Origin of the sequence: Actomonas spartinae (genome assembly GCF_051209155.1) — a bacterium.
Classification (GTDB): Bacteria; Verrucomicrobiota; Verrucomicrobiia; order Opitutales; family Opitutaceae; genus Actomonas.
The window spans coordinates 515519-976891 of sequence record NZ_JBPJGB010000001.1 but is presented as its reverse complement, the minus strand read 5'-3'; the positions used below and the strand labels follow the sequence as shown (position 1 = coordinate 976891).

Sequence of the window (461373 nt, the reverse complement as noted above, 5' to 3'; positions counted from 1 at the left end):
TTCGCCGCGTGTTGCTGGGCAACGCCCGGGAAAACACTACGGTGCTGCAGGTGAACCGAGCGCAAAACAGAGCAGCCTGGGAACCCAAGTGGGTTGCCAGGCTGCAGCGGTGACCGGGACCGAGCGGCAACTCCGAACCTACTCCGAGGCCTCCTTAACCTCTCCTACCTCCACAATAGGTCGACCTTTGAAGAAGTATTGCTGGAGAAACTCATCGACCTTTTGGAGATATGCCGCCTGCGCCTCTGCTGCGGCAAAACCGTGGGCGGAATCCGCTTCGTAATAGGTCATGAACGGCACATCGCGCGCCTTGAGTGCCCGCTCCAGACGAATCGACTGGGAGATATCCACACGAAAGTCTTGGCGCCCGTGGGCGATGAAAACCGGACACTGAATGTTGTCTACGCTGTTGAGCGGCGAAAAGCGTTCTACGGCCGCGGGATCGTTGCCGACGTTCTTCATCAACCAATGGTGCATGATGTAGGATTCGCGACGCGAATCCGCGATCAGCATGTCCCAGTCGAACACTCCCACATTGGTGATGGCAAAAGCGTAGAGGTCCGGCTCCCAAGCAGCGCCGGCGATCGCGAGATATCCCCCGAAGCTAGCGCCCATGATGCCGACCTTGGCGGGATCCGCCAACCCGTTGTTGATGAGCGCCTTCACCGCATCGGTCACATCATCGTGCATCTTTCGGAAATCGAAACGGTCATCGATCGAGATCGCGGTGCTGAATCCGGTAGATCCCCGGTAATTGGGTTGGACCACGGCAAATCCCCGGGAGGCAAGAAACTGCACCTCACCATCGTAATTCCAAGTATCTCGCGCCCACGGTCCGCCATGGCCAAGCACCACCAAAGGATAGGGCTTCTTCGCCCCTTCATGGGTCGGTAGCGTCAAGTAAGCCTGGAGCCCAAGTCCATCGCGTGCCTTGTAATTAAAGGACATCGTGGGAGACAACGGCACACCTTCCAGCCAAGGCGCTGCGGCTGCCAGATGCTGAATCCCACCGGACTTGATATCCACCAGGAAATATTGCGCCGGCTCCGTGCTGCTTTTGGCGATGAACACAGCCTTTTGCTGATCTCTGGACCGATCAACCAGCAATATGTCGTATCCCTGCAATGCTTCGGCCAAACGGCCGTGTGCGGTCTCCAGCCCGGAATCGAACCATTTGGAGTGCGCGCGAACCCGAGAATACTGAATCCCCTGAAGCCTTTTGCCATCGGGGCTCAGAAACAGGCGGGCACTTCCCATGCTGTAATTGGGGTCATGATACACCTCTTCGAGCACCTTTGAATCGAGCAGGTCATATCGATACAAGGCGCTTCCACCGTCGGGCGTGCGCTGCACAATCCAAGCGAGCTGATTATCAGCCGAGACGGCCAGCACCGGTGCTTTTTCCTGATCCAACGGCACAAGAGACCAGGTCGAATCATTCTCGTTGAACACGTATACCCTGCTCTCCTCGTTCAAAAACACGGCAGCCAGCGCCGGCTCGCCTGCGATGTTGGCGGAATAGCCCTGAATCCGACCATCCGGCGGCGCCGGATAGGTTCGCTTCACCGAATCCATACTGGAGCCGAACGACCGATTGTTCTTCAAGTCGATCGTCGAACTGAGTTCGACCATGACCGCGTTCTCTCCAAAGGTTTGAAAAACAATCCGCGAGGGGCGGTCTCTCGGCGTGGAAACCAGGGATACTGGACTTTCTTCGCGGTTACGAATCTCGGCCAAGCGGCCCGATTTCAGATCGTAGACATAAACTCCAACACTTTTGATTTTATCCTCGGACAGAACTACCGACAGGCGGCGATCATCGATCCAGCTGTAACCCCCGACATCGTAATTCTCGGTGCCAGCCACCCCCTTCTTTTCGGAAGTTGTGAGATCCAGGATCTCCAAGCTCATCAAGTCCTTTTCGTTGATGCGCAGGTAGGCGAGCTTCGACCCGTCAGGCGAGAGCTGCACATTGATAAACTCCGGCTTGCGGCTGGCGAGTTCGGGTGAGAGCGGTTCCGCCCGCAGGCCCAGCAGGCTGGCGATGAACAGGACTCCGAACAGCCGGGCACGCGTCGAACCGGTTCGCAAACGGCGCAAATACGAGGTGATCATTCCGGCCATTAAAGTGATCACGCCGGTTAGGTCCAGACGGGCGGGCTAATTTCTACTCACCAGCTCAACCCGCGGCGTCTGCCGAACGCCCTCGATGCGAATGAAGAAGCTGCCCAGAACGCCCGGCTCGACGCTGACCGCCTTGCCCGCGTCTTCCCGCGGCGACCAGTATTTGCCTTCGATGACGCGCCAAGTCTGGCCGTTCTCGAGTCGGAAAAGCGTGCCAACATTCCAGCCTTTAAATTCGTCGAGCAGGGTGGAGTTGACCGTGGCGTATTCGATCTTCGTGCCCGGTGTGAGCAGGACCTTCGCGCGCTGGAGCAAGGACTGTCCCTCCGACGCTTCTTTCTCCTTCAGCTCCGCCTGCTTGGCCTCGAGTTGGGCTTGGGCCGCCGCCAATTCGGATTGCGCCGCGACCAGCGCCTCATCCTTTTGCGAAAGCGACTCACTCAGTTCGGCCCGCGCTTCTTCCTTGGCCTCCGCCGCGACTTCTTCACTGCGTCCATCGACATAGCGCTGCACGGCTGCTTCCAAGGCGGCGATCTGAGCCGGCGTGAGATTGGCCAGGCCAATTTGCTCGCGCTCGGCGTCCGACAGCCCTCCCACAAACGGCTGCTCATCCGCGGCGTTGCTCGCCGCCAGAGCCATCAGGAATGGTATCAATAGACCAAATACGCGCGGAAGTTTCATCATAAAAAAGCCGTGCTTCCGGAATGGAAGCACGGCTGAAAGTTACGAACAGTTTTAAGCAGCTGTCAGCTTAGAACTCGCGGGTGATCTTCGCATACCAGAAGGCAGGCGCATGATCGTTGACACCCGGGGTGGAACCCGAGGCGTCGAAACCGTCGAGGGGCGGATCCTCGTTGAGGAGGTTGTTCACGCCGACGAGCAGCTTGGTCTTCTCGAAACCGTTGTAGGAAACGGAGGCATTCACCGTGATCTGCGGATCCACGTCGTAAACGAGGTAGAGCGTGTCATCGGCGGTGAAGATGTTGCCGAACGAGAGGGAGCGGGTGCGCTTGCCGCGGTAAACCGCGAAGGCATTCACGCCCCAGTCCTTGTAGTTCCAGGCAGCCGACAGATTGCCGTTCCACTTGGCGGTCAGGTAACCACCCACCTGCTCGGAGCCATCGATGGTGTAGCTGTCGAGGAGGGTAGCGGCGGCACCGACGGCGAAGCGACCGAAGGAGTTGGTGTCCCAGGCGTAGCGAACCTCGAAGTCAAAGCCGGTGTATTCGGCTTCGGAGATGTTCGCGTAGTAGTCGCGGATGAAGAGCAGCTGGTTGCTGCCGGAATCGCGAACCACGAGACCATCGAACAGCGGGTTGCCGTTGAAGGCTTCGGTGAGGAAGTCAGCGTAACCGTAGAAGTCGGACAGCTGGGCGAGGAGGTTGGACTGCTGGAAGTTGAAGTAGTCAACCGACAGGCTCAGGCCTTCCAAGCGACCTTCCGGCTCAAGGGAGATACCGACATAATAGGTGTCGGTCGTCTCGGGCTGGAGGTTCAGGTTGCCACCCGACTTAACCTGGATCTGGTCGATCTGGTCCTGGGTCACCGGGTCGAAGACCTGGTTGGAGGAGAAGGTCGTGGTGCCAGCGTTGTAGAGGTAAGCGAGGTCCGGAGCCTTGAAGGACTCGGCGTAGGAACCGCGGATGATCAACCAGTCGATCGGACGGAACTTGAAGGCAACCTTCGGACGAACCTTCTTCTCGAAGCCGTCGTCGGAGTATTCTTCGTAACGGCCGGCGAGCTGAACTTCGAGCATCTCGTGGATCGGGAGGCTGACCTCAGCGTAGAACGAGGTGAGGTCACGGCTGCCAGCGGAGCTGGTGCCTTCGGAACCACCCAGGATCATGCCGGTGGCATTGAGGTCGGTCGCGATATCCTCGAAGTCCTCACGGCGGTGTTCACCACCGATGGCGACACCGATCTGACCGCCCGGGAGGTCGGCGCCGGTGAGCGGGCCGTCGAGACGGAAGTCAACACCACGGTATTCGATGGTCGAAGCGTTGGGATTCTCGACAGCAAGGAAGTCGGCGAAGGCCGCGTCGTTGTTGCCGAACCAGTTGAAGTAGTCGCGATCGGCGAGCGGAGTGTTCGGATCCCAAACGAGGGAGCCATCAGCAAGACGGGTCAGACCGTTGAAGGCCTGCTGCATCTTGTAGTCCGGCACCGCGTTGCGGGAGATGTTGAGCACGGTGTTCTTGGAATACATACCGGCCACTTCCCAGTTCCACTCTTCGAAGAAGCCACCGGAACCCTCGAAGTCACCACCGAGGCCCACGAGGAAACGCGGGGTGTCAGAGGTCACATCGTTGATGCGGTTCGGGAGCTCCACCAGACGGCGACGGCCGTTCACGGAGTCAACACCCCACACGTTGTAGGGGTTGTAAGCCGGGTAGGTCAGCTGGGTGCCAACCGAAAGACCCTGGGAGGTTTCAATGTCGACCGGGGTGGCGGCCGAATAAACCACGGCCTCGGAGCGGCTGAAGGACAGCTCGGCGAAGGCACGCAGGTGATCGTTGATGTCGTGGTCAATGCGGGTGAACACATTGAAACGCTGGGTCGACGGGAAGAAGCCGTTGGTCTCGTTGTAATTGTAGAAATTACGAGCCGAGGTGGCACCGCCAGTCGTCGGGTTGTCGGTCGGGCTCGAAAAGGAGCGGCGACCCACGCCCGGAATGGTCAGGTAACCCGGGAAACCACGGGAAGAACGGTTGTCCCACATGCCGTCCGCGGTCGGATAGGTCAGGCCCACGGCAGCGATGTAGTCTTCGAGGGAGGAGAAGCCAGCGGCTTCGACGCCACCGTCATTCACCTCATAGCGACCGTAGGAGTCCGGCGCGATGCTGGTGTTGTCGGCATTGGCGGAGTAGGCGAGGTCACGGGAGAACACCGCGTCCTGCTCTTCCCAGCTCAGGACCGAGAAGATGCTGGTGTCGCGACCGACGGTGCCGAAGGTCACGCTGGCCTTCTTGAGGAGACCGCCGGTGTTGAAGTAGTTACCCACGGTGAGGGAACTCTCAGCGCCAACGTAGCTCTTCTTGAGGCGGAAGTTCACCACACCCGCGACGGCATCAGAACCGTAGAGAGCGGAACCACCGTCCTTGAGGATGTCGAGGGACTCGATCGCCGCATCGGGGATGGAGTTGAGGTCGAACACCGTCTGGAAACCATCAAAACCCGGGGACGCGTAAGGAACCGCGCGGCGGCCGTTGATGAGCACCAGGGTGCCGTTGTTACCGAGACCGCGGAGGTTGAAGCTCTGCACGCCAGGCGTGAAGCTGGTGCCGGAGTCGGTCGGAGTGAGCGCTTGACCGTTGTTAAACGGGAGCGCGCGAACCGCGTCGGCGATGGTGGGGAAGCCCATGGCTTCGATGGTGCCCGCGTTGATCGAGACAACCGGATTCGGCGTTTCGACATCAAGGCGCTTGATGCGGGAACCAGTAACCTCGAATTTCTCGAGGACGATCTCATCTTCAGACGAGTCATCGGATCCGCTGGTGCTCTGGGCAAAGCCCACCGAGCTGCCGGCGACACTCATGACGAGTGCAAGCGGCATCGCGAATCCCTTGAAGGGACGGATGTTCATAGTTCGTTTCGTTGTGTTGTAGTTGATCCAAGATTTTGCGACAAAGCCGCCTAATCTTGCCGGCACGTAAACGTCACACGACAGATTGCTCAAGAAATAAGTTTAATGCCTAAGTAGATGCGATAAACCGGTTTCTCGCTGCGATGAGCGTCCCCGTGCCGGGTTCGTTCGGCGGCCAAAAAGCTAGCGGCGTGCCATTCCCCAAGCTAATCTTCGCCTCAAATGGAGTTCCCCAAAATCGCCGCTTATCTGCACCAGGCGTCCGCCTACCCCGCCGTGTTGGCCACGTTGGTTTCAGTGGAGGGCTCGTCCTATCGTCGGGTTGGGGCTCGTTTGGGTATATTCGCCGATGGTGCGCACTTTGGCAGCATCAGTGGAGGCTGTTTGGAGGAAGATTTGATCACCCGCGCCCGCGCGCTGATCAAAAGCGAACAACGGCATGAGTTGGTCTCATACGATACCACGGGGGAAAACGATCTGATCTGGGGCGTCGGGACCGGCTGCCATGGCATCGTGAAAGTCCTCTTGGAGGTTTTGACCGAGCCCCCGTCGTGGCGAGACGAAGTCATCGCGGTGGCCTCCGACCGTCGCCCGGTCTCCGTCGAAACCATATGGGAGCATCCCTCCACTGCAGCTCCGCTCGGCACCCGGCACTCCGCTTCGGCCCCTGATCAGCCGGACCAGCCGGGGACCGTTCGACAGCATTTGCTCCCGCCGTGGCATCTCGTCGTCTTCGGCGCCGGCGACGATGCCTCGCCCCTGGTCGAACTGGCCAGCGCGATGCAATGGGAAGTGACGGTCGTCGACCCACGTCAGCACAAGGCGACGCCCGAACGCTTTCCCCATGCGAAAACCGTGCTCGCCCGCCCCTGCTTGGAGGCCATCCAAACGCTCGCCTGGGACGATCGCACGGTCGCGGTCGTCATGACTCACCACTACGTTCACGACCTTCCCTTGTTACAGGGCTTGCTGCCGCTGCATCTAAAATTCCTGGGCCTGCTCGGTCCCCGCCAACGCGGCGAACGCCTTCTCCGCGACGCCGGTTTTTCCGCCGAAGATCCCGCGGTGAGGTTCCTGCACAGCCCCGTCGGTTTGGATCTTGGCGGGGACGGTCCGGAAGCGGTCGCGCTCTCGATCATGGCCGAGATTCAATCCACCCTGCACGACCGCGACGCCCGCCCGCTCCGACAGCGCACCCGTTCGATCCACCGCGATGACTAAGCCGATCGATCACCCAACCTACGGCCGCAGCGAACCGACGGCCTGCATCGTGTTGGCGGCGGGCGCGTCACGCCGACTCGGCTCGCCCAAACAATCCGCCACGGTGGGCGAGCGCACCTTGTTGGAGCATACCGTGGAAGCCGCTTTGGCCACCGAGGGGCTGTGGCCCGTCATCGTGGTCCTCGGGTCCGGGGCCAACACCCTGCGCCCCCTGCTCTCTCCCTACCCCGTCCTACTGGCGGAGAATCCCGCATGGGAAGAGGGCCTGGCTTCGTCCCTGCGCACCGGCCTCGAGACCGCCATCACCTTCTCTCGCCAAATCGAAGCCGCGCTGTTCACCGTCTGCGACCAACCCGCTCTTTCGTCGGAGGTGCTACGGACGCTGCTTCAGCGCCGGGCCAATCGCTCATGTTCCGCCGTCGCGGCACGCTACGATGGTCACGCGGGCACCCCGGCACTGTTGCACGCGCAACACTTCGGCAAGTTGGCCCACCTCACCGGCGACGAAGGCGCCCGCAAACTTTTGCAGGCCTTGACCCCCACCGAACTTGAATTGGTGGATTGCCCTGAACTCAGCCTCGATGTCGACACCCCCGACGACTTGGCCCGGGCGCGACAGCGAGCGTGATTAGAGCCGCTCCTTGAGCTCTCGCGCCGTCGCCAAGACAGCCTTGGCCTTGTCGCCCGTGACGGTGAAGTGGCCCATCTTGCGCCCCCGGCGCGGCTCTCGTTTACCGTAGAGGTGCAACTTGGCGCGCGGCTCGCCGAGCAGGTTGGCCCAGTCGGGAGCGCCCACCAGATTGTCGCCCTCCCACTTCCAGGCGTCGCCCAGAATATTGACCATCACGGCCGCCGGCACCGTGAGACTCGTGTCGCCCAGTGGCAAACCAGCCACGGCGCGGATCTGTTGCTCAAACTGCGTGGTCACGCAGGCATCGAGCGTCCAGTGGCCGGAGTTATGGGTGCGCGGCGCCATCTCGTTCACCAGCAATTCGCCGTCATCGGTCATAAAAAGCTCCACGGCCAGAATGCCGACCAACCCGAAGGCCTCGGCGATGTCGACCGCAAGTTCCGCCGCTTTGGTTTGGACCGCCGCGCTCACCCGCGCCGGCACGATACTGAAGTCGAGGATGTGTTTGGTGTGGATGTTCTCAGCGACCGGGAAGGTGCGCGACTGCCCCTCCGGGTTACGCGCGACGATGACCGACAACTCGCACTTAAAATCGATGAACTTCTCCACAACAGCCCGCTGCTTCGCAAAGGCCGTCACCGCCGCCGGCACGTCCTCGGCCGAATTGAGCCTCATCTGACCTTTGCCGTCGTAGCCGAAATCGGCGGTCTTCACGACACACGGCAGGCCGATCTTTTTGACGGCCTTGGCGAGGTCGTCGCCCGCCTCCACCTCGGCAAACGGCACGTGGGGAATGCCGTTCTTCTTGAGCCACTTCTTCTCCCGCATCCGGTTCTGGCACACCTCCAACACCTCCCAGTGGGGACGCAGCGGCACCAGCTTCTCGATCTCCCACAAGGGCTCGACCGGAATGTTCTCAAACTCGTAGGTCAGCGCCGCACAGCCGCGAGCGAAGTCCTTCAATCGCTCGATTTCCTTGTAGCCGGAATTGAATTCCCGCGTGGCGACTTCGCCCGCCGGAGAATCCTCCCCCGGCTCATACACGTGCAAGCGGTAGCCCATACGCGTCGCCGCGTGGGCCAGCATGCGACCGAGTTGGCCACCGCCGAGAACGCCGAGGGTGCTGCCGGGAGGAATCATCGAAAACGCTGAAAACGGAAAAGCGGAAACGCGGGAAGGTAAAAGCAGCCGACGGGCCGATTATTCCGGCAACTTCGCCTTCAGCACGGTCGCGGTTTGGTTTTCGCGAAACGCGTCCAGCGCTCGTTTGATCCGCTTGCTGGTCGTCGCGAGCATCGCCGCCGCGAACAGGGCCGCGTTCTTCGCCCCGGCTTTGCCGATGGCAAAGGTCGCCACCGGAATACCACCCGGCATCTGCACGATCGACAGCAGCGAATCCTGCCCCTTCAACGTCCGCGATTCCACCGGCACACCCAGCACCGGCAAGGGCGTGAGCGCGGCGGTCATACCTGGCAGATGCGCCGCCCCGCCCGCTCCGGCGATGATCACCTTCAGACCGCGACCTTCCGCGGTCTTGGCGTAGTCATACATGCGATCGGGAGTGCGATGGGCGCTCACGACATGCTTTTCAAACGGCACACCGAGATCGTGCAGCGTTTCCGCTGCTTGCTGCATCGTCTCCCAATCGGAAGTGCTGCCCATGATGATTCCTACCAGTGGCTTGGCCATGGCAGGAGCATTCAGGCCTCAGCGATCCGCTGTCAGCCCCAAATATCAGGCCGCCGCCGGACGCCAGCCGAGCAAGCGTGCCGGCAGCAGCAGCAGGGCCTGCAGGAAGTGGAAGACACCGGACACCACGACCCCGACCAAACGGAAAGGCAGCAAGAGCACCCAAACGATCGGATACGCGATCAAAGCCAACAGGGCCAGGGGCCAGCACACGATGAAAAGCAGGCACCAGAGTAAAAAGGTGAAAAAACCAGACATGATTGATTCTCCGGGTTGCGGGTTAGATGAGGGAAAAACCTTTGGGGACGCGCACGATGGTCGTGCCCGCGATCTTGTCGTGCCAGGATTGGCGCTCCGGATCGAAGGCCACCCAAGCGAAACCGAGACCGATCACGAAAAGGGAAATGTAGGAGCTGAGACCACGCACGATCGCGATCGACCAGTCCATGGGCCGATCATCAAGCCGCACGACTTTCAAACCAAACACGATGCCACCGACGGTGGTGCCTTTCAGCCCCCACATCGCGACGTGGTAAAGTCCCGCCCACGCCAGAAAATAGTCGGTCAGGTGCAGGTGCCGGGTTTGAATCACATTCAGCACGATCGCGATCAGGATCACGTCGAGCAGCGTCGCGCCGAGGCGGGGCCAGAACCCAGCGCGCGGCAGAGTCGACATCTGCGCCCCACTGGCCGCGTGCATCGGCGGCGGCACCGGACCGGCGGAGCGCGGCGGGGGCGGAGGAGTCTGCGGCGGGGGCACGGGTGGCGGCGGCATCGGCGGCGGGCTGTCAGTCGCGCCGGAAACGGTCGACTCAGGCGCAGTCGCAGACGACACCGCGGGCGCCGGTTCAGTCGCGAACGGCGTGGCTCCACTTCCGGGAGCGCTTGCGGGCGGAGGCACGACACCATCCTCACCTTCCGGTCCCTTTTTGGGTCCACGATCCGACTGCATCGATTGGATGATGGTGTAGATGACGATACCGGAGCCGAGGAAGCCGGAGAACTTCTGGAAAGCGAAGCCCACGAACGGGACCAGGTAGATCACCGTGGTCACGAAGCCGCCGATCAACACCGCGACCGGCACCGCCATTTGATCGGGGCTGCTCGTGAAGCGCCGCCCCAGCCAGGTCAGGAACACCGTCTTCCCAAAGATGCCCACGAAAAACATGAACAAGGCCAGCAACAACGGCCCCACGCCCGTGACCGCCAGGACGATCATGAGCAACGGCGTCAGCAGCAAAGACAGGGCTGCCGTAAGCAGCGAGAAGCCCGGATGCTTCTCCATCGTCTGCGCGCAACGCGCCACCGGCCGTGGCGCAATCAGCGCGATGAACAGGTAAAAGACGAACATCACGCCGGTGATCACCCAGACCCAGCCGAGGTTTTCGCCAAACCACAGCGGACGTCCCCACCGCAGGCAGTGTTTCACCCACGCCTTGAGCCAATCAAAATTGACCTGCGCGTCTCCCAAGAAGGGGATCTCCTGCACGTTGCCATCGATCCGAGCTCCAGGCGCTTTTTGAATCGCCCCACCCACCGAAACGAAGTCGCCGTGCACGTGGGCGTCGGGTCCGAGTTGGACCGAGGTGAGGACCGCGACGGTATCGCCCTCGATCTCCCCGTTTATGGTCATGTGACCCAAGATATTCACCGCCTCACCACCGACGCGGCCGTTCACAGTGAGATCCCCCAGGATCGCGACCGTTTCCTGGTCCACATCGCCGTCCACGATGGCGTCGGCCATGATCGCAACGACGACCCGCGCCACGTCACCCGCTTGGTGCAGGATGTCAGAGCCAATGCCCACGCGTTCAGGGTGGTAGGTCGAGTGGGTCGGAGCAGATGCCTCCTCCGCCGCTTCGGATTCCGCAACCTCGGTCGGCGTCTCCGCCACGACCTCGTCTGACGACGACTCATCGACGGCCTCGGCGGTCGGCGCCTCCGGCGCCGGCGGTTCCTCGGGGGGAGTCTGCGCCGGCAGGCGCAGGGCCAAGGTAAGCGCCACGGCCAGCGTGGCGCCGGTGAGGGAGAACAGGAATCGCAGTTGTTTCATTTTAAAATCGAAAGGAGGGCGGGTATGGCGGTCCGGGCAGATCAACGGTGGGCATGCCACAACACGCGGTAGGCGGTCGCCCCGAGTCCCACGAGCAGCGCGTAGGAGGCTCCGATCACGGCGAGAGCGACGTAGAGCCACTGCGTGGAAACCGACGGCGCGAGCGGGCGCACCAGATCGTAGAGCGCGTGGCCGGCGGCACGCAGGGTCGCGACCGCGCCGACCACCGGCTGAATCACCGGCGCGAAGGTTTGCGCCGTGAGCAGGCCGGCGAGGTGCATCGAGCCGAGCACACCGCCTGCCACCACAGCCACACTCACCAACATGAAGAGGAGGCGCATCGACTGCGGCCAGTAGGCGTAACTCTTGCGCCACCACGGCAAGGCCTGCCGGCGCGCAATCTCGCCGAGCACGCGGGACTCGAGCGACATGGGCGCGCGGCGCGGCGGTTGCTCGCGGAGCACGGCGTGAATCTTTTGTTCGAGTTGTTCGGGAGTGAGGCGGGCCATGGCGGTTTAGCGTTGGGCGGTGAGGGTTTCGTGGGCGGTGCCGCTGCGCATGAGGATCTGCGCGAGAGCGGCGCGGCCCCGCATGATGTCGGTTTTAACCTTGGACAAGGACACGCCGAGCTGGCCGGCGATGTCCTCATAGGGTTGGTCTTCAAAATGATACAGCACCAACGGCACGCGTTGGTGATCGGGCAGTTTCTCCAAGGCGCTTTCGACCCAGGCGCGGCGATCGCCTTGATTCAGGTCGGACAGAAAATCACCGTCGGGGGCGGCAAACTCCACGGGTTCGCCTTCATCGCCATCGTCGCCGCGGCGCACGAGCTCGGAGAAGAAACTCCAGCGCTTGCGGTAGCGTTGCAGGTGATTGATCGAAAGGTTGGTCGTCACGGTCTTGAGCCAGCCGCCAGCGGTGGGACTCGTGCCGAGATCGTCGAATCGCTCGTAGGCCTTCAGAAACACCTCCTGCGAAATATCCTCCGCCTGCGCCTCGTTGCCAAGGAGGCGCACCGCGGTGGAGTAGACCATGTCTTGGTAGTTTCGCATAAACGTCGTGAAATCGACCGGGGTCATTGGCCCCGTGGGTTCTGATTGCACTGGAGGATCATCGTTCATGCCGAGAACACCGCACCAGGACGCTTAGTTGCAGAAAAAGTCCCCGTTGGCAGCAACGGAGCCAAAGATCCACGCAGATCACTACGTATCAACATTTTATCGCGCACCTTGGCGCGACCAAAATCCCCCCCCGCCCGACCGTGCTGGGCTCTACTGCATCAACACCCGCCAGCGGGCGAAGTTGTGCTGCGCCAGTTCGAGCGCTTGCTCGTATTTTTTGCCGTCAAGTTGGATGACCTCACGCACCACCGCCTCATCGGCCCATTCGTCCTTCTCGCCGGGCAGGCCATGGCCATCGCGCGAGGCCATGCCGCCGGCACAGCTCAAGACACAGGCCGTCCGCCACTTCGTGCGAGTTTCCACCGCGGCGGCGACGTGGCGCACGCCGTGCACCAGCTGCTCGGGAAACTTCCACTTTAGCATGAGATCGGCCCCGGCTTGCGCACCGGTCGTGCGGAAATTCTCCCGCTCCCAATCCACCAATGACTCAAAGGCGCCCTGTGGAAAACTCGTGCTGTGCGGCCGGTAAAGTTGCACCACGCGGTCCAGCAGCAGGCGGCCGTAGTTGCGCAGCAAGCCACAGGCGTAGGCCATGCGGTATTCGCCGCCCAAGACGGTCTCGATCGCCTCGGCCGCCACCGCTTCGTAGAGGGAATTTTCCCGCATGCTCTGGCAGCCAATCCCGTAGGACGTGAGCGAGGCATGGGCACTCTGCAAGGTGACCGCGATACCCGCGATGCGATAAACTTCGCTCAAACCGACGCGCTGCAGGGCCTCCTCAAGATCCGCGATCGAACCCGAGGCCTGCCCCCCCACGGCGGCGCTGTTGGCGACACGCAATATCCGCGCGGAGAGCACCGCGTCACGCTTGAGCAAGTCGGCGACGGCCTCGATGTCGGTGCGGGGGTCGAGCATCATTTCCACCAGACGGGCAAACACGCGTGGCCCGGCCGAGAGTTTCTCGGCGGCGCGCTCAAAGGCGTAACTCGGAAGATCCGCGGCTAACATAGGTATCCCCTGACAACGGCACCCGTGCGCTCGACTTGAGTGATTCTACCCAGTTTGCGCCGGCAATTTTCCGCCTCGCTGCAACCTCCCACCGCCCTCAGGTGTTAACTGCACATGGAACTTCTCGTTTGGTCCCTCACCACCCTGCTGACCTTGGCCGGACTGCTGGGCGTGTTGGTGCCACTCATCCCGGGCACGACGCTTATCCTGCTGGGCTTCATCCTGCACAAACTCTTCCTGCCCGCGTCCTTAGGCTGGGGAATGCTGGGCTGGATCGGACTCGTTTGGGTCGTCTCCGTGATCGTCGACTTCGCCGGTGTGCTGGTGGGAACGCGTCTTTTTGGCGGCACCCGCTGGGGTATGGCCGGGGCCAGCGGCGGCGCCTTCATCGGCATGTTTTTTTCCCTGCCCGCCCTGCTGTTGGGCACCATCTTCGGCGCCGTCGTGGCCGAGCGCTACGCCGCCAAACGCACCCACCAGGAGTCGCTGCGTGCGGGTATGGGCGCCGCGGTGGGTTTCCTGCTTTCAACGGTCGGCCGTCTGGGCTGCGCGCTGATGATGATCGCGCTGTTTCTCTACGCCGTGCAATGGCCGCTGTGGCCGACCTGGTTGCAGTGGCCGTGGTAAGATGCGCGCTCAGGCGAAGGCCTCAAGCAGGCGTTCGTATTCCTGCTGGATCGGGTCCTGCAACGACTCGAACTTCGCTTCACTGAGCCCGATAATCGCGAGCTTCTCCGGCGTTTTGGTCCACAGCGGGGCTTCACCGGCCACGGCGGCTTCGGCTCGCACCACAAAGGTGCCGGCGAGATTGAGCACGATGGCCATCAGGCTCGCCTGGTCGGGCCCTTCCTCGAGGTATTGCTCCCTCACGGCTTCCACGACGTCCTCGCCAAAGCGCCACTTGCGCAGCACCAGCTCCGCGACTTCAGGATTGGCGCGCCCGATTTTTTCCCGCTCCCAGCCGAGCATGTCGGAGGTCGACGCCGGCGCGACCCAATCACAGTTGCGCAGCGTCGCATCGATCACCCGCATCCCGAGCATACGCACCAGCGCAGCGGTATAGGCGGCGCGGCAATCGAGTCCACATTCGGTGGCAATCGCCTCGGCCGCGACACCGTGCAGGAGCGTCGACTTGGCCAGGCGGCCGACGAACACGCCGTAAGTCGGCATGGCCAGTTCCGCCAGACGCGCGGTGGTCGCCAGGCTCACGAGGCGGTAAACTTCCTTGAGACCCACCCGCGCCACGGCGTCCTCGACCGCGCTGATGCGATCGCCGCCGTAGACCGGGCTGTTGCTCACGCGCACCACGTCGCCGGCCAGCGTGGAATCGCGGCGCAGCAGGGCGGTGGCTTCCTCGATCACCATGTGAGGGTCGAGCGTAAGTTCATTGAACTCCGCCAGGATCGCCGGAGAGGCCGGCAGTTTGGCGGCGGTGGCGAGGAACGAATCCTCCGCGATAAAGGGGGCGACGGTCGACATGGCTACTTGTTCCTATCGGCCCGCCGGGCAACTGGCTTAACCGCCAAAAAGAAACGCCGCCCCGACAAACGCGGAGCGGCGTGAAGTGACGGAAGAAGACGAAAACGGACCGACTACATGCGGCAGATGAGCAGTTCGCGCTCGTAGACCATTTCCTTGGGCAGGTGGTCGTGGAGCGTGAGGAACAATTCCTCATGACCCATGATTTCCTTGCGCCACATTTCGCGGTCCACCGCTTGGAGTTCATTGAAGGACTCCTCGCTGAAATCGAGGCCGGTCCAGTCGATGTCTTCGTAATGCGGCTGCCAGCCGATCGGGGTTTCCTTGGCCTTGGTGCGGCCCCGGGCGCGGTCGACGATCCACTGCAGGATGCGCATGTTTTCGCCGAAACCGGGCCACATGAACTTGCCGTCGTCGTCCTTGCGGAACCAGTTCACGTTGAAGACGCGGGGGGTCTCGGAGAGCGTGCGCTGCATCTTGATCCAGTGGCGGAAGTAGTCGCCCATGTGGTAACCGCAGAAGGGCAGCATCGCCATCGGGTCGCGACGCACTTTGCCGAGCGTGCCGGCGGCGGCGGCGGTCATTTCCGACCCCATCGTCGCGCCCATGTAGACGCCACCGGACCAGTTGAAGGCCTGGTAGATGAGCGGCATGGTGGTCGCGCGGCGGCCGCCGAAGACGATGGCCGAGATCGGCACGCCGGACGGATCTTCCCAAGCCGGGTCAATCGTCGGGCATTGCGAAGCCGGCGCGGTGAAGCGGGCGTTCGGGTGCGCCGCGGGGGTGCCGCTCTCCGGTGTCCACGGATTGCCGCGCCAGTCGGTGAGGTTGGCCGGCGGGGTGTCCGTCATGCCTTCCCACCAGATGTCGCCGTTGTCGCTGATCGCGACGTTGGTGAAGATGGAGTTCTTCGCCAGCGACTTCATCGCGTTGGGGTTGGTCTTGTCGGACGTGCCGGGGGCGACCCCGAAGAAACCCGCTTCTGGATTGATCGCGCGGAGCATGCCCGAGGCGTCGGGTTTGATCCAAGCGATGTCATCGCCGACCGTGGTGACCTTCCATCCCTTGTCGGCCAGCGCATCCGGCGGGATGAGCATGGCAAAGTTGGTCTTGCCGCAGGCCGAGGGGAAGGCGGCTGCGACGTAGGTCTTTTCGCCCTGCGGGTCTTCGACGCCGAGGATGAGCATGTGCTCGGCCATCCAGCCTTCGTCGCGCGCCATGTTGGAAGCGATGCGCAGGGCGAAGCACTTCTTGCCGAGCAGCGCGTTGCCGCCGTAGCCCGAACCGTAGGACCAAATCTCGCGGGTTTCCGGGAAATGGACGATATACTTCTCCTTGTTGCACGGCCACGGCACGTCTTCCTGGCCTTCGGCCAAGGGGGCGCCGACGGTGTGCATGCAGGGCACGACGCGCTTCTCATTCTTGTCGATCTCCTTGAAGACCGCCTCGCCGATGCGAGCCATGATGCGCATGTTGACCACCACGTAGGCGGAGTCGGTGAGCTCGACGCCGATCTGCGAGATGGGCGAACCGACCGGGCCCATGCTGTAGGGCAGCACATACATCGTGCGCCCGACCATGCAGCCGTCGAAGAGCTTCTTGAGCCGCTTGCGCATGACGAACGGGTCTTCCCAGTTGTTGGTGGGACCGGCGTTGTCCTTGGAGAGCGAACAAATGTAGGTGCGGTCTTCGACGCGGGCGACGTCGGAGGGATCGGAGCGGGCGTAGAAACAGCCCGGCCAAAGCTCTTCGTTGAGCTTCGTGAACGTGCCGCCATCGACCAAGGTCTGGCAGAGCGCGTCATATTCTTCCTGGGAGCCGTCGACCCAGTGAATCGCGGCTGGCTTGCAAAGGGCCGCCATCTTTTCAACCCACTTGAGCAGGTTCTTATTCGTGCTAAGCGGTTCGGCAGGGTTGCGCATGGTCATCGTCATTGGATTGTTTGTGGTTAGCGGAACGAGTAAATCGGAAACGCACGCGTCCCTCTCCCCATAACCTGTGCATCATTGCTCATCACTTGTGTTCCGGGGAGCATCGTCCGCCGGCTCGATGTGCACCAGCACGTCGGTGATCTGGAGCGGCGCCCGCAGCAGCGCGTGCTTCACCGCTCCCGCAATGTCATGCCCGGCGCGAACACTCAGCGTGGGCTCCACTTGCACGTGCAGGTCGACGAGGTAGCTCAAACCCGCCCGCCGGATCCGCACCTTCTCCAGATCGCGCACGCCCGGCACCGCTGCGGCCACCGCGCGCACTTGCGCGGCCGTTTCATCCGGCGCGGCGAGATCCATGATGTCGCCCACCGCCTGACGCAGGACCCGCGCGCCGTTCGCGCCGATGACACCGCAGGCAATCAATGCCGCCCAATCATCCGCCGCCGCGAAGCGTTGCCCCCCGATCACCGCAATCGTGATGCCGATAAACGCGGCCCCCGACGTGATCGCGTCCGCGCTGTGATGCCACGCCTCGGCGCCCAACGCATTGCTGCCGGTCTGCTCGCCAAGATCCCGCAGGCGCCGCGCAAACGCAATCTTGGTCACCACCACGCCACCCAGCAGCACGAGCGTCCACGGACGCGGCACCCGGTGCGGCGTCACGATCTCATGCACCGCATGAAACGCGATCCATCCCGTGGCGGCAAAAAGGAACAACGCCACCGCCAACGCGGCCAAGGACTCCGCTTTCCCGTGCCCGTAGGGGTGATTCTCGTCCGGCGGTTGCGCCGCCCAGCGAAAACCGGCCCAGACCATCAGCGACGAGAACACATCCGCCACCGATTCCACCCCGTCCGCAATGAGCGCATAGGTGTTGCCCCAAATCCCCCCGGCAAATTTCACCCCGGCCAAACCGAGATTGAGCAGCACCCCGCGCAACACCAACGCGCCGCCGGAATACGCGCGCTGCGCGGCGGTGTCGTGGGCGGAAGGTTCAGTCGGGGAGGACATCGGCAGGCAACCTGCCCCAGCCTGCGCACCACGCGCCGCACCGCGAGGCCGCAATTGACCGAAAACCGTTCAACTGCACCATCGCGCCATCATGTCGGACTTCGCGACTGCCATTGCCCGTGACCCCGTGAAACAGTTTTCGGTCTTCGCCGAAAACCGCGTCGGCCGACTCTACGATCTGAGCCAGGTGCTGCAGACGCACGACGTGCACATTCTCGCCCTCACCGTGCTCGACACCACCGACAGCGCGATCTTTCGCATGGTGGTCGACGATCCTGACCAAGCCCGCGAGCTCATGATCAACAACGATTTTCCCTTCACCGAAACCACGGTGCTGGCGATCGAGTTCAACGGCGAACACTGCGTCAAAAACGTGCTCGGCGCCCTGCTCGAGGCCGAGATCAACATCCACTACGTATACAGTTTCCTGATACGCCCGATGGACAAACCCGGCCTCGTGATCAGTGCCGAGGACATCGATGTCGCCGCCCAAGCGCTCAACAACAGTGGCTTTCGGGTGCTCACCCAGGCCGACATTTCCCGCTAATCGCGAACCTGGCCTGAACCGGGCCGGTCAATCCCCGGCCGGCGCCGCCGCCAGCAATTCGTAAATCGTCGTAAGGTAGCCGTTGTCCAATACCGGTCCGACCTGGAGCCGACCGGCAAATTTCAGCGGCACATCCATCAACGCCTCCGCCGGCTTCGCCAGCTTCACGGTCACCCATTCGTTGACCCTCGGCACCGCGCCGTAGCAGCACACCATGGGATCGCTCACGAGGAGAAACTCCGTCACCTTGCCGGAACCGTCCATGCGCACCGGCAACATGAAGCCGGTCAACACCACCGGCTGATCGTGCAGCGCGGCGATGTCCTGCGGAATTTGCGCGCGGCTCTGCGTCACGATGTCGTCATCGCTCTGCCCGGCTTCATAGGCCGGCGCCTCAAAGTCGAATCCCGCCAGCACATCCCAGCCCACTTCGGTCGCGCGGATCGTCGCGGCCCAAAGACCGATCAAAATCAACATGCATACGCGGCGACTCATGCCCGCAGACTCCTCGGTTCGCCCCGCCGCGTCAATGACCGGCCGCGATGAATGCCAAACATGTTCGCGCCTTCACGCTTCTCATCGCGCGCCGGATCGCCTTACTCCCCACCGGTGAAGCTCGAAGACGAATCCCCGCCGCCGCTGCCCGGCCATTGCCTCAATTGCGGCACCGCCCTGCAGGGGAAGTTTTGCCACGCCTGCGGCCAACGCGACTTCGACTTCCGCCGCTCCTTTTGGAGCATGCTGCACGAGGCCCTCGAAAGCCTCTTTCATGTCGACGGTCGCTTCACGCGCAGCGTGGTGGAACTGCTCTTCGTCCCGGGCCGCCTGACCCGCGGTTTCCTGCTGGGCAAACGCTCCAGCCAGGTGCCGCCGCTGCGGCTCTACCTTTTTGTCACGCTGGTCTACTTCATCACCCTGCCCTTGCGCACCGACTTCACGGTGCCGGAGCTGCGCCTGCCCGAGCCGGAACCAACCGCCGAGGCGGCGGTGGCCGAAGGCGTCGAAACGCCGACCAGGCCCGACCCGACCCCGCGCCTAGCGACCGAAAACGACGAACTGGAGGCCGCGTTTTCCGGTTTCCTCCGCAGTTTCGAGGAGCGCCGCGGTCAGCGCGACTTTCGCCTCCCCACCCGCGAGGAAATCCTCGAAACGCTCGGGAGCACCATTCCCAAAATCCTCTTTGTCATTCTGCCGCTGCTAGCGCTGTGCACCCGCGTCCTGTTTTGGCGCCATCGCTATTCCTACTTGGAGCACCTCGTCATCGCGCTGCACAGCGGCGCCTTTTTCTTCACCTTCACCATGATGGTCGAGGGCTGGTCAACGCTGCTGGCGTTTGCCTGGGAGCCGCTCGCCGCCTTCGTCGAGTTAGTCGCCGGGGCCTACGTTTTCTTCTACCTTCCGCTCGCGTTGCATCGGATCTTCCGCGCGGGCATCTGGGGCACGCTCTGGCGGAGCTGCCTGCTCTACACCGCGCTCGGCTTCGCCTTCTTCACTGGCGCCATCTTCATTCTCGTCCTCTTCATCAGGCAGTCCGGCCTGGCGGGTTGAATGCTCGGCTGTTCGCGCTGAAGCGGCGGAAGCGATGCTCGATCGGCTTGCGTTGTTCCGCCGTCAACGGCGGCACCTCCGGCAAACCCGCCTCCCGCTGCGCCGCCAAGGTCGCTCTGCACAGTCCGCGAAACAGGTCCCAGCGCTCCGCCAAACGCAGGTCGGACTCCGACAACTCCGTCACCTCCAACGGCGAGGCGTGGGCCACCTGCCGCAGCAATGAACGCCACTCCGTCATCAGCCGGTCCACATCACCCCGTCCGGCCTTGTCCAAGTCGGCAATAAGCGCGCCGGGCCGGGCACTGCGTTGCGTGATCGCCCGCACCACCTCGGCCGCGCCCGCCCCGTAATTTTCCGGCACGCCCTCGACCAGATAGCCCTCGAAATCGAAACGCCGGTAAACCTTCTCGGCGACTTGCACCAAGCGCCCCAGACGCCGCGGATCGTCGCCGCAGAAACGTTCGCCGCCGAACAGATTGGCCGCGTCGAACAACAGGTCATCCAGCGGATAACGCCGATCCTCCAACGCCGCCGCCAGCGCCAGTCCCTCCGGCCCGATGAAACTCGCCACGATCGCGCCGCGGGCCGTCAGCCGCAGTTGTTTATCGAGCACGCCGAGTCGCTGCAGCGACCACAACAAGGTTGGCTGCGGCGACAAGTCCCGACAGGCCGAACGCAGCGCGCAATCCCGACAGCCTTTGAACGGATTGCGCTTCCGGCGCAACACCCGCGCCCGGCCTGTATCCGTTTTTTGGCCACACGGCAGCGCCACCGCCGCCCCCAAGGCCGCCGTATGTTCGGTGCCCACCATGATGGGCTCCGCTGAGAATAACCGCGCCCCCCAACCGGCGATCTGCCGCGCGGCGTCATCGCCTACCCGTAGACGCCGCAGCAGGAAGGTCCAGGGCAACGCTGCCGCTCGTTTCAGGCGTTGCGGCGCCGCCCGGCTCAAACGCGGCGTGCGCTGGCTCACCAACATGTAACCGACGTCGTCCAGTCCGCGTCGGCCGGCCCGACCGACCATCTGCAAAAGGTCGTGAGGTGCGATCGGCCGCTCCACCTGCCCCACCCGGTAACGCTCCGCGGTCACCATGACCGAGCGCAGCGAAAAATTGATGCCCGCGCTCAGCCCAAGCGTAGCGATCACTGCGCGAAGTTGACCGGCCTTGGCCAAGGGTTCGACGACACCGGCACGCTGCAGGTAGGAAAGGCCACTGTGGTGAAACGCCACCCGCTGCCGCAACAACCGCGCGAGCTCGGGCCCCGCCGCCTGCTCCTGCGCCGTCGTGAGGGTCAAGGGCTCGGCCAGCGGCACCTCCCGGGCAAACTGTCGCGCCAGCCGCTCGGCGTCGCGCCGGTGCGGCGCGAAGACCAGCACCGGCCCCATGCCCTCGCGCAAAGCCCCGGCCAGCCGCTTGGCCCAGAACCCGGTGATCTCCCGCGGCAGCCCGCGCACCAAATCATCGACATCACATTCCTCCAGGGGCACCGGGCGCTCACGATGCCGCACCAGGCACACGTCACGTCCCCAGCGGCCCAGCCAGGCTTGCACGTCCGCCGGATTCCCCACCGAACCCGATAACAGTAGCAACTGCACCTCCGCCGGCAAAGCCAGCAACACCCCCTCGTAGTGATTGCCCCGCGCGGCATCCGAGATCCACTGATACTCATCGACGACCAAAAGTCGGGCTGCCCCGGCGACAGACGTCGCGGTGAGGTCGCGCTGCACCGCTTCCAAGGTGGCCACCACCACCGGCGCCTCCGGATCGATGGACACATCCCCCGTCACGATGCCCACCCGCCAACCGCGCTCGCGCCACTCGGCATATTTGTCGTTGGCCAACGCCCGGGTCGGCACCGTGAAGATGGCCCGGCGAGCGAAACTGCTCTGCTCGGCCCATCGCTCGAAAACGTAGGTTTTGCCGGCGCCGGTCGGCGCGTCCACCACCACATCCCGCCCCGCCGCAAGGGCTTGGATCGCTTCGGCCTGCCAGCCATCCGGCAGCATCAATCGCTGCAATCCCGCCGCCCAATCGTCGGAAACCAGTCGCGCCATACTCAACCCCGACCGTCGTTCGCTCTGCGAGGCCCGTCAACCGCCCGGTCATCGTTTTCCACCTGCCCGGTCCGGCCCCCGCCCCGCGGCATCGCCAGCCAATGGCAAACTCCGCTTATACCGCGTAACATTTGTGAAACAAACCCTCATCATCTTCACGACAGGCCCGGACAGGCCTTGACCACGGGCGGCGGAGGAGTCTGCTCGGAAGGGTTGACTTACAAGGCCTGCCGCAAACCCGACGGCGAGAAACTCCCAGCTTCTTGCCCGCGGACCAAACGGCCGTCCCAACATACACGAACTACCATGAACTATAAGAAACGGGCTTTCGCCCTTACCGCTTCGGCCGCCCTCGCGGCCCTGCCGGTCTTCGGTCAGCAGACCGAGACCTCCGAAGAAACGGTCCAACTCGACGCCTTCGTCGTCACCGAGATGGCCGACTTCGCCGATCAAGCCGTGCTCGGCAAAACGCCGGTCGCCTTCACGGCCTTCGACAAGGAAAAGATCACCAAAGAGCTCGGTTCGCGCGACATCCCGCTCGTGCTCAACAGCGCTCCTTCCATCTACGCGACTGAAGACAGCGGTGGTGCCGGTGACGCCCGCGTCAACGTGCGCGGTTTCTCCCAGCGCAACGTGGCCATCCTGATCAATGGTGTTCCCACCAACGACATGGAAAACGGCTGGCTCTACTGGTCCAACTGGGACGGCCTCGGCGACGTGTCGCAGAGCATCCAGCTCCAGCGCGGCCTCTCCAACACCTCCCTGCCCATGCCGTCCATCGGCGGCACCCTCAACATCGTGACCGATCCCTCCGCCTCCGACATGGGCGGCTCCGTCAAGATTGAGGCCGGCAGCAACGACTTCTACAAGGTCACCGGCGTATTCAACACCGGCATCCTCAACGACAAGTTCGCCCTCACCCTCGGCGCCGTGCACAAGCAGGGCGACGGTAAGTTCGACATGGGTTGGACCAAGGGCCAGGGTTACTACCTCGGCGCCACCTGGTTCGTGAACGACACCAACCGTCTCGAACTCTACGGCATCGCCGCTCCCCAGCAGCACGCCCAACGTTTCGACGCCAACATCGCGGTGTGGAGCGTCAAGGAAGCCAAGAAGCTTGGCTACACCGATGCCCAGATCGCCGCGGTCAACGCCTTCAACAGCAGCCCCCGCTTCTTCGGTTCGGGCCCGCTCGACGCCGGCGTTGACTTCAACTCCAACGCCGCGCCGGTCGATCCGTCCTACACTGGCCAGCAATACTACTGGGGTGGCACGCACAGCCGCTACGACGCCAACTTCATCAACGAGCGCGTCAACTACTTCAACAAGCCGCAGGTCAACCTGAACTGGTTCTCCGAGATCTCCGACCGCGCCAAGCTCGCCACCGTGTTCTACTGGAGCGGCGGTGAAGGCGGTGGCTCCGGCACCTACGGCAGCCTCCTGCGCTACGGCTACGACACGCCCTACTCGCAGAACTACGACTGGAACGCCACCATCGCGCGCAACCAGTCGCAGACCCCCGACGCCAACGGCGAGCGCGCCTCCCGCGGCATCCTGCGCAACTCCAACAACGAGCAGAACACCTACGGTATCGTCTCCAAGTTCACCTACGAGCTGAACGAAGAGTTCACCCTCACCACCGGTCTCGACTGGCGCACGGCGGAAATCGATCACTATCGCGAAGTCCGCGACCTGCTCGGCGGCGACTACTACGTCTACACCGGCAACGACTTCGACACCACGCCCGAGATGCAGAAGAAGCGCCTCGGCGACAAGATCGCCTACAACAACACGAACACCGTTGATTGGCTCGGACTCTTCGCGACCACCAACTACGACAGCGGCCCGATCAACGCCTTCGGCACCATCGGCTACTCCAGCATCGATTACAGCTACCTCGACCACTTCACCGATGTCGGTGGTGGCAAGAAGCTCTTCGCCGAGGCCAACGGTCTCGACGGCGCCCAGATCAAGGGCGGCGTGCGCTATGAGTTCTCCGAGCAGCTCTCCGGTTTCGTCAACGCCGGCTGGGTCGACCGCGCCCCGATCTTCGATGGCGCCATCGACGACGTGACCGGCAACCTCGTGCCCGATCCCACCAACGAAACCTACACCTCCTTCGAGATCGGTGGCCGTTGGGACAGCCCGTCGGGCAACTTCTACATCTCGGCCAACGCCTACTTCACCACCTGGCGTGACCTCACCGGCACCGACGTCGACGAGCAGGCCGACATCGTCACCTACCAGCGCGGCATCAACTCCGATTACAACGGTATCGAGATCGAGTCCGCTTGGAAGGTGAACGAGTTCCTCCGCTTCGACGCCGCCGCGTCCTTCGGTGACTGGTCCTACGTCAGCGACGTGGACTACACCCAATACACCATCAGCACCCGCCAGCAGCTCCCCGCCACCGGCGACAAGCTCTACCTCGATGGCATCAAGGTCGGTGACCAGCCGCAGACCCAGTTCGCCTACGCCGCCACGATCTTCCCGACGGACGGCCTGTCGATCAAACTGCAGGGCCGCACCTACTCCAACTACTACGCCGATTGGGACGTGTTCACCCGCACCGATCCCGCCGACCGTGGCCAGTCTTGGAAGATCCCGAGCTTCACCGTCTTCGACCTGCACGTCTACTACGACATCCCGTCCGAGGTCGGTCCGTTCGAGGTGAGCCTCTTCGCGCACGTGTTCAACCTGCTCGACAACACCTACATCTCCGACGCTTCCGACAACAGCCGCTTCGAGGGTCTGCCTCCCGGCCTGGCCGGCGTTGAGTCCCACAGCGCTCAGTCCGCCGCCGTCTTCTTCGGCGAAGAGCTGAACTGGAACATCGGCGCCCGCTTCCGCTTCTAAGCGACGGGCCTCGTTTCCACCAAAATTCGCAAGACTTCGACCCCGCCGGTTCGCCGGCGGGGTCTTTTTTTGCCCCGGTATCGCCGCGCCAAAACCGGGGTGGTTGCAAACGCCCGCCAACTGGTCGTTGCTTTTCCGGGGACCAATGAACAGCGCGCTCGCCGCGCTCCCCGCCATCGACGACCACTTGCCTTTCCCGACTTCGCTCCGCGCCCTCAACGCCCGCAATTACCGGCTCTTTTTTGCCGGCCAGTCGTTTTCGCTCCTCGGCAATTGGATGACGCTCACCACCTCGGCGTGGATGATCTACGAGCTCTCGCGCGACCCCTTTCTCGTCGGCCTGCTCCCCTTTGCCAACCAGATCCCGGTGCTGCTCTTCGCCCCCTTCGGCGGCATCCTCGGCGACCGGCTGCCCCGCCGCACCCTGATGTGGTGGCTCAACCTGTGCTGCGCACTCCAGGCCGCCACACTCGCTGCGCTGACCCTCTTCGACGCCCTTACGGTGGGTCGCTTGTTGCTGCTCGTCACCCTGCGCGGTTGCATCAACTCGGTCGAGTTCCCCACCCGCCAGTCCTTCATCGTCGAACTTGTCGACCGCAAGGAAGACCTGCCCAACGCCATTGCGCTCAACTCGTCGATGTTCAACGCCGCCCGGCTCATCGGGCCCGGTATCGCGGGTCTGATCATCGCGTCGATCGGGCCCGGCGTGAGCTACCTGCTCGATGGTCTCAGCTACCTCGGAATCCTCGCCACCTTGCTTGTCATTCGCCCGCCGGCCCGGCCTCGATCGACCCACCGCGCCCATCCGCTATCGGATCTGCGCGAAGGCATTCGCTATGCGCGGCACACGCCGGACCTGCGCCCCTCGCTGGTGATGGTGCCGATGATTGCCCTGACTGGATTCGCCGCCAGCACCCTGGCGCCTGTCTTTGCCCGCGATCTCTTTGACGGCGACAGCACCACCCTCGGCTTCATGTATTCCGCGGTCGGCGCCGGGGCCTTGATCAGTGCGACCACCCTCGCCCGCCGCCCCTCCCCGGCCGGGTTGCCCCAATGGGTCGCGGCCGGGGCCTTCGCCATCGCCCTCGGTCAAATCGGGGTCGCCCTCAGCCCGTCGCTGCCGTGGGCGCTGCTGGCCTTCATGGCCACCGGCTGGGGCACCGTGCTGTCGATGGCGGGCAACAACACCCTCATCCAATCCGCCGTGGCCGACGACAAACGCAGCCGGGTGATGGGCCTCTTCGCCATGGGCCAGGGCATGTTCCCGCTCGGCAGCATCGCGGCCGGCGGCATCGCGGCGTCTCTCGGCCCGCGCACCGCGGTAGCGATCGCCGGACTGGGGTCTGCGATCGCGGGTTGGGTTTTCCTGCGCAATCGTCGTTGCATCGCGGCGGCCGTGCGCCCGCCCAGCCGGCCCGCCCCCCTGCCTTCCGATTCGCAAACGTGAGTGGTGCTAGGTGCGCGACCGCACTTGGCCCGCCACCCGCACCACCGACTGCGGTTCCTGCGCCAACACGATCTCCATGCGACGCAACAATTCGCCCGCGCCAAACGGTTTCATGATCAGGTTGCCCGTTGTATCGAACAGCTCTGCCTCGGACGACAAACCGAGATAACCCGACATGAACAGCGTGCGTAGCTCCGGCCAACGTTTGCTCGCCAACTCCGCGACCTCCAGGCCGGTCATGCCGGCCATCACAACATCGGCCAAAAACAGATCCGGCGGCCGCGACGCCTGCATGAGCATCTCCAGCGCTTGGTCACCCGACCGCGCCAATTGCACCTGAAAACCAGCCCGACGCAACAAGCGCTCCAGGTAGCTGCGCACCGCGTCATTGTCCTCCGCCACCAGCACGCGCAGCCCCGTGACCTGCGACTCCAACTCGACCATCGCCGGGACCGGCGCCTCGTCCAAGGCTTCCTCCGATCGCGGCACCCTCACCCGAAACCGAGTGCCCCGCCCCGGGCTTGATTCCACCGCCACTTCGCCGCCCACGCTTTTCACGATGCCGTGCACCGTGGAGAGACCGAGCCCCGTGCCCTTACCGGGTGGTTTGGTGGTGAAGAAGGGATCAAAAATCCGCTCCACCACGTCGGGTTCCATGCCCGTGCCTTCGTCCGTCACGTCCAGCACAATGGCCTCGTCACGGGGGTAGCACACCACCTCCAGCCGGCCACCCGACGGCATGGCGTCCCGCGCGTTGACGGCCAGGTTGACCAACACCTGCTCCATTTGCCCAGGATCGGCCAACACCGGGCAAGCTTCCGGGGCGTGCACCGACAAGCTCACCTGCTCACCGAGCATGCGGTTGAGCAGCGGCACCGCCTCCTGCACGCGGACCGCCAAATCCATGACCTGCGGCTGCACCATCTCGCGGCGGGCAAAGGTCAGGAGATGCCGCACCAGCGTCGCCCCGCGTTCCTGCACCGCCATGATGTCCGGCGCATACTTGCGCGCCTCCGGGTCCGTCGAATGCGCCAGCATCGCCCCATAACCGCCGATGACGGTGATGAGGTTGTTGAAGTCGTGCGCCACGCCGCCCGCAAGCAGGCCCACCGCCTCCATTTTTTGCGCCTGCAACAGCTGTTTCTGCAACTCGCGCTCGCGCTCCTCCGCCTCCCGCCGGCGCGTCACATCGCGCATCACCAGCAACACGTCCCGCACCCCGCCATGGCGCGACAAAGCACTCGCCCGCACCTCCAACGGGATTCCCTCCGGCCCGCCCAGCAGATCCACCATGTCCGCGCTGGGTGACGGCGAGTCCAACCACGCGTCGAAATCAAACCCGTCCGGCCAATCGAGCAGCTCGTCGATTCGGCGCCCCAGCAGCTCGTCCGGCGGCGCGCCGAGGACGCGCCCGGCCTCATCGTTGAGATGCCTGATCTCGCGATTTGCGTCGACGACGACCAAGCCATCCGCCGCCGCCGTGATCAATTCGCGCATGCGCCGCTCCTCCGTTTCACTGCGCCGCAAGCTGTCCGCCAACCAACGCATGAACGTGATCAGCAGCGTGTTCGACGTGAACACGGTCGCCGCCAACACGATCACAATGTAGGGGAAACCCGGCGTCGCGAAACCCGGCGTCGAGCCGATCCAACCCGAGATGCCGATCGAGAGCGGAACGGTGAACATGATGATCCAGCCCAACCATTGCGCGATTCGCGGCCCGAGCCACAACGCGGCCACCGACACCACCATCGGGATCATCATCGCCGCCGGCGTCCACGACTCCACCTCATTCATCATGAACGCGAGGTGCAGTTCGGTGATCACCGCCGCCAGGACCAACGAACCGGCGGCCCGCAAGCGGCCTTGTCGCCACAACACCAAGCCGAGAACACTCAGCAGGAAAACCCAGGTATCACTGTAGAGCCACATCCCCAGCGGACCGTTCTCGATCCACAAGCCCACCGAAGTCGCGCCGTAGCCCACCAGCGCCACCAGAATCCCGCCCAGAATCCAACGCGAGTAACCCTCCGGAAAACGGGCCTGCAGCAAATGCACGCCCACGTTTTCGTCACGCAGGTTTCGCGGGGGATGTTGTGGTTTCGCGTTCAAGTTGGGCCAGCGGTTGCACGCGGCCGCACCTTAAACCCCTCTCAACGCCCAGCCCCAGCTAAAATGTGGTGCCCGTTCAAGCCCGCGCCGCCGGCGAGTCCGTATCGACGACCGCGCCGTCGACCTGACGTCCCCGCCACACTGCGGCCAACGCGCCGACCAAAAACTTCACCACGATCTCGCCAAAGATGATCGAGACCAAAACCCGCGGCGGGAACCCCGCGACGCCCGCGAACGCCACCAGGTTGAAAAAGAGCGAATCGAGCGGAATACTGATCGCGTTGGACGTCAGCACCCGGTGCCACCACGACTTCGCCAGCAGGCGCTGGTAGATCTCGGTGTCCGCCGTCTCGGCGAGCAGGATCGCCACCACCGAAGCCAGGATGATGCGCGGCGGCACGTGGCCCAACACCGAAAGCAAACAGCTCAACAAAGCCGCCAATCCGATCACCGTGTAAACAAACCGGCGCCCGCGCACGTGCATGCGATCGCGCTGGGTGAAGGTGAAGCCGAAGATGAAGGTGCCCACGGCCACCTGCCCAAAAAAGGGCAGCGGAATGAACCAGGTGGCGGTCAAATTCGCCCCCAGCACAGCCAAAATGTAAATCACAGCGGCAAGCATCGGACCGGGGAACGTGATGAGGCTCTCCGCGCTTGGCGAGAGCGGAAATTACGCCCGCGTGGCGTCAGTTTTCACCCGGCGTCGCATCGGCCGGTGCCCCCAGTTCGGCGGCGCGGTAGATCACTTGGGACGGCCGTCCCATCGGAATCCCTTCCCGATCGAACCGTTCCTTCACCGCCCGATGGACGTCCCAAGTCAGGTTCATCGCCGTGGGCAAATCCTTCGCCCAGAGCGGCACCCGAAAGTTGATCATCGCATTTTGGAAATCCAACACCGGCACCTCGACCAGCGGCTTGCCCGCCGCTTTTTCCTCCTCCGTGCGCAGGTCCAACAGGTCGCGGTGCTTCGTCGCCTCCTCCCGAATGATCGTCACCGCCCGCTCGATATTCGCCTCGAAGCCAATGCTGATGAACATGAACTTCTGCGCCTTCTCGTCGCGAATCGTCCAGTTGATGATCGGTTCCGAATCGATGACGGAATTGGGATAGATCAAACGTTTGTTTTCCAGGGCCCGGATCACGGTGTGACGCAGCGTAATGTCCTCGATCGTGCCGATCTCACCCCGAATCTTGATGATGTCGTCCACGCGAAACGGTTTGAACACCACGATGAACACGCCGCTCACGATGTTGGAAAACGCTTTCTGCGAAGCGAAACCCAGGAACGCCGCCAATACGCTGGCCCCGGCAAACACGCCCACCGCCAGCGCCCGCAGGGCCGGAATGCTGTAGATGATGGCCAGCAAACCCCCGAGCAGGATCGCCGCCTTGACCGCGTTGCGCAGAAACGTGATGCCCGTCCGCCGCTCGCTGGTCATCGCCTTGCGCAGGTGATGATCGAAGATGCGTCGCGCCACGGCATTGGCCAACACCGCGACCAGGAGCACGCTGATGATGCTGATCATCACCGCGGGATCGAAATAGCTGTTTACCCATTCTGTCATGCGCGCGACGACCACGGATCGCCGGTGCTTCCGTAGCCGGATCGGTGCCACCCGGCGGCGCCCGCAAATGTTCAGGGCCGCCCCCGAAAAACGAGAGCGGCCCTGAGTTTGTTTGCTAGCTTAGTCTCGTGCCAGCGGTCGTCCGGACTTCCTTAGAAGACCGAAGCGTAGGTCGGACCGCGGAAGCTGGGCAGCGCCGCGCGGAACGGAACCTTCACCTTGGACTCGACGGTTTCGCCGTTCTTCATCACCGGGGTGAAGCGCCACTTGGAGACCGCCTCAACCGCAGCGGCGGCGAGCGCCTCATTGTTGGCGGAAGCCACAACGATGGCGGTCGGCACGCCGGCCTTGTTCACGGTGAACTCCACGATGGCTTCGGCACCAAGGGAGGTGACGATGTCGGGGGCCACGACCTTGACCGGAACCGGCATGTCGGTGGCACCTTCGTAGGAGGCAACGTAGGCCTTCTCCGACGTCGCCGCGGAAGCGGTGACGGCGAGAGCGCCGAGGCTGAGCACGAGAGCGAGTTTCTTGACTGCGTTCATGGTTGGATTTGCCCCGATAAACGACGGGGCCACGTTTTGTTTTCTGTATGGTTTAGGAAACGTTCGCCGCCACCCGCGTCAGGCACGGCAGGCTGCACGAACGGTTTTTCGATTCCGCTGTCGCGGGATCAAAATCCACCGGTCACGACGTGACGAAACTCGGAAGTTCACGCCGCGACCAAATTGCGATGGGAAGAACACGCCGTGCGGGGCGGGCACGGAGCCCGGCGACCGTGGTCGATCCTCTTCCCTAAATTCCTCTCGCAGTTAAAATCAAAGAACCCGTTTGGGGAGGGTCCTAAGAAAGCAAGGCAACCGAATGTCGCCGCCCCATCAGTTGCAAGCGCCGTGCCAACCCCGCCGGTTAAGCTTCGGTGACGTCGTGACGCGACGGTAACGTAAGCCGCAAAAGGATGATCAAACCGATCAAAAAGAACCCCGCATTGACCGCGATCGCGTGACGATAGCCCAATTGTGTCGCCAAGACACCAAACACGAACGGTCCGATCACGCCGGCCAATTTGGCGAAAAATCCCCAGTAGCCAAAAAACTCCCCGGCGCGCCCCGGCGGAGTGAGGGTCGAAACGACCGCGCGTGCCGCCGACTGCAGACTGCCCATGGCAATGCCCGCCAGCACGCCGATAACATAGAACTCAGTCACCGTGGTGCAGCGCGCGGCCCACAGGCAGACCAGAATCCAGAGTCCTAAAGCCGTGGCCAGCGGCCACTTGGGCCCTACGCGATCCTGCCAGAAACCGAAACCAAACGCACCCGCCACCCCCGCAATCTGGAGCACGGCGAAAAGCCCGATGACCTCGGCCTCACCCATGCCGATGACCTCCGTCGCAAAGCCCGCCGCGAAGCCGACCACCGCCATGAGTCCCGCGATAAAAAACACCATCGCAGCAAAGAACACCGCCAGTTTCCGGTGTTGCGGCAGTTCCTGTTTCATCTGCCCAAATTGCGCCCATGCAATTCGCCAATAGGTCTCGCCCGGGGCCAGCACGCGCGGCCGGGCCCGCTCCTTGAGCAGCAGCAGGGTGGGTAGACTCGCGACAAAAAAGAATGCGCCGGTGGTCAAAAACGTCCACACCGCCCGACCGTCCCCGCTTTTCACGATCACCAACGCGATCACCAAGCTGAGCAGGCCGCCGAAGTAACCGAACGACCATCCATATCCGGAAATCTTGCCTACGTTCTTGGGCGTGCTGATTTCAGGCAGGAAGGCCGAACAAATATTTTCGCTCATCGAAAACGCCACATTCGCCACCAACACCAGCGCGAGCATGAGCGAAACTTGTCCCGCCTCGACCCCGAAGATGAGTGCGGTGGCCACCGAACACGTCAGCGCGGTCACCAAAAGAAATCGCTTCTTGTGCGCCCGCACATCCGCGATCACCCCCACCAGCGGCGAAAGCAGGATCACGAAGATCTGGGAAACGCTGAGCGTAAGTCCCCACCACTGTTTGGCTTCCGGCTGTCCCTGCGCGATCACCGCGGTGAAATACGGCAGGCCGATGACCGTGATCACGATCGTCGTGAAGGCCGAGTTGGCGAAATCGAAACAACACCAGCCAAAGATCTCCCGTTTGCGCACCGGCGGAACAGTTGCCGGCAGCGAGGCCGGGGGAGTCGCGGGGTTTTCGTCCATCTGGCGCGCGAGCCAAGCCGTCCGTTCGTCGCCTGGCAAGGCGGGCGCAACGGAACTTCGGGTCAATTGTGCGAACAATACCTGCTCCATCCGGTCGCCAAATTGCCGATAGGGGTCTTGATCCTCTGCATCCGGCGGCCTTACCTCCCCGGAAATTTGTTCGAACCCTCTGTCAGATTCGCCCGTGTCCGCCTCGTCCCGTCCTATGTTTAGCCGCCTGAAAACCGCCGTCGTCCAGTGGATCGACGCCGACTACTGTCCGGATGGCCCGGAAAAAATGCGCTCGGAACCCGACAAGGTCGACTGGGTGCGCGTCATGCCCTTCGTCGTCCTGCACGTTGGTTGCTTCGGCGTGATTTGGACCGGGTGGAGCCCCTTCGCCGCGTGGTCGGCCGTCGCGCTCTATTTCCTGCGCATGTTCGCCGTCACCGGCATCTACCACCGCTATTTTTCGCACAAGACTTACTCCACCTCGCGTTTCGGCCAGTTCCTGCTCGCTGTCTGGGGCGGCACGACCGTGCAACGCGGTCCGCTCTGGTGGGCCTACCACCACCGCCACCATCACCAGCACAGCGACGACGAGGAGGATGCTCATTCGCCCCACGTGCACGGCTTTTGGTGGTCGCACATCGGTTGGATCACCAGCCGGCGCAATTTCCCGACCGACTACTCCAAGGTGAAGGACCTCGCGAAGTTCCCCGAGTTGGTCTTCCTCAACCGCTTCGACATCGTCGTGCCGGTGCTCTTCGCCACCGCCCTCTTCGGTCTCGGCGCCATCCTCGAACGCTTCGCCCCGGGCCTCGGCACCAACGGCCCGCAGATGCTCGTCTGGGGTTTCTTCATCAGCACCACCGCCCTGTTCCACGGCACCTCCTGCATCAACTCCATGGCTCACCTCATGGGCCGCCGCCGGTTCAACACGACCGACGATTCCCGCAACAGTTTCATCCTCGCCATCATCTGTCTCGGCGAAGGCTGGCACAACAACCACCACCGCTACCAGAGCGCCACCCGCAACGGGTTCTACTGGTGGGAAATCGATCCGACCTACTACGGGCTGAAACTGCTTTCCTGGACCGGCCTGATCTGGGGCTTCAAGGACGTGCCGGAATCCGTCCTCCGCGAAGGCGAACACGCCGAACACCATCGCACCGTCGAAGCCGCCGCCCGCTCCGAGCACGTGCACGTGCGCTCCTCGCTCAAGAAGGTCGTGCCCACCGCCGCCGCCCTCGCCGTCGGCACCATCCAGGCCGCCCAGGCCGACGCCCCCAAGCAACCCGAACGTCCCGGTATCCACAAGGATGTGACGGAACTGACCGTCGACCAGCCGACCCCGCCGGCCAAAGACTGAGCGATGTCGCGACGCCGCTTGACGGCGTTCGCGATCGGGGCACCCATCACGCATGTCCCGCATCGCCATCATCGGCTCGGGCGTGGCCGGCCTCGGTTGCGCCCTTTTCCTGCACCGTCATCATGACGTGACCGTCTTCGAGTCGGCCGACTACGCGGGCGGGCACGCCAACACCGTCGATGCCGACGAACCGGGCACCGGCCGCCGCGTGCCGATCGACACCGGCTTCATGGTCTTCAACCGCGAGACCTACCCGCACCTCTGCCGCCTTTTCGATCAGCTCAAGGTGCCGGTGAAGAAGACCTCGATGTCCTTCGCCGTGCGCGACGACGAAACCGGCATCGAGTGGTGCGGCTCGTCGCTCAACCACCTCTTCGCCCAGCGCAAGAACCTCTTCAATCTGCGCTTCATCAAGATGCTCCTCGCCATCAACCGCTTCAATTCCGAGGCGGTGGCGGCGCTGGACGACCCCACGCTGCGCGACACCTCGCTCGAGGATTTCGTGCGCGCCCGCGGCTACGGGGAGGACTTCTTCAACCTCTACCTCGTGCCGATGAGTTCGGCCGTATGGAGCACGCCGCCCGAACTCATGCTCCAATTCCCGGCGTCGACGCTGCTGCGCTTTTTCCACAATCACGGTTTCCTCGGCCTCCACACCCAGCACCAATGGTGGACGATCGACGGCGGCAGTCGCGAATACGTCAAACGCCTCATCGTCCCCTTCGCCGACCGCATTCTCACCGACACCGCCGCCACCCGCATTGTCCGCGCCGGCAGCAAGAGCATTGTCATGACCAACCGCGGCGAAGCGCAGTCCTTCGATCAAGTCATCCTCGCCGCCCACGCGCCCGACGCCCTGCGCCTCATCGTCAATCCCACCAGCGAGGAAGCCCGCCTGCTCGGCGCTTTCCACTACCAGGACAATACCGCCTCGCTGCACACCGACACTGCCGTGATGCCGCGAACCCGGCGCGCCTGGTCGAGCTGGAATTATCAACTCGTCCGCAACCGCGAGGGAGCCATCGAGCCGGCCACGCACTATTGGATGAACTCCCTCCAGGGCGTCAGCGAGCGCGAGCAGTATTTTGTCACCATCAATCGCGCCGACGACATCGACCCCAGCAAACTGCACCGGCGCATCGCCTACGCCCATCCCCTTTTTGATCTCGCCGCCGTCCAGGCGCAGGACGAGATCCCCGCCCTCAACGCCACGGCGGCCGTCACCACCGGCACCTTCTTCGTCGGCGCCTGGCAACGTTACGGCTTCCACGAGGACGGGTTCTGGAGCGCCCACCGGCTCTGCACCCAACTCCTCGGCCGCGACGCCTGGGAGGCCTGAGGCGTTTCGACCGATGTGCGCCGCGGGTTTGCGTCCCAATGCTTCCGCGGGCAAAACTTTGTGAATCCATGCGCTCCCGGATCTACGAATGCCATGTTATGCACGCTCGTTTCATCCCGCGCGCTCATCGCTTTGTCTACCGGCTCTTCATGCTGAGCCTGGACCTTGATGAATTGCCGCAGCTCGACCGCCAGCTGCGCTGGTTTTCTGTCGACCGCGGCAATCTCTACAGCCTGCGCCAACGCGATTTTCTACCGTTGGACGAAACCCTGCATAACCGCCACGAGGCGCCGGCGCTCCCGGCCGCCTCGACCGGCAACCTCAAGGAACGGGTGCTGGCCTTCCTGGCCGCCCACCACATCGATCCGGGCCCCGCGGCCCGCGTGCAGCTCGTCACCCTGCCCCGCATCCTCGGTTACCGCTTCAACCCGGTCTCCTTCTACTTCGTGCGCGACGCCGCCGACGAACCCGTCGCCGCCATCGCCGAGGTCACCAACACCTTTCACGAGATGAAGCCGTATTTGCTTTCCGGTGACATGCGCGAAGGCAACGCCTTCCGCCGCCGCACCCCGAAGCACTTTTACGTGTCCCCGTTTTCCGACGTCGATGTCGCCTTCGACTTCCGCCTGCGCGTGCCCGACGAACGGCTGTCCATTCAGATCGACGACTACGTGGGCGCGGACCGCACCCTCACCAGCACGGTCGCGGGTCCGGCCCGACCCCTCACCGACGGCGCCCTCGGCGGCTTCCTCTTCAAATACCCGCTGCTCACCCTGCGGGTCATCTTCCTGATTCACTGGCATGCCCTGCGCTTGTGGTGGAAACGCGTGCCCTGGTTCGCGAAAGCGGCCCGCGCCTCCGACCAGCGCGACCTCTACCGCCCCCACGCCTCGGTCCGCCGATCCGAAGCTTCCGCCCCAAGTCCTTCTCAATCCTAGGGTAAAATACCCCGAGTGATTTGACCCATTCGTCCGGCCGAATCCTGTCCGACCAACGGCCGCGTCCACTTCAACGCCACCTCATCATCATGTCGTCCCCCTCCACCGTCTCCGCCCAACCCACTGCGATCGCCCCGGAGCTCTTACGCACCTCCCTCAGCCGCCGCTTGGTGCTGGATGCCTTCGCCCCGATGCAACGCGGCTACCTGCAACTGGAGCTGCCGGGCGGCGAGGTCTTGGAGTTTGGCAACCGAGAGCTGGCACCGGCCCTGCCCTGCGGCCTCGCGTCGCACGCCGCCATCAAGATCAAGCGCGAGGTCTTTTTCCGCAAATGCGTGCTCTCCGGCGACGTCGGTTTTGGCGAAAGCTTCATCGACGGCGATTGGGAAACACCCGACCTGACCGCTGTGATTTCGTGGTTCATCCTCAACCTCGAGCATGCCCCCACCCTCTCCGGCTCGAAGCGCGCCGCCCGCGCCGGAGCCGTCAACCTGCTGCGCTTCGCCAACCGTCTCTTCCACCTCCTGCGGCCCAACAACCGCACCACCGCCCGCCGCAACATCAGCGAGCACTACGATCTTTCCAACGAGTTCTTCGCGCTCTTCCTCGACCCCTCGATGATGTATTCGGCCGCCCGCTGGCCGACGTCCGACCTCTCGCTCGCCGAGGCCCAGACCGCCAAGAACGACGCCCTTTGCCAGAAGCTCAAGCTGCAGGCCACCGACCGTGTCCTTGAAATCGGCAGTGGCTGGGGCGGTTGGTCGATCCACGCGGCGCGCACCTACGGTTGCCACGTCACCACGGTCACCATTTCCCAACAGCAGTTCGACCTCGCCACCGCCCGCATCGCCGAGGCCGGTTTGAGCGATCGCATCGAGGTCCTGTTGTGCGACTACCGCGACCTCACCGGCTCTTTCGACAAGATCGTCTCGATCGAAATGATGGAGGCCATCGGGCACCGCTATCTGCCTGCGTTCTGCGAGTCCCTGAGCCGCCTGCTCAAACCGGACGGCCTGCTCGCGCTGCAGTTCATCACCTGCCCCGACGATCGCTACGATGCCTTCCGCAAGGGCGTTGATTTCATTCAGAAACACATCTTCCCCGGGTCGCTCCTGCTCTCGCTTAACCGCGTGAACGACCAATTGGCCAAGGCCGGTGGTTTTGTGCTCAACTCGGTCGAGGACTTCGCCCACGACTACACCCGCACCCTCCAGCTCTGGCGCGAGGCATTCAACGCCCGCCTCGATGAGGTGCGTGCCCTCGGTTTCGACGACCGCTTCATCCGCAAGTGGACCTACTACCTCCACTACTGCGAGGCCGCCTTCGCCCTGCGCAACATCGGCGTCGTGCACACCCTGCACACGCGCGCCAACAACCTCGCGCTCTGACCCGCCATGCTCTGGGCCCTGCGACTGCTCTTCCTCGGCATCTTTGCCTCCATGAGCGGCCTCATCGTCTGGGCCAGCTTGGAGCAACCCATCTTCGGCATCCCGCCCGAGGTCACCGGCAACCCGTGGTTCATCGCCACGCTCTTCGACGCCTACTTCGCCTTCATCACCTTCTTTGTCTTTGTGGCGTGGAAGGAGCCCACCCTCGGCGCGCGTATCCTCTGGTTCATTACCGTGATCCTCTGGGGCAACTTTGCCATGGCCGTCTACATGCTGATCGAGCTCTTCCGCATCGATCACATCGACCGCCTGCGCGAGGTCTTCACCCAACAACGCGCCGGCCGCATCGGTCTGCCCCTCGGCTTCGTGATCGCCGGGGCCGTCGCCTACCTGCTCGGAGCCGGGCCGCTCTTCTCATGAACGCCGCCGAGTCCAGCGACTCGACGGCGACCGACGACGCGTCGCCCCCGCGGCGCGGCTTTTGGCAACGCCGACTCGTTGATCCCATCGCCCGCCAACTCACCCAGGGCGTCACGCCGGCCAAGATCAGTTTCACCCTCGCCATCTCCACCGTCTGTTCGCTCTTCCCCTTCCTCGGTTTCACCTGGCTCACCAACCTCATCGCCGGCGTCGCGCTGCGGCTGAACCAACCGATCATGCAGACCCTCAACCAACTGCTCACTCCCGTGCACCTACTGATGATCGTGGTCTACGTGAAGGCGGGCGAATGGATCTGGCAGGCCCAGGGCGAGCCGTTCTCGGTGATCGATATGCTGCGCAACTTTGCCGACCTCTCCCTCGGGGAGTTTCTCCAGAAATTTGGCTGGGCCGGCGTGCACGCGTTCACCTCGTGGGCGCTCACCGCACCGCTGTTGTTCCTCGTCACTTACCTGCCGCTCCGGCCCCTCATCAACCGCCTCGCCCGCCTGCGTGCCGGTGACTCCGCCGCATGATCTCGACGCTGTTCACCACCACTCTCGGCCTCATGGTCCTGTTCTCGCTCACCTACCTGTGGGCGCGCCGCATCAATAATTACGGCATCGTCGATTTCGTGTGGTCCTACAGCTTCGCCGCCGTCGCGTGGCACTACGCCCTCGCCGGCCACGGCTGGGCCGCCCGGGGTCTGGTCATCGCCTCCCTCGCCAGCATCTGGGGCGTGCGCCTCGGCAGTCACCTTTATCGCCGGGTCATGAGCCATCACCCGCAGGAAGACAGTCGCTACGTCCAACTGCGGGAGGATTGGAAAGCCAACTTTGGCCCCATGATGTTCGGGTTCTTCCAACTGCAGGCCGTCTCCGTCGTCATCCTCAGCGCGCCGCTGTTCTTCCCCACGCGCAACGCTTTCCCCGTCTTCAGCACCTGGGAACTCATCGGCACGACCATCGCGGTCGTGGCCCTGATCGGTGAGACCCTCGCCGACGCCCAACTCAAGGCCTTCGTGCGCAACCCGGATAACAAAGGCAAGGTCTGCAAGGTCGGCCTCTGGCGCTACAGCCGTCACCCCAACTACTTCTTCACCTGGTGCGTCTGGCTCGGCCTCGGCCTCTTCTCCTGCGGCTCGGCCTGGGGTTGGATCGGCCTGCTCGCGCCCGCCGCCATGTTGCACCTGTTGCTTAACGTCACCGGCGTGCCCATGGCCGAAGCTTCATCTTTGAAATCCAAAGGCGACGCTTTCCGCGAATACCAACGCGAAACCAACACCTTCTTCCCCGGCCCGCCCCGCCGCTCCGAACCCGCCGCACCATGATCGACTGGCTCCTCGAAAAGAACCTGCTCCCCGACGCACTCATTCGCGTCGGTATCCGCCGCCTGCTCGCCCAGCGCCTGCGCGACGAGTCCGGCTACAACGCCGCCGCCTACGTCGCCGATCTCAAGACGCGCGGCATCGCCGAGCAGACCGCCGCCGCCAACGAGCAGCACTACGAGGTGCCCACGCGCTTCTACCAACTCTGCCTCGGCGCCCGCCTCAAATACTCCGGCTGCTTCTACCCCAACGGCACCGAATCGCTCGACGAGGCCGAGACCCACATGCTCGACCTCTACGCCGAGCGCGGCGAGTTCACCGATGGTCAGGATATCCTCGAACTGGGCTGCGGCTGGGGCTCCATCACCCTCTACCTCGCCGCCCGCTATCCCGGCTCGCGCATCACCGCTGTATCCAATTCACGGACACAGAAGCTGCACATCGACGCCGAGGCCGCCCGCCGCGGCCTCAACAACGTGACCGTGATCACGGCCGATATGAACGAATTCGACATCACGCCCGCCGCCTTCGACCGGGTGATCTCCATCGAGATGTTCGAGCACATGAAGAACTACCAGCGCCTCTTGGCCAACGTCGCCCGCTGGCTGCGCCCCGGCGGCAAGCTGTTCGTCCACATCTTCACCCATCGCGAGCTCTCCTACCACTTCGTCGCCCGGGACAGCACCGACTGGATGTCGCGTTACTTTTTCACCGGCGGTCAGATGCCGGCCCACGATCTGCTCAGCCATTTCCAGGACGACCTCACGCTCGAGGCCGACTGGAAGGTCAACGGTCGGCACTACCAGCAGACCGCCGAACACTGGCTCCAGAATATGGACGCCCACCGCGAAGAGATCCTGCCACTCTTCGCCGAAACCTACGGCGCGAACCAAACCACCAAATGGTGGGTCTATTGGCGCGTGTTCTACATGGCCTGCGCGGAGCTCTGGGGCTACCGCAACGGCGAGGAATGGCTGGTGAGCCACTACCGCTTCGTGAAATCATGAAATCTCTCCGCCACGTCATCCCTTTCCTGACCTTCACATGCCTCGTTTTGCCGGTGGCGGCCGCCGATGATGCCGCGTTGCTCGACCGCGCCCTCCAAGCCGAAGCCGAACTCCGTTCGCAGGACGCCCTTGAGCTGTTCCTGCAACTCGAACAGCAGCGGCCCAACGATCCCGCCATCCTGCAGGACATCGCCCAACAATACTCCGACGCCATCGTTGATCTGACCGACGAGGACGAAAAGCGCCGCTACGCCGAGCAGGCCATCACCTACGCGCAGCGCGCCGTTGAGCTCGAGCCCGACAACGCCGTCAACGTCCTTTCGGTGGCTGTGGCCCGCGGCAAACTCGCCACCTACAGCGACAACCGCGCCAAGGTCTCGCTCTCGCGACTCATCAAAAAGGACGCCGAGCGCGCCCTCGACCTCGACCCCGACTACGCCTGGGCGCACCACGTGCTCGGTCGCTGGCATCGCGAAGTCGCCGACCTCGGTTCAGTCGCCCGCTTCTTCGTCCGCCTCATCTACGGCGGGCTCCCCGACGCGAGCTACGAGGACGCCATCGTCCACCTCGAACGGGCGGTGAAACTCGAACCCGGCGCCCTCGCCCATCACCTCGAACTCGGTTTTTCCTACCAAGCGGTCGGGCGCACGGAGGAAGCCCGCAAACAGTTGGAATACGGGCTGCAGTTGCCTTCTCAGAAAAAACACGACGAACTCGCCAAAGCCCGTGCGCGCCGCGAGCTCGATGCCACCCGCCAGACCTGAACCCGCCCGTGCCCGCCAGCTCCCAGTTTCCCGACGAACAAAACGAAGACGGTAACTTCGAACGTCAGGAAGATGCCTTCCGCGATTGGGTGCGCGCCGACGGCTCCACCGCCTACCCCGCCGCGACCGGGCGCTACCACCTCTATGTTTGTTACGCCTGTCCGTGGGCGCACCGCATCATCATCGCCCGCCAACTGAAAGGCCTCCAGGACGCCATCGGCATGACCGCCGTCGACCCGTGGCGCGACGACCGCGGCTGGCGCTTCCGGGAGGGCGATGGGTTTTCCGCCGATCCGATCAACGGATTCAAGTTTCTCCGCGAAGCTTACGAAGCCACCGATTCCGACTACCGCGGACGCTACACCGTGCCCGTGCTGTGGGACAAGGAGACCAAACGCATCGTCAACAACTCCGACGACGACCTGCTCCGCATGTTCAACTCGGAGTTCAACGCCTGCGCGCAGAATCCTGGGCTCGATCTCTGCCCGGTCGAATACCTCGACGAGATCGATCGGCTCAACGGTATCATCTACGAGAAGGTGAACAACGGCGTCTACCGCGCCGGCTTCGCCACGACCCAGGAGGCCTACGAAGAGGCCGCCCTGCCGCTCTTCGCCACCCTCGACGCTCTCGATGACCGGCTGTCACGCCGTCGCTACCTGATCGGCGGACGACTCACGGAGACCGACATCCGCCTCTTCGTGACGCTCATTCGCTACGACGCGGTTTACTACAGCCACTTCAAGTGCAACGAGCGCCGCATCGCCGACTACCCCGCTCTGGGCGCCTACCTGCGCGACCTCTACCAGCATCCCGGCGTCGCCGAAACCGTGCGCATCGATCACATCAAGACGCACTACTACGCGACCCACGATGAGATCAACCCGACCTGCATCGTGCCCATCGGACCGGATCTGGATTTCGAGTCGCCGCCCCGCCGCGAGCACCTCGACTGAGGCGTGACACCCCGCAATCTGCTTGCAGCTGCGTAGCCCCCCTGATGCCAGGGGCCGATCATTGTGGCGTGAACTCGTGACAAGCCCGTCATTGATGTTGCCCGCGCGGCTTCCTTTCCCCAGCAACGAGAGCGCTTTAACCCACCCCAACCCTTAATCCTACCCCTTACCCGCGCTACCCCGGCGCACTGCCGGACCAACGGCTACCTTCCCTGCTTCGCATTAAACCATGAGCAACCAAGTCAACCCCTCCAAACTGTTCTTCGCCGCGTGCATGTCGCTGATCGTGACCGCGATGACCTTCGCCATCCGCGCCGGCGTCCTCACCGAGCTGAGCCAGACCTTTGACCTCACCGACACTCAGCTCGGTTGGGTCAACTCGATGGCCTTCCTTGGCTTCCCGCTGGCCATGATGATCCTCGGTCTCGCCTACAACTACCTCGGCGCGAAGGTCCTCATGTATATTGCCTTTATCGGCCACGTGCTGGGTTTGGTGCTCACGATCACCGCCACCGGATTCTGGGGCCTGATCATTTCCACCTTCCTCATCGGCTTCGCCAACGGCTCGGTCGAGGCCGCCTGTAACCCGCTCATCGCGGACATGTATCCGAAGCAGCAGACCGCCATGCTCAACCGCTTCCACGTCTGGTTCCCCGGTGGCATCGTGATCGGCTCCCTCATTTCCCAGTTCATGACCAGCGCCAACATGGGCTGGCAGGCGCAGATCGGCATCATGCTCGTGCCGACCGCCATCTACGGCTGGCTCATCTTCACTCAGACTTTCCCCAAGTCGGAGAACATCGAGACCTCCACGGGCACCAACATCAAGAGCCTCTTCAGCCCGCTCTACCTGTTCATGATTTTCTGCATGACGCTCACCGCCACCTCCGAGCTTGGCACCCAGCAATGGGTTGGCCGCGTGCTCAACGAAACCGGCGCGCATCCGATGGTCCTCCTCGCTCTCTCGACCGGCCTCATGGCCATCGGCCGCCAATTCGGCGGGCCCCTCGTCCATCAGCTCAACGTCACCGGTGTCCTCTTGGTTTCGGCCATTCTCACCGCCATCGGTCTCTATATGCTGAGCACCGCGACGGGTGGCATGGTCTACGTGGCCATCGTGGTCTTCGCCATCGGCGTCTGCTACTTCTGGCCGAACATGATCGGCTTCGTGTCGGAATACCTGCCCAAGACCGGTGCCCTCGGCATGTCGCTCATGGGCGGCGCGGGCATGTTCGCCGTCTCGATCTGGAATCCCATCATCGGTGGTTGGATCGATGACAACCGCGCCGAGGCGATCGCCTCCGGTCTCACCGATGAGTCGGCCATCGAGCTCGCCGCCGGTCAGGCCACCCTCACCAACATGACCATGTTCCCGGTCGTCCTGGTCGTGGCCTTCGGCCTCCTCTTCGCCATCCGCGGCAAGTTGGCCAAGGGCGCCCACACCCAATAAGCGTCCCGGCCTCGTTCCTTCCTTCTCTATCAGCCCCGCCCCTCCGGCGGGGCTTTTTTATGGCCTCATTCCAACGGCGCCGTGTTCAGACAAATATCGGGAATCTGCACCATCGGCCGCAGCCAGCGCACCGCGTTGAGGATCACCCGCCGCACGTTGGCGTTGTGATACGACGGATACGTTTCGTGGCCGGGCCGGAAGTAGAAAACCCGTCCGTGCCCCCGCCGCCACGCGGCGCCGGAACGAAACACTTCGCCGCCCGAAAACCACGAGATGAACACCGTCTCGTCCGGCTCCGGGATGCCAAAGGGTTCGCCATACATCTCCTCGGTGAGCTCGAAATGCTCCGGCACCCCCGCCGCCACGGGATGCGAGGGCATGACCGTCCAGATGCGCTCCTTGTCGTCGTTCTCGCGCCACTTGAGTGAGCAGGTCGTGCCCATCAGCCGCTTGAAGGGTTTGGCGTAATGAGCGGAGTGCAGCACCAGCAGGCCCATGCCTTCCAACACTCGACGTTGCACGTCCGCCGCCACGGCATCGCTCACCTCCCCATGGTGGGCGTGACCCCACCACAGCAGCACATCCGTCGTCTCCAGGACCTCCGGGGGCAGGCCGTGTTTCGGCTCATCGAGCGTTGCCGTCCGCACCTCGATGTCAGGCTCCGCGCCCAGCAGCGCGGCCAGGGTGCCATGAATGCCCTCCGGATAAATCTCCGCCACCTTGGGCATCTCCTTCTCGTGGCGAAATTCGTTCCAAACCGTGACGCGTAGCGGCGAAGCCATGTGCGCAGCATCACGCCTGCATCGCGGTGCTGTCTAGCGCGCAAATTTGCGCAGGTTGCGCAGCGCCACCTCAAACGACTTTGGCCGCGGGGCCTCGAAGGTGACCGGTTCCCGCGTCGCCGGATGCCGCAGCGTGATTCGGGCAAGATGCAACGCCAGGCCTTCGATCATCGGCCGTTCTTCGGCCCGACCTTTGTAGCCGCGCTTGAACTGGGACAAGAGGAGTCGGACCTCCCGCAGCCCATGCACCTCATCACCCACGACCGGCGCACCGACCGCCGCCAGATGCGCCTGCACCTGCTGATCCCGGCTCGTCTCCGGCATCGCCTCGATCCAGGCCCAGCGACCACCGCCGAAACGCTCCCGCACCACCACCGCGGTGCGCGCCGGACGCCCCCCGCGCTTGCGATAGACATGCATCCGGCCCGGCACCTGCAGATCCGGACCGAGTCCGTAACTCACCTCAAATCGGTCCGGCAACCCGCCATCCGTCGCCCGCACCGGCGGCAGATCCGTGAGTTGCTGAAATTCGACTTCGTCACGCGCCACCACCACAAACCCCTCAAACACACGCCGCGCCACCTTGCTCTGAAATTCGCCACTCACGAAATCCAACGCGGCCTTCGTCTTCGCCAGCACCAGCACGCCACCGACCGCCGAATCAACCCGGTGAGCATTAATGAGCGTCAGACCATCCTCGGCTCGCCATGCCTGCCAATCGGCCAGCGTGGTTGATACCTTTGGCGGCACCCCTTTGCCGGACGCAACCGGCTGCCCGGGTGGTTTGTTCACCACCAACAGGTGTTCGTCTTCAAAAATGACCAAGGATGCGCTCAATTTCGCCCCACGTTCCGCGTTTCTGCCCTTCGGCGGCAATCGCTTTCCCTCTCAGAAATCCCTTTTTGAACAAATTTCTCAACCCCTCTCCCGGGTTGGCACGGCCGATGCAATACTCCCACTCACAAGCCGGCCCAGCCGGTTATTGGGGTTACATGGATGTTGGTTCCTAGAACCAACGAGAAAACAATGGGCCCGCCGTTAAGGGGTTTTCGGCGGGCCCTCCCCTTTTCCAAGGAGAGCCATTGCCGGACTGCTGAACAGCGCGGCCGCGCGCGGGAGCGAGCGGCTGAATAGCAAACTCAGAGCAGCGATCGCACGAGCGGCTCATACTCCGACCGATCCATGGCGCCGACTTTGCGATGGCGCACCTGCCCCTCCCGATCGATGAGAAAGGTCGTCGGAATCGCCTCGATGCCGCCAAAGGCATCGACCACCTCGCTGTCTCCCATCACCAGCGGGTAGTTGATGCCGTATTTCTCGGCAAAAGCTTTGACCACCGACGGACCCGCCCGATCCAGCGAGACCCCCACGATCACAACACCGTCGGCTTCAAGCGCCTGCTGCATCTCGACATAACCCGGGATCTCCTCCCGGCACGGTGGACACCACGTGGCCCAAAAATCTACCACCACCACCTTGCCGGCGAGCTCACTGGATTGCAGCGGTGTGCCGTCCAGTTTGGCCAACGCCCACGCTGGCGCGGCCCCGAGTTTTGGCAGCTCCGAGGCGGTCGCGGCCGGGGAATCGACGACAGCGACGTCCGTCTGTTCGCGGCTGCAAGCCGCGAAGGTCGCCAGGCCGAGGGCAAAAGAGAGGGAGAGGGTGAGTTTTTTCTTCATCATAAAGTGACTGGGTTGGAGCTTATCCGACCGCCGCCATCGCCGGCCGGCGCCAGAAACTTGGCCAGAGGTCGCTCGAGGACAACAGGGCCACGGCGATAAATCCGCTGCCTTTGATCGTGAGCGCGGTCGCCAGTTCCGCGTGACCGTGGCCGCCGAAGTAAAACGCGCCGCCCAGCAACACCGCGCCAAACGCGACCTCGATCACCGAGATCGCCGCAAAAAAGGTCCGGCTGCGCAGGCGGCTCAACAACCCGGCCGGCTTCGCCAAGTGCCCGCCCTTCGGGGTGCGCACAAACTCGCCACCATTGGAAAACAGCCCTTCGAAAAAGGCCGCGCACAGCGTCACACTCAACGCCAGTCCGAACGACAGCAGCGCCGGCGACACCGCCAGCCACAGCAGGCCTTCCCGCCATTCGCGGCGTTGCAGGAACTGCCCGGCCACATAAAACGCCACCGGCGCTCCCCCCGCCAGCAGCACAATGGCCGGATTGGCCAGATACCACCACGTGCCGAGCTGATCCGCCGCAAACCACAGGTAGGGCACGAACAGGATCGAAAAGGTGACGAGCAAGGGGTGCACGACTCCGATCGTGAGGTGCCACCATGCCTCGCGTTTGACTCGACCCGGCAAGGGCGCCGCCAGCACTTGGCCGAGCAACTTGCGCGCAACCTGAATACCGCCCTTCGTCCAGCGCCGTTGCTGGGATTTGAACGCGATCACGTTCTCCGGCAGCTCCGATGGCACCGCGTAGCGATGCAGGTAGACCAGCCGCCAGCCGCGCAGCTGCGCGCGATAACTCGCATCGAGATCTTCGGTCACTGTGTCGCTCGTCCATCCCCCCGCGTCCTCCAGCGCGGCTCGCCGCCAGATGCCCGCCGTGCCATTGAAATTAAAAAACAAGCCCTCCGCCGCGCGCGCCGTTTGCTCGACCACAAAGTGCGCGTCGAGAAACACCGCCTGAAACCGCGTGAGTAGCGTGCGTTTGCGATTCGCAAACTCCCAACGCGCCTGCACCACCCCCACGTCGCCCACCGCGAAGTGAGGCATGAGCCGCTCCAGGAAGTCCGCCTCCGGTCGGAAGTCGGCGTCGAAGATCGCAAAAAACTCCGCCTCGGTCTGCGCCATGCCCGCCCGCAGCGCCCCCGCCTTGTAACCGGCGCGATCGGTTCGCCGAATCACCGCAACCCGCCGCGCGAGGTCCGGATGCTCCGCCAACCAGCGATCGATGATTGCCGAGGTCTCGTCGGTGGAGTCGTCAAGAATCTGGATCTCCCACGCTTCATCCGGCCAGCGCAAGACCGTGACCTTCTCCAGCAACGCTTCGACCACCAGCGGCTCATTGAAGATCGGCAGCTGGACGCAGACTTTCGGCCACCGCGTGAGTGGCGGCACCGTCGGTTCCGGACGCGAGGCCGCCCGCCAGTAGAGCACCAGCATCTTCAACCGGTGCCAGCCGTAACAGGCCAGACCAATGAGCGTGAGAAAATAGATGACGGCGATCGTCGTGGGCATGCGCAGTGGGACAGAGTCCTGAACCTGCCGCTTTATGCCCGAAAAACAACGCCGGACGGCAAACCACCGCCCGGCACCGTCACTCCGCCTTCTTTTCGTTCAAGTCCATCCCCAGCGTATCGATGAACTTGCGCATGGCCGGCGTGAGCACACGGCCCTTGCGATGCAGGATGGCGAGCGGGCGGGTGAAATCCTTGCCCGCAAAATGCAGGACCTTGAGCGAACCCTGCTGCGATTCGCGCAACACCGTCGCCTGCGGCACGATGGCCACGCCGTGATCGATCTCCACCGCGCGCTTCACCGTCTCGATGTTGTCGAACTCCATCACCGGCTCCATTTCGATCTTGTTGTCGCGGAAAATCTGGTCGACCGCCTTGCGCGTCGGGATATCCGGATCGAAGCCGATGAACTTCAGCCCGGCCAACTCCGACAACTCCACCGCCGAGCCGCGCTTGGCCAGCGGGTGATCCGGATGCGTGATCAACACGAGATGATCATCGCGGAACGGCACCGCCTCGATCTGGCGATGCTTGAGCGGAAAGGCCACCAGGCCGAAATCGACCGAATTGTGCAGGATGTCCTCATACACGAGGTTTGAGCGCCGATACTCCACCCGCACATTCACCGAGGGGAAGTCATGCAGGAAGCGCTTGATGTAAGGCGGCAACTCGTGGAGCCCGATCGAGTAGATCGTCGCGATGCGGATCGTGCCGCTGATGACCTTCTTCATCTCCTGCAGCTCCGAGAGCAGCTTGTCGTAGCCGTGCAGCAACTCCTTCGAGGTCTCATACACCGCCTGCCCCTCGCGGGTGAGCTGAAACTGCTTTTGGCTGCGGTCGATCAGAAGCGTTTTGAAATGCTTCTCCATCGCGCGGGCCTGCTGGCTCACCGCGGACTGCGTGATGCCGTTGATTTTGGCGGATTTCGAAAAACTCTTCGTTTCGACCAGATCCGCGAAGACCTTGAAGTTCTCAATTTGCATCAGTAGCGAAAGGTTGAGTGCATCTATAAACGATGCTTATCGTCACGCAACCCATTAATAGGCCTGTATGATCCCAAGTTATGAGTCGTTCTCCCATCGTGCCGAGGCGGTGCTCGCCGAGATCGCGGCCGCCTGCGCGCAAGCCGGCCGCGACGCCGCGACCGTGGAGTTGCTCGCCGTGACCAAAACCCACGGCCCGTGGGCGCCGGCCTTCGCCGCCCGCTTCGGCCTGCGCGGCGTGGGCGAAAATCGGGTCCAGGAAGCCGTGGACAAGATGCCGCAGGTCGAGCTGCCGGCCGGCGTGACACCGCCCCGCTGGGAACTCATCGGCCACCTCCAGTCCAACAAGGCCAAGCTCGCCGTCGCCCACTTCGATCGCGTGCAAAGTGTCGACAGCCGCAAACTGCTCAACCGCCTTGATCGCGCCGCCGCCGAGCTCGAGCGCCCGCTCGCCGTGCTCCTGCAGGTCAACGCCGGCAACGACCCCGCCAAGTTCGGCGCCGACCTCGCCGACGCCCCCGCCCTGCTCGACCACGCCCTCACCTGCGCGCACCTCCGCGTCGAGGGTCTGATGACGATCGCCCCGCTCTCCGGCGACCCCGCCGTGGCCGAACGCACCTTTGCCAACCTGCGCACCCTGCGCGACGAACTCGCCGCCAGTCGCGATGTCGCCCTCCCCGAGCTCTCCATGGGCATGAGCGGCGACCTCACCGCCGCCGTCGCCGCCGGCAGCACCCAGGTGCGCATTGGCACCGCGTTATTCGGAACGCGCTAACCACACCGTCGCTGCGTTAAGCGCGCTAATCCCTCAACGGGCTGAGCGCACTTTTCTTGCCACAACTTCGCGGCACGTTTGTCTGAGGGTCCGTGGCCAACCCAACCCTCAGTCCCACGGAAAAAGCGGCCCTGCGCGACCTGCTTGACGATCCCAGTGAGAACGTCCGGCGCGGCCTGAACCGACACTTCGGTTCCCTCGGTCTCGTCGCCCGCGACTTCCTCCGTGAAATCGCCGACGGTTCCAACCGGCACCTTGCCTGGCACGCCCGGGCCTACTTGGAGGAGCTGAATTTCACCGATCCCGTCGGGGAGTTTCGCGAGTTCATTCACTCGCTCAACTACGAGCTCGAAACCGGCGCACTCCTGCTCGCCCGCACCGTGCGACCGCGCCTTGACGCCGGTGCCTGCTGCGAGGAGCTCGACCGCATCGCCGCCCGCTGCCGCGAACTCATCGTCGACCCCTCCTCCGCCCGCGAGAAGTGCCGCGTGATCAATCGCGTCCTGTATCACGAACTCGAATACCGCGGTAACGTCGAGCACTACACCGATCCCGACAACAGCTTCCTCGACCAGGTGCTGGACCGCCGTCGGGGCATCCCTATTTCGCTTTGCACCGTCTACCTGCTGGTCGCCGGTCGCCTGGGCGTCGACCTCGAACCGATCGGCCTGCCCGGCCACTTCATGATCGCCTGTTTCACTGACGGCGACCCGTTCTTCATCGACGCCTTCGACCGCGGTGTCTTCCGCTCACCGGAGGAGATTTTTGTTTTCCTCCGCGCGCACGACATGGCTCCGACCCTCGCCGATCTCGCGCCCACCCCCGTGCGCGAGGTCCTCTGCCGCAGTTGCCGCAACCTGGCCAACCACTACGAAAGCAAGGGCGACCACGATCACGCCGCGCTCTTCGACAGCTTCGTGACCGACTTCGAGGCCACCTACACGAAGAACATCATGTAGCGAAGGCGGCGCCGCCCGGCCGGAGCAACCAGCGGATTTGACAATCCGCTCCGCGCCCGGCGCACTCCGCACTCGATGGAGCCCGTCCTCACCCTCGCCGATCTCGACACCTGGTCCTTCCCCGGCACCGCCCTCGCCGTGCTCGGACACCCGATCAAGCACTCGATCAGCCCGCCGATGCACAACGCGGCCTTGGCCGCGATGGCGAGCGCCGACCCGCAGTTCGACACCTGGCGCTACGTGCGCTTCGACGTGCCGCCCGCCGACCTCCCGCTCGCCCTGGATCGACTCCACGCCGCCGGCTTCCACGGGCTGAACCTCACCGTGCCGCACAAGGTCCTCGCCTTCGACACCATCGCGATGGTCGACGCCACCGCCCGGCCCATCGGCGCCGTCAACACCCTGCGCCGCACCGCCGACGGTTGGCACGGCTACAACACCGACGGTTACGGTCTGGCCACCGCCGTGGCGGAGACCCTCGGTATCCAACTTTCGGACACGCCCGTCATCCTGCTGGGCGCGGGTGGTGCCGCCCGTGGCGCCGCGGTCGAATGTCTGACCCGAGCTTGCGCCTCCCTGCACATCGGCAACCGCACCGCCGCCAACCGCGACGCGCTGCTCGCCGATCTCCGCCCCCTCGCCGGCGACATTCCGCTGACCGGCTTTGCCCCGGCGGAACCGCCAACCGATTTACCGGCCAACGCCTTGGTCATCAACGCCACCAGCGCCGGCCTGCGTCCCGAAGATCCCCTGCCGATCGATCTGGGCGCGCTGCCGCGTCCGGCCGGCGTTTACGACATGATCTACAATCCGGCGGTGACACCCCTGCTGGCCCGCGCCGCCGAGCTGGAACTCCCGCACGCCAACGGCTTGGCCATGCTCATCCACCAAGGCGCCCGCTCACTGGAAATCTGGTCCGGGTCCACGGTGCCCGTCGAAGCCATGCGCACCGCGGCGTTGCAGGCGATTCAGCGCTAGATCCTAAGGCTCGCGACCGGTCATCCGGTCCACCTTGAAGAGCACACCGGGTTTCCAGTCGCCGCGGTCGACGAGGATTCCGAACCAGCCGTCCAACTCCGGCGACCAGGCATGAAACTGCGTGGGATTTGATCCCGCCGGTATGCCTTGCTGGAAGATGATTTCGATGCGGCCGCCGTTATACCAAACGAGCCGCGGCACGGGCAGGTTCCAATCGGCGTTGGTTTCCTCCGCCACAAACCCACCCCACCACTCGGCGATCCGACGTTTGCCGCGGAACCACAGTTCCCCGCCACGATCGATGCTGACGCCACGATCCGTAAGCCGGCCGTTGCGCACCACGAGCTCGATGTCGTCCACCCACTCCGGTGGGAAAATCGCCTCCCGCCAAGCTCGATCGACACCGGCGGTCTCTTCCGGTGACGGGGTTCGCAGCCGGGGTGCATATTGCGTTTTCGACGCGGTGTTCTGCACCCGCGGCAACAACCAACCGGCGGCCAACTTGCCGGCCGACGCCTCATCCAGCGCGACCGAGAAACGCGCGGGGCGCCCGAAGGTGTTGGCCTTGCACTTCGCGATCAGATGCGTCTCCCCCGCCGGCAAGGTGATGGTCTCACGCCACGGTTCGCCCAGGATCTCGTGGGTCTCGGTGTCGACCACCTGCACGATGAAGGTCGCCGCCAGCGCTTCATCGACGGGAGTGCCTTCCACTCGACTGAGCGAGAGATCGGCTTCGACCGAGTGGCTCGGTTCGAGGAACAGGAAGCCACCCGTGCCCTCAGTCAAACCGAGCACCGACCGGCTGTCCGGCGTGATCATCGCGTGGACCCCCGCCTCGACCACCACCAGTCGACCATCGAGATTGCCGCCAAAGCTGTTGATGACTTCCACCGCATCGTCGTTCGGCGGCAGGCCGTGCATCGCCTCGGCCCGACTGAATTCCCACATCACCAGGGTGCCAAAACGTTGTTTGAAGGATCGCCCGCTGATGAATGTGTTCATATCCCCCGGCAACGTTTCCCAGGCCGACATGCCGACCATGCCGTCGAAGGTGGAAGGATATGACAGCGCGTGTTTGAGAATCTTGAGCTCGGGTTCGCCGTAACCAAGGGCCGCCATCAAAAGCGGCAGGCCCTGGAGCGAACGACCCGGCCAAACACGCTCCAGCCACTCGACGCCCGAGCCAAAAAAGTAGGGATATTCGCCGTCCTTGCCGCTCGGGGCGATCACCTCGGCCAGCGATTCCAAGTCGCCAGCCATGTCTGGCGGGATACGGGTGCCGGCAAGATATTTAAAATCGTCCCCGGGCGTGGTGACTTCGCGGTAGGCCGCACGCGGTTCGGCGCTATGGCCAAACAGGGCCCGTTGCCCGAGCCATGCGGAATGCCAAAACACGCCGCCCAGCACCAGCATCGGCACCACCAGTCCCACCTGCACCTTCCACCCCTTGCGCGGCAAATCGTAGCCCAACCAGATGCCGAGGATGAGCACCATGCCGGCCGAAAAAGAAACGTAACCGATCTCGTAGTTCGTCAACAACAGCGCCTGCGTGCCGAACAAGGCCAGCGCCACCGCCCCGGCCAAGGCCAGACGATCCCACAGGCCGCGCCCCTTCCACGCCAGGATCGCCACCAGCAGCAGCCACCCGCCAAGGATCGCTCCCAACGGTTTTAGCGCCGCATGGTAAAAGTCGTTCACCGTTTCGAAATACAACTCGGGCGAGAAGATCGCGAACACGCTGTTTCCCCGGTCGCGGAACGCCGTGTCGATCACGCTGTAGCGCCACTGTTCCCACGTCGCGCCCGTCCACGCCAATTCGACTCCAAGCGGGACCACCAAGCCAAAGACCACCCAGGCCACCGCCGTAATCGCGACCCGCCCCCAGGCAGCCTGCCCCACCAGTCCGGCGCGCACCGTCCAAGCCAGCGCCACCGCGATCGCGATGCCGTGGAAGTTGAGCTTGTTCATCCCGCTCAACACCAACGCCACCGCCACCATCACGTTGAACGCGGCCTGCTCCCGCTTGAGCACCGGCGCCAACGCCCCGCACCACGCGATGGGGGCCAGCAGCAGGACGCCGACCGCGTTATACCAGATGATGGTATGCTGGCTCAGCGAGCCCACCACCAAAACCGCCGCCAGCAGCAACGCGACCGGAGCACTGAACCAGCGGCGCAGCATCACCACCAGCACCGGCAAGGCCACCGCGATCAACACTCCGTTGCCCCAGGTGAGAGCCAGGTAGTCCTGACCAAAAGCGCGATCAGACCAGTAGTTCAGCAGATAGCTGAAAGTTTGCAGCGGGGTAATGAAATCGACGAACGGCCGCTGCCCATCCGCCAAACGGCCCGACGAGACCATCATCAGGCCGTAGTCAAAAAAGTCCCGCAGCAGCGTCCGATTGCGCCACCACGGTGCCAGCACCAATCCCAGCGTGGCGATCGTCGCCAGCCACAGGCCCCAGTTTCTACGAATCGAACTCAGCGGATTACCCATCGAAACCGCGCAGCGCAGCGGACCGCAGGCTCAGCGTAAACCCAATTCGCGCTCCCCCATCGCGGCATTCAGGGACGCCAGAGCGCCACATCGGCCCATTCGCCCATCACGCGCACTTCCGTCCGCCAATCCGGCACCACCGCCGTGAACGCGTCGCGCACCTGCTCCACTTCGGGCGCCAGGATGCCGCTCAAGACCAGCAACCCACCCGGTGCCACCGCGCTCACCAACTCCGGCACAAACTGCATGAGCACGTGACCGAGGATATTGGCCATCACCAGGTCGCCCGGCTCACCGGCAAACCCGGTCACCAGATCGCCTTCGTAAAACGTGATCGCCGCTCCCAAACCGTTCAGTGCGGCGTTCTCCTCACACACGCTCAACACCTCCGGATCGTTGTCGAAGGCCCGCACGCCACGAAATCCCAGCCGCGCCGCCGAGATCGCCAGGATACCGGACCCGCAACCCGCATCAATCACCCGAGCGTCCGGCTTGGCCGTCTTCGCCCACTCCACCAAACGCTCGCAACACAGTCGCGTGGTCTCGTGGTTGCCGGTGCCAAAAGCCATGCCCGGGTCGAGCCAGATCGCCACGTGGCCTTCCGGCAGCGCATAGGTCTCGCGCTCCCACACCGGCACCCAATGCAAGGTCCCGCATTGCCACGGTTTGAAGTGCAGCTTGTAGGCGTCGCGCCACGCTTCGTCGGGCATCTCCCGCAATTCCATTTCGCCCGCGCCCGTGATCGACGGCGCCAGCCCGGACCAGCCCGCTTCCGCCTCCGCCCGACTCTCAAACACGCCGACGACCCACGCCGCCGGAATCAGCACATCGTGCATCACGCTCCAGCGCTCATCGCCTTGCTCCAACAACACGTCGTCGGTCGCGTCGACCTGTTCCACCGCCAGCGGCACCTTGATTTCCCAAAGACTCATGGGGCGACGAGAACGGCGCGCACCTGAACTGACAAGCCGTCTCGCGTCGGCGCCCGCCGCCGCGCCAATCGCACCGGCAGCAGGCCCAGCATCGCGCACCGCAGGCGGGGCAACCGGTAGACCTTCACGCCCGCCCCCTCCGCCCCGCGTCCGCGTCGTGCAATCGACCGAACTCATCGAACTGGAGATGCCTCGTCGCATACATCACCCCGCCCAGCAGCACAAACAACAGCGCCGTGCCCGAAACCAGAGACAGGTCCTCGAGCCGCAGCACGAGAAACAGGTAGGCGAAAATACCACCCAACAACACCGCCATGCCGCCCGCCTGCCTCCCCCCGCCCAGCACTGCCCGGGAGTAGCTCACGATCAATCCAGTCGTTGCCACCGCCGCCACCCCATAGGCCACGCCGAATCCCGTCAGCTCTGCCAGCGACAGCAGCGCCAGGAAGAACAGGCACAACGCCGCGCCAACCAGCAGGTAGTTGAGCAGGTGCAGCGAACGACCGCCCATCATCTCGGACAGAAAATACCCCGCATACACTGTCACCAAAAACAGGATACCATAGGTCACCGCCCGCTCGATCGCGCGATAGTCGGTCACCCCCGGCAGCAGGCTCACGCCAAAAGCGGCCTCCCGCAGCTTCGCGTCCATCCGCCAGTCCATGCCGGTTTCGCCCACCCACGCCGTCGGCACGCTACGGCCCAGCGGCCCGATGTCCCAAGTCGCCTGAAACCCGTCCTCGGTCACCGCCCGATTGCTCGGCAAACGGGCACCGACAAAACTCGGCGCAGTCGCGAGCGACTGCAGCGCCACGCTCATCGATTGCGCCAGCGGGGCCAGTTCCAGCGAACCACTGCCGTTCACCGCCAGCGCCAGCGTGAAGGTCCACGCCCGCTCGCCCGCCGCGACCGGCACGACGCCGTGCACGCCTACCGGCCAGACTTCGCTGCCGGTCCCGCCATCCAAAGCCACCTCCTGCCCCGACCAATTCAAGGACTCGACCACGTCCAACCCACCCGCGTGGCCCACCGGACACATCAACTCAGCCCGCGCCCAATCCACCGCAAAACGCGACGCATCCCAGTCCGTCGGCCATTCAAATCGCCCGCTAAAACGCAGCCGCCCCGTGTAGACCTGCGCCCGGTAAATCCCGCGCCGCAGCTCCTGCGGCATCAGCTCGCCACCCACCCGCAACTCGGCGGGTGCCAACCGCAGCCAAACGTCGCCTGACTCTGCCGCGCCCTCGCCCAACCGGCGCGCCGGCACACTCAGCACCGGACCCAACACCCGCTGCGGACCGCCCCATGCCTTGGTGATTTCGTTCACCACATCCTGATTGCGCTGCGCCCGCTCAACGCGCTTCGACTCGACCCACCACAACGGCACCTGCAGCAGCACGATCGCGGTCGCGATGGTGAGCAACTTGATCGCCAATCGGCGACGCGCCGACGAGTCAGGATTACGATGCGCCGAACCATCAGTCGGCAGGGGCGGAGGCGGTGTGGCATTCATCACCACCATCATGGCTCCCTTCCAAGAAACCCATGTGAAAGGAAGATGAAATCCCCAAGAAATCCTCTCCAGCCAATGTTCGTATTGCGAACATTGGGTCACACCTCGGTCACGCGGAGACCGCCACCGGCAGCCGCAGCCAAGCCCGGGTGCCGCCTTCCGGTCGGTTATCGAGCCCGGCTTCGCCCTCGTGCAATTGGGCGATCTCCTTCACGAAACTCAGTCCGAGCCCCGTGCTCTTCCGTCCACCGTCCGGTCGCGGCAGCGAGTAGAAGCGATCAAACACGCGTTCCTTCGCGAAGTCCGGCAGGCCCGGTCCGTCGTCACATACATCGATCACCGCCCACGCTGCCTCGCTCCGCACCGTGATCGCCACGCAGCCTGCGGCCGGGGAAAACGCGATCGCGTTTTGCACCAGATTCACAACCGCTTGAACGAGGAGAAAACGCTCGCCCTCCACGCAGAGCGCCGCCGCTGCGTTCAGCTCGACATTCAAGCTCAACCCCTTCGACCGCGCGTCCGGTTCCAGCGTCCCGACCGCCTCGGTCACCACCTCCGCCACCGGCACCCGATCGCGCGATTCCAGCCCTCGCTGCGCCTCCAGCGCGGTCAGCCGCAACATGCGATCGACGATGCCATGCAGACGATCCGCCTCCGCCCGCAGGTTGCCCAAAAACTTCTGCCGGTCTGCCTCGCCCATTTGATGTTCCTGCAAAAGCTCGGCCGCACCCCGAATTCCCGAAAGGGGTGCTTTCAATCCATGCGCCAGACTGTGCGTGTAGTGCTCAATGTAGTCCTTGCCCTCAAGCGCCCGCCGCATGCCTTCAAAGGCCTCGCCCACGGCCTCGATTTCCAAGGCCCGAGACGCCGGCGGACTCACTTTGCGGCCATCGCGCACCGCCACCGCATACGCCGCGAGCCGCTCCAGCGAACCCGTAAGTTTATTCGCCAACCACCACCCGAGTCCGAGCATCACCAGCGAGACCAACGTCGCGCCGCCCGCGAGCTTCTTGCGCTCTTCCCAGATCAGCGCGTTCACTGTGCGCAGCGGTCGCGACAAGATCACCCGACCGCGATGGCCGGTCTCGTCCTCCACCGCCGCCGCCACCCGTAGCCACCCGTCGTCCACGAAACGCTCGCGATCGATCAGGTAACTCAGGTCGGCCTTCGCGCTCTTGAAGCGCTGACTCGAGGAGTCCGCGGACACCTGCGGCGCCATCTGCGGCCGCGAATCAAACAAGCCCTCGCCGATCGCATCCTCGATCTCCAAGCGCATGCCCGTCCGCACCGCCGCCATCCGCGCGAAGACCCCGGGCCAATCCGACCGCGGTCGCGACGCCAAGGCCGCCGCCACCAGATCGGCCGACTCCTGCATCGTGCGCTCCAAAGACGACACGTAGCGCGGTCGCACTTCCGCCAACACGAACCGCATCAACACCGCCAACCCGACCGCCGAGGCGATCGCGTAAGTGCCGAAGATGGCGGTGCGGATCTTCATCTCAGCTCCCGGTCTCCGGACTCCACGAATAGCCCAAACCGCGATGCGTCTGAATCGGCGACACCGACTCGTCGATCGCACGCAGTTTCGCCCGCAACATCTTGATGTGCGCGTCCACCGTGCGATCCATGCTCGCGCCCGGATCTTCCCACACCGCCGCCATCAAGGAGTCGCGGGAAAACACCCGCCCCGGTCGCCGGGCCAGCACCACCAGCAATCGATACTCGTAGCGCGTGAGCTCCAGGCGCACCCCGCGGAAACGCACCGCGCACGCATCTTCGTCGATCGCGATCTGATCGGCGCCGTCCTTCGCCGCCGCCGTTTCACGCCGCTCGCTCAAACGACCGCGCCGCAGGATCGCCTTCACCCGCGCGGTCACTTCGCGCGGACTGAAGGGCTTGGTCACATAATCGTCGCCGCCGATTTCGAGGCCCACGATGCGATCGATCTCATCGTTGCGCGCCGTCAGAAAAATAATCGGCACATCGCTGCTACGCCGCACTCGTTTGCACCATTCGAAGCCGCTCACGTCCGGCAAACCGACATCGAGCAACACCAGAGCCGGCTCCTCCGCCGCCACCGCTTCAAGCCCCTCTCCACCCGTCAGACAATGCACCGGTTCAAAACCCTCCGTCCGCAAGGCATACACCAAGGTGTCGGCGATCGAGGGCTCGTCCTCGACGATCAGAATCCGCCTTTGCTGCGTCACACCGGGTCGCACCATGGTCGTGGAATCAGCTCGCCGCCGAGGCCGCCACCGAAGCCGCGATCACGACGACGAACGCCGCCTCAATCGACTCGATGACCTTGGCGGTGGTTTGGCCGATCACCGAGGATGCGATCAGGGCCTGGAGGTGCTTCTTGCGACTCCGCATTTCCCGCGCCCCAAAAATCCGCTTCAGGATGTCTCCCCGATGCAGGATCGACACGAGCACCGCGGTGCGCTCGTCGACCTTCGCGCCATCCTTGAAGATCGCCGCGTGCAAACGGGCCCGCAAAGCCTCTTCCGGTTTCGAATCGAGCTCCGGGTAGCGCTTTCGCGTGAACAGCCACAACACGGTTTCCTCGCTGGCACCCACGATGCCGCGCTGCTGCAGCCGCCGGGCGATGCGATGCTTCAAGTCCCGCGTTCCCGCGACCTTGTTCAACCAGTGGTCGAGCTGGCGCCGTTTCGCTGACGCTTTGATCTTCTGCAGCCACTCGTCCAGCAAAGCATCGCCGGTCGGCTTCAACGGCGCGGCGACGACAAAGTGCTTTTTCCCCTCGCGGGCCAGGCTGAGCCTCTCCTGCGCAAACGCCTCCGCGAGGACGGCGCCCGCCAGGAGCTGATCAAACCACTGCCCGCCCTTGATCGCGCCGGTTTGGCGCGAGAGCGCGAGGAGCATGATTTCTTCCGGCAGGCTGAGCGGGGGCTGGGGCATGCGCGGAACTACAGCAGGCCTCAGACCGTGAGTCCAGTGTCCTCCGCCAACCCGAGCCGCAGGTTCATGCACTGCACCGCCGAACCCGAAGCGCCTTTGCCCAGGTTGTCGATGCGCACGATCACCACCGCCTGCTCCTCGTGGCCAAACACCATCACATCGGCACGGTTGGTGCCGTTATTAGCCTGCACGTCGAGAAAACCCCCGTCCAACACCGCTGCATCACCGAGCGGCAGCACCTGCACAAAAGTCTGTCCGGCATAGGCCGCGCTCAGCGCCGCGTGCACGGTCGCCGGCGTCGGCGCGCCCGGCAGCTCGGTCAGCGCCAACGGCATCGTCACCGCGAGCCCTTGGCGAAAGGTGCCCACGACCGGATTGAACAGCGGCGCAAAACGCAGCCCCGAGTGCTTCGTCATCTCCGGCAGGTGTTTGTGTTTCAACCCCAGCGCGTAGGGCCGCGGGCTGTCCAGTTTCGGCGAGCGATCCGGCGCCTCGAACTCCGCGATCATTTTCTTCCCGCCGCCGCTGTAGCCGGTGATGGAAAAGCAGCTCAAGCGCGTATCCGCCGGCACGATACCGGCGTTCACCAGCGGCGTGATGCCGAGCAGAAAGGCACCCGCATGACAGCCGATGTTGGCAATGCGGTTCGACGTCGTCAGCCGTTCCCGAAAAGCCGGGCCGAGCTCCGGTAGCCCGTAGGCCCAAGCCGGGTCAACGCGGTGCGCCGTGCTGGCGTCGATCACCACCGTATCCGGGTTCGTGACCAGCGCGGCCGACTCCTTGGCCGCGTCATCGGGCAGACAGAGGAACGCCACATCGGCCGCGTTAAGGCACGCCGCGCGCGCGGCCGGATCCTTGCGCAACTCGGGGTCAATCGTGATGAGCTCCAAGTCCGGGCGATCGGCGAGTCGCTCGTGAATCTGCAACCCGGTCGTGCCTTCGGAACCGTCGATGAAAACTTTGTGCGCCATGGCCAGTAGTTAGCGGTCGGTTGCTTCGTCGGCGCAAGCTTCGCTCAGCCGCGCGATCACCGCCGGCAGGAGTTGATGCTCCGCCGCGTGGATTTTTTGGGCAAACGTCTCAAGCGTGTCGGAAGGATCGATGTGCACCGGCGCCTGATCGATGATCGGACCGCCATCCACTTCGGCGGTCACGTAATGCACCGTGCAGCCGGACACCTTCACGCCCCGGCGCCAAGCCTGCCCGATGCCGTCGAGGCCCGGGAAACTCGGCAACAGGCTCGGGTGCAGGTTGATGATCTTACCGGCAAACTCCGCGATGAAACGCGGTTTGATCACGCGCATGAAACCGGCCAGCACGATCAGGTCCGGCTGCAGCGCCGCGATCGTCTCAATGTAGAGGTCCTCCCCGGCGCCTTCGAGCTTGGTCTTGAACGGCGCCGGATCGAGGTAGCGCGCCGGCACCCCGTATTTTTCGCCCAACGCCAGCATGCCGGCCTGCGGCTGATCGACGATGAGTTGCACCACCTCGGCCCGCCCGAGTTGACCCGCCTGTTGGGCGCCAAGAATGGCATCGGCATTGGAGCCGCGACCGGAACCGAGAATGACTACGCGCATCCCGCAAGACCGGCCCGCTTGCCAGCGCATGGCAATGCCGATCGCCCATTCATCGGTGTCGCAAATCAGCTGCTGCTACACCGGTTTCGATCCGCGCAATTGCCCGCATTTTTTTGCCAAACAGCGACTTGCGTAAGCCCTTGAATCAACGGCCGGCGACTTCGCCGTCACCACAATGTTCCGCCCTTGTCATAAATTATTTTCATTGAACGCCGCTGCGAAGGCCCTACCGACGACGCCCCCCGGATCTGCGATTCGGACTCAAAACCTAAAACAGAAAATAATCCATGAATCCTTATAAACTCTTCGGTTCGTTCATCGCCGCCGCGGTGGTGAGCAGCTCCGTCTTCGCGCAAAGCACCGCACCGGCGGTCAACGCCAGCCTCCGCGGCGTGCGCGTCGCCGAACTCGGTTTCGGCTTCGTCAACCCGAACCACTCGGGCCTCAATGTCTACGCGACCAACCTCAGCGCCAACCTCCCCATCTCGACCAACCTCGATCTCGGTGCCGCGCTCACCCACAGCTGGGTCGAGGCCAACTCGTCCGTCGACGCCACCACGCTCGAAGTCAGCGCCACCGCGTGGCAGGACTTCGCCGCCGCCCGCGGTTTCGCCACTGTGTCGCTCGGCTACGGTTGGCTGCCGGCTCCCTTGGACGACGACTGGATGTGGGGCGCGCGAGTGGGCGCGGAGTTCGATCTGAGCGCCAAGTTCACCGCCGTGCTCAGCACCGGCTACGACGCCTCCTTCGACAATGCCGACGAAGGCTCCTTCGACGGCACCCTGCGCCTCAACTACCGCGCCAGCGACAAGCTTCTCCCTTACGTGGAAGTGAGCAACATCGAGGGGGGCGACTGGGGCGCTGCAATCGGCGTCGCCTGGGCCTTCTGAATTCGCCCGACCGAATCCGTTCGGCTCGTTGAGTTAGCTTGATCCAAACCAAAACGCCGGCCCCGCGGGGCCGGCGTTTCGTATTCAGAGAACCGTGACGGATCAGAAGAACTTCTTCGCCTTCTCGAACCAACTTTCTTCGGTCGGCTGATCGGCGTCGCCGCTGACCTTGGCAAACTCCTCGAGCAGGCGACGCTGTTCGTCGGTCAGCTTTTTCGGCACCTCGACGTGCACGCGCACGAGTTGGTCGCCCTGAGCGCCCCCACTGCGCAGTGAGGGCATGCCCTTGCCGCGCAGGCGGAAGGTCGTGCCGCTCTGGGTTGCGGCCGGGATTTTGAGCGAGGCTTTGCCGAACAAGGTCGGCACTTCGATGGTGCCCCCGAGCGTCGCCAAGGTGAACTTGATCGGAATCTCGCAGAAGAGGTCCTGACCGTGCCGTTCGAAGATCTCATGATCTTTGACCGAGAGCACGATGTAGAGGTCGCCGGGCTGGCCGCCCGCGACGCCTGCTTCGCCATTGCCGACGGAGCGCAGGCGCGAGCCGGTGTCGACGCCGGGCGGAATCTTGACGTTGATCTTCGCGGTCTTCGCTTCGCGACCTTCACCGCGGCAGCGGGCACAGGTCTTTTCGATCTTGCTGCCGGAGCCGCCGCAGGTCGGGCAGGTCTGGCGGAAGGTGATGATGCCGCCACTGCGGCGCACCTGGCCAACGCCGCCGCAGGTCGGGCAGGTGACGCGCTTCGAGCCCGGCTCGGCGCCACTGCCATCGCAGCGTTCGCAGGCCATGGCCTTGCGGAAGGACAGTTCCTTTTCGACGCCTTTGGCCGCCTCTTCGAGCGAGATCTCGAGGTCGTAGCGCAGGTCCGAGCCATCGTGGCCACCGGAACCACCACCGCCGCCTCCGCCGAACATTTCGTCGAAGATGCCGCCGCCTCCGCCACCACCTCCGCCGCCGAAGACTTCGCGGAAGATGTCGAAGGGGTCGTGGAAACCACCGCCGCCGCCACCGAAACCTCCCATGCCGCCCGGACCACGACCGGCCCCGGCGCCACCGTTTTCAAATGCGGCGTGACCGTAACGATCGTAGGCCGCGCGCTTTTGCGGGTCCTTGAGCACTTCGTAGGCGTGGGAGATCTCCTTGAACTTCTCCTCGGCTGCGGCGTCGCCCGGATTTTTGTCCGGGTGGTATTTCACCGCCTGCTTGCGGTAGGCCTTCTTGAGGTCGCCTTCGGAGACGTCGCGGGAGACGCCGAGCAGCTCGTAATAATCGGTTTTCGCCATGGTGTGGTGGGGACGGGCGGGGCTCAGGCTTTCGCGTCATCCGCGGCCGGGCCGCCGGAAACGATGACCGACGCCGGGCGCAGGAGCCGACCGTTGAGGGTGTAGCCGACGCGAATGACCTGGATCACCTTGCCCTCCTCGACCTCTTCGCTGGCTTGCTGCGACATGGCTTCGTGGAGGTTGGGATCAAAGGTCTCGCCGGCGGGACTGACCTCCTTGAGGCCGTGGTTGCCGAGGGCGGATTTAAATTGGTTGGCCACCATCTCAACGCCGTCGGCCAGCGATTTGAGCTCGGCGTTGGGCGCCTTGGCGGCGGTGAGGGCAAAACCGAGGTTGTCGAGCACCGGCATGAGTTCCTCGACAACGTTGGCGGCCGCGAAAGCGCGCAGGTCGTCGCGCTCCCGGGCGGTGCGACGACGGAAATTCTCGAGATCGGCCACGGCACGCAGGTGCGCCTCCTTGGCGGCGGCGGCATCCTGGCGCGCTTTCTCGAGCAGCTCTTCGAGGGTCGGCTCGGTGGTCTCCTCCGCCGCGGTTTCCGGCGTCGGTTCGGCGGCCGGTTGCGAGGCCTCGGCGCCGTTGGTTTCGGGCGTGGAGACGGGCTCTTGGGGCTCGGTGGAATCGTTCTTGGACGCGGTATCGTTCATTGCAAAGCGCCCAATAAGCTATGCCTCGGCCTATTGTTCAAGTGTTCGGAAGAAGGAATTCAGCGCGCCGCCCGCTTTCTGCAGGAGCCTTTGCAGGGCATTGCCGCCCGCCTCGTCGCCTGAAATCGCATCACTGGCAAGCAGCGCGCGCCACAGCGCCGGCGATTTCGCGAGACGCGTCACCAGCTCCGTCGAGAGCAGGTCCTCCCAGCGGCGCACGTTCTGATAGTCACCCTCGAACTCGAGCTGCTCGGCCAGACGCTCGAGCGTCGCGTGCCCGGGTTGCAGCACCTCCACCAACCCCACCTTCAGGTGCAGGCGGCGCACGAGCACCGACTGCGGTCCCTCGCCGAGCCCCGGGAATCCGGCCACCGCGCGGCGCGACACCGGGCCGACCTCGGGCGGCAAGGACAGGGCAAAGCCTTCACCAAAGGCCTGCGCGTTGGTGCTGCCGTCCGGCGCGATGATGACGACCAAGTGATCGATCTCGACGGTCAGCTCATCGAGCACGAGTTCCTCTCGGGTGGCCGAGAGCGGCTCCAGCCGACCGGAGAACTGCGCCAGCCGGACAAAGGGGCCTCCGCCCCAGATGCCCGGGTTGTCGATCGCCACCTCGCCGCCGCTGAAACGTCCAGAGAAGGGGTTGACCGCCAAGCGACCGATGTCGGTCGCAAAGCCACTGCGCGACACCAGCACGCGCTCAATGCCCACCGGCAACAGCAGCATCCAACCGAGCGTCGCCGTGGCGCCGACCACCGCCATGAAGACAATGAGTTTGCCCAGGGCACCACCACGAACGGAGGGGCGGGTTGTCAGGCGCATGCGGAGGAGGCGGCGGCGAGCCGGCGAGGCTCAGGCAAAGTTTTCGGTGATGAGCAGCAGCGCCTCTTCTGTCGCCGTGAGCGTGAAGTCGCCCGCGTAAGGCAACAGGGCGTTGTCGCCCTGGGTGAGCGTGTCACCGGCAGCACCGTTAATCGTGACCGCACCGCTGACGACGCTGACAAGCCGCGGTTGTTCGCCCGCTGAGAAACTCACGGCCTCGCCGGCGGCCAAGGGCACGCGACGGATGCGAAATTCCTGACTGTCGGCGATGACCGCGGCCTCGCGGACTGCCCGAATCGGCTCCGGTTCAAAAAAGTCCCAGTCGATCGACGCCAACGATTCCGCGATGTGCAATTGCCGCGGTTTGCCGTCGAGACCCATGCGGCCCCAGTCGTAGACGCGGTAGGTCGTGTCGGAATTTTGCTGGATCTCCAGGATGAGGTTGCCGCCATCAATAGCGTGCACCGTGCCACTGCGCACGAGGATCGAATCGCCCGCCTGCACCGGGAAACGGTGCACGCAGGACTCGAGCGTGTTGTCCACCAACGCCGCCGCAAACGAGCCGCGGGTCGCGCCGTTTTTCAGGCCGACGATCAGACCGGCATCGCCCGAGGTCTCGGCGATATACCAGTTTTCCGTCTTCGGCTCGCCGCCCATCGCCGGGGCGATCTCCGCCGGCGGATGCACCTGCAGGCTGAGCCGTTCGCGGCAGTCGAGCCACTTGATCAGAATCGGAAACGGGCGATCCACCGGGTAGTCCGGCCCCATCAGGTCGGCACCATGGCGCGCGATGGCGTCGCGTAGACTCACCCCGTCCAACGCACCGCCGACCAGAACCGACTGGGCCTCCGGACGGTCCACCACCTCCCAACTTTCTCCGATCGGGCCCTCGCGCGGCAAGGTGCGCCCAAGAGCGGTTTCCAGAACCCGACCGCCCCAGACGCGGTCTTGGTAAAGCGGTTGAAAGCGAATGACTTCTTTCATGTTAACAGAGCGTATAAATCCAAAACGACCCAGTGGGGTATTTACATTTGACCGGTCCACTGGCAGAGCTGAAATCCCCGCAGTCGCCGCTTGGCGGTGACCCGTGCCGCGGGAGCTTCAACAGACATGGCCAAGTCCAAGACTTCAAACTCAAAGACCCGACGACCGACTGGCTTTCAGCCGCCGCGCTACCGGCCGGCCTGGATGGTCGCCGTGTTGTGCCTGCTGCTCGGACTCTGGCTCACCGTCGCCTACCTCGACTACGACCCGCTGCAACAAGGCTACCTGCCCACCAACGACACGGCCTCCACCGATCGGAATCTGGTCGGCAAGATTGGTGCCGACGTTGCGCGCGTGAGTTTCGGATGGTTCGGTTTGGGGGCCTGGCTCATCCCGGCCTTCTCCTTTTGGTCGCTCTGGGTCGCGGTTCGCAACGCTCGTCGCCTCGCCTTCACTCGCTTCAGTGCGATGCTGCTCGCAATCGCCTCGGGATGCGGCGTCGCCGCGATGTTCAAGTTCGACTCCCTCGCCGACAGTCAATTTTTCCCCGGCGGCCGCCTCGGCGGCGTGCTCGGTCACTGGATTTACGACGACCTGCTCTTCGGTAGCGTGGGCGTCTTTGGCTCCGCCTCCCTGCTCACGACCATCTACGTCGTGGCCCTGGTGTTCATCTTCACTCGCGACATCGCCTCGCAGTTCGAACGCGCCATCGCCGGCTACCACGACTGGCGGGCCAACCGCGCCGAACGCGCTGCCGAACGCAAAGAGGAAAAGCGCCTCGCCAAGGAGGCCAAAGCCAAGGCCAAGGAGGAGGAAAAACTCGCCCGCGAAGAAGCCAAGCAGCTGGAGAAAGATCGCATCGCCGCCGAAAAGGCCGCCAAGAAAGACGCCAAGAAGGCCGGCGCCGCCGTCGCCGCCAAAGACATCAAACTCGCCCCCGGCACCAGCACCGACGACCCCTTGGCCAAGGCGCCGGCCAAACGCGCCGCACCTCCCCCCGAACCCGAGCCCGAGCCGGAACCCGAGCCCGAGCCCAAGACGCCCCCCAAGGTCATCGGCCTCACCCTCGGCAAACCCTCCGGCACCGGCGACACTCAGTCGCCCGCCGAGGGCAAGAAGCTCGAACTCCAAATCGTCAAAGCCGAGGAGCTCAAGAAGGCCCGCGGCATCAACACACCGAAGTCCGAGGGCAACTACCGCTTCCCCCCCCTCAAGCTACTCGCCGATCCCGCCACGCCCCACGAGGACAACACCGAGGAAGAGCACCAGCGCAACGCCGAGAACCTCCTGCGCATCCTCGAGGAATTTAACGTGAAGGTCTCGCTCGGCGAGATCCACGTCGGCCCCGTCATCACCCGCTACGAGGTCGTGCCCGCCCCCGGCGTGCGCGTTGAAAAGATCGCCGGCCTCGACAAGAACATCGCCCTCGGCATGCGCGCCCAGTCCGTGCGCATCCTCGCCCCCATCCCCGGCAAGGCCGCGGTCGGTGTGGAAGTGCCCAACCAGCACCCCACCCCGGTCGGCATGCGCGAGATTCTCGAGTCGACCGATTGGAACAGCCACAAGGCCGAACTGCCCATCGCCCTCGGCAAGGACGTTTCCGGCAAACCGCTCGTCTCCGACCTCGCCAAGATGCCTCACTTGCTGATCGCCGGCGCCACCGGCTCGGGCAAATCGGTCTGCATCAACTCCATCGTCGCCTCGATCGTGTATTCAAAGACTCCCGACGAAGTGCGCCTGATCATGGTCGACCCGAAGGTCGTGGAGTTGAAGGTGTTCAACACCCTGCCCCACATGCTCATCCCGGTGGTCACATCGCCGAAGATGGTGCCCGGCGCGCTCAAGTGGCTGCTCGCCGAGATGGAGACCCGTTACCAGTATTTCGCCAAGTGCAACGTCCGTAACATCATCGGTTTCAACAACCGGAAGAAAAAGAACGCCGCCCCCGACCTGCCCGAGCCACCTCCGGACCAGGCCGGCCTGCCCGGCGTCGATCCCGCGCTCGACGACGAGTTGGAAGTCCCGGACAAGCTGCCCTACATCGTCGCCATCATCGACGAGTTGGCCGACCTCATGATGGTCGCCCCGGCCGAGATTGAGACGTCCATTGCCCGCCTCGCCCAGCTCGCCCGCGCCGCCGGCATTCACCTCATCATCGCCACCCAGCGCCCGTCGGTGAACGTCATCACCGGCGTCATCAAAGCCAACCTCCCTTCCCGCATCGCCTTCCAGGTCGCATCGCAGATCGACTCCCGCACCATCCTCGACACCAAGGGCGCCGACAACCTCATCGGTCGCGGCGACATGCTCTTCTCCCCGCCCGGCACCGCGCGGCTCGTCCGCTCCCAAGGCGCCTTCGTGTCCGACGATGAAGTCATGAGCATCGTCGAGTTCATGCAGCAGCACAACGGCCTGCCCATCTACAAGCAGGACGTGCAGGAACAGATCGACCGCGCCGGTTCGGACGACGATGGCGACAGCGGCGGCGACAGCGACCTCGGCGACGACGAGGAGCTCTTCCAGCAGGCCCTCGGCGTGCTCAAATCCAGCAAGCGCGCCTCCACCTCCAACATCCAGCGCCGCCTGCGCATCGGCTACAACCGCGCCGCCCGCATCATGGACCTCATGGAGGACAAGGGCATCGTCGGACCGGAAAACGGTTCCAGCCCGCGTGAGATTCTGGTCGACTTGGACAGCTTGTGAGGCGCGCCCGGCGCGCCGCCTCATTATTCTTTCCTCTTTATCTTTCTCTTTCTCCTCATCGAGCGATACTCGCCCGCAGCCAAAACTGGCGACGCTCCTCGTCGTCAGAGAAAGATAAAGAGAAAGACGAAAGAGAAAGATCCGCTCCGATTATTGCGGACGCAGCAGGCTCCCTTACCCCACTTTTTCACGACTTTCCCGTATTTCGTGATTTCTAACTCCGCCCCAAATCCCCTTCATTACCCCCATGCAGAATATCGGCGAACGTCTGGAAGAAGCACGCAAACGTAAGGGCATCTCCATTCGGGAGGCCGCCGAAGCCACCAAAGTTCGCGGCGACTACCTGCACAAGTTCGAGAGCAACCAGTTCGACATCAACCTGCCCGATATCTACGTGCGCGGATTCCTGCGCAACTACGCGGGTTATCTCGGCCTTCCCTCCGAGAAAATCGTCAACGACTACAACGCCCTCGGCCACGGAACCGCCGCCAAGCCCAAGAGCCTCAACCGCGAGATCTACGGGCGCATGGACCTCACCGTCTCATCGTCCAAGGACAGCGGGCGCGAAGACGACGATCTCGACCCTGCCGCCAGCTCCGATGCCGACGACCCCGAGAACCCCGCCACCTTCAAGCCGAAGCCCAGTGCCGTCCCCTACGTGGACAAGGCACTTATCATCAAAGCCACCGTCCTCCTTTCCGCTATCGTGGCGCTCGTGCTGCTCGTCGTCTTCGGCATTCGCGCGATTCAAGGCGGCGGCGACACCACCACCCCGCCGTCCGATACCACCCAAGCGACCGCCTCCGAGCCAACCATCATCGTGCATGCGCTCGACAGCGTCCGCGTGAAGATCGTCGAAGAGGAATCCGGCGTGGAGATTTTCCAAGGCGCCATCACCCGCGGCGACTCCCGCACCTTCCCGAAGAACGGCCGCCTGCTCTTCACCGCCGACCCGATGGAAAACGTCGAAGTCGAGATCGACGGAGCCCGCAGCAATATCTCCCGCGAGACCGGCCTCCGCGGCCGCCAACGCGTCCGCATCGAATAAGCGCTGCGCTGCCGCTTCGCATCTGAAGGTAGTCTGCCCGCTTGCGGGCGCTGCGTTGCCCCTCCGACGCGGCACGGCGCAAGCGCCGGCCCTACAAGGTCAAGGATCGTTGCTGCATGACTACCGCTTGCTGCATGCCACCCGGCCACCAGCCACTAGCCACCAGCACTCACCGCAACCCGACCGGTCGATCCAAGACTTCCTTCAGCAGGATGGCCCGGCGGGCACTGCGCGGATCGCGCAAGGTCTGGAGAAAACTCTGGTCGCTCAACACATCGCCGCGGTGTGCAGACTGGCCTCGCCGGGAGCGGCGCCGCTTGCCCGACGCCCCGCCGATCTGACCACGCACCCGTGAGGCCATGGCTTCGGCCTCCCGCTGCTTCGCCTCCAGTTCGCGCATCTCACGCGCCATGCGGTCGGCCCGACTTTCTTGCGGCACCGGCGGTGGGACCACCGGCTTGGGCGCCGGCTCCGGCTCAGGTTCCGGAATGCCCATCAACTCACGCAGCACCGGCGGAAGGTCCTGCATCGTCGGCTCCGCCCGCCGCGGCTGCGACGTTGGGGTCGATGTCGGCGCAGGCGAACCCTGCCGACGTTGATCACGCAGCCGCCGCATCCGTTCGCGCACCTGACGGGCGGCATCGGATTCACCGCCCTCCTGCTGCCGCTCCCAATCGATGCGCTGCCGTCCCGGCCGCTCGTGCGGCGAGGGCTTGTCCTCATCGTCGGCGTTCTGCTGCCGTTGCTGGGTCAACCACCAGGCAATCGACGAACCGATGATGATGATCAGTTGAATGTGATCGAAGATCCAATCCATCAGAGGAAGGTCGGGTCAGCAATTAGCGGTCGGACTGGTTCGGATCTTCGTCGTCTTCGGGTTCACCAATCGACTTCCGCATGCCGGTATCGGCCTGGATGTTCTCCATCTTGTAATAGTCCATTACGCCAAGGTTCCCCTTGCGGAAGGCTTCGGCCATCGCGAGCGGCACCTGGGCCTGCGCCTCGACGACCTTGGCGCGCATCTCCTCGACCTTGGCCTTCATTTCCTGCTCCACCGCCACGGCGGCGGCACGACGGATTTCGGCCTGGGCCTGCGCGATCTTTTTGTTCGCCTCGGCCTGGGCTTCCTGAAGCTTGGCGCCGACATTGTCGCCTACGTCTACGTCAGCGATGTCGATGGAAAGGATTTCGAAGGCGGTGCCCACATCGAGACCGCGCTTGAGCACGACCTTCGAAATGGCATCCGGCGACTCCAGCACGAACTTGTAGGTGTCGGCCGAACCGATCGTGGTCACGATACCCTCACCCACGCGGGCAATGATCGTCTCTTCCTTCGCGCCACCGACGAAGCGATCCAGATTCGTGCGCACCGTGACCCGAGCGCGCACCTTCACCTGAATACCGTCCTTCGCCACACCATCGATCGTGGTGCGACCGCCTTCGGGATTCGGGCAGTCGATCACCTTCGGGTCGACCGAGGTGCGCACGGCTTCGACCACGCTCTTGCCGGAACCCTTGGTCGCGAGATCGATCGCACAGGCACGGTCCCAGTTGAGCTCGATGCCGGCCTTCATGGCGGCGATGAGCGCCTGCACCGTCGGGATGACGTTACCGCCCGCCTGGTAATGCGAGGCGATCTGGTCGGCCGAGAGTTCGATGCCGGCGCGCACCGCGGTAATGCGGGCGTCGACGATCAGGCCGTAAGGGATGCGAGCGAACTTCAGCGCCACCAGTTTGAAGATCGAAACCGGGGCGCCGTTGAAGAGCGCCTTAACCCAGGCGCCGATGAGGCTGAAAGTGATTGCGATGATGATCAGCGCCGGAACGGCAATGATCGCCAGGATGATGAATTCCTTGTTCATAAAGCTTCAGTGGTAGGGGTTACGATGAGTCGAAAATTATCCACGCCGACAACGCGCACGCCGGCGCCTTCTTCGAGTTGCCCACGTTGGCAATGGGCCTCGTAGCGCTTGCCGTCCACGACCACGTAGCCGGAGGGACTCAGCATGGTGACGGCCTTACCCTCGCGCCCAACAACCTGTTCCGTCTCCGCCAGCTTCGGCTGGGACCGCCCCTCCACCGTGGTCGCCATTGAGAGCTTCTTGATGAAGCCGGTCTTCGGCAGGTAGACAAATTCCCAATACAGCACGATCACACCGATCACCGCCGCGATGCTGGTCGCAATGAGCCCGCCTTCGGTGCCGAACTCGGAAAACGACAACCCTGATCCCGCGATCAAAAACAATCCGCCGATGATACCGAGGATACCGCCCGGAGCGACGACCTCGATCACCAGCAAGAGAATGCCAATGGCAAAGCAGAGCGCGACCGCCGTCATGACTGCGCCTCCTCTTTCTCCACCACGAGACCGAAGCTGTTACGAGAAATCACCACCACCGCTTCCCCCTCATCAAGGTTTCCCACCGCGACCTTCGCTTCATAAAGCTGCCCATCCACCTCCACCTTGCCACTCGGGAACAGATCGGTCGCCGCGATCCCACGCGCACCAATGAGCGGGTCGGCCGCCTCCATCGCCCCCGCGCCACCGAAAGGCATCAACGTGCCCTGCGCCGAAATCGTGGACGCACCGCCCACCGCCAATTTAGTGAAGATCCAACCGTGCGGCAGGTAGCGCCAAATCAACACCGCTCCCACCACCGTGACGACAAGCGAGATCAGCAAATTCGTCAGCGGCTCCACAAACACGTCGCCCGAGAACGAGATCGGCTCATCCGGCCAGATATCGGCCATCGACCACACCAGCGAACCTAGCATCGCAATCACGCCCGCCAGGGCAAAAAACACCGTGCCCGGCAGGAACAACAGTTCGACCAAGACCAACACCGCACCCAACACAAAGAAGAGCGCCGGTTCGTGCCCCGAAAGGCCCGCCACGTAGTGGCCGAAAAACACGATCGCCAGCAGCGTCCCGCCCGCGATGCCGAACACCCCGAAACCCGGCGTTTTGAATTCGATGAAAACGCCCAACAACCCGAGCCCCATCAACAGCGGCGAGATGGCGTTGAGCCAGGCCGCGAGTTCCTCCGACCACGTGGTCTCCAACGAATAAACCGAATAGGTGCGTTCACCGAAGCGCTGCTCCAACAACGCCTCGATCGACTCCGCCGTGCCGGCCGACAACAAAGGCTGCGCCGGCTCGCCGTAGGTTTCGGCCGATTCCGAGGCCGTGAGCGACAGCAGCTCACCCTTCCCCTTCAACACCTCTTCGCCGATCTTCAGTTCGTAGTCCGCATCGATCATCGCGGAGATCACTTCCCCGCGATAGGGGTGCCCTTCCGAAATCGCCCGAATGCGCGCCCGCAGGTAGCTCACGATCTTCTGCTTCATCGTTTCATCGATGTCGGCCCCACCGGAACTCACCGGTGCCGCCGCGCCGATCACCCCATCCGGGGCAAAATAAATATCATCGGTCATCGCCGAGATGAAGGCCCCCGCCGAGATCGCCTCGTTGTTCACATAGGTCGCCGTGTCACCCTTGAAGCGATCCAAGGCCTCCATGATCTCGAAGGTCGTGCCCAGGCTTCCACCCGGCGTCTTCATGTCGAGCACCACGAGGTCGGCGTCCATCTCGATCGCCTCCTTCAAGCCGCGGCGGATCACGTAGAGAATCGGATTCGCGATCTGGTCGCGCACCGGAATCACCACCACCTTGGCCGGCAGGCCGTTCTCCGCCACCTCCGCCGCCTGCTCCGTCATCGCCGCCGGACTCGGCACCGCTTCCTGACCGCGAAGCCAAATCACGGCGCCCGCAAAAATCGCGCAAAGCCAAATCAGGAGGCGGGTGAACTTGGGGGCGGGCATGGCTAACTCGCCAAAACTGGGCGACCTGCGCAACAACCGCAAGCGTCCGGACCCACTTCCGCCTTACAAAGCCGGACCAAAATTCGAGCCCCTCCGTGACACGGGCGCCTTTTTGCGCTTCGCTTCCCCCCTCCCGTCCTCCGACCACCCATGCAGTCTGTTCCCTATCTTGGTCACACCATTCGCCGCTGGCAGCTCGGCGATTCCGTTTTCCTTGCCTGGCCCGAACGCGGCGCCCGGCTCATGCACTGGCACCATGAGCGCGCCGACGGCTCCCTGCGCGATATCCTGCACTGGCCCGAGCTCACCGAGGCCGATCTCGCCGCCACCCCCGTGCACAAGCTCCGGGGCGGCAACCCGATCCTCTTTCCCTTCAACGCGCGCGTGTTCGACGAGGGGGAAATCCACTTTTGGAAAGACCCGCAGGGCGTGCGTCGCGCGATGCCCATGCACGGCATCGCCCGCCAGGGCACCTTCCAACTCGAGAGCATCAACGAACGCGGTTTCACCGCCGTGCTCCAGCCCACCGAAGCCGACGCCCACATCTACCCGTTCGATTACACCTTCAGCGTCACCTACCGCTTCCACCGCCGCCGTTTCACCGTCGAGTTTGCCCTCGAGAACCTCGGCGAGGAACGCATCCCGTGGAGCGCCGGCCACCACTTCTATTTCACCGCGCCTTGGACCGACCACCAGACGCGCGACGACTACATGATCGAACTCCCCGCCGGCGACACCGCCCGCCAGTCCGCCATCGGTGGACTCGTGCCCGGGCCGGATCTCCCCCGCCGCTGCCCCCTTTCCGCCCCCGACCTCGTCGACACGATTCACCTCGAGCTCGCCGCCAACACCATGCGCTTCGGCCCGGCCGACGGCTCCGAGTTCATCGCCATCACCCACGGCACCCAGAACCCGCCGCCACCCGACGCCACCTTCGTCACTTGGACCGCCGCCCCCGACGCCCCCTACTACTGCGTCGAGCCTTGGATGGGCCCGCCCAACGCCCCCGGCCACGGTCGCGGCCTGCACTGGGTCGCCCCCGGCACCACCGGTCGCTTCGCCGTCGAAGTGGCCATCGGCTGACCTCCCCCGCCTGATTTCTTTCTTTTACAGACGGAAACAAAGGGAGCAAAGAAGACGTCCCTCCGAGACTTCGTTCCCTTCGTTCCCTCTTGTAACAACACTCGTTAGCGTGGCTCCCTCACCTGAACTTCTCGCCATCCTCGACGGTATCGGCGGCATGGAGATGATCGTCATCTTCGCGCTGTCCCTCATGCTCTTCGGCGGCAAGAAACTGCCCGAGGTCGCCCGCGGACTCGGCAAGGCTGTGCGTGAATTCAAACGTGCAGCCTCCGGCGTGGAAAACGAGATTCGCCGCGCCATCGACATGGAGTCGCCGCCGCCGACCTCCTCGCGGCCCAAAGCCCCCGTCGCCCCGCCTCGCAAACACCCGCCCATCACCGACCCTTCGCAAACGCCCGAGCCTCAGCCCGCCTCGCACACCGTGCCCCACGACACCAGCGAAGCCGACGAACCCGACCTCGCCGCCGACGCTGAAGCCAAGACTGAACCGGAATCGGCGCCAAAAAAGCCAGGCGCCGAGTCCTGAGCAATGTCCGCCCCCACCGGTAGCGAAGACGAACCCGTCGAGCTCCCCATCACCGGTGAACTCGATTTGCACACCTTTCGCCCCGCCGACCTCGGGGCCTTGATCCCCGCCTATTTGGAAGCGGCCCAAGCCAAGGGCCTGCGTGAGGTGCGCATCATTCACGGCAAAGGCACCGGCACCCTGCGCACCACCGTGCACACCCTGCTCGACCGCCGCCCCGACCTCGTTGCCAGCTACCGCCTCGGCAACGAAACCTCCGGCAGCTGGGGCGCGACCCTGGTGACGCTCCATTCGCACTGAAAGCCCCCCCCGAGGTGGCCGCCCACGTGAGCGCGTGGCGCGGCGCCGGCGTGGAAAAATCTATTTCGATTTCTGCAACCTTCCGCGGAGCTCCCGGGTGATAGAGGCGTGAACATCAACCAGACCTCCAAACTCTCCTCCCTCATGAAAGCCACCGCCTTCCTCCTCATCACCGCCCTCGCGGCTCCCGCCGCCCTCGCGTTTGGCGCCAGCGCCGCGCTGGTTTCCACCGCCGCCACCGGCATCGCGCTGTCCTCCATCGCCCTCGGCGACTACGGCAAGACGACCTGCTCCTACGATCGCGTTGCCACCAAGCGCGCCGAACGCCATCCCCTCGCCGCGTAAGGTATGTATCAGAAAATTCCCTACGCCACTTGAGCAACCCGCGTCCGACCCGACGCGGGTTTTTTATGCCCCTCCCGCCTCGATTATCCGCGCCGTCTGGCCGTTCATCCCTGTCCAGAAACCGTCGCGCCAAATTTTCCGGCGAATTCTGCAACTCCCCCCCAACTTCCGGGGTAATCCAACACGTGAACCACTTGAAACCCACCACCTCTACCACATCGAAAATGAAAACCACCGCCTACCTCCTCATTGCTGCCATGGTGGCACCCGCCGCCCTCGCACTCGGCGTCAGTGCCGCTGTGACCGCCACCGCCGCCACCGGCATTGCCTTGTCCTCCATCGCCCTCGGCGACTACGGCAAGACCACCTGCGGCTACGCCAAAACGCGCCGCGCCGAACGCCACCCGCTCGCCGCGTAAGCCATGTGTCCGGCCAACCCCCTCCCCTAAGCAGCCGCGTCCCAACCGACGCGGCTCTTTTTTGCCCGCTAAAAACTCACGTTGGCCGCGAGGTGGAGGCGGGTGTTGTCGCCCGTGTCGCTGCTGCCACTGTCCCGCAACTGCCAGCCGTAGGCCGCCCGCAGATTGGCGTGCCCGGTGAACTGGTAGGTCAGCCCCACTCCGACGCTGTGCAGGTTGAAGGCACGCTCACCCGGCAGGCGATCGACGTTCCACACCCGGGCGTAGTCGTGAAACAGATACGGGGTCAGCGCATCGCGCAGGTCGGCTTTCAGCAGCACGCGCGCCGGATGCAACGTGGGCAGGCGCAGTTCCTGGCTGAAGAACAGGCCGTTGTCCCCCACCACTTCGCCTTGCTCGTAACCGCGCACCGATCCACTGCCGCCGGCGGAGTATTGTTCGCTGCCGAGGAGGTTGTTGGTCGCGACCTGAAACTCCCCTCGCATCGTCCAGCTCGCCCCGGGGAGGAACGCCGCGAGCGAGGTCTCCCGAAACACATCGACGCTGGCGTAGGCGTAGCGCGCCGTGGCTCCGGCCCGGGAACCGTCAAAGGCCGCGTCGCGGTTGCGGTCCGTCAGGCCGCCCGGCGAAGCGGTGAGTTTGAGCCCCCAGGAGGTCGCCCCCCAGTCATCGCTGAGCGTGCCCCGATACTCGGCGCGCACCTGGGAGACGTGGGTGAGGTTATCGGAGATCGGGATGACAAAGGGCGGCAGCGCGAACTCGAGGTTGTTGTCGCTCACTTTGAAATCGGCGCCGAACTGCAGGCCGTGGGTGTAGCGGGAACCGAGATCCGGTAGCGGTTGGTCCAGCGTGATCCCCGCCTGCCAACTCAAACCTTCCTGTGAAAAGCCGCCGTTGGGCACGCTCTCGATTTCCGAGTAGGACCCGAATACCGTGAGACTGCGATTGCCCGGCAGATCGGCGGTGAGGTTGCCGGAAAGCGATCGCGAGTGCTCAGCCTCCAGATCACTGCTCCATTGCAGGGTGCCGACGTAACCGAGCCCCAGCACGTTGCCCCAGGTCACCCCGGCGGAGAGCCGATCCTCCGTCGTGGTCTGCGTGCCGGTGTTGTTGTAACCGCCAAAGACCCGCCAAGGGAAGCGGTCCTGCACCTGAATGATCACGTCGGTCGTGCCGGGCTCCGCGCCCGCTTCCACGCGGGTGGCGACGTTGCGGAAGCTGTTGCGATTCAGCCGATCCACGCCCGCGCGCAGCGCCGCCGCATCGACCCCCGCGCCGGGAGGAAGATCCAGGCGACTCAGGTAACTCGCCTCCGGAAAGTGGCGGTTGCCCTCCACCCGCACCTGCCCGAGCGAGCTCTCCATCACCACGTAGCTCACCACCCCGTCGGTCACATCCTGCGGCGGCGCGTAGACCACCGAGAACGGATGCCCCTGCAGCGTCAGCATGCCCCTCACGATGACGCGCAGGCGTTCCATCGATTCCCGGGAAGCCGGCTGCCCGAGCACCGCCTCGGCCACGCCGGACAGGTCGGCTTCGCTCAACAGGGTCACGCCATCCAGTTGGATTCCGACGTCGCCGCCGGGGTCGTCGACTCCGACCTGCGCGGGATCCGCCACCAGCCGCACGCCACGCAGCGCGGGCAGGATGACGGTTTCAGACGGACGGGCCGACACCCGCATCTCCGGCGGAATCTCCGTATCCGTGGTCTGGGCACGACCGGCGATCAATCCGCCGGACAGTGCGAGGATGAAAAACAGAGGGCAAAGGCAGGCAGCAGACATCGTGGCGAAACGGGACAGGTGAAAAGGAACAGGGTGGACGGGTGGTGCAGGAATCATCTCAGCCCTCCCCTCCGATCGGACCGACCAGCATGCTGGTCATCGCATCCATCAGGAACTGCTTCTCGATCATCGCCTGCATGTCGCCCGGGGCCGGATCGTAGTCTTCGGCGGAGATGTCCGGGAGCGGCGAAAAATCGATGTCGCCAAACTCACGCGGCTGCCCCACGTCGCTCACCAGGTTCTCGAAGATGATGCGCTGCTCGTCCTCCTGGAAGACCTGAAAGGCGCGCTCCGTGGAACCCATGATGAACGCCGCCAGAACCATTGGCCCGTAAGCGAGACGGCCCGCGCCGGCGGAGGCCGTGCGCACATAGGGGAAGATCGATTTGGCGATATTCACGGCCGCCTGAGTGTTGGCGACTGCCGCAACGCCACCGGCTGCCACGGCGCCCCCAGTCGCTCCGCCAATCGCACCGCTCAGCACATCGTAGTTGGCGAGTTTGGCATCGAGTGCGTCGAGCCGGGCTTCGCCCAGGATATCGAGGTAGGGCACGTTGGTGCCAAACAGGCTCTGAAGACCACCCGCGTAGACGGCGCTGCTTTCGGCCGAAGGGTCCTCCAGGACTTCACGCAAGTCCTCGCGCTGGGTCTGCAGCTGCAGCAACTCTTCCCGGAAGCCGGCGATCTGGTCGTCGATGAAGGCACGGTCGCTGCCCTCGCGCGCAGCGATCCACTGATCGAGGAGCGCCAGGGTGTCGGCGGTCTCCCGCGAATCACCTGCCCGCGCGAGGATGTCGTTGAGCAAGGTCGTCTCGGTCTCGCTGAGCGAGCTGCCTTCGAAATCGAGGAAACCCTGCGCTGCGCTGGCGAGACGCGTTTTGATGGTCTCCACCTCATCGAGCAGACTGTAATAAAGTCCGCCGGCGACGTTGTTGCGCCGGAAGGCCTCGAGGCGCGAGATCAGCAGATTGCCGGTCTTGTCGCGCTCCTCGGCAAATTTCTGCGCGACCGCTTGCGCGAGCAGGTTCTGCGCGCCGGTGCGTTCATTCACCGGCAGGGCCTGCACCTTGGCCAGATAACCCGTCATGGCACCACCGAGGGCGGCCCGCTTCTCGGGGTTGGTGGCGAGATCGGCCATCCACGTGCGGATGCGGGCAGCGTCAAACGGCGGGCTCACGTCTTCGTCGCCGAAGATCGCGTAGTAGAGGCTGCCTTCTTCACGGTCCTCACCGAAGGTGGCGGTGAGGTGATCCAGGATCATGTCGAAGGTCATCTCCGGCTGATCGCCAAAGAGCAGACCGATGTCGTTGGCGTAGTCGGAGATCGAACGCACCTCCACGCTCGCGTCGGACGCCACGGCGTCCTGCGCCTGCCTGATCGTCTCCTCCACCGCCGTGCGGTTGCGCACGGTGATCACCCCGTTGGTGACGGCGGTCACCACGTAGTTGCGATTGGTGCCGAGGTGACCACCGCCCACGCCGATGGAGCGCGTGACCCGGGTCTCGTCGGTGCCGATGCTGGTCACCGGAATGAACACCACCTCGTCGCCGATCGCGATCGTGCCGGGATCGGACGCGCCGATCTCGATCTCGTTCACCGTCACCTCGGTCGTCTCACCGCCGATGACGACCGGGATGAACCCGACCTGCTCGCTGGTGCTGCCATCCCCTTCATCGCGGCCGATACTCCGACCGGTGCCCGGGTCGGACGATCCGGCCACACCGCCCACAAACGCGCGCAGATCGGGCACGACGTAGTTGTTGAGATCCACCGGCACGCCCACCTGGGCCGGCGCGGGATCGTCGCTCACGACGTAGTCGAGGTTGGGGAACTGTTCGGCGGCGGTTTCGCCGTTGGCGAAGTTGGTGCCCGTGACCGTGAAATTGACCTCGCTGAAATCGATGACCGACGAAGGATCGGTGCCGGGCGAGACCGCCAGCTCGGCGTCGCTCACCGTGAGTGTGACCGGCCGCGGGAAGATCGACAGCACGCCGGGCGTGAAGGCTTCCAGCGCGTAGAGGTCGCTGGCGAACGACGACCACAACATGGAGATGAGGTAGTGGCCGGCATCACTGAAGACATCGGTCGGCACCGTGGTGCGCAGGTCCAGCACGCTGGCGGGATCGACGAAGTCGGGCAGGCCCATGCCGCCGAAGGTGGCGGTGAAGTTCGGGTTGGCGTCGCCGTAGTAGCGGGCCACGTTGCCGACGGTGATCGTGAGCGGGCGCTTGAGAATGGCGAGATTGCCGAAACCGAGCGTGCCGATCGTGTAGTTGGGATTAATGATCTCGGCCTCGATCGTGTAGTTGCCCGGCGCCGTCGTGCGGTCCGGCGCGTTGAACCGCACCACGTCGTCGAGCGCGTTGAGATCGGTCGGCAGGTTGGTGTCGCCGACGAGCGAGAACGCCGGGTTGCCTTCGCCGTAGTAGCGCTCGACCGGTGCGATCTCGATGTTGAGCGGACGCGGCGCGACGGTGAGCGCGGCCGAGGTCTCCGCGAGGGTGTAGTTGTTGGAACGCAGCGTGAAGGTCGACGCCGCGGAGATATCGTAGGTGCCGACATCCCGCCCCCGGGCGAGGTCCGTCGTCGTGGCAAAACCGAGGATATCGCTGGCGACATCGCCATTGGCGAAGTTGCCGGTCAGCGTGAAGGCGGAGCCCGCAGGATTGTCATCACCAAAGAAACGCGTCGCCTGAGCGGCCACCGTGAGCGGGCGCGGCAGCACCAGGAGCGTGCCGGTAAAATCGGTGAGCGTGTAGTTGGGATCGAGCAGCGTGCCAGCGAAGGCATACGTGCCGACGTCGCTGCGGATGTCGGAAGGATCATCGATCTGGATGAGCCCCTCGCGGTCGGCGGCGAACTTCAGACCGTCGACCGTGAAGTCGGGCGTGCCGACCAACTGGTCCCCGTAAAGGCGGCTGGTCTGGTCCACCTGCACGGCGATGGGCGCCGGGGTGACCTTGAGCGTGCCGCCGCTGACCGTGATGTCGTAGTTGGGGCTGCTGGCGGTGGCGTCGTAGAGGTAGTTGCCCACATCGCTGGTGCGCGTCGCGTCGGTCACGATCTGCAGACCGATCGTCTCAAAGGTGTCACCCAATTTGAAGCCGGTCGCGATGGAGGCCGACGGCATGGGGTTGGCCTCTCCGTATTCACGGGAAACGTTGCCCAACTCGAGCAGCAACGGCGCGGGGTCGACGATGAGCCGGCCCGGCACGTAGGTGATGGCGTAGTTGGCGTTGGCATCGGAGCTCACCTGAATCCCGTAGCCGCCCTCGATCACGTTGGAGGACGCTGTCGCGACCGTGGAAAGGTTGAGCCCGGTGATGTCCGCCGCCGTGTCAAAGGAGGCGAGGCCGTCGAAGGTGGCGGTCAGCGTCGGATTCGCTTCGCCATATTCGCGCCGCAGCGTGTCGGCCGTGATGGTGAGCGGGCGGGCGAGGATGTTGAGCGTGCCCGTGCCGAAGGTGAGGTCGTAGTTGAGCGCGGAGGCGGAGAGGATCGACACGGCGTGGCTGCCGACATCGGCCGCAATACCGGGAGCGGAAAACGTCAGCCCTTGGATGACAGCGGTGGTGTCGCCGTTGACGAGTCCGGTGGCACTGAGCGTGAAGACCGGGTTGGCGTCGCCGTAGCGGCGCGAAGAGAGTTCCGGCGCGATGAAGAGCGGGGCGCGGTTTACCGTCAGCGTGCCCGGCACGAAGCTCACCTGGTAGTTGGCGCTGAGCGCCGAGCCCGCGCCGTTGATGGCGTAGGTGCCGGCGTTGCTGGTGACGGTCGCGGTGGTGGTCAGGCTCAGCTCGCCGAGGGCGTCGGTGAGCGTATCCGAAAGTTTGAGACCGGAGTTGGTGGCGGTGAAGGTCGGGTTGGCCGCGCCGTAAAGGCGGGCGGCATCGGCCACCGTGATAGTGAGCGTCGCCGGATTGACCGTGAGGGTGCCGGGCACGTAGGTCACCGAGTAGTTGGCATCCGTGATGCCGCCCGCGGTGATGCTGTAAGTGCCGGCCGCCGAGCCGGTGGTCGCCGTGGTGCTGAGGCTCAGGCCGGTGGTGTCGAGCAGGCTGAGGTTGGTGTGGCCGGTCGGGTTGGTGCCGGACAAGGTGTAGGAAAACGTGGGATTGGCGTCGCCGTAGCTGCGGGACCGGTCGCCCACCAGGATGCTCACCGGGCGCGGTGTCACGGTGAAGGTCGCCGGCACAAAGGTGACCGTATAGTTGCCCGCCAGACCCGTGGTGGTCGCCCAGGCCGGAGTGATCGAATAGGTGCCAACGTCGGACAACTGGAGAGCCGGCGTGGTCACGGCCAGCGTGCCGACATCGGCCAACGACTGATCGAGCACGAGCCCGTCGACGCTGGCTGAAAAGGTCGGATTGAGGTCGGCAAAGACCTTGCTGGCGTCCTGGGCGGTGATGGTGAGCGGCGCGGGGTTGACCGTGAGCGTGCCGGGCGTCGTCGTGATGGCGTAGTTGGGGTTGGAGCCTACCGTCGGTGTGATCGCGTAGGTGCCGACGCCGGAGTCGACGACCGCCGTGGTCGTGTAGCCCAGCCCGACGATGTCGCCCGCGGTGTGGAACGAGGCGAGGCCGGTGAGGGTGCCGCTGAAGGTCGGGTTGTCCGCTCCGTAAAGCCGCGACGCATCAGCCGCGACGATGGTCAGGAGGCGTGGATCGACGGTGAGGGTGCCGTTGATGAGGTTAAAACTGACCCCGTCGAGCGTATCCACCGTGGGCACGATCGCGTAGGTGCCGATACCTGAAGTGGGCGTCGCGGTGCTGCTGTAGCTGAGGCCGGTGATCAGTCCGAGATCGAAGCCGGTCGGCGCACTGACGGTGCCGGTGAAGGTCGGGTTGGCGTCGCCGAAGTAGCGCGTGAAATCGTCGGCGCGAATCGTCACCGTCGATGCGCCGATGGTCAGCTGGCCGTTGACGAAGTTGATGTCGTAGTTGGCGTTGCTGGCGCCGGACGCCACGATGGCGTAGGTGCCGTCGGGGGAACTGGCGGTCGCGGTGGTGCTCAGGGAAAGCCCGGTGATGTCGGCCGTCGTGTCCCCGTTGACCAGCCCGGTGAAGGTGGCGGTGAGCGTGGGGTTTTCGGTGCCGAAACTGCGGCTCTTGTCGTCGGCGCGGATGGTAAGCGGCGCGGGGTTGATCGTCAGGGTGCCGGGCGCAAACGCGATCTGGTAGTCGTAGTCGGAGGCGACCACGGTGCCGGCCGCGATGCTGATGGCGGCGCTGCCCACATTGTCGCTGGCGGTGGCGGTGGTGCTGAGCACGGGCGCACCGCTGAACGCCTGCGCGGCGGTATCCCCTCCGACCAGGCCGCTGACCGAAAAGGTCAGCGACGGGTTGGCCGCCCCATAGAGACGGCTGAGGTCGTTGGCGGTGAGCGTCAGCGTCGGCGCCAGACTGTAAAGGATGCGATCGCCGGTCTGGCTGATGGTGCCAGGCGCGTTGGCGGCGAGGGTCTTGTTGTAGACGGGGTTGAAGGCCAAGCCACCCAGCGACGAATCGGTCGGGTTGTTCGCATAAACGAGGGTGCGGCCCTCGTCGGTATGGGCAAAGGCCCCGGAGCCCGCTTGGTTGATGAAGGCCCCACCGGTCGATCCAACGACGATGTCGGTGTCGAACGTCTTGAGCACGGTGCCGCTGGCGAGAGTGAGGTCCCCGGCGGTGGTGATCCGCAGGTCCCGGTTGGCCGAGGTGACCTTGATCTGACCGTTGATTGTCAGGTCGCCGGAACCATCGGCAATGTGGACCGCGCCGGCGATGCCGGCAGGGGTCGCATCGGAGGTGGTGATCGTGCCGATGGCGTTGGCGGCATTGGCGATGGTCACGCCGCCCCCGACCCCTCCCGCGTTCAACGCAAGGTCGAGCGTAGTCGTTTTCAGGATACCGTCGAAGGCCACGCTCCCGGTGACCCGTGACTCGTCGCCCGGCGGGGGCAGGTTGCCCGCCCCGGCCGGCGCCGCATCACTGTTCTGACGAATCGTCACGGTGTCGGCCGTGACCGTGGCGGCGGAGGCGACACTGAGCTCGCCTTTGCTGAGGACAAAATCTCCGCCGACCCCCAGCTCAAAGCTGACGCCGCTGCCCGTGCCGCCGGTGAGGTCGGCGTTCACGTTGATGCTGTCACCCGATTTGAGGGTGAGCGTGCTGCCCGAGGTCCAGGTCACGGGGTCGTTGACCGTGATGTCCCCAAACTGCGTCGCCCCGTTGCCGTAGCCGGTGGAGGTGTCGATGGTGACATTGGCGGTGGCGAGGTTGGCGGCGAGCACTGCGGTGTTGAACACGCCGTTGGCCTGGTCGTCGGTCGCCGTGCTGATGATCGCTTCGTCAGGGTCGAGCCAGAGCATGCCCGTGGAGCCCGCCGCGGCGGTGAGATCGGCCAGACCGTGGTAGTTGAGAATCCGTTTTCCGGATACCTCGGCAAAGGCTCCATCGCCGCCCTGACTTCCCGCGCGACCGTCGATGGTGCCGGCAAAATCGGTCTGTTGGTCGGCCCAAACGATGGCCCGGCCCGCGTCGGCTGCGCTGTCGGCCGCGGCGGAGACATCGATGCTCGCGCCGGCCGTGACCGTGGTGCGGGCGGCGTTGGCAACCGCAGCGTTTTGCCCGCGGAAATCGCCACCGATCAACACCTCGCCACCGCTGCCGTCGGCGTTGCGGGCGGCGATCGTGCCGGCGTGGCGGAGCTCGCCGCCGTCGGCGGTGAGCAGCACCCGACCGTCCCGATGCTCCACGCCGGTGGCGCGGATGACGCCGGTCTGATTGATCGCCAACTCGTAGAGGTTGCCGCCGGCGGCCTGCAACTCGGCCTGGGCCGCGGCGATGACGCCGTCGTTTTCGATCCCGACGGCGGCGGTTGCCGAGGGCAACGTGGCCTTCACCAGCAAGCGCTGATCGCCCTCCGGATTGAGCACAACTTCACGTCCGGCCGCCAGACCGGCCACCCCTTGCGCCGCCTCAATCTCGCCCGCGTTGCGCACAGAGTAGGCGATAAGAAAGACATCGCCGTTTTGCGCGGTGACCTTGCCGAGATTGAGCACGCCCGCCGTCGATTCACCGGCAAAGCGCAGGTCTCCGCCGTCCAGAAAATCCTGATCGGCCACATCGAGCGCGGAGGCGACAAACTCCATGGCGTTGATCGAGGCGTCTTTCCCCACGACCACACCATTGGGGTTGATCAGGTAAACGCGCCCCGAGGCGTTCAACTGCCCGAGCAGCTCCGAGGGATTGGCGCCCAGCACACGGTTGAGCAGGGCGGCCTGCGCGCTGTCCTGCGTGATGTTCACCACCTCGCCCGCCGCGATGGAAAAATCCGCCCAGTTCACGATGGCGGCGGCCCCCGACTGATGAATATCGAGCGCACCGGCACCATTGGCGAAGCTCACGTCCCCGGCCACCACTTGGGCGCCTTCGGGCAGTGCCAAGGCATGCGGCGGTAGCACGGCCACCGGGGCCAATGCACAGATCATCAGCACCTGCCGAAAAAGCGAGAGGGGGCTCCGCCGCAGGCTGCAACGGCACGGAATTCGCGCGACGGATCCTGCTCCACGGACGGTGGCAGGCGACAAAGTGATAGGGCAGTCGGCATTCGGCTGGCTCATGCGACGCAGACTATCGCAAGGTCCTCCGGCGAAAATATACCCCCATGGGAGTATGTCGCCCGCCCGCCCTTTCATGAGATATTGCCACGCAACGTGTTAATAACCCTTCCGCAGCTTCAACGATTTTGGTTCGGGGTTCTCACGCTGGTCCTCGGCGCTGGGCAGCTCACGGCCCAATCCGCGCCGCAGCCGGATCGCGAGCGCGGCTTGCCGATGCTGCGCACCTTCGGGGTCCGCGACTACGAGGGGCACAATCAGAACTGGTGCGCCGTCCAGGATCGCGCCGGCATCCTTTATGTGGGCAACAAGGACCTCGTGCTCACCTACGACGGACAGGAGTGGGGACGCATTCCGGTCCCGGGCCTGTTCATTCGCGGACTCGCGGTCGACGCCGACGACCGCATCTGGGTCGCGGGCGTCGGCGAGTTCGGCTATCTGGAGCGCAATGCGGTCGGCGGCCGCGATTTCGTTTCCCTCACCCGCCATCTCCCGACCGAGGATCGCCAGACCCTCGACATCCAGCAGTGCGTCGCCCTCCCCCACGGCATCTACTTCAGCAGCATCAAAGGCCTCCTGCGCTGGCACGACGGCCAGCTCTCGCTCATCAACCCCGGGCGCCGCACGCACCTTTCGGTGATCGACGACGTGCTGTGGCTCCACTTTCGCCGCGAGCCCCTGCGCACCTTCGACGGCACCACTCTGCGTGACGTCTCCACCGCGGCTCCCATCATCGAAGATTGGGTGCTGAAAGTGGTCCCGCTCGCCACCGACGCCCAACTCATCGTCACTGAGCGCCGCGGCCTCCACGTGCTCCGCGGCTCGACCCTGCAACCTTGGCCCAACGAGCTGGCCGAAACGCTGAGCCGGTTGCGCGTCAACGCCGTCCAACGCCTCGCCGGCGGCACCCTCGCCATCGGCACCGACGAAGCCGGCGTGTTCCTGCTCGACCCCGCGGGCCGGGTGCAACACCACCTGCACACCGAAAACGGCGCGTTGTTCTCCAACACGGTGCTCGGTCTGCAAACCGACGACACCGACAGCCTGTGGATCACGGCCAACAACGGCCTCGCCCAGGTTCAATGGCCCGCCACCTTCACGCGTTTCGGCCCGGCCGACGGCCTGCCGCGAGCCGGCATTCGCGCCGCCCTGCGGCACCAGGGCCGCCTCTATGTGACCACCAACGCCGGGGTCTACGCCCTGCGGCCCGCCCGCATCGACGAGGCCGGATTCCACGGCGCGCGCTTCGACCCCATTCCCGACACGCGTGGCACCTTCTGGGGCATCGCCTCGGCGGGCGACGAGCTTCTGCTCGCGGGCAACGGCCTGCACATCGTCGACCCCGGCACGGAGCCGCGGGTGATCGCCACCCTGGAGCCCCGGACCTTCTTCACCACCCTGCATGTCTCCTCCCGCAACCCCGCCGTCGTTTGGGTGGGCGCCGAGGAGGAACTGCGCATGTATCGCCGCACCGACCAGGGCTGGACGCGGCAGCTCGTGCATGAGGTCGGCGGCACGGAGGTCCGCACCATCGTCGAGGACGCCGACGGCGCGCTGTGGTTGGCGCTCAGCGGGCGAGGCTTCGCCCGCGTGAGCGGGGCGGTGCACGACGAGACCGTCACCGCCGAACAGCTCACGGTCGACCTGTTCCCGGGCGGTCACGGCCTGCCCTCCGATCTGATCACCGGTCTGCCGCAGGTGACCGCGGCCGACGGGCAGGTTCGCTTCCTCGACCAAAACCGTATCTATTCTTTCGATACCGCGGAGCAGCGTTTCGTGCCCGCCCGCGATCCCCTGGCCGAACTGGGACTCACCCACGGCGCCCTCCGCACCATCCAGCTGGGCAACGACGGCCAACTCTGGATCCGCACCACTCAGCAGGGTCCGGCCGCCGGACCTTGGGACGGCCGCGTCTACCGTCGGCTGTCGCCGGACGACCAATGGCACGCCCTGCCCTTCACCATCGCTCGCACCATCGCGGAGAACCCGATGCTCTTCACCGAACGGATCGGCGACCAGGACATCGTTTGGCTCGGCGGCAGCGACGGCTTGGTGCGCGCCGAGATCCCCGCCGCCTACGTCCGTCCCCTCGACTATGCGCTCCACGTCCAACGCATCGAGGACAACCACGGCCGCGCCCTGCCCATCACCCCGGGGACGCCGCTTGCGCTCACCCCCGACCAGACCCGGCTCACCTTCGTCTTCGGCACCAATCGCCTCGACGACGCCGACCTGCGCTTTCAAACCCGCCTCGACCAAAATGATCCGGACGGCTGGTCGCCCTGGACGCCGAACCGCAGTCTCACGCTCAACTACCTGCCGTCCGGGGAACACACGCTCTCGATCCGCGCCCGGGACCACGACGGCCGCCTCAGTGCGCCACTCGATTTCCCCTTCGTGGTGCCGCTGCGTTGGTGGGAAACGCCAGGGGCGCGGCTGCTCGCGCTCGGCCTGCTGGGCGCGATGTTCTATCTCGTCGCCCACCTGCGCGCCCGCCGCAGCGAACGCCGCAACACCGAGCTCGCCGCCCAGGTCGCCGCCCGCACCGAGGAGCTCCGCCTCAACCAAGCCGAACTCGAACAGGCCCGCGACGAGGCCGAGGCCGCCAATCGCGCCAAGAGCGTCTTTCTCGCCAGCATGAGCCACGAGCTGCGCACGCCCCTCAACGCCATCCTCGGCTACAGCCAACTCCTCCGCCATCGCCCGGACACCGCCGGCGAAATCAACCGCCAGCTCACCACCATCCAGCACAGTGGGGAACACCTCCTGCAGATGATCAACGAGGTGCTCGACCTCGCCAAGATCGAGGCCGGCCGCGTGGAGCTCAATCTCCAGCCCACCTCCCTGCCGCGCCTCCTCAGCCACCTCCAGGAGGTCTTCGCCCTGCGCGCCAGCCAGCGCCGTCTCGCCTTCAGCCTGCGCAGCGAAACCGCCCTGCCCGAGACCGTGGTGATCGACGAAGCCCGGCTGCGCCAAGTCCTCTACAACCTGCTCGGCAACGCGGTGAAATTCACCGCCACCGGTCGCGTCGAGCTCATCGTCGGGCTGCACGATGGCCACCTCCACTTCGCCGTCGAAGACACTGGACCCGGCATCGCACCCGCCGACCAAGCCCGCGTCTTCGACTTTTTCCAGCAAGCCGCCGGCCCACAGCTCGCCGCCCAGGGCGCCGGCCTCGGCCTTGCCATCAGCCAGCGCCTGGTCGGTCTCATGCAGGGCCGCATCACCCTGCAAAGCACGCTCGGCAAAGGCAGCCGCTTCGCCTTCGCCATTCCGGTGGAGGCGACCGATTCCCGACCGCCGTTTGCGGCCGAACGCGTCCTGCCCACCGGCTACACCGGTCCGCGACGGCGCGTGCTCATCGTCGATGACGAACCGGTCAACCGCGACGTCCTGCGCACCTTGCTGGCGCCGCTCGGCTTTGAGTTGGAAGAGGCCGACGACGGCGACACCGCCCTGCGGGCCATCACCGCCACTCCGCCGGACCTCGTGCTCATGGACCTGCGGCTGCGCAACCTCGACGGTCTCACCGCCACGCGGCGCCTACGCGCGGTGCCCTCCACCGCCGGCGTCCGCGTGATTGCCGTCTCCGCCAGCGTTTTTCCCGACGACCGCGACCAGGCGCTCGCCGCCGGCTGCAATGAGTTTGTCGCCAAACCCATCGACACCGCGCTGCTTTGCCGCGTCATCGGCGAACTGCTGCAGCTCACTTGGATCTGGCCCACCGCGCCCGCTCCGATCAGTTACGTGGAGGCCGACGCGCCCGTTCCCGCCACGCCCCTGCCTCCGCTGGCCGTGCTGCAGGAACTGTATCAACTCGCCGAGGACGGCGATCTGCTGGGCCTGCGCACCGCCCTCGCCACCGCCCGCGAAGCACAGCCCGCCGCCGCCGACTTCCTCACCGGCCTCGCCACCCTCGCCGCCGAAGCCCGCCTCGCCGAGCTGCGCCGTTGGTTGGACTCGGCCCTCGCCCGCCCATCCTCCGCCTCCGACTCATGAGTTCCCTGCTGATCGTCGACGACGTGCCCGCCAATCTCTCCGTGTTGATCGACACGGCGTCCGCCCACGGTCACCGCGTCTACCTGGCCGAGAACGGCGAACGCGCCCTCGCCCTCGCCCAGCGCGTGCGCCCCGACCTCATTCTGCTAGATGTCTGCATGCCCGGGCTGAGCGGCTTCGACACCTGCCGCCGCCTCAAGGCCGATGGCGCGCTCGCGGCGATCCCCGTCATCTTCCTCACCGCACTCGACGACCTGGTCGACAAGATCGAGGGCCTGGAGGCCGGAGCGGTCGACTACATCACCAAACCCCTGCAACCGGCCGAAGTCATGGCCCGCGTGCAGGTGCACCTGGAGCTGCGCCGGCTGCGCGACGAGCTGGCCGAACGCAACGCCACGCTGGAGACCGAGATCGCCCGCCGTATCGAAGCCGAGCGCGCCCTTCGCCAGTCCCTCGATCGCGCCGTGCTCGTTTCCACTACCGAGGGGCAGATCCTCTTCTGCACGCAACGCGCCGCCCAACTCCTCCGCGAATGTTTCGGGGTCGACGCCGAGGCGGAGTTGCCGCCGCCGTTGCGCTTTGTGCTGGAGCCCACCAGCGACCCGACCCCGACGGAGGTGACGGTGACGGGTGGCCGGCTGCGCGTGCGACGCATGGCCGAGGTTGGCGAGGCCGAGTGTATCACCCTGCTGCTGGAGGAAATCCTCACCACCGGCCCCGGCACCCTCGAGCGACTCGGCCTCACGCCGCGCGAAGCCGAGGTCCTTTACTGGATCGCCCAGGGAAAGACCAACCCCGAGGTCGCGATGATCCTGGCCAACACCACCGGCACGGTGAAGAAGCAGGTGCGCAGCATCCTGGAGAAGCTGGGCCTCGAGACCCGCGTGGCCGCAGCCTTGCTCGCCCAGGAACACTTGAGCCGGGCGAGCTGACCGCGTCGGGCCGCACTACTTCACCTCGTTCCAGAGGAACTGGAAGCCGAGCGCATTCATCCGGGCGCGCTGTTCGTTGTTGGCCGCGCCGCCGTGACCGCCCTCGATGTTTTCGTAGTAGAGCACGTCGTGACCGTGACTTTCCATCAGCGCCATCATCTTGCGGGCGTGACCGGGATGCACCCGGTCGTCGCGGGTCGAGGTCACAAAGAAGGTGCGCGGGTAGTCGACGCCGTCCTTCACATTCTGATACGGCGAATACTGGCTGATGTAGGCCCACTGTTCCGGAATATCCGGATCTCCGTATTCACCCATCCATGACGCGCCGGCCAGCAGCAGGTGGTAACGTTTCATGTCGAGCAAGGGCACCTGACAAAGCACCGCGCTGAACAGGTCAGGCCGCTGCGTGAGCATCACGCCCATGAGCAGGCCGCCGTTGGAACCACCCTGCGTGCCCAGATGCGCGCGCGAGGTCACACCCCGCGCGATCAGGTCTTCGGCCACAGCGGCAAAATCATCGAAGGCCCGCTGACGGTTTTCCTTCAAGGCCGCGCGATGCCAACGCGGACCGAATTCACCGCCGCCGCGTATGTTGGCGAGCACATACACCCCACCCTTTTCCAACCAGGCGGCGCCGACCGAGCCGCTGTAGAACGGGTCCATCGACACTTCGAAACCGCCGTAACCGTAGAGCAGCGTGGGATTGGTGCCCTCCAGTTTCAGGTCCTCCGGACCGATCTGAAAATAGGGAACGCGGGTGCCGTCCGCCGAAACCGCCTCGCGCTGTTCAATCGTCAATCCGGTGGCATCGAAGAAGGCCGGCATCGTCTTGAGCAAGGTTTTGCCGGGTTCACCGACGACAGCGTGGTAGAGCGTCGTGGGCGTGAGGAAATCCTCCACCGTCATGAAGTAGGCATCGCTCGCCTCGGCATCGATGCCGCGCAGGCTCACCTTGCCAAACTCCGGCGCGTCAAGCGGCGTGAGCGTCCAGCCCGCGTCGCCGTGGTGGGCCGCGTAGGGACGGCTGCGCACGTTATCCAGCACGCTGAGCAAGAGGTAGTTTTGGGTCGCGCTGAAAGCGTCCAAAGAGGTGCGCGCGCTCGGCTCAAACACCACCTGCAGCTCAGTTCCGCCCGCCATGAACGCGTCGAGTTTCGCCGTGAGCAGCGAACCGGCGAGGTAGGTCTTGCCGCCGAGCGTCCAGTCCTCGCGCGGTTGAAAGGTGATCCAGTCGGCGAACAAACCGATGGTCACGTCATCCGGCTTCGCCACCTCCACCCATTCACCGTGGCGCCACAAGTAGGCCTTATTGGTGTAGAAGCTCATCGCGCGCGTGAGCAGGTCGTAGTGATGCCCCCGGGTGACCACGTGCGAGGCGAAGAGACCCAACTCTTCGGGGTCGATTTCGAAGGCCAACTCCGCCTCCGCCAACGGCGTGCCGCGACGCCACTTTTTGATCTGTCGCGGGTAACCGGATTCCGTCAGCGTGCCGCGACCGAAGTCGGAGCCGACCCACACCGTGTCGCGATCGATCCAGTCGACGTAGGACTTCGCTTCGGGCAGCACAAAACCACCCTCGACGAACGTCTTGGTGGTGAGGTCGAACTCGCGCTTCTCGGTTGCATCCGCACCGCCGCGCGAGATCGACACGATCGCGAGGTCTTCCGTCGGCTCGAGAATGGCGGCACCTTTCCACACCCAGTTCTCACCTTCCGCCGCGTTGAGTGCATCGAGGTCGAGCACGACTTCCCACTCCGGGTTTTCGCTGCGGTAGGACTCGAGCGAGGTGCGACGCCAGATGCCCTGCGGGTGCTCGGCGTCCTGCCAAAAATTGTAGAACTTATCGCCGATCTTCGTGATGCCAGGGATGCGATCCTTCGAGTCGTAGATCGCGCGCAGCCTCGCCTCGAGTTCGGTATAACCCGGCGCGCTTTGCAGCTCGCCCAGACTCACCGCGTTGCGCTCGCGCACCCAGTCGAGCGCCCCTTCGTCCTCCACCGCTTCCAACCAGAGAAACGGATCCTCGTCGCTCGCGGAAGCCGCGGCGGCATTGTCGGCATGGGCAGTCATCGCCCCACAGCACAGGCCGAGCGCGAGGCTCGAGGCAAGCAGGCAGAGACGGAAAACACTCAAACGTTTTGGCATGGTCGTGACATAGGCCAGCCCCGCGCGGACTGGCGAGCTCGCGGCGCAGTTTCCCGCCCATCTCAACCGAATTTTTTCGCGAATCCTGCAACTTCTTGGACCGGTGCCGGGTGATGAGGATGACCATGAAAACGTCCACTTCCCTCATCGCCGCCGCCATCGCCGCTCCGACCGCCGTCATCCTCGGCGCGCCGCTCGCCCTCGTCGTCGGCGTCGGCATCACCAGCGGCCTCGCCGCCATCGCGCTCCGCGATTACGGCCGCCCCCCGGTCTCCTACGACCGCGCCGTGAGCGCCCCGCGCGCCAGCGAGAAACATCCGCTCGCCGCCTGATTCCCCGCGACGCCGCCATCACGTTCCAATTTGGCGTCGCGTTTCCATTTCCCGACTTCCGCATTTTCACCACCGCCAAAATCAGCCTTACTCCCTGCCCATGAATTCCATGCACGAGATCGACTACCGGATCGAAGGCGACGACATGCAGTTCGTCGAAATCGAACTCGATCCTTCCGAAGCCGTCGTCGCCGAAGCCGGCGGCATGATGTATATGGAGGACGGCATCGCAATGGAGACCATCTTTGGCGATGGCTCCCAACAAAACTCCGGTTTCGTCGGCTCGCTTCTCGGCGCCGGAAAACGCCTCCTCACCGGCGAGTCGCTGTTCATGACCGTGTTTCAGAACCAGGCCTACGGGAAAAAGAAAGTCGCCTTCGGCGCGCCCTACCCGGGCAAGATTGTCCCCGTGCACCTGGCCGCCCTCGGCGGTGAGTTCATTGCCCAGAAAGACTCCTTCCTTTGCGCGGCCAAGGGCGTCTCGGTCGGCATCGCCTTCAACAAGCGCATCGGCGCCGGCCTCTTCGGTGGTGAAGGTTTCATCATGCAACGCCTCACCGGCGACGGCTGGGCCTTCATGCACGCCGGCGGCACGTTGCACGAACGCACCCTGCAGGCCGGCGAAACCCTCCGTGTCGACACCGGCTGCATCGTCGGCTTCCAGCCTTCGGTGGACTACGACATCAAGTTCGTTGGCGGCATCAAATCCGCCCTCTTCGGCGGCGAAGGCCTGTTCTTCGCCACCCTGCGCGGACCCGGCACGGTCTGGCTGCAATCGCTGCCCTTCTCGCGCCTCGCCGACCGCATCATCGCCGCCGCCCCACGCACCGGCGGCAAGGCCCAGGGCGAAGGCTCCGTCCTCGGCGGACTAGGGCGCCTGCTCGACGGCGATCGCTGACCTTCCGGCGCCCGCCTGACTTTACCGCCGCAGCCGTCCCACCGGACTGCGGCGTTTTTATGCCCACCAATGGACCCATTGCGGCCTAAAGGGAGTGACAGGGGGCAATTCCCCACCTTGGGTCTGGGTCGTCCTATGCTTTCTGCCCAGCGTCCCCTGTCCTTTGCGGCACTGGCCTCGCTCCTCGTTGCCAATCTTCTCGCCCAAGGCTCCAGCGCCACGCCGTCCTCTTCCGAGGGCATCATGCTGGATCCCTTCCCGGTCGTCGGCACCCGCCTCGTCACCCCCGATGACACCCTGCCCTCGCCCAACACCGTTGTGCTCGACGAGGCATTTATCCAGCGCTCCGGCGCGGTCGACCTCGCCAACCTCCTCGCTCTCCTGCCCCAAACCTACGGTGGCTCCGCCTCCGGCCTCGGCACCGTGCCCAACGGCGCGCCCACCTACGGGAGCGCCACCGCCTTCTTCAACTTCACCACCGGCGCCTCCGTTCCGCTCAAACAGACCGGCGTGTCCTCCGTCGGACTCGGCGGACTCGGCGCCGGCGGCACGCTCGTCCTGATCGACGGCCAACGCCTGCCCCTCGCCACCCAGGAAGACACCGCCAGCGCGACCGGCGCCGGTTTTTATGACCTGTCGTCCATCCCCCTCGGTCTGGTGCAACGCGTCGAGGTCCTCGCCAACGGCGCCTCCGCCGTGCATGGCTCCGACGCCGTCGGCGGCGTGGTCAATGTCATCCTCCGCCGCAACTACTCCGGCAGCGAACTCGTGACCGGTTTGCGCGGCACCTTCGACGGCGGTGCCTTCGAGCGCCACGCCACCCTTTCCACCGGCCTCGTCACAGACCGCCTCAACCTGTTCCTCAGCCTCACCGCCCGCTCGCAAAACGCCCTGCGCGCCGCCCAACGCGACTTTTCCGCCAACCAAAACCTCACTGATCTCGGCGGCCGCGATCACCGCCTCCTCGTCGGTTCACCCGCCGTCCTCAGTGCTCGCTCCGGCAACCTCAACGGCCTCACCGATGCCGACGGCAACCCCGCCCGGTTCGCGTTGGTTCCCCCCGGGCAGGATGGCACCGGTCTCACGCCCGGCGACGTCACCGGTGCCAGCGGCTTCTCCGCCTCGCGCCTGCGTTATTACGACTCCGCCGCCATCAAAGACCTCATCGGCGCCTCTGAACAGCTCGGCCTGCGCGCCTCCGCCAGCACCACCTTTGGCGACAACCTCGAAGCCTTCGCTCGCGTCACCTGGACCGACCGCACATCCGAAACCACCCTCGAACCTCCCGCCGTTTCCGGCGGCGGTTTCGGCGGCGCGCAGACCCTCATCCCCGCCGACGCTCCCGGCAATCCCTTCGGTCAGGAGCTCTATTACACCGGCGTGATCGCCGACGCCCCCCCGCGCCCGCAAACCGTCGACGTCGACTTCACCACCGTCACCGCCGGCCTGCGCGGCCACCTTAGCGAGCGCTGGCAATGGGACGCCCACCTGAACTTCAGCCACGAGGGTTTCGACAGCCGCAACCGCGAACTCGACCTCCCCGGCTTCATCGCCGCCCTTGCCGACGGTTCCTACAACCCTTTCGCCGACCCCGCGGTCACCGGCCCACTCGACGCCGCCGCGGAGGAGCGCATCATGAAGACCGCCCGCATCGAGGGCAGCTCGCGCGTCACCAGCTTCGACGCCTCCCTGCGCGGCCCCGCCTTTACCCTGCCCGCCGGCGATGCCCTCTTCGCCGCCGGCGCCGAAACCCTCCGCGCTCAACGCCATCGCGAGTCCACCGATCCGGTCTTCGCCCAACCCCCCACCATCCGCAGCGCCCGCACGACCTCCGCCGCCTTTGCCGAACTCTACCTGCCGCTCTTCAGCGAAGAGCGCTCCGCCCCGCTCCTCTCCCACCTCAGCGCCCGCGTGGCTGCCCGCTACGAGCGCACCGACGCCTTCGCCGAAACCACGCCGTCGCTCGGCTTCACTTGGGCGCCCATCCCGGCCCTGACTCTCTACGCCACCTACGCCGAGGGCTTCCGCGCCCCCGCTCTCACCGAACTCGAAGACGTGGTCACCAGCGGCACCACCACCGTGCGCGACCCACGCAACGGCGGCGCCAACGTGAGCACCACCTGGTTGCGCGGCGGCAATCCCGACCTCACGCCCGAAACTTCCCAGACCTACCAATACGGCCTGACCTTCGCACCCAAACGCGTATCCGGACTATCCCTACACGGCCACCTCACCGAGACCTACTACGCCAACAAACTGAACGAGCTCGGCGTTCAAACGGTCGTCAACCACGAGTCCCGTTTCCCCGGTCGCGTCATCCGCGACGCCAACGGCGACATCACCACCGTTGACACCACCACCCTCAACTTCGGCGAGGTTTACACCCGCGCGCTCGACCTCGGCCTGCGTTACGATTTTTCCACCGACACCCTCGGCCACTTCACCTTCAACGCCAGCGCCGTGCGCCAGCTCGACTACCGCCTCGAAGACCGGCCCGACCGCCCCGCCGCCGAAACCCTCGACGGCGCCGACACCGTTTCGCCGCCCAAGTGGCGCGGCCTCGCCTCGCTCTTCTGGCAACGCGGCGCCTGGGACGCGACCGTCATGGCCAGCCACCTGTCCGGCTACGAAAGCAACCGCAGCGGCCCGTTCTTCGACCAATCCACCGCCACCCCATCCTGGACCACGATCGACCTCCGCCTCGGTTACACCTTCGCCGACGGCCTCTGGCGCGGCCACGGCCAGAACGCCCGCCTTCAAGTCGGCGTCGGCAACCTGACCGACCGCCAGCCCCCCTTCGCCAACACCCCCTACGGCTACAACCAAAGCCTCTACTCGCCGCTCGGCCGCACCTACGACGTGACCCTGCGCCTGCCTTTTTAACCGGGTGGCGACCAAACCCACGATGAACACCGTCGGGCCAAACATCGTGCTCCGCTTCGTGGCATTGCTTGCCGTAGCCTGGATATGCCCACTCGTCACCTTCGCGCAAGATACGCCGGCAACGGATCCCGACTGGGACTACGAGCGGGCATTGGCGAGCTTCACGGCGGCACCCGTCGGGTCGGATCATTTTGATCGATTTGTCGAAGAGGTTGCCCACCAAACCGGTGATTCCCTGATGCCCACTAAACTGCGGCTTTTTCAGCAGATCGGGGAAATCCGGGAGAGAGAAGAGAGGTGGGCGGAAGCCTACCAAGCCTACGTGCAGGCCCTGCAGTTGGCCCGGAACTTGGAACAGGCCGATGCCTCCCTGGATATCCTGCTCGGACTCGCCCGCGTTTCCTGGTCTCACGGACCCCGCGAAAGAGCCCTTGATTTTGCCGATCAGGCATTGGAGATCGCCCTTCCCCTCGGACAACACGAAGCAGCTGCGGAGGCCTGGTGTCTTCAGGCTCAGATCCTCTTCCGACAGGGACGCAAGGTTGAGAGTTTTATGCTTTTCGACCGCGCCGCTGCCCTCCCCGGGATCGACCGTTTTTCGATTTTGGCGCAGAAAGGAACCATCACCGCGCCGGAGATGCCGGAATTCGCCGAGACCCACCTGGAAACTTGGACCCAAGCCCTGACGTTGGCGAAAACGGAAAAAAGCCGTCCGCGACAGGCTCAAGCACATGCCGCCCTCGGTCGGATCGCTGCCTCTCAAAACCGCGATGCCGCCGCCCGTTTTCATTTTGATCAAGCCGAGGAACTGGGACGCTGGGAAAACGAAACCCGGCCTTGGCCTGTCGTGCGGACTCTGGTCCGACTGCACCGGCAGGATGGCGATGTCGCCGCGGCGCGAGCCATGCTGCTGGCCGCGAAAGAAACTCCCCGATTCGAAGAGGTCGTCGAAATTCGCACCGAGTTGACGCACCTCCTGGCGGAAATCGAAGCGGAGGCCGGCAACTGGCAGGCCGCCTACGAACTCCTCGCCTCGCTACCGGACGATTTGGCCGCCGCCAAGGTCACGCGGATGACCTTTGCTCCGGTATCGCTGACCCCCGCGAGCATGATAACCGATTCCGCCGAATCCCGCGATCTCGCTTCCGTGCGCAACGCTCTGCGCGAGGCCGAACTCGCCCGCACCCAAGCGCGTCACCGCCAGTCCATCGCGACCGGCACTGCCGCGGCCATGCTCGCATTGGTGCTCGGCCTGGCGTTCCTCCTCAAACGGCGCGCCGCCGCCGTCGCTCGACTCGAAGCGCAGAACGCCCAGCTCGAAACCCTGCGCTACCAGCTCAACCCGCACTTTCTCTTCAACAGCCTCGCCAACCTCAACGGCCTCATCCTCACCGCCCCCGACAAAGCCCGCGTCGCCGTCCGCCGCCTCTCCGACTTCTGCCGCCTCGCCCTCACCCGCCGCAAGTCCCCGCTCGTGCCCGTCAGCGAAGAAGCCGAACGCCTGCGCGCCTACCTCGATGTCGCCGCCGCCGCCGAAGACGACGATCTTTTCCTCACCTGCGACGTCGATCCCGCCACCCACGACATCGAGATCCCGCCGTTGCTGTTCCAACCCCTCGTCGAAAACGCCCTCAAATACGCCGACGAGGACGACACCGACCACCGCCGCGTCACCATCACCATCCGATCGGAAAGCCCCACCACCCTCCGTATCGAGATCACCAATACCGGTCCGTGGATCGAAGCCACCGCCGCCACCGCCAAACCCTCCACCGGCGTCGGACTCACCAACCTCCGCGCCCGCCTCGCCCACGCCTACCCCAACCGCCATACCCTCACCTTCACGAAAACCGCCACGACCGTCACCGCCACCCTAACCCTACACACCGGTTAATTTTTACAGAAGGAAACGAAGATAACAAAGCTTTGGTAACTGCGGTGCGTAGCCGGTAGGCGAAGCCATCTGTGTCCATCCGTGGTTAAAAACCAAACCAGTCCATCCTGCCTCTCCGTCTCCCCATGATTCGCGCACTCATCATCGAGGACAATCCCGGCGCCCGCACCGAGCTGCGCGAACTGCTTTCGCATCATCCCGAGGTCACCATCGTCGGCGAAGCCGCCACCGTCGGCCGGGCACACAAACGCCTCACTCTCGACGACTACGACCTCGTCTTCCTCGACATCGAACTGCGCGGGGGCACCGGCTTCGACCTCGTGCCAATGGTCCGGCCGGCAGCCCGCATCATCTTCGTCACGGCCTACGACGAACACGCGATCCGCGCGTTCACCGTCAACGCGCTCGACTACCTGCTCAAACCGGTGGAACCCGCCCGCCTGGCCGAAAGTCTGTCGCGACTGGGCGTCGAATCCGCTCCCGCCGCTGCCGAGTTGGCAGCCGACGATCTGGTGCACCTGCCGACCGACGAGGGAGCCCGGTTCATTGCCGCCGCCGATATCAGCGTGATTCGTGCCGCCCAAAACTACACCCACGTTCATCAGGCCAATGGCGAGCATCACTTCATTCGCCGCACCCTCAAATCGTGGGAAGACCAGCTTTGCCCCCACCTGCTCACCCGGGTGGCGCGCGACGCACTCGTCAATTTTCAGCATGTGAGGCGGTATGAGTCGGTCGAAGACAACCGCACCGGTCAGTTGGTTTTGCTTGGCTGCAACGATCCCATCGTCGTCACCCAGCGCCACTGGCCCGCGACTCGATCCCGGTTGGATCGAAAGTAGAGTCGTTGCAAACACGCCGTAGACGTAGCCACCGAGAAGGCAGTCGGTTCAAAGCATCACTGTAGCCGGGCTCGGTGAGCCCGGTGCATGTGCCTCTCCGCCGGAATCCCGGGCTCACCGAGCCCGGCAGCTACACCATTGATTAAAACACCCGGGGTCCGTTGGCGCGACAACGGCCCCGACGACGTTCGTCACACAAAACCCAAGTTCGTCACTCAACAGTTAAAGAGAAACCCCCGATGCATTGGCTAATGCGGCCATCACCGCCGCCATGCTCAATACTCGCTCCTCGCGCTCCCGCCGCGTCCGCTTCGCGTGCCTGCCCCTCGTCACTCTGCTGCTCGGCGGTGGAATCGCTCCTCCCCTCGCCGCGCAGGAAAGCTACCTCTATTGGGACGCCGACGGCGACAGCTCGTCCGCCACCGGCGGCACCGGCACCTGGACCGACGCCACCGGCTGGCGCATCGGTTCCACGACCGGCGCTCTCACCGGACTGCAAAACGATACCACCGCCATCGCCGTTTTCCAAGGCACCGACGGCACAGTCACCCTCGACAGCGGACTCAATCCCACCATCGGCGGGCTATCGTCGAATGGCATCAATCACGTCATCGCGCTCAACGGCAACACCCTGACGGTCAGCTCCTCCTACGTCTCGACCTACTACGGACAGATCACCGGTTCCGGTGCGCTTTACAAAGACGGCAGCGGCCACCTCACCCTCTCCAACGCCAACTCCTACGAAGGCGAAACCACCATCAACGCTGGCTCCCTTACGGTGAACCGTAGCAACGCGCTGGGCGCCACCACCGCCGGGACCACCGTCAATTCCGGAGCATTCCTCAACATCAATGGCGGGATTACCATTGGCGCCGAAGCCGTCACCCTCAACGGGGGTTACTTCGAGAGCCAATACGGGGACAACACCTTCTACGGCGACATCTCCGGCTCCGGCACGGTCACGCTCCATACCGGCTCCCTTAACCTCGTCGGCGACGCCACCCACACCGGCGGCACCGACATCTACTCCGGCACGCTCCAAATCGGCAACCTCGGCGACACCGGCTGGATCACCGGCAACATCAGCAACGATGGCGCTCTCGTCTTCGCCAACGGCCACGCAACCGAACGCAACTTCACCGGCATCATCTCTGGCTCCGGCACCGTGACCCAGGCCGGTTCGGGTGAGCTCACACTCTCCGGTGCCAATTCCTACGAAGGCGAGACCACCGTGAATTCCGGCAACCTCGTTGTCGCCCATGACACCGCCCTCGGCGCCACCACCGCCGGCACCACCGTCAATTCCTATACCTACCTCAGACTCGTCGACGGGGTGAACGTCGGCGCCGAAGCCGTCACCCTCAACGGAGGTTTTTTTCACAACCAGTCCGGGGATAACACCTTCGCCGGCTCCCTCACCGGCTCCGGCGGCCTCTGGGTCGAGGCGGGGTCCCTTACCCTCACGGGTGACGCCGCCCACACAGCCGGCGCCCTCCCCGCCGGGACCTACATCTCCGGCACACTCCAGATCGGCAACGGGGGCAGCACCGGGTCGATCGCGGGCGACATCACCAACGAAGGGGCCCTGATCTTCAACTCCTCCACGGACCAGACCTTCGCCGGCGACATCTCCGGCGCCGGCACCCTCACTCAGGCCGGCACCAACGTCCTCACCCTCTCCGGCAACCACACCGTCACCGGCGGCACCGCCGTCAACGCCGGCCGACTCCGCCTCACCGGTTCGGCCGCCAACAGCGCCTTCACCATCAACAGCGGCGGCACCCTCTCCGGCACCGGCACCCTCGGCGACCTCACCCTCAACGACGGTGGCATCCTTTCGCCCGGCAACTCGCCCGGCACCCTCAGCGCGGGCGACACGGTCTGGAACGGCGGCGGCGAGTTCGTCTTCGAGATCAACGACGCCACCGGCATCGTCGGCACCTCCTGGGACCTGCTCGACCTCACCGGATCGCTCACCATCAACGCCACCAGCGGCACGCCCTTCAGCCTCAACCTCGACACCCTCACCGCCGGCAACGTCGCCGGCGCGATGGACAACTTCGACGCCAACACCAACTACTCCTGGACCTTCGTCTCGACCACCGGCGGCATCACCTTCGGCAACGGCGCCTCCATCGGCGGTAGTTTCAGTCTGGATACGAGCGGCTTCGCCAACGCCACCAACGGCAGCTTCGCGATCGCCCTCGCCAACGGCGGCAACGACCTCGCTCTCACCTACACCAGCCTGAGCGCGGTTCCCGAGCCCTCAACCTACGCGCTCCTGTTGGGCATGCTCATCCTCGGCTACGTGAGCTACCAGCGCCGGCGTCGGTAGGGCGGCATCGCCGACCCCGCCAATCTCAGCCACCGCCCGTGGCCGCGAGCGCCAACGAGTGGCTGCGTTGCACCCTGCCTGCTGCAAGCGCCCGGCATTAGCGTGACCGCCGGTCATATTCTCCTACCGCCGATCAATGCGGAGTCCACATGGGCCTAGCACCTCCCCCACGGTCCGGACCGGGGTCATCACCCCACCCGTTCGTCAACCCGCAACGCCGGTCCCGATCCGCGACCGCGGTTGCTCTCCCTATCCACGGCTTCTCCGCGATCCACCATGCCCAACTTCGCCTCCCTCCCGTCGTCCCACCTGCGTTACTCGATCGTGCGCTTCACCTTGATGGTCCTCCTCGCCTGTGGATGGACCGCCGGCCAACTCGCCGCGGCTGACTCGGCCTCCACCGGCGAGGCCTCCCCGACCGCTTCGGCCGACACGCTACCGCCCGCGACCCTCGGCGTCGCGCTGCACACTTACATCTCCGGCAACCAAGTCACCTTCGACTACGTCATCCGCAACCTCGGCGACGACGAGATCACCGGCATCACGCTGCAACACCCCCTCAACGACGTGTTCGGCTCCGGCAACTACAGCATTCAATCGCAACCCACCCTGCTCGAAGGCTCCGACACCCTGACGCTTTCCGGCCAGTTTTTCGGCTTCAGCATTTTCTCCCGCCTGATCACCGACGGCTCGCTCGCCCCCGGCGCCTATGCCCGGTTCCGCACCGTGGTCGGCGTCACCAGTGTCACCGACCAAGGCAACGGCATCGGCGTCTATCCGACGCAGGTCACGGTCAATGGCACCAACTCCAACAGTGACGCCCTCTCCGACCTTTCCGACTACGGCATCAACCCCGACCCCAACGGTGACGGCTCGGCCGACGGCGCCGGCGAAGACGACATCACCACCATCAACCTCTCCGAAGCCCGCGCGCTCGGTGCGGCCCTCGACGCGACCGTCAACAACACCGCCATCACCCTCGACGTCTACCTCGAGAATCTCGGCTCCGGCACCCTGTCCTCCCTCGCCCTGCCCCTCGACCTCGACGCCGTTTTTGGCGCCGGCAACTATAGCATCACCTCCGCTCCGACCTTCGTGGACGACCCCGGCACCCTGACCCTGAACGGGGCCTGGGATGGCAGCGGCACGACCGCGCTCCTCGCCGGCGGCGGCACCCTCGCCACCAGCGACACCGCCCAGATCCGCTTGGTCATCAACCTGGACACCGTATCCGACCAGGGCGACGGCGAGGGCATCTACTTTCTCCAAACGTTCGCCTCTGGCACCGCGCCATTCGGCAGCCTCGCCATCGACCTGACCGACGCCGGCACCGATCCCGATCCGAACGGCAACAGCAACCCCGCCGACGCCGGCGAGAGTGATCCCGTGTCGCTCGATTTCGCCCAACCCACCTTCACCCTCGCCGACGGCACCGGCAATGACACCCACGGCACCGGCGCCTCCATCAACCTGGTCGCCACCTTCAGCAAAGCCGTCACGGTCACCGGCACCCCGCGCATTGCGATCACCATCGGCACCGAAACCCGTTACGCCACCTACAACGCGGGGCCCAGCGACGCGACCAGCGTTGTCTTCACCTACAATATCCAAGCTGGCGACAACGACGCCGACGGCATTGCGGTCGGTTCCTCCATCGACCTCAACGGGGGCACCATCCAAGCCGACAACAACGGCTACGACGCCATCCTGAGCTTCACCGCCCCCGACCTCTCCGGCGTGATCGTCAGCACCAACGAGGCTCCCACCGACATCACGCTCAGCGGGGCCTCGATCAACCAGTCTACCAGCGCCAGAGCCAATGTCGGCACGCTTACCGCCACCGACACCGACAGCGGCGACAGCCACACGTTCAACCTAGTCGACGGCGAGGGTGACACCAGCAACACCCTCTTTGCCATCACCGACGCCACCCTGAGCGTCAGCGGCACCGATCCTGTCAGCCCCGGTTCCTACTCCGTGCGTATCCAGGCGACGGATGCGTCCGGCGAGACCTTCCAAAAGGCCTTCACCATCACGGTCGTCGACGACATCGCCCCCGCCGCCCCGACCAATGTCGCCCTCGACGGTGCCTCCGATTCCGGCGCCAACGGCGCGGACAACCTCACCAACGACAACACCCCGACCATCACCGGCACCTCCGAGCCCTTCGCCACGATCTATCTGGACTTTGAAGGCGGCTTCATCGGCATCGGCGCCGCCGACGCCAATGGTGACTTCGCCGTCACCGCCGACGCGCTCGACGACGGCGTCTACCCGATCCAAGTCTACGCGGGCGATCAGGCCGGCAACAACTCCGGCCCTTCGGCCACGCTCACCTTCACCGTCGACACCACCGCGCCCGACGCCCCGGCAACGCCCAGCCTCTCCCTCGTCGACGACACCGGCGTGTCCTTCTCCGACGGCATCACCAACCGGGTTCGCCCCTCTATCCAAGGTATCGCCTCGGCCGACGCCACCGTCGCCGTCTACTTCAACGACACCGTGGTCGGCCTCGTCACCGCCGGCCCGTCCGGGCTGTGGACCTTCACCCCCGACAGCGACCTCGCCGAGGGCCTCACCACCGTCGCCGCCATCGTGATCGATTCCGCCGGCAACGCCTCCGCCCCGTCCGGCGAGCTCTCCGTCACCGTCGACACCACCGCGCCGGTTATCACCAGCGTCAATCAGATCAACACCACCTACGGCGAGCCGATCGACTACACCCTCACCGCCGCCGGGGACCCGGTGTCCTTCACTCACACCGGCCTGCCCGATGAGCTCTCCCTCGACTCCAGCACCGGTGTGCTCTCCCTGATCGGGAACCTACCGGCCTCCAACCGCGAGCTCACCCTCATCGCCACCGATGCCGCCGGCAACAATGGCTCCCTCGCCCTCAACTTCTTCGTCGCCCAACGCCCCATCGATGTCTCCGGCTTCACCGCCATCGACCGCGTCTACGACGCCACCGCCATCGTTCAGGTCGACTCCAGCAACGCCCAGTTCACCAACCTCGTCGACGGTGACGACGTCTCGGTCGACGCAACCTCCACCTTCGCCTACGCCAAGGGCAAGGCCTCCGTCGGCACCATCGGTCTGGCCGTCTCCGTCAGCCTCACCGGAACCGACGCCGGCAACTACTACCTCAACACGCCCGCCTCCGTCACCGCCACCATCACCCCGGCACCGCTCGACGTCACCGGAATCCTGATACCGAACAAGGTCTACGACGGCACCACCGCCGCCACCCTCGACACCACCAGCGCCGCCCTCAGCGGCGTCCTGGAGAGCAATGATCGCTCCCCCCCCACCGGCGGCGAACTCACCGCCCCTAACCTCGAGTTCCACGCCGCCACCCAACCACAGCCCTCCGGCCCAGACGACGTCACCCTCGTCACCGACGCCGCCAGCGCGACCTTCGCCTCGGCCAACGCCGGCACCGGCATCGCGGTCACCGTCGAGGGCCTCGAGCTCTCCGGCGCCGACGCCGGCAACTACGAGCTCGTCCTGCCCGCCATCACCGCCGACATCTCGCCGGCGCCTCTCACCGTTTCGACCGAACCCGCGGGCCGTTTCTACGGCGACCCCAACCCCGAGCTCGAGCTCACCTACACGGGCTTCGTCAATAACGAGGATGAGTCCGTCCTCACCGGCGAACCCGACCTCACCCTAGATGCCACTCGGTCCAGCCCCGTCGGCGAGTATGTGGTTGAGGTGGAGCTCGGCACCCTCGCCGCCGCGAACTACAGCCTCACCACCGCCAACGGCGTCCTCTCCATCTCGCTCGGTCACCACTTCGCCGATACCGATCGCAACTACCAGATCGACCTCGGCGAACTCCTCCGCGTCATCGAACTCTACAACTTCCGCGAGGGCACCGTGCGCACCGGCGCCTACCGCTCCGATGAGGAAACCGAGGATCGCTACGCCCCCGGCGACGGTGATCGCATCGTCCCCCACACCGCCGACTCCAACGGCGACGGCCGCATCAGTCTGGTTGAGCTCACCCGCGTCATCCAGCTCTACAACGTCCGTCAGGGAGATAGCCGCACCGGCGCCTACCGACCTTCGAAATCAAGCGAAGACGGCTTCGAGCCCAACCTGCGCTCCACCGAAGGCTAAACCGCCCTGAACCCGAACCCGCCCAACCCACTCCTTCCTCCCATGAAGTCCTCCCTCTTCACCGCGTTCCTGTTCAGCGCCACCGTTGCCACCGTTATCGCTGACACCGAGCCCACCACGCCCACGGCCACCGTGAGCCTTACCGCCACCAGCGACGAAACCCTCGCTGGTGGCGGCACCCTCACCTTCACCGCCTCCGCGACCAACTACCCCGCCGACACCACCGCCCTAGCCTGGTCCATCACCCTCGCCGAGGGCTGGTCCTTCGGCCAAGTCATCGGCGACGGCCCGAGCATCAGCCCCAGCGCCGGCACCACTTCGCCCTTGGAATGGGCTTACATCGATGTGCCCGCCGAGAGTGCCACCTTTACCTTCACCGTCACTTATCCCGCCGGCATCAGCACCGACTCCGCGGTCACCGCCGAGCTCATCCTGCGCACCGACACCGTGCCGTCCGCGACCACCCTCGCCGTCGACGCGCTCGCCTTCAGCCCGGCGCCCAGCCTGGCCAACCCGATCGACTTCCCGTCCATCGCCAACAAGCGCGCCAACGATGGCTCCTTCACCCTCGCCGCCACCTCCCCGTCCGGCCTGCCCATCACCTACACCGTCGTCTCCGGCCCGGCCTTGATCTCGGGCAACACCGTCACCCTCACCGGCGCCACCGGCACCGTTGTGATCCGCGCCGACCAGGGGGGAGACCTTTACTACACCGCGGCCGATTCGGTTTCGCAGAGCTTCAACGTGCTCGCCGCCGGTCCGCTGGTCTACTTCGGCACCACCTCCGACGGCACCGAGTTCGCGGTCGAGATTCCCGCTGGCAAGACCACCGGCACGCTTTTCGGCAAAATCGCTGCCACTGGCCAGTTCTACATCCTCACCTTCCAGGTCCAACCCGACCAGACCGTCACCGCGACGCGCCTGCAATTGCTCGGCAACCCGACCTCCGCCGCCTCGTCGCTGGCCTTTAATTCGCTCCGCCGCCAACTCGGCGCCGATGAACCGACGATCGCGGCCGACGAGATGGCCTACACCTTCACCGGTTCCATCACCAACGGCACGCTCAGCCTGCAAATCGCCGAACTCGGCGTCACCCTCACCGGTTCCCTCGAACCCGCCGACGGCCCCACCGCCAACATCGCCGGGCTCTACGAGTCCTCTTCGCTCAACTCGTCCAGCGGCACCACCACCTCCATCGTGGGCACCACCGGCAAGGTCTACGTCATCGCCGTCACCCCCACCATCGTGAGCGGCGGTTCCGGCACGATCGCGAGCAGCGGTGGCTTCTCGATCACCACCGAGCAGAACCTCACCATCAACGGCAACGTCGACGCGCCCACCACCACCGTCTCCGGCACCATCATCCTGCCTGACGGCCAGGAGGACGCCTTCGCCGGTCTCGCCACCTCCACCGTGCGCACCGACCGCCTCATCAACCTCTCCACCCGCGCCTACGTCGACAGCGCCGCCGGCAGCCCGCTCATCTCCGGCTTCGTCATCGGCGGCGACACCGCCAAGCGCGTGCTCCTGCGCGGCGTGGGGCCCGCCCTAGCCGACTACGGCATCGACGGTCCGGTCGCCGATCCGCGGATCACCCTCTTCGACGTCGACGGCAACCAGGTCGCCACCATCGATTCGTGGAGCGAGGACGCCAACGTCGCCATGGCCACCACCGTCACCGGCGCCTTCCCGCTCCCGGCCGACAGCCTCGACGCCGCCCTCGTCACCGAGCTCGATCCCGGCATCTACACCCTGCACGTCAACAACACCGGCGCCGCCGGCGTGGCCATTGCCGAGATCTACGACGCCTCCGAGAATCCAAATTCTGAATACCAGCGCCTGATCAACATCTCCTCCCGCGGCGATGTCGCCGGCGGCGAGCGGGTCCTGGTCGGCGGCTTCGTGGTCACCGGCAACAGCCCCAAGCGCATCCTGGTGCGCGGCATCGGCCCCGGCCTCGCCGCCCACGGCGTCTCCGACGTGCTGCTCGACCCGCAGGTCAAGGTGTTCAACACCGACAAGCAGGTCGTCGCCGCCAACGACGACTGGGAGACCACATCCGCCGTCTTTACCGGCCAACGCGTCGCCACCGCCGCCGAGATCACCACCGCCAACACCACCGTCGGCGCGTTCGATCTGACCACCGGCGCCAAGGACGCCGGCCTCGTCGTCACCCTCGCCCCCGGCGCCTACTCCGTCGAGGTCAGCTCCGCCGACGGCTCCTCCGGCAACGCCCTCATCGAGATCTACGAACTGCCCGAATAGACTTCCGTTCGTGTTGTGGCAGATCATCGCCCCGGCCGCCTCGCGCGCCGGGGCTTTTGCTTTACCGCTTCCAGCGGGTCACTTGAACTGAATCCAATGCTCCGCCGGTTCCTGTTCGCCCTCGCCCTGCTGACGACCCCGGCATCGCTCCTCCCCCAAACCCCGGCCACCCCGCTGCCCGAAACCTACGAGGCCGCCTTGGCCGGGCTGATGGATCCGGCCATCACCGTCGCCCCGGCCATCGAGCACGCCACCCGCCTGCGCATGGCCCGCGATGGCACCAACGCCATCGCGACCCGCATCGCCGTCGACCTCGATCTTGCCGACCGGCTCATCGCCGCCAACCGCCCCCTCGACGCCACCGCCCACCTCAGCCACGCCCTCGACCTCGCCCGCCCGCTCCGCGACGCGAACCTGCTCCTCGAGATCCACACCCGTCGTGCTCACTGCCTGGACGAAGCCCGCGACCGCGTCGGCGCAACGGAATCCGCCCAACGTGGTTTCGACATCGCCCGCCGCCTCGCGCTCCCCGACCGCCAGATTGAACTCGGCTGCCTCCTCGCCCGCCTGCACCTGGATCGCGGCGACCCCGCCGGCGCGGAGCAACTGCTCGATTCCCTCGATCAACTTGCCGACGTCGACCTCACCACCGTCGCCCTCGCGCGCGCCCGCCTCTTCAACACCATGGGCGGCTCCCACGCCAACACCACCCGCTGGCGCCAAGTCGCCGACCGCGCGCACGCCAGCGACAACTCCGCCGTGCTCGCCCTCGCCCACGATCAACTCGGCCGCCTGGCTTACCTCGAGGACGACCTGCCCGCCGCGCAGGAACACTTCGCCACCGCCGACCGCCTCGACCCCGATCGACCCCGTTCCGCCTGGGTCTGGGAAACCCACGGCCGCACCATGAGCCGCCTCGGCCAGGCTTCCGCCGCCATCAACGCCCTCGAACAAGCCCTCGTCGACACCACCGATTCCCATGCCGCCGACCTGCATGAGGCCATCGCCGGACTTCAGCTCGACGAACAAAACCTCGCCGCCGCCCGCCATCACTACGAAGCCGCGCTCCGCCTGCGTAAGTCCGGGGTCATCAGCCAACGCGTCCCGCAGGTGCGCATGGCCCCCGTGGTTTCCGCCCAGACCAGCAACGACGCCGCCGAACTCGCCGCCATCCGCGACACCCTGCGCGAAGCGGAACTCGACCGCACCCGCCTCGAGCGTCGCCAGGCCGTCGGCATCGCCACCGTCGTCGCCCTCGCCGCCACCGTGCTCGGTCTCGCCTACTTCGCCAAGCGCCGCGCCGCCGCCCACGCCGAGCTCGCCAAGGATACCGCCGAACTGCGGGCCGAGAACGCCCAGCTCCTCGCCCTGCGCTATCAGCTCAATCCCCACTTCCTCTTCAACGCGCTCAACAGCCTGCGCTCCCGCGTCTTCAGCAACCAGGCCGAGGCCGAACGCCTCATCGACCGCCTCACCGCCTTCTGCCGCCGCACCCTCGAACATCGCCAGGACGGCATCGAAACCGTCGGCGACGAATGCGACCTCCTCGAAGCCTTCCTTCAGATCGAACAATCCCGCTGGCAGGAAAACCTCGACCTCACCCTCGACTTCGACCCCGCCGCCCGCCCGCGGCGCATCCCCACCTTTCTCCTGCTGCCCCTCATCGAGAACGCCCTCAAATACGGCGCCCAGACCAGCGAGGAGCGCATCGTCATTGAAGTTTCAATACAGGCGACCGACCACCGCACCCTTGAGATCACGGTGACCAACTCCGGCCGCTGGGTCGAACCCGGCACCGCCCGTCGCCGCACCTCCACCCGCACCGGCGTCGCCAACGTCCGCGATCGCCTGGTCCGCTATTACCCCGACCGCCACCACTTCGAACTCGGCCCGAGCCCCCATGGCGTCACCGCCCGCTTGACCCTCACCGGCGATCCGGCGACAACCGCCCGGTAATCGTGCTTTTTCCCGCCGACAACACCCCCGGTCTCCCGCTCCGGATCATCCTCATCGACGATGAACCGCCGGCCCGGGAGGAAGTTCGCCGCCTCATTGCCGATCATCCCGGCATCGAAGTCGTCGGCGAGGCCGGCAACGTCACCGCCGCCCGCCGTCGTCTGCGCAAGGCCGCCGACTATGACCTCGTGCTCCTCGACATCCAACTCATCGGTGGCAGCGGCTTCGACCTCGTGCCCGACATCGCGCCGACCGCCCACGTTGTCTTCTTCACCGCGCACGAACAGCACGCCCTGCGCGCCTTCGAGGTCAACGCCGTCGACTACCTGCTCAAACCCGTCACCGCCGACCGCCTCGGCGAAGCCCTGCGCCGCGTCACCGCCCAAGTGACGCCCGGTCCGGTCACCCGCGGCACCCGCTCTCCGCTGCAACCCGCCGACTCCGTCCTCGTGCGCAGCCAGGCCGGTTCCGAGTTTATCCCGCTCGACGACATCGCGGTCATTGAGGCCCAGCAAAACTACTCACGCATCGCCCTGCGCAGTGGCCGCGAGCTCATGATGCTGCGCCCACTCAAAGAATGGGAGTCGGAGCTACCCACCCAGACCTTCGCCCGCCTTCACCGCAGTCTGCTCGTCAACCTGCAGGCCATCGAACAGGTCAAACACGACCTCATCGGCCGCCCCGCCCTGCACCTCGCCGGACGCGCCGAACCCGTCCGCGCCAGCCGCCGCCAATGGGCCGAGATCCGCAACCGCCTGCCCAAGGCCTGATCGCCCCCCTGAGCCCTCAATCGCCTAAGGCTTCAAGATGGCCGGTCGTCGCCTCGGCCAGTTCGACCGCAGCTACAATCTCCCGCGCGATTTCGATCGTCTGTTCCCGATCGAGTTCCGCCCAGAGCTCTGCCTCAGCAGTTGCGACCGCCCCCCGCCAACCGGTGAGCACCCGAAAGCGTCGCGGACGCGTCGCCAAGTCCCCGACCGCTTCGACCAAAACCTGCCTAAGCCGCACGAGCGCGTAGCCGCACAAGTCGGTTGCGCCGTAAAAATCCAAGTAGAGCTCCGGCCCGTCAGGCAGTCGCGCATCCCGAAAGTAGCGGGCAAAGAAGCAATACGTGGCCTGATCCGGAATGCTCGCCCGCACGGGAAATTCACCAGAGCAGCCAGTTTGGCCGGGCGGGGATACGATGAAGTCCAACATGGATCGTGGCAGCAAAGGCAGAAGGATGATCGTTGGTAGGCAAGCCTCCACCGTTGCCGTCCGCATCTCCTGCTCGACGGAAACTGAAGGCCCCGTCGACATTCTCCGCCCCTTGCCCTAACTTCACCCTATGCTGCCCCGTTCCCTTCTGCGCGTCTCTTGCTTGGTTTCATTTGTCCTCCTTGTCGGCGGCTGCGCCCCGCAGACCGCCACCGAGGGCAACCCGCCCGCCGCCGGTTTTGACGCCGCCGGCTCGGACGCCAAGGCCATCGCCGTCGCCGACGCCACCATGGAGGCCATGGGCGGCCGGCATGCCTGGGACATGACGCGCCACCTCACCTGGCGCTTCTTCGGCGGCCGCCGCCACGTCTGGGACAAGTTCACCAACGACCTCCGCTTCGAAGACGGCGACCTCACCGTGCTCATGAACCTCGACAACGAAACCGGCCGCGCCTGGCAGGCCGGCACCGAGGTCACCGACGCCGATGCGCTCAAAGAGATCCTCACCAAAACCAAGGGCGCCTGGATCAACGACAGCTACTGGCTCGTCATGCCCTACAAACTCAAGGACTCCGGCGTCACCCTGACCTACGTTGGCGAAAAACAGGACGCCGCCGGCAAGGCCTGCGATGTCCTCCAACTCACCTTCCAGGGCGTCGGCCGCACCCCGAACAACAAATACCACGTCTTCGTCGATCAGCAGACCCACCTCGTGAGCGAGTGGACCATCTGGTTCGACGCCAGCCAGGACGAGCCGCGTTCCCTCGGCCCTTGGACCGACTGGCAACGCTACGGCGCCATCCTGCTCGCTCCCGGTCACGGGCAACGTGGCCACACCGAGATCGGCGTCTTCGATCAATTGCCCGAGTCAGTTTACACCCAACCCACGCCCGCCTTCGTCCTGCCCGGCGCCGACGAGTGATCGCGGAGCCGCCCAGGCTCGCGACACCGCTCGTCAATTAGTCTTCCCGTTCGTCAACCGAAGCTGGCCCGCCTCCGGTCGGAAGGGCCTCCGTGGTGCCCGATCAACTGGCCCATGGACGAACCGACTCCAACCTTCTCGCAGCGTTACTGCGCGCTCCACCACATCGACGCACGACGCTTCCCGCGTTCCATCGTGCGACGCACCCTGCACTGGCCCTCGCGCTGGTTTGCCTGGCTGTGGTTGGCCAGCGACTCCGACACCCTCGAAGCCGACCTCGAACTCGCCACCTTCTGCGGTCGCCAAGCCAGTTCGCGCGACTTCGAGGACGAATTGAAGGAGTTTCGCTACGACACCCGCAATCACGGTCTCTGGCGTGGTCGCCTCCGCCAACGCGTTTCGACCCGCCGCCTGCGGCGCCTCTTCTACCGCACCATGACCGCGGGGAACTAGCGGCCGCCCTCCTTTCCTCGCCACTCAACCAAGCCGCGCGACCGTCCGTCCATTCACCGGTTGGCAACCCCACTCCCGTCACCCAAGCTGCGGGCCTCATGAAAACGACCTTTCTCTACGGCCTCGGCATGGCCATCGCAGGCGCAGTGCTAAACTTCATCCTCTACTTCGCGGGCATGCACGACACACCCGAGAAGCTGCAGTCCTCGCAGACCGTTGGTATGGTGGCGGGTTTGGTCATCACCGTCGCAGGTCTGGTGCTTGCCATCCGCGCCCGCCGCGATGAGACGCCATTGGACGAAGATTTTGGCTACGGTCGCGCCCTCGGAGCCGGCACCCTCACCGCACTCTGGGGCTCGCTCTTCGGCAACCTTTTCAACGTGGCCTACATGACCGTGATCAACCCGGGGCTCGCCGACGTCACGCGCGAGATGCAGATCAACGCCTGGGAAGAGCAGGGCCTCACGCCCGAACAAATCGATCAGGCGGAGGGTTTCCTCAACATGATGTCCAACCCGGCCCTCCAGTTCGTCTTTGGCTTCATCTTCGCCTTCCTCTTCAGCTTTGTCTTTGCGCTCATCATCGCCGCCTTCATCCGCCGCTCGGCCGAGGAAAGCTTCGACGAAGCCGCGCCGCCGCCGCTCGAGTCCTGAACTCGACGGATCCTTTGCGCCAAAACGCGGAGCCCGACGGGCTCCGCGTTTTTTGTAGGCGCCGCTGCCGTGCCGGCACGCCGCACCCGGGTGGGATCAACCACAAATCAAATCACCGCTTCTCCTCCGCCTGCGCGATGAAGACCTTTTCGGCCGGACCAAAACGCAGTTCCGCCGACTCCTCCCCGCCCCCCAGCACCCGCAACTCGGTGCGCTCGATCTCCTCGCCCGGATGCGGCTCCACCATCTGGATGTTCTCCACTTTCTGGAGCCGCGCCTTCACCGCTTCGCTCAACGCGGCCCGCTCCGCCTCCGTGCCAACCGGCCCCTCGAACAACACCGTGCCCTTCGCATCCTTGACCGTTAGTCGCTTCGCCCCTTCGCCACTGATGAGCTCCACCACGCCGTCATCATCGCTGAACACAACGTTGCCGCGACTCAGGTTCATCATGCGCACGACCGCCCCGTCGCCCTCACTGCGCCACCGAAAGCCGTGACCGTTTTTCATCTCTTCCCGCTCCATCTTGAGCGACTCCACCAGGCGCTTCACCTCCTCGGGCGAGATGTTGCCGTGCAGGTCCTTTAATTTCTCCTGCAGCTCGTCCATCCGGCCGTGGAATTCGTGCATTTCAACGTCCGGCGCATGCAGTTCCATCACGTGAGCGCGATGCGGCTTGCGCTCGCCGAGCTTCACCGTGGCCGTCTGCTCCTTGCCGCCGCGCAGGAAGGTGAGCTCAACCTCGGTTCCCGGGTCATTGGAACGCACCAGGACGCCGAGCTGATCGGAACTCACCAGCAACTGGTCGCCCATCTTGGTGAGGATGTCGTGCTTCTGCAGCACCGCGGCCGCGGCGGTTTCCTTCACCACCCGCTGCACCACCAGACCGATGCCTCGCGGCAAACCGAGCTGTTCGCGCAGCGTCGTGGAAACCCGCGCCGTCTCCACGCCAAGGAAAGCGTAGGGTTCGGCCGGTTCATCGTCGTCGGACGAATAGTTCACCACCACATGGCTGGTGTGCTTCACGTCGGCCGGGGCCTCGGCGTCGCTGGTGACAAAGACGCGCACATTCTTGCTCTCGCCCTCCTCGTCGGCCGCCAGCAGACGACCGCCGGAGCACAGCAGAAGCGACGCGGCGATTAAGGGGATCAATTTCTTCGTATTCATAATTTGGATTCTTGGGTTAAAGCTTTGGGATTGAAAATTCAGTAGGCCGCCAGGCCCACGTAGCGCACCGCCTCGCGCGGCACTTCCCAGCGCAACTGGGCGGTGCCCCCGACGTCGCGCCACTCGATCGTATCGACAAAGTAGTCGCGCACCCGCTCCACCGCCGAACCATCGGCCAGCTCGACCACGCCGTCGGAACGGCTGCCCAGCAGGACCCGACCGGCTTTGACCGGACGCAACTCGGGTGCGCCAACCGGGCCGGCCGTTTCCGCCTGGGCGACCAACGCCGGACTTTCGCCGGCGCGGTCCGGAAGTGGCGCCAGGCGATTCAGTGTGAGCATGAGTGCCACCAGCGCGGCGGCTACCGCCCAGTTCGACCACTTCCAAGAGGTCCACGTCGTCGCCGTGCGGTAGCGCGGCCGGGCCACGCCCGCCCGTCGATCCGCCACGACCGAGCGCGTGGCCACCGGCGCGGTCGCGGCGCCGGGTTCCAATTCGTGGGCCAGCCGAGCCTCCAATCGGGCGCCCGGTTGGCGCGGCTGTAGACGGAGCAATTCCGCCTCAAGGTCGGCGAATTCGTTATCCATGATTTTCCAGGGTTGAGAGTTTGTCGCGCAGCGCCCCGAGCGCATAGCGGTAGCGGGATGCCGCCGTATTGGGCGAAAGCCCCAACTGCGTGGCGATATCGGCAAACGTGAGGCCGCCCCAAATCTTGAGCACCAACACCTCGCGCTGTTCGGACGGCAATTGCACCACCGCCTCCTCCAAGGCATTGGACCGATCGTCGCCCTCGGGATTCGGCTCAAACCATGACTCGGCGTGCAGATCCACGTGGACCTGCTCCCGGCGCTCGCGACGCGCCGACCGCCGGATCAGGTCGAGGGCGGCCCGGCGCACCGACGTGATGAGCAACGGCAGGGGATCGCCGGCGAGGTGACGTTGTTGGCGCCAGTAGCGCACGAAGGCCTCCTGCACCACATCCTCCGCATCCGCCGCCGACCGGGTCCATTGCCGCGCCACCAGCAGCAGGCGCGCGCCATAGTTTTCAAACCAGGCGCGCCAATCGGCGGAAGTGGGACGGGATTCAGACATCGGACAGCAGAGAACAGGAAGAGCTTTACCCCCAACGCGCCGCCTCCCGCGACTTTTGTCTAAACCTGACCAAAAAACTCCGGTTCGGCCGCCAAATTGGACGCCATCCTCCCCGCGAATTTGTCACGCAATAGGTGACACTCGCCGCTCCCTTTTCGCCCGCTCACCACCGGCCCAACCAACCGTCCTCCCAAACAAAGCGTAACCTATTGGGTGACAATTTTTCAGTCCCACCATGCCTCGTCCCGCTTGGCGCCCCCCGAGATCAGTCTCCCGCATCCCGCATCCTCCCTTCCCTATCCGGTATCCCGCATCCCGGAAATTAAAACGGCCCCGGTTTCCCGGGGCCGCGTTTCAGAAACTAACACAACAAAAAGTTGGCAATGACCTTGCCGATGAACCGCTTACTTCAGCTCGCGAGCCGAAGCATTGCGGTAGTCCTGCCACACCACCGCGGAGAACGCGGCACTGATGTAGGCGGCAATGGCCATGTTGACGGTGACCGCACTCGCGGCGGCGGAGATGATCCACGCCAGCGCGACCGTCGCGGCTCCAATTAGGGCGTAGGTGATGTTTTGGTTATTCATAGTCGTTCTTCTTTCGTCTTGTCGTCCGGTTGCCCTTTCGACGCCGAGAGAATACGCCACAAACAACAATAGTTGAACTATTTGATATCTATCGTTTCCATTGGTTTCTCCTATGGAACTGCACCAGCTCCGCTACGTCGTCGCCATCGCCGATACCGGCAATTTCACCCGTGCCGCGGAAACGAGTTTCGTAAGTCAACCGTCTTTAAGTCAGCAGGTTGCAAAACTAGAAAAGGAGCTCGGTCACCGCCTCTTCCATCGCCTTGGGCGCAAGGCCGTGCCCACCGACGCCGGGGCGGTTTTCATCGAGCGGGCCCGCCGTATCCTCTTTGAGGTGCAGAATGCGGCCTCAGAAATTCGCGACGACCCCGATCTTGGTCGCCAAATCACCCTCGGCGCCATCCAGACCGTCGCCCCCTATCTGTTGCCGTCCCTTATCCTGCGCACACAGAAGGTTTTACCGAATATTAAGATCAACACCTACGAGGGCTTTCGCGGCGACTTGGTCGATGGGCTCATCGATGGCCGTATCGACCTGGCCCTGGTCGCTATGCCATTGAACGACAGCCGATTATCGGTGGAACCGATCTTTCGCGAGCCACTGTTGCTGGCGGTGGGCCGCAATCACCGCCTCGCCAGCAAACGCACCTTTCACGTCGCCGACCTTGCGGAGGAGACCTTCATCATGATGGGCCGCAGCTCGACGCTCACCGAGCAGGTGCAGCAGTTCTGCGGCGAACACGATTTTGAGCCGCGCATCGGTTACCGCTGCGGCCAGGTGACGACGCTGAAGCAGCTCGTCGGCCTTGGCCTCGGCATCGCCATCCTGCCCCGCCTCGTTCAGCATCCGGACGATCACGATACGATCGTATATCGCCAACTCAGTGACCGCACGCCGACCCGCGAAATCGGCATTGTGCGCCACCTGCAACGTTACCAAAGCCGCGGCATGGCCCAGTTTCTGGATTTGATTCGGCAAATCTTCCACGGTTTCGGCGACAGTTGAGATTTTCCCACGGAGCATTTGCAGCGGGCAGGCATCGCGCCGTTGCTCCCCAGGTCGCATGACCGCCGAACCTGCATCACCGTCCCGCTCCACCCCCGCCAACGCGCCGCCCCCGGTCAACGAGCGCGCCCTGCTGCTCACGCTGGCGGCGGTCCAGTTCGCCAACGTGCTGGATTTCATGGTCATGATGCCGCTGGGCGCCAGCATCATGACCGCGTTTCAAGTCACGCCGCAGGCCTTTTCCTGGCTGGTCGCGGCCTACGGCACCGCGGCCGCGATTTCCGGATTTGCCGGCGGTTTCGTGCTCGATCGCTTTGATCGCAAGAACGCCCTGCTGGTTCTCTTCGTGGGTTTCACGCTCGCCACCCTCGCCTGTGCGCTGGCGCCCAACTATCTGGCTTTGCTCGTCGCCCGACTCGCCGCCGGGACCTTTGGCGGCGTCGCCGGTTCCGTGGTGACCGCCATGGTCGGCGACGTGATCCCGCCCCATCGCCGCGGCCGGGCCATGTCGACGGTCATGTCGGCCTTCCCCTTGGCCTCGATCGCAGGCATTCCGCTTTCGCTCGCTTTGGTCAACTGGTTCGAATGGCACGCCCCCTTCTTCCTCCTGGCCGGCCTGAGCGCCGTGCTTTTGCCTGTCATCGCCAAGGTCCTGCCCCACGTTTCCAGCCATCGCCACGAAGGTTCGGCATGGCAACAGATGCGGGAAATCCTTTCGCATCCGGTGCACCAGCGCGGCTTCACCCTCGGCGCCACCCTCATCTTCGCCGGAGCCTGCATCGTGCCCTTCATGGCTCCCTCTTTGGTCAAAAACGTCGGCCTCTCCGACGGCCAACTTCCGTGGGTCTACTTCGTCGGCGGCACCTGCACCTTTTTCACCATGCCGCTGCTCGGCCGCCTGTCCGACCGCCACGACAAGTTCGTGGTCCTGCTGGTCGTCACAGTGCCGGCGGTCGCCGCCATGCTCACCATGACCCATCTCGGCCCGAGCCCCTTGCCCTGGGCGCTCGCGGTTTCGGCGCTGTTTTTCGTCGGCATGTCCAGTCGCTTTCCCCCGACGATGGCCATGATCACCAACGCCGTGGAAGGTCGCTACCGCGGCGGCTTCATGTCGGTGATGAGTGCGATCCAGCAAGCAGCCGGCGGACTCGGCAACGTCGTGGCCGGTTTCATCGTCACGGCCGGTCCGGACGGCCGGCTGCAACATTTTGATCGCGCCGGCTGGGTCTCCTGCGGCGCCTTCGGGCTCACCGTCCTGCTGGCGGCGCGCCTGCGGTCGATCGCCCCCCACGCCGCCCGCAATCCGGCACACCACGAAATCGCCGCGGCCTCGCCGCCCTCCGCGGGCCCCGCCGCCGACTGCACCTGCGATGACACCCCGGCCGACCGCACGGAAAACGCCACCTGAATTGCATTTGCGCAGGCGCCCGACCGGACATAGCTTGGCCGTGCTATGATCGACCTGCTCAAGAAAACACTCCTCGCGGGCGTGGGTGCCGCCGTGATCACCAAAGACAAGATCGAAGGCGCCCTCGATGACTTCGTGCGCCAAGGCAAGGTCAACGCCAGTGATGCGCGCATCATGGCTGACAAGATCGCCGAACAAGGCCGCCGTGAATTCGACGAACTCGCCGGCGAGCTCAACACCCGCATCTCCGGCATGCTCGATCGCACCAACGCCGAGTCCCAGGCCCGCATCGCCGCCCTCGAGGAACGCGTCAAAATCCTCGAAGCCAAACTCCAGGATCCGCCCACCCGTAGCGGCGAGCCGTGAAGCCCTTTGACCTCCTCGGCAACGCCGTCCGCGCCAAGGAGATCCTCACGGTCTTCGCCCGGCACGGCTTTGCCGATTTCATCAATCAGCTGGACCTGCCGGCGCCGGTGCCCAAGCGGTTCCGGTCCGAGCGCGGTCCCCATCGCTCCAAATGGGAGCGCATCCGCCTCGCCGCCGAGGAGCTCGGCCCGGCCTGGGTGAAGTTTGGCCAGCTGCTGAGCATGCGCCCCGATCTCATCCCGGGGCCGCTCATTCTCGAACTCCGCAAACTGCAGAACGCCGTCGCGCCGGTCCCTTTCGACCGTATCCGCGATCTCATTACCGATGAGCTGGAGGGCGAACCCACCGAGGTGTTCGCCGAGTTCAACGAAACGCCCGTCGCCGCCGCCTCGCTCGCCCAAGTCTACTTCGCCCGCCTGCGTGAGGACGACACCATGGTCGCGGTCAAGGTCCAGCGCCCCGGCATCGCCCGCTCCATCCGCGCCGACCTCGACCTTGCCAACTGGATCGCCGAGCAACTGCACCAGCGCATCCACGCCCTGCGCCCCTACGACCTGCCCTCCGTCGTCGAAGCCGTGCAGGAGGGCGTGAATCGCGAACTCGATTTTCGCTACGAGGCGCGCAACCAGACCTATTTCAACACCATCAACCCCGACGGCGAACGCGTTTTCGCCCCGCGCATTTTCGACGACTACACCACGCCCAAGCTGCTGGTCATGGAGCGCATCGTGGGCAACCCCGTCGGCGGCGAACAACTGCCGCCCGAAAAGGCCACGGCCCTCGCCGCCCACGGCGCCCGCTCGATTGTCCACCAGGTGTTGATCGACGGCTTTTTTCACGCCGACCCCCACGCCGGCAACGTCCTCATCACCCCCGACGGCCGCCTCTGCTTTCTCGATTGGGGCCTCGCTGGTCACCTCACCCGCCGCCTGCGCTACGCCTTGGCCGACTTCTGGATGGCCGCCGTCGAAGGCGACGCCGAACGCGTCGTGCGCATCGCCGCCGACCTCGCCCCCGCCGGCGCCCGCGTCGACCTGCGCGCGATGGAAAAGGACGTCACGCTCGCCCTGCGCGAGGAGCTCAACTTTGCCATCGGCCGCCAGGAAATCGGCCGCGCCATGCTCAAGCTGCTCTTCATCTTCGGCGAACACGGCATTCCCCTTTCCAAAGACTACGCCATGATGGCCAAGGCTGTGCTCGCCATCGAGGAAGTCGGCAGCGTGCTCGACCCCAAGTTCGACCTGCGCAAACAGGCTGCGCCGGTGCTCAGGGATCTGTTCAAAGAGCGCACCGGCCCGCGCGCCATGGCCCGCCGGTCCCGCGAGTTTCTGCGCGGCGCCATCTCCGGCCTCACCGATCTGCCCGCCGCCGCTCAGCGCCTCGTGCGCCGTTTCGAACAGGATGACATCACCGTCAACCTGCAGCATCGCGGCCTCGACGACCTCGACGATTCCATCGAACACGCCTCCAACCGCATCACCCTCGGTGTGGTCTCGGGTTCGCTCATCATCGGCTCCTCGATGATCATCACCACCGGTCGCGGCCACCTGCTCTTCGGTTACCCCACCCTCGGCATCCTCGGTTACCTGCTCTCGGCCATGATCGGCCTCTACGTCGTCTGGGACATCTTCCGCCACGGCCGCCGGAAGTAGAAAGAGAATCTTTCTCTTTATTCTTTATCTCTCTCTTTCTCTGACGGCGCAATGCGCCGCTTACCAAGATGGAGAACGCCCGCGAAACCACTCCCAACCGACCGCTACGCCCCGAGCTGCTCGCTCCCGCCGGCGACTGGGAATGCGCGCGCGCCGCCGTCGAAAACGGCGCCGACGCCATCTACTTCGGCCTCGAACGTTTCAACGCGCGCATGCGCGCCCACAACTTCACCCAGGCCGACCTGCCCGCCCTCATGGCTTTCCTCCATGAACGCGGCGTGCGGGGCTACGTGACCTTCAACACCCTCGTCTTCGCCGACGAACTTGAGGACGCCGCCGACTACCTGCGCACCATCATCGCCAGCGGCGTCGACGCCGCCATCGTGCAGGACATCGGGATCTGCCGCCTCATTCGCCGCCTCTCGCCGGACTTCCCGATTCACTGCTCCACGCAGATGACCATCTCGAGCGGCGCCGGCGTCGACTTCGCCCGCGACCTCGACGCCCAACTCGTCGTCCTCGCCCGCGAAAATTCGATCAAGGAAATCAACGCCATCCAGGAGGCACAGGCCGCTTCCAGCCGGCCGCTCCCCCTCGAAGTCTTTGTCCACGGCGCCCTCTGTGTCGCCTACTCCGGCCAGTGCCTCACCAGTGAATCCCTCGGCGGCCGCTCCGCCAACCGCGGTGAATGCGCCCAGGCCTGCCGCCTGCCCTACGAACTCGTTTCCGACGGCCAGAAGGTCGACCTCGGTGACCGCGCCTACCTGCTGAGTCCGCAGGACCTCGCCGGGCTCGACGTCCTGCCCGAACTCGTGCGCACCGGCGTCGCCTCGCTCAAAATCGAGGGTCGCCTCAAGAGTCCCGAATACGTCGCCTCCATCACCCGCACCTACCGCCGCGCGCTCGACCAGATCCTCGAAGCTGCGCCGCCCGCCTTTGATCGCGAGGCCGCGCGCTATGAACTGGAGATGAGTTTCTCCCGCGGACTCTACACCGGCTGGTTCAACGGCATCCACAACCAGGAACTCGCCCACGGCCGCTTCGGCACCAAACGCGGCCGCTACCTCGGCCGGGTCACCCGCGTGCAGGGCGAGCGCGTCTTCGCGCGACTGGAGTCCCCGCTCAAGGCCGGCGACGGCGTGGCCTTCGACGCCGGCCGTCACGCCGAAGGCGAAGAGGGCGGACGTATTTACACCATCGATACAACCAAGTCCGGCGACAGCGTGCTCAGTTTCGGCCGCGGCGCGGTGAACTTCGCCCGCGTGCACGTTGGCGACCGCCTCTGGAAAACCAGCGACCCGGCCCTCGAACGCGAACTCCGTGCCACCTTCGCCGGGGACAAAGTGCGCTTCACCCGCCCGATCCGCGCCGAAGTGCACGGCCACGCCGGCGCCCCGCTCACCCTCATCCTGAATGACGGTGAAGGGCATCAGATCAAAGCCGCCTCAGGCTCGCCTTTGGAAGTCGCCGAGCAACGCCCCCTCGACACCGAACGCCTGCGCCAACAACTCGGCCGCCTGGGCGGCACGCCCTTTGAACTCGGCGACCTCACCAATCACCTTGAAGGCGATGTCATCCTGCCGCTCAGTGAGTTGAACCAACTCCGGCGCAACGCCGTCGAGCAACTCACCGCCCTGCGCAAAGCACCACAACGTTGGGAACTCACCGCGCCCGACCCGGCCGCCACCCGCATCGCCACGGCGTCCTCGCCCAGCAACACCGCCCCCGAGCTCATCGTCGTCACCCGCGACCTCGCGCAATTCGAAGCCGCCCTCACTTGTCCCGGCATCCGCACCTTCTACTGCGAGTTCGAAAACCCCAAACACTACCGCGAAGCGGTCACCCGCTTCAGATCTCATTTCACCCAGCGCCCAGTATCCAGCGACCAGCCCCCCAGCATCTGGGTCGCCCCGCCCCGTGTCTTCAAACCCGGCGAGGAATGGATCCTCAAACAGGTCCGCTCCTGCGAGGCCGACGGCTACCTCGTCCGCCATCACGAGCACCTGCGCTTCTTCGCCGGCGACCGCACCCGCGGAGATTTTTCTCTCAACGTCGCCAACCCGTTGACCGCCGAGTATTTTCGCGAGCGCTACGGACTCGAACGCGTCACCGCCAGCTACGACCTGAACATCGGCCAGCTCGAGGCGTTGTTGCAAAATGCACCGGGCGACTGGTTCGACATCACGATCCATCAGCACATGCCCATGTTTCACATGGAGCATTGCGTGTTCTGCGCCTTCCTCAGCTCCGGTAAGGATTACCACGACTGCGGCCGTCCCTGCGAAAAGCACCGCGTCGCCCTGCGTGATCGTGTCGGCGCCCAACTCCCGCTCAAAGCCGACGCCGGTTGCCGCAACACCGTCTACAATAACCGCGCCCAAACCGGCGCCGAATACGTCGACCGCCTCATCGTATTGGGCGCCCGCCACTTCCGCATCGAGTTTGTGCACGATGCCCCCGCCGAAATCCCGCGCACCGTTGCCGCCTACCAACGTCTGCTCCGCGGCGACCTCACCGGCTCCGCCCTCTGGCAGGAACTCAAACTCCTCAACCAACTCGGCGTGACGCGCGGTCAAATGGAAACCGGTCCGCGCACGATTCTGAAAAAGCGCTAGGTTCCCCCCGTTCGCCCCACCCGGACACCAAGACGGGGCCACCATTCGGCGACCCCGTCAGGTCCAGCTTCAACTAACTCCCGGGGCTTCAACCCCGGGGCCATTCGGCACGGGTATTGACTGCCTGCAGCGAACCAGGTTCCGCGATTTCCCGCCTCCACGAACCAAATTCTTCGGTTCTCGAGCCCGCCGCCACCGCCGGCTGAATGGGTTCGAATTTAGACCTTCTTCACCCAATTAGTCCAAGATTGCATGATGCACGCTGTCGCCCCAGCATGCACCCATGTGCGCCGGCGGAAAAATCCCGCCCCTCTCCACCGGAGCAGCCTTGGGGTTCGGGGTCGTGCCACGCCCGCACTTGGCGGACGCGTTGCTCTTTCTCGTGCTCGCATCCGGCGCTCTCGCGCAAGTGTCGTGGACCGGCGGAGCCTCCACGGGCGATTGGGGCACCGCCGGCAATTGGGACACACCACCCGTCACGACCGACGTAGCCACCTTCGATGCGGCCAACGCCAACAGCCAGTTCAGCATCACCCTGGGGGCCAATCGCACCATCGGTGGCCTGGTGTTCTCGAGCACCGGCAGCAACGCCTTCACCTTCAATGCTGGCAACCGGCTCACCGTCGGGGCCAGCGGCATCGTCAACAACCACAGCCTCACGCAAACCTTTGCTGCCGAAGTGCGATCATCCGGCACGCAGATTTGGGATGCGGCGGCCGGGGGGCTCACTTTCAACGATCTCCGCCTGGCCTCCAACGTCACCCTGACCGGAGGCAACGCCGTCGCCGTCAACGGCACCCTGACCAACTTCAACGGCAGCCGCAGTTTCACCAACAACCTCACGGCCGGTCTCACGCTGAACAACATCGAGCTCACCAACAACAGCACCGACCGCACACTCTCCCTGCGGGGCTCCGGCACCACCACGGTCAACGGCATCGTGTCCGACGGTGGCACCGGCGCCGGCACGCTGCGGCTCCGCGACACCGGCACCGTGACCCTCAACGGCGCCAACACCCACACCGGTGGCACTTGGCTCAACGGCGCCACCCTCATCATGGGCCATGCCTCCGCTCTGGGCACCGGCACCCTCACGCTCCAAGGCGGCACGCTCGACGGCGGTGCCGCCAATCGCACCATCGCCAACGCCGTCAGCCTGGTGAGCAACACGTCGTTCGGCGGCAGCGCCGATCTTACGTTCACCAACACCCTGACGCTCGCCAACAACCGCACCCTCACCCTCGCTGGCAGCGGTCAAACGGTCCTCAACGACATCGCGCTTTCCGCCGACGCCACCGCCCATCGTCTCATCCTGGCGGGCAGCGGTGACCTCACCATCGATGGCACCATTTCCGACGGCGCGGCCCCTTCCGGCGGTCGTTTGAACAAAACCGGCACCGGCACCCTCACCCTGAATGGCACCAACACCTACACCGGCGACACCACCCTGACCGCCGGCACCGTCATCGTCGGCAGCGACGCCGCGTTTGGCGACGGCACCGGCAGCGTCGCCCTGGGCACCATGACGTTGCAGGGAGACGGCACCACCCGCTCCATCACCAATGACGGCACCCTGACCGGCAACCTCACCATCGCCGGTGCCTCCGATCTCAACCTCGGCGGCACCTTCACTCTCACCGGCAATCGCACCCTCACCCTCGACAACACCGGCACCACCACCTTCGGGGGCTTCGCCCTTTCCAGTAACACCAACAACCGCACGCTCACGCTCGCCGGCTCCGGCGACCTCGACGTCACCGGCGCCATCACCAACGGCAGCGGCGGCGCCCTCGCCCCCAACCTCACGGTCACCGGCTCCGGCACCATCACGCTCGACGGCAACAACAGTTACGGCGGCACGACGCGTCTCGATGCCGGCACTCTGGTCTTGAACGGCACCAACACCACCACCGGAAATTTCGATCTCAATGGCGGCACCCTGACCATCGGCAACAACGACGCCTTCGGCACCAGCCTGATCGACCTGTCCGGCACCACACTCCAAAGCGACGGCACCGCTCGATCCGTCAGCAACGACCTTCAGCTCACCGGCAGCACCGCCACCATCGGCGGCGCCTCCGATCTCGCACTGGCCGGCACCCTCACCCTCACCGGCAACCGCACCCTCGCCATCACCAACACCAGCGCCACCACCTTCGGTGCCGTCAACCTGTCCGACGACAGCAACAGCCGCACCTTCACCGTCGACAACACCGGCAACGCCACCATCGCCGGCGTGATTGCTGACGGCGGCACCGCCACCGCCAGTGGCCTCACCAAGTCAGGCACCGGCGACCTGACCCTGGCCGGCGCCAACACCTTCGGCGGCACCACCACCGTCAACAACGGCACGCTCATCGCCAGCCACGCCGACGCCCTCGGCACCACCGCCGGCGGAACTGCGGTGGCCACCGGCGCCAGCCTCGAGCTGCGCAACAACATCACCCTCACTGGCGAAGCCGTGACCCTGACCGGCACCGGCACGCTGGCCAACACCACCGATGCCAACACCTTTGCCGGCACCCTCAGCGGCACCGGTGGCGTCAGCGTGTCCGGCGGTTCGCTCACCCTCTCGACCGCCAACACCTACACCGGTGGCACCTCCGTTTCGGGCGGCACCCTCGTTGCCACCCACAACGAAGCCCTCGGCGACGCCGGCACCGGCACGACCGTCGCCGCCGGCGGCACCCTCGAACTGCAGAACGGGATCACGATCGCGAGTGAAGCACTCAGCGTCACCGGCAGTGGTCAGTTGTTGAACACCGCCGGCGCCAACACCTACGGCGGGGTCATCAGCGGCACCGGTGGAGTCACCGTCACCGGCGGCGAGCTCATCGTCACCGCCGCAAACACCTACACCGGCACGACCGACATCTCCGCCGGCACGCTCACCCTCGGATCTGCCAGCCGCCTTTCGACCGGCACCACCGTCGCCATTGGCGGTTCGGGCACGTTCAACCTCGCCGGTTTCGATCAACGGGTCGGTGACCTCAGCGCCGCGGGTGGCGCCACGCTCGACTTCGGTTCCACGACCGGCGCAAACGCCTTCGTATTCGATACCTTCACCGCCCCGCCCAGCGGCGTGCTCGTGATCAACAACTGGGAGGACGGCGTCGACCAGCTCGCGACCACCGTTGGGGCGCAGGATGTGTCGACCATCTACCTCGCCGGCTTCGGCGTGGCTGAGCTCGACACCGGCACCACCACGGTTCTCGGCACCTCCGCCTACCTCATCACCGCCGCGACCTTGGGCTTCAAGGAATGGGACGGCGGCGGCAACGACAGCAATTGGGGCACCAACCAGAATTGGGCCCCCGGCGCCGGTGAACCCAGCGCCACGGAATACGCCCTTTTCGACGACGAGGACAACGGCAAGGCCACCATCGCGCTCGACCAGACCGACACCATCGCCGGCATCGAATTCGGCGCCAATGCCACCGTGTCCTACACCCTCAATTCGGCCACCACCGAGGTGCTCACCCTCGCCGGCGCCGTGCCGTTCATCCAACAGAAGAACGCCCTCGATCAGACCATCAGCCTTTACCAGCTCCAGCTCGGCAACAACACGGTGGCCGACATCACTGGAGCCGGCGATCTCATCATCTCGGCCGACATCACCGACGGCGGTTCCGGCTACTCACTGGTGCGCGATGGTGGCGGCACCGGGCAACTGGTGCTGAGCGGCGACAACACCTTTTCCGGCGGCCTCTACTTGAACAGCGGCATCACGGAGGCCCAGTCCTCCGGCGCCCTTGGCACCGGCACCGCCGTCATCGCCTCCGGGGCCGCCTTAAATCTCAACGCCCCCGGCACCATCGATGAGAATATCACCTTCGCCGGCACCGGCGTGAGCAACGGCGGCGTGATACACAATCTCGCCGGCACCACCACCCTTTCCGGCACGCTCACCGCCACCAGTTCCAGCCGCATCACGACGGACAACGGCACCACGCTGAATCTCTCGGGCAATCTTACCGGCACCGATACCAACCTCACCTTCGCGGCCGCCGGCACCGGGGCCATTCAAGTCAGCCAGATCACCACCGGCACCGGCGCGGTCACGCTCGAATCCGGGGACCTCACCTTCACTGGCGCCAACGCCAACACCTACACCGGACTCACCACGGTCGCGGGCGGCACCCTCACGCTCAACAAGTCCGCCGGCGTTGATGCCATCGGCAGCGGTGGCCTCACCCTCGCCGACGGCACCACCGCGACGTTGCAGGCAAATCAACAGATCAACGACGCCGCCACCGTCACCTTGCTCGGCACCTCCACCTTCGACCTCGGCGGCAACACCGAAACCCTGGCCCAACTCAACAGCGCCAGCAGCACCGCCACCGTCGCCCTCGGCGCCACCGGCAATCTCACCATCGGCGCCCCTGGCGTGATCGACTCCGCCTTTGTCGGCCAACTCACCGGTGGCGCCGGCAGCAGCCTCTCGATCGACGGCGGCGGCACCGTGTCGCTCTCGGGCAACAACACGTCCCTCGCCGCCACCGTCAACGTGGCGAGTGGCAACCTCCACGCCTCCGGCTCCAATGAGGCGCTGGGCTCCGGCACGCTGGTGGTCTCGGCCGGTGGCACGCTGCAACTCGAGGGCGGTATCAACTTGGACAATACGGTCCAACTGGCGGGCACCGGCTCGGCCGCCAATGGCGCGGTGGAAAACGTGAGCGGCAACAACACGCTGTCCGGTGCGGTTTCCCTCAGCGCTGCCACCACCTTCAACACCACCGCCGACACCCTCAGCGTGACCGGTGTCATCTCCGGCAGCAACGACCTCACCAAGACCGGCACCGGCACCCTCGTCCTGAGCGGCAGCAACACCTACACCGGCGCCACCACCGTGACCGGCGGCACCCTATCGATCGCCGCCGAGTCCAACCTCGGCGCCACCCCCGCGAGTTCCACCACCGGCCACCTCACGCTCGATGGTGGCATCCTCAACACCACCGCCACCCTTTCGCTCGATGCGAACCGCGGCATCGCCATCGACGCCGGCGGTGGCGACTTTGCCGTCGCGACCGGCACCACCACGTCCCTCAACGGCGTGATCAGCGGCACGGGCACGCTCACCAAATCCGGCGACGGCACCCTGGTGGTGAACGGCACCAACACCCACACCGGCTCCCTCACCCTCTCGGCCGGCGACCTCGAACTCAATGCCGCCCAGAGTTTCACCGGCAACCTCTTCCTCGACGCCGGCACCGTCACCGTCGGCGACGACAGCGCCTTCGGCTCCGGCGTGGTCCGTCTCCGCGGCGCCACCCTGCAAGGCGACGGCACCGCGCGCACCCTCGACAATGTCGTGCGCGTGCAGGACACCAGCACGATCGCCGGCAGCAGCGCGCTCACCTTCACCAACCGGCTGGTCAACCACAACGGGGACAACACCCTCAACCTGACCAACTCCGCGAACACCACGTTCAACGATGTCGAGTTGTCCAACAACAGCACCAATCGCTCCTTCACCCTCAATCACACCGGTGAGGTGATCATCCTCGGCATCGTCTCCGACGGCAGCTCCACCGCCAGCAACCTGATCACCTCCGGCACGGGCCGCCTCACCCTCTCCGGCGCCAACACCTTCAGCGGCGATCTCACCATCGGCTCCGGCACCACCCTGCTCGCGACCAACAACGACGCCCTCGGCTCCGGCGGTGGCACCACCACCGTCCAGTCTGGCGGCACGCTCGAGCTTACCGGCGGCATCACCGTCGACAGCGAGACCGGCATCACCCTCGCCGGCACCGGCACCGCCGGCCAGGGCGCCGTGCTCAGCTCCTCCGGCAACAACGTCCTCGACTCCACCTTCACCCTCAGCGGCGCGACCACCGTCACCGCCACTGCCGATACCCTCACGCTCGGCTCGCAGGTCAACTCCTACGAGTTCGATCTCAACGGCTACGACCTCACCCTCAACACCGACGGCGGCAACATCACCGTTGAATCCGACCTCACCGGCGTGGGTGACATCATCAAGAACGGTTCCGGCACCCTGCTGCTCAATCACGGCGAAGCCTACATCCCTGACTTCCTGCTCTCCCCCGACACCGACTTCTACCTCAACGACGGCCTCACCATCCTCAACACCTACAACAACGACAACGCCGGCATGCGCGGCGAGGTCATCGTGGGCGACGGCGTGGGCGCCGCCGGGTCCGCCGTCCTGCAACAAGGCCTCTACGAGAGCGGCGTCGACATCTCGTCCAACCTCATTTCCGACTCCTCCAACATCACCATCAACGCCGACGGCTACTGGGACCTGCAGGGCCACAAGGAGGTCATCAACAACCTCACCATGAACGGCGGCACGGTGGAGGCCAAGAACAGCTCGGGCACCGGCGATCGCCTCGACCTCATCGGCACGCTCACCGCCTCCAACAACGCCACCTCCACCATCGACGGTCGCCTCGGTTTCAACAACGACACGGCCAAGTCCGTCGTCGTCGATTCCGGGTCCACCCTGCAGATCAACGCCGTGCTCTCCAACGGTGGCTTCAACAAAACCGGCGATGGCACCCTGGTCCTCTCCGGGGCCAACTCCTTCACCGGCACCGCCCTCGTGTCCGACGGTATTCTCAAGGTCGACAACAACTCCGGCCTTGGCGCCACCTACGGCGGCACCCAGGTCCTCTCCGGCGCCCAGCTCCAACTCGACGGCGTCACCATCGGCAGCGAAGCCCTCTCGCTCGCTGGCACCGGCCACAACTCCGACGGCTCCGGCGCCCTGCGCGCCCTCGCCGGCACCACCAACTCCTGGGGCGGTGCCGTCACCCTCACCGCCAACAGCGAGATCCAGACCGAGTCCGGCGCCTCGCTCACCATCGGCGGCAACATCACTGGTTCCGGCAAGACCCTCACCGTCGAATCCATCGGCGACACCACGTTCACCGGTAACAACACCTTCAATACGCTGGAAAAGAACGGCGCCGGCACCCTCACCGTCAGCGGGATCAACACCTACGCCACCACCAACGTGAACGCCGGCACCTTCGCGCTGGGCAACTCCAACATCCTGTCCGACTCGATGGACATCAACCTGGGCGCTTCGGGCACTTTCGACGTCGGCACCTACACCGAGACCATCGATCAGCTCAACGGCTCCGGCACCCTCACCATCGCTTCCGGCGGCGACCTCACCATCGACCAGCTCGGCAGCGCCGGCGCCTTCACCGGTGTGCTCGACGTCGACGGCATCCTCACCCTCAACGGCGGCACCATCGGCGCGGCCGACGGCACCGGCTCCACCGGCACCATCGAGCTAACCGCCTCCAACACGCTCAACATCGTCGATAACTTCACCTTCGGCGGCACCCTCGAGCTCGGCGACGCCACCACCCTGAACCTCGTCAACGACGGCACCACCTTCAACGTCGGCACGCTGCGCGTCACCGGCGATTCCGTCATCGACTTCGCCGGCGCCGACATCGGCACGCTCAACATCGGCACCCTCGAGATCGACCTCGGCGGCACCATTCTGGCCACCAACTGGAACAGCTTCTACGACCTCTGGACCGCGACCAACTTCACCGGCGCGACCATCGACGAGCGCAACAGCACCACCGCCCAGATCACCTTCAGCGGCTTCAACGCCTCCGACACCATCTGGCTGACCTACGACTACGGCTCCAATGAGATCACCGTCCCCGAACCCAGCACCTACGGTGCCTTGCTGATGTCCGCTTTGGCCGGCCTTTACGTGTGGCGTCGCCGGAACCAGCAAAGAGCCAGCGCCGAGAGGCAGAAGACACGAACCTCGTCGTGACGTGCGCGGCACGGCGCAATCAAACGCCGTCTTCGTTCGTTTTTGTCGAACGCAAGGTGTCTCCAATCCCATCATCAGAAACTTCCCGACCGTCACCGGCAGCGACCGCGCCACGGAATAAACTCGGGGCGACGGGCTCCCACGCTGTCCCCGATGGGAAACCCTGCCGACTCGATCCAACCCGATGGGCACGCTGCCGCGGAACTGCTGGACCGCGGCTTTCGCTATGCCTTGGCCTTAACCCACCATCGCGAGGATGCCGAGGATGTGGTGCAGGAAGCCTGGCTCAGTTTGCATCGCCGCTACGGAGAGATCCGCTCACCCCGTCTGCTCTTCACCACCATCAAACACCTCGTGATCGACCAACAGCGGCGCTCCCGGGTGGTTCGCTTCGAACCGGCCGAACACCACGACAGCCCCGCCGCCCCCATCCCCATGGCTCAGGGCACACAGGAGGATATGTGGGCCTTGCTCGGACAGCTGCGGGAAAGCGAACGCGAGGCACTCTTTCTCCATCACATCGAGGGCCACACCGCCGCTGAAATCGGTCGACTCACCTCCCGCTCCCGCAACACTGTGCTCAGCCTGCTGAACCGCGGCATGTCCAAACTGCGCCAACTCGTCACCGCCCGGCCGTCCTCCACCGCGGACCCTTTCACCGACTGATCCCCGCCGCCGTGTCCGACCCTGAGCAAGACTTCCGCGACTTCTACGCCCGCCAATCGATGCCGGCCGAGCGGGGTCGCGCCATCCTCGCCGCCGGGCGCCGTGCCGCGGCGCGTTACCGGCGCCGTCGCTTGGTCCTGCGCCTGAGTGTGCTCGCCACGGCGGCCGCGATCGCCCTGCTGCTCTGGTCGGCGCGCGCGTCAGCACTCAACCATCCGGCGCCCGCGCGTCCATCGATCGCCACATTGGAAACCGGTATCGCCGCGTTCTTCAGCTCACCCGATTTCACCCTGGACCTCACCGGCCCCCACCAAGCACCGCTCCTGGCCTGGCTTCGCGAGCGGGGCGCTCCCGCCGACCTGAGCGTGCCGGTTCCCTTGGCCGGCCTGCAAAGCGTCGGCTGTCGGGTGCTCACCCTCAACGGCGTCACTGGCTACGTCATTTGCCTCTACCTCGAGCCACCGTCGGCGGGCGACGTCGAAACCGTGATCCATTTGGTCGCGTTCCCGCGGGATCAGGTCGGCGCCCCTCCGACCGCCGGCGAATCCCGCAGACTGGGTGAACGAGGGGGCTGGAACTTCGCCCATTGGGCCCACGGCAATCTGGTGTTCTTCGCCCTGTCGCAGGTGGATGCCAACCGGTTCGCCGCGGTCACGGCAGGCATTCCGGGGTAGGTTTACGCAAAAACCACCCGCCGCGCAATCAACGCGCACCGCCGTTCGTTTGTCGCACGGACACCTCTGTGCCGCAACCACGCGCGGGGCCCGCCGCACGAGTGCCCGCCTTCCTACCTAACCCATGGCTAACCCAAGGGTCCCGCGCCTCGCTAAAACATGATCCACTCCCCTCGCCAACTGGCGCAAGCCGCCCTCACGCTCGCCGTCACCGGCGCCCTGTTCAGCGGCTCCGCGCAGGCCTCCACCGTGCTTGAACAAGGCCGCTCGTATGTGCACTCCGCCTTCTACCACCAAAGCTTCGATATGTTTTGGGCCGGAGATACCTTCGGCCCCAACCCGGGCGGAGATGAAATCGAACGTAAACAGTTCCGCGTCTCCGTCGACTACGGCCTGGGCCACCGCCTCGGCGCCGATCTGAGTCTCGCTTACCACGATACCTCGTCCGCATCGTTCGGCCCGTTCTCGCTGGGCAGCCAGGATGGCATCGCGGACACCTACGCCGGTATCCGCTATGCGGTGACAACCCGAAACACCGACGGCTTCGACTCCACCCTGCGTCTGGGATTCACCATTCCGGGCGACTACGAAACGGGACAGCTCAGCGCGCCTGGCGACGATGCCTGGGGCACCGATCTTCGCTACGCCTTCCAGTTCAACCTGGCGACCGCCCAGGTCGAAACCTACCTCGGTTACTGGATCTACGAAGGCGCGGTGCCGGAGGCCTTCGGCGGGGGCGTTACCCTCAAGCACGGATTGGGTGGAGGTTTCTGGGCTGAAGCGGGCTACCACCGCTGGGACGCCTCCGGTGGTCTCGACATCGGGGGGCCGGGCTTCACGCCTGATCGCCTGCCGCTCGTGAGCGAAGAAAGCGACCGTTGGGAGCTTGCGCTGGGCTATGCCGATTCCGCGCGGCGCTACTATCGCGTGGCCTATTCGAAAATCTTCGACGGACGCAACGTCGGCAAAGAAGAGACCTGGGGTTTCTCGATCGCCTGGCCATTCTGACCGAGGATTCGCGCCCTCCCTGGTTCCCGTAACCCTGCGGCTCCGTTCGGTTAGTCCGGCGAAGCCTTTGGCTTTGCCACGTTGCTTATCCGCCCCACAAGCGATCGATTTTTCGCTCAAACTATAGTCACCTCGGCTCGACAAATCGGCGAAGGGCCGCTGGCCTGCGGATCGCGCCATGTCAGTATCCGACGTCCCCCCCGCCTCGCCGGCCCCGCAATCCCCCCCCAATGGCAACAAGCCCGCCGATCTGGAGATCAAGGACTCTGCCCTGATTTTTAACGACGTCTGGAACGATCTGGAGTCGCAATACGGTCGCGAAAACCTGCGCTTCCCCAAGGAGATCATTCTGCTCGGCGGCGCGCCCGGTGCTGGTAAAGGCACCAACACCGAGTTTATTCTCAAAGCCCGCGGACTCACCTGCCCGCCCGTGGTGGTGAGCTCACTGCTCGACTCGCCCGAGGCGCAACGCATCAAGGACGCCGGCATGATGGTCGGCGACCGTGAGGTGATCGGCATCCTCCTGCGGGAGTTGCTCAAGCCCGAATACCGCGACGGTTGCATCCTCGACGGCTTTCCCCGCACCAACGTGCAGGTGGAGTCGCTCAAGCTGCTCGTCACCAAAATGCAGGCGCTGCGGCGGGAGTTCTTCGGCACCCCGCTCAGCATCCATTTCCGCCAACCCACCGTGCACATCATGGTGCTCTTCGTGGAGGAGAAAGTCTCGATCGAACGCCAACTCAAGCGCGGCAAACTCACCAAAGAACACAATGAAGAGGTGCGCCGCACCGGCGACGGCGAACTCTGGGAGGAGCGTCCGACCGATTACGATGAAGACCTCGCGCGCCGCCGCTACCGCGTCTTCAAGGAAAAGACCTGGGACGCCCTGCAGTCGCTGAAGTCGATCTTCCACTACCACTTCGTCAACGCCCAGGGCACCGTCGAAGAGGTCGAGAAGAACATCGTCAAGGAGCTCCAATACCAGAGCTCGCTGGAACTCGATCCCGCGACGCATGACACCCTGCGTCACATCCCCGTCGCCAACGAACTCATCGTGCACGCCCGCCAGGAGTTGGTGAAGCGACTCGACGGCTACCAATTCGACAACCCGGCGCTGCTCGCCCAGGTTGTCGCCTTCGTCGAGCGCAAGGTCATGCCGATCGTCAGTCGCCACGCCATCTCCGGCAATGCGCACATCAACACCGAGGACGAGCTGCTGCACGACCCCCAGGCACTCGCCATGTTCATCGACGTGTTCTCCGAGCGCGGCTACCACGCTGTCATCGACCTGCACCGCATCGAAGTGCCGGAAAAGGTCGACCTGCAGACCGGCGACATCACCTGCCGCGTGAAAAAGGTCTTCCGCATCACCATCGATTTCGAAGGCTCCGAAATCCGGCGCGGCAACTGAGGGGGAATTCGGGATTTTAGATTTTTGATTTTGGATTGGTGAAACCGCCACCACTCCGCCGCCAGCGCGACAAAGGTCGCGGCCTACACGGTAGGTGCTAACCCGCACAGTAGGCTGCAAGCTTGCTTGCGCTGCGTTGCCCCTCCGCCGCCTGAACGGGCCAATCAAAAATCCAAAATCGAAAATCCCATCATTCGAAGCGCAGCGCTTCGATCGGATCGAGCGACGCGGCTTTCCAGGCCGGGTAGATGCCAAACGTGATACCGATACCACTGCAAACCACGAGTCCCGCCGTGGCCCAGCCGATCGGAAACACGACCGCCGCGCTCAGCAACTGGCCCGCCAGGTTGCCCCCCACGATGCCGAGGAGGATGCCGGCCACACCGCCCAACAGCGACAGCGCCACGGCCTCGATCAGGAACTGCGAAAGGATCGTCTTTTTGCGCGCGCCCAGGCTCTTGCGAATCCCAATCTCCCGCGTCCGCTCCGTCACGCTCACCAGCATGATGTTCATCACCCCGACGCCGGCCGCCAGCAAGGCGATCGCGCTGATCACAAAGGCGCCGATCGCCACCGTGTTGAGCGCCTGATCGAAGGTCTTGATCAGGGAGTCGTTGGTGGTCGTGTCGAAGTTGTTGCCGTCCTCCGGCAGGAGTCCGCGCACCAGACGCATCGTGCCGATCGCCTGCTCGTGCACCGCATCCAATTCCTCCGCGGTTTTGGCCTGCACATTGATGCTGATCGAGCGGCCGGCCCGACCATAGGCGTTGAACCAGCGCGTGATCGGCGTGACCACGATGTTGTCCTGACTCTGGCCGAACGAGGATCCCTTTTCTTCCAGCACCCCGACCACGGTGAGCGAATTGCCGTCGATACGGACCACTTGTCCGAGCGCCTCCTTGTTGGGAAACAACTTTTTGCGAATGTCCTCGCCGATCAGGCAAACCGATCGCGCGAAGTTCACGTCATCAGTCGAAATGGGCCGTCCCGCCGCCACTTCATAGGAGTAGCTGGTCAGGTAGTTTTCATCGGTGCCGATGAACCCCACGTTCGGGTTGGTGTGCTCCTGCTCGTGATAAACTCGTCGCCCCCCGCGGTTGGTGATCAGACTCACCTGCGCATCCGTTCCCATGAGGTCTTTGAAACGCATCGCCTGCCTCAACCGGATGTCCGGCCGATTACCGAAGCGCTCGCGCGGGTCGCTGAAGTTCACCAGCGGGAACTTCGACACCTGAATCGAGTTGGCACCGAGCACATTGAGGCCGTCCTGAATCTTGGACTTCACGCCACTCACCGCCGTCATCACGCCGATGACCGTGAAAATACCGATGGCGATGCCCAGCATCGTAAGCCCCGAACGCAGCTTGTTCGACTTCAACGAGGCGTAGGCCAGAACCAGTGTTTCCCAGATAATCATTATTCGAATCGCAAGGCTTCAACCGGATCCAAAGAGCTGGCGCTGTAAGCCGGCGCGAAGCCGCTCATCACGCCCACGAAGGTCGAAAGCCCGACCGCAACCACCACGACCAGAGGGGAAAAAACGACCGGAAAACTCGGCGCCATCACGCCGATGAGCGCGGCCACCCCGCCGGTGAGCAGCAAACCGACCACGCCGCCCAACATGCATATGCAGACCGCCTCGATCAGGAATTGGGTCAGGATGGAGCGTCGCCGCGCGCCCAGCGCCTTGCGGGTGCCGATCTCGCGTGTGCGCTCCTTCACACTCACATAGGTGATGTTCATGATGCCGATCGCGCCGACAAAGAGCGCCAGTCCGGTGATCACCAGTCCCGCCGTGGCGATACCATTCTTGATCGGATCAAGCTGCTCGCGAATGACGCCCGATTCGTTGATCTCAAAGTCGTCGCGATCCTCCGGATCGAGTTGCCGCACCCGGCGCATGAGACCGCGCAACTCATCGCGCGCTTCCTCGGACCGCGTCGTGTCGTATTGCACCCGGACCTCGCCCTCGTCGCGACCGTTGATGTTGTAGCGGTAGGCCTTGATCGGAATCATGATCATCGAATCCCAACTGAAGGCGCCGAGAAAACTGCCCTGCCGCTCCGGCACACCGATCACGCGAAACGGCGACCCACGCACGATGACCGTTTTGCCGACGGGCGACTCGTTGGGAAACAAGGCGTCGGCCACGTCAAAACCGATGATGCAGACCTTCGAACCCTGCTGGTCCTCAAACTCGTTGAAGAAGCGCCCCTCCACCATGTCCGACTTGCTGATCTGAGACATCTCGTGCGAGGTCCCGAGCAGGTAGATATTGTTCACCCGCAATTCGCCCCGCACCACGTTGACCGCGGTGGTGTCCGCCGGCACCGACCGGATGAGGGCCGACTGCGGGTTCTCCTTGATCCACTCATTGATGCGCGTGGCGTAAGTCGTGCGAATGTCACGACGGTTTCGATACACCCACCATTCGTTGGTGCCCGTCCAAGGCCACTTCGTGACGTAAAAGACATCGTCACCAAAACCGGAAAAGCTCTCATCGACCCCCTTGTTGATCCCGAGGATCGCCGTGACCATGAGCGTCACCGCCACGATGCCGATGACCACGCCCAGCGCGGTCAAACCCGACCGCATCTTGTTCGCGCGGATCTGCGCAAACGCGATCTTCACCGACTCGGAAAACTCGAAAAAGAAACGACGCATGGCGTTCGATTACTCCTTGTAGGGTTCGACCTTCTGTCGAGCCACGGCGGCGTTCCGACTCGACACGAAGTCGAGCCCTACCGCTTGAATGCTTGGCACAAGATCAGGCATTGGTCTCGTCGGCTTCTATGAGGCCGTCGCGCAGGCGGACGATGCGGCGGGCGTGCCGGGCGACATCCTCTTCGTGGGTCACCATGATGATGGTGTTGCCGTTGGCGTAGAGGTGCTCGAAAAGTTCCATGATCTCGACGCCGGTCTTGGTATCGAGCGCGCCGGTCGGTTCGTCGGCCAGGATGATCGAGGGGCGGTTCACCAGCGCGCGGGCGATGGCCACGCGCTGACGCTGGCCACCGGAGAGTTCATTGGGTTTGTGATGCACGCGGTCACCCAGACCGACATTGGTCAGCGCCTCCAGCGCGCGCTCGCGACGCTCGGCGGCGCCGACGCCGGCGTAGATGAGCGGGAGTTCGACATTGTGCAGCGCATCGGAACGCGGGAGCAGGTTGAAGCTTTGGAAGACGAATCCGATCTCCCGATTGCGGATGTCGGCCAGCTCGTCGTCGCTCATCATCGCGACATCCTCGCCGGCGAAGGCGTAGTGCCCGGCCGTCGGCGTATCGAGACAGCCGAGCATGTTCATCAGCGTCGACTTGCCGGAACCCGAGGGGCCCATGACCGCGAGGTATTCGTTGCGGTGGATTTGCAGGGCGACGCCACGCAGCGCGTGCACCACCTCGGTGCCCATGCGGTAGAGCTTGGTGACGCCATCGATGTCGATGACGAGTTCGCCATGCGGTCGCAAGGTGCGCTCGGCGGCGGCGCCGGCGGAAGGGGAGGAAGCGGTTTCGCTCATGACGATCAGGGCGCGGTTCAGTCGTCCTGGTTGTCGGAGTCGTTCCCGGACTTGCCGTCGCGTCGTTTCTGAATGGATACCGCCATGCCATCCTTGAGCGTGCGGGTGATGGTGGCGTAGCTGCCGGAGACGACCGTCTGACCGGCGCTGAGGCCGGACTTGATCTCCATGTAGGAGGTATCGGCGATACCGGTCTCCACGTCGACCAACTTGGCCTTGCCGTCCTCGATGACGAAGACGACGCGGCGCAGGGACTCCCGGTTTTCACGTTCTTGCTGGCGTTGCTCCTCGACGTTTTCGGCGGTCGCGGCGCCCTCGCCGGCCATCTCACGTTTGGCCTTGTCGCGGTCCTTTTCGAGCTGCTCGACGGTCTTATCGCCCTCGCGGCTGCGGACCGTGACCGATTGGATCGGCACGGCAATCACGTCCTTGACCGTGGCTGTCTCAATGTCGGCGAGCGCGCTCATGCCGGGCTTGAGTTGTTCGCCATCGGCCTCAACGCGGATCTTCACTTCAAAGTTGGTCACTTCGGCCTGAGAGCCGGCGCCGGTGGTGATGGCGGAGGAAGCGATCTCGGTCACCTCGCCCAAAAACTCGCGGTCCGGGTAGGCATCGATGTCGATGCGGGCACGGTTGCCGACCTTCACGTTGACGACGTCGTTCTCGTTCACCTGCACCACCACTTCCATGTTGGCCAGGTCAGCCACGCGCATGACCTCGGAGGCATTGTAGCCGCCAGTGCCGGTGACGCGTTCGCCGAGTTCGACCGGGAGCTTGCTGATGGTGCCGTCCATCGGCGCGTAGATCACGGTCTTCTCCAGCTGGTCCTGGGACTGCTTGAGCAGACCCTCGGCACGGCGCACCTGCGCCTGGGCGCTTTCGAAATTGGCCTGAGCGACTTCGTGAGAGGTCTTGGCCGCGGTGAAGTCGGCATCGGAAATGAGCTTCTTGGCGTAAAGGTCCTGGCTGCGCTTGAAGTCCTCTTCCGACTTGAGGCGCTGCGCCTTGCTCTGGACGGCGGCGGCGCGGGAAGCGGCGAGATCGGCTTCGCGTTGGTCGACCTGGTAGCGGTAGTTGTCGTCCTTGATGCGCAGGAGCAGCTCACCCTTCACGACCTGTGCGCCTTCGGCGTAGGGCAGCTCGACAATCTCACCCGAAACCTCAGGGGCAATCTTCACCTCGATCTCCGGTTCGATGCGACCGGTCGCGGTCACAAACTGCGTGATGTCGCGCAACGCCACTTCGTCGGCGAACACCTTGGTGCCCTTATCGCCTTGGCGGGATTTGAACGCGGCTCCCACGCCCATGAGGACAATCAGTAGGACGCCACCAATGATCCACCACTTGGTGGAGGACTTCTTTTTCTTTTTCGCCGGGCGCTTGGATCCGGCGGAGGACGAGGGGGACGAATGGGCCATAGTGATCAGCTGTGAAAGTCGTTATGCGATGGGCTCTGGTTCAGGCCGAGCGCCGAAGTTCCGGGATCCATCGCAAGATACTCCCCGTAGTAACGGATCGTGGAGGAGCCCCGGGGGACTCCTCCACAACACAACTTGATACTACGAACAGCGTTCAACACGACGGATTCAGTCGCCTGGCGAAACCCTTCCGCGACGAGCACCCCGAAAGTCGCGATCAAGCGACGGAGCGGCACGCTGAAAAGGGATTCGGTCCAAGGCATGCCAGCAACACACCTCAAATCCCGCTCAAGTTGCAGGAAGTTTGGATGAATGGAGGTGCCGGTTGGATGAACGGCACCACCTCGGTGCCGCCCCAGGGGCTGGCTTCAAATTAAGCGGGTCCAGCACCGTGAACGCAGCCTTCCGCAGCCAAGACGGAGGTAGGACGCTGTGCCTGAAGACACCTCGCCTGCGCGACAACGCAGGCCGACGCCGGCTCCGTCGCGGCCCGAAGGGCGAGCGACATATGTCGCTCACGCTGACCCGGCGTAAATTGAAGACAGCCCCTAGTGCCCCGCGACTGCGATCGCGCCAGCCGGTCCGTGCTCAGGCAGGCTCTCGATCTGATGGTGCACCCAGTCGGTCGCCGTTGCCTTCTTGGCTTGGGGATCGTCCTCGTAGAGCAGGTGACCATCCGGCCCGACCACCAGAAAGTGCGGGAGGCGCCGGATACTGAACTGCATCGCGACTGGCGAATTCCAGTCGATCTGGGTCGAGCCCTCCCGGTCGATATCGATCATCACCACCACCAGATCGTCACGCGCCGCCTGCAGTGACGCCAACGGATTGTCCAAGTTCGAACAAGGTTCACACGGGCAACCCGGGCTGAATTTGCTGAAGAAGCCCATCACCAGCGTTTTTCCTGCCACCGCATATTTCCCCACGTCGATGCGATCTGAATCGGTGACGACGATTGGGCCGGGCTGCTTCGCCGCCAGAGCTCCACAAAGGCTCAACGCGGAAAAGAGAACGGCCAGCTGGCGGGGTAGGGTCGAGACTGGCATCTGCCTCCTTCGGACGCGAGGGGACCGGTTCGCGTTCAAACTTAGGCCAGAAATGACTGAATTTTACACCCCAGGGTTCACCCTAGGGCAAACCACTGGCATCTAAGTGCTGCCACGCCCCACACAGCTTCGCTCACCGCGCCCAGCTTAAAGCCTCACTCAATATCCGCTTGGCATCCTGCTCGATCACTTCCCCATGGCCGACCACCACCCGTTCGATGTCGCAGGCCAACAAGGCTTCGACCGACCGAGCAAAGGCCGGCCGGTCCCGCACGCTCATGCGCACCAGCCGACTCGTGCCGGGGAAACGTTTGAAGCCCGAAACCCAGCGCAGAAAGAACGGCACGCGCTCCTCCGGCGCCAAAGGAAGGTTAAAAATCAGGTCTGCCAGCACCAAGGTGCGTGACGCTCGATGCAGCACCGCAAATTCCCGCATCACCGGGATACCCCGCAGCGGCAGCACCTCGATTTCGCCCGCCCACGCCTCCGGCGGCTTACCGAGCACCCGACTCGGCGCGATCGTCTCACTCGTAACCGGGAACCCTGCCGGCACCAGCATCTCGGCCTCCGGAAACGCCCGCCGTAAATCCGGTGCGAAGGTGTCGTGCATCCGCGTCGCTTCCAACACCCACCGCACCGGGCCCAGGGATCGGATCGCCGCGACATCATCCGCCGCGAAAGGCGCGCCGGAGTGCACCGCGAGCTCGCCGCTCGCCAAGCGCATCACCGTCGTCGTTTTACCCAGGTTCGCACCGAGCAGGCGGAAAGGGAAATGTAGCACCCACAGGCCTTCGCCGCGGGCTTCCAGTCGATTTCGATTCATCACGAGGGGTTCTTTTTCTCCTCCGGATAGAGCGCATCGCCGCAGTATTTGCAGTATTTCGCGTCGTCCGCGTGGTTCCCTGCGCCGCAGGCCGGGCAGGATTGCGTGTTGGAAGAGCGTTTGAAGGCATCGCTCATCGCAACGGTCACGATACCCGTCGGCACCGCAATCACCCCGTAGCCCAGGATCATGAGCACCGAGGCCATCGACTGGCCGAGCACGGTCTGTGGCGCAATGTCGCCGTAACCCACCGTCGTCATCGTCACGATCGCCCAATAGATCGAACGCGGGATGCTGGTAAACCCGTGCTGCTCCCCTTCGATGAGATACATCAACGCCCCGGAGATGAGCACACAGGTCAGCACCACTCCGAGAAAAACCGTGATCTTGCGCGAACTTGCCGCCAGCGCCGCCCGCAGCATCCGTGCTTCGCCCACGTAGTGGGTGAGCTTCAGAATCCGAAAGATTCGCAACAAGCGCAGCGCCCGCACGACCAGCAAGGACTGCGTGCCCACCACAAACAAGCTCAGGTAGGTCGGCAGGATCGCGAGCAGATCCACCACCCCATAAAAACTCCGCGCGTAGAGCCACGGTCGTTTCACCGCCATCAGACGCAGTCCGTATTCGAGCGTGAAGGCGATCGTCAGCACCCACTCCGCCCAGCGCAGCTCCGCGCCAAACCGCTCGCGCACATCCCGCACACTTTCCAGACACACCGCCCCCACGCTGAGGGCGATCGCCAGCAACACCGCGATGTCGAATACCCGCCCGCCGGGCGTATCGGCCTCGAAGATCACCGTATGCAGGCGGGACCGCCACCCCGGCCAATTCTGTGACTTCTCTTCGGACACTGCCATGACGCGCCACCATGACGCCCGCTTAACGGACCGCAAGACACGCCATTTCCACCCGCGGTATAACTCGTTCACATGCATCTGCCCGCATTTCGGTGCCGGCTCCAGCCAGCTCCCGCAGCGTCAACTCACTCCCTTTTCACCTCAGCCCGTCCATTCCGCCTATCGTCCCGCCCACCCCAGTCTCCCGGCTGCAAGCCCACTACTTCGCCGTCTACGCGGTGTTCGGCTGCGTCACCCCCTACATCCCGATCTACCTGCGGGATGTGAAGTCGCTTTGCGCCTCGGAGATCGGACTCACCTTTGCCACCGGCCAAGCCGCTGTGCTGCTCGTGCCGGTGTTGCTGACCTACCTCGCGGACCGCTTCCGCCTGGTGCGACCGCTGCTCTTCGCGATGTTCACCATCAACATCATCGCGATGACCGCCCTCGTTGGCGCGGCGGGTTTCTGGTCGTGCCTTTGCTGGGTGGCGGTGAACCGCATGGTGTCACAACCCCAGGTCACCCTCGCGGACGGCATCTATTTTTCCCTGCAATCCGACCCCACCCAACCCCGCGCTCCCTACGCCAGCGTGCGGGTTTGGGGCACGATCGGCTACATTGCGCCGAGCCTCATCATCTACACCAGCTACTACCTCGGCGACTTCTGCAAAGGCGGACTCGAATGGATGCCCTACGTCGCCGGCGCGTTTGCGATTCTCGGACTCCTCAACGCCACCAAGCTGCCCCAGCGCTACAACCGCGCCGCAACCGCTGCCCCGCCGCCGCGTGTCCCTACCCTCGCCGCTGCCCGCGTGCTCTTGCAGCCCAAGCTGCTCACCTTCCTCATCGGGGTCGGATTTGTGGTCATGTCCAACATGGCCTTCTACGGCTTCTACCCGCTCTACCTCACCAGTGAGATCGGTCTCGGCCAACGCTGGGTCGGACTGATTTCCAGCCTCGGGGTGGCCATTGAAATCCTCTACATCCTGCGCCTCGAACCCCTGCGCCAACGCATCGGTTTCGGCGGACTCCTCGCCGTCGGCGGCGCCGCCAGCCTCTTCCGCCTCGCCTGCCTCGCCTTCCTGCCCACGCCCTTCTTCAGCATCGTGTTCCAACTCGTGCACGGCCTCACCGTGATTGGTTACATGATCGTGCCCGTGATGTATCTCAACACCCACGCCGGTGAAGGTTATCGCAACTCCATCCAAGGCGTCTACGTCATGGTGATCCAAGGCGTCTTCTCCATCGCCGGGAACATCCTCTCCGGCCAACTCGCCGAGATCGGCCTGCTCACCCTCTATCGCTCCGCCCTCGGCATCTGCGCGCTCGGCCTCGTCTTCGTCGCCATCAGCTTCCGCCTGAAGGCCCGCCCGGTGGCCGGAAGCCCCTAGTTCAATCGGTCCAACTGTAGCCGGGCTCGGTGAGCCCGGTCATTGCCTCTCCGCCGCAGCTCCCGGGGTCAGCGACCCCGGCTACAGTGCTGCCTGAACGCACCTCCAACGACCAGTTCGGCAGAATTTCCTTGCTGTCCCATCTGTCCTACTACTCCTAGAACAGTTGATGCTGCCGTTTTCGATTCAGTTGAAGCCCGGTCTGCCCATTGCGGAACAGGTCGTGCACGCGGTGAAAAAGGCGGTGCTCACGGGCCAGCTCACACCTGGCGACAAGTTCGTTTCCGTCCGTCAGCTCAGCCAGGCCCTGCGCATCAACCCCAACACCGCGCACAAGATCATCGGCACCCTGCAGGCCGAGGGCATCCTCATCAGCACCCCCGCCGTGGGCACCACGGTCGCGACCCCACCCGCGGGTTCGCGCAGCGAAAAGACCGCTCTGCTCGGGCCCGAGCTGGAACGGCTGATCGTCGAGGCCCGCCGTCTTGGCCTCGACCTCACCGACATCGAAGCCGCCGTCGCCCGTCACTGGGAGAAACTCAACGGCCCCCTTTCCCCGAAAACCAAATGAATGCGATCGAAACCACCGGCCTCACCAAGCGCTTCTGGCGCCACCGCGCCGTCGACGACCTCTCGCTCACGATCCCCGCTGGCACCGTCAACGTGCTGATCGGAGCCAACGGGGCCGGCAAGACCACCACCCTGCAACTCCTCCTCAACCTGCTGCGCCCCTCGGCCGGCCGCGCCACCGTGCTTGGTGCCGACAGCCGTCGCCTGTCTCCCGCGGTGTTGCAGCGCATCGGCTACGTATCCGAAAATCCGCGACAGCCCGATGGCCTGACCGTCGCCGGACTCATGGCCTGGTGGCGCCCGCTTTACCCCAACTGGGATCGAACCCTCGAGGCGCGGCTGCTGGCCGACTTCGACCTGCCGCCGGAGCGCAAGCTCAGCCAACTCTCCCGCGGCATGGCCATGAAGGCCGCCCTCGCCAGCGCGCTCGCCTACCGCCCCGAGCTCCTGGTCCTCGACGAGCCCTTCAGCGGACTCGATCCCCTCACCCGCGATCAGGTCATCGAAGGCCTCGTGGAACGGGTCTCCGCGGAGGGTTGCACGGTCCTCGTCTCCTCGCACGAAATCGCGGAGGTCGAAACCCTCGCCGACCGCATCCTTTGGCTCGACCAGGGAAGCCTCCGCCTCGACGAAGCGGCCGACAGCCTCCGCGCCCGCTTCCGCCAGATCGAATTGCCCGATGAGTCGGCACCGACCCCGACGCACGCGATTCAAGTGCAACGCGCCGCCGGCTTCACCCGCTACGTCGATCCGCAGTTTGCCGCCACCGTTCTGCCCGCCAACGCGACCGCTTACCCCATGCCCTTGCGCGACATCTTTGTCGCCCTGCTGCGTCAACAATCCGGCGCCACCAAACCTCAACTCAGCCTCGCCGCATGAACACCGTGCTCACCGTTCTTCGTCAGGACCTGCTCAACATCCGCTGGGTGCTGGCCGCGTGGATCGCTCTCACCGCAGCGCTCACGCTGCGACCTTTTGATCCAGCCAACGCCGCCTTCACCACGCTCATCGACTACGCGCTAGTCTTTGGCCTCATGAGTTCTCTTGTGCTCTGGGGCGTGTTGTTCACCCGAATCAGCCTCGGACACTCACCCATCGACAGTCGCAACGGCTGGCGCACGCGTCCGCTCGCGCCCGGCTTGGTCCTGTTGGCCAAGGTGCTGCTCTTATGCTGCATCTTCATCGCGCCGTTTTGGATCGCCGGATTGGTCCACCACAACAACCCACCGTTACTCGCGTTCAGCTACATCCTGCTCGCCGCTCTCTTCGTCAGCAGCCTTGTTCCCACCCAACGAGCGCTTGTTGCGGCTCTGCTGATTGTCGCCACCAGCGTCTTCGCCGCGCTCACGTTGTTCAACAACCGGCCTCTGGCCCTCGTCTCGCTCGGTCTAAGTTCCACTGGAGAAACCGCCGCCCAATGGATCTACGTTGTGGGTATCGGCGGCCTGCTGCTTCGCCAATACCTGCGCCCGCACACCGCCCTGCACGCGGCGGGCGCTGGCGGCGTGGTGATCCTCATCATCGGACTCGGGTTGGTGTTCCCTAATCGCCAAGTCCCGTTGCCTTGGCTGCATCGCCCGGACGTGAACTTCACCTTGTCGGAAGCGACGCCGCTAAACGACGCGGACTGGATCGGCAGCGACTTTTACCGCCGGGACGATCAGCGCTACGCCGCCCATTCCGGCACCCTGCGTTCCCATCGCAACTGGCGCGTTCGTCTGCGCGTCGAGGGCATCGCGCCGAACGAAATCTGGTATGTCCGTCAAATCAACGCCCTCAATCGCCACCACCCTGGCCTCAGCCACCGCACCATGCACCGAGGCGCGTTCCTCACCGCCGGAAACCTCGCCCCCCAGCTGATGCTGGGTCGCGAAACAACCTTCATCGGCGCCTCGGGCACGGAATTTGAATACGAGTTCCAATGGGTCCGATGGGACGGCTCGGAAAACTTTCCCGAGGCGCCCACCAACGCTGATTTCCAATTTCAAATTCTGCGCATCAATCATTTCACGGTGTTCGCGCGAGTCCCTCTCGCGGTGGGCAAATACGGTCCCCCCAGGTCCAACGGAGCTCGGTCCCTAAACATCGAAACCATTGATTGGGAGGCCCGCACCTTCACCGGCAGCACAATCGGACCAAACGTGCCGCCCGCGGACGCCCATCAACGCTACTCCGCCCTCACGTTAATCGCCTTCAATCCCAAGGCTCACGAAGCTGGGTTCGTGCAACCGCTGCCCACCAATTCGCCCGACACGCTCGCGCAATTCCGTCTCCCCAGACTCTCCGGCGACCCCAAGGACTGGCAACTCCTGCTCTTCATGGCCGAGGCCGACGCCCAGGTGATCCTAGCTGGGCGCTGAACGGCGCTCTCCCGGACCACGAACTCGGGCCCGCACTGGACGCAACGCCACACTTGCGCAGGGTGTCCCATGCAACTCACGGGGATTCACCACCTCACCGCCATCACCGCCCGCGCCGCCGAGAACCACGCGTTCTACACCGGCGTGCTCGGTCTGCGACTCGTGAAAAAGACGGTCAACCAGGACGACGTTTCGGCTTACCATCTCTTTTATGCCGATGGTGAAGCTTCGCCCGGCACCGACCTGACCTTCTTCGACTGGCCCGTCGGCCCCGAACGCCGGGGCGCGCATTCCATCGCCCGCACCGGCCTGCGTGTGGGTTCCGCCGAGTCGCTCACGTGGTGGCATAATCGTTTGTCCGATCACGACCTCAAAGTCGGCGAAATTCACGAGCGCGATGGCCGCGCCACCCTCGATTTTGAAGATCCCGAAGGCCAACGTTTTGCCCTCGTCAACGACAGCGAGGGTTTCCCCGCGCACCCTTGGTCCAAGAGCCCTGTGCCGCTCGAACACCAGATCCGCGGCCTCGGTCCCATCACGCTCTGCGTGCCCTCCCTTGATCGCACCGCCAAGATCCTCACCGACCTCATGAACATGAGCGCCGACCGCACCTATGCGGTCCCTGGCACCGCCGACGACGAGGGGCACACCAACCACATCACCGTGCATGTGTTCACCATGGGCGACGGCGGTCCCGGCGCCGAACTGCACCTCGCCGTCGATCCCCATGCCCCCATCGCCCGCCAAGGCGCGGGCGGCGTGCACCACGTCGCGTTCCGCACCCCAAATTTTGACCAATACGCCGCCTGGCACAAACGGCTCATCGACGCGGGATATCCGAACAGTGGACCGATCAACCGTTTCTACTTCCGCAGCCTCTACTTCCGCGAACCCAACGGCATCCTCTTCGAGATCGCGACCGACGGTCCCGGTTTCGCCGCCGACGAGCCGATGGACGCCCTCGGCGAAACCCTCGCCCTGCCGCCTTTCCTCGAGGACCGCCGGGCCGAAATCGAAGCGGGCCTAAAGCCGCTCTAAGGCCGTCAGGGGGTAGGACGGGACCACTGGGCCCGCCGTTGCGGCTGCGGGCGGCCCAACGGTCCGCCCCTACCTCTTCCCACCTCAGTTCCCCGCGCGGCGCTCCGCCATGCGGCGTTGAAGCACTTCGTAAGGTGACTCGCGCGCGAGCTGCGCGGCGACGTCCTTGGCCGCGCGCGTTTCCGCGCCGGTCTTGTCCAGGAAGCCGAGGTCGGCGAGCCAATCGAAAAAGCGCTCGTGCCAGGTGCCAAAACCCACGCCGTCGCGGCTGGTGATGCCGGCGGTCGCCGGCGCCTGGCCTTCCTTGCCCCGATCACCCGGGTGCACCCCGCGCGCGTAAATGTGCATTTCTACATTCGGCACGCCGTCATTTAACAAGGCCGTGAAATACTCCGTCGACCACAGGGCGTGAATCCAATCGCCCCAGCCCGGACCGGTGATGAACGACGGCGGCGCATCCCGCGGAATCTCCACAGTGCCACCATTAAAAAACGGCGACGGTCCCGGATACACCAGACCCGCAAAGTCAGGCCGCGACGAGACCTTCGCCAAAGGATTCCCGGCCACATCGTTTTTCGCATCAAATCCCTCGTAGAAGAGGGAGGCACCCGCCACCAGCTCCGCCCCCGCCGAGAAGCCAAGCACGCCAATGCGGTCAGGATTGATGCCCCAGTCCGCCGCGTAAGCCCGGACCAGCTTGATCGCCTGCTGCAGGTCGTGCACCCCGTCAGTCTTCGGATCGTAGCCGTCGCTGCGCAACCGATTGCGCAGGATAACCGCACTGATGCCGCGGCTCGTGAGATGCGGCACCACGTCCGCGCCCTCGCCCGCCACGCCCAAGGTCTGATGCCCGCCACCCGCCGCGAGGATGACGACAGTGCCGGTGTTCAACGCACCCTTGGCGGCGTGAAACTCGATCGACGGATTGTGGATGTTCACCAGGTAACCGAGGAAGGGCGGGCTGTAGCTGCCATATGTCTCCGGTTCGTGGATACGATCCTGATTGAGGTAGGCTGAGTCCGGCGGATACAGCGGCACCACCACCCCACCCGGCAAAATCGCCGTCGGCTGATAGGGCCCCTCCGTCGCCGGCCCGGCGGCCGGCACATCCTGCGGCGCTGGCGGCGGCGCGAGGCCTTCCGGAGCCGCACGAACGCCAAGGGTGAACAGGAGCAACGCCGCGGCGCGCACGAGAATTTGGGATCGGGTGGGGAAACGCATGGGGAACAGAAAGGCCTCACCATGTCCGGCCAACGCGCGAGCGCAAAACTCCCTTGGGCCGATGCTGCCCAATGTAAAGCGCCGCCATCGCCGCGCATCGCCATTATTGTTTTTCAATAATTTCGCTTGATTCGAAACCAAATGCGGGACTTATCGTTTTTCAATAATCATGAAAACGACGCCCTCGCTCGGCCGCCTGGCCCGAATCCTCGAACTCATCATCAACCTGGTCCTCGGCCTCAGTTCGCTCGCGATCGTGGCCGGCCTGATCTTCAGCGCCGTCATGCTCTTTGCGCCGAAGGTGCCGAAAGGTCTGGCGCAGAACATCGAGATCGAAACCTCGCTGCCGGCCCGGACCGTCACCAACGCCGCCGGGGAGGAAGTGGAGCTGAACCTCGACAACGTCATCGCCGAGCTCGTGCCGACCGCCGCGCAACGCGGGCTGCAGCTCACGGTTGCCGCCAGCGGCGTCATCACCCTGGCCTTCATCGCCGCCGTCTGCTGGCATATGCGCCGCTTTCTCCGCAGCCTGCGCACCGACCACCCCTTCATTAGCGCCAACATCCGCCGGCTGCGTTGGGTCGCCGGCCTCAGCCTGGCCACCCTCGTCTGGCAATCCCTCTCCAAGGTCATCCTCGCCTCTGAAGTCAGCAGCGCATTTCCGAATCTCGATGTCAGCGTGACGCTCAACTTAACCGGTCCCTCGCTGATCAGCGTGCTCGCCCTCTTCATCATCGCCGAGGTCTTCGCCGTCGGCGTCGCGATGAAGCAGGAGCAGGATCTCACCGTCTGACCCCAACGACCATGACAACCACCGATCCCCTCCCCCGTTACCTCCGTCTGATTCGTTTCTCCGCCGGACTCTTCCAAATCATAGCCGCTGGCGCCTTGTTTTTTGGACTGCTGCAACTAGGTGCTCTCCTCGTCAGCGGAGGCACCACGGGGGATCATGCCGGACTGAGGGTAAGGCTCAAAGAAGACTTCGCTCTGTCTGCAACGGGAGAGTTTTCAACGGACGCGCCAGCTCCACTTAAGCTCGGACTCGCTGTAGGCCGCCTTGAGGTTCCGCCGGAGGCGTTTGGGCTGCGCGTTTTCGCCAATCTCGACTTCGTGATTGGCGGTGCCCTGGTCCTGTTCGGCGCCTGGATCATCCGCCGAGCGGCCACCGAGGCGAACGGCAGAGATCCCTTCCATCGCCAGAATCTTCGCCGATTGCAGCAACTCGCCTGGGTCTACCTCGGCGCTTGGCTGTGGCTCGCAACGTCGAGTGTCATCGGTCAAATGCTGGCGTCCCATACCTTGGGCTTTGTTCACGGCGCCCCAACCGCAGTCCTACTGCTCGATGCCATCACGGATCCGACCCTCTGGTTCGGTATCGTGATTCTGGCGGGCGCCGAAATTTTCCGGCAGGGCATCTCCCTGCGCGAGGAAAACGACCTCACGGTCTGATCGCGACCACCGTCATGCCCATTCGAATACATCTTGATCGCATCCTCGCGGCACGCGGGCTCACCCAGAAGGAATTGTCCGACCGCATCGGGATCACGCCGGCCAACCTGAACATCTTCACCACCGGCAAGGCCAAGGCGGTCCGCTTCAGCACCCTTGAAGCCATCTGCCGTGAGCTCGACTGCCAACCCGGCGACCTCCTCCACTGGGAAGAGTGACAGGTTCCATTCTTACAGGAGGGAAGGGAGAGGAACAGAGCTGGTAGGGCGAGGTGTTTTACAGAAGGCAACGAAGAGAACAAAGCCTTCGACAGGTCCTTTGTTTCCTTCGTTACCTTCTGTAGAAACTTTCAGCGGAGTGGCTCCGTTGTCCTCAGTTTCCTCCTGTTAAAACCACCCTGCGCTACCGCGCTTCCGGCCGATTGATCTGACCGCTGCGGTGGCTGTATTCCATCAGCTCGATGCGGTTGCCGTCGGGATCGGTGATCCAGCACTGGTCGGAGTGATCGATGCCACGTTTCACCGGGCCGACCTCGGCGCCGCGATCAAGCAGCATCTGCCGCACCTCGTTGATCGCGGTCACCTCGAGACAGAAATGACTGTATTGGTTGCCCCGCTCCAGCGGGTCCGTGTTACCGCCCCACACCGCCGCCGCTTTGTGCTGATCGAACAGCTCGATGAAGGTCGTGTCCCCGCAGGCCACATAGGCGCCGAACTTTTCCCCGGCGTCGTTGCGGAAATAGAACTGCAGCGTGAAACCGAGCTTGTCGCAGTAGAACGCGACCTGACGGTCGAGCTCGTTGGTGATCAGGCAGACATGGGCGAGTTTGCGGAACATGATGGGTTGGGTTGGGAAGTTGAACTCAGGCCAAACCGAGCCGTTGCAGCAGCTCGGCCGGCGGTTGCGGGTAGGCGGCCAGCGCCACGTTGCCGAGGTAACCGGCCGCCCGCATGCCTTCGGGCGTCGTGTAATGTCCGTCGGCCGTGAGTTGCCGGAAGCGACGGAAGAAACGCTGAAGCTGCTGCTCCGCCGCCGGGGCCGACGCGTCGATCTTGGCCAGGCGCTCGCACACCGCTTCGTGTTGCTCGGCACTGAGCTCCACGAAATTCCCGCCATGTCGCGCCGTGCAGTCGGCATCGAGTTGGGCCAGGCCGCCGAGAATCAGTGCGCGATCACCACGCTGTCCCGGGTAAGGTGAACTCACCCACTCATCGATAAAATCGTGCACCTTGAGATCCGCGGCGCTGGGCCCATCGGCATGCGCCGGAATGATCAAACCGCACAGCAGCGCGGCCGTCACGCGTTGGTGATCGGAGAAACTCAGCGGCCACAGCTCACCCGGCGCATAGGACTTGTTCAACTCGGGATCGGTGCCGTATCCGGGTCCATCATACGCCGCCGCGATCGTCGCGCCGTCGTTGGAGGGTGAGGTGGTGGTTTGGCCCAAGGCGCGCGGCAAGAGGGTCGTGCCCGCCGCCACGGTGGCCATCCATTTGATCGCGTTGCGACGGTCGAGTCGTTCGGAAAGTGGTGAAGCCATGTCGGGAGCAGGGGTCAGAGGTTGCCGCGCGAGAGTTCGCCCGCGAGGTGGTCGGCTGCACGCCACGCCAGCGCCATGAGGGTGAGCGTGGGATTTTTGTCAGCGTTGGACGGAAACGGCGCGCCGTCGGTCAGGTAAAGGTTGGGCACATCCCAGGTGCGGCCCCATTGGTCGCAGACGGATTTGCGTCGGTCCGCACCCATGATGGCGCCGCCCACCTCGTGGATGATTTCGCCGCCGGCTTTGATGAAGCTGCGCGGATCGGAGTTGCTCAGGTCGGTCGTCACCCGGCCACCGCAGGCTTCCACGATCGCCGCGAAGGTTTTGCGCATGTGCGCCACCTGTTTGAGTTCGTGGTCCGACCACTCCCAGTGAAAACGGAGCACCGGCGTGCCCCACTTGTCGGTCACGTTGGGGTCGATTTCGCAGTAGGAGCCGGCGTTGGGGATCATCTCGCCGCGGCCCGCCATGTGCACATGGGAACCGTAGTAGCGCCGCACCTCTTCTTTGAATTTTCGCCCCCAGCTGCCGCCGCCGTTGTAACGCTCGATGTTGCCGATGCCGGGCCCCGGCATGCTTTTGCCGGAATAGATTTCGATGTGGTAACCGCGGGCAAACCCCAGATCGCCCCGCAGCTGCTGCTGGTAGAGCCACCACGGTGAATAAACGTGCGTGCCACCCGCGCCGTCCTCATTGAGCGGCGGCATGTTCTCCAACGCCGGCACCTGTCCGCCCACGCTGGCGCCGACCGTATCCATCAGATACTTACCGACCAGGCCGGTGGAGTTGGCCACGCCTTCGGGGAAGCGGGACGAGCGGGAGTTGAGCATGATGCGCACGGTCTCGGCCGCGCTCGCCGCCAGCACCACCGCGCGGGCATTGACGCGGTATTCGCGGCCATCCTTGCGGTCGATGTAGATGACACCCTTGGCCTTGCCCGCGTCATCGACCACGACTTCGCGCACCATCGCATCGGACAACACATCGAGGTTACCCGTGGCGAGGGCCGGCGGCAGGTGCACCGTGGTGGACTGGTAGTTGGCCTTGATCGAACAACCGCGGCCGCAGTCGGTGGCCCAGAAACACGCGGCCCGCGCCAACATCGCTTCGCGCAGCACGCGCTGCGCCTTCGGATTGTTGGGGTGCAGTTTGGCCGGCAGGTTCTCCGCATCCTGCCGCTGCGTGAGCACGGCGCGGTGCGCGGCCACCACCGGCACGCCGAGGGTGGCGGCGTGCTTCTGCAGGTAACGTTCGCCGACGCGCGGCGGCGGCGGCGGCAACAGCACGCCGGGACGCGAGTTGGGCGTGTTCTCCAGGCCGTCGTTGTCGCCGTAGACGCCGATGAGTTGCTCAACCTTTTCGTAGTAGGGCTCGAGGTCCTCGTAGCTCAGCGGCCAGTCGAAACCGAGGCCATCACGGCTGTAGGGCTTGAAGTCATAGGGACCGTTGCGAAACGACAGCCGCCCCCAGTGGTTGGTCCGTCCACCCAGCATGCGTGATCGCCACCACATGAACTGGTTTTCGCGTCCCGGGGTGGCGCGCACGTAAGGTTCGCCCGGCACGGTCCAACCGCCGTCGACCGTGGCGTCATGAAAGCCGAAGGGCTTGTCCGGCGTGCCGCTCGCGCGCAGCGGCGCTTGGGAGCGCGTCTGAAACATCGGGGTTTCGGTCACGGCATCGTAGTGCCGACCTGCTTCAAGCATGAGGACCTTCACGCCCTCCATCGCGAGGGTGTAGGCAGTCTGGCCGCCGCCGGCCCCGGAGCCCACCACGATCACGTCATACTCCGGTTGCGTCTTGCGGTTGGTGAGAAAGGGCATCGATCAACGGGGCGAAGGGGAACTATAGGTCGAGGCTGCGGAGATACTTCAGGCTCTGCGGAATATTGGCCAACGGGTCCGGCGACTCGTCCTCGATGTAAAAATGCCGGATGCCGGCCGCTCGGCTCGCCTTGAGCAGCGTCGGCCAATCGATCTGACCCGTGCCGACGATGACCTTGTCCGTCGCCGGTGCCCCGCCGGTGGCGAAGCCGGTCTCGGCCCCTTTGCGGATGTCCTTCACGTGCAGTCCCATCCAGCGTTCGGGATACTTGGCCAGCAGCGCCAGCGGATCGGCCCCGCCGTGCACCACCCAAAAGACGTCCATTTCGAACACCACGCCATGCGCGGCGGTCTCCGCGGCCAACACGTCAAAAGGCGTGTCGCCCTCAAGCTTCCCGGCACCGAACTCATAACCGTGCGGGTGGTAACCAAACTTGATGCCGGCCGCGGCAAAGGCGTCCGCCCATTTGTTGAAGTCGGCCGCCGCCACGCGCGCCGAGTCGGCGGTGAACTCGCCGTCGTGCGGAATCCACGGCACGATCGCGTAGCCGGCGCCGAGCGCGACCACTTCGTTGAGCACCGCCGCGAAGTCGGCTTTCAGGGCGTCATATTGCACATGGGCGCTGGTCGCGCGCAGCCCGCGCTTCTCCAGCTCCCAGCGAAACTGCTTGGCGGTCATGCGCGCCGTGCCGGCTGTCTCCACTTCCTTGATACCGTAGGCCGCCACCATGTCCATGGCCGCAAACGGATCCTGGAGAAAACTGCCGCGCACGCTCCATAGCTGGAGTCCGAGCTGATCCGCCAACGGAGCGGACGGTTCGTGCGGATGAGCGGAGAGCGCGGCGCCGGCGACAAACGCGAGCACGGCAAGACCGGAACGACGGAGAATGGACGTCATGGGGCAAACAGAGGGGTTGGGGGTGAAGCGCGAGCGCGCTAGGAGAAGCGCCCTGCCATCCTCGGACAAGCGCGCCCAGACTCAATGTTCAATCCGCGGTCTGCGTTGCGGCTTTTCTTCGGGCGGCCCCGCCACCCGCTACGTGTTCACTCGGTTGTCGCTCTTGAAGTGTGCCTTGCGGCGATTCTCCGCCTGCTGACGCCGTGACGCCAACTCGGCGTGGCTGAAACGCTCGACCTTGGCCGAAGCCCGCGCGACCTGCGCGTTGTCCAGCTCGGCGGCCAAAACAAACAACACCACCGTCTGTTCGCGCCGGGCCAGCCCACCGGCCGGACACGCGACCGCGTGGCGGCAAAACCAATCAATTTGGAGGGAAACGGCGGTGGAGCTCATGGCGACGGGGCACGACAGGATCGCTTTCCCGGCCCGCTGCCAATCCCGGAAACGACCCTGACCGGTGACGATCCCTGAGAATCGGCCTTTCGCTCCGACCCGAAGTGCCTAAGTTCGCTGCGCTGGCCGCGTTGAATCTTCCTCCCCCCCTTCGCGATGCGTTCCCTTCCCCTTGTTCCCGCCCTCGGCCTCGCCGCCGCGCTCGGTGCCGCCGGTTTTTTCCTCGGCCGCGCCTTCGCCCCCGGCACCGACTCTTACCCGGTCTCCGCCGACGCCGCCTTCGATGCTCTGCTGGCTGATGGCTCCGCCAAGCCATCCGCGACCGCCGCCACCTCCGCCTCCACCGCGAGCGATAGCTACACCGCTTTTGAGGGAGCCCTGCGCGACGGTCGCTGGTTGCTCACCAAGGCTTGGGAGGTGCGCATCAACGCCCTCACCGCCGCCGAGATGCCCGCGCTCGCCGACTTGTTGCAACGTTACCGGCAGTCCTCCGTGCACTTTGCCCTGCTGCAGCCCATCTATTCGCGCTGGGCCGAGCTCGATCCGCACGCGGCGCTGCAACACGCCCAATCCCTCGAAGCCCTCGACGATCGTGATCGCGCCATTGGCCATGTCTTCCGCGGCTGGGCTTACAACGATCCCAAGTCCCTCCTCGCCTGGGCCCGCGAGCAGACCGACCCCGATCTCCAACGCCAGGCCATCAACGTCGCCGCCCCCTTCCTCGCCGCCGAAAACCCCGCCGCCGTATACGCCCTGCTCCGCGAGCATGAGGTGCCGGCCAACGCCCATCGGGCTCCGATTCACAGCATCTTTTCGCAGTGGGCCGCCGTCGACCCGCAGGCTGCCGCCCAAGCCGCCGCCGAACTTGCCAATCCCGGCGAACGCCAGGCCGCCTACGGCCAGATCGCCGCAGCCTGGGCCCAGCGCGACGCCGACGAAGCCCTCGCCTGGATCAAGCAACTCCCCGTCGGCCATGTCCGGGAGCAAGCCTTCGCCGCCGCGATTTCCCAACTCACCTTCGGCCAGCCCGACCTCGCGTTTCAACTGCTCGAAAACCTCCCCTTTAGCCCCAGCCAGCCCTACATGTTCACCGGCGTGCTCGGCAACCTCGCCAACCGCGACTCCGACCGCGCCTTCGCCTTCGCGGAAAGCCTCCCCTCCAGCACCCTGCGCAACCACGCGCTCACCAGCATCGTGACCTCGATCGCCAACCGTGACCCGGAGCTGGCCTTCAGCTACCTCGAGCAGATCGAATCCCCGCAGCTCTACGATACGGCCTTCAACAACCTGATCGGCCAACTCGCCGCGCGCGATCCCGAGGCCGCCCTTGCCCGCGTCCAAGCCCTGCCCTCCACCATCCAGCGCCAGAAGGCGCTCACGGGCATCGTCGGCGCAGTCGCCAACCAGGATCCCGAACTGGCCGCCCTCATCGCCTCGGCCATGCCTCCGGGCCAGCAGCACACCCAGGCGATCAACATGATCGCCCACGTCTACGCCAACCAGGACCCCGCAGGCGCGCTTGAATGGATCGCCTCCCTGCCAGCCGGTGCCGGCCGCGATCAAGCCACCCAAAACGTCATTGGCCAACTGAGCCAAACCGACCCCGCCGCCGCCCTCAGCCTCGTGAACGGCCTGCCGGCCGGCCGCACCCGCGCCAACGCCTTCAGCAACCTCGTCAGCTCCCTCGCCCGCACCGATATCGACGGGGCCCTCCGAATCCTCAATCAAGCGCCTTCCCCCGCCGAGCGCCAGCAGTCCCTCGTGAGCATGCTGCACCCTTGGATCCAAAACGACCCGCAGTCCGCCACCCAATACATCCTCACCTCGCTCAACCCCACCGACCAACGCACCGCCCTCGAAGCCGTCGGCTTCACCCTCGCGCAATCCTCGCTCGAAAGCGCGCTCGCCCTCGCCGACCAGATCCCCCCGGGGCCGACCCGCGAACAGTTTCTCGTCAACGTCTCCTCCTCCCTCGCCAACCGCGACCCGATCGAAGCCGCCGCTATCGTGAGCGGGCTCACCGACCCGCAGACCCAGGCCAACGCCGCCGCCAATGTCGCCGCCCAATGGGCCACCTACGACCCGCCCGCCGCCATCGCCTGGCTTGAGACCCTGCCGGACAACCCCAACCTCGTCTACGGCTACCAAAACACCCTGCGCAACTGGGCCAACTTCGACGCCACGTCCGCCGCCAATTGGGTGACCCGCCAACCCGACGGACCCAACCGCGAAAGCGGCGTGCGCGCGCTCATGGATTATTACACCGAAAACGATCCGCCCGCCGCCATGGCCTGGGCCGACCAACAGCTGGGCGACGAAAACGACCGCAACATGCGCCAAGCCAACGCCGCCCGCCGCTGGCTCGCCCAGGACTCCGCCGCCGCCCGCGCCTGGATCGCCACCAGCACCCTTCCCGACAACCTAAAAACCCAACTCCTCACGCCGAACGGCTGAGCGCCACCTTTCCGAATCGGCCGGAATCACCACCTCAGGGGCCCGCTCGCGAGCACTCCAACTCCACTTTTTCGCCATGAGCGCACTTAAGCCAACGTCCACTGCCGACCAAGACCTCGCCGCCCTCACCGGGCGCGCGATGGAGATTCAGGCCCAGTTCGCCCGACTGCAGGCCGCGCGCGGCCAGACCCCTTGGACGAAGGAAGAGATCATGCAGGGCTTCGTCGGGGACGTCGGCGACTTGATGAAAGTCGTCATGGCCAAAGCCGGCCGTCGCGAAATCCCGGATACCGATCACAAACTCGCGCACGAGTTGGCCGACTGCCTGTGGAGCATCCTCGTGCTGGCCCGACTCCACGAAGTCGACCTTCCCACGGCCTTCGCAACGACGATGGATGAGATCGAGGAATCGATCGCGCAGAAGCTCGCCACACCGCCTTCTTCAACGACCACCTGAACCCACACCCGGCCAACGATCATTGCAGAGCGCCGGGCCTCTCTGCCCCACCGCTCTGTGCCCATCCGTGCCATCTGTGGTCAAAAAAACCTCACTCCTCCGCCTGCAGCTTCGCGGTGCCGTCCTTGAACTCGACCCCGTAGCGCCGCCCCGGCTGCACCGCCGCCGCCGCGGTGACGGGCCGCCCTTGTTCGTCACGCACGATCGCAAACCCCCGATTCAAAACCGACTGCGGACTCGCCGCCTGCAGCCGCTTCCACAGCGCCAGCAACCGGTGCGACTCCTGCTCCACCCGCCGCTGCGGCGTCGCGCTCCGGAAGGCCCGCGTCACACTTTGCAGGGCGTGCCGTTTGTCGCGGTGCACCTGGGTCAGCGCCGCCGCCAAACGGTTGGCCAAATCATCGCGCCGCAGCCAGCCCTGCTCAATCTGCCCACGCGGCGTCAGCAGCCGCAGCCGCGCCCGCAGTTTGTCGACCACCTCACGCGCATCCTCCACCGCGTTGCGCAGGCTGTCGCGCAGGCCGTCGCCCGCCACCGCCACGCGGTCGACCTGCTCCCCGTAGGCGCTGGACAATAATTCCGCCGCACCACTCGGCGTCTCCGCCCGCACATCGGCGGCGAAATCACTCAGCGTGAAATCGATCTCGTGCCCCACCGCCGAAATCACCGGCACCGGACAGGCGACCACCGCCCGCACCACGACTTCTTCGTTGAACGCCCACAGGTCCTCCAGGCTGCCGCCACCACGACCGACCACCAGCACGTCGAAGATCCCCAGTCGCCCGGCCAGACCGATCATGGCCGCGATTTCCGCCGCCGCCCCATCGCCCTGCACCTTGGCCGGCAACACCACGAGGCGCCCGCGCCAGCCGCGTCGCACCATGATGCGTCCAAAATCCTGCACTGCCGCTCCCGTCGGCGAGGTCACGAACCCGACCCGCAGCGGCAACACCGGCAACGCCCGCTTGCGCTCGCGGTCAAAGAGGCCTTCGTCGGCCAGCCGCCGCTTCAGTGCCTCAAATTCGCGCTGCAGCCGGCCCACCCCGTCCTCCACCACCGTGCGCACGATGAGCTGATACTGCCCCCGCGCCTCATACACACTCACCCGGCCCTGCGTCAGAATCTGCATGCCGTCGCGCAACTCGACCGTCTGGCGCATCGCATCCCCGCGAAAGAGCACACAGCTCAGCTGCGCCCCGGCGTCCTTGAGCGAGAAATAAACGTGCCCGCTCGCCTGTCTCCGCAAGTTGGATACTTCGCCCCGCACCCAGCCCACCGGCAGTCGCGTTTCCAACAGGGACTTCAAGCGTCGCGTAAACGCGCTCACGCTCTCGGCGTCGGCCTCCGGCGTCGACCGGCCGAGCTCAAGCGGCTCCATCCCCTCCTCCCGCCAGTTCATGCCCCCGAGGGTCCCTCCACCGCATCTTCGATCGCCGCCGCCGCTTTCTTGCGGCCCAAGTGACGGCGCAACAGGTGGGTGCCCACCGTGAGCGCGGCAAAACCGCCAAAACCGAGCATGACCATGCGGCCCTTGCCCGCGATCAGAGCCTCCCCGAACACCACAAAGGCCGTGCCGTAGAGACCCGACACGATCACCGAAACGATCATGTAGATGCGCAGCGGCACCTGCGCCAAACCGAGGATCGCACTCTGCAGAAAGAAGGGCGGCCCCGGCGTCACGCGCAGCAGGATGGCGACATCCCAGTGCTCCTCGGCCGGCACCTGCGGCCAGCGGTAGCCGAAGCGCAACACCAGCTTCTCCAGCCACGGCCGGGCGATCCAGCGCGCCAGCACGTAGGTCACCAACACATTCACCGCCAGCGCCGCCCAGGTGAGCAACAACACCACCGGCATGCCGAGCGTCGGCCCGAAGATCGACCCCGCCGAGAGGGTGAAGGGCGACAACGGCATGCCCACCGCCGGCAACACCGCCATGCCGCTGAAAAACGCCACCGGACCCGCCTCGCGCATGAACTCAAGCGTCTGGTCGATCAGGCCCCGCACATCGAGACCACGCAGCACCGCGACGCCGCCCACCGCGGCGACCACGGCCACGACGGCCAGCTTGATGAGCAAGCCCTTGTTGGACTTGCGAGGACTCGGAGACGATTCCATGGCCGGCACGATGCGTCGCCCTGCGCGCCACCGTCAAGCACCGCGCTTGTGCTCGCCCTCGGGCGTCACATCCTCTTAACACCCTGTCGTTTCACGCCGTCCGACCCGCCTCGACGCCCCGTTTCATGGACTCCGCTTCCCCCACCATCGCGATTGTCATGCCCGTCTTCAACGAGGAGGACGTGTTGCCGGAAACCTTTCGCCGCCTCGCCGCGCTCTTCGACGCCGAAACCGCAGTCACCTGGCGCGCGGTGCTCGTCGACGACGGCAGCAGCGACGCCAGCACCCAACTCCTCGCCACTCAGGCCGCCGCCGATTCGCGCTTCGAGCCAGTCTACCTGACGCGCAACTTCGGTTTCCAGGCCGCCCTCGCCGCCGGCCTCAGCCATGCCGGCGCCGCCGATGCCGTCGTCACCATGGACGCCGATCTGCAGGACCCGCCCGAGCTCATCCCCGAGCTCGTCGCCCAGTGGCGCGACGGCGCCGGCGTCGTGCTCGCCGTCCGCCGCTCCCGCCAGGAAACCGGCCTCCGCCGCCTCGGCATGGACCTGTTTCACGCCACTTTCTCCCGCCTCACCGACCAGCCGCTGGAGCGCAACAACACCGGCACCTTCGGGCTCATGGACCGCGCCGCCGTCGCGGCCTTCAACCAACTCGTGGAGCGCAACCGATTCTTTCCCGGCCTGCGCGCCTGGGTGGGTTTCGACGTGCGCGAGGTCAGCTACGACCGCCAGGAACGCGCCGCCGGCGAGCCCAAACAGTCCCTGCGCCGCCTCGTGCGCTACGCCTTGGACGGTGTATTCAGTTTCTCCCGACTCCCGCTGCGCCTCGTCACCTACCTGGGCCTGCTCGTCGCCGGCGTCGGCTTCGCCCTCGGCGCGTTTTACGCCACCCGCCGCATCCTCGGTATCGAGATCGCGGAGACCGGCTTCACCACCCTGGTCACCCTCACGCTCTTCATCGGCGGGGTGCAGCTCATCGGCATCGGCGTGCTTGGCGAATACCTCGGCCGCATCTACGACGAAGTGAAGCGGCGCCCGCTCTACCTCGTGCGGGCCAAGCCGCCCCGCGACTGATGTTCGCTTCCCGCTCGAAGGTTCTGGCCGTTCTCCTGCTGCTCGCCGGGGCCCACCGATCCTCGCTTTGAAGACGTCCCGCCCCCGCCTCTCGATCACCCTGCCGGTCCTCGCGATTCTCGCGGTGATCGCCGTGGGGACCTGGCTGGCTTGGTGCTGGGGCGCGTTCAACCACAGCAGCTGGAACGACGTGCGCCTCGCCCCGACCTTCAACCTGACGCTCCCAACCGGCGGCGCGATCTACGGTGGCCCGGAGGGTGCGCCCAACACCTGGATGTATGGCCCCCTGCCGGTCTGGTCGCTGCTGCCGGCCACCTGGGCCGCCGGCCCCGCCACCGCGCTGGGCCTCGCCGGCGCGCTGAACCTCGTCTACATGCTGGTCGCCATCGGCTTGGTGTGCGCCTTCACCCCCATCAGGACGCTGTCGGTCAGCCGCGCCCACCGCGCACTGGCCTTTCTGGTCACCGTCGCCCTCTGGCCCCGCGCGACTTGGCAATTCATCCAGGCCGACAATCTCGCCATCGCCGTCGGCCTGCTCGGCAACCTGGTCCTCATGCGTTCGCGCTCCCAGCGCGCCACGTGGTTGGCCGCCGCCCTCGCCACCGCCGGCCTGTTCTGCAAACAAACCGCCGTCGCCGTGCCGATCGCCCAATTGCTGTGGCTCGGCCTTGCGCAAGACTGGCGGAGCGCCGGCGCCCACCTGCTGCGCCTCATGGTCACCGGCTTGGCTTGGCTCGCGCTGCTCTTCGCCTTGGAAGACCCGGCGGCCGTTTGGTTCACCTTGGTGACCATTCCCGGCGGCCTGCCCTGGGCCAGCGACCTCGGCGCCCGCTTCGCCAGCACCGCCCCGGCGCTGATCTTTCAACTCGGCGTGCCCCTCGCGACCTGGCTCTGGCTGCGCCGCCAATCAACGCGTGCCGACCTCGCCCTGCCCTTCCTGACCTGTGCCCTCGCGGTGCCACCCGGACTCGCCGCAATGCTCACCTACGGCGGCAACATCAACAGCATGCACGGCTTCGCCCTGTGGGCACCGGCGAGCGCAGTCGTGCTGATCGCCAAGCTGGCGCAACATCGCGGCCCGGCTCAGGCGACCGTGATCGCCACCGCCCTCGTGATCGGCAGCTGCACTTTGAATGTCGCCGTGCGTGATCAGCGTGAATTCGGCCTCAATCAACAACGCTACGACGACGCCCTCGCCCTCGCCCAGGCCCGGCCCGGCCAGGCGTGGTTCCCGTGGCATCCTCTGGTCACGATCTACAGCGAAGGCCGGCGCTACGCCGACGGCGATGGCATCGCCGTGCGCGCCCTCTCGGGCCACGGGGTGAACCGCGCCCAGCTCGCCCACCACCTGCCGCCAGACTTCAACCTCATCGCGGTGCCGGTCGGCACCCCGACCTGGGGCATCGCCGAAGAACTCAGCCCACCCGACGTCCGCCGCTTCCTGCTGGGCGAATGGCTGCTCAATGACTGGAGTTACGTATCCAACGAATGATGACAGGGTCCCGCCAAACGCGCCGCCGCCGGTGAGCGTGGACCCGGCGGTGAACCGCCCCCCAACCGTGACCATCGACCTATTCCCTCCACCGCTTCGATCTGATAGGCTCCGACCGTGATTCTCAGCCTGAAACGCAACCAAATGGAGAAGGGCGACTATGTCGGCATCGCCGCCTTTTGCGGTGTTGTCGTCACCTGTCTCATCACCTTCATCAGCCAGAACCGCATCCACGGCGAACCGTGGCAGGTCATCGTGACCTTCGCCGCCACCGGCGCGTTTCTGATCGGCGGCATCCTGTCCTGTATCTACCTCGACGAGGACAATACGCGGCACTGCACCATCTATTGGCTGGTCCAGGCCGCGTTGGCCATGACCGCCATCCACGTGAGTCCGGTGCTGGGCTTCTTCGGCATCCTCGCCCTGCCGCTCGCCAGCCAGAGTGTGTTTCTGTTCTCCTGGAAACCCGCCCTCGCCGCCGGCATCTTTCTCTACCTGGCCACCAGTTTTGTCTATTTTCCGCTCGGGGGCTGGAGCGCTTTGGGTGAATCCCTCATCGCCTACTCGCCGGGTTACCTGTTCACCATCGGCTTCTCTTTCGTCACCGCCAACGCCGTCGCCAATCACAAGCGCCTCGCACGGCTCACCGCCGAGTTGGAAACCGCCAACACCAAACTCCGTGATCAGGCCGAGCAGGCCGAGGAACTCGCCACCACCCGCGAACGCAACCGCGTGGCTCGCGAGATCCACGATGGCGTGGGCCACTACCTCACCGTCATCAACGTCCAACTCGAGGCCGCCCGCGCGATCTGCGAAAAGGATCCCGCCAAGGCCGCCGCGGCGCTCGACAAAGCCACCCGCCTGAGCCGCGAGGCGCTCGACGACGTGCGCCGCAGCGTCGGCACCCTGCGCACCGACGCCGAGAAGCCTCCGCTCACCGACGCCATCCGTGCGCTCACGGCCGACCCATCGCTCCCGGTCGACTTCAAGGTTTCCGGCGACCCGCGCCCGCTCTCCGCCGCCACCGAGCACGCCCTCTACCGCGCCGCCCAGGAGGGGCTCACCAACGTGCGCAAACACGCCCACGCGCAGCGCGCCACGCTCGAACTCGACTTTTCCGACACCGCCCGCATCCGCCTGCACGTGGCCGACAACGGCCAGGGCGCCACCGCCTCCGCCGACGGCTTCGGCCTGCGCGGCATGCGCGAACGCGTCGGCCTGCTCGGCGGATTGGTCAAAGCCGGACCTCGCCCCGAAGGCGGTTTCGCCCTCACGGTGGAGGTGCCCGCATGAGCACTGCCGCCCAACGCATTCGTGTCCTGCTTGTTGACGACCAAGCCCTCTTCCGCGAAGGCCTGCGCATCCTGCTCGAACAACGCGAGCACCTCGAAATCGTGGGCGAGGCCGCCGACGGTGAACAGGCCATCGACGCCGCCCGTTTTCATCGGCCCGACATCATCCTGATGGACCTCCGCATGCCCCGCCTCAACGGCGTCGAGGCCACGCGCAAAATCAGCGCCGAGATGCCCGACAGCCGCATCATCGTGCTCACCACTTTCGAAGACGACGAAGAGGTCTACGAAGCCCTCAGCGCCGGCGCGGTCGGTTACCTGCTCAAGGCCTCGCCCAGCGAGCGCGTGATCGAAGCGATCGAACTCACCGCCCGGGGCCAGTCCTTCATCGAACCCTCGGTGACGGCCAAATTGCTCCATCATTTCTCCCGCCTCGCCGGCCAGGAAACCCGTCGCGCCGCGCCCCAGCCGCTCACCGAGCCTCTATCTTCGCGCGAGCTCGACGTGCTCAAACACCTCGCCACCGGCCACAGCAACAAGGAGATCGCCGCCCACCTCGGCATCGCCGAAGGGACCGTGAAGAATCACATGAGCAACGTGCTCGGCAAACTCGGCGTCCTCGACCGCACCCAAGCCGCCCTCCGCGCGAGAGAGATCGGTCTGATCTGAAGCCGAGCTCCTCTTTCTATTTCCTCTTTATCTCTCTCTTTCTCCCCGTTCGCCGGAATGCGCGCGCATCTCGCCCGGTGGGGAGAAAGAGAAAGATAAAGAGGAAAGAATAAAGATCGGGTCCCGCAGGTCGCAGGAGCTTGCACCATGACCATCGGCCATGACCTCCGGCCCATGCGGCGAATGCGGTCACGGTATAGACTGCAGGGCAAATGAACGCCGTCCTGCACGATCTCCAGACCGCCCTGCGTCAGCTCCGCCGCGCCCCCGCCTTCGCCGCCCTCGCCGTATCGCTCCTCGCCGTCGGTCTCGGCGCCACCATCACGGCCTACTCACTCTTCCACTCCATCGTCCTCCAACCGCTGCCCTATCCGCAGCCCGAGGAACTGGTGGTCCTGCGCGCCCTCAATCCCGCCAAGGCGATCGACCAGGAAGGCATCTCCGCCACCGACCTGCGCGATTTCCAGGACCGCGCCACCAGCTTCGCCGCCCTCGGCGGCTACCGACCGAACTTCGCCTCCTACACCCCGACCGACGGCGGCGATCCTGCGCAGTGGGTCACCAGCCTTGTCACCGGCGGCTTCTTCGACGCCCTGCGCCCGACGCCGCAGCTCGGCCGCCTGTTCACCGCCGAAGAGTTTTCCTTCGCCGCCGAGCGCACCCTCGTCATCAGCGACGCCGCCTGGGAACGCTACTTCAACCGCCGTCCTGATATTCTGAATACGACGGTCCTGATCGACGACCAGCCGCACACCATCATTGGGATCCTGCCCGCCACTTTCCGCGAACCGGCCTTCGTCGACGCCTGGCTGCCCTTCCCGGTCGAATCCCCCGAATACTTCGCCCGCGACTCCCGCTACTGGTCCGCCATCGGTCGCCTCGCGCCCCACGCCTCCACCGCCAGCGCCGCGGCTGAGATCGAAACCCTCTCCCGCGACCTCGCCCGCGAATACCCCGACACCAACCGCGACTGGAGCGCCACGACCCGCTCGCTCCTCGAGACTCGCGTCACCGCCATGCGCTCCGGGCTCCTGCTGTTGCTCGCCACCGTCGCGCTCGTGCTGCTCATCGTCTGCGCCAACCTCGCCAACCTGCTGCTTGCCCGTGCCCTCGCGAAATTGCCCGAGCTCGGCATCCGTCTCTCCCTCGGCGCCACCGCTTCCCGCCTCGCCCGCGTCGTGGCCCTTGAGAGCCTCTTGCTTGCCCTCGTCGGCGGACTGCTCGGCGCCGGCTTCGCCGCCGTCGCCCTCCCCGCCGTCGCCCAACACATCCCACCCGCCCTGCTGCCCCGCGCCCACGAGGTCGCCTTGCAACCCGCCGCCATCGTCGTCGGCCTCGCCGCCGCCCTCGTCTGCGCCGCGCTCTGCGCCATCCTGCCGGCCTGGCGCCTTGCCCGCGCCGACGTCAACCAATGGCTCAAAGAGGGTTCCTCCCGCGGTTCCACCAACCCCGCCACCCGTCGCTGGCAAGCCGTGCTTGTGGTCGGCCAGCTCACCCTCACCGTCGCCGTGCTCGCCGCCGCCTTGCTCGTCATGCGCAGCCTCGTGCGCCTGCAATCGGTGCCGCCCGGCTTCGACGCCGACAACGTGCTGCTCGTCCGCCTCGCCCCGCCGCCCACTCGCTACGAAACCAACGCCGATCTCGCCCGCTATTACACCGACTTGGTCGACGCCGCCACGGCCGTGCCCGGCGTGCGCTCCGCCGCCGTCAACGCCAGCAGCCCACTCACCGGCATCACCCTCACCTACCCGAGTTGGCGCGAGGGCACCTCCACCGACGCCGCCTCGGCCCTCGACGCGGTCTACGCACCGGTGAGCCCCGAGTTCTTCGCCACCGTGCAACTTCCGCTGCAACGCGGTCGCCTCTTCACCGATTTTGACAACGCCGATGGCGCCCCCGTCGCCATCGTCAACGAGGCCTACGCCCGCCGCATGTTCCCCGGCCGCGAAGCCCTCGGCCAACGCATCATGATCGTCTCCTTCATGGGTCCGATCTACCGCGAGATCATCGGCGTTGTGGCTGACACCCGGCAGAACAACCTTTCCGACGCGCCTCCGCCGCAGGTCTACGTGCCGCAAACCCAAATGCCGTGGTTCTTTTCCACGCTGCTCGTCCGCGTTGACCGTCCCTCCGTCACGCCGGCCGTGCGCGCCGCTCTGCGCGCCGCCGACCCCACCTTGCCGATCGACCCGCAACTGCTCGATGACGCGATCGCCCAAGGCACCACCCTGCAGCGCCTGCAAACTTACCTGCTCGGCGGCTTTGCGGCCTTCGCCCTCTCCCTCTCCGCCTTCGGCCTCTACGCCAGCCTGCGTTTCACCCTCGCCCAGACCCTGCCCGAGATCGGCATCCGCCTCGCCCTCGGCGCGACTCCGGGAGGTATCCGGACCCTCATCCTCAGCCGCGTCGGCAAACTCGTCGCGCTCGGCCTCACGCTCGGCCTGCTCGTCGCCCTGCCCATCGGCCACGCGCTGCGCGCCCAACTCTACGGCATCGGCCCCACCGATCCGCTCAGCTACCTCGCCCTCATCGCCACCCTCGTCACCACCGCCCTGCTCACCGCCCTCCCCCTCGCCCACCGCGCCGCCCGCACCAACCCGACCACGATTCTCCACTCCACCTAATTTGTAACCCAATAGGTTACAAATCCTCTTAAACCACTGACTAACATGAAAAAACATATCTCCATTTTGCTCTTAATTCTCGCCCCCGCTTTGCTGGCGGAGCCTACCCTGCGTGAGCAGGCGGCCGAGACGCTCAAGGCCGGCGACGCCAAGGCCGCGATCGGTCTCTACGAGCAGGCCATCAAGGCCTCGCCCGACGATGCTTCGCTGCAAACCGACTACGCCCAGGCCCTCACCGTGCGGATCGGCGAGGTCAACTTCATGGCCCAGGGCTTCATCGCCTCCAAGATGCTCAAGGCCTACCAGCGCTCCGTCGAACTCGACCCCAATCACCTCACCGGCTGGATCGGCCTCTGCCGCTACTACCTCAACGCCCCGCCCATCGCCGGCGGCAGCGCCGACAAGGCCGAGACCTACGCCAAGGAGGTTCACCAACGCGTGCCGTGGCTCGGCGAAGTCGAACTCGGTCTCGTCGCCGAAAAACGCGGCGACAAGGAGGCCGCCGCCACGCACTTCCGCGCCGCGCTCGCCGAACACCCCGACCACGGTGAAGCGATCGCCGGGCTGGAGCGCGTCACGGCCGAGTAAGCCACCAATCGTTCTCGTTCCTCATACTCATTTCTCGTTCTCGTTCTCGTTCTCGAAACAGGGAGAACGAGGAACGAACGCGCTCGAGGAAGAACTGAGCACCTAAACCACTGTAGGGCCGCCGCTCGCGGCGTGCCGCAACTGCCACTCAGGACTCCATTAGCCTGCGGCACGCCGCAAGCGGCGACCCTACAAAATGGGGATATCCGCCGTCACACCGACGGCGTTTCCGTTTCCGCCGTATCGGCAACCGGTTCCTCCGCCGGCGCCTTGCTGCGCACGGCCATGACCGCCGCCACAAACAGGCCGAGCGAGACCAGCACAAACCAATCGCCGTGGAGCGTATAAAAACTCTGGCGACCGATCCAACGCACGTCGCGCTGCACTTCGACCACCGCTGACCCCCGGAAGTAGATCGATCCGTTTTCCTCCTTCGGCTTGGTCGATACGACCTGACGCAGTGAGCCGTCGGCATTGCGACGGGTGACCTTTTGCAGAACCGCACGCACCACGCCAAACTCGTCGATCCAACCGCTCCAGCCGGCGTTGCCGATGCGCAGCACCGGACGCCGTGTCTCGACCGCCCGCAACACACTGTGCGCGGCGTGTTGCTCGGCGGCGCCACCGCGGCCGAACCAGCCGTTGTTCGTCAGCACCACCAGCAGGTCCGCCCCGGCCAAAGCGCTCGCACGCGCCAAGCCCGGGTAAGTGTCCTCGTAACAAATCAAGGGGCCCGCCGCCAAGGTCAGCTCGTTCGCATTGAACAGCAGCGGATGCGGCGACCCGCCCTCTTCAAAGTCGCCCGGCAGCGGCACCACCTTGTCGAGCCAGCCCAGCACCGGTCGCAGCGGCACGTATTCGCCGAAGGGCACCAGATGACGCTTCCGGTAATACTCGCGCTCCACGCCGCGCTGCGGATCCACCATGAACGCACCGTTATACCAGTGTTCGACCCCATCCGCGGTTTCGTCCGCCCGCTCCACTGCAATGGAGCCGAGCAAGAGCGGGGCGCGCGCTTCCTGCGCCACGTTTCCCACAAAAGCCGCCACCGTCGCGTCGCCACGCACGGCCCAGGGGGTCACCGCTTCGGGCCACAGAATGAGGTCCGGCCGACGTTTCGCCGCTGTGGCCGTCGCCTGCTCCAAGGTGTTCACGATGGCCGGACCCTGCGTCTCGTCCCACTTGATTTCTTGCGGCACATCGGGCTGCACAAAACCCACCCGGGCCAGATCCTGGTGAAAGTGAAAACGGTTCACCGATTCCGAGACGAAGATGCTCAGACAAACCAGCAGACCGAAGACGGCCAAAAAGAACTCCTGACTGCGTTTCTTGAGTCCCTTGAGATCCTTCTCAAAAAACAGCCGATGGCCGTAGGCCGCGAAGCCGAGGTTCATCATCACGAGCACAAACGAGATGCCATAGGCCCCGGTGTAGGCGCCGATCTGCAGGATCGACGAACGCTCCCACTGACTCGCCGCCAACGGCAGCCACGGAAAACCGGTCAACAGCCACGACCGGGTCCACTCCACGATCACCCAGGCGCCCGCCAAGCCCAGCACGCCGAGCATGCGCACGATGTTGGGTTGCCCGCGCAGGCGAGGCATCAACCACCAGACTGCGAGATACCAGGTGCCCACCCAGGCACCGACCACCGGCGGCAGCAACGCCCAGCCGGCCCACGTTGCATGATGCAACCACCATAGCAGGAAATACCACACCACGATCTGCGCGCCGATCGTGACCGTGGCAAAGAGCCGCAGACTCGGTCGCCGATACGCCCACAGGATCGCCGGGGCGAGGCACGCGTAAGCCGCCTCCGGCGCGTCAAATGGCGGAAAGGCAAACACCGTCAACAAGACGGTCAGCACCGCGACACCCACCGGTGCCAGCCAATGGCCATGACGATCCCAAAACGGCGGCGTGGGATTATCATACTCAGGAAAGAGAGGGATATCGGGTTTGGCGGTGTTCAAAACGTTCTACAGATCGCCTACCTACGCCACTGCACACGACGAGCGCAACCGCAGGCTTATCGCTTGCTGCTCGCGTGGACCCGGCAAACACTGCGCGAACCTACCCCCTCCAGCTTACCCTCGACCGCCCTACATGAGATCCCTGCTTTCCTCCGGCCTCGTGGCCCTCGGTGTCACGACCGCGTTGTTGATCATCCTCAAACTAGCCATCCCGGCCGATGCGTGGTTCCACGCCTTCCTCTTCGAACGCAGTCCCGTGCAATGGGTGAGCGTGGCGATGTTCTTCTTCGGCGCCGACGTGTTCATCCGCAAAGCGCGCCGGCTTAATCGCGAGCAGGCCGACCTCGGCGCCGCCCAGTGGCAGGACTATCCCGACTCCACCGGCACCTGGGTGCGACGTCGCATCAGCGCCGTCTCCAAGATGGCCGCCAGCCACTCCCCATCCTTCTGCCGCGACGCCGCCCGCGACCTGTCCGACGAAGACACGCAGGCCATGAACGAGAGTTACGTGCTGCCGGCCGATGTCATCGGCCTGCTCCCGCTCGTGGGATTCTTCGGCACCGTCTGGGGCCTCTCCATCGGCCTCTACAACAACTTCGTGCTGCAGGGTGAAGACAGCACCAACTCGTTCGCCAACGCCATCGGCACCGCGTTCGACACCACCCTGCTCGCGCTCGCCCTCACCATCCTGCTCTCGATCGCGCAGAGCCTGCTGCGGCGCTCCGAGCAGTCGCTGCTGGTCAAACTCGACCGCTACATCGAGGACCAACTCCTCGGCCTCGACGCCACCGGCACCTCGCCCGTGCCCGCCTCCAACGACCCCCGCGTTTGGCTCGATGAGATCGGTATCGATCCGGCGGAACTCATCGGCTACTTCCGCGCGAAGCTCGGCGGCATGGCCGGGGACCTCACCGCGCTCTCCGCGACCAACGAGAAACTCACCGTCGCCATCGCCGAGCTCAACGCCGCCGCGGCCCAACAGGCCGAACCCGCCGCGCCGCCGCCCGACCCCACGCCGCAACTCGCCGCCCTCGTCGCCGCGTCCGAGGCCGCCACCGCCACCGCGCGCGAGCAACTCGCCAAACTCTCCGCCCTGCAAACAGCCATCGACCAGGCCAGCGCCGCCGACAGCACCTCGCGCGACAAACAACTCGCCGCCCTCGGCGACATCGCCGCCAAACTCGACACCGCCCGCGAGCAGGCTACCGCCGCGCAAACCGAGCTCCGCGCCGCCCTTGATCAAGGCGCGACCGCCCAGTCCGACCTGCGCGCCGCCCTCGAACAGGGTCACGGCGAACTCGGCAAAACCGTGAGCGCCGCGGCCGACGACCTCGGCGCCCAGCTCAAACTCGCCGCGCAGGCCCAACAGACCGCGCTCTCCGCCCTCGCCGAACAGGCCACCGCCGCCCACCAGCGCACCCACGACCTGCTCAACCGCCCCAAGTCGTTCACCGTCACCGAAAGCCCGGCGACCGGCCATGACGCGAAGGCGTAAACATCGTCGCGCCCACCCCGGCACACCCGCCCCGGCCCAGCCCGAAATCGGGATGGTGTCGATTCCGCTGCTGTGCTGCCTGCTCGGCGCCGCGCTCTTTGTTTACGAATTCGGCGGCAACAAGCCCACCCTGACCAACGAGTTTCTCGCCCTCGAGGAGGCGGTCGCCGCGTCCTCCTTCGCCGCCTACCAGATCGACGAACGCGAACAGGATGCCGCCGAAAAACTGCGCCGGCTGCAGAACGCCGCGCGCCTCGCCGAGCTGCAGGACGAGATCGCCGCGTTGCTCGCCCGCTACGCCGCCATGCAGGCCCAGCAGCAGGACCTCGACCGCCTGGAAAAACTGCTGGCCGAAATCGAAGCCCACCGCGCGCGACTCGCCCAACTTGAGCGCGAGGAAGACCGCGCCCGCGCCGCCCGCGAGTCCTTGTTTGGTGGATACGCCGGTCAATATGTCCTCATCGAGTGCCTCGCCGGCGAAATCGTGGTCCATCCCGGCGACCGCCGCATCGCCCTGCGCGACCTCTACGCCGAACGCGATTGGCTGCTCAGCGAGATCGATCGCCTGGGCTACGTCGCCATTGCCGTGCGCCCGAGCGGCTGGACGCGCGACTCCTTTGCCGAGATCAAACCGCTGGTGCAAACCCACATCAACGAAGCCCGCGCGCAGGACGGCCGCGCCATCGCCCACACCGATTTCCCCCTCGAAGACGAGGCCTCCATCCGCCCCTACCTGCCGCCGCCCACGAGCTGATTTGTCCCGATGGCTGTCCCCCAAAAGTTTCGCAACCTCATCTGCATGGCGGATCTCTTTTTCGCCCTGAGCGCGAGCTTGTTCCTGCTCGCCGCGATGGAGGGCAAGTCACTCGACGGCGAACAACCCATCGTGGACCGCGATCCCGATCCGGCCGTGATCGAGGAAGCGGTGGAGCAACTGGAACGCGACACCGACAAGGTGGAAGCCCAACTGCGCGGACTCGAGAACCTCACCGAACGCCTCAACCTGCCGCCGACGGAAACCACCGCGGCCGGCGAACAACCATGAGGCACCGTATCGTCATTACCTGGGTTCTGCTGAGCGCGACTTGTTTCGCTGCCGCGCCGGAGTCCGCACCGCGTCCGCGGGCCGAGATCTACGCCGACCTGATGCAACGCCACGGCGACGCCGAGCTTGCCCTGCAGTCGGCCAAATCCGGCGTCGCCCGCATCGAGGCTCTGCTGGATCAGTTCGATCTGACCGACGAAAATCTCGCGCGCCTGATCAATGAGGCGACCGCCAAACGCGACGAGCTCAAGCTCAGCGTCGCGGAGCTGCAGCAACTCCTGCAACGCCTCCAGGATCTCCTGAAACTCGACGCCGATGCCGTCGCCGCCGCGCTTGAACGCGCCCTGGCCGAACGCGAGGAGCTGCGCGACGAAGTGAAACAGCGCGAGGCCGAGCTCGAGGAAATCACCGAGGACGAGGAACTGCAGCAGGCCATCTCGTTGGACGGCATGGCCTCCCGACCCTTCCTGCTCACCGGCGACCGGATCGCGCCCTTCAGTGAACCTTTTTTCCGCGCGGAATTGATCAAAGTGCGCCTCGCCGATCGTCGGGTGGTGGAGCGCCCGCGTTACACCCGCGAGAGCGACGCCGGCAGCATTGCCGCCGCAGTTCAGCCGGGCGGTGCACTGTATGCCTTGGTCAACGCGCCGGACTTCGATCCCAATGAAACCTACGTGCAACTCTGGGTCTGCGACGACGCCATCGCCGGCTACCGCACGGTCGTGAGTTTCCTCAAGCGCAATCGCGTGCGTTACACGTGGACACCCGATGTGGACGCACCGTGGACCGCGCTGGACGAAGAGTCCGAGCTCGGCACCTGGGGTTACGGCGGCTGAACGACGCGACGCGGTCGAGGCCGTCCGCGTCCACCGACAGGCGAGGTGGACGCCGACCTCCGGACGGCGACTTTTCCGCTAACGCATCGCCGCCAGCACCCGCTTCACCACCGGGCGCACCCGGCGCGCCAAACGCGGATTCGCATAGGCGGCCCACGCCACCGGACTCGTCGTATCCAAAGGATCGCGCAGGCGACCGCCTTCGGGCCGTTCGACCACCGCCCCCGCTTCGCGCAGGATCAGTTCGGCGCACAGGTCGTAAGGATGACTGCTCAAACCCTCCAGGCCCATGCCGAGCGCGGTGAAGGCCTGCGGTCGCACATCGAGCACCATCAGGTCGTGGCCGTAGATCACCTCGGCCAACTGCCCGCCGCAGGAAATGTATTGGTCTTCAAAAATCGCCGGCGTCGCGGCGCCATCCGCGAGTTCGCCGAGCTCCCGCCACAGGCGTTCTTCAAACTCGCTCAGCCACACCTTCCCGCCGGGAAAGAAACGAGAAACGGTCGAGAAGCCGTGCAGGAATTCCGTCCCGGGCGACGGCCCGACCGTCAGCTTCGACCACCGGCCCGTGCGCACATCGAGCGAACGCGACACCACCTGGCCGCTGCCCGCCACGGCACTGAACTGGTCGGCGCGCCACTGTTTGGAGATCGGCAACTCCGTCATCGCCGCGACGACAATGTCACCGAGGTGATTGCGGGCGCCGCGTTGCGGGGCGAGACCGGCCAGCGCCCAGGCGCTGCGTTTGTCGTGCATGATGCCGCGCGTGCCGTCGATCGGGTCGATGATCAGTTTGCATACCGTCGCCCGCAGCGGCGTGCCTCGCGGAAAGGTCGCGGCCTCCTCCAGCCCCTCCATCACCAATTCGACCGGCCAGGCCTTGGGCCAGTTTCGCTCCAGCCACTCAACCAAAGCGTCCTCCGACAGGCGATCGATGTGGTAGATCGTATCGGCTGCGGTCACGGCCGCGACCTTCGCAAACTGACGTCGCTGGCGCGCGCGCGCGACGAGCAAGGTTTCGCGAATCGTGTCCTGCAACGCGCACAGCAGGCGGCGGGCGCGTTCGAGTTGGCGGGCATCGAAGACCATGGGCGGCAGCGTGCGACGGCGTGGGTTGCCCGTAAAGAAGACTATGGACAGCCGGCGGCCCAATCCGCCATTGACCGCATCCGCCGCGCCCGCCATCGCTTGCACCCCTATGGCTACCCCTGAAAAACGCCGGCTGCACTGGCGCGCCAACCTCCGCATTCTTGCCACCCTCCTCGTCATCTGGGCCGTCGTGTCCTTCGGCTGCGGCATCTTCTTTGCCGATGCCTTGGACAGCATCCGGATCGGCGGCTTCAAGCTCGGCTTCTTCATGGCCCAGCAAGGCTCGATCTACGTCTTCGTGGGCATCATCGCCTACTACGTCTGGCGCATGAACAACCTCGACCGTCAATACGACGTGCACGAGGACTGAGCTTCGCGCTCTCGGCGCGCTTTCTCTTTCCTCTTCATCTTTCTTTTTCTCCCCGCCGGCCGGAGCCCGTCCGCTCCAAGGGGAGAAAGAGAAAGATAAGGAGAAAGAATAAAGATCCGGTTCTGCCCCTCCCCTCCCTCTCTACCTTCTCTCCCCGCCCACCCCTCTTAGCCCATGTCCGCTCAAGCCTGGACCTACCTCATCGTTGCGCTCTCCTTCGCGCTCTACCTCTACATTGCCTACCGTTCGCGCGCCGGCTCCACCAAGGAGTTCTATGTCTCCGGCGGCGGCGTGAAGCCCATTCACAACGGCATGGCCACGGCGGCCGACTGGATGAGTGCCGCGTCCTTCATGGGCATGGCCGGCATCATCTCCTTCCAGGGTCGCGACGGCGGTGTCTACCTCATGGGCTGGACGGGCGGCTACGTGCTCCTCGCGCTGTTGCTCGCGCCCTACCTGCGCAAGTTCGGCAAGTTCACCGTGCCGGACTTCGTCGGTGACCGCTACTACTCGCAGACCGCGCGCATCGTCGCCGTGTTGTGCGCGATCATGGTGTCCTTCACCTACGTCGCCGGTCAGATGCGCGGCGTCGGCATCGTGTTCTCCCGCTTCCTCGAAGTGGACATCAACACGGGTGTCATCATTGGCACCACCATCGTGTTTATCTACGCCGTGCTCGGCGGCATGAAGGGCATCACCTACACGCAGGTCGCCCAATACTGCGTGCTCATCTTTGCCTACATGGTGCCGGCGATCTTCATCGCCATCATGCTGACTGGCAACCCGGTGCCCCAGCTCGGCCTCGGCGCCGAGGTCAAGGAAGGCGGCACCTACCTGCTCGATCTGCTCGACAACCTCAGCACCGATCTCGGTTTCGCTGCCTACACCAGCGGCGTGAAGCCCGCCATCGACGTTGCCGCCATCACCATGGCGCTCATGGTCGGCACGGCCGGCCTGCCACACGTGATCGTGCGCTTCTACACCGTGCCGAGTGTGAAGGGCGCCCGTATGTCGGCGTTCTGGGCCCTGCTCTTCATCGCCATTCTCTACACCACCGCTCCGGCCGTCGCCGCCTTTGCCCGCACCAACCTGCTGCAGACCGTCGACAACGCCACCTACGCCGAGATGCCCGGTTGGTTCAAGAAGTGGGAAGAGACCGGCCTGCTCACCTTCGAGGACAAAAACGGCGACGGCCTCATTCAGTATTACAACGACAAGAACACCGACGCTGATTTCCAGGCCACCGTCGCCGCCAAGGGCTGGGCCGGCAACGAGCTCACCATCGACCGCGACATCATCGTGTTGGCCAACCCCGAGATCGCTCAATTGCCCAACTGGGTCATCGGCCTCGTCGCCGCCGGCGCGCTCGCCGCCGCGCTGTCGACCGCCGCCGGTCTTTTGCTCGTGATCTCGACCGCCTTCGCCCACGACCTCGTGAAGCGTTGCGTGAAACCCGACATCTCCGAGAAGGGTGAACTCACCTGCGCCCGCATCGCCGCCGCCGCCGCCGTGGTGGTGGCCGCCTACTTCGGCATCAACCCGCCGGGTTTTGTCGCCCAGGTCGTGGCCTTTGCCTTCGGCCTCGCCGCCGCATCGTTCTTTCCCGCCATCCTCATGGGCATCTTCCAAAAGAAGATGAACCGCGAAGGCGCCGTCACCGGCATGATCGTCGGCATCATCTTCACCGCCGCCTACATCTGCTACTTCAAGTTCATCGCTCCGGAGAAGAACAACGCCCAGCACTGGCTGTGGGGCATCTCGCCGGAGGGCATCGGCACGATCGGCATGCTGATCAACTTCGCCGTCGCGCAGGTCATCGCCCGCTTCACCCCCGAGCCTCCCGCCGAGGTGCAGGAGGAGGTCGAACACATCCGCGTCCCACGCCAGCTGGCCCGGTAACCGGGTTGGTATCTGCAGGATGGAACGCGGCACCGGGGCCTCGACATCGGGCCGGTGCTTGCTTTCTCCTGCGGGCTTGGACGCTTCGACATCACATGGCCAAATTTCCGCCGGCACCGATGGCTGGATCTCCGGCACGGTAACGCCCGGCTCCGCCGCACCGGTTTCGCTTCAGCTCGGTGACGCGTGGCGTGCCGAGGTCGCCGCCGACACCGCCACCGGCGCGTTCCGCGTGCAGGCTCCCGCGCAGGCTTTTCCCGCCGGCACGCCGCTTCCGGTCGACGCCACCGTGGACGGCGAGGCACTCGCCGGCAGTGGCGCGATGGTTGAGCCGCCCTTCCCGCTCGAACTGGTCGCCGGCGACATCGTCAACAACTGCAACCTGCGTTGCCCCTTCTGTCTCACCGACTACGCCCTCACCCGCGGCACCAAACAGATGCCGGCCGAGACCTTTGCCCACGCCCTCGCGCTCGCGCCGCTCGTGCCCGAAAGCGCCTTTTGGTTGTCGTGCATGCACGAGCCCTCGCTCAACCCCGCCTTCGGTCCCTTCCTCCGCCTCGTGCCGCCGGAGCTGCGCCGCAAGGTGAGCTTCACCACCAATTTCGCCAAGAAGCTCGACGACGAGCTCCTCCGCACCATCGCCGAGAGCGGCGCCCACAGCGTGCGCATCTCGATCGATTCGCACGACCCCGAGCTCTTCGGTCAGCTCCGCAAGGGCGCCCGTTACGAGGTCTTCATCGACAACCTCACCCGTTACGCCGCCATCATGCGCGATACGCCGGGCGCGCCCTTGCTCCACATCATCACGATGGCCTTCAAGGACAACCTCGCCGAACTGCCCGAGCTCGTGCGCTGGTGCCACGAGGAAGTCGGCGCGCGCTTCCACGAGGTGCGCTTCATGTATTACCTGCCGCACGTCGCCGAGTGGGGCGCCGAGCACATCATGTCGCTGGACGAGTGGGCCCAACTGAAACGCGACCTGCTCGCCCTGCCCATGGGCCACACCCTCGCCTTCGGTGAACCCGAACCCGACGCGCATCAAAAATTTGCCGAGCTTCCGGGGCTCGACACCTATCAATCGATGCCCGCCGTCTTCGGCGGCGACGTGACGACCGAAACTTACCGCCGCGTCGACCCGCTCGAAAACGCCCACCCCGTGCCCGATGAACCGCTGCGCCTGCGGCTGCGTTGGGACGGACTCATCATGGCCGAACAACTTCCAGAGGACGCCTTCCGCTTCAACATGCTCCACCTCGAGGACGCGTCCGGCTACTTCCATCGCCTCCGCGCCAGCGCCCCGCTCCGCGCCGACTCACCCTGGCAACGGATTTGATTTTACAGGAGGAAACGGAGGGCAACAGAGCCCTTCAGCCTGAGTTTCAACAGAAGGTAACGAAGGAAACAAAGAGACGAGCAGGTTCCTTCGTTCTCTTCGTTACCTTCTGTAAAAGAACCACGTCGGAGTGGCTCTGTTGCCCTCTGTTCCCTCCTGTAAAGAAACCTCACTCACGCTTCAGTTCGCGCAGCATGAGGTCGCGCAGGGCCTGGGCGGGCGCTTTGCCTTCGTTGAGGGTGGCGTAGACTTCAGCCATGATCGGCGCGTCGATGCCGCGATCCTGACACAGGCCGTAAAACGATTCGGTCGTCTTGTAGCCTTCGACCACCGTTTTGCGACCGGCCATGAGCTCATCGATCGAAGCGCCGGCGCCGAGCTGTTCGCCAAACTGCCGATTGCGACTCCAACCGCCGTGGCAGGTGGCGACCAGATCGCCAAACCCACTCAGACCGTAAAACGTGTCGCGTTGCGCGCCGAGCGCCTCACCCACGCGCACCATCTCGGCCAGCGCGCGCGTCAGCATCGCGGCCCGCGTGTTGTCGCCCAACTGCAGGCCATCACAAATGCCCGCGGCGATAGCATAAATATTCTTCAGACAACCGCCAAACTCCACGCCCGCGACGTCATCACTCAGATAGACCCGCAGGCTCGCCCCGCTGATCTCCACCTGCACCGACTCCAACAACGCCTCCGGTGCATTCGCCGCCAGCACCATCGCCGCCGGTAAACCGCGCGCCACTTCGCCCGCATTGGTCGGCCCCGTGAGCGAGCCCACCGGCACGTCGCTCAAGACTTCCGAGATCACTTCCGAGGGCCGCAGGTGCGTGCCCAACTCCAAGCCCTTCGCCAAGCTCACCACCAGCTTGAGCTGCGTCGCCAAACCCAAAGCGCCCTTCACCCGCGCCGCCGTTTCCCGCAGCGCCTGAGCCGGACAGGCCAACAACACGACCTCGGCCTCCATCAACACCGGCACCAGTTCGTGGCCGATCTGCAGACTCGGCGGGAAGGCCACGCCCGGCAGGTATTCAGCGTTCTCCCGCGAGGACGACAAGGCCAGCGCCTGCTCAAATCGCCGCGGCACCAGCGTCACCGTTTGCTGCATCTTCGCGAGGTGAATTGCCATGGCCGTGCCCCACGCGCCTGCCCCAATGACCACAAAATTCATGCCTTCCACAGGCCCGACCCCGCCCCGGGAAGCAAGGCGAAAGGGACCGGCCTCGCCTCGACGTTGACGTCCCCTCCCCCCATCGGATCATTGCTTCGTGCTTTCATTCCGTTCCTTCCTCCGCTCAACCGCGGCCGGATCGATGCTGCTTGCATCCGTCGCCGCGGCCCAACCTGCAGTCCAGGTCGACGACGCCACCGCGCTCTTCAAGACCTGGCAGCCGCCCGAGGTCTCCGGCGAGCTCGCCCGCCTCGAGGGCACGGTCGTCGTCCAGTTCGTGGTCGACGCGACCGGCGCCGTCACCACGACGTCGATCGAATCCTCGACCGACGAACGCCTCAACGAAGCCGCCATGGCCAGCGTGCGCCAGTGGACCTTTGAACCCGCCATCCGCGACCGCGAGCCCGTCGCCAGCGCGCTGCGCGTGCCCGTGCTCTTTCCCCTCGATGCCCGTGCCCGCCAGAGCTTCATGCCGCCGGCCGAGCCCCAGCCGCTGCCCTTCACCACCCCGAGCGTCAAACGCTACGGGCGCACCGACGAACCCGAGATCGTGGCCCGCCGCATGCTGGGCGGCGAGGTCACCCTGGAGTTCACCGTCGATGCCGACGGCCAGGCCTCCGACCCCAGGGTCGTGAGCGCCAACTGCGCCGAACTCATTCGCCCCGCGATCGATGCGCTCATGCGCACCGAGTTCAATCCGGCCCGCCAAGGCAGTCTCTCACTGCCGGCCAAGACCCGCGCACCCTTCAGTTTCACCCTCTTCGGCGAGTCGCGCGCCGAGCGCCTCGCCGCCAACGGAATCCGCCCCGCCGAGGCCGACGACTGGAGCGACTTCGGCGCTCTGCCCATCCCCACGGCCTACGCCGACCCCATCTACCCGCGCGACGCCTTCGTCGCCGGCGAGAGCGGCGAAGCCGAGGTTGCCTTCACCGTCACCCGTTCCGGTTCGGTGAAGGACGTCGTCGTGAACAGCGCGTCCACCCCGGACTTCGGCGCCGCGCTCGCCGCGGTCCTGCCTTTGTGGAGCTTCACGCCGGCCAACGTCAGCGGTGAGGGCTGGGTGGATTCCCGGCTCATCATGCACCACACCTTCTCCGCACCGAGCGCCGATGCGGAGTCCGAGCAAGCAGATGCCCGCCTCGCCGCGTTGCTCGCACCCGACGGTCCCGGCGTGGGATCCGCCAAAGGTCTCGACGAACGCATCCGACCGCTGTTCCGGGTCGGCGTCATCCCCCCCGCCGACCTCGCTGAAGGACCGGCCAAGGCCACCATCGAGTTCATCATCGATCGCGACGGCCGCGCCCGCTTGCCGCGCGTGCGCGAGAGCAGTTCGGAATCCTTTGGCTGGGCCGCCGCCACCTCCGTCGCCCAATGGCTTTTCAACCGCCCCACCCGCAACGGCGAACCCGTCGAGGTGCGCGTCGTCATCCCGGTGGAATACCAACGATGAGCCGCGACCCCCGCTCCCGGCTCATCATCGCGATCCTCGCCCTCGGCGCACTCCTCGGCGGCGCGGGCTGCGAAACCACCGCCGTGAGCCCGATGCCGGTCGCGTCATTACCGACTGAATACACCGGCGAGACCTTCGCTCCGTCGAGTTTTGTGGCCCGGCCGATTCCGCTCAGTGCCGGCCCCGACTACAGGCTGCCGGAACGGGCACCGAATCACGACATCACCCTGCGGGCCCGGATCGAATACGTCGTCGACACCGCGGGCCGCGTGGCCGCCGCACGGATCATTTCCACCAACGCCCCGGCCCACGCCCAACAGGTTCTGCGCTGGTTGGAAACCGCTCGCTTTGTGCCGGGTCGAAAAGATGAGACCGCGGTGGCCGTGCGCATCGAACAGGACTTTGATGTGGTCTACGGCCCCGTGCGCGATCCCTGACGTCCGCCCTCTCCCGACCATGCCCGACCACGCCACCCCCTCTCCCGCCACCCCGCCGCCTCCGCCAGCGCGCCTGCGTTGGCCGCGGCGGCGCACGTGGCTCATCCTCATCCTCCTCGCAATCGCCCCGGTCGGCGCGTTGGTCCAGTTGAGCGGCACAATCAACTGGCGCTGGCTCGCCGGTTTCTTCGGCACGCTCAACCTCCTCACCTTCCTCCTCTACCGGCTCGACAAACGGCGGGCCGAAAAGGACGGCCCTCGCATCGCCGAAGCCACCCTGCATCTGCTCGAACTGGCCGGCGGGTGGCCGGCGGCCCTGCTCGCCCAACGCGCGCTGCGACACAAGTCCGCCAAGCGTAGCTACCAAGCGGTCTTTTGGCTCATCGTCGCCCTCCACGAGCTCGTCACCCTCGACTACGTGCTCGGCTGGCCCCTCACCCGCCGCGTGCTCCTCGCGCTCGGCTAAATCCTTCGCCTCACCGCGGAAAACGCTTCGACCGCACCGCCGACGCGTAGTCACTCAAGCCCTGCTGAAACACCGCGCCGGCATCGGCAAAGGTCTGCACAAAACCGGGCACGTAGCCGGGCGTGAGTCCCAGCACATCGGTAAACACCAGAATCTGGCCGTCACAATCCGCGCCCGCGCCGATGCCGATCACCGGAATCCCCACCGCGGCCGTCACCACCTTGGCCGCCTCGGGTTTCACCATCTCGAGCAAGAGCGCAAAACACCCCGCCGCCTCGAGCGCCTGCGCGTCGGCCACCAGGCCGGCGGTTTCGGCATCGTTGACCCCGTATTTCTTGTAGCGACCGAGCTGCTTCACCTGTTGCGGCATCAGCCCAATGTGTCCCCACACCGGCACGCCCGCGTCGACCAGCCGCGCGATCTTCGGCGCGAGCTTGCGGCCGCCCTCGATCTTCACGGCATCGACCCCCGCCTCCTGCATCAGGCGTTGGCAACTCATCAACACCCGCCGGAAATCAAAGTGCGCCTCGCCAAACGGCACGTCGGCCGCGATCAGCGCCGGCGGATTCGCCCGCACCACCGCCGCGCTGTGGTGCACCATCATGTCGAGTGTGACCGGCACGGTGCCCGGCAGTCCGAGCACCGTGTTGCCGACCGAGTCGCCAACAAGAATGATGTCCACGCCCGCCTGGCCCGCATAGTGCGCCATCACGGCGTCATAGGCCGTGACCGCGACGATCGGCTCGCCGTTCTTGCGGCGGCGCAACGTGTGCGGAGTGGGTTTAGCGGAAGCCATCTTGGCGCAGCCAACCCAAGCTCACGCCGGTCGCAACCTTCATCTCATCGCACCGCGTTCGCTAAATTCGCGTCAATCCCGCTCGAAGCCCCAGTTTCCCCTTGAGATGCGTCACAAAATACCGAATCGCTTTATTACCGATGCGCGCGCTCAAGAACCTCTTTCGTCGACCCCCAGTCCGCCTCGGACTGATCGACGAACGGCGTTCGTTCCGCAGCCCCGTCCGCAATGCCGGATTCGTGAGCTTTTTCAACGGCTCCGCCTGCACCTCGCGCCATCGTTACACCGACGCTCACGACGCTCGCCTCAAGCGCCAACGCTTCGTCAAGACCCTCGCCGTGGTCGCCATCACCGCCATGTGCACCTGGTTTGTGATGGAGAGCGCGCAGGCGATCTCGAGCTTCTGAGTCGCGGTGTAGCTCGCGCCAGGGAAGCCTACGCAAGTTGGCGTATCCCCAGATTCGGTGCGCTCGGCTAGTCTAAGCGGCATGATCCGCTCGCCTCGCCTTTCACGCCTGCTCGCCTTTGTCGCGATCGCCACCGTCCCATTCGGGCTGTCCGCCCAAGAGGACGCCGCCGAACCCACCCCCGCCACCGCCGAGGAAATCGCCTACTGGCGCGACCTCCAGGCGGTGATCGCCGCCTTCCGCGCCGCCAATTCCGAGCTGCCCAATCAGATCATCGAAATGTCGGTGGTGCAGCTCAACGACGCCATGGATCGCGTCGAGGCCTTCCTCGATGCGCGCAATGAGGATGAGATCGAGGACTTCGGTCAGGACATTCAGGACTACCACCGGAATCTGATCGGCCTCTTCGAAGCCGCCATCCCGCCCCTGACCGAAGGCACCAAGTTCCAGGAACAGGCCAACCGTGCCAACCCCATGGCGCGCATGATGGCCGGAGCCAAGGCGGTGAACCTCATGGAACAGGCCGAGGACTTCAAACCCACCCTGCGCGACCTCCATCAAAGCATCAGCCAGCGCATCGTCGCCGGCGGCGGTCCCAACATCTTCTTTTTCCAAGGCCTCAACTTGAGCGACAAGAACTGGGTCAGCGGGCGCGGGCTGTCACCTTTGGAGCGGGACGAGCGCTTCATCGCCGAGTCGGCCGGCATCGACGAGGGACTCGGCATCCTCGCGGAGCACTACTTCATTCCCCTGCGCAAGGACGGTCGCTCCGACTCCGAGATCGCCGCCATCCGCGACAAGACCCTCGAGCTCCTGCAGGAGTTCGCCGAATCGCTGGGCAACATGTCCAGCGTGCAGATCAAGGCCGAGCTCGCGAAGGAGCCGCCGCCGGACTTCAGCGAGGTCACGATTGGCCGCATGGGTTTCGCCCTGCGGCAGGAACTCATCCGCCGCGATCGCGAGTCAGACGCCGCCTTCCGCCTCATTGACTGGAAAGCCTGCTTCGCCCGCTGGTTCGGCGAAGCCACCGCGAACTCGGTCGACCTGGCCTGCGACGAACTCGCGGTCAGCCACGACGGCGTGCGCTACGCCTATTGTCCGGACCTGCAGACCGTGATGGTGCGCTCGACAACGGACGACGCCGTCATCGCCACCCAATCTTTCGAAGGCGATGTCCGCGGACTGGCCTTCGACTTCGAGGACCGGCTCATGGTGTTCACCACCAAGGGCCTGTTCCGTTGGGACGTCATGCTCGAAGATGAACCCTACCTGCGCGACAACACCGCCAGCGCCAACCTCACCGGCGCCCTCGCCACGGCCGCGACCGTCGACCGCTTTGCCCAGGCCTGGGCCCACATCCCTGGCTTCACCCGCGGCAACCTCGACACCAAGGTCACCGCCCGGGGCTCGAGCAACATCACCGCCGCCGCCATGTCTGCCGACGGCCGCCTCGTCGGCTACGGCTTCTCCGGCACCGACAATCTCGGCAACGGCGAACGCACCTATGACGGCGTCGTGATTATCGGCATGCCCCAGCAGGAGGACAGCACCGACGAAAAGCTGAGTTCCAAGTTCTACCTGCAGGCCTATCGCGGGCCGGTCACCGATATCGCCTTCGACGACGACGCCAGCCACCTCGCCTTCTGCCTCGATACCGGTGAAGTCGTGGTGTTCCCGGTGGGCGGTGACGACACCACCCGCCAGCAGCTTACGATCGACAACCAGCCTTATCACTTCGTCACCTTCCTGCCCGGGGAAAGCCCGCGCGTGCTTGCCGCCGCGCGCAACGGCGTGATCCGAATCTGGAACTACGAAACCCTGGAGTTGCTTCAGCGCTACGTGGTGCCGACCGGCCCCGCCGGTGTCGCCGTGGGCATCGAGGGCGACGTCCTCTTTTCCGCCGCCCTCGGCGCTGATTCACTCCACCGCTGGAACGTGGCCACCGGCGAACACCTCGCCACCGTGGTCGGCGCCGACCCCGTCATCGACACAGAGGCCCTCGCCGCGGCCCTCGCGACCGAAAACACGCTGCGGCCGGCCATCACCAGCTTGCGTGAGCTCTACAAATACAAGGACGACGAACGCGAAGCGTTCGCCCGCCAAACCCTCGCCGAACAGGGTGAACTCATCGACCGCCTCGGCCGCCGCAAAACGCTCGTCAATTCCGTCGCCGGCCACATCGCCGATCGTATCCGTGAACTCAACAAAGCGGACCAACACAAGGACGCGGTGACGACCGGCCTGCAGGCGATTGAAGAAGGTTTCACCACCATGTCCGTCTACTACGGCACGGTGTCCGCCCTGCTCAGCGTCGACCGTCTCGACGAGTCCAACCGTCTGCTTGAGGAAGGCCTGCAGGTTTATCCGTCCTCCAGCGACCTGCGCTACCTCTACCAGTGGAGACAGATGCAGAGCGCCCGCCGATCGGGCAACCTTGAGGGCACCCTCGCCGCCATCGACGAGCTCGACCTCATTCGTCCCAAAGACCGCCCCAACACCGCGCTGCGCATCGATGCCTACGCCCTGATCGCCAACCAAAAATATCAGGCCGGCCACAAACGCGCCGCACTCGACCTGAACATCAAGGCACTGGACGTCTGTCGCACCAAGGACCAGCAGCTCGGCATCCTCCCCAATGCCTTCTCCATCGCCTACGAGATCAAGGACTGGAAGATGGCCGTCGCCGTCGCCAACATGTGGATGCAGGTCGACCCCAACAAAAAGAACGACAAGCAGTTCCTCGAGTGGGCCCGCTACGCCTACTCCCAGATGCCGAAATAAACGGAGGTTCGTGGCATGCACGCCCTCCGCTCACCCGCCCGGTGCGCCGCCCTCACCGCCGCCGCCGTCCTTGGCCTAGCGTCCCTGCTCCCCGCGCAGGAGACGATCACGCAGAGCGCCGCCATGGCGGCGTTCAGCGCGGGTTATCGATTGGAGTCGCAGAACCTGCTCGAACGCGCCCTGCCCCACTATCAACAGGCGCTCGAACTCGCCGCCACCGACGACAATCGCGCCTTCCTCGGCCGCCAGCTCGCCAGTCTCAGCTCCCGTCTCGGCCGCCACGACGAGGCCTTGCGCGCCCTCGCGATCGCCCGCGACCACCGCGCCGCCGAGCCCGACGAACGCCCCTACCACCTCGTCGCTTTCAACGTCCATCTGCGCGCCGGCCAGGTCATCGCCGCCACCGCCGACCTCAACGCCTGGCGCGCGCTCGGTCCCACCGCCGACACCACCCCCCGCGCCTGGGAACTGCAACGCCTCCAGCTCGACGCCCGCCTGCGCCGCGCCTGGGGCGACCTCGCCGGCGCCTTGCAGTTCTACGATCAAGCCGAGCCCATTCTCGAAGAGCTCGTCACCGACGCCGAACAGATCGCCGCCTTCAACCGCGAACGCGCCGCCTGCCGCCTCGGACTCAACGACCTCGACGACGCCAACAAACTCGCCCGCGGCGCGTTTTCCACCGACCTGCGCCGCGTTCGTTCCAGTCGCCGCCGTGAGCCGGCCGATTGGGTCAAGAAAGGTGACGTCCCGGTGACCCAAAGCCTGCTGCTCTACGCCGAGGTCGATCGCCGCCGCGGCGACCTCGCCGACGCCAAGGAGAAATTTGACGCCGCCCTCGAGCTCGCCCGCAAGCTCGAGTCGCCCCGCGAACAGGTCCGCGCCTTTTTTGGTCTCTGCCGCCTCGCCCTGGCCCGCGACGACGTGTTCAGCGCGCGCATTGCCATCATGGGGGCGATGCTCCGCAGCCAGGAGGGGCAGATTCCCGACCTGCACGTCGAGACCCTCGCCCTGGCCGGCGAAATCTCGATGAAGGAGGAAGATTACGCCACCGCCATCGATCTGTTGAATCTTGGTATTGAACAAGTGGAGACGATGCGGCTCACCGCCACGCCCGAGGACCGGCAACGCCTGCTCGCCCTCCAGTCCGACCACTACCGCTGGCTGCTCGAAACCTACCTGCGCAACGGGCAGCCCCGGGAAGCCCTCGCCGCCAGCGAAGCCCTAAAAGCGCGCAACCTGCGTGATGCCATCGCCGGCCAACAGGTCGGCATCGAAACCATCGTCCACCGCGTCGCCGCCCTGCGCGACATGCAAGCCCGCCTGCCCGCCGACATCGCCGTGGTTTCCTACGCCAACGCCGATTGGTCCAAGACCGACCCGGTCGCCTTTGTCCTCACCTCCGACGACCTGCAGGCCATCCGGCTGCCCTTGGCCGAGCTGCCCGAGCTGCTGAGCCTGCTGCCCAAGGAAGACGTGCTCGCCGCACAACGCCGCGACGTCGACGCCACCCGATACGACCTCAGCGACGAGATCGGGTTGGCCGGACTCGTCGCCTACTTCCGCGAGACGATCTACTGCGAACCGGCCGAGGTTCAGGCCCTGTTCCCCCACTACCTCACCACCGCCAAGATCCTGCACTACACCCTCATGCGGCCGGTGCTCGATCAGCTCGGCGAACGCACCCGGCTCCTGGTCTCGCCCAACGGCCTGCTGGCCTACGTGCCTTTCGACGCGTTGATGGACCTGAAGGGTCGCCTGCTGGTCGAGACGCACGCCGTTTCGCTCACGCCATCGGTTCTCACCACCCTCGAACTCGCCGAACGCCCCGCGGCCACCTACCAGCGATCCTTCCTCGGTTTCGGTGGCGCGGTCTACGATCCGCGCAACTACACTCAGGTCATGGCGTCCGCGCCGCAGATCAAAACCGAGCTCGCCGCCGTCACCGCCGTGCGTGCCGCCCAGATCGACGGCGCCCGCAGCCCCTACGCCGGTTGGGCCCGCGGTCCCGCCACCAACCTCGCCGGCACCCAGGCCGAGGTGGAACTGCTCAGCGAACTGCTGCCCGGCTCCCGCGTCATCACCGGGCGCAACGTATCGGAAAAAAACATTCGCGAGATGGCCGCCCGCGGCGAGCTACAGGAGGCCCGCGTGCTTCACTTTGCGGTGCACGGCTCGGCCGTCCCCACCATGCCGGATCTCTCCTGCATCCTGCTCTCCTGGGAAGGCGAGATCACCAAGGACATGCCCGCCGAGCGCGACGGCCGGCTGCAGGTCACCGAGTTCGAACAGCTCCCGCTGCGCGCCGAGCTCGTGACCTTCTCCGCCTGCGAAACCGGCCTCGGCGCCATCATCGCCGGCGAGGGGGTGGTGGGCCTCACCGGCTCCCTGCTGAAGGCCGGCGCCGACAACGTGCTGGCCTCGCTCTGGCCGGTCTCGGACTACAGCACGGTCTACTTCATGCGCCGCTACTACGAGCTGCACCTCAATGAAGACGTGCCCAGCGACCTCGCCATCGCCCAGGTCAAACGCGACATGATCGCCGGCAAACTCCAAGGCTACCGCCACCCCCAATACTGGGCCCCCTTCAACCTCTACGGCGGCCGCGAACTCCTCGCCCCCACCCCGTGACCCAACCCCACTTGTCACGTCCGACGTGACAAACGCGGATCTGTGCGAGGTGGTTCTGTGATCGGACGGTTTTGTGTCGCTTAGGCTCGCGCCGGGACCGGAGAGCGGTTTCGTCGTCGCATGCCTGAATCCAACCCGCCCCGCTTGCTTTCGCGCATCCTCGGCACCGTCGAGCGCGTGGGCAACGCCCTCCCGGAACCCGCCACACTTTTCGCCATCCTCGCCCTCGGCACCCTCGTGGCTTCCGCCATCGCCCAGGGCATGGGCCTCGCGGTCGCCCACCCCGCCACCGGTGAAACGATCTCGGCCGTCAGTCTGCTCAACCTGGAGGGCTTCCAGAAAATCGTCCGCGAGACCGTGCACGTCTTCGTCACCTTCCACCCGCTGGGCGTGGTCATCGTCTGCCTGCTCGGCATCGCCGTGGCGGAAAAGGCAGGCCTCATCGGCGCCGCCGTGCGCGCCCTCGTGCTCACCACCCCGCGCACCTGGGTCACGCCGATCGTCGTCTTCGCCGGCGTCATGTCCAACCTCGGCGCCGACGTTGGCTACGTGCTCCTCATCCCCCTCGCCGCCACCATCTTTCATGCCGTCGGTCGGCATCCGCTGGCCGGACTCGCCGCCGGGTTTGCCGGGGTTTCGGGTGGATTCTCGGCCAACCTCCTGATCAGCGCGATCGATGTGATCCTCGCCGGCCTCACCACTGAGGCCGCCCATCTGCTCAATCCGGATTACAACGTCACCGGCCTCGCCAACTACTACTTCATCTTCGTCTCCACTTTCGTCGTCGTCGGCGCCGGCACCTGGGTCACGCACCGCATCGTCGAACCCCGCCTCGGCGCCTACACCGGCGGCGTGAAGCCCGAGGAACTCACCCCGCTCTCCGCCGCCGAGAAACGCGGGCTCTGGTTCACCGCCATTTTCGCCATCGCAACGGTCGCCTTCCTCGTCGGCGGCATTGTGCCGGAGGGCGGTTACCTGCGCAACCCGGCCTACCCCGACCTCAAGATGCGAGCGCTGCCGTTCAGCTACCTCGTGCCCTTCCTCTTCGTCATCGGATTCGGCAGCGGCATCGCCTACGGCCTCGGCGCCAAAACCCTCAAGTCCGACCGCGACGTGGTCGGCGCCATGAACGACGCCATGGGCACCCTCGGCGCCTACCTCGTGTTGGCCTTCTTTGCCGCCCAGTTCATCGCCTACTTCAACTGGACCAAACTCGGCCTTATCTTCGCGGTCAAAGGCGCCGGCGCACTCCAGGCCATCGGCCTTGATCAATGGCCCATCCCGATGATGATCGGTTTGGTCATTCTCGCCGCCATCATCAACATGCTGGTCGGCAGCGCCTCGGCCAAGTGGGCGCTCATCGCGCCGATCTTTGTGCCCATGTTCATGCTGCTCGGTTTCTCGCCCGAGCTCGTGCAGGCCGCCTACCGCGTGGGCGACTCGGTGACCAACGTCATCACGCCGCTCATGGCCTACTTCCCGCTCATCATCACCTTCGCGCGTAAATACGACACCAACATGGGCATGGGCACGATCATCGCGACGATGTTGCCCTATTCCTTCGCGTTCATGATTGCGTGGACCATTCTGTTGGTCATCTGGATGCTCACCGGCCTGCCTCTGGGCCCGAGCGCGCCGCTTTACCTCTGAGCCGACATTCCTCACGCTCCCCGCCACCTTTTCCACCATGACCTCTCCTCTGCGTATCTGCTTTACCTTTCTGACCGCCCTCAGCGGTCTGTTGCTCGCCGGCTGCAATGTCGGTCCGATTGAACTTTCCGGACTCGTCGTGCAAGCCGACGGCATCCGTTCCTTCGAGCAGAGCGGCGGCCAGGCCGACATGGTGGTCACGATGCGCGTGCACAACGAAACCATCCGTCCCATCGGCATCCGGGGCATGCGCCTCGAGCTCACCCTCAACGGCATCAAGGTCGGCACGATCAACGACACCAAGCCCGTCGCCACCCAGGCCCTGAGCAGCAACACACTCGATGTGACCTTCACCATCGCCGACGCCGCCACGGCCGCCCGGCTGAAGGACGCCCTCCGCACCGGCGCGCTCAACTACGACCTCAAGGCCCGCGTGACCGTGTTTTCCGGCGAAAACGAGATGCGCAGCACCTCGACCAGCAACGGCTCCATCCAAGTCAACCCCCACCTCCTCAACCTCGACGACTGATCCGCAGGTCAATCTCTTCCCGCAGAAACGGCGACCCGCGCATGGGTCGCCGTTTTCATTTTCACTCCGCCTTCAGCATGCGTTGCGGGTCCACGCGTGACGCCCGTCGCGCCGGCCACCAGCCGCCGAGCAGCGCCGCGCCCAGACCAAAGGCCGCCGCCAGCAGCGCCACCGTCCATTGCGGCTTCGCGTTCCACCAACCGATGAGGGGCACGCCGACCGCCGCGAGGCCGACCAGCACCAGGCCACCGCCCACGCCCCACAGACCGAGGCGCAGGCTGTCGCCCAGGACGTCGCCGCGCAACCGTGCCGGGGTCGCGCCGAGGGCCGCCCGCACCGCGAGTTCGCGTTGGCGCAGGGCAACGATATGGGCCAGCGCACCGCCGACGCCAAAGGCGGCCAAGGCCAGCGCCACGCCGGCCACCACCATCGCCAGCCGCGACGAGGCGATCTCACTGCGCAGGTTGCCTTCGCGCCGTTCCTCCAGCGTGAGCCAGGAACTGAAAACCAAACCCGGTTCGGCGCTCGCCAGCGCCGAGCGTAGGCTCTCGCGCAGCGCCTTCACGTTGCCGCGCACCCGCACCGCCATGAAACCAAGCGGCGCGCCGGTCTGCTCCGCGGCGGTGAAAAAGATCTCCGTCGCCGCTTCGCGGGCCCGATTGATGCCGGCATCGGCCACCACGCCGATCACTGTCATGTCCTCGTCGGAGGCCTCGTAACTGTAGCCGAAACGACGACCGATCACATCGGTCTCGTTCCACAGCTTGCGCGCCAGCGCCTCGCTCACCACCGCCACCTGCGGCGCGTCGGCGTGGTCGCCCGCGTTGAACCAACGGCCGCGCAGCAAGCGCAGTCCCACCGTATCAAGATAATGGATATCCGCCGGGTCCTGTTGGTAATCGTCGGCCCGTGAGTCCAGCCCTTCGCCCCGCGGGAAGATGCCACTGCGCGACCGGCTGCCGGCCAGGATGCCGGTCATCGAAAGTCCCACCTGCTCCACCCCCGGCACTTCGAGCGCGCTTTGGCGCAGTCGGTTGTAGAGCGCCGGGAGCTGCTCCTCCTGGTAGCCGGCGGTGCTCGGATTGAAGCGCGCCGTGAGCACTTCCTCGCGGTCGAAACCGGGATCCGTTTCCAGCACCGTGGTGATCTCTTCGGCCAGGCTCATGGCCACCGCCACGAGCATCACGGCCAGCGCCAATTGCAGCGACACCAGGACGCGCCCCAAACGCTTCGGCATGAGGCCGCCGCCCATCAGGCCCTTGCTCGCCACCAGTGGCTCGAGCCGGGAAATCCACCAGGCCGGGGCCAAGGCACAGGCCAAGCTCGTGAGCACCGCCAGGGCCACCAACACGCCGATCTCCTGCCAGCCCGCGATTTCAAGACTCAGAGTCGCACCGGGCACCAGCAGATCCGCCGCCTGCGGCAACAGCCAACTCGCCAGCAGCAGGCCGAGTCCCGCCCCCAGCAAGCCGCCCATCAGCGCTTCGATCACCGCAAGGCGACAAGCCCGCCAGGTGCCGGCGCCCAGCGACAAACGCACCCCGATCTCCCGATGGCGCGCGAGGGTCCGGACCAGCATGATGCCGGAAAGGTTGGCGCAGGTGAGCAGCAGCAGACTGCCGACCAGAGCGAAAAGCATGCGACCCGTCCCCGCAAAACGGGTGCGGTCGTAGGAAAAGCCACCCGGCGCCGGTTCCACCGTCCAAGTGCGGCGCTCGACGCCCTCACGTTCGACCGGACTTTGGAGCTGGGAGATGAGGTCATCCTTATCCGGCTGCACCGCCGCCATGAGTTGAGCGCGCGCCTGTTCCGGCGCGAGGGAACGCGGCAGGCGCAACAACAGCGTCAGCCAACTCACCCGGTTTTCGCGGTTCCAATCGGGATCGTTGGGTCGGTCGTCATTGCCGAAGATCCGGGCATTCCCCTGCATGCGCAGCGGAAGCTGCATCGCCGTAGGCATGAACAGGTCGACGCTGTCCACCACATCGAAGCCCTGAAAATCAGGGTCGAGCACGCCCACGATCTGCACCGTCTGCAGGTTCACCTGCAGCTCCTGCCCGACCGCCGCGGTCGCCGAGCCAAACTCCCGCGTCGCCCAGCGATACGAAACCACCATCACCGGCTGCCCCTCGCCGATGCGATCATCGGCCGGCGTCAGCAGCCGACCCGCCACGGCGCGCACGCCGAGGTTGCCCAAGGCGTCACCGGCGACCAACTGCCCGCGGGCCGACTTCGCGGGCGCGGCCCCACGTTGCACCGTCACCGACGAATCGCCGCCGTAGGCAATCATTACCCCGTTCGGCAAACGCTCGCGCAGGCGATCGGCTGTCGCGCGGGAGAAGCGCCCCAGATCCTGATCCGTGTTCATCACCAGATGCAGCTCTTCCGGCTGCGGGACCGGCAGCGCGCGGCGCAGCATGGCGTCCGTGAGCACAAACACGGTCAGCGCCGCCGCGAGGCCGACGCCGAGCAAGCCGATCACCGTCACCGCATAACCGGGACGCCGGCGCAGGTTGCGCAGAGCGAGTATCGAATCGCGCAACCACTCCTCCAGCCACGGCAAACCGGCGCGCTCGCGATGCGCCTCCTGCACCAGAGTCGTGTTGCCAAGCTCACGCTCGGCCTGGCGGCGGGCCTCGGCCAAGGGCAGGCCGCGCCGCATGAATTCGGCCGCGAGCTCGTCCCGGTGAAAGGCGAGTTCTTCATCGAGGCGGCGGCGCAGCGCACGGCGGCGGCTCCAATCTCGCAGGCGGTTGAAGAGCGTCATGGTCCCGTCCTCCTTATTTGCTGGGTTCGGCCACGATGGCATTCACGGCGGCGCTGATGCGTTGCCAACGGTCCACCTCGACCTCGAGCCGCTGCGCGCCTTGGCGGGTGAGTTGATAAAAACGGGCGCGCCGATTGTTCTCGCTCACGCCCCAGTCCGACGAGATCCAGCTCTGCTGCTCGAGTCGCAGCAGCGCCGGGTAGAGTGTGCCCTGGTTCAGCGCCAGCAGGTCGCCGGAGACCTGCTCGATCCGTCGGGCGATGCCGTAACCGTGCAGCGGCCCCATCGCCGCCAGCGTTTTCAGCACCAGCAAATCCAAGGTGCCCTGCAGCACATCCAAGCGATCGTTCGCGTTGCTCATGTTGGCAATCAACAGGACTACTTCTGTTGGCCGTCAACAGGAAAGTCGGCTCGACCGCGCCGCGCGTTTGGTCCCCGCGGGAAATTTTCCCGAAAGATTTGGCCCCTCGGCCGCGTTAAAAAGAGCACGAAGGCATGACGCCCTGACCGACTCGACTCACTCCTGACCATGAAAACTCCCCCAGCCCTGCGAGGATGCCCGCTTTGGACGCAGGGACGCGTGCTGGAACGCGGCTGCGCGACCTTTCTGCGGCATGCGCGGCCGGCGCTGTCCGGCCGCGACTGGGAACTACTGGCCGATCACACCTGGCTCATTCGCGAACAGATCGCCCAGGCGGTCTCCCCCTCCGAGGACAGTTCGGTGCGCGATGGGCTAGAAATGGCCCGTGCCACCGTGGCTGAGATTCAGGTGTTGATCAGCAACCTGATCGATGAGCCGGCACTGTTGTCATGGCACGAACACCTGCTGGAACTGCGCGGATTGGCTGCCGGGTGCGAAGCGCAGTTGCGCACCTGGCTGCAACAGGTCGGCGATCGCGTGAGTCATGGCACGACCGACGGGCACCGCGCCACCAACGATTCCGACGCGGCGTGGAACGAGGCCTTTGCCAAACTCATCCAGCTCAGCACGCCGCCCTCCCCGCGGCGCGGGGTGGCCGTCAGCGACGGTCCCACCACGAAGCAATGAGGAACGCCACGCCGAGGAAGGCCACCATCGGAGCGATGCTCGGCACGATGAAGAAGAGGCCTCCACCCACGGCGAGCAGCACCAGCCCGACAAACAGTTCGACGTGCGCGCGCTGTTGCCGGCGGTAGGCCTTCACCTCGGGTGAAGCGTTCTCCGGCGGGATCAACCCCTCGGGCAACGGTTTGCCGGTCTCGATGCAGAGGCGCACCGCCTCGCGCAAGGTGGCCTGCTTCTGCTTGGTTTCCTGCGCGCTCATCCACATGCCGAAGAACACGATGCCGCCGATGAAGACGAGGGAGGCGAGGACGATGAGCTCACCGGTGCTGAGTTGCCCGAGCACCAGGGGCGAGAAAGAGGCGAGAAAGGTAGTCATGATGGGGTCTCCGGTTGAAGGAACAGAGGAGGGGAAACGGGGTGTCACGCCCGCCGGGAGGCATCGGCCGCGGCTTGGCCGACCCGACGACGCACGGCCTTCGCGTAAAGCAGGGTGGGCACAAGGCTGAGGAACACGACCACAATGCAGTAGATCAACCAATCGCGTTCGCCCTGCGGATTGGCCAAGGCAGCCTCCGCCACCAGATCGTTGGCGTGCGGCGCGACCGCCACCGGCGCCACCGCCACCCAATTCGACCAAGCCATGCAGATCGACTGCGCGGTGTGCCACGCCGTGGCCGAGAGCGAGGCCACCGCATCGTAACCGATCGCGATCGCACCGAGGGCCTTGGCGCCCACGCAGATCGCCCCGAGACTGAGCAGACCGAAGCTCACCGCGCCAAACGAGATCACGCCCACGTTGACCGCGCCGATGCTCATGAACCCCACCGCCCAGCCGCCGTAGGCAAACAGCAGGCCGATCGCACGGTCGCCGCCCGCGATCCAGCCAAAGGCCGGCGGTTGCCCCACTTCATCGAAAGTGAAACGCAGGTGCACCAACGGCACGCCAAGGAAGGTCGCGCGGCTGCGATACTCCGCCGCCTTCGAGCCGACCTGATCGACCGGCGCGGAAAACTTGTCCGGCTCGCGCAAACGCTCCGCCGACCGCAACTCCCGCAGGCCGTTGAGCTGACGCAGGAACAGCGCTGTCCAGCCCACCGCAAACACGACGATCAAACCCTGCGTAGACCCCACGATGAGCGCCGCATGTTCCGGCTGCCGTGATGCCGTGATCCAGGCGCCAAACAGCGCCGCGATGAACAGGAGGAAACTGCCGAGCAGGCTCGCCGTCATCACGACCACCGCGCGCCGCTCGCGCCGCGTGCGCGACTGGTCGAGGTTCATGCGCAGAGTGATCACTGCACTGATGAGTCCGGTGAATGACGCCAACAGCGCCGCAAAGGCCGTGGTCTTCGCCACGCCGCCCGCACTCTTGCCGGCGGCGGCCGCCGCCGCACCGATGCCAGCCGCTTTGGCCGTAGTGGGCACCATCGCCGGCAGCGCCGCGATCACCGCCGCGGTGAAGAGCTTGCCCGGCGCACTGCGTTCCAGCGCACCTTCCACAAAGGCCAGCGCACGCTCCTTGAGCAGCTTGCGACCCCGCGACAGGCGTTGCTTCACGGTATCTTCGGTGAGATCGAGATCGACCGCCACGTGCTCGATGGAGCGGTGCTCCCGGTAATAGAGCACCAAGGGTTCGCGATAGTTTTCCGGCAACTCGCGCAGGGCATGCCACATGATCGCCTGCTCCTCGCGCGCCATCGCCGCATCACCAGCCTCGATCTCCCCCGTCGGCACATCGCGCGCCTCGTCGAGCTCGACCGCGCCGCTCACCGGCTCGCGGCCACCGCGGCGCCGAACGTGGCTGATCTTAAACCGCAGGATGCCGCACAACCAGGCCCGCAATTTCTCGGGTTCGCGCAGTTCTCCGAGTTTCAGCCACGCGGCGAGGAAGGTCTCCTGCGCCACGTCCTCGCTCGCCGCCAAATCGCCGGTCGCCGAGTAGGCCAGCGAGCAGAGCAAGCGCTGGTAGCGCTCCACAATCTGCCCAAACGCCGAGCGGTTGCCGGCGAGGCAAGCCGCGACGAGATCGGCGTCGGGGGTGGTTTCGATCAGGGCCATGACGTCGGGAGTTTTCATCGTGTCTTACAATGCCGTGCCCGGAAAGCCCCAAGGGGTGACAAAGTTTCCGAAAAAACTTTCGCCGCCGCAGTCCCCGCCTCCTGAAATACTCCGTCTCCCCTCCACCTCCATGCCCCGCCTCCCCTCCACCTTGCTCGTCGCGGTCGCCCTGCTCAGCGCGCCGCTCCTCGCCAACGATTTTGCCCCCGTCGCTCCCGAGACGGTCGGCATGTCCGCCGAACGCCTCGCGCGGCTCGACGCCGTCTTCAATGACTACGTCGCCGACGGCAAACTGCCCGGCGCCGTCGTGCTCGTCGCCCGCCACGGCCAGATCGCCCACCTCGCCGCCTACGGAAAGTCCGACCTGGAGTCCGGCCGCGCCATGGCGACCGACGACATCTTCCGCATCGCCTCGCAGACCAAGGCCGTCGTCAGCGTCGCCATCATGATGCTCCAGGAAAAAGGTAAACTGCTCATCGACGACGACCTCGCCAAATACCTGCCCGAGTTCGCCGAGACCACCGTCGCGGAGCGCCGCGACGACGGCCGCGTGATCATCGTGCCCGCCCGACGCCGCATCACCCTGCGCGACCTGCTCACTCACACCTCCGGCTACAGCTACGGCGGCGGGCCGGCGGGCGACACCTGGAAAGCGGCCGGTATCACCGGCTGGTATTTCGCCGATCGCGATGAACCGGTCCGCGAGACCATTCGCCGCATGGCCGCCCTGCCCGCCGAGGCGCATCCCGGCGAACGTTTCGTCTACGGCTACAACACCGACATCCTCGGCGCGGTCGTCGAGGTCGCCTCCGGCCAGCCGCTCGACGCGTTTCTGCGCGAGCGCATCCTCGACCCCCTGGGCATGACCGACACCCACTTTTACCTGCCCCAAGATCAGCGCGCCCGCCTCGCGACCGTGTATTCAAAACGCGGTGACAAGGCCCTGGAGCGTGCGCCCGACGCAGGCACCATGCTCAGCCAGGGCCACTACGTGGACGGTCCGCGCAAGTCCTTTTCCGGCGGCGCCGGCCTGCTCTCCACCGCCGAGGACTACGCCTCGTTTCTCCAGATGTTGCTCAATAACGGCACTTTCAACGGCCACCGCCTGCTGTCCCGCAAATCGGTCGAGCTCATGCACGTGAACCACCTGCCGCCCGGGGTCGAGTTTCCCTGGGACCCTGGCCACAGTTTCGGACTCGGCTTCCGCATCACCGAGGACGTTGGCCGCCTGGGTCTGCCCAGCAGCGAAGGCAAATACGCCTGGGGCGGCGCCTACCACTCCACCTACTGGATCGATCCCGCCGAGGACCTCGTGGTCGCCTACTTCACCCAGGTCATCCCCGCCGATAACCTCGACGACCACCAGAAGTTGCAGGCGCTCATCTACGCCGCGATCGCGGACTGAGCCGGTGCGCTCGACATGAGCTTCGACGTCGTCGCCCTCTGGCCGGAGCCGGGACACGATCCCGTCCCGCTCGCGTTGGCCGAGTGCGATGCCGCGGGTAACGTCGCCAGCGAGGGTCTGAGCGATTTGCGTCCCGTTTTCGATCGTATCCGCTCCGCTCTGCCCGGTGGCCCCGAGGCATGGGAGGCGGAGCGGGCAAGCGACGACGAATGGGAATTCACTCACCTGCGGTCTGCCGTCCAGATGTTGTGCACCCGCCATCGCATCGAGCTGTCTGTGGCCTACGGTCGCCGTCGATCCGCATTCGACACTTTCATCGCTGCACTGGTCGCGCTGCACGACATGGGGGCGATCTTCGTGAGTGCCCAAAGCGCGACGACCTTTGACCCAACCACCGACGCTGAAAGGCTGTGGAATGAATATTCCCGCGCGCCGCGGCCGAAAGCATCGCGCGACGCGGCGCCCAGACTGCGCCGCGTTCCCTACACGTTGGGGGTGATTGGCTTGGGCTTTGCCGTCTTTGCGAGCGTCGCGATCGCCGAGCGGGCCGGACTCGAACAACGGCATCCGGTCTTCCTGTTGGCGCCCTTTGTCGTGGGGCTGTTGGTGAAGATGTTCATCCTGGACGTGCGACGGCTGCGCGACACCGGCGGCGACGAGCGGATGGTGCTTTGGAACATTCTCTTCCCCATCGGCCAGTTGGTTCTGCTGCCGTTGTTTTTCAGGCCTTCTCAATCGGAGCGGAGCTGATGCGCGGCCGCATGTCTCGCCGTGCCGCCGGTTAGTCGCGCTGCCGCCGGGCGCCACGCCGAATGCCTTGGGGCGGTTGCCCGAAAGCGCGAATGAACGCGCGCCGCATGCGTTCCGGCTCGCTGAAACCGACCGCGACCGCGATTTCCTCCAGGGACTCCGACAGGTTCTCCTCCACGCGAACGCGCGCCGCCTCGACCCGCAACTGCTCCACCGCCTTGGCCGGCGTGCGCCCCGTTTCCGCCAGAAACACCCGGGCAAATTGCCGCGGACTCAGGCTGGCTCGTGCCGCCAAGGCTTCGACCGAAAGATCCGCCGCAAGGTTCTCCCGCGCGTAGGCCATGACCAGACCGACGCGATCGGAATTCGAATCCAACTCGAGCAAGGCGGAGTATTGTGACTGGCCGCCCGGCCTCCGGTGAAACACCACCAAGTCCTGCGCGACGCGGCGCGACACGTCTTCCCCAAAATCGTCGGCGATCAGCGCCAGCGTGAGGTCGATGCCCGCCGTGATGCCGGCGGAACTCCAGAACCGACCGTCGCGCACGAAGATGCGGTCCGGCTCCACGCGCAGCCCCGGGTGTTTGCGCACCAACTCCGGCGCGAAGCGCCAATGCGTCGTCACCCTGCGCCCCTCCAACAAGCCGGTCTCGGCCAGCAGATAGGCCCCCGTGCAAATACTCGCCACCCTTCGCGCCCGCGCGGCTGCGGCCGCGAGCGCTCGTCGCGTGCGGGGGCAACGACACGGCGCCGAGATCTCGTCACCGCCCACAATCATAAGGGTGTCAAACTCCCGTCGGCCCAGCCGTGTCGAATTAAGTTCCACGCCGTTGGAGGAGCGCACCAAACCTCCGTCCAGCGAAACCACCTTCGGGCGATACCCCGAAGCCCCGTGAAAGCGCTGCGCGATCTCATACGCCGCCATGGGGCCGGAGAGGTCCAACAACTGAAAACCCGGGAAAATGAAGAAGCCGATATCCATGTCTGTTTTTGTGGGTTTTAGGTCATTTCTGCCGTCGCGGTAAACTGATAATCTCAGGCCCTCAACCGCCGCGCCGAAAAAAGGTTTCGGCGCCGCTGTCACCTTCGGCCGTCTCCGCGCCACCCCTCTGTCCACTTTTTCTCCACATGAACACATCACCCTCACGCCTCCTCCGGGTCGCTTCGCTGTTTGGCGGTTTGGCGCTCGCATCAACCCTCACCGCCCAGTCGGTCCCAGCCGCCCTCCAAGGCGCTTGGCGCTCCGATGGCTACGGCTGGATCCTCCAGGTGTCCGGCAACCAAATCACGCGCTACCACGAGTCGTCGGCCGGCCTCATCGTCGGCACCGACACGGCCGCCGAGCTGCGCGGCGAATTCAACACCGCCACCAGCCTCGACGCCTCCACCCTCACCGCCGGCAACGTCGCCGAGGGGACCCTCTACCGATTCACCCGCCTCGCCAACCTGCCGGGCGGCGCGATCCAGTCCGGCAACGGCGGCGCCGCACAAACCGTGGAGTTCGCCATCGCGTATCTGGAGGACCACTACGGCTTCACCACCAAGCGCGGCATCGACTGGCCCGCCCGGTTCGCGGCCGCCCGCACGGCGGTCACCGGCAATACCAGCACCAACGCCCTGCGCGGCGCGCTCCTGAACCTCATCGACGGCACCACCGATGCCCATCTCCGCCTTCTCTGGGAACAGAACGACAGCCTCGCATCTGGACCCGATTTCAACTCCCGCATCACGGTGCCGCTCATCGAAGCGCAACATCTCGGCAGCGGCGCCACCCGCCAGGCCCGCTACGACGACTGGCGCATCGACCGCATCGTCGATCACATCAACCACCTCATCGATCTCGGTGGAACCGGCGCGGCGGGCGGCGCAGTCATGTGGCATCGCAGCGGCCACACCGGCTACCTCTTCATCGCCGACATGATGGGTTACACCCCGGCCGAGTCCGTCGCTGCCGACGTCGCCGAAATCAACACCATCCTCGACCTCGCCCTCACCGACCTCGCCGGCGTCCAGGAGATGGTGATCGACCTCACCCTCAACGGTGGTGGCCGCGACGCGGTCGGCCGCGCCATTGCCGCGCGCTTCACCGACGCTCCCGTCGAGGTCTACACCAAACGCGCCGTCGATGGCAGCAGCGCCGCCACCCAGACCTTCACCGTCGCGCCGACCACGCGCCCAAGCTTCCATGGCAAGGTGCACCTCGTGACCAGCGACCTCACCGTGAGTGCCGCCGAAACCTTCACCCTCGCCATGCGGGCGCTGCCCAACGCGCGCCACTTCGGCATGACCACCCACGGATCGCTCTCCGACATGCTCGTCAAGCCGCTGCCCAACGGCTGGGCCCTCGGCCTCTCCAACGAAAGCTACACCGACGCCGCCGGCCAACAGTGGGAAGGCACCGGCATCACGCCCCACACCGCGCTCCCCATCTTCACCGCCGGCACCATCCACCAATCGCACTTCGAGCGCATCATGTCCTTCGCCAACGAGTTTGTGCATGAGCCGCTCCCCGAACCAGAACCGGAGCCCGAACCGGAACCGGAGCCTCAACCCACGCCGCACCTCGAACCCGCGGTCTCCGGTCTGTTCAATCTCTCCACCCGCGGACTCGTCGGCACCGGCAACGCGACCCTCATCAGCGGACTCATCATCGACGGCGACGGCACCCGCGACCTCGCCATCACCGGCCGCGGCCCCAGCCTCACCGCCGCCGGTCTCAGCAGCGCCGTCGCCAACGTGAAACTGCGCGTGCTCAACGAAGCCTTTGAGGTCATCGCCACCGCCGATTCCCTCGCCGACCTGCCCGCGGCCGACCGCAACGAACTCGCCGCCTACGGCATCCTGCCAACCGACGCCGAGGAGACCGCCGTCATTTTGCGCGACCTTCCGGCGGGTTCCTACCACATCCACCTCAGCGCCGAAGGCGCGGCCCCCGGAGTCGGCATCCTGGAGGTCTTCGACATCTCCGCCGAAGACACCGAAGGCACCACCCTCTTCAACCTCTCCTCCCGCGTCGAAGTCGGCGCCGGTGAAGCGGTCGCCATCACCGGTTTCATCATCACCGGCGACGAAGAAGTCGGTGTGCTCATCCGCGGTCAGGGGCCCACTCTGAGCCAATACGGCATCGAGAGCGCCTTGGAGAATCCGTCTCTGCGCCTGCTCACCATGGGCGGCACCGAGGTGCTCGCAAGTAACCTCGACTACACCAACCTCGATGCCGAGCTGCGCGCCGCGTTGGAAGCGGATGGCATCGCGCCGGGTGATCCCAGCGAGGCCATTCTCATCCTCTCGCTGCCTCCGGGCGCCTACACTGCGATGCTCGACGCCGAGCCCGGCTCCGATCTCGGCATCGGTCTCATCGAGTTCTTCCGTCTCGACAATTGAGCTCATTCCCTCAGCCGGTCTGAACGCGATTCAGGCCAGCGTTCAGCCTCCTCCGGCCACCCTCGTCGACTTCGACTAGGGTGGCTTTTTCGCAGGCCTATCATCCGCGCAACACGTCCTCTGAAACACGCGGTCGAGGACGCCGAGGTCACCTTCTGACTGCCCCTCGGGGGACGCCGGACAACGTGGGAGATAGCCGGGAGAAAAGTTCGATTTTCTGTCACCCCACAGGCCGGTCCGGGCACCTATAGGCATGAACCCATCAACGCCATTCGCCCCGACCAAGCGTATCCGGCATCTGGCGACAAGGTCGCCGTCCCAAAATTGGGAATCATCAATTTCGCCCGCGAAGTAACTCACCGCCGCGGCCGAAATAGAAAACCAAGTCCGGAAATTATTATTACCTTATCATCAACCACTAAAAATCACTCCGACCAAGTTGGCACGGAGTATGTTTAAGCAAGAGCATCACCATGAAAAACAACACCAACATCTCCACCTCCCGCCTCTTCAACATCGCCGGTCTGGCGATCGCCACCGTCCCGGCTCTCGTCGCTCTGGTCGCCCTCGGCAGCCTCGCCGGCGCCGCCAGCGCCTTCGTCGTCAGCATGCTGGCCGTGACCATGGTCAACGACTACGCGCCCAAGACCACGTCGATCTACGCGACCGCCAAGGCCCGCGAACTGAACAAGTATCCCCTCGCCGCATGAGCCGGACGGCGGGATCACCCCGCCCGTCCGACTGCGGAGAGGGCTTACTCCGATTGCAGCGCCGCCAGTAGCGCGAAGCTGCGCTTGGGGTTGATGAGGCGAGTGCGGCCATCGGCACTGTGGTCCGCCGCCAGCGTGATGAGGCTCACCACTTGATCGGTCGTCAACGCGGGCGCCACGGCCAGGAGTTTGCCGGCGAGATTGGCGACGTTGGGGGCGGCCATTGAGGTGCCGGAAAAGGCCATGACCTCGCCGCCCGGGGTCCCACTGGGCACCTGGAAACCGTTGGCATGCACGTCGACGTTGGCGCCGAAGGTGGAGAACGAGGTCTCCTCCCCTGCCTGATCCACCGCGCCCACCGTCAGGATGTTCGGCAGGTCGATGCCGGAGGGAAACACGTCGGAAAACTCCGCGTCGTTGTCACTGTTGCCTGCCGCAACGACAAAGAGGATTTCAGGTGAGGCTTTGATCGATTCGGTCAGGGCCTCGAGGCCGATCTCGAAGATTTCGCGCGAGATCTTGCGACGCTCCTCGGGCGTGCCGCCGGCGCCGTTGGCTTCGAAGGCGGCTTCGATGTCCTGCGGCGAACCACCCCAGCTCATGTTCACCACGCGCACGCCCTGAGCTTTGAAATACTCGACCGTGCGCTGCATCGCGGCGGCGTCCTTGTGCGCCTGCTCGATGGTCGGCACATCGGGAATCATGCGGTAGTCGAAACTGATGCGCCCGGTGAGCAGCCGCGCCGCCGGGTTGCCATGGGCCGCGATGCCCGCGACATGGGTGCCATGGGAGTAGTTGCCGAACAGGCCGAGGTTCTCGATGAAAGCCTGCACGTCGCCGGGCGCGAGCTTGCCCATCTCATCGCGCAGCTTGGCCGCTTCGGGGCTGTCGACATTGGCCTGGAGATCGAGCAGGCCCTTGGTCAGGTCACGCATTTCCGGATACGCCGCTTCCTGCTCCGGAGTGAGCGGAAAGAGAATGCTGTCGCTGACGTTGCCCTTCATGTCGAAGGCGATGCCGTGGACATCGTCCACGTAACCATTGCCATCGTCGTCCTTGCCGTTGGCCGTTTCCGCCGGGTTGGTCCAGATGCGGTCCGAATAGACCGCGATGTCCAAGCCGCTGTCCCACACGCCAATGGTCACCGGCGTCAGGTCGTCGCGGCCGTCGAGACTCACGTCGCGAGCCGCCCAGATGTCCGGCTTAGCCACATGGTGCGCATCAAGATAGGCGCTGAGCACGGCAACCCGAGCTTCACGCAGGGGAATGAATTCCGCCAGCGCCACATGGGAACTCACCAGGCCTTGGGCGACGTCGCCGCTGATCGTGCCGGTCTTGTCGACGCCAGGTTGGACGCCACTTTCGATCTGACCGATCAACAGCGGTGCGGTGACGATCTCGGCACTCGCCTTGGCGCTTTTGAGGCTGTCGCCCACCACCTCGTAGGGCAGCGCGTCGACTTTGCCGGCGTAGATGCGCGCAAAGGCGGCGGCGTAGTTTTGTGGTGAAGCGTAGTCGATGCGCTGGGCTTCGATGACGCTCTCGAGCAGCATGCCGGTGGTAAGCTTGGCCGCAGGCTTGGCCTCGAGATCCCGAATCAGGGCGAGCTTGGCCAAGGCGGCCGCCGTGTCGCCATCCTTGTAGTCCATGACCATGAGCGTCGAGAGCACACCCTGCAGCGTCGTGCGGTCCTGAATCTCGTATTGATCCAGCAGGCCTTCGAGGTCGCGCCGCACCTGCGTGGCCAGGGTTTGGTAGGCGGCCTCATCGGTGAGGTAGTCCACCACCGGCCGGTCGACCGTGTATTCAAAGCGCGGCAGTTGGTCCTGCGAGGTGATCGGCGTGCGTTGGGCGATGGCGGCGCCGGTCAAAAGCACCAGCACGGTGAACGAGCGAATCCATTTAGGCATGGCGTGACGCTGCGCAAAACTCCGAACGCGGCAACGCTTGAACGCGATCGGAGCCCCGCCCATCGTGCCGCTTATGCATACCCCGGCACGGCGCGTTCTGAGATGGCTATTGATGGGATTGATGATCCTGGGGCTGGCACAGCCCGCCGTCGTATCCGCGGCCGAACCGCCGCTTGAGCTCAAGGTGATGACCTTCAACCTGCGCTACGCCAGCGACCGGAGCCCACACGCTTGGCCGGACCGCCGCCCGGCCGTCCGCCACGTGTTCATCAAACACGCACCGGATGTCGTGGGCACGCAGGAGGGCCTGCATCGCCAGTTGCTCGACATCGACGCCGACCTGCCGGGTTATGGTTGGCTCGGGCAAGGTCGGGCCGGCGACAACGAGGACGAGTTCTGCGCCATCTTCTATCGGCTCGATCGCGTGCGCCCGGTCGCCCAGGGGCACTTCTGGTTGTCCGACACACCCGAGGTCGTCGGCTCGATGACGTGGGGCAATCGCTACCGCCGCATGGCGACCTGGGCACGCTTTGAGGCCCTGCACTCCGGTCGCGAGTTTGTGGTGCTCAACACGCACTTTGACCACGAGGTCGAGGAGGCTCGCCAAAAGTCGGCCGCGCTCATCGCCGCGCGCCTGCCGGAAATTGCCGGCGACCTGCCCGTGCTGGTGATCGGCGACTTCAACTGCGCGGCCGGTGACAGCGAAGCATTCCACATTCTCACCACGGACACCGACCTGGTCGACACCTGGACCGCCGCCTCCTGGCGTGAACCGGAGACCGGCGTAAACACCTTTCACGGCTACCAACCACCGCGCTACGACGACGAACGCATCGACTGGATCCTGGCCCGCCAGCCTGTCACGGTCGGACGTAGTGACATTGTCATGACACAGCTCAACGGGCAAAGCCCGAGCGACCATTATCCCGTCGTCGTGGACGTGCGTTTCCCCTGAGCGGGGGCGTCAGTGGGTGAAGGCAAACGGCGTGCCGGTCACGCGGTCGCGCAGCCGCCGTTCTTCGACGGCTTCGCGCCGTAGCGCAAGAGCCTGGAGGCAGGCGACAGGATCTTCAACCGCCGGCGTTTGATGCCGATCGATGTAGTCCCGGAGCTGCGCCCAATAAGCCTCAAGACAGGCCACCTTGGCCGCGGCGCAGAGCTCCACAAAATCAGGCACCTGCGCGAGCAACTTGGCTTTGCGAAGTTGGCCAAAATCGCGGGCCACTTCCGCCGCCTTGCCCAACTCGCGGGCACCGCGCGCGGCTCCTTTGGCCACCAGCCCATCCAGCCACGCCGGACTCGGCAGTTCCGGGAGCTCCGGCAGCGCCACCTTCTTGCCAAGGCGGCCATGGCTGAGCTTCGCCACTTGTTCGCTCAGCGCTCGTGACCGCCCACCGACGCCGGCCAAGCTGGCCACAATCTTATGCAGCGGCGCAAAGGCCGCCTCCGCCGGGGGCGGATTGGGTCGAGACTGGTGAAGCAGCAAGGTCCGCACTTCACGGGCAAAGGCGGTGAGCAAATCGCCGATGCCATCGACCGTGCTGCGCCAGCGTTGCGCCAGCTGCGGCAACTCCTGGTAAGCCTGATACTCCGGGCTCGCCGCGATCAGATAGAGGTCCAATTGCTCGCGCACGCGCTCCGCCGCCCACCCCCGGAGGCGCTCCGCCTGCTCGCGTCGCTCACGTCGCACGGCCTCCGGCGACACATCACCGGACTTGGTTGCGCCAGGAAACGGAGAGCGGGACTTGGCCGCGCCAAAGAGCGCAAAAGGGATCCGGGTGAGCGCAGCGGCGGCCGACTGCTCGGGTTTGAAGGCGTGAAAACAACGTTCGGCGAGGACTTCGTCCTGCAGGCGAGCGGTAAGTTCGGAGGGAAGCGCGGAAGATTGAGCCATGAAGAAATAGGGCCTACACCCCATTTATTCCGCATAGGACCCGATATGTCCATTCGGACCTATTACGTATTTTTGGCCAATCGCTTTCCGTAGTTGTCGCGGCGGCCGCGCCAATCAATGCCGCTCGAGAAACTCCGCCGCGAGCTGGGCCATCGCCCGCACGCCCGTCACCAGGGCGGCATCATCGACCACAAAGCGCGGGGAGTGATTCGGCGCCGCGTTCGCAGGGTCCTGCCCGGGAGCGGTCACGCCGAGAAAAAAGAACACTCCCGGCACTTCCTGTTGGAAGAACGAAAAGTCCTCCGACCCGGTCGACAGGTTGTTGGCCACGAGCTTGTCCGGTCCGCCCGCCACCCGCTCCAGCACGTCCTGCATGCGCGCGGTGAGCTTGGCGTCGTTGACCGTGGCGGCGTAGCCGGTGTCGGCGCCGATGTAGACCTCGGCGCTCGCCCCGGCCGACTCCGCAATGCGTTCGGCGGTGCGGGTGACGCGCTGATGATACTCCGCGCGCACCTTCGGGTCGTAGGTGCGGATGGTGCCGGTCATCTCGACTTCATCCGGAATGATGTTGTTGCGGTCGCCGCCGTGGATTGTGCCGATCGAAACCACCGACGGAGTTTCGAGAATGTTGATCTGGCGACTGGCGACAGTCTGCAGCCCGAGTGCGATCTGGGCCGAGACGGTGATCGGATCCACGCCGGCCCACGGCGCCGCCGCGTGCGTCTGGCGCCCGCGCACGGTCACGCGCAGAAAATCACTGCTGGCCATCACCGGTCCCGGCCGCAGCCCGAGCGTGCCGCTGGCCATCGAGGACCACACGTGGAGGCCGAAGATCGCGTCGACTTTGGGATTCTCCAGGACGCCTTCCTGGATCATCTGCTTCGCGCCCCACACCGGCGCCGGCCACGCGCCTTCTTCGGCCGGTTGGAAAATGAACTTCACCGAGCCCGCCAGATCCTCCCGCACGCCGGCCAGCACCTCGGCCGCGCCCATCAGGATCGCCACGTGCGCATCGTGTCCGCAGGCGTGCATGACGCCCACCGTCTTGCCGCCATATTCCGTGGTCACGGTCGAGGCGAAGGGCAGCCCGGTCTGCTCCGTCACCGGCAACGCATCCATGTCGGCGCGCAACGCGACCACCGGTCCCGGTTGGCCGCCCCGCAACAAGCCCACCACGCCGTGCCCGGCCACGCCCGTCTGCACCTCGAGTCCCAGCGCCCGCAAGTGCTCCGCCACGTAGGCGGCGGTCTGCTCCTCGTGATTGGAGAGTTCCGGGTGGGCGTGCAGGTGATGCCGCCAGGCGATGACCTTTGCTTCCGCGGCTGTCGCCAAGTCGTCGATACGCTCGATCGGGGCGGCCGATAGCACAACGGAGATGGAGACCAGGACAGCGAGACAATTCAGCAGACGGCGCATGACCGGAATCCAATCGGAACGGGGCGCGTTTGGAAAGCGCGGCCAACGATCAACAGATCACACCTTTGACTCTCGCGCGCGGTTCCCTGCAAATCGCGGCACCCCGTATGAAACCTGCCTCCGCTTTTAAAATCGTGTTTGTGCTCGCTCTGGTCGGCGCCGCTGTCGGCGGCTTCGTCTATCAATTCGAACGCGCGCCGGAGAGCTCACCGATTTCGCGCGGCGCCCAACTCGCGACGACCGCCGGTTGCTTCGCCTGCCACGGCCAGGGCGAGAACGATCCGCGGGTCAACTACCGGTCCAGCTCCAACGGCCGCTGGCGGCACGGCAACATCGACCTCATCTGGGACGACGGGATCCTGGAAGCGGAGGAGGTCATCGAATGGATCACCCACGGCGTGCCGGAACAACAACGGGAACGCCACCAGCGCCTGCTCGTGCAGATGCCTGCCTACGGCGACGACGGCCACCTGAGTCCGGGGCAGATCGAAGATATCGCCGCCTGGGCCATGGCTGCGGGCCTGCGCCGCGCCTACATCGCGGCGGAGCGCGAGCCGGTCGCGTCCGTCGAGGCGGTGGCCGCGCTGAGCGAAGCCGAATTGCTGCGGCGCGGCGACGCCCTCGCCCGCGAGACCGGTTGCTACCAATGTCACGGCGAACTCGGCCAAGGCGCGGTCTCCAACCTCGCCTCGTTCAAGGGTTACATCCCCGGCTTTCAGGGGGCCGATTTTCGCCAGCTCACCAACGGCGGCGACAAGGCCGAGATTCGCCACTGGATCGAGCATGGTCGCGGCGTGGCCATCGAGCAGGGCCTGCTCGGCGGCATGGCCAAAAAATACTTCGAGGGTCAGGCCATCCCGATGCCGGCCTACGGCGAGGTGCTCGACGAGGTGCAGACCGAGATCTTGGTCGAATACTTGCTTTTGCTCAACGGTCGCGGCCCTTTGGACGTGCATGGCGTGGAAGCCCTGGCCACCACGCTGCTTGCCGAATCTGAATAATCTGTCCCCCAACTTCGTCTCTCTCTTCATGCGTCTTATTCGAACCGTCGCCCCCCTTACCCTCGCTTCCCTCACGCTCTCCGTTGCCGTCGCCAACGACGCGGACGCGCTCTTCCCCCTCCCCGCGGAGGTGCGCACAATCATTGATAACCGTTGTGTCATGTGCCACGGCGAAGTGATCGATGGCGAAGCCGAGATTCGGGAGGATCTGATCATGATCACCGACGAGGAGTTTCGCGACACCCTCGCCGATCCCCTCACGCTCTATGAGATGATCCGTGACGACGAGATGCCGCAGGAGGCACGCCTGTCCTTCCGCCTGCGCCGCCAAACCGAAATGCGCGATCGCCTCCGCAAACTGCAGGAAGACTACGAGACCAACGGCGAGAAGGCCGTCCTCATCGCCTGGCTCGAAAAGGCCCTCAAAATCAACGAGTGAGGTGAGGCGCCCCGCCGGGGAGCGTCCCGACGCGGGTCTTGCGAAATGCGCCCCGGCGGATAACTTTGGGGCATGAGCCACAACGTTTCCCACCTCCATCGGCAGCCGGTTTCAGCTCGAATCAGGCAAGTCCTCATCGGGTCCGCGTTCGCCTTCCTTTGCTCCGTTTCCTCCCTCGCCGCTGGCGGCATCTCCGGCACCTACGCCGACAAGGGTGTCGTCGTGCAATCGGTCAACGCCGCGACCACCGCGGAGATTTCCTTCCATGGGCTGCTCGGCCAGCAATTTGACCCGCAGCTCGCGGCGCTGGACTTCGAGACCTCGGATCGCGTCACCCTCGACGAAACCGACGGGACGCTGACCGTCGAAATCTTCGACGATGAAGGTCAGCGCATCTGGCGGTCGCGTTGGGGCGCGTCACGCGGGTTCTCCATGGAAGACGGCAAGGCCGTCATCCGCATGCGCATGAAAAACAGCAAGGACGACCGGTGGGTGCTGGTGATGGATCCGAACAGTGACGACCGCGCTTTGATGGTGCAGGTCTTCCACGTGAAGCCCGGCACCTTCGGCCCGCACAGCGAGCCGGTCGGCACCTACATCTTCGCCCGCGAGGGCTGAGGATCGCCGCACTCGACAGCCAAGCCGCGGCCAGGTGCCGCGGCCGCAAAGGCAGAGGCATCGTGCCTCTGCGTGCACCACCGGTTTACTCTGCGTCCGACCACAGCCAACGCATCGCTTGCGGCAACAGGTGACCGCCGTGCTTGTCGCTGTGTTCGCCGTCGGTCCAGACGTGCTTCTCCTGCCAACGCACGCCTTTGACGTGCTCCACCGGGGAGGCGCGATAGGGGTTCCAAGGCATGTCGCCAGACTCGGCGCGCTCGGCGAGCCGGTTGGAAAAATTGATCGCCGAGACCATCTGCTGGTTCGCGAGGAACCAGTTGCCCCACGTGTTATCGAGATCATTGGACCCGTCCTGGAAGAAGATCTTGATCGGCTTCGGCGGCAGGCGGCGGATCATCGCCGGGTAGTCCTGTCCACCCGGCGACCAAGCGCCGGCGGGATCGCCTTCGGGCGGCCGCGAACCGATCGAGACATAACTCCCGATGAAGCTGATCACCTTGCGAAAAACATCCGGGTTGTTCCAGGCGACCGTGAACGCACAGATCGCGCCGCTGCTGGTGCCGCCGATGGCGCGCTGCTCCGGATCGTCGGTCAGGTTATAGTCCTGCGCCACGAGCGGCAGCATCTCTTCAATGATGAAGCGGCCGTAGTCGGGCGTGAGCACATCGTATTCCTGCCAGCGGTGGTTGGGGTTGCCCCAGCCGAGGTCCTTGGGGAACTCGTCGCGGGTGTCGCCCGGCGTGATGAAGATGCCGATGGTCGGCGGCATCGCGCCCTGATGGATCAGGTTGGTGAGCACGTTTTGCACGCGCAGCGAACCTTCCGGATGGGTCGCGCGGTGGCCGTCCTGAAACACGAGCACGCTGGCCGGCGTCGCGGGGTCATACTGGGCCGGCACAAAGATCCAATACTGCCGGATCGTGCCGGGAATGATCTCACTGCGAAATTCAAAGGGACCTTTCAACTCTCCCTGCGGCACGCCTTCCTGCACCAACGAATCGGGCGTGAGTTCGAAGTCGCCAGTCATGACTGCGGCGGGATCGTGGGCCCGGGAAACAAGGGACGTGGTGGCCAGGAGCGCCAGCACGGAGAGGAGCAGGGATCGTGATTTCATGGGGGTAAGGGGAAAAAGGGAGGGGAAAGCAAAAGGCCCCACCCCGTCAAACGGGATGAGGCCTGGGCCAGTGTAGCGGCGACTTAGATATTACCGATTCGACCGGTTGAGTCGCCAAATCGTTGCAAACCCTTCACGCCAACTTGGTCGGCCAACGTGAGGAAGAGGTTGCTCATCGGCTGCGAGCTGTGCTCGACGAAGCGGCCGGGGTTGAGTTGGCCGCCACCGTGACCGGCCAGCAGCACCGGCAGATCGTGGTGAGTGTGTCGGTTGCCGTCGCCGTTGCCGCTGCCGTAGATGATGCGGGAGTTGTAGAGCAGCGAGTTGCCGTCCACGTCCTCCGTCTCATCCATGCGCTGGAGGAACTTGGCGAACTGGGTGATATACCAGTGGTCGATCGTCGCCACTTTCTCGATACGATCGGACTGATTGCGGTGATGGGACAGCTCATGATGGCCCTCGCTGATGCCGATCTCGCTGAACGAACGGTTGTCGCCGTCATGCGCGAGCACAAAGGTGCACACCCGGGTCGAGTCGGATTTGAAGGCCAGCAGCATCATGTCATACATGACCTGCACATACTCGGCCTGACTTTCGGGAATGCCTTCGGGGGTGGCCTGCTCCGGGTCGATGTTGGGGCCAAACTGCTCGGCGCGCTCGATGCGGGACTCCACGTCGCGCACGCCGGTGAGATACTGGTCGAGCTTCTCGCGGTCGGCATGGTCGAGTTTGCGCGAAAGGCTGCGGGCATCGTCCATCACGAAGTCGATGACCGAGCGCCGGTTTTCCATCCGCTGGCGGGCGTGGGCCTGACGTTCGCCGTGCACACCGGCTCCGAAGAGGCGCTCGAAGACCAGGCGCGGATTGTTCTCCGGCGTCATGGGCTGAGTGGCCGACTTCCAGGAAATGTTGTATTGGTAGGCGCAGGAGTAACCCGAATCACAACCGGAGGACTGGCGGTTGGCATCGCAGGTGAGTTCGAGGGACGGCAGCCGCGTGAGGTTGCCCACCTGGCTGGCGATGACCTGGTCGATGGAGACGCCCGCCTGCACATCGGTGGCGCTTTTCTTGAGGCGCACGCCGGTGAGGAACACGCCGTTGCCGCGGGCATGGTCGCCGGCACCGTCTTCGCCGGGGTTGGCGTTCTCGTGGTCGAGGCCTTTGAAGATCTGCACGCGATCACGCACGTTGGCGAGCGGCGCGAGGGTCTCGCTGAGTTTGAAGTCGGACATGCCACCGGTCGGCCACCAGCGATCCGGAATGGCGCCATTCGGGAAGGTCACAAAGGCGGTGCGCAGCGGCGCGCCGGTCGGGGTGGTGGCGGTCTCGAGGGCCTGCGTCGCAGCCAGCAATTTGGAAGGCGTGAGCGAGGCAAAGGCCGGCAGCGCCAGCGACGCCCCCATCCCGCGCAGGAAGTTCCGGCGGCTGAGGGATCGAAGTTGGCGGCGAAGTTCGGTTTCGGCGGATGGATTCATGATCAGCGGCTCAGGTTGGCGACGTGCTCCGAGGCGGGAGCCGAAGCGGTTTCGACGGCAAGTTGGTTTTGAGGGAGACGAGCTTTTTGGAAAGGGGCGGAATCGATGATGGCGCTCAACAGGACCGACGGCCGGGCGCCTTCGGTCTCCAGGCGATGCACGATCTGATCCAGCGTCGCCGTATCGTAATACTCCATACCACGACCCAACGCGTAGGTCAGGAGCTTCTCGGTGAAGGTGTGGAGGAACTGTTCGCGGTGGTTGCTGACCAGGATCTTCTTCAGCTCCTGCACGCCCGAGAAGGATTCGCCGGTGACCAGCTGGCCCTGCGAATCGATCGGCTTGTTCATCTCCTGGTCACGCCAACGGCCCATGGCGTTGAAATTCTCCAGCGCGAGGCCCAGCGGATCCATCCGGCTGTGGCAGGACGCACACATGCGGCTCGAAGCGTGCAGCTCCAACTGTTCGCGCAGCGACATGGCGGCGATCTCTTCCTCGCTCGCGACCTCCTCCAGGCCCGGGATGTTCGGCGGCGGCGGCGGCGGCGGCGTGCCAAGGATGTTTTCGAGGATGAAGACGCCTCGCTTCACCGGCGACGTGCGACCCGGGTTGGACGTGACGGTCAGCACCGTGCCTTGGGTGAGGACACCACCGCGGGGATGCCCGGCGGGCAGCTCCACTTTGCGCATTTCCTCCCCTTTGATCTCGACGTGGTCGATCTCGTAAAACTTGGCCAACTCCTCGTTCAAAAAGGTGTAGTTGCTATCGAGAAACTCGCTCAGGTCGCGGTCCTCGCGCAGCACGTAGTCGAAGTAGTGCTCGGTCTCCGCGCGCATCGCTTCGCGCACCGGACGCTCCAACTCCGGGCGCTCGAGATTGCGAAACTGGCGAAACACCCCGAAAGCAGCCCGCAGCTCCGCGGTCTGGGCTTCGGTGCGCTGGCCTTGCGGAATCCGGTTGATGCGCTGGAAGGTCTTGCGCGCGGCGGACATTTCCGGGTTGGGGTTTTCCCGCAGGAACACCTCAAAGTCGCTGATCGGGACGTCACCGATGTCGCGAGCCTGCAGCCACTGCCCGGTGAAGTTTTTCACAAACTGATCCGAACGTGGGTCGTTCAACATGCGTTGCACTTGCTGCGGCAATTCTTCCCGCAGACGTCCGGCCTCGGCCAACTCAAACAAGGTGTCGTCCGGCATCGTGGACCACAGGAAATAGGACAAGCGCGAGGCCAGGGAATACTCGTCAATGTCGGGGTAAACCTCACCGGGTTTCAACGGTTCGAGCTGCTCCTCGCGGAAGAGGAAGCGCGGCGAAACGAGCACCGCCGCCATAGCCTGGGCAATTCCCGACTCAAAGGTCTCACCATCCTGCTCCGAGACCCCCATCGCCAGTTGCACCAGCCGGTCGACCGAACCGTCGGCCACCGGACGACGGTAAGCGCGGCGGGAGAAATCGCCCAGCAGCTCCCGGGCGTAAACCGCGCGCTCAGCGCGCGACTCCGGCACCGGACGCGGGAAGAACTTTTCGTAGTTCGGCGGGGAAACGAAATGCGCCGGATCGTAGGGACCGCGCACCGTGACATTGTCGAAGCGGATGCGCAGATTGCGAATCTGCTCGGAGGCCGGCAACACCGGGCGCAATTCCATCACGATCTCGTGCTCACCCGCCGACCACTCGCGTTGGAAGGCGTAGGAAAAGCGCCGACCGTAACCCTCACGGGCCATTTCCTTTTCCATCAACACCTCGCCGTCGACCTTGAGGATGATGTGGCAGCGGTTCAGGTCGAACTGCGTGTCCACATAACGTTCCAAAGCCCGATAGTTGAGCTCCACTTCGTAGTCGCCCGCATGCTCGACCGTGAAGGAGGAGGACACGATGGCGGGTTCGTAATAAGACAGGTCCAGTTCCTCCGCCGAACGCCGCTTTACCACCACGCTTTCCGAAGCGACGGCCGGCACGATTTCCTCGTTCGCCGCCGCAGCCGGCGGAGCTGAACTGTCGCTGGATCCAAGGGATTCGAGAACCGGCATCGGCGCGGCCGTGGTCACAAAGCTGCCACCGGGAATCACGTGCGTAGCGACGACCGACGATTGGCGCGGCACCGCCTCATCGATGATGGCCTGCGCGGCGTCGAGATACTTCTCGAGCAACATCGGCGAGATCGTGAGCACGTCGGAAATGTTGTCGAAGCCGTGACCGGTGTCGTCGGCCGGAAACTCCACCGACGTGTTGTAATCAATGCCGACCAGATCCCGGATGGTATTGCGATACTCGACGCGGTTGAGCCGGCGCACGGTCACGCGGCCCGGATCGGGATGCGCGGGGTCGATCTGAAACGCCTTCTCCTTGATCCAACGCACGATCTCTTCCTTCTGCTCCGGCGACGGTTGATATTCATCCGCCGGCGGCATCAAACCGGCGCGCACGTTCTTCAAAACCCGCAGCCACAGCGCGTGATCCATGATCTCCTCATCGCTGCCAAAACCATCGAGCACGACCCCGCCCTTGTCACCGCCGTAACCGTGGCAGTCGTAGCAGAACTCGTCCATCGTCAGCTCGATCTGCTCTTTGAAGCTCGCCAAGATCGGCTCATCCGCGACTTGGGCACCGGCCGTCGACATCGTCGCCACCAACGCCGCCGCCCAACCGGCCGACCGCCACTGGAGCGTCGCAGTGCGACGAACGTTTTCAATCAGGGATCCGCGGGAGGAACGAGCAAACATGTAAAGCAGTTGGAAGAGAGAGGATAACTAGGAAATTGGGGTAGGCGCAGGCCTTGGGACGCGCGTTCCACCACGAGATACGAGCCCAACTGACTTCTCAACTCAGACCGGCGAATCGTGTGTGACTGTTAAACGTCATCATGAAAATTCACTCCAGCCGGCCTCTCGCAGAGTTGCCTCAGCCGCCCCTGCGGTGGATACGCTTCCGCCGCCCCACCCCACCATGAAGTATCGATTCCCCGCCTGGTCGCGAACGACGGCCTGCCTGTGCCTCGCCGTGATCGCACCGTTTACTCGTGGCGCCGAAGCCACGCTCGCCGCGCCTGGCGCCACGCTCACGTGGCAAGACGGCACGGTGAAAATCAACCGCCACGGTCGCACCGTCCTCGACCTCCGGGAGATCAAATTCGACTACCACGCGCCGGTGGCGACGCGCCTGCTGGACGCCTCCGCCGACGCCCTGCGCATCGAGCTGAGCTACCCGACCAGCGTCGGCTTCGCCTCGCGCGCCGTCGACGCGCCTCCGCTCACCACGGAGCTGACCATCAGCCGTCTCGGCGACGGGTTCCGCTTTTTCGCAGCGCCCCCCTGGGGCGATCAGGTCACGCTCGAACTGGCCGACACCGGTGACCACGTTTTCGGTCTTTCGTCGCCCCTGCAGCCCGACAACCGCCACTCGCCGGACCTGCGTGACTCAACCGTCTTCGTCGAGGTGACGAACAAGGGCAGCAACCTTGTCGAGAACTACGCCTCCGCCTTCTCCGCGTTCTACCTCAGCAGCCACGGCTACGGCGCCTTCTTCGACACCTTTGGCGCCGGCCGCTACCAATTCGCCCGCAACGGCCGTAACCAGATCCACCACGAAACCGGCACGCTCGACTGGTATTTGTTTTTTGGTGACGACGGCCGCGCCATCCACCGCGCCTACTACGACCTCATCGGCGCGCCCAAGTCGCTGCCACTTTGGGCCGTCGGCCCGGTCGCCTGGCGCGACCAGAACGACGGCGGCGCGCCCGAAATCCTCGATGACATCGCCCGCTTCGAGGCGCTGCGTCTCCCGGTCACGGCGTGGTTCGTCGACCGCCCCTACAGCGACGGCGCGCACGCGTGGTCGCACATGAACTTCAACGCCCGGTTCGCCCGTCCCGAACAGTGGATCAAAACCATTCGCGATGAGCACGGATTGGAGTTCATGACCTGGACCGCCACCGCCTTCTTCGGCGACACCCCGCTGCCGCGCCACCTGCCCGGCGGTTTCACCTACGCCGATCTCAGTGATCCTGCGACGGTCGCGGCGTTTCAGGAGAAACTCACCACCCTGCAGCACCGGCTCGGGGTGAAAGGCCACAAGATGGACCGGGCCGACGAGCACTTTCCACCATGGGAAAACTGGGCCGACACCAACGTGCCCGCCGATGCCCGCCGCAACACCTACGCCTACCTGTTCGCCAAAGTGCACGACGCGGCCCTGCGCCGCACCTGGGGCGACGACCAGTTCACCTTTGCGCGAGCCGCGATCCACCGCGCGCAACCCTATCTCAGCGCGATTTGGGGCGGCGACCCGCGCAGCAGTTGGCAGGGCCTGCAGGGCAACGCCGCCAACGCGATGCGCGCCGCTTTCATGGGCTTCCCCATCTGGGGCAGCGACGTCGGCGGCTACATCGGCGAGGGCACCATCGCACCCGAGCTCTACCTGCGCTGGCTGCAGTTCGGCGTGATGAGCGGTTTGCTCGAAATCAAACTCGACGGCTCCGGCGGCGACGGTGAGGACCGCATGCCCTGGCGCTACGACGAGGTCTTTCAAGCCGACTTCCGCAAGCTGCTCGAACTGCGCATGGTGCTCCTGCCCTACCTGCACTCGCTGGCCAACACCTCCGCGCAAAACGGCCCGCTCATGCAACCGCTCGCCTATCGCCACCTCGACGATCCGCGCACCTACGATATCTGGGACGAGTTCTACCTCGGCGACGGGTTGCTCGTCGCGCCGATGCTGACGCCGGGCACGGTGCGCGAAGTCTACCTGCCCGCCGGGCGCTGGCATCGTTTTGATTTCGACGAGGGCGTGCTCTCCACCCACCTCGGCGCCCATGCCGTGGTGACGCAGGCCGCCGTGAACGAAATCCCGCTCTTCGTTCGCGCCAACAGCCTGCTGGTCACCGGCGACGTCTACCGCGGCAACAGTCGCAACTGGCTAGACGGCGAATCCGGGGCATTGTCGATTCACGCCTTCCCCGGCGAGGTCGGCCAGTCCACCCAGTTCACCTACATTGACACCGCCGACGGCGACACCGCCAAGACCTTCACGCTCAGCCACACCGACGACGGCATTACGCTTGAAGGTCCCGCCCTCACCCACGACGGCCAGATCGCGCTCTACACCGCCACCGGACGCAACCTGGTGCCTTGGCTCGCCGGGCATCGCCTTCACCTCGAGTGGGATGAATAAGCCAAGCATTGCCCTCGCGCTGCTGCTCGCCGGTGTCGCCGCCGCCGAACCGATCGACCGCGAGGCGCTGGTCCGTCGTCACCATCCAGTGAATACAACGGTGGATCCACTCTCCCCTTTCACCCTTGGCAACGGCGGCTTTGCCATGACCGTCGATGTGACGGGCCTGCAAAGTTTTCCTGAAGCCTACGCCGCCGGCATCCCCCTCGCGACCCAAAGTGACTGGGGCTGGCACAGCTTCCCCAACGAATCGGACTACCGGATCGAGGACACCTTCGAGAACTTCGCCACCGGCGACCGCGAGGTGCCCTACCCGACCAAGCAATCCTCCCCCGCCGGCGCGTGGTTGCGCAGCAATCCGCACCGCCTCGGTCTCGGCCGGATCGGCTTCGAATTTCTGCGGGAGGATGGCACAAGCGCGACGCTCGAAGACATCACCGATATTCACCAGGAGTTGTCGCTGTGGACCGGCGAGATCCTGAGCACCTACCAAGTTGAAGGCGTGCCGGTGGAGGTGATCACCGTCGCGCATCCCGACATCGACGAAGTGGCGATCCGCGTTCGCTCACCGCTGCTGCAACAATCCCGCCTGCGCATCGTGACCCGGTTTGCCTACGGCAGGGGCGCGTGGGGCATCGATCCACACGATTGGAACTCACCTGGTCTTCACGAAACGCGCATCGCCGACACGGCTCCCGGCTTCGTTAAGCTGAGTCGCCACTTGGATGACTTTACCTATGGTGTCGCGTTGATCACGGGACGGCCGGGGGACCAATTCGCGCTCACCGCGCCTCATACCGCCACCCTCACCCCGGAGGTCCGCGCGGCCGGCGAGTCACTGGAAATCATCGCGTATTTTGCAGGCGGCGATCGTCCCCGCGGCATGCGCCCGGAGCCCTTCAGCGCCAGCCGCGACCACTGGCCTCGCTTCTGGACCGAGGGCGCCGCCGTTGATTTCTCCGGCAGCACCGATCCCCGCGCGGCCGAACTCGAGCGTCGCGTCATCCTTTCGCAATACCTCACCGCCATCCAGTGCGCCGGCGACATGCCGCCGCAGGAGACCGGCCTGACCGTCAACTCGTGGTATGGCGTCGCCCACCTCGAGATGCACTGGTGGCATGGCACGCACTTCGCGCTGTGGAACCGTTTCCAGCTGCTCGCACGCAGTTTGCCGTGGTATGAAAAAATCCTGCCCACCGCCCGCGCCATCGCCGCGCGCCAGGGCTACCCCGGCGCGCGCTGGCCGAAGATGGTCGATCGCGAGGGCCGCGAAAAACCCTCCGGCATCGCCCCCCTGTTGATCTGGCAACAGCCTCACCCCATCACCTTCGCCGAACTGGCGTGGCGCGAGTCATCGACTCCCGACACGCTCGCGCGCTACCGCGAGATCGTCTTCGCCACCGCCACCTTCATGGCCGACTTCGCCCAACGCAACCCGACCACCGGCCACTACGATCTCGGGCCGCCGCTCATCCCGGCCCAGGAAAGTTACGATCCGCGCACGACCAAGAACCCGCCCTACGAACTGGCTTACTGGCGCTGGGGCCTGAGCACGGCCCAGGCCTGGCGCGAGCGCCTCGGCCTGAACCGCGACCCGCATTGGGACGAGGTGCTGGCCAACCTCGCGCCGTATCCGGAACATGAGGACGCCTACGCCACCGCCGAGGGCATTTGGAACATGGTTGACCACCCCAGCGTGCTGGGCGCCCTCGGCATGTTGCCCGGCCCCGGCATCGACCGCGAACGCATGCGCCTCACCTTGCACCGCGTCATGGCGGAACAGGATTGGGACCACACTTGGGGCTGGGATTACCCGCTCATCGCCATGACCGCCGCGCGTCTCGGCGAACCCCAGCTCGCGGTCGACGCGCTCCTGCTCGATCGCCCGAAGAACACCTACCTGCCCAACGGCCACAATCACCAGGATGACCGTCTGCGACTCTATCTGCCGGGCAACGGCGCCCTGCTCACCGCCGTCGCCTTGATGGCCGGCGGTTGGGACGACGCGCCCGACCGCCCCGCCCCCGGATTCCCTGACGACGGCACCTGGACCGTGCGCAGCGAGCGCCTGCGCCCTCTACCGTGATGCGCGCCCTGCTGCGATTGGTCGTCTATCCGCCGGTGTGGTTTCTCGCGCAACTGGGCCTGACTGTTTTGCTGCTGCGGCAGACGGAATCCTCCATCCCCTGGCTGACGAGCATCCGTGCCGAGTGCGGCATCGGACTGACCGTCCTCGGGGTCGCCCTTTCAGCCTGGGCCATCCTCACGGTGCGATACGGTCGCACCCCGATCCTGCCCTATCGCCAGCCGGAGCAATTGCTCACCCGCGGCCCGTTCCGTTTTTCCCGCAACCCCATCTACCTGGGCGAAGCGATGATCCTCGCGGGTATCGCCCTGCGCAGCGGCGAAGCCCTGCCGTGGCTGACCTTGCCGCTCTTCCTGCTCGGACTCACCGCCGGTCCTGTTCGCTGGGAGGAGGAGGCCCTGCGCAACCGCTTCGGTGAAGCCTACCGGAGCTATTGCCAACAGGTGCGGCGGTGGCTCTGAATCTCCCTGCAAAAATCCCCGAGGGTTGAGCGCCGCCCCCGCGTAACACCTACCATGACCGATTCCGATCCGCTCTCCGACCTTCTCCAGCGCTGGCAGCCGAAACCCGGCCCAGCGCCAGATTTTGCGGCGAGGGTGCGGACGCGGATCGCGCGGCATGAAGCCGCGCCCATGGGTTCGCCCTGGGCGCGCCTGCTCGCGTGGCCCGCCAGCCTGCCCTTGGCCGCAGCGCTCGCCATCATCATCGGCGTCGCCTCCGCCGTGACCGTGCAGCAGGCCAACACCCGCCAAATCATGGCCGACGCTTATGCCCGCAGCATTGACCCGGTGCGCCTCACCGCCGACGGAGCGACCGCGCCCCACCACGATCACCTGCACCCATGAGCGAGCCCGCCCGCCCCGTCCCCGCGTTGCTGCGCCTCCTGCTTGTCGCCGCTGTCGCCGGCGCCGCCTCCTTCGGCCTGACCCGCTTGCTCAGTCCGGGGCCCGAATCCACCGCCGGCAACGAACTCACCTGGCTCACGCAGGAATTCCAGCTCACGCCGCAACAGGCCCAACGGATTCAGGCGTTGCACGCCGCCTATCGTCCGATCTGCGCGCAACACTGTGCGGCGATCCTCGACACCAAGGCTGAACTCGCCACCGCCGAGACTCCCGCCGCCAAGGGCCAGATTGAACAACGCCTCTCCGCCCTGAAGGCGACCTGCCATGATTCGACCCAGGCGCACCTCGAAGCCGTGGCTGCCGCCATGTCGCCGGAACAGGGGCAACGCTACCTCGCGATGATCAGCCCCCGCCTCAGCGCCCACCAGCACACCGAGCCCCTGGGCTTGCGATGAACGAAGCCGCGGACGACACCGCCGACATGCTCGCGTTGCAGGCCGGCGACGACACCGCGATCGAGCGTCTCGTGGAACGCTGGCAGGAACGCCTGCGTCGCTTCCTGCTCCGCCACGCCCTGTCCGAAGCCGACGCGCTGGACCTCGCGCAGGAGACTTTTGTGCGCGTTTACCTGCACCACGATCGCTTCGATCCGGACCGCCGTTTTTCGACCTGGTTGTTTCAAATCGCGCTGAACCTCACCCGCGATCACGCCCGCCGCACCACCCGGCGTCCGACCACCACCCTCGACCACGCGCCGGAGCCCAGCACCGATGCCACCCCGCTCGACGACACCGACGCGGCGGAAGTCGCCCACGCCGTCCGTGACGCCATCCGCCAGCTACCGGAAAACCTGCGCGAGGTCGTGCTCCTCTTCGAATACGAGCACCTGTCCCACGCCGAGATCGCGGCCATCGTCGGCGCCACGCCCAAGGCCGTCGAAACCCGCCTGCGCCGCGCGCGGGAGCACTTGCGGACCGCCCTGGGGCGCTGGCTCGCCTCCTAGGCGAGGTCATCCACCCGCTTGTTACAAATTTCCGCGCGCAACGGAAATTCTGGTCCCCCGTCTGCTAGGTGCTATGGTGACCGTTTCCCTGCATGCCCCGTCGCCACCGTCCAGCCCCCACCTCTCCCCCGACCCCTCCGGTTGACCGCGCGGGAGTGCATGTGCCGAGCTGTGACCACGAGCCCGTCGGCGCCCCGGCCCGACCGATCAAGGCCGCCTATTTCAATCGCGAGCTCTCCTGGCTGGCCTTCAACCGTCGCGTGCTCGAGCAGGCCCGCAATCCCGCCACCCCGCTGCTGGAGCGCGTCAAGTTCCTCGCCATCGTCTGCTCCAATCTCGACGAATTTTTCGAAATCCGGGTCGCCGGCCTTATTCAACAGGTGGAGAGTGGCCTCGAAAAGTCCGGCCTCGACGGCCTCGGCCCGCGCGAACAGCTCCGCCGGATCCACTCCGTCGTCGCCTCGCTCGTCGATGACCAATACCGGCTCTGGATCGACGACCTGGTGCCCTCCCTCGCCGCGCAGGGCGTGCACTTCAAGTCGGCGCACGAACTCTCCCCCGCCGAACTCGCCTGGGTGGAGCATTATTTTGAGGAACAGGTCTTTCCGGTGCTCACGCCACTCGGCCTCGACCAAGCCCACCCCTTCCCGCAGGTCGGCAACAAGACCCTCAACGTCATCGTCTCGCTCGACGATCCCGACACACCCGAGATCGAGCGCTACGCCGCCATCCTGCCGGTCCCGCGCATCCTCCCGCGCCTCGTGCGCATCGACCCCGACGGCACGGCCGAGCAGACCTACATCTTCCTCACCGAGATCATCAAACTCTGCGCCGGTGCGCTTTTCCCCGGCTATCGCCTCAACGGCGCGCACGCCTTCCGCGTCACCCGCAACAGCGACCTCTACATCGACGAGGAAGAGGCGGAAAACCTGCTCAAGACCATCGAAGCCGAGCTGCGCAACCTGAAGCGCGGCGCGGCCGTGCGGCTGGAGATCGAGGAGGGCGTCAACGACAGCATCTTCGAAACCCTCTGCGACCACCTGGAGCTCTCGCACGAATACGTCTTCCGCCTCGGCGGGCCGCTCAACCTGCTGCGGCTCATGAGCCTGGTCGAGCTCGACCGGCCCGACCTGAAGTATCCCGCCTTCGCGCCCGTATCCACGTCTCCGTTACGCCCGGGCGTCGCGCCCTTCGCAACCCTGCGGGAGCAGGATGTGCTGCTGCACCACCCCTACGACAGCTTCGAACCGGTGGTCGACTTCGTCACCCTCGCCGCCCGCGACCCGGCGGTCGTGGCCATGAAGCAGACGCTCTACCGCACCAGCGGCGACTCACCCATCGTGCGCGCGCTGATCGAAGCCTCCAAAAACGGCAAACAGGTCACCGCGCTGGTCGAGCTCAAGGCGCGTTTCGATGAGGCCAACAACATCCAGTGGGCCCGCCAGTTGGAAGAGGCCGGCGTGCACGTGGTCTACGGTCTCGTCGGCCACAAGACCCACTGCAAGTGCTCCCTCGTCGTGCGCCGCGAGGGCAAAGCCCTGCGTCGTTACGCCCACCTCGGCACCGGCAACTACAACCCGAAGACCGCGCGGCTCTACACCGACCTGAGTTTCTTCACCTGCCGGGCCGATCTCACCGAGGACATCGCCACCACCTTCAACACCCTCACCGGCTTTTCGCGCAAACCGACCTTTCAGCGACTCCTGGTGGCCCCGTTCAACCTTCACAGTCGCCTGCTCGAGCTCATCGACCGCGAAACCGCCAACGCGGCCGCCGGCCAACCCGCGCGCATCATCGCCAAGATGAACTCACTCATCGACAAGGCCGTGATCGACCGCCTCTACGCCGCCTCCCGCGCCGGCGTGAAGGTCGACCTCATCGTGCGCGGCATCTGCGGACTCGTGCCCGGCGTGCGCGGGCTGAGCGAAAACATCACGGTGCGCAGCATCGTCGGCCGCTTCCTCGAACACGCCCGCGCCTTTTATTTTCACAACGCCGCCGGCGAACCCGAGATCTACGCCGGCAGCGCCGACTGGATGCCGCGCAACTTCTTCCGCCGCATTGAAGTCATGTTCCCGGTCGACGACCCGTCGCTGCGCGCCTGGTTCATCGACGAGTTTTTCCCGCTCGAACTGCAGGACAACGTCGACGCCCGCCAACTGCGCCCCAACGGCGCCTACCGCCACGTTCCCCGCGGTCCCAACGAACCGACCTTCTCGGTGCAGACCTACTTCATGGCCGCCGCCAAACAACGCGCCCGCCTCCAAGCCGAACGCGAAACGCTGGCCCTCTGATCGCCCCCCCCGCTCGTGCTGCGCCACCCACTCGAAAATCGAGACTCCAAAATCGAAAATCGAGATGGCGGAGAGGGTGGGATTGGCGACGGCTCACGCCGCCCCGCTGCGCGGCGACTGCGTTGCACTCCGTCGGCCCATCTCCGCTCTCCCGTCGCGCGCGGGATCGCTCCGTCGACCCCGGGTTCTCATCCCACCATGCACCCCGCTCGTGCTGCGCCACCCACTCGAAAATCGAGACTCCAAAATCGAAAATGGCCGTGGCGGAGAGGGTGGGATTCGAACCCACGTTACCTTGCGGTAAACCGCATTTCGAGTGCGGCGCGATCGACCACTCTGCCACCTCTCCTTAAGTCACGGTGAAGCGTGGGAGGGCAGACCGTAGGAGTCCGGCCACAAAACGGAAGCCGAAAGTGCAGCGCCACCGAGGCTAGGTGTTCTCGTCTTCGTCGGGCGCGATGTCACGCTGGTTGGCCGACAGGTGATGCGGGAAGACCAGGTAATAATTCATCAACCACCAACTGCGCGAAGAGCGGTAAAACAGGATCGGCACGACGACGGCGCCCACTCCCGCCACGAGGCTGGCCGTCAGGCCCGAGAACACGTCGGCGAGATACAGCAGCAGCACCGGCACCAGGAAAACCACAATGGTCACGCCGTAGTTGAGCGACATGGAACCCAGGAAGAAACCTTCATCCCGCTCGATGGTCAGTTCGCAACGCGGGCATGATTTGTTCAGCTCAAAAAAGCGGCCCGGCTTGAAGAGCGTGCGGCCGCCGCAATTGGGGCAACGGTTGGTGAGGCCGCGTGTGATGATCTGTCCCCGGGTGACTTTCATGGATTGAGAATCGGGAGGCTAAGCCGCCTCGCTTTATTCGCCAAAAACAAAACGCCTCCCGCACGTCGACGGGAGGCGTTTTTAAAAGATACCTGAAGCGAGGCTTAGGCGCCGAGCTGGTAGCGGGTGAAGCGGCGGATCTGGATGTTCTCGCCAGTCTTCTGGATCGTCTGGGTGACGAGCTCGCGGACGGTGACGTCCGGGTTCTTCACGAAGGGCTGATCGAGGAGCACGCTCTGGGCGTAGAACTTCTCGAGCTTGCCCTCGACGATCTTCTGCACGGCCATCGGCGGCTTGCCTTCGGCCTGGGAAGCAGCGATCTCGCGCTCCTTCTCGACCAAGTCCGCCGGCACCTCTTCGCGGGTCACCGCGGTCGGGTTGACGGCGGCGATGTGCAGGCAGAGGTCCTTCACGAAGGCCTTGAAGTCGTCGTTGCGGGCCACGAAGTCGGTCTCGCAGTTGACCTCGATGAGGACGCCAACTTTGCCACCGAGGTGGATGTAGCTCTCGATGACGCCGTCCTTGGCGTCACGATCGGCCTTCTTGGCCGCGGAAGCCTCACCCTGCTTGCGCAGGATGGTGGTGGCTTCCTCGACGTTGCCGTTGGCATCGACGAGGGCCTGCTTGCATTTCATGAGACCCGCGCCGGTAGCCTGACGCAGATCGTTTACCATCTTGGCGGTAATCACGGTGCTCATTGTAAAAAGGAATTCGGTTGAATCGGAGAGAGCGGACGGCGGAGGCCGACCTTACTCGGACTTGGTTTCCTCGGCGGCGGGAGCCTCTTCGGCGGCGGCCGGGGCTTCGTCGTCCTTGGGGGCGGCGATCTTCTTGCGGGTGGCCGGCTCCGGGATCACGACCTCGCCGTTCTCGGCGGGGGCGGACTCGGTGGCAACCTCGGCCTCTTCCTCGACACCGGCAGCGGCGGCGACCGCGGCGGTGGCGGCCTTGAGGTCGGCCTGGCCGCGGGCGATGCGGCGGGCGTCACGCTGGCCGAGACCGTTCTGCACGGACTCGAGCAGGGCGTCGACGATCACTCGGATCGACTTCACGGCGTCGTCGTTGCCCGGGATCGGGTAGGTGACGTTGGAGGGGTCGGAGTTGGTGTCGACGAGAGCGATGGTCGGGATGCCGCAACGCTCGCCTTCGGCGACGGCGATGTCCTCGTGCGCCACGTCGATGATGATCATGGCCTGCGGGAGATCGGCCATCTCGACGATGCCGGCGAAGTTCTTCTGCATGCGCACCATCTCACGCTTGATCGCGGCCTGCTCCTTGCCGCCGAGCTTGGAGAGCTCGCCGGAGGTGTCCATGGCCTGATACTTCTTATACTTGGCGATGGAGCGCTTGACGGTGGAGAAATTGGTCAGGGTGCCGCCGAGCCAGCGGTCGACGCAGTAGGGCATGCCGACGGAGGTCGCGGCCTCGCGCACGATTTCCTGGGCCTGGCGCTTCGTGCCGACGAAGAGCACGTTGCCGCCGTTGGCGACGAGGTCGGTGAGCGCGGCGCAGGCCTTCTCGAGGGCGCCGTAGGTCTTGCCGAGATCGATGATGGTGATGCCCTGGCGGTGATCGAACACGAAGGGCTTGGAACGCGGGTTCCAACGCTTGGTCTGGTGGCCGAAGTGGACACCGGCGTCGAGGAGGTCTCGGACGGTAATGCTGAGGTTGCTCATGTGAGTTTTGATCTATGTATCTGCGACACACAGGTCGGCCTATGGGCCGCCTTGCGATCGAGTGATGGTTAATGTGATGGGTTAAACGAACGTCTCTTTCCGGAGAAAGAGTTGCCGAACACAGAGACCCAGCTCACCGGAGGCAAGAGCGATTTAGGAAATTTCCAAAAACCCTGTTGACACGTAACATTGCCGGCGCATTCCTCTGCCTCCCTTCGCGAACGGCGCCTCTCCGCCAACTCGCGCTGTTCTCTCAAATCGTTCCGATTCGACTCCGCCGACCGTCCCCGCGACGTTCCGCGTCCCACTTTATTGCAGGGTGGAGCAGTCTGGTAGCTCGTCAGGCTCATAACCTGAAGGTCCTGGGTTCAAATCCCAGCCCTGCACCCAATTTAACCCAATCTGGCTTTCGTCGATTGGGTTTTTTTGTGACCCATGACTTCAGCGATCTATCGCGTCTACGAACTCCGCAACGAAAACGGCCGCCGTTACTTCGGGCTCTCCGAAGACATCGATAAGCGCCTGGCTCAACACAACGCCGGCGAGTCCCGGTGGACGGCCATATACCGACCGTGGCGCATCGTCTGGCAAAGCCGGGAGCTGAGTCTCAGCGATGCGCGCAAACTGGAAAATCTCCTCAAACGTCAAAAGGGCGGCTCAGGTATTGCAGCCACCCAACAAGACTACGCCGATTTCGGCTCATAATCCCGCGGACGCGGGATCCTGGGTTCTCTGCGAGCAAAGCGAGTAGCCTGACCATCCCAGCCCTGCACCCAATTTAACCCAATCTGGCTCACGCCGATTGGTTTTTTTGCTGGCTCCACCCAAACCATTTGCATCTGCACGCAATTGCGGGAATCTGAGGCGCGCCTCCCGCCTCTTGTCCCCATGCCGCCGCTTCGCGCCACTTTTCGCCGTTTGGGATTCACCGCCTGTTGCCTGGCCGCAGCTCTGTGGGGCCGTGCCACCGAATCACCGGATGACGCCCTCTACTCCGCGCTCCTCAACGAGCATGTGCAGGGCGACGCAGTCGACTACCGCGCCATCGCACAGGACGAGCGTCTCGACCGTTACCTCGCCCAACTTGCGAGCTTCGACCCGGCCGATCTTCCCTCCCGCGACGCCCAGCTCGCGCTCTGGATCAACGCCTACAACGCCTACACCCTGAAGCTCATCACCAGCGTGCATCCGGTGGACACCATCCGCCGCATCACCGCCCTCGGCGAAACCACCGCCGATCCCGATGACGGCCGCCCGTGGGACATCCGTTTCGCCCGCGTCGGCGGACAGGACTACACGCTCGAAGAGATCGAACACGACATCATCCGCCCCCGCTTTCGTGACGGTCGCATCCACTTCGCCCTCGTCTGCGCCGCCCACTCCTGTCCCAAGCTTCGCGCCGAGGCCTATACCGGCGCCCGCCTGGAGGCCCAACTCAACGACCAGGGCCGCTGGTTTCTCGCCCATCGCAACCAAATCGATGGTCGCCGCCGTCAGGCCCAGCTCTCGCAGATCTTCAACTGGTTCGCCGACGACTTCGGTCCCACTCCGGCCGCCCGCCTCGACTTCATTGCCGACTTCGTGACGTCTGACCTCGCCCGCAGCCTGCGCAACGATCCGGAACGCTGGACCATCAGCTACGCCGACTACGACTGGTCACTCAATGACCGCCGCTGAGGCTGTCGAAAAATTATCCCGCGCCCCCGCAACGGCTTGCGCGAGCTCGCCCAAATCCCGCTTGAGCCACATTCCAGATAGTGTTCATTTGAACACATGTCCGACGACCTGACGCCCAAGCAACAAGCCGTGCTCGCCTACGTGCACGCCCACCGCGACCGGCACGGCGTCTTCCCCACCCTGCGCGAGATCCAAGCCCACTTTGGCTTCGCCAGTCCCTTCGCCGCCACCCGCCATCTCCAGGCCCTCGAAAAGAAGGGCGCCCTCACCCGCGACCCCGGCAAGGCCCGTGCCTTCCGCCTGCCGGCCGCACCTTTTTCGCCGCAGTCTTCGCCTCTCACCATTCCGGTTCCGGTCTACGGCGTCATCCCCGCCGGCCTCCCGGCGGCCAATGCCCAACTCCCCGAGGCCGACGAAACCGTCACCCTCGACCCCGCCACCCTCGGCCTGCGCCACGACGCCCGCCGCCCCCTCTTCGCCCTGCGCGTGCGCGGCGATTCCATGATCGGCGCCAACATCCTCGAAGACGACCTCGTCTTCCTCACCCCGGGCGAACCACGCCCCGGCCAGATCGTCGCCGCCCTCATTGACGGCGAGTCCACCCTCAAACGTTTCCTGCACCAAAACGGTCGCCCCCTCCTGCGCGCCGAGAACCCCCGTTACCCCGACCTCCTCCCGGCTGAGGAACTCCTCATCCAAGGCCTTATGGTCGGCCTCCTCCGACGCACCCCTGCCGACGACTGACTCTCCTGCGGGGCTCGACCTCGCGTCGAGCCGCCCCCACCCCGTCGGCCCGTCCCTCTTTCACCATTCACTCTGCCCGCTTCTCCTTTCCCCCGTGTCTTCCGCGCCTCCCAATTTGGCTGCGCTCCGGCATCTCCTCGCCGAGCGCTTTCCGTCCGCCCAGCGGACGGCTGCCGGCGCGCGTTTGCCCACCGGGCTGAAGCACCTCGATGAGACCACCGGTGGCGGCCTGCCTCTCGCCGCCCTCACCGAACTCGTCGCCACCACCGCCAGCAGCGGTTCCCACCTCCTGCTCGGGCAACTCCTCGCAACCACTCGGGAGCGTCGCCAACGCGTCGCGCTCATCGATCCGACCGAGAGTTTCGACCCCGAGTCCCACCCCCCCGCCCACCTCGAACACCTCGTCTGGGCCCGCGGCGGTGATGTGCCCACCGCGCTCAGCGTCACCGATCTCTTCGCCCGCGACGCCAATCTCGGCCTCGTGATGCTCGACCTGCGCCGCGCCCCCCTGCGCGACCTGCGCCGCGTGCCCGCCCCGCTCTGGTATCGGCTCCAACGCGCCGTCGAGGACACCGAGCTCGCCCTGCTCGTCATCACCCCCCGCGCCCTCGTGCCCAGCGCCGCCCTCCGCCTCGAACTCACCACCCCCCATGCCCTCGCCCACCTCGCCACCCACCGTCCCGACCTGCTCCCCCAACTCCTCCCCCACCTCGCCCGCCAACGCCACGCCCACGCGCTCAGCGCGTGAGCGAAGTAAGAAGTCAGAAGTATGAAGTCTCAGTGCGTAGCCGGTAGGCGAAGCCATCCGTGTCCATCCGTGGTCAAAAAACAATCCTGCCTCTCGGCCCCATCCTTCGCGGTGCTCCACCTCGCCGACTTCCCCCTGCAGGCGCTGCTTCGCACCGCGCCCGATCTCGCCGCGCGCCCCGTCGCCGTGCTCGACGGCGAACGCAAACGCGCCCTCGTCCTCGCCTGCACTGCCGCCGCCGCCGCGCAGGCCGTTGAACCCGGCCTCACCGCGCCCGCCGCCCTCTCCCGCTGCGCCGAGCTCCAGTTGCGCCAGCGCCACCCCGGCGCCGAAGCCGAGGCCACCGCCGCCTTGCTCGCCGCCGCCGCCACCCTTTCCCCGCTCTACGAAAACACCGCCCCCGGCCTCGCCACCGCCGACCTCACCGCCCTGCCCAAAACCCAACGCCTCCCGCGTATCCAATCCGCGGTGACACAACTCAACGCCCTCGGCCTTCACGCCACCGCCGCCCTCGCCCCCACCCCCCTCCTCGCCCGCTACGGGGCCCAACATCTTTCTCTTTCCTCTTTATCTTTCTCTTTCTCTCCCCGGGGTGAAACCCCGCCCGACCACCACCCCATCCTCAGCATCGAAAGCCCCGCGGATTTTCTCGCCCCGCTGCCCCTCGCCGTCGCCGAGCCCACGCCCGAGCACGCGTCCATCCTCGCCCTCTGGGGCGTGCGCACCCTCGGCGACCTCACCGCCCTGCCCAAGACCGACGTCGCCCAGCGCCTCGGCCCCGGCGGACTCGCCCTCTGGGAACGCGCCGCCGGCCAAACCACCCGCCCACTCCAACCGGTCACCCCACCCGCCACCTTCTCCGCCACCCTCGAGCTCGAGTTCGCCATCGAAACCCTCGAACCCCTGCTCTTCCTCCTGCGCCGCTTCACCGACCGCCTCGCCCTCGAGCTCACCACCGCCGCCCTCGCCGCCGCCTCCCTCACCCTCACGCTCACCCTCGACAACGACACCACCCACCAGCGCACCATCCGTCTGCCCGAACCCACTGCCTCGGCCGACCTCCTGCACCGCACGCTCCATTCCCACCTGGAGACCGTGCAAACCGATTCCCCCGTCGTCGCCGCCCGGCTCGATCTCGAGCCCACCCGCTCCCTTCACCGCCAACACGGCCTCTTCGACTCCAGCCTGCGCGACCCCCACGGCTTCGCCGAAACCCTCGCCCGCGCCGCCGCCCTGCTCGGCGAGAACCGCATCGGCACGCCACGCCTGACCGACACCCACCGCCCCGACGCCTGCACCCTCGTCGCCCCCGACCCGGCCGTGGAACCCGCGCCGCCGCCACCCGCGTTACCTCCGCTCGGTCTACCCCTGCGCCGCTACCGCCCGCCCCAACCCGCCCGGGTCGAACTCGCGCCCGCCACCCGCCGCCCCACTTACGTCGCCACCGCCGACCTCAGTGGCCCCGTCACCGCGCTCCTCGGCCCCTGGCGCAGCAGTGGCGATTGGTGGCAACCCGACCGCGCCTGGACCAGCGAGGACTGGGACATCGCCCTCGGCCCACCCTCCCCCGGTCTCTACCGCCTCACCGAAACCCCGACCGGCTGGTATTTGGTCGGTGAATACGACTAAGGAGCCAACGGCTCCGCCCTCTTTCTCTTTATTCTTTATCTTTCTCTTTATCCCCGTGGAGCGGTCGGGGTCCGGCCAACGGGGAGAAAGAGAAAGATAAAGAGAAAGAATAAAGATCCTCCTCCCTCATTCTTTCCCCCGCTTACATCGAGCTCCACGCGAGCAGCGCCTTCAGTTTCCTGCGCGGCGCCTCACAACCGGCCGACCTCGCCGCCGAGGCCGCGCGGCTTGACCTGCCCGCCGTCGCCGTCTGCGACCGCGACGGCGTTTACGGTGCGCCCCGCTTCTACGCCGCCGCCCGCGAGCACGGCCTGCGTGCCCTCGTCGGCGCCGAACTCACCCTGCTCGACGGCACCGCCCTGCCGCTCCTCGTCGCCAACCGCACCGGCTACCAGAACCTCTGCCAGCTCATCTCCCTCACCAAACAAACCGCGCGGCCCGACCCCGCGCTCAACCGCGAACGCAAGCGCCCCTGCCACGCCACCTGGGACGAACTTGCCGCTCACGCCGAGGGCCTCATCGCTCTCACCGGAGACACCGAGGGGCCGTTGCTCTCCGCCTACCAAACCGGCGGCCCAGCCGCGAGCGCCACGGCCCTTGCCCCCCTGCAACGCATCTTCGGCCCCAACCGGCTCTACGTCGAAGTCCAGCGCCACCGCGTGCGCGGTGAGGAACGCACCGTGACTTTCCTGCGCGACCTCGCCGCCAGCACCGGCCTGCCCTTGCTCGCCACCGGTGGGGTGACCCACGCCACCCGGGACCGCCGCCCCGTCACCGATGTCTTCACCTGCCTGCGTCACCACACCACCCTCGATAGCGCCGGCCGTCTGCTCGCGCCGAACGCCGAACGTCACCTGCACCGCGGCCGGGTCATGGCCCAGCGTTTCGCCGACCTGCCCGAGGCCCTCACCAACACCCTGCACCTCGCCGACCGGCTGGAGTTCACCCTCTCCGACCTCGGCTACCGCTTCCCCGATTTCCCCACTCCGCCGTGGCACAACATGACCTCGCTGCTCCGCGAAAAGGTCTACGCCGGCATCACCCAGTTCATTCCCACCCTCACCCAGGCCTACCGCCGCCAGATCGACGCCGAACTCGCCCTCATCACCAAGCTCGGTTTCGAGGGCTACTTTCTCATCGTCGCCTCCATCTGCGAATGGGCCCGCGCCCGCGGCATCCTCATCCAAGGCCGCGGTTCCGCCGCCAACAGCGTCGTCTGCTACGCCCTGCGCATCACCGCCATCGACCCGGTCAAAAACCGCCTGCTCTTTGAACGCTTCCTCAGCGAGGGCCGCGTCGGCGCCGACGGCCGCCCGTCCTGGCCCGACATCGACCTCGACCTGCCCAGCGGCGAGCTGCGCGAGTCCGTCATCCAGGAGGTTTACGCACGCTACGCCCCGCATGGCGCCGCCATGACCGCCAACGTCATCACCTACCGCGGTCGCGGCACCACCCGCGAACTGGGCAAGGTGCTCTCCCTGCCCGACGACATCCTCGACCGATTCTCCAGCCTCTACCACGGCGGCGACTTCCCGCACACGATGTCGTTGGAGGACCAACTCCGCCAGTCCGGCCTGCCCGCCGAGCACCCGCGCGCCGCGACGCTCATCCGCGTTTACCACCAGATGCGCGGCCTGCCTCGCCACCTCGGCCAGCACTCCGGCGGCATGGTCATCTGCGGCGGCCGCCTCAACCAGGTCGTCCCCCTCGAGCCCGCCTCCATGCCCGACCGCGTCGTCGTGCAATGGGACAAGGACGACTGCGAGGACCTCGGTATCGTCAAGGTCGACCTGCTCGGCCTGGGTATGATGGCCACCCTGCAGGACTGCTTCGAACTGTGTAACCAGAACGGCGATACGCTCTCGCTCCCGGCGATCCCGCCCGACGACCCCGCGACCTACCGCCTGATGCAGGAGGCCGACACCGTCGGCGTTTTTCAGATCGAAAGCCGCGCCCAGATGTCCTCCCTGCGCCGCTTCAAACCCGCCTGCTTCTACGACGTCGCCATGCAGGTCGCCATCGTGCGCCCCGGTCCCATCGTCGGCAAACTCGCCCACCCCATCATCCGCCGCCGCCACCACGGCGAACCCATCGTCTGCCTCGATCCCGAGGTGCACGACAAACTCCTGCCCATCCTCGAGCGCACCTACGGCGTCGTGCTGTTTCAGGAACAGATGCTCGCCTGTGCCATGGCCCTGGCGAACTACGACGGCAGCCAGGCCGAGGAACTGCGCCGCGCCATGGGCTTTTCCCGCGGCACCGAACGCCTCGATCGCGCCCTCACCAACCTGCGCGCCGCCCTGCACCGCCACGGTTGGTCCGACCGCATCGCCGACCTGCTCATCGAGTCCGCCTCCAACTTCGCCCTCTACGGTTTCCCCGAATCGCACTCGATGAGCTTCGCCCTGCTCGCCTACGCCAGCACCTGGCTCAAAGCCCACCGTCCGGCCGAGTTCGTCTGCGCCCTGCTCAACAACCAACCCATGGGCTTCTACGGCCCCGCCACGCTGGTGCAGGACGCCCGCCGCCACGGCGTCACCTTCCTACCCGTCTGCGTGCAAAAGTCCGACTGGCGCTGCACCGTCGAATACCCGGATCCCGCTGTAGCCGGCCTCGGTGAAGCCGGGACCGGGGTCAACGACCCCGGCTACAACCCTAACATCCCCGCCGTGCGTCTCGGCCTGAGCTACGTCAACGGCCTCGCCGAAAAACCCACTCGCGCCATGCTCACCGCCCGCGCCGCGCACCCCTTCACCGGCATCGACGACTGGCTCGCCCGCACCACCTTCAACCCCGCCCAGCGCCGCTCCCTCGCCGCCCTCGGCGCCCTCAACGTCTTCGCCGGTCACCGCCGCGCCGCCCTCTGGCAGGTCGAAGCCGCGTGGACCACCGCCGAACCCCTCTTCCAGCGCACATATCAACAAACTGAGTTCACCGCCCTCGCCGCCGAAGACCGGCCCGAGGCGAAGATCGAAAATCAAGAATCCAAAATCCTAAATCCCATGACACGCGCCGAGCGCGTGGCATCGGACTTCACCGGCATGGGCCTCACCACCGGCGTGCATCCCATGGCCCACGTGCGCGCCCGCCTGCCCGATGTCTGGCGCGCCCTCGACCTGAGCCTGGCCCAGGACCGCGACCGCGTCACCGTCGCCGGCAGCGTCATCTGCCGCCAGCGCCCCGGCACCGCCAAGGGCTTCGTCTTCATCACCCTCGAGGACGAAACCGGCGTGGCCAACTGCATCGTCACCCCCGACCGCTTCGAACACTACCGCCTCACCATCAACCTCGAACCCGCCCTGCGGATCACGGGCCGGCTCCAGATTCAGCACGGCATCATCCACGTCAAAGCCGAGCACATCGAAGCCCTCCGCCTAGACGACCTCCCCGCCCAAGCCTCCCACGACTTTCACTAGGCCAGCTCCGGAGCCTCCACCAAACCCATCCGCTCGCGCGTAAACTCCGCCAAATCCTCCGGCCACGGCGCGCGGAAGACCCAGTCCAACCCTGCCGGCCGCAGGTCGATCTCGGCGCAGTGCAAGGCCTGGCGGCGCAACAACAGCACCTCAGCCAGCTCGTCGCTCCAGCCATCATCAATGAAGCGCAGGAACAAGCGCGGATCCGGTCCGTAGATCTTGTCTCCAACCACTGGATACCCGAGCCACTGCGCGTGCGCGCGGATCTGGTGTTTGCGGCCGGTCTGCGGGCCCACCTCCGCCAGCGTAAAACCATTCCGCATTGTCATAGGCGTATAGTGCGTCACCGCCGCCTTGCCCTCCCGGGTTACGCAATCCTTCACGTGCACCGGGCTCTCGTAGTCACGCCCCAGCGGCTGGTCGACCGTCACCGCCTCAGCCAGCTCACCGGTCAGCACCGTCAGATAACGCTTGCCCACCTTCCGCGTCATCATGGCGGTCTGCAGCCGACTCGCCGTTGCCGCGTTCTTGGCCATCACCACGACGCCGCTTGTTTCGCGATCGAGTCGAAACACCAGATGCATCGTATCCAAGCCGGTGTATTCGCGTGCCGCCCCCACCAGACTGGAGGTCGGCCCAAACTTCGAGGGATGGCACACCACCTCGCCCGACTTGCTCACGACCAACAGATCGTCGTCCTCGTGCAGGATCCAGGATCGCAGCTCATCCATCCCGATGAGCGTCACCCGGTCCTCGCGAAACGGCCGCGGCGGCCACGGCCCATACACCTGGGCCGGATTCAAAGGCGGATCATTCGACAACGCGTCGCTCACGTCCGCACCCAAGTCACGCTCGCCCCTCGGGGGCGAGCTTCATCTGCCGCATCCCTTCGGATAGCGCAGTGACGAACCGTGCGTCACACCTCGACCAGGTCTTTTTCGACGCGGAGGTTTTCGATGATGAAGCTTTGGCGGTGCGGGGTGTTCTTGCCCATGTAAAAGCCGAGCAGGTCGTCGGTGTCGGTCACATGTTTGAGGCTCACCGGTTCGAGGCGGATGCCCATGCCGATGAAGTCTTTGAATTCGCCGGGGCTCACTTCGCCCAAGCCCTTGAAGCGCGTGATTTCGGCCGCCTTGCCGAGCTCGTGCAGCGCGGCCTGTTTCTCGGCTTCGCTGTAGCAATAGATGGTCTTCTTCTTGTTGCGCACACGGAAAAGCGGCGTCTCCAAGACCGACACGTGGCCGTTGGTGAGCAGCTCCGGGAAGAACTTCACGAAGAAAGAAATCAACAACAGGCGGATGTGCATGCCGTCGACGTCGGCGTCGGTCGCGATGACGACATTGTTGTAACGCAGGCCGTCGATGCCGTCCTCCAGATTGAGGGCGCTTTGCAGGAGGTGAAACTCCTCGTTCTCGTAGATGACTTTCTTGGTGAGACCGAAGGTGTTCAGCGGTTTACCCTTCAGCGCGAACACTGCCTGAGTCTGCACATCGCGGCACGCCGTGAGTGAACCGGCGGCGCTGTCGCCCTCCACGATGAAGAGCGTGCTTTCCTCGGCGCGTTTGTCCTTGGAGTCGAGGTGCACCCGGCAGTCGCGCAGCTTCTTGTTGTGCAGGTTGGCCTTCTTGGCGCGCTCCTTGGCGAGGTTGCGGATGCCGCTCAGCTCCTTGCGCTCGCGTTCGCTGGCCTCGATCTTCTTGCGCAGCGTCTCGGCAGCCTCGGGGTTGCGGTGCAACCAGTTGTCGAGGTGCTGCTGCATGAAACTGGTGATGAAGGTGCGGATGGTCGGCCCCTTCGGACCCATGTCGGTGGAGCCGAGTTTGGTCTTGGTCTGCGACTCGAAGACCGGCTCCTGCACGCGCACCGAGATGGCGGCGACAATCGATTGGCGGATGTCGGCGGCGTCGTATTGTTTGCCGTAGAAGTTGCGCACCGTGCCGACCAAACCTTCGCGGAAGGCGGCGAGGTGGGTGCCGCCCATGGTGGTGTGCTGGCCATTGACGAAGGAGTAATATTCCTCGCCGTAGTGGCCGCCGTGGGTGAGCGCGATCTCGATGTCCTCGGCCTCGAGGTGGGCGATCGGATAGAGCGTTTCACCCGTGAGTTTCTTGGTGAGCAGGTCCTTGAGACCACCCTCGGATTTGAAGCTCTTGCCGTTGAAGTTGAGGGTCAGCCCGCGGTTCAGGTAGGCGTAGTTCCACATCATCTCCTCGATGTATTCGCGTCGAAACGTGAAACCCTTGCCGAAGAGTTCGTCGTCGGGCGTGAACTCGATGTAGGTGCCGTTGCGCTCCTCGGTCGGCTGCACCTTGTGCTCCTTGGCGAGCTTGCCGCGCTCGAACTCCACCAGCTTGCACTGGCCGTCGCGCACGGCTTGGGCGCGATAGGAAACCGACAAGGCGTTGACCGCCTTTTGGCCGACGCCGTTCAGGCCGACCGATTTCTGGAAAGTCTTGGAGTCGTATTTGGCACCGGTGTTGATGATGGACACGCAGTCGATGAGTTTGCCCAACGGAATGCCGCGGCCGTAGTCACGCACGCAAACGGTGCGCTCGGCGAGGTGCACCTCCACCCGTTTGCCGAAACCCATGGTGTATTCGTCGATACAGTTATCGATCGTCTCCTTGAGCAGGACGTAGATGCCATCCTCCGCGTGGGCGCCATTACCGAGTCGACCGATATACATGCCGGGGCGGAGACGGATGTGCTCCAGGGCGGACAGGGTTTTGATCGAGGACTCGGTGTAGTTGTGCTCAGCGGCCATGTAATGCGAAAAAGTTCGGGGTGACGAAACGCCCAAGGCTCCGAGCGCGGCCCGTGCTGACAAGCGCAAACCGGATACTGTTGGCCGCCGCCTCTAAAAATACCCGCGCGCGCCGGCACGGAGCATCATTCCACCCGTCGGTAGCGCACCGTCACCCATGCGAGGCCTCCCGGTGCTTCCCAACCATGCGGCCGGCCGGTGCCGTCGACCGCGTAGCAGAGTTGCAGGACACTGCCGCGCACGCGGGCGATCGCCGCGATCGTTTGCTCGCCGCCTTCACCGCCGATGTCGTGCAGGTCGAGTGCAACCTGGCCGTAGGCTTCGCTCCAGGTCGCCTTGCCGTGGTCGACTCCCGTCGGTGTTTCAACCCGATAGGTCGCGGCCGCCAACGTGAGCTGCGAGGCGGGCAGCGGAATCGATTGCGACCCCAGGCGACCGCTCACCACCTCCCACACGCCGAAAAACTCACGCAGGTCGCTCATGCGGCCAAGGCCTCCTTGGTTCGAACTGGAGCAGATTTGTGCAACACGACAAAAAACACCATGAGGTGCAGCAGGACGCCCAGCCAAAACGGAAACATGCCATTGATCCCGTATCCGCCCGGCTCAACCGCCCACTGCAGCGCCAGCAACAAGCCGCCCAAGGCCATCGGCAACATGCCCGCGAGAAAGGCCCCCGCGCCACGCACGCCCAGCCGCCAACACCAGATCACCGCCACGTAGGCGCTCAGCAGATTCGCGAGGTTGAGCAAGAGGATCGACCACGACGCCACGCCCAGATCCGCGACCAAGTCCACCCCAATCAAACCCACGGGCACCCAATACGCCCGCTCAACGCCTCGCAGCCACAAGCTCCAGCGCGACGAGGTGCGATCGACGTCGAAGTAGCAGCGCACCAAACGAACGAAGAGCCACGCGTAGGGAAGTTGGATCACATTCGACAGCGCCCGGCGCCACAGCGCGGCGGCCGCATCCGCCGCCCGCAAGTCAGCCACTTGGTGGACCCAGAACACCCCCAGCAGAGCCAACGCGTAGCCGCAAAACGCCCGCGTCGTGCGATCGCCATCCCTTCGACCGCGCCACCACAGTGTTGCGACGGCCGGCAAAACGAGCGCCGTCAACAAACCCACCGACTGCGCACGCGACACCGCTTCGGCCAAACTTGTCAGCGCCAGCACGGAACACGTCATCTCCGGCGATCACAGCCGCCACCGACTGCGACGCAAGCCCGCGCCTCCCTTCGACGTTCTTGCAACCTTTTTGAAGTGGCGCAGTTTATCTGTCCATGGCCTCCGCGAAATCCACCTTGCTCGCCCTCGCCGGAGTGGCGGCCCTCGTGCTCATCGCCGGCGTCGTCGGCCTCATGCTCGTCCTCGGCTCCGCGCTCAAACAAACCGTCAACACCTTCGCTCCCGATCTCACGGGCACCATCGTAACGTTGGAGGACGCCAGTCTGTCGCCTTTCTCGGGTCGCGGCACGCTCACCGGACTCTTCGTCGGCAACCCCGAGGGTTGGACCGGGCCCAAGCTCGCTGAAATCGGCCGCATCCATGTCGACGTGTCTCCCACCAGCCTGCTGGGAGAGACAATCACAGTGCGCAACATCACGCTCGAACAACCCGAGTTCGTCTACGAAACCCGCCTCGTCCGCTCCAATCTCGGCGACCTCGTCAAACACATCGAGGCGGCGACCGGCGGTGGCGGCCCCCGCCCCGACCCCGAAGCAGCCGCCGGACCGAGCAAACGCCTTTGCGTGCAACACTTCGCCCTGCACGACGCCAAGGTCGCCGTGATCGCCGCCGGCCGCACCCTCGAAATCTCCCTGCCCGACCTCATCCTCACCGACCTCGGCACCCCTGAACGAGGCCTCACCCCCGCCGAGCTCTCGCTCAAAGTGAGCCAGCAGATCCTCGCGCAAATCGCGACCGCCACGACCAAGGCGCTCGCCGACGGCCGACTCAACCTCGACTCCGCCAAGGGGGCGGTCGACGCGGTGGGCGACACCTTGAGGGGACTTTTCGGCGGCAAGAAAGACAACGCGCCGAAAAACTGAGCCGTGTGCTGCCGAAAGAGCGCGCCCATTGCCCTGCCCCGAAGGCCTCGGGCGCATTGACCCAAGGGCGGCGCCTGCCAGCCTCGCTGCATGCCCGCGTCCGCGCCTGTTCCCAACGTCACCGTCACCTACTTCATCGAAGTGCTCTCCTCCTGGTGCCACTGGGCGGAACCCGCGTGGCAGGAGCTGCAGCAACGCTACGCCGAACGCGTGCATTTCACTTGGCGCGTCGCCCTCATGCGCCCCGAGGACTTCCCGGTCTCCCGCGAACAATGTGATTGGTTCTACCGGCGCAGCGGCACGCACGTCGGTTCGACCGTCATGCTCAACTCAGGCTGGTTCGACCCCGCCGTCGCCGGTCACTACGAGGCGCCCAATTGGGTCGCCGAGGCCGGACGCGATTTTCTGGATCCTGACGACGAACGCATCCGCCTCGCGCTCAGCCACGCCGCCTTGCGCGAAGGGCAACGCGTTGCCGACCTCGAGCTGTGCGCCCAGATCGCCGCCGCCACGGCCGGCCTGGACGCCACCGCTCTGGCCCAAGCCGCCCGCTCCGACGCGGTCCGCCAACGTGTCGCCGATTCCACGGCCACGTTCTTTGCCCATCAGGTCAACCAGCGCCCCACCTTCATCGTGGAGAATAACATCGGCGACAAAGCCGTGTTCGCCGGTCTTTGGCAGGCGGCCCCGCTCGTCGCCACGATCGAGCAACAGCTTGCCGACGCCGCCCGCTACGCCAGTCACGCCGCGCACTTCGGTCCCCCGCCGCAAAACTGAAGACACCGCCGAGTGCGGAAAATCGCAAAACGCGTTTGAACGCCCCTGTCCGAGTGCTACCGTGCCCATCTTCCAGTCCGGTCACCCCTTTATCGACCGTTCGGCCGGGCTCCTCCCATAAACCACCCATAGGAGAATCCATGACACTCGTTTCGCGTTTTACCTCGAACCCTCTCCGCGGCTGGCACCGTCTCGCATTGGGCGCGGCTCTGCTCGGCCTGCTCTCCCTGCCTGCGACCGCGCAGGACGAGGAAAAGAAAGAGGAATCCAAATTCACCGCCATCCGCGCCGCCGATGCCGATAGCGTGAGCATTTCCGCCGCCGGTCAGATGACCCTCTCGATGACTCGGGCACCGGCGTCCGCCAGCGATGCCAAGGTCCTCGTGGTCAACAGCGCCAACTACAGCCTTTGGAGCGGCGCCCTCACCCGCGTCGGCGGTAAGTGGACCGCCAAGCTCGATCTCGACGCCGTCGAGGCGATCCTCACCGCCAACGCCATCCAAGCCGAATTCCCCGGCGCCGCCACGGGGGGCAAGGACCTGCGCATCAGCTTCGTGCGCGATGCCTTCGAAGGCTCCCTCGGCCCCACGGCCGCCCTCGTGAAGCCGAGCGAACCGCTCTTTTACGAGGCCCCCGAAGAGCCCGCCGCGCTCGAAACGATCGACGCCAACTCCGACGCCGTCCACATGGCCAGCTACGCCATGGCTTCCCGTCGCTACGACGAGCAACTCTCCGCCTACTACCATAAGTTGGTCATCGCCAAAGCCAGCGCCCACGCGCTCTGGAACGACCTCAAGACCGCCAAGCGTCTGCCGGATTGGCCCGCTTCGCTGATCGCCGCTCAGGACCGCGCCTTCGCCGCCCTCGACGCCAAGGCCGAAGCCGTCAAGGCCATGCGGGCCGCGCACCGCAAAACCTCGTCGACCATCGTCAACAACTGGAACAGCCGCAACAGCGGCGACGAGCCGATCAACATCACCTTCCGCAGCGAGTCCTGACACTCTGCTCGGAACGATCCCCTTCCCCGCAACCCCGGCCCAGCAAGGCCGGGGTTTTTTGTGCCCTCCAAACGGCAGGGCCGCCTCTCTGCGTCTCCGTCTAAAGCAGCGCCTCGCGCAGCGAGCTGATGCCTTCCTCCGGCCCCATCACGAGCAGAAGGTCCCCATCATTGAGGCACTCGTCGGGCGACGGACCCGTGTTGCGATCCTCGCCGCGCTGCACGCCCACCACCGTCACACCGTAGGTCGAGCGAATCGCCGCCTCCCCAAGCGTGAGTCCGCACAACTTTGAGGTGCCGGTGACCAGCAGGCGCGTGAAATGATGCGGCAGTTCCGACGGACGCACCTGGCGTTCACCGATCTCCGACAGCAACGCAATCGCGTCCGCCAACTGCGGCTTTTCCGCCACAATCAAAAGGTGATCATCCGGCGACAGGGGCATGTCCGGCGGCACATCGTAGTGCGTCACGCCCCCGCGTTGCAGCGCGACCACCGTCGCGCTCGTCTTGCGCCGCAGGTCGGTCTGCTTCAGTGACCGCCCCACCACACAGCCGTCGGCCGGAATGACGATTTCCGCCAGCTCCACGGGCCACGGATTTTTGCGCGTCATGCTTTTGATCGCATCGGCCACCGCCTCCCGCGCGCCGCTGCGCGCCTCGGCTTCCATCGAGGACATGACCGCAAACTCCAACTGACTCTGCAATCGCACCGCGCGCTTCCAACCCAGCACCAAGAGCGCGCCCGTCGTGAGCGCAAACACCACCAGCGAGGTGCCGGTGGGGAAGTAGGGCGCACACGCGATCAGGAACAACGAAATGAATCCAAACAGGATCAGCGAAAACGCACCCAGTCGCAGAATGTCCCGCGCCGGTCCGCGCGCCACCAAGCGCAGCGCCGGCCGCGACAAGGCAATCTCCGCCAAGGCCATCGTCACGACATCGAGACTGCGCAGGATATCGACGAGGAACGGAATCGCCGCCAACGCCGCGCCCCCCCAAAGAATCCGTTGCCAGGTCGAGTCGCCGAGAAACTGGGCCGAAAAGGACACCACGATCAGCAGCGCGTTGAGCAGCAGAAAGTCGATGCCCACGCGCGCCAGCGGCCGCCGCACGACGCGTAGGAAACTGCTCTCCCGCATCGTCAGCCGCACCGTCTCGATCCAGTCGAGATAGATGGTAAGCGCGCTGCGCAACTTGCGCGGGGTGAAGCGCTCCGCCCAGCCGATCACACGGTCGCCCTGCGCCACCGCCAGCGGGGTGGCCATGATGCTCAGCACCGCAACGCCCGTCGTCACCGCCTTCAGGGCCGGATTGGTCACGCCGAGGTTCAAGGCAAGCGAGGCAATGACGAAGCCGAATTCACCGATCTGCACCTTGGCCAGGGCCGCACGCGTGGCCGTCGCCGGCGGCACCGCCGCCAGCACAAACCCCAACCAGCAGGCCAGCAGTTTGCCGCCCATCATCAGCACCGTGACCAAAATGATCGTGCCCAGATGCGCCCAGATCGCCGCCGGCTCGATCAACGTGCCGATCGTCACAAAGAACAGCGCCGAGAAAAAGTCCTTCAGCGGTGTCATCACGACCTCGATGTCGTGTGAGATCGCGCAACGTGAAAAGATCGCGCCGGCCAGGAAGCTGCCCAAGGCCAGCGAGAAGTGCGCACTCTCCGCCAGCAGACTCACCGCAAAAATCATCCCGACGACGAAGAGCGTGAGCGTCTCCGGATTGCCCACCTTGTTGAGCAACTTCACCGCGAGCGGCGCCATCAATTTGCCGAGAATGAAGACCGCGACCACAAAGATGCCGACCAGGAAGGTGGTCTGGCCCACAGCGGTGAAGTCGAGCTGACCCGACACCGCCACACCGGCCAGCACCACGAGCAAGATGATCGCGAGGATGTCCTCGAGGATGAGCACCCCCGCCGTGATCTGCGCATAGGGTCGCTGCATGTCGCCGCGTTCCCCGATGAGGTTGAAACATACCATCGACGAACTGATCGCGAGGATACCGCCGAGGAAGAGACCCTCGACCGGATTCCAGCCCAACCACTGCCCCACCGAGGTGCCGATCAGTCCCATCAACATCGTCTGCAGCGCCAGCCCCAGAAACGACGCCGCCGCCACCGGCCGCAGTTTGCCGAGGTCAAACTCGAGACCAATGTAGAACATCAGGAACAACACCCCCAGCTCGCTCAACGACGACAGGTTGTCCGCGTCATGAATCGGCGTGGCCGGCAAGAGGTGGGGGCCGAGCAACAAACCAGCGGCGAGGTAGCCGATGATCGCCGGCTGCTTCAGCCAACGAAACAGGATCGAAACGAAAGCCGCGGCGGCCATGAGCCAGCCCAAATCATGAAGCAGGTAGTGTTCGCCCATTTGGTCGCCCGCAACGTTCCCCATTTCCCGCCGTCGCTCAAAGCGATTCGACGTTATTTCGCAAGAACCTGACCGCAGCCCGCGAACCACGATATGCCGATCGCGTGTGATTCCGGCACGGGATTGGCTCCCCGCACACCCCGCCCCATGTCCGCTCCCGCCGAACGCTCCCGTCTCAGCGGTCTCCGCCAACTCCAGATCGGAGGCCTGCTCTTCCTGGCCATCGTGATTGTGGCCACGGTCGGCTACGAGCTGGCTGGCTGGGATGTGTGGGACGCCATCTACATGGTGATCATCACCATATTCGGCGTGGGCTACGGCGAAGTCCGACCGGTCGACACCGTCGAGCTGCGCATCTTCACCAGCGGACTCATCATCGCCGGCTACGTCGCCGCCATTTACATCTTTGGCGGCATGGTCCGCCTCATCACCGAAGGAGAGGTCAAATCGATGCTCAATGAACTCAAACGCGGCCGCAGTCTCGATGGCCTGCAGGACCACACCATCATCTGCGGCTATGGTCGCATCGGCCAGATCCTCGCCCAGGATCTGGAGCGACGAAAACAAAGCTTCGTCATCCTCGATCGCGACGACGACCGCGTCGACCAGGCCCTCGCCGCCGGCTACCTCGCTCTGCAGGGCGACGCCACCGAGGAGGAGACCCTGCAACAGGCCGGCGTCGGCCGCGCCCAAAACCTCGCCACGGTCCTGCCCCAGGACGCCCTCAACGTTTTCATCACCCTCACCGCCCGCAACCTCAACACCGACATCCGGATCATCGCCCGCGGCGAACAACCCAACACCGAACAAAAGCTCCGCCAAGCCGGCGCCAACGAGGTCATCATGCCCGCCCTCATTGGCGGCCACCGCATCGCCCACGCGCTCGCGTCGACCGATTTGTCCGCCCTTTTCGCCGACATGCACGACAGCGGCGCCGTGGCCGATCTGCATCGCATGGGCCTTGATATGATCGTGCTCGGCGTCGACACCTACCCCCAGTTCAAAGGCAAGAGCCTGCGCGAAATTTGCGCGGCGGCCGGCGGCATGCTCGTGATCGGCCTGCGCCGCAAGGACGGCAACACCGTGCAAAGCCCCGACCCCGCCACCACCTGCGCACCCGGCGACCGCATCATTGCCATGGTGCAACCCGAGCTGCTGCCAGCCGATTTCCTCGTGCCCGCGGAAACCCCGCGCCGGGTCTATCGCGGCAGCGAGGTTTCCTGAATCATCCTCCGGGCTTGACGCCGGCCCGCGCCATCTCCTCTCTGCCGCCTCCCGCATGAACCTCTCGGTCACGATCTCCGCGCTTAAATCCGTCCACGTATCCGCCGTGGCCGTATCCGCCATCGTGTCCGCCACCCGCGCACCGCGAGGAGAGTAAGTGCTCAACACTTTGCCCCCTCCGGTGCCACACCGGAGGGGGTCTTTTTTTTAGGAAAAGGACCACCGGCCGGACGACACCGGGGAGGGCTTCACCACCAAGCCCACCCGATCATGAATCCACCTCCACCGCCCTTGCCCACCGGCCTGCCGCCGCTCGATGCGACCTGCGACCGCATCGTCGCCGCACTCACCCGCCGCCTGCGGGAGGCCGCCCGCCACGTCGAGGAAGCCAGCCCGCTCAGCGATCACGATTTCCTCGTGCCCGTCGTTCGCCCCGATCTGGCGGAGTCCCTGCAACCGTCGATCAAGTGACGCGTGCGCCGAGAAACGGCAACGCGATCGCCGCGCCCGGGTTCACCGGGCGGCGGCGGCAGCAATCGCGTATCAACGCACGCGATACACTTCGATCAGTCCAATGCCGGTTTCACCATTGGCGCCGGCCAGTTCGACCGAGTAGGCGCCGGGCTCGAGGTCGATGAGGATGGCCGCATCACCATCGCCGGCGGCGAGCGGAAAGGCGCCGACCTGCGCGCTCGTCGAGGCGATCGCCTCCGCATCCGGTGCGGCGGTCCAGTCGTAGTTGGTCACGAGATGGCGGCCGCCCGTCGGCAGGCTTTCGTAGAGCCGCAGCACCGGATCACTCAGGACGCCAGTGACGCTATAACGCTCCATCGCCGGACCAATACCGCGGACCAGCACCTTTTGCGGCACGTTCCCGGAAATCACAAAACCTGCGACCAGGATGTCCGCCCCAGTGCCAACCTGACCACGCGTGGAGATGTTGGACAACTCCACCGGATTGCCGGTCTGCGCATCGTAAACCTCGACAATGGCCACGCCGGTCGTGCCCCCCACGCCGGAAACCTCGGCCGAGTAACCACCGGGGGTAAGGGTGGTCCGCAGCGCCGCGGACTTCGTGTCGCCATCCAAGGCAAAGGCACCGAGCGCATCAAAATCGGAACTAAGGGAGGCATCCCAATCGTCGGCCTCCGCAAAGGGAGTGCCTGATCCCAGTCCGAACAAACGGATCTTGGGATCCGGCAGCACTCCGGGCACCCCCCAATCATTCAGCTTCGGACCGACCGCGCGAATGACGACATCCTTGCTGGCACTGCCTTCGAGCACAAAGCCCGCGACCATGACGCCGGCGCCGGTTTGCACCCGCCCGCGGGAAGAGATGTTGGCCAGTTTTTCGGAACGCGATGCACTGGGGCCACGGACTCCGATCCGGGCGCGGCGCGATTCCACCGAATTGCCCCCCGCGTCGGCGACGATGTAGTAGCGCCCTTCGTCGGAGCCATCGACTGCGGTGAGCGTGAGCGTCGTGCCGGAGCCGACCACGCCGCCACCTTCCTTATGCCAAGTGACCGTCACGGGATCCGGGGCGGAGGCTTCGGCGACCAGGGTCACCGTCGAACCCGGCGCGACCGTCGCGCCGGTGGGATGCTTCACGATTTGTAGTTCGAGCGCCTGGGTCGCGGGAAACACGATGTCGACCGCAACCTCGCCCCCGGGCGCGAGCGTGAACGAACCCATGGCAGTGCCATCGGGAGCCTCCACCACATAGTCGCCCGCCATACCGCGGCCGGCAAAACGCCCGTCCATCGCGGTCGTGCGCAGGTCGTTGGTCATCCACTCGCCGAGCACGAGTTCGCGATAGGCAGTGCCGATTGGGCGCTCGGTCCAGTCGGCGGCGTAGAAGGCCGACTCTTCGCGCCAGTGCGCGCTTTCCCAGAAGCCCCAGGCTTGGATGCCGAGCATGTTGGGATGACTGAAGGCAATGGTGTAGAAGTCGCGCAAGTAGTCGGCCTGCAACGCGGTGTCTTCACCGCCGATGTCGAACTCGGTGATGCGTAGGCCAAAGTCGGGGAACGCGGTCGCGTAACGTTCGAGGATTTCCCAGACCTTGGGAATGCCGGTGGGGCTGCCCGAGAAGTGGCCTTGGAAACCGATGCCGTTGATGGGGCCACCATCGTCGATGATGCGCTGGATGGTGGCTTCATAGGCATCCTGTTTCGCGACGTTGAGGCCCCCACCGGAGAGAATGCCGTAGTCGTTGACGAAGAGCCCGACGGAGTCGTCGAGTTCGCGGGCCTTCTTGAACCACTCGGCCATGATCCCGTAGCCGTAGGTGTTCATCAGGTCGAAGTTGTCGTAGGGCTCATTCATCACGTCCCAATCGGTGAAGTAACCCTGGGTCTTGTTCATCACATCTGTGATGTGGTCGAGGACGGTGGCCGGCACGGTGGCGTCGGCACTTTGCACGCGCGCGGTGAGGTGGTTGGGCAGATTGCGGATGGAAGGCCACACCAGCACGTGACCGCGCATGGTCAGGTCGTTGGCCTCCGTCCACTGCAGCGCACCGATTGTTTGGGTCTGGTTAAAGCCACTGCCCCACTCCCCATCCCAAGGTGGCCATTTGGTGTCGTTCTCGAGCGTGCCGCTGTTGAAGAGCTCGAGGATTTTCTCGCGGTAAATCGCGTTGTCCGTGCCCACCTGATCCATGATGCGCGAGGCCACCATGGCGGTGCCGAATTCGAAGGCGTGCTTGCGCAGACGCACCCGCAGCTTGGTGCCTGCGACCGGTTGACCGGCCGGGTCCACGGCGCGCACCACGTAGGTGCCCTTGCGATACTGGTTGATGCGGCTGGCCGCGCCGAAGCGCCAGGAGGCGGTGGCTTCGCGACCGTTGTATTGGAAACTGGTGCGTGGCAGGTCCTGCACCGTGAGGGACGTGCCATACCACAGGGCCTCAACTCCGCCCATTTCCAGCACCTGGGCCCGACCGGTGTTGCCGAAGCCGAACTTGAAGCCGAGGTTCCCGGTCGTGTAGTCGCCGTTTACGCTGAACGGGATGAAGAAGTGCTGCCACGCCGAATTCGCGTTTACCTGCAGTGAGACTGATTTGGTGTAATCGGGTGCCGGTCCTTCAACGAAGGCTTCCATCGTGACCGTGCCGGTCTCGTCCGTCGTCTCGATCGCCCGCATCCAGAAATGCAACAGCACCACATCGCCGTCGGCGACCGCACGGTCGCTGCTGAAGGCCATGGAGCTCGACCAAAATTGTCCGGTGGGGTTGAGGGTGGCGATGCGGGCAGCGGTGGTGAAGTCCTGCCCCGTCACGCTCACGAACTCGCGCGTCGCCACGGGCCCACCATCGACGTTGTTCGAGTAAAAACTCGCATCATTGATGGTGGCCTGCGCCAGCATCGACTGACCGCCGGAGGGAATCTCTTGCGCAACCGACCAACCGATCAGTTGGCAAAACACAGCCATGACGCCAAGGCGCCTCCAAAGAGGAAGGGGGTTAAGGGGCATAGCCGGAACGTTCGCAGTTCTGCGGCGGGGCGCAAAAAAAACCCGCCGATTTCGGCGGGTTTATGACTAAAATAATAGAGTAACCTGCACCTATCAGCCCAGGCCAAGCCAGGCTCCTATCGGACCTTGGTAGAAACCGAGGAAAACCGAGGCCAGGGCAGCCGTCGCGAGCAGGATCCGGGCGGGGGTTCCGACCGGCTGACGCGGGGGCTCCGGGATGGGGTCGTCGCCTTCAAAAACCGGCGGACGCCATTGCGGGAAGAAGGCCGCTTTGATCCAACCAAAGTAGTAGTAGATCGAGAGGACCACGCCGATGATCGCCACGGCGAGCAGCGGGTAGAGTCCGGCTTCAAACGCCGCGAGGAACACGAGCAGTTTGCCCATAAAACCAGCCAGCGGCGGAATGCCGGCCAACGAACCGAGGCCCACGCCCAGCACCGCGCCGAGGAAGGGATGCTCTTTCGCGAGATCGGCGTAGTGGTCGAGATCCTGATCGGCGTCGTCGTCCCCGGAAACGTGGGTCATCACGCCAAACACGGCGAGCGAACCGAGCAGGTAGGCAAAGAGGTAGAAGCAGATCGCCCCCACGGCGATCGATGAGTGCAGCGCGGCGATCACGCCAATGAGCAGGTAACCCGCGTGCGACACCCCCGAGAGCCCGATGAGGCGCTTCACATTGTGCTGAGTGAGCGCGGCGATATTGCCGAAGAGAATCGTCACGATTGCGGCGACGGTGAGGACCTTGGTCACCAGCGCGGCGTAGGGGCTGAACACGCTCACGAGCGTGAGCAGGATGGCGAAGCCCGCCGCCTTGGAGGCGATGGCGAGGAAGGCGGTGACGGGCGTCGGCGCGCCTTGGTAAACGTCTGGAATCCAGATCTGGAACGGAACCGCACCGATCTTGAAAGCGACGCCGGCGAGCACGAGCACGATGCCGATCGAGGCGAGCAGGTTGTCCGGGTTGGATTGGAGGAACACGCGCAGGTGCTCAAAGTGCATCGACTGCTCGGTGTGCTGCGCGAGGCCCGGATTGCCGGCGACGCCGTAGAGCAGCACGATGCCAAAGAGCAGGATGCCCGAGCTCAGCGCGCCCATAATGAGATACTTCAGGCCCGCCTCGAGCGAGAGGGGGTTGGTGCGGGTGTAACTCACGAGCACGTAGAACCCGACCGTGATGGTTTCGAGGGCGACGAAGAGCATCACGAAGTGATTGCTCTGCGCCAGCAGCATCATCGCCGCAGTGATCACCAGCGTAATGGCGAAGAACTCAACCTTCGGCATCTTCTGGCGCTTCAGCGCCACGGTGCCGAGCACGCTCACGCCGACCGCCGCGAGCAGGAAGAAGAGCCGCAGGAACTGACCCGTGCCGGTGTGCAGCAGGAGGCCGTTGAAGGTTTCCCGCCCAAGGAAGACCGTGTGGTAGTTGAAGATGAGTCCGCCGATGATCGCGAGCAGGCCGACGATGGAGAGCGCCGGGATCAGATCGTAATACTTCTTCGGAAAGAGGATCTCAAAGATGAGGAGCAGCAGCGCGAGGCAGCCGACCATGAGCTCGGGCGCGATCGCGAGCCATTGGTTGGAAGCGGCGGCTTGTTGAAGGTCAGTGATGTTCATCGCGAGGGCGAATCAGGGCAGCGGGAATGGATCAGTTGCGGGCGACGTCAGTGGGCGTGACGGCGGCGGCGGCGGAATAAACTTCGATGACGGAGTCGTTGATCGCCCCGGAGAAGGCCTTGGGCCAGAAACCGAGCACGAGCAGACCGACGAGGAGGAGCAGCGCGGGCAGCTTCTCCGACCAGCCGAGATCGGTGGCGGGCTTTTCGGCGAGCACCTTGTCAAAGGCTTCGGTCTGTGGTCCGAAGAACACGCGGGCCGCGGCGCGCAGGCCGTAGATGGCTGAGATCACGACGCCGGCGATGGAGATCACCGTGAGGGTCGGGAACGCCTTCCAGGCCGCGACAAAGATCGTGAGTTCACCCCAGAAGTTGGCAAAGCCCGGCAGACCGATGCTGGCCAGGGTGGCGGCGACGAAGAAGGCCGACAGCACCGGCGCGTGTTTCACCAGGCCGCCCATCTCCTCGAGATCGAAGGTCTGGGTGCGGTGATAGATGCTGGTCGAAAGCAGGAAGAGCAACGCGGCCGAAAAGCCATGCGCCACCATCATGAAGACCACGCCGCCGATACCGATGGTCGAAATGCAAGCGACGCCGAGGAAGGCGTAACCCATGTGCATGACCGAGCTGTAACCGACGAGCTGCTTCAGGTCTTTTTGGGCGATCGTGATGATGCCGACCACGAGCACGTTGCCGACGACGGCGAGCGTCGCGAGGATCGTGGCCCAGTGATTGGCGCCCTGCGGCAGCAGCGGCAGAGCGATCTGGATGAGACCGTAGAGGCCGAACTTCTTGAGCACGCCCGCGTGGAGCATGGCGACCGAGCTCGGCGCCGCACCGTAACCGAGCGGAGCCCAGGTGTGCAGCGGCCAGAGCGAAACGAGGATGCCGAAGCCGAACATGAGCAGACCAAAGATGTTCTGCTGGGCGACGGTGGAGAGGCCCTGCTCAGCAATGGCTGCGCGGAGCGCGATCATGTCAAAGGTCTGGGCGCCGCTCTTGTAGTAGATGGCGATGAGGCCGATCAGCGACAGCATCGCGCCAACGGTCAGATAAATCGTCATCTTCATGGCCGCGTAGTTGCGGTCCCGCCCACCCCAGATGCCGACCATGATGAAGGTCGGGATGAGGGCGAGTTCGTGGAAGAAGTAGAAGAAGAACACGTCCACGCTGGCGAACACGCCCATCAGGCCGCCCTGCATGACGAGGAGCAGCATGACGTAAGTGTTGAGGCGCTCCGCGGCGGATTGCAGCGCGTAAAGGCCCGCGGCCAGGCCAACGATGCCGGCCATCACGAAGAGCGGCAGCGAGATGCCGTTAAGGCCGAGCGTGAGCTGGATGCCCAGGTTGGACAGGCCGGTGTTGTAGCTCGTGAGGAACGCGTAGCCGGCCTCGGTCGGCGCGGCACCGTAACGATACCACACGCAAAGACCCGCGAGGGCCGGGATGGCAAAGGCCACGTAGGCGAGCTTCTTGGCCAAGCCCGACGGCAGGCCGAGCACCATCGCCAACGCGAGCGCCAGCGGCGACAGAATCGCGAACAACAGGATGTCGAAACTTTGCATCAGAAAAGCCCTCCCGCGAAGCCCCAGAGCATGACCGCTCCGAGCAGGAACCAATAAACGTAGGCGTGCAGGCTGCCGGTGTGCAGCGCGCGGGCGCCGATGCCGAAGAGCCCCACCACGCCGGCCAGACCGCGGATGATCAGCCCGGCGAGGAAGATCTGCTCGAGGAAGTTCATCAGCATGGCAAAGCGGTCCTGCACCTTGGCGACGTAGTAGTCGTAGGCGCGGTCCCAGGATTCCTTGACCATGGTGAGACCGGCGAAGGCGCCAGGCGCCTTGGTGGCAAGACCGTCGGAGCCAATCGGCTTGTAGAGCGCGAAAGCCAGACCGGCACCCACCGCGAGGATCGCGATCGACATCACGTATACGCTGATGCCCTCCGCATGCGGGATCTGCGACCAGACGCCTTCAAACGCGTGACCGTAGATGAAACCGAGCGGACCGTGGGTGTAACCACCGACCAGGGACAGCACCGCCAGCACGATCAGCGGCAGCGTCATGGACAAACCGCCTTCGTGCGCGTGCTCAGCCTCATCGCTGCGGGGCTCACCAAAGAAGGTGATGCGCCACAGGCGGAACATGTAGAAGCTGGTCAGCACCGCGGTGATCACGAGGATCGCGAAGACCGGCGTGCTCTTCAGCTGCGCGAGGTGCAGGATGGCGTCCTTGGAGAAGAAGCCCGAGATGAAGGGCAGTCCGGAGATGGCCAGCACGCCGACCGTGAAGGTGATGCCGGTGATGGGCATCTTCTTCAGCAGGCCGCCCATCTTGAAGATGTTCTGTTCGTGGTGGCAGCCGTGGATGACCGAACCGGAGCCGAGGAACATGAGCGCCTTGAAGAAGGCGTGGGTGGTGAGGTGGAACATCGCGGCGCCGACGCCGGCGGCGATCACGACTTCGTGGCCGTCGTGCTCCGTTGCCAGGGAACCTAGACCGAAGGCAGCGACCATGTAACCGAGCTGGGAAAGCGTGGAGTAAGCCAGGACCTTCTTGATGTCGCTCTGCACGATGGCGCACAGCGCGGCGTAAAGGGCGGTGACCGTGCCGACCCACATGATGACTTGGAGCGCTTGCTCGACCATGAGCACCTCGATGCGGCACAGCATGTAGATACCGGCGGCGACCATGGTGGCGGCGTGGATCAAGGCGGACACGGGCGTCGGACCTTCCATGGCGTCAGGCAGCCAGACGTGCAGCGGCATCTGGGCCGACTTGCCGACCGCGCCACAGAACAGCAGCAGCGGCACCGCCGTCAGCAGCGCCGTGCCGCCCTGCACCACGTAGGGCAACGCGTTGAGGTCCACCGTGCCGTAGTGCCAGTAGCACAGGAGGATGCCGATCAGGAAACCGAAGTCGCCCACACGGTTGACGATGAAGGCCTTCTTCGAGGCGTCGGCCGCGGACTGCTTGAGGCAGTAGTGGTTGATCAGCAGGTAGGAGCTGAAACCGACCAATTCCCAGAAGATGAACATCATGAACAGGTTGTCGGCAAAGACGATGCCGATCATCGAGAACATGAAGATGGACAGACCGCCGAAGAAACGGGCCTTCGAGTCATCGTCGTGCATGTAGCCGAGCGAGAAGAGGTGCACGCAGAAGCCGACGACGCCGACGATGCTCAGCATGAGCGCCGCGAGGTCGTCGAACTTGATGCCCAGCTTGAGGGTGAAGTCACCAAAGGTGAACCACTCCGCCGAAGCGTCGAAGCGATGGCCGCCATAGGCGAGCATCAGCGCGGTGACCATGGTCACCGCCGCGGCCGCCGTGGACAGATACGACGCGAGGGCACCGGCGCGCCGCAGGAACAGCGCGATGACGGCGGCCGACGCGAGCGGCGTCAGCAGGGAAATGAGGGCGAGTTGGCTGGACTCCATGGCGGTCAGTTCTTGAGCGCGGTGAGCTGCTCCACCTGCACGGTCTGGCGACGGCGGAAGAGGGCGACGATGATGGCGAGACCGACGGCCACTTCGGCGGCGGCGACGGTAAGGATGAAGAAGACGAAGACGTTGCCGTCCATCGTGCCGTTGAAGCGCGAGAAGGCGACGAGGGCGATGGTCGACGCGACGAGCATGAGCTCGAGGCACATGTAGATCACCAGGGTGTTCTTGCGCACGAGCACGCCGACGAACCCGATGGCGAACAACAGCGCCGACAGAATCAGATAATCATGCAGTCCGACGTTCATTTCACGTCCTCCAGACCTTCGAATTTTTTGCTGAGCACGATCACGCCGAGCATGGCGATGAGGAGCAGGAAGCCCACGACCTGCACCGGCAGGAGGTAAGTGGTGAACAATTGGTCGGCATAAGCCTTGAGGTTAGCGCCAACGGGCGCGACGGACTCGGGCGACGGGGAACGCAGCGCACCGGTGCCCTTCACGAAGACCATCACGCACATGGCCAGCAGGGCCGCGCCGATGAGCGCCGCCACCGCGGTGGGTTTGGAGAACGGCGGGCGTTCCCCACCCTGCATGTCGAGCAGCATGATGATGAAGAGGAACAACGCGACGACCGCGCCCGCGTAGACCAGGATCATGAGCACCGCCAGGAGGAAGGAGTCGAGCAGGACGAACAGACCCGACACGCCGACGAGCGCCATGAGGAACCACAGGGCCGAGTTCACGGCGTTGTGATTATAGACCACCATGACCGCGCTGAGCACGATCAGGAAGGCAAAGAGGTGAAACAGGATGTCTGCCATGATGGGCGTTGGGCTGGAAAGTCAGTGCGCGTTGCCGGCCTCTTCGGCGGCCTTTTTCTTGTCCCACTTGAAGTGCTCGTCGGGCAGCGTGCCGCCGAGCTCGTAGAGGCGCTTCTTGTCGTTGACCATCTCGTCGCGGCTGTAACCGGTGACTGAATACTCGGTCTGCAGCCAGATTGCCTCCTCGGGGCAGACTTCCTGACAGAGGCCGCAGTAAATGCAGCGCAGCATGTCGATCTTGAACTCTTCGGGCGCCTTCTCGACGTGCGCGGTCTCGGCGTCGGCGGGGATCTCACCCGGGGTGATGCGGATGGCCTTCGGCGGGCAGACGAATTCGCACAGCTGGCAGGACACGCACTTCTCGCGACCGTTCGGGTCCATCACGAGGGTCGGCATGCCGCGGTAACCTTCCGGGATGGCGGGACGCTGCTCGGGATATTCGAGGGTCTCCTTGGGACGGACGAGGTGTTTGAACGTGGTCTTCATCCCGCTGAGAATTTGCGGGACATAGGTGCGCTCGGCGAAGGTGAGCGGCTTGCGTTCGACGGTTTTGAAAGACATGGCGCGAGAGGGACGAGGCGGCGTTAGCTGCGTTCGATGATCGCGATGGCGATCGCGTAGAAGATGAGGTTGCCGATGGAGAGCGGGAGCAGCTTCTGCCAGCCGAGCTTCATGACCTGGTCGTAGCGGAAGCGCGGCAGGGTCCAGCGCACCCACATGAAGACGAAGATCGAGAAGATCAGTTTGCCAAGGAAGATGCCGATGGCGATGAGGCCGCTGACGATCGGATTAAGGAAGATTGGGGCGATGCCGCCGAGGAAGCCGAGCAGGTCGGCCAGCGAAACCCATGGCAACGGATTCCAACCGCCGCAGAAGAGGATCATGAAGACGCCGGAGCCGACGAACATGTGGGCGTATTCGGCCACGAAGAAGAGGCCCCACTTGAGCTCGCCGTATTCGGTGTGGAAACCACCCACGAGGTCAGCTTCGGATTCCGGCATGTCAAAGGGCTGGCGGTTGGTCTCGGCGTAGAGCGCGACGAGGAAGATGAAGGCGCTCAGCGGCATCAGGAAGATGTTCCACATGCCGCCGAGGAAGCCCGGGCCGCTCTGCGACTCGACGACCGCGAAGAGGCTCAACGTGCCCTCGCCGCCGGGGGCGTTGACCCACAGGAAAACCGGCAGCACCGAAAGGGTCATCGAAAGCTCGTAGGAAATGAGCTGAGCCGAGGCCCTAACGCCGCCGAGGAAGGGATACTTCGAGTTGGAGGCCCAGCCGGCGAGAATCAGCGCATACACACCGAGCGAACCGACGGCGAAGACCGCGAGGATGCCGACATCGACGTTGGCGAGGATGAGCGGCTTGAGCGTCTCGGTCGCGGCGTCCCAGTAGGCGCCGAAGGGCACGAACACCACGGTGCAAAGCGCCGGCACCACGGCCACGAGCGGCGCGAGGTAATAGTAGAACTTGTTCACGTGCCCGGGCACGACGTCCTCTTTGAAGAACATCTTGCCGCCGTCGGCGGTGAAGTGGAACACGCCGAGGCGCTGCAGGAACTTGATGCCAGGGATCCAGGCGAGCCACGGCACGATGGCACGGTTCGGACCAGGACGCCCCTGGATCCAGGCCGAGACCTTGCGCTCGGCCATGGAGCAGGCGCCGGCCAAGGGGAACAGCACCGCGATCACCGCCAAACCTTGCAGGGCGGTGCGGACCAGAACGGGAAGACTGAAGTAGAAGTCGATCATGGCTCGGACGATCAGGCGCTGGCTTCGGCCGCAGCGGGCTTGTAGTGGAGGGTCTCGCCCTCGGGGAAATCGATCTTGGCCCAGGCGGAGCTGTCGAGCAGCAGGCCGGTGGCGGGGAGATTGGCGTAAGACACGTTGGCCAGCTGACTGATCTCGGCGTTGAGGCTCTTCCAGATGGACTTCAGGTCACCGTCGGTGGCCTCGCCACCGATGGCGGCGATGAGTTCATCGAGGACCACGAGGTCGTCGGTCGCACCGGCCGGGCCGGGAATGGCCTTGGCAAACTTCTGCAAACGGAACTGCTGGTTGATGAAGGTGCCATTCTTCTCGAACACCGTGAGCGTCGGGATGACGACCTGGGCGGCGGCAGTGGTGTCGCTGCCATGCGTGCCGATGAAGACCACCGCGACCTTGGCCAGCTGCTCGGCGCTGAGGCCGGCGGCGGCGAGGTCTTCGCCCACGCTGATGATCGTCTTCACGCGGCCCGCGTCAATTTCGGCGCCGAGAGCGGCGAGGTCGTTGGTCGGCAGCTTGTCGATCAGACCGGTAACGAGTGCGCCGCGGGTGTTCGGGTTGCGGTCGGCGGAAATGAGCAAACCGTCGCCCTCCCCCACTCGGCCGATCAGGAAAGTTTCGGCTTCGGCGACGGCGGCGAGTTTTTTGGTGAGGAACTGTTCCTCGACCGAGCTGCGGCCGGAACCGACCACGGCGACGTTGCCGCCCTTGGCGAGTTCGGCGGCGGCGGCGATGGCGCCGGCGAGGGTAGCGTTCGCCCCGTTGGCGGTCGCAGCGGTGAGGCGGTTGACGGCCTGAACCTCCTTGTAAAGGACGCGGCCGGAGTCGGCCATCCAGGTGTCGTTGACCTCGTCGTTGCGCCGCGGGGTGATGCGATAGATCACGCCCTCGCGCGACCAGACCACCGTATTCGCGCCGACACTACTCTCGGTGCAGATGCTGTTGGTCTGCTTGAGGAACCAGACGCGCATCTTGAAGCGGAAGTCGGTCGAGGTGAGCGCGCCGACCGGGCAGATGTCGACGGTGTTGAGCGAGTAGTTGTTGGCCAGCTCCTTGCCCGGGTAGCAGGTGAGCGTGGAGTAGGAACCACGGTCGATGAAGCCGAGCACATCGTCGTTGGCGATCTCCTTGGAAAAACGGATGCAACGCGAGCAAAGCACGCAGCGCTCGTCATCGAGCATGACCCGCGGACCGAGCTGGGTGCGCTTGGGTTTGACGTTCTTTTGCTCGATGAAGCGGGAGTAACCGCGGCCGTAACCGGTGGCCTGCTCCTGCAGCTTGCACTCGCCGGCCTGGTCACAGATCGGGCAGTCGAGCGGGTGATTGATGAGGAGGAACTCCATCACGCCCTCGCGACACTCCTTGATGAGCGGCGACTGGGTCTTGATGTGCATGCCCGGCGCGACGTTGGTGGCGCAACCGATCTGCGGACGCGGGATCCAACCGATCTTCTGCTTGCCGGTCTCCGGGTCCATGATCGGTTCACGGGTGGCGCGGTCGGTCATGGGCATGCCCATTTCGATGAGGCACATGCGGCAGTTGCCGGCGACGGACAGCTTCGGGTGGTAGCAATAGTGCGGCACGTCGGTGCCGACCAGACGAGCGGCCTCGATGACGTTCGTCCCCTTGGGCACGGACACCTCTTTGCCGTCGATGATGACGGTCACGAGATCGGGTTGGGCGGGCTGAATCATTGCGGAAAGTCGAAAGTGGCTCAGATGAGTTCGAGGGCGTCGGCGGACTTGGACTTCTTGGCCTCCGGATAGGCTTTGAATTCGTCACCGAACTTGAGAACGAAGCTTTGGGTCGGCCAGGAGCAGGCTTCGCCGAAGGCGCAGATGGTGCGGCCGGCGATCTGGTCGGCGACGCTCTTGATGAGTTCGCCGTCCTCGCTGCGGGCTTCGCCGTGGACCATGCGGGACGAGATCTTCTTCATCCACAGCGAGCCTTCGCGGCAGGGTGTGCACTGGCCGCAGCTCTCGTGGGAGTAGAACGCGTTGATGTTGGCGAGGGCTTCGACCATGTTGACCGAGTCGTCCATCACGATGACGCCGCCGGAGCCGCCCATCGTGCCGCAGGCTGCGAGGGTGTCGAAGTCCATCGGGATGTCCTCGACTGCGAGTTCCTTGGTGGAACCGTCCTTGTTCTTGATGGTGAAGGTTTCGCCGAAGCGCAGGATCTTGGCCGAGGAGCCGCCGGGGATGACGGCCTTGAAAGTGTGGCCCTCACGCGGACCGCCGCAGACGTCGTTGAGCAACTGGCCCATGGTCACGGCACCGCAGGGGAACTCGTAATAACCGGGCTTCTTGACGTGGCCGGAAACGCAAAAGATGCGGGTGCCGGTGTTGTTGGGCGTGCCAATCTTCAGGTATTCGTCGGCGCCCATCTCCATGATGTGCTTCACGTGGCAAAGGGTCTCCACGTTGTTCACAATCGTCGGGCATTGGTAGAGACCGAGCACGGCCGGGAAGTAAGGCGGCTTGATGCGCGGGTTGGCGCGCTTGCCTTCGAGCGATTCGATGAGGCCGGTCTCTTCACCGCAGATGTAGGCACCGGCGCCGCGGTGCACGAAGATGTCGCAGGAGTAATCGGTGCCGCAGATGTTCTTACCGACGAAGCCGGCGTCGCGGGCTTCCTGAATGGCCTTCTCGAGGATGCGGGCGCCTTCCGGGAATTCACCGCGGATGTAGATGTAGGCCTGCTTCACATCGTTGGCCCAGCACGAGATCATCGTGCCTTCGATGAGCTGGTGCGGGTCCTGGTGGATGATGTAGCGGTCCTTGAAGGTGCCGGGCTCGGACTCGTCGGCATTGACCACGAGGTAGATCGGCTTGCCGCTCTTGCGGTCGACGAAGGACCACTTGAGGCCACAGGAGAAACCCGCGCCGCCGCGACCGCGCAGGCCGGACTTCTTGACCTCCTCGCGGATGTCCTCGGGCTTCAGGGTGACGGCCTTCTTGAGCATCTCGTAACCGCCGTGCTTCTGATAGCAGGCGATGTCGTTCGAGTAGCCCTCCTCGTCGATGTGCTTGAAAATGATGCGGGTTTCGGCGGGTGCGCTCATGGTGCTTATCCTCGTTGGGCGGCCTCGGCCTTGATCTGGTCGGCGATCTGTTTGGCCTTCGCCTCGTCGACGTTTTCGTGAAGGTCGTCGTCGATCATGACGACGGGCGCCGTGCCGCAGCTGGCGAGACATTCGACGAACTCGACCGTCACTTCGCCGTCGGGCGAAACCTCGCCGAGATGCGTGTTGAACTCCTTCTCGAAAGTCGCGCAGGTCTTGTAGCCGCCCATGAGCGCGCAGGACAGGGTGCGGCAGACCTTGATGTGGCGCCGGCCAATGGGCTTGCGGCGGAACATCGGGTAGAAGGTCACGACCTCGTAGACATTGATCGGCTGCAGCTCGAGTTTTTGGGCGATCCACTCGATGGCCTCGTCGGAGATGTAACCAACGTCCTCCTGGATGAGGTGCAGCAACGGCAGGGTGCCGGAACGCTTCTCCGGGTAGTGCGTAATGACCTCGTCGATACGGGTCAGGGTTTCGGGCTTCAAATTCATCGAATCAGGAAAGGCTGGCAGCTTTTAGCGGTCACATTCGCCCATGACGAAGTCGAGGGAGCCGAGAATGGAGACGACGTCGGAGACGAGCTCGTTTTGGCACACCTTGGGCAGGATGGAGAGGTTGCAGAAGGAGGGTCCGCGGATCTTCAGGCGCCACGGCACCCCGCCGCCCTTGCTCACGATGAAGAAGCCAAGCGTGCCCTTGGGATTCTCAGCCTCGAAATAGACCTCACCGGCCGGCATCTGCGGGCCTTCGGTGACGATCATGAAGTTGTTGATGAGCTCTTCCATCGAGGTGAGCACCTTGTCCTTCTTCGGCGCGAAGATGCGCACGGCGTCCTTGGCGAAGTGATCGCCGGCCGGGAACTTCGCGATGGCCTGCTTGATGATGCTGACCGATTGGCGCATCTCCTCCCCGCGGCAGAGGTAGCGGTCGTAGCAGTCGCCCTTGGAGCCGACCGGCACCTCGAAGTCGTATTGCTCGTAGCCCCAGTAAGGCCGGTCCTTGCGCAGGTCGCTCTTCACGCCGGAACCGCGGAGGTTCGGGCCGGAGAGACCGTAGGCGATGGCGTCGGCGTGAGTGATCACGCCGACGTCGACCGTGCGGTCCATGAAGATCTTGTTGCGGGTGAGAAGCTTAAGAATCTCCTCGAGGATCGGCAGGAACTGATCGCAGAAGCCCGAAACCTTGTCCAACCAACCATCCGGCACGTCGCGGGACACGCCGCCGATGCGGCTGTAGCTGGTGGTGAAGCGGGCGCCGGTGAGCTCTTCGAAAAGGGTGTAGAGCTTCTCGCGTTCGGTGAAACTGTAGAGGAACACCGTCCAGGCGCCGACGTCGATGCCGTAGGCGCCGAGCCCCATCAGGTGGGACGAAATTCGCGCCATTTCGGAGGTGATGACGCGGATGGCCTTCACGCGATCCGGCACCTCGAGACCAGCGAGCTGCTCGACGGCGTAGGCGTAGGCGTGGTTGTTCGCCAGCGGGGCAAGGTAGTCCAACCGGTCCGTGTAGGGCACGAACTGGTTGTAGGTCATGTTCTCGGCGATCTTCTCGTCGCCGCGGTGAAGGTAACCGACGATCGGATCACACTCGGTGACCGTCTCGCCATCGAGCTCGAGTTGCAGACGCAGCACGCCGTGGGTGGACGGGTGCGACGGTCCCATCGCGAGGGACATCTTCTCGGTCTCAAACTCCTGGCTGGCGGCTGCGGCGGCTGTCTTGGCGCCGGCGTCGGGAACGGTAAATTCGGTGGCCATCGATAAAGGGGATTCGCGGGTTATTCCGGCTTCGGCTTGGACTCGTTCCAGCTCTCGTCCTTGGCGCGAGGCTCGGCGTCGGTCATGTTCATCTCGCCCTTGTTGGAGGCAACGAAGGGACCGCCCATCATCGGCGCGGCGATCGCCTTGGCTTGGGTTTCCTCCGCGACTTCGACGTCGGGTAGCTCGGTCTCGATACCGGCGAGCGGGAACTCCTTGCGCAGCGGATGGTGCGGATACTCCTCCCACATCAGGATGCGGCGCAGGTCCGGGTGGCCCTCGAACTTGATGCCGAGCAGGTCCCAACACTCGCGCTCATGCCAATTGGCGGCGGGCCAGAGATCGGCGACGGACGGCGCCGCCGGGTTTTCGTCGTCGGCATTGTCGGCCGCGACCCGGATGTAGTCGTGTCCGGTGGTGGAGAACAGGTGCCAGACCGTCGTGAACCGCGGGGACACGCCCTCGGCCCAGTCGATGCCGGTCACGTCGACCAGAAAGTCGTAGCCCTTCTCGTCGCGCAGCCACTGCAGCAAGGCCTTCGCCTCGGGCATGGGCACGTTGACCGCCGGATGATCAGCGGAAGGACGGGAGGAAACAGACGGAAATTTGGCCTGAAGGGCGGCGGTGACGTCAGCAGCGGCGGGCGCGGTCATGATGAAGGCTGGAAAAATGAGGAGCGACGGCGGCTCAGGCGGTGAGGTTCTTAAACGACGGCGTCTTGCGCACCTTGCCCTGGAGTTTGACCAAGGCATCGAGCAAGGCTTCCGGCCGGGGCGGGCAACCACTCACGTAGACGTCCACCGGCACGATGCGATCAACGCCCTGCAACGTGGCATAACTGCGATACATGCCACCGGAGGAAGCGCAGGCCCCCATGGCGATGACCCACTTCGGGTCCGCCATCTGGTCGTAGATGCGGCGGACATGCGGAGCCATCTTGTAGGTGACCGTGCCCGCCACGATCATGCAGTCGGCCTGACGCGGCGAAAACCGCATCACCTCGGCGCCAAAACGCGCAATATCGAAGCGCGACGACGCCACCCCCATGAGCTCAATGGCACAGCAGGCGAGGCCCATGGGCATGGGCCACATGGAGTTGGTGCGGATCCAATTGACGACAGCATCGAGGCGGGAGACGACGATGTCTCCTTCGATCTTGCTGTCATATGCGACGTCGGTGTTGGGCGATACCATGGCTCGTTTGGGCTGCTCGTGAGCAAAAAATGGGCCTCAGCATCAGAATCCCCCCCAAACCGCGCAAGACGCTTTTGGAGAAAGTCCGATGAGACCGTTAGAGCCCGTTAATCGGGGTTATTACCAGCCGTCCTACTTGACTGCAGAGCAGCTTAACATTCGTGCCTTTGGATTGCGGCAGCGTCTTCGGACGCTAACGGTTTCAAGTTTCCGCCCCCCTGTCGGACCCTCCCCTGCCATGGCGACTCCCTTCCGCGCACACCCCAAATCGCTCCTTACGACCGCCATCTTGGCGACCCTGCTCGCGGGTGCCTGCAGCAAACCCCCGCCCCAACGCACCGGCAACGCGACCACCCGTCCCCCCGGCGCCAACGCTCCCATCGAGGCGATCGGCACCTACATCCCCCGCGAAATCGGCACGCCGCGCGAACTCCCCCCGTGGATCGCCCATCTCAAGGTCACCGACCTCGACCGGGACGGCCTCGACGACATCATCTTCTGCGAGGCTCAGGACAATGAGGTGATCTGGATTCGCCAAACCGCGCCCGGCCAATTCGCCCCCGAAGCCACCCTCGCCTCCGACCTGAGCGGCCCCGTCCACGTGGAGCCCGCCGACATGGATGGTGACGGCGACACCGACCTACTGGTCTCCAGCATGGGCGTGGTCTTCCCCAACAACGACCGCATCGGCACCGCCTTCATTCTCGAAAACGACGGCGACCTCAACTTCACCGCCCACAAGATCCTGGAGAACACCGACCGCATCACCGACATGCGCGCCGCCGACCTCAACGGCGACGGCCTGCTCGATCTCGCCCTCGCCCAGTTTGGCTATGACCAGGGCGTCGTGAGTTGGCTCGAACGCAAGGGCGCCGCTTTTGTGCCCGAAAACTTCGAGCGCCACATCCTGCTGCCGCTCTCCGGCTCCGAGTTCGTGGTCATCGACGACTTCAACGGCGACCGCACCCTCGATATCGCCGCCCTCGTTTCCCAACAGTGGGAGGAGGTCTACATCTTCGCCAACGACGGCAAGGGCAACTTCAAGACCCAACGCATCTGGGGCTCGACCAACGAAGACTACGGCAGCTCCGGCCTGAGTTCGGCCGACGTAAATGGCGACGGCCGCCCCGACCTCATCTACACCAATGGCGATGGCTTTGGCCCCGCCGCCACTCCGGGACCGCGCCCCTGGCACGGGGTGCAGTGGTTTGAAAACACCGGCGGAGGCAACTTCCGCTACCACCGCATCGGCAACTTGCCCGGCGCCTATGCCCCCGTCGGTGTCGACCTCGACCAGGACGGCGACATGGATATCGTCGCCACCGCCGCCTACTCCGACTGGAACAACCAGAACCGCAACGTGATCTCGCTCATGTGGTTCAAGAACGACGGCAAACAACACTTCACGCCGCACGTGCTCACCCGCACGCCCAAGGACCTCATCACCCTCGGCGCCGGCACCCTCTCCTCCGACGGCCGTCCAGCCCTCGTCACCGGCGGGTTCTACATCTACCCGCCCTTTGACAACATGAGCCGCATCATGCTCTGGACCCGCCCCGAAACCGCCCAGCCATGAAAAGCCGCGCTTCGCTTTTCGGCCTGATTGGCCTCTTGGCTTTGGGCGCCGTCACCGGCTTCTGGTTCGTGCGCCAAGGGCAGCAACTGGAGGTCGCCGTCGCCCCGTGGATTCCCGCCACCCCCGACACCACCGGATTCCCCCCTGCGCTCGACGATGCCCTCGCCGCCGCCAACGCCGACGCCCAGGCCGGCCGCCGCAGCCTCGACGGACTCAAACACCTCAGCGCCCTCTACCACGCCAACGGCTTTTTCGACCAAGCCATCTTCATCTATCAGGGTCTCGCCCAGCTCGAGCCGACCGAGGCCCGCTGGCCCCACCTGCACGCCACCATCCTTGCCGGCTTCGGCCTTTCCGACGAAGCCCTCGCGCTCTGGGACACCGTCACCGCGCTCACACCGGACTATTTGCCCGCCCGCCTGCGGATCGGCGACATCGCCCTCAAATCCAACGACCTTGCCCGCGCGACCACCGCCTACGAGGCCGCCCAAGGCATCGACGCCAGCAACGCCTACGCCCTGCTCGGCCTCGCCCGCATCGACCTCGAAAAAGGCAACGAAGCCGCCGCCCTGCGCAAACTCGAGACCGTCGTGCGCCGCTCCAACTACACCCTCGGCTACGACCTCATTGTCACCCTCTACGAAAACGCCGGCGAGACCTCCAAGGCCGACGCCATCCGCGGCCAGGCCGAAGCCTCCGGCGCCTTCCGCGATCCGCCCGACCCCTGGCTCGATGCGCTGCTCGCCGACTGCTACGACCCCTTCCGCATCGCCCTCGAAGCCGGCACCAAGGCGCGCATGGGTGAACCCGAGGTCGCCATCGACCTCCTGCAACGCGCGCTCCAACTCGACCCGAACGACGTCTCCGCCCACTTCCAACTCGGCAACCTTTACAAGGACCAACTCAAACTCGACGCCGCCATCGCCGAGTTTCGCCGCTGCACCCAACTCGATCCCGGCTTCGCCGACGGCTGGGGCAATCTGAGCGGCACCCTCGCCCAATCCGGCAACATCACCGAAGCCGACCGTATCCTCAACGCCGGCCTCGAAGCCGTGCCCGACTCCCCCGGCCTCCACCTCATGCGCGCCCGCCGCCTGCGCGCCGGCGGCGAAAACGGCGCCGCCATCGCCGACTACCGCGCCTCGATTCGCTACCGCCCCAATGAACCCGAGGCCTACATCGAGTTGGCGATCATCCTCATCGGCCAAGGCCGCACGCCGGAAGCGGTGCAACAATTCGAATCGGCGCTCGTCTACGACCCCGCCAACCCCACGGCCCTCACCGCCCTCGCCTTCCAAGCCATCGAAGCCGGCCAACGCGATCGCGCCGACCAATGGCTCGAAAAAGTCGATGCCCAACCGCGCATCGACCGCAATCAGACCAACCAACTCCGCGAAGCTTACCGCAAAGCCTTCGGCGAGCTGCCTCGACTCTGAGCCGGCGCAGCGCGGCCGCGCCCGTCTCGCCGCCGGTTGGAAAATCACATCCGCCCTTTCCCTTCCCGCGGATCCGCATTCAACTTCCGTCTCCATGTCCGCAGACGCTCCCATCCCTGTCACCGTCCTCACCGGCTTTCTCGGCGCCGGCAAAACCACGCTGCTCAATCGCATCCTCACCGAGCAGCACGGCAAAAAACTGGCCGTGATTGAAAACGAATTTGGCGAGGTCAGCGTCGACAACCAACTCGTCATCCAAAGCGACGAGGAGCTGTTCGAGATGAACAACGGCTGCATCTGCTGCAGCGTGCGCGGCGACCTCATCCGCGTTCTCGGTCGCCTGATGAAGCGCAAGAACAAGCTCGACGGCATCCTCATCGAAACCACGGGCCTCGCCGACCCCGGCCCCGTTGCGCAGACCTTTTTCACCGACGACGAGATGCGGGCCAACTTCCGCATCGACGGCATCGTCACCGTCGTCGACGCCAAGCACGTCGTGCAGCACTTCGACGACGCGCCCGAGGTGAAGAAGCAGATCGCCTTCGCCGATGTCCTTCTGCTCAACAAATCCGACCTCGTGCCCGCCACCGAACTCGATGCCCTCGAGTCCCGCATCCGCGGCATGAACGCCGCCGCCCGCATCGTGCGCGCGACCAACTGCGACGTGCCGCTCGACACCGTGCTCGACCTGCAGGCCTTCAACCTCTCCCGCGCCACCGAGCTCGACCCCAAATTCCTCGAGCCTTCCTACCCCTTCGAATGGGCCGGCGCCTACCCGCTGCCCGCCGGTCAACACACCCTCGAGATCGGCCACTGCGACCACGATCACGATCACGCCGGTTGCGACCACGATCACGAGCACGGCGAAGGCTGCGGCCACCACCATCACCACCACGCCGAGAACGAACTCGACGTGCTCATCCTACCGGTAGCCGGGGTCGATGACCCCGGTGTCCTCGCCGCCGCCCGCGATGCCGCGGTCATCGCGTTCTCTGATTGGGAAAACCGCGTGGCCGAAGGCGACACCATCACGCCGGGCACCACCTTGCAGCGCCTGCTCCTCAACGAAGGCAACGGACGCTACACCATCGACGTTCCCGCCGCCGGCACCTTCCTTGTTTTTGAGGGCTGCGGTGAGCATCCCCTGCACATCTACCCCGCCGGCGCCGACGACAACGTGCGCCCCATCTGGCAACAGGACTTCGAACACAACCACAGCCACGACGAAGAAGTCTCCTCCGTCGGCATCGTGCTCGACGGCGACTGCGACCCGCAGCGCCTCAACGACTGGATCGGCAAACTGCTTCAGACCAAGGGCAACGACATCTACCGCGCCAAGGGCGTCCTGTCCGTGAAGGGCACCCCCAAGCGCCTCGTCTTCCAAGGCGTGCACATGCTCTTCGACGCCAAATTTGAAGGCGAATGGGGCAACACCCCGCGCAAGAACACCCTTGTCTTCATCGGCAAGGACCTCGATCGCCAGCAACTCACCGAAGGCTTCAAAGCCTGTCTCGACTGAGGCCGACTGAGGCTCCGCCTAGCGCAGCACACCGCGCTGTGTTTGGCGGCGCGCGTAGATCACTTCGCCGACCGCGATCACCATCACCACCACCGTGATGATCAGCGGTGTCGTCCCGCCCATCATCTCCAAACCATCCGTCAGCACAAACGTGTAGACGTTGCTGAGCACCAGGCAGACCAATGCCGCGCCGAACAGCACCGCCGCGAAACGACTCCGCAGCAGCAAAAGCAAGGAGCCCGCCGCGGCCCCGATCGTCGCCCCACCCCAGGTCACCACAAACCACATCGGGAAACCGTAAAAGTAGGCCAACTGCTCCTCGGTGAACTGTGACATGTAGGCCTCGTTCTTCGTCTGCGTCATCGCGAAGTCCAGAACCCCCAGCCCGTTCCACAGCAGCGTCAGGACGCCGACCACCCACAGGTGCCACGGCGTTTTCACGGGGGTAGCGTCACTCATGGCGCGCAGCACAGTCTTTCGGCCAGCTCAGGTCAACGGTCGGGAACCCCGCGAAGCAAGGTTGCCGCCAACCTCAGCAGCGGGTTGTTTCACGCGTATCCCCGTCGCCCACCATGCCCGTCAAAGCCCCCTCCACCCCACCTCCGTCGCTCGTGGCCGTCCTGGCGCAACTCGAAGCTCTCGGCTCCGCGCAGACCAAAAAGACCCTGCTCCGCCACGGTGCTGTCGAGCCCTTCTTCGGAGTGAAGATCGGCGACCTCAAGCCGCTCGCGAAACAACTCAAGGGCCAGCAAGACCTCGCCCTGGAACTCTATGCCACGGGCAACAGCGACGCCCAATATCTCGCCGGTCTGATCGCCGACGGCGCCACCCTGACCAAGACGCAGCTCAACGCGTGGGCCAAGACCGCCGCCTGGGGGCTCATCTCCGGCAATACCGTCGCCTGGGTCGCCACCGAACATCCCGACGGACTCGCCTGCGCGCTCAAATGGATCGACGCCAAAGCCGTCCAGACCGCCCGCGCCGGCTGGGCCACGATGGCCGGATTCGCCATGACCAAGCCCGACGCTGATCTGCCCATAGCCACCTTCCACGCTTTGCTCGACCGCGTCGCCCGCGACATCCACACCGCCGATGGTGACGTCGCCTACATGATGAACAACTTCCTCATCTGCGTCGGCACCTACGTCGTCCCCCTCGCCGATGCCGCGCTCGCTACCGCCCAAAAGATCGGCGTCGTCACGATCGATATGGGCGATACCGCCTGCAAGGTTCCCGACGCCGAATCCACCATCATCAAATCCCGCCGCGGCGCCCCCGTCGCCGCCAAACGCAAAACCCTCCGCTGCTAAGCGTCCTTGGCCCGCTCCTCCAACTCCTCGATCGAGCGGGGCCAGTCGGATTTGAGCAGGCGGGACAGCGAACGGTCGGCCAGCAGTTTGCCCCCGGTCTGGCACCGCGGGCAGTAGTTCACCTCGTTCTCCGCGTAGCGGATGCGCTGCACCGCGGTCCCGCAATCCGGGCAGGGTTGACCGTATTTGCCGTGCACCGCCATCTCGGGCCGAAAGGCCGTGACCCGCGCCGGAAACGCCTCCCGCGCCTCGGCGCGCAAGCGCTGTATCCACTCGTTCAACACGCGCTGCGTCGCGCCGTGCAGGCGCCCGACTTCCTCGTCGCTCAACTTGGCGGTGAGCTTCACCGGCGACAGCCGCGCCGCGTGCAGGATCTCGTCGGAGTAGGCGTTGCCGATGCCGTCAAACAGCCGCGGGTCCGTGAGCGCGCGTTTGAGCGTATGGTTCTCGCTGCGCAGGCTCGCCGCAAACGCCTCGACCGTCGCCGCCAGCACATCGAGTCCACCGCGTTCGTGCCAAGCGAGCTCGCCTTCGTTCGCCAACACATGCAGCGCCGCCCGTCGCTTCTTGCCCGCTTCGGTGAGCGACAGCGTGCCGCCCTCGAACTCGAAGTGCGCCAGCACGTTCTTCGCCTTCGGTTTGACCGCCCCGTCGACCCACTGCAGCCGCCCCGCGACCATGAGGTGCATGATCAACCAAACTCCGTGCTCAAACCCGACTGCGATCCGCTTCCCCACCCGCCGCAGCGCCGTCACCCGCTGATTGTGCAACGACTCCAAAGGCGGACGGAAGGTTCGTAAGACGAACATGTCGAGCAGCCGCACCCGGCGCAGCTCGCGCCCAAGGACCCGCGATTCCAGCGCCTCCAGGTAGACCGTCACGTCGGGCAGTTCCGGCATGGTTCGAAGTTCAAACGTCTCGTCGCCCCGGCTCAAACCAAAGTCCGCCGCGTCTAAGAATTCCCGCGGCCACGCGTTGAAAAGAACACCATGCCGCTGCGACCAACCTTCTTTTGTCCGAAGACCTGGGAATCCATGACCGGCGACGAATCCTGCCGCTTCTGCTCCGTCTGCCAAAAGGAGGTGCACAACCTTGCCGCGCTCGATCCCACCGCGCGTCAGACCCTGCTGAGCTCCCCCGCCGCCAAACTCTGCGGGCGCTACCGCGCCGCGATCCGTCGCCCCTCCCCGGGCCGCGAGATGGCTTACTGGCGCCACCTTGCGCGCTACGGCGCGGGCGTCGCTGCGGCCGGGGCCGCGACCTTCGTGTTCTGGGAGTCAAGTGCGCACGGCGTCGGTCCGGTGGACTACATCGTCGGCCAGAGCACGGGAGCGCCGGATATGCCTCGTCGTTACTATCGGGAGGACACGACAGTCCTGCTCGGCGACATATGCGAACTACCCGCGCGACCGGGACTGATCGAGCCGATCTCGACAGAAGAGGGCCTTACGCCAACCGCGACGCCGCTGTTGGCACAGCAGCCACCCCGATTCCACCTTACGGTCGAACAAGTGCGGGCCCTACTCCCGCAACTCGCCACGTCGGTGCCGCTCGACCTCACGGACCGCGCAGCACCGGCTGGCCCGTCGGCTGGCCCGGCGGTGCGTTGATCGGCTCCTGGGTGACGAGGATCTCGGCTGGTGGCTGGTGCTCGTTGGGCAATCGGTAGGTCAGGCTACCCGAGCCACCGTGATAGGAGGTGGGCACTTCACCCACCCGCGTGAAAGCCGCGTCATCCGCCGGGCGCACCCACAGCTGCAGGGTTTGACCGGCCGGCGGCGTGGGCAGGTTGTAGAGATTCAGGAATCCGCGGTGCTGGCTTTCGTCGTAGACCGACCAGGCATAGGGGTCGCGCGGCGTGGCGTCGGCGTCGTTTGCGCCGGCGTCGTCGTCCGCTCCACCGGTCGGATCTCCGGCCGCCGGCGGCTGGTTGGCGGCATCCACGTCGTCGCCGGTGCCGTCCGGCACGTCGTTGCCCGCAGCCGTGGCCTCCGGTTCGAGGGCGATGATGCCGGGCTCGGTGAGCAGATTGAGCGCAAAGTCGAGCAGACCCTTTCGTTCCCCCGCCGCGTAGCTCTCCGGATCGACCAGCTCCATCGCCGCCAGGCGATTGACGCCACGTTCCGTGAGAGCGTAAGCGGCGAGCTGCCGCAGAACCTCCGTGTGCTCCGCCCCCAAACGCGCGTTGTCGGCGGCCAGTTGTTCATACGCCAAACGGATCTCGCGCAGGCGTCGCAGCTCCTCGGGGCCGATCATGATGGGCGTGTCGCCTCCGGCCGGCATCGATTCCGCACTCGCCACCGCACGGGCGGTTGCGCCCTCACCGGACGCGCTGCCCGCTGTGCCCTGATGCTCCGCAACGTCGGACGTCGCGGGCGCGTGGGATGATTCGGTCGTCGCCGGTTCGCGGCCAACCGATGTCGGACGAGCGAACTGCCACAAGTTGAGCGCGAGCAGCAGCCCGGCCGCCAAGGGCCAGGCCCAGCGACGCCAGATCGGCGGCGCGACCGCCCGCCGCGGCTCGCGCTCAACCACCGCCAGCACCTGATCGAGCACCCGTCGCTGATCGGTCGCGGTCATCGACTCAGGCGGCGCGGCACCGGTGGCGAAGGCGGCGAGCGCGTTCTGCGTTTCGCGCAGGGCGCGTTGCAGGTTCGGATCCAGTGCGAGTCGTTCCTCAAACGCCGCCCGGGACTCGGCGTCCAAATCATCCATCAGGTAGCGCAACGCATCGAAGTCGGAGGGATTATTCATGGCTGGCGACGAGTTGACGCAACTTGGCGAGGCCGCGGCGCAGGTGGTTTTTAACGGTGCCCAACGGCATCCGCAGCGCGGACGAAATCTGGGGATGGGTGTAACCGGAGAAGAACGCCAGCTCCAGCGCGCGACGTTGGGCCGGCGTGAGGTTTTGGAGTTGGCGTCCGACGTGGTCGGCGGCGTCGAGAGTTTCGACAGCCGCAGGCGCCGCCGAGGATTCGGCGCGCTCCGACCACTCACGTTCGAGCGCCGCCTGCAGGCGCTGTTGGCGGGCGCCGCGTCGCACTCGATCGAGCGCGACGTGACGCGCGATGAAGACGAGCCACGACACCACTTCACCGCGCGCCGCATCGAAGGTGTGCGCCTGTCGCCAGACTTTGACGAAGGTGTCCTGCACCGCCTCCCGCGCGTCCTCGGGATCCTCCAGGATTCGCCGCACGATACCGTGCGCGACCGGCGCGAGATCTTGGTAAAGCAGGTGCATGGCTTCACGCTCGCCAGCGGCGAGGCGGGCGATCCAACGGCGGTGCGCCGCCAGCGCGTCGGCGTCAAACAGGGGCACTCGAAATGGAAACGGGGGCGAACAAGAGGTTCCCGCGACGCCGGGCGAAATCGCCGGCGTCGCGGCCGGCGGTTCAGAAATCCAAACGCAGTCCGAGCGTCAGCGCATGCGCTTCCCGATCCCAACTGGTGGCCAAGTCAAGGTAGTCGTAGCGCGCCGTCAGTTGCAGGCGGTCGGACAAGTCATAGGCCGCCGCGACACTGCCGCCCAGACGCAGTTCATCGGAGGAGCGCGAAATGAACGGAATGATCTGCACCACCGGGCTGTCCGAGCTCGTCCGCAACGAGGCATCGCTGAAGACCCAGTGCAGCTGCGGCGCGACACTCAGCGTGAGCCGCGGCGTGGCCGCCCAACTGAGTTCCGGCGCAAAACTCACCACCTGCACTTCGTCGCTGTAGGCCATGGTGATGCTGCCGGCTTCAACATCGGTGGAGGTGATCACGACATCCGCCACCGAGGTCGCGGTCGTGCGGCCGAAGTGCTGGTAAGCCACCCGCAGACGGAAGTGGTCGGTGAAACGGTAACCACCGGCAACCAAGGCGACCGCCGTGTGGTCGTCGTCGGAGAAGGTCGGATCGGTCAGCGCAGTCGGCACGACATTGGCGTCGGCCGCCGGATCGGGCGGCAGCAGACTGGTGAGCGAGTAGTCGCCACCGGAGAAGGTCGCGACACCGGCGCCAGCTTCGACAAAGAACCCCTCGGCGTGAGCCAGAGAAACGGCCACCGTCGCTGCGACGACGGGGAGTAAACGAGACATGGATTTCATGGTGCAGATATTGATTTAGGTGAATGCGAACCCCGCCGCGGTCGCCGGCTAACCGGACAGCGTGCTCAAGTTTGGATACGCTGGCGGTCATCACCTTGGATTCACCCCGGCATCCTTTTCTTTCACCGCAAACGTCGGCGTCTCCGCCCTTGCACGCCGCCGTCCCCCCCGCTCACGTAGCCACATGCAGTTGACCAAGCACTGGGCCACCACGCTCGCAGATTACGTGATCGACCTCGGTTGGTCGGCCGACGGCGCCACCTTGGCCGCCGCCTCGACCGACGGCCCGATCACGCTTTTTGCCGCGACTGATGGCACGGTGCGGCACGCGCTCGATGGCCACGAGGACGGGACCGATGTCATCGCCTGGCACCCGAGCCAGGCCTTGCTCGCCACCGGTGGCCAGGACGGCGCGGTCAAACTCTGGGACGGCGCCACGGGGCAACAAACCGCCTCGGTCGACCTCGAGGCCGGTTGGGTCGAGCACCTGGTTTGGTCGCCGACCACCAAGGACCGCGCGCCCATCATTGCAGCCGCCGCCGGACGCCACCTCGTGCTGCTCGGCGCCGACGGCGCGGTGCGCCATCGTTTTGATGCCGCCCCCAAGACCATCAGCGCGCTGGCCTGGCAACCGGCTGGTGGCTGCGTGGCCGCCGCCTATTTCGGCGGCGTCGTATTGTGGGATGCCGATGACTTCGTCGCGCAAAAGGAGTTTCCCTACGCCAACGGCATCCATGCCCTCGCGTGGTCGACCGACAACCGCTGGCTCGTTTCCGGCAACCAGGATCCGTCCGTTCACCTCTGGCTGCCAGAGCAGGACCAGGAGTTCCACATGAGCGGTTACGAATCGAAGGTGAAGGACATCGCCTTCGACCACTCCGGCCGTTGGCTCGCCACCGGCGGCGGTGCCGAGGGTTGCATTTGGGACTGCGAAGGCGCGGGGCCCGAAGGCCGCGAACCCGCCATGCTGCCCCACGACGCCCGCATGTGCGCGGTCGCGTTTCAGAACCAGCACGGGCTCCTCGCCACCGCCGCACAGGACGGCTCCGTGCGACTGTGGAGCCCCGATCGTCGCCAACCCCTGCGCGCCAACGTGAAGTTGCCCACGCCCGCCACTCGCCTCGCTTGGTCGCCCGACGACCGCTACCTCGCCATCGGCAGCGAGCAGGGCATCGTCTACGTGCTCAAGGTGGAGAGCTGAGCCGAAGCCCTCTTTCTCTTGCTTCTTTATCTTTCTCTTTCTCCCCACGGAGCGAAACACGACCGCCACTCGGCCGACGGGGATAAAGAGAAAGACGAAAGAAGAAAGAATCGACCCAACACCATGCACAACCTCATCCCTGCCGACGACGCCCGCAGCGGTATCGACCCCGCCCATACCCGCGCGATCAAAGGCTGGGTCACGGAGCTGTTGGAGCTGGGTGAGGACGACGTGGTGAGCGTGATGGAATCGTCCTGTGTCGACCCCGGCTGCCCCCTCGTCGAAACCCACATCGTCGTCTTCGGTGCCGACGGCTCAACGCGGCGGTGGAAACTCACCCGGCAACGCTACGCCGTCGCGAAGTTCATCGTGCAACAGGCGCTGACGGCGCCGCCGGCTTGACCGCCCTGATACTCTTCCCCGTGGCAACTCGCCGGGAGTTTTTGCATAAGACCTTGTGGTCCGCCCTCGCCATGTGGGCGGCGCCCACCGCCTTGTGGGCGGCCAACGGCCGCGTGCACATCGTCAAGAAAGGCGACACCCTCATCGAAATCGCCCGCGACTACGGCACCACGGTGCGCGCGATCAAGGACGCCAACAAGCTGCGCTCCGAGCTCATCAAGGTGGGGCAAAAACTGTCCATCCCCGGTGGCAACGGCATCGCCACCGTCACCACCTACATCGTCGCCAAGGGCGATACCCTCGGCAGCATCGCCCGCGATCACCGCACCGACGTGCGCACGCTCAAGCGCATCAATCACCTCTCCTCCGATCTCATTCGCGTCGGACAGAAACTTTCCCTGCCTTTCATCGACTATACCCCCAGCGCGCTCATCGCGCCGGTCGTCGCGGCCACTCGCAAGATCCGCGTCGATCGCTCGCGCTGGAAATACATCGTTTGCCACCACAGTGCCATCGAGGCGGGCAACGCCGAGGTCTACGGCAAGGCCCACCTGCGGCGCGGCATGGAGCACGGTCTCGCCTATCACTTCGTCATCGGCAACGGCCGTGATTCCGGCGACGGCGAGATCGAGATCGGACCGCGTTGGACCAAGCAGCTCCGCGGCGGTCATGTGCGCAAAACCGCGGTCAACGACAGCGGTATCGGCATTTGCCTTGTCGGCAACCTGCAGAACCACCGCCCGACCACCCGTCAGCGACAGGCGATGAACGATCTGCTCGGTTTCCTCAACGACGGCCATGTGCGTTCCAACGTCGAGGTCACGGTGCACAAGTGGGTTGATAAGAACCACACGCTCTGCCCTGGGAAACACTTCCCCTACGACGATCTGAAACGCTTCGGCTGAGCCGCCCGCTCTCGCCGGCAGGGGCGAACGCGACACCGCGTGCCCGGAATCTGGATACTCACGCGTGCCGCTGGTGGGGCCGTCTTTTCGGGAACTCGACCATTCCCGGCGAGTCCCAACGGATCTATGCCCCTCCCACGCCCCACCCCGCTCATTGGCGCGCTTCTTTTGGTAGCCCACAGCTTCATCGCCAACGCCGCCGCTGCCGCGCAGCCGACCGCGTATGTGATGGTCGATCCCACGACCCTTTTTCAACGCGATGTCGTGCAGATCACTGGCATCAACGATCAGGGGCACCTGATCGGCAACCACTACCTCACCGCCAGCACCACGCTACCGGTGCTCTGGATTCAGGGGCGAACCTACGAACTCACTCTCCTGCCCAATTTCAGCCGCGGCAACGCGGTCGATATCAACAACGACGGCACCATCATCGGCAACAGCGTTGGTTCCTCGGGCGGCGGGACGGGTATGATCTGGAACGCGGGGCAGCCCACCGCATTGCAGGACCTGATTGGGATCAATGCGGCCCCGAGCGCCCTCAACGACAACGGTGACATCGTGGGTCGGGTATTCGGGCCCGACAACCGGAGCTGGGGCTTCACTTACCTCGACGGCGAGCTGCAGCAGATCAACACCACTCTCGAAAGCACCTCGCTGAACGACGTCAACGCCGCCGGGATCAGCGTCGGCGCATTCCAGCAGAATAGTTCCTCGTCTGGCCGGGCCCTGCGGCGTGAAGCCGGCAGCTCCATCAACATCGGTTTCAATCAGGGCACGATCAGCAGCGCCACCGCCATCAACGATGCCGGGCAGATCACTGGCTGGGGCTACGCCGACACCTTTACCGGCCGCCACGCCTTCCGGCATCGGCTCGTGAACGGCGTCGGTCAGATCGACGACCTCACCCCGCCCTCCGCGACCGAGAGCGCCGGCCAAGCGATCGCCGAGGATGGAACCGTCTTCGGTTGGGCAACGTTCCCCGGCGAATCCGCCGACGTCGCCATGCTCCTCGCCGGTGCCGACAGCGTTCGCCTCGCCGACCTCACCATCGGCGACGACCAGGTCACGCTCGCCCGCGTCAACCGATTGAACCGCCGCGGTTGGCTCGCGGTGGAAGACGTTTGGACCGGTGACCCGCGCACGCCAGTGTCACCCAACTACCTGCTCATTCCCCGCACCGAGGCCACGAGCACCTTTGCCAACCTCTCGGTGCGCGCCAACCTCGACGGCTCCGCGCCGCTCATCGTCGGCACCGCCACCGCCGGCGGCGCCCAGGAGGTGCTCGTGCGCGGCGTCGGCCCGGGTCTCTCCCCCTACCTCAGCGCGGGCACCCCGCTCGCCGGCGACCCGGCCCTACAGGTCTTCGATGCCAGCCAAACCGAGCTCGCCACGAACGATGATTGGGACGCGGCCGCCACCGGCGACGCCATTGCCACCGCCCAGGCTTTCCCGCTGCCCCTCGGCAGCACCGATGCCGCGCTGGCCACGACGATCGACGGCCCGACCTCCGCCCATCTCACCAACACCGGCGCCGAAGGCATCGGGCTGATCGAGCTGTTCAGTCTCGCAACAGCCGACCCCGCCAAACGTCTGGTCAACCTCTCCGCGCGCTATCAGGTGGGCACCGGCGAGAACACCTTCATCGCTGGCTTCACCATCACCGGCGACGGCCCCAAGACCGTGCTGATCCGCGGCGTCGGACCCAGCCTCAGCGATCACGGCATCACAGATCCCGTCGCCGACCCCGAGATCGTGCTCTTCAACGGCACCGGCGAGATCGTCGCTCGCAACGACGACTGGAGCGGCAACCTCGTGAGTGTGTTCGACGCGGTTGGGGCCTTCGCCCTGCAAACCGACAGCAAGGACGCCGCCATGGTGCTGCCACTCTGGCCCGGCCTCTACACCGTGCACCTGCGCTCCGTCGACGACGGGGCCGGCCAGGGTCTCATCGAGATCTACGACCTCGACCTCTGAAGCGGTCGCAACCCACCAAAACGACACGACCTTCTGGAGGCAGTCGCCCCGTCCTTCCCATCAAGCGAGTAGCCACCTTCCTCGACCTCCGATACCCCCCGCCACCTCAACACACTTGTCACGTAGCTCGTGACAAACTCCCCATGTGAACTGTCACGTCATACGTGACAGCTGGCTCCAGGTTACTTGTGTGTCGGGCCTTACGCCGGACATCGTGCGCTGCGGTAAAACTGAAGGAAGCGGCGGGTTCTGCCTGCCGCCGCAGGTGGAATTGACCCAATCCCTAGAGCGCGGCGATCCAATAGCTCCCGTAAAACCTAAGCCTGCAGGCACGCCTCGAGCGCCGCCCGCATTGCGGACTCGTCCAGACCGACGCCAATGAAGACCAGCTCCTGCCGCCGGTCACCGTGCGGCTCCACCCACGCGGCCTGCACGCCCGGGGGCAACTGTTCACGCGTGGCGCGTCCCGCCTCAATCATCGCCGCCCACCAGGGATTGAGGGTATCCCACCGGCTGATACCGCCGGCGAGGGACAGGAAATGCATCTCGTCCGGCGCCTCCGCCAGCCACAGGAAACCTTTCGCCCGCACCAGTCCCGGCACGCCGGCGTCCACCCACGCGCGCAAGGCCTCGCGGCGAAAGGCGCATCGCGCCTGATACACAAAGCTCGTCAGCCCAAAACGCGTCTCATGCCGCGCGGGCATCGGTTTCGCCACCAAGCCGCCCGCCGGCCGCTCCGCGATCGCGTTGAGCGACTTGATCCAGGCCGCGCCTCCGAGGGTCTCGCTCGCGTCAAAACGGGATCGGTCCACCAAGGACTCGCTGGTGATCTGCCCCTGTTCGGTTTCCACCACCTCCGCCCGCGCGTTGAGCCCGGCCACGGCCTCTCGCACCGCCGCCAGATCATCGGTTTCGGCCCGGTCACACTGGTTGAGGACGATGAGATCGGCGCACTCCACCTGCTCCAACATCAACTCCACGAGCGGACGGGGCGCGCCGGCGACGACCGGCGGATTGTTTTGCGCCGAGGTGCCTGCTCGCATGTCGCGGAGTTGCTCGGCCAACACCGCGACGTCGATCACCGTCACGAGGTTCGCCAGCGTGCAAAAGTCCGCCAGCGAACGCCCAAAGGGATTTTTCTGCACAAACAGCTGCGCCACCGACCGCGGCTCGGCCACACCCGAGGACTCGACGAAGATGTGGGTGAACTCCCCCTCGGTCGCCAAGCGCGCGAGCCCCTCGCCCAGATCGTCCCGGTTCGAGCAACACACACAACCGTTCTCCAGTTTCACGACCTCAGCTCCTCCGCCCAAGGTCTCAACCACGGCGCCATCGATGTTGAGTGCCGCCACATCGTTGACGACCGCGGCCCAGCGTCGTCCCTCCGCCTGCGCCAACACGTGTCGCAACAAGGTCGTCTTGCCGGCCCCCAAAAAGCCGCTCAACACGGTCACACCGGGTCGGCGCGTCTTTGCTTCGAGGGAGTCAATCACGTGTCCGAACAGAGCCAGCGGTTCCGATCGTGGCGATCTCAACTTTGAATAGGCCTAAATTCACCTATTCCGGCAGTCTGGAATCTATCTTAATCATTCCCAGATATTTCCGAGATCAATGCACCTGCCCATAAAATGAGAATGAGAACCATTCTCTAAAAAAGCATTGACCGAGTCTGAGAATGAGACCGTATCGCAACACGTTCTTTGTGCGACGGGGTCTCACCAACAAGGTATGCGGTGAGCCCCACCACCACCAAGAAACCGGCCGACCTGGAGACGGGTTGAGCTGGTCACGGTCCATCGGCCGCCGGGTTTGGTCGCCCGGCGGCCATCCGCCCTTTTCCGCCCTCTCCTTTCCTTCCACCGCCTTTCCCTATGCAGTCCACCCTCGCTCCCTCCGCTTCCTTCGCTCGCCAGCTGCCTCGCCGCGCGGCGCCCTTCGCGGCCGCACTCGCGGCCACCGGCGCCAGCGCCGCGGCTCAAACCGCCATCGCCACGACGTCCGGCGAGGCCACCAACGACGAGGTCGTTCAGCTCGAGGCCCAGACCGTCGAGGGCTCCCGCGAGCGGCAGCTTTCCTCCCCGCGCTTCAACGCCCCCCTGCTGGACACACCCCAAACCATCACGGTCATCCCCCAACGCATCATGGAGGAGCAGGCCGCGACGTCCCTGCGCGATATCCTGCGCAACTCCCCTGGCATCACCTTCCAGGCCGGCGAGGGCGGCACGCCGGCCGGTGACCAAATGACCATTCGCGGCTTCTCCGCCCGCACCGATATGTTTGTCGACGGGGTGCGTGACCTCGGCGGCTACGCCCGCGACGCCTTCAACCTCGAACAGGTCGAGGTCGCGAAAGGTCCCTCCTCCTCCACCGCCGGCCGTGGATCCACCGGCGGCTCCATCAACCTCGTCACCAAGTCGCCTATGCAGGGCCAGCACCGCACCGGCTCCGTCGTCGTCGGCACCGACAACTTCACCCGTGCTACCCTCGACCTCAACCAGCCGCTCAGCGCCGACGGCGACAAGGCCATCCGTCTCAACCTCATGGCCGCCGACGCCGATGTGCCCGGCCGCGATGTCGTGAACAACTCCAGCTGGGGCGTCGCGCCGTCCTTCGCCCTCGGTCTCACCGGCCCCACCCAACTCACCGTCGCCTACCAGCACCTCGAGCAGGACAACGTGCCCGACTACGGCATGCCCCGCGCCACTTTCGACGCCGATCCCGCCGTGCCCTTCTCCAACTGGTATGGCCTAAAACAACGCGATTACGAACGCATCGATCAGGATCTCGCCACCGTCACCGTTTCGCACCAGGGCAACGGTTTCACCCTGCGCAACCTCACCCGTTTCGGCCGCACCTACCGCGACTCCGTCATCACCGCGCCACGCTTCGTATCCGGCAGCGACACCGTCATCCGCCGCTCCGACTGGAAGTCGCGCGACCAGACCGACGAGGTCTTCTCCAACCAGACCCACTTCACCACCGAACTGAACAACGGCGGCGAGGTGAACCACGCCCTCAGCGCCGGCGTCGAATTCACCCGCGAGACCGAGAAGAACTACACCCGCGTCGAGGATCCCAACACCGTCCTGCCCGACACCGACGTGGTTTCACCGAATCCCAACGATCCCTACAACGGCAACATCACCCGCAACGGCGCCTACAACCGCGGCCAGGGCGACACCTTCTCGCTCTACGCTTTCGACAACCTCTTCGCCGGCCGGCAGTGGCAGGTCTTCGCCGGCGCCCGCTACGATCACTTCGAAGCCGCCTACGACGTCGTCGACGAGACCGGCGCCAAGACCAGCTACGCCCGCACCGACGCCGAAGTCAGCGGTCGTCTGGGTGTCACCTACAAGCCCATCGAGAACGCCTCGATCTACGCCGGCTACGCCAACTCCTTCAACCCTTCGGCCGAAGGCCTCAGCCTTACTTCGCGCCGCACCGACCTTTCGCAGGTCGATCCCGAGCAAACCGACTCCTACGAGCTCGGCGCCAAGTGGAACACCCTCGGCGGTCACCTCTCGCTCGGCGCCGCGCTCTTCCGCACCGAAAAGACCAACGCCCGCACGCCCGGCATCGATCCCAACGACCCGCCCGTCGTGCTGGAAGGTCGCGAACGCGTCGACGGCATCGAGCTCTCCGCCGCCGGTCGCATCAACCGCCAGTGGGATGTCTTCGCCGGCCTCTCCCTCATGCAAAGCGAGGTCATCGCGTCCAACGACGCCGACCTCGAGGGCCTGGAACTCGGCCTTACGCCCACCACTTCCTTCAACCTCTGGAGCACCTATCGCCTGCCCGGCGGCGTCACCCTCGGCGGCGGCGCTCAATACATGGACAGTGTGCCGCGTAACACTTCGGTGAATACACAGGAAATTCCCGCCTACTGGCTCTTCAACGCCATGGCCTCCTACCAGGTGAACGACGCCCTCACCCTCCGCCTCAACGCCACCAATCTCACCGACGAGCGCTATATCGACCGCATCGGCGGCGGCCACCACATCCCCGGCCAAGCCCGCCAGTTCCTGCTCAGCGCCTATTACTCGTTCTGAGCCCTGTCCATTCTTCCTCGTTTCAGTGCGTAGCCGGTAGGCGAAGCCATCCGTGTCCATCCGTGGTTAAAAAAATACCTGCCTCTCAGCCATGATTCTCGCCATTCCCGACATCCTCCCGCCCGCCGTCCTCGCCGACTGCCGCGCCAAGCTCGAAGCCGCCGACTGGGTCGACGGCAAGGTCTCCGCCGGCCATCAGGGTGCCCGCGTCAAAAACAACGAGCAGCTGCCCGCCGAGCATCCGGTCGCCGTCGAGGTGGGCAACGTGCTCCTGTCGGCCCTCGGTCAAAACCCGCTCTTCATGTCGGCCGCGCTCCCGCTGCATATTCTGCCGCCCATGTTCAACCGCTACGCCGGCGGCCAGACCTTTGGCACGCATGTCGACGGCTCCATCCGCACCATCCCCGGCACCGGCCAGCGCATCCGCACCGACCTCTCCTGCACCTTCTTCTTCGCCGGCCCGGACGAATACGACGGCGGCGAACTTATCATCGAGGACACCTACGGCTCGAAGTCGGTGAAACTGCCGGCCGGCCACCTGATCCTCTACCCGTCGACCAGCCTGCACCAGGTCACGCCCGTCACCCGCGGCACGCGCCTCTGCTCCTTCTTCTGGCTGCAGTCGATGATCCGCGCCGACCAGGACCGCTCGATGCTCTTCGACCTCGACATCGCGATCCAACGCTTCGGCACCGAAATGGCGACGCACCCGTCGGTCGTCCAACTCACCGGCGTCTACCACAACCTCCTCCGCCGCTGGGCGGAGATGTGAGGCGCGGCAACGCCCCCACCTTCCCGATGCCCGCTTCCCGCAACACGCCACCGCCCCCCACCACCGCCGCCGACTGGCTGCAACGCGGCCATCACTGCGCCGCATCGGGCCGGATGGCGGACCTGCGCATCGCCCTCGATTGCTACGACCGGGCGCGCGAGAGCATCGACCCCGACCTCAGCAACCCCGTCGCCCTCCAGACCCTCGCTCTCGCCTGGCTCAACCGCGGCAACATCCTTCAACAGATGGGCCCGCTGCACTACCCCGGCGCTCACGATGCCTACGACGCCGCCAGTGCCGCGCTCTCCAGCCTCGAGCTCACGCCCGAACGCCGCCTCAACCACGGCGCCCTGTGGACCAACCGCGGTCAACTGCTCATCCGCGAACACCAAACTCTCGCGGCCCGCCACGCCTTCAATCGGGCGCTTGCCCTGCTCGAGCCTGCGCTCGACGACGCGAGGCACGGTGCCATCGCCCGACGCAACGCCGCCGGTGCCGCGATCGACTTGGTGCAAACCTACCTGAATCAAGCCGACGAGCACCACGACTTGTCCTCTACGATCGAGCCGCTGCTCGCCAACGCCGTCGCTTGGTTGGTCCCCATCCAGGCGACCGACGCCATCGCGGCCACGCTCGCGCTGGAGGCGGCCCGGATCGATCTTCTGCTCCGCGAGCCCCGCCTCGACGCCGACACCTTTGGCGAATTCACCGATCAGCTCGAAGCCGCGTTGGCCCTCGCGACCGCCTGGCTCCATCGCGGCCACCCTACCGCCCGCCTGCTCGCCGCGTCACTCTTTCAACTCGGCGCCGAAGCCTACGGCCGGCACCAGCCGCACTTCCTCCTCGAGTTTCTGCGCGACGCGCTCGATCCCGCCAGCGGTCCGGCGCCCTTCGCCGCCGAAACCGACTTTCATTTCATCGCCGACCGGGCCCTCGCCCGTGTCCGCGCCGACCTTGCCCGGCCCCGCGCGCTCAACGTCGATGAGGCCTCCGCCCATCATTTGCTCGCCCTCCAACACGAGTTGCAGGTAACCCCCGCTTGGCTGCGCCCGTCTCCCACCTCCGACTCCCGCTCCATCGCCTGACCGCATCGCCGCCGTGCCCCGTTTCCGTTCCATCCTCTTCTGGATTCACCTCGCCGCCGGCCTCGTCTGCGGCGTGATCATCTTCATCATGTCGTTCACCGGCATCGCGCTCGCCTTCGAGAGCGAACTCGTCGCCTGGTCCCAACGCGACGCGCGAACGCTGACTCGATCCGAGATGGTGCAACGTCCCGCCGACGAGCTGCTCCAGGCGTTTGCAGAAAAAAACCCGGACCTGCAGCCCACCGCGCTGACCCTTTCGTCCAACCCCTTCGACGCCCCGGTCATTCACCTCGGCCGCCGCGAGACCCATCCCTTCAATCCCGCCGACGGCAGCATCCGCGAACCGGCCTCGCACGCCATGGAAAATTTCATGCGCACGATGGTGTCGTGGCACCGTTGGCTCGCCCGCGAGGGCGACAGCCGCGCGACCGGCAAGGCCATCACCGGCGTGAGCAACACCGCCTTTCTCGTGCTCGCGATCACCGGCCTCTACCTGTGGTTTCCGCGCAAGTGGGCCGCGCGTGCCTTTCGCCCGGCGCTATGGTTCAACGGCTCCGCCGGCAAGGCCCGCGACTGGAACTGGCACAACGTATTCGGATTTTGGATGCTCATTCCCATCGCGGTCATGAGCGCCACCGGCACGGTCATCTCCTACCGCTGGGCCGGCGACCTCGTCTACCGCATCGCCGGCGAAGAGCCCCCCGTCCGCCGCGGCCCGCCCGGCCCGCCGACGTCCCCGTCGGCTGCGCCGACAGTTGTAGCCGGGGTCGGTGACCCCGGTCCGACCGCGTCGCCCACCACCGAATCCATCCCCCTCGATACCTTCTTTACCCTGGCCGCCGCCGACCAACCCGATTGGAGCACGCTCAGCCTGCGCCTCCCGGTGGTAGGCACCACCACCGAAGTCACGGTCAAAACGCCCCACGACTGGCCCCGCACCGCTTCAACCACCCTGACCATCGACGCCGCCGCCGGACTCGGCACCGCGGCAATCATCGACCGCCAGACCTTCGCCGACCAAAGCCCCGGCCGCCAAGCCCGCATCTGGATGCGTTTCCTCCACACCGGCCAGGCCCTTGGCTGGTGGGGCCAGTTGCTCGGTGCCATCGGCTGCCTCGCTGGCTGCTTCCTCGTCTACACCGGCTTCGCCCTCAGCTACCGCCGGTTCTTCGGCCGGCCGGCCAAAGTCGCGACCACGCCTACCCACTGATCGTTCTTCAACCGGGCTCGCCGCACCCCCGTCGCTACGAGCCCTTTTTTACCAACCTTATGAGACTGAGTCCCATTTCTAATTTCCAATCCACGATGAACCACTCCGCTGCTTCTCCGTCCCAACTCCTCCGCTTCGGCGCGACGCTCCTGGCCCTCGCCTTCACCGCTCACGCGCAGATCGCACCCGACGCCGACACGATCTCGCTCGGCGAACTCACCGTTACGGCCAAGCGCGAGTTTCGCACCTCCCAGGGCGCGACCAACCTGCCGCTCACCATCAAGGAAACGCCGCAGACGATCAGCACGATCGACCAGCAGGCCATGCGCGACTTCGCCACCTCCGGCACCAACGACGCGCTGCGCCTCGGCACCGGCCTCACGGTCGACGAATGGGAAACCAGCCGCACGTCCTACAGCTCCCGCGGCTTCGACATCATGCTCACCCAAATCGACGGCCTCGGCATGACCAACGACTGGGGCCTCGTTGTCGGCCAACAGGACACCTACCTCTTCGATCGCATCGAACTCATCCGCGGCGCCAACGGCCTGCTCACCGGCGTCGGCAACGCCTCCGGCACCATCAACTACGTGCGCAAGCGCCCCATCAACCACGACGGCGGCGAGTTCAGCGTGCGCGCCGGCTCCCACGACCTCGCGCGCGTTGCCCTGGATTACAACAAGGTCCTCACCGACTCCGGTTCCTGGGCCGCCCGCTTCGTCGTCGCCCACGAGGACAGCGACTCCTACCTGCGCGGACTCCACGATCGCCGCACCTCCGCCTACGGCGTCGTCGAGGGCCAAGTCGGCACCGCCGGCGTGCTCACCGCCGGCTTCGCCTACACCGAATATCTGCAGCAGTCGCCCATGTGGGGTTCGCTCACCCTGATGCTGGCCGACGGCTCTCAGACCGAGTTCGATGCCTCCGCCTCCACTTCGCAGGACTGGACCTATTGGGAACTCAGCTCCGCCAACGCCTTCGTCGAGTATGCCCACACCTTCTCCGACGACTGGGCCGCTTCGCTCACCTACAACCACCGCACCGGCAACAGTGCCACCAAGCTCTTCTACGCCTACTCGCTCACCGGCACCCTCAACGCCGACCGCACCGGCCTGCTCGGCTGGCCCTACCGCAGCCAGGGCGACTCCCGCGCCGACATTGTCGACGCCAATGTCTCCGGCCGCTTCCAGGCCTTCAACCGTAGCCACGAGGTCATTGCCGGACTCAGCCTGTCACGACAGGACAACTACACCGATGCCTACAACATCGTCAGCTCGCCCAGCGCCGTGCTCCCGGCCTTCCCGTATGCCGGCGATATCTACGCCGAGCCGGTTTGGGGTGACACCTACGTTGGCAGCGACGGCGACCAGTCGCTCGTGCGTTTCTACGCCGCCACCCGCCTCGCGCTCACCGATCACGTGAAGGCCATCGGCGGCCTCAACGCCATCCAGCTCAAGCGCGACGGCACCTCCATCTATGGCGGCGGCGTCAACCTCGACAACGAGACCACCGAAAAGGTCAGCCCCTACGCCGGCCTCACCGTTGACCTCACCGACAACCTCCTCGCCTACGCCTCCTACTCCGACATCTTTCAGGCCCAGGACCAGCGCGACATCAACGGCGCCTTCCTCGCGCCGATGAAGGGCGTGAACTTCGAGATCGGCCTCAAGGCCGAGTGGCTCAACCGCCGCCTCCTCACCACCGCCGCCTACTTCGACGCCCAGCAAAAGGGCCTCGCCACCGAAGCCGGGTTCGATCCGGTCGCCCAACGCTCCTACTACGAGCCCCGTGACGTCACCTCGCGCGGCTTCGAACTCGAAGCCACCGGCCGCCTCGGCGAATCCACCCACCTCACCGCCGGCTTCACCCACATGGACCTCACCGGTCCGGACGGGAACGACATCTACGAGTGGGTCCCGCGCACCATCGTGAGCCTGCGCGCCGACACCCGCCTGCCCGCCCTGCCCCAGCTCCGTTTCGGCGCCGGCCTACGCTGGCAGTCCGACATCGAGAAAAACGGTGGCGCCCGTCAGGACGCCTACCTCCTCGTCAACGCCTTCGCCGCCTACGAGCTGAACCAGTCCGCCACCATCCGCCTCAACGTCGACAACCTCACCGACGAAAAAGTCCTGCGCACCGTGCAATACGGCGCCATCTACAACGCCCCCCGCCAGTTCTCGATCGCCTTCGACTACAAACTCTGAGGCCCACTGCTCCGCAACCAAACCTCCCGTTACACCGGATTGTTCTAAACCACGAATGGACACGAATGGGCTTCACTACCGTTTCGCCTCCAACCCGGTTGTTTAGCTGCGGTGCGTAGGCGGTAGCCGAAGCCTTTCGTGTCCATTCGTGGTTAAAAGAAACTTCAGCTCCATGCGTAAGCGTCTCTGGCAACTGCACTCCTGGCTCGGCCTCTTTGCCGGGCTGGGCCTCGTCCTCATCGGCCTCACCGGCAGCGTGCTCGTGTTCCATCACGAGATCACGCGCGCGCAGCAGCCCGAGGTCGTGTTGCGGGAGTCGCCGACCGACGCCCCGCGCCGGCCCTTGTCGGAACTCATCGCTGGCGTCGAAGCGTCCGCGCCCGATTTCTGGGTGCGCGGCTGGTTGCTCTACCACGGTGACGAACGCCGCGACGTGGCCTACGTCACACCGCACGCCGACGCCAACGACTGGCACATCGTCACGGTCGATCCCGCCACCGGTGCGATCGGCACCCCGGCGCCCGTTGCCACCCACGACACCATCTACGGTTGGTTCGTCGACCTGCACTACACCTTCTTCGCCGACCACGTGGGCCTCGTCATCACCGCGTTGCTGGCGATCGTGTTCATCTTCCTCAGCCTCTCCGGCCTCTACCTGCACCGCGCGTTCTTCAAGACCGTCTTCCGACTGCGCTGGGGCCAAAGTTGGCGCCTGTTTTCGTCCGATCTGCACAAGGCCGTCGGCATCGCCTCGCTGCCCTTCAACGTGCTGCTCGGTTTCACCGGCGCCTACTGGAACATCGCTCACGTCATCGAGGAGATGAGCCATGAGCACGAGGAGGAGGAAGTCTGGACGCCCTACGAAGGCCGCCTCGATCGCGTCGATGAACTCCCCGCCCTGGCCGAAGCCAAGTGGCCCGGTTACGCCTTCAACTACGTCTACCTGCCGACCGCCGAGGACAAACAGTTCTACGTTTTTGGTCAGACCGAACCCGGCGCGGCCTTCCGCAGCCGCTACGGCAGCAGCCTCTGGCTCGACGCCGCGTCATTGGAAATCAACACCGAGAAGGACCTGCGCACGGCCGGCTTCTGGGCGCGGGTGGTCGACAGCTTCGAGCCGCTGCACTTCGGCGACTTCGGCGGAATCGTTTCGAAGATTTTCTGGTGCCTCGCCGGCCTTGCCCCCGGCGCCCTCACCCTCAGTGGCGCCATGATCTGGTTCCACCGCCGCCGGAAACCGGCGCGGTCCGCCTAGGATCTTTGTTTTTACAGAAGGAAACGCAGGGGACCAAGGTAGCCGGAAAATGAATACGGCCGATGCCGTTCGGATTAGAATCCGGACGACATCGGCCGCAAAACCGGCGCTTGGACCCGCGGGATTTTACCGGGTGAAACCAAGATCCCGACGCGTCGTGGGAGGCATACCTTTCTCCTGCTTCGTGCGCTTCGTTACCGTCTGTAAGAAATCCAAATCCGGAGAGCGCGGTTCGCCGCTCAGGAAGCCGCGTCGAGCTTGAGCTCGATCGGCATCACGGCGCGGACCTTGACGGCCTTGCCATCACGCACAGCCGGTTCGAAACGCCATTGCTCAACGGCCTTGACGATGCGGCGGTTGAGCGCGCGATCGACCGAGGACAGCACCCGCACATCGCTCGCCTGACCGTTCTCATCGATGGTCACCCGCACGCGGATGTTTTGACCCGCGTCATGGATCGAAAGCTCCGGCGCGACGATCTCGGTCGGCTGCGGCGCGGTGAGTGCCTTGGGCGCCACATCCTGATACGGAAACGCCAGTGCGGAGGATGCCAGCAGCGCGGAAGTGAGCAGAGCGGAAGAGAGGAGTTTGAAGGATTGGTTCATGGTAAGAAACCGCAGGGCGGTAGTTTGGAATTTGGGTTTAGTTTGGGAGAGAGACGCGAAGCTCGCGTTTTCTATCCCCCTATTCGCACCGCCCGTGCCAAAGGTTTCTTAATTTTACTATTCCCTGTTTAATAGAATCTTACGATTATTCATCAAATCACTTCAGGTCCTCTTAGGTGCCGCTGCCGAGATTCGCGCCTCCCAAAAATGGGAACCGTATCGTCGTCTCCGACGCCCCAAAGACCGATTCGCACCATCCGAGCACGAGCTCGCAACAACGGGAACAATCAGCGCCTGCCCGGATTGTCGCTCATCGGAGCAGCGATCGGCGGCCAACGATCGTGTCTGGCCAGCGCGTCGCTGACCAACTGCGCCACTTCCGCACCGAGCTCGTTTTCAATGATTTCGAAAAACACCATATCCAATCTGGTCACCCATTCCTGCTCGCCCGCTTGTTGCTCGCCCAGTGACCAGGTTTGAAACCAGCGTCGGCTTCCTTCGTCCCGATAGACCGTATCCATTGCTCGCAACAGCTTCAGCTCCTCCTCACTCGATAGAACCTCCCCCGCTTGGTCCAAGGTCTTCAGCAACACCCGACGGTAGTTGTAGGCCTGGGTTCGCAAACTGTAGAGCTCCATCGCAAACGCTTGGTCATGCTCGTTTGCCGCGATCGGCCTGAGAGAGGCTAACGCTGCCTCGCCCTCTTCCAATCGATCGTCTCCGTTCATCTCCGCACGGTTTGCGGAGGCCAAACTATGCAGGGCGACGAGCAGCTCCATGACTTGCTGTATTCGCCGTGGATTCTCGGGGAACCGCTTGGCCACCATCGCACCAAACAACTCCCGCACCGCCCCGACCACCTGGGCGTCGTCATAGGTCGGTTCAACCGGCATCGGTCTCACTTCAGCAGAACCAGCCGGCGCTCTAGCGGTGCTTGCTTCTTCCGCTACCGCAACCGGAGTCGGACTCGAAACCACTTCGCTTTCCGGCTCCTCCGCCCTTTCAGGTATCATGCTCGGCACAAGCAGAGCCGCTAGCAACACCACCAAACCAGCCACGCCTATCGCCGCAGCCAAGCGCTGACGACGCCGATGACGGGAGCGTTCAGGGGAAGTCACACCCCTCAGCCTAGCGGCGCTGAACCGCAGGGAAAGTCCGATGCGCTTGGACAGGCGATCAAATGAGGCAGAAACTCACCCCGCGCTGCGCGCATGGCGACAGATCCGGAAGGAAATCAACATCGCCCCGGGACGTAACGACCCACGCCGCCGCTTGCGCGCTGAGCACGTCAGGTGTCACTTTGACCAAACCCTTCGTCCATGACTCCGCTGCTCATCCGTCACACCACGCACTATCGCTATTCCAGCCCGGTTTCGCTGGGAGAACATCGGCTGCTGCTGCGGCCGCGGGTGGGGCATGACCTGCGCATCACCAGTTCCAGCCTCAACCTCACGCCGACGCCCGCGAAAGTCACCTGGACGCGCGATGTGCACAGCAACTCCGTCGCCATCGTGCGCTTCGACCCCACACCAACCCAAGAGCTGGCCATTTACAGCGAGGTCCATGTGGAACACTACGATACCAAGCCGCTCGACTTCGTGGTCGAAGACCGCGCGGTCAACTACCCGTTCGTGTTTGATCCGGCCGAACGCATTGAGCTCACGCCTTACCTCACGCCCGTCTTCAACTCCGACCAGAAAGCCGTCGGTGCTTGGGTGAAAACCTTCGCTCCGGTCGGTCAGGCGATCGAGACCTACGTGCTGCTGGACCGGATCAACCGCACCATCGCTGAGACTTTCCGCTACAATGCCCGCGAGGAGCCCGGCGTGCAACGCCCGGCCGACACCCTCAAAACCATGTCCGGTTCCTGCCGCGACTTTGCCACCCTCATGATCGAGGCCTGCCGCTTCCTCGGTCTGCCGGCCCGCTTCGTGAGCGGTTACGCCTCGACCGAGGACATTCCCGCCGCCATGGGCGCCACCCACGCGTGGACCGAGGTCTTCCTGCCCGGCGCCGGTTGGAAGGGCTTCGACAGCACCGGCGGCATCGTCACCGGGCCGAACCACATCGCGGTCGCCGTAGGCCGCGATCCGGAAAGTCTCCCCCCCGTGGCCGGTTCCTTCTCCAGCCCCAACGCCGACGTCACGTCGGAGCTCCAAGTCGATGTCAGCGTCACCCGAGAATCTTAATCCCGCCGCGCCCTGCGTGCACTGCGGCGTGCCCGTCACCCACTACGTGGGCGGCGAACCGATTTGCGACACCTGCTACCCCCTGCGGGGCTCATGTTGCCAGGAGTGGGATGAGGACGCGGGCGACGACGTGACGGCCGACTAACGACCTTACGCACCGGCCGCTGACGAATCGCGCAGGGCCTGCGCCTCGCGTTCGCGGGCGGCGAGTTGCGCACGGGTTTTGGCCAACTCGATTTCGATGCGACTCAGGTTGCGCTCGCGCTCGCGCAACGCGGCCTCCATCGCATCCATCTCCCGGATACGGTCGTCGAGATCGGTCTTGCGCAGCGCCTGCTCATTGCCGGAGCGCTGGGTCTCGGCCTGCTTTTCGGCAATAAGCGACTGCCGGTGCTTGAGCTGCCGTTCGTGCTCCAGCACCTGCTGCTCGCGAGCTTTGAGCTGGGCTTCAAAATTGCGGAGTTTCGCCACCTCGACGGCCACGATCTTGGCCTCCGCGCTGGACTCGACCCGCGGCGCCGGTGCCGATTCGAGTTCACGTTCGCGCTGCTCGATCGCCGCTTCCCGCGCGGCCACGGCCCGGGTGCGTTCGTCGAGGGCGGACTGCGCCGCCTCGTTCCGGTTGGCCTGCGTTTCCAGCGCGGCGGTGCGTTCCGCCAAAGTGCGCTCGGACGCGGCAATCTGGGCGGCACGTTGGGCCAGGGCCTCGGTCTCGGTGGAGAGGCTGGCGGCGCGCGCCTGCAACTGCGTCTCCCGTCGCTCAAACTCGGATTGCGCCGCCTGCAGCTTTTGTTGCGCCGTTTGCTGCTCGCGCTGGGCCGTCTCGATTTCCGCCCGGTTAGCGACCAGGGCTTGGGCTTCCGCGGCCTGGGCAGCTCGCGCCTGCTCGAGCTCGGACTGCTCACGCGCCAGCGCTGCGCGTTCATCGGCAAGGCGCGCAACATCGTGCTCGCTCGACTCCCGGGCTTCGCGCAGGGCGGCTTCGGCTCTGGCGACCTGCTCCTCGCGCTCGCGCAGCGTCGCCTCGTTGTTCGCCAGCTCCGTCGCTCGCGCCGCGGCCGCCTCCCGTGCCGCTGCCAGGGCTTGCCGCTCGGCAGCGGCGGATTCTTCAGCGGACGCGAGTTCCTGCTCCCGGACGTCAAGCTCGGCCTGTCGCTGCCGCAAGCCGGCAAGATCCTCGGCCTGCGAATCGGTGCGGCGCTGGAGATTGGCCTCATCCTCAGCGAGACGACGTGCGTCCGCCTCAAGCTGCTGCGCGCGTTGCTCCAGCACCCGGCGTTCCTCGGCGATCGCTTCGCGGTCGGCCGTCGACTCGGCCGTCGCTTCCTCCACGCCGCGGCGCGCGGCCGCGAGCTCTTCCCGCGACGTTGTGAGCGCGGCGGTGGCTTCATCGACCTTTGCTCGTTCTTGCTCGAGCTCGCTTTGCTGGTCCTGCAGGCGCGATTCCAACTCGGCCAGCGCAGCCGCCCGTTCCTGCAACTCGGCCTGAGTGCCGGACACATCAGCGGTGGTCGCGGCGTGAGCTTTCTCGGCCGCGGCGAGTTTTTGCTCCCGCGCTTTGAGGTTCTTGAGCGCTTCGGTGAGCTGCCCGTTCTGGTCGGTTAGCTCCGCCTGCTGCGCCGCGAGTTGTTCCTTGGCGGCCGCCAAGGTCGCCTGTTCGGCGGCAACGGTTTCAAGGTCGCCCTGATGTCGTGCGCGCGACGCGTTGAGCTCGGTCTCAGCAGCGGAGAATTCAGCCTGTCGGCGCGCCAAGGCCTCCATGCGTTCGTTCAGTGAACTTTCGGCGGCGGCAAGATCGGCGGCGCGGGCTTCGACGGCCGTCCGTTCATCGGCCAGAGCCGTGCGATCGGCAGCAAGCTCGGCAACCGCTTGCTCGTGAGCGTCGAGAGAATGGTCGAGCGTCGCGGCGCGCTGTTCGAGCGCGGAGGTCTTTGCGCCGAGAGCCTCATTTTCAGCCGCGAGCTTCTCCTGCGCCGCAACGAGGGCATTGCGCTCGGCATCCAGAGCCTCGCGCTCAGACTCAAGAGAGGCCAAGGCGGCTTCGTGACCTTGGGCCGCCGCGGCCACGTCGGCTTCGCGCTGCTTGAGTTTGGCCTTGAGTTGAGCAAGCGCCTCCCGGGCTTGGGCAAGTTCATCGCGCTCGCCCGCCAAAGCCTGCGTCGCGGCTTCTTGATCGCGCTGCGCGTCTCCAAACTTGGCGACCCGTTCGTCCAATTCCCGTTCGCGTTCCGCCAGCGCGTCGGATTGTTGGGCAAGTTGTTCGGCTTGGGCCGTGAGGCTGGACTGGCGCTTCGCCGATTCCGCCTGCGCGGATTCGAGCGCCCGCCGATCGGCGTCGAGCGCCGCACGATCGCGGTCCCGTTGTTTGTCCTGCTCGTCGAGTTCGGCGCGAAGTTGCGCGAGCGCGGCTTCGCCAGCCGTCAACTTGCTTTCGCGTTCGCCGATCTCGGCTTCGAGGTCGCTCAGGGACTGGCGATCTTGCTCAAGCTGCACCTGAGCCTGCGTGAGCGCCGCCCGATCCGCCGCGGCCTCAGTTTGCGCGGTGGTGAGCTGCTGCTGTTCCTCCGTGAGCGACTCGCGGGAGGCCGCCAAGGCCGCCTCCCGATCCCGGACTTCGTTGAGATTATCCGCCAGCGCTTTCCGTTGCGCATCGACCTCCGCCAGCGCCGCCTCGTGGTCGCGGGCCACGGCGTCCACTTCGGACTGCCGGGTGGTCAGGTCCTGCTCGCGTTTTTCGAGCACGGATGCCTGCGCCGACAGGCTCTCCTGCGCGGTGGCGACTTCCTTTTCGCGATCGGCGACCACGGTTTCGCGGGCCTCAAGTTGTTCGCTACGGGCCACGAGCGCCTCAGCTTGAGCGCGATGTTCCGCGCGATCGGCGTCAAGTTGATCGCGGTCGGTGGCGAGCTGGGTAAACCGCTCGTCGAGCTCGATTTCCCGCGTGGCGACGCGCTCTTCCGCTTCGGCAAGCGCTTTCCCTCGCCGGTCCAGCTCGGCCTCCGCCTCAGCCAGCGAGGTCTCGGCCTCGGCGTGTCGCCGTGCGGCTTTGGCGTGAATCGCCTGCTGCTCCGCCAGTTGCTTCGCCGACGCCTCATGCGTCTCGATGCGAGCGGTCAGGTCCGCCTCGCGTTGCGCCAAGTCGGACGAGCGTTCGGCCAGTTCTTGGTCCCGCTGGTCGGCCGTCGCTTCGCGTTCCGCGACTGCGGCCTCAAGCGCCTCCAGTTCGGTGTGTCGCGCGGAATGCTGCTCGACCGCCGCGGCATGATCGCGCCGCGCGGTATTGAGAGCGGCGCTTTCGGCGGCAAGTTTGGCCTGCGCTTCGGCCACGGCGGCTTCCGCCGACTGCAGCGTGCTTTCGCGTTCAGCCACGGTCTCCTCGCGGCCAGCAAGGGCGGACGTCTGCTGCTCGAGCTCGGACAGGCGTTGCACCAGCGATTCCCGTTCGGTCTCGAGTTCGTTGGCTGCCTCGGCTTGCGCCGTTGTCGCGGCGGCGAGTTTGACCTCCAGCTCGCGAAGTTCGTTGGCCTGCTCGACCAGGGCTTGCTGCCGCTGGTCCAGTTCGAGCGACTTCGCATCGAGTTCACCCTGCACGCTCGCCGCATCGCGAACTGATGCCTCAAATTTCGCTTGGCGGGCGGCCAACGCCTCCGTCCGCGCCGTGATTTCCTGATCGGCTTCATGGGCGTCGGCTTCGCGCTGCTCGAGCTCCTGCGCCAACGCCTCAAGCCCCTGTCGCTCCTCGGCCAGCTTCGCCACCGCATCGGCGTGGGCGGCCTGTTCGTCCGCCAGCTTGGCGGACGCCGTATCCACTTCTTCCTGACGACGCGCCAATTCCCCTTCCTTGGCCTCGAAGGCGTGCTGATCGTCGGCCAGCGCGGTCGTTGCCGCAACGAGTTCCTCCCGCGACTCTTCCAACAAGGCTCGCTCGGCATCGAGCTTGGCCTTCTCCTGCGCACCCGCGGCCTCAGCATCAGCCAGCAGCGCCTCACGGGTTGAAAGTTTCTCGGCAACATCGGCCGCCGCCGCCTCACGCTCCGAGAGCTCCACCCGCTGGGCCGCAAATTCACTTTGGGCGGCGGCCAGATCGGCCCGCGTTTTTTCAAGATCCGCCTGCTCACTCGCCAGCTTGGCCAAGGCCGCGTGGTGCGATGCCTCGGCCTCGGCCAACGCCGCCTCCCGAGCGGCCAGGACCTGCGCAGTCTGTTCCGCGGCGTCTTCGCGTGCTTCGAGCTCGGCGCGTTGGGTGTCGATCTCGTTTCGGGCGGCGGCCAGCTCCGTTTCGCGCTGATCGAATTGGCTCTGTCGCTCCGCCAGCTGAGCCTTGGCCTCATCGAGTTCCGACTGCTCGCTTCTGAGCTTGGCCCTGGCTTCGGCGTGCGACGCCGCGGTGGTCGCGAGAGAAGCTTCTCGGTCTTCGAACTCCGCCAAACGCGCGTCCAATTCGCCCTGCGCGGTCGCCAACGCCGATTCGCGCTCCGCGATGCTCGACTGCTGCTCCGCCAACTGAGCCTTCGCCTCTTCGAGTTCGGCCTTGGCCGCAGCGTGTTGAGCGGCTTCCGCGGCACTGGTCGTTTCGAGCTGGGCAAGCAGCGCTTCAGTCTCCGCAGTTGCCGCGGCGCGTGCTTCGAGTTCGGCGCGCTGGGCGTCGAGTTCGCTCCGCGTGGTGGTGAGTGCCGCCTCGCTTTCGGCAAGCGCGGACTGCTCCTGTTCGAGAGCTGCGCGCGCCTGATCGAGCTCGGCCAGGTCCGCGGCCAACTTCGTCGCCTGATCGGCGCCGGTCTTCTCGCGCTCAGCGAGGCGCGCTTCGGCCTCCGCAGTTGCCGCGATGCGTGCTTCGAGTTCGGTGCGCTCGGCGTCGAGTTCGTTCCGCGCGGTGGTGAGGTCCGTTTCGCGCTCGGCAAAGGCGGACTTCGCCGCTTCGAAGGCTGCGCGCGTTTGGTCGAGCTCAGCTCTTTCAGCCGCCAGCTTCGCGGTTTCCTCAGCGTGGGCCACTTCGCGCACGTTGAGATCCGCGTGCAGACTTTCCACCTCGGCCTCGACCGCCGCCACCTTGGCCTCTCGTTCGGCAAGCTCGGCTTTTTCCTGCGCCAGGGCTTCCGACGCTTCGGCCAGTTTCGCTTCGTCTTTGCTCAACTGGGCAGCGGCTTCAGCGCGAGAGACATCGGCGGCGGCCAGCGCAGTTTCGCGTTCCCGCAGTTGGTCCGCCAGTTCCGCAGCGGCGGTCGACCGGCTTTCCAATTCGGCCTGTCGGGCGGACAGATCGGCGCGAGTTCGTTCAAGCTCCGCAGTCGCCTCCGCCAGGGTCGTTTCGCGCTCGGTGAGTTTGGTTTCGCGTTCCGCCAGTTCCGTTTGGGTGCGGCCAAAATCTTCGCGCTGAGCCGCGATCGCCGCGGCATGCTCGGCGACGGCGGTTTCGTGGGCGGCTTGGGCGGCCGCGAGTTCCCGCTCCTGCGCGGCGAGCTGAGCGGTGGTTTCCGCCACCGTGCCGCGCTCCGTATCCAGATCTTGGGCACGCCGGGAGAGCTCCGCTGCGCGCTCCGCCAGGTCGCTCGTTTGTTGGTCAAATTGCTGCCGGTGCTCGTCCAACCGGGTTCTCTCGTCGGCGAGGGTCTGCCGGGCCGCGGCCAACGCGTCGCGCTCGGCCTCCAGGGCCGCTTCCTGTTCGGCCAGACGGGCAGCGAGCTGAGTGGCTTCCTTGGCCCGGTTCTCGGCGGCGAGTCGGTCGGCCTCGATTTGCGCAGCGGCTTCGGCATGCGTGGCGCGCTGGGATTCCAGTTCGGCCTGCGCGGTCTCAAGTTGAGCCGCGGCCTCGGACTGAGCCCTGCGGGCGGCGGCCAGTTCCTGCAGGGCGGTGTCGTGGGCGGCACGATCAATCGCAAGTTTCTCCGCAGCCTGCTCCAATTCGGCTACCCGGGTCTCGAGGGCGGCGCGGTCGGTTGCGAGCTGTTGTTCCCGCTCGCTGAGGTCGTCGGTCGACGCCGCAAGCTCGGCCCGTTGGTCGGCAAGAGCCTGCTGGTCGCGCTCCATCGCCGCGAGTTGCTCGGCCAAATCGGCCTGGTCGCGGCTAAACTTCTCCGCACGTTCGGTGAGCGCGCGTTCCCGCTCGGCCAGATCGGCGACCGTGTCGGCGAGAGCCTTTTCCTGGCGGGCCACTTTCTCTTCCGCCTGCGCGAGGGCTTGGGCACGAACCTCGGTTTCGGGGGTGGCCTCCGCCGGGGCGTCGACCGGCGGGTTCGCCGCCACCGGCTCAGCGGCGGTCTCGGCCGGGACCGGGATCGGCATGGGCGGGGCCGAAGGCGGGCTATCTGGCGCCACGCCCCGAAGCGACGGGTAACGGCGCTCGGGCTCGCTCAAAAAGCGGTCCGGGCTACGGGTGTAGTCGACGAGGAGCCGGATGAGTTCGGATTTGCGAACCCAGTGCGGGGGCATGCCCCCGGATTTGGGAATGAGCGCCCGGACGACGGCCGCGGCGAGACCATTGAAGGTCACCGGGGTGGTCACGACTTCGCGCAGGCTGATACGGGCGGCGCGCGACACCTCGAGCTCGTTCAGGCGCTCCGCGATGATGTTGATGGGGACGTCCGGCCGCAATTTGCGGTAGGAATCGATCTGCGCCCGAATCACGGCCGCGTCGCTCATGCGCCGGAGGTCGAAAATCGCAATATCGGCCGGCGGGTTCAGCGCTTCACCCGGTTTCGGCGCCTGAAGCAGGCGGGAATGGGCATGATGATGATCGAACGACACCACGATTTCCTGCACGAGGGCAGGTTCTAATCGTTGGAGATAGACAGATTGAGTTGGCATCGGTCGCAGGATCGCCTAGAGACTTTACCCTATATGCTTCGAAATAAAGCGAATTGCTTCGCTGATTTCGCAAAGCGCTTGCTCAAACCACACCACTCACCTCCGCTCACTAGGCCTATTTGAACCCAATGACTTCTGGTATGCTCAGCTTTCAGCCCTTTGGCCTGCGGACGCCGACCGGTCACTGCCGCTTGAACCATACGGAGGATTTCAGGGAAGGAGCAGATCGCGCGCGGGTGGACGTGGGTCCGGCGATTGAGCTCAGCCAGTTTTCCGAGGACAGCTACCGACAGGAAGCGCACGGGCGGCACTTGCTCGCCGCCACCGGACGGGATCAGCTCCACGTCACGGATCTGCGCCCTTCGCCGCCACAGGGTTTCGTGACCGCCACCGCCCGGCTGACCGGGTTTCATCAATGGCTCACCGTCACGGCCCACCGGAACGAGGTCCTGACTCTGGGCGCGGGTGCCGAGCGGGTGTCCTCTTTATGGCTCACCGCGATCGTGGCTCTGCGCGAAGAGACGATGGCCAGCGATCGGCCACAATGGCTGTGGCTGCTGGGTTTGGACGATTCCCAACGGGTGCAACTCGAACCCGACGGTCGCATTTACATTGAGGAAGTCCCGACCGGGCTGAATCGCTTGATCGACTTGGTGCAAAAGGAAATGGGGCTGCACTTCCGCAGCTCTGCCTTCGACCTGCTGTTCAACGAGGACTTCGATTGGCGGGACGCGCCGCCGAACATCCTCACGGAGTTTCTTCATCCCCTGCGGGCCAAAACCGAATCCCACGCCGCCCAACACTCCCTGGCGGTCGTGGGCTTGGGACCGCGGCTCGGCGAGCTGTGCAACATGATCGCGCACGGTGTCGGCATGGTGCCGTGGTCACCGCGGATCTCGGCCGGCGCGCGCTCCAATCCGCAGAACTTTGAAACCTGGCTGCTGCGCGAAGCGGCCGAACGCGAAGTCGAGGGCCTGCAACTCACGGCGGCCTTTGCAGGCGCCCCCCTGTTTTTACCCGCGCCGGGCGAAGCTCTGGGTGAGATCGCGCGACCCGCGCCAGAAGACAGCTCCCGTGCTGGCACCGCCAGCGAGACTGCGACCGGCCAACCGAGTGAGCAGGAGGCGGCCGACGCATCCGGGGAACGCCCGTCGCACCGTCGCCGCCGCCGCTCCAGCAAACTCTGGCGCCACCACCCGCGCACGATGGGCCGCCCCCGGGCGGACGACAGCAGCATCCGCAAAGTGATCTTCGTTTTGTTCTGGGTGCTCGCGGTGGGATTTGCGGGCCACGTGCTCGTCGAACAAGGCACCGAGCACGCCCGCGAACAGCAGGAATACGGCAGCCGCTAAGGGCCCCTTTTTCGCGCGGCCCTCCCGCGTCATCGCCGTCCGTTGGCGCAAAAACCGGAAATGCATTCTGGCCCCCCGCCGTCTCGGCACTCACGTTGGGGGCCTCATGTTCGAAATCTCCGGCACCATTAAGAAAATCTTTGAAGAACAGACCTTCGGCAGCGGCTTCAACAAACGGGAGTTCGTGATCACCGTGCCCGACGGTCGCTTTCCGCAGGACATCAAGTTCGAGACCGTCAAGGACAAGACCACCCTGCTGAGCCCCCTCAAGGAGGGTGACAAGATCAAGGTCTTCTTCGACATTCGCGGACGGGAGTGGAAAGAGAACTACTACGTGAACCTCAACGCTTGGAAAATCGAGGCCCAGGCCGACGGCGCCGGTGCCCCGCCTGAAGACGGGCCGCCCCTGCGCGAGCCCGAAATGGGCGGCGGCTCGATGGACGAAGAGCCGCCGTTCTAAACGGCCCTCGCACCGGGAAAGCTCGCACCATGTTTCGTCTCCTGCGCGCACTCCTGCTCGGCCTCGCGGGCCTCGGTGTCGCCGCCGGGATCGCGCACGCCCAGCTGGTGGCCCGCGGCCCGTGGAGCGGCGCGCTCACGCCCTACGAGGCGGAGGTCAATGTGGTGCTGTTTGAGTCGCGGCTCACCAGCTTGGAAATCAGCAAACTCCGCGACTTCTCCCGTTTTTCCACTGTGCCGGAGCAGGCCCGACGTCCCGGCGACATCCCGCTGCTGACGCGCTACAAGCTCACCAACCTTGAGCCGGACACCCTCTACTACTTCCGCGTGCGCGCCGGCAACGTGCGCGAGTATCAACGCACCGGTCGCCTGCGCACGCCGCCGCTCGACGGCACGCGGGCGTCGTTCCGCCTCGCCGTCGCCGGCGGCTCGGTGGCCGATTCCGAAGCCGGAGGCCTCGCCGAGATGGGTTTCCAGAAACCGCTTTTCTTCGTGCAGCTCGGCAACCTGCACAACGCCGCCATCACCGCCGACAATCCGACGGGCTTTACCGACGCCTACCTCGCCTCCCTCGGCTCCTTCGCCCGCGCCGAGCTCATGCAGTCGGTGCCCCTCGTCTACACCTGGGATCGTTTCGATTACGGTGAACCCGGCACCTCCACCGGCATCTCAGCGCAAAAAGCCTTCCGCCAGCTCACGCCCCACCACCCCTTCCCGGCCGATAGCGCCGAGGCCCTCGCCCAAGCCCCGCTCGATGCCCGCCCGGTCACCCAGGCCTTCACGCTTGGCCGCGTGCGCTTCATCGTGCTCGACACCCGTTCGGCGCGTGACCCCTCCCGCGAGAAGCCGACCCTGCTCGGTGATTGGCAGAACACGTGGCTGCGCGAAGAGCTGCAACGCGCCGATGCCTCGCATGCCCTCACCCTCGTTTTCTCCTCGGTGCCGTGGCACACCGCCGCGGGCAACGCGGACATCGATTCGTGGGCCAACTTCCCGGCCGAAAAAACCGACCTCCGCCAATGGCTCATCGAACAAAACATTCGCCGGGTGGTTTGGGTGAGCGCCAACACCGGCACCCTCGCGGCCAACGACGGCGGCGGTGATCCTTTCGTGATGCCCGAGTTCCAAGTCGGCGACATCGACCTGCGCTACGACAGCCCACCGGGCGGCGAATGGACCCAGGGACCGATTCGCCCGGGCGCCACCGAAGAGTTTTTCGGATTGATCGACATCGCCGATCCCGGGCCGGCCATCGAGGCCACGTTCACGGGGATGAATCAGCACGGCCAACAAAAGCTGCGCACCACCCTGACCTTCACGGTCCCACCCCGATGAACCTTTGCCGGCTGCGGCGCATGGTGGTCTGGGTTTTCGCCACGGCGAGCGTCGTCCTGGCGGCGCCGAGCGAACGCATCGACATCGCCGCCGCCGCCAACATGGCGCGCGTCGTCGAACCGCTCACGGCGGCCTTCGCCCAAGCCGAGCCCGATCTCGAGCTGCGCACCTCCATCGCCGCCACCGGCAGCCTCGTCGCCCAGATCCGCCACGGCGCGCCCTTTGCCGTGCTGCTCTCCGCCGATCCGGACTACCCCGCCGCGCTGCTCGAGAGTGGCGACGCCGTGCCCGACTCGTTCACGCCGTTTGCCAACGGCCTGCTGATGCTTTGGCCGGCCCCCTCGAACGGTCTGGCCGATCTGGCCCGCACCACGCCCGCGCCGCGCATCGCCATCGCCAATCCGGACACGGCCCCCTTTGGCGTGGCCGCCCGCGCGGTGCTGAGCGAAGCCGGTCTATGGGCCACCCTCGAACCGCGCCTGATCGTCGGCGAAAACGTCGCGCAAACCCTGCACTTTGTGCAAAGCGGCAACGCCGATCACGGCTTCGTCGCCGCCTCGCTCCTTAACGCCAACCAACGCCGTGCCGCACTCGCCCTGCCCTCGACCGAGCGAGCCCTGCAACACACCGCGGTGCTGCTGCGCCGCGGCGCGGCCAGCGCGGGCGCGCGTCGCTTCATCGCATGGTTGCGCTCGCCCGCGGCCCAGGCCGTGCTCCGCGACCACGGCTACGCTCCGGTGAGCGAAAATCCCGGCATCGACGCCGCCCGCTAAACCTGCACAGGCTCGGCCCGTGGTTCCCGCTGTCGCCAACGTGTTGAGCACCCTGTGGTTGTCGCCGCCGCTCTGGCAGGCGCTCGCCCTCACGCTCAAACTGGCCGCGGTCACCACCGTGTTGCTCGGGCTGCTGGGGCTGCCCCTCGCCCACTGGCTCAACGCCACCCGCTCGCGTTTCGCGCCGGTCTTCGAGGCGCTGGTCACCCTGCCCATCGTGCTGCCGCCGACCGTGATCGGTTTCTACCTGCTCGTCGCCTTTTCGCCCCAACACCCGCCCGGCAGTTGGTGGGTCGCGCTCACCGGCGGTCCACTGTCCTTCACCTTCACCGGGCTGGTCATCGCCTCGGTGATTTACTCCCTGCCCTTTGCGGTGCAGCCCTTCCAAGCCGCGCTGCGCGCCGTGCCGACCGAACTCCTCGACGCCAGCCGGGCGAGCGGCGCCACCGCCTGGCGCACCTGGTGGCGCGTGCACCTGCCCCTGGCCCGCCGCGGCATTGGCGCCGGGCTCACGCTGGGCTTCGCCCACACCCTGGGCGAGTTCGGCGTGGTGCTCATGATCGGCGGCTCCATTCCCGGCGAAACGCGCGTGGCCAGCATCGCCCTCTACGACGAGGTGCAGAAACTCAACTACCCGGCCGCCCACGCCTTCGCCGCCACTCTGCTGGTGTTGTCGTTTCTGCTGCTGGTGGTCGTATCCATGCTCCAACGACGGGCGCCGCGTGGTTGACCTTCGCCCGCCCCATTTCGCGACCGGCAGCTGCGCCGAGGGCCTTTGTGTCCGTTAAGACCTGCGCATGACGCCCGCTCCCGCTTCAACCCGTTTGCCCGCCAACATTTGGGTGCTCGCCGGCACTCAGGCGCTGGGCATGTCCTCCACGTCGATGATGATCCTCATCAGCGGCCTGCTCGGCACCCAGCTCGCTCCGACCCCAAAACTCGCGACCCTGCCCACGTCCATGGTCGTGGTGGGCACCGCATCCTCGGCGCTGTGGGTTCCGCTGCTGTTGGCCCGGCTCGGCCGCAAGCGCGGCACCTTCTGCGGTTTCGCGGCGGCGCTGCTCGCGACCTTGTGCGGCGGACTGGCCACGGTGCAGCACTCATTCCCGCTGTTGCTGCTCGCCGGCTACCTTTTCGGGGCCGGCGTGGCCTTTTGGCAGCAACTGCGTTTCGCCGCGCTCGAGTGCGTGGCGGACCCGCGGCGCTACGGCGCCGTGTTGTCTTTCATGATGAGCGGCGGGCTGGCCTCGGCCTTCCTCGGACCCGAAATGGGCGAACGGGGGCGCGACCTGTTCGGCACCACCTTCACCGGCTCCTTCGTTCTGCTGGCGGGCCTGCTGCTAGTCGGGTTGGCGCTGTTTCAATTCTATCGGGAACCGCCCCAGTTCACCCACGCGGTCGACGATGTCGCCCGCCCGCTGAGCGCGATCGTGCGCACCCCGCGTTTTCTGATCGCCGCACTCACGGCGGCCGGCGCGTTCGGGGTCATGAGCTTCATCATGACCGCCACGCCCATCAACATGAACGAGCTCTGCGGCATCCCGTTGACCGACACCAAGCGGGTGATCCAAGGACACATCTTCGCCATGTTCGCTCCCAGTCTGGTGAGCGGTTGGTTGCTCACCCGTTTTGGCATCACGCGGCTAATGGCCATCGGCGGCATCGCCTACCTCGTCGTGATCGGCATCGGACTCGCCGGACAGGAGCTCATCCACTTTTGGGGCACGCTGCTGCTGCTCGGCTTCGGGTGGAACTTCCTGTTCATCTGCGGCACGGCCCAACTTCCCGCCTGCCACACGCCGGCGGAAAAGTTCAAAACCCAAGCCGCCAACGATCTGCTGGTCTTCGGCTCCCAGGCCATCGCTTCGCTGTCAGCCGGTTGGTTCCTGTTCGGCTACGGTTGGTCCGTTCTGCTGCTCGCAGCGACGCCAGTCACCGTCGGTCTACTGGCACTCACGTGGTGGCGCACGCGCCTGCCGGCGGTGACTGCAGCTTAGCCGGTCGTGCGCAGGCCGCTGGCAATGGCGTTGATCGAGAGCAAGAGGTCGGGCAACAGCGTCTCGGCTTCGCGGCCCTTCAAGCCGCGCCACTCCTTGAGCAGGTTGACCTGCTGCCGGTGCAGCTGCTGCAGCGCCTGCTCGCGGATCTGCAGGGTAAAGGCCAGGCGCGGTCGACGCTCCTCAAAGGTCGCCCGGAAGATCTCGGTCATCATGGCGCGGGTGCGATCAAACTCGGCGCGGATCATCTTCATGAAGTGACGCCGTAGTTTGGCGTCCTCCACCAAGCCGGCATAGCTCTCCATGATGTCGGTGTTGGCGCTCACCAGAGAGCTCTCGATATTCGTCAGCACGTAGCGCAAAAACGGATTGGATCGCACCGCTTTCCGCAGAGCGCCGAAGCCTTTCGGATCCTCCTTCTGCAACCGCTCCAGGGCCGAGCCGGCGCCAAACCAACCCGGCAGGTAAAAGCGAGACTGCGTCCACGAAAACACCCACGGAATCGCCCGCAGGTCGTCCAATGAGGCTTGTCCGGTTCGGCGCGAGGGACGCGAGCCGATGCGGGCATTTTCCAAGGCATCGATCGGCGTAGCCTGACGGTAGAACGAGATGAACCCATCGCTGTGCAGCAGCTCGCGGTAGGTGTCGCGGCTCCAGGCCGCGATTTGGTCGAGCAAGGGCCAAAGCGACTCGTCCCGCGCAGCACCAGAACGATGGCGCGCGGTCGTCGACGCGGCGGACGCCATCAGCAACTCCACGTTGTAAACGGCCGAGCTCTGGTGGGCATATTTTTGCGCGATGGTTTCACCCTGCTCGGTCATGCGCATGCAACCCTGCAGCGACCCCGGCGGCAGCGCCTCCATGAACCAGTGCGTCGGCCCGGCGCCGCGACCGACCGTGCCGCCGCGACCGTGAAAGAACACCGGACGCGCCCCCTGCTCGGCCACGACCTGCGCCAGCGCGTGCTGCGCGCGGTGCAGGGCCCATTGGCTGGCGAAGATACCGCAGTCCTTGTTGGAGTCGGAGTAGCCCACCATCATCTGGAAGGAAGGGAGTCCCGCTTTTGTAGCCGGGGTCGTTGACCCCGGTCCGGCCTCACCGCGGCCGGCTACAGCGCCCAGCCCCAGACTCCGGCGGGTGACCGAGTGTGTCAGAAAATCGGATACAATGCCCGGTCCGGCCTCGAGGTCGCCCATGGTTTCGAACAGCGGCACCACCGGCATGGGGCAGAGCAAGCCGCCATCGACCCAGCGGGCGAGTCCCACTTCGCGGGCGAGCAGATACACCGTCAGCAGGTCCTCGGTGCGACGTGTCATCGAAACAATCAGCGCGCCGAGACCCGCCCGACCGTAGCGGTCGACATGCCCGGCCAGCACGCGGTAGCACGACAGCACGGCCTCCGCCTCCGGCCCCGCTTTCGCGCCGTCGGCAAGAAAGGGCCGCGGGGACTTGAGCTCGGCGTCGAGCAGCTCGCGTTTTTGCGCCACAGACCAACCCGCGAAATCCGCCGCGCTCACGATGCCGGCTGCTTCCAGCAACTGGCCGAGCGCCTTTTCGTGGAAGGCGGAGTTCTGCCGGACATCGAGCGTCGCCAGATGAAAGCCAAACACGTCGAGCTGACGCCGCAGCGGCACGATGAAGTCACGCTTGAGTTCGGACGCCCCGATTTCATCGAGGGAAGCGCCCAGCACCTCGAGATCGGCGGCGAGCTCGGCCGGCGTCGCGTAACCGGCCGCCAGGGTCACTGGGTCCGCGGACGAAGCCGCGACGATTTTTTCGCGCATCAAATAGGTCGCGTAGCGCCACGGCTCCTCGCGGTTGCGCGCGTCAAGCAGGGTAAGATCGATCGCCGGCGCCGCCTTGAGCTCCTTTTCCAAGCGCTTGATCATCGCCGCGAGGGGCGCGGGGGGCATCTGGAAGAGGGAGCTTAGTGGCAGGTCAGTCGCGAGATTTTCCAGCCCGCGCCGATGCACCCGCAACGCGTTGTGCCGCAGCAGGCGCAGTGAAGTGCGGGTGACCTCGTCGGTGACAAAGGGATGGCCGTCGCGGTCGCCGCCGATCCAAGTGCCAAAGCGCACAAACGCGCCGGCTTGGTCGAGTTTGTCCGGATCAAAACCCGCACGCGACCAGGCCTCATGCAGGTGAACATGGCTGCGTTTGACGGCCTCGGGAAAAATGTCGCGCAGGTAATGCAGCGCGTTGTCGAGCTCGGCCTCGATGGTCGGGCGCGTCACCTGAATCTCACCGGTGCGCCACAGGCTCTCGAGCCGTGTCTCGATCTGGTGGCGCAGACGAGCGAGCTCGCGCGGGGTGTAGTCGGTGTTCTCCTGCGCGTTGATGAGGCGGTAGATCTCTTTGTGCAGCTCTCGGACCGTGGCGCGCTTGGCCTCGGTCGGGTGCGCGGTGAGCACGGGCTCGACCTCCACGTCCCGCAGGACTTCGAGCAACTGGTCCTCGGTGAGCCCGAGATCGCGCATTTCGGCGAGGTTGTCGGGCCAAAGCCCTTTTTCCGCTTCAGGGCCGGCTTTGATTTCGCGCCGGCGGCGCACGCGGGCGGCGGTCCGTTCCTCGACAATGTTGAGCAGTTGAAAGGCGATCGAGTAGGCTTGGCCGAGGGAGCGTTTGGTCTGGCCCGCCTGATCGGATTTCGCGCCCACCCACGGCAGCAGGTCGGCCAATTCGTCCTCGCCCATGCGGCGCAGCACGGCGGCAAATCCCTCGGTCAGCAGGTGGAGTTCCTCCTGCAGAGACCGGAAACCTTCTTCACGCAACGGGTGTTTGGAACGGGCGGACATGTCGCGCACCATGAGCAAGACCCGCGCCGGGGCCAGTCGGAATGGGATTTCTCCCGCCTCTATGCTCGAGCGAAGCGCGCCACCGTCCGGCCGTCCGGCAGCGTCACGGTCTCGTTCCACATCCCGGCCGGGCGCGCCCACAATCCGCGTTCGCTGTAGAGCGCCCGGTAGATCACGAGCGGCTCGAGCGTCTCGGAGTGGCGCGCCAGTTCGACCACCTCGTATTCACCGCCTTTGTAGTGGCGATAGCGACCGGGCGTGGGTTCGGCGGGCAGGGGCGGCAGGGCGGAGGACATGGGGGCATCCGGTCGCGCCCTTCGACACAGCGCAAGCCTCGCTTTGAACTTGCGGCGCCGCGAGCGGACCGCCTTACCGTGGGCCCGTGCGCCAACGTTTCGCCATTGTCCTGACCTTCGCCGCCTGGCTCTGCGCCACCGGCAGTCACTGGGATTTGGTGCAAACCTTCGCGTGGGGCAAAATGTTCGCGCAATACGCGCAGACCATGTCCTACACCGAGGCCGCGCGCCTGACCTTCACCGCCGGCAATTTCTGCGGTGTGTGCGAGATCGTGCAGGATGCCAAACAGTCGACCGACGCCACCGGGCAACCCGCCCCGGCTGAGGCCGGCACACAGAAAATCCAGCTCGCCCTCGCCGCCGTGCCCGCCGTGGTCGTCACCGCTCCCGCTCCGGAACCGTGGTTGCTTAGCAACCGTTCCCTGCCGCCGCCGTTGGTCGTCGCGCCGCCGGTGCCGCCGCCCCGGGCCTGAGTTCGCCCGCCCTTCCTCTTGATCACCGCTCGACCGCCTCCGGTCGCAGCGCCGCGCGTCCGCCCTTACCCGGGTCGCGCGCCTCTCCGTTCATCGCGAACTCAACCCTTTTCCCTTCATGTCCCGTTTTCCTGTTCTCCTCGCGGCGGCCCTTTCGTCGCTTGCCGTCTCCCTCCTCGCGCAAACCGCGCCCGTCACCTCCCTCGACCCGGTTGTCGTCACATCGGCCAAGACCGCCGAGCCACTCATCGTTGTCACGAACCCCAAGGCCGCCGCCCAACCCGTGCCGGCCCACGACGGCGCCGACGTTTTGAAGAACATTCCCGGCTTCGCCGTCATTCGCAAAGGCGGCGCCGACGGCGACCCCACCTTCCGCGGCATGGCCGGTTCCCGCCTCGGCATCCTGGTCGACAATCAGGGCATCCTCGGCGGCTGCTCCATGCGCATGGACCCGCCTACCGCCTACATTTTCCCCGCTGCCTACGATAAGATCACGGTCATCAAAGGCCCGCAATCCGTGCGCTACGGTCCAGTCAGTCCGGCTGGTGCCGTGCGTTTCGAACGTGATTTCAACCGTCGCGAATCCACCGGCTCCACCACCTTCGCGTCCGCTACCGTCGGCGACTTTGGTCGCACGGACGCCGCTCTCGATCTGCGTGGCGGCACCACCGATTTCCAGGGTCGCCTCGCCGGCACCTGGTCGGCGATGGACGACTACGCCGATGGCTCCGGTCGCACCGTGCACTCCCACTACCAACGCTGGTCCACCAGCGCCGCGCTCACCTGGACGCCCGACGCCCAGACCTTGGTCGAGCTCAACGGCATGCTCTCCGACGGCGAAGCCGCCTACGCCGACCGCATGATGGACGGCTCCGGCTTCGATCGCGAAAACCTCGGCCTGCGTCTGCGCCGCACCGGTCTTTCCGCGCTCGTCGCCGAGGTCGAAGCCCAAGTCTATCTCACGAACGTCGACCATGTGATGGACAACTACAGCCTGCGCGACTTCACGGCCTCGATGATGATGCCCGGCAGATCCGTTTCCAACCCCGATCGCCTCACCACCGGCGGCCGCCTGGCTTTCGGACTCACCCCCCACGAAGCGTTGCGCCTCGATGTGGGGCTCGACCACCAGACCAATCGGCACCGCAACCGCGGCACCATGAACCAGGACATGAGGCCCTACCAAAACGAAGTCCGCGCGACCGACGCGAGCTTCCACCAGACCGGCGTGTTCGCCGAAGCCGCGTATTCATTTTCTCGCGACACCCGGTCCTACGCAGGGATCCGGGCCGACCGTTGGTCGGCCACCGATGACCGCGCCACGGTCCGCCTTGGCATGATGGGCGGCCTGGCCGCCAACCCGACCGCCGGCCTCAAACGCGAATCCACCCTGCCCGGCGCCTTTGCCCGCGTGGAGCACGACCTCGACTCCGGCTCGACGCTCTATCTCGGCCTCGGCCACACCCAGCGTTTCCCCGACTACTGGGAACTCGTCTCCGCCGAAAGCACCACCACCGCCAGCGGTTTTCTCACCGACGTGGAAAAGACCACGCAGCTCGACGCGGGTTGGCTCTACCGGCACGATAAGCTCGACCTCTCCGTCTCCGCCTTCGCCTCGCGCATCGACGATTTCATTCTCATCCAGAGCCACTTCGCAAAAGCGGGTGGGATGATGGGCATAACCCGCATGGCCACCGTCGCCCGCAACATCGACGCCGCAACCTTCGGCGGCGAGTTGGGGCTCGGCACCCGCTTCGGTGAATCACTGCACCTCGACACGAGCCTGGCCTACGTTCGCGGCGACAACACGACCGACGACCTGCCGCTCGCTCAGCTCCCGCCCCTCGAGGGTCGCATCGGCCTCACCTACGCTCGCGAAACCTGGTCCGCCGGCGTGCTTTGGCGCGGCGTCGCCCGCCAGAACCGGGTTGCCGTCAATCAGGGCAACATCGTCGGCCAGGACATCGCCCGTTCACCCGCCTTCAACGTCGTTTCAATCAACACTTCCTGGGCCCCCTTCCCCGCGCTGCGGCTCTCCGCCGGCATCGACAACCTCTTCGACACCGCCTACGCCGAACACATCAGCCGCGCCGGCGCCGCCGTGGCTGGCTACCCGCAGACCACCCGCGTCAACGAACCGGGCCGCTTCGCTTGGCTTAAATGTGACTATCGTTATTAATCCCAACTCATCCCGATGAAGACTCGCCTGCCTTCCTGTCTCCTCCTGTTCGCGCTGACGCCCCTGTTGGCCGCGGCCGCCTGCCAATGCGGCGCCGATCAGTGCACCCCCGCGTGCAGCTGCGTGGCGGACACCGCAGCCGTCGAAACCGACGTCGATCCCGGCCATCCGTTGCGCGGCGTGGTCGAGTCGGTGCTCGCCGAGCGTCAGGCCCTGCTCGTCAAACACGAGGAGATTCCCGGCGTGATGAAAGCCATGACCATGATGCTTCGCGTCGCGCCCTTTGTGCTCAATCAGGTCAAAGCCGGCGACACCATCACCGCCACCCTGCATCGCAGCGAGGATGGCGTCTGGTATCTCGACAATGTCGCGGTATCCGCCAACGACTCCTGATCCGGTATGTCGCATCTTCGTTCCGTGTTCGGCCTCTCTCTCCTGCTCGCGACTCTCGCGGTCGCGCAGGACGTGCGTTTCGACGAGTTGCCGCTCGGTGCCGCGCCGGGCTCCACCACTCCCGACCTCGGTATCGCTCATGACACCTCGCTCTACGTGTCCTGGATCGAACCCACGGTCGATGGCCTCGGACACGCGTTGCGCTTCGCCACCTTTCAACGCGACGTCGATGCCTGGAGCGAACCACGCACCATCGCACGCGGTGACAACTGGCTCATCAACGGCGCCGACACCCCGACCATTTCCGTCGGCCTGCGCGGCAAAGTTGCCGTCACGTGGCCGGTGGTAGGCGAGCCCGGCGGGCACGCCTACCACACCGTCTACGCCACCTCGGAAGATGCGGGGCGCAGCTGGACGACCCCGGCGCCAATCAGCACCGAAAGCGATACCACCGAGTTCGCCGTGCTGGCCCCGCTCATCAACGGCCGCTGGCTCGCGCTCTGGCTCGACGGCCGCGGCCACGCCGACGACGGTCCCATGCAACTGCGCAGTCGCGTGCTCGGTAGCGAAGAACCGGATACCCTGGTCGACGACCGGGTCTGCGACTGCTGCAACCTCGCCGTCACCGTTTTGCCCAACGGCGCCGTGCTCGCCGCCTACCGCGACCGCAGCGAGAACGAGGTGCGCGACATTGTTTACCAACGCTACCGCCGCGGGACCTGGACCCCCGCGAAATCCCCCGGCGGCGACGGCTGGCAGATCAACGCCTGCCCCGTGAACGGACCGCGCCTCACCCGACGCGGCGCCCATGTCGGCGCCGCCTGGTTCACGATGGCCGGCGGCACCCCGACGGTGATGACCGCCCGGTCCAACAACATCGGCAACAGTTGGAACCTCGCCGGCCCGGTCAGCGACCCGGAGCACCCGCCCGTCGGCCGCGTCGATCTCGTCGTCACGCGCGATGGCAGCCAGTGGATTTCCTGGGAGGAACGCGGCGGCGCCCTCGCCCTGCGCCAGCTCGATCGCGACAACGTCACCGGACCGATCCAGCGTCTGCCCCTCGTCGGCCAAAACCGACCCGGCCCGCACGATCGCACGCGCATGGTGTTGCTCGACAACCGCGCCGATCAAGCTGCCCGCCTGCTCATTGCCCGCCCTGAAGGCGACCGGGTGCGCACCTACATTGCCACCCTGCCCTACGACGAAACCGCGACGCTCGACGACTGCGGCTGCGGGCCACAGGAGGACACCTCCCGCGGCCACGCCGTGCGCGGCCGCATCGAACAGGTGCTCGCCGATCGCGGTGCCTTGTTGGTCGCGCACGAGGAGGTGCCCGGCGTCATGAAGGCCATGACCATGCAGTTCAAGGTGGACCCCCGCGTGCTCCCCTTGGTGAAGCCGGGGCAGTCGGTCATGGCCCGGATGGAACGCCGCGCCGACGGCCAGTGGTGGCTGTTCAACCTGCGCCTGCTGAAGACCGCGGAGTGACACCGCCCGCGGCGGGAACAATGTCACCCCTTGGGTAACCTTTCAGTGCGCGGTGGGTCGCTCGAGATCCAACCCCAGCGACCGCTCACCCCAGCGCCTACGCCACTCAACCTTTCACCATTGCGCTCACCCGTGCGACCGGTTCCGTGGGCCTATGCACACACTACTTGGGTGGAGCCGTCCTTACCTGACGCCGCTCCTAGCCTTTCTATTGTCGGTTTCGGTCGCCACGGCCGAAAGTTCCTCCGCGTCCACCACCACGAAACTGCTCCGTTTCCCCGCCACCAACGGCGAGCAGATCGTCTTCTCCTACGCCGGCCAGCTCTACACCGTGCCCACCGCCGGCGGCACCGCGCACCGGCTCACCAACACGCCCGGTTATGCCGTTTTCCCGCGCTTCTCCGCCGACGGCACGCAACTCGCCTTCACCGCCCAATATGACGGCAACACCGAGGTCTACGTGATGCCCGCCACGGGCGGTGAGCCACGCCGCCTCACGATCTCGGCCACCCTCGGCCGCGATGACGTGGCCGACCGCATGGGCCCCAACAACATTGTGATGACCTGGCGCCACACCGCGCCGGAGATCGGCTTCCGCTCGCGCGCCATCGAATTCAACTCCTTCAATGGCCAGCTCTACACCGTCGGTCTTGATGGCGACATCCCCGCGCGCCTGCCCGTGCCGCGCGGCGGTTTCTTCACCTACTCGCCCGACGACACCAAGATCGCCTTCAACCGCATCTTCCGCGAGTTCCGCACCTGGAAACAATACCGCGGCGGCATGGCCGACGATGTGTGGACCCTCGACCTCGCCACCGGCGCGCTCGAGCAACTCACCACCGATCCCGCCCAGGACTTGTTCCCCATGTGGGCGTCCGACAACCACGTCTACTTCGTCTCCGAGCGCACGCCCCGCGCCAACCTCTTCTCCATCGATCTCGCCACCCGCGAGGTGAAGCAACTCACCGACTTCACCGAATTCGACGTCAAATTCCCCTCGCTCGGCCCCGACGCCATCGTCTTCGAAAACGGCGGCGAACTCTGGCGCTTTGACCTCGCCACACAGACCGCCGCCATCGTGCCGGTGCACGTGGTCGACGACCGCACCGACACCCGACCATCCTTCCAATCCGTCGCGGACTTCGTCGATAGCGTCACGCCCGCCCCCGACGGCGCCCGTGTCACCGTCGTCGCCCGCGGCGACGTCTTCACCGTGCCCGCCCAACACGGCCCGACCCGCAACCTCACCCGCACCCCCGGCGTCCACGAGCGCGATGCAGTCTGGTCGCCCGATGGCAAGTGGGTCGCCTACCTGTCCGACGCCTCCGGCGAGTTTGAGCTCCACCTGCGCGCCCAGGACGGCAGCGGCGAGGAACAACAACTCACCTCCGACGCCTCGGCCTACGCATTCGCTCCGACCTGGTCGCCCGATTCCAAAAAGCTCCTCTGGGCCGACCGCAGCCAACGCCTGCGCGTGCTCGATGTCGCCAGCCGCGAAGTCACCGACATCGCAACCAACCCTGACTGGCCCATCTCGAGCTACACCTGGGCGCCCGACTCCAACTGGATCGCCTGGGTGCGCCTCAATTCCCTGAACTACTTCGGCCAGGTCGTGCTGCACAACTTTGCGACCGGCGAGGCCATCGTCGCCACCGATTCCTGGTATAGCGCGGGTGAGCCCGCCTTCAGCGCCGACGGCAAATGGCTGCTCTTCGCCTCCGGACGCGACTTCAACCCCATCTACTCCGACGTCGAGTGGAACTACGCCTACATGGACCTCCAACGCGTTTACCTCGTCGCGCTCGCCAAGGACACGCCGTCGGTGCTTGCCCCGCGTAGTGACGAAGTTGATACATCTGCCAGCGACGACGAGTCCGAAAAGGAAGGCGACGATGAAGCCGCAGAAGACGCCGAGATCACCGTCACGGTCGACGCCGACGGCCTTTTCGACCGCGTCATCGCCCTGCCCATCGTGCCGTCGAACTACTCCCGGCTGCACCTCATTGAGGGCAATGTTTACTATCATCGCCAACCCGGCAGCGCCACCACGGGCGGCGGCGGCGGTGAAGGTTTTGGCGGCGACAGTGGCCGCCAACCCGTCATCGCCCGCTACAACCTCGAGGATCGCGAGGAAACCGTGCTCACTCCCGCCCAGGACTTTGCCGTCACGGCCGACCAGAAGCACTTGCTCATCACCACCGCCGACGGCGACTACGCGATCGCGCCGCTCAGCCCCAAGGGCAAGTTCGAGCTCAAACCCGACCAGACCCTCGACCTCTCCGGCCTCAAGGCCCGCGTGGATCCTCGCGCCGAATGGATGCAGATCTTCGATGAGAGCTGGCGCCAGATGCGCGACTTCTTCTACGACGCCAACATGCACGGCGTCGACTGGCCGGCCATGCGCGACAAATACGGTGCCTTGGTCCCCTCCGTCGCCACCCGCAACGACCTCACCTACCTCATCGGCGAGATGATCGGCGAGCTCCACATCGGCCACGCCTACGTGGGCGGCGGCGATCGCGATGAAGCCCCCCGCATCCCGCTCGGTCTACTCGGCGCCACCGTCTCGCGCGACGCCGCCAGCAAGGCCTACCGCATCGACCACATTCTGCCCGGCGCCAACTGGCACTCCCACACCCGTTCACCGCTCACCGAAATCGGGGTCAACGTGAGCGAAGGCGACTTCATCCTCGCCATCGACGGCCAACCTGTCGCCGACATGACTAACCTCTTCGAGGCCCTCATCGGCAAAGCCGGCGTGCAGGTGAAGCTCACCGTCAACGACGAGCCCACCACCGAGGGCGCCCGCGATGTGACCATCGTGCCCATCGCCGACGAAGCCGACCTTTACTACGAGCAATGGGTGGCCAACAACATCGCCCACGTCACCGAGCGCACGGACGGCCGCGTGGGTTACCTGCACATCCCCGACATGGGACCGCAGGGCCTCAACGCCTTCGTGCGCCGCTTCTATCCGCAGCTTAGCAAGGAGGCACTCATCATCGACGTGCGCGGCAACGGCGGCGGCAACGTCTCCCCCATGATCATCGAGCGCCTGAGCCGCGAGATCGCCATGCTGGAACTGCGTCGCGGCGGCACGCCCCGGCCCGATCCGGGTTACGCCATCACCGGTCCCAAGGTCATGCTCATGGACGAGTTCTCCGCCTCCGACGGCGACCTCGTGAACTATCGTTTCCGCCAGACCGGCCTCGGCAAACTCATCGGCAAACGCTCCTGGGGCGGGGTCGTCGGCATCTGGGGTTCCCTGCCCTTCATCGACGGCGGTGAACTCTACAAACCCGAAAGCGGCCCCTTCGCCGCCGACGGTTCCGAGTGGATCATCGAGGGCCGCGGCGTCACGCCCGACATCATCGTCGACAACGACCCCTGGAGGGAATTCCACGGCGAAGACCAACAACTCAACCGCGGCATCGACGAGGTCCTGGCCGAGCTGGCGCAGGCCCCGCCCCCCGCGCCGACGCCCCCACACCCCGACAAAAGCTGAAGGTCCCCATTCCCTTCGACCCTACAAGGCGCCGCCCACCGCGGCGCCTTTTTCCTGTCGATTGCCCCAACCTAGACTCGGCTTAGCCACCGGCTTCAGCAAAGCGCAGATAACGCGCCCCGAGTCGTTCGAAGGCTTTGCGGTCGGCGCCGACGATCTCGGCCGAGAGCGCCTCAGCCGTGGCGACCAACCATGCGTCGTTTTCGCCCATCCGCGAGCGGGAGCGACGCTGCAGGCGGGCGCAGCGCTGAGCCTGCGCGAGGTGAAGTCCTTGGATGGTGAATCGTTGCAGCGCCGCCAGCGTAGCGGCTTCATCCACCGCCCCCTCCAGCAGTTCCTCAACGCTCACAATCGAGATGACCAGCTTGCGCCCACGCAGCTTCGGAAGAAAGGCGCGCGCCGGTCCAATCTCGCGTCGGCAGGTTTCCCGCTCCAGCTCGATCAGAAACGAGGAATCCAAGAGCACGACCGGCTTCACGCTTATTTGGCTTTTTGGGCGAGACCCAGTCCTTTGCCTTCGGCCTGTGCCACCCACTCGGTCAAATCGTCGCCTGTCTCCACCGGGCCGGCACGTTCGATCAATTCGCGGATGACATCCGATTTGGTCACGTTGCGACTCCGCGCCCAGCGATTGATTTTGTCCGCCTGCTTCTTGTCGAGCTTCACGGTGAAAGTAGCCATTGCAATACGACCGTATTACGCCGAAGCCGGGAGTCAACCGGACAAAAAAAGGCACCGCGAAACGCGGTGCCTTTTCATCTCAAAACCTCTGCCGATTTATTGTGCGTTGATCTCCGCGAGCAGCTCGTCGGCGCCGTAGATGCCGCGCAGCACTTCGAGGATGCCGCGCACATCGACGTTCACGGAGCGCGCCAACGTGTCGGTGTAGGCGTAGTTCCAGATGAGCGAGTGGATGTTGCCGTCGAAGAGGATGCCGACGAACTCAGCATTGCGGTTCACCACCGGGCTGCCCGAGTTGCCGCCGATCGAGTAGATCGTGCTGATGAAGTTGTAGGGCGTGTCACCATCGACCCGGTCGCGGGCTTCGAGCCAGTTCTCCGGGAGGCGGAAGGGGAACACCTGGTCGTGCAGTTCGGCGCGTTTATAGAGTCCGTCGAACTTCGTGTAGGCCGGCACCATCTCGCCGTCGTTCAGCACCGGCTTCACCGTCCCGATCGATAGCCGCAGGGTGAAGGTGGCATCCGGCGAGACGCTGTCGCCTTGCAGGGCATAACGCACCTTGGCGATGCGGGCATGCGCCTGCTGCTTGATCTCATCCAGCGCCTCCATCTGCTGCCGCATGGCGCGCGCGTCCGCGTCGAGCGCGCGGGCGAGGGCAATCATGGGGTCATCCACGGTGGCCATCTGCGCCGCGTCCATGGCGTAGAGCTCGCGACGGTAGGCGACGTCGCCCACCCGGGTGCCATTGACCAGCTCGGCCGCGCGCTCCGCCGGCGCTTTGCCGCCCAGCGCGGCGACCACCGCCGGATCATCGGCGCCGAGCGCCATGGCCATGAACTCAAGGTAGTGTTTCACCTTGAGGTATTCAAATTCCGGATAAATCGGCTCCGGCGAGAACAGCGCCAGTTCGAACTGAACCTTGGCCGAATCGCGATACTCGCGCAGGCGCTCGCCGCTGGGTTTGGCCTTTTCGGTGGCCACGCGCAGGAGGTGATTCGCCTTCTCGAAGAGTGTCGAGTTGAAGTTCCAGCGGCCCACGAGGGCATTGCGAAAATAAAGGGTCTCGATCTCGGCCTGCGCCGCCTCGATCTCGGCCCAAGCGCCCTCGGCGCCGAGTTCCGGATGGGCTGCGGAATACGCCCGCAGTTTGTCCTCCTCGGCCTGCTTTTGCGCAACCAGCGCGGGGTCCAGCAGGCCCGAGTATTCGCCGTCGTAGACCTTGCGGCCGTTCTGCATGTAGAGGAGCTCGTCCTTGGCCTGGCGGGCGGCTTCGGCGCCGGTCTTGCTGTAGGCGTTGAGCAATACCTCGCGGCTCTTGATCCACCAGAGGATCTTGGGCACCTGCACATCACGGGCGAAGTCCATCTCGGCGACCGTGATCAAACGATCGGTCGAGCCCGGATGTCCGGTCACAAAAACCAGATCCCCTTCCTGCGTGCCGGCGGAATTCCAGGTCAGGTGGTGCTCGATCTGCGCCGGCGCGCCGTCCTCGTAGACCCGGAAGAAGGTCACATCGATGCAGTAGCGCGGGTAGTTGAAGTTGTCGGGATCACCGCCAAACGCCGCCGCGGCGCTTTCCGGGGCGAAGACGAGTCGCACGTCGGTGTAGCGCTTGTAGCGGTAGAGGTGGTATTGACCACCTTGATACAGCGTGACGACATCGCTGCGCAGACCGGTCTCATCGAGCGAGGCCTGCTCAATCTCGGCCATCACGGCCCGGCGGGCGTCGGCGGCGGCGCCGGCATCCATGTCGGCGGAGACCGCGGCGTTCACGCGATCGGTCACGTCCTCAATCGACATCAACACATTGAGCTCGAGGTCGAGGCAGGGAATTTCGTCGGCGCGGTCGCGGGCGAGGAATCCATCCTCCAGCAAATCACGATCAGCCGAGCTCAGCTTGTGCAGCACATCGGAGGCGACGTGATGGTTGGTGATGACGAGACCATCGGCGGACACAAACGAACCGGAGCCACCGTTATTGAAGCGCACCGATGATTTTTGCAGGTGCTCCAGCCAGGCGGCGGTTGGCGTAAAGTTGTAGCGCTCCTTCAGCTGCGCGGTGGGCGGAGCATTGAGCAGCCACATGCCATCGTCGGCGAGGGCCGGGAGACCGAGGAGGGGAAGAACAAGCGCCACCGTCAGGCGACGCCACGAAAACGATGATTTCATGCCCCCAGCGCTGGCCATTTCCGGCGGCATCGCAACGCCGCAGGGACCGACCTGGTATTTTTCCAGACCGGTTCAGGCCACCGGCGAGAGATTCTCCGCCACATCGGTGCGGTAGGCCTTCCACGCCGGGACGAGACCACCCAGCGCGCACAGGGCGATCATGCCGACCGGCGCCCACAGCATGATCGGATGCCACGCCCACACGCGAACGACCGCGCCGGTTTCGGCGTGGATGAGCTCCGCGCCCGTGCCGGCGATGAGCGCGAAAACACCAAACGCGCCAAGCATACCGAGCACGCCCAGCGCGACGGCTTCGAGCACCACCACGCCGAACAGGGTGCGACGGCGCGCACCGAGGGCGCGCAGGATGGCATGGTCGCGGCGGCGCGCCGCCATCGAATTGTAGATGGCCACCAGCACGGTGGCCGCCGACACCAAAGCGACGAGGTAGGCGACCAGGGTGAGCACGCGGTCGAACCAACCGATCTTGCCAAAGAGATCCGCCACAATCGCCGCGACCGGATAAGCAAAGGTGAGCCGTTGGCCCTGCCGATTATACATGCCATCGAGCATGAACCCGCCCGCCGGCGAGCGCAGTTGGAGAAGCACCGCGCTCAACTCATCGGCCGCGGCGGCGTTGTGGCCATCCATGTGCTGCACGCCGTGCAGGGGAATCCAAACAACCTGATCCATCGGGGTGTTGCTGGGCGCCAACACGCCCACCACTTCGTAGTGGTCGTCGTGCTCGTGCTGACCGCCGGCGGCCAGGCCATGCGTCGGGTTAAACTCGTCGCCCACACCGAGTCCGAGTTGGCGGGCGGCAAAACTGCCGAGCACGGCTTCGTGCGCTTCGTCGTCGCTCCAGACGCGTCCCGCGGCCAGTGCGAGCGTGCGCCCCGGCACGACTTCGACCGTGGTGAACAAACTCGCGTCGGTCCCGGCCACGCGAAAACCGCGCAGGTTGTCGCCAACGGCGAGCGGCACGGCGGTCTTCACCATGGGGTGGCGGCGCACCTGTTCGAAATCGGCCATCTTCAGGTTCCCGGGTGAGGCCTCGAGATGGAAGATGGCGTTGAGCACCAGTTGGAGTTTCGAACCACGCGCCCCGAGCACGGCATCGAACCCGGTGGCGACCTCGGTGAAGGCGCGCTGGGCCTGCGTCTTCACCACCCACACCGAAAGGAGCAGCCCGCCGGCGAGCGCCAGCGCGAGGGCCGTGACCACCGTGGAGAGCGCGTGCTGGCGCAGGCTGCGGAGCACCATGCCGGGCAGGGTCATGGCGTGGCCTCCGTCGGTTGCAGGGCGCGGTTGAGGGTCGCAAAATCGTGCACGCGCTCGAAGGCCTGCAATACGGCTTCGTCGTGGCTGACGACGAGCAGCGCCGCGTCGTTTTCGCGGCAGACCTCGCGGATGAGTTGCAGCGCCTCGCGGGCGTGGTGCGGATCAAGGTTGCCAGTCGGTTCGTCGGCCAGCACGAGCTGCGGACGATTGGCGAGCGCGCGGGCCACGGCGACACGTTGTTGCTGGCCAGTGGAGAGCTGGCGCGGACGGTAGGCCAAGCGATCGGCGAGGCCGACGCGTCGCAGCAACTGCGCGGCATGCGCGCGGTCGACTCCGCCGGGGCCAAAGGCCATGCCGAGCAGCACGTTGTCGAGCGCGGTGTAACCCTGCAGCAGATTGAAGGTTTGAAAGATGTAGCCGAGCCTGCCCGCCCGCAGTCGATCACGCTGCGACTCGGTCAAGGCCGCCATGTTTTCGCCGCCGATCCGGATCTCACCGGTGTCGGCCGCGAGGATGCCGGCAATGAGGTGGAGGAAGGTGGTCTTGCCCGAACCGCTCGTGCCGCGCAGGGCGACCTGTTGACCCGCCTCCAGCGTAAAGGAGGGAATGTCGACGACGGCTTGTCGCCTCCCATCCGGTTGGGCATAGGCCTTGGTGAGGTCGCTGATTTCGAGCACCGGCATGCGGGAGCAAATCCCATGCGAGCCCCGGGGTGAACACAACGATTCTCGAGGATCGTGTCCCGTTTCACGACAACTCTGCGCTTGTGAGGAGCAGATGATCATGCCCCCGGAACCGGATCTCACCACCGCCCCTGACGCCAGCCTCCCGGCCCCTCAAACCTTGATGCCCGCCCCGCGCCAAGCCCGGCTGTTGGTCGTCGATGACGAACCTCTCATCGCCCGACAATTTGATCAGGTGTTCAGCCGTCTCGGTTACACGGTCGAAGCCTTCACCGATCCCTTCGAGGCGCGCGCTCGCTTTCTGGACGCCCCCGGGGAGTTCGACGTGATGCTTTCGGATTTCGCCATGCCCGGTCTCGATGGCGGTGACCTTGCCGGGGAAGTGCTCGCGGTGCGACCTCAGCTGCCTTTGTTGATCTACACCGGTCACCTCACCGAAGCCGCCGCGAGCCAACTCGTGCGACTGGGCGTGCGCGACATTGTGTATAAGCCCACTTCACTCGCGGAGCTCACGCGACACGTCGCACGGCAACTGGCGGCTTGAGGACAGTTTAGGCGCCCAGCTTGACGCAAAGCGTAAGGTGTATGGTGTCACCACGACGCCACCGTGTTTATCCGCGCCCACCACGCTTCCGCTCGATCCCGCCGCCAACTGCTGGCCGGCGGCTTGGCGTTGCTGGTCTTCGCGTTGAGTCTGCTCGCCATCGTGCCCCAGTGGCACATCGCCGATCATGACGACGCGCATGCCGCGGACCACAGTTGCGTGGTGGAATGGTTCGCGAGCGGCGTCACGCCGGCGCTGGCCATCGTGGTGTTCGCTCCGGTCGCGTTGCTCGCGCTCGGGTCGATTGCCCCGGTCACGCAGGTGGCCTGCGCCACCCCGGCTTGGTCGCGTCCTCCCGGACGCGCACCGCCAGGACGTTTCAGCTAAACTCGATCGCAGGTAGGGACGGACCGCTGGGCCGTCCGTTGCGACTGGCGGCGGGCCCAGCGGTCCCGCCCTACCTTCCTGTCCCCGCAGTCCGCGCGAGGACGTTCCAAGCTGAAACCAGCGGCCCGTCGCGGCCGCAATCCATCATGTCCCTTTCCTTTCGACTTTTCATTGGCTGCGTTTTCGCCGCCAGCGCTGCGGCGCAATCCATTCCGCACACGGATCACGACGATCCGGTGCACCTCGGCGACTTTGTGGTTTCCACTCATCCCTATGCCCGTTCCCAAACGGAAATCGCCCAGCCCACCACCGTGGTCGGCGACCAAACCGTGCGCCGCGAACAGGCGACCTCACTGGGCGAGCTGCTCGCCAACCAACCCGGCGTGAGCTCGACCTATTTTGGTCCCGGTTCCAGCCGTCCGGTCATCCGCGCCCTCGGCGGTCCGCGCGTCGCCGTGCTGCAAAATGGCACCGACACGATCGACGCTTCGGTGATCAGCCCCGACCACGCCGTCTCGATCGATCCCCTGCTCATCGAGCGGGTGGAGATCACCCGCGGCCCGGCGGCGCTGCTGCAGGGCGGCGCGGCGATCGGTGGCGCGGTCAATGTCGTGACGCACCGGATACACCAGGTCGCGCCTGAACCGGGCGTGCACGGCCGCGCCGAAGGTCGCCTCGCCAGTGGCAACGACGAACGCTCCGGCGGGCTCGTGTTGGAAGGCGGTGCCGGCGCCTGGGCGTGGCATCTCGATGTGTTTGATCGTCGCACGGGCAACGTCGCCATCCCCGGTTACGCCGAGAGCGCGTGGCTGCGCGCGCAGGAAGAAGCCGAGCACGACCACGACGAGGAGGAGGACCACGAGGAGGAGCCGGAGGCGTTCGGGGAACTGCCCAATTCCTCCGTGGAGTCATCGGGCGGTGCCTTGGGTTTTTCCTGGATCGGTGAGCGCGGCTACCTCGGCCTCGCTACCAGCGGTTTTGACACGCTCTACGGGGTCCCTCCCGGCGTCCACAGCCACGAGGAGCACGGCGACCACGAAGAAGATGAGGGCGACGAGGACCACGAGCCCGAGGAGGAACTGGTGTCGATCGACCTGAGCCAGCGTCGGCTCGAACTGGAAGGCGAGCTGCGGGAGCCCACAGGCGGTCTCCGCGCCGTTCGCTTCCGCGCCGCCCACGCCGATTACACCCATCGCGAGCTGGAGGGCGCCGACGTGGGCACCACGTTCGATAGCTCCGGCACCGACCTGCGCATCGATGTCTTGCACGAGGTGTGGGCCGGCCTGCAGGGCGCGATCGGGGCCAAGATTGAGTCCGTCGACTTTGCCGCAATCGGTGACGAAGCCTTCGTGCCGTCCACCACCACCCGAAACCAGGCCCTGTTCATTTTCGAGGAGATCGAAAATGGCCCCGACCTCTGGCAATTCGGCGCCCGGTCGGACTGGACCTCGATCGACGTCACCGACGGCAGCGGCCGACAAGCGGCCGGCAACGCGCTCAGCGGGTCCGTGGGTTGGGTGCGTCAACTCGGCGAGACCTGGAGCGTGGCCTCGTCCCTCGCGCACACTGAACGTTTGCCGACCGCGCAGGAGCGATTCGCGGACGGGCCGCACATCGGCACCAACGCCTACGAGATCGGCGACCCCGGGCTCGGCAAGGAAGTCTCTCAAGGGATCGACCTGACCCTGCGCCGGCGCGGCCCCTGGTTTTCCGGCGAGGTCACCATTTTCGCCAACGCCTTTGATGGCTATGTCTACGAAAACCCGACCGGGGCTGAAGTGGAGGGCTTGCCGGTGTATGCATTCGTGCAGCGCGATGCCCGCTTCCATGGCGCCGAGGCCACGGCGGTCTTTCACCTGCACGAAGATGAACACGGCCACCTCGACCTGACCCTCGGCGGCGACCTGGTGCGCGCCCGCAACACCAGCGACCGCACGAACCTGCCCCGGACCACGCCGGCGCGGGCGCGACTCGCCCTCGATTGGAGCAGAGAAGCGTGGCGCGCCGGCACCGAGTTGTCCCACGCCTTCGCGCAGGATAGGGTCGCTCCCGGTGAAGTGTCTACCGAAGCCTACTCGCTGTGGTCGGCCTACGCCGGTTACCGCTGGGTAAGCGGCGCCACCACTTGGGACCTTTTGCTGCGCGGCACCAACCTCACCGACGCCGAAGCACGCCTGCACACCTCTTTTTTGAAGGAGCGTGTCCCCCTGCCGGGTCGTTCCTACGCACTGAGTCTTCGAGTCGGTTTTTGACCGACGCCGAACGCCGCATCCGCTCCAGCAAGCGGATGCGGAAAGTGAAACTCTGTTGTTTTCCCATCAGCGCGAATCGCCCAGGCTATTACGAAATTCTCCTAACGGAGGCATAACTATAACGCAACTTTGTGGCTTTTAATCGGGTCTATTCAGGCCCATTGCCCTGATATGGATCTTTCTCCCCCTGCCGCGTCGTCCTCTCCATGGACACCGCTTCGCCGCCTCACCGGGCGGATGGGTCGGGGGGCGTTGGGATTACTTTGCATGCTCGTCGGTTGCGGGCTCACCGCCGTTGCCAGCGAACCCCTTGCGGCGACCGGCGACGCCATCGCGATCGATCCCGAGACGTGGTGGACCACCCAGCGCGCTCTCCTGTTAGCCATCGTCTGCGCGACCGGGCTCATGATCGGAGTGTTGTGGATCGGCTACCTACGTCGGCGGGTGGCCGACCAGCACGAGGCCATTACGCAGAGCGCCGTCGAACAGGCCTATCTCAAGGCCCGCTTCCAGGACGTCGTCGACCAGACCGACGACTTCATCTTCACGACCGATTTTGAGGGTCGGTTCACTTCCTTCAACGCGGCCGGGGAACGGCTGACCGGCTACACCCGGGAGGAGGCCCTGCAGATGAAGATCTACGACATCATCGACGCGATCGCCGCCCGCCGCACGCGCATCTACATCCAGCGGCGACTCAACCCCGATCGGGCCGTCACCTTCGAATACAAGCTCATCACCAAGGATGGACGCGAGGTCGACGTGGAGACCTCGGCCGGCTTCATCCATCAGGACGGCGAACTGGTCGGCGGTTTTGGCATCATGCGCGACGTGAGCGAGCGCAAGGCCGAGGAACGCCGGCTGCGCGCGATCGAGGCCCACTCGGTGCAATCACAGAAACTGGAAGCTTTGAGCACCCTGGCCGGTGGGATCGCCCACGACATCAACAATATCCTCACCGGCATTCAGGGCAGCACCGAACGGGTCCGCCTGGAGTTGCCCGAAGACTCGACGGCGCGTGAACACATTCGCGAGATCACCGCGTCCAGCGAGCGGGCCCGCCAGCTCGTGCAACGCGTCCTCGCCTTCAGCAACGAAAACGAGGTCAACCGCAGACCGACCGACTTTTGCGACGTCGCCCGCGACGCCTACCGGCTGGTGAAAACCAGCGCGCCGGACCACGCCCTCTGCTCGCTCAAGCTCCCGCCCGAGCCCCTGCCCGTGCTCGCCGACCCCACGCAGCTGCATCAGGTCTTGGTCAATCTCTGCTCCAACGCGTGGCAGGCCCTGCCCGAAACGGGCGGACATGTGACCGTGAGCATGGAAGAGGTCCACCTCGGCGAGCACCGACCGACCGAGCTGGAGCCCCTCAGGCCCGGCCCCTACGCACGCCTGCGCGTCATGGACGACGGCCGCGGCATCCGCCGCGACATCCTGCCGCGCATCTGGGATCCTTTTTTCACCACCAAGCCCCCCGGTCAGGGCACGGGACTGGGGCTCGCAGCCGTGCACAACATCGTCGAAGCCCACGGGGGCGCCGCGCGGGTGCAGAGCACCGCGGGACGCGGCACGATCATCGACGTGTTGCTGCCGCTCACCACCGAGCCCCTGCCCCAACGCAGTCTGGCGCCGAGTTCGGCCGCCATTCGCGGCCACGGTGAACGCCTCCTCGTGGTCGATGATGAAAAGACCATCATCATGAATTTCGAGGCCCTGTTGACCAACATCGGCTACTGCGTGGAGACGTTCTCCAACCCCCTCGAAGCCTGGCAGCGCTTTCAAGCCGCGCCTTCCGATTTCGATCTCGTGTTGTCGGATCTCTCCATGCCCGAGCTCAGCGGCCGCGACCTCGCCCAACGCATCCTCGCGGTCCGTTCCCAGATACCGGTGATCATCTACACCGGCCACCTCGAGTCCGACCTCCATGCGCAGCTCACCGCCGTCAAAGTTCGGCGCGTCCTGCGCAAACCGACCCCGCTCGCCGAGCTGGCTCAAGCCATTGCCGACGAGCTGATGGCCAGCCCGCAAACGGCCGCGCGGAACTAGCAGTCCGGACCTTAGGCCTCCAAACCAAACACCGCGCGGGCGTAGTTGCGGGCGTTGAAGGGCTGCAGGTCGTCGGGTTGTTCGCCGAGGCCGAGGAAAAAGATCGGCAGCTTCAACTCGCGCCAGATACCCACGATCGCCCCACCGCGTGAGGTGCCGTCGAGCTTGGTCACAATGAGCCCGGTGAGACCGAACTTTTCGTGAAACACCTTGGCCTGCTCGATCGAGTTGGTGCCCAGCGAGCCGTCCACCACCAGCCAGGAATGATGCGGCGCGGCCGGGTCGTGCTTCTGCAACACGCGGCGGATCTTCGCCAACTCCTCCATGAGGTTGCTCTTGGTGTGGAGGCGGCCGGCCGTGTCGACCAGCAAGGTCTGCGCGCCGCGCGACTTGGCGGCGGCCCAGGCATCGTAAGCGACCGCGGCCGCATCCGCGCCGGTGTGGCTCGCGACGATCGGCAGCTCCAAGCGCGTCGCCCAGGATTTGAGCTGCTCGACTGCGGCGGCGCGAAAGGTGTCGCAGGCCGCCAGCATGACGGACTGGCCGTCCTGCTTGAGCATGTATCCAAGTTTTGCCGACGTCGTGGTCTTGCCGGAGCCGTTGACGCCGATGAGGGCCACGACCAGCGGGTTTGCTGTGGCCGGACTCGTTGAGCCCGGACCGGCACCGGGGTCAACGACCCCGGCTACAGGCGCAAACTTACCCTCGCTCCCCTCCAACGCGCGCTCCAGCACCCGGGCGCCAATCTCGGCGGCGGCCTGCCCCTTCAGCTCAGGGTCCTTGCGGTAGGCCTTCTTGATCTCGTCGAGAATCTCCTCGGTGGTCTCGACCCCGAAGTCGGCCGTGTAGAGCGCCTCCTCGAGTTCGTCCAAGGACGACGCATCGATCTTGCGCCCGCCAAAGAGCCCGCGGGTCGTATTGGAAATGGCCGCGACGGTTTTCGAAAAACCGCTCTTAAACTTCTTAAACAGTCCGAACATCAGATTCAGATTTTTTGGCCACGGATTTCACGGATGAGCACGAATGTCGGCGGAACGGATCCGTGTCCATCCGGGTGATTCGTGGCTGAAATAACACCTATTCCGCCTTGCGGGCGTCGCGGCCGAGCTGGCCCTTCAGGCGATCCAGGATGCCGTTGATGAAGCGCTTGGAGTCGGCGGTGGAAAACTGCTTGGAGAGATCGATCGCCTCGTTGATCGAAACCACCGGCGGAATGTCCTTGCGAAAGAGCATCTCATAGATGGCCAGGCGCAGGATCGCCAGGTCGATGCGCGCGATGCGATCGAACTCCCAATTATGGGCAAGTTGCCGGATGCGGGCATCGATCTCGTCGAGGCTCTGGATCACGCCGCTGATGATCTCCTCACCGAAAGCGAAATGCTCCCGGGGCTTTTCGGTCGTCTCGAGGTTTTCGAAAAACACGCGCAGATCCTCCGCGAGGTTTTGCGGCGGATTGAGACTCCACGAGTAAAGAAACTGCATGGCGGCGACACGGCCGTCACGACGCTGGGCGAAAAGGGCTTTGCTCATTTGGAAAGGGACTTCTTGAGGGCCGCCATCTCGAGGGCCCCGCGGGCAAACTCGGCCCCGCGATTGATTTCACCCAGGCAGCGTAACTCAGCCTGGGCATCGTCGTTGGCCGTCACCACCCCGGCGATGATGGGCGTGCGGCTGTCGAGACTCACCCGCAGGAGGCCCTGCTGCGCCGCCTCCGCCACGAGCTGGTCATGCAAGGTGCCGCCCTTGATCACCACGCCGAGTGCGATGAGCACGTCGAAACGGTATTTGCCCAACAGCAACTGCGCCCCGGTCGGCAGCTCCCCGCTGCCCGGCACCCGCACCACGTTGATGTTGGCCTCGGTCACGCCCGCGTCCCGCAGCACCGCATGCGCGGCGTCGAGCAGGCCCTCGACGTAGCGCTGGTTGAAGCGCGCCGCCACGATGCCGACGCGGAAACCGGCACCGTCAATCTGCAGGGAACTGGGTGAATCGAGACTCATGGAAGAAGGATACTGTGGAGGGCGGAATGGGCGTTGCCAAACCTCGCGTCAATGCCGCACGGCCCTACCGACGCCCCGGACGCCCCGATCCGCAACCCGAATCGACACCCGCCCGCCCCACCTCTGCACGCCCGGGATTTCAAAATCCTGTAAAGGCTCACGGATCAATCGCCACTCGTTTGCTCAAACTCCAAGCCACCTGTTCCCTGCTAGATGAATCACTTGCTTCGGAATATGGAAATCCACTTCACCGGCGCTGGCATTCTCGTGATCCTCCTCATCGGCCTCATCGCCTCACGGGTGGGCGCTGACCTCTGGATGGCCACCGCCATCACCGCCACCGGAGTCGGCGGCCTGCACGGCTTGATCTTTTGGATCGTGCGCCGCCGTCAACGCCTGGCCCGCCTCGCCACCATCAATTCGGTGCAGGGCATGCTGATGGATGTCGTGAACAATCAACTCGCCATCCTGCGCATGGCGAACGAGCTGAACCAGCGCCGCCCGGGCGCGGTCGCCCCGGAACGGATCGACCACTCCATCAGCCAGATTTCCGAGGCGGTAAACAGCTTGTCGTCGGAGTCGCTCCAGACTTGGCAGTCACGCTACGAGCGGTCCTGATGGGCCGCTCTCGGCATGCTTTTCGCCATCCACCATCGCACCCACTACCGCTACGCCGGCGCCGCTTCGGAGTCGTTCATGGAAGTGCGGCTGCGCCCGATGGACAACGAGCGCCAAAAAGTCCGCCAACATCGGCTCGAAACCATCCCGGTCGCCAACCTGCACGCCTACACCGACTACTTCGGCAATGCCGTGCAGACCTTCTCCATCGTGCAACGCCACGCCGAGCTCGTGCTCGACAGCCACGCCGAAGTGGAGACGCATGAAATCGCCCCGCCCTCAGTCGCGCTCGAGCTGAGTGTCTCCGAAGCCCGCCAACTCTACCGCAGTGAACCGCTGCGTTACTTCGAGTTCCTCAACCCCTCGGCCGCGATCCAGTTCTCCGCCGGTGTCAACAAACTCGCCAACCGCTTCTTTCGGCCGGGTCACGCCATCGGCCCCGCCACGCTTGAGCTCAACCACTGGATCCACGACAACTTCCGCTACGTGCCAGGTTCGACTCGCCTCGACACGCCCGTCGCCGAGGTCCTCGAAAAGGGTCAGGGCGTCTGCCAGGATTTTGCCCAGCTCATGATCGCCGTGCTGCGCTCGGCGGAGATCCCCGCACGCTACCTCGTCGGCTACATCGAAACCGATTCGCAGCGCGATGCCGCCGCGACCACCAAGGCTTCGCGGAAGCGAACGGCCGCGCCCGCCCTCATCGGCGCCGCCGAGAGCCATGCCTGGGTCGAGGTCTGCCTGCCCGGCGGCCATTGGTGGGCGCTCGATCCCACCAACGACTGCGTCGCCGGCGAGCGACACGTGCAAGTCGGCGCCGGCCGCGACTACCACGATTGCACGCCCACGCGCGGCGTATTCAAGGGCACCCGCACCGAACGCCTCACCGCCGCGGTGCAGATGACGCGACTCGGCTGAGTCGGTGTTTCCCTGGCCGCTGGCCAGGTGTGTTAAGCTTCGAGCTCGCGGACAAAACCGCGATGCCTCCGCTTTCGCCTCGCCGATCGGAAACGCTCGCACCGGTATCCGCGTCACCCCTGCCCCGCCATGTCCTCCCGATTGTTTTTCTGGTCCCTCACTTCGGCTCTGGCCGGATTTCTCTTTGGCTTCGATACGGTCGTTATTTCCGGCGCCGAACAAAAGATCCAGACACTCTGGTCGCTGAGCGCCACGTTGCACGGCATCGCGATCGCCTCGGCCCTCTATGGCACCGTGCTCGGCGCGCTGATCGGCGGTTGGCCCACCGACCGCTTCGGTCGCCGCCCCACCCTGATTGCGATCGGGCTGCTCTACTTCGTGTCGGCACTGTGGTCCGGTTTGGCGACCGATGTGAATGCCTTCATCATCGCCCGCTTTCTGGGCGGGCTGGGCGTCGGCATTTCCACCGTCGCCGCGCCGCTCTACATCGCCGAAATCTCGCCGCCCGAACGGCGCGGTCGCTTGGCCGGGCTGTTTCAGTTCAACATCGTCTTCGGCATCCTGGTCGCGTTCCTGTCCAATGCCCTGATCAGCGGTCTCGGCGGCGACCACGCATGGCGCTGGATGTTGGCGATCGAGGCCGTGCCCGCGCTCATTTACACGGTGCTTTGCCTGCGTATCCCGGAAAGCCCGCGTTGGCTGATCGCGCGCAAGGGTGACATCGAGCAAGGTCAAGCCGTGCTGCGCCTGATCCAACCGGACGCCGACGAGAGCGCCATCGCGGCGCAGGCCCGGACCATTGCCGAGGCCGCTGCGACCGAGCAGCGCGAGGCGGGTTCGATGTGGGCGGGGCACCTGCGCAAACCCATCCTGCTCGCCTTCCTCATCGCGTTCTTCAATCAGCTCTCGGGGATCAACGCGGTGCTTTATTTCGCGCCGCGCATCTTCGCCCTGACGGGTCTCGGCGAACGCGCCGCGCTGCTGCAGTCGGTGGGTATCGGCATCACCAACCTGGTTTTCACCTTTGTCGGTCTCTGGCTCATCGATCGGCTTGGCCGCCGCACCCTACTCTACCTCGGCTCAATCGGCTACATCACCTCGCTCGGACTCACCGCCTGGGCGTTCTTCAGTGAAACCTATGCGATCGTTCCGGCCTGTATCTTCGCGTTCATCGCCGCGCATGCCGTGGGTCAGGGCGCGGTGATCTGGGTGTTCATCTCCGAGATTTTTCCCAATCGCCATCGCGCGGAAGGTCAGGCACTCGGGTCCAGCACCCATTGGGTGTTCGCCGCGTTGCTCACGTCCGTCTTTCCCAAACTGGTTGAACTCATGCCCCCAGGCGCGGTGTTCCTCATCTTCACCGGCATGATGGTGCTGCAACTTCTGTGGGTGCGCTTGATGGTGCCGGAAACCAAGGGCGTGCCCTTGGAGGAAATTCAGCGCCGCCTCGGCTTAACCTGAGGGCTCAATCCGCCGACAAGCTGCGCGCGTTGAAGGAAATCGACTCCATCACCTCGCCGTCGGACCCGATCAAGGTGAGGAAAACCACAAAGGCATAGGGCGGCCGCGCCACCGGCGGTGAACTCAGCTTGTTGCCGGACACCCCGAGCACCGTGCGCTGCTGTCCGGCTTTGTTCGGCTGGTTCCAGCGAGCCATCGCGCGAATCGCGTCCGGCGCGACCTCTTTTTTCTCCTCGTCGTAGAAGCGCAGCACGAACGACAGGTTTTCGACGTTGAAGCCGTAATAACCGCCGCCCTTCCGCGCCATTTGGATGCCAATGATCTCCGGCTCCTCCTCCGCGTCCTTCGTTCCCTGGGCCCAACTGCCAAGCGGCATCGCAAACACGAGGACGAGCAGGAGCAAGGGGGACAGGCGCTTCATGCCGACACGCTGCCCCGCAATCCGCCTCGAGGCAAGTCACGCGGCCACCCCGCTTGAGCCAGACGCGTTTCTGACCACGCTTTTACGTCATGCGTTCTTCGCGTTCCGATTGGGTCGAACACCTTTACCAAGCCCTCGCCAACGACGAGGACGCGCGGGTGTGCAAAGCCATCTCCGACAAAGCCTGTCGCGAGGTGCCCGGAAACTTCCTGCGCCAGCTGGCCGCCCAGACGCTGACCGGCCTTGGGGATCGACTGGCCAATCCCAAAACGACGCTCGCCTGGCTGTTGCAGGCGGTCGGCGCGCCTTCGCTGTTTCTCGCGCTCATCGTGCCGCTGCGCGAAGCCGGTTCGCTCCTGCCCCAGCTGTTCATCGCCGGCACGCTGCGGCGCCTGCCCTTGCGCAAGTGGGTTTGGGTGGGCGGGGCGATCGCCCAAGCCGCCGCGGTGGCCGGTCTCGCGCTCGTGGCCACAACCCTCGAAGGCACCGCCGCCGGGTTGGCCGTGGTGGCACTGGTCGCATGGTTCGCCCTGGCGCGCGGCTTCTGCTCCATCGCCTCCAAGGATGTATTGGGAAAATCCATACCCAAAACCCGCCGCGGCCGGCTTTCGGGCTGGAAGTCGTCGCTGAGCGGCGTGCTCGCCCTCGGCGCCGGCGTGCTGCTGCTGCTGCGCCCGGAGGGCACCGATGGCTCGTCGTCGCTCTTTCTCATCTGGCTGCTTATCGCCGCCGCTCTCTGGCTCGGCGCCGCGTCGATCTACGCCACGGTGCAGGAATTCCCCGGTGAAACCAGCGGCGGCGGCAACGCCTGGGATCACGCCAAGGAGCGCCTGCAACTGCTGCGTGACGATCGTCCCTTCCGCGACTTCGTCACGGTGCGGGCGCTCGCGGTCGGTTCCGGTCTGAGCGCGCCGTTTGTGATCTCTCTCGCCCATCGCGAACTCGGCGGCGCCGCGCAATGGCTCGGCATCTTCATCATCGTCGATGGACTCGCCGCCATGGTGTCGGCGCCGATTTGGGGCCGCTTCGCCGATGCCTCCAGCCGCGCCGTGCTGCGCGTCGCGATGGGCTTGGTCGCGGGGCTCCTCGCGGTCGTGATCGGCCTCACCTTCCTCGAGCTTTCGCGCGAGGTCGCGCAGATCGCGTTCCCCGCGCTCTTTTTCGCGCTGGGCGTCGCCCACAGCGGCGTGCGCCTCGGTCGTAAGACCTACCTCGTCGACATGGCGGAGGGCGATCAACGCACAGACTACGTGGCCGTCAGTAACAGCGTGATTGGCGTGCTGCTCCTCATCGCCGGCACGATCACCGGCGCGCTGTCACTGCTGTCGCTGCCCTTGGCCCTCGGAGTCTTCGCCGCCTGTGCCTTGGCCGGCGTGCTGCTGGGTCACCGCCTGCCGGACGTGAGTGCTTGAGAGTCTCGCCCTCGCCTCGGCCTACGGCTGGTCGATCGAAGCATCGAGCGACTTGGGCTGTTTTAGCAGGTCAAGGGGAGGCGCAAGGACGTCACTCACCAGCACCAGATCCTCGAATCGCCAGACCCCAGCCTCCCGCTCCGCGGTCACATGAAGCGTTCCGGAGGCCTGGGGTCCGTGCAATGGAATGATCAGGCGCGCCGACCCAGCATCATTGGTGAAACTTACCTCCCCGACCACCCACCAGCCTTCCGTGATCGGCTCCCCCAAGGCTCTCACCACCGCCGGGTTCTCCCGCGCCTGGGCCACGGCCAGCGTGTAAGCCTGGCTACGTTTGATGAGCGAGGTAAGCCCGAGCACGAAAGCCAAACAGGCCGCCGCCAACACCGCGACGGCCACGGGCACCGCCCACTTCCAATGGCGCTGCAGCCAATCGGGACGACGCGGGGGTGACAGCGGAGGGGGTGCGTTCATCGTTTAACTTCGCCGCGCTAGCGATCGCTGTCCCGCTTCGACATGAACGCCCCGAGCGGAAGACCGAGCGCCACGCCCAAGGCCAGGCCCAGGCCAAGGTTGCCCACGGCCACCCCCAAGGCCGTGCCCACGCCAAGGCCAATCGCCAAGCCAGCGCCGATTCTCGAACCAGGGTTCGAATTCATGCGCCAAACGCTGGTCGAACGTGGTCGGGATCACAAAACAAAACGGCCTCGGCGAGCAGGCCTCATCACCGTCCGACTTGGGGTTCGAACCGCACTGCCCGCGCCTGCTCAAACCATGCGGTGTCCCTGAAATTCATGTTATGCGTGATGTAGCCGAAACGAAACGTGAACGGCGCACCATCCGACCAGCGGCCGTCGATCACCCAGCTTGAATCGGTGTAGCGAACCAAGGTCACGGTGCGTTCCTCGCCCGGCGCCAAGTCACCCACCGGGAAGGTCTGGCCACTCGCAGTCACGGTAACGGCTGTCAGCATTTCACCCGAGTGGTTCACCAACTTCAGTTTCGCGGAGAACAGCGGAAGAATCATCACGGCCAGTGCCGCGAAGACCGCGACCACGATGAACAGGAGCCCATACACGCGCACCGGATTCGGCGAAGACGAACGCGCGGTCATGTCCCATCACTCCCCACGCTCGCCGCGCCGTTCGCCGCGGAGCGCTTCCCAACGCGCGAGGCGGTCGGCGATGCGCGGTTCAAGACCGTTGGCCGAGGGTTCGTAGATTTTGAGCGGTTGCTCGAGGTAGGTCTGACCCGAAATGCCTTCCGGGAAATCGTGTGAGTAGAGGTAACCCTTGCCGTGCCCCATCCGCTTGCTGGCCTTCCCGCCCTTGTCGCGGAGATGCGTTGGCACGCTTTGCACCGGGGCCGACTTGATCGCCTGCTTCGCCGCCGCGAGCGCCATGGTGGCGGAGTTGCTCTTGGGCGCGCAGGCGATGTGCAGGGTGGCATGCGCGAGCGTGAGCTCGGCTTCGGGCAGGCCGATGAAATCGCAGGCGTGGTGGGCCGAGACCGCCAAGGGCAGCGCGAAGGGATCGGCCAGGCCGATGTCCTCACTGGCGAGAATCACGAGACGCCGCGCGATGAAGCGCGGGTCTTCGCCGCCCTCCAACATCTTGGCCAACCAATACATCGCGGCATCGGGATCACCACCCCGGCAGCTTTTGATGTAGGCCGAGATGGTGTCGTAATGCTCGTCCTCGTTGGCGTCGTAACGGATGCGACGTTCGCGGGCGAAGGCCTCCAACTCAGCCGGTTCGATGGCTGTCTTGCCGTCGAGCGACAGCGCGATGACCTCGAGCGCGTTGAGCGCGCGCCGCAGGTCGCCGTCGCACAGCACCGCGAGGTCGGCGAGCACGGCATCGTCGGCCTGCAGGCCGCGATCGCCGAGGCCGCGTTCGGCATCCTCCAGCGCGCGGCGGAGGACCGAGGCGACGGCTTCGGTCGACAGCGGTTCGAGGCGGAAGAGGTGACTGCGCGAGAGGAGCGGCGGGTTGACGTAAAAACCCGGATTGTGCGTCGTCGCGCCGATGAGCCGCACGTTGCCTTCCTCGACATCGGGCAGGAGCAGGTCCTGTTGCGATTTGTTGAAGCGGTGCAGCTCGTCGATGAAGAGGAGGGTGCGCGCCTCGGGCATCTTGCGCGCGATGGAGAGGATCTCGCGCAGCTCGGCCACGTTGGACATGACCGCGTTGATGCGCACGAAGCGGCTGCCGGTCTCGCGGGCGATGACTTCGGCAAAGCTGGTTTTGCCGCAGCCGGGCGGACCGTAAAACAGCAGGCTGCCGAACCGATCGGTGGAGATGAGCTGCGGCAGCAGGCTGCCGGCGCGGGTGAGGTGTTCCTGGCCCACGATATCGGCGAGCGCGCGGGGGCGCATGCGGGCGGCAAGCGGCTGGTGCGCGCCGGGTTTGGATTGATCGCCGTCGTTCACACCACCCTGCCCCGCGGTGGAACCGGCGGAGGGATCGGCAAAGAGGTCGGACTGGTCGGGCGGCACCATCGGAAGGATTCAAAATGAAACAAAGCCACCACGGAATGAAAGATTCGCTTTTCGGAAAGCGTTACAGGAGGCGATGCACCTCGACCGCGCTTCAGGTCACCGGGCGCCACTCTTGTGGCTGGTGCTGCCCTTCGCGGTCGGCATCGGTGTCGCGCACGCTCGCACCGAACCGGTGTCGACGGCGGTCCTCGTGACGGTGGCCTTGCTCGGGCTCGGCGGCGCCTTGCTCGGGCTGCGCCGGCGGCCGCGCCTTGCGCTGGCCGCGATGGCCTTGGCGGTGGCCGCTGGCGGTGCGCTGCACCTCGAGCGCCATCGCCAACGTTTGCCAGACTGGGATCGCTTGCCCGCGCGCGAAGCGCAACTGGTCGTGCGCGTGGACCGCCCCTTTCAAACGCGCGACCTAAACGAGCGCTTGAGCGTGATCGGCACCGCCATCGCCGCGGACGCTCACCTGCAGGATTTGGTCGGGCAGTCGCTGCATGTTCGCGTGTGGCGCTACCACAACCCGGCTCCGGTGCAGCGCGGTGGACTCATCACGGTGCGCGGCGAATTGGAACCCTTGCCCCGACATCCGCCGCTGGACGAAAGCGACGGGTTCATCGCCTACCTCATCGACAACGGTATCAACTTTCGTCTCGGCCGCGGTCGATTGGTCGACGCGACCTTGCCGAGCTCGGCTTATGCCCGCTGGCGGGGCGCATGGGCCGAGCGACTCGACAGCCGGCTGGGCGCCGGCCTGGAAGATCACCCGGCACTGGCGGGGGCCCTGAGCGCGATGGTGCTCGGCCAACGGCGCGCGATCGGCGACGAGGCCAAGGCCTTGTTCATGCGCAGCGGCACGATGCACCTCTTCGCGATCAGCGGCCTACACATCGGTGTGGTCGCGGTGGGGCTCTACACGATGTTGCGCCTGCTGCGGTTGGGACCGCGCGCCACGATGATCGTCGGCAGCACCTTGCTCGCGTTCTACGTGGACCTGATCGGGCAACCGCCCTCGGCCGTGCGCGCGTGGTTGATGGTCACCTGCCTGCAACTCGGCCGCATCAGCCGCGCGCCCCAAAACCCGGTGTCGTCCATCGCCGGGTCGGCCTTGCTGGTGCTGCTGCTGGATCCACTGCAGTTGTTCTCCGCCGGGTTTCAAATGAGCTACGGCATCGTGATGGCCTTGCTGCTCTACGGTCTGCCCATGGCCGAACGCTGGCAGCAACGCTTCCGCCTCTGGCGCCACACCCCCGAGTGCGACGTGAGCTCAAGGCAGCGTTGGTGGCGGCGGCGCTGGGAAGAGGTGCTCACCAGCGTGGCGATGGCCTGGGCCGCGACGCTGGTCGGACTGATTGCGGGCGTCGCGTTCTTCGGTTGGTTCAGCCCGTTTGCCTTGGCCGCCAATCTGGTGCTCATTCCCCTCGCGTTTGTCGTCATCAAATGCGGCTTCATCGCCCTGCTGGCGGCGGCGATCGGACTCACGCCAGTGGTGATGTTGTTCAACCACGCCGCAGCCCTGGTCTTGCTCGTGATGCAGTCGCTGCTGGCCACGGCGATGCGCCTCCCGGGGTCGGCGTGGCCGGCGGGATTCGTGCACCCCTGGTGGGGTCCCGGTGCCATCTGCGCCCTGCTCGTCGTCATGGCCTGGGGCTACAGCCAGGGTTGGCAAGGTCGCTGGGCCCGCCCTTGGTGGCCGGCGGCCTTGGCGGCGGTCGTGCTTGTCAGCGGCATGCGAATGTCGTGAAACAGGCCCACATGAAAAGCGCCTACGAACTCGCCATGGAACGCCTCGCCAAGTCGGACCCCGACGCGGCCAAACCGCTCACCGCCGAGCAAAAAACCAAGCTGGCGGACATCGACACGGTCTATCAGGGCAAACTCGCCGAGCGGGAAATCTTCCTGAAGCAGAAGCTCGAAGAGGCGATGGCCAATCAGGACCTCGAAGCCATCGGCCAAGTGCGCGAACAGCTCCAAAGCGAACGCGCGCGGCTCGAGGAGGAACGCGAAGACGAAAAAGACCGCGTGCGAAAGGGCTGAGGCGCGGCGCTGGCGGAGAGGGAACGCTCATCTTCGCTTATATTCGCTGATCTCAATTTTCGAAACTCATCCACGAATGAAAAAGGAGATCTACCGCGAAGAAGGGTATGCGCTCATGGGCGCCGCTTTTGAGGTCTACAACCAAAGTGGCTACGGCATGGGCGAAGAAATCTACCAGGAAAGCTTGGAGGTGGAACTTGAGCTTCGCGGCATTCGTTTCCAATCGAAGCCCGAGCTGCGGTGCTTCTACAAGGAGCGGGAACTGCGCAAGCGCTACTACCCGGATCTCCTAGTATCCGATTGCTTGGTTGTTGAACTCAAAGCCGTCGCGGCGCTGACCGCCGAGCACGAAGCGCAACTCTTCAACTATCTCCGCATCACCCGCCGCCCGGTCGGCTACCTCATCAACTTCGGACACGCCGGAACGCTCGAATGGAAGCGCCTCATTCTCTCAGAATTCGCGCCTTAAATTGGCGCGCCATCAGCGAAAATCAGCGCAGATTAGCGTTCCCATTCCTTTCCACGTGCTAGTTCAGGCGGCCTTGGTAGCGTTGAGCCACAGGGCGACGAAGTGGCCGATTGAGACGGCGACCAGGCAGAGCGCGAGGTTGCCCACAGCGTTACCGCCCGCGTGCAGCCATTGGCCGGCACGGGCATGATTCAGGGTTTGCAGACTGAAAGAGGAGAAGGTGGTGAAGCCGCCGAACAGACCCACCATCAGAAACTGGCGGGCATGGGGTCCCATCAAGACGCGCCCGTCGGGCGAGGTGAGCGTAGCGACAAAGCCAATGAGGAAGGACCCGACCACGTTCACGCACAGCGTGCCCCAGGGGAACGACTCACCAAAACGCTCGGCCATGAGGTTCGAGATGGCAAAGCGGCCGAGTCCGCCCAGACCGCTGCCCATGAATATCCAAAAATAAAGTGCCATGATGATGCCGTCGCCCCAAACGCGTAGGCATCATCCGCCGCGACCGCAACCGCGCTGATTCACTGCGCGATCCGGGCGATTACTCGCACTTCAGCGTGATCGCGGGGTCGATCGACATGGCGCGGCGGGCCGGCACGTAGCAGGCGAGGAAGGAAACGCCCAAGAGCAGCAGCGTGACGCCGCCGAAGACCGGCAGGTCGAACGGGTTGAGACCAACCAAGAGTCCCGCAAGAACCTGGGCCAAGCCGAGGGCGAATAGCAGTCCGATCGACAGCCCCACCACGATGAGCACCAGACCACTGCGCACCACGAGGCGGAACACGTCCGCCCGGTCCGCGCCCAGCGCTAGGCGAATGCCGATCTCGCGGGTGCGTTGGCTGACCGAGTAGGCGACGACGCCGTAGAGGCCCATGATCGCGAGCAACAGGCCCACCGCGCCTTGCGCGCCGGACATGAATGCGGCCATCCGCAACGGCAGGTAGCCGAAGGCCGTGGTGCGCAGGTGCTCCTCCATCGTGAGGGTGCTGTAGACCGGCAGTTCGGGGTCGAGCCGTTGCAGCACGCGGCGCAGTTCCGCCAAAACACCGGCGGCTTCGCCCTGCGTGCGCACGAAGAGGGTGACCGGCTGGTTGTAGGCCTGCGCGTAGGGGCGGAAGTAGGCCGGGCGATCTGCCTCGCTGATCATCACGTATTTACCGGTGGCCACCACGCCGACCACCTCGGCGGTGAAGTCGTAGCTGGTGAGCCGCTGACCGATCGCGTCGCCTTCCGGCCACAACTTGCGGGCCAGCGCCTCGTTCACGACGACCACCGCCGGCGCCTCCGCCGTATCCTGTTCGCTGATACCGCGACCCCGCAGCAGCGGCACGCGCATGGTGTCGAAGAAATGCTCATCAACGTGATTACTGGCTGCATTGATCGTGCCTTCCCGCAGCCCGGCGTCGTTCACAAACGGCGCGTTGGCATCGGCCACATCGCGCAAGCCGGGGGAGTTGCTCATGGGCAGCACCGTGGCGAAGGCCACCCCTTCCACGCCGGGCACCCCACTGAGGTCGGCGCGCAATTGTTTAAGGAAGGTTCGGCCATGGTCCGGTTCGTAGCCCTGCAGGTCCAAATCGATCGAAGCGAGCGCCACGTTCTGCGGGTCGAAGCCCAGTGGGATCTTCGCGGCGTGATTCAGGCTGCGCAGGAACAGTCCGCCCGCCATCAGCACGATGGCGCAAAAGGTGACCTGGGAGATCACGAGGCCGTTGCGCAGCCAGTGCCGACGTTGTCCTCCGCCGACGGAACCACCGGCTTTGAGAATTTTCTGCACATCCAGCTTGGTGGCGCGCAGGGCCGGCAGAAGCCCCGTGACCATGCCGGCGAACAGCGACACCGCCACGGCAAAGACCGGGATCCACCACGAACCCGTCACCGCTTCGGTTGCCAAGGGCATGTCCCCCGAGGGCGAGAGCCGGGCCAGGGCCTCACTGGCAAGGTAACTCAGTCCCCATCCCGCCGCCCCGGCAACGAGGGCCAAGAGCATGCTCTCGGTGAGCAACTGGCGGATGAGCCGCCCGCGGGAACCGCCGACCGCGGCGCGAATCCCGAGTTCGCGTTGGCGCGAGGCGGCGCGGGCAAAAAGCAGGTTGGAAACATTCGCGCAGGCGATGAGCAGGATCATCAGCACCAGCGCAAAGAACACCACCGCGGCCAAGGGCATGAATCCGCTCACGTTGGGGTCGGGGCGGCTGAACTGCTCGCGGATGACTCCGGTGGTGACGTTGTCGAGTTTGCCGGTTTGGTGCAACGGGCGGAGCCGTTCATCGACCACCGCAATCTCCGCTTCCACCCGCGACTCGGTGTAACCCGGCGCCAGGTGGGCCACGATGCGGAAGCCTTCCCAGTCGTGATTGGTGAACATGCTTTGGTCCCAGCCATACAAGGTCGGCATCATGGAGATGTTCACCCACCCCGCCGGCCCGATGCCCCACTGACCGCCGTTGAACCCGGCCTGGGCGACGCCGATCACCTCCATGGGCTTGCCGTTGATGGCGACCGAACGACCGATGACGCCAGGGTCGGCGCCGAGGCGATCCGTCCAGTAGGAGTGATTGAGCACGATGTAGGGATCGGCTCCCGGCTGTTCGCCTTCGCCGGGCAGGAACAAACGGCCCCGGCTCGCCTTGGCCCCCAAGGCTTCAAGATAATTGGGGCTGATGTTTTCGATCCACGTGCGATGGGGCATCTGCCCGGACCAGGCGAGGTGCACCGGACGCAACATCACCGCACTGGCGTCTTCCAGTCCCGGCACTTGGTCACGATAAGCCTCGTAGTCGGCCCACGAAAACATCGAGGCGAACTGGTTGGCCGGGTCGTGCCGGTTCATGACCACGAGTCGCTCCGGCGCGGTCACCTTCAGCGGCTGGAAAAAGAAAATGTCGATGACCGAAAAAATCGTGATGTTGGCGCCGAGCCCGAGGCCCAGCGTCATGACGGCGACGAACGTGAAGCCCTTGTGCTTGAGCAGCATCTTCAAGCCGTAGCGCAGGTCCTGGCGCAGGTGGGTGAGCCAGGCAAAACCGCGCGCCTCGCGACCGGCTTCGGCAATGGCGTCGGCCGGGCCGAACTGCAGATTGGCCGCCCGCACCGCCTCCTGCCGCGACATGCCGGCGGCGAGGTTGGCCTCGACCTGGGCTTCACGGTGGTAACGCATTTCCTCGGCCATCTCGGCGTCCACCTGTTTGCCGCGCAGGAGCGTGCGCAGGGCGTGGGTGAGTTTCTTGAATACATTCATGGCGGGTTCCCCGATCGGTGGTTGCGGTGGTGGTGTTGCGGCGCGGTTCAGGCTTCGTCCGCTTTGGCGAGCACCTGGCTCACCGCTGAGGTGAGGCGTTCCCAGGTGGCCTGCTCGGCCACGAGCTGCTGGCGGCCGGCTTTGGTGAGCGCGTAGAATTTCGCGCGGCGGTTGTTATCGGAAACGCCCCACTCCGCCTCGATCCAGCCCTTGCGCTCCATGCGGTAAAGCGCCGGATAGAGCGATCCCTCTTCAACGCGCAGCGCGTCGGCCGAGAGCAGGTGGATCTTTTGAGCGATACCGAACCCGTGCATCGGGCCGGCGTTGAGCACGCGAAGGACGAGGAGGTCGAGCGTGCCTTGGAGGAGTTCGAGTTTACTCATGGCTTTCCCTAGATGCACAAGGGAAAGCCAGCTCTTCCCTAGACGCGCAAGGGAAAAAGGGCAAAAGGCGGAAATTGGGGGCGAATGGCGCCCGGGTGTTTTGACTCAGCGGCCCGCGTTATTCCGCAAATTCGAACTCCGCCAGCAGGGGCAAATGGTCCGAAGCAGTGGTCGGCACGACCTCGTGATGCACGCAGCGCAGCGCGGCGTTGTGGAAGATATGATCCAGCACGAAGGGCATGCGCATCCACGTGATGGTGTCGCGTTGGACCGTCTGGAAACCAACCGCACCAAACTGGTCGATCAACGGGTCGGGTTTGCTGACGTTGAAGTCGCCAGCCAACAGGGTCGGCCCCTGGGCCTGCTGCAGCGCGCGGGCCACGAGTCGGCGTTGTTCGGGATGTTCCTCGCTGCTCGTCTTCAACATAAAGAAGGCGAGCAAGTGGGTGTTCAGGATAGTAAGCTCGCGATCGCCCACCCGGGTCTTCGCGCCGATCAACAGGCGATCCGTGGGGGTTTTGCTTTCTCCAAAAAAGTCGAACTCCACCGGCGGCGAGGGGATATCGATCCGCATCTCGTCGCTGAGCGGCGTCTTCGAGAAGATCGCCAGGCCGATGCCGAAGGGCAGCTCGCGCGGGTCGGCGCGCGGGTAACTGAAGGTTGCGTGATAACCGGGCAAGGCCTCGCGCAGCCGGGCAAAATTGGGGGGCGGTTGAGCCTGCACGCCACCAGGTCGCGCCTGCTCCACTTCCTGGAGGGTGATGATGTCGGCGTCGTGGCGTTGGATCTCCGCGATCGTCTGGTCCAGATCGATGGGCGCATTGTCCGGATCGGCGTCGTCCCAGATCTGACCAAACTGCATGTTGAACTGCAGAAAACGGAAACGGCTCACGGGAGGCGGCCTTTCTTCTGCAGCCGCGCGTTGCTCTCGGGCTGAACCACCAGCGGGTCGCTGGCGCCGGCGTCCCGATCGGCGCGTCCGAACAGTCGGGCGAGCCCCGCCAGGCGTCGTGGGGAGCGCTGCACCGTGACCAGCCCGGTCGATGCACGCCAAACCGATATTTCGGTCCGGCCCGAGACCGTCGCGCGCTGCTCGCTCGGCCGCATGACCGTCACGGTCGGCCGAGACACGTCTCCCAGTCGGGCGGAACGTTGCGCCGCGGGCCACAGGGGCCGGTGGTTGCTGTCGTCACGCCCCCAAGCAACCAGCGGCAACATGGCCGCCATCAGCACGATCGGGATTCTGGACGCACGCCGCATGCTGCGAGGAAGGCTTGTTTGCCAACGATCTGCGGCAAGCCCAATTTTCCGCCGACTCGAGGCGCCATCCTACTCCGGTTCGGCCGTGCCTTCGACGACCCACTCGCGGGCCTCCGGCACTTGTTCGAGAAAGGCCTGCAACGCGGCGCTGCAATGCTCGGCGTAGCGGAAGTGGGCGCCCATGCCGGTGCGCAACTCCACCTCGTAGATGAACTTGTCGGCGTGCGTGCCGTGCTCAAACGGCGTCTGGGCACCGAGCAACAGCGAATAGACGTAGGCCGGACTGCCCCGGTCCATGAGCTCGCGGGTGAGCTCAGCCTGCTCGGCCAGAAGCGCGGCGTGATCGGCGCGCTCGATTTCGGGCGGCAGGTAGAAACCGGCCTGGATGAGCGGCGTCCAACGTTGGCCGGTGCGGTGGCGGTTGAGGTCGCGCAGCTCGGCCAAGGCCATGTTGTTCCAGGCGAAATTCACCCGCATGCGCCGCGTCGCGGTGCCTTGGTAACCGTAGCGGTTGGTGCGATGGCGCAGCGCCTCGGCCACCGACTGTGTCTCGGGCAACCACGGTGGCGTGGCGCGATCGACATGCACCCAGACTTCGTCAGCCAGAGCATCAGTGCTCAGGCGCTCGAGGCCCAGGGAAAGGCTGGCGGCCAGTTCCTGATCGGCCTGCGCCAGGTAGGACTGCTCCGCAAAACTGTGCCGCATGAGCCGCGGCGACTGTTTGACGAGCTCGTCGCGGATGAGCTTGGCGGCGGCTTTCGCCTCCGGGTGCGGCAACGAGTCGAGGTGCTTCACCGTCGTGGCCCACATGCGCGAGGTCTGCACCAGCGCGAGGTTGGTGCGGGTGGCCATGGGGATGAAGTAGCGGGCGCGATCGAGCGCGAAGTTCTTCCGCAGTCGGTTGATGACGGCGGGCTTGGCGCCGTCCGGCAGTCGGATACGATCCGGCTCCGCTTCGCCGAGGGCGTCGAGCCGAGCGTATTCCGCGTGATAGGCCGCGAAGGACTTCGCCATCAGGCCGCGCCAGCGCTCGGCGAGATCGTCAGGGATGCCGATGGCCGCCGGATCGGGCAGGTTGTTGGCATCCATGGTGATGTAGCGGGTGCTCGACTCCTGGCCGTCGGCCATTTGGGCGATTTCGAAGACCTTGAGAGCCAACCACATTGATACGTCATCGAGCGCCACCGCCAGCCCGCCGGTCAGGCCGCCAATCGACGCGTGGCCGTAATCGACAAACTTGAGGATGCGATCGATCGAGGCGTCCGGATTGGCCAGATCCACCTTCTCGAGGATGGAATGGATGCCGTCGTTGCTGCGGGAGTAGCGGGCCAGGACGGAGGCGAGCAGTTCGGGCGTGACTCGGGGAAGATCGGCGGCTGTCGGGGGCGGGACAAGGGCGAGACCAGTGATGCGCATCGGCCGCCATGGGCGCAAAAATCGCCCCCGAGCGCAAAGGCAAAACCGGTCAAATCACGTCCGGTGACGCTGCCTTCAAATAAGTTGCATCTTTGTTGGCGGTTTTTCCGCATGTCGGTTGGATCGACCCGTTCTCGGCGTCCCCCTCCCACCCATTTTTCCCATGCTTCGTGACCTGACCCGTTCCCCTGCCCTCCTGCTCGCTTGCCTGACCCTTTCTTCCGGTCTGGTTGCCCAACCCTCGGAGCCCACCCCTGCCGAAGCCGCCGCGCTCAAGGCGATGTCGGAAATCGATCCCAAGGTCCAACGCGACGGCGAACCCTGGACCGTCGACCCGTCCTCCCGCGAGGAATCACGCCAATTCTTCCGCTCGATCTACGGCGCGACGGAAGGCGTGCCCAGCGAGTGGAATGGCAACACCGCGACCGGCGATCCGGGCACGACGTCGGCCGCCTTCAAGGCCTCGGTGATCGGCCGCGTGAACTTCTACCGTGCCATGGTCGGCGTGCCCGCCGCCATCGCGCTTAACAACACTTTCTCGGCCAAAGCACAACAGGGCGCCCTGATGTCCAGCGCCAACGACGACATCGACCACTCCCCGCCCACCTCGTGGACCCACTATACCGCCGACGGCGCCGAAGCCTCCGACAAGGGCAACCTCGCGCTCGGCACCTTCGGCACCGAATCGATCGACGGCTACATCCGCGACCATGGTTCGAACAACGCAGCGGTCGGTCATCGTCGTTGGATCTTCATGCCCCAGCTGCAGGAAATGGGCACCGGCGACGTGGAGGCCCAGGGCGGTTTTCGCCCCGCCAACACCCTCTGGGTCAACGACGGTCGTGTCTTTGATACCCGCCCCGCCACCCGCGAGGAGTTCGTCGCCTGGCCCGCCCCAGGACATGTGCCCTACCAGCTCGTCTGGCCGCGCTGGTCGATCACCCTACCCGGCGCCAACTTCTCCGGCGCCACGGTGTCCATGACGCGCAACGGGACCCCAATCTCGACCTTCATCGAAGCCGGCAACCAATCCCTCGGCAACGAGGTCACCCTCGTGTGGCTCTACGACGGCAAGTCCGGCAATGACCTCGCCTCCCACGACAAACCCTCCGCCGATGTCGACTACGAGGTCACGGTCGCCGGCGTGAACGTCGGCGGCAGCACCCGCACCTTCAACTACACCGTGACGGTCTTCGACCCCGACGCAGCCGGCGCCGATACCACCGAGGCCACGATCAGCGGCACCGGCAGTCCCAAGACGAACCAGAGCAACACCTACACCGTCAATGCGCCGTCCTTCGCCAGCGGCATCCAATGGCGCGAACTCGTCAACGGGTCCAACAGCACCGCCTACGGCGCCGAGGAGCTCAACTCCCACCCCGAAATCGACGGGACCAGCGACAGCTACTCGCTATGGCTGACGGGCACCGCCGCCACCGGCAACGGCTCCTTCCACCTCGCCCACCCGGTCTCCTCCACCCAGTCCTTCACCCTGCCGGGCATCTTTGCCGTGCCGCCGTCCGGCGCGGTCTCGCTCAGTTTCGCCTCCAAACTGGGTTTCGCCACGGTGAACCAAATCGCCCGCGCCGAGGTCTCGATCAACGGCGGCAAGGGTTGGGCCATTGTCTATGAGCAAGCGGGTGACAGCGACGGCAGCAGCCCCACGGAATCGTCCTTCCAGAACCGTTCCGTCGACCTCGCCGCCTACGCCGGCCAAACCATCCGCGTCCGCTTCACCTACTCCCACACGAGCGGCAGCTACTTTAACCAGACTGGTCCCACCATTGGCTGGCTCATCGACGACGTCCGCCTCAACGGCGGTATCATGAGCGTCGAGGAGGCCTCCATCAGCAACCACATCGCCGGCTCCAGCTTCACCTTCAGCCCGGCCACGAACGGTCCGAAAATCCTGCAGGCGCGCGGCATGTTCTTCGGCAATTATGGCATGGACTGGGGGCCGACCAAAACGGTCATCGCCGAAACCGCGACCAGCACCTCCACCGGCAACAGCCGGATCGTGAACCTCTCCGTGCGCGCCAACGCCGCCACCGGACTCAACACCCTCAACGTCGGCATGGTCGTCGGCGGCAGCGGCACCAAGCCGGTCGTCGTGCGCGTGCTCGGTCCGGCCATTGATCCCTTCGTCGAAGGCGCCGCGCCCGATCCCGCACTGCAAATCTTCCGCGACGGCAGCGAGATCCACGCCAACGACAATTGGGACTCCAGCCTGCGCCCGGTCTTCACCTCCCTCGGCGCCTTCCCGCTGGAGGACGGTTCCCGAGACGCGGCCATCGACGTGAACCTCCAGCCCAAACTCCACTCCGTGCTCGTCGATACCCAGGGCAACAACGGTGTGGTCGTCGTCGAGGCCTACGACAAGGACGCCATTGGCACCGGCACCTCGAAGCTGATCAACATTTCCGCCCGCAACCAGGTCGGCACCGGGTCCAACGTGCTCATCGCCGGCTTCGGCATTCAGGGCACCGGTCAACGCACCCTGCTCATCCGCGGCGTGGGCGCCTCCCTCGCGCCCTTCCTCGATGGCACGCTCGCCAACCCGCAGCTCGTCATCAAGCCGCTCGGTTCCGAGAGTGTGCTGGCGAGCAACGACAATTGGAACAGCGACCCCGATGTCGCCGCCGCCGCCAGCACCGTCGGCGCCTTTGAGCTCACCTCCGACCTCGACGCCGCCTTGCTCGTCACCTTGCCCGCCGGCAGCTACACCGCGACCGTGAGCGGAGTGAACGAAACCACCGGCATCGGCCTCGTCGAAGTCTACGAGGTGCCGTGAGCAACGGTCACCGCCCGTCGTCTCATCGCTGTAGCCGGGCTCGTCCCTGCCCGCCACAGCCTTGGCGGCGGCGGGTGAGCCCGGTCCTCCCTGCCCCACCGAAAAACAAAAGCCGCGCCCGGAACTCGGGCGCGGCTTCGTGTTTGAGCGCGGACGGAACGACCGCGTTCGCTTACAGCTTCTTCGTCAGCGTGAGGTAGGTGAACCGGCCCTCCGAGTTGTAGAGGAAACCTGGATACCCGTTGGTGTTGCCCCCCCAGCCGCTCACGAAGGGCGGATCCTTGTCGAAGAGGTTGCGCACGCCGAGGGTCAGGCGGGTGTCGCCATACCAGCGGTCGGCGCCGGCAAACGCGGTGTAGTTGAGCTGTGCGTCCCAGGTGGTGCGGGAGGCCACCTGCGTGATGGTCGCGGGATCATCCGGCACGCTGGGGTCCCAGTCGCCAGTGAAGTCGCGGAAACCATCGGTGTAGTGACCGGTGATGCTGGCCGACCAGTTGTCCATGCTCCAATCGAGGATGAGCTGGCTCTTCCACTGCACGTAGCCGTCGTCGCCGAGACCAGGGGTGGACACGTCGCCGGTGGCGTTATCGAAGAGGATATCATCGGCCTCGCCGGCATACTGGAAGAACGGCGCGCCGGGGAACTGCTGGATCTCGACCGAATCGAGGTAGCTCGCGTTGAGCGAGATGTCGAAGCGACCAAAACCCTCGACCGGCAACGCGTAGCTGGTGGCGAAGTCGATGCCTTGGATCTTGGTGTTGCCCAGATTACGGAAAACACCGTCGACGAGGATCACGTTGCCGGCGTTGTCGCGCTGCACGCCTTCACCCGGCAGCAGCGTCTCACCCGCGAAGTCGCGGTTGATCACGTCCTGGTGGTCGACCGTGACCGTGCCGTTGCGCTCGATCTTCCAGAAGTCCATCGAGAAGGTGAAGCCCTTGACGGCCGACGGCGTCCACACGAAGCCGAGGTTGATGCTCTTGGTCTCCTCCGGCGCGAGGGCCGGGCTGGAGGCAATGGTCACGTCCTGCTCGGGCTCGGTGACGCCGGTGAGCGGATCGGTCACCGGCGTGAGCGAGTAGGTCAGACCGCTGGCAAACAGTTCGTAGAGCGAGGGCTCACGGAAGCCTTCACCGTAGGTCGCGCGAATGACGAACTCGTCATTGAAGGGCAGCCACTTGAGGCCGAACTTCGGCACAAAGGTGTCCTTGTCGCTGGTGTAGAATTTCTCGAAGCGACCGGCGAGATTCAGCGTGAGGAGCTGCGCGCCGGGCGTGTCGCGGGCGAGCGGGATCTCCGTCTCGGCATACCAAGCACCAATCGAACGATCGGCGTCGGTGATGTTGGCGGTGGAGCTGCCGATGACGTCGCCGGAAACACCGAGTGCGTCAGGCGACTGCGAAATCGACTCGATGCGGTATTCCATACCGGTCGCAAAACCGACATCGCCCGCCGGCAGGGTGAAGAGGTCACCCTTGCCGAGACGGATGAAGCCCAGCCCCATGTCGGACTCGTTCAGGTTGTGCAGGTTGACCGAGGCGTAATCGACCACAAGGGCGTTGGATTCGATCGGGTTCTTGTAGTAGCCGAAGGGATTGTAGGGCGTGGTCGTGCCGATGTATTCGGACGAGTTGGGGTCAAAGATCGGATCAGCCGCATTCATCACCCGATTGAGCCGCGAGATCGAGACGAGGGTGTCGTTGGAGGCCGTGTCGATACGGCTGTAACGCAGGCCCATGTCGAGGGTCCAATCGTTGAAGATCGAGTCGGACTTGAGGCCGAGCGTGGCCATGATCGAGTCCGTATCCTCACGGTAGATACGGTTGCCAAACTCCGCCAGACGGGCGCGGGAGGCGCCGGAAATGTCCTGGTTGAACGGATTGAACGGATTGAAGGCACCTGGCGCGGCGGAGCGGGATCCGGCCGATTGTTCGCCCGGCGTGAGGAAGGGATTCGGCGTGCGCGCCGGGATCACGATCGAGACGCCGCCCGGGTTGGCGAAGTTGCCGGTGGCGGACGGCGCGAGCTCGTTCACCGCCTTGGTGTTCTGGTAGATCATGTCGCCGTAGGCGCGCAGGGTGTCGGAGCCGAAGACCTTCTTTTCAAACGAAAGGAAGGCGCCGGAGCGTTCGTATTCCGGATAGGCACCGGCCGACTCATTGAAGTTATAGGAAGACGAACGGCCCGTGCCGTAGGTGTAATCGGAGGCGGGCAGGTTGCCGTTGTTCTGCTCCCGCGCGGCGTAGCTGGAGGTGAAGAACAAATCGGTCCCGTCCGGCACGCCCGTGATCGACGCACCGGGTGCCTGACCAAGCGCCTCGTTGGCGGCTTCACGGGTGACCTGGATGTTGATCGGGCTGGAGTTGCTCGAGAGGAACGGCGGCACCGCGGAATACGGGCGGTCAGCCTGGAAGATGGCGTTGCGCTTGTAGAAGTTGAGCCCGGCGGTGAGCCAACCTTGGTCACCGGAAACGCCGGTCATGACGCTCACGTTGAGTTCGGAGGCGTCCGCCGAGGTGGTGTTGCCGTAACCGAGCGAAACCTCGGTGCCCTCGAAGTCGCGACGCAGGATGATGTTCACCACGCCCGCGACGGCGTCGGCACCATAGCTGGCGGAGGCACCGTCCTTCAGCACCTCGACACGCTCGATCGCGGAGAGCGGAATGGCGTTGAGATCGACAAAGGCAGTGGTGCCGCCGGTGCCGATCGGATACGGCGCAACGCGGGCACCGTTGATGAGCACGAGGGTCGCGTCGGGGCCGAGACCGCGCAGCGACGTCGAGGACGCGGCGGGCGTGAAGCCGGTGGCGTTGTTGGCAATGGCCACGGAGCCGGCGTTGGCGGCGGTCATGCGTTGCAGGAGTTCACCGGCGGTGGTGAAGCCGGATTGTTCGATCTCACCGCGGTCCATGATCTCCACCGGAATGGTGCGGGCATCAAAGGCCGTTTCGGTCGTTGGGATGTGGGAGCCGGTCACCACGAAGGCGCCGAGGGTGACGGTTTCCTCTGCGGAGGAAGCCGGGGATTGCTGGGCAACGGCGGCCGGAGCCACCAGCAGCGCGCAGCCCAAGGCCTGCGCCAGAACGCGACGGGGCATACGCACCGCGCGAGCAGTCGGTTTCTTTTTCATTGGGTCGTGTAGTTTGTGTAAGCCAAAGCAACGGGCGTGCGGCGCACCCCTTGGTCGCTGCTTTGCGGCGAAACTCGCCCGCCCCCCTCGCCTCACAATGGCAATGCGACGAAGCGACAGCCCCGCACGATCAGGTGTTACGATTGTGCGCCAAAAACGTGTCCCGATTTCGGGTCAGTGCGACGAATGGTGCGACCACTCGCGGTTGGGATCGGATCAGTTCACGGTTTCATCGGACGAGTATCGGGCCCAACCTATCCGGTCGCCATGAGATCAAAGCGACGCGCCTGTTCGATGCGTGATCGTTGCACGCCGGGACTCACCCGCCGGGCCCGCGCAAGATCGTTCCCCGGGTTGCCGCCGGGGATGATGCGCGCTTCCGCCGGCGCATCCGGGTCCCAATAATACCATCCCGCCGGTGTGGCATAACACAGCACCGTGTGCCCCCAGCGGGTGGGACCCGAGCCGCCGTAGATCATCAACAGATGCGCATCCACCACGCTCGCGAGGCCTTGAAACCAGGCCAGACTGCGCACGAAACATCCATTGGGAATGTCCGCGGCCTCCGGCATCACGGTATCCCATTCCCCACTACGCGCATCCGCTCTCACCACCTCATAACCCTGCCAACCGCGATGCCGGTGCGCGAGGACGAGGGACAGGTCCAACTTGTCCGCGGCCATACGATCGCGGTAGACCGACAAACTGCTGGTGCCTTCGCGCGGGAGGTAGATCCACAATCGATCCCGCAACTCGAACACCGTCGCCCAGGTTACCGCCGGCATTGTCCGCGTGGGCTCATCATTACTGATCCGAATCACCTGAGCCCAGCGATCGGGCGCGAGCAACGCATGCACTTGCCGCGCCGCACGCCAATCCGCCGCGAAACGCAGCTCGGTGCCCGCCTTCCCCCACACCACGGTTGCCAGTAAAAGCGCGAGGAGAATCAAACGAAAAGGACGATGCATGCCCTGCTAACACGCAGCCCCGATACCTGCGTTGCCGCGAAGCGATCAACCACCCGGACTTCGCGATGAATCGCCCCATGAAAACGATCGATGACCGGACACCTTGACGCCCGCTCTTCCCCGTCCGTCCGCGCCGGTTCCGCGCCCGGAACGCGCGGTCCCGAATCCGAGAAAACCCGTGCGCCAACCGGTCTGCCCGGTTCCTCTACAGCAGCGCCTTCAGGTGACTCTGCAGCTTGTCCTGGTAACCGCGGCTAAGCTTGAGCTTCGTGCCATCCTGCAGGACCACGACGTATTCCCCCACAAAAGACGGTGACAACTTCCGCACCCGGTCGAGGTTGACGATGGTCGAGCGGTGGATGCGCACGAAGCGCTTCGGATCAAGCCGCGCCTCCAATCGCGCCATGGTCTCCCGCATGAGGTGCGACTTCCCGCCGACGTGGAACTTCATGTAGTCGCCCTCGGCTTCGATCCAGTCGATCTCGCCAGGTTTGAGGAAGAAGATCTCGCCGGAGGACTTGACCAAGATGCGATCGTTGAAGCCGCCGTCGTTTTCCGCCGCGCCGCCGCTGGCGAGCTGAGCGATGAGTTGATCGACTTTGGCGTTGAGCGCGGCCGTTTGGCGGGAACGCAAGGCCTCCCGCACCCGCTGCAAGGTCTCCGCGAACCGCGCGTCGTCGAAGGGCTTGAGCAGATAGTCGACCGCGTGCACCTCGAAGGCCTGCAAAGCGTGCTGATTGTAGGCCGTGACAAAAACCACCAGCGGCCGCTCCTCCGGCGCCAGTGCCCGCAACACGTCAAACCCGTCGCCGCCCGGCATCTGCACATCAAGGAAAATCAGGTCGGGTTGCACCTTGCGCACCAGCTTGATCGCGGCGGCGGCATCACCGGCTTCGCCCGCCACCTCGAAGTCAGCCTCCGCCTTCAGCAGGAGGTTCAATCCGCGACGGGCGGCGGGTTCGTCGTCGATGATGAGCACGCGGTGGGCAGGAGGCGGGGAGGAGGCAGGCATGGCGACAGGGGGTCGAGTCGGGTCGGATGGCGGGGCGGAAAAGATCAGATGCGACAGGGCAGCACGATGGAGACGGTGGTGCCCTGGCCGGGCTCGCTCTTGAGCACGAGTTGGCTGTGCACGCCATAAAGGCGCGACAGGCGTTCGCGCGTATTGGTGAGACCAATACCTTCACGGGAGCGGTCGGCACGCGCACCGTCGATGCCCATGCCGTCGTCGCTCACTTCAAGATGCAGCCTCCCCTCGCGCACGTCGCCGGCCACCCGCACGCGCCCGGGACCGTTCTTCGGCGCCACGCCGTGGAGGATGGCGTTCTCCACCAACGGCTGCAACAGGAGGTTCGGTATGCGCGCTTCGAGCGCTTCCGTGCTGATCGCGGTGTCGACCGACAGGCGGTCGGCGAAGCGCATCTTTTGGATGTCGATGTAGCGCTCAAGGAACTCCATTTCCTGCCGCACCGTCACTTCCTCCACCCGCGAGGTATCGAGCGAGATACGCAGCAAGGAGCTGAGTTTGGAGAGCAAGCTGATTGCCTCGGTGTTGCGCTCCTCCCGCACCAGCACCGCGATCGTATTCATGGTGTTGAAGAGAAAATGCGGATGCAGCTGTTGCTTCAGCGAACTCAGTTCTGTCTGCACCAGCCGCGACTCCAGCTGCGCCGCCTTGATCTGCTCGTTCTTGAACTTGCGGTAGATCTCGAAGGTGTAACCCGCGCCGAGAATCGCCCAATAGAAAACCACGTCGATGAGGTTGCGGCCGAAGAAGTTACCGACCGCCACCGCCCAGAAATCGGCCAGTGGCTCCCCTTCGCGCACCATCACAAAGGCAATACGCGCCAGGTAGTAGCTGCCCATGATCACCAGACTGAGCGTGAGGTGAAATCCGACCCCACCGACCCAACGCCCCGTTGCCAAAGGCACCACCCGCCGCAACCACAACACGACCGGCGTAAGCAGCATCCACAACGCGACGCGCGCATACTGGGAGGCGAGCACATCCCAGAACGCGATCTCCGGCCGCGTGACCCGCACTGTGAAGAAAACCTCCGTGCTCAGGATCAAGCCCACCGCCGCCCAAACGGCGAGAAGCGCAATCCACTTTGAGTAACGGTTGTCCATGAGCGAAGAGACCAGTCTGCTTGGCGTGCCGATACTGAGGCGAAAGGGAAAGAAAATGCGACAAAACGCCGCTCTCGTGCGACGAACGACCTCGGCGCCTCGCTCAATTCCGCGGCGCCTCAAACCGGTCCGCCCGCGCCTCCGCCTCGATTTTCTCCCCCGCCAGCCCGTCCGCCGCCCACTGCGCCGCCAGCACCGGCGCCCATAGCGCGCCCTTGGCCGCCAACGCGGTGAACACGCCCCACCGCCGCTCGCCGTCCAGCCAACCGACCACCGGACGCCGGTCCGGCACATTGACCCGCAAACCCGCGAGTCCCCGGGGCTCGATTACCTCGCACCCCGTGAGCCGCCGCGCCGCCGCGGCTAATCCCCGCTGCCCCCGCTCGGTCGGGCGCGGCTCCAAGTCGTCGCGGCCAAAGGTCGCTCCCACCCGCACGGCATCGCCGGCCATCGGCATGATCCACTGCCCGTCGTTGAGCACGGTGTCGGGTTCGAGCCCCGGCAGGCGTCCCGTCAACACCTCGCCTTTGGCAAGCTCCCAGGGCCCCATCGCCGGATCGGTCTCCGCGCCGACACACCAGATCACCGCCGAACGGCCCAGCAATTCTTGGGGCGAAACGGCCGCCTCCCGCAACACGCCCGCTTCGATCCAACGCTCGCGCAGCGCGGCGACGATCGCCGCGGTGTCCACCTGAATCGCCCCCTGCAACCACAGACCTGTGGCATCCCGCGCCGCCACCCACTGCGCCACCTCCGCGACCGCGCAACGCGCCTCAAAGCGCGCCCGCTCCGCCTGGTCGCGGTAGATCCGCCGCAGCCGCATCTCCCGCACGACCGACCGCCCCAATGCGTCACCAAGTTCCTGATACAGGCGTAGACTCTCGTCCCGCCACTCCGCAAAACGCCAGGTGGGCACCAGCCGCCGGCCCGCCACCGGACTCACCAGTCCCGCGCCCACCCGCGAGGCCGCGGTCGCGTGCCCGCGGTCGATGATTTCAAACGCAATCCCCGCGCGCTCGCAGGCCCAACCCAACATCGATCCCGCAATGCCCTGACCGACGATCGTCACCGGGTCCGCCATGGCCGCACTCCGATTCGCCGCTCAATCGCAGTGGTCGCTCGGACCATGCACATGACCATGCGCGATCTCGGTCTCGGTCGCGGGCCGCGCCGCCACCAGCTCAACGTCAAAGGTCAGGTCCACGCCGGCGAGCGGATGATTCGCATCCAGCATCACGCCGTCCTCCTCGATGCCCACCACCGTCACCACGGGCGCACCGCGATCGGGCGCCGTCTGAAATTGATCGCCGAGCTTCAGCTCGCCCTCCACCGGCATCACGTGCCGCGGCACCTTGCGCACCTGACTCGGATCATGGAGACCGTAGCCCTGCGCCGCCGGCACCTCAATGAGGCCTTTCTGGCCCGGCGTCCAGTCGCGCAAGGCTGTGTCGAGTCCGTCGATGATCATGCCTGCGCCCTCCAAGTAGGAAATCGGCTCCCCGCCCTGCGAGGTATCCAGCAGCTTCCCAGCGGCATTCTTAAGCGTGTAGTGAAACGTGACGACGCGACGATCGGTGGAACTCATGTGCCACCATGTTCCCGGCCCGCCCCACCCTGGCGCAACGCCGGAATTGGCCCCGGCTGAGCGCTCACACCACCCACACCTGCACGCTCGTGATCCGCGGCAGCCGCGCCGGCAGTCCCTGCCAGGTCCCACCCGCGTCACTCGATACGAACACCTCACCACCCGTCGTGCCCAGGTAGATGCCCGCCGGGTCGAGGCCGTCCGCCGTCATCGCGTCGCGCAGCACGCCGACAAAACAATCCGCCGGCGGCAGGCCCTGGGTGAGCGCCTTCCACGTGCGACCACGATCCCGCGAACGCCATACCTTGAAAATTCCATCCGGCACCACGCGGTAGCTGTCCCGCACCAGCGGCACCACAAACAGATCGTCCTGCGTCACCGCTAGCGGAAACCCGAAGTCATGCGGCAACCCGGCCGAAATCTTGGTCCACGAATCGCCACCGTCGGTCGAGCGATAGACGCCGAAGTGAAACTGCAGCACCAGCGCGTTGGGCGCCGACGGATCGAGCTCCAGCCGGTGCACACAGCGCCCCATGTCCTCGCCCTTGATGAACTCGGGCGCGACGTTGGGTAGGCCTTGGTTGCACAGCGACCAAGTGGCGCCGCCATCTTCGCTGCGAAACACGCCCACCGCCGAGATCGCCACCCACAGCCGATCGGGACTCTGCGGATCCACCACGATGGAATGCAGGCAAAGTCCGCCCGCCCCCGGCATCCACATCGGTCGCGAGGGATGCGCCTGCAGCCCACTCAACTCGTCCCAGGTCTCGCCATCATCGCGACTCACAAACAGGGCCGCGTCGTCGGTGCCGGCATACCACGTGCCGGGCTGCGACGGATGCCCCGGCACGATGCGCCAGATATGTTTGAGCTTGGCTTCACTGTCGGCCGCAAAGGCCGGATCACGTTGCGCCTCGCGCCAAGTCAGTCCGCCGTCGTCGGATAGCCGGATGGTCGGCCCGCGCTCCCATTGTTCGGTGCCGGCGATCAAGCGTCCCCGCGCCAGGTCGCCGCCGAGACTGAACACCTCCATACCGGGCAACGCCGGTCCCGTGAGCCGCCAATCGCGACGGCCCTCGTCACTGGCGTAGAAGAACACACCTTTCACGGTGCCCAGACCGAGCACCACGCGACGCGACGAAGGGGATGGCGCGGACATGCCCGCCACCATGACGGAGGCGGCGACGGATTCGAGTTCAAACCCGCCGGCGCCGCAGTTCTCAAACCGGTTTACGAGTGCCGCTTGCGCCCGCTCTCGCTCCAGTAGCGCTCCACCACCCCGTCGCGCGTTTCGATGAACACGGTGCGATCGAGCTCAACACGGGAACCGACATCGAAGACGAAGAGCAGCGCGGCATCGACCTCTTTGATCTTGGTCGATTCGTAACGCAGGATGCGGGTGGCGTTGCCCACATCCTCGACACGCGAAGGCTCGCCCAGCGTGGCGACGATCCAGGCCTCGGTGGTTTCACCCGGCTGGATACGATGGAGATTCTCCTCGGCCACAACACGCCCGGAATAGCGCGTCGCTTCGTGAGACGTGATCACGGTGCAGCCCGAAAACAGGACCGCGGCCGCGGCGAGGGTAAAAGGAAGGAAACGACGAACAGAGGTCTTCATGATCACGGAGTCAGAGTTGGGTGTTGTAAGGTAACACCCGACTGCGACGCCCCCGGTTGCGGGAAAATTCAATGAATTTGCCCGCCGCCACGAAATGGCCGTCCGTGACCCCATCTCAGCCGTAGGTCGACTACAGTTGGAAAGGACGTCGAAGGCGGGCACCTCGTCCGCTGCGGCGCCGGTCGCAGCGCGCGGTTTGAGTTGGGGCATTGAGGCACTGCCGCGTGGGCAGACGGCTGCTCGCGATAAAAAACGCCTCAGTCTGGAGTGATTCCCCGAATTGGCAGCAGCCGGACCATCACATCAATACTGGCCATCGCCGCAGCGGGCTGTCCTGCGACTTCTGCGGGATAAAATCGCGCATCGGTCATCGCATCGATCATCGCCGCCGCCGCCGACTCCGGGAAAACGTCGCGAACATCGATACGCAAAACCCGGCCGTCGGCGCCGATCTTCACTTGGAACCGTCCACGGGCCCACACCCCCGTGAGGTCTCTCCGGAAGGAAAAAGACATGCCGGGCATGAATCGAAAGCGCGCGGGACGCCCAACGTCGGTCACCATCGCAATTCGCGTCCTCATTTTCGCATGCGGGCCCGACCGGAACTCGACCGGCTCCGCCCCCGCCGCCAGCTCTTCGGCCGAACGCGAGGCCAATGGCTCCTTGCTCAGGATAAAATTCGTCCAGCGTCGAACGCGGGCGGAATCAACGCCGTCCCGGCTCACGTAGGTGATCCATAGGTCCCCACCCTCCAAAGTTTGAATCCTGGCCCATTTCCGGACCCGGTCCGACGTGGAGTGGTAATCGAGCACGTAGGCCGATTCTGAGAGTCTGGTCGTGTGAAACTCGAAGTCGGGAGTCTGCTTTCGTGCTGCTTCAAGTTGGACGATGGCCTCCCGCTGATACAGCGGTTCGGACCGCAACGATACAATCAGATGTTCCTGCCAGTCTGCCGCGGAGTTGCCAGGCGGGTAGACTCTCACCTCCCGCAAGATCAATTGTTCTGCCGGTTGTTCAACCACTGCGGAACGCGCCCCCGCCTCGGCGACCAATTCGGCCACGACACGATCAACCGTCTCGGGCGAGGCATTGAAGAACACCAACGGACCGGCTTCGCGCGCCGACTCGACCGGCGGAGACGCACAACCGCCAAGAAAGATCGCCCCTAAACCTAGCGCTCCGAATGCAACCCGAAAGCAGTGGAACGAACGCATGCCGTCGAGCCCGGGAGAAGCGGACCACAAGGTCAAGTGCGCTCACCCTTCCGCGCGCAGCACTTCCAGCGGCGGGTGGTTGGTGATGCCGCGGTTGGAGAGCAGGCCGGCAAGCAGGGTGATCGAGGACACCGCGAGGATCGCGACCACGATCGTCGTGACGGAAAACACCCCGACGGTTTCGAAGACAAAATGCGCCAGCAGGCCGTTGGCCACGATGGCCAAGCCGCAGCCAACCACCGCCGCGAGGATGCCGAGCACGGCGTATTCCACCAACTGGATCTGCCAGAGCTGGCGACCGGTCGCGCCGAGCGTGCGCAGCAGCACGACTTCGCGCAGCCGCTGCAGGCGACCACTCATCATTGCCCCCACCAGCACGATCACGCCGGTCGCCACGGTAAACAGCGCCATGAACTGAATCACGAACTGCACCTTCTCGAAAATCGAATCCAAGGTCTCCAGCACCAGCTGCAGGTCGATGGCGGAGACATTGGGCAGCGCTGCCACGATCGCTTCCTGCACCCGCGCCGAGTGCGCCGGATCGCCCACCCGCGTCGCCGCCACATAAAACTTCGGCGCCGGTTCCAGCACGCCGGCCGGAAACACCACGAAGAAATTGGGCTCCATGCGGCGCCATTCCACTTCGCGCAGGCTGGCGATGCGGGTCAGGATCGGCAGGCCTTGCACGTCCCATTCGATCTCGTCGCCCAGCGCGACGTTCATCTGCTCCGCCAAACCGCGTTCGACGGAAATCGGCACCGCGCTGTCGCCATCCCAGTCGATGCGATTCACCCATTCACCCTCGACGATACGTTCGGTGCGCTCATTGAGGTGATCGCGGAAGGTGGAGCGGTATTCGCGCCGCAGCGTCCAGTCGGCCACTCGATTCTCACGATCGCGCAGGATCTCGCTGACCGGGCGGCCCTTCACCTGGGCAACGCGCATCGTCACAATCGGCGCATCGGCCTGCATGGGCGCGTCTTCGCGCCGCAGGATGTCGCGCAGCGGATCGATCTGGTCGTCCTGGATGTCGAAGAACAAGAGGTTCGGTCGGTCGCTGCCGCCCGCACCCGCGATCTGGGCCAGCAGCGTCGAACGGGTCAGCGCCAGCGTCACGATGAGGAAGGTGCCCAGGCCCAAAGCCAGCAGCAGCAAGACGGTCCGGTTGTTGGGCCGGTGCAGGTTGGCGATACCCTGCCGCCAAACGTAGGGTGCGCGCTTGGGCGTGAAGCGCCGGGCCGCCCAGGCCACGACTTTGCCCAGCGCGCCGAGAATCAGAAAACTCACCGCCAACGTCACCAGAAACCCAATACCCACCTGCCAGCGCGGCGCCTGCCGCAGGGCAAACATGGCCACGATGCCCACGATGCCGGCGTAGACCGCCCAGCGCCACGGGTCGCGATTGGCGCCCGATTCCGCTGTCGCTGCACGGATGGCCACCAGCGGCGACACGCGTCGCACGGCCAGCAACGGCAACAGGGCAAAGAGCCCGCAGATGAACAGACCAGCCGCTGCACCTTTGAAAACCACCCGCCAAATGATGCCAAATTCGACCTCCACCGGCAGCATCTGTGCGACCAGTTGCGGCAAGGCCAACTGCACGCCGACCCCCAGCGCCGCCCCGGCCGCCGAACCGATGAGCCCGAGGGCCAGGCCCTGCACGAGGTAAACGCCAAAGGCCGTGCCGGAGCTCGCCCCCAAACAACGCAGCACGGCGACCGTCGGAATCTTTTGGCGGATGTGCACATGGATCGCGCTGGCCACCCCGATCGCGCCGAGAAAGAGCGCCACAAATCCCACCAGACTCAGGAAGGAATACACGTTGCGCAGGGCGGAGCCGAGCTCCTGCTTGCGCTCCTCGACCGTCTCGTAACCGAGGTGTTGATCCGGGTAGGTCCGGCGCAGGCGCCGCTCCACTTCGAGCGCGTCGCTGCCATCGTCAAAAACGATGTAGCGCCGGTGACGGGCGAGGCTGCCGGGACCAAGCAGGCCCGCGCCTTCAAGCTCGCTCAGCGGGATGAAGACCCGCGGCGACAGCATCGCCACCACCACGGAATCACCCGGAATCTGCCGCAAGGCGCCGACCACCGTGAACGTCTCGTCGCCCAGCTTGATCGGATCGCCGACGCCGACGCCGAACTGCGCCATCAGCGACTCTTCCATCACCGCCACCTTGCCGCCCTGCGCCAGACGGGCGGGCGCGTCGGCCGGGACCGTCTCGAAGTCACCGTAGAACGGATACCCGCCCTCCAGGGCCCGCAGGGTGGCGAGCCGCGTGCGATTCTCCGCCGTCGGAAAGACCACCATGGTCGACAACGCGATTTCGTTGGCCTGTTGACCACCGAGGGCGTCGAGATCCGCCGCGACCTCGGGTGCAAACGCCGCCCGGCCCTGCACCCGCAGATCGGCCCCCAGCAGCGTGCGCGCCTGCGCGTCGATCGCCTCGCGCAAGTTGGCATTGAACGAACCGATCGCGACGAGCGAAGCGATGCCGAGCACGATCGAAAACGACGCCAACACGAGGCGCCGCCGCGATGCCCGCGAATCCCGCCAAGCCATCTTGAGGATGAAGCGAAAGGAGGAGGATTTGTTGCCCACGGAATACACAGAAAACACGGAAGAGTTCAGAGCACGAAACGCTCAAACTCGGCCTTGGGGTGATGACCAAAATTCACCAAGAGCCCCACCCGAAGGCCGGAAGCGTGGAGGTAGTTTTGAATCTGCGCACGGTGTTCATCGCAGATCTTTGAGACGGCCTTTATTTCCAAAATCACCCTATCGAAACAGACGAAATCCGGAGAGAAGGTCTGCTTCAATGGGCGACCTTTGCAGGAGAGAGAAACTCGAGGCTGGGCGGCAAACGGAATACCGCGATCTGCGAGCTCGAGCTCCAAACACTCCTGAAACACCGCCTCCAAGAATCCAGCCCCCTTATCGCGGTATACCTCAAAACAGGCCCCGAGAATCTCACGCGTCAGTTCTTCATGAATCAGTTTATTCATCGTGCTCCTTTCCGTGTGTTCAGTGTGTTCCGTGGGCCAGATTCAAATGTTCAAGATGCCTATCCTTCCACCACCTCGCCGTTTCGTAGGCGGAGGACCTGGCCGCAAAGTTTCGCCAGTTCGAGGTCGTGCGTGACCATCACGAGGGTCGTGCCTTTTTCGTGATTCAGGCCAAAGATAAGTTCCTGCACGGTCTGCGCCGTCGCGCCATCGAGGTTGCCGGTGGGCTCGTCGCAGAAGAGGATCTTGGGTTCGTTGATGAAGGCCCGCGCCAGCGCGACCCGCTGTTGCTCACCGCCCGACAACTGCACCGGGTAATGATCGGTCCGTTGCCCGAGCCCCACCCGCGTGAGCAACTCCACCGCCCGCGCCTCGGCCTCCGGTCCCCCGTCACCGCGCAGCTCGAGCGGCACCAGCACGTTCTCCAGCGCGGTGAGCGTGGGCACCAATTGGAAATTCTGAAACACGAAGCCAACGTGCTCGTTGCGCACCCGCGCGCGCTCGTCCTCGTTCATCGCCCCGATCGCTTCGCCGGCCACCACGACCTCGCCGCCCGAGGGACGATCCAAGCCGGCGCACAAGCCCAACAACGTGGTCTTGCCGCTACCGGACGGACCAAGGATCGCGAGTGACTCTCCCGCCGACAGATCGAAACTTACTTCCTTGAGCACGGTCAACGGACCCGCCGCCGTGGCGTAGCTCTTGGTCAAGCGCTGGACTTTCAACATCGATTGCACACTCATGAACAAAGCCGCGAACCAAACCCCGCCCCTCCCGATGTGCAAATGACGAAGCCGCTTCGCCTTCTCTTTCTCGCTGTTACGTTGATCACCAACCTCGGCGCGCTGGCCTCATCCGCCGTGGCCGCCGACACCGAAGAGGCGCGCCGCACCATCCTGTTTTACGGCGACAGCCTCACCGCCGGTTACGGCCTCAACGACCCGACCGAGACCGCCTTCCCGGCGTTGATCCAGGACAAACTCGACGAGGCCGCGCTGCCCTACCGTGTCGTCAACGCCGGCCTCTCCGGCGAAACCTCCTCCGGTGGCCTGCGCCGCATCAACTGGGTCATGCGCCAGCCGGTCGACGTCTTCGTCCTCGAACTCGGCGCCAACGACGGACTGCGCGGACTGCCGCTCGATCTGCTCGAAGCCAACCTCCAGAAAATCTTCGATCGCGTCCGCGCCAAGAACCCCGACGTCCAGCTCGTCCTCGCCGGCATGCAAATGCCGACCAGCATGGGCGGCTACGCCGAGGACTTTGCGGCGATCTACCCGCGGCTCGCCGCCGCCAACGACGCCACCCTCATCCCCTTTCTCCTCGAAAGCGTCGGCGGAGTCGCCGAGCTCAACCAGAGCGACGCCATTCACCCCAATCCCGCCGGACACGAGATCATCGCCGAGACGGTCTGGACCTACCTGCGCCCCCTGGTCATACCATAAACCGCTTTCATGTTGTCCCGGTCCGCAGTTCCGCTTCGTGCCGTGGGGATCGCCGTCGCTCTGCTTCTTGCAGGTTGGTCGGCTCCCCGCGTCGCCGCCGCCTCCACGTTCACCGGCGGCTTTGTGACGGACGACAACGTCACCAACTCCGCGCAAGAGGAGAAGTCCGATCAGGCCGTGTTCGCCTCCGCCAACCACAGTCGCCACCGCTTGCTCAGTCGCGATCTGCAAGGTTCGGTCGGTCTCGCCGCCAGCGCGACGCATTGGCTGACTTGGGACGGTCTCGATCTCGCGGAACTCAGTGCCAACGCCAACCTGCGCTGGAAATTTGGGCTCGGTCCCTACGCGCCGCGTCTCGACACCGGCGTCGTCGTGGGCCGCCAGTTTTCGCGCGTCGACGAATGGTCGGGCAACCTGTTGCGCGCCAGCAGCACGCTCTCGCGCCGCCTTTCGCCAGCGTGGCAGTTGCTCGCCGGAGTCGAGCTCAACCGCCTCGACGCCAACCGCGCCGTCTATTCCCACACGCAGTGGACGACCACCTTCACCGCCAACTATGATCCCACGCCGGACTGGCGCGTCGCCCTGACCTATCGGCACCGTCGCGGCGATCAGCTGTCGTGGTGCCGCAACAGCTGGCCGCCCTTTGCCGGCACGACCCAGTGGCTCGACGGCATATTCGGCGGCGACTGGTTTCCCTACCGCACCGAGGCCGAACTCAACGGCGGCTCGATCACCGTGTCGCGAGCGTTCGGCATCGCCAGCACCGTCGCCGTCGGGTTTGAAACCACCCGATCCGTTTCCGGTGCCCACAAGTCCTACCGCAATCAGCGCTTCAACCTACAGTTCGTTCATGCGTTCTAATCTCCTTCGCGCGCTCGCCCTGACCGCCTCGATCCTCGCCGGTTGCGCACCGCTCACCCACGCCGCCGAGCTCACCGTTACCGCCACCGACCAGTCTCAAACGCCGGTGGAGCAATTGGTCGTCTGGCTCACTCCACTCGACCAACCTGTCCCGGCCGCGCCCGCCGAGCTCAGCGCCACCATCGAGCAAATCGACGAGGAGTTTGTGCCTTACCTTTCCGTCGTGCGCGTCGGCACCCGCGTCGCCTTTCCCAACCGCGACAATGTGCAACACCACGTCTACTCCCTGTCGCGACCAGCCAAGTTTGAGATCCCGCTGCACGGCGGTCAGACCACCGAGTCCGTTGTGCTCGACACCCCCGGTCTCATTCCGGTGGGCTGCAACATTCACGACTGGATGATCTCGCATATCGTGGTGGTGGATACGCCGTGGTTCGGCCAATGCGACGCCACCGGCACCCTGACCCTCTCCGATCTGCCGGCCGGCCGCTACACCCTCAACGCCTGGCATCCGCGACTCCGCAAGGCGCAGGAGCAGGAGGTCACCATCACGGCCGCAGCGGCGACACGCGTCGCACTCGAGCTGCGCCTGCGGCCCGACCGGCGTCTGCGCCGCGCCCCCGACGCCGGCGGACACGGCTACTGAGTCCCGCGCCACCATGATTCGTTTTCGCAGCTTTCGCGCGACCCTGCTGACGATCATTCTGGCCGCGGTCGCCGCGACCCAGGTCGCGACCTTCGCGGTCGTGGCGGCGGTCAATCAACGCGAAGCCCGCGCCGAAATCGAAGAGGACTTGCAGGCCGCTGCCGATGCCTTTGCGCAGGTCACCTCCAACCGCGTGCGCCAACTGGCCATCAGCGCCGCCGCGGTCGCCAGCGACTACGCCTTTCGCGAAAACTACTTCAATCTCCTCGAGGACCCGCGCACCCTGGAGTCGGTCTTCACCAGCGCGAGCAATCGCATCGGCGCCGACCTCAATGCCTGGGTCGACCTCGACGGACGCACCATCTTCGCCGCGCCCACGACCGACGACGAGGTGTTCGCCGAGCTCGTGTTTCGCGCCGACGAAAGCGTCGATGCCCGCGCGACCGGCTACCTGGAAAGCAATCGCCAACTCTACGTCGTCGCCGCCGTGCCGATCCGTGCCCCAGCCATCGTCGCCTGGTGGGTCGTCGGCACCCGCGTCGACACCCTGCTCGCCCAAAGCCTGCGGGAAATGACCGGCGTGCAGGTGAGTTTCGCCAACTCGCGCCGCGAACTTGTCGCCTCCTCGCTGCATCCCGTGCTCCAGCGGGCACTCGCGGCCGAAGTGTCGGCGCTGCCAGAATCGACGACGGCCGACTCGATCCGGCAGACGGTGCTCAAGGAAGAGGAGACCCTCATCAACCTGCGTCCGGTCCCGCTCGAGTCTGGCGGTCATTCGCTCACCATCCTGCAATATTCGCTCGATGAGAAACTCGCTCCGGCCCGGCGCCTCAGCCGGATCATCCTGCTCGTGAGTCTCGGCGGCATGGTGCTGGCCAGCTTCCTCGGCGCCAACCTGGCGCGTCGCCTCAGTCGCCCGGTGCAAGACCTTGCCCAACACACCAAGCTCATCGCTGCCGGCGACTACGCGACGCAATTGCAGCTCCATCGCCAAGACGAGCTCGGCGACCTGGCCAAGGCCTTCAACGCCATGAGTGCCGGCCTCGCCGAGCGGGACCAGGTGCGAGACTTGCTCGACAAGAACGTCTCGCCCGAGGTCGCCGCCCAGCTCATGCGCGAAGGCGCCGCCCTCGGCGGCGAGGAGCGCGAAGTCACGATCCTGTTCGCCGACCTGCGCGGCTTCACCACCTTGTCCGAAAAGCTGCCAGCCCGGGAGGTCGTCACCCAACTCAACCGCTACCTCGACCGCATGAGTGCCGCGATCGAGTCGTGCGGCGGCGTGATCGACAAGTTCATCGGCGACGAAATCATGGCCCTGTTCGGCGCACCGGTTGCAACGGCCGACTCCGCTCATCGGGCCGTGCAGTCCGCCCTCGCCATGCGCACCGCGCTCCAGGCGCTCAACGCCGAGTTTGCCGCCGAGGGGCTGCCACCGCTCGCCTTCGGCATCGGCCTCAACACCGCCCGGGTCATTGCCGGCAACATTGGTTCCCAACGCCGCCTCAACTACTCGGTCATCGGCGACGGCGTAAACCTCGCGGCTCGCCTGCAGACCCTCACCCGGCGCGATGACCTCGCCACCGATCTCATCCTGAGCGAAGCCACCCTACGGTCCGCCCGCGCGCACGCCGACTACGCCGTGCGCGACCTCGGGCAGGCGGTGGTCAAGGGTCGGGAGGAACCGGTCCGAATCTACACCATCGCCCCGTAAAAACGGGCCCCTTGGCGCTTTTCCGGCGACGACCGCCCCTCGTCAGGGGTATTTGCCTTTAAAGCAAGCACTTGAGCGTTCCGATGTTATCCTTTTACAAGGTTAATGCAAATAGATGTCAGCCTTGCCTTGAGACTTCAAATCATTCATACCCGCTAGCATGAGTCGTCAGCTCTCCATCCCGGCCCTCGCGAGTTTGTTCCTCGGCACCTTCGGCTTCGCCAACGAAACAACGGAACCTTCGACCGCCTACTGGACCGGTGAGAGCGACAGCAGCGACAATTGGTCTGACACCGCCAATTGGGCCGGCGGCATCACGCCCCTGTTCGACGGGACCACCTACGTCTATTTCCCGGGTGCCTATTTCTTTGAAAGCAACGAGGGTTACGCCCTCTACAGCGGCGACTTTCACGTCGCGCTCGATACCTCGCCCTACGTGGCGGCGCTGTATTTTGAGGGTGGCAGCGACTACACCTTCGGTCCCGACTACTCAGAGATCTTCTCCGCCAACCTCACGGTGCTCGACTATGTCGAACTGGGAGAAGGTTTCTACTACGGCGCGCCGATGGTCGGCGCGGTCAGCGACCCCTACTACGACTACGATTATTACACGGAGGTCTACTTTGACCCCAGCGTAACGATCCATGCCGATGGCACCGATTGGTATGTCGCCTACAACGGCGAGATCGAAATCGCCGGCCAACTGGCCAGCTCCAGTCTGATCGCCAAATACGGCGACGGCATGCTGCTGCTTTCCGGCGATAACAGCTCCAGTCTTTCCGGCGAGGTGCTGCTCGTGAACGGGCTGCTCGGACTCGGCCAAGACACCGCTCTCGGCACCGCCACCCTCACCATCGGCGCGCGCGATGACGTCGAATATTTTTATCCCGCTCTGGTCGCCGTCGATGGCGACCGCAGCATTGGGAACAACGTCACCATCACCAACGCCCTCGAAATCTACGAAGACGGTTTCGACGAGCACGAACTCACGTTCACCGGCACCGTGACCCTCGCCGGGAACACCAACATCGAAAATTACGGCGGCCTGCTTTCCTTCGACGGCAGCATTGTCGAACAGACGCCCGGCAGTCATGTCGCGGTCACCGGTGACCGCCCGGTGATCTTCGCCGGCGACACCGGCTTCACCGGCGGACTCGACGTCGATAATGGTGCGGTCGTGTTCCTCGGCGGCGCGGCCCTCCCCGCCGCCGGCGATTTCACCACCACCACGACCGGCTACATCGGCCTTATCGAGAGCAGTATCACGGACCAGCTCACCTCGATGGCCGCCTTCCTCAGTCATTTCGACCCGAGTAACAACTACGGCACCATCGGTTTCGACACCGATCCGTCGTCCATGTCGGTCAACAGCTACGCCGGCGACATTGATCTCACCGGATTCGACCCATCCCTGTCCATCGGCTCGCTCACCGTCGCCGAACTCACCGGCACCATTACTCCCGCCGGCTCCAACTATCGCTTCGGCAACGGCGGGGGTGAGCTTCGCATCGGCACGGCCCTCACGGACGCCGCTGCCCCGGTGACCTTCGGCGCGATCGGGGGACTCACCGCTTCCGCGGTTGGGGTCAGCGAACCGCGCGGCGTGGAGGTCTTCTCGACCTACAACAACCCCCTCACGGTTTACCTCAATTCCAGCAGCAACAGCTTCTCCGGTCAGGTCAGCGTGCAGGATTCCGCGCTCATCTTCGGCAATGCCCCCGGCACCCTCCCCGCCGCCGCGACGCTCATCACCTATGGCGGCGGTTACATCGGCATCCAGGACACGACCGTTTCCGTGTCCGACTACCTGTCGCAGTGGAGCGACGGGCTCATCGAGGGCTTCATCGGCTTCGACTCCATCGACCGCGAAACCCCGCGCACGATCACCGATACCATCGACCTGACCCGCTTCACCGCCGGCAACGGCTACTTCCTCGCCACCTCCACCAACGTGAAGCTCACCGGCGACATCCTTCTGCCAGGCTCCGCCGACACGTATCGATTTGCTGGTTACAAGGGCGGCAAGCTTGAGGTCGCGACCAGCCTGACGGACGGCGAGAGCCCTGTTTCCGTCCACATCGGCGACAGCGGCATCGAAGCCACCGGCTATTCGGCGAGCGCCACCCAGCAGTCCCACTCCGGCGTCATCCTCAGCGGCAACAACTCCTACAGCGGCGGCACCTACTTCGCCAACGGCGGCCTCATGGTCACCAACGACAACGCCCTCGGCACCGGCACCCTCCACGCGGTCGGCAACGGTTGGGGCATCACCGGCGCCCTCATGGAACGGGTCTACCCCAAACTGAATCCGGAGGAATTTCCTTTGCTCATCGCTGGCGCGGAAAACCTCAACCTCGCCAACAACATTGAGCTCTCGGGAAACCTGGTGGTGAAGACGCCGTGGGAAACCAACGACTCCAACCTCACCCTCTCCGGCGACCTTTCCGGTAGCGGCGCGCTCTACAAAACCGACTCCGGCACCCTCAACCTCAGCGGCGACAACAGCACCTTCTGGGGCGGACTCTATGTCGCGGCCGGCACCGTGAACATCAACTCCGACACCGCCGCCGGCACCGGCCCCATCGCCTTCGGTGGCGGCTACGGCCAACAGGTGTATTTCAACTCCGCCAACCCCACCATCGGCGGCCTGCTCGACGTCGTGGATGACGACGACTATTACATGTCCTCGGCCTTTGTCTCCCTGGCCAGCGGCACCACGCTCACCATCGATCCCAACGGTCTCGAACTCGAGTTCTCCGGCACCATCTCCGGCGACGGCAGCGTCGTGATCACCGGCGAGGGCGAACAAATCCTCAGCGGCTACAACACCTACACCGGTGGCACCAGCATCAGCAACGGCGCCGATGTTTTCGCCGGCGCCAACAGCTTCGGCCAGCCCCTCAGCGGCAAGCCCGCCGTCAACGTAGCGGGAGCCCGCCTCTACATCACCGACGATTCCGGCGATGTGACCGCCAACGTCACCTTCGGCCCCGGCGGTGGCACCCTCGGTGGCAACGGCCGCTTGGTATTCGACAACACCCTGAGCTTCGGCACCGACACCAAACTCGCCGCCGGCTTCTCCGTCGGTCAGCTGCAGCTCGACGGTGCCGTGGAGTTCCAAAGCGGCGGCACCCTCGAGGTCGAACTGGGGAGCTCGGGCAGCGACGTGATCGCCGACTACGTGCAAGTGCAGTCCCTCGCCATCACCTCCACGGCGGTGGATCCCTTCACCTTGTATCTGACCAATGAGAACGGCGTCGTGCCCTTCAGCTTTGATCCGAGTTCCAGCTACAGTTGGCTCATCCTGGGAGCGACCACCGAGATCACCAACTTCGACCTGGCTTTGATCGATTTTCAAATCGATCCAAACCTCCAGACTTTCGTGGGCGACGGCTTCTTCACACTCACCTTCCAAAACTCACCCGGCTTCGGGCTCAACGAATCCACCCTCAGCAGCGGGCTCATGGTGAGTTTCACCCCGGTGCCCGAGCCCTCCACCTACGCGCTCTTTGGCTTGGGCCTCACCATCGTGGGCTGGCAGGTCTGGCGCCGCCGCCGGCACGCCTGAGCCGGCCCATCGCGAGCGAGTGAACTTGATGTCACTCGCTCACCTTCAAAGCCCGATTCGCTTTAGCGCCCGAGCAAAGTCTGGGCGCGCTCGACCAGGCCGAGGAACTCCTGCCGCCGCCCTGCCGGATCAAACGACAAGGCCTGCTCCGCCCAGCGACGCACATCGGCCAGCGACAGCAGGCCGCGATACGGCGAGTCCCGCAGCACCAGGCCAAATCCGGCCACCGCACTCGCGAAACGAAAATCCTCGGACGCCGCCGCAAAGGCCGTTTCCCGATCTTCCAGTGGAAAGCTCCAGGCCTCGCTCACACTGCCCTCGGGACGCTTCGCCCGCACGTGCACGACCAGCAGTTCCTGATCCACGGCTGCACCGGTCACCGGCACCCGCGTCTGATAGCGCAGCTCCGCATCATCGGTTGCGACGACGGCCGACGCCGAGGTCGGCACCACTTCATAAAGGGCGGTGACCGTGTGGCCGGCGCCCATTTCGCCGCCATCCTTGGCGTCATCGGCAAAGTCACTCGCGCCCAGCGCGCGGTTCTCGTAGCCAATAAGTCGATACATCGCCACGCGGCGCGGATTGAACTCCACCTGCACCTTCACGTCCTTGGCCACGGTCGCGAGCGTGCCTTCGACCTGCTCGACGAACAGACGCCGGGCCTCGGCCGCGGTGTCGATGTAACCGTAGTGGCCGTTGCCGCGGTCCGCCAAGGTCTCGAGCGTATGGTCCTGCAGGTTGCCCATGCCGAAACCGAGCGCGGTCAGGAACACGCCCGTCTGCGCCTTCGCCGCAATGAGCCGCTCGAGCTCACCGTTGCCCGTGATGCCCACGTTGAAGTCGCCGTCGGTGCACAGGATCACGCGATTGATACCGCCCTCCACAAAGTGCGCCCTGGCCACATCGTAGGCCAGCTCGATGCCGTTGCTGCCATTCGTCGAACCACCGGAGCGCAAACCATTCAAAGCCGTCTCGATGGCCGTCCGATTCGCCACCGGTGTCGAGGGCAAGGCCAGTCCCGACATGCCGGCATAGGTCACGACGGCCACGCGGTCGTCGGGCCGCAGTTGCCCCAGCAACAGGCGCATGGATTGGACCGCGAGCGGCAGTTTGTTGGCCGCGCCCATCGAGCCCGACACATCGAGCAGAAAGACCAAGTTGGCCGGCGCGCGCGTCGCATTGGCGACCTCGCGGGCCTTCAGGCCGATGCGCACCAACTTGTGGTTCGGCGCCCACGGCGCCGCCGCGACTTCAAGATGAGCCGCAACCGGCGCCCCGTCAGACGCAGCCGGCGGCGTGTAGGCGTAGGTGAAGGCATTGACCAACTCCTCGATGCGCACGGTATCGATCGGCGGCGGCAGGCCTTGCATGATAAATCGACGCACGTTGCTGTAGCTCGCGGTATCCACGTCCACCGCAAAGGTGGACACGGGCTGACTCTGCGGGCGCGCCCACCCGTGTTCCGCGATCGCTGCATAACCCTCGCGACTCACCGGCAGCGGGGCCGGCGGCGGGGCCATCATGACCTTGGCCGAATCGACCAACTGAGTGCTGCCAAAAGACCTCGCCGTCGACCGCGCAGTGAGGTCGGAGCGCACGGTCCGGACCAATGAATCCGTCACGTCTTGGCCACCCAACTCACCCCCATACGGCCTCGCGGCCGCGGTCATCGGCACACTCAACTGACTGGACACCACCAAGGTTCCTTTCGGCGCCTCCGGCTCCAGACCCATCTTTTCCATCGTGCGATCAACCGAAGTGCGCATCGCCTCCTCGCGGGAAATTTCGACCAGCATCGTGGGCAAATTCACCACGTCCTCCGGCACCACGGGCCGGGCGGACGACTGCACCACCGCCGAATCACCAGCAGGGGCCACCGTCGCTTGATCACGCGTATCGACGACCAAGGCATCGGTGACCGCAGCCGGCGTGTCTTCGGCGGCATCCCGTTCGAACTCGGCCGATTCCTCCGCGGGCACGTCGACGACATCAGCCACCAACACGACCGCGCCACCTTCACCCGCGGACACGACATTTTCGCCCGCGGTGGCGACTTCCGTCGGCGCCGGACGCAGGTCCAGATCATAGCGGATCACCTCTTCCTGCGGTGCCAGCGACACATCGCGGTTGTGCACCACCATCAGCACGGCAAAGCCGGCCGCCATCAAACCCGAGACCCAAAAGACCGGGAAACGCAGCACCTTCTTCGGCGTGAAAGGGTAGACCTCATCCTTGAGCTCAGAAGAGGAAATCGGCTCGACCACCGGCAGCACCTCGGCCGCCAGCGCGCCTTCGAGATCTCCGACCATTTCCCGCACCTCATCAACCGCCGCCATCAGCGCAGGATCGGCCGCCACCACCGCGGCGATCGCGAGCGCTTCGTCACCTTCCAGTTCACCCAACGCAAACGCGGTCAGGCGCGGGTCGTCGGGCGTGATGTTCATGTCTTTCATTGCTGTGTCCTTATTTGAAAAAATGTCTGCGCGCGGTCAGGGGCGTTGCATCGCCATCTCCTGCCGCAGCTTCTTCACCGCCGTGTGGATCAGGAATCCCACGTTGCTCACCGAGAGCTCGGTGATGCGGCTGATCTCCTTGTAGCTGAATCCGTTTTGGAACTTCAGCCGGATGACCTCCTGTTGGTTCGGCGGCAGTCGGTCGATCAGATCGAGCACCGCCGCCCGGCGCTCCTCCGCTTCCAATTCGCGTCCGGGTCGGGCTTCGCCGGCGCGCACTTTCTCCACTTCGCCTTCCGCAAAGGTCCTCATGCGCCCCTCCTTGCGCAGGACATCCAGCGCGCGGTTGCGGCACACCGTGTAAAGCCACTCGACGACGTGTCCGTTGACGCGATCGGGCGGCTGCCGCAACAGCCGGACGAAGGTGTCCTGCACCACATCGCGCGCCCGTTCCTCGTCGCCGCCAACCAAGCGGGTGGCATACCGCAACAGCGGCGCTTGGTGCTCTCGCACGGCATCCTCAATCCAGTTTCCTGCGTTTTCATCCTTCACGGTCGGGTTCATGTGACCAGCGCAGGTTTAAACGGAGGGCCGTGCCTTTTCTTAGAGCGAACGGTTCATTTTTTCAGGCTGAACCCACCTGGCATCGATCAGGGTTGCTCCGGGGGCGTGCCCGCTGCCGAGAGGCGCGCGTCTTCGTAAACCTGGGCAAACGCCGCCGGAACCAGCGGCGCCACCAGAATGAGCGGCAACAACAACAACAAGGCGGCGGCGATGTTGATCACGACAACGATGATTGCCAATCCGAGCAAGGACCAGAAGCGCATGCCGGTGATCCGCCAGCTCAGTTTGAAGGCGTCGATCACACCCATCGACTGATCCATCAGAATCGTATGCACGAGGCTGAAACGGGCCGCGAGCAAGGTGACCACCAAGCCCAAGATAAAAATCACCACGAAGAAGGCCGCGCCAGCCGCTGGCGCCATCGGCTCGCCGCGCTCAATGGCTTCCAGACTGAAGCCAAACGGCAACATCAGCAGGAAGAACCCGATCGCCACCACGATGCCCACCGCCAATTGCAGCAGCGCCACCAGGGCCAGACTGCCAAATCGCTTCCGATAGCCGTCAAACACGGTGTCGAAGCTCGGCTGCTCACCGCGAGATCGGCACAAGAAGAACCACGACATGCCTGCCGTGAGTTGCGGCGTCACAATAAAAGAGGCCGCGAGCCCGATGATCGGCACCATGCCGGCGACGATCATGATGAGCGACGCGACCAACACCACGCCCAGCGCCAGGAGGTAACCGTTGGTCATATTGCGCCAGGTGCGACGGAGCCCACCCTCGACCGAAAAGCTAAAGCCATTCTCGCGCAACTTGGCCGTAAATTCCTCCAAGGACCAATCGGTCGACGCTTCGCCAGCGCCTCCCGCCGCAGTATCGCCGTCAAACGCCGGCGTTTCCGGCGGCGGCCCGGCCTCGCCACTCACCTCTGGCAGAGTCGTGTCCGCCGCGATCGTGCCCCATGCCACCCAGTTGGGCAGGCCTTCCCGCCAGACGAGGGTTTCGGATGTCACGGTGCCGGCCGCCACCAATCGGGCGAAATCTTCGAGAGAAACCGGGCCAAATCGCTGACCGTCCAAGGCGTAGAACCATTGCATAGCTGTAGGGGGTTGAGAGCTCGGCTCGGAGTCCATCGCGCGTCCACCATTCTCGCAAGCATCAACACCGCCCGGGACTTGCGGGAATCCGATGAGAGACGTTGCCTGTCATCATGCGGTTCCGTTCTGTCGCATTCCTGAGTCTGCTCACCCTCGCTTTCGCCACCGGCGGTTGCGGCCCCCGTGTGACCGTGGTCGAACAGGGCAATCGCGACGGCGTCCTGCACCTCGCCATCACCGACGAGCCCGAAACCCTCGACCCGCACCTCGCCATCGCGCTCAGTGACATGCAGGTCATCACCGCGCTCTTCGAGGGCCTCACCGCCATCGACGAAACCACCTCCCGCGCCGTGCCCGCCGCCGCCGAGTCGTGGGAGGTTTCGGAGGATGGTCTGTCCTGGACCTTCCACCTGCGGCCCGAGCTCAAGTGGTCCGACGGCACGCCGATCGATGCCCAAACCTTTCGCGACTCCTTTGTGCGCGTCCTCGCCCCCCCGATCGCCTCGGAATACGCCTACGTGCTCGATCCGATCAAAAACGCCACGCGCTTCAACGCCGGCGAGTTCCCCGACTTCGTCGCGGTCGGCATCAAGGTGATCGACCCACTCACCCTGCGCTTCGAGCTCGCCGCCCCCAACCCGGCCCTGCCGGCCATCCTGTCGCTGCCCGCCGCCTTTCCCGTGCCGTTGCACGTGCTGCTCGACCAGGGCGGCACCATCAACCGCGCCAACCCCTGGGCCCGTGTCGGCACCCTTGTGGGCAACGGACCCTTTGTGCTCACCGAGTGGTCCCCCGACCAACACCTGCGGGCCGAGCGCAACCCGCACTTCCGCGACGCCGCATCGGTCGCGCTCAACGCCGTCGTCTTCCACCCCTACCCCAGCGCCACCGCGCAGGAGAACGCCTTCCGCGCCGGCCAACTGCACCTCACCTCGACCGTGCCACTCACCAAGATCGCCGCCTATCGCGCCGAAGATCCCGCCGCGCTCCGCCTGGATCCGTTTCTCCAAACCGCCTTCATCCGATTCAACACCACGCGCGCGCCGCTCGACGACGTCCGCGTCCGCCGCGCCCTCACGCTCGCCATCGATCGCGAGGCCCTGGCCGACCACGTGCTCACCGGGGGCGAACAACCCGCCCCGCGCCTCACCCCACCCGGCACCGCCGGCTACACCGCCGCGACGCCGTTGCGCTATGATCCGGACGCCGCCCGCGCACTCTTGGCCGACGCCGGTTTCGCCGAGGGCAACGGTTTTCCTTCCCTCGAGGTCATCACCCGCCCCCGCGAAATCGACCGCCAGGTTCTCGAAGCCATCCAGCAGATGTGGCGCCGCGAACTCGGCATCGATATTCAGATCGCAGTCAAAGAACAACGGGTCTGGCTGCGCGAGGAACGTTCCCTCAACTACGATCTCTCCAACGCCGCTTGGATCGGCGACTACATCGATCCCGCCACCTTCCTCGACTTGTTCGTGACCGATGGCGGCAACAACGCCACCGGCTGGACCAATCCCGACTTCGACGCCGCCCTGGCCACCGCCGCCCGCGCCACCACCGATGAGGCCCGCCTCGCCGCCTATCAGGAGGCGGAAACCATCCTGCTCCGCGAGCTGCCCCTCACCCCGCTCTACCACGGCACCCAACCCTTCCTCATCCGTCCGGAGGTCGCCGGTTGGCCCCCCGCCTTGCTCGGTTTTCATCGCTACCAAAACGTCCGCCTGAATGCGCCCGCCGCGGCCGAGTGATGAATGAAATCAATCGCCGCGCGGCGCGGCACACAACCTGCACCATGCTTGCCCCCAGCCCGCCTCTATGTAAGGTGCTGACCCCCGCATGCGCCGTTCGTTTTTCGCTGTCCTCCGTTTCCTCGTATTGATGCCATCGGCATGGGCCGCCGCCGATTCCGTGGAACTCGTGCGCGTCTGGCCAGGTTACCGCGATGCCGCCAGCTTCACCCGCCTCGGCGAATATTTCGGCGCCTCCCCCGATGTCATCAACCAGCAGGCCCTGCGTTCTCAGCCCGACGCGCGCGGCGGCTACTACTGGCTCATCCGCACCGATGCCGCCCAGGCCGAAGCCGATGCCACGCTCACCTTGACCGTGATCCGGCCGGGGGCGACCGCGCCGGAGACCCACACCTTCACGCTCGACCTTCCCGCCGGCAGTCACGCGTTGAACGCCGGACTCACCGGCCGCGACTGGATCGACCCCGAAGCCCAACCGGTCGCCTGGCAACTCACCCTCACCGCCGCCAACGGCACCCCGCTCGCCTCCGCGCAAAGTTTCCTGTGGACCGACTTCACGTCCACCCCCTGATCCCGAACCTGCTCACCATGTCGGACCTTTTCTCCCGCTACGACACCGGCCCCTTCTACGACGAAATGTTCACCGCCGAAGGTGAACCACGCCCCCACTATCAGCGCCTCTTCGAGCGTTACGCGCGGCTCAACGGCATGACCGAACTCGGCCAGCGCCAGAAGACCGCCGACAAGACCTTCAAGCGACGCGGCGTCACCTTCACCGTCTACTCCGACAAGGCCGGCACCGAGAAGATTTTCCCCTTCGACCTCATACCGCGCATCATTCCGGCGCACGAATGGGACCATCTCGCCAAGGGCCTCACGCAGCGGATGGTCGCCTTGGACATGTTCCTCCACGACATCTACCACGACCAGCGCATCGTGAAGGAAGGCGTCGTGCCGCGCGACCTCGTCGAAAGCTGCGCCCACTTCCGTCGTGCGCTCGTCGGCGTCGACCTGCCGCTCAACCGCCACGTGCACATCAACGGCACCGATCTCGTGCGCGACCAACACGGCACCTACCGCGTGCTCGAGGACAACCTCCGCACCCCGTCCGGCGTCAGCTACGTGCTCGAAAACCGCCAGGTCATGAAACGGGTGTTCCCCAACTTGCTCCGCCAATACGGCGTGCGCCCGGTGTCGAACTACCCGTCCAACCTGCTCGACCTGCTCACCTCGCTCGCGCCCGATGTCGCCGAGCCCACCGTCGTCCTGCTCACCCCCGGTGTCTACAACTCCGCCTACTTCGAGCACGCCTTCCTCGCCCGCCAGATGGGCATCCAGATCGTGGAGGGCAACGACCTCGTGGTGCTCGACGACAAGGTCTACATGAAGCGCACGCACGGCCTGCAACGCGTGCACGTCATCTACCGCCGCATCGACGACGATTTCCTCGACCCCACGGTTTTCCGCAAGGACTCGCTGCTCGGTGTGCCCGGCCTCTTCGAAGCCTACCGCAAAGGCAACGTCGCCCTCACCAACCCGGTTGGCACCGGCATCGCCGATGACAAGGCGATCTATTATTACGTGCCGGCGATGATCAAATTCTACCTCGGTGAGGACGCCGTGCTGCCCAACGTCGACACCTTCCTCACCTCGGAAAAAAAGGAACTCCAATACGTCCTCGATCACCTGCCCGAACTCGTGGTCAAAAGCGTCAACGAAGCCGGTGGTTACGGCATGCTCGTCGGCCCCAAGGCGACCAAGGAGCAGATCGAGGAATTCCGCGCCAAGATCATCGCGCATCCCCGCAACTTCATCGCCCAGCCCACCCTCGGTCTTTCCCGCGCGCCGACCGTGTGTGGCGGCAAGACCATTGAGGGCCGCCACCTCGACCTGCGGCCTTACATCCTCTACGGCGACAAAGTCCGCATCATGTCCGGCGGCCTCACCCGGGTGGCCCTCACCAAGGGCTCGCTCGTCGTCAACTCCTCGCAGGGTGGCGGCTCCAAGGACACCTGGGTCCTGGCTCCCACCGATACCGCCGATTCCCCCGTCACCGAAACCGGCCGCGAGAAGATCGCCATCTAAAGCCCCCGCCGCGTCATGCCCACTTCCGCTCTCATTCTCGACGAATCCACGCCCGCTTCTCGCACCGGCATGCTCAGCCGCGTGGCCAGTCTCATCTACTGGACCGCCCGCCAGCTCGAACGCGCCGAAAACACCGTGCGTCTGGTCGACGTCAACGCCCAGCTCGTGCTCGACCTCGAGGCCCGCCGCCACGCCGACGATCCTCGCGCGTGGGAACCGCTCGTCTTCGTCACCGGCGACGACGAGGGCTTCCACAAGCTCTACGGCGACAGGATCAGCGAAGAGACGGTCGTGAAATACCTGCTCTTCGATCGCGAGAACCCTTCGTCCTACGTCTCGTGCATCGCCGCCGCCCGCGAGAATGCCCGCTGCATCCAGGACCAGATCGCGTCCGAAATGTGGGAGACGCTCAACACCTTCTACCACGAGCTCTCCACTCACAGCTACCGCACCTACCAAAAGCTCGGTGCCGGCGAATACCTCGGCCAACTCAAGCTGCACATCCAACAGCTCTATGGAGTCGCCGAGTCCATGCTCCCGCGCGACGAGGGCTGGTGGTTCTACCTGCTCGGTCGCTACCTCGAGCGCGCCGACAACGTGTCGCGCATCATCGACATCAAATACTTCATGATCCTGCCCGACCTCCATGAGGTGGGCTCGGCCCTCGACATCGTGCAGTGGGCCTCCGTGCTGCGCTCCTGCTCCGGCTTCGAGGCCTTCCGCCGCTCCAAGCGCGGTCAACTCACCCTCGAACGCGCCGTCGACTATCTGCTCTTCGACGACGAATTCCCACGCTCCATTCTCGCCTCAATCATCTACGCCGAAAACTGCCTGCGCAAAATCACCGCCGAGCACGAAGACGGTGACCAGAACCCCGTGCTGGAGATGATCAGTAAACTGCGCGGCCATTTGGAGAACTCCGCGGTGACCGCGATCATCGCCGACGGCCTGCACGAATACCTCGACGACATCCAGGTGCGCCTCAGCGAGACCCACTCCGCGGTCCACCAAAACTTCTTCGACTACAACGTCTGAAGGCAGGGCGGGATCACCGATCCCGCCTTCACGTGACTCATGCCCCTCGCCGCCGCCTGGACCCCCTGGGCGCCTCTGCCCGGCTCCCCCGCCTACACCCCGGCCGGCCTGCGCGAACAACTCGACGGCGGGCAGGCCTTTCGTTGGTATTCAGATTCTGAAGACACCTGGATCGGCCAATGGAGCACCCATGTCGCGCGCCTGCGACTGAACCAAACCGCCCTCGAATTCTCCCTGCCCGATCCCGCCGGTCTGCCCGCCCTGTGTCACTACCTGGCCATCGACAACGAGACTCACGATCGCAGCATTGCCGCCCTGCCGCTCCTCACCGACCCGCACCTCGCCACCTGCCACGCCCTCAACCCCAGCCTGCGCATCCTGCGCCAACCCTTTGGCGAAACCCTGCTCGCCTTTCTCTGCAGCGCCACCAAGCAGATCCCCCAAATCAAACAGATGCTGGCCCTCCTCGCCCAGCACCTCGGCACCACTTGTCACGTAGGACGTGACAAGTTTCACCGCCTTCCCACCTGGGAACAGCTGGCGGCGGCGAGTGAGGCGCAGTTACGCGCCTGCCAGCTCGGCTTCCGTGCTCGCTACATCAAACAGACCGCCGACTTGATCGCGACGCAGCCGGGCTGGCTGAACGAGACCGCCGCGCTGCCCTACGCCGCCGCCAAGATCCGGCTGCTCAGCCTACCCGGCGTCGGCGAGAAGATCGCGGACTGTGTGGCGCTGTTCGGTCTCGGGCACCCCGAGGCCTTTCCGGTCGATACCTGGATGATCAAGGCCATGAGCCGCCGCTACGGCCTCGATGGCTGGAGCCCGTCCCAAGTCGCCCATTTTGGTCGCGTGCACTACGGCCGCACCGCCGGCCTCGCCCAGCAGTTGCTCTTCGCCTGGGAGCGCACCCACGGCGGCCGGTAGGGCGGGCTCGCCGAGCCCGCCGTGCCATCCCGCTCAGCTTTTCGCGCGCTGGATCAGCTCCACCTCGTAGCCCTCCGGGGCATCGATGAAGGCGATCACCGAGCCGCTACCGGTGGTGGTCGGACCATCACTCAGTTCATAACCCGCCGCCTTCACCTCGGCGGCAAACTTCTCCAGGTCCTCCACCTCGAAGGCGAGGTGCATCAGGTCCTCCTGCACTTGCACCGACGGCGCGCCGTCCGGCATCTGGCAGATCTCGATCTCTTCATCGCTGTTGGGCGTGGCGAGAAACACGAGCTGAGCGCCACGCGGCGAGGTGTGGCGGCGGGACTCGGTCAGACCGAGCGCCTCGGTGTAAAACTTCACCGTGGCTTCAATGTCGTTCACGCGCATGCGCGTGTGGAGGAGTTTCGTGACGTTTGGCATGGAGCGGTTAACCTACCCCAAAATCCAACCGCCGCCACTGCTTTTGCCCACGAAACACCCGAAAGGGCACGAAATGTTAAGCCTGGTATCTTCCCAGATTTCGCGCCCTTTGGTGTGTTTCGTGGGCCTCAACTCCCCCCTACTGCGTCGTCCCCGCCTCGAACGCACCGATGACGCGGCTCGTGCCATCGGGAAAGGTTCGCGCCAGCACTTCGATCGTCGCCTTGCCGCGCGCGTTGGGCGAGTAGCCCACCAGATTCAGACTCGGCAACGCGGCGCCACTGCTCTCGTAGAGCACACTGGCGCGTCGCCGCACCCAGCGCTGCAAATCCTCCAGCTCCGCATGCTCGGTCGGCCGGCTCGGCCGCGATGGCCCCGGTCGCGACGGCGCGCCGCGGTTGCCCCCTTCCCGCACCACCGGCGGCAGTCCCTGCGCTTCCCGCTCAGCCTTGATCCGATCGCGCTCAGCCTGCCACGCCGCGCGTTCCTGCTCGTAGACGGCCATCTCGCGCTTGCCTTTCTCACTGGCCTCGTAGCGGGCGCGCGCGACCTCGTAACTGTCCACCCGCTTGCGCCAACGCTCATCCTCCGCCGCCTTGCGGGCCAAGCGGATCGAAGGCGTGCCGTCCGTGATCATGAAGATCAGGTCCGCGCGCTGCTCCAACGCCGCCGCCAGCGCCAGATCCATGCGTGAGGTGCCGCCAGCGCCGTCCCAATCGACCAGCTCAGGCGCGTAGTTTTTCCGGAACGTTCCCCGCTCACGAATCTTGCCGTTATCGAGACGCCAATACGGCGCGATCCACGCCTCCACCTGTGAGGTGTTGTCCTGCGTGGCGACCACCATGCGCGGCGCGTAAAGGTCCACTTCGCGTTCAAAGACAACGACGTTAAAGAACGTGCCGGGCGAAAGGCCCTGCACCATCTTCACCAACTCCGCTTTCACGCGCTCATATCCCGGCAGGTCGCCCCGTTCCGGTTCCACCATCGAAGCGCCGGCATCCACGATGAAGCAAACGCGTTCGCCCTGCTTCTTGATGCCGAAGAAATCGACCGCTGACACCCCGATCGCCAGCGATCCGCCACCGCCGCCCAACGATCCAAGGCCCCGCCCGCGCCCGGCGCCTGCGCCCACCACGACCGGCGTCCCACCCAAAGCCGAGGTGCCAAAGGCGCCCCCCGGACTGTCGAAGGACTCCAACGACTGCGACAGGAGGTTGTCCAGCGCCCCTGCGGTTTGACTCGGCGGCCGCGTGCTCTGCTGCTGCAACTGCTGCATCGCCACCCGATACTCCACGTTGGCCGGAGGCATCCGCTGCGCCGGCGGCGGAGAAGAGAATGTCGCATCCGCCGGTTCGGTGTAACGGTAGATTTTGAAGCCGGCCACCACGAGGCCCACGAGCACGTGCACCGCCACGCTGATGGCGATGACCCAGAACAAGGTGCTGCGTTTAGTTCGCGGTCGAGCCATCGACGTCACTCGAGGTTGAAGGACACGAGCTCGATTTCCGCCACGGCACAGGCGTTGAGCACGTCGATGATGCGTTGATGCCGCGCCTCGTCCTCCGGCAGCACGACGACAAATGCCGGCACCTGGGCATCGTCAGCAGCCTGCCGAAACCGCGCCAGGGTGCGCGTCAGCGTCGGCAGGTCTGAACTCATCGCGTCGTCCACCTCCAGGCCGTTCAACAACACCCGCCCATCCGCCAGAATATCGAGCACCTGCTCTTCGGGCATCTCGAGCGGCTCCTCCTGCTCCACCCGGCTGGGCAGTGACATACTGATGTCCGCCTCCTCTTTCACGAAGGCCGCCGTGACCATGAAGTAGATCAACAGCAGAAAAACGATATCCAGCATCGAGTCCAAAGAGAACCCTTCTTCGTCAGCAAACAGCTCCCGGTCGGCCTTCATCCGCCGCCCTCCGTCTGGAAGGATGAGAAGATGATATCGGCGATGCCGGCGTCGCGGCAGACTTTCATCACCTGCTTCACCAGACCGTAGCTGTTGGAACGGTCGGCCCGGATCACGATCTTGGCCTTTGGGTCGTCGGCCAACCATTCGCGCACATCCACCGCCAACTCGTCCAAACCGACCGCCCGCGATCCCGCCCACACCTGGCCGTCGATCGTAATAGAAATCATCATACGACCCTGCTGGTTTTCCGCGATTGCCGCGTTCACCGCCAGCGGCAGCTCCACCTCGACCTTTTCTCGCGTCACGTAGGTCGCAACGATCATGAAGAACGCAATGAGCTGGAAAACGATGTCCATCATCGGCGTCATGTCGAAACGCGCGTCATCCACGCTCTGTTGGCCGATCTTCATTTGGTCCGCATCGCGTGCGTCAGCGAGTGGTGCAGGTCGCCGCAGATCCGCGCCAACCGCGAGGTGAGCCGGGCGTAGCGGCTTTTGAAAAAGAAGAAGGCAAACATCGCCGGGATGCCGACGACCAAGCCCACTGCCGTGGTGATGAGCGCTTCCGAAATGTTGTCGGCCAACAACTCCGGTTTGCCCATGCCGCCCAACGCGATGTTGCGGAAGGCTTTGATCATGCCTGAGACCGTGCCGAGCATGCCGACCATTGGCGCCAGCGTCGCAAGAATTGAGAGGTAGCTGATCACGCCGAAAGGTCCGGCGATCTCTTCCACCGAGGCTTCCTCCATCGCCTTCTCGACCGCTTCGGCGTCGTAGGCGCCGTCCTTCACCCGCGCCAGACCCGCCACCGTGATATTGGCCACCAGGCAGGGCTGCTCCTCGCAAATCGCACGGGCGCTGGCCACGTCGGCCTGCTCGAGCCGTTCGTTCAATGCCGCGGACACATCAGGTCGCAGCAGCGTCTTTTCACGGATCGCCATCGCGTTGAACACGATAAGGCCAAAGGCCGCCATCGAGAACAGGGCCAAGGGATACATCGCCCAGCCGCCCTGCGCCCAGAGCTGCCCCAGGCTCACGTCCCCGCCCGCGCTGGTGGCCGTGCTTTCCTGCGCGCGCAGGATCGCCGGCACCAGCCCCGCCAGCAGCAGCCAGCGCGTCACCCTCCACCATTCGATTCGATTGGTTTTCATAAAGTCCGTGCCTCCTTCGCCTCCGCCAACCAGCGGGAAGCTGGAAATTGTCGCCGCAGGTGAGCCACGATGCCCTCGGCGGCCCTGCCGTCGCCATTTTCCCGATACGTCGCTGCCAGCACCGCGAGCAACTCCGCCCGCCACTCGCCGGCGCCACCCGCGCCGACGAGCGCTTCCGCCAAAACGTCCAGTGCCGCCCGCAGGTTGCCAACCTGGCGCGCCAAGCGACCGGCCAGCAGGCGATGCAGCGCGCCCAATTCCGTGTCCGCCGCCGGCGCCTTCGCCACGCGCAGCACGGCTTGGGCCCCGAGGTCACTGCCCCGATGCCAATCGAGGTAGGCCAGCAACAGATCAAAGCGCCGTCGCTCGTCCGCGTCGGCGCCGACCCGGAGCTTGTCATACAGCATCGCAGCCTCCGTCCACAGCCCATCCCGGCGCAGTTCAGCTGCCATGCCTTCGGCGGTCGCCCGACTTTCCAGTTCGCCGACCAAAGGCGGCGCGATCCACCAACGATCCAACACCAAACGCAGCTCATCCCGCCGCTGCGCGGTCTGCAGGCCCCGCGCAAGGGCGGCGCTCTCCGCGGCATACTCCCGCCCCGCCAACTCGGCATCCAGGGCGAGCCATACCGCGAGGGCGTCCGACCACGCGCGTTCCCGCACCAGAAGCCGGAGATACAGGCGCACCGCGGGCCCGGCGTTGGACTCCGGCACGCCGGCAAATGGCACCAGCGCCGGCACACTCTGCCGCAAGAGCAAGACCGCTTCGCCCGCTCGCCCTGCCTCGGCCATGCGCCGCGCCCGGCGAAAGTCATCGGGTAAAAGAAACCGCAAACCACGCGCCTCCTCCGGCGGCACCAAGGCTTCGCCTTCCGGACGATCCTCCGGCACGAGCCGCACCCTCCCCGCCGCATCGAGCCCGAGCACCCACATCAGCCCGCCATCGTGATCGCCCCAGCGGGCGCGCAACGGCTCGGCCGTCCAGCCGGCGGATGCGATCACTGCAAACGTCAACAAGCTGCGCGGTTTCATGACCCCAGGGCCTCCAGCCGCGCCCGCGCCGCGCGCGCGGCACTGGTTTCGCCCAAAGCGGATTGCCGCAAAAGTTCCCGATAGGTTGCCACCGCATCGCTGCCCCGCCCCAACCGCTCCAAGGCCATCCCACTCGTGAGATACGCTTCCGCCGCCCAATCAACCACCCCGCCGTAAAGCACGTAGACCCGCTGACAGAATCCGAAGGCCTTTTCGAAGTCACCGGATTCGAAATAGGTCAGGCCGATCTTGTAGTTGGCTTCCGCCCACGCCGCACCGCGCCACTCCCGCACCCGCAAGACCGAACGATAGGCCGCAATCGCGTCGGCGTAGGCGCCCCGCTCACGCTGAAGATCGCCCTCCCGCAATCGGGCGAGCCTGGCCTCCGGCGCGGCCGGAAAATTCTCCGCCACATGTTGCCAAGCCGCGATGGCCCCGAGCCGGTCCCCTCTCCCTTCGCGCACCTCCGCCAGCAGGCACCAGGCCTCGGGAGCGAAGGGCGCGAAAGGGGCCAACTCCACCGCTCGCTCCAATTCCAGCTGGGCCAACGCCCCATCGGCCGCGCGTTCGTCACGCGCCGCCGCCAGCAGCACGGCAGCGCTGGCGTCGGCCAGGTTCTCGCGCGTCACGCGTGACAAACCGACCGCGTTGGCGGGCGCCACCACGCGCAGCGCCGTGGCCAACCGCAGCACCAGGGTGCTTTGTTCCCGCGACCGCGCGATCGCAAGGGCGTCCCGCAGCACGCGCTCACTGGAGCCGCCACGCACCGCGCGATAATGGTCGTCAAACTCCGCCAACATGAGATCGGGCCCGGTATCGCGCGGGTCGTTGCCGAAGCGCAGGATCGACTCGATCCAGAGGTCCAACATCGCATCCGTCCGCCCCAGCCCGACCTGCGCCCGGCCGAGTTGGAAGATCGCGTCGCCGGCGCGACCGTCCGCGCCCCACCGGCGCAGGTAGGCCTCGAACCACTCCGCCATCTCCGCCCAGCGCTGAGCCGATGCCAGCAGCCGACCGGCCTGAAAGACCGCGTGATCGATGTAACTCTGATTTGGTGGCGAGAGCATCGCGCCGGCGTCGCACGCGGCCGCGTAGGCGTTGAGTGCGGCCTCGGTGCGCCCTTCGGCGGCGGCGAGATCGCCCAGCAGCGCCTGCGCTTCGCACACCAGACGACTATCGGGGAAATCCTCGACGAAGCCCTCCAGCTTCAATCGGGCGCGCCGATAGTCCAACAGTCCAAACCAACACACCCCCACCCGATAGTGGGCATCCTCGGCGTAACCTCCGTTTGGATACGTCGTGAGGATATGCTCAAAGTGGGCGAGCGCCGGCTGAAACCGGCCGGCCAACAAATCGGCCATTGCCAGCCAGTAGGCCAGACCATCGCTGAAGCCGTGGTCCGGATACGCTTCGAGCATCGGCGCGAGCTGCTCCCGCAGGCCTTCCGCGTTGCGCTGGTCCAACAAGGTCGAACCGACCAGATAGATGAGTTTGGGCGCTTCCTGCAGCAGCGGATCGAGTCGCACCCGTTCCATGAAGGCGGCGGTGAGCTCCTGCACCTCCAATCTATCGCCCGCGCGCAGGGCGGCTTGCAGCAGCTCATGACCGACGGCGCCGATGAAGCGAGTGAACTCGGCGGTGCGTAAGTAGCGGCGGGCAGTCCGGCGCACCCGCTGGTCGAAACCGGCGGCGGCCGCGGTCTTCACCTGACCATAGACGGCCTCCTCCACAAATCCGTCGATCGTGGCCGACTGCTCCAGCCGCACAAAGGCCCAGTAAGCCTCAAACATCCGCTCTTCGGCGAGGTAACATCGGGCCACGCGGAAATCCAACGCCTGGGTGTAGTCCGCGACCGGTTTGCCGACATCCGAAGCATCGGTCGCCGCGGCCTCTGTTTCACCCAGTTGCCCCAAGCGCGCCACCGCCTGCGCAAGGTCGGCCTGCACTTCGACGAGCCGATCCGTCAGCCAGGACACGCCACGAATCCGCGCTTCCTCGGCTTCCAGTCGCGCCTGCTCCCGCCGCCAATAGTCGCGCAGCTCGGCCGGCCGCAGCACCAGTTCGTAGAAAAAGAGCGCCTCGCCATATTGGCTGCTTTGGTAGAGCTCGTCGCCACCGCGCATGAGCGCGAGGTTGAGCGCCAAATCGTGGCGGGTGCGGCCCATGCCACCGGTCAGTTCAGGCAAAAGGTCCATCGCGGCCGCGAAGTCGTTGGCCGCCATCGCGGCCTGCAGGCGATAAGACGCCGCCTTCGCGACCTTCTCGCGGGCCGCCTCCGGGTCGAGCAGCCGTCGGGCCACCTCGTGCAGCGCCGTGAAGACCGGCGCTCCCGCCGCCCAATCTCGCTCGGCATACACGCAGTCGGCGAAATGCTCCCAATAGAGCGCCTGTTCCGGCAAACCGAGCGTTGCGGGAGGCCAACGGCGCTGGAGCTCTTCATACAAGGCACGGGCGTCCGCCAAGCGGCCCTGGTAGTAGAAGGCGTCGCCGCGATACAATTGAGCGGTGACCGCTTGGGGCGACTGCGGATAGGCGGTGACAAATTCCGCCAACGTCGCGGCCGCACCGGGCAGGTTGGCGGCCTGCAACTTTCCCAGACCAAGAAAATACAGCACCTGCTCGCGAGCCCGGAGGGCGGCGGTGTCAGTCGACTCACGCAAACGTCGGTTCAGCTCGGTGAGGAAGGGCACCGCCTCGCCCCAGGCGCCGCGCTCAATCTGGGCCTGCGCACGTTCCTGCAGGACCGTGGTCGAAAGTTGGGCCGGTTCCTGAGCTTGGACAACAGCGAGGCCGGCTGCCATCACCATCAACCAGTGCCTGATCAGGGGGGCCCACACGGACCTAGAGGAAGGTCGCTGGGCGCTTCGCTCGCAATCGTAAACCCGGCCTCACCTGGTCTTCACTCGGTCAAAAAGCCTCCCTCGATCGCGCCCAAACAAAAAGCCCCGGCACGCACGGAGCGTGACGGGGCTTTGAAACGAACGGCGGTTCGTTGGAATCAGTCCGCTTTACGGAATCTCGTAGACCTCGATCAGGCCGATACCGCTGGAGCCACCGGCGCCGGTGAGCTGGAGGGTGTAAACACCCGGCTCAAGGCTGATGACCATCGCGGCGTCCTTGCTGCCCTCGGTGAGCTCAAAGGCACCCGTGGCGGCGTTGGCCTCGAGGACGGCGGCAGCGTTGGTGCTCCAGTCGTCATTGCTCGCGACCTCGGTCTGACCCGACAGCAGCTTGATCTGCGGATCAGCCACGGTGCCTTCGACCCCATAACCACCGAGCGTCGGACCGACGCCGCGGAGGAGGAGGCGCTTCGGCACCGAACCACCGACCACGAAGCCGGCGACGGCGGTCTGGTCGCCGGAGCCCACAAACGCGCGGGTCGAGATGTTGAAGAGCTTCTGGCCCGGGGACGGGCTGGAGAGGTCGTAGGCCTCAACAATGACCACACCTTGGCCTCCATCGGCGCCACTCACCTGAGCCGAGTAAAGGCCCGGGGCGAGGGTCAGGAGGAGGGCGGCGTCGGCATTGGCCTCGTCGAGCGGGAAGGCACCGGCGAGGTTGGCGGCGGCGGCAATCTCGTCCTTGTCGGCCGAGGCAGCCCAGCCGCTGTTGGAGGCGATGATCTCACCGTTGTGGAACAGCTCGAGCTTGGGCTGGGCGAGGACGCCGGAGACGAACTCGGCGATACCCGGGCCCACGGCGCGGATGAGGACCGGCTTGGAATCTTCACCCGTGATCACGAGACCAGCGTAGGTCTGAGCGAAGCCGGTGCCGGTGTAGGCACGGGAGGAGATGTTGACCAGGCGTTGGGTGGCGAGCACGTCGTCATCACCACCGGAGAACTCGATGGTCTCGTTGGTCTCGTTGTCGACAACCTCGGCGGCGATGGTCGCGGACACGGCCGAAACCGTAGCGGTGACCGTCTTGTTCTTCACCGTGGTCACGGCGATAGCGCCTTCCTCGGAGACCGTGCCGACGCCGGCGTCACCACCGGTGGAGGTCTTGGTCACCACGAGGGCCTTGCCGCTCGGCGAGACGATCGTGACGGTCACGGCATCGCTGCCGCTGGAGCTGGCGGTGTAGACGCCGGCGACCGACTCGGTGTTCACGCCGACTTCCTTCTCGGCGCTCATCGAGAGGCCGGGGACGCCGGTCACGGTGCCGGAGAGCGAACCGCTGTCGGCAATGGAACCGGAGAAGGTGACCTCGGCGAAGCCTATGGCCGGGCTGCCGATGATCGAGATGCCACCGGGCTGGTCGGCACCGGCGACCCGAGAGGTGCCGGTGGAGGCGGTCTCGGAGGTGACGGTCAGGCTGAAGCTGCCATCCGGGTTGACCTTGACGGTGCCGGAGACGTAGAGGCCAGCGGCTTCGTCGAAGCCGGCGAAGGTGCCGGTGTTGTCCTCCTTGATGACGAGCGCGAAGCTGCCGCGGCCTTCACCGAAGGAGCCGAAGTAGGTGCCGGCGTAGACCTTCTCGAGCACCGCGAGGCGGGCATTGCGGGAGGTGACCGAACCGGCGTCGTTGGTGACGACGACGGAGTAGGCACCGGCGTCACTCAGTTTGAGCGAGGCAATGGTGTAAGTCGCGCTGGTGGCGCCGGCGATGTCGGTGCCATTCTTGCGCCACTGGTAGGTGGGAGCCGGCACACCGGTCGCGGAAACCGTGAAGGTGGTCGAATTGCCCACGCCGAGGGTCTTGTCCTTTGGCTGGCCAGTGATGACCGGAGCGACGTCGGCCGCAGTCACCGTGACCTTCACCAAGCTACTGGAGATGGAGCCTTGGGAGTTGCTGACCACCACGTCGTAACGAGCGGCGTCAGCCGTGGCAGCCGCGGCGACGGTGAACGAGGCGCTGGTCGCACCGGAGATGGCGACACCGTTCTTGCGCCACTGGTAGGTGGGCAAGGGGTTACCCTCGGCGACCACGGTAAGCGTGAAGGCCGCACCCGAACGCACGCTGGTGTCGCGCGGCTGGGTGGTGATGGTCGGGGCCTTGAGCTGCTTGTTGACCGTGAGGGTCGCGGCAGCGGAGGTGGCCGAACCGAGGCGGTTGGTCACCGTCACCGAATAGTCACCGGCGTCATCGAGCGTGAGCGGGTCGATGGTCAGCGAAGTGCCGGTGGCACCGCTGATGTTGGCCCCGTTCTTCTTCCACTGGTAAGTCAGCGGAGCGGCACCGGTAGCGGCGACGGTGAAGGTGTGCTTGCCACCGACGACCTTGGTGCTGCCGACCGGCTGGGTGGTGATGACCGGCGGAGTGTTGACCACCACCACGGCACCGGAGGAGATCACCGAGCCAGCGGCGTTGGTGGCGCGGGCGGTGTAGGTGCCGGCATTGGAAGCCGAGGCGCTCGTGATGGTGTAGCTCAGGTCGGTCGCGCCGGAGATGGCGGCGCCGTTGCGGAACCATTGCACGGTCGGGGTCGGGTCACCGCCCACTTCGATGGTCATGGTGTGCGACTGGCCTTGGTCGAGCGTCGCGCCTTCCGGCTGGAGCTCGATGGACGGCAATTGCACAACCGTGAGGGTGACGGTGGCGGTCTGGACAGGTTCGCCGATGCCATTGCTGGCGACCAAGTAGAACTGGGTGCCCGAGTCCTTGAGCTGGACGTCGGTCAGCACGAGCTCGCCGGTGGTGACATCGGGAATCGTCTCCGCGGTGGAGCCACCCGGGACAATGCGGAACCAGGTGAAGGTCGGTTCAGGATTGGCGGCACCTTCGGGGGCGAAGGTGACGGTCGAACCGACGGAGGCGGTGACGTCGGTGAGGTCGGTGGTGATCTCAACCGGGAACTGCACGTCGAGGTCGGCGGCAGCCGAGGTGTCGGAACCGAACTCATTGGTCGCGACGACCGTGTATTCGGCATCGTCGGTGCGGGAGGTCGGATCGATCGTGAGAGAGGAATCGGTCGCACCGGAAATGGCCACGCCGTCCTTGAACCATTGGAAGGTCGGAGTCGGGTTGCCGGTGAACTGGATGGAGAAGGTGACGGGGTCACCCTCGAGCACGGTTTGGCTTTGGGGATCGACCGTCACGACCGCCTTCTCGTTGACCGTGAGGGTGGCGGTGCGGGAGGTCACATCACCGCCGATGCCATTGTTGGCGACCAGGTAGAACTGGGTGCCGTTGTCATCGAGGGTCAGATTCGTCAGGACCAAGTCGGCATCGGTCGCGCCGGAGATGGGCTCAGGGGTCGAGCCGCCAGGCGGAATGCGGAACCACTGGTAGGTCGGCTCGGGCTCGGCGACACCTTCAACCGAGAGGGTGACGCTTTCGCCGACGCCGGCAGCGACGTCGGCGAGGTCAACCGTGATCTCGGGAGCATACTGCACGACCAGTTCGGCCTCGTTGCTCTCGGCGGTGCCGAATTCGTTGGTGGCGACGAGTTGATAGAAACCGGCTTGCGCGCGAGTGACTCCGGTCAGTTCGAGGGTATCGCTGGTGGCACCCGAGATGTCCGTCATCGGCGTTTCGGCGTTCGGGCTGAACTGCCACTGGAGGGTCGGCGTCGGGTTGCCGGTGACGGTGGCGGAGAAAGTGGCGCTGCCGTCTTCGACCACGGTGACGCCCTGCGGGTGCGCCGTGAAGGCGGGCTGCTCGTTGACCGTGAGGGTCACCGTTTCGGAGGTCGTGGTGCCGATGGAGTTCGTGACCTCGACGTAGTAACCGGTCCCGTTGTCGGACGCCTGCACATTGTCGAGCGTGAGCATCGCGCTGGTCGCACCGGAAATCATGGTGCCGGAACCGCCGCCCGCGGGAACGCTATACCATTGGTAACCGGAGATCGCGGGCTCCGCTTCGGCCGTCACGTTGAACATGACTTGACCGCCGACCCCGGAAACTTGGGGTTCCGGCTGCTCGCTGATGAACGGAGCGTATTGGACGACGAGCACGGCCACGTTACTGGTGACCGAACCGGCGGCATTGCTAACGCGCACGGAGTATTCGCCGGCATCGGAGGGAGCGACGCTATCGAAACCAAAAGTGCTGTCGGTCGCCGCAGCGTCGGCGATATCGACCCCATTCTTGATCCAGCGGAAGGAAAGCGTCTCGGAGCCGGTGAACGAAACGGAGAAGGTAAACGGATCACCGGCGGTGACGGTGCCGCCGACAGGCTGGGCTGTGATCTGCGGTGCCTCAACGACGGTGATAACCGCCGCCGAGCTGGTGACGTTGCCCACATCATTCGTGACGACAACGGTGTAGGAACCGGCATCGGCCGGGGCGACGTTTTCCAGCAACAGGGTCACGTTGGTCGCGCCGGAAATGTTCTGGCCGCCCTTCTGCCACTGGTAGGTGAGCGGCGCGGCGCCCGTGGCGACCACGCTCAGGGAGTAGTCGGAGCCTTCGTTGACCTCGGCGCCCATCGGCTGGGTGGTGATGGACGGAGCGGCATTGATCGTCAGAGCCGCCTCGGTGCTGGTGACAGAGCCTTGGCTATTGGTGGCGACGACGGTGTAGACGCCGGCGTCGGACGTGCTGACGCTCGCAATCGTATAGGTCGCGCTGGTCGCGCCGGAAATGGGAGAGCCGTCCTTGCGCCACTGGTAAGTCGGCACCGGGTAACCGGAAGCCTCGGCAGTGAAGACGACTTCGGAGCCTTCATTGGCAGCGGTCGGGTAAGGCTCGATGAGGAAGGTCGGCGCGGAGGGCTGGGGAGCGACCACGACCGGAGTCATGGCAACCTGCTGTTGGGTCTGACCAGTCAGCGTGTAGAGGAAATTCGCCGCGATCGTTTGTTCCCCAGACAGGCCCGGGCCGTAATTGACGACAAACTCGAACGAACTCGTGGCCGTCAGCTCTTCAAAATTGGTGTAGGCGTAGCCGATCGTGCCCGTCTCGCCAGAGCTCGGGCGCACATCGGGACGGAATTGGCTGAAGGTGGTGCTGGCGTAGCTCCAACCGTCCGGCAGAACGAACTGGAGGCCCATGGCGGCCATGGTGCCGACCTCATAGTTGACCGTGACCGTGAAGGTCACCGAACCACCATTGGCGTCGTAGGTGGAGGTGGTCGTTTCGAACGAAGCGCTCTGACCGAACGCTCCGATCGAGGCTGCGAGACTGAACACCGCAGCAGCGATCCATTTGGATTTTGGCATAAGTTTCATGTGACTAGGATGATGAATAGAGATTCTTTCCAGGGGTTGGTTGGGGTCCAAAAGCGTCTCAAGCCCGCCACCCTGACGTAATCGTCACAGGTGTGAATCTTCCGGGCAAACGAGGTCCAAAGGGGCCACTAAGTCCAAACACCATTGTTCCGGAGCATGCAGATCCGGGGCAGTTCGCAATGGGGGCAGACGACAACACGGCGCGACTCTCAAGGAACGCTGAACGCTCCGCAAGTCCGATTGCTCCGCGCTTGTTGGCCCCAAGAATGCGGACCTCCACCGGCCGGCGGCGTCGAAAAAGGCGTGCTGGGGCTAGGAACATGACACCCATATGTTTATGCTAAACATTGGCAGGAGAAATCCTCGCACGCAGGCAAGATCGGATGAGTTCTCTTGGCTTTGGGGAGGCGGATTTAGGGAATGCACCTAGAGCGCAATGAGCATTCGAGTTCGCGGAACGCATGGCAGCAGGGAACGAAGGCGTCAGGAGGACGGTCCGGCGGCGAAGCCGTCCTCGGTGGTGGCGTCGAGGTGATACTCGCCGGTGCGGGTCGTGCCGCTGCGGTAGTTGTAGAGCTCGATGATCCGCAACAGTTCGGACAGGCTGATGAGCGCATCCTGGTCTGAGTCGGCGGAGTGGTAGGTCGCGAGCGAGCCGCCCGCGTCGGCCGCCAAGCTCGGATCGCTTTCAAATCCATCCTCGGTGCCCGCGGCCACTCGATACCGGCCGGTGCGGCTGGTGCCGAAGCGCGTGTTGTAGAGCTCGATGACCCGCAACAATTCCGACAGCCCAATGCGATTGTCTTGGTCCGTATCGGCAGAGTGCAGCGAGGGGCGCTCGCCAATTTGCAGCGGGGCCGGCGTCGCGATCACGGTTTCCTCCGGCGCACTGCCGGAACGGAACAGCAGCGAGGCCGACAAAGTCTGCACACCGGTCGTGCCAGCCGGAACATTCAGCGTGTAGGTAAACGACGCCCCGCTGGGCGGCACCTCGGAATAAGCCCAACCGAGCGTCCCGGTCGTGCCCGACGAGGGCCGGACATCCGGTCGAAACTCGGCAAACACGGTCGAGGCATAGCTCCAGCCGTCCGGAAGGTCCACGGTCCAGCCGATCGCACTGGCACCTCCTTCATAAGTGAAGGTGTTGGTGATGCTCACCGTGCCGCCGGCCACGTAACCTCCGCCCACCACACTGTGCGAGGCGGTGGTCGTCGAGGGTTCCAGCACCGTCGCCGTGGCGGTCGCACTGTCTACCGAACCCACCGCATTGGTCACGCGCACCCAGTAGGTGGTCGTCTCCGTCAACGCAGCCGTGGTGAAGCTGGCTCCGGTGGCTCCGGCGACCGGGGCGGTCACAATCGGGCTGTTGCCTTCATACCACTGATAACTCAGCGGACCGTCGCCACTCGCGACCACGGTGAAGGTTGCCGGACTGCCCGACGGCACCGTCGTCGAAACCGGCTGGCTGTCGATGACCGGCGCGCTGGGCGCGGCTGCCACCGTGAGCGTCGCCGCCGCGGTGGTGACCGAGCTCTGACCGCTCATGATCCTGACCCGGTAATCGCCCGCATCGCTGAGAGAGGCGGCGGCAATGTCGAGCCGCGCCGCGGTCGCCCCGACCAAGTCCACGCCGTCGAGCTGCCACTGGTAAGACAACGGGCCGAGGCCACCGGCGTAGACCGCAAAGAAGGCGCTCTCCCCTTCCTGCACATCGCTATCGACGGGCGGGATGAGCACAAACGGCGCGACCGGAGCCGCCACCCGATCGGTATCGTAAACCTCTACCAAAACCGGACCGGATCCACCATCGCCCGAGCTGAGCGAGAGCGCGTAGGCACCGCCACCCAGAGCCGTGCGGAACGCGGCGTCCGCGCTGCCCACTGGAAGCGGCGGGGCACCCACATCGAGGAAGTCAGCGGTCAGGCCTGTGCTGTCGCTCCAATCGTCGTTGGCGGCGATCTCGTCTAACCCGTCGAACAGGGTCAGCACCGGATCCGGCAAGGCGTTCGGCCACGGCAATCCCGGGCCCACCGCACGGAGGATGAGGTCCTGTGTTGCCTCAGCCGCGGTCGCCACCACCAAGCCGCCGACAAATCCGTCGCCCGCTTCGTAATGGGCTCCGACTGCGAGGTGAACCAAGCGAGTGGAGGAGCCCGCGGCGTCCGCATCGAAGATGTCGACCAGAACCGTGCCCGGGCCCGTTCCGGTCACCTCGAGGATATAGTTGCCCTCACCCAGCAAAGCGACCGTCGCCGCATCAAGACTGCCCGTGCTCAAAGCAAAGGCGCCCACATCTGCACCAATGGAAGCGACGGAGTCGGCGTTCTCAGTGAGGTCTCCCCAGTTGTCGTTGGACAGGATCTCGATTCCCGCGTGATCGAGCAGACGCAAACGCGGATCCGACATGGCACCGGTCACACCCAGATCAGCCAAGCTCGGCCCGACCGCACGGAACAACAGCAGCTTACTCTCCCCGCCTTGGATGCGGAACGGCGCGTAGGCGCGTCCCATCTCGTCGAGTTCCAAGCGGGCCGAGAGGTTGAGCAACGCGCGCACCGGCGGTTCACCGGTCTCCACGTCCACCTGCACGGGGTCACTGGTCGTCGAACCGAGGTCGTCGGTGACCACGACCGTGTAAGCGCCGGCGGACTCACCGGTCAGGTTCGGCAAGTCCAACAGCCGATCGGTCGCACCGACGATGTCGACGCCGTCTTTTTGCCATTGGTAGCTGAGTTCACCGGTGCCGATGGCCCGCACCGCGAGCGCAAAGTCATCGCCTTCGTCGAGCGCCGCACCGGTCGGCGCGGCGATGATCGCCGGCGCCGTGAGCACGGCCTCCCGCGTGCGATGCAGGCGACCAATGCGCCCGTCGAAGTAGACGAAGCCACCGTCGACCAGTTGCACGACTGGTTGAACGTCTTGGAAGGACTCCCCGAGCAGGAAGGTCGAATCGTCCCAGGTGCCATCGGCGCTGAAGCGCGTGAGGGTCGACGACACCACCTGTTGGCCGTCCGGCGTGACGATTGCCGGGCCGGCCAGGATCATGCCACCGTCGGCCTGCGGGAATAGACGGAACCGCGGGAACTCGCCTCGCCAGAGGAGGCTGGTGGACGTCGCGCCGAAGCCGGATACCGCGGTGCCATCCCAGGCGATTTTGCGCACAGCTTCTTCGCCGCCGCTCACCACCCAGATGCCCTCGGTGTCTGCCATCAGCCCGTAGACAAAATCGGTCACATTGGCTGCAGCCGTGGCGTCGACATTGACGTTGCCGCTGGGGTCCATGAAGCCGAGGCCCCTGTTGTCATACTGTTGTGAAACAAAGCCACCGGAGACGACCTGCCCGTTCGGACCCTCGATCAACGCAAGCTGAGCCGAACCATACCGGCCCTCGCCATTGATCAGCACGGTAAAATCCCGGTCGCGGGCGCCGTCGGAGAAGTGTCGCGCCAGCCCCGCGTTGCGCGAGAGCACCCCATCCCAATCCCAACCGCTGACGAACATGCCACCGTCGGCACGGGGCGCGAGCAGGTGCATCTCGTTGCCGGTGTCATGGGTGAAGGTTTCATCCAGCGCGCCGTTCGCATCGATGCGAATATACGCGCCAACCGGTGTGCCATCGTAGCTGCCGAACCAGCCGAACACATAGAGCATGCCGTCGGGGCCGCCGGAGAGCAGCCAGACCGCGCCGTCGAGTCCGTCTCCGGGATCGAAGCTGGGATCGAGCTGACCGGCGGGTGTCAGTCGCGCGAGGTGGTTCACCGGCGTGCCATTCACGTAGTTGAACTCGCCGCCCACAAACACCGACCCATCCGCCTGGGGCACGTAACCGCGCACCCTGCCGAATGACCGCAGCCGCAGAGCGAGGTCGCTCAGCAGGCCATCGGCCGCGCTGAACAGTCTCGTCTTGTAACTGAACTCATCGGTTTCCGTGAGTTGCACGGTCCCGGTCGTGAGCAGTTGGCCACCGCTCCCCACCGCGAGCTGACGCAGATCCGCGAAGGCCGCCGGGAAGGTAAAGCCGGAGTCGATGGCACCTTCGTCATCGATGCGGATGACCGCCTGCAGGTCGCCGTTCTCCGCCAATCGGAGGTAGGCACCCGCGACGTAAAGTGAGCCATCGGCCACCGCCGCCAGACTGAAGGAATTACCTGCCGGGAACGGTATCAGTCGGTCCACCGCGCCCGCGGCGCTGAAGCGCACCAAGCCGCCATTCGCGACGGTGTCGCCGTAACGATAGTCACCCAACATCGTGAGCCAAACCGAACCATCCGTGGTGGCTTCAAGCGACCACGGGTAGCCGGCGCCACTCGGGTAATCGTTTTCGTCGTAGGTCCAGGGCAACACCATGTTCGCGTCGACCGATCCATCGGTGTTCAAGCGCACCAAACCGTGCCGGGCCTCGCCGCCCACCGTATCGAATTCTCCGACCACCACCACGCGGTTATCCGACTGCACCAGGATATCGCGGATGAAGGGACTGTTGGAGGTCTCGCCGGCAAACGTCGGGCCAAACGGGGCGTCATCCACCACGCCATTGGCGTCCGCGCGGGCCAAGCCGCCATCACGGGCGAAGTAGATCATGCCGTTCGGCGCCACCGCCACGGCGTAGCCACTCACGAGCGGATTGACGGACGCATCAGCAAAGTTCGGATCAACCTTGCCCTCGGCATCCAGTCGCGCGAGACCGCGCCATTCACGACCGTCCGCTTCGAGGACAAAGTCGCCGCCAATGACGATCTTGCCGTCACTTTGCTCGGCCAAATGGCTCACCGAACCGGTGAGTTGCGTGACGCTGAAGGTGTCATCGACCGTGCCGTCCGTATGCAGCTTCACCACGCCAAAGGACTGGTGCTGGTCAACGCCGGTGGCGTCGCCCCACAGGAAGAAGCCTCCGTCGGCCGCCCCGACCATGCCGAAGGGTTGCATGCCAATGCGCTCGACCAGGAACTTCCAAGTCGGATCCGCCTCCAGAATGCCCGGCGTTACGGCCGGAACGATGTTCACCCGCACCGGCTCGCTTTGCTCGACCGTCGCGCCGGTCACGCGCACCGCGTAGTATCCGGCAGCCGCGAGCGGCGCGTCGGTGATCGTGAGGGTGCTCGCGGTGGCTCCGGGCAGTTCCGTGCCATTGAGCAACCACTGAAAAGAGAGGCCCGTCTCATCGACGGTGCCCACCGTAAGCACGAGGTCTTCGCCAAACGTGACATCGGTCGCAACCGGCGGATCGGTGATCAAGGTCACCTCGCTCATCGTGCGAACGAGCTTGCCGGCGCTAGCGATCACGAAGTTGCCATCGGGTAATTGCTGCATCGCCGAGATCCCGCCGAGGCGCTCGCCGTCGTAGACCAAGGCGGGGTCGTAGGTTCCGTCGGGCCCGAGGCGTGTGAGAACCGGTTGTTCGATGGTTTCGCTTTCGCTCAAATCGATCGCGAAGTTGCCCCCCACGACAAGTGACCCGTCGGCCTCCGGGAAGAAGAAGGCCCGCGGACCGCGCGCTCCCCAGCCCCAGCGGAACCGGGGAGCGGTGAAGTTCGGATCAATCTGGCCATCGAATCCGACCCGCACGAGCGCGGGCGAGCTGGAGGATGGCGGAGTGCCCGCGAGATACAATTGGTCGCCGGCGACGCGCAGGGTCGCCAGCGAACTGAAGTCCGGAACCGCACCCGCGAAGACCTCATCGATCAAACCGTCGTGGTCGAACTTGTAGACGGCGTTGCCGAGCGTGGTGGCGAAGAAGCCGCCGCCGAAGTAGGTGCCGCCCGGCCCGGCGACGAGGTCGAAGAACGGCGCGAACGATCCATCCAAGCCCGGGCCATGCAGTTCAAAGGAGGCGTCGTGCGAGCCATCCGGGCGATTGCGCACCACGTGCTGCACGCGCTCCGGTGCCCAGAACCAACCGGTCGAAAGCGTCGATCCGTCGCGACCGACATACAAGTCGATGAGCTCCGAACCGCCCGGCCCCCAATACGGGTAGGCGATGTTGAAGGTGTCGTCCAAGGCGCCGTTGGCGCCGATGCGGATGAAGTTCGGCACCGCAACCTCGCCGTAGGCGTTGAACGCGCCGGAGATCACGTAGCTGTCAGGACCCGCGCGCTCCACGAAATAAACGCTGTTATTGGGCGCGCCACTCGCCGGGAAAACGGGATCCACCGCACCGGCGGCCGTGACGCGGGCGAGCTTCGGCTTCGCGACGCCGCCGATAACATCAAAGTCGCCGCCCACCAGGAACGAACCATCGTCCATCGGCGTGACCGCGTAGGCGACGCCCCGCGAAACCGGCGCCGGGCTGAAGCCGGTGAGCGGATCACCATCGGCATCGATCATGCCGACACCGGTCACCGTCACGCTGTTGAGCTGCGTGAACCCACCCCCAAACAGCAGATCATCGTCAATATCGGCGGAGATCGTCGTGACGCGGCCGGTCGCGACGGGCGCAAAGGCGCCAACCAGCGTGCCGTCGTTGGTGTAGCGGGCAAAACCGACGCGGCTCGAGTCGTTTTCGTCTGGACCCATGTCGCCCGCCACGACGACCGAATTGTCACTCAGCACGGTCAGCGAGAAGGGCGAGCCATGGTAGGCGGGCAGCGTGAGCTCCGGCGTGCCATCGGTCGCAATCCGCATGGTCTGCCCGGCCGCCGCGATCCAGAGTTTGCCGTTGCTGTCGCGGGCGATCTCAAAGGCCTGCACGGAGTCCGGCAGGTTGGTGCGGAAGGTCGAGTCCGGGACGCCAATCTGCGCGACCAGTTTCACCACCGCATCGACCGCGATGCCATTGATCGTCGCGAGCGAATCGGCGCCGACATATACTTCGGTCGCGCTCACCGGCACGATCGTGCGCACAAAGGGTAGACCACCATCAGCCGTGCGCAGGTCGGGGGAGAACACGGCATCATGCGCGCCGTCGACGCCCAGATGAACCAGGGCGCGATACACGTCGTTGTCGACATCGACCGCGATGTTCCCGGCGACGAAGATCGATCCGTCGGGCGCGATACCCAACGCACCGGCGCCGCGGTCGAAGGGCGCTTGGAACGTGGCATCCAGGACGCCGCCGGCATCCAAACGCAGGATTCCGGACCGCCGCTCGCCCGTGGGACCGTCGGCGCTGACCGAACCGGTCACAATGAGTTTGCCCGAGGGCTGCACCCCGATCGCGGTCGGCGTGCCATCGATCGCCGCGGTGAAATTCTCGTCGACGGCACCGTCGCCGAGTAGCTTGACCACACCACGGGTGGGATGGCCGTCCCATTCGATGAAGCTGCCCGCCACAAAGAAGCCGCCCCCGGGAGCCGCCACCACGTCGTTCACCGTCGTGCCGAAGCGCTCCATGACGAAGTTCCAGGTCGGGTCATCGTGCAACACCGTCGGCTGGCCGGCGGCAAAGACATCGACGCGCACCGGCACGGTGGTGGTCGCAGCATCGCCGATCACTTCCACATCGTAGAAGCCGGCATCGGCCAGGGTGGCGGACGCGAGCTGCAGCATGGCGCCGGTCTGGCCTGCGATCGGGACGCCATCGACCCGCCACTGGAACGCGGTCGCCTCGGGCGCTTCGACGCTCAGCGAAATCGGCTCACCGACCGTCACCGCCACCGGCTCCGGTTGGACCGTGATCTCTGGCGGCAAGGGACCCGTGCGAACCACGCGACCTTCGATCGCCACCAGGAACTGACCATCGGCGGCTTGTTCGACCGCCGTCGCGACGTGATCGCTCAGCCCCTCGATCACAAAGTCCTGATCGAGAGAGCCGTTCGGGAGGAAACGCGCCAACACGCGACGATCAGTATCCCATTCCTCGTCGCCGTCGGCATTGAGCCTAAAGTTACCACCCAGCACCACACCGCCATCCGCCTGCGGTATCACCCGCTGCCAGTGCCGGTTGAAGTTGCCGTTCCAGAGGTAGAAGACCGCCGGTCCGACAAAGTCGACATCCTGCGTGCCATCGGGGAAGAGGCGGAAAAGGGATGGAACAGGGGTGGTCGAACCCAAGTTGAATCCACCCACATACACCGCGCCATCGCTGGGCTGAATCACCACGCCGATATCGAGGTCGATCGCGCCGGTGAAAGCGTCGTTCAGCGTGCCGTCGGGATGCAACAGCGCGTAGCCGCGCGGATGATTCCAGAACTGGCCACTCGCCACCCAGTGGCCGCCAGCCGGACCGTTGTTGCGGTCATGCAGCACCGAATAGTTGGAGCTCAGTGCCGGGAAGCTGCCGAACGACTCGTCCAGGCTGCCGTCGGGGTTGAAGTGGGCGACGGACAAGGGACCGTTGTGCCAATAGTAACCGCCGACGAGCGCACCACCGTCCGACGTCGCATCCATGAACTGGGAACCGGGGGCCACCGTGACGCCGAGATTGGAAACGCGTGAATCAAAACCGGTGTCGAGCGAACCATCCGCGTGCAAACGCACGACCTGGCCGGTCTCCGTTCCGTTGAAGCTCGAGAAATTGCCCACCACGAGGATGTCGCCATTGGCCGCGAGATCGGCAAAGCGCGCCAGGCCGTTGAAGCCACTGCCTTGATCGAAACTGCTGTCAAACGAACCGTCGCCGTGCAGTCGCGCCAGTCCCACCGCCGGGTGTCCATTCACTCGCGTGAACGGACCGGCGAGGATGATCTTGCCGTCGGCCGTGGGCAGCACCGAGTGCGCCCGGCCATTGGAAACCATGCTCTGGCCGAAACCGGGGAAGACGTTCCCCGCCGCGTCCATGGCCCCCACTCCGTAGAAGGCAATGTCGTCGAAGGTGTCGAAGTCTCCGGCGATCACCGTGTCACCCGCGGCGTTGTTGCCCACATCGCGAACGGTGCGGTTGACCGTCGGTGTGTTGGTCGTGATCAGCGCGCCGCCCGCGTCGAGTCGGGCGAGGTTGGCCACGGCCACGCCATCGATCCACGAGATCTCACCGCCGTTGTTCAACTGGGAGCCCCCCACCTCGGTGAAGTCGCCTCCCACCACCACACCGCCGGTCGGCGCCAGGGCGATCGAGTAGACATTGCCACCGCCGAAATGCGTGCCGAAGTCCACCGTGCCGTCGCTGTTCAAGCGCGTCACGCCACTGCTCGGTTCATGAGTCGCGGGCACCACGCTCGGACCGCCCACCCAAATCTTACCGGTGGAGGCATCCCGCGCCAGGTCCCAGACTTGAGCCCCGGTCGGCAGACCGGAGGTAAAGTTCTCGTCGATCGAACCGTCACTGTTGATGCGCACGATCGCGGCATGCGCCTCGCCGTTCACTGCGGTGAAGTCACCGATGACCAAGGCTTGATTGTTCACGGTCGCCCGCACTTCGCGGACGAAGCCGTCGAAGGTCAGGTCGACCAAATCGTCCCGCACACCGTTTTCGTCCCAGATCGCCAAGGTGCTGTTGGTCAAGGTGAAGATGGTGCCATTCGGCGCCGCCGACACGATGAACCCAGTCACGTCAGCCGAGAGCGAGGTGTCGAGCGCACCGCTGGCCAGCAGGCGCGCGGTGCCTTCGCGGGTCTGCCCATCCGGTGCGGCCAGACTAAAGTCGCCCGCGATGAGAATTCGTCCGTTTGCCTGCAACGCGACATCGGAGATCGAGCCGCGGGCCAAACGCACCCTCAGGCTCGTGTCAACGGCGCCATCCGCATCGAGCCGGACCAAACCATCGGTCACATGGCCGACCCATTCCCGGAAGTTGCCCGCGAGCAGCAGACCACCGTCCGGCGTCGGCTCGATGTCATAAATCGCGCCGCCCGCGTTCTCCAGAACGACATCCCAAGTCGGGTCCAAGCGCAGCGGACCGACCGGCAGCGGCGGCGTCACCTCGACGTAGACGGAGTCGGACGCAATGTCCGATCCACCGCCGAAGGCGACGACGTCGTAGTAACCGGATTGGCCGGGCTGGAGATTGGCCAGCGTCAGCGACGGTCCGGTCTCGCCGTCCAACCAGATCCCTTGGTGTCTCCACTGATAGGATACAGCTCCGCCGCTCACCGTGGCCTCCGCCACGAGGGTCAGCTCGCCACCGATCGTCGCCGAGCCGCCTTCCGGCTGCGCGGTGAACTCCGGCACCACGGGTTCGGCGAGCGTGGTGGTCGCGGTCACGGTCGTCCCGCCCCCGCTGACCGTCAGCGTGTAAGTTCCCAGGTCGGCCGTGTCCACGTCATCGAGGAACAAAACCGCAGCGGTCGCCCCCGGAATGTCGGTTCCGTTATGATCCCATTGGAAACTCAGCTCTCCACTGGGGGCCGATGCGAAGACCTGCAAGAGGAAGTCTTCACCTGCCTGATAGGTCGTGATCTCAGGCAGGCCCCGCTGGATCGCCAGCCCGTCAGGTGCGGTCGGCAAACCAAACGAGGTTGCGATCGTAGCTCCTTCGCCCACGAGCGCCAAACCATCCGGATTGAACGACAGGGAGAAGAGATCAACGTAGTCGATCCCATCGACCTCGCTCCAATCACCGAGGCTCGGCATCCGGGCGAGACGACCCTCCGGCCCGCCCATGGCGAAGTAGTAGGCGTCCGGACCTTTGATCATGTCATTGATGGACCAGGTGATCCACGGCAGTGAAATCTCGCGCCACGTCAGCCCGTCCACCGAAACCGCAAAGGCCTGGTTTTCACCCATGACGTAGAAAGCGCCGTCAATCGCCCGCACCCGGCGGAAGCTCCCGTTGTTGCTAATCGAATTGGTGGTCCAGGTGAGCCCGCCGTCGGTGGAGGTGAAAAACTCCCCGTTGTTGCCCGCCGTGACCACAGTGTCGCCGATCGCGGCAATGCCCCACAGGTCGGAGGTCGCCCCGGGCACGTCCACCGCGACCCAATTGACCCCATCGGTGGAATGACGGATGTGACCCGACAAGCCCGAGGCCACATAACCCCGATCGGTCACCGCGACCGCGTAGAGATTGCGCCAATCGCTCTCGTCGCGCCGGAACTGCAGCTCGTCGAGGGATGGACCGGCCAGGATGACGCCCTGATGGCCAACGACAACGTATTGACCATGTCCATACACCACGCCCTGCAGCCAGTCACCCGTGAGGTCCTGCCGCTGGGTCCAGGTGCGCGTGTCGGGCGAAGTCAGCAGCAGGCCGTTGCTGCCCACCGTAACGTGTTCGCCGTTGAGGCGCACGACTTCCCGCAATTCGCTGGAGCCGCCCCGCGAACCGGCGGAGGTCCAGGAGTTCCCACCGTTGGAGGAGGTGAAGAGGTTCATACCCGCGCCAGCCAGGACCGTGATCCCATCGTGTGACGCCACCCCGGTGAAGCCGCTTCCCGGCACAATCGGTTGGGGGTAGGATTCAGTGAAGCTGGAAAAGTCCGTGGTGAAGAAGACCGAGCTGGTGTAATGGGAAAGCCAATACCGGGTGCCGTCGAAGGAAACGGTGTCGAACCACGCCCCGATCTCGTTGGCCCGGACCGTCCAATTGACGCCGTCGGTCGAGGTCAGCACGGCACCCTCCGTGCCCACGATCACAAACTGCCCATTGAGGTATTCGACGTCGCGCAGCTCGCGGTGACCGTAGCCCTCCGGAGCGGTGATCTGGCTCCAAGTGCCGCCGTCCGTCGAATGGAGAATCGTGCCGCCGTTGCCCACGACCACGTAGCTGCCACTGGTGCCGCCCGCCTCGTGGAGGTATTCACCCGTTGGTGACGTCGCGGACGCCCAGGTGTCGCCGCCATCGGCGGACGTGACGATGGTGCCGTTGCTGCCAACCGCGATCAGCAGATCACCGGCGAAGCCGATGCCAGTGAGCGCGTGGTCGGTGTTCGATTGCAGGTCGGTCCAGGTGTCGAGGTCCGCGGAGCGCACCAAGCGATTGTGGTCGCCCACGATGAAGTAGCTGCTGCCATCGTAGGCAAGACCCTCGGGATAGTCGACCGGCGTGTCGGGACCCGCGCCCCAATTGATGCCGTCGGTGGAGGTCACCAGCTTGCCGCTGCGACCGATCGCCACGAACTGGGAACCGTCGTGAATCACGTTCTGCAGGGTGCCGATCAGCGGATCGGGACTGATGGTGTCGATGTTCGGATAGGTGTCATCCGGAGTAGCGTAGCCGATCAGGTGGGCCGCCCGACTGGTGAGCGGCCCGTTGATGGTGTCGATCACCACGGTGTAAGCGCCATTGTCGTCCGGACTGACGTCGGTCAGCGACAACGTCGGCCCGGTTGCGCCGGTCAAGTCTCCCCCGTCCCGATACCACTGGTAGCTCAGGGCACCATCGGCGGCGACGGAGAGGGACACACTGCCACCAAACTCCACCAGAGTCATGAAGGGTGGCTGGCGCGTGATGGCCGGATCGGCCGCGACGTTCACGGTTGCGGTGTTTGATTCAACCGGGTCGTTGTTCACCGTGGTCACCGTGACCATGTAATCACCGGCGTCGTCCTCGCCGGCATTCGGCCGGATGAGCATAGGGCCGTTCGCTCCCGCTATGACTTCGCCGTCCTTGGTCCACTGATACGTGAGAGGCTCAGCCCCGGTGGCGAAAACCTGCAGGAAAAGGGTGTCTCCCAGCAGCGTATCGACGCGGTCGGGGAGATTCTGTTGCAGGAACGGGACGATGCCCATGTCCGGCAGATCGGTCGAGTAGATCGCACCGCCCTCGCCTACCAGAACCATCGCGTTGTGGGCCACCGCGGCGCGACGCAGATCCACGCTACCAATATGCGCCACGCCCTCGATCTGCTGAAAATCTTTCGTCTTGGTGACGTCGGTGTGGGCCGTGCCCGTCGGGAAATAGTAACCATCGGGTCCCTTCACGATGTCATTGATGCCCCAACCCAGACGGTCGTCGGACAAGTCATGCCAGTATTGGCCGTCGGTGGACACGAAGAGCTGCGAATTGTAACCGGTAATGAAGAAGACGCCGTCGATCACCCGCACGCTGCGCCAGTTGGTGCCCGGACTCGGGTCGTGCCGGGTCCAGTTGATGTTGTCCGTAGACACAAACACCCCGCCGGCATCCCCGACCGCGACCACCAGATCCCCTCGTGCCGCGACGGCGCTCAGGTTCTGGTCAGCTCCAGGAATCTGCGCCGTCGACCAGACACTGCCGTCGCTCGAACGCCGCACCTGGCCGTTGTCGCCGACGAGCAAAATCTCACCATTGGCCAGGGCGTGCCCGTTGTTGGCGAAGTGATCGCCCGTCTCGATGTCATCCCAGTTCTCCCCGTCGAGGGAGCGCAGCACGTTGCCCCAATTGGTCGGCAGATAGGTGTAACCGCCGGACTGGAACGCGTCGCTCAGCCAGTGACCGGTGAAGGACTGGCGCTGAAACCAGTTGCGGCCATCGGGGGAGGTGAGGATGACGCCGTTGCTGCCCACCGCATGGAATTCGCCGTCAACGACGGACACATCAAAGAGTTCATTGGTAGCACCGATGGTGCCGACGGATTCCCAACCGGCACCGGAATCAGTCGAGCGGAAGATCGTCCCACCGTTGCCCACTGCGACCACCGCCGCGCCTCCACTTCCGCCTGCCAAACCGAGCAGGGACGTCCCCCGGTTGACGGCAGGCATCGGGATTTCTGCCCAAGTCGTGAGGTCATCCCAGTCGTCGGCCAGCACCGTGCCTTCCCACGTGCTTAGAACAATCTGCCCCGTGTAGAGCACATCGGAGAAATTGCCCGCGTAGCCGGTTTCAACGACATCCCACGTGCCGTTCTGGTAGTGTAGAACCGTGTCTGATCCCACGATCCACACGTCGTCTCCCACACCTCGACCCAAGCCGATCAGGTGTCGGTTTTGATAACCTTCCGGCAGGGTGACCTGGTTCCACGAGATGCCAGTCTGCGAATTGCTGTTCACCACCGTGCCATCGCGACTGATCGCCCAAAAGCCTTCGTAGCCGAAGTGAATCGCACTGAGGGATGACGTCGTGCCGGATTCCACGGCCGACCACGACTGCCCCCCGTCCACCGATCTTTCGATCGATCCATTGGGACCGACGGCCACGAGGGTGGCGTTCACCTGAGCCACTGCGTGCTTGTTGCCTTGTGCAAAGGAGCCCGCCTCCGTCCAACTCGTCAGATCGGTCGAGACGTAAGCGGACGGCTGGTCGCCCACCATGAGATACTGGGTGCCGGTCCAGAGCATCGCCCCGGCCTGCGGGTAATTGAAGGGGCTATCGGGTTTGCGGTTCCAAGCCACACCATCGGTCGACGTGTAAACCAAGCCGCCCCGACCATAAGCCACAAACACGCCATTGCTCTGGTCGTGCAAGACATCCACCAGGTTCCCGGCAGGACCACCAAAGGGATGACGTTGGCCAAACTCCGGCAGCGGGGTGGCGCCCGTTTCGCTAACGTGGAGCTGCACCGGCGCGCTGAACACCCAACCGTCGATTTCGCTGAAGGTGGCGAAGGTGTAGGCTCCCGCATCGGCAAGGGACACGACGGGAATGATCAGGGTTTCGCCCGTCTGCCCCTCCACTTCCACCCCATCGCGATACCACTTGTGGTCCGTTTGAAGGTCTTGGCCGGAGGATATGGCGATCTGCTCACCCACTTGCGCGTAGATGTTTTCATGAACCGGCCGGTAGGCCGCCCCCATATCGGCGAGGAACAGTCGTGGAACGCCGCCAACCAGCCCCGAGCCTACGATATAACGACCATCCGGCGAAATTGCGTGTAAACCTGTGACCAGTCTTTCCTGTCGACCGGTCGCCTCGAGTTCGTCGAGGTAATCTTGGAAGAGATGCGGCACGCCATCCACGTAGATCAGCGGATTCGCACCATAAGACTCGTTGGCGAGAATGAGTCGCCCGTCGCCCGACATGCCAATCGGGTCCGAAATCGTGGCATTGGCATCCCAAAACGGAAGTGCCTGCATGCCGTCGATCTCGGTCCAGACAAACAACTGGTCCGCGGCATCATCCGTGGTCTCGCTGGATCCCAAGACCATCGAGCCATCCCAGTTGATCGCCGCCGCCGTGGAGTCACCCCCGCCCAAGGATCCCAGGTCCTCCCGCGAGGCGGAACGGGTCCAGCGGAAGGCGCGGTTTCCATTGCCCAGATTGTAGGTGCCCACCATATACCGCCCGTCACCGGAGACCCCGTCGGCAAACCAGTGGTGGTTGTTGGTCGTCGAAAGACTAAGGCTCAGGGACAGGGTGTTCTCGCCCAACCGCTCCCAAAAACCTGCCTCTTTGAGGACGCTGGTGTTGCCCGTGATATACCCTACCGCGACCAGGCCGTCGTAAGAAAACCCGGTGACGTTGGAGCCACCAGCAACCAATGGCTCACCGAGGTCATTGAGGCCGCCCCAGCGCTGGGCGCCATCCCACCATTCCGCGAAACCCCCGGGGGCCTGCCGCCCCGTGCCGACATGAACGCCGGCACTATCGATCGCCAACGGCTGGGCGACGCCCGAGGGATATCCAACCACAATTTCACCGGAGGCAAATCGTCGCAGATACCCTGGCGAGGACTGAGTGCCCGTGCCACGTCCAACCAAGTCGCCGTTGTTTGCCACGGCCTCCACCGAGCCGGCGACTCCGGTCAAATCATCCAGCCAATAGATGCGCGGCTGGGCGAGAAGCACGCTCGCCCCGATACTGAGGGTGAGCGCGATCAGCGTCGGCCAACGGTGCCAAGGGGTGGAAAGCGGATGCGAATTCGTTCGGTGGTGGAGCATGGCGAGGAGGGGAAGGGGCGGGTAAAAATGAAGCGACGGACTGAAACGGAGCGGCTACGCGCCAATTGAGGCACCGGACCGGGAACCCCCAAAGCGGGGGCGCTGCCTTCCGGCGCCATCGCGCGAACGGAAGCCTAGGGGATCCCCGGTGGAGAAAACCGGGAGCCAACGAAAATACGGCGGGCAGACTTCCCGCCCTTGAACCCCAGGCATTTCGCTCGTCCTCAATCCGCCAACCCTCTTCCCGCCTGCCTTGCCAAACTCACCGCCATCCCACTCGACGCGGCATCTTCCAATCACACCCTCACGACGCGCGCACCGCCGCCGAAGAGGGAAACGATTTCTGCGCTTCGAACCTGTATTCGTCGTGCCAATAATAATGCTCGAATCGCGAATAAGCCCTGAGTTGCAAATTGCACGAGCTTCTATAGAAGCACGTTTTCTATTATTGATACTAATCCAAGGGCTCCTTTGGTTCCCATTTTCAGTATAATACGAATTGGACTGGGAACGACTGGACGACACGAACACTACCCTCGCGGCGGATAAAGACCGCACTGAAATAGGTGAATTATAGGGGGATATGAAAACCCATCTAAGGATGGTCAATCCTTTTGCCTAAACCAAATTTTTACATTTCGCGATCCATCCCGCATCGCTCGCCCATAAAAACCATAAGTTTTCCTTAAAATGGATCCATTTTAGGAAAATCCCCTAAATCCAGTTGTAAACACCGGTTTATACTTGGGTAAACAACCCTATAAACATCTCTCCCAAATGTAAAAATAGGCAGCTATATTGTGAATAACTTCCTGACTGGAGGCTTCCCCAATTCGCCGCCCCAGGAGATGCAAAGGCTCAGCCGATCACCCGCTCAAACGACGTGTGACCCACACTGGGCTCGTTGGGCAAAAGCCTCACCACTGCCCTGGTCGGGCGTCCTCGACCATCTGCTGGAGCATATCGAAACGCACCTCTCCGTAGTTGATGGCGTAGCGTAGCGTGCCCTTGCGGTAGACCCAGGTCGTGGGAATCCACGTGGCCTCTTGCCCCAATAACGTCGTCATACGTTCCGCTCCACGACGGGATTGGTTGGGGTGGCGCCATATCTGGAGGTTGGGCTGCTCACCGAGGCCGTATTTGGCGAGCTCCCCGTGATCGTCCTCTTTGCTGCCCCACACCGAAACGAAGATCACCGTCACATCCGGGTTCGCTTCAATGAAGGTCTTCCAGCCGTCATTGTCGTGCTCGCGCCAGCAATTCGGGCACCAGGTCGCCCACAGGTGCACCACCGTCACCCCCTCACCGGCCACCGCGTCCGCCAGTTTGGTTTCAAACTGCTCGACGTCGGACTGGGCGCTTACCGGACAAAGGAACGCGGACAGGAGAAGAAGAAGGGAAAGGTAGAAAGGGCGGCGCATGGGAATCAGATGGATTTTCGTAACAGCATACCGCGTTCCCGCGATTCACAACCTTCCGGCCACTTTCCGCCCGGTCTGCCCCACTCCCTTGCCTCGACAATGGATCGCCCGGCTGGCGCAATGACGGTCTACCCGACCGAAGTCCGTCTTCGTTTCGCTTCCCGCCCTCTTCACCGCGAAACCGTTACCCAACATGCCTACATCACGCCGCTTTCTCCTGGTAACTCTCGTCGCTCTCGGCGCCGCCTGCCTGGCGATCACCCTCCTGATGCGTCCAGCCACCGCCCCCACCGCCCACGAAGCCGCACCCGCCGTCACGTCATCCCCCGCCACTCCGGTCAACACCGACACCCCGGCTGCCCCCACCCCGGCCACCGCGGCCAATCAGGAAGAATCCCCCGCCCTCTCGACCGCGTCTCGCGCCGATGAGCCGCCGCCGCTGCCCGCCGAACTTGCCGCCGTTCTAAGTAACCTGCCGGACGTGCCTCTGCGCGCCCAACTCCAAGCCCTGCCCCCCGCCGCTCAACAACGCGCCCTGCGCAAGCTCAGCCGGCTGCCCATTCCCGCCGAGGACTACCCCAGCCTGCGCGTCACCGCCGACGGGGGCCTCTACTACGTCAACGACATCCCGCCACCTGACCCGGACGCCGCCCCTGCGCTCGCCGCCTCCGCCGCCGTGCCGACGGCGCCCACCCCTGAAACTGCGCGGGCAACCTCCAGTGCCGCCGCCGTGCCCATCGCCACCCCGCCGGCTTACCATTCCCGGCCCGGTTCCACCAACGTCATCTACCTCGATTTCAACGGCCACACCGTGACCGGCACCAGTTGGAACAGCGGTGACGGCCGCGCTGAAACGTATATCGGCAAACCCTACGACACCGACGACGACCCCACCACCTTCAGTGACGCGGAACAGGCCGACATCCGCGCTGTTTGGGAACGCGTCGCCGAGGACTACGCCCCCTGGGACATCGATGTGACCACCGAAGAACCGGCCGTCTTCACCTCCACCACCGCCCGCGCGCTCATCACCGCCAGCACCGACGCCAACGGCGTCAACATGCCCTCCAGCACGGCTGGAGGCGTGGCGCAGCTCGACGTCTTCGGCGAAAGCGACTTCGCCACTCGCAGCTCCCCCGCATTCGTCTACTTCGACAACCTATCCAACTCGAGCCGCAACATTGCCGAGGCGATTTCCCACGAAATCGGGCACAACTTCGGCCTGACCCACGATGGTCAACCCGGCGTCGAATACTACACCGGCCACGGCTCGGGCGACACCTCTTGGGGTCCGATCATGGGCGGTGCCTACATTCGCAACGTCACCCAGTTCTCCAAAGGCGAATATTTCAACGCCAACAACAGCCAGGACGACTTCGCCCAGATCACCAGCCACATTGCCTACGCGACCGACGAGGCCGGCAGCACCACCGGCACCGCCGCCGCCGCTTCCGTGATCGACAGCACTGTCTCTGTGACCGGCGTGACGTCCCATGTTGACGACATCGACATGTTTGCGGTCAGCACCAGCGCCGGCTCCATCTCTTTCGCCGTGACCGGCTACCGCGCCGCCACGGCCACCCATGGCGGCAACACCGATTTCAAACTCGAGCTGCTCGACGCCAGCGGCAGCGTCGTCGCCTCTGCCGCTCCGGCCGGAGACACCAACGCCAGCCTCACCTACGAAGCCGCGGCGGGTGAATATTTCATTCGCCTCAGCCCCGACGGCGACGGCACCCCGCTGGCCGATCCGCCAACTGGATACACCGCCTACGGCAGCGCCGGCCAGTATACCCTCACCGGCACCATCATCGCGTCCGAGCCCGGCATCACCAGTGAGACCACAGCCAGCGTCGATGCCGGTGCTTTGTTCAGCTACACCATCGTCGCCACCAATGCCCCCACGGCCTACTCCGCCACCGGTCTTCCGGCCGGTCTGACGGTCGATACGGAAACCGGCGAGATCAGCGGCCGCGCCACAGAAGTCGGCACCTTCAACATCGCACTCAGCGCCACCAACAGCCTCGGCACCGGCACCGCTTCGCTGAGCCTCACGGTCAACGACGCCCCGCCCGCCATCACCGCTCAAACCACCAGCCGCCTTGTGCTTGCGCCCGGCTCCGACCAGACCCTCAGCGTCACGACCCTCAGCGCCAACGGCACGCCCAGCTACCAATGGGAACGCAACGGCTTCGAGGTCGCCGGCGCCACCAATTCCTCGCTGGACCTCACCAGCGTGACCGGACTCTCCAGCGGCGTCTACCGTATCCGGGCCACCAATACCATAGGCACCACCCTCGGCGACCCCATCTTTGTCACCGTCGCCCCCGTGGCCACCGACACGCTCGTCTGGGGCGACGACGGCCAAGGCATGACCACAGTCCCAGCCGATCTCGACGACGCCATCGCCCTCTCCCTCGGTTACGAGTTCGCCGTGGCCTTGCGCCGCGACGGCACGCTGGCCGCCTGGGGTTCCGACAGCTCCGGCCAAGCCACCGCGCCGACCGACGTCGTGGATGCCGTCGCGATCGCCGCCGGCAGCTTCCACGCCCTCGCCCTCAATGCCGATGGCACCGTGACCCCCTGGGGCAGCGATTTCTGGGACCAATCCTCCCCGCCCGCCGGCCTCACCGATGTGATGGCCATCGCCGCCGGCGGCGACGCCTCGGTCGCCCTCAAAAACGATGGCACGGTGGTCGCTTGGGGAGCGACCACCTACGGTCAGACCACCGTCCCCGACGGTCTCAGCGACGTGGTGGCGATCGCCGCTGGCAACTTCCATGTGCTCGCCCTCAAGTCGGACGGGACCGTCGTCGCCTGGGGCGACAATAGCTCCGGTCAAACCACCGTCCCGGCCGAAGCCACCGACATCGTGGAGATCAGCGCCGGTCGCGAGTTTTCCGTTGCCCGCAAATCCGACGGCACCCTCGTGACCTGGGGCTCCGAAAGCTTCAACCTCACCGCACTGCCCAACGACGTCGCGCCTTTCTCGGCAATCGAGATGGGGTCTTACCACGGTCTTGCGCTGAATGCCGCCGGCAAAATCTACACTTGGGGCTACAACGGCGACGGCCAACGATTGCTGCCCGTCGACCTCGGTCCCGTTTTCGCCGCCAGTGCCAGCCGGTCAAACACCGGCGCCCTCCGCAACGCCTCACTGCACCACGGCCCGGAAATCACCAGCCAGAGCGCAACCCGCCAAACCTTCTCCGCCATCGGCCAAACCCTGTCGCTCTCGGTCGAAGCGACCGGATCAGGTGCCCTGTCCTACCAATGGTATCGCAACGGACAGGCCATCCCGCTCGCGACCGCCGCCGACTACCTCAAAACCGGCACCACCTTGCCCGACGCCGGCGTCTACTGGGCCGCCGTCACCGACGACAACGGCACCCGTCGCAGCGACCCCATCCATGTGCTCTTCGCTCCGCCCGCATCGGAGGTGATCGCCTGGGGCCTCAACGACAGCGGCCAGACCACTGTTCCCAGCGGACTGGATAACGCGATTGCCCTCGCCGCCGGCACCACTCACGCCCTCGCGTTGAAGGCCGACGGCACCGTGATCGCGTGGGGCTCCAACGACGATGGCGAATCCACCGTGCCGGCCGGACTCACCGACGTTGTCCATATCGCCGCCGGCACCGGCGTTTCCTACGCCGTGAAAAGCGACGGCAGCGTCGTGGTCTGGGGGGCCAACAACTTCGGCGGCGGAGCTCCGCCATTCGGACTCACCGGGGTGATCGACCTCGATATCCGAACCTATCACGCCATCGCCCTGCGCATCGACGGCACCGTCGTGTGCTGGGGCAACTCCGGCAGCGGTCAGACCACCGTGCCCGCCGACCTTGCTCCGGCCATCGACGTCGCCGTCGGGGCCAATACTTCCTACGCCCTGCACGCGGACGGTAAGATCACCGCCTGGGGCTACGGCGGCAACGGCGAGACCACCGTGCCGGACCATGTCACGTCCATTGCCATCGCCGGCGGCCGCTACCATGCGCTCGCCTTGGTTGATGGCGGCACCATCGCCGGATGGGGCTTCCAACCTCTCGCCAACTTCCCCGGGACCTCCTCGGTTTTCTACGGCGTATCGGCCGGGGAAGACCTTTCGGTTGGTTTGCGGTCCGATCGTTCCGTGGTCGCCTGGGGCTGGACCGCCAACGCCAACGGTGAACGCACCGTGCCGGCCGGTCTCGACGCCGCCTTCGCGATCTCCGCCGGTTCTGAATTCGCACTTGCCCTGCAAGAAGCTCCTTCCGCTCCAGTCATGCTCACCCAGCCTGCGGATCTCACCGTAAACGCCGGTGGCAACGCCACCTTCTCCGCGACCGCGACCGGCATACCCGCGCCCTCGTATCAGTGGCGCAAGGATGGCCAAAATATTCCCAACGCCGACTCCTCAAGCTTCTCCATCTTCCCCGTCACCACCGCCGACGCCGGTGCCTACGACGTGGTGGTCACCAACAGTCAGGGCAGCGTCACCTCCGCCTCGGCCACGCTCACCGTCAACTTCGCCCCGATCATTTCCGTCCAACCCCAGTCGACTGCCGTCGCCTCAGGCACCGGCGTGACGCTTTCGGTCACTGCCACCGGGCTCCCCACCCCCACCTATCAGTGGCGCAAGAACGGCACCGACATCGACGGCGCGACCACCACGAGCCTGGACCTCGGCACGGTCAGCCCAACTGACGCCGCCGCCTACGACGTCGTCATCACCAACAGCGTGGGCACCACGGTGTCGGACACCGCCACGCTCACTGTGCAGGTGGCTCCATCGATCTCCGCTCAACCGGAAAGCCAGACCGTGAACGACGGTGACACTGTCACCTTCAGTGTCACGGCCGACGGCATTCCCGCGCCCGCGTATCAGTGGCGCAAGGACGGCCAGAACATCGCCGACGCCAACGCCGCCAGCTATACCATTGCCGCGACCACTCCCGACGATGCCGGGGACTACGACGTCGTGGTCACCAACGACCTCGGTAGCGCCACCTCCTCCGCCGCCACCCTCACCGTCGAGTATGCACCGAGGTTCACCACCCATCCGCAGTCCCAAACCGTGTCGACCGGAGCCGAGGTCACCCTCACGGCAAGCGCCACCGGCGTGCCATCCCCATTGAGCTTCCAATGGCTCAAGGATACCCAGCCCATCACCGGCGCTAACGCCGCCACGTTGGTCATCGCGTCGGTTTCACTCGACGACGCCGGTGAATACGCCGTGGTCGCCGGCAACGCCAAGGGGTCCACCCGCTCCGACGCCGCCGTGCTGACCGTCAACGCCGTGCCGGAGATCACCGCGCAACCGGCCACCCAAACGACCGCGCTCACCGGCACCGATGTCACGCTCACGGTCACCGCCACCGGCACGCCTGAGCCAACGTATCAGTGGCGCAAGGACGGCAGTGACATCATCGATGCCACCTCCGCCTCACTTGCCTTCACTGCCATCACGCTCGGCGATGCCGCCACCTACAGCGTCGTCGTGAGCAACGCCGCCGGCGAGGTCACGTCCGCCGATGCCGTCGTGTCTGTGATCGAGATCAACGGCACGCAGTCCACCGACGGTTACACCGCAGGTGAAAGCGTCACCATCACCAACACGGTTTCCTATGCCGGCCCCATCACTTCACTCACCTGGACCGTCATGCCACCGGCCGCCATCGAAGGCTCACCGTGGAGTTTCGTCTCCACCAGCGGCGACATCGGCGGTGTGGTGCCCACGACCGGTGACATCGACGTGCTTGACTGGAGCTGGAGCACCCTACCTGCCAGTCCCTTCACCTTCAGCTACGTGCTCAATGCACCCGCCGCCGCGGTGGGCGACCATGAGCTGACCGCGCAGCTCACCGTGAATGGCAGCCTGCTCGCCATGGCGACACCCGATCCCCTCACCCTGACTGAGCCTGTCACCGCCCACAGTGCCGATTCGAATCAGGACCTGACGATCGACCTGAGCGAGTTGCTCCGGGTGATCGAGCTCTACAACACCCGCAGCGGCACCCAACGCACCGGCGCCTACGCGGTCGACGCCCAAACCGAGGACGGTTTCACCCCCGACACCTCCCGCGCCGTCGACAGCCCGGCCACGCTCAGCGCCTACCACAGCGCCGACGCGGACCAGGACAGCTTCATCAGCCTCAGTGAACTGCTGCGGGTGATTGAGCTCTATAACACTCGCTCAGGCACGACCCGCACCGGCCAATACCACATCGACCCGACCACCGAAGACGGCTTCGCCCCGGGCCCGGCGCCCGGCGCGTGACCCCGCCCGCTACAGACTGCCGTCAAACCCCGGTTCAAAGCCATCCGCACTATCGGGGTTAAGACGGTAGGTTCCGATACGCGTGCTGCCACCACGGAAATTGTAGAGTTCAATCACCCGTAGCAACTCGCCGAGCGACAACTGCCCGTCGCGGTTCGTGTCCGCCGTGTGATAACGCCCCAGCACGGCGGGCCCGGTTGCCGTGGTGTCGGTCGCAAAACCGTCGAACGACGACGTATCCATCGCATACCTACCCGTGCGCTGCGAACCGTGCCGCGTGTTATACAGCTCGATCACCCGCAGCAGCTCGGAAAGGCTGATGCTGAAGTCCCGATTCGTATCAGCCGCATGCCAGAGCGGTCGCGTCGGCAGAAAAAGTTCAGCGCCCTCCGCCAAGGTGCGGAATTCGCCGTCGCTCCCCACGCCGCCAATCAAAGCACGGAGTAAACCTTCCGCGGGATGCTCCTCGAACGGCGGAGCGCTCAAGTCGTAGGTGAATTGAAAAGGACTCGCCGGCGGGTTCGTCCATTCCCAGACCGCTAAATCCGTCGTCCCGAAAGTAGGCACCATCGTTGCCGCCGGAGCATCGCTCGCGACCAGCACCCACCCCTTCGGCAGAAACACCTCCCACCGCAGGGTCGCCACGTCTCCGTCGTGATGCACCGCGTTGTTCACCGTGATCGTCCCATCCTCGCGAACGCGGGAACGGAGAATGCCATGGGCCGCGCGCACTCGATCCACGCGCTGAAGGGCGACGAATTGCAGTCGTTCCAACCCCCTCGCAGCCGCATTCTGATCCCCGCCAATATAAACTTTCCCGTCCGGCGACGGCGCGATCAGATAAACCAAGGCGTTGCCTCGATCCAATGTTAGCAAGTCACCGGCGGGACTTTCCGCCGACGGTCGCACACTTCGCAACGGGCCATGCCCGCCCACCCAAATCGATCCATCCGGGAATGCACGCAGCGCAAAGTTGTAGAAGTCGCCACCGATCACGGGAAGATCGGACGGCGCTTTCCCATCGGCGGAGAGCACGTGCAAATAAGGCCGGAATTCAGTCGCCGTCTGATACAGACTGAAACCGCCGGCGAGCACGATCCGGTCGTCGTCCATGAGCGCCAAATCGTTCAGTTCGCCGACCGCGGCATCCGTCTCGCCGAAGGTGAGGTCGATCTCGCCATCCGCCTCAAGTCGGACGAGTCCCTTGATCGACCGTCCACTCACATTGCGAAACCGACCGCCCACGACAAAGCGGCCGTCGTTCTGTTGCTTGATTCGCGTCGCCTGATCGTCGAAGACCAGATCGCCACGGAACGTGATGTCGCGCGATCCGTTCGCCGCCAACCGCACGACGCGCCAGTTTCCCGAAGAATCGAAACCCACCACCACCAGTCGGCCGTCGTCGAGCAACACGGCATCGTAAACATAACTCAGGCCCGCAGCCAAGGAGTTGTAAGTTTCGTCGATCGACCCATCCGCCCGGAAGCGAACGCACGGTCCGTGAGTCAGCGAATTGGTTCCTCCCGCCGCCAGAACTTTGCCCGAGGGCAAAGTGAACACGCGGTTGAATGTGCCGTCCAATCCCAGGCCCCACCCCCGCTCCAACGCACCATCGCTTTGCAGCTCCACGATCCGGGTCGTCGCCGTCCCGTTGACGCGATCGAAGTAGCCCACCGCCAGGATTCGGTCATCCGGCAAGAAAGCCACATCGCGCACGGACCCCGGCTGCCAAAGCTCACCCCTGCTCGCCATGCTGAGCCCGCCGCCCGCCGTGAAAGTCGCAATCTGCCGCCCCCGATTCCCGCTGTTGCTGGCCCAGACCGCTCCGTCCGGCAGAGCCAGCACATGACTGATGAACGGCAGCACTGCGGCCGCTTGAAACGTCGGGTCGATCCGGCCGTCGGCTTCGAAACGCATCAACCGCGAAACGGCACGAGCACCGTGTTGCGTAAACGATCCACCCACCACGATGCGTCCATCTTCCGTGAGGGTGACCGCCGAAACCGGCGCGTTGAAACTGCCGCTCGCTTGCCAGACGTCCGCGTCGGCGCCGGTAAGTTCGAGGCACCGCAGGTAAGGCACGTTGCCCACCGTGGCCATCACCCGTCCGTCCGGTCGCACCGCCAGATCGGAAACCCAACCCAGGTCAGCCCGGGCCACCCAATCGGGATCGAGCGCGCCGGACGCGGTCAGCAGGACCAGGTTGGGCACGGCCACTTGGCCGACTTGCAGAAACCCACCCCCAACCAGGATGCGCCCATCCGCGAGCACCCGCACCTGTCGCACTTCGCCATCGAATTCGCCGGCCGGCACGAAAGTCGGGTCCACCGTGCCATCCGCCTCCAGTCGCAGCAATCGTTTGTGCGGGAACACACTTCCCGCCGCCGCGATCACAATGCGCCCATCCGCCTGCACCGCGATGGCCTGGGCTCCGTTGAGGTTTACACTGCGCGCGTCGAATGAGTCGTCCTTCGTGCCATCGGGCAGGAGACGCACAAACGGCAGGATCTGTCCGGGTAGTTGCGGGGTGCGGTCGAAGCCTCCCGCCAGGATTTTCCCGTCCGGTTGCACCGCCACACAGAGCACGTTGGCCGGCGCGTGGAGATCGGCCAAAAACGATTCGTCCACCGAACCATCCGGACGCAACCGCGCCAGATTTCGCCGATAAACACCATTCACCGCCGCAAACGAGCCACCCACGATCACGTGCCCGTCCGGCTGCGGTGCCACCGCATTGAGGGTGGCGCCAACAAGGTCGAACGCCGCCGAAAATTCCCGATCGACCCGCACCAGTGTCGGTTCCTGCGCGCCGGCAAACGTGGCCACCGCTCCTATCATCAACCCGAAGGCGGCGGTCTCAATTATCGAGCCCCAAAACGATATTGAACGCATCACGATTCTCCCGGCGCGAAGCCGTCATCCGTCCCCTCCGCCGCCCGATACGTGCCGGTGCGTGTCGTCCCGGCACGCGTGTTGTAGAGTTCGATGACACGGAGTAGTTCACTCAGGCTGAAATGGCCGTCGCGGTTGTAGTCGCCCGAGTGATACCGCGGGAGCTCGAGTGGAGCACCATCGGCCGAGGAGCTGTCGCCATTGAAACCATCCGCGGTGCCTTCCGCCACTTGGTATCGGCCGGTGCGCTGCGTTCCGGATCGGGTGTTGTAGAGTTCGATCACCCGCAGCAGTTCGCTGAGACTCAAACGCCAGTCTCGATTTGTATCGGCGCTATGATACGCGGGACGCACTTCGACGACCAAGGGATCCGGCTGCGCCAACACAGCTCCCGACTCGCCATCGAGCGTGACTTCAACGTAAGCGACCAACGACCCATCGATCGCGTTACCGTCCGGCACCTGGAGTGAGTAGGAGAAGCCCAGCGTCTCGCCGGCCGGAGCGTTCCAGGTCCATTCCAGCAGCTCCGCCTGGCCCGCAGCCGGACGATCTTCGACCGAGAGACCGGCCGTATCCGCCAGAAAACTCCAACCCGCGGGCAGCAGAACCGACCACCGCACGAATTCGACTCCATCCGCGGGAACGCTCAGCAGATTCACGATCTCAACACTCCCTCCCGGCTGCACAAAATCGGCCAAAGTTTCGTGCCCAGCGACGAAACGACCCGTGGCGTCCAGCAAAGTGGCTCGAGCCGTCGAACTCGACGTGCTCCCGTGCAAATTCAAGGCAACGACTGTGTAGTCGCCTTGATCCGCGGAGGCCACAGCTGGTAAACGCAGCACCGGACCCGTCGCATCCGGGATCGCCTCGCCGTTGTGATACCATTGCAAAGTGGGACGAGGCAGGCCCAGCACTTCGACTTCGAAAGCAATGGTGTCGCCCAGCGCCATCACCACCGACTGCGGTTGCCGCAAAAAGGAAGGGGCTCCTCCCACGTTGGCGGCTTGGGAGACCGATACCGCCACATCGTTGATCAAAAGGTCCACTTCCCGGCCGGCCTCCGTTTCATTGAAGTCGACCGTGATGGCGATTTCACCGCTACCCTCGCCTTGGGCCGGTTCGACGCTGACCCAGTCGGCCGCTTCCGCGACCGACCAAGCGGTGTCCGACGTGACCGCCAGACGCAGGACCTCGCCCTGCACGGCGGCTGTTAGGAACTCGGAGTCCACCGATAAGGCGCGCAACGGCAACCGCTCTCCGGTCGCCGCGACGGGTTCCCGAGCCTCGCCCAACAGTGGCACGGAAACCACCCAGTAGTGGTAATCCACACCACCCAGCGGAGGGGCGTCCGAGTAGCGGGGCGCCCGCCAAGCGGGCTCAAGCAGGTCCGCCTCTGCCATTTCTGCACTCGTTCCCCGCCAAATTTGATAAGTGCCGTCCCCGGCCTGCGGCACCCAGCTCAGTTCAATCCGGTGGCCCGATGGGTCGGTGGCGATCCGCAGCGCATTCGGTGGCAGCGCGACTCCCTCCGTTCCTCCCGCAAGGGGGATGAAATCGGTCACTTCGGTGACCTCGTCGGCCGTAAGGGCATAACCCCAATTGTTGCCCGCGCCTCGCAAGACACCATTGGTATCCAAGTAGAGACTACGGAAAGCCCCTGCCCACACGCCGACGGCATCGGTGCGGAGCAGTTGCTTCGACCCGCTCGAAACATCGGGCAAACCCAGCACTCCGCCCCGGGCATCACCGCTTCCATAAAGTTCGTTGCCCTCTTTGAGATACAAGAGGTGCTGCCGTCCGGCCGCCATGTGAACCACGTGGTCGTCAATCAACACCGGCGACGTAAACGTCGGCGTCGTGGATGGACTCAGCAGGTTGCTGTAGTTGCTCCCGGTTCCCCAGAGTTCGCCGGCGGTCGTCAAGTAGGTGCTGAACAAGCCTCCGGCGGCGGCGGCGGCCACCCCGCCATCGACCAATTTTACCGCGCCGAGCGTGCCTTCGTTGAGATCGACTCCGTTGCCCAACTGGCCGAGGCGCTGGCTGCCCCCGCCCCATAGGCTGCCATCGGACTTCACGAACAAGCAATGGGTCTCGGCAGCGGAAACGCTCACCACATCCGTCGCGACTTGGCGCGCCGCATCGAGAACCCTAACCACACCGTCTGACTCGAGCACGCTCTCACCGGCAATCCAAAGGGTGCCATCCGCCTTGAGGTAAGTGATGAAGTAGCGCGCGGCAGACATTGAGACCACCTCTTCCGCAACCAGGATCGGCGACAACACCTCCGCCGGCAGCTCATCGCCCAGCTGCTGCTTCGCGTTGTCGCCCAGCCCCCACAAGGTGCCGTCCGATTTGAGGAAAAGCTGGGTCCCGTTGCGCACCGAGATCGCAACCACCCCCGCCATGATTCGCGCCGGATAGGGCCGATATTCGCTGGTGCCATCCCCCACGCGCCATCCACGTCCCCAGAGGGTGCCATCGGCGGTAACAAAGTGGATCGCCGACGCGCCGCCGGCCGTCAGGACACGGGACGGTCCCGCGACCTGAAGTTCAGCCACACCAGACACGACGTTGGCCGCAGAGTTGGTGGCGACACACCGAAGTTCCGTGTTGGTCCATTCCGTTCCGACCGACGCCAATCGCAACACGGCTTGATCCACGCCGCTGATTGTCTCGGTTTCCGTGAGGTCAGACCATTCGGTTGCTCCCGCCGTCCGGCTCTGCCACTGCAGGACCGGATCGGGGCTGCCGGTGACCTCGACAGAAAACTGCAAATCATGACCCGCCAAGGTATCAATCGATTGCGGGTGCTGGCTGAAAACCGGTGCGAGACGATTGCGCAGACCGCTATCGCTGGCGGAAAAGACGCTCGCCCCAGCCGGATTCACCGCTCGCACCCAATAGTGGTAGGTAATTCCGGGAACCGTTTGGCTGTCGAGGAACAGCGTGCCCTCCAACCGGCCGCGCACCAACCGGGCCGAACCAACTTCGTCGGTCGTCGAACGCCACACTTCATAAAAGCTCGACCCCACCACTGGGTCCCAGTTCACCCGCACCACCTCCAGTGGAACATCGTCAGAAGCAACGACTCCGGTCGGCGCAACCGGTGCCTCCAGTGGACCATCGGCCAGCCACACGGGGCGAGTCGGGTATTCGGTCGTGTCCAACGCCAAGCGCGCCGCCTGTCCGGTTCCCCAAAGTGAACCATCTTGCTTGATCCAGACGCTTTCCCTTTCCCCGCCGGCAATCGCAAAGACATCGGTCGCCATCTGCACCGGTGTGGTCACGGTATCCTTGGTTCCATTACCGATCTCACCATAAGCATTCTTTCCAAATCCCCACAGTGTCCCGTCGGCCTTGAGGAACAGGGTGTGGTAGTCCCCCGTGGCAATGTCGATGACATCGGTGAGTCCGGAATCAGTCGGATCATTAAAATCTGCCGCGCCATTATTCCCCCAAATCAACACGGTGCCATCCGCCTTCAGCAGGAGTATGGAGGCATTGTGATGCGCCATTTTCACGACCCCGTCGACGACCAGCTCGCGCCCTTCCGGGACAAACCGATTGAGACGCCAAACCTGACCGTATCCGTCCAAGTATGACGCATTGTAGCCCCCCGCGTAGTCCTGAACCAAATCAGCGACGAGCGAGAGGTTGTTGTTGGAGGTTGAGTTCTTCCGGAACACCGAACCATCGCGGTCGATGATCGCGGCCGAGGCCGAAAGCGCCGCGTTTCCGGCCAACACCACCAACTGGCCTTGGACCGGGTCGTAGAACGTCAGATCGTTGTTCACATCAATCGTGTGCAGGGTCGAAGCCGAACGATCCAGAAACACCACCGTTCCACGGTTGCTGTCGCGGTTTGGTCCTCCGCCGGTCATGAACATCAACTGCCCGTTCGAGCGGACAAAATATGTCCCGGAAGCCCGCACGATCCCTGGACCAGAATCCACCGTGACCTCGATCGGATCCGACCAGGCAAAGCCCAGGTCGGAGGAGACTTTCACCCGGTAGAACCCAGCGTGCCTAGGTTGGGCATTGGATCGAAAATAGTTGGCGAACTTCCCTTCGCTCCCCGGCACCGCGGCCCCGTTGAGATACCATTGATAATCCAGTGAGCGAGAACCCTCCGCGGTCACGCGCAGCTGCAGCGTGGCGCCCTGCTGCACGGTGGTGTCGTCGGAAAGAGCGGTGATGACAGGCAGGGTTTCCTCCACGGTCATAAGGGCCGATTCACTGGCCACCGAGCCGTGAGCATTGGAGACCAACACCCGGAAGTATTCAGTGCCCACCAAGGTCTCGGTGCCAAAAACGGCCAAGGCGGTGGTTTGGGTGCCACTGTAACGATCGCCGTCGTCCAAGTTCAACCAACCGCCTCCGGAGGACTTTTGCCATTGGTAGGACAAAGGACCGTCACCGGCAGCTTCGGTGAAAAACCGAGCGGTCCCGCCAGCGCCCACCGTCACGTTGCGCGGCTGCAGCACAATGCGCGGGAAACCGGCATTGATCGTGCCGAGGACGTTGAGTCGAATGCGGCCGGTCAACCCCTCCCATCCCGCCACCGCAATGTGATAGGTCGTGCCGGTCACGACGTTGAAAGTGACCGCGCTGGTGCGAACATCGCCAATGACGACGTCGTCATTGGAGGCCACCCAAACCAGACTATCGACTGTCGGTCCGGTGTAGACCGCCATCACTGTATCAAAATTACTGCCCTCGGTGGTCAGTGTAACCGTGCCGGTTTCACCCGCGGTCCAATTCCACCAGACCGTCCGACCGGCTGTTATTCCAGCGTGGTCCGGTTCGCCAGATTCCCGCGTAGCGCCGATGTTCGTTCCCGTGACTGTCGCGCCACCTGTTCCAGCGGCGATCTGCTCTGCATCCGCAAAATCGTCGTTCGATGGCCGAAAGTCCGGTGGACCATACAACCACTGCGCGCCGGCGATGTCATCTTCCTGCAATCCATCGAGGTCGGAGACCACTGCGTTCATGATCGCCGTCACTTGTTGCGGCGGGTTCGCCTGATCGGGGTGCAGCAAACCGAGCACGTGACCCAGTTCGTGAATCGCAACTCGACGAATGTCCTGAGCCGTCTCGAGCAACGCCCCCCGGTAGGAGTCCCAGATCCAGGCGGAGTTAAAAATCACATCCGATTCAACCCGGCGATCCCCCCGATTGCGTGAAACCGCCACGGCCAAGGTATATTGATCGAATTCGTAGCCATCGATCGTGGAGTCCATCACGACTTCGTTATTTCCGTTCCAAACCCCGTAGTCCCCTGGCGCCCCCACGTTGGGCGCAAATTGCACCAATCCCACCTGCGCGTTCCAAACCTCCATCGCCGCGACGATACTGGTGCGATGATTGGTGCCGTCACTGAAGGTCTGGTCAGTCGGCAACAATACATCCATGCGGATTTCCCCAAGCTCCCACGTTACTACATAATCCTCCCGGGAGCCGGTCACCACATCGTAGGCCGACACGGCCCAAGGCATCCCCACCGCCAAAGCCAACCAACGAATCGTAGCGCGCCACAAGCGGTTCATTGGGCACCCTCCTCTGCCGCCGCGCGAATTTGCTGAGCAAATTGCTCCACCGTAAGTGGCGGCAACGCTGCCTCAGCTGCATCGGCTTCCGCTTCGGCATGCGAGAGTGGCGCGGCGACTTCCGCGGTGCTGCGAAGCAAATCTCCGTTCGCCCGAGCAACTACGGCACCATCAGAATCATCGTAACGAACAACCGGATACATGCCGTGCATCATCGCGACCAAGGGAAAAAACTGACGCCCATTGCCGCGCACAAACAGCACGTATTCGCTTCCCACCGCCAACTCGGTCACGCCTTCGATCCGCATGCTTTCGTTGCCGATTTCTCCCCCCAGAGTTTTTAGCACCAACGGCTCGGGTGCCTGCCCGGCGAGAGTCTCCAGAACATCAATCGTAAACAACGTGAAAATCTGTCGGTGCGGTTCCGTCCCCTCCCAGACGCATTCCTTGGCCGCGACTTTTGCCCGAATGATGTAGTCAGACACTTGGACAAGTTCCGCAAACTCAGGCGGCCTCACTTCGACCGCGAGGGCGGTCCGAACCGGAACAAATCCAAAAGCAAACAGGATTACGAAACTGCCGTATAAACTGCGCAATGCGCTACCGCCCGTCAATCCGGGCCGATCGCCGGTAAAGCAACTGGTCATTCTATCAAATCAAGGTTGGTGACGTCACTCGGCCGGCCAGACGCGGAGCGTAAGGTGCATCCTGACGACCCAGCAGCAACCCCCGCAAGCGCCAATGCCGGCAAGCGAGCGTCGCCCGGATCAATGATAGCGATTCCACAGCCGGATTTGTTGAGATTACTCCCCGCCCGGCTCAAACCCATCGTCCGTTCCGACTGCTGCGCGATAGGCGCCCGTCCTTTGGGTGCCGCTGCGGGTATTGTAGAGTTCGATCACGCGGAGCAGTTCCGACAGCGAGATCGATGCATCGTGGTCGGAGTCGGCGGAGTGGAAATCAGGCAGGTTGACTGCAACATCGGCCGGTGTTTCCGGCGCGGTGGCATATCGATCCAAAGTGACTTCACTGGTCTGATAGCGACCGGTCCGCGTGGAGCCATAGCGAGTATTGTAGAGCTCGATCACCCGCAGCAGTTCACTCAAGCCGATGGCGCCGTCGCGATTGGTATCCGCACTGTGATGCCACGGGACCTCAGGAGCCGTAAGCGGATCGGGCCGCAAGAGCGACTGCAACGCGCTGTTGTTCTTGGTGCCGAGCACCAACCCCGCAAACTCCGCCGCCACCGCAGCGTCGTCCGGCACGGCGAGCGTGTAGGTGAAGGAATCTCCACTCGGGGGGGCTTCAAACCACGCCCATTCCAGATAGCCGGTCTGTCCCACCTGCGGGCTCACATCCGCCCCCGCGCCGGGATCAGTCGACACGTAGGACCAACCGTCGGGCAGGAGCACTTGCCAGCCGAGGCTCGAAACCGCGCCAACGTAGGAGAAGGTGCTGCGAATCCGCATCAATCCGCCCGCCTCGAAACCATGGCGCAGGTAATTGTGGCTACCCGTCAGAGGATCGGCCGCCGCGTTCACGGTGAGCACCATGTCATTGCTGCGGAAGCTACCGGTGGAGTTACTCAACTCGTAGTGATAGGTGCCGGCCTGTAGAATATCGATGTTGGTCAGCTCCAAACGTGCTTCCGTCTGCTCGGGCAGGAGTATGCCATTGTGATACCAACGAATGGTCGGGTAGGGGTTGCCATAGATCGACACCCACCAGGTGTTGGAAGCGCCCTCGTTGACGTAGAAGCTTTCATAAAGGCTTCCACCACTGGGTGCGCTCAGACTGGGGATATTGACATAGGACTCCCAGCTGTAGCTCGAGACCTGCCCTGCCCGGATCGTTTGGATCCGGTAGTAGTAGTAGGCATCGTTCATCTTGGGGTCCGTATCGGTGAATTGCGCCTCCGCGGGCGCGTCCAGCGTCGCAATCACTCCGAATTCACTCTCGTTAGGCCCACGGCGTTCGACCACCACTTGATCCACCTCTCCATACGCATTCCAACGAAGCAGGACGTTGTTATCGGCGATCCGCGAAAGCTCCGTAATGGAGGGTCGCGACGGCGGGGCAGGCGGAGTCGTGACGCTGGCGACGTTACTCCAGTCACTAGCCTCCGAACTGGTGTTGGCCCGGATACGATAGTCGTAGCTCGTCTCCGCGCTCAACCCGGAATGAGTGAAGGTGACCACATTGCCATCCAGCGTTTGCAGCACCGTCCATTCGTCCTGACCCGCCTGCCTTGTCTGCAAGGTCAAGGAGGTCTCGAGCGAGTGATCCGTCCACGTCAGCTGCACCTGTGTATTCGACAACGCGACGGCACTGAGTTCTGGCGCCACCAACGGCACCCCGACAGAAAGGTCATAAAAGGCCAGAGAACCGTTCTGCGGCACGATCAACTTGCCACTGGTATTGTTGAAGGTGCTGACCGTCGTTGAAGTCGGCATCGCGTAGGCGACGGTTTTGTTTTCGACGTCAAATACCATGTCGCGACCAAAGGCCAAACTGCCGTCGGCGTTGGTCGAATAGACCTGGGCGTCCAAGGCCCACTCCTCTTCCAAACTCGCCGTAAACACGGCCCCGTTCCAGAAGATGCGGGACCCGTCGTCGGAGCCGACCACGTTGCGAGAACCGTAGTAACTCACGTAGTCCACTCGCTTGCTCGCCAACTGGGTGAATTTGTCGCCCAAAAGATCATAGCGCTGCAGGGTCGCGCCACTGCTGTTGCTGTCGCCGTGGTAATAGTAGCGTCCCCCGGCCGTGCTCACGCCGCCTCCCTCACGCACATTTCTCTCGACCAAGGTTTCCCCCGTAAGGGTGTCGACCAGGAACATGTCCACCCACTGATCTTCAGCTTCAACGATGATTCGTCCGGCACCACCGGCGGCCACCCGGTAAGGGTCGCCATCACCGTAAGTGTAGCTCGATCCAGGAGCGAAACCGTAAGACCGCACCTGCCGCATGGTCGCTTTGTCCACGGCGACAATGAAGCCCGGACCCCAGTTGGTAACATAAATTCGTCCTTCCAAATTATGCAGCTCGAAGTCCGTCACCGACTGCCCCACCCGCACCGCGCGCAAGATCGTCTCCGCCTCCGAATCGATTTCCAAAAGATAGGCCCGCGGCACTGTTTGGGAGCTGTCTTCACTGATCGCATAAGATAGCGCGGTGGCCGGATCAGAACGCAGGTGTGTGACCACCATCTCATCCACCGTAAAATAAATCGGCAGGGACACTTCTCCATCGTCATGCGTCAACAAGATCGCCGATTCATGCGCGCCAGCGGCCAGTTGCGAAGCGTCCAAATGCACTTCGAGCGCTCCCGGGGTCACCCCATTGGTCGCCGTGAAGCTGACCCAATCATCGGCACTGGATGCACTCCACGCCAACCCATCGCTCTCCCCCTCCAAGTCGATCACCACGACGTAGTCCGAATGCGCCTGCACCGTCGCCGCATCAATCCGCCGCACGGTCGGTGCCACCAAAGAAACCAAGAAACTACGCTGTATGCCCCGAATGATTTCGTCGCCCACCACCGCATCCACGCGCCAATAATAAGTCTGATTGGAGGCCAGGGTTTCACCGAGCTCCAGACGCCCCTCCGTAGCGGTCCCGACGAACACCGCATCCTCCGGCGTCCCCGCGTCCACCTCGGCAGCACTCGTGCCCAAATAAACCTGATACTGATCCACTCCGGGCAACCCGATCCAGGTCAACGCCGCCGGAGGCGTGACCGCCGAGCGATCCGCCGGTGAGATCTCCTGGCCCTCGAGATCCACCGTCCAAAGCGCATCCAACAACTCCACCACCCGCAACTCCCGCTGACTGTCGAACAGCACCAACCGCGTATAGTCGGCCGTGATGGCTTGAACCGAACTCTCCGTCGGCAAGGAGACCAATTCGTTCCCGGTCGCGGTATCAAACACCCCACTGGAGGTGGCCACCACCTCGCCGTTGGCACTGGCGGCATAAATCGGTCCGGCGAAGGTGGCGATCGGCACACTCAGGTCGTCGACCGCGTATGCATGTTGTTTGAGAAAGACGGTGCTGCCATCGCGAGTCAGTATTGCCGGCGTGTTCTGGGGATCGCGCGACATGTTGTTCGAAGTGTTCACCACTTCTCCCAGCAATCCCTGCGCATTTACCGGCACCGAGAACGCGTGGGAGACGCTCAATCCCGCTGTCCAACCATACTGATGCCAACCGACCACAGCCGAACCATCCGGCAACATCGCCGCATCGCCCACGCCTACGGCCTTGGTTTGCAAGACCCCTCCGGTCGTGCGATCGAGGACGTGCAGGTTGGACTCCCATGCGCCGTCCGAGTAATAGATCAGATTCCCCGGCCCATAAAACACGCTGCCCGCACTGTCTTCGATCCCCCACTCCGAGTAACTCGGCAGATTGATCACATCGGCGACCGATCGACTCACCAGATCGATCACGTAGATTTGCTGGCTGGCGCTGCACAAAACGATCGCTTCGGCCGCGTCCGCCGAGATGGCCATGTCGGTCGGCTTTTCACCCACCGTCAGAAAACCAATTCCCGCCTCCGCCACCGGATCATAGATCAGGAGACCTCCCGTGTCCTCCTCGTCCTGCTGCAGCCCGTAAACCACCGGCCGCACCGGATCAGCCTGCAATACCACCAAGTCCAGCAGTGAGGTGATCACCTCCACCGCAATGTTCGCCTCCTGGCCGCCACCGCTTAAGGTGACCGTGCCGGCGCTGGTCCTGGCCACCAACCCCTGCGTAGCAAACGTCAACTCCACCGCACCGGCTGCCGGAATCACCTCAACGCTGACCCAATTCACATCCGCGCTCGCCGACAGGTTGGCCAAATCAAAGCCGCCGCTGGTCGTGACCGCGATCCGCACCGGGAGCGGACTTGCGATCGGATTGCTCACGACTTCCAGCCGCGTCTGCGCGGGGCTGAAGGATTGAGCGTGGAGCGAAAGAACGAGAACGAGGGAGAGCCAAAGGCCCAGGCCAAAACGGAGTTTCATGACGGGGAATCGATGAGGGAGATAGATTCAACCCCGGAGACGATGGCCAGGTCGCACCGGAAGGACGGAGATAAAACCCAGTCCCTCCAAGTCTCGCAAGACTCAACCCGGACCCGGCTCAAATCCATCGTCCGTCCCCTCCGCCGCCCGGTAGGCTCCGGTGCGCTGAGTGCCGTTGCGGGTGTTGTAGAGTTCGATCACGCGGAGGAGTTCGCTCAGCGAAACCGCTCCATCGCGGTCGAAATCGGCCGAGTGGAAACGGGAGAGCGGCGCATCATTCGCAACCTCAGTGTGCGGGGCGAAACCATCCGCGGTGCCTTCCGCCACTTGGTATCGGCCGGTGCGCTGCGTTCCGGATCGGGTGTTGTAGAGTTCGATCACCCTCAGGAGCTCAGGCAGACTCAGGAAACCGTCCGCATCCGTGTCGGCCGAATGGCGCGTCGCAGCGGCAACCACCGAGACGGCCACACCTGCCGTCGTCAGCTCACCAGCTTCATTGGAGATCACCACTTGGTAGCTTCCCGCATCACTGAGCTCCGCGGAGGTGAGCGTCAGGACAGCGGAGGTAGCGCCGGAAATGTCCACACCATCCCGTTGCCACTGATAAGACAGTGGTTCCGTGCCCCCGGCATACAAACCGAGCTGGATCGATTCACCTTCGACAACGCTCTCATCAGCAGCCGGGAGAATCAGAAACGGCGCGGTGGGCGGAGAAATCTCCGCGGTGTCATAGACCTCCAACAACCCGAAGCCGGATTGCGCATCCGGAGCTGCAAACTCCACCGAAAAGACGCCACCCAACAAATCCTGCTTGGTCGCGGCATCGTAACTGAGTTGGTCAAACAGCGGAGCACCCACCGCCGCAAAATCCGGCGACAGATCGCGACCAACCAGCCAGCGATCGTTCGTCGCGAAAACGGTCCCGCCCTGGGACAAGGTCAGCCGGGCACGCGCAATCGCGCCAGGCACCGTCAGGTCGGATGCGACCGCCCGTAAAATCAGATCCCGCGTGGTCGCGCCGCTCCCAGCCAGCACCAAGCCCATCGCGACCGGATCCGTCGCCGAAACATGCGTTCCCAATCCCACATGCACGAGTCGTGTCGTGGAAGAAAGCGCGTCGGCATCATAGACTTCGATCAGAATCGTCCCCGCGGTCGAACCGCTGACCTCCAGAATATAGTTTCCAGCCGGGAGGGAGGCGAACAGCGCCGCATCCTGACTCGACGCCTCAAGCGCCAGCGCTCCAACCGCGGTCGAGGCCGACGCGACCGCCGCCAGGTTTTCCGTTTCCTCGCCCCAATCATCGTTGATGCCGATCTCTGCTCCGGCCGCATCCAGCAAGCGCAGGCGTGGGTTCGCCATCGCGTCATCAAAACCGAACGAGGCCAAACGCGGGCCCACCACCCGCAGCAACACCGTCTTTGTATCCGATCCTTGTATACGGAACGGCGCGTAGGCCGTTGCGCCGCGCGCCAAGGTGATGAAAGCCGAGCTCGCCAAGAGAGCGCGCTCCGCCGGCACATAAGGCTCAACCGCCACCAGCACCGGCGCGCTGACCGCGGAGCCCAGGTCGTTGGTCACGACGACCGAATACCGTGCCGCATCCGCCGCCGTCACTGCGCCCAATACGAGCGTCGCCGAGGTCGCGTCGCTGAGGTCCACGCCGTCCTTGCGCCATTGGTAGCTCAGCTCGCCCGCGCCGACCGCCGCCACGGTCAACGTGACGTCATCACCTTCGTCCACAAATGCGGCCGACGAGAGCTCCACCACCTCCGGTGCCGCCGGCGTATAGGTGCCCGTGCGGCGCACCACACCATAACTCGCCAGCACCAGATTCCCATCCGACAATTGTCCCACGGCAAGTGGCGACAGCAATTCGCCCCCAACCAGCTTCACCGAATCATCAAGGGAGCCATCACTGCGGTAGCGCACCAGCGAGCGAAATATCCGATTGTTTCCTGACCCCATTCGAAGATTGCCCGCCACCAGCACGCCGCCATCCGAGTCGGGGTAGACGCGCCCCAAGGGAGCATTCGCGCCCCAGTTAAACGACAGATCACGCACCTGCCGCACCGGATCGGAGGAGCCGGCCGCGTCCAAGAAATCCATTCCCTGGCTGTGCGTGACCACCACGTGGTCGTCGAACAACACGATGTCTGCCGTGTTGCTGATAGCATCCATGTCTGCGCGATAGGTCGTATCCACGTGCCCTGCTGCAGTCACCCGCTTAAACTCTCCAAATTGACCGAGGTAGTAACCGCCATCCGGCACCGCCGAGACCACGTAAACCGCGGCCTGGTGCCGGAATTGCCCATTCGTGCGCAACAGAAAATCAGGGTCCTGAGTTCCACTCGGCAGCACTTTTACTACGCCAGGTCCACCTCCCAAAGCGAGATCCCAAAACCAGCCCCCAACAAAGACTCCGCCATCCGGGGCCACTGTCAGCATAGTCTGGGCGCCACCAATCGACGCGCCGGTATTGAGCACAAAATCGGTATCGAGCGCGCCATCCGCATTCAGGCGCAAAACCGGTGCGACCTGCTGCTCGCCGTAAGCACTGAAGGCGCCCGACAGGTAAAGCTCTTCATCGTCCCGCACCGCGACGTGTTCCACGTGAGCGTTCGTTGTCACGCCGCCAGCCGGGAATCCGGACACCAGCTCACCATCGGCTCCAATCATCGCGAGATAGGGGCGTTCGACGCCGTTGATCCATCTGAAGTCCCCCGCCAGCAGGACGCGATCAAGCGATAGAACCGCGAGGTCATTCACCTCGCCGAAGGTGCGAAAAACCGCATCAAATTCGGGGCGGTCCTCCTGCACGTTATCGACCACCTTCAGCCCACTCAATAACCGGCCATCAGAATCTGATGAGCTGCCCGTGACGACCAAACCGCCGTCACTCAAGCCCGACATCACGAGCGGGTAGGTCGGCGGAAATATAATCGTGGTTTCGGTCGCCATCAACGTCGCGTCGAAGTGATGGATCGTCGAGTTGGTCGGACTTCCATCCGAACCAACCCAAACCCCTCCCGCTCCATCGGCCGCAATTTCCCTCACGCCCACCCCGAGGGTCGGTTGGAACAAGGGTGCGGTTCCATCGGCGAAAAATTTCGCCAAGGCATGATATTGATTGCCGCCCGCAGGTTGGAGACCCGTCACGCCAGCGAAGACGTCACCCGTCGAATCGCGGCTCAAACGCCAGCCGGTCGAGCCGCTGCTAAGGTCACTCAACCCAAGCTGCTGCCCCTCCACCACTTGACCTGCGAAATCCAAGGCCACTACCAAGGGATACCGCTGACCATCCACCCGATCGAATCTGCCAGCAACCACCAGCCGATCGTCGCCGAGTAGCACCATGTCATAGATGAATCCGCTTTCACCTGCGCTGGCAAAGCTCGGCGAAAACGAAGGATCAATCTCACCCGCCGAGTTCAATCGCCCCACCGAATAGGACCGGCTCAGCCCCACCTGCAAACTTCCTGCCACGTAGATGTCTCCATTGGCCGCGACCGCCAACTTGCGCACACTCACCGGGGCCAACACATCGCTCCGTCCACCCTTGAAGGCCGTGTCCACCGAGAGGTCTGGATTCAACCGCACCAAACCGTTCCACGTGAAGGACTCTGCCGATATTTCAAACCCGCCGCCCAGGAGGATTTTGCCGTCGGGCTGAATCGCGATGCACGCAAGATTGCTAAAGTGCTCAAAGGCAATCGAGACATCGGTGTCGATCGACCCATCGGCATTAAATTTAACCAAACCCTGCGTCCGCACGTCGTCGACCTGCAGGAACGCCCCCACCGCCCAAAAACCACCCTCTGCCGTCGGCCAAATATCACTGATGTTGGTTGCCTCGCGCTCCACCGCCACGGTCCAGCTTGGATCAGTTTGCAGCGGACCCGTGACCGGCGGCGAAACCGCTCTCGCGGAAAGTGCCGCCAACCAAACGGCACACAAGACAAAGGAGCGGTCGAAAACGGCGCGAAACGCCGAAGGGGCAGCAAGCATGACTCAGTGAGGGATTGAAAATCAGCCTTCCCACAAAGGGAAGGTGGTCGATCCCGAGGCCAGGCGGGAAGAAACACCGGATCGAAAACCCGGTCCCGGCTCAATCCCAATTAGAGCGTAGAGCGGCTCAAAAGATCACCTGCCCCCGTCTGTGGAGCTTGGCTCAACGAAACGTCACGATCTCCTCCAAGGCCTTTTTTCCGATCACCGGCACCCGTGCGTCTACCGCCGGGTGACCGACGACCAGCAGAAGGAAGGGCTTTTCCGTCGCGGGTCGCTCGAGGATTTGGTTGAGGAATCCCATCGGACTCGGGGTGTGCGTGAGGGTCGCCAGGCCCGCTTCGTGCAGTGCCGCGATGAGCAACCCGGTTGCAATGCCCACCGACTCCTTCGGGTAGTAGGTCTGCCGACGCTCCCCTGTCATCGGATCGACCATCGCATTCACCGCAAAGATCGCGATCAACCACGGGGCCGTTTCGAGGAACGGTTTCTCCGCATTGGTGCCGAGCGGGGCGAGCGTGCGCTTCCATTCCTCGGGCGCGCGGTGCGCGTAAAACTCCCGCTCCTCCGCCTCGGCGGCTTCGCGAATCCGGCGCTTCACCGTCAGGTCGCCGACGGCTGCGAAATGCCAGGGTTGCTGGTTGCCACCGCTCGGCGCCGTGCCCGCCGCGCGAATACACGTCTCGATCACCGCGCGTGGCACCGGGTCGGCCGCAAAGGCCCGCACCGTGCGGCGGGTGCGCAACCTCGCGAGGCACGCCACCGCGCCGGCCGCCAGTTCAGCATCCGACCGCCGCTTCCACTCCAGGGGTTCCATCGACGCACTGTCCATGGAATCACCTTGAAAGCAGATGCCCGGATTGTCCGACCTTATTCGCCGTGCTGACGCGCGTCGCGCGGCGGCGGTCCGTCGCGGCGGGGCGGCGGCAATGCCCGCATCAACTCGTCACCGGAGATTTGCCCGTCGGCGTTGGCATCCAAGGCCCGCAGCACCGCGCTCGCCGCCGCAATCTCGGTCGCGGCGAGTTGACCGTCACGATTGGTATCAAACACCAGCAGGAGCGGGTGCGGCGGGTGATCTCCGCGGTCAGGACGCTCACCGCGCTCGCCCGGTTGACGCTCCATTGCACCGGGTCCATCCGGCGGCGGCATCGGCGGTTCGGCCCGCGCCATCGCTGCAGTCAAATAGAGACCAGCCAAGAGACCAAAGGCCATCCACAGGGCGGTCATCGCACGCTTACAAAGGATATGTTCATTCATCACGCCGCCCATCATGACGGAGCCGCGTAAGCCCCGTGTGAACGCGGGCGGGCGCTTTTATTAAGGCCGCGTAAAATCGGCCGCTTCCGTGCGCAACTCGATCACAACTTCGAAGCCGTGCGGGCTGCGATTGCGGAACCGCACGTTCCCGCCCATTGCCGCGATGACCGTGCGCACGATGGACAGACCGAGACCCGTGCCCCCCGTCTCCCGCTGGCGCGCCGCATCGGGCCGGTAAAAGGGTTCCCCCAAGTGCTCCAACGCGGCCGGCGGCACGCCGGGTCCGTCATCGGCGAGGATCAACTCCACGCCATGGTCGGCCGCAAGTTGCGCCGTGATCTCCAGCCGCACGTCCGGACCACCGTGGCGTTTCGCGTTGCGCACGAGGTTGGCGAGCGCCCGCTCCAACAAGCGCAGGTTGGCGCACACATCGAGATCCTCCGCCACCGCAACCCGCACGTCCATCTCGCGCGCTTCCCGCGCCACCACACAACGCACCACCTCCGCCAAGCGCACGGCCTCCATCGCCACCGCTTCGCCGCCGAGATCGGCCTGGGTGAAGTCCAACAACTCGCCCACCAGCGCGCCCATCTGCTCGACCTCCTCGCGCACGTCTTCGACCTGTGACCGCATTTCTGCCGGCACCCGCTCTTCCAGAATATGCGTGCCGAGCTGCAGCCGTCCAATCGGCGAACCCAACTCATGCGCCACATCGGCCAGGAACTTTTTCTGACCATCGACCAGCATCTGTAGTCGCGCCGCCATGACATTCACACTTTCACCCAACCGCCCAATCTCGTCGCCGCGGGTTGCCGGCACCCGGGTGTCGAACTTGCCTTCGGCGATTCGCCCGGTGGCCACCTGCAGCGCCCGCAAGGCTCGCGTGATCCCGACCACCAGAGGCAGCCAAAACACGACTGAAACGATCACCACAATGCCCACCGCCCACAAAATAGGCCGCAGGTCGAACAAGGCGCCGAAGCTCAACGCCGACTCCGATGACGCAAACAAAGTGCCCGGTCGCGGCGGCCCGCCCGGCCTCACGGTCACCGGCACCCGGGCACCCATCCACCATTCCGCGGGATCATCCGTGCGCACGAGAATGCGACCGTCGCGTCCCAACACCTCACCGCGATTGGCGGCTGGTCGCGGTGGCGGCGCCGCCTGCGGTGGTGGCGGCCGCAGGCCATCGCCCTGCCGGGGTGGGGGCGGATTGCCGTCGCGGCGAGGAGGACGGTTCTCGGCCGGCGGCGGCCGCATCTGCCGGGCGACGATTTCCGGCAACTCACGCGTCGGTCCCGCCACCTGCGTGCCGTCGTTGTAATACACCGCAAACGTGAGGCCATAGTCCGCCGCGTAACCTTCGAGCAAACGCTCACGTCCCGCCGCGTCCTCCTGATTGAGCTCCGCCATCAGCACATCGGCTACGCCACGAAAGCGGTCTCCCGCCGTCCGCTCGATCCAGCCATTGAGTCCGCCGGTCGAAATCAAAACGCCGAGCGCCACCCCCCCCAACAACACCAGGTTGAGGATCAACCAGAGACCGATTTTGGCCGCAAGGGTGAGACGTAGCTTCACGAGAAAAGACAGTTTGACGAAATCTCCGCCGTGGCGCGCGTCACTTTACCCCGGCTTAACACTTTCGCCGCCATAGATCAGGTGGCGTCCGCCGGATCGATCATCATGTAACCCGCCGAACGCAGCGTGCGGATGTAGCGTGGCGCTTTCGCGTCGTCGCCCAGTTTTTTGCGTAAGGATGAGATGTGCACGTCGATCGAGCGATCAAACACGTCGTAGTTCCGCTCGCGCACTTCATCGAGCAAAGCCTCCCGACTCTTCACCCGGCCCTTGGCGCGAGCCAGACTGAGCAGCAGATCAAACTCCACCGGCGTGAGTTCGAGCACGGCGTCGCCGCGCACGGCCTTGCGTGCCTCCGGTCGCACCCGCAGGTCACCGACCACGACTTCCTTCGCCGGCGCGATGGTCGCCTCCTCCGCCGCGACCGCCCGGCGCAATACGGCCCGCAAGCGCGCCAACAGTTCGCGAGTCGAAAAGGTCTTCGGCACGTAGTCGTCCGCCCCGACCTCCAAACCGACGATGCGGTCCATCTCGTCTCCGCGCGCCGTGAGCATCAGCACCGGCACCTGGCTGCGTTGACGAATGCGTTTGAGCACTTCGAACCCGTCCATACCCGGTAACATCACGTCGAGCAGCACGGCATCCCAGGCCGCACCCGATTCGATCGCGCGCTCCACGCCGCTGGGTCCATCGTGCACCGCCGTGACCGCGAAACCCAGCGGAGCGAGGTAATCCCCGACCAACCGACACATCTTGCGATCGTCATCGATCATCAACAGACGCGTCGCCGCGCCGCCCGGAGGGGTGTCGGGAAAAGTCACACGCAAGCCTCTGCACCGCGCTCCGCCCGGCTGCAACCCTTTCGCACGGCGGCACTGCTTTCAATTTCCACGCAACGAAGGCCAAGCGCTGCGCGGCGGCAAATCCCGGACGGCTGTATATTGTGGTTCAACCCCCTCCCCAATCATGAAGAAGAACGTAGGATCATTTGATGCCGGGGCCCGGTTCGTCCTTGGCTGCGTCGTGCTGTTCCTCGGCGTGCAATCCATCGGCTGGTGGGGCCTGCTCGGGTTCCTGCTATGGCTGACCGGCGGACTCAGTTTCTGCCCACTTTACTGTCTCCTGCGCATCGACACCGCCGCGTGGGAAGCACGCTGGGAAGACCGCCACCCGCACCCGCCACCGCACCTTCATTGAGCCCCGCCCCCAGCCCGCTCACGCCCACGTTCCCGCGCCGCCATCGCCTCCCGCCACGCCGCAAAACGTCGGTCGTAGCGCAGCCAATCGCGCACGCCCGTCCAGCGCTCCTTGCCCTCGCGGAAACGCGCAACGACTTCGTTCATCACCGCCGCATAGTCGCCCAAGGTCGCCCAGACGATCAGGTGCTCACGCTGCGGCCCCAGCTTCCGCCCGATCACGGAATCATCAAACTCCTGCAAGGCCGCCAACGCGCCCACCTCCTGGCCCAATAATACGCGCACCTGCGCCTCGACCAACGCCAGGCGCGGATCATCCGGCTGCGCCTTTCGCCGCGCCAGCACCTCATCCAAGGCACGCAACCACAACACCTCCGCCCGCGATCGCCCAGCCGTGCCCTCCAGCCCCTTGTCTCCCGCCTCGGCCGCCCAACAAAGCCCCAACAACAATGCGGTGGGACCGGTGAATTCTTCGGACTCGATCCACCCCTCGACCGTAGAATCCAACTCCGCGCGAGCAACTGCCGGCTGGCCTGACCACAAGGCCGTCAAAACCTCGCGCACCACCGCGGCAGGCGGATTGTCCGGCAACGTCTCGGGCCCAGGGGCACCAGATGAAGCCACCGCGCCCACAACCATCGGCGCACCCGGCGCCGAATCCGCCCAAAGTTCCTCGGCCACATCATCCGGCAATCGCCGCGCCATCTGACTCGCTCGCATCACCGGCGGCTGCGGGAGCCAGTCCGACGCACGCCCACCGGCGACCGGCGGAGGCGGCGCCGACCCCACCGCGCCAAGTGCCCTGGTGGAGTTCGTGTCATGGTATATTGAATACGCTGATGTCGCGTCCGCAGCCGCTTCTCGCCCCGAGGATGCGGCGGCCACCGGCACGGCGTTCGATGAGGGTGCCGTCCCCGCCGAAGCCGCCGGCGACCGCGGTTTCCCGGGGAGCCGCTCCACCGGCACGACCGGCACCGCCAGGTCTGCCGTGGACTCGGACACTGTCGCCGTCGCGGGGCTTCGTCGCACCTGATACACGACCGCCCCTCCAGCCGTTACCACGACAGTCAGAATCCATACGACCCGCAGTCGTCGAACCCACGGCGGCAGGCGCTTGATCCAGGCTCGCACGACGGATCGGGCCAGCGCCTCGGCCTGCGCCTGTTGCTCCGCCTGCGCCGCTGCTTGCGCGGCCGTCCGGCGTTCCAGCATCGCCTCCACCCGCGCAACGAGCGGACTGGTCGAGCCCCACACTTCAAATCGCAACCACGGCCGCCCGCGAAAGATCGGCGGCACCCGCGCCTCACGATTGGCGGTATTGTCGACCACCACTGGCAGGAGAAACGTGGTGTCGTCGGCCATCGCTTCGGCGCGTTGTGCGGCCCGTTGCCACTCGTTGCGAAAGCGACCCGCGGCCTGCGTCTGGGTGTTGTCCGAAACGATGGGCAAAAACAGGTCGCAGCCATCGACCGCGGCAGCACCGCCCTCGGAGCTCAGCACCACCTCGATGCCGGCTTCGCGCAAGGCCGCGGCCACGCGCAAGGCCGCCGCCTCGTCGCGCGGCTCGAAGCTGATGCAAACCGTCGGCTTGTCTTCTACCACTCACCCCTCATCGGCTCACCTCGCGCCAACTGAAGCCAAGCCCCCGCCCGCCCTCGACCCGAAGGCCTTCCCGCAAGGTTCGTAATACGAACTTTGCATACTCAACCCTCTGATGATCAACCTCCCAAATCTCCAATGTTCGTATTACGAACATTGCGGCATGAGGGAGCCGTCACTGAGGTGGAGGTTTTCGTGGCGGACGGAGAGCGCTGAGGTGAAAGGAGCGGGTCAGGGTCAGAATGCCGCGTTGCCGGGAGTGCGGGCGAAGGGGATGACGTCACGAATGTTGGCCATGCCGGTGACGAACATGAGCATGCGCTCGAAGCCCAGGCCAAAACCGCTGTGCGGCACGGTGCCGTGGCGGCGAAGGTCGAGATACCAGCTGTAGTCGTCCTTGTTCAGGCCGTGGTGATCCATGTTGGCCGTCAGCACATCGAGACGTTCCTCGCGCTGACTGCCGCCGACGATCTCACCGATGCCCGGCACAAGCACGTCCATGGCCGTGACGGTTTTGCCGTCATCGTTCAGGCGCATGTAGAAGGGTTTAATTTCCTTCGGGTAATTGTAGACCGTAACCGGGCACTTGAAGTGTTCCTCGGCGAGGTAGCGTTCGTGCTCCGACTGCAGGTTGTCGCCCCATACCACCGGGTGCTCCCACTCTTTGCCGCTGGCGGTGAGGATGTCCATCGCCTCGGTGTAGCTCACGCGCTGGAACGGTCGCTCCAACACGAAGTCGAGCCGCTCAAGCAGCCCTTTGTCGACGAACTTGCCGAAGATCTCGAGGTCACCCGCGCAATGCTCGCGAATGTCGCGGATGAGATATTTCACAAAATCCTCGGCGACATCCATGTTCCCGACCAGGTCGACGAAGGCCATCTCGGGCTCGATCATCCAAAACTCGCTGGCGTGGCGCGATGTATTTGAATTTTCAGCACGGAAGGTCGGGCCGAAGGTGTAGACCTTGCCCAAGGCGCAGGCGAAAACCTCAGCCTCGAGCTGGCCCGACACCGTGAGGTAGGTCGGCCGGGCGAAAAAGTCCTGCTCGTAATCTACGCCCCCCTCCTCGGTCTTCGGCGGATTCACCGGATCGAGCGTGCTCACGCGAAACAGTTCGCCGGCGCCCTCGCAGTCGCTGCCGGTGATAATGGGCGTGTGCACATAGACGTAGCCGCGCTCCTGGAAGTATTGGTGCACCGCATACGCCAGACGGCTGCGCACTCGGAAGACGGCGCCAAATAGATTGGCCCGCGGCCGCAGGTGAGCGATCTCGCGCAGAAACTCCATCGAGTGCCCCTTCTTTTGCAGCGGATAGTTTTCGCCCGCCGTGCCGACCAGCGTCACTTCCCTCGCCTTCACCTCCCAGGCTTGGCCGGCGCCTTTGGATTCCACCAATTCGCCCACCACGCTCACCGACGCGCCGGTGGCGATCTTCGGCACCACCTCGGCATAGCCCGGGATGGACGCATCGGCGATCACCTGCAGGTTCTTCAGGCAGGAGCCGTCGTTGAGTTCGATGAAGGAGAACGTCTTGGCGTCACGACGCGTGCGGACCCAGCCCTGCACGAGAATCGTCTCGGCTGGACCGGTCGCGGCCAGGGCGTCTTTGACGGAAGTGGGTTTTTGCATGGCGCGAGCAAAGGCATCCGTGCGGTCGGCGCCAAATCGAATTGTAGTCCGGCTATTGAACGGAAATCCCAGCGCCATTTGCAGCGGGACGGCCCGCGTGTTCCGTTTCCTTTCTCACCATGGATAACTTCACCTTCCACAACCCGACTCGCATCCATTTCGGCGCCGGCCAAATCGCCCGCATCGCCGACGAACTGCCCGCAGACGCCAAGGTTTTGCTCCTGGCCGGCGGTGGTTCCATCAAGGCCAACGGAGTCTACGACCAAGTCAAAGCCGCCCTCGGCAACCGCACCGTGCACGAGCACTGGGGCGTCGAGGCCAACCCCGATTTCGACACCCTCATGCCCGCCGTCGAACTCTGCCAAAAAGAGGGCGTCAACTGGGTCCTCGCGGTCGGCGGAGGTTCGGTCCTCGACGGCGCCAAATTCATCTGCGCGGCCGTGCCCTACGCGGGCGACGACCCTTGGCAGATCCTCGTCGACGCCGGCGCCTCGGTGCAGAGCGCCCTCCCGCTCGGCACCGTCCTCACCCTGCCGGCCACCGGTTCCGAGGCCAACATGGCCTCGGTCATCAGTCGCCGCGCGATCCAAGAGAAACTGCACTTCCTCTCTCCGCACGTCTTCCCGGTCTTTTCGGTGCTCGATCCGGAGACGACGTTGAGCCTGCCCCAGCGACAAGTGGCCAACGGCATCGGCGACGCCCTCTGTCACGTGCTCGAGCAATACCTCACCTACCCGGCCAACGCCGCCGTGCAGGACCAGTTTGCCGAGAGTGTGCTGCGCGTCCTCATCACCGAGGGTAAAAAATCCTACGACAACCCGACCGACACCGACGCCCGCGCCAACCTCGTCTGGGCGGCCACCTGCGCGCTCAACGGCTTCATCGGCGCCGGCGTGCCGCAGGATTGGGCGACGCACACGATCGGTCACGAACTCACCGCGCTGCACGGCATCGACCATGCCCGCACCCTCGCGATCGTGCTCCCCTCCCTCCTGGCCGCCCAGCAGCCGACCAAGCTGGCGAAACTCGTGCAATACGCCGAACGCGTTTGGGGCATCACCACCGGCTCCGACGATGACCGCGCCGCCGCGGCCATCGCGAAAACCCGCGAGTTTTATGAGTCGATCGGCATCGCTACTCGACTTTCGGCTTACGACGTCGACGCCGAGGTCGCACCCAAAGTCGCCCAACGTCTCGCCGCCCGTGGCCTCACCGGCATCGGCGAACACGGTGACCTCACGCCCGAGCGCATCGAGGCGTTGCTCCGCGCCGCGGCCTGACTTGGAAAACAAAAAAGGGGCGGACTACGAGTCCGCCCCTTTTTTTGCGCCAGCGTTTCAGTAACGCTTGGCCAGAACCGCCCCGCTGGAATCCTCGAAATAGAGGAGGCGGTCGGTCTCACCGATGTGGCTGAAATGGATGCCAAGGCGGTGGTCGACCGTCATGCCCGGACGCACCAGGCGCCCGCCCACGAAAGCACGCGGATCGCTGCCCACCCGCACTCCGCTCACGGAAATGCGACTGACCCAGGCCCGAAACTCAGGCGAGGCCTGCTTGTTGGAGAGCTCCGGAGCGGCGATCGCCACGCTCACCGTGCCCTGCGCGGACGACCCGTTCTCGCGGCCAACAGTCGACATCGGTCCGGTAAAATTGGTGAGGGCCTGCTCGGCTTGGCTGCGGTTGTCGGTCGCCCCCGGCACAGCCGTGCCCCCGACGGGACCATCGGAAAATGCCAGTTTGACCTTGGGCTCGGGCTTGGCCGCGGCCGGCGCGGCTTGGGCGGCCATCTGCGCTTCGATATTGTCCAAGGAGGCCTGGATGTCGTCGAGATTGCTCGGGTTGTCGGCGATGGCATTGGCCATGTGCACGTTCTGGTCGTGGGCCGCGATCGAGTCCTTGGCCTGTTGGAGCATGATGCCCACACGAGATTTGGGACCATCGACTGCGTCACCGCCCGCCAGTCCGGCAGCACCATTTGCCCCGGCCGCGCCACCCGAAGATCCCGGAGCGCCGCTCGGACCATAATAGGCAGCCAACTCTTCCGCCGACATTTCGCCGAAGAACTGCTTGTAACCGTAGTAGCCACCGTAGAGCACCATCGCGGCCGGCATGAGTTTCACCAGCAGCATGATGATCTTGAGAATCGGACCACGGTCGCGACGGCGTCCACTCGAGTAGGAGGGCGCCTTGTTATACCAAGCGTCCTTGTCGTCGTCAGTCGCGGTGGGGGATTGCGCCGCAGCCGCGCCAAATGGAGCCGCAGTCTGGCCCATCGGCGGTGTCGTGCCAAAGGGAGAAGCCGATTGCCCCATCGGCGGATTCGATTGCCCGGTGCCAAAAGGCGCTTGGGTGAATCCGACGGTCGAAGGCATTTCCGACGGAGCAAAAGGGGTGAAGGCGTCGTGCCCCTGCACGTAGCAGGGACCCGAGTCCAAGCTCGCCCCCGGCGCAGGCTCGGAAACCATCCAAGGCGGTCGCGTGGTGTAGGCGATCGGTCCTTCCGCAAAGGGCGCCCCGGAATCAGGACTGGAAGAAGAAGAGGCTTCCGTCGGCGCTTCATCATCGGCTGCACCGAAGGCAAAGGGGGCGGAGGTAACCGAAGTGGACACCGACGGGGGTAAATACCCCCCTGGCCCCTGGAGTATACGCGGCGATTGGCCACCCGGCGACAATGGTGCTCCGGAACCATGCTGAGGGCGTGGGAAATCGCTCATACGCCCTATTTGGTTCTGTAATGCCCATTTGCGCGATCACATTTCTTTAACGAAATCTACGCACCTGAGGGGAGCATCACCGCCTATATAGGGCGAACTCCCCAGACGGCCAAACAGGAGAAAAACTAATACTTCTTGCCGACCACGGCCCCAGTATCATCCCTGAAAATCAACAGGTTACGCACCGGATCAACCCCATCGAACACGATCCCTAGCTGGGCGTCGATGGTGTCACCCTTGCGCACCAGAATGCCGTTGATGAACGCGCGGGGGCTGTCGCCTTCGCGCACTCCGGAAATTCGCGCCTCGCTCACCCAGGTCATGAACTCGGGGGTCGGATCGATCGCGGCCGGCGCCGTCGGCACCGGGGTCTCGGCGATCATCACCTTCGGCGTGTTTTGCGACGGAGCGGCAGCTTGGGCCGAAGCGTCGGCTGCTTCAACGACCGCCGCCGCGGTTTCGTCGTGCGCCTCGGCTGCCTGCCGGGCGCGGTCCACGAGTTGTCCGGCCGTGGATTGCGGGCCGGCGGCGGAAGCGGCGGCGGCCGGTGCCGGCGTGGGAGCAGCCGGGGTTTCCGCCACCGGGGTGGGTTCGTCACCCGCCCCAAAGAACATCTGGTAGCCAATCCAACCGCCGTAACCGACGCCGCCCAACACGAGCAAGACGATGAAAATGACCGCGAGTTTGAACTTCAGGCTGTGCTCGAGACGTTTGGCCGCCGGCGCGTCGTCATCGTCATCATCCAAAGCCGCGCCGGGCACCGGGGGAGGCAGCGGCGCGCCCATACCGGGGGGCGGAGGGAAGTCGCTCCCGCCTGCGGCGCCCGGCGGCGGCGGGGGAGGCGGACTCGCGCTGGCACCCTGCATTTGCATGAAGGGCGGCATCGTGGAGGAAGCCTCACTGAGATTGGACTCGATGGCGGTCACCTCGGGGGCAGGTATCGGCGGCCGCGACATGCTGATCGGTCGCGGTGCGGCCGAAGCCGGCGATGGCGCCGCATCGTCGGACGCTTCGCCGCCCTCGGGGGCGTTCTCGGCGGGCTTGTTGGCCCAGGAGAGCTTCAGTTTGGGTTTCTCGGGCTTCGCCGGCGGGAGATCAATCGGCGGCATCGACGAACCTTCAGCGGGCGCCGCGGGTGCGTCTGTTGGTGGAGCCGGGGTGCCGGCGGGCGCCGACGGTTCGGGGTCACCATCTGCCTTGAGGTTAAGCTTGGGTTTGGCTTTGGGCGCCTCTGCCTTGGGTTCCGCCGGCGGTGGGGCGCTCGGCGCTGGCTGGGGCGCAGGCTCCTCCTTGTTATCCAGCTTGAGCGAAAGCCGGGGTTTGCTGCGGGCCTTCGCTTCGTCGGCCGCCGGCGCGGAGGCGGGCGCGGACGTTTCTTTCGCCGGAGGCGGAGGCGTCGGCTCGGCCGGCGCAGACTTCGGGCGCAGGGAGAGCTTGGGTGTTTCCGCCGCAGTCTCGCCGTTCTTGTCACCGGTTTGAGCGGGCGCGGGCGCGCTGCCGGCCGACTCCGCGGGAGGAGATTCGGCAGCGGGCTTTTTCCGAGGGCGCAGACGCAAGGCTGGCGGCTCAGGCTCGTCGCTCATGAGGGCCCATCTGAGGGAGACTGCCGCTCGGTTGCGATTAATTTTTTACGCATCGACGGCCCACACAGCGCTACCTTCGCGGCTACGGTTCAGCCGGCGGAGTCATTGACCGTTATCATCCGTCCACGAACGCTCGCCCGCCTTGAACCGCTCCCCATCGCCCGCCGCCGCCCCCGCGCCGACCACGCCCCCGACGGTCGGCGGTCTGGCCGCATTTACCAGCTACCTGCTCTGGGGCGTGCTGCCGATCTACTGGAAACAGCTCGGCGACCAGTCTGCGCTGGAGCTCACCGCTCATCGCATGGCGTGGACGCTGGCGTGGGTGGTCGGCTTTCAAGTGCTGCGTGGGCACGGTCGGGCGTTGCTCGAGACCTGGCGCGATCCCGCCAACCGCCGGGCTCACGCGATCAACGCATGCCTGCTCTCGGGCAACTGGGGCTTCTACGTGTGGGCAATCGGCCACGACCGCATCATCGAGGCGAGTCTCGGCTACTTTTTAGTGCCCTTGTTCAATGTGACGCTCGGCCGCGTGGTCTTCGGCGAAACCCTTTCGCGATTGCAAAAAATCGCGGTCACTCTGGCCGCTGCCGGGGTCGGCGTAATGATCCTCCAGGTTGGCGTGGTCCCGTGGATTGCGCTCGGACTCGCGGGAACCTGGGCGGGTTATGGTTTGGTGCGAAAGCGATCCCACGCCAGCGCCCTCAACGGACTCGTGCTCGAAACCAGTTTCGCCGCGCCCCTTGCAATCGGCTGCATGATCTGGTTGGCGCAACACGAGGATACCGGCTTCGGTCGGGCCGATACGGTAACGACCGTGCTCTACATCGGCACCGGGCTGATCAGCATGGTGCCACTCGTGCTCTTCGGCGTCGGCGCCCGCCGCCTGCGTCTCACCACGCTCGGCCTCCTCCAATACATTGCCCCAACCTGCCAGTTCCTGATCGGCTGGCTGGTTTATCGCGAACCCTTCAGCGCATCGCAGGCCGGCGCCTTCGCGCTCATCTGGAGTGGCCTGGCGTGCTACAGCTTCGATTCGTGGCGCGCGCGCCGAATGCGACCGGCCGCGGTCGCGGTCACTGCGGCACCTGGCGCGGAGTGATCTTGAGCAACTCCACTTCGAAGACGAGAGTCGCCATGCGCGGAATATCCGGCGAGCGACCCCGGGTGCCATAACCCAACTCGTAGGGCACAATGAGCAGGCGTTTTTCGCCCTCACGCATCATGAGCAGCCCGTATTCCCAACCGTCGATGACCTGGCCACGATCGAGTTGAAACTTGAAAGGCTCTGCCGGATTCTGGCGCTCGTCGAAAACGGTGCCATCGAGCAGCATGCCCCGGTAGAGCACCGCGACATGTTCGCCCCGCTCCGGTTGCCGCCCCGTGCCTTGCCGCAGCAACTCGGTCCACAAGCCGGTCGAGGTCCGCTCGGCTTGGGGGAACTTCTCTTCAACAATCATCAGGTCGCGCGGCGGCAGCTTCTCGCGCTGCGCATGCGCGGCGGAAACGAGGAGAACCGAGGTCACGATCAGAAACAGGATTCGACGCATGCCGCGAAGCTAGGACAGTTCCGGTGACCGGCGGAAGTCCCATTTACAGCTCTTCACCAACCGACCGCGCCTCCGCCGCGGCGATCGCCGGGTGGGCCGCCATCAGGTCCAGGGCCTTTTGCAGCAGGGTTTGCCCAGGTTCGGTGCGATGCCAGGTCGAGGCTCCGGACGGATGAGGCAGCGGAATGAAGTCCGCCTGATGCCCGCGGTAGCGGAGCACATGGGTCCGCCCCACCACCTCAGCCAACGCAGTCGCCGGCAGGAACTGTTGGATTGCCAGTTTGCCCACCGGCAGCACGAGGGTCGGCCGCAGCAGCGCAAACTCAGCCGCCAGCCAGGCGGAGCACCGCTCGATCTCGTCCGGGTCGGGCACGCGGTCGCCGCCCTTGGGACGCTTGCCGGGAAAGCAGCGGCAGACGGCGGCAAAGTAGACCCGATCCCGCACCTGCTCCTCACTCCAGCCCAGCGCGGCATGCAACCACTTGAAAAGCGTCTTGCCGGCCGTCCAAGCGAAGGGACGTTGCAACTGGGGCTCCTTGTCGCCCGGTGCCTGCCCCACCAACAGCACCCGGCTGGTGGTCGCCCGCCCGACGACGGCCGGACGATGCATGGCGGGACATCGCGTGCAGGCCCGCACTTTCGCCAGATGGCGGGCCACCTCCGCGGCGGACGCAACCGGCGCATGGGAAATACGGCTATCCATCAAACCACTACTTGCCTCAAACGAGGCCGAGGCGAGCGCACAAAAAAACGGAGCCCGTTACGGGGCTCCGTTGGAAAGGTTGCCGAGAGGCAGTTGACGCTTAGTAGCGGCTCTCGCTGTCGCGACGGTCGCCGCGATAGCCGCCACCGCCACGACGGTCGCCGTAGCCACCGCCACCACGACGGTCGCCGCCGCCGAAGCCGCCACGACCACCGCCACCGAAACCGCCGCGACCACCGCCGCCGCCACCGAAGCCACCGCCACGCGGACGGTCTTCCTTCGGACGGGCCTCGTTCACGGTCAGCGCGCGACCGCCGAAGTCACGACCATTCATACCTTCGGCGGCCTTGGCGGCCTCCTCGTCGGTAGCCATGGTCACGAAGGCGAAGCCGCGCGGACGGCCGGTCATTTTGTCGAGGGCGACATACACGTCGGTCACGGAACCGAATTCGGAGAACGCGTCGCGCAGTTCATCCTCGGTGGTCTTGAAGGACATGTTGCCCACGTAGAGTTTGGAAGAGCTCATGATGTTGATGATTTTCGTCGATACCCCGTCTGCCTGCAGTCCGTTCCCGACCATCGGGTTTCAAATCATCACCAGAGCCTGTCTCCACTTGACGATCCACCAGTTCCTGTTGCCTAACGTCTTTCCAACGAACGCGCCGAGCACAGACCTGCTTTTTGCAAACGCAACAACAATTCACGACGTGACAGGGGACGGGCGCCACAGGGTAAATCCCCCATATTTTTGGCGAAACCGGATTGCATCGGCACAAAAAACGCTAACTTTAGAGGCGATGAGCGAAATGGGTAAATCTACGCCGGCCTTCCGGGTTCTTCAGTTCACCCTGCAACGCGACGCCGCCGGCAATCCCGCCCAAGACCGCCGCGACCTCGGCCGCTTCGACGAGATTGTCGACGCCTTCAACTCCGCCCGCCTCGCCGCCCTGCAAACCTACACCCGCATGCTGCGCACGCCCGACGGCAAGGCCGGTATCCTGCGCTTCATCGACACCGAATGGGGCTACGACATCCGTCGCGAGGGTTTGGTCGTGGAACGGTTTTGGGTGCACGATCGCGAAGCCGCCGTGTTGGTTTAGGCCACCTTTTCCGACTGGTAAGAACTGATCATTTTTCAGAGGAGCGCCGCGCGCTGCGGCGCTTTTTTTTTTGCCGGAACAACAAGGGGTTGAGAGGCTCTATAAGCGCTCCCCGCTTCTCCTTATGGCCCGACTTGCGATCGTCGAAGACCAATCCCTGCTTTTGTCGCTGCTGCGCGACCTCTGTGAACGATCTTTTGGCCACAAGGTGGTCATCACCGCATCTTCACGCGCTGAGCTTCTTGCGGTCCTGCCCAATCCGCAGGTCGAGGTGATTTTGCTGGACCTCAACCTGCCCGATGCGAACGGCATCGAGTTGGCCCGCGAGGTTCAGCCTCTGATGCCGCAAGCGCGCATCATTGCGGTCTCCGGCGAGACCACACCCTACATGCTTCACCAGGCCATCGAAGCGCGCATCCATGGCTTCGTGGACAAGGACTCCGAACCCCAAATCCTGCGCAAAGCGATCGAGACCGTTGCCGGCGGGGAACCCTACTTCAGCGAATTCGTGACCGAAGCCAGCCGGCGGCAATTGAGCGCCAGTGATTCCTTCGTCAAAGTGCTCAGCCAGACCGAAGTCACGTTGATGCCCTTGTTCGGCCAGGGACTGCACAATGAAGTGATCGCTCGCCAACGTGGACTCAGCGCCGCGACGGTGCAGACCCATCGCCGCAACATCATGGCAAAGCTCGGCCTCCACTCCTCCCTCGACCTCATGAACTACGCCATCAAATCCGGCTTTGTCATGGTGCGGGCAGGTTGAGCGGCTCAAACCGGGAAGGTCATCACAAACCGCGTGCCGTGCGGCACATTGGCCTCGTAGCGGATCTCCCCACCCTCTCGCGTGACGGCGTCCCAGGTCAGATAAAGACCCAGTCCGTCTCCATCGGGTTTACCTTGAGTCACAAACGGATCGAACAATCGATCCAACACCGCTGCCGGCAACCCTGGGCCCGTGTCCGAAACCTCAATGGTCACCGCAGCCTGCTCCCGGCGCGCACGAAAGGCCAAAGCACGATCGTCTTGCCCTCCCCCAACCTGAGCCATCGCTTCGATTGCGTTCATGCCGAGGTTGACGAGCGCCTGATAGAGCCGATTGCGGTTCACCCAAACTGCGAGCGACTCATCCTCCGTGACGCACGCCAACCTCACCCCCTGCTTGGCGGCAGACTCTTCCAGAAACGACCGCACCGCCGCAAACATCTCGCTTATCGCCAGATGCTCCCGCGGCCCCGGCGCCGGTTGCCCCAGTTTGGTCAGGCGGCGGGAGAACTCGCCCAACTTGCCGAGTTCGGTTTCCAATTTCCGCAAATAGGGACCGACCTCTCCCTCGCCCAGATTTCGATCCCCGATCCGGTGCGCCAGCAACCTCACCGCCACGAGGTGCTGCTTGAAATCGTGGCCGATGGAGGCGCCCAACCGCTCCAAGGCCTCAATGCGACCCAAGGCGCGGCCTCGTTGCCCCGCCTCGCGCGACTCGACCATCGAGCACAACGCGTCGACGAGTAACTGCAGATTCGCCACATCCTGATGGGAGTAATAGTCGCCGTTCGCCTTCTCCCCCAAAACGAGCAAGACCCGCACACCGGCCTGGTTGCGAGTGGAGACCACCGCAACCGTCCCGCCCAGTCGATCCAGGCTCAACCCTGCCAGCACCGCGTTGTTCTCCCTCCAAGTTCGAGCGATCGACTCTGCCGTGACCCATCGATGGCGTTCCAACATCACCGCCAAAGGGTCATCGACCCGCATCGTCAACTTATCCCCGACCCACCGACCGCCGTCGCGAACGAGGATACTCCCGTGTCGCGCACCAGTCCACTCCAGCAAAACATCCAACGCCTCGCTCACACCTCCGTCCGTGTGGCGACCGCGACGGCTGATCTCTTCGAATTGTTCCACCAACCGCCCTCCCATCTCCCACGCCTGTCGCTCCATCTGACGCCGACGGCCGAGGTAGACCGCCATCCACACCATAAACCCGACCAAAACCGCAACGTAGCGTGACGGGTTGCTTGGCCCGCCAATCGCGTCACCCAACTTCAACACCAAGTGAACCGCGCCCATCGCGAGCCCGATTCCCGCAGCCTGCACCAACACCTCCACCAAAACAACCCGTGCCTGAAACACGCGCCGCGTGAGCACCGCGAAAGCAAAAGCACCGACAATGGCCATCGCGACGACGGCATTGAGTAAGGGCAGTCCCGTCGGAGGCAACCACGGTCGCAGTAAGTAACGCAGGCCCAGCAGCACGAACATGAAACCACTGGCACCGCAAATAATCTGCCCCGTAAACCGGGCAGCTCCTTTCAATATCAATGCTGCCCGCAAGGTCATTCCCAGCACCAACAGTCCACCTAGGATCTGCAGGACACCATACGGATACCAAAGCACACCCCGCGACGGATTTTCCGCCGTCGAATCATACGGGATGAGCCACGGGCTGAAAACCGGCGCAGCATAAACCACCGCACCAACCCAGAACCAGCGCGTCCGCCGCACCAATGGAGCCCACGTCTCGTCAGGATACCGCAACGCCGCCAGCATCAGGGCAACGCAAGCCATCCCCATGAAATATATGGACATGAGCACCCTAATATAGATCACCGCCGTGTCCGCGTTGAAATAGACCCACGCCGTGGCGAATTGCCACACACCACACATCAGCGCGAAGAACGTCGCCGCTTGATTGATACCCCGTCGCGGATTCGCCCGATACAACACACCCGCAAGAACGAACGACACGGCCGCGGTGCCCAGGTAGACTAAGGTGATCCAGAGCGGAAAATCCATCGACCAGACGAAACCTCCCGGCCAAATCCGCCGTGCGCAAGTCTCGTTACCGCCAGGCGCCGCCCAGGCCACGGCACCAAGGTCACGTTTCCGGTTCATGTGATTCGCCAAACCGGCTCGGCCGTTCGCCGGCGCCAGTCACGACCAGGCACCGAGCTCAAACGGTCCTCACCAAGTCACCGAACACCAACTCCCTCGAGGTGCGGGCAGATCTTGTGGCTCAGTCCGGGAAGGTCATCACAAACCGCGTGCCGTGCGGCACATTGGCTTCGTGTCGAATCTCCCCACCCTCGCGCGTGACGGCGTCCCACGTCAGATAAAGACCCAGACCGTCACCGTCGGTTTTTCCCTCGGACACAAATGGATCGAAGAGATGCGCCAGCACCTCCGCGGACAATCCTGGTCCGTTATCCGCAACTTCGATGACAACCACGTTCGACTCTCGCCAGGCTCGCAGAGCCAGCCACCGCTCGCGCCCAAGATCACCCGAGTGATCAAAGGCCTCAATCGCGTTCATCGCGAGATTCACGAGCGCTTGATTCAGGCGCTCCCGGTTCACCCAAACCGTGATGCCGTCGTCGTCGACCACGCTCCGTAAACGCACCCCGCGCGCATTCGCCGTTTCTCCCAAGAAACCGACCACGGCCGCGAATGCCTCCTCGACCTTCAACCGACTTCGCCCACCCGGAGCGGGGCGCCCCAACTTGGTCAATCGCCGGGAAAACTCACCCAACTTGCGGAGTTCCCCTTCCAGCTTTCCCAAACTGGAAACGGTTTCGGCCTGCGTCAGACGACGATCGCCGATGCGATGGGCCAGCAAACGCACCGCCGCCACATGCTGCTTAAAATCGTGCCCGATCGACGCCCCCAACATCTCCAGCGCCTCAATTCGACCAAGCGCCCGTCCCCGTTGTCCGGCGACCCGTGAATCCACCAAGGTGCACACTTCGTCCACCAGCACCTGCAGGGCCATGATCTCCGGATACGTGAAATAATCACCGTTCGCTTTTTCTCCCAGCACCAGCAGCGCGCGTTGCCCTGCCCGCTGGCGAGCCGACATCACCGCCACCACGCCTCCCAACCGCTGCAGGCTGAGTCCCGCCAACACCGCGTTGGGATCCGACCCGCTCTGTGCAAACGACTCAGCGGTCGCCCACCGTTGATGCGCCAGTCGCACGGCCAAGGGATCATCGACCCGGAGACTGACCCCGTCACCGGCCCATTTTTCCCCGTCGTTGAGCAGAAGTTTGCCCTCCCGCGCACCGGTCCACTCCAACAAAACATCCAAGGCCTCTCTTACCCCACCATCTGCGTGGCGACCGCGCCCCCGAATCGCCTCAAACTGCTGGATGACTCGTGCCGTGAGCTCGGCGGTTTGCCCCTGCACTCGGCGGCGTTGCGCCCCGTAGTTCAGGGTCCAGATCATCATGGCCACACCGACCGCCAAATACGACGCTGCCCGAATTCCTTCACCGAAGTGCAACACCACAAAAGCCGCCGCCAGCGCCAGAGTGAGTCCGACCGCATGCACCAGGGTCTCCACCAAAACGAGCCGCGCGCGAAAGACCCGCCGCGTGAGCACCGCAAACGCAAACGTAGCGACCACCACTAGCCCCACGATCGCATGTGCCAGCACCAGACCCGACGGCGGCAGCCAAGGTCGCAGCAAGAATCGTAGACCGATCAAAACAAACAAAAGCCCAAAGACCCCGCATATGATCTGCGCGGTGAACCGAGCATTCCCCTTCAAAGATTTGGCCGCACGCACCGCCAGCACCAGCACAACAAAACCCATCACCACTTGAGAAACCCCGTAAGGCACCCACAACACCCCGCGCCGGGGCACCTCAAACGTCGACTCACGTGGAATCATCCAGGGACTAAAAACCGGCGCCGCGTAAACCAAGGCAAAGACCCACCACCAGCGGGTCCGCCACAACAAGGCCCTCCCCTTCTCTTCCGGAAACCTGAGCGCCGCCAACATGAGCACGATCGCACTCACCCCGGCACCGCGCATCGCGATGACCATCTTAATGTAGAACCCCGCAGTCACCGGGTGGAAAAACATTAAGCCGGTCGCAAATTGCCAAACCGCGCACAACCCGACGAAAAACGCCGCCGCCTGATTGATTCCACGCCCGGGGTTCGCCCGATACAGGACCGCCGAGAGCAACAGCGAGACCGCCGCCGTGCCGAAATATACCAACGAAACCCAGATCGGAAACTCCATGAAAGAGCAGCCAATCTCCGGCGACATACTTGCTCCGGCAAGCCCCGTTCCGTCCTCCCCCAACCGCTCGCGAGGAGCGTAGCCCGGCCCCGTCGGTTCGATTCGCCAAACCGGTGCCGCGGCTCACACTCCCCCTCGCCCCATGACTCCCCTGCGCTCGGCCATCCGCCAGTTGTTGCAGTCGCCGGCCTACACCGTGGTCGCGCTGCTCATCCTCGCCCTCGGCATCGGCGTGAACACCGCGATGTTCAGTTTGCTCGAGGCGCTGCTCTTTCGCGACGCCCCGTTTCCCGCGCCCGATCGTATCACGATGCTGGTGAGTCGCACGCCGGCCGGTCCCCGGTTTGAACACTCCGCCCTGGAGGATCGCGAGATCCGTGAGGCCCAGCCGGACTTCGCTTCGCTCACCACCTTTGCCTTTGTGAGTTATCTGCTGTCAGAGCCCGGGCGTCCGCCGGAACGTCTCGGCGCCGTCGATGCCTCACCTGAGATCTGGTCGACGTTCGGCATGCAGCCCATGCTGGGCCGGGCATTCACGGCCGAGGAAGCCGCGCGCGGGCAGAATCAGGTCATCGTGCTCAGCCACCAATTCTGGCAACAACGCTACGGCGGCGACCCCGGGGTGCTCGGCCGCACCCTCCGGCTCAACGGCGAGAGCGTCACGATCATTGGCGTCATGCCGTCGGCCTTTGACTACCGGAAGCTCTGGCAAGGCACCTCTTTCTGGCGACCACTGGCCTACAACGAGGAACAGCTGCAATGGCGCGACTACCGTATCTTCCGCTTCGCCGGCCGGCTGGATCCGGCGGCGTCCGCGGTGCAGATCAACACCACACTGACCGCGGTCGCGGCAAACCAGACCACGGCATTTCCCGATCTGTATTCGGGACTTCGATACGAAACGCTTCCCCTGGTCGACGCGCTCAACAGCGACCTGAACCGTCGCATCTCCTGGCTGCTGATGAGCCTCGCCGGTTTTGTCCTGCTCATCGCCTGCGCCAACCTCGCCAATCTCCAACTCGCGCGCGCGGCGTCCCGCACCCGCGAGCTGGCCATCCGCAGCGCGCTCGGCGCCACCCGGCGGCGGCTCATTGGCCAGCAACTGGTGGAGTCTGTGGTGGTTTCGCTCGGTGGTGGCATTCTGGGACTCGCCCTCGCCTGGGCGATCAATCGCGTGTTGGAAGCTCGGCTCACGCTCGGCGGCGGCTCCGGCGCGCTCGACCTGCAACTCAACGGCCCCGTTGTCACTCTCACGTTCGGCCTCGCGGTCGCCACCGGCGTGCTTTTCGGCATCGTGCCGGCGTGGTTGAGTTCGCACGTCAACCTCAACGCCGTCCTTAAGACCCAGAGTCGCGGCACCACCGCTGGCCGCGGTTCCCATCGCCTGCGCGCCGCGCTCATCGTGGCTGAGTTCACCCTCGCGTTGGTGCTGCTCGGCGGGGCCGCGATCATGCACCGGGGCTTTGACCGTTTCCTCCAACGTAATCCCGGCTGGGATGTCGACCAGATCGTCACAGCCGAACTCGCGGTGCCCGGCACGCGCTACCCCAAATATGAACAACGGGTCGAGTTGTTCCGCACCATCGAGCGCAACCTCCGCGACTTGCCAGGCGTGGAATCCGCCGCCCTCGCCACCTCGCTCCCGATCTTCGGCTACGGCGCCGACCGTCAGGTCTTGCTGGAAGGACAGGAAGGTATCGACGCCGCCACGCTGCCGCGTGCGTTCCACGTCATGGTCACGCACGACTACTTCCGCGCCATGGGCATTCCGCTGTTGGCCGGGGAAACGTTCCGCGAAGACGTCAAACCGAGTGACCCCGATGTCATCATCGTAAACCGCGCTCTCGCCGAACAACTGTGGCCCGACCAGAATCCCATTGGTCAACGCCTGTGCAGCATGGACAGCGGCATCCCGTTCTGGGCCGAGGTGGTGGGCGTGGTCGAGAACGTCGAGGCCGCCGCCGCGCTGGGACCGCCGGCCACGCGCTTCGTGGTTTACAAACCCACCGCCCAAGAGGCCTGGGGCTGGACCTACCTGATCATGCGCAGCACTGCTCCAGCCACCCAACGCGAGGCCCTGCGTCGCGCCGTGCTGGCGATCGATCCGGAACTGTTGCCGACGACGATCTCAACCGGTCCGGAACAAATCGCATACAGTCAGCATAACCTGCGCTTGGTCGGCCACACCCTCTCCGCCTTCGGCGCGCTGGGCCTGCTCCTCGCCGCGCTCGGGATCTACGCGGTGATGAGCAACGCGGTGGCGCAACGCACCGGTGAATTCGGCATCCGTCTCGCCCTCGGCGCGCAGCCGGCCGACGTGTTGCAGCTGGTGTTGCGCCAGGGCGTGACCCTGAGCCTGGTCGGCATCGTATTCGGCCTGCTGGGGGCCGCGGTATTGGGTCGGTTCCTGCAAAGCACCATGCCTCGGCTGGCCAGCATCGATCCGATCGCTCTCGGCTCCGTGGCGCTGGGGCTGGGTCTCGTAGGCGTGGTGGCTTGCCTGCTGCCCGCCCTGCGCGCCACTCGAATCAATCCTCTGGTCGCCTTGCGGGCGGAGTGACCCGCTCGGACCGTCGACCGGGTTCAGGTCTGGGCGTCTCCACGCTGATGGGCAGGTAAAGTGAGACCGTTGTCCCTTGCTCGGGAACGGACTCGACTTCGATGGCGCCTTGGTGAGCGTGCGCTACCCCCAAGATCGACGCGAGCCCCATGCCGCGACCAAAAGACTTGTGCGTGTAAAACGGGTCGAAGATCTGGTCGATTTCCGTGCGCTGGATGCCGACACCCTGGTCAATCACCCGGATGCGCGCATACAGCCCCGGGGGAAGCTGCAAGTCGTAGGGGCCAGCCATGGATTTTGGCGCCGAAAGTATCTCCTGATCCAACTCCAGGCACACCGAGCCGGAGCGGTCGGCCATTGCTTCCGCGGCGTTGGCCATCAGTCCCTCAATCGCTTGATGCAGGAGCGCGCCGTCGATCTCAGCGACCGCATCCTCCACCACTTCGAATTCGACGGTCCCGCCGCGGGCGGAGCTTGGCAGGTCCCGGATCACCCCACGCAACCACGGCCCGAGCGCCGTCGGGCGCGGGTCGATCTTGCGATCACCGCCGTAGAGCACCAATTGGGATATCATCCCGGCCGCGCGCTCACATTGCCGCACCTGCGCCTCGGCATAACCCGCGACGCGTCCGTGCGGTTCGGCGTCCAACCGGATCAACTCCGCGTTGCCCAGGATCGAGGTCAGGATGTTGTTGAAATGATGCGCAATGCCTCCCGCCAGATGGCGCAGGCTTTCCAGCCGGCCGGCCGAGGTGCGACGCTTCTGTTCGAGTTCCGCCAAGGTGCGGGCGAGGCGATCCACCGCCGGGCGAAACACCAGCAGGGCCTCGATCGCCAACACCACCAACGTGAAGAACAACAGCCCCAACTCGACCCGTTGCAGCGCCGTGACGCGCGCCGTCGCGCTCTGTTCGAGCTGCCGCACGGCCGCATCCATGAGCGGAAGAAAGATCTCTTGGTTGCGCAGCAGAAGCCGGCGTTGCACCGGGTCCAGACTGCCGCCTTCAACCAGTTTCGCCACCACCCCGGAGACCGCCAACATGGGCCGCTCAAGTTCCGCCAGCAGACCGAGCAGGGAATCCCGAGCCGCGTCGTCCGCCGCCAACCTCCGTGCTGCTTCAATCAAATCGCTGTGAGACGTCAGCCAAAGCTCGTTTAAAAGCCGCATCTCGTTGATGACCGCTAAACGTTCCTCGGACGCGGCTTCCTCCAGCAGCAGGGCCTTCAAGGTCAGCCGTTGACTCAGCATGCGTTGCCGCCCCGCCTGATTCACCACGTGCCCGCTGGCGCGTTGTTCGACCAAGGCATACTGCACGACCACCTGGCCGACGATGGCGAGGGCCGCGACCGTGCCCAAGGCGATCACATAAAGCCGCCGAAAACGGCGGGGAACGCGCCGACTCTGTTCAGAATCGGCCCCGGGGGTGGACGGCTCAGCAGGGGCGCGCACGTTCACAAGCTGCGCCCCCGCCGGTCAGGAATCAATCACGCAAGCGCCTCTGCAATACGTTTGAGCGCATTTTCCACGTTGGCGCGGGAATTGAAGGCGCTGATGCGCACATGCCCCTCGCCGCACTTGCCGAAACCGGCGCCCGGCGTGCAAACGACCCCCGCTTTGTTGAGCAGGAGGTCGAAGAATTCCCAGGAATCGCGACCAGTGTTGATCCAGATGTAGGGCGCGTTGTCGCCGCCCACACAGCTGAAGCCAAGGTCGAGCATCGCGGTGCGGATGAGGGCGGCGTTCTCGAGGTAAAAATCCGTCTTCTCCTTCACCTGCGCCTGGCCTTCCGGCGTGTAAATCGCCGCGGCCGCCTTCTGCACCGGATAGGAGACCCCATTGAACTTGGTGGTGTGGCGGCGGTTCCACATGCCATGCACCGAGTGCGCCTTGCCGGTGGAGTCGTAGGCCATGAGCTTCTTCGGCACGACCGTGTAGGCGCAACGCGTGCCGGTGAAGCCGGCCGTCTTGGAGAAGCTGCGCAACTCGATCGCGACCTCTTCGGCGCCCGGGATCTCGTAGATCGAGTGCGGGATCGACTCGTCGCGGATGAAGGCCACGTAGGCGACATCGTAGAGAATGATGGCCTGGTTGGCCTTCGCGTAGGCGACCCACGCTTCAAGTTGCTCGCGCGTCGCGACGGCGCCGGTCGGGTTGTTGGGGAAGCAGAGGTAAATCAGGTCGGTCGCCTCGTTCGGGATCGCCGGCACGTAGTTGTTCTCGGGCGTGCAATCGAGGTAGGTGACACCCTGGTAGCGACCATCGACATTGGTGCCGGTGCGGCCGGCCATCACGTTGGTGTCGATGTAGACGGGGTAAACCGGATCTGGAATCGCGAGCTTCAGACCGTCCTCCGCGAAGATTTCCTGGATGTTCGCACTGTCGCACTTCGCCCCGTCGGAGACGAAGATCTCATCCGGCGAGATGGCGCAGCCGCGGCTGGCGTAGTCACCCTTGGCGATGGCCTCGCGCAGGAACGCGTAACCCTGCTCCGGACCGTAGCCGCGGAAGGTCTCGCGCTTGGACAACTCGTCGGCGCCTTCATGCAGGGCCTTCACGCAGACTTCCGGCAGGGGTTCGGTGACGTCGCCGATACCGAGGCGAATGAGCGGCTTGTCGGGGTTGGCCGCCGTGTAGGCGTTCACGCGCTTGGCGATGTCAGCAAAGAGGTAGGAAGCTTTGAGCTTCAGGTAATTTTCGTTGATGCGGATCATGATGGGAAAGGAAAGGGCCGACGGGAACGGAGCCGACGTTGAGCCGGGCAAAAACTTGAATAAGTGAGTCCGCACGAATTTGATCAAGCCCGCTTCGGACGCGACCCTCCCCCCTCCTCCTTCCATGCAGACCCTCCGCACCATCACCGAGATGCAAACCGTGGCCCGCGAGCTTCGCGCCGCCGACCGCACCGTCGCCTTTGTGCCGACCATGGGGGCCCTGCACGAGGGCCACCTCGATCTCGTGCGACTGGGCGCCAAACAGGCCGACGTGGTGGTGGTGTCGATTTTCGTCAACCCCACCCAATTTGGCCCCAACGAGGACTACACCCGCTACCCGCGCGATCTTGAGGGCGACGCGGCCAAGTGCGAGGCGGCCGGCGCCCACTACATTTTCACGCCGACCAAGGACGAACTCTACCCGGCCGGTTACTCTACCTACGTGACCGAAGAGTCCGTGGCCAAACCCCTCGAAGGGGTTTCGCGCCCCGTGCACTTCCGCGGCGTCACCACCATCGTCACCAAACTCTTCAACATCGTGCAGCCCACCTGCGCGATCTTCGGCCAAAAGGACGCCCAACAGGTCGCCGTCATTCGCAAGCTTGTGGCCGATCTCCACCTGCCGGTCGACATTGTGACCTGCCCCACCACCCGCGACGTCGATGGCCTCGCGCTCAGCTCCCGCAACGCCTACCTCACGCCGACCCAGCGCCAAGCCGCCCTCGCGATTCCGCGCACCTTGCAGACGATCAAGGCGATGGTCGAAAAGGGCGAACGTCGCGCCGAACGCCTCGTGGCCGAAGCCACCCACCTGCTCGCCGATCACCGCCAGATCCGCGTCATCTACGTGGCCACCGTCGATCCCGCCACCATGCAACCGCAGCGGGAAATCGAACCCGGCAACACCCTCATGGCCATCGCCGCCTGGGTCGACGAAACCCGGCTCATCGACAACATCCTTCTCTGAAGCCATGAGCTCCACCCTGCGTCCCGCCACCGTCGCCGACATCGCGGCGATCCAGCTTATCTACGCCCATCACGTGCTCCACGGCACCGGCACCTTCGACACCGAGCCACCCACCGTCGAAGGCATCCGCAGCCGCTTCCAAACCCTCACCGCCCGCGGTTATCCCTACCTCGTCGCGGAACTCGACGGCGAGGTCATCGGTTTCGGCTACGCGGGCCCCTTCCGCGACCGGCACGCCTACCAATTCACCGTCGAGGATTCGATCTACCTGCACCCCGATCGCCGCGGCCAAGGCATCGGCCGACTCCTGCTCGCCGAGCTCATCCGCATCGCCACCGCCGCCGGCTTCAAACAGATGATCGCGGTCATCGGTGACTCCGACAACCGCGCCTCCATCCGCCTGCACGCCGCCGCCGGATTCGCGACGACGGGCACCATGCGCGACGTCGGCCACAAGTTCGACCGCTGGCTCGACGTGGTCATCATGCAGCGCCCACTCGGCGACGACTGATCCCGCACTCCCGGAAATCCATGTCCCAGTCCTTTGACGTCCTCGTGCTCGGCAGCGGCATCGCCGGTCTGAGCTTCGCCCTCAAAGCCGCCCAATCCGGCCAGTCCGTCGCCATCCTCACCAAGAAGACCAAGGCCGACTCCAACACCAACTGGGCCCAGGGCGGTATCGCCGCCGTCACCTCACCTGACGACGAGGTCGAAAAACACGTGCAGGACACGCTCATCGCGGGCGACGGTCTCTGCCGGGAAGCGGCCGTGCGCGAGATCATCCGCGATGGCCCGGCCCGCGTGCAGGAACTGGTTGAGCTCGGACTCAAGTTCTCCCGCGACGCCGGGGGCGGCTACGACCTCGGCCGCGAGGGCGGCCACAGCGAGCGCCGCATCCTCCACGTGAAGGACATGACCGGCAAGGCGATCGAAGACGCGTTGCTGCGCGCCATCTCCCGCGAGCCGCGGGTCGCGCTCTACGAACACCTCTTCGGTATCGACCTTATCACTACCGGCAAAGGCAAACAGCGCCGCGTGCAGGGCCTCTACGCCCTCGACGTGCACGACGGCCGCGTCATCACCTTCCGCGCGCCGGTCGTCATGCTCTCCACCGGCGGCGCCGGTCGGGTGTATCAGTTCTCCACCAACCCCGAGATCGCCACCGGTGACGGCATCGCCATGGCCTACCGCGCCGGCGTGGAGATTCGCAACCTGGAGTTCATCCAGTTCCACCCCACCACGCTCTTCACGGCCGACGGCAAACGGTTCCTCATCAGCGAAGCCGTGCGTGGCGAGGGTGCCGTGCTGCGCAACCTGAAGGGCGAGGCCTTCATGTCGCGCTACCACCACCAGGCCGACCTCGCGCCCCGCGACATCGTGGCCCGCGCCATCGACAGCGAAATGAAGGCGAGCGGCACGCCGCATGTCTGGCTCGACATCACTCACCGCAACGCCGCCTACCTGCGCCGCCGTTTCCCGAAGATCTACAAAACCTGCAAGGAACTCGGCTTCGACCTCGCCACCGACTACCTGCCGGTCGTGCCCGCCGCCCACTACACCTGCGGCGGCGTCGCCACCAACCTCGCCGGCGAAACCGAACTGCCCGGACTCTACGCCTGCGGCGAGGTCGCCTGCACCGGTCTGCACGGCGCCAACCGGCTTGCCTCCAACTCGCTGCTCGAAGCAGTCGTCGTCGCCCACCGCGCCGCCGCCTCGGTCGAGCGCTACCTCGCCCGACTGCCGAAGACCCGCCGCGCGCCCATTCCGGAGTGGATCGATCTCGGCGGTCACGACGCCGACGAGCGCGTGGTGATCAGCCACAACTGGGACGAGTTGCGCCGCACCATGTGGGACTACGTCGGCATTATGCGCACGACCAAACGTCTGGAGCGCGCCCGCACCCGCATCACCAACCTCGAACGCGAGATCCAGGACTACTACTGGAACTTCTCCGTCGATCCCGAGCTACTCGAGCTGCGCAACCTCACCACGGTCGCCCGCCTCATTGTCGCCTGCGCCCTTCAGCGCCGCGAAAGCCGCGGTCTGCACGCCATCACCGACTACCCCCAGACGCGCAAACGCCCCCTCGATTCGAAAGTGCGACTCTAGCGCCGACGCTCTGCCCGCATGTTCGACTCGCTCCATCTCCTGCTGCCATTGGCGAGCAGCTTCGGTTACGTCGCCGGCGTGCTGCTGCTCAAACGCAGCGCCGCATTCGGTGTCGGGGTCTGGCGTTCGACCTTTCTCACCAATCTGCTACACGCCGTTTGCTTCGCCCCGTTGTGGTTGCTGGGACCCGGCGCCGGCACAGGTTCGTGGTGGCAACCGCTCGTGACCGGCAGCCTGTTCTTCGTCGGCCAAGTGGCCACCTTCATCGCCATCGAACGCGGCGACGTCTCCGTGGCCACTCCCGTGCTCGGCACCAAGATTGTGCTCGTCGCGCTCATCAGCGCGCTGCTCCTGCCCGATCCCGTGCCGCTGAAATGGTGGATCGCCGCCGCCCTCAGCACGACCGCCATCGCTCTGCTCAATCGCCGTCCGCGCAGTCATGCCGCTGGCGATGCTTCCCTCGCGCCCACGATCATCGCCGCCCTGAGCGCCGCCACCGCCTTTGCCGCCTGCGATGTGCTCGTGCAGAAATGGGCTCCACTCTGGGGCGCGGGACGCTTCCTGCCGCTGATGTTTTTGTGCCTGGCCGGACTCTCCTTCACCCTCGTCCCAGCATTCAGTGCGCCCCTGCGACAAGTCGTCCGCCCCGCCCGCCCGTGGCTGATCGGCGGTGCCTTGTTGTTGTCCATCCAGGCCGTCGGCATGGGCGGCACCATCGCCATCTTCGGCGACGCCACCGCGGTCAATGTGGTCTACAGCGCCCGCGGACTCTGGGCCGTGCTCGCCGTGTGGTGGATCGGCCACTGGTTCCACAACGAGGAACAAAAGCTTGGTGCCGCGGTGCTCCGCACCCGCCTCTGGGGTGCCGCGCTGATGTTGCTGGCCATCGGGCTGGTGCTCGTGTGAGCACCGGGATTGACACGCTCGCTGTATATACATCCCGTATATACATCATGACCAAGACGGCCAAACTCTTCACCAACGGAGGCTCCCAAGCCATCCGCCTGCCGAAGGAGTTTCGTTTTCCAGGCAAAGAGGTGCGTATTCGCAAGACCAAGAACGGCATCTCCATCACGCCAATCGACGACGAAAAGGAAAAACTGCGGGAAGCCATGCGCAAACTGGCCGGTTCATGTCCGGATTTCCCCGACATTCCCAAGCACACGGCTCCCGACATCCCGCGCGATCTCGATTGGTAGGCCATGCTCTATCTGCCCGATACGAACGCCTGTTCCCACTTCATGCGCGGGCACCCCGTTTTGATCGAACGGTGGATCAGGCACGCGCCTAGTATTCGGCTTTCCGCCCTCGTCGTCGCGGAGCTGGAATACGGAGCGGTCAAATCTGGTAGTGCCAAGCAGCAACGACGTGTCACGGAGCTCACCTCCACCCTTCCCTTCGAACCTTTTCGCCGCGAAGACACCCTCAACTACGCTCGTCTCCGTTCGCATCTCGAACGCAAGGGGCAGATGATCGGCCCCATCGACACCCTCATTGCCGCCCAAGCCCTGCGCCTCGGCGCCACCGTCGTCACCCACAACCTCGCCGAGTTCAAACGCGTGCCCAAACTCAAGGTCGTCGATTGGCAGAGCCCCGCCTCATGAGCGCCGAACAACTCACCGGCGTCCTCGAGCGCATCATCTTCTCCAACGAAGAGAACCACTACACCATCGCCGAGTTTCGGCACGGTGAATACAACGAGAAGGTCACCATCACCGGCACCCTGCCCGGCGTGCAATGCGGGGAGACCCTGCACCTCGAGGGCGAGTGGACCCGCCACAGTCAACATGGCCTGCAATTCAAGATCGCCAGCTTCCGCTCCACCCTGCCGTCCACCGTGTATGGGATTCGCAAATACCTCGGCAGCGGCCTCGTGCCCGGCATCGGCAAGGTCTACGCCAACAAGATCGTCGACGCCTTCGGCACCGACACCTTTCGCGTGCTCTCCGAGGAAAGCGCCCGCCTGCGCACCGTGCCCGGCATCGGCAAAAAGCGCGCCATCGCCATCAAGGCCGCCTGGGACGATCAGCGCGCCTTCCGCGAGCTCTACATCTTCCTCCAAACCTACGGCGTCACCACCAGCCAGTGCGTAAAGCTCAACAAGGCCTACGGTGCGCAGGCCCAGACCATCATCCAGACCGAACCCTACCGTGTCGCCCGCGAGATCGACGGTATCGGCTTTAAGACCGCCGACCGCATCGCCATCAACCTCGGCTTCGCCAACGACGCCCCTCCCCGCCTCGACGCCGGTCTCATCTACGCCCTCGAAACCCTGCAGGAGGAGGGCCACACCGCGCTGCGCGAAGCCGACCTCATCGCTCACGCCGCCGAGTTGCTTGAAACCACCACGGACCGCCTCGAAACCCGCGTCGCCGCGCTCATCGAACAACGCGCGCTCAGCCGTCATTGGCCGGCGGATACGCCGGATCCGCTGCCCGGTTCCGGCTTCATCCAACTCCCGGTCCTCGACCGCGCCGAGCAAAAGATCGCCGCCGTCATTGCCCGCCTCGACGCCGTCCCCTCCGGCCTGCCCCCCATCAAGATCGACGCCGCCGTCGACTGGGCGCAGCAGAAGGCCGAAATTCAGTTCGCCGCCAAACAGGCCGAAGCCATCCGCACCGCCCTGGCCAACAAAGCCAGCATCCTCACCGGCGGACCCGGCACCGGGAAGACGACCATCCTGCGCGCCCTCGTCGACATCCTGCGCGCCAAGAAGGTGCGCCTGCACCTTGCCGCCCCCACCGGTCGTGCCGCCCAACGCCTCGCCGAAACCACCGGTGGCTTCGCATCGACCATCCACCGGCTGCTCAAGTTCGATCCGGCCAAAGGCCACTTCACCACCAACGAAGACCACCCGCTCGCGACCGATTTTCTCGTGGTCGACGAGGCCTCGATGTTGGACACCCGTCTCGCCTCCGCCCTGTTCCAAGCCGTGCCCTCGGCCGCCCACCTGTTGCTCGTCGGCGACACCGATCAGTTGCCCTCCGTCGGCGCCGGCAACGTGTTGCAGGATCTCATTGCCACCCAGCGCATCGCCGTCACCCGCCTCGACGTCATCCACCGCCAGAAGGGCCAGAGCGGGATCGTCACCACCGCCCACGCCATCAACGACGGCGATCCATCCCTCCCTGTGACGATTCCCGAACTCGACGCGCTGCAGGCCTGGAGCGACCTCAACTTCATTCCCGCCGCCGACCAACAGGACTGCGTCAACAAGGTCCTGCGTCTCTGCCGCGAAACGCTCCCGCGCCTGCACCCTTGGATCAAACCCATCCAGGACATTCAGGTCCTCGCGCCGATGCACCGCGGCACTGCCGGTGTGGGGAATCTGAATACTGCCCTGCAGTCGGCGCTCAATCCGACCCGGCAAGGCATCAAGTTCGCCGCCGGTGAGTTCCGCACCGGCGACAAGATCATCCAACTGCGCAACAACTACGACAAGAACCTATTCAACGGCGACATCGGCACCGTCGTGGCGACCGACGGCATCAACGGCACCCTCACCGCCCGCTTCGACGACACCGAACACACCTTCGAACGCGGGGAGTTCGGCGACCTCGCCCTCGCCTACGCCATCAGCATCCACAAGTCACAGGGATCTGAATACCCCATCGTCGTCATCCCGCTGCTCAAGGCCCACTTCATGATGCTGCAGCGCAACCTCCTCTACACCGCCATCACCCGCGGAAAAAAGAAGGTCTACCTCGTCGGCGAACCCGCCGCCTACGGCATGGCCGTGCGCAACCACGAGGCCAAGGTCCGCAGCACCCACCTGAAACAAAAGATCGCGGCGGCCGGGTGACTCGACTCAACCCAACCCAAAGTCATACGCCCGCTCGACCTTTGCCACGCGGGTCGCGTAGGCCTCATACCATCGGGCCTGGCCTTGGGCTTGGGCGGCGCGGTGCTCCGTATTCATTTTCCAAGCACGGATGGATTCGGCATCGCGCCAGTAACTCACGGTGAAGCCGAAACCGGCCGCATCGCGCGCCGACTCCACGCCCAGAAATCCGTCCTGTTCGCGCGCGAGCTCCATCATGCGCGAGCCCATGTCGTCGTAGCCTTCCACCACATCGTTGCGCAAAGAGGTGAAGATCACCGCGTAGTAGGGCGGTTCCGGGGTGGCGGCAAAACGGTCAAGCGGGTTCATGAATCTCTCCGGGTTAGAACCAACATCGAGTGGGCGCCAGCGAAGAAGCCGTAGTCCACCGGCTGCTCCCGCCCCACGATCCCATGTTCGGCCAAAGCCGCCACCAGGTCCGCGAGCTGAGCATAGGGTTTCCCGTCCGCGCCGCACACCGGGTGGATGCGCACTTCGTCCCGCGCCACCCGCACCAACTCGCGGCAGGCCGCAACGTGGAAGGCAAAGTCGAACAAGGCCGGATAGATGAACAGCAGATGGGCGCAGAGCACGAGGTCGAAGGCCCCATCCAGAAAGGGCAACTCCGGCAGCGCAGCGCCGAAATAGCGCCCGTGCGCGAAGTGCGCTTCGTAGTCGCGCAAGAACCGCTCCGCCGCCGCGCGCCGATCGCGTTCCGCTGCATCGATCGATCCGAAGCTCCGATACACAAAGCGCGCCGCGCTCTCCGGCGCCCGCATGCGCTTGAACATGTGGTCGTAATCGAGCTGCACCTGTGCGCGGAGCGCGTCGGGCGTGCGCCCGTAGAGTGGATCGACCGCAACGGCCTCGATGCCGGCTCGCCGCGCTTCGGCGGTGAAGGACGCCGGTCCGGCGGCGACATCGAGCACGGCGCGCCCCTTCAA

General features: G+C 64.9%; 355 protein-coding genes and 2 tRNA genes (2 of these 357 only partly in view). 178 read left to right on the top strand and 179 right to left on the bottom strand.

Going from position 1 to position 461373, the window contains the following annotated elements:
* Nucleotides 1–113 carry the end of a family 20 glycosylhydrolase gene (locus tag AC0MRV_RS03905; RefSeq protein ID WP_472763124.1) on the top strand. 1813 nt of this gene lie to the left of the window's left edge, so the window shows 113 of its 1926 coding nt (coding positions 1814–1926); the start codon falls outside the window, past its left edge; the stop codon is at nucleotides 111–113.
* Nucleotides 114–138: 25 nt separating this feature from the next.
* Here AC0MRV_RS03905 and AC0MRV_RS03900 read toward each other — a convergent pair whose 3' ends face one another.
* The 3 genes from AC0MRV_RS03900 to AC0MRV_RS03890 form a co-directional block, all read right to left on the bottom strand.
* A complete protein-coding gene (locus tag AC0MRV_RS03900; RefSeq protein ID WP_472763123.1) occupies nucleotides 139–2115 on the bottom strand; it encodes an alpha/beta hydrolase family protein in 1977 nt (658 codons plus the stop codon).
* 45 nt (nucleotides 2116–2160) lie between these two features.
* Complete coding sequence (locus AC0MRV_RS03895; protein WP_472763122.1) at nucleotides 2161–2763, bottom strand: hypothetical protein; 603 nt, start codon at nucleotides 2761–2763, stop codon at nucleotides 2161–2163.
* A gap of 112 nt (nucleotides 2764–2875) precedes the next feature.
* Nucleotides 2876–5677 carry a TonB-dependent receptor plug domain-containing protein gene (locus AC0MRV_RS03890; RefSeq protein WP_472763121.1) on the bottom strand — a complete coding sequence of 934 codons (2802 nt, stop codon included), beginning with the start codon at nucleotides 5675–5677 and terminating at the stop codon, nucleotides 2876–2878.
* 252 nt (nucleotides 5678–5929) lie between these two features.
* Between AC0MRV_RS03890 and AC0MRV_RS03885 the strand changes: the two genes are divergently transcribed.
* The gene (locus AC0MRV_RS03885) at nucleotides 5930–6928 is read left to right on the top strand and encodes an XdhC family protein (RefSeq protein ID WP_472763120.1); all 999 of its coding nucleotides are present in this window, start codon (nucleotides 5930–5932) and stop codon (nucleotides 6926–6928) included.
* Nucleotides 6921–7556 carry a nucleotidyltransferase family protein gene (locus tag AC0MRV_RS03880; RefSeq protein WP_472763119.1) on the top strand — a complete coding sequence of 212 codons (636 nt, stop codon included), beginning with the start codon at nucleotides 6921–6923 and terminating at the stop codon, nucleotides 7554–7556. Before AC0MRV_RS03885 ends, AC0MRV_RS03880 begins: the two co-directional genes overlap by 8 nt.
* On the opposite strand, the gene AC0MRV_RS03875 is transcribed toward AC0MRV_RS03880, so the two are convergent.
* From AC0MRV_RS03875 to AC0MRV_RS03845, 7 genes are all read right to left on the bottom strand, one after another.
* The gene (locus AC0MRV_RS03875; protein ID WP_472763118.1) at nucleotides 7557–8699 is read right to left on the bottom strand and encodes a 5-(carboxyamino)imidazole ribonucleotide synthase; all 1143 of its coding nucleotides are present in this window, start codon (nucleotides 8697–8699) and stop codon (nucleotides 7557–7559) included. It abuts the gene before it with no gap.
* A 60-nt stretch (nucleotides 8700–8759) separates the two neighbouring features.
* The gene (gene purE, locus AC0MRV_RS03870; protein WP_472763117.1) at nucleotides 8760–9248 is read right to left on the bottom strand and encodes a 5-(carboxyamino)imidazole ribonucleotide mutase; all 489 of its coding nucleotides are present in this window, start codon (nucleotides 9246–9248) and stop codon (nucleotides 8760–8762) included.
* A gap of 45 nt (nucleotides 9249–9293) precedes the next feature.
* Nucleotides 9294–9506, bottom strand: coding sequence for a hypothetical protein (locus AC0MRV_RS03865; protein ID WP_472763116.1), 213 nt, complete (start codon nucleotides 9504–9506; stop codon nucleotides 9294–9296).
* A 22-nt stretch (nucleotides 9507–9528) separates the two neighbouring features.
* Complete coding sequence (locus AC0MRV_RS03860; protein WP_472763115.1) at nucleotides 9529–11301, bottom strand: RDD family protein; 1773 nt, start codon at nucleotides 11299–11301, stop codon at nucleotides 9529–9531.
* A 41-nt stretch (nucleotides 11302–11342) separates the two neighbouring features.
* A complete protein-coding gene (locus tag AC0MRV_RS03855; protein ID WP_472763114.1) occupies nucleotides 11343–11810 on the bottom strand; it encodes a hypothetical protein in 468 nt (155 codons plus the stop codon).
* Nucleotides 11811–11816: 6 nt separating this feature from the next.
* Nucleotides 11817–12353, bottom strand: a complete 537-nt coding sequence (locus AC0MRV_RS03850; RefSeq protein WP_472763113.1) for an RNA polymerase sigma factor — start codon at nucleotides 12351–12353, stop codon at nucleotides 11817–11819.
* A gap of 219 nt (nucleotides 12354–12572) precedes the next feature.
* Entirely contained in the window at nucleotides 12573–13430 is an 858-nt protein-coding gene (locus tag AC0MRV_RS03845) for an HDOD domain-containing protein (protein WP_472763112.1), read from the bottom strand.
* A 114-nt stretch (nucleotides 13431–13544) separates the two neighbouring features.
* On the opposite strand from AC0MRV_RS03845, the gene AC0MRV_RS03840 reads away from it, so the two are divergent.
* Entirely contained in the window at nucleotides 13545–14057 is a 513-nt protein-coding gene (locus AC0MRV_RS03840; protein WP_472763111.1) for a DUF456 domain-containing protein, read from the top strand.
* Nucleotides 14058–14066: 9 nt separating this feature from the next.
* On the opposite strand, the gene AC0MRV_RS03835 is transcribed toward AC0MRV_RS03840, so the two are convergent.
* From AC0MRV_RS03835 to AC0MRV_RS03825, 3 genes are all read right to left on the bottom strand, one after another.
* Entirely contained in the window at nucleotides 14067–14909 is an 843-nt protein-coding gene (locus tag AC0MRV_RS03835; protein WP_472763110.1) for an HDOD domain-containing protein, read from the bottom strand.
* Between the two features lie 113 nt (nucleotides 14910–15022).
* The gene (locus AC0MRV_RS03830; protein ID WP_472763109.1) at nucleotides 15023–16831 is read right to left on the bottom strand and encodes a phosphoenolpyruvate carboxykinase (GTP); all 1809 of its coding nucleotides are present in this window, start codon (nucleotides 16829–16831) and stop codon (nucleotides 15023–15025) included.
* Nucleotides 16832–16912: 81 nt separating this feature from the next.
* The gene (locus AC0MRV_RS03825; protein WP_472763108.1) at nucleotides 16913–17851 is read right to left on the bottom strand and encodes a cation diffusion facilitator family transporter; all 939 of its coding nucleotides are present in this window, start codon (nucleotides 17849–17851) and stop codon (nucleotides 16913–16915) included.
* Nucleotides 17852–17942: 91 nt separating this feature from the next.
* Here AC0MRV_RS03825 and AC0MRV_RS03820 point away from each other — a divergent pair, with 91 nt between their 5' ends.
* Nucleotides 17943–18398 carry a hypothetical protein gene (locus tag AC0MRV_RS03820; RefSeq protein ID WP_472763107.1) on the top strand — a complete coding sequence of 152 codons (456 nt, stop codon included), beginning with the start codon at nucleotides 17943–17945 and terminating at the stop codon, nucleotides 18396–18398.
* A 27-nt stretch (nucleotides 18399–18425) separates the two neighbouring features.
* On the opposite strand, the gene AC0MRV_RS03815 is transcribed toward AC0MRV_RS03820, so the two are convergent.
* Nucleotides 18426–18893 carry a DUF3299 domain-containing protein gene (locus AC0MRV_RS03815; protein ID WP_472763106.1) on the bottom strand — a complete coding sequence of 156 codons (468 nt, stop codon included), beginning with the start codon at nucleotides 18891–18893 and terminating at the stop codon, nucleotides 18426–18428.
* 114 nt (nucleotides 18894–19007) lie between these two features.
* Here AC0MRV_RS03815 and AC0MRV_RS03810 point away from each other — a divergent pair, with 114 nt between their 5' ends.
* Nucleotides 19008–19946 (top strand): DUF3667 domain-containing protein, encoded by a 939-nt coding sequence (locus tag AC0MRV_RS03810; RefSeq protein ID WP_472763105.1) that lies wholly within the window; start codon nucleotides 19008–19010, stop codon nucleotides 19944–19946.
* Here the strand turns inward: AC0MRV_RS03810 and AC0MRV_RS03805 are convergent.
* Nucleotides 19921–22002 carry a DEAD/DEAH box helicase gene (locus AC0MRV_RS03805; protein WP_472763104.1) on the bottom strand — a complete coding sequence of 694 codons (2082 nt, stop codon included), beginning with the start codon at nucleotides 22000–22002 and terminating at the stop codon, nucleotides 19921–19923. The two genes, AC0MRV_RS03810 and AC0MRV_RS03805, sit on opposite strands and share 26 nt — an antisense overlap.
* Nucleotides 22003–22308: 306 nt before the next feature.
* Here AC0MRV_RS03805 and AC0MRV_RS03800 point away from each other — a divergent pair, with 306 nt between their 5' ends.
* Both AC0MRV_RS03800 and AC0MRV_RS03795 read left to right on the top strand, forming a co-directional pair.
* A complete protein-coding gene (locus AC0MRV_RS03800; RefSeq protein WP_472763103.1) occupies nucleotides 22309–24858 on the top strand; it encodes a TonB-dependent receptor in 2550 nt (849 codons plus the stop codon).
* A gap of 145 nt (nucleotides 24859–25003) precedes the next feature.
* Entirely contained in the window at nucleotides 25004–26305 is a 1302-nt protein-coding gene (locus AC0MRV_RS03795; protein ID WP_472763102.1) for an MFS transporter, read from the top strand.
* A gap of 6 nt (nucleotides 26306–26311) precedes the next feature.
* Here AC0MRV_RS03795 and AC0MRV_RS03790 read toward each other — a convergent pair whose 3' ends face one another.
* The 5 genes from AC0MRV_RS03790 to AC0MRV_RS03770 form a co-directional block, all read right to left on the bottom strand.
* The gene (locus tag AC0MRV_RS03790; RefSeq protein ID WP_472763101.1) at nucleotides 26312–28417 is read right to left on the bottom strand and encodes an ATP-binding protein; all 2106 of its coding nucleotides are present in this window, start codon (nucleotides 28415–28417) and stop codon (nucleotides 26312–26314) included.
* A 76-nt stretch (nucleotides 28418–28493) separates the two neighbouring features.
* Nucleotides 28494–29039 carry a VUT family protein gene (locus tag AC0MRV_RS03785; protein WP_472763100.1) on the bottom strand — a complete coding sequence of 182 codons (546 nt, stop codon included), beginning with the start codon at nucleotides 29037–29039 and terminating at the stop codon, nucleotides 28494–28496.
* A 64-nt stretch (nucleotides 29040–29103) separates the two neighbouring features.
* Complete coding sequence (locus tag AC0MRV_RS03780) at nucleotides 29104–29982, bottom strand: mechanosensitive ion channel family protein (RefSeq protein ID WP_472763099.1); 879 nt, start codon at nucleotides 29980–29982, stop codon at nucleotides 29104–29106.
* A gap of 152 nt (nucleotides 29983–30134) precedes the next feature.
* Nucleotides 30135–30527 carry a TonB family protein gene (locus AC0MRV_RS03775; RefSeq protein ID WP_472763098.1) on the bottom strand — a complete coding sequence of 131 codons (393 nt, stop codon included), beginning with the start codon at nucleotides 30525–30527 and terminating at the stop codon, nucleotides 30135–30137.
* Nucleotides 30528–30891: 364 nt separating this feature from the next.
* On the bottom strand, nucleotides 30892–32178 hold the full coding sequence (locus AC0MRV_RS03770) for an MFS transporter (protein WP_472763929.1): 1287 nt from the start codon (nucleotides 32176–32178) through the stop codon (nucleotides 30892–30894).
* 205 nt (nucleotides 32179–32383) lie between these two features.
* On the opposite strand from AC0MRV_RS03770, the gene AC0MRV_RS03765 reads away from it, so the two are divergent.
* From AC0MRV_RS03765 to AC0MRV_RS03715, 11 genes are all read left to right on the top strand, one after another.
* Nucleotides 32384–33529, top strand: coding sequence for an acyl-CoA desaturase (locus tag AC0MRV_RS03765; RefSeq protein WP_472763097.1), 1146 nt, complete (start codon nucleotides 32384–32386; stop codon nucleotides 33527–33529).
* A gap of 52 nt (nucleotides 33530–33581) precedes the next feature.
* A complete protein-coding gene (locus AC0MRV_RS03760) occupies nucleotides 33582–34868 on the top strand; it encodes an NAD(P)/FAD-dependent oxidoreductase (protein WP_472763096.1) in 1287 nt (428 codons plus the stop codon).
* Between the two features lie 68 nt (nucleotides 34869–34936).
* Complete coding sequence (locus tag AC0MRV_RS03755) at nucleotides 34937–35806, top strand: DUF1365 domain-containing protein (protein ID WP_472763095.1); 870 nt, start codon at nucleotides 34937–34939, stop codon at nucleotides 35804–35806.
* An 89-nt stretch (nucleotides 35807–35895) separates the two neighbouring features.
* Nucleotides 35896–37194: a class I SAM-dependent methyltransferase gene (locus AC0MRV_RS03750; RefSeq protein ID WP_472763094.1), complete on the top strand. Its 1299-nt coding sequence runs from the start codon at nucleotides 35896–35898 to the stop codon at nucleotides 37192–37194.
* Nucleotides 37195–37200: 6 nt separating this feature from the next.
* Nucleotides 37201–37614 (top strand): DUF1475 family protein, encoded by a 414-nt coding sequence (locus AC0MRV_RS03745; RefSeq protein WP_472763093.1) that lies wholly within the window; start codon nucleotides 37201–37203, stop codon nucleotides 37612–37614.
* Complete coding sequence (locus AC0MRV_RS03740) at nucleotides 37611–38147, top strand: DUF2062 domain-containing protein (RefSeq protein WP_472763092.1); 537 nt, start codon at nucleotides 37611–37613, stop codon at nucleotides 38145–38147. The genes AC0MRV_RS03745 and AC0MRV_RS03740 overlap by 4 nt, the downstream gene beginning before the upstream one ends.
* Entirely contained in the window at nucleotides 38144–38941 is a 798-nt protein-coding gene (locus AC0MRV_RS03735; RefSeq protein WP_472763091.1) for a DUF1295 domain-containing protein, read from the top strand. The genes AC0MRV_RS03740 and AC0MRV_RS03735 overlap by 4 nt, the downstream gene beginning before the upstream one ends.
* Entirely contained in the window at nucleotides 38938–39945 is a 1008-nt protein-coding gene (locus AC0MRV_RS03730; protein WP_472763090.1) for an SAM-dependent methyltransferase, read from the top strand. Before AC0MRV_RS03735 ends, AC0MRV_RS03730 begins: the two co-directional genes overlap by 4 nt.
* Nucleotides 39942–40709, top strand: coding sequence for a hypothetical protein (locus AC0MRV_RS03725; RefSeq protein WP_472763089.1), 768 nt, complete (start codon nucleotides 39942–39944; stop codon nucleotides 40707–40709). The genes AC0MRV_RS03730 and AC0MRV_RS03725 overlap by 4 nt, the downstream gene beginning before the upstream one ends.
* A gap of 8 nt (nucleotides 40710–40717) precedes the next feature.
* A complete protein-coding gene (locus AC0MRV_RS03720; RefSeq protein WP_472763088.1) occupies nucleotides 40718–41665 on the top strand; it encodes a glutathione S-transferase family protein in 948 nt (315 codons plus the stop codon).
* 229 nt (nucleotides 41666–41894) lie between these two features.
* Entirely contained in the window at nucleotides 41895–43115 is a 1221-nt protein-coding gene (locus AC0MRV_RS03715; protein ID WP_472763087.1) for an MFS transporter, read from the top strand.
* Between the two features lie 65 nt (nucleotides 43116–43180).
* On the opposite strand, the gene AC0MRV_RS03710 is transcribed toward AC0MRV_RS03715, so the two are convergent.
* From AC0MRV_RS03710 to AC0MRV_RS03690, 5 genes are all read right to left on the bottom strand, one after another.
* The gene (locus AC0MRV_RS03710) at nucleotides 43181–43897 is read right to left on the bottom strand and encodes a ThuA domain-containing protein (protein WP_472763086.1); all 717 of its coding nucleotides are present in this window, start codon (nucleotides 43895–43897) and stop codon (nucleotides 43181–43183) included.
* Between the two features lie 33 nt (nucleotides 43898–43930).
* Nucleotides 43931–44734: a pseudouridine synthase gene (locus AC0MRV_RS03705; protein ID WP_472763085.1), complete on the bottom strand. Its 804-nt coding sequence runs from the start codon at nucleotides 44732–44734 to the stop codon at nucleotides 43931–43933.
* A 302-nt stretch (nucleotides 44735–45036) separates the two neighbouring features.
* Complete coding sequence (locus AC0MRV_RS03700) at nucleotides 45037–45579, bottom strand: TlpA family protein disulfide reductase (RefSeq protein ID WP_472763084.1); 543 nt, start codon at nucleotides 45577–45579, stop codon at nucleotides 45037–45039.
* Nucleotides 45580–45598: 19 nt separating this feature from the next.
* Nucleotides 45599–47092, bottom strand: a complete 1494-nt coding sequence (locus AC0MRV_RS03695; RefSeq protein ID WP_472763083.1) for a glycosyltransferase family 2 protein — start codon at nucleotides 47090–47092, stop codon at nucleotides 45599–45601.
* 79 nt (nucleotides 47093–47171) lie between these two features.
* Complete coding sequence (locus AC0MRV_RS03690; RefSeq protein WP_472763082.1) at nucleotides 47172–48074, bottom strand: LysR family transcriptional regulator; 903 nt, start codon at nucleotides 48072–48074, stop codon at nucleotides 47172–47174.
* Between the two features lie 67 nt (nucleotides 48075–48141).
* On the opposite strand from AC0MRV_RS03690, the gene AC0MRV_RS03685 reads away from it, so the two are divergent.
* The 3 genes from AC0MRV_RS03685 to aroE all read left to right on the top strand — a co-directional run bounded on the left by AC0MRV_RS03685 (nucleotide 48142) and on the right by aroE (nucleotide 50786).
* Nucleotides 48142–48849 carry a YggS family pyridoxal phosphate-dependent enzyme gene (locus AC0MRV_RS03685; protein ID WP_472763081.1) on the top strand — a complete coding sequence of 236 codons (708 nt, stop codon included), beginning with the start codon at nucleotides 48142–48144 and terminating at the stop codon, nucleotides 48847–48849.
* A gap of 92 nt (nucleotides 48850–48941) precedes the next feature.
* Nucleotides 48942–49808, top strand: coding sequence for a transglutaminase-like domain-containing protein (locus AC0MRV_RS03680; protein ID WP_472763080.1), 867 nt, complete (start codon nucleotides 48942–48944; stop codon nucleotides 49806–49808).
* A 75-nt stretch (nucleotides 49809–49883) separates the two neighbouring features.
* Nucleotides 49884–50786 (top strand): shikimate dehydrogenase, encoded by a 903-nt coding sequence (aroE, locus tag AC0MRV_RS03675; RefSeq protein WP_472763079.1) that lies wholly within the window; start codon nucleotides 49884–49886, stop codon nucleotides 50784–50786.
* 3 nt (nucleotides 50787–50789) lie between these two features.
* Here the strand turns inward: aroE and AC0MRV_RS03670 are convergent, their stop codons facing one another.
* The 8 genes from AC0MRV_RS03670 to purN form a co-directional block, all read right to left on the bottom strand.
* Nucleotides 50790–53282: a hypothetical protein gene (locus tag AC0MRV_RS03670; protein WP_472763078.1), complete on the bottom strand. Its 2493-nt coding sequence runs from the start codon at nucleotides 53280–53282 to the stop codon at nucleotides 50790–50792.
* Nucleotides 53283–53350: 68 nt separating this feature from the next.
* On the bottom strand, nucleotides 53351–54214 hold the full coding sequence (locus tag AC0MRV_RS03665; RefSeq protein WP_472763077.1) for a 50S ribosomal protein L11 methyltransferase: 864 nt from the start codon (nucleotides 54212–54214) through the stop codon (nucleotides 53351–53353).
* A gap of 124 nt (nucleotides 54215–54338) precedes the next feature.
* Complete coding sequence (gene creD / locus AC0MRV_RS03660) at nucleotides 54339–55727, bottom strand: cell envelope integrity protein CreD (protein ID WP_472763076.1); 1389 nt, start codon at nucleotides 55725–55727, stop codon at nucleotides 54339–54341.
* A gap of 109 nt (nucleotides 55728–55836) precedes the next feature.
* Entirely contained in the window at nucleotides 55837–57225 is a 1389-nt protein-coding gene (locus AC0MRV_RS03655) for an ATP-binding protein (RefSeq protein ID WP_472763075.1), read from the bottom strand.
* 1 nt (nucleotide 57226) lies between these two features.
* Complete coding sequence (creB, locus tag AC0MRV_RS03650) at nucleotides 57227–57949, bottom strand: two-component system response regulator CreB (protein ID WP_472763074.1); 723 nt, start codon at nucleotides 57947–57949, stop codon at nucleotides 57227–57229.
* A gap of 10 nt (nucleotides 57950–57959) precedes the next feature.
* A complete protein-coding gene (locus AC0MRV_RS03645; RefSeq protein ID WP_472763073.1) occupies nucleotides 57960–58646 on the bottom strand; it encodes a GOLPH3/VPS74 family protein in 687 nt (228 codons plus the stop codon).
* A gap of 20 nt (nucleotides 58647–58666) precedes the next feature.
* On the bottom strand, nucleotides 58667–59617 hold the full coding sequence (gene argC / locus AC0MRV_RS03640) for an N-acetyl-gamma-glutamyl-phosphate reductase (protein ID WP_472763072.1): 951 nt from the start codon (nucleotides 59615–59617) through the stop codon (nucleotides 58667–58669).
* A 9-nt stretch (nucleotides 59618–59626) separates the two neighbouring features.
* Nucleotides 59627–60223 carry a phosphoribosylglycinamide formyltransferase gene (purN, locus tag AC0MRV_RS03635; protein WP_472763071.1) on the bottom strand — a complete coding sequence of 199 codons (597 nt, stop codon included), beginning with the start codon at nucleotides 60221–60223 and terminating at the stop codon, nucleotides 59627–59629.
* 287 nt (nucleotides 60224–60510) lie between these two features.
* On the opposite strand from purN, the gene AC0MRV_RS03630 reads away from it, so the two are divergent.
* Nucleotides 60511–61113, top strand: coding sequence for a hypothetical protein (locus AC0MRV_RS03630; protein ID WP_472763070.1), 603 nt, complete (start codon nucleotides 60511–60513; stop codon nucleotides 61111–61113).
* A 102-nt stretch (nucleotides 61114–61215) separates the two neighbouring features.
* On the opposite strand, the gene dnaJ is transcribed toward AC0MRV_RS03630, so the two are convergent.
* The 4 genes from dnaJ to AC0MRV_RS03610 are packed head-to-tail and all read right to left on the bottom strand — an operon-like array spanning nucleotide 61216 to nucleotide 64847.
* Nucleotides 61216–62394, bottom strand: a complete 1179-nt coding sequence (gene dnaJ, locus AC0MRV_RS03625; RefSeq protein ID WP_472763069.1) for a molecular chaperone DnaJ — start codon at nucleotides 62392–62394, stop codon at nucleotides 61216–61218.
* Nucleotides 62395–62417: 23 nt separating this feature from the next.
* Complete coding sequence (grpE, locus tag AC0MRV_RS03620) at nucleotides 62418–63041, bottom strand: nucleotide exchange factor GrpE (protein ID WP_472763068.1); 624 nt, start codon at nucleotides 63039–63041, stop codon at nucleotides 62418–62420.
* A gap of 30 nt (nucleotides 63042–63071) precedes the next feature.
* Nucleotides 63072–63863, bottom strand: a complete 792-nt coding sequence (locus tag AC0MRV_RS03615; RefSeq protein ID WP_472763067.1) for a hypothetical protein — start codon at nucleotides 63861–63863, stop codon at nucleotides 63072–63074.
* Nucleotides 63864–63893: 30 nt separating this feature from the next.
* Nucleotides 63894–64847 carry a type I phosphomannose isomerase catalytic subunit gene (locus tag AC0MRV_RS03610; RefSeq protein ID WP_472763066.1) on the bottom strand — a complete coding sequence of 318 codons (954 nt, stop codon included), beginning with the start codon at nucleotides 64845–64847 and terminating at the stop codon, nucleotides 63894–63896.
* A gap of 126 nt (nucleotides 64848–64973) precedes the next feature.
* Here AC0MRV_RS03610 and AC0MRV_RS03605 point away from each other — a divergent pair, with 126 nt between their 5' ends.
* Both AC0MRV_RS03605 and AC0MRV_RS03600 read left to right on the top strand, forming a co-directional pair.
* Complete coding sequence (locus tag AC0MRV_RS03605) at nucleotides 64974–67550, top strand: FtsK/SpoIIIE family DNA translocase (RefSeq protein ID WP_472763065.1); 2577 nt, start codon at nucleotides 64974–64976, stop codon at nucleotides 67548–67550.
* Nucleotides 67551–67797: 247 nt separating this feature from the next.
* Entirely contained in the window at nucleotides 67798–68598 is an 801-nt protein-coding gene (locus tag AC0MRV_RS03600; protein WP_472763064.1) for a helix-turn-helix domain-containing protein, read from the top strand.
* A 169-nt stretch (nucleotides 68599–68767) separates the two neighbouring features.
* Here the strand turns inward: AC0MRV_RS03600 and AC0MRV_RS03595 are convergent, their stop codons facing one another.
* From AC0MRV_RS03595 to AC0MRV_RS03580, 4 genes are read right to left on the bottom strand one after another with little or no spacing between them, the layout of a single operon-like run.
* On the bottom strand, nucleotides 68768–69415 hold the full coding sequence (locus AC0MRV_RS03595; protein ID WP_472763063.1) for a hypothetical protein: 648 nt from the start codon (nucleotides 69413–69415) through the stop codon (nucleotides 68768–68770).
* A gap of 22 nt (nucleotides 69416–69437) precedes the next feature.
* Entirely contained in the window at nucleotides 69438–70460 is a 1023-nt protein-coding gene (gene floA / locus AC0MRV_RS03590; RefSeq protein WP_472763062.1) for a flotillin-like protein FloA, read from the bottom strand.
* Entirely contained in the window at nucleotides 70457–70936 is a 480-nt protein-coding gene (locus AC0MRV_RS03585) for an NfeD family protein (protein ID WP_472763061.1), read from the bottom strand. The genes floA and AC0MRV_RS03585 overlap by 4 nt, the downstream gene beginning before the upstream one ends.
* A complete protein-coding gene (locus AC0MRV_RS03580; protein ID WP_472763060.1) occupies nucleotides 70933–72420 on the bottom strand; it encodes an NfeD family protein in 1488 nt (495 codons plus the stop codon). Before AC0MRV_RS03580 ends, AC0MRV_RS03585 begins: the two co-directional genes overlap by 4 nt.
* Before the next feature lie 150 nt (nucleotides 72421–72570).
* Here AC0MRV_RS03580 and AC0MRV_RS03575 point away from each other — a divergent pair, with 150 nt between their 5' ends.
* From AC0MRV_RS03575 to AC0MRV_RS03555, 5 genes are all read left to right on the top strand, one after another.
* A complete protein-coding gene (locus tag AC0MRV_RS03575; protein WP_472763059.1) occupies nucleotides 72571–73503 on the top strand; it encodes an aldose epimerase family protein in 933 nt (310 codons plus the stop codon).
* Nucleotides 73504–73612: 109 nt separating this feature from the next.
* A complete protein-coding gene (locus AC0MRV_RS03570) occupies nucleotides 73613–74029 on the top strand; it encodes a Sec-independent protein translocase subunit TatA/TatB (RefSeq protein WP_472763058.1) in 417 nt (138 codons plus the stop codon).
* 3 nt (nucleotides 74030–74032) lie between these two features.
* Complete coding sequence (locus AC0MRV_RS03565; RefSeq protein WP_472763057.1) at nucleotides 74033–74329, top strand: Smr/MutS family protein; 297 nt, start codon at nucleotides 74033–74035, stop codon at nucleotides 74327–74329.
* A gap of 144 nt (nucleotides 74330–74473) precedes the next feature.
* The gene (locus tag AC0MRV_RS03560; protein ID WP_472763056.1) at nucleotides 74474–74674 is read left to right on the top strand and encodes a hypothetical protein; all 201 of its coding nucleotides are present in this window, start codon (nucleotides 74474–74476) and stop codon (nucleotides 74672–74674) included.
* A gap of 224 nt (nucleotides 74675–74898) precedes the next feature.
* A complete protein-coding gene (locus tag AC0MRV_RS03555; protein ID WP_472763055.1) occupies nucleotides 74899–75093 on the top strand; it encodes a hypothetical protein in 195 nt (64 codons plus the stop codon).
* Between the two features lie 68 nt (nucleotides 75094–75161).
* On the opposite strand, the gene AC0MRV_RS03550 is transcribed toward AC0MRV_RS03555, so the two are convergent.
* Complete coding sequence (locus AC0MRV_RS03550) at nucleotides 75162–76877, bottom strand: ShlB/FhaC/HecB family hemolysin secretion/activation protein (RefSeq protein WP_472763054.1); 1716 nt, start codon at nucleotides 76875–76877, stop codon at nucleotides 75162–75164.
* A gap of 58 nt (nucleotides 76878–76935) precedes the next feature.
* Nucleotides 76936–84303: an MBG domain-containing protein gene (locus AC0MRV_RS03545; protein WP_472763053.1), complete on the bottom strand. Its 7368-nt coding sequence runs from the start codon at nucleotides 84301–84303 to the stop codon at nucleotides 76936–76938.
* Between the two features lie 270 nt (nucleotides 84304–84573).
* Between AC0MRV_RS03545 and AC0MRV_RS03540 the strand changes: the two genes are divergently transcribed.
* On the top strand, nucleotides 84574–88476 hold the full coding sequence (locus tag AC0MRV_RS03540; protein WP_472763052.1) for an ATP-binding protein: 3903 nt from the start codon (nucleotides 84574–84576) through the stop codon (nucleotides 88474–88476).
* Nucleotides 88473–89408 (top strand): response regulator, encoded by a 936-nt coding sequence (locus AC0MRV_RS03535; RefSeq protein ID WP_472763051.1) that lies wholly within the window; start codon nucleotides 88473–88475, stop codon nucleotides 89406–89408. The genes AC0MRV_RS03540 and AC0MRV_RS03535 overlap by 4 nt, the downstream gene beginning before the upstream one ends.
* Before the next feature lie 15 nt (nucleotides 89409–89423).
* Here AC0MRV_RS03535 and AC0MRV_RS03530 read toward each other — a convergent pair whose 3' ends face one another.
* On the bottom strand, nucleotides 89424–91553 hold the full coding sequence (locus AC0MRV_RS03530) for a prolyl oligopeptidase family serine peptidase (protein ID WP_472763050.1): 2130 nt from the start codon (nucleotides 91551–91553) through the stop codon (nucleotides 89424–89426).
* A gap of 125 nt (nucleotides 91554–91678) precedes the next feature.
* On the opposite strand from AC0MRV_RS03530, the gene AC0MRV_RS03525 reads away from it, so the two are divergent.
* The 10 genes from AC0MRV_RS03525 (at nucleotide 91679) to AC0MRV_RS03480 (ending at nucleotide 109847) form a co-directional block, all read left to right on the top strand.
* Nucleotides 91679–91885: a hypothetical protein gene (locus AC0MRV_RS03525; protein ID WP_472763049.1), complete on the top strand. Its 207-nt coding sequence runs from the start codon at nucleotides 91679–91681 to the stop codon at nucleotides 91883–91885.
* 100 nt (nucleotides 91886–91985) lie between these two features.
* A complete protein-coding gene (locus AC0MRV_RS03520; protein ID WP_472763048.1) occupies nucleotides 91986–92783 on the top strand; it encodes a TIGR00266 family protein in 798 nt (265 codons plus the stop codon).
* A 135-nt stretch (nucleotides 92784–92918) separates the two neighbouring features.
* A complete protein-coding gene (locus AC0MRV_RS03515; protein WP_472763047.1) occupies nucleotides 92919–95666 on the top strand; it encodes a TonB-dependent receptor plug domain-containing protein in 2748 nt (915 codons plus the stop codon).
* A gap of 4 nt (nucleotides 95667–95670) precedes the next feature.
* Nucleotides 95671–97560, top strand: coding sequence for a tetratricopeptide repeat-containing sensor histidine kinase (locus AC0MRV_RS03510; RefSeq protein WP_472763046.1), 1890 nt, complete (start codon nucleotides 95671–95673; stop codon nucleotides 97558–97560).
* A gap of 125 nt (nucleotides 97561–97685) precedes the next feature.
* On the top strand, nucleotides 97686–98402 hold the full coding sequence (locus AC0MRV_RS03505; protein WP_472763045.1) for a LytR/AlgR family response regulator transcription factor: 717 nt from the start codon (nucleotides 97686–97688) through the stop codon (nucleotides 98400–98402).
* Nucleotides 98403–98673: 271 nt separating this feature from the next.
* Entirely contained in the window at nucleotides 98674–100737 is a 2064-nt protein-coding gene (locus tag AC0MRV_RS03500; RefSeq protein ID WP_472763044.1) for an autotransporter-associated beta strand repeat-containing protein, read from the top strand.
* A 276-nt stretch (nucleotides 100738–101013) separates the two neighbouring features.
* The gene (locus AC0MRV_RS03495) at nucleotides 101014–104856 is read left to right on the top strand and encodes an Ig-like domain-containing protein (RefSeq protein ID WP_472763043.1); all 3843 of its coding nucleotides are present in this window, start codon (nucleotides 101014–101016) and stop codon (nucleotides 104854–104856) included.
* A 42-nt stretch (nucleotides 104857–104898) separates the two neighbouring features.
* Nucleotides 104899–107121: a hypothetical protein gene (locus AC0MRV_RS03490; RefSeq protein WP_472763042.1), complete on the top strand. Its 2223-nt coding sequence runs from the start codon at nucleotides 104899–104901 to the stop codon at nucleotides 107119–107121.
* A gap of 96 nt (nucleotides 107122–107217) precedes the next feature.
* The gene (locus tag AC0MRV_RS03485; RefSeq protein WP_472763041.1) at nucleotides 107218–109077 is read left to right on the top strand and encodes a tetratricopeptide repeat-containing sensor histidine kinase; all 1860 of its coding nucleotides are present in this window, start codon (nucleotides 107218–107220) and stop codon (nucleotides 109075–109077) included.
* 2 nt (nucleotides 109078–109079) lie between these two features.
* Nucleotides 109080–109847 carry a LytR/AlgR family response regulator transcription factor gene (locus AC0MRV_RS03480; RefSeq protein ID WP_472763040.1) on the top strand — a complete coding sequence of 256 codons (768 nt, stop codon included), beginning with the start codon at nucleotides 109080–109082 and terminating at the stop codon, nucleotides 109845–109847.
* A gap of 16 nt (nucleotides 109848–109863) precedes the next feature.
* On the opposite strand, the gene AC0MRV_RS03475 is transcribed toward AC0MRV_RS03480, so the two are convergent.
* Complete coding sequence (locus tag AC0MRV_RS03475; RefSeq protein ID WP_472763039.1) at nucleotides 109864–110289, bottom strand: hypothetical protein; 426 nt, start codon at nucleotides 110287–110289, stop codon at nucleotides 109864–109866.
* Between the two features lie 115 nt (nucleotides 110290–110404).
* Here AC0MRV_RS03475 and AC0MRV_RS03470 point away from each other — a divergent pair, with 115 nt between their 5' ends.
* From AC0MRV_RS03470 to AC0MRV_RS03460, 3 genes are all read left to right on the top strand, one after another.
* Nucleotides 110405–111196, top strand: coding sequence for a hypothetical protein (locus tag AC0MRV_RS03470; protein ID WP_472763038.1), 792 nt, complete (start codon nucleotides 110405–110407; stop codon nucleotides 111194–111196).
* A 114-nt stretch (nucleotides 111197–111310) separates the two neighbouring features.
* Nucleotides 111311–111649 carry a hypothetical protein gene (locus AC0MRV_RS03465; RefSeq protein ID WP_472763037.1) on the top strand — a complete coding sequence of 113 codons (339 nt, stop codon included), beginning with the start codon at nucleotides 111311–111313 and terminating at the stop codon, nucleotides 111647–111649.
* A 98-nt stretch (nucleotides 111650–111747) separates the two neighbouring features.
* Entirely contained in the window at nucleotides 111748–112302 is a 555-nt protein-coding gene (locus AC0MRV_RS03460) for a DUF4199 domain-containing protein (protein ID WP_472763036.1), read from the top strand.
* 112 nt (nucleotides 112303–112414) lie between these two features.
* Here the strand turns inward: AC0MRV_RS03460 and AC0MRV_RS03455 are convergent, their stop codons facing one another.
* The 4 genes from AC0MRV_RS03455 to AC0MRV_RS03440 form a co-directional block, all read right to left on the bottom strand.
* The gene (locus AC0MRV_RS03455) at nucleotides 112415–113467 is read right to left on the bottom strand and encodes a S1C family serine protease (RefSeq protein ID WP_472763035.1); all 1053 of its coding nucleotides are present in this window, start codon (nucleotides 113465–113467) and stop codon (nucleotides 112415–112417) included.
* A gap of 38 nt (nucleotides 113468–113505) precedes the next feature.
* The gene (locus AC0MRV_RS03450) at nucleotides 113506–114054 is read right to left on the bottom strand and encodes a hypothetical protein (protein ID WP_472763034.1); all 549 of its coding nucleotides are present in this window, start codon (nucleotides 114052–114054) and stop codon (nucleotides 113506–113508) included.
* Nucleotides 114047–114559, bottom strand: a complete 513-nt coding sequence (locus AC0MRV_RS03445; protein ID WP_472763033.1) for an RNA polymerase sigma factor — start codon at nucleotides 114557–114559, stop codon at nucleotides 114047–114049. Before AC0MRV_RS03445 ends, AC0MRV_RS03450 begins: the two co-directional genes overlap by 8 nt.
* A 404-nt stretch (nucleotides 114560–114963) precedes the next feature.
* Nucleotides 114964–115146 carry a hypothetical protein gene (locus AC0MRV_RS03440; RefSeq protein WP_472763032.1) on the bottom strand — a complete coding sequence of 61 codons (183 nt, stop codon included), beginning with the start codon at nucleotides 115144–115146 and terminating at the stop codon, nucleotides 114964–114966.
* A gap of 112 nt (nucleotides 115147–115258) precedes the next feature.
* Here AC0MRV_RS03440 and AC0MRV_RS03435 point away from each other — a divergent pair, with 112 nt between their 5' ends.
* The 10 genes from AC0MRV_RS03435 (at nucleotide 115259) to AC0MRV_RS03390 (ending at nucleotide 133723) form a co-directional block, all read left to right on the top strand.
* The gene (locus AC0MRV_RS03435) at nucleotides 115259–116152 is read left to right on the top strand and encodes a LysR family transcriptional regulator (protein ID WP_472763031.1); all 894 of its coding nucleotides are present in this window, start codon (nucleotides 115259–115261) and stop codon (nucleotides 116150–116152) included.
* A gap of 58 nt (nucleotides 116153–116210) precedes the next feature.
* Nucleotides 116211–117560: an MFS transporter gene (locus AC0MRV_RS03430; RefSeq protein ID WP_472763030.1), complete on the top strand. Its 1350-nt coding sequence runs from the start codon at nucleotides 116211–116213 to the stop codon at nucleotides 117558–117560.
* Between the two features lie 45 nt (nucleotides 117561–117605).
* On the top strand, nucleotides 117606–117926 hold the full coding sequence (locus tag AC0MRV_RS03425; protein ID WP_472763029.1) for a phasin family protein: 321 nt from the start codon (nucleotides 117606–117608) through the stop codon (nucleotides 117924–117926).
* Nucleotides 117923–119578, top strand: a complete 1656-nt coding sequence (locus AC0MRV_RS03420; protein WP_472763028.1) for an ABC1 kinase family protein — start codon at nucleotides 117923–117925, stop codon at nucleotides 119576–119578. The genes AC0MRV_RS03425 and AC0MRV_RS03420 overlap by 4 nt, the downstream gene beginning before the upstream one ends.
* 68 nt (nucleotides 119579–119646) lie before the next feature.
* The gene (locus AC0MRV_RS03415) at nucleotides 119647–122193 is read left to right on the top strand and encodes a U32 family peptidase (RefSeq protein ID WP_472763027.1); all 2547 of its coding nucleotides are present in this window, start codon (nucleotides 119647–119649) and stop codon (nucleotides 122191–122193) included.
* Between the two features lie 343 nt (nucleotides 122194–122536).
* On the top strand, nucleotides 122537–129964 hold the full coding sequence (locus tag AC0MRV_RS03410; protein WP_472763026.1) for a beta strand repeat-containing protein: 7428 nt from the start codon (nucleotides 122537–122539) through the stop codon (nucleotides 129962–129964).
* Between the two features lie 153 nt (nucleotides 129965–130117).
* Nucleotides 130118–130630 carry an RNA polymerase sigma factor gene (locus AC0MRV_RS03405; protein WP_472763025.1) on the top strand — a complete coding sequence of 171 codons (513 nt, stop codon included), beginning with the start codon at nucleotides 130118–130120 and terminating at the stop codon, nucleotides 130628–130630.
* Nucleotides 130631–130641: 11 nt separating this feature from the next.
* Entirely contained in the window at nucleotides 130642–131304 is a 663-nt protein-coding gene (locus tag AC0MRV_RS03400; protein WP_472763024.1) for a hypothetical protein, read from the top strand.
* Between the two features lie 159 nt (nucleotides 131305–131463).
* A complete protein-coding gene (locus AC0MRV_RS03395; RefSeq protein WP_472763023.1) occupies nucleotides 131464–132312 on the top strand; it encodes a transporter in 849 nt (282 codons plus the stop codon).
* A 178-nt stretch (nucleotides 132313–132490) separates the two neighbouring features.
* Complete coding sequence (locus AC0MRV_RS03390) at nucleotides 132491–133723, top strand: nucleoside monophosphate kinase (RefSeq protein ID WP_472763022.1); 1233 nt, start codon at nucleotides 132491–132493, stop codon at nucleotides 133721–133723.
* A gap of 190 nt (nucleotides 133724–133913) precedes the next feature.
* Here AC0MRV_RS03390 and AC0MRV_RS03385 read toward each other — a convergent pair whose 3' ends face one another.
* From AC0MRV_RS03385 to AC0MRV_RS03355, 7 genes are all read right to left on the bottom strand, one after another.
* Nucleotides 133914–135140, bottom strand: a complete 1227-nt coding sequence (locus AC0MRV_RS03385) for an ABC transporter permease (RefSeq protein WP_472763021.1) — start codon at nucleotides 135138–135140, stop codon at nucleotides 133914–133916.
* Nucleotides 135140–136387, bottom strand: a complete 1248-nt coding sequence (locus AC0MRV_RS03380; protein ID WP_472763020.1) for an ABC transporter permease — start codon at nucleotides 136385–136387, stop codon at nucleotides 135140–135142. The genes AC0MRV_RS03385 and AC0MRV_RS03380 overlap by 1 nt, the downstream gene beginning before the upstream one ends.
* A gap of 103 nt (nucleotides 136388–136490) precedes the next feature.
* Complete coding sequence (locus tag AC0MRV_RS03375) at nucleotides 136491–137240, bottom strand: ABC transporter ATP-binding protein (protein WP_472763019.1); 750 nt, start codon at nucleotides 137238–137240, stop codon at nucleotides 136491–136493.
* A gap of 17 nt (nucleotides 137241–137257) precedes the next feature.
* Nucleotides 137258–138658 carry an efflux RND transporter periplasmic adaptor subunit gene (locus tag AC0MRV_RS03370; RefSeq protein WP_472763018.1) on the bottom strand — a complete coding sequence of 467 codons (1401 nt, stop codon included), beginning with the start codon at nucleotides 138656–138658 and terminating at the stop codon, nucleotides 137258–137260.
* Between the two features lie 548 nt (nucleotides 138659–139206).
* On the bottom strand, nucleotides 139207–139704 hold the full coding sequence (locus AC0MRV_RS03365; RefSeq protein WP_472763017.1) for a TlpA family protein disulfide reductase: 498 nt from the start codon (nucleotides 139702–139704) through the stop codon (nucleotides 139207–139209).
* A 133-nt stretch (nucleotides 139705–139837) separates the two neighbouring features.
* A complete protein-coding gene (locus AC0MRV_RS03360) occupies nucleotides 139838–140527 on the bottom strand; it encodes a DUF4336 domain-containing protein (RefSeq protein ID WP_472763016.1) in 690 nt (229 codons plus the stop codon).
* Nucleotides 140527–141384 (bottom strand): ion transporter, encoded by an 858-nt coding sequence (locus tag AC0MRV_RS03355; RefSeq protein ID WP_472763015.1) that lies wholly within the window; start codon nucleotides 141382–141384, stop codon nucleotides 140527–140529. The genes AC0MRV_RS03360 and AC0MRV_RS03355 overlap by 1 nt, the downstream gene beginning before the upstream one ends.
* 92 nt (nucleotides 141385–141476) lie before the next feature.
* Between AC0MRV_RS03355 and AC0MRV_RS03350 the strand changes: the two genes are divergently transcribed.
* The 5 genes from AC0MRV_RS03350 (at nucleotide 141477) to AC0MRV_RS03330 (ending at nucleotide 146722) form a co-directional block, all read left to right on the top strand.
* Nucleotides 141477–142754, top strand: coding sequence for an MFS transporter (locus AC0MRV_RS03350; protein WP_472763014.1), 1278 nt, complete (start codon nucleotides 141477–141479; stop codon nucleotides 142752–142754).
* Nucleotides 142755–142923: 169 nt separating this feature from the next.
* Complete coding sequence (locus AC0MRV_RS03345; protein WP_472763013.1) at nucleotides 142924–143325, top strand: GntR family transcriptional regulator; 402 nt, start codon at nucleotides 142924–142926, stop codon at nucleotides 143323–143325.
* The gene (locus AC0MRV_RS03340; RefSeq protein ID WP_472763012.1) at nucleotides 143322–144203 is read left to right on the top strand and encodes an ABC transporter ATP-binding protein; all 882 of its coding nucleotides are present in this window, start codon (nucleotides 143322–143324) and stop codon (nucleotides 144201–144203) included. Before AC0MRV_RS03345 ends, AC0MRV_RS03340 begins: the two co-directional genes overlap by 4 nt.
* On the top strand, nucleotides 144200–145684 hold the full coding sequence (locus AC0MRV_RS03335; RefSeq protein WP_472763011.1) for a hypothetical protein: 1485 nt from the start codon (nucleotides 144200–144202) through the stop codon (nucleotides 145682–145684). Before AC0MRV_RS03340 ends, AC0MRV_RS03335 begins: the two co-directional genes overlap by 4 nt.
* Nucleotides 145685–145753: 69 nt before the next feature.
* Nucleotides 145754–146722: a ring-cleaving dioxygenase gene (locus AC0MRV_RS03330; RefSeq protein ID WP_472763010.1), complete on the top strand. Its 969-nt coding sequence runs from the start codon at nucleotides 145754–145756 to the stop codon at nucleotides 146720–146722.
* Nucleotides 146723–146806: 84 nt separating this feature from the next.
* Here AC0MRV_RS03330 and AC0MRV_RS03325 read toward each other — a convergent pair whose 3' ends face one another.
* The gene (locus tag AC0MRV_RS03325) at nucleotides 146807–147943 is read right to left on the bottom strand and encodes an alpha/beta hydrolase (RefSeq protein WP_472763009.1); all 1137 of its coding nucleotides are present in this window, start codon (nucleotides 147941–147943) and stop codon (nucleotides 146807–146809) included.
* 169 nt (nucleotides 147944–148112) lie between these two features.
* Between AC0MRV_RS03325 and AC0MRV_RS03320 the strand changes: the two genes are divergently transcribed.
* From AC0MRV_RS03320 to AC0MRV_RS03310, 3 genes are read left to right on the top strand one after another with little or no spacing between them, the layout of a single operon-like run.
* Nucleotides 148113–148736, top strand: a complete 624-nt coding sequence (locus AC0MRV_RS03320) for a DUF2975 domain-containing protein (RefSeq protein ID WP_472763008.1) — start codon at nucleotides 148113–148115, stop codon at nucleotides 148734–148736.
* A gap of 11 nt (nucleotides 148737–148747) precedes the next feature.
* Complete coding sequence (locus AC0MRV_RS03315; RefSeq protein WP_472763007.1) at nucleotides 148748–149392, top strand: DUF2975 domain-containing protein; 645 nt, start codon at nucleotides 148748–148750, stop codon at nucleotides 149390–149392.
* Nucleotides 149393–149406: 14 nt separating this feature from the next.
* A complete protein-coding gene (locus AC0MRV_RS03310; RefSeq protein ID WP_472763006.1) occupies nucleotides 149407–149610 on the top strand; it encodes a helix-turn-helix domain-containing protein in 204 nt (67 codons plus the stop codon).
* Between the two features lie 184 nt (nucleotides 149611–149794).
* On the opposite strand, the gene AC0MRV_RS03305 is transcribed toward AC0MRV_RS03310, so the two are convergent.
* From AC0MRV_RS03305 to AC0MRV_RS03285, 5 genes are all read right to left on the bottom strand, one after another.
* Nucleotides 149795–150229: a VOC family protein gene (locus AC0MRV_RS03305; protein WP_472763005.1), complete on the bottom strand. Its 435-nt coding sequence runs from the start codon at nucleotides 150227–150229 to the stop codon at nucleotides 149795–149797.
* A 25-nt stretch (nucleotides 150230–150254) separates the two neighbouring features.
* On the bottom strand, nucleotides 150255–150932 hold the full coding sequence (locus AC0MRV_RS03300) for a gluconate 2-dehydrogenase subunit 3 family protein (protein WP_472763004.1): 678 nt from the start codon (nucleotides 150930–150932) through the stop codon (nucleotides 150255–150257).
* A gap of 14 nt (nucleotides 150933–150946) precedes the next feature.
* On the bottom strand, nucleotides 150947–152752 hold the full coding sequence (locus AC0MRV_RS03295; RefSeq protein ID WP_472763003.1) for a GMC family oxidoreductase: 1806 nt from the start codon (nucleotides 152750–152752) through the stop codon (nucleotides 150947–150949).
* Between the two features lie 22 nt (nucleotides 152753–152774).
* Nucleotides 152775–153650, bottom strand: a complete 876-nt coding sequence (locus tag AC0MRV_RS03290) for a sugar phosphate isomerase/epimerase family protein (protein WP_472763002.1) — start codon at nucleotides 153648–153650, stop codon at nucleotides 152775–152777.
* Nucleotides 153651–153788: 138 nt separating this feature from the next.
* On the bottom strand, nucleotides 153789–154043 hold the full coding sequence (locus tag AC0MRV_RS03285) for a hypothetical protein (RefSeq protein ID WP_472763001.1): 255 nt from the start codon (nucleotides 154041–154043) through the stop codon (nucleotides 153789–153791).
* 156 nt (nucleotides 154044–154199) lie between these two features.
* On the opposite strand from AC0MRV_RS03285, the gene AC0MRV_RS03280 reads away from it, so the two are divergent.
* Together AC0MRV_RS03280 and AC0MRV_RS03275 are read left to right on the top strand one after the other, a co-directional pair.
* Complete coding sequence (locus tag AC0MRV_RS03280) at nucleotides 154200–156497, top strand: hypothetical protein (RefSeq protein WP_472763000.1); 2298 nt, start codon at nucleotides 154200–154202, stop codon at nucleotides 156495–156497.
* A 76-nt stretch (nucleotides 156498–156573) separates the two neighbouring features.
* Nucleotides 156574–156954 carry a MazG nucleotide pyrophosphohydrolase domain-containing protein gene (locus tag AC0MRV_RS03275; RefSeq protein WP_472762999.1) on the top strand — a complete coding sequence of 127 codons (381 nt, stop codon included), beginning with the start codon at nucleotides 156574–156576 and terminating at the stop codon, nucleotides 156952–156954.
* Nucleotides 156955–157045: 91 nt separating this feature from the next.
* Here the strand turns inward: AC0MRV_RS03275 and xseA are convergent, their stop codons facing one another.
* Together xseA and AC0MRV_RS03265 are read right to left on the bottom strand one after the other, a co-directional pair.
* Nucleotides 157046–158353, bottom strand: a complete 1308-nt coding sequence (gene xseA, locus AC0MRV_RS03270) for an exodeoxyribonuclease VII large subunit (RefSeq protein WP_472762998.1) — start codon at nucleotides 158351–158353, stop codon at nucleotides 157046–157048.
* On the bottom strand, nucleotides 158350–159069 hold the full coding sequence (locus AC0MRV_RS03265) for a TVP38/TMEM64 family protein (protein ID WP_472762997.1): 720 nt from the start codon (nucleotides 159067–159069) through the stop codon (nucleotides 158350–158352). Before AC0MRV_RS03265 ends, xseA begins: the two co-directional genes overlap by 4 nt.
* 125 nt (nucleotides 159070–159194) lie before the next feature.
* Between AC0MRV_RS03265 and AC0MRV_RS03260 the strand changes: the two genes are divergently transcribed.
* The 6 genes from AC0MRV_RS03260 (at nucleotide 159195) to AC0MRV_RS03235 (ending at nucleotide 166810) form a co-directional block, all read left to right on the top strand.
* Nucleotides 159195–160145, top strand: a complete 951-nt coding sequence (locus AC0MRV_RS03260; RefSeq protein WP_472762996.1) for a glycosyltransferase family 2 protein — start codon at nucleotides 159195–159197, stop codon at nucleotides 160143–160145.
* Nucleotides 160146–160212: 67 nt separating this feature from the next.
* Nucleotides 160213–161637, top strand: coding sequence for a hypothetical protein (locus AC0MRV_RS03255; RefSeq protein WP_472762995.1), 1425 nt, complete (start codon nucleotides 160213–160215; stop codon nucleotides 161635–161637).
* A gap of 117 nt (nucleotides 161638–161754) precedes the next feature.
* Nucleotides 161755–162930: a sensor histidine kinase gene (locus AC0MRV_RS03250; RefSeq protein ID WP_472762994.1), complete on the top strand. Its 1176-nt coding sequence runs from the start codon at nucleotides 161755–161757 to the stop codon at nucleotides 162928–162930.
* The gene (locus tag AC0MRV_RS03245) at nucleotides 162927–163598 is read left to right on the top strand and encodes a response regulator (RefSeq protein WP_472762993.1); all 672 of its coding nucleotides are present in this window, start codon (nucleotides 162927–162929) and stop codon (nucleotides 163596–163598) included. Before AC0MRV_RS03250 ends, AC0MRV_RS03245 begins: the two co-directional genes overlap by 4 nt.
* Nucleotides 163599–163810: 212 nt before the next feature.
* Nucleotides 163811–166222: an ADOP family duplicated permease gene (locus tag AC0MRV_RS03240; RefSeq protein WP_472762992.1), complete on the top strand. Its 2412-nt coding sequence runs from the start codon at nucleotides 163811–163813 to the stop codon at nucleotides 166220–166222.
* A 45-nt stretch (nucleotides 166223–166267) separates the two neighbouring features.
* A complete protein-coding gene (locus tag AC0MRV_RS03235; protein WP_472762991.1) occupies nucleotides 166268–166810 on the top strand; it encodes a tetratricopeptide repeat protein in 543 nt (180 codons plus the stop codon).
* Nucleotides 166811–167022: 212 nt separating this feature from the next.
* On the opposite strand, the gene lnt is transcribed toward AC0MRV_RS03235, so the two are convergent.
* Complete coding sequence (gene lnt, locus AC0MRV_RS03230; RefSeq protein WP_472762990.1) at nucleotides 167023–168783, bottom strand: apolipoprotein N-acyltransferase; 1761 nt, start codon at nucleotides 168781–168783, stop codon at nucleotides 167023–167025.
* A gap of 133 nt (nucleotides 168784–168916) precedes the next feature.
* On the opposite strand from lnt, the gene AC0MRV_RS03225 reads away from it, so the two are divergent.
* The 4 genes from AC0MRV_RS03225 to AC0MRV_RS03210 are packed head-to-tail and all read left to right on the top strand — an operon-like array spanning nucleotide 168917 to nucleotide 172159.
* Entirely contained in the window at nucleotides 168917–170278 is a 1362-nt protein-coding gene (locus AC0MRV_RS03225) for a MotA/TolQ/ExbB proton channel family protein (protein ID WP_472762989.1), read from the top strand.
* Nucleotides 170262–171032, top strand: a complete 771-nt coding sequence (locus tag AC0MRV_RS03220; RefSeq protein ID WP_472762988.1) for a hypothetical protein — start codon at nucleotides 170262–170264, stop codon at nucleotides 171030–171032. Before AC0MRV_RS03225 ends, AC0MRV_RS03220 begins: the two co-directional genes overlap by 17 nt.
* A 9-nt stretch (nucleotides 171033–171041) precedes the next feature.
* The gene (locus AC0MRV_RS03215) at nucleotides 171042–171323 is read left to right on the top strand and encodes a hypothetical protein (RefSeq protein WP_472762987.1); all 282 of its coding nucleotides are present in this window, start codon (nucleotides 171042–171044) and stop codon (nucleotides 171321–171323) included.
* Nucleotides 171320–172159, top strand: coding sequence for a hypothetical protein (locus AC0MRV_RS03210; RefSeq protein WP_472762986.1), 840 nt, complete (start codon nucleotides 171320–171322; stop codon nucleotides 172157–172159). The genes AC0MRV_RS03215 and AC0MRV_RS03210 overlap by 4 nt, the downstream gene beginning before the upstream one ends.
* A 78-nt stretch (nucleotides 172160–172237) precedes the next feature.
* Here the strand turns inward: AC0MRV_RS03210 and AC0MRV_RS03205 are convergent, their stop codons facing one another.
* The gene (locus AC0MRV_RS03205) at nucleotides 172238–173248 is read right to left on the bottom strand and encodes a hypothetical protein (RefSeq protein ID WP_472762985.1); all 1011 of its coding nucleotides are present in this window, start codon (nucleotides 173246–173248) and stop codon (nucleotides 172238–172240) included.
* 109 nt (nucleotides 173249–173357) lie between these two features.
* On the opposite strand from AC0MRV_RS03205, the gene AC0MRV_RS03200 reads away from it, so the two are divergent.
* The 3 genes from AC0MRV_RS03200 (at nucleotide 173358) to AC0MRV_RS03190 (ending at nucleotide 176850) form a co-directional block, all read left to right on the top strand.
* Entirely contained in the window at nucleotides 173358–173618 is a 261-nt protein-coding gene (locus AC0MRV_RS03200) for a DUF4212 domain-containing protein (protein WP_472762984.1), read from the top strand.
* Nucleotides 173619–173792: 174 nt separating this feature from the next.
* Nucleotides 173793–175517 (top strand): sodium:solute symporter family protein, encoded by a 1725-nt coding sequence (locus AC0MRV_RS03195; RefSeq protein ID WP_472762983.1) that lies wholly within the window; start codon nucleotides 173793–173795, stop codon nucleotides 175515–175517.
* Between the two features lie 76 nt (nucleotides 175518–175593).
* Nucleotides 175594–176850: a radical SAM protein gene (locus tag AC0MRV_RS03190; protein ID WP_472762982.1), complete on the top strand. Its 1257-nt coding sequence runs from the start codon at nucleotides 175594–175596 to the stop codon at nucleotides 176848–176850.
* 169 nt (nucleotides 176851–177019) lie between these two features.
* On the opposite strand, the gene AC0MRV_RS03185 is transcribed toward AC0MRV_RS03190, so the two are convergent.
* Nucleotides 177020–178018 carry an NAD(P)H-dependent glycerol-3-phosphate dehydrogenase gene (locus tag AC0MRV_RS03185; RefSeq protein ID WP_472762981.1) on the bottom strand — a complete coding sequence of 333 codons (999 nt, stop codon included), beginning with the start codon at nucleotides 178016–178018 and terminating at the stop codon, nucleotides 177020–177022.
* A gap of 142 nt (nucleotides 178019–178160) precedes the next feature.
* On the opposite strand from AC0MRV_RS03185, the gene AC0MRV_RS03180 reads away from it, so the two are divergent.
* Genes AC0MRV_RS03180 through AC0MRV_RS03170 form a run of 3 tightly spaced genes read left to right on the top strand, consistent with a single transcriptional unit; the run spans nucleotide 178161 to nucleotide 180371 of the window.
* A complete protein-coding gene (locus AC0MRV_RS03180) occupies nucleotides 178161–179468 on the top strand; it encodes a TonB family protein (RefSeq protein ID WP_472762980.1) in 1308 nt (435 codons plus the stop codon).
* Entirely contained in the window at nucleotides 179465–179905 is a 441-nt protein-coding gene (locus tag AC0MRV_RS03175) for an energy transducer TonB (protein ID WP_472762979.1), read from the top strand. Before AC0MRV_RS03180 ends, AC0MRV_RS03175 begins: the two co-directional genes overlap by 4 nt.
* Nucleotides 179906–179924: 19 nt before the next feature.
* Nucleotides 179925–180371, top strand: a complete 447-nt coding sequence (locus AC0MRV_RS03170) for a DUF1294 domain-containing protein (RefSeq protein WP_472762978.1) — start codon at nucleotides 179925–179927, stop codon at nucleotides 180369–180371.
* Between the two features lie 10 nt (nucleotides 180372–180381).
* Here AC0MRV_RS03170 and panB read toward each other — a convergent pair whose 3' ends face one another.
* On the bottom strand, nucleotides 180382–181167 hold the full coding sequence (panB, locus tag AC0MRV_RS03165; RefSeq protein ID WP_472762977.1) for a 3-methyl-2-oxobutanoate hydroxymethyltransferase: 786 nt from the start codon (nucleotides 181165–181167) through the stop codon (nucleotides 180382–180384).
* A gap of 140 nt (nucleotides 181168–181307) precedes the next feature.
* Here panB and AC0MRV_RS03160 point away from each other — a divergent pair, with 140 nt between their 5' ends.
* From AC0MRV_RS03160 to AC0MRV_RS03140, 5 genes are all read left to right on the top strand, one after another.
* Nucleotides 181308–181574: a hypothetical protein gene (locus AC0MRV_RS03160; RefSeq protein ID WP_472762976.1), complete on the top strand. Its 267-nt coding sequence runs from the start codon at nucleotides 181308–181310 to the stop codon at nucleotides 181572–181574.
* Between the two features lie 81 nt (nucleotides 181575–181655).
* Nucleotides 181656–184355, top strand: a complete 2700-nt coding sequence (locus tag AC0MRV_RS03155) for a WD40 repeat domain-containing protein (protein ID WP_472762975.1) — start codon at nucleotides 181656–181658, stop codon at nucleotides 184353–184355.
* 15 nt (nucleotides 184356–184370) lie between these two features.
* Nucleotides 184371–186983, top strand: a complete 2613-nt coding sequence (locus AC0MRV_RS03150) for a CHAT domain-containing protein (protein ID WP_472762974.1) — start codon at nucleotides 184371–184373, stop codon at nucleotides 186981–186983.
* 120 nt (nucleotides 186984–187103) lie between these two features.
* Entirely contained in the window at nucleotides 187104–188633 is a 1530-nt protein-coding gene (locus AC0MRV_RS03145) for an AbgT family transporter (RefSeq protein ID WP_472762973.1), read from the top strand.
* Nucleotides 188634–188670: 37 nt separating this feature from the next.
* On the top strand, nucleotides 188671–189162 hold the full coding sequence (locus AC0MRV_RS03140; protein ID WP_472762972.1) for an LEA type 2 family protein: 492 nt from the start codon (nucleotides 188671–188673) through the stop codon (nucleotides 189160–189162).
* Nucleotides 189163–189223: 61 nt separating this feature from the next.
* Here AC0MRV_RS03140 and AC0MRV_RS03135 read toward each other — a convergent pair whose 3' ends face one another.
* Together AC0MRV_RS03135 and AC0MRV_RS03130 are read right to left on the bottom strand one after the other, a co-directional pair.
* Nucleotides 189224–191929 (bottom strand): ABC transporter permease, encoded by a 2706-nt coding sequence (locus AC0MRV_RS03135; RefSeq protein WP_472762971.1) that lies wholly within the window; start codon nucleotides 191927–191929, stop codon nucleotides 189224–189226.
* Nucleotides 191930–191942: 13 nt separating this feature from the next.
* On the bottom strand, nucleotides 191943–192290 hold the full coding sequence (locus tag AC0MRV_RS03130; protein ID WP_472762970.1) for a PadR family transcriptional regulator: 348 nt from the start codon (nucleotides 192288–192290) through the stop codon (nucleotides 191943–191945).
* A 168-nt stretch (nucleotides 192291–192458) separates the two neighbouring features.
* Between AC0MRV_RS03130 and AC0MRV_RS03125 the strand changes: the two genes are divergently transcribed.
* Nucleotides 192459–192977, top strand: a complete 519-nt coding sequence (locus tag AC0MRV_RS03125; protein WP_472762969.1) for a hypothetical protein — start codon at nucleotides 192459–192461, stop codon at nucleotides 192975–192977.
* Here the strand turns inward: AC0MRV_RS03125 and AC0MRV_RS03120 are convergent.
* Both AC0MRV_RS03120 and AC0MRV_RS03115 read right to left on the bottom strand, forming a co-directional pair.
* Entirely contained in the window at nucleotides 192949–193350 is a 402-nt protein-coding gene (locus AC0MRV_RS03120) for a hypothetical protein (protein WP_472762968.1), read from the bottom strand. The two genes, AC0MRV_RS03125 and AC0MRV_RS03120, sit on opposite strands and share 29 nt — an antisense overlap.
* Before the next feature lie 44 nt (nucleotides 193351–193394).
* Nucleotides 193395–195050 carry an RNA polymerase sigma factor gene (locus tag AC0MRV_RS03115; RefSeq protein ID WP_472762967.1) on the bottom strand — a complete coding sequence of 552 codons (1656 nt, stop codon included), beginning with the start codon at nucleotides 195048–195050 and terminating at the stop codon, nucleotides 193395–193397.
* A gap of 112 nt (nucleotides 195051–195162) precedes the next feature.
* Here AC0MRV_RS03115 and AC0MRV_RS03110 point away from each other — a divergent pair, with 112 nt between their 5' ends.
* A complete protein-coding gene (locus AC0MRV_RS03110; RefSeq protein ID WP_472762966.1) occupies nucleotides 195163–196437 on the top strand; it encodes a serine hydrolase domain-containing protein in 1275 nt (424 codons plus the stop codon).
* Nucleotides 196438–196452: 15 nt separating this feature from the next.
* On the top strand, nucleotides 196453–197187 hold the full coding sequence (locus tag AC0MRV_RS03105) for a DUF805 domain-containing protein (RefSeq protein ID WP_472762965.1): 735 nt from the start codon (nucleotides 196453–196455) through the stop codon (nucleotides 197185–197187).
* 31 nt (nucleotides 197188–197218) lie between these two features.
* On the opposite strand, the gene AC0MRV_RS03100 is transcribed toward AC0MRV_RS03105, so the two are convergent.
* Nucleotides 197219–198169 (bottom strand): GlxA family transcriptional regulator, encoded by a 951-nt coding sequence (locus tag AC0MRV_RS03100; RefSeq protein WP_472762964.1) that lies wholly within the window; start codon nucleotides 198167–198169, stop codon nucleotides 197219–197221.
* A 146-nt stretch (nucleotides 198170–198315) separates the two neighbouring features.
* Between AC0MRV_RS03100 and AC0MRV_RS03095 the strand changes: the two genes are divergently transcribed.
* Both AC0MRV_RS03095 and AC0MRV_RS03090 read left to right on the top strand, forming a co-directional pair.
* Nucleotides 198316–200571: a S41 family peptidase gene (locus tag AC0MRV_RS03095; RefSeq protein ID WP_472762963.1), complete on the top strand. Its 2256-nt coding sequence runs from the start codon at nucleotides 198316–198318 to the stop codon at nucleotides 200569–200571.
* Nucleotides 200572–201044: 473 nt separating this feature from the next.
* Nucleotides 201045–201281, top strand: coding sequence for a hypothetical protein (locus tag AC0MRV_RS03090; RefSeq protein ID WP_472762962.1), 237 nt, complete (start codon nucleotides 201045–201047; stop codon nucleotides 201279–201281).
* A gap of 44 nt (nucleotides 201282–201325) precedes the next feature.
* Here the strand turns inward: AC0MRV_RS03090 and AC0MRV_RS03085 are convergent, their stop codons facing one another.
* Nucleotides 201326–203191, bottom strand: a complete 1866-nt coding sequence (locus tag AC0MRV_RS03085; RefSeq protein ID WP_472762961.1) for a S8 family serine peptidase — start codon at nucleotides 203189–203191, stop codon at nucleotides 201326–201328.
* 112 nt (nucleotides 203192–203303) lie between these two features.
* Here AC0MRV_RS03085 and AC0MRV_RS03080 point away from each other — a divergent pair, with 112 nt between their 5' ends.
* Complete coding sequence (locus tag AC0MRV_RS03080; RefSeq protein ID WP_472762960.1) at nucleotides 203304–204146, top strand: endonuclease/exonuclease/phosphatase family protein; 843 nt, start codon at nucleotides 203304–203306, stop codon at nucleotides 204144–204146.
* A gap of 9 nt (nucleotides 204147–204155) precedes the next feature.
* Here AC0MRV_RS03080 and AC0MRV_RS03075 read toward each other — a convergent pair whose 3' ends face one another.
* Nucleotides 204156–205085, bottom strand: a complete 930-nt coding sequence (locus AC0MRV_RS03075) for a hypothetical protein (protein WP_472762959.1) — start codon at nucleotides 205083–205085, stop codon at nucleotides 204156–204158.
* 114 nt (nucleotides 205086–205199) lie between these two features.
* Nucleotides 205200–206501: an amidohydrolase gene (locus AC0MRV_RS03070; protein ID WP_472762958.1), complete on the bottom strand. Its 1302-nt coding sequence runs from the start codon at nucleotides 206499–206501 to the stop codon at nucleotides 205200–205202.
* Nucleotides 206502–206608: 107 nt separating this feature from the next.
* Here AC0MRV_RS03070 and AC0MRV_RS03065 point away from each other — a divergent pair, with 107 nt between their 5' ends.
* From AC0MRV_RS03065 to AC0MRV_RS03055, 3 genes are all read left to right on the top strand, one after another.
* Nucleotides 206609–207502, top strand: coding sequence for a c-type cytochrome (locus tag AC0MRV_RS03065; RefSeq protein ID WP_472762957.1), 894 nt, complete (start codon nucleotides 206609–206611; stop codon nucleotides 207500–207502).
* Nucleotides 207503–207530: 28 nt separating this feature from the next.
* Nucleotides 207531–207941: a hypothetical protein gene (locus AC0MRV_RS03060; protein ID WP_472762956.1), complete on the top strand. Its 411-nt coding sequence runs from the start codon at nucleotides 207531–207533 to the stop codon at nucleotides 207939–207941.
* Between the two features lie 72 nt (nucleotides 207942–208013).
* Nucleotides 208014–208559 (top strand): hypothetical protein, encoded by a 546-nt coding sequence (locus AC0MRV_RS03055; protein WP_472762955.1) that lies wholly within the window; start codon nucleotides 208014–208016, stop codon nucleotides 208557–208559.
* A gap of 85 nt (nucleotides 208560–208644) precedes the next feature.
* Here AC0MRV_RS03055 and AC0MRV_RS03050 read toward each other — a convergent pair whose 3' ends face one another.
* From AC0MRV_RS03050 to AC0MRV_RS03040, 3 genes are all read right to left on the bottom strand, one after another.
* Complete coding sequence (locus AC0MRV_RS03050; RefSeq protein ID WP_472762954.1) at nucleotides 208645–209676, bottom strand: alpha/beta hydrolase; 1032 nt, start codon at nucleotides 209674–209676, stop codon at nucleotides 208645–208647.
* 83 nt (nucleotides 209677–209759) lie between these two features.
* Entirely contained in the window at nucleotides 209760–211151 is a 1392-nt protein-coding gene (locus AC0MRV_RS03045) for a DUF1552 domain-containing protein (RefSeq protein ID WP_472762953.1), read from the bottom strand.
* A 2-nt stretch (nucleotides 211152–211153) separates the two neighbouring features.
* Complete coding sequence (locus AC0MRV_RS03040) at nucleotides 211154–213874, bottom strand: DUF1592 domain-containing protein (protein WP_472762952.1); 2721 nt, start codon at nucleotides 213872–213874, stop codon at nucleotides 211154–211156.
* Nucleotides 213875–214097: 223 nt separating this feature from the next.
* Between AC0MRV_RS03040 and AC0MRV_RS03035 the strand changes: the two genes are divergently transcribed.
* The 7 genes from AC0MRV_RS03035 (at nucleotide 214098) to ppk1 (ending at nucleotide 222548) form a co-directional block, all read left to right on the top strand.
* Nucleotides 214098–216320, top strand: coding sequence for a TIM-barrel domain-containing protein (locus AC0MRV_RS03035; protein WP_472762951.1), 2223 nt, complete (start codon nucleotides 214098–214100; stop codon nucleotides 216318–216320).
* Nucleotides 216313–218406, top strand: a complete 2094-nt coding sequence (locus tag AC0MRV_RS03030) for a hypothetical protein (RefSeq protein ID WP_472762950.1) — start codon at nucleotides 216313–216315, stop codon at nucleotides 218404–218406. Before AC0MRV_RS03035 ends, AC0MRV_RS03030 begins: the two co-directional genes overlap by 8 nt.
* Complete coding sequence (locus AC0MRV_RS03025) at nucleotides 218406–218867, top strand: methyltransferase family protein (protein ID WP_472762949.1); 462 nt, start codon at nucleotides 218406–218408, stop codon at nucleotides 218865–218867. Before AC0MRV_RS03030 ends, AC0MRV_RS03025 begins: the two co-directional genes overlap by 1 nt.
* Before the next feature lie 54 nt (nucleotides 218868–218921).
* Nucleotides 218922–219251: a hypothetical protein gene (locus AC0MRV_RS03020; protein ID WP_472762948.1), complete on the top strand. Its 330-nt coding sequence runs from the start codon at nucleotides 218922–218924 to the stop codon at nucleotides 219249–219251.
* The gene (locus AC0MRV_RS03015) at nucleotides 219248–219706 is read left to right on the top strand and encodes a hypothetical protein (RefSeq protein ID WP_472762947.1); all 459 of its coding nucleotides are present in this window, start codon (nucleotides 219248–219250) and stop codon (nucleotides 219704–219706) included. Before AC0MRV_RS03020 ends, AC0MRV_RS03015 begins: the two co-directional genes overlap by 4 nt.
* Nucleotides 219703–220254, top strand: coding sequence for an RNA polymerase sigma factor (locus AC0MRV_RS03010; RefSeq protein ID WP_472762946.1), 552 nt, complete (start codon nucleotides 219703–219705; stop codon nucleotides 220252–220254). Before AC0MRV_RS03015 ends, AC0MRV_RS03010 begins: the two co-directional genes overlap by 4 nt.
* Before the next feature lie 161 nt (nucleotides 220255–220415).
* Nucleotides 220416–222548, top strand: a complete 2133-nt coding sequence (gene ppk1, locus AC0MRV_RS03005) for a polyphosphate kinase 1 (RefSeq protein ID WP_472762945.1) — start codon at nucleotides 220416–220418, stop codon at nucleotides 222546–222548.
* Nucleotides 222549–222809: 261 nt separating this feature from the next.
* On the opposite strand, the gene AC0MRV_RS03000 is transcribed toward ppk1, so the two are convergent.
* The 4 genes from AC0MRV_RS03000 to rpsB all read right to left on the bottom strand — a co-directional run bounded on the left by AC0MRV_RS03000 (nucleotide 222810) and on the right by rpsB (nucleotide 225062).
* Nucleotides 222810–222897, bottom strand: a tRNA-Ser gene (locus AC0MRV_RS03000).
* Between the two features lie 81 nt (nucleotides 222898–222978).
* Nucleotides 222979–223386: a hypothetical protein gene (locus AC0MRV_RS02995; protein ID WP_472762944.1), complete on the bottom strand. Its 408-nt coding sequence runs from the start codon at nucleotides 223384–223386 to the stop codon at nucleotides 222979–222981.
* Nucleotides 223387–223490: 104 nt separating this feature from the next.
* On the bottom strand, nucleotides 223491–224084 hold the full coding sequence (gene tsf, locus AC0MRV_RS02990) for a translation elongation factor Ts (RefSeq protein ID WP_472762943.1): 594 nt from the start codon (nucleotides 224082–224084) through the stop codon (nucleotides 223491–223493).
* A 51-nt stretch (nucleotides 224085–224135) separates the two neighbouring features.
* Entirely contained in the window at nucleotides 224136–225062 is a 927-nt protein-coding gene (gene rpsB, locus AC0MRV_RS02985) for a 30S ribosomal protein S2 (RefSeq protein WP_472762942.1), read from the bottom strand.
* Between the two features lie 313 nt (nucleotides 225063–225375).
* On the opposite strand from rpsB, the gene AC0MRV_RS02980 reads away from it, so the two are divergent.
* From AC0MRV_RS02980 to AC0MRV_RS02950, 7 genes are all read left to right on the top strand, one after another.
* Nucleotides 225376–225452: transfer RNA gene (locus AC0MRV_RS02980), tRNA-Met, on the top strand.
* 45 nt (nucleotides 225453–225497) lie between these two features.
* A complete protein-coding gene (locus AC0MRV_RS02975; RefSeq protein ID WP_472762941.1) occupies nucleotides 225498–225767 on the top strand; it encodes a GIY-YIG nuclease family protein in 270 nt (89 codons plus the stop codon).
* 183 nt (nucleotides 225768–225950) lie between these two features.
* Nucleotides 225951–226739 carry a DUF547 domain-containing protein gene (locus AC0MRV_RS02970; protein ID WP_472762940.1) on the top strand — a complete coding sequence of 263 codons (789 nt, stop codon included), beginning with the start codon at nucleotides 225951–225953 and terminating at the stop codon, nucleotides 226737–226739.
* Between the two features lie 96 nt (nucleotides 226740–226835).
* Nucleotides 226836–227483 (top strand): transcriptional repressor LexA, encoded by a 648-nt coding sequence (gene lexA, locus AC0MRV_RS02965; protein ID WP_472762939.1) that lies wholly within the window; start codon nucleotides 226836–226838, stop codon nucleotides 227481–227483.
* 94 nt (nucleotides 227484–227577) lie between these two features.
* Nucleotides 227578–228231: a hypothetical protein gene (locus AC0MRV_RS02960; RefSeq protein ID WP_472762938.1), complete on the top strand. Its 654-nt coding sequence runs from the start codon at nucleotides 227578–227580 to the stop codon at nucleotides 228229–228231.
* 69 nt (nucleotides 228232–228300) lie between these two features.
* Complete coding sequence (locus tag AC0MRV_RS02955) at nucleotides 228301–229860, top strand: Y-family DNA polymerase (RefSeq protein WP_472762937.1); 1560 nt, start codon at nucleotides 228301–228303, stop codon at nucleotides 229858–229860.
* 128 nt (nucleotides 229861–229988) lie between these two features.
* Nucleotides 229989–233276, top strand: coding sequence for a DNA polymerase III subunit alpha (locus tag AC0MRV_RS02950; protein ID WP_472763928.1), 3288 nt, complete (start codon nucleotides 229989–229991; stop codon nucleotides 233274–233276).
* On the opposite strand, the gene AC0MRV_RS02945 is transcribed toward AC0MRV_RS02950, so the two are convergent.
* The 4 genes from AC0MRV_RS02945 to AC0MRV_RS02930 form a co-directional block, all read right to left on the bottom strand.
* Complete coding sequence (locus tag AC0MRV_RS02945; RefSeq protein WP_472762936.1) at nucleotides 233273–234109, bottom strand: RluA family pseudouridine synthase; 837 nt, start codon at nucleotides 234107–234109, stop codon at nucleotides 233273–233275. The genes AC0MRV_RS02950 and AC0MRV_RS02945 overlap by 4 nt on opposite strands.
* An 83-nt stretch (nucleotides 234110–234192) precedes the next feature.
* A complete protein-coding gene (locus AC0MRV_RS02940) occupies nucleotides 234193–236040 on the bottom strand; it encodes a DNA topoisomerase IV subunit B (RefSeq protein ID WP_472762935.1) in 1848 nt (615 codons plus the stop codon).
* Between the two features lie 125 nt (nucleotides 236041–236165).
* A complete protein-coding gene (locus AC0MRV_RS02935; protein WP_472762934.1) occupies nucleotides 236166–236522 on the bottom strand; it encodes a hypothetical protein in 357 nt (118 codons plus the stop codon).
* Nucleotides 236519–237229 carry a hypothetical protein gene (locus AC0MRV_RS02930; protein WP_472762933.1) on the bottom strand — a complete coding sequence of 237 codons (711 nt, stop codon included), beginning with the start codon at nucleotides 237227–237229 and terminating at the stop codon, nucleotides 236519–236521. Before AC0MRV_RS02930 ends, AC0MRV_RS02935 begins: the two co-directional genes overlap by 4 nt.
* Before the next feature lie 95 nt (nucleotides 237230–237324).
* On the opposite strand from AC0MRV_RS02930, the gene AC0MRV_RS02925 reads away from it, so the two are divergent.
* From AC0MRV_RS02925 to AC0MRV_RS02915, 3 genes are all read left to right on the top strand, one after another.
* Nucleotides 237325–238092, top strand: a complete 768-nt coding sequence (locus AC0MRV_RS02925) for a DUF748 domain-containing protein (RefSeq protein WP_472762932.1) — start codon at nucleotides 237325–237327, stop codon at nucleotides 238090–238092.
* Between the two features lie 90 nt (nucleotides 238093–238182).
* Entirely contained in the window at nucleotides 238183–238869 is a 687-nt protein-coding gene (locus AC0MRV_RS02920) for a DsbA family oxidoreductase (protein ID WP_472762931.1), read from the top strand.
* Nucleotides 238870–239009: 140 nt separating this feature from the next.
* Nucleotides 239010–239867, top strand: a complete 858-nt coding sequence (locus tag AC0MRV_RS02915; RefSeq protein ID WP_472762930.1) for a hypothetical protein — start codon at nucleotides 239010–239012, stop codon at nucleotides 239865–239867.
* A gap of 100 nt (nucleotides 239868–239967) precedes the next feature.
* Here AC0MRV_RS02915 and AC0MRV_RS02910 read toward each other — a convergent pair whose 3' ends face one another.
* Nucleotides 239968–242241 carry a cation:proton antiporter domain-containing protein gene (locus tag AC0MRV_RS02910; RefSeq protein ID WP_472762929.1) on the bottom strand — a complete coding sequence of 758 codons (2274 nt, stop codon included), beginning with the start codon at nucleotides 242239–242241 and terminating at the stop codon, nucleotides 239968–239970.
* Between the two features lie 147 nt (nucleotides 242242–242388).
* Here AC0MRV_RS02910 and AC0MRV_RS02905 point away from each other — a divergent pair, with 147 nt between their 5' ends.
* Both AC0MRV_RS02905 and AC0MRV_RS02900 read left to right on the top strand, forming a co-directional pair.
* On the top strand, nucleotides 242389–243465 hold the full coding sequence (locus AC0MRV_RS02905) for a potassium channel family protein (RefSeq protein ID WP_472762928.1): 1077 nt from the start codon (nucleotides 242389–242391) through the stop codon (nucleotides 243463–243465).
* A gap of 270 nt (nucleotides 243466–243735) precedes the next feature.
* Nucleotides 243736–243936 (top strand): hypothetical protein, encoded by a 201-nt coding sequence (locus tag AC0MRV_RS02900; RefSeq protein WP_472762927.1) that lies wholly within the window; start codon nucleotides 243736–243738, stop codon nucleotides 243934–243936.
* Between the two features lie 72 nt (nucleotides 243937–244008).
* Here the strand turns inward: AC0MRV_RS02900 and AC0MRV_RS02895 are convergent, their stop codons facing one another.
* From AC0MRV_RS02895 to nuoB, 14 genes are all read right to left on the bottom strand, one after another.
* Nucleotides 244009–246900: an endo-1,4-beta-xylanase gene (locus tag AC0MRV_RS02895; RefSeq protein WP_472762926.1), complete on the bottom strand. Its 2892-nt coding sequence runs from the start codon at nucleotides 246898–246900 to the stop codon at nucleotides 244009–244011.
* A 135-nt stretch (nucleotides 246901–247035) separates the two neighbouring features.
* Entirely contained in the window at nucleotides 247036–248556 is a 1521-nt protein-coding gene (locus AC0MRV_RS02890) for an NADH-quinone oxidoreductase subunit N (protein WP_472762925.1), read from the bottom strand.
* 31 nt (nucleotides 248557–248587) lie between these two features.
* Nucleotides 248588–250120: a complex I subunit 4 family protein gene (locus AC0MRV_RS02885; protein WP_472762924.1), complete on the bottom strand. Its 1533-nt coding sequence runs from the start codon at nucleotides 250118–250120 to the stop codon at nucleotides 248588–248590.
* Nucleotides 250120–251994: an NADH-quinone oxidoreductase subunit L gene (gene nuoL / locus AC0MRV_RS02880; RefSeq protein ID WP_472762923.1), complete on the bottom strand. Its 1875-nt coding sequence runs from the start codon at nucleotides 251992–251994 to the stop codon at nucleotides 250120–250122. The genes AC0MRV_RS02885 and nuoL overlap by 1 nt, the downstream gene beginning before the upstream one ends.
* A gap of 5 nt (nucleotides 251995–251999) precedes the next feature.
* Nucleotides 252000–252305: an NADH-quinone oxidoreductase subunit NuoK gene (nuoK, locus tag AC0MRV_RS02875; RefSeq protein WP_472762922.1), complete on the bottom strand. Its 306-nt coding sequence runs from the start codon at nucleotides 252303–252305 to the stop codon at nucleotides 252000–252002.
* Entirely contained in the window at nucleotides 252302–252820 is a 519-nt protein-coding gene (locus AC0MRV_RS02870) for an NADH-quinone oxidoreductase subunit J family protein (RefSeq protein WP_472762921.1), read from the bottom strand. The genes nuoK and AC0MRV_RS02870 overlap by 4 nt, the downstream gene beginning before the upstream one ends.
* Nucleotides 252821–252841: 21 nt before the next feature.
* On the bottom strand, nucleotides 252842–253381 hold the full coding sequence (locus AC0MRV_RS02865) for a NuoI/complex I 23 kDa subunit family protein (protein WP_472762920.1): 540 nt from the start codon (nucleotides 253379–253381) through the stop codon (nucleotides 252842–252844).
* 23 nt (nucleotides 253382–253404) lie between these two features.
* Nucleotides 253405–254568, bottom strand: coding sequence for a complex I subunit 1/NuoH family protein (locus AC0MRV_RS02860; protein WP_472762919.1), 1164 nt, complete (start codon nucleotides 254566–254568; stop codon nucleotides 253405–253407).
* Between the two features lie 11 nt (nucleotides 254569–254579).
* Nucleotides 254580–256277: an NADH-quinone oxidoreductase subunit G gene (locus AC0MRV_RS02855; protein WP_472762918.1), complete on the bottom strand. Its 1698-nt coding sequence runs from the start codon at nucleotides 256275–256277 to the stop codon at nucleotides 254580–254582.
* A 20-nt stretch (nucleotides 256278–256297) separates the two neighbouring features.
* Nucleotides 256298–257647, bottom strand: a complete 1350-nt coding sequence (nuoF, locus tag AC0MRV_RS02850; RefSeq protein WP_472762917.1) for an NADH-quinone oxidoreductase subunit NuoF — start codon at nucleotides 257645–257647, stop codon at nucleotides 256298–256300.
* A 5-nt stretch (nucleotides 257648–257652) separates the two neighbouring features.
* On the bottom strand, nucleotides 257653–258141 hold the full coding sequence (locus tag AC0MRV_RS02845; protein WP_472762916.1) for an NADH-quinone oxidoreductase subunit NuoE family protein: 489 nt from the start codon (nucleotides 258139–258141) through the stop codon (nucleotides 257653–257655).
* Nucleotides 258142–258165: 24 nt separating this feature from the next.
* Nucleotides 258166–259404, bottom strand: coding sequence for an NADH dehydrogenase (quinone) subunit D (gene nuoD, locus AC0MRV_RS02840; RefSeq protein ID WP_472762915.1), 1239 nt, complete (start codon nucleotides 259402–259404; stop codon nucleotides 258166–258168).
* Nucleotides 259405–259424: 20 nt separating this feature from the next.
* Nucleotides 259425–260057, bottom strand: a complete 633-nt coding sequence (locus tag AC0MRV_RS02835) for an NADH-quinone oxidoreductase subunit C (protein ID WP_472762914.1) — start codon at nucleotides 260055–260057, stop codon at nucleotides 259425–259427.
* Nucleotides 260058–260091: 34 nt separating this feature from the next.
* Entirely contained in the window at nucleotides 260092–260598 is a 507-nt protein-coding gene (nuoB, locus tag AC0MRV_RS02830) for an NADH-quinone oxidoreductase subunit NuoB (RefSeq protein WP_472762913.1), read from the bottom strand.
* 238 nt (nucleotides 260599–260836) lie between these two features.
* On the opposite strand from nuoB, the gene AC0MRV_RS02825 reads away from it, so the two are divergent.
* The 3 genes from AC0MRV_RS02825 (at nucleotide 260837) to AC0MRV_RS02815 (ending at nucleotide 265129) form a co-directional block, all read left to right on the top strand.
* Entirely contained in the window at nucleotides 260837–262174 is a 1338-nt protein-coding gene (locus AC0MRV_RS02825; RefSeq protein ID WP_472762912.1) for an FG-GAP repeat domain-containing protein, read from the top strand.
* Complete coding sequence (locus AC0MRV_RS02820) at nucleotides 262171–263610, top strand: tetratricopeptide repeat protein (RefSeq protein ID WP_472762911.1); 1440 nt, start codon at nucleotides 262171–262173, stop codon at nucleotides 263608–263610. Before AC0MRV_RS02825 ends, AC0MRV_RS02820 begins: the two co-directional genes overlap by 4 nt.
* 94 nt (nucleotides 263611–263704) lie before the next feature.
* Nucleotides 263705–265129 (top strand): CobW family GTP-binding protein, encoded by a 1425-nt coding sequence (locus AC0MRV_RS02815; protein WP_472762910.1) that lies wholly within the window; start codon nucleotides 263705–263707, stop codon nucleotides 265127–265129.
* A gap of 18 nt (nucleotides 265130–265147) precedes the next feature.
* Here AC0MRV_RS02815 and AC0MRV_RS02810 read toward each other — a convergent pair whose 3' ends face one another.
* On the bottom strand, nucleotides 265148–265588 hold the full coding sequence (locus tag AC0MRV_RS02810) for a hypothetical protein (RefSeq protein WP_472762909.1): 441 nt from the start codon (nucleotides 265586–265588) through the stop codon (nucleotides 265148–265150).
* 113 nt (nucleotides 265589–265701) lie between these two features.
* On the opposite strand from AC0MRV_RS02810, the gene AC0MRV_RS02805 reads away from it, so the two are divergent.
* Entirely contained in the window at nucleotides 265702–266439 is a 738-nt protein-coding gene (locus AC0MRV_RS02805; RefSeq protein ID WP_472762908.1) for a DNA alkylation repair protein, read from the top strand.
* On the opposite strand, the gene AC0MRV_RS02800 is transcribed toward AC0MRV_RS02805, so the two are convergent.
* Nucleotides 266436–267338: an Fpg/Nei family DNA glycosylase gene (locus AC0MRV_RS02800; protein WP_472762907.1), complete on the bottom strand. Its 903-nt coding sequence runs from the start codon at nucleotides 267336–267338 to the stop codon at nucleotides 266436–266438. The genes AC0MRV_RS02805 and AC0MRV_RS02800 overlap by 4 nt on opposite strands.
* Nucleotides 267339–267428: 90 nt before the next feature.
* On the opposite strand from AC0MRV_RS02800, the gene AC0MRV_RS02795 reads away from it, so the two are divergent.
* Complete coding sequence (locus tag AC0MRV_RS02795; RefSeq protein WP_472762906.1) at nucleotides 267429–268049, top strand: hypothetical protein; 621 nt, start codon at nucleotides 267429–267431, stop codon at nucleotides 268047–268049.
* On the opposite strand, the gene AC0MRV_RS02790 is transcribed toward AC0MRV_RS02795, so the two are convergent.
* The 3 genes from AC0MRV_RS02790 to AC0MRV_RS02780 all read right to left on the bottom strand — a co-directional run bounded on the left by AC0MRV_RS02790 (nucleotide 267997) and on the right by AC0MRV_RS02780 (nucleotide 270515).
* Entirely contained in the window at nucleotides 267997–269193 is a 1197-nt protein-coding gene (locus tag AC0MRV_RS02790; protein ID WP_472762905.1) for an anti-sigma factor domain-containing protein, read from the bottom strand. The genes AC0MRV_RS02795 and AC0MRV_RS02790 overlap by 53 nt on opposite strands.
* Nucleotides 269186–269758, bottom strand: coding sequence for an RNA polymerase sigma factor (locus AC0MRV_RS02785; protein WP_472762904.1), 573 nt, complete (start codon nucleotides 269756–269758; stop codon nucleotides 269186–269188). Before AC0MRV_RS02785 ends, AC0MRV_RS02790 begins: the two co-directional genes overlap by 8 nt.
* 73 nt (nucleotides 269759–269831) lie before the next feature.
* Nucleotides 269832–270515 (bottom strand): hypothetical protein, encoded by a 684-nt coding sequence (locus AC0MRV_RS02780; protein ID WP_472762903.1) that lies wholly within the window; start codon nucleotides 270513–270515, stop codon nucleotides 269832–269834.
* 193 nt (nucleotides 270516–270708) lie between these two features.
* Here AC0MRV_RS02780 and AC0MRV_RS02775 point away from each other — a divergent pair, with 193 nt between their 5' ends.
* The 4 genes from AC0MRV_RS02775 to AC0MRV_RS02760 all read left to right on the top strand — a co-directional run bounded on the left by AC0MRV_RS02775 (nucleotide 270709) and on the right by AC0MRV_RS02760 (nucleotide 275009).
* Nucleotides 270709–271725, top strand: a complete 1017-nt coding sequence (locus tag AC0MRV_RS02775; RefSeq protein WP_472762902.1) for a WD40 repeat domain-containing protein — start codon at nucleotides 270709–270711, stop codon at nucleotides 271723–271725.
* Between the two features lie 123 nt (nucleotides 271726–271848).
* Nucleotides 271849–272127, top strand: a complete 279-nt coding sequence (locus AC0MRV_RS02770) for a hypothetical protein (protein WP_472762901.1) — start codon at nucleotides 271849–271851, stop codon at nucleotides 272125–272127.
* Nucleotides 272128–272147: 20 nt separating this feature from the next.
* Entirely contained in the window at nucleotides 272148–273032 is an 885-nt protein-coding gene (locus AC0MRV_RS02765; protein ID WP_472762900.1) for a peptidoglycan recognition protein family protein, read from the top strand.
* 126 nt (nucleotides 273033–273158) lie between these two features.
* Nucleotides 273159–275009: a hypothetical protein gene (locus AC0MRV_RS02760; protein WP_472762899.1), complete on the top strand. Its 1851-nt coding sequence runs from the start codon at nucleotides 273159–273161 to the stop codon at nucleotides 275007–275009.
* 317 nt (nucleotides 275010–275326) lie between these two features.
* Here AC0MRV_RS02760 and AC0MRV_RS02755 read toward each other — a convergent pair whose 3' ends face one another.
* The gene (locus AC0MRV_RS02755; RefSeq protein ID WP_472762898.1) at nucleotides 275327–276502 is read right to left on the bottom strand and encodes a CobW family GTP-binding protein; all 1176 of its coding nucleotides are present in this window, start codon (nucleotides 276500–276502) and stop codon (nucleotides 275327–275329) included.
* A gap of 378 nt (nucleotides 276503–276880) precedes the next feature.
* Between AC0MRV_RS02755 and AC0MRV_RS02750 the strand changes: the two genes are divergently transcribed.
* From AC0MRV_RS02750 to AC0MRV_RS02725, 6 genes are all read left to right on the top strand, one after another.
* Nucleotides 276881–279058, top strand: a complete 2178-nt coding sequence (locus tag AC0MRV_RS02750) for a TonB-dependent receptor (RefSeq protein WP_472762897.1) — start codon at nucleotides 276881–276883, stop codon at nucleotides 279056–279058.
* 91 nt (nucleotides 279059–279149) lie between these two features.
* Complete coding sequence (locus AC0MRV_RS02745; RefSeq protein ID WP_472762896.1) at nucleotides 279150–279830, top strand: Fe2+-dependent dioxygenase; 681 nt, start codon at nucleotides 279150–279152, stop codon at nucleotides 279828–279830.
* A gap of 26 nt (nucleotides 279831–279856) precedes the next feature.
* Complete coding sequence (locus tag AC0MRV_RS02740; RefSeq protein ID WP_472762895.1) at nucleotides 279857–280915, top strand: hypothetical protein; 1059 nt, start codon at nucleotides 279857–279859, stop codon at nucleotides 280913–280915.
* Between the two features lie 13 nt (nucleotides 280916–280928).
* On the top strand, nucleotides 280929–282125 hold the full coding sequence (locus AC0MRV_RS02735) for a PepSY-associated TM helix domain-containing protein (RefSeq protein ID WP_472762894.1): 1197 nt from the start codon (nucleotides 280929–280931) through the stop codon (nucleotides 282123–282125).
* A gap of 95 nt (nucleotides 282126–282220) precedes the next feature.
* The gene (locus AC0MRV_RS02730; RefSeq protein WP_472762893.1) at nucleotides 282221–284329 is read left to right on the top strand and encodes a TonB-dependent siderophore receptor; all 2109 of its coding nucleotides are present in this window, start codon (nucleotides 282221–282223) and stop codon (nucleotides 284327–284329) included.
* 172 nt (nucleotides 284330–284501) lie between these two features.
* Complete coding sequence (locus AC0MRV_RS02725) at nucleotides 284502–285584, top strand: PepSY-associated TM helix domain-containing protein (protein WP_472762892.1); 1083 nt, start codon at nucleotides 284502–284504, stop codon at nucleotides 285582–285584.
* A gap of 239 nt (nucleotides 285585–285823) precedes the next feature.
* Here AC0MRV_RS02725 and AC0MRV_RS02720 read toward each other — a convergent pair whose 3' ends face one another.
* On the bottom strand, nucleotides 285824–286189 hold the full coding sequence (locus tag AC0MRV_RS02720; protein WP_472762891.1) for an energy transducer TonB: 366 nt from the start codon (nucleotides 286187–286189) through the stop codon (nucleotides 285824–285826).
* A 287-nt stretch (nucleotides 286190–286476) separates the two neighbouring features.
* A complete protein-coding gene (locus AC0MRV_RS02715; protein ID WP_472762890.1) occupies nucleotides 286477–287082 on the bottom strand; it encodes a hypothetical protein in 606 nt (201 codons plus the stop codon).
* Between the two features lie 426 nt (nucleotides 287083–287508).
* Between AC0MRV_RS02715 and AC0MRV_RS02710 the strand changes: the two genes are divergently transcribed.
* Both AC0MRV_RS02710 and AC0MRV_RS02705 read left to right on the top strand, forming a co-directional pair.
* Nucleotides 287509–288378 carry a transglutaminase family protein gene (locus AC0MRV_RS02710; protein WP_472762889.1) on the top strand — a complete coding sequence of 290 codons (870 nt, stop codon included), beginning with the start codon at nucleotides 287509–287511 and terminating at the stop codon, nucleotides 288376–288378.
* Nucleotides 288353–288523 (top strand): hypothetical protein, encoded by a 171-nt coding sequence (locus AC0MRV_RS02705; RefSeq protein WP_472762888.1) that lies wholly within the window; start codon nucleotides 288353–288355, stop codon nucleotides 288521–288523. Before AC0MRV_RS02710 ends, AC0MRV_RS02705 begins: the two co-directional genes overlap by 26 nt.
* A gap of 5 nt (nucleotides 288524–288528) precedes the next feature.
* On the opposite strand, the gene AC0MRV_RS02700 is transcribed toward AC0MRV_RS02705, so the two are convergent.
* On the bottom strand, nucleotides 288529–295182 hold the full coding sequence (locus AC0MRV_RS02700; protein ID WP_472762887.1) for a hypothetical protein: 6654 nt from the start codon (nucleotides 295180–295182) through the stop codon (nucleotides 288529–288531).
* 140 nt (nucleotides 295183–295322) lie between these two features.
* On the opposite strand from AC0MRV_RS02700, the gene AC0MRV_RS02695 reads away from it, so the two are divergent.
* The 6 genes from AC0MRV_RS02695 (at nucleotide 295323) to AC0MRV_RS02670 (ending at nucleotide 301098) form a co-directional block, all read left to right on the top strand.
* Nucleotides 295323–296534, top strand: coding sequence for a hypothetical protein (locus AC0MRV_RS02695; RefSeq protein WP_472762886.1), 1212 nt, complete (start codon nucleotides 295323–295325; stop codon nucleotides 296532–296534).
* A 106-nt stretch (nucleotides 296535–296640) separates the two neighbouring features.
* Nucleotides 296641–296994 (top strand): DUF3127 domain-containing protein, encoded by a 354-nt coding sequence (locus tag AC0MRV_RS02690; RefSeq protein WP_472762885.1) that lies wholly within the window; start codon nucleotides 296641–296643, stop codon nucleotides 296992–296994.
* Between the two features lie 29 nt (nucleotides 296995–297023).
* Nucleotides 297024–298328: an alkaline phosphatase D family protein gene (locus AC0MRV_RS02685; protein WP_472762884.1), complete on the top strand. Its 1305-nt coding sequence runs from the start codon at nucleotides 297024–297026 to the stop codon at nucleotides 298326–298328.
* On the top strand, nucleotides 298325–299101 hold the full coding sequence (modA, locus tag AC0MRV_RS02680; RefSeq protein WP_472762883.1) for a molybdate ABC transporter substrate-binding protein: 777 nt from the start codon (nucleotides 298325–298327) through the stop codon (nucleotides 299099–299101). The genes AC0MRV_RS02685 and modA overlap by 4 nt, the downstream gene beginning before the upstream one ends.
* Nucleotides 299102–299120: 19 nt before the next feature.
* Nucleotides 299121–299831: a molybdate ABC transporter permease subunit gene (modB, locus tag AC0MRV_RS02675; RefSeq protein ID WP_472762882.1), complete on the top strand. Its 711-nt coding sequence runs from the start codon at nucleotides 299121–299123 to the stop codon at nucleotides 299829–299831.
* Nucleotides 299832–299898: 67 nt separating this feature from the next.
* Nucleotides 299899–301098, top strand: coding sequence for an MFS transporter (locus AC0MRV_RS02670; RefSeq protein WP_472762881.1), 1200 nt, complete (start codon nucleotides 299899–299901; stop codon nucleotides 301096–301098).
* On the opposite strand, the gene AC0MRV_RS02665 is transcribed toward AC0MRV_RS02670, so the two are convergent.
* Complete coding sequence (locus AC0MRV_RS02665) at nucleotides 301095–303893, bottom strand: phosphoenolpyruvate carboxylase (protein WP_472762880.1); 2799 nt, start codon at nucleotides 303891–303893, stop codon at nucleotides 301095–301097. The genes AC0MRV_RS02670 and AC0MRV_RS02665 overlap by 4 nt on opposite strands.
* A gap of 59 nt (nucleotides 303894–303952) precedes the next feature.
* A complete protein-coding gene (locus AC0MRV_RS02660) occupies nucleotides 303953–304189 on the bottom strand; it encodes a DUF1653 domain-containing protein (RefSeq protein ID WP_472762879.1) in 237 nt (78 codons plus the stop codon).
* A gap of 86 nt (nucleotides 304190–304275) precedes the next feature.
* Between AC0MRV_RS02660 and AC0MRV_RS02655 the strand changes: the two genes are divergently transcribed.
* From AC0MRV_RS02655 to AC0MRV_RS02635, 5 genes are all read left to right on the top strand, one after another.
* The gene (locus AC0MRV_RS02655; protein ID WP_472762878.1) at nucleotides 304276–304662 is read left to right on the top strand and encodes a hypothetical protein; all 387 of its coding nucleotides are present in this window, start codon (nucleotides 304276–304278) and stop codon (nucleotides 304660–304662) included.
* Nucleotides 304663–304780: 118 nt separating this feature from the next.
* Nucleotides 304781–306841, top strand: coding sequence for a TonB-dependent copper receptor (locus tag AC0MRV_RS02650; protein ID WP_472762877.1), 2061 nt, complete (start codon nucleotides 304781–304783; stop codon nucleotides 306839–306841).
* A 15-nt stretch (nucleotides 306842–306856) separates the two neighbouring features.
* Complete coding sequence (locus tag AC0MRV_RS02645) at nucleotides 306857–307234, top strand: copper-binding protein (protein WP_472762876.1); 378 nt, start codon at nucleotides 306857–306859, stop codon at nucleotides 307232–307234.
* Nucleotides 307235–307240: 6 nt separating this feature from the next.
* Nucleotides 307241–308722, top strand: a complete 1482-nt coding sequence (locus AC0MRV_RS02640) for a copper-binding protein (RefSeq protein WP_472762875.1) — start codon at nucleotides 307241–307243, stop codon at nucleotides 308720–308722.
* Nucleotides 308723–308876: 154 nt separating this feature from the next.
* On the top strand, nucleotides 308877–312227 hold the full coding sequence (locus AC0MRV_RS02635) for a S41 family peptidase (RefSeq protein WP_472762874.1): 3351 nt from the start codon (nucleotides 308877–308879) through the stop codon (nucleotides 312225–312227).
* An 82-nt stretch (nucleotides 312228–312309) separates the two neighbouring features.
* Here the strand turns inward: AC0MRV_RS02635 and AC0MRV_RS02630 are convergent, their stop codons facing one another.
* From AC0MRV_RS02630 to AC0MRV_RS02610, 5 genes are all read right to left on the bottom strand, one after another.
* A complete protein-coding gene (locus tag AC0MRV_RS02630; protein WP_472762873.1) occupies nucleotides 312310–312705 on the bottom strand; it encodes a type II toxin-antitoxin system VapC family toxin in 396 nt (131 codons plus the stop codon).
* 2 nt (nucleotides 312706–312707) lie between these two features.
* Nucleotides 312708–312908, bottom strand: a complete 201-nt coding sequence (locus AC0MRV_RS02625; RefSeq protein WP_472762872.1) for a ribbon-helix-helix domain-containing protein — start codon at nucleotides 312906–312908, stop codon at nucleotides 312708–312710.
* Nucleotides 312909–313004: 96 nt separating this feature from the next.
* Nucleotides 313005–315077, bottom strand: a complete 2073-nt coding sequence (locus tag AC0MRV_RS02620) for a S46 family peptidase (RefSeq protein ID WP_472762871.1) — start codon at nucleotides 315075–315077, stop codon at nucleotides 313005–313007.
* Between the two features lie 72 nt (nucleotides 315078–315149).
* Nucleotides 315150–316355 (bottom strand): ABC transporter permease, encoded by a 1206-nt coding sequence (locus AC0MRV_RS02615; protein ID WP_472762870.1) that lies wholly within the window; start codon nucleotides 316353–316355, stop codon nucleotides 315150–315152.
* Nucleotides 316352–317041 (bottom strand): ABC transporter ATP-binding protein, encoded by a 690-nt coding sequence (locus AC0MRV_RS02610; protein ID WP_472762869.1) that lies wholly within the window; start codon nucleotides 317039–317041, stop codon nucleotides 316352–316354. Before AC0MRV_RS02610 ends, AC0MRV_RS02615 begins: the two co-directional genes overlap by 4 nt.
* A 100-nt stretch (nucleotides 317042–317141) precedes the next feature.
* Between AC0MRV_RS02610 and AC0MRV_RS02605 the strand changes: the two genes are divergently transcribed.
* The 4 genes from AC0MRV_RS02605 to AC0MRV_RS02590 all read left to right on the top strand — a co-directional run bounded on the left by AC0MRV_RS02605 (nucleotide 317142) and on the right by AC0MRV_RS02590 (nucleotide 322270).
* Nucleotides 317142–317585 (top strand): response regulator, encoded by a 444-nt coding sequence (locus tag AC0MRV_RS02605; protein WP_472762868.1) that lies wholly within the window; start codon nucleotides 317142–317144, stop codon nucleotides 317583–317585.
* Nucleotides 317586–317648: 63 nt separating this feature from the next.
* Nucleotides 317649–317972 (top strand): hypothetical protein, encoded by a 324-nt coding sequence (locus AC0MRV_RS02600; RefSeq protein WP_472762867.1) that lies wholly within the window; start codon nucleotides 317649–317651, stop codon nucleotides 317970–317972.
* A 146-nt stretch (nucleotides 317973–318118) separates the two neighbouring features.
* Nucleotides 318119–320224 (top strand): TonB-dependent receptor, encoded by a 2106-nt coding sequence (locus AC0MRV_RS02595; protein WP_472762866.1) that lies wholly within the window; start codon nucleotides 318119–318121, stop codon nucleotides 320222–320224.
* Between the two features lie 267 nt (nucleotides 320225–320491).
* Entirely contained in the window at nucleotides 320492–322270 is a 1779-nt protein-coding gene (locus AC0MRV_RS02590; RefSeq protein WP_472762865.1) for a hybrid sensor histidine kinase/response regulator, read from the top strand.
* An 11-nt stretch (nucleotides 322271–322281) separates the two neighbouring features.
* Here AC0MRV_RS02590 and ftsY read toward each other — a convergent pair whose 3' ends face one another.
* The 3 genes from ftsY to ribH all read right to left on the bottom strand — a co-directional run bounded on the left by ftsY (nucleotide 322282) and on the right by ribH (nucleotide 324270).
* Nucleotides 322282–323250, bottom strand: coding sequence for a signal recognition particle-docking protein FtsY (gene ftsY, locus AC0MRV_RS02585; RefSeq protein ID WP_472762864.1), 969 nt, complete (start codon nucleotides 323248–323250; stop codon nucleotides 322282–322284).
* Between the two features lie 97 nt (nucleotides 323251–323347).
* Complete coding sequence (gene nusB / locus AC0MRV_RS02580) at nucleotides 323348–323800, bottom strand: transcription antitermination factor NusB (protein WP_472762863.1); 453 nt, start codon at nucleotides 323798–323800, stop codon at nucleotides 323348–323350.
* On the bottom strand, nucleotides 323797–324270 hold the full coding sequence (ribH, locus tag AC0MRV_RS02575; protein WP_472762862.1) for a 6,7-dimethyl-8-ribityllumazine synthase: 474 nt from the start codon (nucleotides 324268–324270) through the stop codon (nucleotides 323797–323799). The genes nusB and ribH overlap by 4 nt, the downstream gene beginning before the upstream one ends.
* A 213-nt stretch (nucleotides 324271–324483) precedes the next feature.
* Here ribH and AC0MRV_RS02570 point away from each other — a divergent pair, with 213 nt between their 5' ends.
* From AC0MRV_RS02570 to AC0MRV_RS02560, 3 genes are all read left to right on the top strand, one after another.
* Nucleotides 324484–324888 (top strand): hypothetical protein, encoded by a 405-nt coding sequence (locus AC0MRV_RS02570; protein ID WP_472762861.1) that lies wholly within the window; start codon nucleotides 324484–324486, stop codon nucleotides 324886–324888.
* 15 nt (nucleotides 324889–324903) lie between these two features.
* Complete coding sequence (locus tag AC0MRV_RS02565; protein ID WP_472762860.1) at nucleotides 324904–325803, top strand: transglutaminase family protein; 900 nt, start codon at nucleotides 324904–324906, stop codon at nucleotides 325801–325803.
* Nucleotides 325804–325932: 129 nt separating this feature from the next.
* Nucleotides 325933–327264, top strand: a complete 1332-nt coding sequence (locus AC0MRV_RS02560; RefSeq protein ID WP_472762859.1) for a sugar porter family MFS transporter — start codon at nucleotides 325933–325935, stop codon at nucleotides 327262–327264.
* Nucleotides 327265–327268: 4 nt separating this feature from the next.
* On the opposite strand, the gene AC0MRV_RS02555 is transcribed toward AC0MRV_RS02560, so the two are convergent.
* Nucleotides 327269–327685 carry a hypothetical protein gene (locus tag AC0MRV_RS02555; protein WP_472762858.1) on the bottom strand — a complete coding sequence of 139 codons (417 nt, stop codon included), beginning with the start codon at nucleotides 327683–327685 and terminating at the stop codon, nucleotides 327269–327271.
* A gap of 89 nt (nucleotides 327686–327774) precedes the next feature.
* Here AC0MRV_RS02555 and AC0MRV_RS02550 point away from each other — a divergent pair, with 89 nt between their 5' ends.
* Entirely contained in the window at nucleotides 327775–329097 is a 1323-nt protein-coding gene (locus AC0MRV_RS02550; protein WP_472762857.1) for an MFS transporter, read from the top strand.
* Nucleotides 329098–329118: 21 nt separating this feature from the next.
* Here AC0MRV_RS02550 and AC0MRV_RS02545 read toward each other — a convergent pair whose 3' ends face one another.
* From AC0MRV_RS02545 to AC0MRV_RS02530, 4 genes are all read right to left on the bottom strand, one after another.
* Nucleotides 329119–329571 (bottom strand): cytochrome c oxidase assembly factor Coa1 family protein, encoded by a 453-nt coding sequence (locus tag AC0MRV_RS02545; protein ID WP_472762856.1) that lies wholly within the window; start codon nucleotides 329569–329571, stop codon nucleotides 329119–329121.
* A gap of 17 nt (nucleotides 329572–329588) precedes the next feature.
* A complete protein-coding gene (locus AC0MRV_RS02540) occupies nucleotides 329589–329756 on the bottom strand; it encodes a glycine zipper domain-containing protein (protein ID WP_472762855.1) in 168 nt (55 codons plus the stop codon).
* A gap of 65 nt (nucleotides 329757–329821) precedes the next feature.
* Entirely contained in the window at nucleotides 329822–330211 is a 390-nt protein-coding gene (locus AC0MRV_RS02535; RefSeq protein ID WP_472762854.1) for a hypothetical protein, read from the bottom strand.
* A gap of 6 nt (nucleotides 330212–330217) precedes the next feature.
* Nucleotides 330218–331597 (bottom strand): replication-associated recombination protein A, encoded by a 1380-nt coding sequence (locus tag AC0MRV_RS02530; RefSeq protein ID WP_472762853.1) that lies wholly within the window; start codon nucleotides 331595–331597, stop codon nucleotides 330218–330220.
* A gap of 73 nt (nucleotides 331598–331670) precedes the next feature.
* On the opposite strand from AC0MRV_RS02530, the gene AC0MRV_RS02525 reads away from it, so the two are divergent.
* From AC0MRV_RS02525 to AC0MRV_RS02515, 3 genes are all read left to right on the top strand, one after another.
* Entirely contained in the window at nucleotides 331671–333323 is a 1653-nt protein-coding gene (locus AC0MRV_RS02525) for a ComEC/Rec2 family competence protein (RefSeq protein ID WP_472762852.1), read from the top strand.
* 11 nt (nucleotides 333324–333334) lie between these two features.
* A complete protein-coding gene (locus AC0MRV_RS02520; protein ID WP_472762851.1) occupies nucleotides 333335–333616 on the top strand; it encodes a hypothetical protein in 282 nt (93 codons plus the stop codon).
* A gap of 76 nt (nucleotides 333617–333692) precedes the next feature.
* A complete protein-coding gene (locus AC0MRV_RS02515) occupies nucleotides 333693–334085 on the top strand; it encodes a GxxExxY protein (protein WP_472762850.1) in 393 nt (130 codons plus the stop codon).
* Nucleotides 334086–334148: 63 nt separating this feature from the next.
* Here the strand turns inward: AC0MRV_RS02515 and crcB are convergent, their stop codons facing one another.
* The 6 genes from crcB to AC0MRV_RS02485 all read right to left on the bottom strand — a co-directional run bounded on the left by crcB (nucleotide 334149) and on the right by AC0MRV_RS02485 (nucleotide 340385).
* Entirely contained in the window at nucleotides 334149–334547 is a 399-nt protein-coding gene (gene crcB, locus AC0MRV_RS02510) for a fluoride efflux transporter CrcB (protein ID WP_472762849.1), read from the bottom strand.
* Between the two features lie 79 nt (nucleotides 334548–334626).
* The gene (locus AC0MRV_RS02505; protein WP_472762848.1) at nucleotides 334627–337326 is read right to left on the bottom strand and encodes an ADOP family duplicated permease; all 2700 of its coding nucleotides are present in this window, start codon (nucleotides 337324–337326) and stop codon (nucleotides 334627–334629) included.
* Nucleotides 337327–337373: 47 nt separating this feature from the next.
* Nucleotides 337374–337709, bottom strand: a complete 336-nt coding sequence (locus tag AC0MRV_RS02500; RefSeq protein WP_472762847.1) for a PadR family transcriptional regulator — start codon at nucleotides 337707–337709, stop codon at nucleotides 337374–337376.
* 118 nt (nucleotides 337710–337827) lie between these two features.
* Complete coding sequence (locus tag AC0MRV_RS02495; protein ID WP_472762846.1) at nucleotides 337828–338601, bottom strand: endonuclease/exonuclease/phosphatase family protein; 774 nt, start codon at nucleotides 338599–338601, stop codon at nucleotides 337828–337830.
* Complete coding sequence (locus AC0MRV_RS02490; RefSeq protein ID WP_472762845.1) at nucleotides 338598–338969, bottom strand: hypothetical protein; 372 nt, start codon at nucleotides 338967–338969, stop codon at nucleotides 338598–338600. Before AC0MRV_RS02490 ends, AC0MRV_RS02495 begins: the two co-directional genes overlap by 4 nt.
* Nucleotides 338970–339038: 69 nt before the next feature.
* Complete coding sequence (locus AC0MRV_RS02485) at nucleotides 339039–340385, bottom strand: FAD-dependent thymidylate synthase (protein ID WP_472762844.1); 1347 nt, start codon at nucleotides 340383–340385, stop codon at nucleotides 339039–339041.
* A gap of 163 nt (nucleotides 340386–340548) precedes the next feature.
* Here AC0MRV_RS02485 and AC0MRV_RS02480 point away from each other — a divergent pair, with 163 nt between their 5' ends.
* Nucleotides 340549–343176, top strand: a complete 2628-nt coding sequence (locus AC0MRV_RS02480) for a CAP domain-containing protein (protein WP_472762843.1) — start codon at nucleotides 340549–340551, stop codon at nucleotides 343174–343176.
* A gap of 172 nt (nucleotides 343177–343348) precedes the next feature.
* Here AC0MRV_RS02480 and AC0MRV_RS02475 read toward each other — a convergent pair whose 3' ends face one another.
* The 12 genes from AC0MRV_RS02475 to AC0MRV_RS02420 all read right to left on the bottom strand — a co-directional run bounded on the left by AC0MRV_RS02475 (nucleotide 343349) and on the right by AC0MRV_RS02420 (nucleotide 357568).
* Nucleotides 343349–346273 carry a TonB-dependent receptor domain-containing protein gene (locus tag AC0MRV_RS02475; RefSeq protein ID WP_472762842.1) on the bottom strand — a complete coding sequence of 975 codons (2925 nt, stop codon included), beginning with the start codon at nucleotides 346271–346273 and terminating at the stop codon, nucleotides 343349–343351.
* Between the two features lie 287 nt (nucleotides 346274–346560).
* Nucleotides 346561–347274, bottom strand: coding sequence for a hypothetical protein (locus AC0MRV_RS02470; RefSeq protein ID WP_472762841.1), 714 nt, complete (start codon nucleotides 347272–347274; stop codon nucleotides 346561–346563).
* A gap of 205 nt (nucleotides 347275–347479) precedes the next feature.
* Nucleotides 347480–348286, bottom strand: a complete 807-nt coding sequence (locus AC0MRV_RS02465; RefSeq protein WP_472762840.1) for a LytR/AlgR family response regulator transcription factor — start codon at nucleotides 348284–348286, stop codon at nucleotides 347480–347482.
* A 44-nt stretch (nucleotides 348287–348330) separates the two neighbouring features.
* Nucleotides 348331–349404, bottom strand: a complete 1074-nt coding sequence (locus tag AC0MRV_RS02460; RefSeq protein ID WP_472762839.1) for a sensor histidine kinase — start codon at nucleotides 349402–349404, stop codon at nucleotides 348331–348333.
* Between the two features lie 103 nt (nucleotides 349405–349507).
* The gene (locus tag AC0MRV_RS02455; RefSeq protein ID WP_472762838.1) at nucleotides 349508–350485 is read right to left on the bottom strand and encodes an NAD(P)/FAD-dependent oxidoreductase; all 978 of its coding nucleotides are present in this window, start codon (nucleotides 350483–350485) and stop codon (nucleotides 349508–349510) included.
* Nucleotides 350486–350506: 21 nt separating this feature from the next.
* Complete coding sequence (locus AC0MRV_RS02450; RefSeq protein WP_472762837.1) at nucleotides 350507–350989, bottom strand: FKBP-type peptidyl-prolyl cis-trans isomerase; 483 nt, start codon at nucleotides 350987–350989, stop codon at nucleotides 350507–350509.
* A gap of 64 nt (nucleotides 350990–351053) precedes the next feature.
* On the bottom strand, nucleotides 351054–352148 hold the full coding sequence (locus AC0MRV_RS02445) for a WD40/YVTN/BNR-like repeat-containing protein (RefSeq protein ID WP_472762836.1): 1095 nt from the start codon (nucleotides 352146–352148) through the stop codon (nucleotides 351054–351056).
* A 71-nt stretch (nucleotides 352149–352219) separates the two neighbouring features.
* Nucleotides 352220–352609, bottom strand: a complete 390-nt coding sequence (locus AC0MRV_RS02440; protein WP_472762835.1) for a hypothetical protein — start codon at nucleotides 352607–352609, stop codon at nucleotides 352220–352222.
* A gap of 257 nt (nucleotides 352610–352866) precedes the next feature.
* Nucleotides 352867–353823, bottom strand: coding sequence for a hypothetical protein (locus tag AC0MRV_RS02435; protein WP_472762834.1), 957 nt, complete (start codon nucleotides 353821–353823; stop codon nucleotides 352867–352869).
* Between the two features lie 42 nt (nucleotides 353824–353865).
* Nucleotides 353866–356439: an ABC transporter permease gene (locus AC0MRV_RS02430; protein ID WP_472762833.1), complete on the bottom strand. Its 2574-nt coding sequence runs from the start codon at nucleotides 356437–356439 to the stop codon at nucleotides 353866–353868.
* Between the two features lie 8 nt (nucleotides 356440–356447).
* Nucleotides 356448–356825 (bottom strand): GxxExxY protein, encoded by a 378-nt coding sequence (locus AC0MRV_RS02425; protein ID WP_472762832.1) that lies wholly within the window; start codon nucleotides 356823–356825, stop codon nucleotides 356448–356450.
* Nucleotides 356826–356884: 59 nt separating this feature from the next.
* Nucleotides 356885–357568 carry an ABC transporter ATP-binding protein gene (locus AC0MRV_RS02420; protein WP_472762831.1) on the bottom strand — a complete coding sequence of 228 codons (684 nt, stop codon included), beginning with the start codon at nucleotides 357566–357568 and terminating at the stop codon, nucleotides 356885–356887.
* Nucleotides 357569–357610: 42 nt separating this feature from the next.
* On the opposite strand from AC0MRV_RS02420, the gene AC0MRV_RS02415 reads away from it, so the two are divergent.
* From AC0MRV_RS02415 to AC0MRV_RS02395, 5 genes are all read left to right on the top strand, one after another.
* Nucleotides 357611–358267 (top strand): arylesterase, encoded by a 657-nt coding sequence (locus AC0MRV_RS02415; protein ID WP_472762830.1) that lies wholly within the window; start codon nucleotides 357611–357613, stop codon nucleotides 358265–358267.
* 9 nt (nucleotides 358268–358276) lie between these two features.
* Nucleotides 358277–359128: a hypothetical protein gene (locus tag AC0MRV_RS02410; RefSeq protein ID WP_472762829.1), complete on the top strand. Its 852-nt coding sequence runs from the start codon at nucleotides 358277–358279 to the stop codon at nucleotides 359126–359128.
* Nucleotides 359118–359774, top strand: coding sequence for a carboxypeptidase regulatory-like domain-containing protein (locus AC0MRV_RS02405; protein WP_472762828.1), 657 nt, complete (start codon nucleotides 359118–359120; stop codon nucleotides 359772–359774). The genes AC0MRV_RS02410 and AC0MRV_RS02405 overlap by 11 nt, the downstream gene beginning before the upstream one ends.
* Nucleotides 359775–359787: 13 nt before the next feature.
* Entirely contained in the window at nucleotides 359788–361485 is a 1698-nt protein-coding gene (locus tag AC0MRV_RS02400) for an adenylate/guanylate cyclase domain-containing protein (RefSeq protein ID WP_472762827.1), read from the top strand.
* Between the two features lie 160 nt (nucleotides 361486–361645).
* The gene (locus AC0MRV_RS02395; RefSeq protein WP_472762826.1) at nucleotides 361646–365053 is read left to right on the top strand and encodes a beta strand repeat-containing protein; all 3408 of its coding nucleotides are present in this window, start codon (nucleotides 361646–361648) and stop codon (nucleotides 365051–365053) included.
* A 62-nt stretch (nucleotides 365054–365115) separates the two neighbouring features.
* Here AC0MRV_RS02395 and AC0MRV_RS02390 read toward each other — a convergent pair whose 3' ends face one another.
* From AC0MRV_RS02390 to AC0MRV_RS02380, 3 genes are all read right to left on the bottom strand, one after another.
* Nucleotides 365116–367506: a vWA domain-containing protein gene (locus AC0MRV_RS02390; protein ID WP_472762825.1), complete on the bottom strand. Its 2391-nt coding sequence runs from the start codon at nucleotides 367504–367506 to the stop codon at nucleotides 365116–365118.
* A 36-nt stretch (nucleotides 367507–367542) separates the two neighbouring features.
* On the bottom strand, nucleotides 367543–368070 hold the full coding sequence (locus tag AC0MRV_RS02385; protein WP_472762824.1) for an RNA polymerase sigma factor: 528 nt from the start codon (nucleotides 368068–368070) through the stop codon (nucleotides 367543–367545).
* An 86-nt stretch (nucleotides 368071–368156) separates the two neighbouring features.
* Entirely contained in the window at nucleotides 368157–369167 is a 1011-nt protein-coding gene (locus AC0MRV_RS02380; protein WP_472762823.1) for a GYF domain-containing protein, read from the bottom strand.
* A gap of 113 nt (nucleotides 369168–369280) precedes the next feature.
* Between AC0MRV_RS02380 and AC0MRV_RS02375 the strand changes: the two genes are divergently transcribed.
* The 5 genes from AC0MRV_RS02375 (at nucleotide 369281) to AC0MRV_RS02355 (ending at nucleotide 374956) form a co-directional block, all read left to right on the top strand.
* Complete coding sequence (locus tag AC0MRV_RS02375; protein ID WP_472762822.1) at nucleotides 369281–370912, top strand: peptide ABC transporter substrate-binding protein; 1632 nt, start codon at nucleotides 369281–369283, stop codon at nucleotides 370910–370912.
* A gap of 130 nt (nucleotides 370913–371042) precedes the next feature.
* Nucleotides 371043–371483: a hypothetical protein gene (locus AC0MRV_RS02370; RefSeq protein WP_472762821.1), complete on the top strand. Its 441-nt coding sequence runs from the start codon at nucleotides 371043–371045 to the stop codon at nucleotides 371481–371483.
* A 17-nt stretch (nucleotides 371484–371500) separates the two neighbouring features.
* Nucleotides 371501–372997 (top strand): circularly permuted type 2 ATP-grasp protein, encoded by a 1497-nt coding sequence (locus AC0MRV_RS02365; protein ID WP_472762820.1) that lies wholly within the window; start codon nucleotides 371501–371503, stop codon nucleotides 372995–372997.
* Nucleotides 372998–373012: 15 nt separating this feature from the next.
* A complete protein-coding gene (locus tag AC0MRV_RS02360) occupies nucleotides 373013–374032 on the top strand; it encodes an alpha-E domain-containing protein (protein WP_472762819.1) in 1020 nt (339 codons plus the stop codon).
* Nucleotides 374033–374071: 39 nt separating this feature from the next.
* Nucleotides 374072–374956 carry a DNA-3-methyladenine glycosylase family protein gene (locus AC0MRV_RS02355; RefSeq protein ID WP_472762818.1) on the top strand — a complete coding sequence of 295 codons (885 nt, stop codon included), beginning with the start codon at nucleotides 374072–374074 and terminating at the stop codon, nucleotides 374954–374956.
* A 33-nt stretch (nucleotides 374957–374989) separates the two neighbouring features.
* Here AC0MRV_RS02355 and AC0MRV_RS02350 read toward each other — a convergent pair whose 3' ends face one another.
* The 10 genes from AC0MRV_RS02350 to AC0MRV_RS02305 all read right to left on the bottom strand — a co-directional run bounded on the left by AC0MRV_RS02350 (nucleotide 374990) and on the right by AC0MRV_RS02305 (nucleotide 404615).
* Nucleotides 374990–375382 (bottom strand): VOC family protein, encoded by a 393-nt coding sequence (locus tag AC0MRV_RS02350; RefSeq protein ID WP_472762817.1) that lies wholly within the window; start codon nucleotides 375380–375382, stop codon nucleotides 374990–374992.
* A 139-nt stretch (nucleotides 375383–375521) separates the two neighbouring features.
* Entirely contained in the window at nucleotides 375522–376850 is a 1329-nt protein-coding gene (locus AC0MRV_RS02345; RefSeq protein WP_472762816.1) for a hypothetical protein, read from the bottom strand.
* A 5-nt stretch (nucleotides 376851–376855) separates the two neighbouring features.
* Nucleotides 376856–377290: an ExbD/TolR family protein gene (locus tag AC0MRV_RS02340; RefSeq protein ID WP_472762815.1), complete on the bottom strand. Its 435-nt coding sequence runs from the start codon at nucleotides 377288–377290 to the stop codon at nucleotides 376856–376858.
* Entirely contained in the window at nucleotides 377287–377703 is a 417-nt protein-coding gene (locus tag AC0MRV_RS02335; protein ID WP_472762814.1) for an ExbD/TolR family protein, read from the bottom strand. Before AC0MRV_RS02335 ends, AC0MRV_RS02340 begins: the two co-directional genes overlap by 4 nt.
* The gene (locus AC0MRV_RS02330) at nucleotides 377700–378443 is read right to left on the bottom strand and encodes a MotA/TolQ/ExbB proton channel family protein (protein ID WP_472762813.1); all 744 of its coding nucleotides are present in this window, start codon (nucleotides 378441–378443) and stop codon (nucleotides 377700–377702) included. Before AC0MRV_RS02330 ends, AC0MRV_RS02335 begins: the two co-directional genes overlap by 4 nt.
* Nucleotides 378440–379474 (bottom strand): hypothetical protein, encoded by a 1035-nt coding sequence (locus tag AC0MRV_RS02325; protein ID WP_472762812.1) that lies wholly within the window; start codon nucleotides 379472–379474, stop codon nucleotides 378440–378442. The genes AC0MRV_RS02330 and AC0MRV_RS02325 overlap by 4 nt, the downstream gene beginning before the upstream one ends.
* Nucleotides 379471–382311 carry a tetratricopeptide repeat protein gene (locus AC0MRV_RS02320; protein WP_472762811.1) on the bottom strand — a complete coding sequence of 947 codons (2841 nt, stop codon included), beginning with the start codon at nucleotides 382309–382311 and terminating at the stop codon, nucleotides 379471–379473. The genes AC0MRV_RS02325 and AC0MRV_RS02320 overlap by 4 nt, the downstream gene beginning before the upstream one ends.
* Nucleotides 382312–382482: 171 nt before the next feature.
* Nucleotides 382483–387576, bottom strand: coding sequence for an immunoglobulin domain-containing protein (locus AC0MRV_RS02315; RefSeq protein WP_472762810.1), 5094 nt, complete (start codon nucleotides 387574–387576; stop codon nucleotides 382483–382485).
* 492 nt (nucleotides 387577–388068) lie between these two features.
* Nucleotides 388069–403194, bottom strand: a complete 15126-nt coding sequence (locus AC0MRV_RS02310) for an Ig-like domain-containing protein (RefSeq protein WP_472762809.1) — start codon at nucleotides 403192–403194, stop codon at nucleotides 388069–388071.
* A 917-nt stretch (nucleotides 403195–404111) separates the two neighbouring features.
* The gene (locus AC0MRV_RS02305; RefSeq protein ID WP_472762808.1) at nucleotides 404112–404615 is read right to left on the bottom strand and encodes a TlpA family protein disulfide reductase; all 504 of its coding nucleotides are present in this window, start codon (nucleotides 404613–404615) and stop codon (nucleotides 404112–404114) included.
* A gap of 193 nt (nucleotides 404616–404808) precedes the next feature.
* Between AC0MRV_RS02305 and AC0MRV_RS02300 the strand changes: the two genes are divergently transcribed.
* Nucleotides 404809–410874: an immunoglobulin domain-containing protein gene (locus tag AC0MRV_RS02300; RefSeq protein WP_472762807.1), complete on the top strand. Its 6066-nt coding sequence runs from the start codon at nucleotides 404809–404811 to the stop codon at nucleotides 410872–410874.
* A 9-nt stretch (nucleotides 410875–410883) separates the two neighbouring features.
* Here AC0MRV_RS02300 and AC0MRV_RS02295 read toward each other — a convergent pair whose 3' ends face one another.
* The 9 genes from AC0MRV_RS02295 to AC0MRV_RS02255 all read right to left on the bottom strand — a co-directional run bounded on the left by AC0MRV_RS02295 (nucleotide 410884) and on the right by AC0MRV_RS02255 (nucleotide 431991).
* Nucleotides 410884–413700 (bottom strand): hypothetical protein, encoded by a 2817-nt coding sequence (locus AC0MRV_RS02295; protein WP_472762806.1) that lies wholly within the window; start codon nucleotides 413698–413700, stop codon nucleotides 410884–410886.
* A gap of 65 nt (nucleotides 413701–413765) precedes the next feature.
* A complete protein-coding gene (locus AC0MRV_RS02290) occupies nucleotides 413766–419312 on the bottom strand; it encodes an immunoglobulin domain-containing protein (RefSeq protein WP_472762805.1) in 5547 nt (1848 codons plus the stop codon).
* A complete protein-coding gene (locus AC0MRV_RS02285; RefSeq protein ID WP_472762804.1) occupies nucleotides 419309–419959 on the bottom strand; it encodes a hypothetical protein in 651 nt (216 codons plus the stop codon). Before AC0MRV_RS02285 ends, AC0MRV_RS02290 begins: the two co-directional genes overlap by 4 nt.
* 156 nt (nucleotides 419960–420115) lie before the next feature.
* Complete coding sequence (locus AC0MRV_RS02280) at nucleotides 420116–424324, bottom strand: hypothetical protein (RefSeq protein ID WP_472762803.1); 4209 nt, start codon at nucleotides 424322–424324, stop codon at nucleotides 420116–420118.
* Nucleotides 424325–424426: 102 nt separating this feature from the next.
* Entirely contained in the window at nucleotides 424427–428332 is a 3906-nt protein-coding gene (locus tag AC0MRV_RS02275; protein WP_472762802.1) for an immunoglobulin domain-containing protein, read from the bottom strand.
* Nucleotides 428333–428495: 163 nt separating this feature from the next.
* Nucleotides 428496–429164: a nitroreductase family protein gene (locus AC0MRV_RS02270; RefSeq protein WP_472762801.1), complete on the bottom strand. Its 669-nt coding sequence runs from the start codon at nucleotides 429162–429164 to the stop codon at nucleotides 428496–428498.
* Nucleotides 429165–429202: 38 nt separating this feature from the next.
* The gene (locus tag AC0MRV_RS02265) at nucleotides 429203–429562 is read right to left on the bottom strand and encodes a hypothetical protein (RefSeq protein ID WP_472762800.1); all 360 of its coding nucleotides are present in this window, start codon (nucleotides 429560–429562) and stop codon (nucleotides 429203–429205) included.
* A 90-nt stretch (nucleotides 429563–429652) separates the two neighbouring features.
* Nucleotides 429653–431170, bottom strand: coding sequence for a sensor histidine kinase (locus AC0MRV_RS02260; RefSeq protein ID WP_472762799.1), 1518 nt, complete (start codon nucleotides 431168–431170; stop codon nucleotides 429653–429655).
* A gap of 77 nt (nucleotides 431171–431247) precedes the next feature.
* Nucleotides 431248–431991 carry a response regulator transcription factor gene (locus AC0MRV_RS02255; RefSeq protein WP_472762798.1) on the bottom strand — a complete coding sequence of 248 codons (744 nt, stop codon included), beginning with the start codon at nucleotides 431989–431991 and terminating at the stop codon, nucleotides 431248–431250.
* Between the two features lie 145 nt (nucleotides 431992–432136).
* Here AC0MRV_RS02255 and AC0MRV_RS02250 point away from each other — a divergent pair, with 145 nt between their 5' ends.
* Nucleotides 432137–432367, top strand: a complete 231-nt coding sequence (locus AC0MRV_RS02250) for a YgaP family membrane protein (RefSeq protein WP_472762797.1) — start codon at nucleotides 432137–432139, stop codon at nucleotides 432365–432367.
* Here AC0MRV_RS02250 and AC0MRV_RS02245 read toward each other — a convergent pair.
* Both AC0MRV_RS02245 and asnS read right to left on the bottom strand, forming a co-directional pair.
* Nucleotides 432361–433968 carry a TIR domain-containing protein gene (locus tag AC0MRV_RS02245; RefSeq protein WP_472762796.1) on the bottom strand — a complete coding sequence of 536 codons (1608 nt, stop codon included), beginning with the start codon at nucleotides 433966–433968 and terminating at the stop codon, nucleotides 432361–432363. The two genes, AC0MRV_RS02250 and AC0MRV_RS02245, sit on opposite strands and share 7 nt — an antisense overlap.
* 234 nt (nucleotides 433969–434202) lie before the next feature.
* Entirely contained in the window at nucleotides 434203–435594 is a 1392-nt protein-coding gene (gene asnS / locus AC0MRV_RS02240; protein ID WP_472762795.1) for an asparagine--tRNA ligase, read from the bottom strand.
* A gap of 119 nt (nucleotides 435595–435713) precedes the next feature.
* On the opposite strand from asnS, the gene AC0MRV_RS02235 reads away from it, so the two are divergent.
* On the top strand, nucleotides 435714–436874 hold the full coding sequence (locus AC0MRV_RS02235; protein WP_472762794.1) for an iron-containing alcohol dehydrogenase: 1161 nt from the start codon (nucleotides 435714–435716) through the stop codon (nucleotides 436872–436874).
* 57 nt (nucleotides 436875–436931) lie between these two features.
* Here the strand turns inward: AC0MRV_RS02235 and AC0MRV_RS02230 are convergent, their stop codons facing one another.
* Together AC0MRV_RS02230 and AC0MRV_RS02225 are read right to left on the bottom strand one after the other, a co-directional pair.
* Nucleotides 436932–438203 (bottom strand): hypothetical protein, encoded by a 1272-nt coding sequence (locus tag AC0MRV_RS02230; protein WP_472762793.1) that lies wholly within the window; start codon nucleotides 438201–438203, stop codon nucleotides 436932–436934.
* 230 nt (nucleotides 438204–438433) lie between these two features.
* Nucleotides 438434–439891 (bottom strand): hypothetical protein, encoded by a 1458-nt coding sequence (locus AC0MRV_RS02225; protein ID WP_472762792.1) that lies wholly within the window; start codon nucleotides 439889–439891, stop codon nucleotides 438434–438436.
* A gap of 142 nt (nucleotides 439892–440033) precedes the next feature.
* Between AC0MRV_RS02225 and rarD the strand changes: the two genes are divergently transcribed.
* Complete coding sequence (gene rarD, locus AC0MRV_RS02220) at nucleotides 440034–440990, top strand: EamA family transporter RarD (protein WP_472762791.1); 957 nt, start codon at nucleotides 440034–440036, stop codon at nucleotides 440988–440990.
* On the opposite strand, the gene AC0MRV_RS02215 is transcribed toward rarD, so the two are convergent.
* The 3 genes from AC0MRV_RS02215 to AC0MRV_RS02205 all read right to left on the bottom strand — a co-directional run bounded on the left by AC0MRV_RS02215 (nucleotide 440965) and on the right by AC0MRV_RS02205 (nucleotide 442667).
* Nucleotides 440965–441438, bottom strand: coding sequence for an FKBP-type peptidyl-prolyl cis-trans isomerase (locus AC0MRV_RS02215; protein ID WP_472762790.1), 474 nt, complete (start codon nucleotides 441436–441438; stop codon nucleotides 440965–440967). The two genes, rarD and AC0MRV_RS02215, sit on opposite strands and share 26 nt — an antisense overlap.
* Nucleotides 441439–441481: 43 nt before the next feature.
* Complete coding sequence (locus AC0MRV_RS02210) at nucleotides 441482–442048, bottom strand: uracil-DNA glycosylase family protein (protein WP_472762789.1); 567 nt, start codon at nucleotides 442046–442048, stop codon at nucleotides 441482–441484.
* A 193-nt stretch (nucleotides 442049–442241) separates the two neighbouring features.
* A complete protein-coding gene (locus tag AC0MRV_RS02205) occupies nucleotides 442242–442667 on the bottom strand; it encodes an RNA recognition motif domain-containing protein (protein ID WP_472762788.1) in 426 nt (141 codons plus the stop codon).
* A 271-nt stretch (nucleotides 442668–442938) separates the two neighbouring features.
* Here AC0MRV_RS02205 and AC0MRV_RS02200 point away from each other — a divergent pair, with 271 nt between their 5' ends.
* Entirely contained in the window at nucleotides 442939–443241 is a 303-nt protein-coding gene (locus AC0MRV_RS02200) for a hypothetical protein (RefSeq protein ID WP_472762787.1), read from the top strand.
* A gap of 124 nt (nucleotides 443242–443365) precedes the next feature.
* Entirely contained in the window at nucleotides 443366–444004 is a 639-nt protein-coding gene (locus tag AC0MRV_RS02195; protein WP_472762786.1) for a response regulator, read from the top strand.
* Between the two features lie 5 nt (nucleotides 444005–444009).
* Here AC0MRV_RS02195 and AC0MRV_RS02190 read toward each other — a convergent pair whose 3' ends face one another.
* A complete protein-coding gene (locus AC0MRV_RS02190) occupies nucleotides 444010–446031 on the bottom strand; it encodes a sensor histidine kinase (RefSeq protein WP_472762785.1) in 2022 nt (673 codons plus the stop codon).
* Between the two features lie 220 nt (nucleotides 446032–446251).
* On the bottom strand, nucleotides 446252–448261 hold the full coding sequence (locus tag AC0MRV_RS02185) for an ATP-binding protein (protein WP_472762784.1): 2010 nt from the start codon (nucleotides 448259–448261) through the stop codon (nucleotides 446252–446254).
* Between the two features lie 142 nt (nucleotides 448262–448403).
* Between AC0MRV_RS02185 and AC0MRV_RS02180 the strand changes: the two genes are divergently transcribed.
* Complete coding sequence (locus AC0MRV_RS02180; RefSeq protein ID WP_472762783.1) at nucleotides 448404–450821, top strand: ABC transporter permease; 2418 nt, start codon at nucleotides 448404–448406, stop codon at nucleotides 450819–450821.
* Here AC0MRV_RS02180 and AC0MRV_RS02175 read toward each other — a convergent pair.
* Complete coding sequence (locus AC0MRV_RS02175; RefSeq protein ID WP_472763927.1) at nucleotides 450790–452136, bottom strand: ATP-binding protein; 1347 nt, start codon at nucleotides 452134–452136, stop codon at nucleotides 450790–450792. The two genes, AC0MRV_RS02180 and AC0MRV_RS02175, sit on opposite strands and share 32 nt — an antisense overlap.
* A gap of 170 nt (nucleotides 452137–452306) precedes the next feature.
* Nucleotides 452307–453533, bottom strand: a complete 1227-nt coding sequence (locus AC0MRV_RS02170; protein ID WP_472762782.1) for an LL-diaminopimelate aminotransferase — start codon at nucleotides 453531–453533, stop codon at nucleotides 452307–452309.
* Nucleotides 453534–453657: 124 nt separating this feature from the next.
* Between AC0MRV_RS02170 and panC the strand changes: the two genes are divergently transcribed.
* From panC to recD2, 7 genes are read left to right on the top strand one after another with little or no spacing between them, the layout of a single operon-like run.
* Nucleotides 453658–454500: a pantoate--beta-alanine ligase gene (gene panC, locus AC0MRV_RS02165; protein WP_472762781.1), complete on the top strand. Its 843-nt coding sequence runs from the start codon at nucleotides 453658–453660 to the stop codon at nucleotides 454498–454500.
* Nucleotides 454501–454504: 4 nt separating this feature from the next.
* Nucleotides 454505–455011, top strand: coding sequence for a GNAT family N-acetyltransferase (locus tag AC0MRV_RS02160; RefSeq protein WP_472762780.1), 507 nt, complete (start codon nucleotides 454505–454507; stop codon nucleotides 455009–455011).
* 20 nt (nucleotides 455012–455031) lie between these two features.
* The gene (gene nadB / locus AC0MRV_RS02155; RefSeq protein ID WP_472762779.1) at nucleotides 455032–456609 is read left to right on the top strand and encodes an L-aspartate oxidase; all 1578 of its coding nucleotides are present in this window, start codon (nucleotides 455032–455034) and stop codon (nucleotides 456607–456609) included.
* Nucleotides 456610–456627: 18 nt separating this feature from the next.
* The gene (locus AC0MRV_RS02150; protein WP_472762778.1) at nucleotides 456628–457515 is read left to right on the top strand and encodes an EamA family transporter; all 888 of its coding nucleotides are present in this window, start codon (nucleotides 456628–456630) and stop codon (nucleotides 457513–457515) included.
* Between the two features lie 47 nt (nucleotides 457516–457562).
* Nucleotides 457563–457808 carry an antitoxin gene (locus AC0MRV_RS02145; RefSeq protein ID WP_472762777.1) on the top strand — a complete coding sequence of 82 codons (246 nt, stop codon included), beginning with the start codon at nucleotides 457563–457565 and terminating at the stop codon, nucleotides 457806–457808.
* A 3-nt stretch (nucleotides 457809–457811) separates the two neighbouring features.
* Nucleotides 457812–458213: a PIN domain-containing protein gene (locus tag AC0MRV_RS02140; RefSeq protein ID WP_472762776.1), complete on the top strand. Its 402-nt coding sequence runs from the start codon at nucleotides 457812–457814 to the stop codon at nucleotides 458211–458213.
* Entirely contained in the window at nucleotides 458210–460411 is a 2202-nt protein-coding gene (recD2, locus tag AC0MRV_RS02135) for an SF1B family DNA helicase RecD2 (protein ID WP_472762775.1), read from the top strand. The genes AC0MRV_RS02140 and recD2 overlap by 4 nt, the downstream gene beginning before the upstream one ends.
* A 6-nt stretch (nucleotides 460412–460417) precedes the next feature.
* Here the strand turns inward: recD2 and AC0MRV_RS02130 are convergent, their stop codons facing one another.
* The gene (locus AC0MRV_RS02130; protein ID WP_472762774.1) at nucleotides 460418–460759 is read right to left on the bottom strand and encodes an antibiotic biosynthesis monooxygenase family protein; all 342 of its coding nucleotides are present in this window, start codon (nucleotides 460757–460759) and stop codon (nucleotides 460418–460420) included.
* Nucleotides 460756–461373, bottom strand: the 3' portion of a protein-coding gene (locus AC0MRV_RS02125) for a methyltransferase domain-containing protein (RefSeq protein WP_472762773.1). It continues 111 nt past the right edge of the window; 618 of the gene's 729 nt are visible here — the last part of the coding sequence; its start codon lies beyond the right edge, outside the window — the gene reads right to left on this strand; the stop codon is at nucleotides 460756–460758. The genes AC0MRV_RS02130 and AC0MRV_RS02125 overlap by 4 nt, the downstream gene beginning before the upstream one ends.

Coding starts and splice junctions, on each gene's coding strand:
- AC0MRV_RS02810 (WP_472762909.1), bottom strand. CDS start 265,588: ATGAGTGACGCTACCCCCGTGAAAACGCCGTGGCACCTGTGGGTGGTC.
- AC0MRV_RS03820 (WP_472763107.1), top strand. CDS start 17,943: ATGTCGGACTTCGCGACTGCCATTGCCCGTGACCCCGTGAAACAGTTT.
- AC0MRV_RS02395 (WP_472762826.1), top strand. CDS start 361,646: ATGAGTCGTCAGCTCTCCATCCCGGCCCTCGCGAGTTTGTTCCTCGGC.
- dnaJ (WP_472763069.1), bottom strand. CDS start 62,394: ATGGCGAAAACCGATTATTACGAGCTGCTCGGCGTCTCCCGCGACGTC.
- AC0MRV_RS02190 (WP_472762785.1), bottom strand. CDS start 446,031: ATGGATTTTCCGCTCTGGATCACCTTAGTCTACCTGGGCACCGCGGCC.
- AC0MRV_RS03085 (WP_472762961.1), bottom strand. CDS start 203,191: ATGCCTAAATGGATTCGCTCGTTCACCGTGCTGGTGCTTTTGACCGGC.
- AC0MRV_RS02545 (WP_472762856.1), bottom strand. CDS start 329,571: ATGAACGCACCCCCTCCGCTGTCACCCCCGCGTCGTCCCGATTGGCTG.
- AC0MRV_RS03455 (WP_472763035.1), bottom strand. CDS start 113,467: ATGAATACGAAGAAATTGATCCCCTTAATCGCCGCGTCGCTTCTGCTG.
- AC0MRV_RS02275 (WP_472762802.1), bottom strand. CDS start 428,332: ATGCTTGCTGCCCCTTCGGCGTTTCGCGCCGTTTTCGACCGCTCCTTT.
- AC0MRV_RS02700 (WP_472762887.1), bottom strand. CDS start 295,182: ATGCCAACTCAATCTGTCTATCTCCAACGATTAGAACCTGCCCTCGTG.
- AC0MRV_RS03890 (WP_472763121.1), bottom strand. CDS start 5,677: ATGCCGCTTGCACTCGTCATGAGTGTCGCCGGCAGCTCGGTGGGCTTT.
- AC0MRV_RS03610 (WP_472763066.1), bottom strand. CDS start 64,847: ATGAAAGAAGTCATTCGCTTTCAACCGCTTTACCAAGACCGCGTCTGG.
- AC0MRV_RS03700 (WP_472763084.1), bottom strand. CDS start 45,579: ATGATGAAGAAAAAACTCACCCTCTCCCTCTCTTTTGCCCTCGGCCTG.
- AC0MRV_RS02195 (WP_472762786.1), top strand. CDS start 443,366: ATGGCCCGACTTGCGATCGTCGAAGACCAATCCCTGCTTTTGTCGCTG.
- ribH (WP_472762862.1), bottom strand. CDS start 324,270: ATGAGTCTCGATTCACCCAGTTCCCTGCAGATTGACGGTGCCGGTTTC.
- AC0MRV_RS02770 (WP_472762901.1), top strand. CDS start 271,849: ATGCACAACCTCATCCCTGCCGACGACGCCCGCAGCGGTATCGACCCC.
- AC0MRV_RS03580 (WP_472763060.1), bottom strand. CDS start 72,420: ATGCCCGCCCCCAAGTTCACCCGCCTCCTGATTTGGCTTTGCGCGATT.
- AC0MRV_RS02420 (WP_472762831.1), bottom strand. CDS start 357,568: ATGAGTGTGCAATCGATGTTGAAAGTCCAGCGCTTGACCAAGAGCTAC.
- AC0MRV_RS02940 (WP_472762935.1), bottom strand. CDS start 236,040: ATGGCCGCTGAGCACAACTACACCGAGTCCTCGATCAAAACCCTGTCC.
- AC0MRV_RS02130 (WP_472762774.1), bottom strand. CDS start 460,759: ATGAACCCGCTTGACCGTTTTGCCGCCACCCCGGAACCGCCCTACTAC.
- AC0MRV_RS02265 (WP_472762800.1), bottom strand. CDS start 429,562: ATGACCGCCCTGTGGATGGCCTTTGGTCTCTTGGCTGGTCTCTATTTG.
- AC0MRV_RS03670 (WP_472763078.1), bottom strand. CDS start 53,282: ATGGGTAATCCGCTGAGTTCGATTCGTAGAAACTGGGGCCTGTGGCTG.
- AC0MRV_RS03885 (WP_472763120.1), top strand. CDS start 5,930: ATGGAGTTCCCCAAAATCGCCGCTTATCTGCACCAGGCGTCCGCCTAC.
- AC0MRV_RS03555 (WP_472763055.1), top strand. CDS start 74,899: ATGAAAACCACCGCCTACCTCCTCATTGCTGCCATGGTGGCACCCGCC.
- AC0MRV_RS02635 (WP_472762874.1), top strand. CDS start 308,877: ATGCACACACTACTTGGGTGGAGCCGTCCTTACCTGACGCCGCTCCTA.
- AC0MRV_RS02790 (WP_472762905.1), bottom strand. CDS start 269,193: ATGAATAATCCCTCCGACTTCGATGCGTTGCGCTACCTGATGGATGAT.
- nuoL (WP_472762923.1), bottom strand. CDS start 251,994: ATGGAGTCCAGCCAACTCGCCCTCATTTCCCTGCTGACGCCGCTCGCG.
- AC0MRV_RS03760 (WP_472763096.1), top strand. CDS start 33,582: ATGTCCCGCATCGCCATCATCGGCTCGGGCGTGGCCGGCCTCGGTTGC.
- AC0MRV_RS03305 (WP_472763005.1), bottom strand. CDS start 150,229: ATGTTCCGCAAACTCGCCCATGTCTGCCTGATCACCAACGAGCTCGAC.
- AC0MRV_RS03535 (WP_472763051.1), top strand. CDS start 88,473: ATGAGTTCCCTGCTGATCGTCGACGACGTGCCCGCCAATCTCTCCGTG.
- AC0MRV_RS03335 (WP_472763011.1), top strand. CDS start 144,200: ATGAACACCGTGCTCACCGTTCTTCGTCAGGACCTGCTCAACATCCGC.
- AC0MRV_RS02435 (WP_472762834.1), bottom strand. CDS start 353,823: ATGCGTTCGTTCCACTGCTTTCGGGTTGCATTCGGAGCGCTAGGTTTA.
- AC0MRV_RS02925 (WP_472762932.1), top strand. CDS start 237,325: ATGGCCTCCGCGAAATCCACCTTGCTCGCCCTCGCCGGAGTGGCGGCC.
- AC0MRV_RS03225 (WP_472762989.1), top strand. CDS start 168,917: ATGAGATCCCTGCTTTCCTCCGGCCTCGTGGCCCTCGGTGTCACGACC.
- purN (WP_472763071.1), bottom strand. CDS start 60,223: ATGCGCGTAGTCATTCTCGGTTCCGGTCGCGGCTCCAATGCCGATGCC.
- asnS (WP_472762795.1), bottom strand. CDS start 435,594: ATGCAAAAACCCACTTCCGTCAAAGACGCCCTGGCCGCGACCGGTCCA.
- AC0MRV_RS02560 (WP_472762859.1), top strand. CDS start 325,933: ATGTCCTCCCGATTGTTTTTCTGGTCCCTCACTTCGGCTCTGGCCGGA.
- AC0MRV_RS03690 (WP_472763082.1), bottom strand. CDS start 48,074: ATGCAAATTGAGAACTTCAAGGTCTTCGCGGATCTGGTCGAAACGAAG.
- floA (WP_472763062.1), bottom strand. CDS start 70,460: ATGAACAAGGAATTCATCATCCTGGCGATCATTGCCGTTCCGGCGCTG.
- AC0MRV_RS03715 (WP_472763087.1), top strand. CDS start 41,895: ATGAGCAACCAAGTCAACCCCTCCAAACTGTTCTTCGCCGCGTGCATG.
- AC0MRV_RS03030 (WP_472762950.1), top strand. CDS start 216,313: ATGAATAAGCCAAGCATTGCCCTCGCGCTGCTGCTCGCCGGTGTCGCC.
- AC0MRV_RS02170 (WP_472762782.1), bottom strand. CDS start 453,533: ATGATCCGCATCAACGAAAATTACCTGAAGCTCAAAGCTTCCTACCTC.
- AC0MRV_RS03200 (WP_472762984.1), top strand. CDS start 173,358: ATGGCTACCCCTGAAAAACGCCGGCTGCACTGGCGCGCCAACCTCCGC.
- AC0MRV_RS03845 (WP_472763112.1), bottom strand. CDS start 13,430: ATGTTAGCCGCGGATCTTCCGAGTTACGCCTTTGAGCGCGCCGCCGAG.
- AC0MRV_RS02280 (WP_472762803.1), bottom strand. CDS start 424,324: ATGAAACTCCGTTTTGGCCTGGGCCTTTGGCTCTCCCTCGTTCTCGTT.
- AC0MRV_RS03805 (WP_472763104.1), bottom strand. CDS start 22,002: ATGGCGCGACTGGTTTCCGACGATTGGGCGGCGGGATTGCAGCGATTG.
- AC0MRV_RS03780 (WP_472763099.1), bottom strand. CDS start 29,982: ATGACAGAATGGGTAAACAGCTATTTCGATCCCGCGGTGATGATCAGC.
- AC0MRV_RS02720 (WP_472762891.1), bottom strand. CDS start 286,189: ATGAACCAATCCTTCAAACTCCTCTCTTCCGCTCTGCTCACTTCCGCG.
- lexA (WP_472762939.1), top strand. CDS start 226,836: ATGTCCGACGACCTGACGCCCAAGCAACAAGCCGTGCTCGCCTACGTG.
- nuoD (WP_472762915.1), bottom strand. CDS start 259,404: ATGGCCACCGAATTTACCGTTCCCGACGCCGGCGCCAAGACAGCCGCC.
- AC0MRV_RS02845 (WP_472762916.1), bottom strand. CDS start 258,141: ATGAATTTGAAGCCCGAAACCCTGACCCGTATCGACGAGGTCATTACG.
- AC0MRV_RS03495 (WP_472763043.1), top strand. CDS start 101,014: ATGCCCAACTTCGCCTCCCTCCCGTCGTCCCACCTGCGTTACTCGATC.
- AC0MRV_RS03040 (WP_472762952.1), bottom strand. CDS start 213,874: ATGTTTGCTCGTTCCTCCCGCGGATCCCTGATTGAAAACGTTCGTCGC.
- AC0MRV_RS02645 (WP_472762876.1), top strand. CDS start 306,857: ATGAAGACTCGCCTGCCTTCCTGTCTCCTCCTGTTCGCGCTGACGCCC.
- AC0MRV_RS03830 (WP_472763109.1), bottom strand. CDS start 16,831: ATGCGCAACCCTGCCGAACCGCTTAGCACGAATAAGAACCTGCTCAAG.
- AC0MRV_RS03395 (WP_472763023.1), top strand. CDS start 131,464: ATGATCCACTCCCCTCGCCAACTGGCGCAAGCCGCCCTCACGCTCGCC.
- AC0MRV_RS02375 (WP_472762822.1), top strand. CDS start 369,281: ATGCGGTTCCGTTCTGTCGCATTCCTGAGTCTGCTCACCCTCGCTTTC.
- AC0MRV_RS03735 (WP_472763091.1), top strand. CDS start 38,144: ATGATCTCGACGCTGTTCACCACCACTCTCGGCCTCATGGTCCTGTTC.
- AC0MRV_RS03070 (WP_472762958.1), bottom strand. CDS start 206,501: ATGCGCCGTCTGCTGAATTGTCTCGCTGTCCTGGTCTCCATCTCCGTT.
- AC0MRV_RS02665 (WP_472762880.1), bottom strand. CDS start 303,893: ATGTCCGCCCGTTCCAAACACCCGTTGCGTGAAGAAGGTTTCCGGTCT.
- AC0MRV_RS02860 (WP_472762919.1), bottom strand. CDS start 254,568: ATGATCGACTTCTACTTCAGTCTTCCCGTTCTGGTCCGCACCGCCCTG.
- AC0MRV_RS03850 (WP_472763113.1), bottom strand. CDS start 12,353: ATGCGAAACTACCAAGACATGGTCTACTCCACCGCGGTGCGCCTCCTT.
- AC0MRV_RS02890 (WP_472762925.1), bottom strand. CDS start 248,556: ATGAACATCACTGACCTTCAACAAGCCGCCGCTTCCAACCAATGGCTC.
- AC0MRV_RS02285 (WP_472762804.1), bottom strand. CDS start 419,959: ATGACCAGTTGCTTTACCGGCGATCGGCCCGGATTGACGGGCGGTAGC.
- AC0MRV_RS03785 (WP_472763100.1), bottom strand. CDS start 29,039: ATGCTTGCCGCTGTGATTTACATTTTGGCTGTGCTGGGGGCGAATTTG.
- AC0MRV_RS02760 (WP_472762899.1), top strand. CDS start 273,159: ATGCCCCTCCCACGCCCCACCCCGCTCATTGGCGCGCTTCTTTTGGTA.
- AC0MRV_RS03140 (WP_472762972.1), top strand. CDS start 188,671: ATGACCTCTCCTCTGCGTATCTGCTTTACCTTTCTGACCGCCCTCAGC.
- AC0MRV_RS02300 (WP_472762807.1), top strand. CDS start 404,809: ATGCCTACATCACGCCGCTTTCTCCTGGTAACTCTCGTCGCTCTCGGC.
- AC0MRV_RS02235 (WP_472762794.1), top strand. CDS start 435,714: ATGGATAACTTCACCTTCCACAACCCGACTCGCATCCATTTCGGCGCC.
- AC0MRV_RS03295 (WP_472763003.1), bottom strand. CDS start 152,752: ATGCCCTTTCTCACCAACCGCAAGACGCAACCGGAGTATGACGTGATC.
- AC0MRV_RS03310 (WP_472763006.1), top strand. CDS start 149,407: ATGCCCATTCGAATACATCTTGATCGCATCCTCGCGGCACGCGGGCTC.
- AC0MRV_RS02270 (WP_472762801.1), bottom strand. CDS start 429,164: ATGGACAGTGCGTCGATGGAACCCCTGGAGTGGAAGCGGCGGTCGGAT.
- tsf (WP_472762943.1), bottom strand. CDS start 224,084: ATGAGCACCGTGATTACCGCCAAGATGGTAAACGATCTGCGTCAGGCT.
- AC0MRV_RS03900 (WP_472763123.1), bottom strand. CDS start 2,115: ATGATCACCTCGTATTTGCGCCGTTTGCGAACCGGTTCGACGCGTGCC.
- AC0MRV_RS03600 (WP_472763064.1), top strand. CDS start 67,798: ATGCAGAATATCGGCGAACGTCTGGAAGAAGCACGCAAACGTAAGGGC.
- AC0MRV_RS02530 (WP_472762853.1), bottom strand. CDS start 331,597: ATGGTGCCGCCCGACCAGTCCGACCTCTTTGCCGATCCCTCCGCCGGT.
- grpE (WP_472763068.1), bottom strand. CDS start 63,041: ATGAACGATACCGCGTCCAAGAACGATTCCACCGAGCCCCAAGAGCCC.
- AC0MRV_RS02350 (WP_472762817.1), bottom strand. CDS start 375,382: ATGCCAAACGTCACGAAACTCCTCCACACGCGCATGCGCGTGAACGAC.
- AC0MRV_RS02515 (WP_472762850.1), top strand. CDS start 333,693: ATGAAAAAGGAGATCTACCGCGAAGAAGGGTATGCGCTCATGGGCGCC.
- AC0MRV_RS02200 (WP_472762787.1), top strand. CDS start 442,939: ATGAGCGAAATGGGTAAATCTACGCCGGCCTTCCGGGTTCTTCAGTTC.
- AC0MRV_RS03865 (WP_472763116.1), bottom strand. CDS start 9,506: ATGTCTGGTTTTTTCACCTTTTTACTCTGGTGCCTGCTTTTCATCGTG.
- AC0MRV_RS03285 (WP_472763001.1), bottom strand. CDS start 154,043: ATGAGCTCCACCGCCGTTTCCCTCCAAATTGATTGGTTTTGCCGCCAC.
- AC0MRV_RS03895 (WP_472763122.1), bottom strand. CDS start 2,763: ATGGCTCTGGCGGCGAGCAACGCCGCGGATGAGCAGCCGTTTGTGGGA.
- AC0MRV_RS02740 (WP_472762895.1), top strand. CDS start 279,857: ATGCCCGCTTCCCGCAACACGCCACCGCCCCCCACCACCGCCGCCGAC.
- AC0MRV_RS02815 (WP_472762910.1), top strand. CDS start 263,705: ATGTCCGCAGACGCTCCCATCCCTGTCACCGTCCTCACCGGCTTTCTC.
- AC0MRV_RS02870 (WP_472762921.1), bottom strand. CDS start 252,820: ATGGCAGACATCCTGTTTCACCTCTTTGCCTTCCTGATCGTGCTCAGC.
- AC0MRV_RS02355 (WP_472762818.1), top strand. CDS start 374,072: ATGCCCCTCGCCGCCGCCTGGACCCCCTGGGCGCCTCTGCCCGGCTCC.
- AC0MRV_RS03050 (WP_472762954.1), bottom strand. CDS start 209,676: ATGAAATCACGATCCCTGCTCCTCTCCGTGCTGGCGCTCCTGGCCACC.
- AC0MRV_RS03045 (WP_472762953.1), bottom strand. CDS start 211,151: ATGAATCCATCCGCCGAAACCGAACTTCGCCGCCAACTTCGATCCCTC.
- AC0MRV_RS03835 (WP_472763110.1), bottom strand. CDS start 14,909: ATGTCGACCGTCGCCCCCTTTATCGCGGAGGATTCGTTCCTCGCCACC.
- AC0MRV_RS02480 (WP_472762843.1), top strand. CDS start 340,549: ATGCTTCGTGACCTGACCCGTTCCCCTGCCCTCCTGCTCGCTTGCCTG.
- AC0MRV_RS03860 (WP_472763115.1), bottom strand. CDS start 11,301: ATGAAACAACTGCGATTCCTGTTCTCCCTCACCGGCGCCACGCTGGCC.
- AC0MRV_RS02995 (WP_472762944.1), bottom strand. CDS start 223,386: ATGAAAGTCACCCGGGGACAGATCATCACACGCGGCCTCACCAACCGT.
- AC0MRV_RS03275 (WP_472762999.1), top strand. CDS start 156,574: ATGAGCGCACTTAAGCCAACGTCCACTGCCGACCAAGACCTCGCCGCC.
- AC0MRV_RS02595 (WP_472762866.1), top strand. CDS start 318,119: ATGTCCCTTTCCTTTCGACTTTTCATTGGCTGCGTTTTCGCCGCCAGC.
- AC0MRV_RS03025 (WP_472762949.1), top strand. CDS start 218,406: ATGCGCGCCCTGCTGCGATTGGTCGTCTATCCGCCGGTGTGGTTTCTC.
- AC0MRV_RS03875 (WP_472763118.1), bottom strand. CDS start 8,699: ATGATTCCTCCCGGCAGCACCCTCGGCGTTCTCGGCGGTGGCCAACTC.
- AC0MRV_RS02620 (WP_472762871.1), bottom strand. CDS start 315,077: ATGAAATCATCGTTTTCGTGGCGTCGCCTGACGGTGGCGCTTGTTCTT.
- AC0MRV_RS02650 (WP_472762877.1), top strand. CDS start 304,781: ATGTCCCGTTTTCCTGTTCTCCTCGCGGCGGCCCTTTCGTCGCTTGCC.
- AC0MRV_RS02910 (WP_472762929.1), bottom strand. CDS start 242,241: ATGGGCGAACACTACCTGCTTCATGATTTGGGCTGGCTCATGGCCGCC.
- AC0MRV_RS03075 (WP_472762959.1), bottom strand. CDS start 205,085: ATGGCTCAATCTTCCGCGCTTCCCTCCGAACTTACCGCTCGCCTGCAG.
- AC0MRV_RS02640 (WP_472762875.1), top strand. CDS start 307,241: ATGTCGCATCTTCGTTCCGTGTTCGGCCTCTCTCTCCTGCTCGCGACT.
- AC0MRV_RS02915 (WP_472762930.1), top strand. CDS start 239,010: ATGACACTCGTTTCGCGTTTTACCTCGAACCCTCTCCGCGGCTGGCAC.
- AC0MRV_RS02900 (WP_472762927.1), top strand. CDS start 243,736: ATGAATCCACCTCCACCGCCCTTGCCCACCGGCCTGCCGCCGCTCGAT.
- AC0MRV_RS03695 (WP_472763083.1), bottom strand. CDS start 47,092: ATGCCCACGACGATCGCCGTCATCTATTTTCTCACGCTCATTGGTCTG.
- AC0MRV_RS02475 (WP_472762842.1), bottom strand. CDS start 346,273: ATGCCCCGTCGCGTTCTGGCGCAGGCCTTGGGCTGCGCGCTGCTGGTG.
- AC0MRV_RS02695 (WP_472762886.1), top strand. CDS start 295,323: ATGCTCAGCTTTCAGCCCTTTGGCCTGCGGACGCCGACCGGTCACTGC.
- AC0MRV_RS02725 (WP_472762892.1), top strand. CDS start 284,502: ATGCGTAAGCGTCTCTGGCAACTGCACTCCTGGCTCGGCCTCTTTGCC.
- AC0MRV_RS03290 (WP_472763002.1), bottom strand. CDS start 153,650: ATGACGTCCATTCTCCGTCGTTCCGGTCTTGCCGTGCTCGCGTTTGTC.
- AC0MRV_RS02795 (WP_472762906.1), top strand. CDS start 267,429: ATGCCGCTGCGACCAACCTTCTTTTGTCCGAAGACCTGGGAATCCATG.
- AC0MRV_RS03370 (WP_472763018.1), bottom strand. CDS start 138,658: ATGGCCCATTCGTCCCCCTCGTCCTCCGCCGGATCCAAGCGCCCGGCG.
- AC0MRV_RS03125 (WP_472762969.1), top strand. CDS start 192,459: ATGAAAACTCCCCCAGCCCTGCGAGGATGCCCGCTTTGGACGCAGGGA.
- AC0MRV_RS03265 (WP_472762997.1), bottom strand. CDS start 159,069: ATGGAATCGTCTCCGAGTCCTCGCAAGTCCAACAAGGGCTTGCTCATC.
- AC0MRV_RS03880 (WP_472763119.1), top strand. CDS start 6,921: ATGACTAAGCCGATCGATCACCCAACCTACGGCCGCAGCGAACCGACG.
- AC0MRV_RS02140 (WP_472762776.1), top strand. CDS start 457,812: ATGCTCTATCTGCCCGATACGAACGCCTGTTCCCACTTCATGCGCGGG.
- AC0MRV_RS02455 (WP_472762838.1), bottom strand. CDS start 350,485: ATGGCGGACCCGGTGACGATCGTCGGTCAGGGCATTGCGGGATCGATG.
- AC0MRV_RS02520 (WP_472762851.1), top strand. CDS start 333,335: ATGAAAAGCGCCTACGAACTCGCCATGGAACGCCTCGCCAAGTCGGAC.
- ftsY (WP_472762864.1), bottom strand. CDS start 323,250: ATGTTCGGACTGTTTAAGAAGTTTAAGAGCGGTTTTTCGAAAACCGTC.
- AC0MRV_RS02930 (WP_472762933.1), bottom strand. CDS start 237,229: ATGACGTGTTCCGTGCTGGCGCTGACAAGTTTGGCCGAAGCGGTGTCG.
- panB (WP_472762977.1), bottom strand. CDS start 181,167: ATGGCTTCCGCTAAACCCACTCCGCACACGTTGCGCCGCCGCAAGAAC.
- AC0MRV_RS02855 (WP_472762918.1), bottom strand. CDS start 256,277: ATGATTCAGCCCGCCCAACCCGATCTCGTGACCGTCATCATCGACGGC.
- AC0MRV_RS03710 (WP_472763086.1), bottom strand. CDS start 43,897: ATGGCTTCGCCGCTACGCGTCACGGTTTGGAACGAATTTCGCCACGAG.
- AC0MRV_RS03605 (WP_472763065.1), top strand. CDS start 64,974: ATGGCCAAGTCCAAGACTTCAAACTCAAAGACCCGACGACCGACTGGC.
- AC0MRV_RS03595 (WP_472763063.1), bottom strand. CDS start 69,415: ATGGATTGGATCTTCGATCACATTCAACTGATCATCATCATCGGTTCG.
- AC0MRV_RS03055 (WP_472762955.1), top strand. CDS start 208,014: ATGAGCCACAACGTTTCCCACCTCCATCGGCAGCCGGTTTCAGCTCGA.
- AC0MRV_RS02825 (WP_472762912.1), top strand. CDS start 260,837: ATGGCGACTCCCTTCCGCGCACACCCCAAATCGCTCCTTACGACCGCC.
- AC0MRV_RS02920 (WP_472762931.1), top strand. CDS start 238,183: ATGCCCGCGTCCGCGCCTGTTCCCAACGTCACCGTCACCTACTTCATC.
- AC0MRV_RS03345 (WP_472763013.1), top strand. CDS start 142,924: ATGCTGCCGTTTTCGATTCAGTTGAAGCCCGGTCTGCCCATTGCGGAA.
- AC0MRV_RS03035 (WP_472762951.1), top strand. CDS start 214,098: ATGAAGTATCGATTCCCCGCCTGGTCGCGAACGACGGCCTGCCTGTGC.
- AC0MRV_RS03135 (WP_472762971.1), bottom strand. CDS start 191,929: ATGACGCTCTTCAACCGCCTGCGAGATTGGAGCCGCCGCCGTGCGCTG.
- AC0MRV_RS02885 (WP_472762924.1), bottom strand. CDS start 250,120: ATGCAAAGTTTCGACATCCTGTTGTTCGCGATTCTGTCGCCGCTGGCG.
- AC0MRV_RS02660 (WP_472762879.1), bottom strand. CDS start 304,189: ATGTCCTCCGCCCTGCCGCCCCTGCCCGCCGAACCCACGCCCGGTCGC.
- AC0MRV_RS02215 (WP_472762790.1), bottom strand. CDS start 441,438: ATGCGTCGAATCCTGTTTCTGATCGTGACCTCGGTTCTCCTCGTTTCC.
- AC0MRV_RS02465 (WP_472762840.1), bottom strand. CDS start 348,286: ATGCCTGCCTCCTCCCCGCCTCCTGCCCACCGCGTGCTCATCATCGAC.
- AC0MRV_RS02400 (WP_472762827.1), top strand. CDS start 359,788: ATGATTCGTTTTCGCAGCTTTCGCGCGACCCTGCTGACGATCATTCTG.
- AC0MRV_RS03320 (WP_472763008.1), top strand. CDS start 148,113: ATGAAAACGACGCCCTCGCTCGGCCGCCTGGCCCGAATCCTCGAACTC.
- AC0MRV_RS02505 (WP_472762848.1), bottom strand. CDS start 337,326: ATGAATGTATTCAAGAAACTCACCCACGCCCTGCGCACGCTCCTGCGC.
- AC0MRV_RS03245 (WP_472762993.1), top strand. CDS start 162,927: ATGAGCACTGCCGCCCAACGCATTCGTGTCCTGCTTGTTGACGACCAA.
- AC0MRV_RS03485 (WP_472763041.1), top strand. CDS start 107,218: ATGCTCCGCCGGTTCCTGTTCGCCCTCGCCCTGCTGACGACCCCGGCA.
- AC0MRV_RS03210 (WP_472762986.1), top strand. CDS start 171,320: ATGAGGCACCGTATCGTCATTACCTGGGTTCTGCTGAGCGCGACTTGT.
- AC0MRV_RS03240 (WP_472762992.1), top strand. CDS start 163,811: ATGAACGCCGTCCTGCACGATCTCCAGACCGCCCTGCGTCAGCTCCGC.
- AC0MRV_RS02160 (WP_472762780.1), top strand. CDS start 454,505: ATGAGCTCCACCCTGCGTCCCGCCACCGTCGCCGACATCGCGGCGATC.
- AC0MRV_RS02360 (WP_472762819.1), top strand. CDS start 373,013: ATGCCCACTTCCGCTCTCATTCTCGACGAATCCACGCCCGCTTCTCGC.
- AC0MRV_RS03665 (WP_472763077.1), bottom strand. CDS start 54,214: ATGAGTCTTTGGGAAATCAAGGTGCCGCTGGCGGTGGAACAGGTCGAC.
- AC0MRV_RS02410 (WP_472762829.1), top strand. CDS start 358,277: ATGTTGTCCCGGTCCGCAGTTCCGCTTCGTGCCGTGGGGATCGCCGTC.
- AC0MRV_RS03645 (WP_472763073.1), bottom strand. CDS start 58,646: ATGCCCCAGCCCCCGCTCAGCCTGCCGGAAGAAATCATGCTCCTCGCG.
- AC0MRV_RS03450 (WP_472763034.1), bottom strand. CDS start 114,054: ATGGATAACGAATTCGCCGACCTTGAGGCGGAATTGCTCCGTCTACAG.
- AC0MRV_RS03385 (WP_472763021.1), bottom strand. CDS start 135,140: ATGATTATCTGGGAAACACTGGTTCTGGCCTACGCCTCGTTGAAGTCG.
- AC0MRV_RS03100 (WP_472762964.1), bottom strand. CDS start 198,169: ATGGATATCGGCTTCTTCATTTTCCCGGGTTTTCAGTTGTTGGACCTC.
- crcB (WP_472762849.1), bottom strand. CDS start 334,547: ATGGCACTTTATTTTTGGATATTCATGGGCAGCGGTCTGGGCGGACTC.
- argC (WP_472763072.1), bottom strand. CDS start 59,617: ATGGCGCACAAAGTTTTCATCGACGGTTCCGAAGGCACGACCGGGTTG.
- AC0MRV_RS03460 (WP_472763036.1), top strand. CDS start 111,748: ATGAAAACGACCTTTCTCTACGGCCTCGGCATGGCCATCGCAGGCGCA.
- AC0MRV_RS02460 (WP_472762839.1), bottom strand. CDS start 349,404: ATGGACAACCGTTACTCAAAGTGGATTGCGCTTCTCGCCGTTTGGGCG.
- AC0MRV_RS03795 (WP_472763102.1), top strand. CDS start 25,004: ATGAACAGCGCGCTCGCCGCGCTCCCCGCCATCGACGACCACTTGCCT.
- AC0MRV_RS02325 (WP_472762812.1), bottom strand. CDS start 379,474: ATGAAACCGCGCAGCTTGTTGACGTTTGCAGTGATCGCATCCGCCGGC.
- AC0MRV_RS03505 (WP_472763045.1), top strand. CDS start 97,686: ATGATTCGCGCACTCATCATCGAGGACAATCCCGGCGCCCGCACCGAG.
- AC0MRV_RS03355 (WP_472763015.1), bottom strand. CDS start 141,384: ATGGCAGTGTCCGAAGAGAAGTCACAGAATTGGCCGGGGTGGCGGTCC.
- AC0MRV_RS03195 (WP_472762983.1), top strand. CDS start 173,793: ATGTCCGCTCAAGCCTGGACCTACCTCATCGTTGCGCTCTCCTTCGCG.
- AC0MRV_RS03770 (WP_472763929.1), bottom strand. CDS start 32,178: ATGGACGAAAACCCCGCGACTCCCCCGGCCTCGCTGCCGGCAACTGTT.
- AC0MRV_RS02440 (WP_472762835.1), bottom strand. CDS start 352,609: ATGAAGACCTCTGTTCGTCGTTTCCTTCCTTTTACCCTCGCCGCGGCC.
- AC0MRV_RS02185 (WP_472762784.1), bottom strand. CDS start 448,261: ATGGAGTTTCCGATCTGGGTTTCGTTGGTATATTTCGGCACGGCGGCG.
- AC0MRV_RS03520 (WP_472763048.1), top strand. CDS start 91,986: ATGAATTCCATGCACGAGATCGACTACCGGATCGAAGGCGACGACATG.
- AC0MRV_RS03405 (WP_472763025.1), top strand. CDS start 130,118: ATGGGAAACCCTGCCGACTCGATCCAACCCGATGGGCACGCTGCCGCG.
- AC0MRV_RS02670 (WP_472762881.1), top strand. CDS start 299,899: ATGACGCCCGCTCCCGCTTCAACCCGTTTGCCCGCCAACATTTGGGTG.
- AC0MRV_RS03740 (WP_472763092.1), top strand. CDS start 37,611: ATGAACGCCGCCGAGTCCAGCGACTCGACGGCGACCGACGACGCGTCG.
- AC0MRV_RS02390 (WP_472762825.1), bottom strand. CDS start 367,506: ATGAAAGACATGAACATCACGCCCGACGACCCGCGCCTGACCGCGTTT.
- AC0MRV_RS02150 (WP_472762778.1), top strand. CDS start 456,628: ATGTTCGACTCGCTCCATCTCCTGCTGCCATTGGCGAGCAGCTTCGGT.
- AC0MRV_RS02540 (WP_472762855.1), bottom strand. CDS start 329,756: ATGAATTCGAACCCTGGTTCGAGAATCGGCGCTGGCTTGGCGATTGGC.
- AC0MRV_RS02615 (WP_472762870.1), bottom strand. CDS start 316,355: ATGACCCTGCCCGGCATGGTGCTCCGCAGCCTGCGCCAGCACGCGCTC.
- AC0MRV_RS02705 (WP_472762888.1), top strand. CDS start 288,353: ATGTCAGCGTCACCCGAGAATCTTAATCCCGCCGCGCCCTGCGTGCAC.
- AC0MRV_RS03065 (WP_472762957.1), top strand. CDS start 206,609: ATGAAACCTGCCTCCGCTTTTAAAATCGTGTTTGTGCTCGCTCTGGTC.
- AC0MRV_RS03550 (WP_472763054.1), bottom strand. CDS start 76,877: ATGTCTGCTGCCTGCCTTTGCCCTCTGTTTTTCATCCTCGCACTGTCC.
- AC0MRV_RS02570 (WP_472762861.1), top strand. CDS start 324,484: ATGAATCACTTGCTTCGGAATATGGAAATCCACTTCACCGGCGCTGGC.
- nadB (WP_472762779.1), top strand. CDS start 455,032: ATGTCCCAGTCCTTTGACGTCCTCGTGCTCGGCAGCGGCATCGCCGGT.
- AC0MRV_RS03365 (WP_472763017.1), bottom strand. CDS start 139,704: ATGCCAGTCTCGACCCTACCCCGCCAGCTGGCCGTTCTCTTTTCCGCG.
- AC0MRV_RS02290 (WP_472762805.1), bottom strand. CDS start 419,312: ATGAACCGCTTGTGGCGCGCTACGATTCGTTGGTTGGCTTTGGCGGTG.
- AC0MRV_RS03205 (WP_472762985.1), bottom strand. CDS start 173,248: ATGGTCTTCGATGCCCGCCAACTCGAACGCGCCCGCCGCCTGCTGTGC.
- AC0MRV_RS03730 (WP_472763090.1), top strand. CDS start 38,938: ATGATCGACTGGCTCCTCGAAAAGAACCTGCTCCCCGACGCACTCATT.
- AC0MRV_RS03855 (WP_472763114.1), bottom strand. CDS start 11,810: ATGGCCCGCCTCACTCCCGAACAACTCGAACAAAAGATTCACGCCGTG.
- AC0MRV_RS02485 (WP_472762844.1), bottom strand. CDS start 340,385: ATGCGCATCACTGGTCTCGCCCTTGTCCCGCCCCCGACAGCCGCCGAT.
- AC0MRV_RS03340 (WP_472763012.1), top strand. CDS start 143,322: ATGAATGCGATCGAAACCACCGGCCTCACCAAGCGCTTCTGGCGCCAC.
- AC0MRV_RS02180 (WP_472762783.1), top strand. CDS start 448,404: ATGACTCCCCTGCGCTCGGCCATCCGCCAGTTGTTGCAGTCGCCGGCC.
- creB (WP_472763074.1), bottom strand. CDS start 57,949: ATGGTGCGACCCGGTGTGACGCAGCAAAGGCGGATTCTGATCGTCGAG.
- AC0MRV_RS03120 (WP_472762968.1), bottom strand. CDS start 193,350: ATGACTACCTTTCTCGCCTCTTTCTCGCCCCTGGTGCTCGGGCAACTC.
- AC0MRV_RS03825 (WP_472763108.1), bottom strand. CDS start 17,851: ATGTCCTCCCCGACTGAACCTTCCGCCCACGACACCGCCGCGCAGCGC.
- AC0MRV_RS03215 (WP_472762987.1), top strand. CDS start 171,042: ATGGCTGTCCCCCAAAAGTTTCGCAACCTCATCTGCATGGCGGATCTC.
- AC0MRV_RS02685 (WP_472762884.1), top strand. CDS start 297,024: ATGTTTCGTCTCCTGCGCGCACTCCTGCTCGGCCTCGCGGGCCTCGGT.
- AC0MRV_RS02490 (WP_472762845.1), bottom strand. CDS start 338,969: ATGCGGCGTGCGTCCAGAATCCCGATCGTGCTGATGGCGGCCATGTTG.
- AC0MRV_RS02380 (WP_472762823.1), bottom strand. CDS start 369,167: ATGCAATGGTTCTACGCCTTGGACGGTCAGCGATTTGGCCCGGTTTCT.
- AC0MRV_RS03375 (WP_472763019.1), bottom strand. CDS start 137,240: ATGAGCGAAACCGCTTCCTCCCCTTCCGCCGGCGCCGCCGCCGAGCGC.
- AC0MRV_RS03175 (WP_472762979.1), top strand. CDS start 179,465: ATGAGCCGCGACCCCCGCTCCCGGCTCATCATCGCGATCCTCGCCCTC.
- nuoK (WP_472762922.1), bottom strand. CDS start 252,305: ATGAACGTCGGACTGCATGATTATCTGATTCTGTCGGCGCTGTTGTTC.
- rpsB (WP_472762942.1), bottom strand. CDS start 225,062: ATGAGCAACCTCAGCATTACCGTCCGAGACCTCCTCGACGCCGGTGTC.
- AC0MRV_RS03260 (WP_472762996.1), top strand. CDS start 159,195: ATGGACTCCGCTTCCCCCACCATCGCGATTGTCATGCCCGTCTTCAAC.
- AC0MRV_RS02750 (WP_472762897.1), top strand. CDS start 276,881: ATGCAGTCCACCCTCGCTCCCTCCGCTTCCTTCGCTCGCCAGCTGCCT.
- AC0MRV_RS02710 (WP_472762889.1), top strand. CDS start 287,509: ATGACTCCGCTGCTCATCCGTCACACCACGCACTATCGCTATTCCAGC.
- AC0MRV_RS03525 (WP_472763049.1), top strand. CDS start 91,679: ATGAAAACGTCCACTTCCCTCATCGCCGCCGCCATCGCCGCTCCGACC.
- AC0MRV_RS02745 (WP_472762896.1), top strand. CDS start 279,150: ATGATTCTCGCCATTCCCGACATCCTCCCGCCCGCCGTCCTCGCCGAC.
- AC0MRV_RS03470 (WP_472763038.1), top strand. CDS start 110,405: ATGCTGCCCCGTTCCCTTCTGCGCGTCTCTTGCTTGGTTTCATTTGTC.
- AC0MRV_RS02550 (WP_472762857.1), top strand. CDS start 327,775: ATGCGTTCTTCGCGTTCCGATTGGGTCGAACACCTTTACCAAGCCCTC.
- AC0MRV_RS03775 (WP_472763098.1), bottom strand. CDS start 30,527: ATGAACGCAGTCAAGAAACTCGCTCTCGTGCTCAGCCTCGGCGCTCTC.
- AC0MRV_RS03115 (WP_472762967.1), bottom strand. CDS start 195,050: ATGAAAACTCCCGACGTCATGGCCCTGATCGAAACCACCCCCGACGCC.
- AC0MRV_RS02425 (WP_472762832.1), bottom strand. CDS start 356,825: ATGAATAAACTGATTCATGAAGAACTGACGCGTGAGATTCTCGGGGCC.
- AC0MRV_RS02590 (WP_472762865.1), top strand. CDS start 320,492: ATGCTCGTCGGTTGCGGGCTCACCGCCGTTGCCAGCGAACCCCTTGCG.
- AC0MRV_RS03180 (WP_472762980.1), top strand. CDS start 178,161: ATGCTGCTTGCATCCGTCGCCGCGGCCCAACCTGCAGTCCAGGTCGAC.
- AC0MRV_RS02895 (WP_472762926.1), bottom strand. CDS start 246,900: ATGGCTGTGTTTTGCCAACTGATCGGTTGGTCGGTTGCGCAAGAGATT.
- AC0MRV_RS02525 (WP_472762852.1), top strand. CDS start 331,671: ATGCACCTCGACCGCGCTTCAGGTCACCGGGCGCCACTCTTGTGGCTG.
- AC0MRV_RS02730 (WP_472762893.1), top strand. CDS start 282,221: ATGAACCACTCCGCTGCTTCTCCGTCCCAACTCCTCCGCTTCGGCGCG.
- AC0MRV_RS02835 (WP_472762914.1), bottom strand. CDS start 260,057: ATGACCGCGCCCGCCGCTGCTGACGTCACCGCCGCCCTTCAGGCCAAA.
- AC0MRV_RS03425 (WP_472763029.1), top strand. CDS start 117,606: ATGATCGACCTGCTCAAGAAAACACTCCTCGCGGGCGTGGGTGCCGCC.
- AC0MRV_RS02310 (WP_472762809.1), bottom strand. CDS start 403,194: ATGCTCCACCACCGAACGAATTCGCATCCGCTTTCCACCCCTTGGCAC.
- AC0MRV_RS03185 (WP_472762981.1), bottom strand. CDS start 178,018: ATGAATTTTGTGGTCATTGGGGCAGGCGCGTGGGGCACGGCCATGGCA.
- AC0MRV_RS03725 (WP_472763089.1), top strand. CDS start 39,942: ATGAAATCTCTCCGCCACGTCATCCCTTTCCTGACCTTCACATGCCTC.
- AC0MRV_RS03445 (WP_472763033.1), bottom strand. CDS start 114,559: ATGTCTGAATCCCGTCCCACTTCCGCCGATTGGCGCGCCTGGTTTGAA.
- AC0MRV_RS03585 (WP_472763061.1), bottom strand. CDS start 70,936: ATGACGGCGGTCGCGCTCTGCTTTGCCATTGGCATTCTCTTGCTGGTG.
- AC0MRV_RS02715 (WP_472762890.1), bottom strand. CDS start 287,082: ATGCCGGTTGAACCGACCTATGACGACGCCCAGGTGGTCGGGGCGGTG.
- AC0MRV_RS03360 (WP_472763016.1), bottom strand. CDS start 140,527: ATGAATCGAAATCGACTGGAAGCCCGCGGCGAAGGCCTGTGGGTGCTA.
- AC0MRV_RS03330 (WP_472763010.1), top strand. CDS start 145,754: ATGCAACTCACGGGGATTCACCACCTCACCGCCATCACCGCCCGCGCC.
- AC0MRV_RS03440 (WP_472763032.1), bottom strand. CDS start 115,146: ATGAATAACCAAAACATCACCTACGCCCTAATTGGAGCCGCGACGGTC.
- AC0MRV_RS03560 (WP_472763056.1), top strand. CDS start 74,474: ATGAAAGCCACCGCCTTCCTCCTCATCACCGCCCTCGCGGCTCCCGCC.
- AC0MRV_RS02500 (WP_472762847.1), bottom strand. CDS start 337,709: ATGAGTAAACTCGAACTCCTCCAAGGCACGCTCGACCTCCTCGTCCTT.
- AC0MRV_RS03280 (WP_472763000.1), top strand. CDS start 154,200: ATGCGTTCCCTTCCCCTTGTTCCCGCCCTCGGCCTCGCCGCCGCGCTC.
- AC0MRV_RS02250 (WP_472762797.1), top strand. CDS start 432,137: ATGAAGAAGAACGTAGGATCATTTGATGCCGGGGCCCGGTTCGTCCTT.
- AC0MRV_RS02805 (WP_472762908.1), top strand. CDS start 265,702: ATGCCCGTCAAAGCCCCCTCCACCCCACCTCCGTCGCTCGTGGCCGTC.
- AC0MRV_RS02385 (WP_472762824.1), bottom strand. CDS start 368,070: ATGAACCCGACCGTGAAGGATGAAAACGCAGGAAACTGGATTGAGGAT.
- AC0MRV_RS02970 (WP_472762940.1), top strand. CDS start 225,951: ATGCCGCCGCTTCGCGCCACTTTTCGCCGTTTGGGATTCACCGCCTGT.
- AC0MRV_RS03515 (WP_472763047.1), top strand. CDS start 92,919: ATGCTTTCTGCCCAGCGTCCCCTGTCCTTTGCGGCACTGGCCTCGCTC.
- AC0MRV_RS03415 (WP_472763027.1), top strand. CDS start 119,647: ATGGAGAACGCCCGCGAAACCACTCCCAACCGACCGCTACGCCCCGAG.
- nuoB (WP_472762913.1), bottom strand. CDS start 260,598: ATGGTATCGCCCAACACCGACGTCGCATATGACAGCAAGATCGAAGGA.
- AC0MRV_RS02315 (WP_472762810.1), bottom strand. CDS start 387,576: ATGCCAAAATCCAAATGGATCGCTGCTGCGGTGTTCAGTCTCGCAGCC.
- AC0MRV_RS02225 (WP_472762792.1), bottom strand. CDS start 439,891: ATGAGCGACGAGCCTGAGCCGCCAGCCTTGCGTCTGCGCCCTCGGAAA.
- AC0MRV_RS03685 (WP_472763081.1), top strand. CDS start 48,142: ATGATCCCAAGTTATGAGTCGTTCTCCCATCGTGCCGAGGCGGTGCTC.
- AC0MRV_RS03060 (WP_472762956.1), top strand. CDS start 207,531: ATGCGTCTTATTCGAACCGTCGCCCCCCTTACCCTCGCTTCCCTCACG.
- AC0MRV_RS02820 (WP_472762911.1), top strand. CDS start 262,171: ATGAAAAGCCGCGCTTCGCTTTTCGGCCTGATTGGCCTCTTGGCTTTG.
- AC0MRV_RS03095 (WP_472762963.1), top strand. CDS start 198,316: ATGAACACATCACCCTCACGCCTCCTCCGGGTCGCTTCGCTGTTTGGC.
- AC0MRV_RS02605 (WP_472762868.1), top strand. CDS start 317,142: ATGCCCCCGGAACCGGATCTCACCACCGCCCCTGACGCCAGCCTCCCG.
- AC0MRV_RS03615 (WP_472763067.1), bottom strand. CDS start 63,863: ATGCGCCTGACAACCCGCCCCTCCGTTCGTGGTGGTGCCCTGGGCAAA.
- AC0MRV_RS03080 (WP_472762960.1), top strand. CDS start 203,304: ATGGGATTGATGATCCTGGGGCTGGCACAGCCCGCCGTCGTATCCGCG.
- AC0MRV_RS03105 (WP_472762965.1), top strand. CDS start 196,453: ATGAGCTTCGACGTCGTCGCCCTCTGGCCGGAGCCGGGACACGATCCC.
- AC0MRV_RS03750 (WP_472763094.1), top strand. CDS start 35,896: ATGTCGTCCCCCTCCACCGTCTCCGCCCAACCCACTGCGATCGCCCCG.
- AC0MRV_RS03765 (WP_472763097.1), top strand. CDS start 32,384: ATGTTTAGCCGCCTGAAAACCGCCGTCGTCCAGTGGATCGACGCCGAC.
- AC0MRV_RS02535 (WP_472762854.1), bottom strand. CDS start 330,211: ATGACCGCGCGTTCGTCTTCGCCGAATCCGGTGCGCGTGTATGGGCTC.
- purE (WP_472763117.1), bottom strand. CDS start 9,248: ATGGCCAAGCCACTGGTAGGAATCATCATGGGCAGCACTTCCGATTGG.
- AC0MRV_RS03565 (WP_472763057.1), top strand. CDS start 74,033: ATGTCCGCCCCCACCGGTAGCGAAGACGAACCCGTCGAGCTCCCCATC.
- AC0MRV_RS03220 (WP_472762988.1), top strand. CDS start 170,262: ATGACGCGAAGGCGTAAACATCGTCGCGCCCACCCCGGCACACCCGCC.
- AC0MRV_RS03155 (WP_472762975.1), top strand. CDS start 181,656: ATGATCCGCTCGCCTCGCCTTTCACGCCTGCTCGCCTTTGTCGCGATC.
- AC0MRV_RS02450 (WP_472762837.1), bottom strand. CDS start 350,989: ATGAGTTCCACCGATCGTCGCGTCGTCACGTTTCACTACACGCTTAAG.
- AC0MRV_RS02305 (WP_472762808.1), bottom strand. CDS start 404,615: ATGCGCCGCCCTTTCTACCTTTCCCTTCTTCTTCTCCTGTCCGCGTTC.
- AC0MRV_RS03380 (WP_472763020.1), bottom strand. CDS start 136,387: ATGCGTCGTTTCTTTTTCGAGTTTTCCGAGTCGGTGAAGATCGCGTTT.
- AC0MRV_RS03655 (WP_472763075.1), bottom strand. CDS start 57,225: ATGAAGATCCGCACCGCCATCTTCGGCACTTACGCGATCGCCTCGGCG.
- AC0MRV_RS02405 (WP_472762828.1), top strand. CDS start 359,118: ATGCGTTCTAATCTCCTTCGCGCGCTCGCCCTGACCGCCTCGATCCTC.
- AC0MRV_RS03160 (WP_472762976.1), top strand. CDS start 181,308: ATGCGCGCGCTCAAGAACCTCTTTCGTCGACCCCCAGTCCGCCTCGGA.
- AC0MRV_RS02205 (WP_472762788.1), bottom strand. CDS start 442,667: ATGAGCTCTTCCAAACTCTACGTGGGCAACATGTCCTTCAAGACCACC.
- recD2 (WP_472762775.1), top strand. CDS start 458,210: ATGAGCGCCGAACAACTCACCGGCGTCCTCGAGCGCATCATCTTCTCC.
- AC0MRV_RS02370 (WP_472762821.1), top strand. CDS start 371,043: ATGCCATCGGCATGGGCCGCCGCCGATTCCGTGGAACTCGTGCGCGTC.
- AC0MRV_RS03130 (WP_472762970.1), bottom strand. CDS start 192,290: ATGAGCAACGCGAACGATCGCTTGGATGTGCTGCAGGGCACCTTGGAT.
- AC0MRV_RS02780 (WP_472762903.1), bottom strand. CDS start 270,515: ATGTCTCGTTTACTCCCCGTCGTCGCAGCGACGGTGGCCGTTTCTCTG.
- AC0MRV_RS03430 (WP_472763030.1), top strand. CDS start 116,211: ATGACCGCCGAACCTGCATCACCGTCCCGCTCCACCCCCGCCAACGCG.
- AC0MRV_RS02330 (WP_472762813.1), bottom strand. CDS start 378,443: ATGAAAACCAATCGAATCGAATGGTGGAGGGTGACGCGCTGGCTGCTG.
- xseA (WP_472762998.1), bottom strand. CDS start 158,353: ATGAACTGGCGGGAGGAGGGGATGGAGCCGCTTGAGCTCGGCCGGTCG.
- aroE (WP_472763079.1), top strand. CDS start 49,884: ATGGAGCCCGTCCTCACCCTCGCCGATCTCGACACCTGGTCCTTCCCC.
- AC0MRV_RS02610 (WP_472762869.1), bottom strand. CDS start 317,041: ATGCCGGTGCTCGAAATCAGCGACCTCACCAAGGCCTATGCCCAACCG.
- AC0MRV_RS03575 (WP_472763059.1), top strand. CDS start 72,571: ATGCAGTCTGTTCCCTATCTTGGTCACACCATTCGCCGCTGGCAGCTC.
- AC0MRV_RS03755 (WP_472763095.1), top strand. CDS start 34,937: ATGCGCTCCCGGATCTACGAATGCCATGTTATGCACGCTCGTTTCATC.
- AC0MRV_RS02365 (WP_472762820.1), top strand. CDS start 371,501: ATGTCGGACCTTTTCTCCCGCTACGACACCGGCCCCTTCTACGACGAA.
- AC0MRV_RS02445 (WP_472762836.1), bottom strand. CDS start 352,148: ATGTCCGCGCCATCCCCTTCGTCGCGTCGCGTGGTGCTCGGTCTGGGC.
- AC0MRV_RS03500 (WP_472763044.1), top strand. CDS start 98,674: ATGCTCAATACTCGCTCCTCGCGCTCCCGCCGCGTCCGCTTCGCGTGC.
- AC0MRV_RS02800 (WP_472762907.1), bottom strand. CDS start 267,338: ATGCCGGAACTGCCCGACGTGACGGTCTACCTGGAGGCGCTGGAATCG.
- AC0MRV_RS03315 (WP_472763007.1), top strand. CDS start 148,748: ATGACAACCACCGATCCCCTCCCCCGTTACCTCCGTCTGATTCGTTTC.
- AC0MRV_RS03325 (WP_472763009.1), bottom strand. CDS start 147,943: ATGCGTTTCCCCACCCGATCCCAAATTCTCGTGCGCGCCGCGGCGTTG.
- AC0MRV_RS03300 (WP_472763004.1), bottom strand. CDS start 150,932: ATGGCTTCACCACTTTCCGAACGACTCGACCGTCGCAACGCGATCAAA.
- AC0MRV_RS02555 (WP_472762858.1), bottom strand. CDS start 327,685: ATGAAGCGCCTGTCCCCCTTGCTCCTGCTCGTCCTCGTGTTTGCGATG.
- AC0MRV_RS02865 (WP_472762920.1), bottom strand. CDS start 253,381: ATGTCTTTCAAAACCGTCGAACGCAAGCCGCTCACCTTCGCCGAGCGC.
- AC0MRV_RS02335 (WP_472762814.1), bottom strand. CDS start 377,703: ATGAAGATCGGCCAACAGAGCGTGGATGACGCGCGTTTCGACATGACG.
- AC0MRV_RS02775 (WP_472762902.1), top strand. CDS start 270,709: ATGCAGTTGACCAAGCACTGGGCCACCACGCTCGCAGATTACGTGATC.
- panC (WP_472762781.1), top strand. CDS start 453,658: ATGCAGACCCTCCGCACCATCACCGAGATGCAAACCGTGGCCCGCGAG.
- AC0MRV_RS03490 (WP_472763042.1), top strand. CDS start 104,899: ATGAAGTCCTCCCTCTTCACCGCGTTCCTGTTCAGCGCCACCGTTGCC.
- AC0MRV_RS03015 (WP_472762947.1), top strand. CDS start 219,248: ATGAGCGAGCCCGCCCGCCCCGTCCCCGCGTTGCTGCGCCTCCTGCTT.
- AC0MRV_RS03465 (WP_472763037.1), top strand. CDS start 111,311: ATGGACGAACCGACTCCAACCTTCTCGCAGCGTTACTGCGCGCTCCAC.
- AC0MRV_RS03020 (WP_472762948.1), top strand. CDS start 218,922: ATGACCGATTCCGATCCGCTCTCCGACCTTCTCCAGCGCTGGCAGCCG.
- nuoF (WP_472762917.1), bottom strand. CDS start 257,647: ATGAGCGCACCCGCCGAAACCCGCATCATTTTCAAGCACATCGACGAG.
- AC0MRV_RS02690 (WP_472762885.1), top strand. CDS start 296,641: ATGTTCGAAATCTCCGGCACCATTAAGAAAATCTTTGAAGAACAGACC.
- AC0MRV_RS03170 (WP_472762978.1), top strand. CDS start 179,925: ATGCCCGACCACGCCACCCCCTCTCCCGCCACCCCGCCGCCTCCGCCA.
- AC0MRV_RS03150 (WP_472762974.1), top strand. CDS start 184,371: ATGCACGCCCTCCGCTCACCCGCCCGGTGCGCCGCCCTCACCGCCGCC.
- modA (WP_472762883.1), top strand. CDS start 298,325: ATGAACCTTTGCCGGCTGCGGCGCATGGTGGTCTGGGTTTTCGCCACG.
- AC0MRV_RS02935 (WP_472762934.1), bottom strand. CDS start 236,522: ATGAGCGACCTGCGTGAGTTTTTCGGCGTGTGGGAGGTGGTGAGCGGT.
- AC0MRV_RS03145 (WP_472762973.1), top strand. CDS start 187,104: ATGCCTGAATCCAACCCGCCCCGCTTGCTTTCGCGCATCCTCGGCACC.
- AC0MRV_RS03110 (WP_472762966.1), top strand. CDS start 195,163: ATGCCCCGCCTCCCCTCCACCTTGCTCGTCGCGGTCGCCCTGCTCAGC.
- AC0MRV_RS03010 (WP_472762946.1), top strand. CDS start 219,703: ATGAACGAAGCCGCGGACGACACCGCCGACATGCTCGCGTTGCAGGCC.
- AC0MRV_RS03390 (WP_472763022.1), top strand. CDS start 132,491: ATGTCAGTATCCGACGTCCCCCCCGCCTCGCCGGCCCCGCAATCCCCC.
- AC0MRV_RS03815 (WP_472763106.1), bottom strand. CDS start 18,893: ATGAGTCGCCGCGTATGCATGTTGATTTTGATCGGTCTTTGGGCCGCG.
- AC0MRV_RS02975 (WP_472762941.1), top strand. CDS start 225,498: ATGACTTCAGCGATCTATCGCGTCTACGAACTCCGCAACGAAAACGGC.
- AC0MRV_RS03840 (WP_472763111.1), top strand. CDS start 13,545: ATGGAACTTCTCGTTTGGTCCCTCACCACCCTGCTGACCTTGGCCGGA.
- AC0MRV_RS03745 (WP_472763093.1), top strand. CDS start 37,201: ATGCTCTGGGCCCTGCGACTGCTCTTCCTCGGCATCTTTGCCTCCATG.
- AC0MRV_RS02625 (WP_472762872.1), bottom strand. CDS start 312,908: ATGGCTACTTTCACCGTGAAGCTCGACAAGAAGCAGGCGGACAAAATC.
- creD (WP_472763076.1), bottom strand. CDS start 55,727: ATGAATGCCACACCGCCTCCGCCCCTGCCGACTGATGGTTCGGCGCAT.
- AC0MRV_RS03530 (WP_472763050.1), bottom strand. CDS start 91,553: ATGCCAAAACGTTTGAGTGTTTTCCGTCTCTGCCTGCTTGCCTCGAGC.
- AC0MRV_RS02565 (WP_472762860.1), top strand. CDS start 324,904: ATGCTTTTCGCCATCCACCATCGCACCCACTACCGCTACGCCGGCGCC.
- AC0MRV_RS02340 (WP_472762815.1), bottom strand. CDS start 377,290: ATGAAGGCCGACCGGGAGCTGTTTGCTGACGAAGAAGGGTTCTCTTTG.
- AC0MRV_RS02905 (WP_472762928.1), top strand. CDS start 242,389: ATGTCCGCTCCCGCCGAACGCTCCCGTCTCAGCGGTCTCCGCCAACTC.
- AC0MRV_RS02145 (WP_472762777.1), top strand. CDS start 457,563: ATGACCAAGACGGCCAAACTCTTCACCAACGGAGGCTCCCAAGCCATC.
- AC0MRV_RS02210 (WP_472762789.1), bottom strand. CDS start 442,048: ATGCATCGTCCGGCCGTCGTCGGGCGGGCGACCACCAGCCGGGTGCTG.
- AC0MRV_RS03235 (WP_472762991.1), top strand. CDS start 166,268: ATGAAAAAACATATCTCCATTTTGCTCTTAATTCTCGCCCCCGCTTTG.
- AC0MRV_RS02415 (WP_472762830.1), top strand. CDS start 357,611: ATGACGAAGCCGCTTCGCCTTCTCTTTCTCGCTGTTACGTTGATCACC.
- AC0MRV_RS03630 (WP_472763070.1), top strand. CDS start 60,511: ATGAATCCTTATAAACTCTTCGGTTCGTTCATCGCCGCCGCGGTGGTG.
- AC0MRV_RS03800 (WP_472763103.1), top strand. CDS start 22,309: ATGAACTATAAGAAACGGGCTTTCGCCCTTACCGCTTCGGCCGCCCTC.
- AC0MRV_RS02470 (WP_472762841.1), bottom strand. CDS start 347,274: ATGCATCGTCCTTTTCGTTTGATTCTCCTCGCGCTTTTACTGGCAACC.
- nusB (WP_472762863.1), bottom strand. CDS start 323,800: ATGAGCAAAGCCCTTTTCGCCCAGCGTCGTGACGGCCGTGTCGCCGCC.
- AC0MRV_RS03435 (WP_472763031.1), top strand. CDS start 115,259: ATGGAACTGCACCAGCTCCGCTACGTCGTCGCCATCGCCGATACCGGC.
- AC0MRV_RS02345 (WP_472762816.1), bottom strand. CDS start 376,850: ATGGCTCGACCGCGAACTAAACGCAGCACCTTGTTCTGGGTCATCGCC.
- AC0MRV_RS03090 (WP_472762962.1), top strand. CDS start 201,045: ATGAAAAACAACACCAACATCTCCACCTCCCGCCTCTTCAACATCGCC.